At 47.0% G+C, this 461,373-nt stretch carries 420 protein-coding genes, 1 tRNA gene, 4 pseudogenes, 4 riboswitches and 1 other annotated feature (1 of these 430 cut by a window edge); of the genes and pseudogenes, 313 read left to right on the top strand and 112 right to left on the bottom strand.

Going from position 1 to position 461,373, the window contains the following annotated elements; translation table 11 throughout:
- Positions 1 to 81: 81 nt before the first annotated feature.
- Positions 82 to 1,032, bottom strand: a complete 951-nt coding sequence (locus MJB10_RS21400; protein WP_314798181.1) for a phosphate/phosphite/phosphonate ABC transporter substrate-binding protein — start codon at positions 1,030 to 1,032, stop codon at positions 82 to 84.
- 139 nt (positions 1,033 to 1,171) lie between these two features.
- Here MJB10_RS21400 and MJB10_RS21395 point away from each other — a divergent pair, with 139 nt between their 5' ends.
- Positions 1,172 to 2,764 carry a bifunctional metallophosphatase/5'-nucleotidase gene (locus tag MJB10_RS21395; protein ID WP_314798179.1) on the top strand — a complete coding sequence of 531 codons (1,593 nt, stop codon included), beginning with the start codon at positions 1,172 to 1,174 and terminating at the stop codon, positions 2,762 to 2,764.
- 76 nt (positions 2,765 to 2,840) lie between these two features.
- Here MJB10_RS21395 and MJB10_RS21390 read toward each other — a convergent pair whose 3' ends face one another.
- Together MJB10_RS21390 and MJB10_RS21385 are read right to left on the bottom strand one after the other, a co-directional pair.
- A complete protein-coding gene (locus MJB10_RS21390; protein ID WP_314798176.1) occupies positions 2,841 to 3,083 on the bottom strand; it encodes an HD family phosphohydrolase in 243 nt (80 codons plus the stop codon).
- Positions 3,080 to 3,400 carry a YbjQ family protein gene (locus MJB10_RS21385; RefSeq protein ID WP_314798174.1) on the bottom strand — a complete coding sequence of 107 codons (321 nt, stop codon included), beginning with the start codon at positions 3,398 to 3,400 and terminating at the stop codon, positions 3,080 to 3,082. Before MJB10_RS21385 ends, MJB10_RS21390 begins: the two co-directional genes overlap by 4 nt.
- Positions 3,401 to 3,502: 102 nt before the next feature.
- Here MJB10_RS21385 and MJB10_RS21380 point away from each other — a divergent pair, with 102 nt between their 5' ends.
- From MJB10_RS21380 to MJB10_RS21325, 12 genes are all read left to right on the top strand, one after another.
- Positions 3,503 to 4,306: an alpha/beta hydrolase gene (locus MJB10_RS21380; RefSeq protein WP_314798172.1), complete on the top strand. Its 804-nt coding sequence runs from the start codon at positions 3,503 to 3,505 to the stop codon at positions 4,304 to 4,306.
- The gene (pxpB, locus tag MJB10_RS21375; protein WP_314798168.1) at positions 4,303 to 5,085 is read left to right on the top strand and encodes a 5-oxoprolinase subunit PxpB; all 783 of its coding nucleotides are present in this window, start codon (positions 4,303 to 4,305) and stop codon (positions 5,083 to 5,085) included. Before MJB10_RS21380 ends, pxpB begins: the two co-directional genes overlap by 4 nt.
- Positions 5,082 to 6,101 carry a 5-oxoprolinase subunit C family protein gene (locus tag MJB10_RS21370; protein WP_314798165.1) on the top strand — a complete coding sequence of 340 codons (1,020 nt, stop codon included), beginning with the start codon at positions 5,082 to 5,084 and terminating at the stop codon, positions 6,099 to 6,101. Before pxpB ends, MJB10_RS21370 begins: the two co-directional genes overlap by 4 nt.
- 103 nt (positions 6,102 to 6,204) lie before the next feature.
- Entirely contained in the window at positions 6,205 to 6,972 is a 768-nt protein-coding gene (locus MJB10_RS21365) for a LamB/YcsF family protein (RefSeq protein ID WP_314798162.1), read from the top strand.
- Positions 6,973 to 7,956: 984 nt separating this feature from the next.
- The gene (locus MJB10_RS21360) at positions 7,957 to 8,244 is read left to right on the top strand and encodes a CD3324 family protein (RefSeq protein WP_314798159.1); all 288 of its coding nucleotides are present in this window, start codon (positions 7,957 to 7,959) and stop codon (positions 8,242 to 8,244) included.
- A gap of 17 nt (positions 8,245 to 8,261) precedes the next feature.
- Positions 8,262 to 8,738 carry a gamma-glutamylcyclotransferase family protein gene (locus MJB10_RS21355; RefSeq protein WP_397386550.1) on the top strand — a complete coding sequence of 159 codons (477 nt, stop codon included), beginning with the start codon at positions 8,262 to 8,264 and terminating at the stop codon, positions 8,736 to 8,738.
- A gap of 89 nt (positions 8,739 to 8,827) precedes the next feature.
- Positions 8,828 to 9,202, top strand: coding sequence for a response regulator (locus MJB10_RS21350; RefSeq protein ID WP_314798156.1), 375 nt, complete (start codon positions 8,828 to 8,830; stop codon positions 9,200 to 9,202).
- A 60-nt stretch (positions 9,203 to 9,262) separates the two neighbouring features.
- Positions 9,263 to 11,023 (top strand): response regulator, encoded by a 1,761-nt coding sequence (locus MJB10_RS21345; RefSeq protein WP_314798154.1) that lies wholly within the window; start codon positions 9,263 to 9,265, stop codon positions 11,021 to 11,023.
- 120 nt (positions 11,024 to 11,143) lie between these two features.
- Complete coding sequence (gene nikR / locus MJB10_RS21340) at positions 11,144 to 11,617, top strand: nickel-responsive transcriptional regulator NikR (RefSeq protein WP_314798152.1); 474 nt, start codon at positions 11,144 to 11,146, stop codon at positions 11,615 to 11,617.
- Between the two features lie 51 nt (positions 11,618 to 11,668).
- On the top strand, positions 11,669 to 12,073 hold the full coding sequence (locus MJB10_RS21335; protein WP_314798150.1) for a DUF2203 domain-containing protein: 405 nt from the start codon (positions 11,669 to 11,671) through the stop codon (positions 12,071 to 12,073).
- Positions 12,074 to 12,083: 10 nt separating this feature from the next.
- Positions 12,084 to 13,739 (top strand): copper resistance CopC/CopD family protein, encoded by a 1,656-nt coding sequence (locus tag MJB10_RS21330; protein WP_314798147.1) that lies wholly within the window; start codon positions 12,084 to 12,086, stop codon positions 13,737 to 13,739.
- Positions 13,740 to 13,779: 40 nt separating this feature from the next.
- Positions 13,780 to 13,965, top strand: coding sequence for a hypothetical protein (locus MJB10_RS21325; RefSeq protein ID WP_314798145.1), 186 nt, complete (start codon positions 13,780 to 13,782; stop codon positions 13,963 to 13,965).
- A gap of 67 nt (positions 13,966 to 14,032) precedes the next feature.
- Here MJB10_RS21325 and glsA read toward each other — a convergent pair whose 3' ends face one another.
- Entirely contained in the window at positions 14,033 to 14,986 is a 954-nt protein-coding gene (glsA, locus tag MJB10_RS21320; RefSeq protein WP_314798143.1) for a glutaminase A, read from the bottom strand.
- A 24-nt stretch (positions 14,987 to 15,010) separates the two neighbouring features.
- Entirely contained in the window at positions 15,011 to 15,931 is a 921-nt protein-coding gene (locus MJB10_RS21315) for an aldo/keto reductase (RefSeq protein WP_314798140.1), read from the bottom strand.
- A gap of 134 nt (positions 15,932 to 16,065) precedes the next feature.
- Between MJB10_RS21315 and lepB the strand changes: the two genes are divergently transcribed.
- Entirely contained in the window at positions 16,066 to 16,596 is a 531-nt protein-coding gene (gene lepB, locus MJB10_RS21310) for a signal peptidase I (RefSeq protein ID WP_314798139.1), read from the top strand.
- Between the two features lie 75 nt (positions 16,597 to 16,671).
- Here the strand turns inward: lepB and MJB10_RS21305 are convergent, their stop codons facing one another.
- Together MJB10_RS21305 and MJB10_RS21300 are read right to left on the bottom strand one after the other, a co-directional pair.
- Positions 16,672 to 18,330, bottom strand: a complete 1,659-nt coding sequence (locus MJB10_RS21305; protein WP_314798137.1) for an MDR family MFS transporter — start codon at positions 18,328 to 18,330, stop codon at positions 16,672 to 16,674.
- A 28-nt stretch (positions 18,331 to 18,358) separates the two neighbouring features.
- Positions 18,359 to 18,787, bottom strand: a complete 429-nt coding sequence (locus MJB10_RS21300) for a MarR family transcriptional regulator (protein WP_314798136.1) — start codon at positions 18,785 to 18,787, stop codon at positions 18,359 to 18,361.
- A 527-nt stretch (positions 18,788 to 19,314) separates the two neighbouring features.
- Here MJB10_RS21300 and pheS point away from each other — a divergent pair.
- The 4 genes from pheS (at position 19,315) to MJB10_RS21280 (ending at position 25,385) form a co-directional block, all read left to right on the top strand.
- On the top strand, positions 19,315 to 20,349 hold the full coding sequence (gene pheS / locus MJB10_RS21295; protein ID WP_314798134.1) for a phenylalanine--tRNA ligase subunit alpha: 1,035 nt from the start codon (positions 19,315 to 19,317) through the stop codon (positions 20,347 to 20,349).
- 27 nt (positions 20,350 to 20,376) lie between these two features.
- Positions 20,377 to 22,866 carry a phenylalanine--tRNA ligase subunit beta gene (gene pheT, locus MJB10_RS21290; protein ID WP_314798132.1) on the top strand — a complete coding sequence of 830 codons (2,490 nt, stop codon included), beginning with the start codon at positions 20,377 to 20,379 and terminating at the stop codon, positions 22,864 to 22,866.
- Between the two features lie 94 nt (positions 22,867 to 22,960).
- Positions 22,961 to 24,826: a cell division protein ZapA gene (zapA, locus tag MJB10_RS21285; RefSeq protein ID WP_314798129.1), complete on the top strand. Its 1,866-nt coding sequence runs from the start codon at positions 22,961 to 22,963 to the stop codon at positions 24,824 to 24,826.
- 4 nt (positions 24,827 to 24,830) lie between these two features.
- A complete protein-coding gene (locus MJB10_RS21280; RefSeq protein WP_314798126.1) occupies positions 24,831 to 25,385 on the top strand; it encodes a CvpA family protein in 555 nt (184 codons plus the stop codon).
- 346 nt (positions 25,386 to 25,731) lie between these two features.
- Here the strand turns inward: MJB10_RS21280 and MJB10_RS21275 are convergent, their stop codons facing one another.
- A complete protein-coding gene (locus MJB10_RS21275; protein WP_314798124.1) occupies positions 25,732 to 25,950 on the bottom strand; it encodes a hypothetical protein in 219 nt (72 codons plus the stop codon).
- A gap of 287 nt (positions 25,951 to 26,237) precedes the next feature.
- Here MJB10_RS21275 and MJB10_RS21270 point away from each other — a divergent pair, with 287 nt between their 5' ends.
- Complete coding sequence (locus MJB10_RS21270; protein WP_314798121.1) at positions 26,238 to 26,858, top strand: IS1595 family transposase; 621 nt, start codon at positions 26,238 to 26,240, stop codon at positions 26,856 to 26,858.
- Between the two features lie 49 nt (positions 26,859 to 26,907).
- Here MJB10_RS21270 and MJB10_RS21265 read toward each other — a convergent pair whose 3' ends face one another.
- Both MJB10_RS21265 and MJB10_RS21260 read right to left on the bottom strand, forming a co-directional pair.
- A complete protein-coding gene (locus MJB10_RS21265) occupies positions 26,908 to 27,357 on the bottom strand; it encodes a cupredoxin domain-containing protein (RefSeq protein WP_314798118.1) in 450 nt (149 codons plus the stop codon).
- A 171-nt stretch (positions 27,358 to 27,528) separates the two neighbouring features.
- On the bottom strand, positions 27,529 to 27,897 hold the full coding sequence (locus MJB10_RS21260) for a phage holin family protein (RefSeq protein ID WP_314798115.1): 369 nt from the start codon (positions 27,895 to 27,897) through the stop codon (positions 27,529 to 27,531).
- A gap of 231 nt (positions 27,898 to 28,128) precedes the next feature.
- On the opposite strand from MJB10_RS21260, the gene MJB10_RS21255 reads away from it, so the two are divergent.
- The 27 genes from MJB10_RS21255 to MJB10_RS21125 all read left to right on the top strand — a co-directional run bounded on the left by MJB10_RS21255 (position 28,129) and on the right by MJB10_RS21125 (position 54,654).
- Positions 28,129 to 30,489 (top strand): endonuclease MutS2, encoded by a 2,361-nt coding sequence (locus MJB10_RS21255; RefSeq protein ID WP_314798113.1) that lies wholly within the window; start codon positions 28,129 to 28,131, stop codon positions 30,487 to 30,489.
- Between the two features lie 93 nt (positions 30,490 to 30,582).
- Positions 30,583 to 31,263 carry a PspA/IM30 family protein gene (locus MJB10_RS21250; protein ID WP_314798110.1) on the top strand — a complete coding sequence of 227 codons (681 nt, stop codon included), beginning with the start codon at positions 30,583 to 30,585 and terminating at the stop codon, positions 31,261 to 31,263.
- A gap of 75 nt (positions 31,264 to 31,338) precedes the next feature.
- A complete protein-coding gene (locus MJB10_RS21245; RefSeq protein WP_314798108.1) occupies positions 31,339 to 31,758 on the top strand; it encodes a DUF350 domain-containing protein in 420 nt (139 codons plus the stop codon).
- Positions 31,759 to 31,905: 147 nt separating this feature from the next.
- A complete protein-coding gene (locus tag MJB10_RS21240) occupies positions 31,906 to 32,406 on the top strand; it encodes a hypothetical protein (protein WP_314798105.1) in 501 nt (166 codons plus the stop codon).
- Positions 32,407 to 32,540: 134 nt separating this feature from the next.
- On the top strand, positions 32,541 to 33,749 hold the full coding sequence (locus MJB10_RS21235; RefSeq protein WP_314798102.1) for an MFS transporter: 1,209 nt from the start codon (positions 32,541 to 32,543) through the stop codon (positions 33,747 to 33,749).
- Between the two features lie 65 nt (positions 33,750 to 33,814).
- Positions 33,815 to 34,738 carry a cysteine synthase A gene (gene cysK, locus MJB10_RS21230; RefSeq protein ID WP_314798099.1) on the top strand — a complete coding sequence of 308 codons (924 nt, stop codon included), beginning with the start codon at positions 33,815 to 33,817 and terminating at the stop codon, positions 34,736 to 34,738.
- A 186-nt stretch (positions 34,739 to 34,924) separates the two neighbouring features.
- Entirely contained in the window at positions 34,925 to 35,416 is a 492-nt protein-coding gene (locus MJB10_RS21225; protein ID WP_314798096.1) for an Lrp/AsnC family transcriptional regulator, read from the top strand.
- A 15-nt stretch (positions 35,417 to 35,431) separates the two neighbouring features.
- The gene (locus tag MJB10_RS21220; protein WP_314798094.1) at positions 35,432 to 36,634 is read left to right on the top strand and encodes an aminotransferase class I/II-fold pyridoxal phosphate-dependent enzyme; all 1,203 of its coding nucleotides are present in this window, start codon (positions 35,432 to 35,434) and stop codon (positions 36,632 to 36,634) included.
- Positions 36,635 to 36,704: 70 nt separating this feature from the next.
- Complete coding sequence (locus MJB10_RS21215; protein ID WP_314798092.1) at positions 36,705 to 36,971, top strand: aspartyl-phosphate phosphatase Spo0E family protein; 267 nt, start codon at positions 36,705 to 36,707, stop codon at positions 36,969 to 36,971.
- Positions 36,968 to 37,558, top strand: a complete 591-nt coding sequence (locus MJB10_RS21210) for a hypothetical protein (RefSeq protein WP_314798090.1) — start codon at positions 36,968 to 36,970, stop codon at positions 37,556 to 37,558. The genes MJB10_RS21215 and MJB10_RS21210 overlap by 4 nt, the downstream gene beginning before the upstream one ends.
- A gap of 32 nt (positions 37,559 to 37,590) precedes the next feature.
- A riboswitch (cobalamin riboswitch) is annotated at positions 37,591 to 37,743 on the top strand.
- Positions 37,744 to 37,900: 157 nt separating this feature from the next.
- Complete coding sequence (locus MJB10_RS21205; RefSeq protein ID WP_314798088.1) at positions 37,901 to 38,917, top strand: ABC transporter substrate-binding protein; 1,017 nt, start codon at positions 37,901 to 37,903, stop codon at positions 38,915 to 38,917.
- Complete coding sequence (locus MJB10_RS21200) at positions 38,917 to 39,954, top strand: FecCD family ABC transporter permease (protein WP_314798085.1); 1,038 nt, start codon at positions 38,917 to 38,919, stop codon at positions 39,952 to 39,954. The genes MJB10_RS21205 and MJB10_RS21200 overlap by 1 nt, the downstream gene beginning before the upstream one ends.
- Positions 39,955 to 39,959: 5 nt before the next feature.
- Positions 39,960 to 40,736, top strand: coding sequence for a heme ABC transporter ATP-binding protein (locus tag MJB10_RS21195; protein WP_314798083.1), 777 nt, complete (start codon positions 39,960 to 39,962; stop codon positions 40,734 to 40,736).
- A gap of 204 nt (positions 40,737 to 40,940) precedes the next feature.
- Positions 40,941 to 42,011 carry a nicotinate-nucleotide--dimethylbenzimidazole phosphoribosyltransferase gene (gene cobT / locus MJB10_RS21190; protein WP_314798080.1) on the top strand — a complete coding sequence of 357 codons (1,071 nt, stop codon included), beginning with the start codon at positions 40,941 to 40,943 and terminating at the stop codon, positions 42,009 to 42,011.
- A 132-nt stretch (positions 42,012 to 42,143) separates the two neighbouring features.
- A complete protein-coding gene (gene cobU / locus MJB10_RS21185) occupies positions 42,144 to 42,707 on the top strand; it encodes a bifunctional adenosylcobinamide kinase/adenosylcobinamide-phosphate guanylyltransferase (RefSeq protein ID WP_314798078.1) in 564 nt (187 codons plus the stop codon).
- A gap of 51 nt (positions 42,708 to 42,758) precedes the next feature.
- Complete coding sequence (gene cbiB / locus MJB10_RS21180; protein WP_314798075.1) at positions 42,759 to 43,757, top strand: adenosylcobinamide-phosphate synthase CbiB; 999 nt, start codon at positions 42,759 to 42,761, stop codon at positions 43,755 to 43,757.
- Positions 43,733 to 44,545, top strand: a complete 813-nt coding sequence (cobS, locus tag MJB10_RS21175; protein WP_314798072.1) for an adenosylcobinamide-GDP ribazoletransferase — start codon at positions 43,733 to 43,735, stop codon at positions 44,543 to 44,545. Before cbiB ends, cobS begins: the two co-directional genes overlap by 25 nt.
- Positions 44,546 to 44,580: 35 nt before the next feature.
- Complete coding sequence (gene cobD, locus MJB10_RS21170; RefSeq protein WP_314798070.1) at positions 44,581 to 45,687, top strand: threonine-phosphate decarboxylase CobD; 1,107 nt, start codon at positions 44,581 to 44,583, stop codon at positions 45,685 to 45,687.
- Positions 45,680 to 47,272, top strand: a complete 1,593-nt coding sequence (locus MJB10_RS21165; protein ID WP_314798068.1) for a cobyric acid synthase — start codon at positions 45,680 to 45,682, stop codon at positions 47,270 to 47,272. Before cobD ends, MJB10_RS21165 begins: the two co-directional genes overlap by 8 nt.
- Positions 47,269 to 47,838: a cob(I)yrinic acid a,c-diamide adenosyltransferase gene (locus tag MJB10_RS21160; protein WP_314798065.1), complete on the top strand. Its 570-nt coding sequence runs from the start codon at positions 47,269 to 47,271 to the stop codon at positions 47,836 to 47,838. Before MJB10_RS21165 ends, MJB10_RS21160 begins: the two co-directional genes overlap by 4 nt.
- Positions 47,835 to 48,776 (top strand): RluA family pseudouridine synthase, encoded by a 942-nt coding sequence (locus tag MJB10_RS21155; RefSeq protein WP_314798062.1) that lies wholly within the window; start codon positions 47,835 to 47,837, stop codon positions 48,774 to 48,776. Before MJB10_RS21160 ends, MJB10_RS21155 begins: the two co-directional genes overlap by 4 nt.
- A gap of 126 nt (positions 48,777 to 48,902) precedes the next feature.
- On the top strand, positions 48,903 to 49,268 hold the full coding sequence (locus tag MJB10_RS21150; RefSeq protein ID WP_314798060.1) for an arsenate reductase family protein: 366 nt from the start codon (positions 48,903 to 48,905) through the stop codon (positions 49,266 to 49,268).
- A 6-nt stretch (positions 49,269 to 49,274) separates the two neighbouring features.
- On the top strand, positions 49,275 to 50,375 hold the full coding sequence (locus tag MJB10_RS21145) for a site-2 protease family protein (protein ID WP_314798058.1): 1,101 nt from the start codon (positions 49,275 to 49,277) through the stop codon (positions 50,373 to 50,375).
- 25 nt (positions 50,376 to 50,400) lie between these two features.
- Entirely contained in the window at positions 50,401 to 51,576 is a 1,176-nt protein-coding gene (locus tag MJB10_RS21140; RefSeq protein WP_314798056.1) for an aminotransferase class I/II-fold pyridoxal phosphate-dependent enzyme, read from the top strand.
- Positions 51,577 to 51,665: 89 nt separating this feature from the next.
- Positions 51,666 to 52,832: a DNA sulfur modification protein DndB gene (locus MJB10_RS21135; RefSeq protein WP_314798054.1), complete on the top strand. Its 1,167-nt coding sequence runs from the start codon at positions 51,666 to 51,668 to the stop codon at positions 52,830 to 52,832.
- On the top strand, positions 52,832 to 54,007 hold the full coding sequence (locus MJB10_RS21130; RefSeq protein WP_314798051.1) for a DNA sulfur modification protein DndB: 1,176 nt from the start codon (positions 52,832 to 52,834) through the stop codon (positions 54,005 to 54,007). Before MJB10_RS21135 ends, MJB10_RS21130 begins: the two co-directional genes overlap by 1 nt.
- Before the next feature lie 455 nt (positions 54,008 to 54,462).
- Complete coding sequence (locus MJB10_RS21125) at positions 54,463 to 54,654, top strand: hypothetical protein (RefSeq protein ID WP_314798049.1); 192 nt, start codon at positions 54,463 to 54,465, stop codon at positions 54,652 to 54,654.
- Between the two features lie 89 nt (positions 54,655 to 54,743).
- On the opposite strand, the gene MJB10_RS21120 is transcribed toward MJB10_RS21125, so the two are convergent.
- A complete protein-coding gene (locus MJB10_RS21120; protein ID WP_314798045.1) occupies positions 54,744 to 55,769 on the bottom strand; it encodes a LacI family DNA-binding transcriptional regulator in 1,026 nt (341 codons plus the stop codon).
- A gap of 518 nt (positions 55,770 to 56,287) precedes the next feature.
- Between MJB10_RS21120 and MJB10_RS21115 the strand changes: the two genes are divergently transcribed.
- The 4 genes from MJB10_RS21115 to MJB10_RS21100 all read left to right on the top strand — a co-directional run bounded on the left by MJB10_RS21115 (position 56,288) and on the right by MJB10_RS21100 (position 61,431).
- Positions 56,288 to 57,607 (top strand): sugar ABC transporter substrate-binding protein, encoded by a 1,320-nt coding sequence (locus MJB10_RS21115; RefSeq protein WP_314798041.1) that lies wholly within the window; start codon positions 56,288 to 56,290, stop codon positions 57,605 to 57,607.
- A gap of 94 nt (positions 57,608 to 57,701) precedes the next feature.
- Entirely contained in the window at positions 57,702 to 59,015 is a 1,314-nt protein-coding gene (locus MJB10_RS21110; protein ID WP_314798039.1) for a carbohydrate ABC transporter permease, read from the top strand.
- A complete protein-coding gene (locus tag MJB10_RS21105) occupies positions 59,012 to 59,863 on the top strand; it encodes a sugar ABC transporter permease (RefSeq protein ID WP_314798036.1) in 852 nt (283 codons plus the stop codon). The genes MJB10_RS21110 and MJB10_RS21105 overlap by 4 nt, the downstream gene beginning before the upstream one ends.
- On the top strand, positions 59,860 to 61,431 hold the full coding sequence (locus MJB10_RS21100; protein WP_314798033.1) for an alpha-amylase family glycosyl hydrolase: 1,572 nt from the start codon (positions 59,860 to 59,862) through the stop codon (positions 61,429 to 61,431). Before MJB10_RS21105 ends, MJB10_RS21100 begins: the two co-directional genes overlap by 4 nt.
- Before the next feature lie 664 nt (positions 61,432 to 62,095).
- On the opposite strand, the gene MJB10_RS21095 is transcribed toward MJB10_RS21100, so the two are convergent.
- Complete coding sequence (locus tag MJB10_RS21095) at positions 62,096 to 63,847, bottom strand: alpha-glycosidase (RefSeq protein ID WP_314805803.1); 1,752 nt, start codon at positions 63,845 to 63,847, stop codon at positions 62,096 to 62,098.
- Positions 63,848 to 64,097: 250 nt separating this feature from the next.
- Between MJB10_RS21095 and MJB10_RS21090 the strand changes: the two genes are divergently transcribed.
- From MJB10_RS21090 to MJB10_RS21070, 5 genes are all read left to right on the top strand, one after another.
- The gene (locus MJB10_RS21090) at positions 64,098 to 64,325 is read left to right on the top strand and encodes a DUF7667 family protein (RefSeq protein ID WP_314798030.1); all 228 of its coding nucleotides are present in this window, start codon (positions 64,098 to 64,100) and stop codon (positions 64,323 to 64,325) included.
- Between the two features lie 83 nt (positions 64,326 to 64,408).
- Entirely contained in the window at positions 64,409 to 67,609 is a 3,201-nt protein-coding gene (locus MJB10_RS21085; protein WP_314798027.1) for a glycosyltransferase family 39 protein, read from the top strand.
- A gap of 170 nt (positions 67,610 to 67,779) precedes the next feature.
- Positions 67,780 to 68,322 carry an NADPH-dependent FMN reductase gene (ssuE, locus tag MJB10_RS21080; RefSeq protein WP_314798025.1) on the top strand — a complete coding sequence of 181 codons (543 nt, stop codon included), beginning with the start codon at positions 67,780 to 67,782 and terminating at the stop codon, positions 68,320 to 68,322.
- A gap of 132 nt (positions 68,323 to 68,454) precedes the next feature.
- On the top strand, positions 68,455 to 69,330 hold the full coding sequence (locus MJB10_RS21075; protein WP_314798022.1) for a 5'-3' exonuclease: 876 nt from the start codon (positions 68,455 to 68,457) through the stop codon (positions 69,328 to 69,330).
- Between the two features lie 34 nt (positions 69,331 to 69,364).
- On the top strand, positions 69,365 to 69,562 hold the full coding sequence (locus tag MJB10_RS21070) for a hypothetical protein (RefSeq protein ID WP_314798021.1): 198 nt from the start codon (positions 69,365 to 69,367) through the stop codon (positions 69,560 to 69,562).
- A gap of 108 nt (positions 69,563 to 69,670) precedes the next feature.
- Here MJB10_RS21070 and MJB10_RS21065 read toward each other — a convergent pair whose 3' ends face one another.
- Positions 69,671 to 70,516 (bottom strand): AraC family transcriptional regulator, encoded by an 846-nt coding sequence (locus MJB10_RS21065; protein WP_314798018.1) that lies wholly within the window; start codon positions 70,514 to 70,516, stop codon positions 69,671 to 69,673.
- Positions 70,517 to 70,690: 174 nt separating this feature from the next.
- Here MJB10_RS21065 and MJB10_RS21060 point away from each other — a divergent pair, with 174 nt between their 5' ends.
- Positions 70,691 to 72,175 (top strand): tagaturonate epimerase family protein, encoded by a 1,485-nt coding sequence (locus tag MJB10_RS21060; protein ID WP_314798015.1) that lies wholly within the window; start codon positions 70,691 to 70,693, stop codon positions 72,173 to 72,175.
- An 85-nt stretch (positions 72,176 to 72,260) separates the two neighbouring features.
- On the opposite strand, the gene MJB10_RS21055 is transcribed toward MJB10_RS21060, so the two are convergent.
- Together MJB10_RS21055 and MJB10_RS21050 are read right to left on the bottom strand one after the other, a co-directional pair.
- A complete protein-coding gene (locus MJB10_RS21055; protein ID WP_397386549.1) occupies positions 72,261 to 72,575 on the bottom strand; it encodes a hypothetical protein in 315 nt (104 codons plus the stop codon).
- Between the two features lie 52 nt (positions 72,576 to 72,627).
- Positions 72,628 to 72,921 carry a DUF3055 domain-containing protein gene (locus tag MJB10_RS21050; protein ID WP_314798012.1) on the bottom strand — a complete coding sequence of 98 codons (294 nt, stop codon included), beginning with the start codon at positions 72,919 to 72,921 and terminating at the stop codon, positions 72,628 to 72,630.
- Between the two features lie 201 nt (positions 72,922 to 73,122).
- On the opposite strand from MJB10_RS21050, the gene MJB10_RS21045 reads away from it, so the two are divergent.
- Both MJB10_RS21045 and tyrS read left to right on the top strand, forming a co-directional pair.
- Complete coding sequence (locus MJB10_RS21045) at positions 73,123 to 74,139, top strand: HRDC domain-containing protein (RefSeq protein ID WP_314798010.1); 1,017 nt, start codon at positions 73,123 to 73,125, stop codon at positions 74,137 to 74,139.
- Between the two features lie 66 nt (positions 74,140 to 74,205).
- Positions 74,206 to 74,464 (top strand) — a binding site (T-box leader).
- A gap of 55 nt (positions 74,465 to 74,519) precedes the next feature.
- A complete protein-coding gene (tyrS, locus tag MJB10_RS21040; protein ID WP_314798008.1) occupies positions 74,520 to 75,779 on the top strand; it encodes a tyrosine--tRNA ligase in 1,260 nt (419 codons plus the stop codon).
- 110 nt (positions 75,780 to 75,889) lie between these two features.
- On the opposite strand, the gene corA is transcribed toward tyrS, so the two are convergent.
- Positions 75,890 to 76,825 carry a magnesium/cobalt transporter CorA gene (corA, locus tag MJB10_RS21035; protein ID WP_314798006.1) on the bottom strand — a complete coding sequence of 312 codons (936 nt, stop codon included), beginning with the start codon at positions 76,823 to 76,825 and terminating at the stop codon, positions 75,890 to 75,892.
- Positions 76,826 to 77,201: 376 nt separating this feature from the next.
- A riboswitch (SAM riboswitch) is annotated at positions 77,202 to 77,330 on the top strand.
- Positions 77,331 to 77,423: 93 nt separating this feature from the next.
- On the opposite strand from corA, the gene metA reads away from it, so the two are divergent.
- The 9 genes from metA to MJB10_RS20990 all read left to right on the top strand — a co-directional run bounded on the left by metA (position 77,424) and on the right by MJB10_RS20990 (position 88,740).
- Entirely contained in the window at positions 77,424 to 78,368 is a 945-nt protein-coding gene (gene metA / locus MJB10_RS21030) for a homoserine O-acetyltransferase MetA (protein ID WP_314798004.1), read from the top strand.
- A gap of 37 nt (positions 78,369 to 78,405) precedes the next feature.
- Positions 78,406 to 79,575 (top strand): aminotransferase class I/II-fold pyridoxal phosphate-dependent enzyme, encoded by a 1,170-nt coding sequence (locus MJB10_RS21025; RefSeq protein WP_314805798.1) that lies wholly within the window; start codon positions 78,406 to 78,408, stop codon positions 79,573 to 79,575.
- Positions 79,572 to 80,738 (top strand): aminotransferase class V-fold PLP-dependent enzyme, encoded by a 1,167-nt coding sequence (locus MJB10_RS21020; protein WP_314798002.1) that lies wholly within the window; start codon positions 79,572 to 79,574, stop codon positions 80,736 to 80,738. The genes MJB10_RS21025 and MJB10_RS21020 overlap by 4 nt, the downstream gene beginning before the upstream one ends.
- 134 nt (positions 80,739 to 80,872) lie before the next feature.
- Positions 80,873 to 82,009: a cyclic dehypoxanthinyl futalosine synthase gene (gene mqnC, locus MJB10_RS21015; RefSeq protein WP_314798000.1), complete on the top strand. Its 1,137-nt coding sequence runs from the start codon at positions 80,873 to 80,875 to the stop codon at positions 82,007 to 82,009.
- Positions 82,010 to 82,401: 392 nt separating this feature from the next.
- Positions 82,402 to 83,349, top strand: a complete 948-nt coding sequence (gene ytxC, locus MJB10_RS21010) for a putative sporulation protein YtxC (RefSeq protein WP_314797997.1) — start codon at positions 82,402 to 82,404, stop codon at positions 83,347 to 83,349.
- Between the two features lie 330 nt (positions 83,350 to 83,679).
- Positions 83,680 to 85,614 carry a threonine--tRNA ligase gene (gene thrS, locus MJB10_RS21005; protein WP_314797994.1) on the top strand — a complete coding sequence of 645 codons (1,935 nt, stop codon included), beginning with the start codon at positions 83,680 to 83,682 and terminating at the stop codon, positions 85,612 to 85,614.
- Between the two features lie 167 nt (positions 85,615 to 85,781).
- Positions 85,782 to 86,435 carry a 3D domain-containing protein gene (locus tag MJB10_RS21000; RefSeq protein ID WP_314797992.1) on the top strand — a complete coding sequence of 218 codons (654 nt, stop codon included), beginning with the start codon at positions 85,782 to 85,784 and terminating at the stop codon, positions 86,433 to 86,435.
- A 324-nt stretch (positions 86,436 to 86,759) separates the two neighbouring features.
- Positions 86,760 to 88,283, top strand: a complete 1,524-nt coding sequence (locus MJB10_RS20995; RefSeq protein ID WP_314805796.1) for a methyl-accepting chemotaxis protein — start codon at positions 86,760 to 86,762, stop codon at positions 88,281 to 88,283.
- Positions 88,284 to 88,362: 79 nt separating this feature from the next.
- Entirely contained in the window at positions 88,363 to 88,740 is a 378-nt protein-coding gene (locus MJB10_RS20990) for a hypothetical protein (RefSeq protein WP_314797990.1), read from the top strand.
- A gap of 107 nt (positions 88,741 to 88,847) precedes the next feature.
- Here MJB10_RS20990 and MJB10_RS20985 read toward each other — a convergent pair whose 3' ends face one another.
- On the bottom strand, positions 88,848 to 90,137 hold the full coding sequence (locus tag MJB10_RS20985) for an ammonium transporter (protein ID WP_314797987.1): 1,290 nt from the start codon (positions 90,135 to 90,137) through the stop codon (positions 88,848 to 88,850).
- A 272-nt stretch (positions 90,138 to 90,409) separates the two neighbouring features.
- Between MJB10_RS20985 and liaF the strand changes: the two genes are divergently transcribed.
- The 23 genes and pseudogenes from liaF (at position 90,410) to MJB10_RS20870 (ending at position 115,145) form a co-directional block, all read left to right on the top strand.
- On the top strand, positions 90,410 to 91,498 hold the full coding sequence (gene liaF, locus MJB10_RS20980; protein WP_314797984.1) for a cell wall-active antibiotics response protein LiaF: 1,089 nt from the start codon (positions 90,410 to 90,412) through the stop codon (positions 91,496 to 91,498).
- A gap of 8 nt (positions 91,499 to 91,506) precedes the next feature.
- Positions 91,507 to 92,541 carry a HAMP domain-containing sensor histidine kinase gene (locus MJB10_RS20975; protein WP_314797981.1) on the top strand — a complete coding sequence of 345 codons (1,035 nt, stop codon included), beginning with the start codon at positions 91,507 to 91,509 and terminating at the stop codon, positions 92,539 to 92,541.
- Complete coding sequence (locus tag MJB10_RS20970; RefSeq protein WP_314797979.1) at positions 92,538 to 93,188, top strand: response regulator transcription factor; 651 nt, start codon at positions 92,538 to 92,540, stop codon at positions 93,186 to 93,188. The genes MJB10_RS20975 and MJB10_RS20970 overlap by 4 nt, the downstream gene beginning before the upstream one ends.
- Positions 93,189 to 93,289: 101 nt before the next feature.
- On the top strand, positions 93,290 to 93,703 hold the full coding sequence (locus tag MJB10_RS20965) for a YugN family protein (protein WP_314797976.1): 414 nt from the start codon (positions 93,290 to 93,292) through the stop codon (positions 93,701 to 93,703).
- 137 nt (positions 93,704 to 93,840) lie between these two features.
- Positions 93,841 to 95,427 (top strand): S1C family serine protease, encoded by a 1,587-nt coding sequence (locus MJB10_RS20960; RefSeq protein WP_314797973.1) that lies wholly within the window; start codon positions 93,841 to 93,843, stop codon positions 95,425 to 95,427.
- A 114-nt stretch (positions 95,428 to 95,541) separates the two neighbouring features.
- Positions 95,542 to 96,231 (top strand): response regulator transcription factor, encoded by a 690-nt coding sequence (locus MJB10_RS20955; protein WP_314797971.1) that lies wholly within the window; start codon positions 95,542 to 95,544, stop codon positions 96,229 to 96,231.
- Positions 96,232 to 96,233: 2 nt separating this feature from the next.
- The gene (locus MJB10_RS20950; protein WP_314797969.1) at positions 96,234 to 97,709 is read left to right on the top strand and encodes a sensor histidine kinase; all 1,476 of its coding nucleotides are present in this window, start codon (positions 96,234 to 96,236) and stop codon (positions 97,707 to 97,709) included.
- A gap of 46 nt (positions 97,710 to 97,755) precedes the next feature.
- Complete coding sequence (locus MJB10_RS20945) at positions 97,756 to 98,712, top strand: 4-hydroxy-3-methylbut-2-enyl diphosphate reductase (protein WP_314797967.1); 957 nt, start codon at positions 97,756 to 97,758, stop codon at positions 98,710 to 98,712.
- A gap of 35 nt (positions 98,713 to 98,747) precedes the next feature.
- Complete coding sequence (locus MJB10_RS20940; protein WP_314797965.1) at positions 98,748 to 99,287, top strand: DUF2062 domain-containing protein; 540 nt, start codon at positions 98,748 to 98,750, stop codon at positions 99,285 to 99,287.
- A gap of 156 nt (positions 99,288 to 99,443) precedes the next feature.
- Positions 99,444 to 100,487: a 3-deoxy-7-phosphoheptulonate synthase gene (gene aroF / locus MJB10_RS20935; protein WP_314797963.1), complete on the top strand. Its 1,044-nt coding sequence runs from the start codon at positions 99,444 to 99,446 to the stop codon at positions 100,485 to 100,487.
- A 239-nt stretch (positions 100,488 to 100,726) separates the two neighbouring features.
- Positions 100,727 to 102,151, top strand: coding sequence for a type I glutamate--ammonia ligase (gene glnA, locus MJB10_RS20930; protein ID WP_314797961.1), 1,425 nt, complete (start codon positions 100,727 to 100,729; stop codon positions 102,149 to 102,151).
- A 177-nt stretch (positions 102,152 to 102,328) separates the two neighbouring features.
- A complete protein-coding gene (locus tag MJB10_RS20925; protein WP_314797959.1) occupies positions 102,329 to 102,874 on the top strand; it encodes an NADPH-dependent FMN reductase in 546 nt (181 codons plus the stop codon).
- Between the two features lie 106 nt (positions 102,875 to 102,980).
- Positions 102,981 to 104,309 (top strand): DUF1800 domain-containing protein, encoded by a 1,329-nt coding sequence (locus tag MJB10_RS20920; protein ID WP_314797956.1) that lies wholly within the window; start codon positions 102,981 to 102,983, stop codon positions 104,307 to 104,309.
- Between the two features lie 12 nt (positions 104,310 to 104,321).
- A complete protein-coding gene (locus MJB10_RS20915) occupies positions 104,322 to 105,578 on the top strand; it encodes a DUF1501 domain-containing protein (RefSeq protein WP_314797953.1) in 1,257 nt (418 codons plus the stop codon).
- Positions 105,572 to 106,078 carry a mismatch-specific DNA-glycosylase gene (locus MJB10_RS20910; protein ID WP_314797949.1) on the top strand — a complete coding sequence of 169 codons (507 nt, stop codon included), beginning with the start codon at positions 105,572 to 105,574 and terminating at the stop codon, positions 106,076 to 106,078. Before MJB10_RS20915 ends, MJB10_RS20910 begins: the two co-directional genes overlap by 7 nt.
- A 79-nt stretch (positions 106,079 to 106,157) precedes the next feature.
- Positions 106,158 to 107,246, top strand: a complete 1,089-nt coding sequence (gene serC, locus MJB10_RS20905) for a 3-phosphoserine/phosphohydroxythreonine transaminase (protein WP_314797946.1) — start codon at positions 106,158 to 106,160, stop codon at positions 107,244 to 107,246.
- A gap of 595 nt (positions 107,247 to 107,841) precedes the next feature.
- Positions 107,842 to 108,200, top strand: a pseudogene (gene nrdI / locus MJB10_RS20900) (class Ib ribonucleoside-diphosphate reductase assembly flavoprotein NrdI).
- The gene (gene nrdE / locus MJB10_RS20895) at positions 108,187 to 110,271 is read left to right on the top strand and encodes a class 1b ribonucleoside-diphosphate reductase subunit alpha (protein WP_314797944.1); all 2,085 of its coding nucleotides are present in this window, start codon (positions 108,187 to 108,189) and stop codon (positions 110,269 to 110,271) included. The pseudogene nrdI and the gene nrdE overlap by 14 nt, the downstream one beginning before the upstream one ends.
- Before the next feature lie 21 nt (positions 110,272 to 110,292).
- On the top strand, positions 110,293 to 111,288 hold the full coding sequence (nrdF, locus tag MJB10_RS20890; RefSeq protein ID WP_314797942.1) for a class 1b ribonucleoside-diphosphate reductase subunit beta: 996 nt from the start codon (positions 110,293 to 110,295) through the stop codon (positions 111,286 to 111,288).
- 205 nt (positions 111,289 to 111,493) lie between these two features.
- Complete coding sequence (locus tag MJB10_RS20885) at positions 111,494 to 112,123, top strand: YhbD family protein (RefSeq protein WP_314797939.1); 630 nt, start codon at positions 111,494 to 111,496, stop codon at positions 112,121 to 112,123.
- Between the two features lie 13 nt (positions 112,124 to 112,136).
- Positions 112,137 to 112,814 (top strand): polymer-forming cytoskeletal protein, encoded by a 678-nt coding sequence (locus MJB10_RS20880; RefSeq protein ID WP_314797937.1) that lies wholly within the window; start codon positions 112,137 to 112,139, stop codon positions 112,812 to 112,814.
- Between the two features lie 24 nt (positions 112,815 to 112,838).
- Entirely contained in the window at positions 112,839 to 113,579 is a 741-nt protein-coding gene (locus tag MJB10_RS20875) for a hypothetical protein (RefSeq protein ID WP_314797935.1), read from the top strand.
- A 30-nt stretch (positions 113,580 to 113,609) separates the two neighbouring features.
- Positions 113,610 to 115,145 (top strand): MDR family MFS transporter, encoded by a 1,536-nt coding sequence (locus MJB10_RS20870; RefSeq protein WP_314797934.1) that lies wholly within the window; start codon positions 113,610 to 113,612, stop codon positions 115,143 to 115,145.
- An 88-nt stretch (positions 115,146 to 115,233) separates the two neighbouring features.
- On the opposite strand, the gene MJB10_RS20865 is transcribed toward MJB10_RS20870, so the two are convergent.
- On the bottom strand, positions 115,234 to 115,947 hold the full coding sequence (locus MJB10_RS20865) for a response regulator transcription factor (RefSeq protein WP_314797931.1): 714 nt from the start codon (positions 115,945 to 115,947) through the stop codon (positions 115,234 to 115,236).
- A gap of 142 nt (positions 115,948 to 116,089) precedes the next feature.
- Between MJB10_RS20865 and trmL the strand changes: the two genes are divergently transcribed.
- A complete protein-coding gene (trmL, locus tag MJB10_RS20860; RefSeq protein ID WP_314797928.1) occupies positions 116,090 to 116,554 on the top strand; it encodes a tRNA (uridine(34)/cytosine(34)/5-carboxymethylaminomethyluridine(34)-2'-O)-methyltransferase TrmL in 465 nt (154 codons plus the stop codon).
- A 193-nt stretch (positions 116,555 to 116,747) separates the two neighbouring features.
- Positions 116,748 to 117,002 (top strand): AbrB/MazE/SpoVT family DNA-binding domain-containing protein, encoded by a 255-nt coding sequence (locus tag MJB10_RS20855; protein ID WP_314805793.1) that lies wholly within the window; start codon positions 116,748 to 116,750, stop codon positions 117,000 to 117,002.
- A gap of 291 nt (positions 117,003 to 117,293) precedes the next feature.
- Here the strand turns inward: MJB10_RS20855 and MJB10_RS20850 are convergent, their stop codons facing one another.
- The 4 genes from MJB10_RS20850 to MJB10_RS20835 are packed head-to-tail and all read right to left on the bottom strand — an operon-like array spanning position 117,294 to position 122,307.
- Positions 117,294 to 118,367: a phosphodiester glycosidase family protein gene (locus tag MJB10_RS20850; protein WP_314797925.1), complete on the bottom strand. Its 1,074-nt coding sequence runs from the start codon at positions 118,365 to 118,367 to the stop codon at positions 117,294 to 117,296.
- Complete coding sequence (locus MJB10_RS20845) at positions 118,367 to 118,798, bottom strand: hypothetical protein (protein ID WP_314797922.1); 432 nt, start codon at positions 118,796 to 118,798, stop codon at positions 118,367 to 118,369. Before MJB10_RS20845 ends, MJB10_RS20850 begins: the two co-directional genes overlap by 1 nt.
- Positions 118,799 to 118,850: 52 nt before the next feature.
- Positions 118,851 to 120,479, bottom strand: coding sequence for a response regulator (locus tag MJB10_RS20840; protein WP_314797919.1), 1,629 nt, complete (start codon positions 120,477 to 120,479; stop codon positions 118,851 to 118,853).
- 1 nt (position 120,480) lies between these two features.
- On the bottom strand, positions 120,481 to 122,307 hold the full coding sequence (locus MJB10_RS20835; RefSeq protein WP_314797916.1) for a cache domain-containing sensor histidine kinase: 1,827 nt from the start codon (positions 122,305 to 122,307) through the stop codon (positions 120,481 to 120,483).
- A gap of 196 nt (positions 122,308 to 122,503) precedes the next feature.
- On the opposite strand from MJB10_RS20835, the gene MJB10_RS20830 reads away from it, so the two are divergent.
- The 5 genes from MJB10_RS20830 to MJB10_RS20810 all read left to right on the top strand — a co-directional run bounded on the left by MJB10_RS20830 (position 122,504) and on the right by MJB10_RS20810 (position 128,040).
- Positions 122,504 to 123,373 carry a carbohydrate ABC transporter permease gene (locus MJB10_RS20830; protein ID WP_314805791.1) on the top strand — a complete coding sequence of 290 codons (870 nt, stop codon included), beginning with the start codon at positions 122,504 to 122,506 and terminating at the stop codon, positions 123,371 to 123,373.
- Entirely contained in the window at positions 123,373 to 124,209 is an 837-nt protein-coding gene (locus MJB10_RS20825; RefSeq protein ID WP_314797913.1) for a carbohydrate ABC transporter permease, read from the top strand. Before MJB10_RS20830 ends, MJB10_RS20825 begins: the two co-directional genes overlap by 1 nt.
- 148 nt (positions 124,210 to 124,357) lie before the next feature.
- Positions 124,358 to 125,677, top strand: a complete 1,320-nt coding sequence (locus MJB10_RS20820; protein WP_314797910.1) for an ABC transporter substrate-binding protein — start codon at positions 124,358 to 124,360, stop codon at positions 125,675 to 125,677.
- Positions 125,678 to 125,781: 104 nt separating this feature from the next.
- Positions 125,782 to 127,011 (top strand): MFS transporter, encoded by a 1,230-nt coding sequence (locus MJB10_RS20815; RefSeq protein WP_314797907.1) that lies wholly within the window; start codon positions 125,782 to 125,784, stop codon positions 127,009 to 127,011.
- 78 nt (positions 127,012 to 127,089) lie between these two features.
- On the top strand, positions 127,090 to 128,040 hold the full coding sequence (locus tag MJB10_RS20810) for an NAD(P)/FAD-dependent oxidoreductase (RefSeq protein ID WP_314797903.1): 951 nt from the start codon (positions 127,090 to 127,092) through the stop codon (positions 128,038 to 128,040).
- Here MJB10_RS20810 and MJB10_RS20805 read toward each other — a convergent pair.
- On the bottom strand, positions 128,027 to 128,749 hold the full coding sequence (locus MJB10_RS20805; RefSeq protein ID WP_314797900.1) for a DUF2161 domain-containing phosphodiesterase: 723 nt from the start codon (positions 128,747 to 128,749) through the stop codon (positions 128,027 to 128,029). The genes MJB10_RS20810 and MJB10_RS20805 overlap by 14 nt on opposite strands.
- A gap of 209 nt (positions 128,750 to 128,958) precedes the next feature.
- Here MJB10_RS20805 and MJB10_RS20800 point away from each other — a divergent pair, with 209 nt between their 5' ends.
- From MJB10_RS20800 to MJB10_RS20645, 32 genes are all read left to right on the top strand, one after another.
- Positions 128,959 to 130,854, top strand: a complete 1,896-nt coding sequence (locus MJB10_RS20800) for a PrkA family serine protein kinase (RefSeq protein ID WP_314797898.1) — start codon at positions 128,959 to 128,961, stop codon at positions 130,852 to 130,854.
- A gap of 147 nt (positions 130,855 to 131,001) precedes the next feature.
- Entirely contained in the window at positions 131,002 to 131,223 is a 222-nt protein-coding gene (locus tag MJB10_RS20795) for a hypothetical protein (RefSeq protein WP_314797895.1), read from the top strand.
- Positions 131,195 to 131,518, top strand: coding sequence for a hypothetical protein (locus tag MJB10_RS20790; RefSeq protein WP_314797892.1), 324 nt, complete (start codon positions 131,195 to 131,197; stop codon positions 131,516 to 131,518). Before MJB10_RS20795 ends, MJB10_RS20790 begins: the two co-directional genes overlap by 29 nt.
- A 460-nt stretch (positions 131,519 to 131,978) precedes the next feature.
- A complete protein-coding gene (locus MJB10_RS20785; RefSeq protein ID WP_314797890.1) occupies positions 131,979 to 132,749 on the top strand; it encodes a tyrosine-protein phosphatase in 771 nt (256 codons plus the stop codon).
- A gap of 45 nt (positions 132,750 to 132,794) precedes the next feature.
- Positions 132,795 to 135,206 carry an S-layer homology domain-containing protein gene (locus tag MJB10_RS20780; protein WP_314797887.1) on the top strand — a complete coding sequence of 804 codons (2,412 nt, stop codon included), beginning with the start codon at positions 132,795 to 132,797 and terminating at the stop codon, positions 135,204 to 135,206.
- Positions 135,207 to 135,335: 129 nt separating this feature from the next.
- On the top strand, positions 135,336 to 136,094 hold the full coding sequence (locus tag MJB10_RS20775; RefSeq protein ID WP_314797885.1) for a YveK family protein: 759 nt from the start codon (positions 135,336 to 135,338) through the stop codon (positions 136,092 to 136,094).
- Positions 136,075 to 136,761, top strand: coding sequence for a CpsD/CapB family tyrosine-protein kinase (locus tag MJB10_RS20770; protein WP_314797882.1), 687 nt, complete (start codon positions 136,075 to 136,077; stop codon positions 136,759 to 136,761). The genes MJB10_RS20775 and MJB10_RS20770 overlap by 20 nt, the downstream gene beginning before the upstream one ends.
- A 282-nt stretch (positions 136,762 to 137,043) precedes the next feature.
- Positions 137,044 to 137,940, top strand: a complete 897-nt coding sequence (galU, locus tag MJB10_RS20765; RefSeq protein WP_314797881.1) for a UTP--glucose-1-phosphate uridylyltransferase GalU — start codon at positions 137,044 to 137,046, stop codon at positions 137,938 to 137,940.
- Positions 137,941 to 137,951: 11 nt separating this feature from the next.
- Entirely contained in the window at positions 137,952 to 138,644 is a 693-nt protein-coding gene (locus MJB10_RS20760) for a sugar transferase (protein ID WP_397386548.1), read from the top strand.
- Positions 138,645 to 138,669: 25 nt separating this feature from the next.
- Positions 138,670 to 139,611: a GDP-L-fucose synthase gene (fcl, locus tag MJB10_RS20755; RefSeq protein WP_314797879.1), complete on the top strand. Its 942-nt coding sequence runs from the start codon at positions 138,670 to 138,672 to the stop codon at positions 139,609 to 139,611.
- Between the two features lie 27 nt (positions 139,612 to 139,638).
- On the top strand, positions 139,639 to 140,718 hold the full coding sequence (gene gmd / locus MJB10_RS20750; RefSeq protein WP_314797876.1) for a GDP-mannose 4,6-dehydratase: 1,080 nt from the start codon (positions 139,639 to 139,641) through the stop codon (positions 140,716 to 140,718).
- Positions 140,719 to 140,868: 150 nt separating this feature from the next.
- Entirely contained in the window at positions 140,869 to 141,999 is a 1,131-nt protein-coding gene (locus MJB10_RS20745; protein WP_314797873.1) for a glycosyltransferase family 4 protein, read from the top strand.
- Between the two features lie 12 nt (positions 142,000 to 142,011).
- Positions 142,012 to 142,812, top strand: coding sequence for a glycosyltransferase (locus MJB10_RS20740; RefSeq protein WP_314797870.1), 801 nt, complete (start codon positions 142,012 to 142,014; stop codon positions 142,810 to 142,812).
- Positions 142,813 to 142,838: 26 nt separating this feature from the next.
- The gene (locus MJB10_RS20735; RefSeq protein ID WP_314797867.1) at positions 142,839 to 144,005 is read left to right on the top strand and encodes a glycosyltransferase family 4 protein; all 1,167 of its coding nucleotides are present in this window, start codon (positions 142,839 to 142,841) and stop codon (positions 144,003 to 144,005) included.
- Positions 144,006 to 144,159: 154 nt separating this feature from the next.
- Positions 144,160 to 145,599 (top strand): hypothetical protein, encoded by a 1,440-nt coding sequence (locus MJB10_RS20730; RefSeq protein ID WP_314797864.1) that lies wholly within the window; start codon positions 144,160 to 144,162, stop codon positions 145,597 to 145,599.
- 112 nt (positions 145,600 to 145,711) lie between these two features.
- On the top strand, positions 145,712 to 146,593 hold the full coding sequence (locus tag MJB10_RS20725; RefSeq protein WP_314797862.1) for an alpha-1,2-fucosyltransferase: 882 nt from the start codon (positions 145,712 to 145,714) through the stop codon (positions 146,591 to 146,593).
- A 169-nt stretch (positions 146,594 to 146,762) separates the two neighbouring features.
- Positions 146,763 to 148,220, top strand: coding sequence for a lipopolysaccharide biosynthesis protein (locus tag MJB10_RS20720; protein ID WP_314797860.1), 1,458 nt, complete (start codon positions 146,763 to 146,765; stop codon positions 148,218 to 148,220).
- 397 nt (positions 148,221 to 148,617) lie between these two features.
- Positions 148,618 to 149,712: an acyltransferase family protein gene (locus MJB10_RS20715; protein ID WP_314797858.1), complete on the top strand. Its 1,095-nt coding sequence runs from the start codon at positions 148,618 to 148,620 to the stop codon at positions 149,710 to 149,712.
- 267 nt (positions 149,713 to 149,979) lie between these two features.
- Positions 149,980 to 151,092 (top strand): polysaccharide pyruvyl transferase family protein, encoded by a 1,113-nt coding sequence (locus MJB10_RS20710; RefSeq protein WP_314797855.1) that lies wholly within the window; start codon positions 149,980 to 149,982, stop codon positions 151,090 to 151,092.
- 130 nt (positions 151,093 to 151,222) lie between these two features.
- The gene (locus MJB10_RS20705) at positions 151,223 to 152,587 is read left to right on the top strand and encodes a sugar phosphate nucleotidyltransferase (protein ID WP_314797853.1); all 1,365 of its coding nucleotides are present in this window, start codon (positions 151,223 to 151,225) and stop codon (positions 152,585 to 152,587) included.
- Between the two features lie 85 nt (positions 152,588 to 152,672).
- Positions 152,673 to 153,674, top strand: coding sequence for a hypothetical protein (locus MJB10_RS20700; RefSeq protein WP_314797851.1), 1,002 nt, complete (start codon positions 152,673 to 152,675; stop codon positions 153,672 to 153,674).
- Between the two features lie 130 nt (positions 153,675 to 153,804).
- Positions 153,805 to 153,893: riboswitch (cyclic di-GMP riboswitch) on the top strand.
- 293 nt (positions 153,894 to 154,186) lie between these two features.
- Positions 154,187 to 155,152, top strand: coding sequence for a phosphotransferase (locus MJB10_RS20695; protein ID WP_314805786.1), 966 nt, complete (start codon positions 154,187 to 154,189; stop codon positions 155,150 to 155,152).
- Between the two features lie 454 nt (positions 155,153 to 155,606).
- Positions 155,607 to 156,593: a copper amine oxidase N-terminal domain-containing protein gene (locus tag MJB10_RS20690; protein WP_314797848.1), complete on the top strand. Its 987-nt coding sequence runs from the start codon at positions 155,607 to 155,609 to the stop codon at positions 156,591 to 156,593.
- Between the two features lie 96 nt (positions 156,594 to 156,689).
- Complete coding sequence (locus tag MJB10_RS20685) at positions 156,690 to 157,010, top strand: hypothetical protein (RefSeq protein WP_314797844.1); 321 nt, start codon at positions 156,690 to 156,692, stop codon at positions 157,008 to 157,010.
- Positions 157,011 to 157,425: 415 nt separating this feature from the next.
- Complete coding sequence (locus MJB10_RS20680; RefSeq protein WP_314797841.1) at positions 157,426 to 157,749, top strand: hypothetical protein; 324 nt, start codon at positions 157,426 to 157,428, stop codon at positions 157,747 to 157,749.
- 399 nt (positions 157,750 to 158,148) lie between these two features.
- On the top strand, positions 158,149 to 158,910 hold the full coding sequence (locus tag MJB10_RS20675; protein WP_314797838.1) for an IclR family transcriptional regulator: 762 nt from the start codon (positions 158,149 to 158,151) through the stop codon (positions 158,908 to 158,910).
- 390 nt (positions 158,911 to 159,300) lie between these two features.
- Positions 159,301 to 159,705, top strand: coding sequence for an extracellular solute-binding protein (locus tag MJB10_RS20670; protein WP_314797835.1), 405 nt, complete (start codon positions 159,301 to 159,303; stop codon positions 159,703 to 159,705).
- A 211-nt stretch (positions 159,706 to 159,916) separates the two neighbouring features.
- Positions 159,917 to 161,188, top strand: coding sequence for an FAD-dependent oxidoreductase (locus MJB10_RS20665; protein ID WP_314797833.1), 1,272 nt, complete (start codon positions 159,917 to 159,919; stop codon positions 161,186 to 161,188).
- Between the two features lie 32 nt (positions 161,189 to 161,220).
- Entirely contained in the window at positions 161,221 to 161,445 is a 225-nt protein-coding gene (locus tag MJB10_RS20660) for a hypothetical protein (RefSeq protein WP_314797830.1), read from the top strand.
- Positions 161,445 to 162,509: an enolase C-terminal domain-like protein gene (locus tag MJB10_RS20655; RefSeq protein ID WP_314797829.1), complete on the top strand. Its 1,065-nt coding sequence runs from the start codon at positions 161,445 to 161,447 to the stop codon at positions 162,507 to 162,509. Before MJB10_RS20660 ends, MJB10_RS20655 begins: the two co-directional genes overlap by 1 nt.
- A gap of 112 nt (positions 162,510 to 162,621) precedes the next feature.
- Complete coding sequence (locus MJB10_RS20650; RefSeq protein ID WP_314797827.1) at positions 162,622 to 162,948, top strand: hypothetical protein; 327 nt, start codon at positions 162,622 to 162,624, stop codon at positions 162,946 to 162,948.
- Between the two features lie 76 nt (positions 162,949 to 163,024).
- A complete protein-coding gene (locus MJB10_RS20645) occupies positions 163,025 to 163,306 on the top strand; it encodes a hypothetical protein (protein WP_314797824.1) in 282 nt (93 codons plus the stop codon).
- A gap of 44 nt (positions 163,307 to 163,350) precedes the next feature.
- On the opposite strand, the gene MJB10_RS20640 is transcribed toward MJB10_RS20645, so the two are convergent.
- Complete coding sequence (locus tag MJB10_RS20640; RefSeq protein WP_314797822.1) at positions 163,351 to 164,646, bottom strand: alpha-L-fucosidase; 1,296 nt, start codon at positions 164,644 to 164,646, stop codon at positions 163,351 to 163,353.
- Between the two features lie 218 nt (positions 164,647 to 164,864).
- Here MJB10_RS20640 and MJB10_RS20635 point away from each other — a divergent pair, with 218 nt between their 5' ends.
- The 17 genes from MJB10_RS20635 to MJB10_RS20555 all read left to right on the top strand — a co-directional run bounded on the left by MJB10_RS20635 (position 164,865) and on the right by MJB10_RS20555 (position 191,893).
- Positions 164,865 to 170,888 carry a sugar-binding protein gene (locus MJB10_RS20635; protein ID WP_314797820.1) on the top strand — a complete coding sequence of 2,008 codons (6,024 nt, stop codon included), beginning with the start codon at positions 164,865 to 164,867 and terminating at the stop codon, positions 170,886 to 170,888.
- 75 nt (positions 170,889 to 170,963) lie between these two features.
- Positions 170,964 to 172,793, top strand: a complete 1,830-nt coding sequence (locus MJB10_RS20630) for an S-layer homology domain-containing protein (protein WP_314797818.1) — start codon at positions 170,964 to 170,966, stop codon at positions 172,791 to 172,793.
- A 108-nt stretch (positions 172,794 to 172,901) separates the two neighbouring features.
- Positions 172,902 to 175,013 carry a carbohydrate-binding protein gene (locus MJB10_RS20625; RefSeq protein ID WP_314797815.1) on the top strand — a complete coding sequence of 704 codons (2,112 nt, stop codon included), beginning with the start codon at positions 172,902 to 172,904 and terminating at the stop codon, positions 175,011 to 175,013.
- Positions 175,014 to 175,185: 172 nt separating this feature from the next.
- Positions 175,186 to 178,503, top strand: coding sequence for a right-handed parallel beta-helix repeat-containing protein (locus MJB10_RS26805; RefSeq protein WP_314797811.1), 3,318 nt, complete (start codon positions 175,186 to 175,188; stop codon positions 178,501 to 178,503).
- 19 nt (positions 178,504 to 178,522) lie between these two features.
- The gene (locus tag MJB10_RS20615) at positions 178,523 to 179,428 is read left to right on the top strand and encodes a phytanoyl-CoA dioxygenase family protein (protein WP_314797809.1); all 906 of its coding nucleotides are present in this window, start codon (positions 178,523 to 178,525) and stop codon (positions 179,426 to 179,428) included.
- 22 nt (positions 179,429 to 179,450) lie between these two features.
- Complete coding sequence (locus tag MJB10_RS20610; protein ID WP_314797806.1) at positions 179,451 to 179,774, top strand: hypothetical protein; 324 nt, start codon at positions 179,451 to 179,453, stop codon at positions 179,772 to 179,774.
- The gene (locus tag MJB10_RS20605; protein ID WP_314797803.1) at positions 179,719 to 180,087 is read left to right on the top strand and encodes a hypothetical protein; all 369 of its coding nucleotides are present in this window, start codon (positions 179,719 to 179,721) and stop codon (positions 180,085 to 180,087) included. The genes MJB10_RS20610 and MJB10_RS20605 overlap by 56 nt, the downstream gene beginning before the upstream one ends.
- A gap of 57 nt (positions 180,088 to 180,144) precedes the next feature.
- On the top strand, positions 180,145 to 180,957 hold the full coding sequence (locus tag MJB10_RS20600; RefSeq protein WP_314797800.1) for a DUF3604 domain-containing protein: 813 nt from the start codon (positions 180,145 to 180,147) through the stop codon (positions 180,955 to 180,957).
- A 198-nt stretch (positions 180,958 to 181,155) separates the two neighbouring features.
- Positions 181,156 to 182,037, top strand: a complete 882-nt coding sequence (locus tag MJB10_RS20595) for a sugar phosphate isomerase/epimerase family protein (protein WP_314797798.1) — start codon at positions 181,156 to 181,158, stop codon at positions 182,035 to 182,037.
- 3 nt (positions 182,038 to 182,040) lie between these two features.
- Complete coding sequence (locus MJB10_RS20590) at positions 182,041 to 183,207, top strand: Gfo/Idh/MocA family protein (protein ID WP_314797795.1); 1,167 nt, start codon at positions 182,041 to 182,043, stop codon at positions 183,205 to 183,207.
- Positions 183,208 to 183,239: 32 nt separating this feature from the next.
- Complete coding sequence (locus MJB10_RS20585; protein WP_314797793.1) at positions 183,240 to 184,727, top strand: hypothetical protein; 1,488 nt, start codon at positions 183,240 to 183,242, stop codon at positions 184,725 to 184,727.
- 63 nt (positions 184,728 to 184,790) lie between these two features.
- Positions 184,791 to 185,828 (top strand): Gfo/Idh/MocA family protein, encoded by a 1,038-nt coding sequence (locus MJB10_RS20580; RefSeq protein WP_314797791.1) that lies wholly within the window; start codon positions 184,791 to 184,793, stop codon positions 185,826 to 185,828.
- A 4-nt stretch (positions 185,829 to 185,832) separates the two neighbouring features.
- On the top strand, positions 185,833 to 186,879 hold the full coding sequence (locus MJB10_RS20575) for a Gfo/Idh/MocA family protein (protein WP_314797789.1): 1,047 nt from the start codon (positions 185,833 to 185,835) through the stop codon (positions 186,877 to 186,879).
- 336 nt (positions 186,880 to 187,215) lie between these two features.
- Positions 187,216 to 188,961, top strand: coding sequence for a sensor histidine kinase (locus MJB10_RS20570; RefSeq protein WP_314797787.1), 1,746 nt, complete (start codon positions 187,216 to 187,218; stop codon positions 188,959 to 188,961).
- Complete coding sequence (locus MJB10_RS20565) at positions 188,948 to 189,721, top strand: response regulator transcription factor (RefSeq protein ID WP_314797784.1); 774 nt, start codon at positions 188,948 to 188,950, stop codon at positions 189,719 to 189,721. The genes MJB10_RS20570 and MJB10_RS20565 overlap by 14 nt, the downstream gene beginning before the upstream one ends.
- A gap of 269 nt (positions 189,722 to 189,990) precedes the next feature.
- Positions 189,991 to 190,953, top strand: a complete 963-nt coding sequence (locus MJB10_RS20560; protein WP_314797781.1) for an ABC transporter permease — start codon at positions 189,991 to 189,993, stop codon at positions 190,951 to 190,953.
- A gap of 16 nt (positions 190,954 to 190,969) precedes the next feature.
- The gene (locus tag MJB10_RS20555) at positions 190,970 to 191,893 is read left to right on the top strand and encodes a carbohydrate ABC transporter permease (protein ID WP_314797780.1); all 924 of its coding nucleotides are present in this window, start codon (positions 190,970 to 190,972) and stop codon (positions 191,891 to 191,893) included.
- 220 nt (positions 191,894 to 192,113) lie between these two features.
- Here the strand turns inward: MJB10_RS20555 and MJB10_RS20550 are convergent, their stop codons facing one another.
- The 3 genes from MJB10_RS20550 to MJB10_RS20540 all read right to left on the bottom strand — a co-directional run bounded on the left by MJB10_RS20550 (position 192,114) and on the right by MJB10_RS20540 (position 194,809).
- Positions 192,114 to 192,932, bottom strand: a complete 819-nt coding sequence (locus MJB10_RS20550) for an AraC family transcriptional regulator (RefSeq protein ID WP_314797777.1) — start codon at positions 192,930 to 192,932, stop codon at positions 192,114 to 192,116.
- A 68-nt stretch (positions 192,933 to 193,000) separates the two neighbouring features.
- Positions 193,001 to 194,047 (bottom strand): Gfo/Idh/MocA family protein, encoded by a 1,047-nt coding sequence (locus MJB10_RS20545; protein WP_314797774.1) that lies wholly within the window; start codon positions 194,045 to 194,047, stop codon positions 193,001 to 193,003.
- Between the two features lie 27 nt (positions 194,048 to 194,074).
- The gene (locus MJB10_RS20540; RefSeq protein ID WP_314797771.1) at positions 194,075 to 194,809 is read right to left on the bottom strand and encodes a ThuA domain-containing protein; all 735 of its coding nucleotides are present in this window, start codon (positions 194,807 to 194,809) and stop codon (positions 194,075 to 194,077) included.
- Positions 194,810 to 195,019: 210 nt separating this feature from the next.
- Between MJB10_RS20540 and MJB10_RS20535 the strand changes: the two are divergent.
- The 7 genes and pseudogenes from MJB10_RS20535 to MJB10_RS20505 form a co-directional block, all read left to right on the top strand.
- A pseudogene (locus MJB10_RS20535) lies at positions 195,020 to 195,860 on the top strand (Gfo/Idh/MocA family protein); the annotation flags it as partial.
- A gap of 143 nt (positions 195,861 to 196,003) precedes the next feature.
- Entirely contained in the window at positions 196,004 to 197,692 is a 1,689-nt protein-coding gene (locus MJB10_RS20530) for a type 2 periplasmic-binding domain-containing protein (protein ID WP_314797769.1), read from the top strand.
- A gap of 294 nt (positions 197,693 to 197,986) precedes the next feature.
- Positions 197,987 to 198,973: an ROK family protein gene (locus MJB10_RS20525; RefSeq protein WP_314797766.1), complete on the top strand. Its 987-nt coding sequence runs from the start codon at positions 197,987 to 197,989 to the stop codon at positions 198,971 to 198,973.
- Between the two features lie 52 nt (positions 198,974 to 199,025).
- Positions 199,026 to 199,679: a D-sedoheptulose-7-phosphate isomerase gene (locus MJB10_RS20520; RefSeq protein ID WP_314797763.1), complete on the top strand. Its 654-nt coding sequence runs from the start codon at positions 199,026 to 199,028 to the stop codon at positions 199,677 to 199,679.
- Positions 199,680 to 199,771: 92 nt separating this feature from the next.
- Positions 199,772 to 200,803 (top strand): GntR family transcriptional regulator, encoded by a 1,032-nt coding sequence (locus MJB10_RS20515; protein ID WP_314797755.1) that lies wholly within the window; start codon positions 199,772 to 199,774, stop codon positions 200,801 to 200,803.
- A gap of 213 nt (positions 200,804 to 201,016) precedes the next feature.
- Positions 201,017 to 201,928, top strand: a complete 912-nt coding sequence (locus MJB10_RS20510; RefSeq protein WP_314797750.1) for an aldo/keto reductase — start codon at positions 201,017 to 201,019, stop codon at positions 201,926 to 201,928.
- A 271-nt stretch (positions 201,929 to 202,199) separates the two neighbouring features.
- Entirely contained in the window at positions 202,200 to 202,451 is a 252-nt protein-coding gene (locus MJB10_RS20505) for an alpha-L-fucosidase (protein ID WP_314805783.1), read from the top strand.
- Between the two features lie 93 nt (positions 202,452 to 202,544).
- Here MJB10_RS20505 and MJB10_RS20500 read toward each other — a convergent pair whose 3' ends face one another.
- Both MJB10_RS20500 and MJB10_RS20495 read right to left on the bottom strand, forming a co-directional pair.
- Positions 202,545 to 203,402, bottom strand: a complete 858-nt coding sequence (locus MJB10_RS20500; RefSeq protein ID WP_314797747.1) for an AraC family transcriptional regulator — start codon at positions 203,400 to 203,402, stop codon at positions 202,545 to 202,547.
- A gap of 13 nt (positions 203,403 to 203,415) precedes the next feature.
- Positions 203,416 to 204,261: an AraC family transcriptional regulator gene (locus MJB10_RS20495; protein ID WP_314797744.1), complete on the bottom strand. Its 846-nt coding sequence runs from the start codon at positions 204,259 to 204,261 to the stop codon at positions 203,416 to 203,418.
- A gap of 153 nt (positions 204,262 to 204,414) precedes the next feature.
- Here MJB10_RS20495 and MJB10_RS20490 point away from each other — a divergent pair, with 153 nt between their 5' ends.
- From MJB10_RS20490 to MJB10_RS20460, 7 genes are all read left to right on the top strand, one after another.
- Positions 204,415 to 206,343: a hypothetical protein gene (locus tag MJB10_RS20490; RefSeq protein ID WP_314797741.1), complete on the top strand. Its 1,929-nt coding sequence runs from the start codon at positions 204,415 to 204,417 to the stop codon at positions 206,341 to 206,343.
- 15 nt (positions 206,344 to 206,358) lie between these two features.
- Positions 206,359 to 207,168: an amidohydrolase family protein gene (locus MJB10_RS20485; RefSeq protein WP_314797738.1), complete on the top strand. Its 810-nt coding sequence runs from the start codon at positions 206,359 to 206,361 to the stop codon at positions 207,166 to 207,168.
- A gap of 15 nt (positions 207,169 to 207,183) precedes the next feature.
- Complete coding sequence (locus MJB10_RS20480; RefSeq protein ID WP_314797736.1) at positions 207,184 to 207,828, top strand: hypothetical protein; 645 nt, start codon at positions 207,184 to 207,186, stop codon at positions 207,826 to 207,828.
- A gap of 96 nt (positions 207,829 to 207,924) precedes the next feature.
- Positions 207,925 to 208,803: a creatininase family protein gene (locus MJB10_RS20475; protein ID WP_314797734.1), complete on the top strand. Its 879-nt coding sequence runs from the start codon at positions 207,925 to 207,927 to the stop codon at positions 208,801 to 208,803.
- Between the two features lie 39 nt (positions 208,804 to 208,842).
- Positions 208,843 to 210,447, top strand: coding sequence for a family 43 glycosylhydrolase (locus tag MJB10_RS20470; RefSeq protein WP_314797731.1), 1,605 nt, complete (start codon positions 208,843 to 208,845; stop codon positions 210,445 to 210,447).
- Between the two features lie 227 nt (positions 210,448 to 210,674).
- Positions 210,675 to 211,511 (top strand): phytanoyl-CoA dioxygenase family protein, encoded by an 837-nt coding sequence (locus MJB10_RS20465; RefSeq protein ID WP_314797729.1) that lies wholly within the window; start codon positions 210,675 to 210,677, stop codon positions 211,509 to 211,511.
- Complete coding sequence (locus MJB10_RS20460) at positions 211,498 to 212,478, top strand: aldo/keto reductase (RefSeq protein ID WP_314797728.1); 981 nt, start codon at positions 211,498 to 211,500, stop codon at positions 212,476 to 212,478. The genes MJB10_RS20465 and MJB10_RS20460 overlap by 14 nt, the downstream gene beginning before the upstream one ends.
- Positions 212,479 to 213,850: 1,372 nt before the next feature.
- Here the strand turns inward: MJB10_RS20460 and MJB10_RS20455 are convergent.
- A pseudogene (locus MJB10_RS20455) lies at positions 213,851 to 213,991 on the bottom strand (bifunctional 2-keto-4-hydroxyglutarate aldolase/2-keto-3-deoxy-6-phosphogluconate aldolase); the annotation flags it as partial.
- A gap of 361 nt (positions 213,992 to 214,352) precedes the next feature.
- Between MJB10_RS20455 and MJB10_RS20450 the strand changes: the two are divergent.
- The 11 genes from MJB10_RS20450 to MJB10_RS20400 all read left to right on the top strand — a co-directional run bounded on the left by MJB10_RS20450 (position 214,353) and on the right by MJB10_RS20400 (position 227,746).
- Positions 214,353 to 216,626, top strand: a complete 2,274-nt coding sequence (locus MJB10_RS20450) for a helix-turn-helix domain-containing protein (protein ID WP_314797727.1) — start codon at positions 214,353 to 214,355, stop codon at positions 216,624 to 216,626.
- 351 nt (positions 216,627 to 216,977) lie between these two features.
- Positions 216,978 to 217,937 (top strand): ABC transporter permease, encoded by a 960-nt coding sequence (locus tag MJB10_RS20445; RefSeq protein WP_314797725.1) that lies wholly within the window; start codon positions 216,978 to 216,980, stop codon positions 217,935 to 217,937.
- 2 nt (positions 217,938 to 217,939) lie between these two features.
- A complete protein-coding gene (locus MJB10_RS20440; RefSeq protein WP_314797723.1) occupies positions 217,940 to 218,809 on the top strand; it encodes a carbohydrate ABC transporter permease in 870 nt (289 codons plus the stop codon).
- A gap of 31 nt (positions 218,810 to 218,840) precedes the next feature.
- Positions 218,841 to 220,379, top strand: a complete 1,539-nt coding sequence (locus MJB10_RS20435) for an extracellular solute-binding protein (protein ID WP_314797721.1) — start codon at positions 218,841 to 218,843, stop codon at positions 220,377 to 220,379.
- An 11-nt stretch (positions 220,380 to 220,390) separates the two neighbouring features.
- The gene (locus MJB10_RS20430) at positions 220,391 to 221,503 is read left to right on the top strand and encodes a hypothetical protein (protein WP_314797719.1); all 1,113 of its coding nucleotides are present in this window, start codon (positions 220,391 to 220,393) and stop codon (positions 221,501 to 221,503) included.
- 16 nt (positions 221,504 to 221,519) lie between these two features.
- A complete protein-coding gene (locus MJB10_RS20425) occupies positions 221,520 to 222,845 on the top strand; it encodes an FAD-dependent oxidoreductase (protein WP_314797717.1) in 1,326 nt (441 codons plus the stop codon).
- A 108-nt stretch (positions 222,846 to 222,953) separates the two neighbouring features.
- Positions 222,954 to 224,876: a DUF4978 domain-containing protein gene (locus MJB10_RS20420; protein ID WP_314797715.1), complete on the top strand. Its 1,923-nt coding sequence runs from the start codon at positions 222,954 to 222,956 to the stop codon at positions 224,874 to 224,876.
- Between the two features lie 733 nt (positions 224,877 to 225,609).
- Positions 225,610 to 226,533 (top strand): NAD(P)/FAD-dependent oxidoreductase, encoded by a 924-nt coding sequence (locus MJB10_RS20415; protein ID WP_314797714.1) that lies wholly within the window; start codon positions 225,610 to 225,612, stop codon positions 226,531 to 226,533.
- Positions 226,534 to 226,554: 21 nt separating this feature from the next.
- Complete coding sequence (locus MJB10_RS20410) at positions 226,555 to 226,794, top strand: glutaredoxin family protein (protein WP_314797712.1); 240 nt, start codon at positions 226,555 to 226,557, stop codon at positions 226,792 to 226,794.
- A gap of 23 nt (positions 226,795 to 226,817) precedes the next feature.
- Positions 226,818 to 227,381 (top strand): peroxiredoxin, encoded by a 564-nt coding sequence (locus tag MJB10_RS20405; protein ID WP_314797710.1) that lies wholly within the window; start codon positions 226,818 to 226,820, stop codon positions 227,379 to 227,381.
- Between the two features lie 62 nt (positions 227,382 to 227,443).
- Positions 227,444 to 227,746 (top strand): hypothetical protein, encoded by a 303-nt coding sequence (locus MJB10_RS20400; protein ID WP_314797709.1) that lies wholly within the window; start codon positions 227,444 to 227,446, stop codon positions 227,744 to 227,746.
- Positions 227,747 to 227,806: 60 nt separating this feature from the next.
- Here the strand turns inward: MJB10_RS20400 and MJB10_RS20395 are convergent, their stop codons facing one another.
- The 4 genes from MJB10_RS20395 to MJB10_RS20380 all read right to left on the bottom strand — a co-directional run bounded on the left by MJB10_RS20395 (position 227,807) and on the right by MJB10_RS20380 (position 231,547).
- Positions 227,807 to 228,043, bottom strand: a complete 237-nt coding sequence (locus MJB10_RS20395; protein WP_314797707.1) for an AbrB/MazE/SpoVT family DNA-binding domain-containing protein — start codon at positions 228,041 to 228,043, stop codon at positions 227,807 to 227,809.
- A 195-nt stretch (positions 228,044 to 228,238) separates the two neighbouring features.
- Positions 228,239 to 229,102 carry a transglutaminase family protein gene (locus tag MJB10_RS20390; RefSeq protein WP_314797705.1) on the bottom strand — a complete coding sequence of 288 codons (864 nt, stop codon included), beginning with the start codon at positions 229,100 to 229,102 and terminating at the stop codon, positions 228,239 to 228,241.
- Positions 229,099 to 230,058: an alpha-E domain-containing protein gene (locus MJB10_RS20385; protein WP_314797702.1), complete on the bottom strand. Its 960-nt coding sequence runs from the start codon at positions 230,056 to 230,058 to the stop codon at positions 229,099 to 229,101. Before MJB10_RS20385 ends, MJB10_RS20390 begins: the two co-directional genes overlap by 4 nt.
- Before the next feature lie 34 nt (positions 230,059 to 230,092).
- Positions 230,093 to 231,547 (bottom strand): circularly permuted type 2 ATP-grasp protein, encoded by a 1,455-nt coding sequence (locus MJB10_RS20380; protein ID WP_314797700.1) that lies wholly within the window; start codon positions 231,545 to 231,547, stop codon positions 230,093 to 230,095.
- 348 nt (positions 231,548 to 231,895) lie between these two features.
- Between MJB10_RS20380 and MJB10_RS20375 the strand changes: the two genes are divergently transcribed.
- From MJB10_RS20375 to MJB10_RS20365, 3 genes are all read left to right on the top strand, one after another.
- On the top strand, positions 231,896 to 234,103 hold the full coding sequence (locus MJB10_RS20375) for a methyl-accepting chemotaxis protein (protein WP_314797698.1): 2,208 nt from the start codon (positions 231,896 to 231,898) through the stop codon (positions 234,101 to 234,103).
- A 123-nt stretch (positions 234,104 to 234,226) separates the two neighbouring features.
- Positions 234,227 to 234,757, top strand: a complete 531-nt coding sequence (locus tag MJB10_RS20370) for a hemerythrin domain-containing protein (protein ID WP_314797696.1) — start codon at positions 234,227 to 234,229, stop codon at positions 234,755 to 234,757.
- Positions 234,754 to 234,882, top strand: a complete 129-nt coding sequence (locus tag MJB10_RS20365; protein ID WP_314797694.1) for a hypothetical protein — start codon at positions 234,754 to 234,756, stop codon at positions 234,880 to 234,882. Before MJB10_RS20370 ends, MJB10_RS20365 begins: the two co-directional genes overlap by 4 nt.
- A gap of 323 nt (positions 234,883 to 235,205) precedes the next feature.
- Here the strand turns inward: MJB10_RS20365 and trhO are convergent, their stop codons facing one another.
- The gene (gene trhO / locus MJB10_RS20360; RefSeq protein WP_314797692.1) at positions 235,206 to 236,111 is read right to left on the bottom strand and encodes an oxygen-dependent tRNA uridine(34) hydroxylase TrhO; all 906 of its coding nucleotides are present in this window, start codon (positions 236,109 to 236,111) and stop codon (positions 235,206 to 235,208) included.
- A 92-nt stretch (positions 236,112 to 236,203) separates the two neighbouring features.
- Positions 236,204 to 240,010 carry a response regulator gene (locus MJB10_RS20355; RefSeq protein WP_314797690.1) on the bottom strand — a complete coding sequence of 1,269 codons (3,807 nt, stop codon included), beginning with the start codon at positions 240,008 to 240,010 and terminating at the stop codon, positions 236,204 to 236,206.
- Between the two features lie 161 nt (positions 240,011 to 240,171).
- On the opposite strand from MJB10_RS20355, the gene MJB10_RS20350 reads away from it, so the two are divergent.
- The 5 genes from MJB10_RS20350 (at position 240,172) to MJB10_RS20330 (ending at position 245,917) form a co-directional block, all read left to right on the top strand.
- On the top strand, positions 240,172 to 241,878 hold the full coding sequence (locus MJB10_RS20350; protein ID WP_314797688.1) for a methyl-accepting chemotaxis protein: 1,707 nt from the start codon (positions 240,172 to 240,174) through the stop codon (positions 241,876 to 241,878).
- A 124-nt stretch (positions 241,879 to 242,002) separates the two neighbouring features.
- The gene (locus tag MJB10_RS20345; protein WP_314797686.1) at positions 242,003 to 243,121 is read left to right on the top strand and encodes a stalk domain-containing protein; all 1,119 of its coding nucleotides are present in this window, start codon (positions 242,003 to 242,005) and stop codon (positions 243,119 to 243,121) included.
- Between the two features lie 264 nt (positions 243,122 to 243,385).
- Positions 243,386 to 243,706: an SPW repeat domain-containing protein gene (locus MJB10_RS20340; protein WP_314797685.1), complete on the top strand. Its 321-nt coding sequence runs from the start codon at positions 243,386 to 243,388 to the stop codon at positions 243,704 to 243,706.
- Positions 243,707 to 243,870: 164 nt separating this feature from the next.
- Positions 243,871 to 244,419 (top strand): cysteine hydrolase family protein, encoded by a 549-nt coding sequence (locus MJB10_RS20335; protein ID WP_314797683.1) that lies wholly within the window; start codon positions 243,871 to 243,873, stop codon positions 244,417 to 244,419.
- 46 nt (positions 244,420 to 244,465) lie between these two features.
- Positions 244,466 to 245,917, top strand: a complete 1,452-nt coding sequence (locus MJB10_RS20330; RefSeq protein WP_314797681.1) for a nicotinate phosphoribosyltransferase — start codon at positions 244,466 to 244,468, stop codon at positions 245,915 to 245,917.
- A gap of 56 nt (positions 245,918 to 245,973) precedes the next feature.
- Here MJB10_RS20330 and MJB10_RS20325 read toward each other — a convergent pair whose 3' ends face one another.
- Complete coding sequence (locus MJB10_RS20325; protein WP_314797679.1) at positions 245,974 to 246,771, bottom strand: hypothetical protein; 798 nt, start codon at positions 246,769 to 246,771, stop codon at positions 245,974 to 245,976.
- 153 nt (positions 246,772 to 246,924) lie between these two features.
- Complete coding sequence (locus MJB10_RS20320; RefSeq protein WP_314797677.1) at positions 246,925 to 247,137, bottom strand: hypothetical protein; 213 nt, start codon at positions 247,135 to 247,137, stop codon at positions 246,925 to 246,927.
- 219 nt (positions 247,138 to 247,356) lie between these two features.
- Here MJB10_RS20320 and MJB10_RS20315 point away from each other — a divergent pair, with 219 nt between their 5' ends.
- Both MJB10_RS20315 and MJB10_RS20310 read left to right on the top strand, forming a co-directional pair.
- Entirely contained in the window at positions 247,357 to 248,304 is a 948-nt protein-coding gene (locus tag MJB10_RS20315) for an ABC transporter ATP-binding protein (RefSeq protein ID WP_314797675.1), read from the top strand.
- Positions 248,301 to 249,404 (top strand): ABC transporter permease, encoded by a 1,104-nt coding sequence (locus MJB10_RS20310; RefSeq protein WP_314797673.1) that lies wholly within the window; start codon positions 248,301 to 248,303, stop codon positions 249,402 to 249,404. Before MJB10_RS20315 ends, MJB10_RS20310 begins: the two co-directional genes overlap by 4 nt.
- A 71-nt stretch (positions 249,405 to 249,475) precedes the next feature.
- Here the strand turns inward: MJB10_RS20310 and MJB10_RS20305 are convergent, their stop codons facing one another.
- The gene (locus tag MJB10_RS20305; RefSeq protein WP_314797671.1) at positions 249,476 to 250,198 is read right to left on the bottom strand and encodes a glycosyltransferase family 2 protein; all 723 of its coding nucleotides are present in this window, start codon (positions 250,196 to 250,198) and stop codon (positions 249,476 to 249,478) included.
- A gap of 170 nt (positions 250,199 to 250,368) precedes the next feature.
- Here MJB10_RS20305 and MJB10_RS20300 point away from each other — a divergent pair, with 170 nt between their 5' ends.
- The gene (locus MJB10_RS20300) at positions 250,369 to 251,055 is read left to right on the top strand and encodes a GT-D fold domain-containing glycosyltransferase (RefSeq protein ID WP_314797669.1); all 687 of its coding nucleotides are present in this window, start codon (positions 250,369 to 250,371) and stop codon (positions 251,053 to 251,055) included.
- Between the two features lie 24 nt (positions 251,056 to 251,079).
- On the opposite strand, the gene MJB10_RS20295 is transcribed toward MJB10_RS20300, so the two are convergent.
- The 3 genes from MJB10_RS20295 to yhbH form a co-directional block, all read right to left on the bottom strand.
- Entirely contained in the window at positions 251,080 to 252,402 is a 1,323-nt protein-coding gene (locus tag MJB10_RS20295; protein ID WP_314797666.1) for a nucleotide sugar dehydrogenase, read from the bottom strand.
- A 161-nt stretch (positions 252,403 to 252,563) separates the two neighbouring features.
- Entirely contained in the window at positions 252,564 to 253,997 is a 1,434-nt protein-coding gene (locus tag MJB10_RS20290) for a SpoVR family protein (RefSeq protein WP_314797664.1), read from the bottom strand.
- Positions 253,994 to 255,151 carry a sporulation protein YhbH gene (gene yhbH / locus MJB10_RS20285; RefSeq protein WP_314797663.1) on the bottom strand — a complete coding sequence of 386 codons (1,158 nt, stop codon included), beginning with the start codon at positions 255,149 to 255,151 and terminating at the stop codon, positions 253,994 to 253,996. The genes MJB10_RS20290 and yhbH overlap by 4 nt, the downstream gene beginning before the upstream one ends.
- Positions 255,152 to 255,493: 342 nt before the next feature.
- On the opposite strand from yhbH, the gene MJB10_RS20280 reads away from it, so the two are divergent.
- The 4 genes from MJB10_RS20280 to MJB10_RS20265 all read left to right on the top strand — a co-directional run bounded on the left by MJB10_RS20280 (position 255,494) and on the right by MJB10_RS20265 (position 261,129).
- Positions 255,494 to 257,359: an FAD-dependent oxidoreductase gene (locus tag MJB10_RS20280; RefSeq protein WP_314797661.1), complete on the top strand. Its 1,866-nt coding sequence runs from the start codon at positions 255,494 to 255,496 to the stop codon at positions 257,357 to 257,359.
- Between the two features lie 73 nt (positions 257,360 to 257,432).
- The gene (locus tag MJB10_RS20275; protein ID WP_314797659.1) at positions 257,433 to 257,993 is read left to right on the top strand and encodes a hypothetical protein; all 561 of its coding nucleotides are present in this window, start codon (positions 257,433 to 257,435) and stop codon (positions 257,991 to 257,993) included.
- Between the two features lie 115 nt (positions 257,994 to 258,108).
- Positions 258,109 to 259,065, top strand: coding sequence for a 3'-5' exoribonuclease YhaM family protein (locus MJB10_RS20270; RefSeq protein ID WP_314797657.1), 957 nt, complete (start codon positions 258,109 to 258,111; stop codon positions 259,063 to 259,065).
- A 156-nt stretch (positions 259,066 to 259,221) separates the two neighbouring features.
- Complete coding sequence (locus MJB10_RS20265; RefSeq protein WP_314797655.1) at positions 259,222 to 261,129, top strand: HAMP domain-containing sensor histidine kinase; 1,908 nt, start codon at positions 259,222 to 259,224, stop codon at positions 261,127 to 261,129.
- A gap of 48 nt (positions 261,130 to 261,177) precedes the next feature.
- On the opposite strand, the gene MJB10_RS20260 is transcribed toward MJB10_RS20265, so the two are convergent.
- The 4 genes from MJB10_RS20260 to MJB10_RS20245 form a co-directional block, all read right to left on the bottom strand.
- Positions 261,178 to 261,417 carry an NHLP leader peptide family RiPP precursor gene (locus MJB10_RS20260; RefSeq protein ID WP_314797653.1) on the bottom strand — a complete coding sequence of 80 codons (240 nt, stop codon included), beginning with the start codon at positions 261,415 to 261,417 and terminating at the stop codon, positions 261,178 to 261,180.
- Positions 261,418 to 261,490: 73 nt separating this feature from the next.
- Positions 261,491 to 262,429 carry a hypothetical protein gene (locus tag MJB10_RS20255; protein WP_314797651.1) on the bottom strand — a complete coding sequence of 313 codons (939 nt, stop codon included), beginning with the start codon at positions 262,427 to 262,429 and terminating at the stop codon, positions 261,491 to 261,493.
- Positions 262,430 to 262,468: 39 nt separating this feature from the next.
- Positions 262,469 to 262,885, bottom strand: coding sequence for a helix-turn-helix transcriptional regulator (locus tag MJB10_RS20250; protein ID WP_314797649.1), 417 nt, complete (start codon positions 262,883 to 262,885; stop codon positions 262,469 to 262,471).
- Positions 262,886 to 263,017: 132 nt separating this feature from the next.
- On the bottom strand, positions 263,018 to 263,509 hold the full coding sequence (locus tag MJB10_RS20245) for a hypothetical protein (protein ID WP_314797647.1): 492 nt from the start codon (positions 263,507 to 263,509) through the stop codon (positions 263,018 to 263,020).
- Between the two features lie 123 nt (positions 263,510 to 263,632).
- On the opposite strand from MJB10_RS20245, the gene MJB10_RS20240 reads away from it, so the two are divergent.
- The 6 genes from MJB10_RS20240 to MJB10_RS20215 all read left to right on the top strand — a co-directional run bounded on the left by MJB10_RS20240 (position 263,633) and on the right by MJB10_RS20215 (position 268,402).
- Positions 263,633 to 264,097, top strand: coding sequence for a hypothetical protein (locus tag MJB10_RS20240; protein ID WP_314797645.1), 465 nt, complete (start codon positions 263,633 to 263,635; stop codon positions 264,095 to 264,097).
- 88 nt (positions 264,098 to 264,185) lie between these two features.
- The gene (locus MJB10_RS20235) at positions 264,186 to 264,626 is read left to right on the top strand and encodes a MarR family winged helix-turn-helix transcriptional regulator (protein ID WP_314805780.1); all 441 of its coding nucleotides are present in this window, start codon (positions 264,186 to 264,188) and stop codon (positions 264,624 to 264,626) included.
- Positions 264,627 to 264,672: 46 nt separating this feature from the next.
- Entirely contained in the window at positions 264,673 to 265,593 is a 921-nt protein-coding gene (locus MJB10_RS20230; protein WP_314797643.1) for an AEC family transporter, read from the top strand.
- Between the two features lie 99 nt (positions 265,594 to 265,692).
- The gene (locus MJB10_RS20225; protein ID WP_314797641.1) at positions 265,693 to 265,995 is read left to right on the top strand and encodes a hypothetical protein; all 303 of its coding nucleotides are present in this window, start codon (positions 265,693 to 265,695) and stop codon (positions 265,993 to 265,995) included.
- A gap of 36 nt (positions 265,996 to 266,031) precedes the next feature.
- The gene (locus MJB10_RS20220) at positions 266,032 to 266,394 is read left to right on the top strand and encodes a DUF423 domain-containing protein (protein ID WP_314805778.1); all 363 of its coding nucleotides are present in this window, start codon (positions 266,032 to 266,034) and stop codon (positions 266,392 to 266,394) included.
- Between the two features lie 142 nt (positions 266,395 to 266,536).
- Positions 266,537 to 268,402, top strand: coding sequence for a putative bifunctional diguanylate cyclase/phosphodiesterase (locus MJB10_RS20215; protein ID WP_314797639.1), 1,866 nt, complete (start codon positions 266,537 to 266,539; stop codon positions 268,400 to 268,402).
- Positions 268,403 to 268,440: 38 nt separating this feature from the next.
- Here the strand turns inward: MJB10_RS20215 and MJB10_RS20210 are convergent, their stop codons facing one another.
- Positions 268,441 to 268,968 carry a hypothetical protein gene (locus MJB10_RS20210; RefSeq protein WP_314797638.1) on the bottom strand — a complete coding sequence of 176 codons (528 nt, stop codon included), beginning with the start codon at positions 268,966 to 268,968 and terminating at the stop codon, positions 268,441 to 268,443.
- Positions 268,969 to 269,149: 181 nt separating this feature from the next.
- On the opposite strand from MJB10_RS20210, the gene MJB10_RS20205 reads away from it, so the two are divergent.
- From MJB10_RS20205 to MJB10_RS20180, 6 genes are all read left to right on the top strand, one after another.
- Positions 269,150 to 269,452: a YunC family protein gene (locus tag MJB10_RS20205; RefSeq protein ID WP_314797636.1), complete on the top strand. Its 303-nt coding sequence runs from the start codon at positions 269,150 to 269,152 to the stop codon at positions 269,450 to 269,452.
- A gap of 217 nt (positions 269,453 to 269,669) precedes the next feature.
- Positions 269,670 to 270,458, top strand: coding sequence for a basic amino acid ABC transporter substrate-binding protein (locus MJB10_RS20200; protein ID WP_397386547.1), 789 nt, complete (start codon positions 269,670 to 269,672; stop codon positions 270,456 to 270,458).
- A gap of 83 nt (positions 270,459 to 270,541) precedes the next feature.
- The gene (locus tag MJB10_RS20195; protein WP_314797634.1) at positions 270,542 to 271,189 is read left to right on the top strand and encodes an amino acid ABC transporter permease; all 648 of its coding nucleotides are present in this window, start codon (positions 270,542 to 270,544) and stop codon (positions 271,187 to 271,189) included.
- 11 nt (positions 271,190 to 271,200) lie between these two features.
- The gene (locus tag MJB10_RS20190; protein WP_314805772.1) at positions 271,201 to 271,923 is read left to right on the top strand and encodes an amino acid ABC transporter ATP-binding protein; all 723 of its coding nucleotides are present in this window, start codon (positions 271,201 to 271,203) and stop codon (positions 271,921 to 271,923) included.
- A 161-nt stretch (positions 271,924 to 272,084) separates the two neighbouring features.
- On the top strand, positions 272,085 to 273,380 hold the full coding sequence (locus MJB10_RS20185; RefSeq protein WP_314797632.1) for a homocysteine synthase: 1,296 nt from the start codon (positions 272,085 to 272,087) through the stop codon (positions 273,378 to 273,380).
- A gap of 162 nt (positions 273,381 to 273,542) precedes the next feature.
- Positions 273,543 to 274,409 (top strand): M15 family metallopeptidase, encoded by an 867-nt coding sequence (locus tag MJB10_RS20180; protein ID WP_314797630.1) that lies wholly within the window; start codon positions 273,543 to 273,545, stop codon positions 274,407 to 274,409.
- A gap of 55 nt (positions 274,410 to 274,464) precedes the next feature.
- Here the strand turns inward: MJB10_RS20180 and namA are convergent, their stop codons facing one another.
- Positions 274,465 to 275,469: an NADPH dehydrogenase NamA gene (gene namA / locus MJB10_RS20175; protein ID WP_314797628.1), complete on the bottom strand. Its 1,005-nt coding sequence runs from the start codon at positions 275,467 to 275,469 to the stop codon at positions 274,465 to 274,467.
- 256 nt (positions 275,470 to 275,725) lie between these two features.
- Here namA and MJB10_RS20170 point away from each other — a divergent pair, with 256 nt between their 5' ends.
- Together MJB10_RS20170 and MJB10_RS20165 are read left to right on the top strand one after the other, a co-directional pair.
- On the top strand, positions 275,726 to 276,742 hold the full coding sequence (locus tag MJB10_RS20170; protein ID WP_314797626.1) for a Gfo/Idh/MocA family protein: 1,017 nt from the start codon (positions 275,726 to 275,728) through the stop codon (positions 276,740 to 276,742).
- 35 nt (positions 276,743 to 276,777) lie between these two features.
- Complete coding sequence (locus tag MJB10_RS20165) at positions 276,778 to 277,728, top strand: helix-turn-helix domain-containing protein (protein WP_314797623.1); 951 nt, start codon at positions 276,778 to 276,780, stop codon at positions 277,726 to 277,728.
- A gap of 253 nt (positions 277,729 to 277,981) precedes the next feature.
- On the opposite strand, the gene mtnA is transcribed toward MJB10_RS20165, so the two are convergent.
- A complete protein-coding gene (gene mtnA / locus MJB10_RS20160) occupies positions 277,982 to 279,055 on the bottom strand; it encodes an S-methyl-5-thioribose-1-phosphate isomerase (protein ID WP_314797621.1) in 1,074 nt (357 codons plus the stop codon).
- Positions 279,052 to 280,272, bottom strand: a complete 1,221-nt coding sequence (mtnK, locus tag MJB10_RS20155) for an S-methyl-5-thioribose kinase (RefSeq protein WP_314797619.1) — start codon at positions 280,270 to 280,272, stop codon at positions 279,052 to 279,054. Before mtnK ends, mtnA begins: the two co-directional genes overlap by 4 nt.
- Before the next feature lie 246 nt (positions 280,273 to 280,518).
- Between mtnK and MJB10_RS20150 the strand changes: the two genes are divergently transcribed.
- The 7 genes from MJB10_RS20150 (at position 280,519) to sufB (ending at position 286,879) form a co-directional block, all read left to right on the top strand.
- Complete coding sequence (locus MJB10_RS20150) at positions 280,519 to 280,677, top strand: hypothetical protein (protein WP_314797618.1); 159 nt, start codon at positions 280,519 to 280,521, stop codon at positions 280,675 to 280,677.
- A 110-nt stretch (positions 280,678 to 280,787) separates the two neighbouring features.
- Positions 280,788 to 281,357 carry a DUF1802 family protein gene (locus MJB10_RS20145; RefSeq protein WP_314797616.1) on the top strand — a complete coding sequence of 190 codons (570 nt, stop codon included), beginning with the start codon at positions 280,788 to 280,790 and terminating at the stop codon, positions 281,355 to 281,357.
- 238 nt (positions 281,358 to 281,595) lie between these two features.
- Complete coding sequence (sufC, locus tag MJB10_RS20140; protein ID WP_314797614.1) at positions 281,596 to 282,426, top strand: Fe-S cluster assembly ATPase SufC; 831 nt, start codon at positions 281,596 to 281,598, stop codon at positions 282,424 to 282,426.
- Positions 282,427 to 282,478: 52 nt separating this feature from the next.
- Positions 282,479 to 283,774, top strand: a complete 1,296-nt coding sequence (gene sufD, locus MJB10_RS20135) for a Fe-S cluster assembly protein SufD (protein WP_314797612.1) — start codon at positions 282,479 to 282,481, stop codon at positions 283,772 to 283,774.
- The gene (locus tag MJB10_RS20130; protein ID WP_314797610.1) at positions 283,771 to 284,997 is read left to right on the top strand and encodes a cysteine desulfurase; all 1,227 of its coding nucleotides are present in this window, start codon (positions 283,771 to 283,773) and stop codon (positions 284,995 to 284,997) included. The genes sufD and MJB10_RS20130 overlap by 4 nt, the downstream gene beginning before the upstream one ends.
- A complete protein-coding gene (sufU, locus tag MJB10_RS20125; protein WP_314797609.1) occupies positions 284,984 to 285,418 on the top strand; it encodes a Fe-S cluster assembly sulfur transfer protein SufU in 435 nt (144 codons plus the stop codon). Before MJB10_RS20130 ends, sufU begins: the two co-directional genes overlap by 14 nt.
- A 63-nt stretch (positions 285,419 to 285,481) precedes the next feature.
- Positions 285,482 to 286,879, top strand: a complete 1,398-nt coding sequence (sufB, locus tag MJB10_RS20120; protein ID WP_314797607.1) for a Fe-S cluster assembly protein SufB — start codon at positions 285,482 to 285,484, stop codon at positions 286,877 to 286,879.
- 45 nt (positions 286,880 to 286,924) lie between these two features.
- Here sufB and MJB10_RS20115 read toward each other — a convergent pair whose 3' ends face one another.
- Positions 286,925 to 287,359: a PH domain-containing protein gene (locus tag MJB10_RS20115; RefSeq protein ID WP_314805769.1), complete on the bottom strand. Its 435-nt coding sequence runs from the start codon at positions 287,357 to 287,359 to the stop codon at positions 286,925 to 286,927.
- 192 nt (positions 287,360 to 287,551) lie between these two features.
- Between MJB10_RS20115 and MJB10_RS20110 the strand changes: the two genes are divergently transcribed.
- From MJB10_RS20110 to MJB10_RS20085, 6 genes are all read left to right on the top strand, one after another.
- Positions 287,552 to 288,670 (top strand): C40 family peptidase, encoded by a 1,119-nt coding sequence (locus MJB10_RS20110; RefSeq protein ID WP_314797605.1) that lies wholly within the window; start codon positions 287,552 to 287,554, stop codon positions 288,668 to 288,670.
- Positions 288,671 to 288,782: 112 nt separating this feature from the next.
- Entirely contained in the window at positions 288,783 to 289,004 is a 222-nt protein-coding gene (locus tag MJB10_RS20105) for a hypothetical protein (protein WP_314797603.1), read from the top strand.
- Positions 289,001 to 289,684 (top strand): hypothetical protein, encoded by a 684-nt coding sequence (locus tag MJB10_RS20100; protein WP_314797601.1) that lies wholly within the window; start codon positions 289,001 to 289,003, stop codon positions 289,682 to 289,684. Before MJB10_RS20105 ends, MJB10_RS20100 begins: the two co-directional genes overlap by 4 nt.
- Before the next feature lie 3 nt (positions 289,685 to 289,687).
- On the top strand, positions 289,688 to 290,884 hold the full coding sequence (locus tag MJB10_RS20095; RefSeq protein WP_314797599.1) for a glutathionylspermidine synthase family protein: 1,197 nt from the start codon (positions 289,688 to 289,690) through the stop codon (positions 290,882 to 290,884).
- Positions 290,881 to 291,543, top strand: coding sequence for a signal peptide protein (locus MJB10_RS20090; protein ID WP_314797598.1), 663 nt, complete (start codon positions 290,881 to 290,883; stop codon positions 291,541 to 291,543). Before MJB10_RS20095 ends, MJB10_RS20090 begins: the two co-directional genes overlap by 4 nt.
- Positions 291,540 to 291,929: a DUF350 domain-containing protein gene (locus tag MJB10_RS20085; RefSeq protein ID WP_314797597.1), complete on the top strand. Its 390-nt coding sequence runs from the start codon at positions 291,540 to 291,542 to the stop codon at positions 291,927 to 291,929. The genes MJB10_RS20090 and MJB10_RS20085 overlap by 4 nt, the downstream gene beginning before the upstream one ends.
- A gap of 5 nt (positions 291,930 to 291,934) precedes the next feature.
- Here MJB10_RS20085 and MJB10_RS20080 read toward each other — a convergent pair whose 3' ends face one another.
- The 3 genes from MJB10_RS20080 to MJB10_RS20070 are packed head-to-tail and all read right to left on the bottom strand — an operon-like array spanning position 291,935 to position 294,820.
- On the bottom strand, positions 291,935 to 292,984 hold the full coding sequence (locus tag MJB10_RS20080; RefSeq protein WP_314797596.1) for an HD-GYP domain-containing protein: 1,050 nt from the start codon (positions 292,982 to 292,984) through the stop codon (positions 291,935 to 291,937).
- A gap of 46 nt (positions 292,985 to 293,030) precedes the next feature.
- Positions 293,031 to 294,059 carry a ThiF family adenylyltransferase gene (locus MJB10_RS20075; RefSeq protein WP_314805765.1) on the bottom strand — a complete coding sequence of 343 codons (1,029 nt, stop codon included), beginning with the start codon at positions 294,057 to 294,059 and terminating at the stop codon, positions 293,031 to 293,033.
- Positions 294,060 to 294,115: 56 nt separating this feature from the next.
- Complete coding sequence (locus tag MJB10_RS20070; RefSeq protein ID WP_314797594.1) at positions 294,116 to 294,820, bottom strand: molybdenum cofactor biosynthesis protein; 705 nt, start codon at positions 294,818 to 294,820, stop codon at positions 294,116 to 294,118.
- A gap of 124 nt (positions 294,821 to 294,944) precedes the next feature.
- On the opposite strand from MJB10_RS20070, the gene MJB10_RS20065 reads away from it, so the two are divergent.
- The 12 genes from MJB10_RS20065 to MJB10_RS20010 all read left to right on the top strand — a co-directional run bounded on the left by MJB10_RS20065 (position 294,945) and on the right by MJB10_RS20010 (position 306,353).
- Entirely contained in the window at positions 294,945 to 295,415 is a 471-nt protein-coding gene (locus tag MJB10_RS20065) for a molybdopterin-dependent oxidoreductase (RefSeq protein ID WP_314797592.1), read from the top strand.
- A gap of 67 nt (positions 295,416 to 295,482) precedes the next feature.
- Positions 295,483 to 296,937, top strand: a complete 1,455-nt coding sequence (locus MJB10_RS20060) for a bifunctional metallophosphatase/5'-nucleotidase (protein ID WP_314797590.1) — start codon at positions 295,483 to 295,485, stop codon at positions 296,935 to 296,937.
- A gap of 61 nt (positions 296,938 to 296,998) precedes the next feature.
- Entirely contained in the window at positions 296,999 to 297,811 is an 813-nt protein-coding gene (locus MJB10_RS20055; protein WP_314797589.1) for an undecaprenyl-diphosphate phosphatase, read from the top strand.
- Between the two features lie 117 nt (positions 297,812 to 297,928).
- On the top strand, positions 297,929 to 299,062 hold the full coding sequence (locus MJB10_RS20050; RefSeq protein ID WP_314797587.1) for an HD-GYP domain-containing protein: 1,134 nt from the start codon (positions 297,929 to 297,931) through the stop codon (positions 299,060 to 299,062).
- Positions 299,063 to 299,162: 100 nt separating this feature from the next.
- A complete protein-coding gene (locus tag MJB10_RS20045) occupies positions 299,163 to 299,420 on the top strand; it encodes a hypothetical protein (RefSeq protein WP_314797585.1) in 258 nt (85 codons plus the stop codon).
- 32 nt (positions 299,421 to 299,452) lie between these two features.
- Positions 299,453 to 301,411: an MMPL family transporter gene (locus MJB10_RS20040; RefSeq protein ID WP_314797584.1), complete on the top strand. Its 1,959-nt coding sequence runs from the start codon at positions 299,453 to 299,455 to the stop codon at positions 301,409 to 301,411.
- Positions 301,412 to 301,538: 127 nt separating this feature from the next.
- Positions 301,539 to 302,666, top strand: a complete 1,128-nt coding sequence (gene yfkAB, locus MJB10_RS20035; protein WP_314797583.1) for a radical SAM/CxCxxxxC motif protein YfkAB — start codon at positions 301,539 to 301,541, stop codon at positions 302,664 to 302,666.
- Positions 302,667 to 302,689: 23 nt separating this feature from the next.
- Positions 302,690 to 304,027 (top strand): hemolysin family protein, encoded by a 1,338-nt coding sequence (locus MJB10_RS20030; protein WP_314805762.1) that lies wholly within the window; start codon positions 302,690 to 302,692, stop codon positions 304,025 to 304,027.
- Between the two features lie 14 nt (positions 304,028 to 304,041).
- Positions 304,042 to 305,091, top strand: coding sequence for a sporulation integral membrane protein YtvI (gene ytvI, locus MJB10_RS20025; RefSeq protein ID WP_314797581.1), 1,050 nt, complete (start codon positions 304,042 to 304,044; stop codon positions 305,089 to 305,091).
- A 168-nt stretch (positions 305,092 to 305,259) separates the two neighbouring features.
- Positions 305,260 to 305,505 carry a spore coat associated protein CotJA gene (locus MJB10_RS20020; protein WP_314797579.1) on the top strand — a complete coding sequence of 82 codons (246 nt, stop codon included), beginning with the start codon at positions 305,260 to 305,262 and terminating at the stop codon, positions 305,503 to 305,505.
- On the top strand, positions 305,502 to 305,768 hold the full coding sequence (locus MJB10_RS20015; protein WP_314797577.1) for a spore coat protein CotJB: 267 nt from the start codon (positions 305,502 to 305,504) through the stop codon (positions 305,766 to 305,768). Before MJB10_RS20020 ends, MJB10_RS20015 begins: the two co-directional genes overlap by 4 nt.
- 15 nt (positions 305,769 to 305,783) lie before the next feature.
- Positions 305,784 to 306,353 carry a manganese catalase family protein gene (locus tag MJB10_RS20010; protein ID WP_314797575.1) on the top strand — a complete coding sequence of 190 codons (570 nt, stop codon included), beginning with the start codon at positions 305,784 to 305,786 and terminating at the stop codon, positions 306,351 to 306,353.
- A gap of 114 nt (positions 306,354 to 306,467) precedes the next feature.
- Here MJB10_RS20010 and nagA read toward each other — a convergent pair whose 3' ends face one another.
- Both nagA and nagB read right to left on the bottom strand, forming a co-directional pair.
- Entirely contained in the window at positions 306,468 to 307,643 is a 1,176-nt protein-coding gene (gene nagA / locus MJB10_RS20005; RefSeq protein ID WP_314797573.1) for an N-acetylglucosamine-6-phosphate deacetylase, read from the bottom strand.
- Entirely contained in the window at positions 307,640 to 308,368 is a 729-nt protein-coding gene (nagB, locus tag MJB10_RS20000; protein ID WP_314797572.1) for a glucosamine-6-phosphate deaminase, read from the bottom strand. The genes nagA and nagB overlap by 4 nt, the downstream gene beginning before the upstream one ends.
- Positions 308,369 to 308,624: 256 nt before the next feature.
- On the opposite strand from nagB, the gene MJB10_RS19995 reads away from it, so the two are divergent.
- The 4 genes from MJB10_RS19995 to MJB10_RS19980 all read left to right on the top strand — a co-directional run bounded on the left by MJB10_RS19995 (position 308,625) and on the right by MJB10_RS19980 (position 311,238).
- Positions 308,625 to 309,296 (top strand): HAD family hydrolase, encoded by a 672-nt coding sequence (locus tag MJB10_RS19995; protein WP_314797570.1) that lies wholly within the window; start codon positions 308,625 to 308,627, stop codon positions 309,294 to 309,296.
- Between the two features lie 76 nt (positions 309,297 to 309,372).
- Positions 309,373 to 309,597 (top strand): spore germination protein, encoded by a 225-nt coding sequence (locus MJB10_RS19990; RefSeq protein WP_314797569.1) that lies wholly within the window; start codon positions 309,373 to 309,375, stop codon positions 309,595 to 309,597.
- A gap of 169 nt (positions 309,598 to 309,766) precedes the next feature.
- A complete protein-coding gene (locus tag MJB10_RS19985; RefSeq protein WP_314797567.1) occupies positions 309,767 to 310,816 on the top strand; it encodes a cation diffusion facilitator family transporter in 1,050 nt (349 codons plus the stop codon).
- A 26-nt stretch (positions 310,817 to 310,842) separates the two neighbouring features.
- On the top strand, positions 310,843 to 311,238 hold the full coding sequence (locus MJB10_RS19980) for an ArsR/SmtB family transcription factor (RefSeq protein ID WP_314797565.1): 396 nt from the start codon (positions 310,843 to 310,845) through the stop codon (positions 311,236 to 311,238).
- 56 nt (positions 311,239 to 311,294) lie between these two features.
- Here MJB10_RS19980 and MJB10_RS19975 read toward each other — a convergent pair whose 3' ends face one another.
- From MJB10_RS19975 to MJB10_RS19955, 5 genes are all read right to left on the bottom strand, one after another.
- Entirely contained in the window at positions 311,295 to 312,419 is a 1,125-nt protein-coding gene (locus MJB10_RS19975) for a YheC/YheD family endospore coat-associated protein (protein WP_314797564.1), read from the bottom strand.
- 6 nt (positions 312,420 to 312,425) lie between these two features.
- A complete protein-coding gene (locus MJB10_RS19970) occupies positions 312,426 to 313,556 on the bottom strand; it encodes a YheC/YheD family endospore coat-associated protein (protein WP_314797562.1) in 1,131 nt (376 codons plus the stop codon).
- Complete coding sequence (locus MJB10_RS19965; RefSeq protein WP_314797561.1) at positions 313,556 to 314,920, bottom strand: YheC/YheD family endospore coat-associated protein; 1,365 nt, start codon at positions 314,918 to 314,920, stop codon at positions 313,556 to 313,558. The genes MJB10_RS19970 and MJB10_RS19965 overlap by 1 nt, the downstream gene beginning before the upstream one ends.
- A gap of 80 nt (positions 314,921 to 315,000) precedes the next feature.
- Entirely contained in the window at positions 315,001 to 316,134 is a 1,134-nt protein-coding gene (locus tag MJB10_RS19960) for a YheC/YheD family endospore coat-associated protein (protein WP_314797560.1), read from the bottom strand.
- Between the two features lie 8 nt (positions 316,135 to 316,142).
- Positions 316,143 to 317,519, bottom strand: coding sequence for a YheC/YheD family endospore coat-associated protein (locus MJB10_RS19955; RefSeq protein WP_314797559.1), 1,377 nt, complete (start codon positions 317,517 to 317,519; stop codon positions 316,143 to 316,145).
- A gap of 235 nt (positions 317,520 to 317,754) precedes the next feature.
- Between MJB10_RS19955 and MJB10_RS19950 the strand changes: the two genes are divergently transcribed.
- The 8 genes from MJB10_RS19950 to MJB10_RS19915 all read left to right on the top strand — a co-directional run bounded on the left by MJB10_RS19950 (position 317,755) and on the right by MJB10_RS19915 (position 325,484).
- The gene (locus MJB10_RS19950; RefSeq protein WP_314797558.1) at positions 317,755 to 318,060 is read left to right on the top strand and encodes a hypothetical protein; all 306 of its coding nucleotides are present in this window, start codon (positions 317,755 to 317,757) and stop codon (positions 318,058 to 318,060) included.
- 30 nt (positions 318,061 to 318,090) lie between these two features.
- Positions 318,091 to 319,086 carry an FAD:protein FMN transferase gene (locus MJB10_RS19945; RefSeq protein WP_314797556.1) on the top strand — a complete coding sequence of 332 codons (996 nt, stop codon included), beginning with the start codon at positions 318,091 to 318,093 and terminating at the stop codon, positions 319,084 to 319,086.
- Positions 319,083 to 319,658, top strand: a complete 576-nt coding sequence (locus MJB10_RS19940; protein WP_314797555.1) for a ferric reductase-like transmembrane domain-containing protein — start codon at positions 319,083 to 319,085, stop codon at positions 319,656 to 319,658. Before MJB10_RS19945 ends, MJB10_RS19940 begins: the two co-directional genes overlap by 4 nt.
- A gap of 119 nt (positions 319,659 to 319,777) precedes the next feature.
- Positions 319,778 to 320,833, top strand: a complete 1,056-nt coding sequence (locus MJB10_RS19935; RefSeq protein WP_314797553.1) for an acyltransferase — start codon at positions 319,778 to 319,780, stop codon at positions 320,831 to 320,833.
- A 99-nt stretch (positions 320,834 to 320,932) separates the two neighbouring features.
- A complete protein-coding gene (locus MJB10_RS19930; protein WP_314797551.1) occupies positions 320,933 to 322,750 on the top strand; it encodes an eCIS core domain-containing protein in 1,818 nt (605 codons plus the stop codon).
- 138 nt (positions 322,751 to 322,888) lie between these two features.
- Complete coding sequence (gene nfsA / locus MJB10_RS19925) at positions 322,889 to 323,617, top strand: oxygen-insensitive NADPH nitroreductase (RefSeq protein ID WP_314797549.1); 729 nt, start codon at positions 322,889 to 322,891, stop codon at positions 323,615 to 323,617.
- 98 nt (positions 323,618 to 323,715) lie between these two features.
- The gene (locus MJB10_RS19920; RefSeq protein WP_314797547.1) at positions 323,716 to 323,994 is read left to right on the top strand and encodes a hypothetical protein; all 279 of its coding nucleotides are present in this window, start codon (positions 323,716 to 323,718) and stop codon (positions 323,992 to 323,994) included.
- Between the two features lie 161 nt (positions 323,995 to 324,155).
- On the top strand, positions 324,156 to 325,484 hold the full coding sequence (locus tag MJB10_RS19915) for a DRTGG domain-containing protein (protein WP_314797545.1): 1,329 nt from the start codon (positions 324,156 to 324,158) through the stop codon (positions 325,482 to 325,484).
- Here the strand turns inward: MJB10_RS19915 and MJB10_RS19910 are convergent.
- Genes MJB10_RS19910 through MJB10_RS19900 form a run of 3 tightly spaced genes read right to left on the bottom strand, consistent with a single transcriptional unit; the run spans position 325,481 to position 326,680 of the window.
- On the bottom strand, positions 325,481 to 325,840 hold the full coding sequence (locus tag MJB10_RS19910) for a YtpI family protein (RefSeq protein ID WP_314797543.1): 360 nt from the start codon (positions 325,838 to 325,840) through the stop codon (positions 325,481 to 325,483). The genes MJB10_RS19915 and MJB10_RS19910 overlap by 4 nt on opposite strands.
- A 19-nt stretch (positions 325,841 to 325,859) precedes the next feature.
- Positions 325,860 to 326,351, bottom strand: a complete 492-nt coding sequence (locus tag MJB10_RS19905) for a hypothetical protein (RefSeq protein WP_314797541.1) — start codon at positions 326,349 to 326,351, stop codon at positions 325,860 to 325,862.
- Positions 326,348 to 326,680, bottom strand: coding sequence for a YtrH family sporulation protein (locus MJB10_RS19900; RefSeq protein WP_314797539.1), 333 nt, complete (start codon positions 326,678 to 326,680; stop codon positions 326,348 to 326,350). The genes MJB10_RS19905 and MJB10_RS19900 overlap by 4 nt, the downstream gene beginning before the upstream one ends.
- Positions 326,681 to 326,814: 134 nt before the next feature.
- On the opposite strand from MJB10_RS19900, the gene MJB10_RS19895 reads away from it, so the two are divergent.
- The 8 genes from MJB10_RS19895 to MJB10_RS19860 all read left to right on the top strand — a co-directional run bounded on the left by MJB10_RS19895 (position 326,815) and on the right by MJB10_RS19860 (position 335,928).
- Positions 326,815 to 330,405 (top strand): DNA polymerase III subunit alpha, encoded by a 3,591-nt coding sequence (locus tag MJB10_RS19895; RefSeq protein WP_314797537.1) that lies wholly within the window; start codon positions 326,815 to 326,817, stop codon positions 330,403 to 330,405.
- Positions 330,406 to 330,495: 90 nt separating this feature from the next.
- Complete coding sequence (locus MJB10_RS19890; protein ID WP_314797535.1) at positions 330,496 to 330,996, top strand: phosphatidylglycerophosphatase A family protein; 501 nt, start codon at positions 330,496 to 330,498, stop codon at positions 330,994 to 330,996.
- A 170-nt stretch (positions 330,997 to 331,166) separates the two neighbouring features.
- The gene (locus MJB10_RS19885) at positions 331,167 to 331,355 is read left to right on the top strand and encodes a glutamate decarboxylase (RefSeq protein WP_314797533.1); all 189 of its coding nucleotides are present in this window, start codon (positions 331,167 to 331,169) and stop codon (positions 331,353 to 331,355) included.
- A gap of 70 nt (positions 331,356 to 331,425) precedes the next feature.
- Complete coding sequence (accD, locus tag MJB10_RS19880) at positions 331,426 to 332,292, top strand: acetyl-CoA carboxylase, carboxyltransferase subunit beta (protein WP_314805759.1); 867 nt, start codon at positions 331,426 to 331,428, stop codon at positions 332,290 to 332,292.
- Positions 332,282 to 333,262: an acetyl-CoA carboxylase carboxyltransferase subunit alpha gene (locus MJB10_RS19875; protein WP_314797532.1), complete on the top strand. Its 981-nt coding sequence runs from the start codon at positions 332,282 to 332,284 to the stop codon at positions 333,260 to 333,262. The genes accD and MJB10_RS19875 overlap by 11 nt, the downstream gene beginning before the upstream one ends.
- On the top strand, positions 333,255 to 335,009 hold the full coding sequence (gene pyk / locus MJB10_RS19870; protein WP_314797530.1) for a pyruvate kinase: 1,755 nt from the start codon (positions 333,255 to 333,257) through the stop codon (positions 335,007 to 335,009). The genes MJB10_RS19875 and pyk overlap by 8 nt, the downstream gene beginning before the upstream one ends.
- Before the next feature lie 76 nt (positions 335,010 to 335,085).
- Complete coding sequence (locus MJB10_RS19865; RefSeq protein ID WP_314797529.1) at positions 335,086 to 335,529, top strand: acyl-CoA thioesterase; 444 nt, start codon at positions 335,086 to 335,088, stop codon at positions 335,527 to 335,529.
- 3 nt (positions 335,530 to 335,532) lie between these two features.
- The gene (locus MJB10_RS19860; RefSeq protein ID WP_314797527.1) at positions 335,533 to 335,928 is read left to right on the top strand and encodes an FxsA family protein; all 396 of its coding nucleotides are present in this window, start codon (positions 335,533 to 335,535) and stop codon (positions 335,926 to 335,928) included.
- A 19-nt stretch (positions 335,929 to 335,947) separates the two neighbouring features.
- Here MJB10_RS19860 and ytvI (MJB10_RS19855) read toward each other — a convergent pair whose 3' ends face one another.
- The gene (gene ytvI, locus MJB10_RS19855; RefSeq protein ID WP_314797525.1) at positions 335,948 to 337,084 is read right to left on the bottom strand and encodes a sporulation integral membrane protein YtvI; all 1,137 of its coding nucleotides are present in this window, start codon (positions 337,082 to 337,084) and stop codon (positions 335,948 to 335,950) included.
- 186 nt (positions 337,085 to 337,270) lie between these two features.
- Between ytvI (MJB10_RS19855) and MJB10_RS19850 the strand changes: the two genes are divergently transcribed.
- Positions 337,271 to 339,391 (top strand): RNA degradosome polyphosphate kinase, encoded by a 2,121-nt coding sequence (locus tag MJB10_RS19850; protein ID WP_314797523.1) that lies wholly within the window; start codon positions 337,271 to 337,273, stop codon positions 339,389 to 339,391.
- Here the strand turns inward: MJB10_RS19850 and MJB10_RS19845 are convergent.
- Positions 339,360 to 340,898, bottom strand: a complete 1,539-nt coding sequence (locus MJB10_RS19845) for a Ppx/GppA family phosphatase (protein WP_314797522.1) — start codon at positions 340,896 to 340,898, stop codon at positions 339,360 to 339,362. The two genes, MJB10_RS19850 and MJB10_RS19845, sit on opposite strands and share 32 nt — an antisense overlap.
- A 312-nt stretch (positions 340,899 to 341,210) precedes the next feature.
- Between MJB10_RS19845 and citZ the strand changes: the two genes are divergently transcribed.
- The 11 genes and pseudogenes from citZ to MJB10_RS19790 all read left to right on the top strand — a co-directional run bounded on the left by citZ (position 341,211) and on the right by MJB10_RS19790 (position 349,850).
- Complete coding sequence (gene citZ / locus MJB10_RS19840) at positions 341,211 to 342,323, top strand: citrate synthase (RefSeq protein WP_314797520.1); 1,113 nt, start codon at positions 341,211 to 341,213, stop codon at positions 342,321 to 342,323.
- Between the two features lie 144 nt (positions 342,324 to 342,467).
- Entirely contained in the window at positions 342,468 to 343,766 is a 1,299-nt protein-coding gene (icd, locus tag MJB10_RS19835; RefSeq protein WP_314797519.1) for an NADP-dependent isocitrate dehydrogenase, read from the top strand.
- Between the two features lie 55 nt (positions 343,767 to 343,821).
- On the top strand, positions 343,822 to 344,763 hold the full coding sequence (mdh, locus tag MJB10_RS19830; RefSeq protein WP_314797517.1) for a malate dehydrogenase: 942 nt from the start codon (positions 343,822 to 343,824) through the stop codon (positions 344,761 to 344,763).
- 248 nt (positions 344,764 to 345,011) lie between these two features.
- Positions 345,012 to 345,776 (top strand): SDR family NAD(P)-dependent oxidoreductase, encoded by a 765-nt coding sequence (locus MJB10_RS19825; RefSeq protein WP_314797516.1) that lies wholly within the window; start codon positions 345,012 to 345,014, stop codon positions 345,774 to 345,776.
- Positions 345,777 to 345,799: 23 nt separating this feature from the next.
- The gene (locus MJB10_RS19820; RefSeq protein WP_314797515.1) at positions 345,800 to 346,102 is read left to right on the top strand and encodes an ArsR/SmtB family transcription factor; all 303 of its coding nucleotides are present in this window, start codon (positions 345,800 to 345,802) and stop codon (positions 346,100 to 346,102) included.
- Positions 346,103 to 346,319: 217 nt separating this feature from the next.
- Positions 346,320 to 346,913 (top strand): DedA family protein, encoded by a 594-nt coding sequence (locus MJB10_RS19815; protein WP_314797514.1) that lies wholly within the window; start codon positions 346,320 to 346,322, stop codon positions 346,911 to 346,913.
- A 12-nt stretch (positions 346,914 to 346,925) separates the two neighbouring features.
- Positions 346,926 to 347,501: a class I SAM-dependent methyltransferase gene (locus MJB10_RS19810; protein WP_314797513.1), complete on the top strand. Its 576-nt coding sequence runs from the start codon at positions 346,926 to 346,928 to the stop codon at positions 347,499 to 347,501.
- Between the two features lie 14 nt (positions 347,502 to 347,515).
- Positions 347,516 to 348,202 (top strand): annotated as a pseudogene (locus MJB10_RS19805) (winged helix-turn-helix domain-containing protein).
- A complete protein-coding gene (locus tag MJB10_RS19800; RefSeq protein ID WP_314797511.1) occupies positions 348,192 to 348,764 on the top strand; it encodes a HAMP domain-containing protein in 573 nt (190 codons plus the stop codon). The pseudogene MJB10_RS19805 and the gene MJB10_RS19800 overlap by 11 nt, the downstream one beginning before the upstream one ends.
- Positions 348,703 to 349,278: a sensor histidine kinase gene (locus MJB10_RS19795; protein WP_314797509.1), complete on the top strand. Its 576-nt coding sequence runs from the start codon at positions 348,703 to 348,705 to the stop codon at positions 349,276 to 349,278. Before MJB10_RS19800 ends, MJB10_RS19795 begins: the two co-directional genes overlap by 62 nt.
- Positions 349,279 to 349,415: 137 nt before the next feature.
- Positions 349,416 to 349,850 (top strand): hypothetical protein, encoded by a 435-nt coding sequence (locus MJB10_RS19790; protein ID WP_314797507.1) that lies wholly within the window; start codon positions 349,416 to 349,418, stop codon positions 349,848 to 349,850.
- Between the two features lie 78 nt (positions 349,851 to 349,928).
- Here MJB10_RS19790 and yfbR read toward each other — a convergent pair whose 3' ends face one another.
- Complete coding sequence (yfbR, locus tag MJB10_RS19785; protein WP_314797506.1) at positions 349,929 to 350,525, bottom strand: 5'-deoxynucleotidase; 597 nt, start codon at positions 350,523 to 350,525, stop codon at positions 349,929 to 349,931.
- Between the two features lie 50 nt (positions 350,526 to 350,575).
- Positions 350,576 to 351,715 (bottom strand): polysaccharide deacetylase family protein, encoded by a 1,140-nt coding sequence (locus tag MJB10_RS19780; protein WP_314797505.1) that lies wholly within the window; start codon positions 351,713 to 351,715, stop codon positions 350,576 to 350,578.
- 119 nt (positions 351,716 to 351,834) lie between these two features.
- Here MJB10_RS19780 and MJB10_RS19775 point away from each other — a divergent pair, with 119 nt between their 5' ends.
- The 4 genes from MJB10_RS19775 (at position 351,835) to MJB10_RS19760 (ending at position 357,408) form a co-directional block, all read left to right on the top strand.
- Positions 351,835 to 353,385, top strand: a complete 1,551-nt coding sequence (locus MJB10_RS19775) for a fumarate hydratase (RefSeq protein ID WP_314797503.1) — start codon at positions 351,835 to 351,837, stop codon at positions 353,383 to 353,385.
- Between the two features lie 134 nt (positions 353,386 to 353,519).
- The gene (gene pnpS / locus MJB10_RS19770; RefSeq protein WP_314797501.1) at positions 353,520 to 355,316 is read left to right on the top strand and encodes a two-component system histidine kinase PnpS; all 1,797 of its coding nucleotides are present in this window, start codon (positions 353,520 to 353,522) and stop codon (positions 355,314 to 355,316) included.
- A gap of 117 nt (positions 355,317 to 355,433) precedes the next feature.
- The gene (locus MJB10_RS19765; protein ID WP_314797500.1) at positions 355,434 to 356,150 is read left to right on the top strand and encodes a response regulator transcription factor; all 717 of its coding nucleotides are present in this window, start codon (positions 355,434 to 355,436) and stop codon (positions 356,148 to 356,150) included.
- A 175-nt stretch (positions 356,151 to 356,325) separates the two neighbouring features.
- Positions 356,326 to 357,408, top strand: coding sequence for a Gfo/Idh/MocA family protein (locus MJB10_RS19760; RefSeq protein WP_314797498.1), 1,083 nt, complete (start codon positions 356,326 to 356,328; stop codon positions 357,406 to 357,408).
- A 59-nt stretch (positions 357,409 to 357,467) separates the two neighbouring features.
- Here the strand turns inward: MJB10_RS19760 and MJB10_RS19755 are convergent, their stop codons facing one another.
- Entirely contained in the window at positions 357,468 to 358,346 is an 879-nt protein-coding gene (locus MJB10_RS19755; RefSeq protein WP_314797497.1) for an AraC family transcriptional regulator, read from the bottom strand.
- A 194-nt stretch (positions 358,347 to 358,540) separates the two neighbouring features.
- Here MJB10_RS19755 and MJB10_RS19750 point away from each other — a divergent pair, with 194 nt between their 5' ends.
- From MJB10_RS19750 to MJB10_RS19720, 7 genes are all read left to right on the top strand, one after another.
- Positions 358,541 to 359,401 (top strand): phytanoyl-CoA dioxygenase family protein, encoded by an 861-nt coding sequence (locus MJB10_RS19750; RefSeq protein ID WP_314797496.1) that lies wholly within the window; start codon positions 358,541 to 358,543, stop codon positions 359,399 to 359,401.
- A 397-nt stretch (positions 359,402 to 359,798) separates the two neighbouring features.
- Positions 359,799 to 360,818, top strand: coding sequence for a hypothetical protein (locus MJB10_RS19745; RefSeq protein ID WP_314797494.1), 1,020 nt, complete (start codon positions 359,799 to 359,801; stop codon positions 360,816 to 360,818).
- Between the two features lie 65 nt (positions 360,819 to 360,883).
- Positions 360,884 to 361,654, top strand: coding sequence for a hypothetical protein (locus tag MJB10_RS19740; protein ID WP_314797492.1), 771 nt, complete (start codon positions 360,884 to 360,886; stop codon positions 361,652 to 361,654).
- Positions 361,655 to 361,700: 46 nt separating this feature from the next.
- The gene (locus MJB10_RS19735; RefSeq protein ID WP_314797490.1) at positions 361,701 to 361,979 is read left to right on the top strand and encodes a hypothetical protein; all 279 of its coding nucleotides are present in this window, start codon (positions 361,701 to 361,703) and stop codon (positions 361,977 to 361,979) included.
- Between the two features lie 247 nt (positions 361,980 to 362,226).
- Positions 362,227 to 363,990 (top strand): glycoside hydrolase family 2 protein, encoded by a 1,764-nt coding sequence (locus MJB10_RS19730; RefSeq protein ID WP_314797488.1) that lies wholly within the window; start codon positions 362,227 to 362,229, stop codon positions 363,988 to 363,990.
- A 138-nt stretch (positions 363,991 to 364,128) separates the two neighbouring features.
- Entirely contained in the window at positions 364,129 to 364,479 is a 351-nt protein-coding gene (locus tag MJB10_RS19725; RefSeq protein ID WP_314797486.1) for a VOC family protein, read from the top strand.
- Positions 364,480 to 364,527: 48 nt separating this feature from the next.
- Positions 364,528 to 365,076 carry an NUDIX hydrolase gene (locus MJB10_RS19720; RefSeq protein WP_314797485.1) on the top strand — a complete coding sequence of 183 codons (549 nt, stop codon included), beginning with the start codon at positions 364,528 to 364,530 and terminating at the stop codon, positions 365,074 to 365,076.
- A gap of 91 nt (positions 365,077 to 365,167) precedes the next feature.
- On the opposite strand, the gene MJB10_RS19715 is transcribed toward MJB10_RS19720, so the two are convergent.
- The 8 genes from MJB10_RS19715 to MJB10_RS19680 form a co-directional block, all read right to left on the bottom strand.
- Positions 365,168 to 366,853: a DUF11 domain-containing protein gene (locus MJB10_RS19715; protein ID WP_314797483.1), complete on the bottom strand. Its 1,686-nt coding sequence runs from the start codon at positions 366,851 to 366,853 to the stop codon at positions 365,168 to 365,170.
- Positions 366,850 to 373,572 (bottom strand): DUF7507 domain-containing protein, encoded by a 6,723-nt coding sequence (locus MJB10_RS19710; protein ID WP_314797481.1) that lies wholly within the window; start codon positions 373,570 to 373,572, stop codon positions 366,850 to 366,852. Before MJB10_RS19710 ends, MJB10_RS19715 begins: the two co-directional genes overlap by 4 nt.
- A gap of 125 nt (positions 373,573 to 373,697) precedes the next feature.
- The gene (locus tag MJB10_RS19705; RefSeq protein ID WP_314797480.1) at positions 373,698 to 374,468 is read right to left on the bottom strand and encodes a class I SAM-dependent methyltransferase; all 771 of its coding nucleotides are present in this window, start codon (positions 374,466 to 374,468) and stop codon (positions 373,698 to 373,700) included.
- 140 nt (positions 374,469 to 374,608) lie between these two features.
- Positions 374,609 to 375,484 carry a carbohydrate ABC transporter permease gene (locus MJB10_RS19700; RefSeq protein WP_314797478.1) on the bottom strand — a complete coding sequence of 292 codons (876 nt, stop codon included), beginning with the start codon at positions 375,482 to 375,484 and terminating at the stop codon, positions 374,609 to 374,611.
- A 15-nt stretch (positions 375,485 to 375,499) separates the two neighbouring features.
- Entirely contained in the window at positions 375,500 to 376,429 is a 930-nt protein-coding gene (locus MJB10_RS19695; RefSeq protein WP_314797476.1) for an ABC transporter permease, read from the bottom strand.
- A 75-nt stretch (positions 376,430 to 376,504) separates the two neighbouring features.
- The gene (locus MJB10_RS19690) at positions 376,505 to 378,163 is read right to left on the bottom strand and encodes a type 2 periplasmic-binding domain-containing protein (RefSeq protein WP_314797474.1); all 1,659 of its coding nucleotides are present in this window, start codon (positions 378,161 to 378,163) and stop codon (positions 376,505 to 376,507) included.
- Between the two features lie 275 nt (positions 378,164 to 378,438).
- Positions 378,439 to 380,811 carry a helix-turn-helix domain-containing protein gene (locus MJB10_RS19685; RefSeq protein WP_314797472.1) on the bottom strand — a complete coding sequence of 791 codons (2,373 nt, stop codon included), beginning with the start codon at positions 380,809 to 380,811 and terminating at the stop codon, positions 378,439 to 378,441.
- A 127-nt stretch (positions 380,812 to 380,938) separates the two neighbouring features.
- Positions 380,939 to 382,201, bottom strand: a complete 1,263-nt coding sequence (locus tag MJB10_RS19680) for an MFS transporter (RefSeq protein WP_314797470.1) — start codon at positions 382,199 to 382,201, stop codon at positions 380,939 to 380,941.
- A gap of 157 nt (positions 382,202 to 382,358) precedes the next feature.
- Here MJB10_RS19680 and MJB10_RS19675 point away from each other — a divergent pair, with 157 nt between their 5' ends.
- Both MJB10_RS19675 and MJB10_RS19670 read left to right on the top strand, forming a co-directional pair.
- Entirely contained in the window at positions 382,359 to 382,592 is a 234-nt protein-coding gene (locus MJB10_RS19675) for a cold-inducible protein YdjO-related protein (protein ID WP_314797468.1), read from the top strand.
- A 119-nt stretch (positions 382,593 to 382,711) separates the two neighbouring features.
- Complete coding sequence (locus MJB10_RS19670) at positions 382,712 to 383,155, top strand: DUF2663 family protein (RefSeq protein ID WP_314797467.1); 444 nt, start codon at positions 382,712 to 382,714, stop codon at positions 383,153 to 383,155.
- Between the two features lie 209 nt (positions 383,156 to 383,364).
- Here the strand turns inward: MJB10_RS19670 and MJB10_RS19665 are convergent, their stop codons facing one another.
- A complete protein-coding gene (locus tag MJB10_RS19665) occupies positions 383,365 to 384,564 on the bottom strand; it encodes an ornithine--oxo-acid transaminase (RefSeq protein ID WP_314797465.1) in 1,200 nt (399 codons plus the stop codon).
- 360 nt (positions 384,565 to 384,924) lie between these two features.
- Here MJB10_RS19665 and MJB10_RS19660 point away from each other — a divergent pair, with 360 nt between their 5' ends.
- On the top strand, positions 384,925 to 386,355 hold the full coding sequence (locus MJB10_RS19660) for an aspartate ammonia-lyase (protein WP_314797463.1): 1,431 nt from the start codon (positions 384,925 to 384,927) through the stop codon (positions 386,353 to 386,355).
- A 160-nt stretch (positions 386,356 to 386,515) separates the two neighbouring features.
- On the opposite strand, the gene MJB10_RS19655 is transcribed toward MJB10_RS19660, so the two are convergent.
- From MJB10_RS19655 to rocF, 3 genes are all read right to left on the bottom strand, one after another.
- Positions 386,516 to 386,923, bottom strand: coding sequence for a hypothetical protein (locus MJB10_RS19655; RefSeq protein WP_314797461.1), 408 nt, complete (start codon positions 386,921 to 386,923; stop codon positions 386,516 to 386,518).
- Positions 386,913 to 387,626 carry a DUF559 domain-containing protein gene (locus MJB10_RS19650; protein WP_314797460.1) on the bottom strand — a complete coding sequence of 238 codons (714 nt, stop codon included), beginning with the start codon at positions 387,624 to 387,626 and terminating at the stop codon, positions 386,913 to 386,915. Before MJB10_RS19650 ends, MJB10_RS19655 begins: the two co-directional genes overlap by 11 nt.
- Positions 387,627 to 387,779: 153 nt before the next feature.
- Positions 387,780 to 388,697: an arginase gene (gene rocF / locus MJB10_RS19645; RefSeq protein ID WP_314797458.1), complete on the bottom strand. Its 918-nt coding sequence runs from the start codon at positions 388,695 to 388,697 to the stop codon at positions 387,780 to 387,782.
- Between the two features lie 144 nt (positions 388,698 to 388,841).
- On the opposite strand from rocF, the gene MJB10_RS19640 reads away from it, so the two are divergent.
- The gene (locus MJB10_RS19640) at positions 388,842 to 390,272 is read left to right on the top strand and encodes an MATE family efflux transporter (RefSeq protein WP_314797456.1); all 1,431 of its coding nucleotides are present in this window, start codon (positions 388,842 to 388,844) and stop codon (positions 390,270 to 390,272) included.
- Positions 390,273 to 390,323: 51 nt separating this feature from the next.
- Here MJB10_RS19640 and MJB10_RS19635 read toward each other — a convergent pair whose 3' ends face one another.
- A complete protein-coding gene (locus MJB10_RS19635; protein WP_314797454.1) occupies positions 390,324 to 391,556 on the bottom strand; it encodes an aminopeptidase in 1,233 nt (410 codons plus the stop codon).
- A gap of 68 nt (positions 391,557 to 391,624) precedes the next feature.
- Positions 391,625 to 392,398 carry a helix-turn-helix domain-containing protein gene (locus MJB10_RS19630; RefSeq protein ID WP_314797453.1) on the bottom strand — a complete coding sequence of 258 codons (774 nt, stop codon included), beginning with the start codon at positions 392,396 to 392,398 and terminating at the stop codon, positions 391,625 to 391,627.
- Positions 392,399 to 392,564: 166 nt separating this feature from the next.
- Between MJB10_RS19630 and MJB10_RS19625 the strand changes: the two genes are divergently transcribed.
- From MJB10_RS19625 to uxaC, 3 genes are all read left to right on the top strand, one after another.
- The gene (locus tag MJB10_RS19625; protein WP_314797451.1) at positions 392,565 to 393,377 is read left to right on the top strand and encodes a phytanoyl-CoA dioxygenase family protein; all 813 of its coding nucleotides are present in this window, start codon (positions 392,565 to 392,567) and stop codon (positions 393,375 to 393,377) included.
- A gap of 55 nt (positions 393,378 to 393,432) precedes the next feature.
- On the top strand, positions 393,433 to 394,383 hold the full coding sequence (locus tag MJB10_RS19620; protein WP_314797449.1) for a VanW family protein: 951 nt from the start codon (positions 393,433 to 393,435) through the stop codon (positions 394,381 to 394,383).
- Positions 394,384 to 394,499: 116 nt separating this feature from the next.
- Positions 394,500 to 395,900, top strand: a complete 1,401-nt coding sequence (gene uxaC / locus MJB10_RS19615) for a glucuronate isomerase (protein WP_314797447.1) — start codon at positions 394,500 to 394,502, stop codon at positions 395,898 to 395,900.
- A 357-nt stretch (positions 395,901 to 396,257) separates the two neighbouring features.
- Here the strand turns inward: uxaC and MJB10_RS19610 are convergent, their stop codons facing one another.
- Positions 396,258 to 397,103: an AraC family transcriptional regulator gene (locus MJB10_RS19610; RefSeq protein WP_314797446.1), complete on the bottom strand. Its 846-nt coding sequence runs from the start codon at positions 397,101 to 397,103 to the stop codon at positions 396,258 to 396,260.
- Between the two features lie 159 nt (positions 397,104 to 397,262).
- Between MJB10_RS19610 and MJB10_RS19605 the strand changes: the two genes are divergently transcribed.
- The 7 genes from MJB10_RS19605 (at position 397,263) to MJB10_RS19575 (ending at position 406,238) form a co-directional block, all read left to right on the top strand.
- Positions 397,263 to 398,552: a Gfo/Idh/MocA family oxidoreductase gene (locus MJB10_RS19605; RefSeq protein ID WP_314797444.1), complete on the top strand. Its 1,290-nt coding sequence runs from the start codon at positions 397,263 to 397,265 to the stop codon at positions 398,550 to 398,552.
- A gap of 19 nt (positions 398,553 to 398,571) precedes the next feature.
- Entirely contained in the window at positions 398,572 to 399,603 is a 1,032-nt protein-coding gene (locus MJB10_RS19600) for a dienelactone hydrolase family protein (RefSeq protein ID WP_314797442.1), read from the top strand.
- Between the two features lie 218 nt (positions 399,604 to 399,821).
- Positions 399,822 to 400,448: a DUF1273 domain-containing protein gene (locus MJB10_RS19595; RefSeq protein WP_314797441.1), complete on the top strand. Its 627-nt coding sequence runs from the start codon at positions 399,822 to 399,824 to the stop codon at positions 400,446 to 400,448.
- A 207-nt stretch (positions 400,449 to 400,655) separates the two neighbouring features.
- Positions 400,656 to 402,725: a bifunctional aldolase/short-chain dehydrogenase gene (locus MJB10_RS19590; protein WP_314797439.1), complete on the top strand. Its 2,070-nt coding sequence runs from the start codon at positions 400,656 to 400,658 to the stop codon at positions 402,723 to 402,725.
- A 25-nt stretch (positions 402,726 to 402,750) separates the two neighbouring features.
- On the top strand, positions 402,751 to 403,971 hold the full coding sequence (gene rhaI / locus MJB10_RS19585) for an L-rhamnose isomerase (protein ID WP_314797438.1): 1,221 nt from the start codon (positions 402,751 to 402,753) through the stop codon (positions 403,969 to 403,971).
- Positions 403,965 to 405,455, top strand: coding sequence for a rhamnulokinase (rhaB, locus tag MJB10_RS19580; RefSeq protein ID WP_314805755.1), 1,491 nt, complete (start codon positions 403,965 to 403,967; stop codon positions 405,453 to 405,455). The genes rhaI and rhaB overlap by 7 nt, the downstream gene beginning before the upstream one ends.
- A gap of 21 nt (positions 405,456 to 405,476) precedes the next feature.
- Positions 405,477 to 406,238, top strand: a complete 762-nt coding sequence (locus MJB10_RS19575; RefSeq protein WP_314797436.1) for a DeoR/GlpR family DNA-binding transcription regulator — start codon at positions 405,477 to 405,479, stop codon at positions 406,236 to 406,238.
- A gap of 43 nt (positions 406,239 to 406,281) precedes the next feature.
- Here MJB10_RS19575 and MJB10_RS19570 read toward each other — a convergent pair whose 3' ends face one another.
- Complete coding sequence (locus MJB10_RS19570) at positions 406,282 to 407,145, bottom strand: aldo/keto reductase (RefSeq protein ID WP_314797435.1); 864 nt, start codon at positions 407,143 to 407,145, stop codon at positions 406,282 to 406,284.
- Positions 407,146 to 407,497: 352 nt separating this feature from the next.
- Between MJB10_RS19570 and motA the strand changes: the two genes are divergently transcribed.
- Both motA and motB read left to right on the top strand, forming a co-directional pair.
- Positions 407,498 to 408,295, top strand: coding sequence for a flagellar motor stator protein MotA (gene motA / locus MJB10_RS19565; protein WP_314797433.1), 798 nt, complete (start codon positions 407,498 to 407,500; stop codon positions 408,293 to 408,295).
- Entirely contained in the window at positions 408,288 to 409,094 is an 807-nt protein-coding gene (gene motB, locus MJB10_RS19560) for a flagellar motor protein MotB (protein ID WP_314797432.1), read from the top strand. The genes motA and motB overlap by 8 nt, the downstream gene beginning before the upstream one ends.
- A 165-nt stretch (positions 409,095 to 409,259) precedes the next feature.
- Here the strand turns inward: motB and MJB10_RS19555 are convergent, their stop codons facing one another.
- Positions 409,260 to 411,002 carry a methyl-accepting chemotaxis protein gene (locus MJB10_RS19555; protein WP_314797431.1) on the bottom strand — a complete coding sequence of 581 codons (1,743 nt, stop codon included), beginning with the start codon at positions 411,000 to 411,002 and terminating at the stop codon, positions 409,260 to 409,262.
- A gap of 261 nt (positions 411,003 to 411,263) precedes the next feature.
- Here MJB10_RS19555 and MJB10_RS19550 point away from each other — a divergent pair, with 261 nt between their 5' ends.
- From MJB10_RS19550 to phoU, 5 genes are all read left to right on the top strand, one after another.
- On the top strand, positions 411,264 to 412,172 hold the full coding sequence (locus MJB10_RS19550) for a phosphate ABC transporter substrate-binding protein (protein ID WP_314797429.1): 909 nt from the start codon (positions 411,264 to 411,266) through the stop codon (positions 412,170 to 412,172).
- A 167-nt stretch (positions 412,173 to 412,339) separates the two neighbouring features.
- Positions 412,340 to 413,275 (top strand): phosphate ABC transporter permease subunit PstC, encoded by a 936-nt coding sequence (gene pstC / locus MJB10_RS19545; protein WP_314797427.1) that lies wholly within the window; start codon positions 412,340 to 412,342, stop codon positions 413,273 to 413,275.
- Entirely contained in the window at positions 413,272 to 414,129 is an 858-nt protein-coding gene (pstA, locus tag MJB10_RS19540; RefSeq protein ID WP_314797425.1) for a phosphate ABC transporter permease PstA, read from the top strand. Before pstC ends, pstA begins: the two co-directional genes overlap by 4 nt.
- Positions 414,130 to 414,132: 3 nt before the next feature.
- Entirely contained in the window at positions 414,133 to 414,900 is a 768-nt protein-coding gene (gene pstB, locus MJB10_RS19535) for a phosphate ABC transporter ATP-binding protein PstB (protein WP_314797423.1), read from the top strand.
- Positions 414,901 to 414,923: 23 nt separating this feature from the next.
- Positions 414,924 to 415,583, top strand: a complete 660-nt coding sequence (gene phoU, locus MJB10_RS19530) for a phosphate signaling complex protein PhoU (protein ID WP_314797422.1) — start codon at positions 414,924 to 414,926, stop codon at positions 415,581 to 415,583.
- 76 nt (positions 415,584 to 415,659) lie between these two features.
- Here the strand turns inward: phoU and MJB10_RS19525 are convergent, their stop codons facing one another.
- Positions 415,660 to 417,225, bottom strand: a complete 1,566-nt coding sequence (locus tag MJB10_RS19525; RefSeq protein ID WP_314797420.1) for an ATP-binding response regulator — start codon at positions 417,223 to 417,225, stop codon at positions 415,660 to 415,662.
- Positions 417,226 to 417,414: 189 nt separating this feature from the next.
- Here MJB10_RS19525 and MJB10_RS19520 point away from each other — a divergent pair, with 189 nt between their 5' ends.
- Complete coding sequence (locus MJB10_RS19520) at positions 417,415 to 419,199, top strand: GGDEF domain-containing protein (protein ID WP_314797417.1); 1,785 nt, start codon at positions 417,415 to 417,417, stop codon at positions 419,197 to 419,199.
- Here MJB10_RS19520 and MJB10_RS19515 read toward each other — a convergent pair.
- On the bottom strand, positions 419,182 to 419,931 hold the full coding sequence (locus tag MJB10_RS19515) for an HAD family hydrolase (protein WP_314797415.1): 750 nt from the start codon (positions 419,929 to 419,931) through the stop codon (positions 419,182 to 419,184). The genes MJB10_RS19520 and MJB10_RS19515 overlap by 18 nt on opposite strands.
- 131 nt (positions 419,932 to 420,062) lie before the next feature.
- Here MJB10_RS19515 and polA point away from each other — a divergent pair, with 131 nt between their 5' ends.
- The 5 genes from polA to MJB10_RS19490 all read left to right on the top strand — a co-directional run bounded on the left by polA (position 420,063) and on the right by MJB10_RS19490 (position 425,769).
- Positions 420,063 to 422,729, top strand: coding sequence for a DNA polymerase I (polA, locus tag MJB10_RS19510; protein ID WP_314797414.1), 2,667 nt, complete (start codon positions 420,063 to 420,065; stop codon positions 422,727 to 422,729).
- Positions 422,730 to 422,807: 78 nt separating this feature from the next.
- Complete coding sequence (mutM, locus tag MJB10_RS19505) at positions 422,808 to 423,668, top strand: DNA-formamidopyrimidine glycosylase (protein ID WP_314797412.1); 861 nt, start codon at positions 422,808 to 422,810, stop codon at positions 423,666 to 423,668.
- A 98-nt stretch (positions 423,669 to 423,766) separates the two neighbouring features.
- A complete protein-coding gene (locus tag MJB10_RS19500) occupies positions 423,767 to 424,510 on the top strand; it encodes an MntP/YtaF family protein (RefSeq protein ID WP_314797410.1) in 744 nt (247 codons plus the stop codon).
- 69 nt (positions 424,511 to 424,579) lie between these two features.
- Positions 424,580 to 425,176 (top strand): dephospho-CoA kinase, encoded by a 597-nt coding sequence (gene coaE, locus MJB10_RS19495; protein ID WP_314797409.1) that lies wholly within the window; start codon positions 424,580 to 424,582, stop codon positions 425,174 to 425,176.
- Entirely contained in the window at positions 425,173 to 425,769 is a 597-nt protein-coding gene (locus MJB10_RS19490) for a lytic transglycosylase domain-containing protein (RefSeq protein ID WP_314797408.1), read from the top strand. Before coaE ends, MJB10_RS19490 begins: the two co-directional genes overlap by 4 nt.
- Before the next feature lie 65 nt (positions 425,770 to 425,834).
- Here MJB10_RS19490 and MJB10_RS19485 read toward each other — a convergent pair whose 3' ends face one another.
- Positions 425,835 to 426,050: an alpha/beta-type small acid-soluble spore protein gene (locus tag MJB10_RS19485; protein WP_314797406.1), complete on the bottom strand. Its 216-nt coding sequence runs from the start codon at positions 426,048 to 426,050 to the stop codon at positions 425,835 to 425,837.
- Between the two features lie 111 nt (positions 426,051 to 426,161).
- Here MJB10_RS19485 and nrdR point away from each other — a divergent pair, with 111 nt between their 5' ends.
- Positions 426,162 to 426,641 carry a transcriptional regulator NrdR gene (gene nrdR, locus MJB10_RS19480; protein WP_028557296.1) on the top strand — a complete coding sequence of 160 codons (480 nt, stop codon included), beginning with the start codon at positions 426,162 to 426,164 and terminating at the stop codon, positions 426,639 to 426,641.
- Positions 426,642 to 426,937: 296 nt separating this feature from the next.
- Here nrdR and MJB10_RS19475 read toward each other — a convergent pair whose 3' ends face one another.
- Positions 426,938 to 427,126: a hypothetical protein gene (locus tag MJB10_RS19475; RefSeq protein WP_314797403.1), complete on the bottom strand. Its 189-nt coding sequence runs from the start codon at positions 427,124 to 427,126 to the stop codon at positions 426,938 to 426,940.
- A gap of 45 nt (positions 427,127 to 427,171) precedes the next feature.
- A riboswitch (cyclic di-GMP riboswitch) is annotated at positions 427,172 to 427,294 on the bottom strand.
- An 86-nt stretch (positions 427,295 to 427,380) separates the two neighbouring features.
- On the opposite strand from MJB10_RS19475, the gene MJB10_RS19470 reads away from it, so the two are divergent.
- On the top strand, positions 427,381 to 427,554 hold the full coding sequence (locus MJB10_RS19470; protein WP_314797402.1) for a hypothetical protein: 174 nt from the start codon (positions 427,381 to 427,383) through the stop codon (positions 427,552 to 427,554).
- Between the two features lie 76 nt (positions 427,555 to 427,630).
- Here the strand turns inward: MJB10_RS19470 and htpG are convergent, their stop codons facing one another.
- From htpG to MJB10_RS19450, 4 genes are all read right to left on the bottom strand, one after another.
- Positions 427,631 to 429,511, bottom strand: a complete 1,881-nt coding sequence (gene htpG / locus MJB10_RS19465; protein ID WP_314797400.1) for a molecular chaperone HtpG — start codon at positions 429,509 to 429,511, stop codon at positions 427,631 to 427,633.
- A 393-nt stretch (positions 429,512 to 429,904) separates the two neighbouring features.
- Positions 429,905 to 430,573: an NAD-dependent epimerase/dehydratase family protein gene (locus MJB10_RS19460; RefSeq protein WP_314797399.1), complete on the bottom strand. Its 669-nt coding sequence runs from the start codon at positions 430,571 to 430,573 to the stop codon at positions 429,905 to 429,907.
- Between the two features lie 142 nt (positions 430,574 to 430,715).
- Positions 430,716 to 431,528 (bottom strand): ABC transporter permease subunit, encoded by an 813-nt coding sequence (locus MJB10_RS19455; RefSeq protein WP_314797397.1) that lies wholly within the window; start codon positions 431,526 to 431,528, stop codon positions 430,716 to 430,718.
- Complete coding sequence (locus MJB10_RS19450; RefSeq protein WP_314797396.1) at positions 431,525 to 432,415, bottom strand: ABC transporter ATP-binding protein; 891 nt, start codon at positions 432,413 to 432,415, stop codon at positions 431,525 to 431,527. Before MJB10_RS19450 ends, MJB10_RS19455 begins: the two co-directional genes overlap by 4 nt.
- Before the next feature lie 206 nt (positions 432,416 to 432,621).
- Here MJB10_RS19450 and MJB10_RS19445 point away from each other — a divergent pair, with 206 nt between their 5' ends.
- The gene (locus MJB10_RS19445; protein WP_314797394.1) at positions 432,622 to 433,173 is read left to right on the top strand and encodes a TetR/AcrR family transcriptional regulator; all 552 of its coding nucleotides are present in this window, start codon (positions 432,622 to 432,624) and stop codon (positions 433,171 to 433,173) included.
- Here MJB10_RS19445 and MJB10_RS19440 read toward each other — a convergent pair.
- A complete protein-coding gene (locus MJB10_RS19440) occupies positions 433,168 to 434,001 on the bottom strand; it encodes an AraC family transcriptional regulator (RefSeq protein WP_314797392.1) in 834 nt (277 codons plus the stop codon). The genes MJB10_RS19445 and MJB10_RS19440 overlap by 6 nt on opposite strands.
- Positions 434,002 to 434,188: 187 nt before the next feature.
- On the opposite strand from MJB10_RS19440, the gene MJB10_RS19435 reads away from it, so the two are divergent.
- A complete protein-coding gene (locus MJB10_RS19435; RefSeq protein ID WP_314797389.1) occupies positions 434,189 to 436,441 on the top strand; it encodes an FAD-dependent oxidoreductase in 2,253 nt (750 codons plus the stop codon).
- Positions 436,442 to 436,576: 135 nt separating this feature from the next.
- Entirely contained in the window at positions 436,577 to 437,740 is a 1,164-nt protein-coding gene (locus MJB10_RS19430; protein WP_314797387.1) for a DUF4317 domain-containing protein, read from the top strand.
- A 68-nt stretch (positions 437,741 to 437,808) separates the two neighbouring features.
- Here MJB10_RS19430 and MJB10_RS19425 read toward each other — a convergent pair whose 3' ends face one another.
- The 9 genes from MJB10_RS19425 to MJB10_RS19385 all read right to left on the bottom strand — a co-directional run bounded on the left by MJB10_RS19425 (position 437,809) and on the right by MJB10_RS19385 (position 447,441).
- The gene (locus tag MJB10_RS19425) at positions 437,809 to 438,690 is read right to left on the bottom strand and encodes a carbohydrate ABC transporter permease (RefSeq protein ID WP_314797385.1); all 882 of its coding nucleotides are present in this window, start codon (positions 438,688 to 438,690) and stop codon (positions 437,809 to 437,811) included.
- A 21-nt stretch (positions 438,691 to 438,711) separates the two neighbouring features.
- The gene (locus MJB10_RS19420; RefSeq protein WP_314797383.1) at positions 438,712 to 439,614 is read right to left on the bottom strand and encodes a carbohydrate ABC transporter permease; all 903 of its coding nucleotides are present in this window, start codon (positions 439,612 to 439,614) and stop codon (positions 438,712 to 438,714) included.
- A gap of 155 nt (positions 439,615 to 439,769) precedes the next feature.
- Positions 439,770 to 441,137: an ABC transporter substrate-binding protein gene (locus MJB10_RS19415; RefSeq protein WP_314797381.1), complete on the bottom strand. Its 1,368-nt coding sequence runs from the start codon at positions 441,135 to 441,137 to the stop codon at positions 439,770 to 439,772.
- Between the two features lie 89 nt (positions 441,138 to 441,226).
- Entirely contained in the window at positions 441,227 to 442,825 is a 1,599-nt protein-coding gene (locus MJB10_RS19410) for a response regulator (RefSeq protein WP_314797380.1), read from the bottom strand.
- Positions 442,803 to 444,596, bottom strand: coding sequence for a sensor histidine kinase (locus MJB10_RS19405; protein WP_314797378.1), 1,794 nt, complete (start codon positions 444,594 to 444,596; stop codon positions 442,803 to 442,805). Before MJB10_RS19405 ends, MJB10_RS19410 begins: the two co-directional genes overlap by 23 nt.
- Positions 444,597 to 444,878: 282 nt before the next feature.
- A complete protein-coding gene (locus MJB10_RS19400; protein WP_314797376.1) occupies positions 444,879 to 445,331 on the bottom strand; it encodes a VOC family protein in 453 nt (150 codons plus the stop codon).
- 95 nt (positions 445,332 to 445,426) lie between these two features.
- Positions 445,427 to 445,585: an asparagine synthase gene (locus MJB10_RS19395; RefSeq protein ID WP_314797375.1), complete on the bottom strand. Its 159-nt coding sequence runs from the start codon at positions 445,583 to 445,585 to the stop codon at positions 445,427 to 445,429.
- A 180-nt stretch (positions 445,586 to 445,765) separates the two neighbouring features.
- On the bottom strand, positions 445,766 to 446,545 hold the full coding sequence (locus MJB10_RS19390) for an SDR family oxidoreductase (RefSeq protein WP_314797374.1): 780 nt from the start codon (positions 446,543 to 446,545) through the stop codon (positions 445,766 to 445,768).
- Between the two features lie 86 nt (positions 446,546 to 446,631).
- Positions 446,632 to 447,441, bottom strand: coding sequence for a glycoside hydrolase family 16 protein (locus MJB10_RS19385; RefSeq protein WP_314797372.1), 810 nt, complete (start codon positions 447,439 to 447,441; stop codon positions 446,632 to 446,634).
- 60 nt (positions 447,442 to 447,501) lie between these two features.
- On the opposite strand from MJB10_RS19385, the gene MJB10_RS19380 reads away from it, so the two are divergent.
- The gene (locus MJB10_RS19380; RefSeq protein WP_314797370.1) at positions 447,502 to 447,672 is read left to right on the top strand and encodes a VOC family protein; all 171 of its coding nucleotides are present in this window, start codon (positions 447,502 to 447,504) and stop codon (positions 447,670 to 447,672) included.
- A 100-nt stretch (positions 447,673 to 447,772) separates the two neighbouring features.
- Here MJB10_RS19380 and MJB10_RS19375 read toward each other — a convergent pair.
- Positions 447,773 to 447,845: transfer RNA gene (locus MJB10_RS19375), tRNA-Ala, on the bottom strand.
- Positions 447,846 to 448,054: 209 nt separating this feature from the next.
- On the opposite strand from MJB10_RS19375, the gene MJB10_RS19370 reads away from it, so the two are divergent.
- The gene (locus tag MJB10_RS19370; protein WP_314797369.1) at positions 448,055 to 448,342 is read left to right on the top strand and encodes a hypothetical protein; all 288 of its coding nucleotides are present in this window, start codon (positions 448,055 to 448,057) and stop codon (positions 448,340 to 448,342) included.
- A gap of 14 nt (positions 448,343 to 448,356) precedes the next feature.
- Entirely contained in the window at positions 448,357 to 448,875 is a 519-nt protein-coding gene (locus tag MJB10_RS19365; protein ID WP_314797367.1) for a VanZ family protein, read from the top strand.
- Here MJB10_RS19365 and MJB10_RS19360 read toward each other — a convergent pair.
- Positions 448,853 to 449,002: a hypothetical protein gene (locus MJB10_RS19360; RefSeq protein WP_314797365.1), complete on the bottom strand. Its 150-nt coding sequence runs from the start codon at positions 449,000 to 449,002 to the stop codon at positions 448,853 to 448,855. The genes MJB10_RS19365 and MJB10_RS19360 overlap by 23 nt on opposite strands.
- 114 nt (positions 449,003 to 449,116) lie before the next feature.
- Here MJB10_RS19360 and MJB10_RS19355 point away from each other — a divergent pair, with 114 nt between their 5' ends.
- Positions 449,117 to 450,934 carry an SgrR family transcriptional regulator gene (locus MJB10_RS19355; RefSeq protein WP_314797363.1) on the top strand — a complete coding sequence of 606 codons (1,818 nt, stop codon included), beginning with the start codon at positions 449,117 to 449,119 and terminating at the stop codon, positions 450,932 to 450,934.
- A 15-nt stretch (positions 450,935 to 450,949) separates the two neighbouring features.
- Here MJB10_RS19355 and MJB10_RS19350 read toward each other — a convergent pair whose 3' ends face one another.
- Positions 450,950 to 451,213 (bottom strand): hypothetical protein, encoded by a 264-nt coding sequence (locus MJB10_RS19350; RefSeq protein ID WP_314797361.1) that lies wholly within the window; start codon positions 451,211 to 451,213, stop codon positions 450,950 to 450,952.
- Positions 451,214 to 451,334: 121 nt separating this feature from the next.
- Here MJB10_RS19350 and MJB10_RS19345 point away from each other — a divergent pair, with 121 nt between their 5' ends.
- Positions 451,335 to 452,000 carry a tetratricopeptide repeat protein gene (locus MJB10_RS19345; protein WP_314797359.1) on the top strand — a complete coding sequence of 222 codons (666 nt, stop codon included), beginning with the start codon at positions 451,335 to 451,337 and terminating at the stop codon, positions 451,998 to 452,000.
- Between the two features lie 14 nt (positions 452,001 to 452,014).
- On the opposite strand, the gene MJB10_RS19340 is transcribed toward MJB10_RS19345, so the two are convergent.
- Entirely contained in the window at positions 452,015 to 453,112 is a 1,098-nt protein-coding gene (locus MJB10_RS19340; RefSeq protein WP_314797358.1) for an acyltransferase, read from the bottom strand.
- A 268-nt stretch (positions 453,113 to 453,380) separates the two neighbouring features.
- Between MJB10_RS19340 and MJB10_RS19335 the strand changes: the two genes are divergently transcribed.
- Entirely contained in the window at positions 453,381 to 453,812 is a 432-nt protein-coding gene (locus tag MJB10_RS19335; RefSeq protein WP_314797357.1) for a DUF86 domain-containing protein, read from the top strand.
- 82 nt (positions 453,813 to 453,894) lie between these two features.
- Positions 453,895 to 454,524, top strand: coding sequence for a helix-turn-helix transcriptional regulator (locus MJB10_RS19330; RefSeq protein ID WP_314797355.1), 630 nt, complete (start codon positions 453,895 to 453,897; stop codon positions 454,522 to 454,524).
- A gap of 67 nt (positions 454,525 to 454,591) precedes the next feature.
- Here MJB10_RS19330 and MJB10_RS19325 read toward each other — a convergent pair whose 3' ends face one another.
- Positions 454,592 to 455,227: a bifunctional 4-hydroxy-2-oxoglutarate aldolase/2-dehydro-3-deoxy-phosphogluconate aldolase gene (locus MJB10_RS19325; RefSeq protein ID WP_314797353.1), complete on the bottom strand. Its 636-nt coding sequence runs from the start codon at positions 455,225 to 455,227 to the stop codon at positions 454,592 to 454,594.
- 363 nt (positions 455,228 to 455,590) lie between these two features.
- Between MJB10_RS19325 and MJB10_RS19320 the strand changes: the two genes are divergently transcribed.
- Positions 455,591 to 456,037 carry a DUF948 domain-containing protein gene (locus tag MJB10_RS19320; RefSeq protein ID WP_314797351.1) on the top strand — a complete coding sequence of 149 codons (447 nt, stop codon included), beginning with the start codon at positions 455,591 to 455,593 and terminating at the stop codon, positions 456,035 to 456,037.
- A gap of 14 nt (positions 456,038 to 456,051) precedes the next feature.
- The gene (locus MJB10_RS19315) at positions 456,052 to 456,435 is read left to right on the top strand and encodes a YtxH domain-containing protein (RefSeq protein ID WP_314797349.1); all 384 of its coding nucleotides are present in this window, start codon (positions 456,052 to 456,054) and stop codon (positions 456,433 to 456,435) included.
- A 73-nt stretch (positions 456,436 to 456,508) separates the two neighbouring features.
- Here the strand turns inward: MJB10_RS19315 and MJB10_RS19310 are convergent, their stop codons facing one another.
- The 3 genes from MJB10_RS19310 to MJB10_RS19300 all read right to left on the bottom strand — a co-directional run bounded on the left by MJB10_RS19310 (position 456,509) and on the right by MJB10_RS19300 (position 458,411).
- Positions 456,509 to 457,624 carry a phosphodiester glycosidase family protein gene (locus MJB10_RS19310; RefSeq protein WP_314797348.1) on the bottom strand — a complete coding sequence of 372 codons (1,116 nt, stop codon included), beginning with the start codon at positions 457,622 to 457,624 and terminating at the stop codon, positions 456,509 to 456,511.
- A 128-nt stretch (positions 457,625 to 457,752) separates the two neighbouring features.
- A complete protein-coding gene (locus MJB10_RS19305; protein ID WP_314797346.1) occupies positions 457,753 to 457,908 on the bottom strand; it encodes a hypothetical protein in 156 nt (51 codons plus the stop codon).
- Positions 457,905 to 458,411: a helix-turn-helix domain-containing protein gene (locus tag MJB10_RS19300; protein WP_314797344.1), complete on the bottom strand. Its 507-nt coding sequence runs from the start codon at positions 458,409 to 458,411 to the stop codon at positions 457,905 to 457,907. Before MJB10_RS19300 ends, MJB10_RS19305 begins: the two co-directional genes overlap by 4 nt.
- A 208-nt stretch (positions 458,412 to 458,619) precedes the next feature.
- Here MJB10_RS19300 and MJB10_RS19295 point away from each other — a divergent pair, with 208 nt between their 5' ends.
- The 4 genes from MJB10_RS19295 to MJB10_RS19280 all read left to right on the top strand — a co-directional run.
- On the top strand, positions 458,620 to 459,039 hold the full coding sequence (locus MJB10_RS19295; RefSeq protein WP_314797343.1) for a disulfide oxidoreductase: 420 nt from the start codon (positions 458,620 to 458,622) through the stop codon (positions 459,037 to 459,039).
- A gap of 89 nt (positions 459,040 to 459,128) precedes the next feature.
- The gene (locus MJB10_RS19290; protein ID WP_314797341.1) at positions 459,129 to 460,121 is read left to right on the top strand and encodes a polysaccharide deacetylase family protein; all 993 of its coding nucleotides are present in this window, start codon (positions 459,129 to 459,131) and stop codon (positions 460,119 to 460,121) included.
- Between the two features lie 121 nt (positions 460,122 to 460,242).
- Positions 460,243 to 461,052 (top strand): glutamate racemase, encoded by an 810-nt coding sequence (gene racE, locus MJB10_RS19285; RefSeq protein ID WP_314797339.1) that lies wholly within the window; start codon positions 460,243 to 460,245, stop codon positions 461,050 to 461,052.
- 105 nt (positions 461,053 to 461,157) lie between these two features.
- A protein-coding gene (locus tag MJB10_RS19280; RefSeq protein ID WP_314797337.1) for a M14 family metallopeptidase crosses the window boundary here: on the top strand, positions 461,158 to 461,373 show its start. It continues 669 nt past the right edge of the window; only the first 216 of its 885 coding nucleotides appear in the window; its start codon is at positions 461,158 to 461,160; its stop codon lies beyond the right edge, outside the window.

Raw genomic sequence — 461,373 nt, 5'->3', positions numbered from 1 at the left:
AGAATGTCAAAGGAGAGGGAAAAAACCACATCTTCATGTTCTGTGAGGTTCATGATGACGTGGTTTAGTTTGTGTTAACGATTATTTCAAGCCCATTGCTTTGTTAGCTTCACGAACGATATCGAATTTCTTATCGTCAGTAGCTACATAACCTTGGTGTGTGTAAACATCGATAATAACTTTTTTGCCTTCTGGATCGTTGCCAATCGCGATGAAAGCATCTTGAATTTTTTTCTTCCAAGCTGCATCCATATCGGAACGAACAGCGATTGTATCATTTGGAATTTTATCGGAGTAGGATAGAACTTTCGTTTGTTTGAAGATATCTGGGTAGTCTTTCAACATGTTCGTACGGATATCTTGGAACACCCCTACAGCGTCAACTTGACCGTTAAGAAGCGCGATTACAGCTTTATCATGCCCTTGGAATTGAACGCCTGTTACATCTTTCACAGGGTCTACGCCTGCATTTTTCAATACAAGACCTGGGTACACATAACCAGCAGCGGAAGTAACACCTTGCCAGCCCATTTTCTTGCCTTTCAAATCAGCAATGGATTTGATTGGGGAATCTGCTTTAACAAGAATTTCGGATTTGTAGAAGTCAACAAGCTCCGTTGTTGGTTTACCTGTTGCATCGTCAACGCCAAAACGTTGTGCTTGTACAAGTAGATCAGCTGCTTTACGTGTATCATGAGCAACCACATAGTTACTCGGAGGCAAGAAACCAACGTCAACTTGTTTGGATGACATCGCTTCGATAACAACGTTGTAATCCGTGGAAACGGAAACTTTTACTGGAATGCCTAATTTGTCGCCAAGCAGTTTCTCAAGCGGTTTCGCTTTTGCTTCAAGCGTTTCAGCATTTTGGGATGGAACGAATTGAACGCGAAGTTCTTTTGGCACGAATCCTGCAGCTGCTGCTGTTGCCGCTGCTGAAGCGGAAGGCTTTGTTTCTTCTTTTTTCGCGCAGCCTGCAAGAGCACCTGCAGCTACAACCATGGATAAGCTGAGTAGAGTTAATTTTTTCATCTTTTTGACCTCCGTTTAATTTTTATCTATGATGTACTATAACACTATCACAAGCAAGATGGAAGATAGTGTGAAGTATTTGTTAATATGACAAAGTAACATGTAAAATATGACAAACATATAGAATGGAGTGAAACGAGTGACCTCCTTACGTCAGCAAACGGCTCATATTATCCTCTTGGAAACGAGCGATCTCCATGGGAATATGCTTCCCATTCATTACGCAAATAATAAGCCGAATGAGGTTGGACTGACAAAAATCGCGTCACTTATCGCACAAGAACGGGCCAAAGGCGATCATGTGATTGTCATCGATAATGGTGATCTCATACAAGGGACACCGCTCGCTTATCACCATGCCCGACTCGATAATGAACCGATAAATCCCATGGTTATGGGGCTAAATTACTTGAACTATGATGCAGCAGTTCTTGGTAATCATGAATTTAATTATGGACTGGCTGTCTTGCAGAAAGCGATTCGTGAATCCAATTTTCCATGGTTGAGTGCCAATATCGTGAATCAGGAGACAGGAGCTCCGTTCTTCGGACCGCCGTATGTAATTAAGGAGTCGCCAGAAGGAGTTCGCGTGGGCATTCTTGGTTTGACGACGCCTTACATCCCGAATTGGGAGGATCCGAAACATATTGCAGGCATTCGTTTTGAAGATCCGATCTCGACAGCTCGTACTTGGATTCAGCACATGAAAAGCGTAGAAGGTGCAGACGTCATCGTCGTCTCCTATCATGGCGGATTCGAACGAGATATCGAAACAGGCGAACCCTCGGAGCCGCTGACGGGCGAGAATCAAGGCTACCAGCTGTGTATGGAAGTGGATGGTATCGACGTTCTGCTTACAGGTCATCAGCATAGAAGCATTGCAGGAGCTCAAATTAATGGTGTTACCATTGTGCAGCCAAGTACTGCTGGTGTCTCGCTCGGAAAAGTGCAGCTTGAACTCGAGAAGGTGGAGGGAAAGTGGCAAATTCGCTCCAAACAATCGATGCTGCTCTCTGTTGCGAATGTGGAAGCGGATAGCGACTTGATTGGGAAGAACGAATCGTATGAGGCTAAGACACAAGTGTGGCTGGATCAACCGATCGGCCATTTAACAGGCGATATGCTGGTGCAAGATCCGATGAAAATTCGTCTGGCGGACAATGCGCTTATTGAATTTATTAATCATGTTCAGATGGAGCTGTCGGGTGCCCCTATCTCGAATACCGCATTGTTCGATAACGTGTCTCCAGGATTTCCGAGACGCATCACGATGCGGGATATCGTCTCGAACTATATTTATCCCAATACCTTGAAGGTGATCCGCATTTCTGGACAGGACATTAAGGATGCCTTGGAGCAATCCGCGGAATACTTTGAGCTGACTGATGAAGGCGAAGTTCGTGTAAGCAAATCGTTTATGGAACCGAAGCCAGCGCACTATAACTATGACATGTGGGAAGGTATTACCTATACATTGAATATTTCCCGCCCTATCGGGAGCCGCGTTGTCCAGCTTGATTTTGAAGGTAAGCCGATGGATCTCGGTCGTTCCTTTGATGTGGTGATGAACAATTATCGCGCGGCTGGCGGCGGCAATTATGCAATGTTCCAGGATAAGCCTGTGATCAAGGATATTCCGACGGACGTTGCGGAGCTGCTGGCAGGCTATATCATGGAGCGGGGGACCATTGAAGCAACTGTGAATGGGAACTGGAAAGTAATTTGGGAGTAGGATGTTGGTTGTGAAAAAAAGCCTTACAAGAGCTAGAGATCACCGTGATCTCAACTCTTGATAAGGCTTTTTTCGGTTATTCGCGAATATAGGCGCGGTCTCCCGTGCGGGGATTGTAATAGACACGGTAGGTGAGGCCGTCCTTGGGATCTATAAATACCTCAGGCGTGGATAAATAACCGTTCGGCGGTGTGGTGGGAGTTGCTGCTCCGTTGCTTTTGTAACGTTTGTCATACACGAGATAGCCAAGTAGTAAAACAATAATTAGTCCAATGGCCCATAAGCCGTATACGATTAAAATGGGGTAGACTCCGTTCATCGCTTGTGCGTTCGAACGGCGGTGCCGTAAGCGACGATTTCGGTCATATTTTGACCGATATCTCCACTATCAAAGCGCATCATGACGATCGCATCCGCGCCCATAGCAGCTGCATTTTTCACTAATCGATCCATCGCTTGTCTCCGTCCATCCTCGACCATTTGCGTATATTGCGTAACCTCGCCGCCGATTAACCCCTTCAGTGAAGCCATAATATCACCGCCGATCCCTCTTGCACGCACCACAACGCCAAACGTACTGCCTAAAACTTCGGTCACTTCATAACCTGGGATGTTTTCTGTTGTCACGACGATCATGTCGTATCACTCCTTATGTTGAGTAAATTCCATACTTTTCTATGGGCTAAGTATTGGCTATTATTAAACTTAGTACGTTTATTATCGGAGGGGGTTTCAAGATTGGAAGCAGGGACAACGATTGAATTATGGCCAGACGCATCAAAAAATAGTCAAGGTGAAAATAACCAAGGCTGTCCAAGTTTAACCTTATATCCAGCTGTTGGAGATGGCTTGCGCGCAGCCGTTATTATATGCCCAGGCGGTGGGTACTGGGGTCGTGCTCCGCACGAAGGGGAACCGATTGCCAAATGGTTGAATGGGCTTGGCATTTCAGCCTATGTATTGAATTATCGGGTGGCGCCTTATAAACATCCTATCCCGTTGCAGGACGCGCAGCGGGCTATTCGGACGGTCAGATTCCATGCTGAAGCATGGGGGATTGATGCGAATCGGATCGGGATTCTTGGTTTCTCGGCGGGCGGACACTTGGCAGCGACAGCGGGGACTCACTATGATGCTGGTGATGCAAATGCCCAAGATTTGATTGATCAAATGAGTTCTAGACCAAATCTAATGGTGCTGTGCTATCCTGTTATTTCGTTCGGAATCTATACCCATCAAGGCTCACGAATCAATCTGATCGGTGAAACGCCGGATGACGATTTGGTTCAACATCTGAGCAATGAGCTTCATGTTACTGGGGATACGCCGCCAACCTTTCTATGGCATACAGCTGATGATGAGGCGGTTGTGGTGGAGAATAGTCTGCTGTTTGCCAGTGCGCTTAGCCGTCATAAAGTACCATTTGACCTGCATGTTTTTGAATCTGGTGTTCACGGAATCGGCATCGCGGATGATCATGCGGAAGCTTACTTATGGCCTGAGGCTTGCGCGAATTGGTTGAAAAAGCAGCGTTTTGCATGACATGTCTCCCGTATGAATGCTACCCGCTCGGTGATGCTGCAATCGTCATCAAAATCGGGTCCAGTATAGGCTTGGATACGCTTCATCGCATACGACAAGTGGCGAACCATATAGAAAGTCATTGGCAAGACGGGTTCATTGAACTTGTTCCTGCCTATACAACGATCACCTTGTATTATGATCCGTTTCGGATCTTTGCTCTGAGTCGTCTACAGGGCTCGGAGCGAGTAGGATTGGCGCTGGGGGATTCATCGGAGGATTCGCTGCCTTACACATACGTGATGCGCTGTATCGAGCAGCTATTGGACAGATTTGAAGTGGACGAGCATGTGCAGGGGGAATTAGGAGCTATCGTTGAGATCCCTGTTTGTTATGAGGGGGATTATGGGTGGGATCTTGCCGAAGTAGCTGCGTACCATGGCGTGAGTCAAGCGCAAATTGTGAGCTGGCATACCTCACGTGTGTATCCTGTCTACATGATTGGTTTTGCGCCAGGCTTCCCTTATTTGGGCGGGATGGATGACAGACTTGCCACACCAAGACGGGCGGTGCCGCGCTCGCAAATTCCTGCTGGCTCAGTCGCGATTGGCGGCGCGCAAACGGGCATTTATCCTTTTGAAACACCAGGTGGATGGCACCTTATTGGACGCACGCCGCTGGACTTGTTTCGGCCAGAATCGAATCCTCCTTCTTTGCTTAGCGTAGGGGATCAGGTACAATTCGTGCCTATCTCCTCGGAGCAATTCATGGCCTACAAGGAAGGGGAGGGAGTAAAATGAGTTTTGAAGTTATCAAGCCTGGCATTCTCTCGACCCTGCAAGATAGAGGCAGATACGGTCATCGCAAACATGGCGTCATTGTCTCTGGTCCAGTGGACAGTTGGGCGCACAGGGCGGCGAATGTGTTGGTTGGGAATGGTCGAGACGCTGCGACCTTAGAAATGACGCTGCAAGGCCCGCACTTAGTTGCACAACGCGATATGCAAATTGCGATCTGCGGCGCTGATATGGATGTGCAAATGGACGGTACACCAGTGCCGCTATGGCGTCCCGTCTTCATCCCATGCGGCAGCCAGCTTCGCTTTCATTACGCGCGCGAGGGCTGCAGAGCCTATCTAGCGGTCCGCGGCGGATTCCAAGGAGAGGCCGTGCTTGGCAGCCAAAGCACCTACTTGCGCGCAGGCATCGGAGGCTTGGCAGGACGCGCGTTGCGTGCGGGGGATTGGTTGGGTGTGAAGGAGGGATACGCTCCATTTCCCCCCGCTAACTTTCCACTCACACGACGCGAGGAGCGATTCCTATATGGCAGAGTACTTCCTCCCCTAGTAAGTACGATCATTCGTCCCGGCTATCGCGCTAATCCTGTGATACGGATGATTCGCGGCAGAGAAGCAAGCTTATTTTCGACTAAAAGTTGGTCACATGTCTTATCGCAGCCGTATCACGTTTCCACGCAATCCGATCGAATGGGCTATCGTTTGTTAGGCGAGCAACCGCTTGAGCTAGGTGACGGTGCCAGTTATGAAATGATCTCCGAAGCTGTGACAGCAGGAACGTTGCAGGTTCCGTCAAGCGGACAGCCGATTTTGTTGCTTGCTGATTGCCAAACGACAGGCGGTTACCCGCGAATAGGCCATGTCATTGCCACCGATCTCCCGCTAGTCGCACAAGTGAAGCCTGGGGGCACTCTGTATTTCCAAGAAGTTACACACAAGGAAGCGCAGGAGCAGCTGTTGCTGCAAGAGATGGATCTTGCGGTATTAGAGGCGGGTTTGAGATGTTGGATGCGGGGATAACAGTAAGTCTTGAGGGAAGCTAGATTGCGGGGATAAGGGATAAACGAGAATTCTAAGGCTATGTTACATGACACGAATATGAGCGGATGAGGTGGCAAAGGACATGCTGCGTATTGATTTGAATTGTGATATGGGCGAGGGCTTTGGCGCTTATCAACTAGGGCGCGACGCAGAGCTGCTGGACTACGTCAGCTCCGCGAACATCGCCTGCGGGTTCCATGCAGGCGACCCCGCGACCATGCGCAGCACGGTGAAACTGTGCCAGCGCAAAGGCGTTGCGATCGGGGCCCATCCGGGCCTGCCCGATCTGCAGGGATTTGGCCGGCGCGAGATCGCGATCACGCCGGCGGAGGCTTACGAGCTGACGTTGTATCAGCTCGGGGCGCTGCAGGCGTTCGTCCACGCCGAAGGCGGACGCCTGCAGCACGTCAAGCCGCATGGCGCGCTCTACCACATGGCTGCGAAGCGCCATGAGCTAGCCGCCGCGATTGCGGCTGCGACGGCCAGCGTCAGCGCGGAGCTGACGCTGTTCGGCCCGCCCGGCAGCGAGCTGCTGCGGGCGGGGGCCGCCGCGGGGCTGCGAACCGCGAGCGAAGCTTTCGCGGACCGCAGCTACCAGCGGGACGGCAGCTTGACGCCCCGCGGCCAGGCGGGGGCGTTGCTTGAGAGCGCCGCCGAAGCTGCGGCGCAGGTGGAGCGGCTCGTCCGCGAAGGCAAGGTCCTCTCCCTCACGGGAGAGGACCTGAGCATGCGCGCGGACACGATCTGTATCCACGGCGACGGGACGCACGCCGTGGAATTCGCGCGCGACATCCGCGCGCTGCTGGAGCAAGGCGGCATCGCTGTGATGCCGCTGGGGGGAATTATCTAACACGATAAGTAGCTAAGCAGATTTAGGAGCGGTTAACCGCCTCTAAATCAAGAATTTAGCTGCTTTCGAGTAAGATAAGAGCGGTCAACCGCTCTTATCCAAGCAGTCTGGCTGCCATATGGGGTGTGTAAGCAGATTTAGGAGCGGTTAACCGCCTTTAAATCAATAATTTAGCTACTTTCGAGTAAGATAAGAGCCGTCAACCGCTCTTATCCAAGCAGTCTGGCTGCCATATGGGGTGTGTAAGCAGATTTAGGAGCGGTTAACCGCCTCTAAATCAAGAATTTAGCTACTTTCGAGTAAGATAAGAGCGGTCAACCGCTCTTATCCAAGCAGTCTGGCTGCCTGCCATTGTCCCACCTTTTCAACTCCGCACCAAGGAAAGAATTCTTATACCCATTCTTTCTCTTGAGGCACGGCTGCAAATATGAGTAAATGAGGTTGTAGCCGGCCGGCTAATTCCTACGGAAAGGAGTGATCAAGGTGATTACAACACAAACAGAGGTGGTCTCTGCGTAAGCAGAGATCACTGTTCCAACCGAGGGCCGCATAGGCCCTCGCATATCTTTGACATACGAGTAGACAGCGAGATGCTTTTTACATATAATGAGAATTGTGAACACGAAGTGAACACATAACAACAAGGAGAGATTTTGCTCTCCGACCAAAAATCCCAAACAAGGAGAGATTTTGCTCTCCGACCAAAATCCCTATATTAGGTGAAAGGAGTGTTATCAATGAACACAATGACAGTAGCGATGATTGTTGCGGCCGCCGCAGAGGTACACGTCTCCTAACTGAATATCATTCGTGGAATAACCGTTCACCTGAATTGTATAATTGCATATACAACCGACAGGCACGATTATGTTCGTGTTTTTTTTATTCCATTTTTGAGAATGGTAGGAGGTTAGTGGGCGATGAAGATACTCTCTGCAAATCCGTCAAAGTTCAGCTTTGCACAATTTGAGGAGGTTTTCATCCATGAGTTACAAGAACGGGAAAGATGTTCTTCCCCCTAACCTATTAAAACAATTACAAGAATATATCCAAGGCGAAATCGTGTATATCCCTAAGAAAGAGCAAAAACGCGCTGGCTGGGGAGAAAATAACGGTACTCGCATTATTATTGAGCGGAGAAATCGTGAGATTTTTCGGTTGTATCAAACGGGATCATCCGTCATGGAGCTGATTAAGGTGTTCCATTTATCCGAAGACAGCATACGGAAGATCATCGTCAAAACACGTGAATTAACAGCCAATCAGGCATAGCAGCAGCATCCTTCGTGATGCTGCTTTTTTTTCGTCCATCCTGGCAGGTAGGAATTGCCCAGCGACATGACGAACTCTTCTCCAATAGCAAATCGGATAGGCGGGATGGAATGATCAGTGTTTTTGTATATGGAACCTTGTTGGTCGGAGAAAGCAATCATGGGGTGGTTTCCCCTTTTATGAAGCATGCTGAACCTGGCGTTATTCACGGTCGCTTATACGATGTGGGGCCTTATCCTGCGCTCGTTCGCACAGAGGATAATCACCAGGTGGTTGGTGAATGGCTCGATGTAACAGAGGAAGGACTCATCGCCATGGATGAGCTCGAAATGTATTACGGTCCAGGTCATCCCAATAATGAATATGAGCGGGTATGGGTCAAAGACGTTCACAACCAGCGAGAAGGCTGGGTGTATTGTTGGAGGAGTCCGCGTGGACTTCCGGAAATTCAAGGCTCATCGTGGAAAGCTCACAGACAAAGTAATGGCTTATGATTTCTTTCGAGTAATTCCGACATTTTCCTGTTTCCCCGACAGGGATGATGGTATAATTAGTGACATAACGAATCTCGAGGAGAGAACCTATGTCCGTTTACAAAATTTTGCTCGCCGATGACGAAGCAGCCCTTCGCTTTCTTTTGACAGAAACGTTGTCTGATGAAGGATATGACATTTCAGAAGTTGACGATGGTCAGCAGGCTATCGATCAGCTTAACAAGGAAGCATTTGATTTAATCATATTAGATTACATGATGCCGGAGCGAACGGGCGTTGAGGTTTGTGAATGGTTGAGACACAGCGACAATGTGAATCGTGATTTGCCTGTTATTCTTTTGACTGCGAAAGCTCTAGAGAAAGATAAAGAGAAGGCGAGAGCAGCGGGCGTAACGACGTATATTGTAAAACCATTTAGTCCACTGCAATTATTGGATACTATCGAGCAGTTGTTACAGGGCTAGAACGAGTAAGCAGGTAAGCGAACAGTTCGATTATGTTAAATAAAAAGGGTGATGTCTGTAATGAGCCATCAAAACATAGAGAGATCGAGAAATTCAGTCTCAGAGTCTGAGCGGGATGCAAAGATACTTAAACAAGGCAGGAAGCTTTTCATACGTGAGTTTGATAAGCAACTTGAACAGTTGCAATCGCTGATTGGGGTTATTCAACCTGAGCCTGACTTAAGTGATCTGAAGAAGCTCTACCGGATTGCCCACACCCTGAAGGGGAGCGCGCCTGTATTCGGATATACGAGAATCGGCAAGCTGTCTGAGGATCTGGTTCGTATTTGGGAGTGGACACAGTCAATGGAGTGCCTAAATGAGCCGTTCATCGCGACATCCCCAATTCAGGAGAGTGTTGAACGAACGACTTGCTTGCTTCATGAGCTGCGGATGGAGCTAGAGATCAGCTTAACGGAAATCCAGATGGATGAGCTCCAGCACCAATCTGCGATTTCTATGCTGCGCACGTTGAAAAGCCGAATCCTGCTTGTCGATGATGACGATGCGCTGCGCTCTTATTTGACCAAGCGTTTGCAGCTGGATGAATGTGTAGTGGATGAAGCCTCTAATGTGGATACAGCCAAGAAGCTGCTTCGTGAACATACGTATGATCTCGTTACCCTTGATTTGATGATGCACCCGCAATCCGGCTATGAGCTGTTCGAGTATTTGAAGGAAGACCCTACACTCAAATGGCTGCCGCTTATTGTACTATCCGGTCGTGATGATGTCAGTGATAAAGTCCGCTGCTTCCATTTGGGAGCGGATGACTACGTAACGAAGCCGTTTCAATACGAGGAGCTGGCTGCGCGCATCTATGGCCTTCTCAAGCGGACGCGTAACTTCGAACAGTTAGCTTTCCGTGATCCGCTGACAGGTGTGTTTAACCGACGCTATTTCGATCTGCAAATTGGTTTAGAGCTGCAACGCATTGAGCGCTATCCTGCGCCGATTTCCCTTGTCTTTATTGATATTGATAGTTTCAAAAGCGTAAACGATACATATGGACATCATGTTGGGGATTTAGTCCTTCAAGGTTTGGCTCACCGCTTACAGGTCAACCTGCGTTCGACCGATTTATTAGCCCGATTCGGCGGGGAAGAATTCGTTATCGCCTTACCGAATACGACAGTGGATCAGGGAATGGCCATCATGCAGGATATTTTGGATAAAGTTCGCTCCCATCCAGTGGCGCAATACGAGGGTCGGACATTTGCAATTACGTTCTCTGCTGGCGTTGCCGAGTGGCAGGTCGGGATGACCATTCCCGAGTGGGTGGATAAGGCTGACGATGCGATGTACCAAGCGAAGCAGCAAGGGAAGAATCGGGTGCTGCGTGCAGATCTTGAGGATGAGGGCGCACAATTCACGAAGCTGGTTGCACATGCCAACGCACAGCTGCAGAAGAGGAAGCTCCTTATTGTGGATGATGATCCGATTTTGCGGGCGATACTCATTTCACAACTGGAGCATTTGCCAATTACGATTACGCAGGCTTCCGATGGGGAAGTAGCATGGGATTTATTAACAACGCATGCGTTCGATGCCTGTATTCTAGACGGGGTACTGCCACGAATTGACGGATTCACACTACTGGAGAAGATGAAGGCAGATCAGGATTCTCACCTGAAGGATATGAAAGTGCTGATGCTCTCAGGGAAGAAGAAAGAAGATGATGTGGCGAAAGGTCTTCAAATGGGGGCTGACGATTACATGACGAAACCGTTCTCTCTCGTTGAGCTTGAAACCCGTGTCAAACGATTGATGAATCTCGCATAGCATTAGACAGGGAGGGGCTTCTGGCCTCTCCTTTTCACTGTCCGGATTTGTGCATTTGCGAGAGCGCCGCTTTCTGCTACAGTAAGAATATAAACTGGTATTCCAGAAGGAGTAAGTCGTATGTCAGAAAAAGAAAACCTGGTCCGCTTCGGCATCTCCATGCCGCAATCGCTCATCGAGCAATTTGATCGACTCATCACGATGCAAGGGTATGATAATCGTTCGGAAGCGATTCGCGATCTGGCACGCAAAGCGCTGCTTACTTCGAGCAGCATGCAGCCGAATGAGATCGTCGCAGGTACGATTGTGATGGTCTATGATCACGAGATCAGAGACTTGCCCATAACATTAATGGAGCTTCAACATGACTATCATCATGCGATTATTTCGACGATGCATATTCATTTGAATCATCAGCAGTGCTTGGAAATTCTTGTCGTCCGAGGGGAAGTACAGAAGCTGCGCGAATTGCAACAGCGTATTCAAGTGTTGAAAGGCGTGGGATATGCTGAATTGTCCGTTACCCATGTGGACGAGCATGGCAGCGGGCATAGTCACGATCATGGTCACAGTCACAGTCATCCTCACAGCTAAAATTCGTAGTTCTCCTTATAATTTGATAAACTAAGGTTATGGAGGTGCGCTATGTCGGATAACAAATGGTTTTCGCTCGAAGAGGCGAATGGTTTATTGCCTTTTGTCGATCAAGAACTGAGGAAAATGCAAGATTTGAAGCGTGAATTCGAAGAGAAATATATGGAACTGCGCCATTTGAAAAATGAACATGCAGAGAAGCCTGGAACAGAGAAGGATCCTTTCTTCGTCATGGAAGCTGCGCTTGAATTTCTCCAAATTGAAGCCCGCGGACTCATTCAGAACTTTCAAAAGACAGGCATTGAGCTGAAAGATATCGATACAGGACTTGTCGATTTTCCTGCGCTGATAGATGGACAAGAAGTGCTTCTTTGTTGGAAGCAAGGAGAGGATCAGATTCGTTACTATCACGGCAAACACGATGGGTTTGCAGGCCGTAGACCGTTAACGGATTAGAGGGCTGACGATGCAATTACATAGAGGACATCGAAACTTCAAATGGCTGCGTGGCGCGCCGATGCTCATCCTAGCTATGATCGCGTTCCTATTAGTGAGCACCGTCGCTGCGCCGCAATCGGCTTCTGCGCATGCCTCCTTAGTGGAAGCGATCCCTGAATCGGGTGCGCAATTGGAAAGCTCGCCTGCACAAGTCAAGGTCACGTTCAATGAGCCATTGGACAGCGGACTCTTTTATATCAAAGTGTACGATCATAGCGGTGCTGAAGTCACGAGAAGTAAGGCACAGATGAATAAGGAGCAAACAGGTCTTGAGCTGAGCTTGCCGAAATTGGCAGAAGGCGTGTACTTGATCAGCTACCATGTCATCTCCGCAGATGGGCATCCGGTTGGCGGCAGCTATCCGATTACGGTAGGGAACCCGCCGCAGGAGGACTTGCTCGATGTGCCATCCGCACATACGGGGCATAATCATAACGCAGGACCATTGACGACGAAGGGGCTGTTGCAATATGCCTCGCGGGGATTATGGTTCCTTATGCTGCTGTCGTTAACAGGCTGGGTCGCTTGGCTGCGACTCGTGAAAGTACGGGATGATCAGGAGCACAAAGCGATGGCTGCTTGGTCGCTCAATTTGCAGCGTGCCCACATTGTTGCGCTGTTGCTGCTCATTTTTACCCATATCGAAGATCTCTTGGGCGGCGGCGGTGTGAATGAGGTATGGCAGCTGCTCAGTTCAACGAATATCGGGATTTCTTGGGCGCTTCTGCTCCTGCTCTCGTTCTTTGGATTTGTACTGGTTGGCCGATTCTTGTGGCTGGATGTGCTCTGGGCGTTTGTACTTTTGGCAGTCAAAAGCTTTAGCGGACACGCCGCCTCGTTCTCCCCTTTGTGGGCGACGATCAGTTTGGATTTTATTCACTTAGTCGCGGCAGCTTGCTGGGTAGGCGGATTGGTCCTGCTGTATGCGAAGTGGCGGATTAATAAGACGGGCATCGGCATGTATATGAAGACATTTTCCCGATTCGCGTTAATCTCGATACTCATTTTGACCGTGTCAGGGACGTTATCTGTCCTGTTGTTTTTACCGAATTTGTCCTACTTGGGTTATACCTCATGGGGTAAGCTCTTATTAGTTAAAGTAGGGGCAGTAGTCATCGTAGCCCTAGTTGGCTTCGTCATTCGACTCTTTTTACGGAAAAAGAAAGTCAATCAATCGATCGCTTGGGTGAAGCTGGATCTTACGCTAATGGTGATCATCCTTGGGCTTGTCGGATTGATCACCTACATGGCCCCAATCCCTGCGAACGGGCCGCTGCAGTGGCATCAAATGGGGGAGAGGGTTCATGTCTCCGTGGATATTGCGCCCAAAGTGCCAGGGAACAACACATTCGTTGCCAAGGTGTGGCTGCCTGAGAAATCAGGAAAGCCGAAGCAAGTTCTGCTTATTCTGCACAATAAGGACGATCAAGATATTTCTCCGATATCAGTTCCACTCACACTGTATACAGATAATAAGGAAGAGGAGTCCTACGGCTTCGCCAAGTTCAGCTACAAAGCCGAAGGCGCATATCTTCCTTTTAGAGGCAAATGGGAACTGGAAATGCGCGTCATGGACGCTGAGGATAACGAGACGGTGTACACCAAGGAATTCATTGTCTATTAAGTTGAATTGTGTGAAAAACAAGGTGATGGAGGGATGACGATTGGCTTGGGTGCATTTTTTGAATAAGGATCAGTTATCGGTTAAATGGGATGATAAGGATGATGCCGCATTGATCGAAATTAATGATGGCGGCATCTCGCCGAACTATGTGACGATTCGCTTGAATGAGCATGAAATTGACGAGTTGATTGACGCCCTCCAACGAGTGAAGCAATCGATCGTCTAACCGTTGCACAGAAAAAACCTTTCCGCCAGACCATTTTTTGGTCGCTGTTGGAAAGGTTTTTGTTTTACTAGAACAGACTCCAATCAAACTCCTGCGAGAGGATGCCCAGCAGGTGAACACCCGCAGTACTATTGCCCTTGCGATTTAATGCGGGCCCTACTAACCCGATGCCATATTGGCCTGGCACCATGGTCAGGATCGAGCCAGACACGCCGCTCTTGGCGGGCAAACCGACGTTCATGGCAAATTCACCAGAGGCATTGTACATTCCGCAGGTAAACATGAAGGTCTTGGCGATCTGCACGAAGCGCCGCGGAATCAGACGCCGCTTGCGAATGGGATCGACCCCGTTATGTGCGAGTACGAGAGCCATTCTGGCGAGGTCTGTACAGGTCACTTCAACGGAGCAGTGACTGAAGTAGACCCGAAGAACATCGTCCACCTCGCCATCCAGGACGCCATTATCCTTGAGGAAGTACGCCAACGAGCGATTGCGGTGCGCTGTGTCAGACTCGGATCGGAACACATGCTGATTAATAGACAAGCTAGGATTATCCGCAATATGTTGGAAGAAATGCAGGATGCGATCTATTTGTTCATCCGTGGTATTTCCCTTAATTAGCGAGGAGATGGCGATAGCGCCTGCATTAATCAAAGGATTGAACGGGATGCCAGGCTCGACGAGCTCAAGCTTGAGCATCGAGTTGAAGTCGTCGCCAGTCGGCTCCATGCCCACTTTCGAGAATACGATCTCTTCGCCATTATCCATCAGCGCCAGAATCAGTGTGAACACTTTTGAGATGCTTTGCAGTGTGAAGGGAAAGTCAGAGTCTCCGGAAACCTTTGTATTTCCCTCACTATCCATGATACAAATTCCGAGAATGTCGGGAGAGGCGTTCGCTAATTCAGGAATATAGGAAGCCACATGGCCTTCTGAGGTATGGGCTTTGCTCAAGTTAACCCATTCATCAAGGTGATCTTGAAGCAGCCTCCAGGTGTTGTCGTGCTGTTGGTGACTCATGGCGAAGTCATTCCTTCCTTTTCTCTAGCCTTTCCAAGCTTGTGGGTGATTGTCGCTAATCAGTTCAGTCGCAGCTGCGTTCGCGATGACTTGCTCTGGGTTTTTGCAGCCAGGAATGACGGATGTCACGGCGTCGTGCTTCAAGCACCAAGCCAGCGCCCATTTGGCCATGTCCATGCCCTCAGGCACTTCATTTTGCTGGATGCGCTGCACGTCTTCAAGCTTCTGACGGACAGCTTCCGCATCGTGACGATGGCGCACATCGGTGTTGCTGAATACAGCGCCAGGCTTATACTTCCCGCTCAAATAACCACTCGCCAGCGGTACACGAGCCAGTACACCAAGATCCTGCTCCACACAGGAAGGGAAAACGATTTCTTCTGGCGCGCGATCAAGACGATTATAAACGACCTGAATCGCTTTCGCATTCACTTTGGTCGAAGCGGCTGTCTGATGAATGTTGGCGTTGCTGCCAATGGACGTGCCGAGGTGACGGATTTTGCCGGCCTGCACTTGTTTATCCAGCGTCGTCCAGAGTTCATCGTTATCGAATACGCTATCGGGACCTGAATGGAATTGGTATAAGTCAATGTAGTCCGTATGTAAAGCTTTCAAAGATGCATCTAATTGCTTAATCACAGCGTCTGCACTAAATTCATCGGTCCGTGTAAATAAATCGTGGAAATGATGCCCGAATTTTGTGGCAACTACCCATTTGTCGCGGTCGCGGCGGGATAAATAATTGCCAATGAGCGATTCGGATAAATGATCGCCATAGCATTCTGCGGTATCGATGAGGTTAATTCCGAGGTCTGCGGCTTGATCCAGAATCGCGTCAGCTTCCTCTTGTGTATACGTGAGTCCCCATTCGCCGCCGAATTGCCATGTGCCAACGCCAACGATGGAAACTTTCAGATCGGTCTTACCAAGTCTACGATATTTCATGTCATGTACACTCCTTCTTAAGGTATCCAACTTCATTATACACCAACATTTTTATTTTAACTTAATGCAAGAGGAGAATAAATCGGTTACGGTTAACAAGGATGAGGTCGGATAACGAAAGGACGTTGGTTTCATTGATTAAAAAGGTTGGAGTAGCGCTCCTGAAAGAATGGGTGCCCACGATCGGATTCGCTCTGATTATCGCGATTGTGATTAATACCTATGTGGCGCAAGCGATGACGGTTCCTACGGGATCTATGCTGCCCACCATTCAATTGAAGGACGAGTTGATTGTGGAGAAAATGAAGCCGTTCACCGACTATGAATTTGGCGATATCGTTGTTTTCTGGCCACCGATTGACGGTAACGAGGATCGCTATGTGAAACGCCTCATTGGTCTTCCTGGGGATACCATTGAAATTAGGAACGGTGCCCTTTATCGGAATGGTGCCAAAGTGGATGAGCCTTATATCCAAGCTCCAATGACATATACGTTTCATCAGGTGACAGTACCAGAAGGGAACTACTTCTTCCTTGGAGACAACCGCAATGACAGCTATGATTCTCATTTGTGGCCGAAGACCCCATTTGTCGCGGAAAAAGATATTATCGGCAAAGCCGTGTTTCGAATCTTACCATTAAGTGCGATTGGAACGATTGACTAAGAAAGCACTGAATAACAAAGCCCAAATATGAAAAGCTCCCAAACTTTTGTCTCAAAGGTTGGGAGCTTTATTTATTTACACAAGATGAGCTGGAGCTTGGTTGTCATCTGCCGCGTCATCCCCGGACTTCTTCGATTTCCGATCGGTCAGCTTGATGTTGCCCACGAAGAGCGTAAGAATCGCGCCTAAGATTACGAAAATTAAGCCATAAAGGAACACTTGATGAAGGGAAGTCACGAGCGCATCCTTCAAGACAGGAACCATATGCTCTACAAACTCTTTTGGCATCTTAGCTAGTGATTCTGGGACTAACAGAGACGAGTACAGAGCTTGCGGATTCGTATGAATCATGCCTGTCATTTGCGCAGCGAGCTCGCCTGCTTCCGCGGGAAGCTGCTTCACAACGGGTTCCAGATTTTGTTCAAGCAGAACTGTTGATTTGTGGTTCATGATCGCACCAAGAATCGTCATTCCGAACGTACCCCCGATTTGACGGAAGAATTGGCTGGACGATGTAACGACGCCAAGCTCGGATTTCGGGAAGCTTTCTTGCAGTGCCAGTGTGAGGATCGGCATGACAAGTCCCATACCTAAACCGAGAAGAACCATGTAGCTTGAAGCGACAAGCTTCGTCGTTGAAATGTCCATCGTGCTTAGCATGATGAAGCCGACTGCCATCACAAGCATGCCGATAAACATTTGGCGGCGAACACCGATCTTCTGAATGAGCTGACCCGAAACTACACTGGCAGCAATCATCGTAATCATAAGCGGTGTCATAACCGTACCAGAGGCAGATGCACTGATGCCCACGATACCTTGCATGAAGAGAGGCACGAACATGATCGCACCGAACATCCCGACGGCCATCAAGAAACCAACACCGTTAATGGTGGAGAAGGTTCTATTTTTAAATAATCGAACGGGAAGAATTGGCTCATCTGCCTTACTTTCAATCCGTACGAAAGCGACTAAAGAAATCACCGCAAGGACGAAGAGACTGATAATTTGCCAAGAGCCCCAAGGATAATCTTTACCGCCAAACGTAAGAGCAAGAAGCAAGCTCACTACCCCGACGATCATTGTCACGATACCTGGAATATCAAACTTAACTTTACCAGCTGCAACATGCTTAGGAAGGGCGATAGCGATTAGAATAACCGCTAGAACACCCACTGGAAGGTTAATGTAGAACACCCAACGCCAGTTCCAAGCATCAACGATCCAACCGCCGACTTGCGGTCCGATTACAGAGGAAAGACCGAAGATCGCGCCGAAAACCCCTTGCCACTTCGCACGTTGTTTACCTGTGAATAAATCCCCGATAATGATCATTGCCATCGGCATCATAATACCGCCGCCAAGACCTTGTAAGCCGCGGAACAAAATGAGTTCCGTCATATTCTGAGACATCCCGCAAAGTGCGGAAGCAACGATAAAGATAATAAGTCCAGTTACATAAATGACGCGGCGGCCAATTAAATCCGCCAACTTACCAGCAATTGGCACGACGACTGTTGAAGTCAGCATGTATGCTGTCGTCAACCAAGTCATTAAGCCGAGTCCGCCAAATTCACCGACAATGCGCGGCATTGCTGTTCCGACGATCGTTCCGTCTAATGCACCGAACAGCATGGCGATAATGAGGCCAGTGAGCAGCAGCCCGCGATTTTTGAGCTCGGGTGCAGCTGCTTTGGAGAGATCGTTGGGTGCTGCTTTTTGTAAAGATTCCATCTGTTAACACTCCTTTGATGTCATTTCCTTAGTAGGGAGAAATAAATTTTTCAAATGCACTGACGAATACCGGCAGTTCATCGGGAGAAAGCTGGGAGAGACCTCTAGCTATGACTTTTTTTTGGACTTCAGTAGCTTGTTTAATGACAGCAGCTCCTGCTTCGGTATTCTCCACTAAAACAATCCGTCGATCCTTCTCGTGATGTTTGCGTATGACATGCCCGCTCTGGACAAGTCGATCGATCATGACCGTTATCGCGCTCGGTTTAACACCCATCCGATCAGCAAGCTGCGATTGCTTCGGTGAATTTTCCTTTGAAATCATAGCCAACATGAACAATTGCGGTGCAGTTAGCTCAGAATCTATCTCGGAGAGCACAGCTTGCACGATTTTACGATGCGACAATTCAAAAGCTGCTCGGAAGCGATCTGTATAAGCGAGCAATTCATCTTCCATATACGTACCCTCCTTGCCTACGAAAATTATTAGAGGAGTCTAATAATTAAATCATGTAATAATTAAATCAAGCAATAGTTAAACTATTTAAGTAAAATATAAACCCATCCATGGTATGAAGTCAATGGTTATTTTCAGAAAGGAAGGCTCGGTGTACTTGCATATCCTTTGTATCTTGCATATAATAACTCATACATATACGTGGAAATGCTTTGACGGAGAAGAGTACGCAGTGCCTCTTGACAGGGAGGGTAAGCCGATGATTGAGAGCTGGCCCCGAGAATCAGGCTGTGGAAGTTCGCTCCCGAGCAGTCCTTTGAACAGAAGTTGAAGAAGCTTCTCATTAGAGGGAACCGGACACATCGTCCGTTATCTGGAATGAAGTGAGACTCGTTTATTTGACGTTGGTTGATAGACGAATCTAATTAGGGTGGTACCACGGCTTTTCGTCCCTTGTGAGGGAGCGGGAAGTCTTTTTTGTGTTTTCAGAAAGGCGTAGAAGGCGCCTAAATCAGGGAGGGAATTCAATGAAAGAGCGGTTAGAAGCTTTGAAGCAGGAAGCGCTGCAAGAGCTTAGCGGGGTTGGTAGTCAGCAAGAGCTGAACGATCTGCGAGTGAAATATTTAGGTAAAAAAGGACCATTAACCGAGGTTCTTCGCGGAATGGGCGCTTTGAGCGCGGAAGAAAGACCGATCATCGGTCAAGTTGCGAATGATGTTCGCGCGGCGATTGAAGCTGTGATTGAAGAGAAGCAAGCTGCTTATACCAAGCAAGAAACAGAGAACAGACTGCGCGCCGAAATGATCGACGTTACGTTGCCTGGTCGTCCGTCCCAGCAAGGTGCGGTGCATCCTTTGAGCAAAGTCATTCAAGAAATTGAAGACATTTTCATCGGGATGGGCTATACCGTTGCGGAAGGGCCGGAAGTCGAGCAGGATTACTATAATTTCGAAGCATTGAACTTGCCGAAGGATCACCCTGCACGCGACATGCAAGATTCTTTCTATATCACGGAAGAAATTCTTATGCGTACACAGACTTCACCTGTTCAAGTAAGAACGATGGAGAAGCGTAAAGGGGAAGTTCCGATCAAAATCATTTGCCCAGGTAAAGTGTACCGCCGCGATGATGACGATGCTACGCATTCTCACATGTTCACTCAAATTGAAGGTTTGGTTATTGACCGCAATGTGCGCATGAGCGACCTCAAAGGCACCTTGCTTCAATTCGTACAAGAAATGTACGGCCCGAAGACGAAAATCCGTCTGCGTCCTAGCTTCTTCCCATTCACTGAGCCGAGCGTTGAGGTTGACGTCAGCTGTGCGATGTGCGGCGGCGATGGCTGCCGTACGTGTAAGCAAACAGGCTGGTTGGAAATTCTAGGAGCAGGCATGGTACATCCGCGCGTTCTTGAGATGGGTGGCTACGATCCGAAAGAATACACAGGCTTCGCATTCGGGATGGGCGTTGAGCGTATCGCGATGTTGAAATACGGGATTGAAGACATTCGTCATTTCTATACCAATGATTTGCGATTCTTAAAGCAATTTTTACATGTGTAAAGCTACTAGGAAAAGGAGGGTAAAAGCATGAACGTTTCATATCAATGGTTATCTGAATATGTGGATGTAACAGGCTTCACAGCCGAGGAATTAGCTGAAAAATTAACCCGAAGCGGTATCGAAGTGGATATCGTCGAGGACCGTAATAAAGGTGTATCCAACGTTGTTGTAGGTTTCGTTAAATCCCGCGAGAAGCACCCGGACGCTGACAAACTAAGCGTATGTGTGATCGATGCCGGACAAGGCGAAGACTTGCAAATCGTATGTGGTGCCAAAAATATTGACGCTGGCCAAAAGGTGCCCGTCGCGATGATCGGCGCAGTACTGCCTGGCGGTCTTGAAATCAAGCGCGCCAAGCTGCGCGGCGTAGAATCGCAAGGGATGATTTGCTCCGCGAAAGAACTCGGACTGAACGATAAATTACTGCCGAAAGAAATCCAAGAAGGCATTTTGGTATTGCCGGAAGATACGCAAGTCGGCAGCTCCATTCTTAATGTATTGGCAATCAGCGATAAAGTGATGGAGCTTGATCTGACACCGAACCGCTCCGATTGCTTGAGCATGCTAGGCGCAGCCTACGAGATCGGGGCGATCCTTGGCCGCGAAGTGAAGCTGCCTGATGCGGAAGCAGCGCTAAAAGCGGCAGGTACTGCCGCTGTTAAGGCTGCGGACCGCATCAGCGTGAAAATCACAGCGACCGAGCAGTGCACGCACTACGCGGCCCGCCTGATCGAGGGCGTGCGCGTGGGCACTTCGCCGCTGTGGATCCAGAACCGCTTGATGGCTGCGGGCATCCGCCCCATCAACAACATCGTGGACATCACGAATTTCGTGATGTTGGAATACGGCCAACCGCTTCACGCGTTCGACGCGGAGCAGCTGAATAACGGACACATCGACGTACGCCTCGCCGAAGCTGGCGAGAAAATCGTCACACTCGACGATGTGGAACGTACGTTAGAGCCGCACATGCTGCTCGTGACGGACGGCACCAAGCCTGTTGCGATCGCTGGTGTGATGGGCGGCGCCAACTCCGAAGTGACCGAAGGCACGACGCGGATTCTGCTCGAATCCGCGAAGTTCGCTGGCAGCTCTGTGCGCCGCACATCGCGCCAGTTAGGTCTTCGCTCGGAAGCGAGCCTTCGCTTCGAGAAAGAAGTGAATCCGGAGGCGGTGCTTCCGGCTCTGAACCGTGCTGCTGCGCTGATTGCGCAATACGCAAGCGGCGTTGTAGCAGACGGCATCGTGGAAGCCGTCTGCGGCACACACAAGCCAGTCAGCATCGAGCTGGCAGCTGACCGTGTGAACAACTATCTCGGCACATCCCTTTCGTTGGCCGAGATGGGTCAAATCCTGCAGCGCCTGCACTTCACATATGAGCAGGCGGGCGAAGGCAAGCTGCTCGTGCATGTGCCGAGCCGCCGCGGAGACATCACGCGGGATGTTGATTTGATCGAAGAAGTAGCGCGTCTGTTCGGCTACGATAACATCCCGACAACCTTGATGACCGGTGTTACGACGCCTGGGTCTCTGTCCAAAGAGCAATCCGTCCGCAGGATTACACGAAACCTGCTGACGCAAAGCGGACTGCATGAAGTCATCACGTATGCCTTCACGAACCCGCGTTCCAATGGCGTGGCTAGTGATGCAGCTGATCTTCAAGCTGCCGCCGCCATTCCTGGTTTATATCCAACAGCGAAGCCGATTTCACTCGCGATGCCTATGAGCGAGGATCGCAGCCAACTGCGTACAAGTCTATTGCCGCATCTATTAGAGGTTGTCAGCTACAACCGTAATCGTACAATGGATGATGTCGCCATTTTCGAGATGGGTAAAGCATTTATAACAGAGGAAGCATCTCTTTCTTCTCTGCCGCAGGAAAAGCTTCTGCTTTCCATGGTGCTGACAGGCAAACGCCGCCAAGCACATTGGGCTCAGAAGTCAGAGTCTGTTGATTTCTATGACATCAAGGGTGTTTTCGATCGTCTTGTGAAATACCTCGGGATTAAAGGAATTACGTATACATCTGCCGCGCTAGAGGGCTTCCACCCTGGACGGACAGCGGAAATTCGCCTTGCAACAGCGCAAGGTGAGCAAGTCATTGGCCGCATTGGACAATTGCATCCAACGGTTCAACAAACGCGTGATTTGGATGATACGTATGTGCTTGAAGTGGAACTTTCACCAATCCTTGAAGTTGCTGGAGATGCGATCGTGTATAAATTGCTGCCGCGATATCCGTCTATCGGACGTGATATTGCTGTCGTCGTAAATGCCAGCGTTCCAGTTGGACTTATGGAGCAAGCGATTTCCGAGGTTGCAGGCGAGTTGCTGGAGTCCATTCAAGTGTTCGATATCTACACGGGTGAACGTCTTGGAGCGAATCGCAAAAGCGTTGCGATTGCCCTCGTTTACCGTCATGCAGAGCGAACTCTTCTGGATGAAGAGGTCACTGAACTTCATGCCAAAGTTGTGGCAGCCCTTGAACAAAAATTTGAGGCAGAGTTAAGAAAATAGTGTAACTTTCCTTATAGGTTGCAGGAATACAGGCTGGTCTTATCGAAATTATGTTCGATAAGGCCAGCCTTTCATCTTAAGGGAGGATTCAATCGTGACTACGGAAGATAAAACAAGAATTACTGTTGATATATATGGACACCAATATAAGCTAAAAGCAGATACAAGCACCAATCATATGAAACGCGTAGCGGAATTAGTCAATGATCAAATGTTCCGAATTGCAAAAGGTTACCCTCGTCTTGACTCACAACGGATCGCAGTACTAGCCGCGGTGAATATGGCGGATGAGTGCTTCCGAATGAACGAAATTTTGGAAGAATTAAGCAACGTACAGAAAGAGCAAGAAGCCATCAAAACCGCCTACGACAAGCTTACAACCCGTTATCAAGAGCTAAAGCAAGAAGATGAAAAGAATCAAACCCTCCTTGCTGAACAAAACGGGAAGCTGCAGCAAATCATCGAGCAAGAAAAGCAGTACAAACAAGAAAATCAAAAAGTAAAACAAGAGCAAGAACAAGCCGTTCATCAAATGCTGCAAGTGAAACAACAGTTCGAGCTATGCAAGCAGCAATTGGAGCAAACGAAACAGCAGTTAGACCAAACCAAGCATCAATTAGAGCAAGCCAAACAGCAATTAGACCAATCCAAACAGCAATCGACACAACTCAATCAGCAGTTAGAACAAGCCAAACAACAACAAAATCAATCGAAACAGCACATAGAACATGCCAAGCAGCAATTGGAGCAAACCAAGCAACAATTAGACCAATCCAGACAGCAACTAGATCAAGAAAAGCGTCAACACTTGGAACTTAAGCAGAAGCATGAACAAGACCAACAACAATCTAACTGGCTTAAAGAACACGGGGATCAACTCCAAGAAGAGAATGCCCAGCTCAAACTTCAGTTAGAACAAGTCATGCAACAGCTTGTCCAAGAAAAACAAGCTCACCATCAAACATCCCAACAACTACAAGCAGAGAAGGAATTGCTAACTCAGCAGCATCAAGAAGCATTATCGGAGCTTTCATCACAAATCGATGCAGATATTCAAGTCATACATCAACAACAGCAAATACAATTAGAGTTGTTATCTGCGCAGCACAAAGATGAACTTACAAGTATTAAACGTGAGCTTCAAGATCAGCTCGTTTCGTTAAAACAAAAACATCAAGATGAATTAGAATTCACCAAATTGGAGCATGAATCTGCAGTAGAAATCCTAACGCAAGAGCATCAAGATGCGATTGCAGAATTGAAAGCAATTTCTGATAAACTCAAGAATGAGCTAGAAACATCCAATCATGAACATCAGTTCGAGCTAGCTACTCTCTCGGAGGATTACGCCAATGAACTGGCTGTGATCAAGGCAAAGTATCAGAGCGAACTAGCGCTCATGAAGCAAGAACATCAAGGGGAACTTCTATTGGTGAAGCAACAACACCGAACGGAACTAGAAGTGGCAGCAACAACCCATCAGGAAGACATTGACTCTCTGGTACTGATGTATCAAGAAGAGGAAGAAGCCAAGTTAAGACGATTAGAAGAGGAAAAAGAAAACCTACAAGGTCAATATCAAGAACAGCAAATGTCCTTGAAGGAGCAATTAGAAGAACAACAACAAGCATTTAGAGAACAACTTCAGGAACAACTAGATGAACAGAAAGCATCCATCGTTCAACATTATCAAGGACAAATAGAGGATCTGCTTGCGCAAATGCAAACAGAACGAAACACTCGGACTCAGCAATTTGAGGAAGAAAAAGAACGTATTTTGTCGCAGGCTCGACTCGAAAAAGAAGAGCTGCTGCAAATGAGTATGAATGATGAAGCGCAACAGGATGAGTTGCAGGCTGTCAAAGAAGAATACAGAAAATTACGCGAAGAATATGCCAAACTGCAAGTCGAATACAATGAATGGATCGAACTTGTAGAAGCAGATAGCCCAAGCAGGTAACCTAGTGACATTGCACACATTAGATTACGTGTTGATGTCCATTATCGTTTTAGGACTGCTCATTGGGTACTTTCGAGGTTTCATCGCTCAAATCGTCTCGATTTCGGGCATGATTCTCGCTTATCTGGTTGCTTTTTATTTCTACAAAGATGTAGCGCCGATATTTAAAAACGCCTTCTCCTTGCCAACCTATCAAAACTACCATAAATACGAATTCATCGTAAAAGGACTCAATCTAGATACGTATATTCTAAATGCGATCTCCTTTGCACTTCTGTTCTTTGGTGTTAAATTAGCTTTATTGATCATCGGCCGAGCATTGAACCTCCTTGCCAAAACGCCCGGACTCAATGCCATCAACCGCTGGAGCGGTGCATTTTTGGGCTTAATTGAGGCTTTGCTTATTATTATCATCGCAGTCAATGTCATGACCATCATTCCCTCAGATGGCACCCAAAAGCTTCTATCAAGCTCCTACATCGCGCCCTACTTAATCAACGAGCTGCCGCAAGTAGCAGGTAAACTCCATGATTTATGGAAACAAGGGAATTCAATTTAGCAGAAATTGCCCTCTTCTCAATCGAAGAGGGCTGTTTCTTTTTATGGATTCTATAGACCTCATACCTATACCCACAAAAAACCATACACCGTCACACCGTCACACCGCCACACCGCCACACCGCCACACCGCCACACCGCCACACCGCCACATGCCACACCGCCACATCGCCACACCGCCACACCGCCACACCTCCGGACCTATGCACCACACTGTTCTCAGCCCTCCAGTCCCCACGGACCGGTTTCATGTGAATGTAAGTAGGGGAGGCGAATACATCCCGAAAACCATTTTCCTGAAGTATCTACAAAAGGCATCCAGAGGTTATCATTCGAATCAATCCAAATTAAACAATACGTGTACTAGCTGATCCACTAACCGACCAACCATCCGATAATTGACCAACCACAATCACAATCACAACCACAACCACAACCACAACCACAATCACAACCACAACCACAACCACAACCACAACCACAACCACAACCACAACCAACCCAACCCAACAAACCGAACCCAACAAACCGAACCAACTGAACCATCGACCCGTCCCACCAACCACAATCTACCGACCCCAAGCCACAAACCCACGACCCCACGACCCACCGAACCCACCAACCATAACCTACCCCCCCATGACCAACCGGCGTAATAGCTCCCCCTATCAACACAAGCACTAGCTGCTAATAAAGTCACTCAATTCAAAAATTGTAGATACCTCAGAAAAACGAAAATAAAGATTAGCCCGCCAACGCTCCAACACAACAAAATTTTCTTTACATGGAAACAAATGTTCGATATAATAAACTTATGGGATCAAACGTTCGTTTTTATGTGGAGGCGTATGAAGTGGACTTGTTGATATTTGATGTTGTAGAGGCGGATTTTCAAACCGAGGAAGATTGCGAGAGGTTTTTAGTGAGCAGACGTTGGACTAAGGGGTTCTTTTGCCCAGGCTGTGATCATGATTCCTTTTATGAAATAAAGACCCGGAATTTACTTGAGTGTAAGGAATGCCGTGCACAAACCTCAATTACAGCTGGGACGATCATGCATAAATCCAAGCTACCTCTATTAATTTGGTTCAAAGCGATACGGGCATTAATTCAAGATGAGATTACATATACAATCACTTCTTTTGCAGACTTACTTGGTGTAAATTACCGAACAGGTAAACTTCTTCTTGAAAAATTACAATTAGCTTTGCAGAAGCAATATGGTCGAAAAGGTTTTGAATTGGGTAAAGAATCGATTGATGAGAGCGTGCATAGTGATTCTCAACCTAGTCGTAACCCTGTATTGTCAAAATTCCGACAAGTATCACGAACAAGATTGCGTATTTTTGAGCAGTTTCTTTTTAAATCGTCAAAAAATGTGAAGTACCACGAATCGACAATATTTAGAAAATGGATGGATGCTTTCTTGTCTGTGTGGTTGTATCCGCACTTTTTAAAAAGGTTTCAAATATAAAAAGCCTTGCCACATAGAAGTGTAACAAGGCTTCTTCGATTTCATTTAATTATTCAACGATTAGTGTAGTTTTCATATTCGCATGGCCACTTCCGCACATAACGGAACAGTTGATAGGGAATGAACCCGCTTTATCTGGTGTAAAGGTAACAGTTTTGTTTTCGTTGTTCAAATTGATGCCGAACTCTTTGATTGCTGCACCGTGAATTCCTTGGGAGTTGTCGAGCGTTATTGTAACAGGCTCCCCTTTTTTTACACGGTATTCTGTTTTATCAAAGCTGAAATTTGTTGTTTTTAACGTAACTTGCTGGCCACCGGCGGCTGCTTGTTTGGTTGCAGCTGGTGTCGTTGTAGCGGCTGTTGATGCTGCAGGAGTTGCTGTTGTTACTGCTGCTGTAGGTGTAGTCGTTGTTGTAGTGGATGTGTTTTCTTTGTTACCGCACGCCGCGATTGCGAACACGACAGCTAGTCCCATTAGAAGAATGAGTGCTTTTTTCATGGTATACCCCTCCGTATACATAATGTTTTCCTCATTATTGTACACGACCTATTTCCAAATTACAGTGACAAACTGGTGAATATAGATAAAAGATCGGCCCGGCGAGTAGAAACGCGGCAGACCGATCTTTTTTGGCGTTGCGTTGAAGATGAGTAAATTGAACAGATTGACTTACCTGCGGTCTTCTCTACCTGTCAGCCCTTGCTCAAAGGGCGTTTTCACGGGGATGAACAAATCAATAATCCCAATGACTAAAGCAGCTAAGATGGCACCAATCATGCTCGTAGAGACATTGGTCACGATAAATTGAGCCGCCCAGATGACTAGGGCGCTCACTAGAAACCCTACGATTCCTCTGCCAAATGGAGTGATTTGTTTGCCGAAGATTCCTTCAATAATCCAAGCTGCGATGGCGATGACCAGAGCTAGGAAAAAAGCACTCCAGAATCCTCCGACACTAAATCCTGGAACTAACCAGCTCACAAACATTAAAACCAAAGCTGAAACAATAAACCTGACGAGATGTCCAAGAAGATGCATGTCGTGAACCTCCTTCTTTCTGTCATGAATTTGACTGCAATGGTAAAAACAAATTGTAGACACCTGTTCGTACAGTGCAATACCCTTTGGCAGAGGATTAGATGCACAACATAGTGTATCCAAGTTTGAGATATTTATGGTGGGAAGTATCTTCCATATAATCATTGTCTCCGTAGCTAATCCCATTCCATTTGGTTTATAATATAGGGTAGAGAAAAGAGGTTGGAAACGTTGAATCCTAAAATTATAAAAACTTTAGAATACGAGAAAATTTTACATAAGGTTGCTCATCATGCCTCAACTTCGTTGGGGAAGGATGCCGCGGAGAAGCTTGAACCCAAAGGTGATTTCGAGCTTGTTAAGCTGCGTTTACAAGCGACCGATGAAGCTGTTAACGTTGAAAGGCTGAAGGGGAATGCTCCTTTCGGTGGAATTCGCGATATCCGTGCCTCCCTGCATCGCGCTCGAATTGGCGGGATGTTGAATCCTACGGAACTACTCGATATTTCAACGACGATGTTTGGAACGCGTAGATTGAAGCGATTTGTACTTGCTGTTCACGATGAATATGCCATCCCGATGCTGAAATCACAAGTTGAATTATTGACTGAAAACAAACAATTAGAAGATAAGATCAACAGTTGCATTGATGAAAATGCCGTCGTTGTGGACGGAGCAAGTCCTGAACTGGGGCGAGTTCGCAGTGAGCTTCGCTCAGGCGAAAGCAGAGTTCGCGAACGACTAGAACAAATGATTCGTAATTCCTCTGTGCAAAAAATGCTGCAGGATGTTTTGATTACGATTCGAAATGACCGTTTTGTTATTCCAGTGAAGTCGGAATATCGTTCAAGTTTTGGCGGAATGATTCACGATCAATCTGCTTCAGGTGCAACGCTATATATCGAGCCAGATGCCATCGTACAATTAAACAATAAGATTCGTGAGCTTAAGTTCAAGGAAGAAGCTGAGATTGAGAAGATCCTGCAGGCATTAACTGCTCTGGTAGCAGAGCAGGTGGAACTGCTAGTTGAGGATGTTAATCTGCTAGCGGAACTTGATTTCACGTTTGCCAAAGCAGGTTTGGCTAGGGAATTAAAAGCGACGATGCCTCGACTTAATGATCGTGGTTTCATCAAAATAAAACGAGGCAGACACCCGCTCATCGCAGCTGATTCTGTTGTGCCGTTAGATTTGGAGCTGGGGAATGATTATTCCCAGATAATTGTGACAGGCCCAAACACAGGAGGAAAGACCGTTTCGCTTAAAACGGTGGGACTTCTGAGTTTGATGGCAATGTCTGGATTGTTCGTCCCAGCGGAAGAAGGCACGCAGCTTTGTGTGTTTGATGCCATCTTTGCAGATATTGGCGACGAACAAAGCATTGAGCAAAATTTAAGTACATTCTCTAGTCATATGACGAATATTATAAGTATTTTACGTGACATGACCCCGAAGAGCTTAGTGCTGCTAGATGAACTTGGAGCAGGAACCGATCCAGCGGAAGGTTCGGCTTTAGCGATCTCCATTTTGGACTATATCCATCAAATAGGTTGTCGAATTATTGCAACTACGCACTATTCTGAGCTGAAAGCCTATGCTTACCAGAAGCAGGGGACGATTAATGCGAGTATGGAATTTGACATTCAAACGCTTAGTCCCACGTATCGCTTGTTGGTTGGGGTGCCTGGTCGCAGTAACGCTTTTGCAATTGCTGAGCGTCTGGGACTGTCGCGGCGCATCATTGAGCACGCCCGTGCGCAGGTTGGTGAGGAAGATCAACGCGTTGAGTCGATGATTGCTTCACTGGAAGAAAACCGACTCATTGCAGAGTCGGAGCGACTTGCTGCTGAGCAATTGCGCAAAGAGGCAGAAGCCGTGCGGAAGTCGTTGGAAGCGCAGCAGCAGAAGTTCGACGAGCAGCGCGACAAGCTGCTGGAGAAGGCAGAGCGTGATGCACGCGAAGCGGTTCTTAAAGCGCGACGCGAAGCAGACGAAGTCATAGCCGAGCTGCGCCGTATGGCGTTGGAAGAAGCTGGCGGCGTCAAGGACCACCGCTTAGTCGAAGCAAAACGCCGATTGGATCAGGCGACACCTGAGCTGCGCAGTAAGCAAGTGCGCGCTTTGAAGAAGCGGCCAGAGCAGATTGAAGCCGGTGATGAGGTACGGGTCATTTCGCTCGGTCAGAAGGGGCATGTTGTTGAGCTTGTGGGAACAACGGAAGCCAATGTCCAATTAGGCATTATGAAGATGAAGGTGGCTCTTTCCAATTTAGAGAAGACAGGCAATGCACCACAAGCGAAACAACCTCAGAAAACAGCGACAACCGTAAAACGAACCCGTGATGATAATGTCAAAATGGAGTTAGATATGCGTGGTATGAATATGGAAGAAGCCATGATTGAGGCAGATCGATTCCTGGACGAATCGTTCTTAAGTAATTTTGGGCAAGTCTACCTTATTCATGGCAAAGGTACAGGTGTGCTGCGTACGGGGATGCAAGATTATCTTCGTCGCCATAAGCACGTGAAAAGCTACCGTATGGGCAATTACAATGAAGGTGGAGCTGGGGTTACGGTCGTTGAATTGAAATAGCATATAAAATTTTCAAGCTTTTTGAAACTCATTCTTTGGTGCTGCGTATGAAATAGATATAAAAGAGTATTAAACCTTAGGAGGAATTTTAGAATGGGAATTTTCAAAAGACTTCGGGATATGACTATGGCTTCAATTAATGATTTGCTGGATAAAGCAGAAGATCCAGTTAAAATGCTGAATCAATTTTTACGTGATATGGAAGAAGATATTTTGGAAGCTGAATCTGCAGTAGCGAAGCAAATCGCGATTGAGAAGAAATTCAAGCTGCAAGTTGAAGAATCAGAAGAAATGGTTACAAAGCGTACAGAGCAGGCGATGAAAGCTCTTGAAGCTGGTAATGAAGATTTGGCTCGCCGCGCGCTGGAAGATAAGAAAGAACACCAAACTCGTTATGATGAATTGAAACGTCAGTACGATATGGCTAAAACGAACGCGGATCAACTTCGCGCTCAATTGACGGAGATGAAAGATGAATTCTCCAAAATGAAAAACAAAAAAGATTTATTGGTTGCGCGTGCTGAAACAGCGAAGGCACAGAAACAAATCAACCAAGCGATGTCCGGCTTTGGTACGGATAACGCGGCTAAAGGTTTTGACCGTATGAGTGAAAAAGTTCTTCAAATGGAGGCGGAAGCTCAAGCGAGCGGAGAAATCCGCGCCAAAAACCGCAGCTTGGATGATGAGCTGGACAGCTTAGGGGCAAGCAGCAGCGGGATCGATGATGAGTTGGCCGCTATGCGTGCGAAGCTTGCTGAAAAAAAACAATCCTAATGATATACTAGTTGTACCTGCGAGAGACTGAGTCCTACTCAGTCTCTACTTGTGTAAAGGAAGGCAGGAGACGATATGAACGAAGAGGTGGATGTTTTGTTAGGTAACCCGTATTTATCAACGCTCGCATTTTTTGCCGTTGCTTTAGTCGCGCTAGTCGTCTTTCTAACGATCTTCGAGCTGGTTACGAAATATGATGATTGGGCCGAAATCAAAAAAGGTAATTTGTCGGTTGCTATGGCCACGGGCGGTAAAATTTTTGGGATTTGCAACTTGTTCCGATTTGCCATTCTAAACAACGACACGATGATTCACTCTCTCATTTGGGCAGGCTATGGCTTCCTGTTGCTATTAGTTGCTTATTTTATTTTTGAATTCCTTACACCTTATTTCAAAATTGATGAAGAAATTAAGAAGGATAATCGTGCCGTTGGCTTCTTGTCTTTAACGTTATCGGTCTCCTTATCCTATGTGGTTGGAGCATGTGTAACCTAGGTGTAGTCGTATTTTACATAATGTTGGAGGCTTAAACGATGAAGTACCTGTGGGGAACCTTGTTTGCGATTGCACTTGTGTTTGTCGCGGCGGGGGTTTATTATGTATGGAAATATGCATAATTGCAAGTAGGTGGGGGTTTACGCAATGAGTGGCAATGAAGAAGTCGTATGTCCATGGTGCCAAACGGAGATCGTTTGGGATCCCGAGATTGGACCTGAGGACGAATGTCCACATTGTTTTAATGAATTAATCGATTATCGGAGCATCGATTTGAAAGTGAAACAAACGGGGCAAAAGCTGCGCTTTAATGAGCAGGAATATGCGGAATCCGATGAGGATTTAGCATCCGCTTGGGATGATTCCGATGAGCCGCTTGATAAATATGGCGAGAAGGTTCAGCAGTTGACGGACGAACAGGAAGAAGCGCCGGAATGCTCGAGCTGTCATGAATTTATGTTGCATGCTGGAATGGAAGTAACAAGTGAAGCTTCGTTCACACCAATCATTCCTAAGAACTTAGGAAATGCGTTCTTAACGGGCCCTTTTACATCGGATGTCTATATTTGTCCATCCTGTTTCCGAGTAGAAAAAGTGCTTTCTGATACGGATCGTTTGTTGATGGTCGAGCGTATTAAATCCGAATAAATATGTTGATGAGAGAACCGAGTCCAAGGGATTCGGTTTTTTTTTTTGCGTACGAGGCCCTCATATTTTCACTGGAATGGGGAAGCTTAACAAAAGCCAAAATCCATTGAAACAGGAGGAGGAATATGCAGGAAATGACGAAAAGCAAGGGAAAGCTGGATGCCCAAGCGATTCTTTTGCTTATTGTTCATGCGCTTTTCGGCGGTGCGAATGCACTGTCAGGCACGTTCGTTGGTGTGTACTTATGGAAGGCGAAGAACGATTTCACATTGATTGGTTGGTTTACGTTGACCACTCATTTGACGATGGCCATTACGTTTTGGTTGGCAGGAAAATGGGTGAAAGAACACAATAAAATGAATTGCCTCCGCATTGGCGTTTCCGTTTCGGCTTGCTTCTATATGTTGGTTCTATGGATGGGCACCAGCAGTGTCCATTATTTTGTATGGCTTGGACTCGTTCAAGGCATCTCGGTGGGCTTTTTCTGGCTTGCATTTAACGTGGTATACTTCGAAGTCACGGATCCTGATAATCGGGATCGATTCAACGGATGGGTTGGCCTACTAGGCGCGGGAGCTGGCATTATTGCCCCTTGGATCTCTGGTATGCTCATTGTAAGCTTAGGGGATCGAGCGGGTTATCGGCTGATTTTTTCCATCTCATTAGGGATTTTTGTATTAGGTGTTGTGATCAGTTTTTTTCTGAAAAAACGAAAAGTAAGCGGAAACTATGCCTGGCTGCTTCCCCTCCGTGTTCTAAGGCAACCGCATACGCCGTGGAAAGCTGTAAGCTTGGCACTTGCTTTTCAAGGGATTCGTGAAGGTGTGTTTGGCTTCATGATTGGATTGCTCGTGTATATCTCGACATCAAGTGAAGCGAGCTTAGGCAACTTTGCATTAATAACATCTTCGGTGGCGTTAGTTTCGTTCTGGGCAGCAGGTCGGTTCATTCGGCCAGCTTTTCGGAGAAGAAGCATGCTCATCGGTTCGGTCATGGTTGTGCTGGTGATTTTACCTTTTTTCTGGAAAATGTCATATATGACGTTGTTAATATTCGGTCTTGGATCCGCGCTCTTCTTCCCGATGTATTCCATCCCGATGATTTCCGTTGTGTTCGATCTCATTGGCTCTGATGAGGAGAGTGCAAAGCAGCGAGAGGAATTTATTGTGCTCCGTGAGTTATCCTTGAATCTAGGACGAGTCTGCGGCGTGCTGCTATTCATTTGTGTGATTTCTTGGAGTAAGGAACCGCTTGTCATCAATGTGCTGTTGTTGGTGATCGGAAGCTCGACCTTCTTCTCCTGGTGCTTTATCAGAAATCAGCTGCCTGCATCCCAATCTTGACAGATATGGAGCATCCCGATAACAATGTAGTTAGCAGCAATGGCAGGAAGAGGAGGGGGAACCCCATGTCGAAAAAAATGGTGAACAGCATCACCGAACTTATCGGGGATACGCCTGTTGTAAGAATAAATCGCTTATTGGATGAAAATGCGGCGGAATTATATGTGAAATTGGAGTACTTCAATCCGAGCGGAAGCGTAAAGGACAGGGCTGCGTTCAATCTCATTCAGGAAGCCGAAAAAGCAGGCCATCTTCAGCCCGGGGCGACTATCATAGAGCCGACTAGCGGAAATACTGGGATTGGGCTGGCCATGAATGCAGCTGCCAAAGGGTATAAAGCGATTCTCATTATGCCGGACAATATGAGCAAAGAGCGCATTAATATACTCAAAGCTTACGGAGCCGAAGTAGTGCTAACGCCAGCAGCACAGCGGATGCCTGGAGCGATTGCGAAGGCGATCGAGTTGCGTGACCGTATCCCAGGCAGCTTCATCCCACAGCAATTCGAAAACCCAGCAAATCCGAACATCCACAGAGTCACGACAGCGATTGAAATCCTTGAACAAATGGAAGGGCGGTTAGATGCCTTCGTTGCAACGTCAGGCACAGGCGGGACCATTACGGGGACGGGCGAAGTACTCAGAGAGCATTTGTCTGATATTCAAATCTATGTTGTAGAACCGAAGGGCTCGCCTGTCTTATCAGGGGGAAGCCCAGGACCGCATAAGCTGGTAGGGACAAGCCCAGGTTTTGTTCCGGCTATTTTAAATACAGGCATCTACGATGAAATTGTACAGGTGTCCGATGAGGATGCGATTGGGACGATGCGGGATTTGGCAAGTCGAGAAGGTATCCTTGTAGGCCCGTCCGCAGGTGCTTCCGTTTGGACTGGCATGCAAGTGGCAAGGAAGCTTGGCGCGGGAAAACGCGTACTCTGCATAGCGCCAGATACAGGTGAGCGGTATCTCAGCATGAATCTTTTTGATTGAGACAGCTGGAAAGTCACAGGAGATGTTCTTACATCTCTTGTGGCTTTTTTCAATGGCAGGGGCGGAATTTTCGCCTATAGCCAAATATTCTGCTGGAACTTCCGCACGCAGTAATTGAATTGGGACATGGATTCATTGTAAGATGGAAGGATGAACGAAACATATTTCAGAAAGGTAGGTTTAACCATGGATACTTTGAAGCTTAAAATTCTCGATTTACTAAAGGAAGACGCCCGCAGGAGCGCGAGTCTGATCGCCACCATGTTAGGAACGGCGGAGGACGAAGTGGCGCGAGCGATCAGCGAGATGGAAGCGGATAAGGTCATCGTCAAATACGCGACAGTCGTGAACTGGAGTAAAGTGGATGACGAGAAGGTTACCGCCCTAATTGAAGTGCAAATTACGCCGGAACGCGGACGCGGATTTGATGCGATTGCGGAACGGATCTATTTATATCCAGAAGTGAAATCGGTTTATCTCATGTCAGGCGCTTACGATTTGCTTGTTGAGATTGAAGGCAGCTCATTAAAGCAGGTCGCTTCATTTGTTTCGAATAAGCTTTCGCCGATCGATCGCGTGCTTTCTACGAAAACGAACTTCATTTTGAAAAAATACAAACAAGACGGCATTATTTTCGAGGATCAGGAAGACGATCACCGGATGCTTGTTTCGCCGTAAGGGAGAGGGAACATCATGATCAAGGACGAAACTACGATTCAACCGAGCAACAAATCTATGCAAAATTACCTCGCTCCTGCCGTGCGCGAAATGAAGCCTTCGGGTATTCGGAAGTTTTTCGATCTGGTTAACAACAGCAAGGATGATATTATTTCGCTTGGTGTAGGCGAGCCTGATTTCTCTACCCCGTGGCATGTGCGTGAAGCTGCTGTGCATTCCTTGGAGCGCGGAAGAACCAAATATACACCGAACTCTGGTATTCCAGAACTTCGCGAAGCGATCGCGAATTATTTATATACGTCTTTCAAAGTGAAATATGAACCATCGAATGAAGTGCTAGTCACCGTTGGCGGCAGCGAGGCGATCGATTTAGCGCTGCGTTCCTTGATTACACCGGGGGATGAAATTTTGATCCCTGAGCCGTGCTACATTTCGTACTCACCGATCACAAGTCTCAGCGGCGGCGTGCCTGTGGGCATCGAAACGTTCGCAAAAGATCAGTTCAAGCTCACCGAGAAAGCGCTTCGCGATGCAATCACACCGCGCTCTAAAGTGCTCATTCTTTGCTATCCGAGCAATCCGACTGGCGGAACTATGAGCTATGAAGATTGGTTGCCGATTGCTAAAGTCGTCGAAGAGAAGGACTTGATCGTCATCTCTGATGAAATCTATGCAGAGCTGACCTACGGTCAGAAGCATGTGAGCTTCGCGGCTATTCCTGGCATGAAGGATCGGACCATTCTCGTGAGCGGCTTCTCCAAAGCTTTTGCCATGACGGGCTGGAGAATGGGATACGCATGTGGGCATCAGGAGCTGATCTCGGCGATGACCAAAATTCACCAATACACGGTCATGTGTGCACCTGTTATGGGGCAAGTGGCCGCTCATGAAGCATTGACGAATGGGCTGGAAGAGAAGGATCGCATGATCGAATCCTACAATCAACGGCGCCGTCTTGTCGTCAAAGGATTTCGCGAGATCGGGCTCCAATGCCATGAACCGCAAGGCGCTTTCTACGCATTTCCAAGCATTGTGGCAACGGGGTTAACTTCGGAAGAATTCGCTCAGCGGTTGCTGTTTGAAGCCAAGGTCGCTGCTGTGCCTGGTGATGTGTTCGGATTAGGTGGAGAGGGCTTCCTGCGTTGCTCTTACGCCTATAGTGTTTCACAGTTGAGCGAAGCCTTAGAAAGAATTGGAAAATTTTTAAGGAAATTATAAGATTCGTTCTAAAATGATATGTTCATAGAACACAAAAACTGGTATTCTTAGAGTAAGGAGGGATGAGCCCATGGCTTTTATGGAATATCAGCTAACTAGCTTTCAAAAGCAGTTTCAGATTCGCGAGCAAGATTTCGGCAAACGTTGGTTATCCAAAAATGCCAAGAAGCCCAATACCCTGTCGATTCTCGAGGAAGAGATTCATACGTTAAGACGCAAAATGGAACAGATGGTCATGGAAGGTCGAGAAATGACATCCGATGCAGTCGTTGAATTAAGTACAATGCTGGATCAGAAAATAAATGAATATATGACGTCAGGAAAGAAAAGTCGGTGAAAACCGGCTTTTCTGGCGACTATCGGGTCGTGAGCGTACAACGGAGGGAATTACTGTATATGAAGGCGAAATGGTTATTGGTTGTGATGCTCGGCATGATGCTGACGCTGACAGCTTGCGGTGGTCCTAAAGCAGATGTTTCCGTATTTATGATGGGGCCGAATGGTTTCCCAAGTGATGCGGCACAGAAGCTGGAGGTTTCTCTTAAATCAAAGGTTGGCGAAATTCCTACTGTAAAGCTGAATACATCACCTATTTTTTCACTAGAGAAAATGATTGTGGAGCTTGCTGCTGGCGGGAATGGCATTTTCATCCTTGGCGAAGAGCAGTTCAAGGGATTGAGTAACCAAGCGGGGTTCGTATCTCTTGATGATGTGATAAATCCAGCAGATTATCCAGACGGTGTCATCGAAATCAAAGAAGAGGGCAAGGCAGCTCAGAAGCATTTGTACGGCATTCCGCTTGCAGGGAACAAATGGATGAAGGAGCAAGGTTTTGAGGGCAAAGGTCTCTACGCTTTCATTCCGCAGAATGCTCCCAAAATGGACGAGGCTAAGCAAGTGTTGAAAATCATTGCACAAAAGTAAGAGAACGTCTATAATCGACAATTAGATTGATAGTATAATTTGCAGCCGTAGGTGCTGATAGATTTCAGTATGGAGTCTATTAGTTAAAAGGGAAGCTGGTTAGAGTCCAGCACGGTCCCGCCACTGTAATTCAGCCAAGCGCTTGGCTGGAGAGTCAGGATACCTGCCTATGGTGCCGTTTACGACATCCTTCGAGGAAAGGGTCGCGTTAAATCAGGAAGCAACTCATGTTCATTTGTTGCCCAATACCGCGATTTATCGTCCCTCTCGTTCCTTGTGAACAGGGGGGCTTTTTTGTTGGAATCAATCTACATCAAAAAGAGCGGAAAGAAGGGTTCCATCATGAAACAAAAGTGGGTCACCAAAGGATTAGTAGCAACACTAGCGCTTGCAACAGCAGTTTCGTTGTCCGCATGCGCCAAGAAAGAAGCAGAAATCTCAGATCCATCAAAGCTTGGCGGAGGATCGACCAAAGCGCCAGTATCGACGGCATCGGCAACACCAGTCGCAGTGAAGAAAACAACGTATCCTTTGAAAGTGAAGGATGCAACGGGGAAAGAATTTACATTTGACAAAGCGCCTGAGAAGATCGCATCCGTATCGCCGGCGGAGACAGAAGCGCTATTCGCGATCGGTTTAGAGTCCAACATCGTGGGTGTTTCGGATTATGATGACTACCCAGAAGCGGCTAAATCGAAACCGAAGCTGGGCAGCATTGTGAAACCGAATGTAGAGGCTGTCATTGCGTCCAATGCAAATCTAGTCATTACGGGCGTTTCGATGAATGCGGAATCGGTTGAGAAGCTTCGCGCGCTGAACATTAATGTGTTCAAAGTAGATCCGAAAACGTTAGATGATGCCATCACCAATATTCAAACGTTCGGTCAAATTACCGATCATCAGGAGCAAGCGGACAAGGTCGTTAGCAAAATGAAAGCGGACCGTCAAAAGGTTGTTGATGCTGTGAAAGACGTGAAGCAAGAGAATAAGAAAAAAGTGTACATCGAATTTGCCCCAGGTTGGACAGTTGGAAGCGGCGTGTTCATGGATGAGCTGATCAAGCTTTCCGGCGGCGTGAATGTGGCTGCGGATAAAGAAGGCTGGTACGAAATCAGTGAAGAGAAGATTATTCAACAAAATCCAAGTGTGATCTTGTTTGGGAACGGAATTATTGATTCAAAAACGAAGAAACCGCTAGAAGACATCATTCGTACGCGCGGCGGTTGGGATGCAATCGACGCTGTGAAAAATAAACGTGTAATTGGGTTAGATCAGAACCTGCTCAGCCGTCCAGGGCCAAGATTAACAGACGGATTGGTGGAAATGGCGAAAGGAATCTATCCTGAATTGGTGAAATAATGAAAAGAAAACTAATCGTTGGGGGAGGAGTAGGAGTCATACTCCTTCTTCTTTCTATTGTGGTGAGTTTATCGATAGGAACAGCAAATCTGCCGATCGCCGACATTGTGGGCATTCTGGGGAAACATATTCCAGGTGTAAGCAGTCATATCGAGATGAGCTGGCCGCAATCATCAGAGCAAATTTTGAATAAAGTGCGTATTCCGCGCGTACTGCTAGGAATTCTTGTCGGCGCTTCGCTTTCAATTGCAGGGGCAGCCTTCCAAGGCGTGCTTCGCAATCCGCTCGCTGATCCTTATTCCTTAGGGGTTTCCTCGGGGGCATCGGTGGGGGCGGCCATCCTCATCTATTTCGGACTCCAATTCGCTTGGTTCGGCCAGTGGTCCATTCCTATTGTGGCCTTCGCGACAGGAGCTATTTCTTTATTTTTAGTATTAAAATTGGCACTCATTGATGGAAAGCTCAAAATGGAAACGTTGATCTTATCTGGAGTCGTCATGCAGGCTTTTCTAGGAGCGTTCGTTTCGTTCCTCGTATCGATTTCCAACCAAGTGATTAATGAGATTATTTTCTGGTTGATGGGCAGCCTTGCACTGCGAGGATGGTCGTATGTGTACATGATTATGCCTTATCTTGCCGTCGGGATGATCATTTTAATGGGCTATGCGAGGTCGTTAAATTTGTTAGCGCTCGGGGAGCGTCAAGCCGCACATCTAGGCGTGCATGTAGAACGCACGAAACTGATCGTTCTCACTACGGCGACGTTGATAACAGCTTCAGCTGTATCGGTGGCTGGCGTTATTGGCTTCGTAGGATTAATCGTTCCCCATTTGATACGACTGATCGTGGGGCCCGACTATCGCTTGATCATTCCGCTTTCCGCCATTGGCGGGGGAATTTATGTCTTATGGGCGGATACGATCGCCCGAACGTTACTCAGTCCGACGGAAATTCCACTGGGTGTCATCACGGCTTTCCTGGGTGCCCCGTTTTTCGCCTATCTGCTTCACAAGGATAAGAAAACGTTAAGAGGTTGATGTCGATGATACAAGTAGAGGGGCTCTCCCGCCGTTTTCACGATCAGAGTGTGTTAGACCAGATTAGTTTTGAGGTGGCGCATGGGGAGTTTTTTGGCATTATTGGTCCGAATGGCAGCGGCAAGTCTACCCTGCTTCGCTTGCTTTCCGGCATGGATCCTGTGAACGATGGCCGTGTGCTTTTGAAAGGGAAAAAAGTGGGCTCTTACTCTCGCAAAGAGCTGGCCAAATGGCTCGCCGTTCTTCAACAAGACGCTCTTCCGCCTGTCGGGTTCACGGTTCGCGAAGTGATCGAGATGGGGCGGTTCCCTTTTCAAAGCTGGCTAGGCGGAGATCTGGAAAATGCAGAGAGACTTATTGAGGCAATTGTGGCAAAATTAGAACTGGAAGCGCTCGTCCATCGAACGATTGAGCGGTTGAGCGGTGGCGAACGGCAGCGCGTTGCACTAGCTAAAGTGATGGCCCAGCAGCCGAGTTTGCTCATGCTGGATGAGCCGACGACCTTCCTCGATATCGGCTATCAAGTCCAAATGATGGACTATATCCGAAGCTGGCAGCAGGAAGCGGAGCTGACGGTAGTGGCTGTCCTGCATGATCTGAATTTGGCGGCGCAGTATTGCACGCGTTTGATGATCATCCATGAGGGGCGTGTTGCCGCTATTGGCACACCTGAGGAGATCATGAAGAGTGACCTGATTGCTCATGTGTACGGGACAGAACCGATTGTGTTGAAACATCCTGTTACAGATGTACCGCAGATATTATTACAACCTGGAAAATAACACATAATGTGCGTGTTCAAAAAGTCGGGTTTTCAGCACCGAGAAGGTTGCGAGAATGGGACGAAGAGGAACGGAGTGTAGGCAAACCTACATGAGTACCGGACTTCCAAGGTGAACGCAAGATTCGATGTCGAATTGAATTCTTGGATTGCTTCGTGGTCAAATACGACTTTTTGAGCTACCTCATAAACGGAGGCATGAAAAATGAATAGATTAGAAGCTTTGCTTCAAGCGATTGAACCGCTCCATGCGGAGATCGTAGGACAAGCAAATGATCATTTAAACCAATTGACGAAGCCGCAGGGAAGTTTAGGCAAGTTAGAGGATATTGCACGACAAGTCGCGGGTATTACGGGTGAAGTGATGCCGGACTTATCGAAAAAAGCCGTGATTGTTATGGCAGGCGACCATGGTGTGTGTGAAGAAGGCATTTCTGCCTTCCCAGCGGAAGTAACGCCTCAGATGGTGCTTAACTTCTTATCTGGCGGCGCTGCTGTCAATGTACTTGCCCGACATGCGGGAGCGGATGTCGTGTGTGTGGATATCGGCGTGAATGCGGATTTGGAGCATCCGAATCTGGTCTCATGCAAAGTTCGCAAGGGCACGCGCAATATGGCACGAGAGGCTGCGCTATCTCTGGATGAGACGGTGGATGCAATTCTAGCAGGTGTGCGGATCGTGGATGATTTGGTTGAAAAAGGCTATCGACTTTTCGCCACAGGCGAAATGGGGATCGGCAATACAACAGCAAGCGCTGCGATCCTATGCGCGTTGACGGGCTTGGAAGCTGGCCAGGCCGTGGGCCGTGGCACAGGGATAGACGATGCGACATGGCTGCATAAGCAATCGGTCGTTACGAAGGCGCTGAACGTGAACGGTCTGCGCGCCGAGGGTGGAGAGACAAGCGCTGCGTATGGGCTTGAAGTGTTGAGTAAAGTCGGCGGATTGGAGATCGCCGGACTGGTTGGGGTGATTCTTGGCGCGGCGAAGCACCGCTGCCCGGTTGTCGTCGACGGCTTCATCTCGTCGACAGCAGCGCTCGTGGCGAGCCGATTAGCTCCGCTAAGCGCGTCCTACATGCTCGCCTCGCACTTGTCGCAGGAGCAAGGGCATGCGAAGCTCCTGGAGTCGCTTGGCCTCAAAGCGATGCTGCAGATGGATATGCGGTTGGGCGAAGGCACGGGCGCAGTGCTTGTGTTTAACTTGATCGATGCTGCAGGCAAGATCATGAGAGAGATGGCGACATTCGACAGTGCCGGCGTGTCGCGCGGGTAAGATGAAGAGCGTAAGAGGGGATTAGCTCCCGCATGGCGATAGAAGCGCTCGAGTTAGTCGAATTTATCGACTAACAGCGACTGCACGGCGATAGAAGCGCTCGAGTTAGTAGAAGAGAAGGTGGCGGATGTCATGGCGGTATTGGTTACAGGCGGCGCGCGCAGCGGAAAGAGCTCTTTCGCTGAGAAGCTGGCGATGCATCGCAATCAGCGCGGAATTTACATCGCGACCTGTCTTGCCGAAGATGAGGAAATGAAGGAGCGGGTGGGACTGCACCAGCAGATGAGGCTGCAGGCGGGTTTCCCTTGGGAAACGCGGGAGGAGCCGTATGCGCTGGTGGATGAGCTTAACAAGCTACAGGAGAGCGGTGAAGGGGCTGTTGTGTTGGTGGACTGCCTAACACTATGGCTTACGAATTGGCTATTGTACTACGAAGCTTCCAGCTATGCGGCTGAGCATGTCGGCAAGCGCATTGATGAGCTTGTGCAAGCGGTAGCTTCCCACCCTGGACAAGTCATCTTGGTGACGAACGAAGTGGGCGACGGCATTGTGCCGGAATATCCGCTTGGTCGACAGTTCCGAGATTTGGCGGGTCGTATGAATCAACGGCTCGCTGCGGTTTGTGAGGAGGTTTTCCTCGTGACCGTGGGGATTCCAGTTGAATTAAAAAGCAGAGCTTACGTATTTGAGACATAGATAGGTTGGGCGAAGAGATGGGCTTATGTAAAAATAGTTGGGTGAACGCCGATGTGGCTGTATAGCCCGCTGGAAATAGTAAGTATGACGGCTGCAGCCATTATGTTGGACTGGCTGATTGGCGATCCGAAATGGCCAACTCATCCCGTGATTTGGATCGGTCGTTGGATTCGTTGGATGGAACATAAGCTGCATCCGGGAAAAAACGGCGACGTCACTAGCGTGGCTGCGAACCCGAGGTGGGTGAAGTGGAAGGGAGTCGTGCTGACGATATCTACCGTTGCGCTCAGTTTCGGCATCGTCCTCTTGTTTGTGTCGACTGCACACCGCATTCACCCCTGGTTGGGGTATGCGGTATCCACCTGGCTGATCGCCACCACGGTGGCGATCAAGGGCTTGAAAGACGCCGCGTACCTCGTCTACCGTCCGCTGCGCACAGGCAACCTCGCAGATGCTCGCAAGTACACCGGCTACATCGTAGGCCGGGATACCGCGCATCTGCCCGAGGCAGAGCTGACGCGAGCCGTCGTGGAGACGGTCGCGGAGAACATCGTGGACGCGGTCGTCGCGCCCTTGATCTACGCGCTGCTCGGCGGTTCGCCGCTCGCGATGTTGTACCGCGCATCGAATACGCTGGATTCGATGGTCGGTTACCGAAATGACAGATACCGTCATTTCGGCTGGGCGTCGGCCCGCTGGGACGACGTCATGAACTGGCTGCCGGCGCGCCTGACCGGCGCCCTGCTCGTCCTGACAGCCCTGCTCACGCCGGGCTGCTCAGCTGGGCGCGCTGCGGCAGCGATACGCCGCTTCGCGCATCTACACCCCAGCCCGAACAGCGGGATACCCGAGTCGGCGGTTGCCGGGGCACTCGGGATCGAGCTTGGCGGGCTGAACAGCTACGGAGGCGCTGCGAGTGAGCGCGCCCGCTTGGGCTGGCCGCTGCGTCCGCGAACGCAGCAGGACATTGTCTACGCCGTGAGAATGCTCTACGGCGTCAGTTTCATCATGATGGGAGGACTCCTGTGCGTCATCTTCGTATTGGGCTAGACTGGCTGCGTGCCGGCCTGGCCGCTTTTCAATTTTTGACCCGTTTACCGCTGCCGTTCCAGATTGACTATACGGAGCGGGTATTCCAGCGAAGCACGGTGTGGTACCCGCTGGTCGGTTTCGTGATCGGTGTGCTTCTACAGTTGGCGGGAGTCGGAGTGGCTTATGCGGTTCCTGCCATGCCAGGCGCAGTCCTGCTGCTCGGCTTGTGGGTCGTGCTCACGGGGGGGCTTCACTTGGATGGTCTCATGGATACGGCGGATGGGATTCTGAGTCATCGGCCTCGCGAGCAAATGCTTGAAATCATGAAAGACAGTCGCGTGGGCGCGATGGGTGTGATCGTTTGCGTGTTGCAGCTCATGTTGAAATGCTCTCTCTTATATACGATGCTTGATACGGCCAAATCAGGGCAGCACAGTCAACTGCTGCTGGTAGCCATCGTACCGATATGGAGCCGTTGGTTCATGGTAGCTGCTATTCGTCATTGGCCATATGCCAGACCGAGTTCTGGATTGGGGAGTTTGTTCCGTGGGGTAACGGGAGGCTATGTCGTTACTTCTCTATTATTAGCTCTAATTGCAACTATGCTTTATATGCTTGCATTGGGCTCGGATAACGCTGCACTCTGGAGCACAGTCCTTGGCTTCTTAGCAGTGACTTTACTCTGTGGAATTGGCCTAGCTGCTTATATTAGCAGTAAATTAGGCGGGCTTACAGGCGATACCTATGGCGCTCTGAATGAACTCATAGAGACAGCGCTGTTGTTCACGCTGATTCATTTCTTGTAACCGTCCTAACTCCATTAAGAAAGGAGGAGACCCTGATGTTAGAACGATACGGCCATGGCGGGGACTTGTGGACCGCTGAGGAGGCCTTTGGGCGGCCGAAGGAGCAATTTCTCGATTATAGCTCCAACATGAATCCGCTGGGCCCGCCAGAGGTAGTGAAGCAGATTCTGCAAGAGAGTTGGCGTGACATCGTCAAATATCCAGACCCTGTTGTACGTGAATTGACGCAGAAGCTGGCGGCCAAGTATGACATTGATCCAGCGAGTATTCTCGTTGGTAATGGGGCGGCGGAGCTGATTGATCTCATCGTGCGTGTGCTGCAGCCTGCAACTACAGGACTAGCTAGACCGTCATTTAGCGAGTATGAGGAAGCCGTACATAAATCAGGCGGTGGGATCGTTAATATCCCGTTATTTGCGCAACATCAGTTTGAATTACAGTGGTCTGACGTCGAAGCGAGGTTAGCGGATGTAGATTTGTTTTTCCTCGGTCATCCGAATAATCCGACAGGCAAATTGCTTCCTTCCCAGGTCATTCAGGGCCTACTGCAGAGCAATAGACACCTTGTGCTGGATGAAGCGTTTATGGATTTTGTCCCCAAAGAGCGCGAGCATTCCATGTTGCAGCTTGCTTCGAGGACACCTAAATTGACGGTGATTCGCTCGATGACGAAGTTTTATTCCATTCCAGGTATTCGACTAGGGTTTATCGTGGCTCATCCCGACTTAATTGCACGGATGTGTCAGCTGCAAGTGCAGTGGAGTGTCAATTACCTCGCGCAGCGAATGGGTTCAGCAGTTGTAGAGGAGGAAGTATTCGAGCAATCCACGAAAGCTTGGCTGCGCGTGGAGAAGCCTTGGCTGATCGAGCAGCTGCGACAACTGGGTTTGGAAGTCGTGCCTAGCGAAGTGAACTTTCTGCTTTTCTCGTTCCCAGAAGCGTTCCAGATAACAGTGAAAGATGCTCAGCGCTATATGGGGCACCAAGGCATCTTAATTCGGGATGCTTCACTTTTTGAAGGATTAGATGATCGCTATTGTCGTATCGCGATTCGCTTAAGAGCAGATAACGAGCGGTTGCTTCTTGTCTTGCGTCAGTTCATCGAGCAATTCACAAAGAACGGAGGTGTGACCCGTGCATAATACTGCTTCGAAATCGTCCGTCCTCATGATACAAGGAACAGCTTCGGATGTAGGCAAAAGTATTCTTACGGCAGCGCTCTGCCGTATTTTTGTGGAGGATGGGTGGCGGACGGCACCTTTTAAATCGCAAAATATGTCTCTCAATTCGTATATCACTTGGGATGGCAAAGAGATTGGCAGAGCGCAAGGTGTACAAGCTGATGCTTGCCGTATTATCGCCACGACGGATATGAACCCGATCCTCTTGAAGCCCAAGCAGGACATGGTGGCGCAAGTGGTTGTGCATGGCAAGCCTTATGCTGATTTGGATGCCAGAACATATCGCGAATCGTATTTATCACAAGCGGAAGGCATTGTGAAAGAGGCTTTGGAACGCTTGCGCAACGAACATGAAATTGTTGTTCTAGAAGGTGCTGGGAGCCCAGCGGAAGTCAATCTCAAGGATCGCGACATCGTCAATATGCGGCTTGCGGGCTGGGCCGATGCGCCTGTCCTTCTTGTGGCGGATATTGATCGTGGCGGTGTGTTCGCATCCATTGTGGGCACACTAGAAATCCTGACGCAGGAAGAACGAGATCGTGTGCAGGGCTTTATTATTAATAAATTTCGCGGAGATGTTAGCTTGCTGAAGCCCGGCCTTGATTGGCTCGAGGAGCGGACGGGGAAGCCTGTGCTTGGGGTTATTCCGTATTTGCCGCAATTGGGTATTGAGGATGAAGATTCGGCTTCACTGGATAGTAAGCGTGCACAGAACCAAAAGTTTTCATCCCCCAATGGCAAGCATCCCGATCAATTGGATATTGCTGTCCTGCGATTGCCTCGATTATCGAATTTCACCGATTTCGATCCACTGCAGGAGGAGCCCGATGTTCATTTCCGTTATATCGAGCACCTTGCCGAATGGGGTGAGCCTGATGTGGTGTTGCTGCCAGGCAGTAAGAATACGATGGCGGATTTACTTTATTTACGCGAGTCCGGCTTAGCGGAACGCATTCATTCTTTTGCCCGAACGGAGAAGGGCTTCGTCATAGGGATTTGTGCGGGGTATCAAATGCTTGGTGAAACCTTATCCGACCCTGGTAGATACGAATCGGATTATGAGGAGCTTCAAGGCTTGGGGCTGCTTCCGACGGCTACCGTTTTTACAGCGGATAAACGAACCGTGCGCGTGCACGGGTTTAGTACGCTTTTTGCCGACGCTGGAGAAGCGCTTCCGATTAAGGGATACGAAATCCACATGGGGCGTACACATGTAAGAGAGGAAAGTGGCGCACCTTTTCAAATCACAGAAGTGGCAAATGGACTCCCTCATCACGCGGATGGGGCGGCGTCTGAGGACGGGCGTGTGTGGGGCACTTACATTCACGGGATTCTGCATAATGATGATTTTCGCAGAGCTTGGTTGAATGACATCCGCATGCACAGAGGGTTATTACCGATTTCGCAGGGACTTCGATTCCTGGAACGCCGTGAGGCCGCATTTGATCGTTTGGCAGCGCATGTACGAGCAAACCTGGATATGCAGCGAATCTATGAGATGATGCGAATTGAGATGCGTACGAAAAAAGGAGGGAAATTCCAATGAAAATCTATACGCGAACTGGCGATCAGGGTCAAACGGGTGTCATTGGAGGTCGTGTTGACAAAGACGACGACCGTGTTGAAGCTTACGGTACGACGGATGAGCTGAATTGTTTCGTAGGTCAAGCGATAAGCTTCATGGATCCGCAGAAATACCCTGATCTACTGCCAGACCTACTGCAAGTGCAGCATGAATTGTTCGATTGCGGAGCCGATCTGGCGCTTCTCAAGCCGGAGCTTCGTCCTTACAAGGTAACCGCGGACATGGTCGATGCCTTGGAGGCGTGGATCGATAAATATGATGCGGAGACGCCGGATATTACGCGTTTTATTTTGCCTGGAGGAGGGACGGTTTCATCCACATTGCACGTCTGTCGAACCGTCTGCCGAAGAGCTGAACGTCTAGTCGTCACGCTGGCTCGCACGCAGGAGATTAATCCAGAGGTTCGTCGTTATCTCAATCGATTGTCGGATTTCTTCTTTACGATTGCCCGCACAGCGAATTTCCGTGAAGGAATTGCCGATGTGGAGTATGTACGCAGCGCCGAGGTGTTTAAACGCAAATCATGAGCTATTATGAACCTTTAGTATATGTAGTGCCGCCAGAGGAAGAGGGCTTTATTCTGAAAACGGTGCTGCAAAAAAGATTGATGGTTTCCCGCAAACTGTTATCCCGTATCAAATTGACCGAACGAGGGATTACGGTAAACGGGGAGAGGCAGTACATTAATATCAAAGTCAAGGCTGGCGACCGTGTCGAAATTCGCATGGAGGAGGAGCAGTCTGAGGACATTTTGCCTCAGGATCTCCCTCTTCATATTCTGCACGAGGACGAGCATCTGCTGATTCTCGCTAAGGATGCGGGGATCATCGTTCATCCGACACACGGCCATTATACGAATACGATTGCGAATGGCGTTGTGTATCATTGGCAGCAAGCGGGCATTACGTGCCGTTTCCGGCCTGTGCATCGCCTCGATCAGGAAACTTCAGGTGTCCTGGCGATCGCGAAGACGCCTTATGTTCACCAGCAAATTTCGGAACAGATGATCGAGCATCTTGTGAAAAAAGTGTACCTAGCCTTCGTGTGGGGAACGGTAGCAGCGCCAAGGGGAACAATCAATGAGCCCATTGACCGTGATCCCGATCAACCGCATGTGCGTATCGTTCGTCCAGATGGGTATTCGGCGGTTACGCATTATGAGGTCGCTCAGCAATTCTCGCAGGCGGCGCTCGTTCGCATCTGGCTGGAAACGGGACGCACGCACCAGATACGTGTGCACATGCGTCATTTAGGTCATCCGTTGCTTGGAGATAAAATGTATAAGCTGGACCAATACGATGAACTCGCAGCTGAACTTGAGGCCAGTGGTTGTTTGCAACGGCAGGCGCTGCATGCTTATCAACTGGGCTTTGTGCATCCAGGAACGCGGGAATGGACGGAGTATCGTGCCCCTTTGCCTGAAGATTTGACTCGACTTGAGGAGTGGCTAATGAATAGAGGGTGAAAAAATAAAAACCATGCCATTTTGGATGGTTTTTATTTACATTTGCTTGACTTTCCTTGTTAATTAGCCCAAAATTTTAAGTAGTTCTATTACCTTCATCATAACGCATAAAGGAGTTACGGCAACATGGGTGTGAAAGTGTATGGTTATGATAAATGCGGGACATGTCGCAGCACAGTAAAGTGGCTCAAAGCTCATAATATAGACATCACGGATCAAGTCCCTTTATTTGAAACACCGCCTTCATCTGCGGAACTAGCGGAGTTGCTGACATTGAGCGGTGTTGGCATTAAGAAGTTTTTTAATACATCTGGCGAAGTGTACAAAGAGATGAATTTGAAAGACAAGCTGCCGTCGATGACGCAAGAGGAGATGCTGACCTTGCTAGCCTCTAACGGAAGGTTAATTAAGCGTCCCATTGTAACAGATGGACATAAAGTAACCCTCGGCTTCAAGGAAGATGTATTTGAGGACGTTTGGGCGAAAGGGTGAGGAAAGATGGATGACAAGCAGAAGCCTGCACGTAAAAAGTCACCATTAGCCATTGGCGGCTTCCTTGCCGTCCTCCTCTCACAAGGCAAGCTGCTTGTGGCTGCTTTGAAATTTGGCAAAGTAGGCGGCGCCGTGATCTCTATGTTCATTACGATCTGGGCTTATGCGTACTTGGCTCCCCTGCCATTTGCAATTGGCATCGTGGTGATGATTCTCATTCATGAACTGGGTCACGTGCTTGCAGCCAAAATGAAAGGGCTTCCCGTTTCGGCTCCTGTATTTATACCCTTTCTGGGTGCCCTGATTACAATGAAAAAGAATCCGACGGATGCTGTCACAGAAGCTTTTATTGGCATTGGAGGGCCGATTTTGGGAACCGTAGGCGGCGTTGCGGCCTTCGGTCTCGGTGTATATTTGGATTCGGGCGTGATCGTATCAGTTGCGTATGCTGCATTTTATCTAAATCTATTTAATTTACTGCCAATTCATCCCTTGGATGGGGGGAGAATTTCGACGGCGGTAACACGTTGGTTATGGTTGCTTGGTTTGATTGGCGGGCTCATCGTCATTGTGTACATCGATAGTTATTTTTCGAGTAAGGTTATTTTCTTCATCATCTGGGCGATGTTTGCCTGGGATTTGTACAAGAAATATGTGAGATATCGTCACAAGGAAGAACGCGTTACAGTAGCAACACGATTTGAGTTCCCAGCCAATCATTTGTTGCAGCAAAGCTACATGATCCCTGGAGAGAACCACACGCGAGATTTGGACTATAGGACGTATTCGGAGCTGCAAGGTACAGGGGCAGGCCGCCAAACATTAGTCATGGAATGGCAAGGGATTGGATTTGAGGGACAAGCTTATCTGCCTGTGCAGGCGCTCGTTAGGAAAGTTCAATTAGTGAAAGTCGATCGATTGGAAAAAGAGGATGGATTTTATTTGGGACTGCATGTCCAAGTGGAATATACGCCCCTAGGCATCCAAGAACACTATTATGACGTTCCTGCGAGAACAAGATGGAAATTCGGTGCTGCGTATGTAGCCCTAATTTTGTTCTTACTTTATATGATCAGACTTGTGCATGGAGTCGGGATCCTATCTTAACTATCACAGAATGAGGAAGCAATCTATGACATTTACAGGATCAAGGCGGCTGCAGCAGCTAGGCTCAGCCATATTTTCCGAAGTAGCAGAATGGAAGCGCGAGGTTATGAACCAAGGGGTGGACGTCATAGATTTAGGTATAGGAAGTCCTGATCTTCCTCCTTCATCTCGCATTTTAGCTGCAATCACGGAAGCTGTACAGAACCCAGCCAATTATGGTTACCCGACATCCGAGGGAAGCTTAGCCTTCCGTGAAGCTGTTGCCAAATGGTATCAGTATCGATTCGGTGTTGAACTAAACCCAGAAACCGAAATTTTAACGTTAATGGGTTCTCAAGATGGTCTTGCTCACTTAGCGCTTTCCCTTTGTGATCCTGGGGATGTTGCCATTGTCCCTGATCCAGGTTACCCTATATATTCGGCAAGTCTCGTGCTTGCTGGCGTTGAACCGTATCTGCTGCCATTGCGAGCAGAGAATCAATTTCTACCCCGCTTACAGGACATCCCAGATGATGTGGCTGCGAAGGCAAAATTCATCCTGCTAAACTATCCAAGCAATCCGCTGTCTGCTGTTGCAGATCGTGCTTTCTTCGAGCATTTGATCGCTTATGCCAAGAAACACGAGTTGCTTATCGTACACGATCTTGCCTATTCCGAAATGGCTTTTGACGGATATAAGCCGATGAGCATTTTGGAAATTGAAGGCGCTAAGGAGGTTGCCGTTGAATTCCATTCCCTATCCAAAAGCTTCAATATGGCAGGCTGTCGCATCGCTTTCCTCACGGGGCATGCTGATGCGGTTAAAGCACTCAAAACATTGAAATCGAACATTGATTACGGCGTTTTTGGTGCTGTTCAGGCGGCTGGTATTGCAGCTTTAGAGGAGGATATGGAGAACGATCATTCTGTCTCAGGTATCTATGAGGAAAGGCGAAATGCTTTTATTTCGGCCTTGCACGAAGCAGGCTGGGTCATTACGCCGCCGAAAGCAACGATGTTTATTTGGGCTCCCATACCAGCAGGTTGGACGTCTCGACAAATTTCCCGGGAAATGCTTTTTCAGACAGGTGTCGTAGTCATTCCTGGTGACGCGTTTGGCGCAGAAGGGGAAGGCTTCGTCCGTATTGCGCTTGTGCAAGAGAAGGCTCGTTTAGTGGAGGCAGCAAGGCGCATCGGAGAATGGTTGCATTCCCTAGAATGAAAATGAGTTTTGTTGGTAAAAATAGGAGAATAAGAGACATGCGTCTGCGTATGTAATTTAGAAATTTTATAGTTGAAAGGGGTAAACATATGGATGCCATTTCTTCGTTATCAGAACTGTTAGCTGATCAGAAGCCTTCCTCATTCGTTGAGATTCCAGGGGTTCTAGGACAGACGTTTGGGCAAGCAACAATCGCGGCTACCTTACCAATTAGCAAACTATTTTCTATCTTTGAGGTAGATTTAGAAGTACAACGTGCGATTATTCCGCGTAATCTATCCAAGCTTATTGATTATGTAAATTTATATTTAGAGGATCGTCAGCCGATCTATTTCCCAGGTATTATTTTCTCAGCGAGAGGCGCTGGGTACTATGATGACGAGCATCAAGCCCTTCGTCTTCAACCGATTGAGAAACTTTACGTTGTCGACGGTCAGCATCGTTTGGCTGCTTTCCAACGTATTATGGAAACGTTACAGAGCCAAATGGCACGTGCGAAGGATCGCCGCGAATATGACAAAATGGAAGAGATTACAGAGAAGCTTCGCCGTTTGTATGCGTTCCCGATTTCAACAATGACGTATCTGGACATTAATGCGCGCCAGGAACGCCAATTGTTCTCCGACATCAATAAGCTTCCACGGAAACTTGGCGGCAACCTTGCTGTGCTTCGGGATCAACGCCGTTTCTATCACGTAGCTGCAACAGAGCTCGCTGCCAAAGCGCCTGCAATGCAGAAGCTAACTGTCGATATGTTCTCCGAGCGCGGGAAATCGCCTGAATACTTGTTCTCCTATCACCTGTTGATTGAGATTCTTGTTGGCTTGTTTGAAGGCCGAATGAAATCAGCAGCTCGTAATAACGGCTACCAATATGCCGACAAAGATTTACAAGAGCTCATTGGTTTGGCTGGCGCCTATTTCAATGGATTGCTGACACATTTGCCTCCGCCTGCGAAAGGTGAAATCGTATGGTCAGAGAACATTCAGATTGCATTGGCCTTGTTCATGCATGAAGAAGCGACCAAAACGGGCAGCTTTAACCGCTATGCCCTCGAGCATGCGCTGCGGATTTTACCGCATATTGATTGGAACGGCATTTATGCTGGCGAAGAGAAAGATCGCTTGCCTAGACGGACGCGGATCATGAAGGCCTACAACTTTATTAAGAGCTTCTATCAAGATCAGAATGCCTTCCTTATCAGTGATGCCGAGGCTTATAAAGCAAGTTTTGCGAATAAGGAGGATGTGAGCTAATGGAAGGATTACGCCTAAAAATGACCATTCATCCTTTCTGCGAGAAGTTCGGTCTCGCGACCGTCGCTTTGCGCGTTCAGGATCTTCTTAACTATACGATGATTGATCCGATGGTCCAGCGGAAGTTGAGTAACATGCAGCGCCGGAAGATTTCGACTTATTTGCAGGAGCGTGAACTGGATCATGTCTTCTTCGGTCCTGTTACCCTATCGCTGCGTGAAGTGAACCAGCTGTCCAAAGGTGCCAAAGAGTTCGTTCTGCGGCACGGCTCGAAGCTTTCCATTCTTGATGGACAGCATCGTATTCTTGCCCTAGGCTATGTGAATGATCAGATGCAGAAAGAAGTTCGCCGTTTCGAGAAAAAGCTGGCAATTCTCAAAATCAAGCAGCGGAAGTTTGCCGATGACGCCGATATTAAGCAAGAGGTAGAAGATACCGAGGGCACGATTAATCAGCTGGAAGGTAGACGTCTTGATTTGATGGAAACGCAGCTGGCGGTGCAAATCTATATCGGCCTTACCGAAGAAGAAGAGCAGCAGCTGTTCGGTGACATTAACTCGAAGGTTCAGCTGGTGAGCAAAGAACTTGGTCACTCTTTCGACTCAATCGATCCGCTTAACCTTGTTATTCAGCAGGTCGTTGATCACAATGTGTATCTGAAAGCGGCTGGTGTGGAGCAAAGAAGTAATTTGACCTCCTTTAACCGCAACTTTACATGTTTCAGCTGGTTGTATGCAACTGCGACAATGCTGTTCTCTGGCAGAATGCAGCCTTCGTATGAGCTGCAGCGCAAAATTCGTCATGACCCTTCGACCTATGTAGAAATTTTGCACCAGTTCTTTAACACGCTGCTTCCGATGATGCCGGAGCAACCAGGGCTCGCACAGTATACCTCCGCGAATCGTGTGATTCAAGAGAGTATCGCCTTGTATGCGAACCGCTTCTTGTTCCCGAATGGGGAATACAACGAGGAGTGGACGCAATGCTTGCAGTTGTTGGAAGGCTTCGATTGGTCCCATGATAACGAAGAACTGATTTATGTATTCGGTTCTTTGGATAATGGCAAGATCAATCTGATTCATGAAAAATCACTGAAAAAGCACGTGAAGCTCGTCCAATTCTTCCTCGAAGGCACGGATTCCGCTGCTAATTCAGAAGAAGAATCTACTGCTTAAAATCATAGAGAGTCCCTCTAACTCAAAGTTCTATGGAGATAGAGGGGCTTTTTTGCGTTGCAGGCTGAGCCTCCCGAAATGGGAGGCTCGGAAGAGAATAACTTGTAAAGTGGCTGCGAGCCTCCCAAAGTGGCACTCTCAACGCGACAGTTGTGCGAATGTAGCTTGTTTGCGACCTACCAACGCAGTCCCCAAGCCCCCGTCCCCCACAGATGCCTCCCCTACAGCTATAGTGTTGAAAAACATCACTACAGCACTCCAAGCCCACTTTGAAGTCTCTGAAGTGATGAAAAATCACCTTTCAGCAGGTGATGTTCGCCCTGAGCCCACCCACGCAATCTCTCGAATTCCGACCTGGGTTCTTAAAATATTCGCAGCGTATTCTTCATTCGTCTATACCAATCATCGCAAACTAGCATACGATATCGTATAAAGATTGAAGGGAGGAAAACACAATGAGTTGCTCTGTATTTGCTACATTGGCTCGCATCAGCCTTGGTACTGTTATTACAATTCATGCAGGTACTACACCAAATCATACAGGAAGATTTCTTGGTATTGAAAATGGAAATGCTGTTCTAGCAGCTAATAACGGTACTATCTTCTTTTTCCCAATTGATAAAATCGCAGTTGTTCATATTCCTTAATATTGGTTCACAATCGCATATAAGTAGAGAGCAAGAGAGGACGAGCTCTCTTGCTTTTTTTGCCCATTTACATGGTTAACATAGTTGGATTAAGGATGAATGGTATGTAGAGAGGATTCTCTCGTCATTAATCGATGAGGAATGATGATGTGATTGTGGTGGATCGGCTCGCCCTTGACCGCTTTAATCAAGGTTTGTGAGGCCGTGTAACCCAATTGATAGATGCCGATATCGATGGAGCTGATTGGTGGTGAGGATAGCTCAGACATCGGAATATTGTTGAATCCGACCAGGCTAAGGTCTGACGGTACTTTATAGCCAAGCTCTGTCACCCCGCGAAGGACGCCGAAAGCGACGATGTCATCAATGACGACAAGGGCAGTTGGGCGATGGGGCAAATTCATAAAGAAGGACATCGCCCTATACCCGCTCTCCTGCAGGAATTCACCCTCTACGATCCATTCGGTTTGGATCTCGAGCTTAGCCTCTCGCATGGCTTGTACATACCCATCCATACGATCGCGTGAAACAATCAAATTAGGTGGTCCGCTGACAAAACCAATGCGCTTATGACCTTGAGCAATGAGGTGCCGGGTCGCGTCGTAGGCGGCGAGAACATTATTATTATCGATCGAAAGAACGTGAGGGAAATCTTCACTGCGCCCCACTAAAACGAATGGGAATTTCATCTCTTGCAAGAACGAAATAACCGGGTCTGATTTACGAGAGTATAAAAGGATAATGCCATCTACCCTGCGTCCTTTAACGAGTCTAGTAATGGCTTCGACTTCTTCTCGCTCCGAAGTGCCTGTGGTCATCATCAAATCATAGCCGCTGCGTGTCGATTGGGTAACAACCCCGCGAATGATTTCGGAGAAAAATAAGTTTAGGAAGAGTTCTTCAGCCGATCGCGGCAGGAGAATTCCGATGGTTTGTGTTGTTTTGGATACGAGGCTCTTCGCCATCACATTCGGATGGTAGCCGAGTTCGTCCATAATCTCTTTCACTTTACGGATCGTCGCGGGACTAATGCGCGAATGTCCGGATATAACACGGGAAACTGTAGAAGGGGAAACCCCTGCTTTTTTGGCTACGTCGATTATCGTTACGGACATGGTCCGAACCTCCAGTGCAAACGATTGTGCTGGATGCATTTAGATGCATTTGACTCTATGTTAGCCATTATTTACGGAAATGTAAATCATCAAGCTAAGAAAATTCAAGAAATTTCTACGAGTTTCGCAAGAAATACAGGCAGAATGCGGTGTCGCTTATTTTGTGCAAATGACGAAAATTGACCAATGTATAAAATTTTTAAATACTTTGAAAAACAGAGTAAATGAAAGATATCGAAGGGTTTGTCCATGAAAATGACGGAATATAATCTGTGCAAACGTTTTTACAAATGATCATCTCTGTTGTATGATTACTCATGAATAAAGCGCTTGCAAGAAGGATAAATCCACAAACAAGCCGCTTTTTCACAGGAAAAAGCTAGTTTCCACCGTTTATCATTTGAATTGAGCAAACGTTTGCGCAATGGAATGAATTCGTTTTCACCTAACGACTCATTCTACTGCAAATGAAGGTTCGCAATTCACTAAGTACACAATACGAGAGGGGTTTTACCACAATGAAAAAGTCTTTATCCATGCTTGCTGCTGTGTCCGCTGTTGCACTAACTGTAACTGCATGTTCATCTACTCCAGAAGAAACAGCAAAACCATCTGCAGCTGCAGCAACAGAAGCACCTAAAGCGACTGCAGCAGCAACAGCGGCTGCAACAACTGATACGGACATGGGTCTTAAGCCAGAAGCTGGCGCGAAATTAGTTGTATGGGATGCACCAGACCAAAAAGCATTCATCGAGTCCATGGCAAAGCAATTTGAAGCTAAATATAAAGTACCTGTTAAATTTGAAGAAGTTAACCCACCAGATCAACCAGCTAAATTAACAGCAGACGGCCCAGCAGGCGTAGCGGCTGACGTAACAGTAATTCCACACGATAACTTAGGTAAAATGGTATCTGCAAACTTGTATCTGCCGAATGATGTATTCGCGGATCAAACGAAAAAAGAAAACGCGGAAGCAGCCGTACAAGGCGCAACCTTCAATAATACGCTATTCGGTTATCCGAAATCCGTAGAAACGTATGCCTTGATCTACAACAAAGATTTGGTGAAAACAGCTCCTAAATCCTTCGATGATGTTGTAGCTTTTGCAAAAACATACAATGATCCAGGCAAAAACAAATTCGCATTCATGTTCGATATTGGGAACTTCTATTTTGACTATGCGTTCCTAGCGGGTCCTGGCGGTTACGTATTTGGTAAAAACGGTACTGATAAAACGGATATCGGACTTAACAACGACGGTGCGGTTGCTGGAGCGAAGTTCTTTGCTTCCTTGAAGAAAGATGTGCTTCCAGTGAAATCCGGCGATGTGACATATGACATCAAAAAAGGTCTATTCACAAGCGGTAAGCTTGCTATGGATCTAAACGGACCTTGGACCATTCTTGATTACAAAAATGCAAAAATCAACATTGGCGTAGCACCAATTCCTACAATCAACGGTAAACCAGCTGTATCTTTTGCAGGTATCAAAATTCTAGGTGTTAACGCTTATACGAAATACCCGAATGCAGCGAAATTGTTCGCACACTTTGCAACTTCCCAAGCAGCACAATTGGAAAACTTCAAAATTTCCGGTCAGCTTCCTTCCAATAAAGCAGCAGCTGAAGATGCAACTGTGAAAAACGATGAGCTTGCAACTGGCTTCCTACAACAGTTGAAAACATCCCAAGCTATGCCGTCCATCCCTGAAATGGGCAACATCTGGACACCAATGGGCGCAGCACTAGGCGACATCTGGAACGATGGTAAAGATCCTAAAGCGACGCTTGATAACGCAGTGAAACAAATCAAGGATACGAACGCAGCAACGAAATAATGTGCCTGCGAGGACACTTGGATAGGTAAGAGGACACCCGTCGAGGAATCGGCGGGTGATTCCATTCATAGATAGGGAAGGAGCTGGGGGAGAAATGAATGCTCACCGCCAGGTTGCCGCGGTATTGTCTGTACTTAGTTTCGGCCTTGGACAACTGTACAATCGCCAGTATATGAAAGGCTTGATCTTGCTGCTTGTTGAAGTAGTGGGACTGTCCTATTTTATTAATAACCTGAGTCATGCGATTTGGGGGCTTGTCACGCTAGGCAAAACACCAACGCATTTTGAAACGATCAACGGTGTTGCCACAACAGTGAAAGGGGATCATTCCATCTTCCTGATGTTAGGCGGATTGATTACGCTGCTGCTGTTATTTTTATTTGTGGCTGCTTATGTAATGAACATTAAGGACGCTTACCGTACAGGCAAGAAACGGGAGGAAGGGCACAAGCCTGCAAACATTGTAGAATCCGTCCGTTATGTCATGGATAAGCGTTTTCCTGAGATTTTTCTTTCCATCCCGATTCTAGGTGTATTGTTCGTGACCATTCTTCCAATTATTTTCACTATGTTGATTGCGTTCACGAATTATTCAGGTCCTGATAATCTGCCTCCGGCAAAAGTGTTGAAATGGGTTGGCTTCCGTACGTTTCATGACTTGATCATGTTCAAAACATGGAGCTATACGTTTTTCCACATTTTGGGATGGACGATCGTCTGGGCGGTTGTTGCAACGTTCACGACGTATATGGGCGGCGTCTTAGTAGCTTTACTCGTGAATCAAAAAGGCATTCGCCTTAAAGGCATGTGGAGAACGATTTTCATCATTCCGTATGCGATTCCACAGTTAGTTTCCCTGCTCGTTATGAAAAATATGTTTAATGGTCAATTCGGACCAATTAATCAGTACTTAGGCTATTTCGGTTTAGGCAAGCTGCCTTGGCTGACAGATCCAACGATGGCGAAGATTACCGTTATTATTGTCAACATGTGGGTCGGTATTCCTGTCTCCATGATTCTCATCATGGGTGTTTTAACGGCGATTCCTAAGGATCTGTATGAAGCGGCAGAAGTGGACGGAGCCTCCGCCTTTATGAAATTCAGACTAATCACGATGCCGTTCATTCTATTCACGACAGCGCCATTACTCATCATTCAGTTTGCAGGTAACATCAACAACTTTAACGTTATTTTCTTATTGACCAAAGGTGATCCGGTAAACGGTAAATTCCAATACGGCGGCAGCACAGATTTGCTAGTAACATGGCTGTATAAGCTGACTTTAGATCAACAGAAGTACAACATCGCAGCAGCCGTTGGGATTATTATCTTCATTATGATTGCTTCGCTATCCATCTGGAGCTATCGTAAGACGCGCTCATTCAAAGAGGAGGATATGATCCAATGAGTACAACATCACGCAAAAAATCTAAACTCACATTGGGGCTGTTTCTCAGCTATGTGCTCCTTGTTATTATTGCCATTTGCTGCATCTATCCAGCTCTGTGGGTCGTTCTTGCGTCCTTCCGTCCAGGTGCTGCACTATATAGTCCGACTTTAATTCCGAAAAGTTTAACTCTCGATCACTATCATGAGCTCCTAACGTCTACGCGTTTTAAATTTACAACCTGGTACTGGAATACGCTGAAAATCGCAACCTTAACGATGGTATTCTCCACCATCCTAACGACACTAAGCGGATATTCCTTATCGAGATTCCGTTTCAGAAGCAGAAAAACGATCATGACCGGCGTGCTCATCCTGAGTATGTTCCCGACGTTTATGAGCTTAACGGCTTTCTATGTCTTATTGCTCCAGCTTAAATTATTCGATAACATTTATGCGCTTGTCGCGATTTATTCAGCAGCCGGTTTGCTGCAAGCTTTCGTGGTGAAAGGTTTCTTCGACACAATCCCGCGGAGCTTAGAAGAATCGGCACGCATAGATGGTGCATCGAACCTGCAAATTTTCGCCAGAATCATGCTGCCGCTTTCCAAACCGATGCTGACGTATGTCGCTTTAATGTCGTTTACGGGCGCATGGGTCGATTTCATTTTAGCCAAAGTCGTGCTGCGTTCCAAAGATCATTGGTCGGTTGCAGTCGGATTGTTCGACTTAGTCGATAAGGAGCAGAACAGTAACTTTGCCCTTTTCGCCACAGGGTCCGTCTTAATCGCCTTGCCGATTACGATTTTATTCGTCTTCTTGCAACGCTTCCTTGTAGATGGATTGACGGCTGGGGCGTCCAAAGGATGAGAGGGATCGCAAAGAGAAGTCGTATTGGGCTGTTAACGCTTGCCTGTGTGATGCTGATCGTGGGATGCTCCAAGGACATGACGAAAGAACCTTCGAACGGTAATCACGGGGTCTTTTATGAGATTTTTGTTCGTTCGTTTCAAGATTCGAATGGGGATGGCATCGGTGACCTGAATGGGGTAACGGCGAAGCTCGATTATCTCAAGGATCTAGGGATCAAAGGTATTTGGCTGACGCCGATTATGACTTCTCCTAGCTATCATGGTTATGATGTCTCGAATTATTATGAGATTAATCCACAGTTTGGTACGATAGCTGATTTTCAAGCCTTGACGCAAGAGGCGCATAAGCGCGGGATCGAGGTTATTATGGACTTGGTCGTGAATCACTCGAGCTCAGAGAATCCTTGGTTTGTTGAGTCGTCCAAAGATAAAAACAGTCCTTATCGCAATTGGTATACGTGGGCTGAGGATCAAGGCCGTCCTGCAACAGGTCAAAGCGCCGCTGGCGACAAGGCATGGCATATGAAGAATGGCAATCATTATCTCGGTATTTTCTCGGAAAGCATGCCGGATTTGAACTTCGACAATCCTGACGTACGGAAGGAAATCATTAAGGTCGGTCAATTCTGGCTGCAAAAGGGAGCGGATGGCTTCCGATTGGATGCGGCCAAGCATGTCTATGAAGATTTCACGGACTCCAAGAAAGATCCTAAAACCTCACAGAAAAACGTTGCCTGGTGGAAAGAATTCCGCGCAGGGCTGCAAGAAGTGAACAAGGATGCCTATCTGGTCGGTGAAATTTGGGATAGTATTGCCGTTATCGCGCCGTATTTGGACCATGCGCTGAATTCAGGGTTTAACTTCGATCTTGCGAAAACCTTGATTAGTTCCGCGAACACGGAAACAGCAGGCAACATCGCATTTACGCTGGAACGCACCTACGGCTTGTATGAGAAAAGCTCTGGCGGGAATTTCATCGATGCACCGTTCCTGTCTAATCATGATCAGACACGAGTGATGAGTGCGCTTCAAGGTAATGTGGATCATGCGAAAATGGCGGCAGCCCTGCTGCTCACCATGCCAGGTAACCCGTTCCTCTATTATGGCGAGGAAATCGGCATGCTCGGCATGAAGCCAGACGAGTACCTGCGTGAGCCGATGGTTTGGAAGGCTGCTGGCGGTGCGGGTCAAACGACCTGGGAAGCGCCGCGCTACAACAAAGAAGGTGCGCCGAATGTAGAGGCGCAGCTCAAGGATGCGAATTCGCTGCTGAACCACTACAAGAAGCTCATTCAATGGCGCAACGAAGAACCTGCTCTGCAGGGTGGCAAGATTAGTGAATATAAGACGAGCAACACGCACATCGCGGCATATGTCCGAGGCGAAGGCAAAGATAGCTTGCTCGTTGTTCATAATCTTTCGGGACAGGAGCAAGTGCTGGATCTGAGCGAGGATAACGTGAATACAGGGTACACAAAAGTGAAACTGTCTACGAGTAAAGGAAACAAGCTGGATGGCGGTAAGCTCGTGGTTCCTGCTTATTCGAGCTTGATAGTGAAGAAGTGAATAATGAAGCGACAATGAGTGGACATTGATGAGATACCCCCTTTGTCGCGTCTGATACGCGATGGAGGGGGAGGGATAGACGGTTTTTCCGTCTATCTTCACACGAATGGCCGGCAATTTGCATGGGATAGACGGTTTTTTCGTCTATCTCACACGAATGGCCGGCAATTTGCATGGGATAGACGGTTTTTCCGTCTATCTTCACACGAATGGCCGGCATTTTGCATGAGATAGACGGTTTTTCCGTCTATCTTCACACGAATGGCCGGCAATTTGCATGGGATAGACGGTTTTTCCGTCTATCTCACACGAATGGCCGGCATTTTGCATGGGATAGACGGTTTTTCCGTCTATCTCACACGAATGGCCGGCATTTTGCATGGGATAGACGGTTTTTCCGTCTATCTTCACACGAATGGCCGGCAATTTGCATGGGATAGACGGTTTTTTCGTCTATCTTCACACGAATGGCCGGCAATTTGCATGGGATAGACGGTTTTTCCGTCTATCTTCACACGAATGGCCGGCAATTTGCATGAGATAGACGGTTTTTCCGTCTATCTTCACACGAATGACCGGCGATTTGTACGAGATAGACGGTTTTTCCGTCTATCTCGACCCAAATGGCTTAAATGTCCCGGCGCAATACTTGCAACAGTTGCCGCTACTCCGCGCGCAGCACCGCGTAGCCGTACGCGGGCAGCCGCAGCCGCAGGTGCCCGCCGCTCGCCTCCGGCGCGGCGTCGCCCCCGAGCGCGTCGCGCCAGCGGCGCTCGCCCAAGCCCTTGACGCTCAGCTGCGCCGAGCGTCGGCTGGCGTTCACGAAGATGAGCAGATGCTCACCATCTTCGTGAACGCGCTCCAGCACAAGCCGCGCATCGCCCGGCTTGGCGTGCAAGAAGCGCAGCGCGCCTGTGCGCAGCGCCTTACTGCCCTGCCGCAGGGCAATGAGCCCGCGGTAAAACGCAAACAGGTCGCGGTCCTGCAAGGACGCGTCCCACTCCATACAGCGGCGGCAATCGGGATCCCCGCCGCCGCTCAGACCGATCTCGTCGCCGTAGTATATACACGGCGTCCCTGGGAACGTGAACTGAAGCAGCGTGGCCAGCTTCATGCGACGCTTATCCTCGCCGCACTGCGTCAGCAGGCGAGGCGTGTCATGGCTGCCTAACAAGTTGAAGGCAGCCTCATTCGCTTGCTGCGGATAGCTGGCAAGCTGCGAACCGACGGCATTCGCGAAGCCGTAGCCGTCCAGCTTCCCGTTAGCGGCGAAGTCGAGCACAGCGGTCGTGAACGGATAGTTCATCACGGCGTCGAACTGGTCGCCTTGCAGCCACATCATCGAATCGTGCCAAATTTCGCCCAGAATATAAGCATCTGGATTAATGCCCTTCACCTTATCGTGGAACAGGCGCCAGAAGCGATGGTCAACCTCGTTCGCCACATCGAGGCGCCAGCCGTCGATGCCAATCTCTTTGACCCAGAATTCAGCGACATCGAGCAGATATGCTTTCACGTCTTCATTCTCGGTATTCAGCTTTGGCATGATCGGCTCGAAGGCGAACGTCTCATACGTGGGGATGCCGTCTTCAATGCGGAGCGGCCATTCCTTCACATGGAACCAATCGGCATACGGGGAGTCGGCACCTTTTTCCATAACATCAACAAAAGGAGCGAAGCTGTGCCCGCAATGGTTGAAGACGGCATCAAGCACAACACGAATACCGCGGGCATGGCAGGCATCAACGAGCTCTTTCAACGTCTCATTCGTGCCGAATTGGGGATCGACAAGCTTATAATCCCGCGTGTCATACTTATGATTCGTCGTTGCCGCGAACACAGGTGTGAAATAGATCGCCGTAATGCCGAGCTCCGATAAATGATCGAGGTGCTGCATGACACCAGGCAAATCCCCGCCAAAAAAGTTCGTCGGCGTAGGCTTACCGCCCCAAGCTTCGACCTCCGCGGGATCCAGGCTAGGATCGCCATTCGCAAAGCGCTCAGGGAATATTTGATAAAACACAGCATCCTTCACCCAAGATGGCGGTTTGAGAATATCCGCAGGATTGAGGAAGGGATACTCGAACATGCCGTCAGAAGTTTTCGGCTCTTGCGGATGGAAGCCTTGCTCTGTCAGCCAGAGCGTTTCCTTGCCGGATTGCAGCTTGAAGCCATATCGCAAGCGGCGATAGGGCGGTTGAATGGCCGCCTCCCAATAATCAAATAAGGCATCGCTTGTAAGAATCCGCATCTCGATATACGATGAGGTCCGCTCCCAAGCATATTTATCCCCTGCGTAGACAAACATCTTGCTAACATTATTCCGCTTGGTGCGGATGCGGACATGGACTGTTTTGTCATCGTAGGCGTAAGACCAATTCAATTTGGGCCGGTGGTAGACTGCTTCAATAACCATTGACATGAGAATGACCTCTCTCTTTGTAGGTGTTGACAACGCAAAAAACAGGTACTTACCTCCATTCGAAAATTCGAATCCGAGGTTGTACCTGTTAGGTAGCATTGCCTTTAATTTAGTTTAATTATAGGTGTATTCCAAAATAATTTCAATGTTTCCCATCATAAGCTGCCTCATCTAGTTTTGAGTGCAATTACATTGTCCATACTAGGAATGGAAGCGACTTCACCGAGCAGGAGGCAGACGAACCATGTTAGCCGTTCATCAACGTATGGCGGAGTTATGGACAATACGCAGAGCCCGCGAGCTGACACAAGTTGAGCAAGATGAGTTAATGCTTTGCATGGAAGCTAACGCGACCTATGTGTGGAATCGGTTAAAGCTTGAAAATTTATCTCTCTGCGCCTCCCTGACAGGGGATTACGACTGGTTGCATGACATTTGCGAGCGTATCGAAAAGCTTGAGCCCAAGCACTGACCTAAGCGTCGGTGCTTTTTTCCTTTTCTGGACGGGTGTGGACAGGTATAATAAGGAATAGTTCATAGCTAAGGAGATGTCGCATGGCAAGCTGGTTCAAGCAGAGGGGCATAGCTCCACCTACATGGTTACTACTCGGTTTCATGTTGCTGATCGCCTTCATACTTCGACTTTTTTTGGCCCCGATGTGGGTGGGGTACGATACGGACGTACGAACGTTCATGGCTTGGTCGGATCGTGCCTATACGGTAGGATTAAGTGACCTTTATACGAATGCGAAAGACTATTTCCTAGATTATCCGCCCGGTTATATGTATGTCTTATACATCGTGGGCTTCCTGCACCATAAGCTGTCGATTCCTTGGGAGAGCGGGGCTTCGCTCCTGATTCTGAAGCTGCCAGCCATTCTGGCGGACCTAGTAACGTCTTATCTGGTATTCCGAATTGCGAACCATCGACAGGAAGGCGGCCGTTCGTGGAAGGTCGCGCTTATTTTGGCTGCGCTGTTCGCTTTTAACCCTGCGATTTGGTTGAATTCCGCGGTTTGGGGTCAGGTGGATTCATTCTTCATGCTTTTCATTGTGGCAACCCTGCTGATGCAGATGAAGGGAAAGCTGCCGCAAGCGGCGTTTTTCATCGCGCTAGCCTTACTGTTGAAGCCGCAGGCGTTGTTGTTTGGCATTTTCCTATTAATCGATGTCATCCGTAGACGAGATCTCATGGTCTGGTTGTTAAGCGTATTGACGGGGATCGCGACGATGCTAGTGTTAGCTCTTCCTTTTGCCATAAACAGGGGCTATCAGTGGTTGATTGAGCTCTATGGAGGAACGCTAGCCTCCTATCCGTACGGTTCATTGAATGCGTTTAATGGGATCGCTTTACTGGGCGGCAATTTCATAGATATACATAACACGGTACTGCATATTTCTTACCAAACAATCGGATATATAGGAATGGGGCTTGCCATCTTCTACACTTGCTTTCTTTATACGGTGGGGAAAGAACGGCGCGGAGTGGTTCTGTACATCTCATTCTTATTTATTACGGCCGTCTTTATGTGTATGACCAAAATGCACGAGCGTTACTTGCACTACGGCCTGTTACTTGCCTTAGTTAGCTTTATTTATATCAAGGATCGGCGGATTCTGTGGCTGTTTATCGGCTTCAGTATCACCCATGCGATTAATATTGCAGATGTGCTGAAACGCAGTTTTCATCAGGACTATCACATTCCCCGTTATGATCCGCTCATGCTGACGGTTTCGGCCATCAATGTTATGATGTTTATCTATGCTTGTATATTGGGATGGAGGCTTTTTGTGAAATGGGATCAAGAAGGGGCCCTGGAGGAAGCGGTATCCTCTGTTGCAGCTACGACAGAGACGGTAACCAAATCACCAGCGGATGAACCCGAAACAACAAGAAATGTGAGGGAAACCTCGCAATGGAAAGCGATTTTTAATGGGAAAGAAGACGCGATCGAACAAAGCCGAAGAGGCCGTTTCTTTTCGAAAAAAGATATGATTTACTTAGGCGCACTTATGCTTGTTTATACGATAATCGCCTTATTCCACCTTGGTGGTCACAAGGCGCCGACGACTTTTTGGAAGCCGACGAATGCAGGAGAGGCGGTCATTGCTGATCTTGGAGCAACACATCAAATCACACGTATTAATAGTTTCGCAGGTGTCGGGGAAGGCGCATATTCCTACTGGTTCTCGCAGGATGGCGAGCAGTGGCAGGATGCGACAGGTGTGAAATCGGACCATACGAAAGTATTTACGTGGCATACTGTTGAGGCCAATAAATCAGCGCGATATGTGAAAATTGTCATCGATACGCAAGAAAATGCGGCCTTGCATCTGCATGAAATCGGTATTTTCGGTGATGGCGGTACGGCGCCTCTGCCTATCGCAAGTGTCAAGGAACAAGAGATCAATGCCTCGGATGAGGGGACAACGTCCCATTTATTCGACGAACCTGAGGTTGTTCCATATACGCCAACATATATGAATGGTACCTATTTCGATGAAATTTATCATGCAAGAACAGCTTATGAGCATCTGCATCAGATCGAGCCTTATGAGAGCACGCATCCGCCGCTTGGTAAAATCTTGATTTCCCTCGGAATTTACGTGTTCGGTTTGAACCCGTTTGGCTGGCGGATTGTGGGCACGCTATTCGGTGTTGGCATGATCCCGATCATGTATGTATTCGCGAAGCGGATGTTTGGCCGTTCCGAATATGCCTTCATCGCAGCGTTCTTATTCACCTTTGATTTTATGCATTTTGCCCAGACGCGAATTTCTACGATTGATGTGTATGGTGTGTTTTTCATCATGCTGATGTTCTATTTCATGTATCGCTATACGACCTTGAGCTTCTTCCGAGAGAAGCTTTGGACGACCCTGATTCCCTTGGGGCTCTCGGGTTTGTTCTTCGGGATCGGTGCCGCTTCCAAATGGATCGTCATTTATGGCGGCGCAGGGCTGGCGGTGCTCCTGTTTATCACCTTGTGGGAGCGATATCGCGAGTATGATTTTGCCAAGAAATGGCTCAGGGAAAGCGAACGACTAACCGAGGCGGAAACGTCGAAGCTGCAGCTAGTTCGCAAACGATTCCTGCCAAGCACGCTGCTCACCTTGCTCTGGTGCATCTTGATGTTCGTCATCATCCCTTTAGGTGTTTACACGCTATCCTATATCCCATTCATGATGGTGCCAGGTCCAGGCCACGGATTGAAGGATGTCGTCACTTACCAGGTTCACATGTATAAATATCACAAAGATTTAGTTGCAACGCATCCGTTCTCTTCACCTTGGTGGGAATGGCCGATGATGCTGCGCCCGATCTGGTACTACCAAGCGAAGCTAATGCCGGCAGGCATGCTGTCGAGCATCGTGTCCTTCGGCAATCCGCTCGTGTGGTGGCCGGGCTTCATCGCGGTGTTGATGTCCTTCTACATTGCGGTTAAACGCAAGAACAAAGTGTTGCGGATGCTATTAATCGCATACTGTTCGCAATACTTACCGTGGATTCTCGTACCGAGATTGACGTTCATTTATCACTATTTTGCCATGGTACCCTTCTTAGTCCTGATCTTGACCTACTACATCAAAGACTACTTAGAGCAAGGTCCGCTGCACAAAAGAAGATGGGTTTTCGGCTACTTGATCGCCGTTGTCGTGCTATTTGCCCTCTTCTATCCGATCCTTTCGGGCATGATCATTCCCTCTCGCTATTCCTTCTTTCTGAGATGGCTGCCGGGTTGGAACTTCTTTTAGGCTAGACGATTGACGATCATCCAAGACCATGGTAAGATAATTCCAAGTTAAATACTATGAATTAAAATTTACGTCGACCGAACAGCAGGAGACTCCCACTTTGTATCGAACCAAGGTGTGGAGTTTTTTTTTCTGACTATCGGATACTATCAATTGGAGAGTGAATTGTCATGGCCAAAGTTGTCATCATTTCAGGAAGTCCAACCCCTACCTCCCGTATACATGGCGTCATCGACATTGCCAAGGACCAGCTGCAGCAAGCAGGCTTAGAGGTCGAGTGGATTAAAGTGCGCGATATTCCCGCGGAGGACTTACTCTATGCGAAATTCGATAGCGAAGCGATTGTCAAAGCGAATCAGCAAGTGGCTGCGGCAGATGCAGTATTCGTTGCAACACCTGTCTACAAAGCTTCCTATACTGGCGTATTGAAAGCTTTCTTGGACTTGCTTCCGCAAAAAGGCTTGCAGCGCAAAATCGTACTTCCCCTCGCTGTAGGCGGAACGCTCTCCCATTTGCTCGCGATTGACTATGCACTCAAGCCCGTACTGTCTGCACTTGGTGCGCAGAACATTCTGCAAGGCGTTTATGTGCTAGATAAACAAGTGACATGGGGAGATCAAGGACAAGCGATATTGGATGATGAAATCTCCGCGCGCTTGGAGGAATCCGTCTCCGAATTCATACAGGAAATTAACTGGCATACTAGCCGCTAATAGGATGAAAGAGCCCGTCATTGGTAACTTTTACTGATGGCGGGTTTTTGCGTGTCTGGAGGATAGCTCCCGTGCTATACTACTACTATTGGTTTTACTATTCATAGACTGATCGTAATGGGAGAGATTAATATGTCACAACATTCATCTGAATCTGTGCTGCTTGTCGACGGCATGGCTTTATTATTTCGCGGTTATTATGCAACTTCATCCAGCGGCTATATTATTCGAAGTGAAAAAGGGGTGCCAGTAAACGGCGTATACGGTTTCCTCAAATATTTACTCGATGCGATTGCGACCTTCAAGCCGACTCACGTGGTGTGTTGTTGGGATATGGGCAGCAAGACGTTCCGAACCGAGAAATTCGAAGCGTACAAAGCGAATCGCGGACCAGCACCAGAGGAATTAATCCCACAATTTGACCTGGTCAAAGAAGTGACAGCTAGCTTCAACATTCCCAATGTCGGTGTAGTTGGCTATGAAGCAGATGATTGCATCGGGACATTGGCTCGTACATACAGCCCAGCAACCAAAGTGCAGATTCTGACTGGGGATCATGATATGCTCCAGCTTGTTAATGAGAACACGGAAGTCATTATTATGAAAAAAGGGCAATCCAACTACATGGTGTATACGCTCGAAACACTAATGGAGGAGAAAAGCTTGACCCCTTCTCAGATCATTGATCTGAAGGGATTAACGGGGGATACGGCAGATAACTACCCAGGTGTCAAAGGCATAGGCGAGAAAACGGCCGTGAAACTGTTGAATGAGTACCAGAACATTGCGGGCATCCTTGAGAACTTAGCAGCGCTTCCCAAAGGAGTGAGAGCCAAGATCGAGGCGGAGCTGGAGATGCTGCATTTATCACTTGATCTAGCGACGATTCGCTTGGATGCGCCAGTGGCGTGTGCGTTGGAAGAAAGCGAATGGGCGATGGATCGGGAGAAAGTGTTGAATAAATTCGAGGAAATTGCTTATAAAGGATTTATCAAATTGATCAGTTAACACAAATGAGAAGGACGTTGCCCGGTTGCGGGCGATGTCCTTTTTAGAGAAAACGTGGACATGGAATGACATGGATGCATTGGCAACCAAAGCGAAGGCTGCTGGTAAAATGATTGGCGGGTTCCGAGATGATGTGTTCTCCCCTTACTACTTGCGTACAGTTGCTCAGAAAATGTATAACGCTGAAGGGACAGCGCTAGGGTACACCGACGATAAGCTGTTTGTTCAATGATATTGAAGCAAACAAAATCATTAAAGGCGAGCGCGGCGGCGAATGCGATTTTGGCGAAAAATAGTAAGTAATGCGAAGAGGGGACCAAACATCGGTCCTCTTTTTTGGTTATGTGGCTCTCGACTGGCGGTATCGAAGCGGCGTCACCTTCGCCATTTGACGGAACACGCGCCCGAACTGCACGAGTGAGCCGAACCCAACTTGCTCTGCGATCACGATCACTTTCAGCCTCGTCGTTGCCAGCAACCGCTGAGCTTCTTGAACACGAACGAGATTCACATACTCCACCAGCGAGAAGCCAGTAATCTCCTTAAACATCCGGCTCAAATAAGCTGGACTGATTTCGAATTGCTCAGCTAGCTCTTCCAAGCGAACTGTTTCCGCAAAATGCGCATTAATATGGCGAACGATCGTAGAAATTTTGCGATGCAGCGGAGAGACGTGGTCGGGCGATGTGACAGGGTGCATCCGAACGAAGCGGGCGGTAAAGAGCAGTAGCTCGATCAAATAGTGGCGCATGGCGAAGTTTTGACCGAGTAAGGAATCGCTGGCCTCCTGCGTCATTTTACCCAGTATATCTTCGACAATTCGCCTAGTCGGCAAGTCGAGTCGAAGCACAGGTGAGCCATGCTGGAACGCATTCAGTAGGAAAGGCGCTTCAACAAGCGCAGCTTCAACGAAGCTGTCTGCGAAATTCATAACCACACGCGCGTGACCGAGCTTGTCCGAATCCGAAGTGGCATGAAGCTCACGCCGATTGATAAGCACCAAGTCACCAGGAAGGATGAGATACGAACGATCGCGGATGAAATACATCCGTTCTCCTTCGTACAAATAATAGAGCTCATACATCTCATGCATATGCTGTGTTCGCTCGAACGAGCCAGAACGATGAATATGCTGGATGTAAAAGGGCCCTTCATCCTCATCGCCGAAGGTAACGGTGCGTGACATGTCATCATCTCCTTTTCTGAAAAGTAGGTAATTGCAGTATAACATGATTTTAGTGAAAAATATGAATAGTTTTAAAGGAAAATAAGAATAGATGATGAGAAAATTCTCTTTACTTGCGATAAAATGTAGCTATGGAAAGATAGCAAACGCTTGCAAAAATAGGAGGAAATCGACATGATCGAATTAATAGAAGCTGTACGTACGGGGAACATTCGTGAGCTCAATTCAAATGTGGTGAAAGTGTACGAGACATCGCTTACACAAGTGGGAGACACAACGCTTCTAATGGTCCGTACGACCGAAGGTAAACGTCTACTCGTATCGGGAACTGGCGAGCTGTTTGATCAATTACAAGGCGAGATCGTGGCAGGGGTTAAAATAGCACGGCTTTCGCACGCGAATCGTCTCGTCATTAATCATTTCTTGCCGTATACAGCCCCGCAAGCCTTTGGTACACAAGTGGCAACAATGGGCTTAGGGGATCGCCTTGGCATTGCCAGCCCAGGTCATATCCAAACGCTTCGCGGTAAAGATATTCGCCCGGTGCTTGCACAGCAAAGTATCCGTGAGCTTGCCTTGACTGGCCGCACATATGAGGATGTGCTGGATGCCGCAGCCTATGCGGTTCTGCAAGAAGGCTACAAGGATGGCTATGGCGCTGACGGCGACCATTTGAAGAAAGAAGCTGACATTGAGTATGCACTCCGTCTAGGCTTCACGATGTTGACATTGGATTGCTCAGAGAATATCGACAACACGATTGAATCTTTGTCCACGGCAGAAATTGCTGCGAAATATGCGGAATTGCCAGCTAGCCTGCGCAGTTATTATGAGGAGCGCTATCTGCAAACAGCGCCCAATGTACCAGGAGCTACGCTTGCCTATACGGCAGAAGCGCTGCAGAAAGATGTCTTGATTTATGATGCGGCGATTAATTTCATGGAAGCGATCTTCCGCCGCTATATCGCGACGCTTGATCGTGCGGTTGATTTTGAAATTTCGATTGATGAAACAGCGACGCCTACGTCGCCAGAAGCTCACTATTTGGTAGCAAATGAGCTTCGTGAACGTGGTGTTACGATTTTCAGCATGGCGCCGCGATTCTGCGGTGAGTTCCAAAAAGGGATCGATTATATCGGCGACATCGCCCAATTTGAGCGTGAATTAGCGAGCCATGCGGCGATTGCGGTACATTTTGAATATAAGCTAAGCATTCACTCCGGCAGTGATAAATTCAGCGTGTTCCCGTTAATCGGGCAATATACGAATGGCCTCTTCCATATCAAAACAGCAGGAACGAACTGGCTTGAAGCGGTGCGTGTAATTGCAAAGGTAAACCCATCGCTCTACCGTCGTATGCACCAATTTGCACTGGATCATTTCGTCGAAGCTACGGCGTATTACCACGTCACAACCGACATCAACGCGATCGTGCCGCTTGCTGAAGTGACAGATTCACAACTGCCTGACTACATGGAAGAAAACAATGCCCGTCAACTGCTGCACATTACGTACGGCTTGCTTCTCCAAGCGAAAAATGCCGACGGCAGCGCCATGTTTGCAGATGATTTCTTCCAAACGATGGCTGATCAAGAGGATGCGTTTGCAGAAGGACTTCGTCATCATATTGGCAGACACTTAACATTGCTTGGCAAGTAATTGAACGCGCAGCACCTTGCGCCACGACTAATAAAAAACGACCCAGACGCCAGCTTCACTGGTGTTTGGGTCATTTTCTTTTGAATCAAGACAAATCTTCGTGAGTCTCTTGCTGTGCATCATCGGCACCTGGATAGTCCCGTGTAATGCCCGCATGCAGTTCGCGGTTTTCGTAGGAAAAGCGATTGGGCGAGCGCTGATCTTCTCTCCAAGGTGTGCTTTTGCCAAGTGATTCTGTCAACATACTCGTGCCATAGGGACCTTCGGGAAATTCTTCAGGAATCAGGTCATTCCGCTGAGATTCCACCGTTTTCAGGTCTGCGTAGGCAGCACGGCGATCTTCTGAGAGGAAGCCTAATCCCTCTACATAGTCATTCATGACTGACTTCTTCTGACGCATGGATAAGCCTCCTTTACAGGTGATGCTTTTTCCAGTGTCCCCCGCGGTCTGCTTAAATATCCGTGAAATGGATAGATCCGATAATTTGTGATAAGAACTCATTCAGCTCTTGGGCTTGTTCCTCATCCAGTTTAAACACGTACTCCAAATAGCCTTCTTCCGCCAAATCGTCTGGTCCAATAACAGCGCTGCGGCCCGATTGCAATTCTATAACCAGTTTCTTGCCGTAATACCGGGTAGTAGTCATAATCGCAAGGTCAAAACGATGCAAAGCTTTCCCAACGAAACAGACAAATCGTGTTGTGGTTTCTTCTTGATGGTCATATAAAAAGTCAAAATCAGACATAAGGGCCCTCCATCCTCTTTCTCGTATGACAACATTATAACCGATAAAGGTCCGTGGGCAAAACGGTATTGCGCCTATCTGACAAACATGGTATGATTTGGATATTAGAAAAAGGAAGCACCTTTTCTGTCCAAGTGGCAGAAGGGGTGCTTTTTCGTTTTTCTGAAACTAATTTCGATAATCGTCTGGAGGAATGAAAAGATGAACATTGTATTTCTGAACACGTTAGAGAGACATGTAGGGGATCGGGGGACTTCTCAGTCTGCGCAAGTTTCCATTGCTGAAGAGCAGGGAATTTGGAGCGTACATTGGGCCGCGCCTGATGAGCAGGGCCAGCAACAGCAAGATATTTGGTACCAAGGGATCTCCTGGGACGAGATGCTGTATGCGTTCCGTCTTGGCTTGCGGGAGAAGGTTCGCAGCGGCTTCAGCCCCTTAGTCCATACGGATTTGGAACCTGCTCATGGTCTTACAGGCAAAGCCAAAATGACACAAATGCTGACGTATTACTGCGAAGAAAATCCGAACGAAGAGATGTACGAATCCCTTCGCACATGGCGCCGCGAGCAAGCGGTCCGTGAGAAGAAGGCGCCTTACATCCTCGCGACGAACCGCGTGCTGCGCATGATCTCCGTTTTTCTCCCGCAAAGTAAGGAAGAATTGCTGCAAATCCCTGGCTTTGGCGAGCAGAAAACCGCGCTCTATGCGGACGATATTCTCAAGTTGATCGGTGAGTGCATACGAACGAACGGGTTTCCATTGGATTGGGTGGCAAGCTATGTCGATCCAATGAAATTCGATGGCTGGCTGCTTGCCCAGAAGGAGCAAAAGCTGCGCATGGAGCTTGACCGTGAGGTCAGCAAGCGAAAGCTGCTTGAAATCGTTGCTGGCGGCGGCAGCTTGGCGGATCTTCAAGCCCAGCTCACGATGCCGCGCAGAGAGTTGCTCCTGTGGGTCGAGGAGCTGGATCGCGAAGGATATGACATGGATCCGCTTGTGGAAGCGGAGCTTACTGCAATCCCAGAGGAAGAGCAGATCAAAGCATGGAACTCCTATGAATCGGAAGGAGATCGTTACTTGAAGCCTGTTCTCAAAAGCCTAACGGGAACCGAAGAGCTGAAAGGCAAGGAGCTGGATCGCGCGTATGAATGGCTTCGCCTGCTTCGCCTTCGCTTCCGTAGAGAGAAGGAAAAGTTTACGTCGCAAGCAGCGAGCTAAATGCATTGACAAAGCTCCTAAGATTATGTTTAAATATTCAAAATAATCAAATATTTAAACGCGATGACGAACACGGGCGATAGCCCAAAGTAGGAAAGTAGCCGCTGCAACAGAGAGTCGGTGGACGGTGCAAACCGATGCATGCTTCATTTCCGAATTACAGTTCTGAGTTGGTGAGGGGAACGTGCTTCTTGAAGCATCAGTAGTCTACACCCGGCAATGATTTGCCGTTAAATTTCTAAGTGAAAGAGCAGCTGCCTGCCTATGGCGTGCAAGCGACTCTTTAATTAGGGTGGTACCGCGAGACAACCTTCTCGTCCCTTTGTGGACGTGGAGGTTGTCTTTTTTGTTTTCTACTAAGAATCGAGCGGAGGGATCATATGAGTTCATGGGAGAAGTTAACCGAAGAGCAGCAACACCAAGTGGAGCATCAGCTCCAAATTCTCAAACGAGGCGCAGCAGACATTGTACCAGAAGAAGCGCTCAAGTTGAAAATTATCAAGTCTGTTGTGACGGGGAAGCCGTTAAAAGTCAAATTAGGCTTGGATCCATCAGCGCCTGACATCCACATCGGGCATACCGTCGTCCTGCAAAAGCTCCGCCAGTTCCAAGATCTGGGCCACGAGGTCCAGTTGATCATCGGTGATTTCACAGGCCGGATCGGCGACCCGACGGGGAAATCCGAGACGCGCAAGCAGCTTTCAGAGGAGGATGTGAAGCGCAACGCACAAACCTACCAAACCCAATTGTCCAAAGTTCTGGACATTACGAAGACAACTTTTTACTACAATTCATCCTGGCTCGGGGAGCTAAAGTTTGATGACGTCCTACGTCTGGCTGGCAAGATGACCGTAGCGCGAATGCTGGAACGGGATGATTTTGCGAAGCGCTATGCGGCGAATCAGGCCATTCATGTGCACGAGTTTTTCTACCCGCTGATGCAGGGCTATGACTCGGTTTCGTTAGAGAGCGATATCGAATTAGGCGGAACCGATCAGACGTTTAACATTTTGATGGGGCGCACGCTCCAAGGCGCTTATGAGATAAAAGAGGGACAAGTTGCGATCTTGATGCCGCTTCTTGAGGGGCTGGACGGCGCTCAGAAAATGAGCAAAAGCCTGCGCAATTACATCGGTATCAATGAGTCCCCAAATGAGATGTTTGGCAAAACCATGTCCATTCCAGACACGCTCACCCTCAAATATTTTGAATTGACGACTGTGCTGTCATTTGAACAAATCGAGGAGATGCGCCAAGGCTTGGCAGCGTGTACGATTCATCCCCGAGATGCGAAGCTGAACCTGGCCAAAACGTATGTAGCCATGTACCATGGCGAGCAAGTGGCCGAGGAAGCTGTGCAGCATTTCCTTACGGTTTTCCAAAAGGGCGCGCTGCCAGAAGAAATTGAAGAAGTAAGCCTGAGCCGCAACGACTTGGATGCGGAGCGCATTGGGCTTATTAAGCTGCTCGTTCAGCTAGGACTTCAGGCCTCGAACGGTGAAGCAAGACGGAGTATAGAGCAAGGTGCCGTAAGATTCAATGAAGTGAAAATCACGGATATTACTGTGCAAATCACACCGCAGGATGGAGACATCCTTCAAGTCGGCAAGCGTAAATTTGTCAAAATTAAGCTCACGTAATGTAAAAGCGCCCATGAGCGTCCCATTTCGGGAATCTCAGAAGCTCAAACACAAAAAAAGGGTGACTTCCTGCTCAGTCTCCTGCGCAGAAAAATCACCCATCGAAAGGCTCACAACCATTCTTTCTTGCGGAAAAGCACATACATGGCAATACCGAGCACACCCATGAAGGCCAGCACAATTTCGTCGCCATGCGCTACATGCAGGCCGAGAATGTTATCGAAATTCATCCCGAATACCCCCGTGATGAAGGTCAGCGGCATGAAGATCGTCGTCAATGCCGTAAACACACGCATGATATCATTCGCGCGGTTCGCTAGGCTCGACTGATAAGCCTCTCGTAAGTTCCCCATGAGATCGCGGAGCGTATCAAATGTATCTACGATTTTGACGGCATTCTCATAAATGTCGCCGAAATATTTCTGAAGCTGATGATCAATCAGCCGCAGTTCTTTTTTGCCGAGCGTGCCGATCACATCGCGTTGCGGAACGAGCACTTTTTTCAACCATAAGATCTCTGAACGAAGTCCAATAATCTCATTCAAATGTGTCTTTTTCGTCGCCATCAGAATATCTTCTTCCAGCTTCTCGATCTTGGCTTCAATTCGGTCACCGACAGCCACATAGTTATCGACAACAAGATCGACCAAATGATAAAGGAAACGGTCGGCGCTATTGACTTCTTCCTCCCAAAGGAAGGGCTTGAGCGCACGAAGCTCGTTGATTTTCTGGCGAGTAACAGTAATTATGACATGTTTACTTAGGAATAAATTAAGTGCGCGTAAGAAAATTTCTTCATCATCGAATCGAATGCTATTAATAACGATAAAATAATGCGAGTCATAAAATTCAATCTTAGGACGCTGTTCTTCCTCACTTAGACAGTCTTCAACAGCCAAATCATGCAAATGGAAGAGAGGTTGAAGTAATTCCAAATCCTCGATTCCCGCATCAATCCAGTAGAAGCCTTGGCTAGGCGGTGTAAGCGCAGCGGTCACATCGTCAACTAGCGTGAAAATACCATTTTGAACCAACCGTGTTTTCATCTGCCCACCCCTTAGAATGGAATCAGCCGGTTGGTCATCTAGAAGAGCAAAGCTCAGGATGAGGGAATAACCGACTGCATTCCTACAGTTTGAAATTGTTTGTTTAATTTGCAGGTGCTACTCCTCGGTTCTCCGTCCAAGCGTATGCCCTCCTTTTCCGTCCGTGTCGAATACTTGTCTAGTATACCCGTTCATAACCTAATGTTTCAAGCCAAAAAGTTTGGTGAAACAAGGGGAATTCTAGTCTAAATAACATATGGGATTGAAGCTAGGTCGGTGATTAAAAATTTATGGCATAGGTGACAACGGTTTCTACATGGGATATTGACTTTGGTCAAAATTATAGTATGATAGTGCTAATCACATACGTTACATTTTCTTATCAAGAGTAGGTGGAGGGACTAGCCCTATGACACCCGGCAACCGACAAGCCTTTGGAAACAAAGGGGAGCACGGTGCTAATTCTTGCGGAAACGCTGCGAACAGCGAATCTGGGAGATAAGAGAAGGACATTGACTTTGATTTTCCATGGCCTTTCTCTGATTCCAGAGTGAGGTCATTTTTGCATTTATAAAACTACAGAAGAGGAGTGAACAGGATGCCAATCAAGATTCCTGACAACCTGCCTGCCAAAGAAATTTTAAACCAAGAGAACATTTTCACCATGGATGAGTCTGTCGCGTATCATCAAGACATTCGTCCACTTCGCATAGCTTTGCTGAATCTAATGCCTACGAAAGAAACGACAGAAACCCAGCTGCTGCGCTTAATTGGGAACACGCCGCTGCAAGTGGAATTCGTGCTGCTTCATCCTAAGACGCATACCTCCAAGAATACATCGCTCGAGCATTTGGATATGTTCTACAAAACATTTGATGATATCAAAGATGAAAAGCTCGATGGTATGATCATTACGGGTGCTCCTGTGGAACAAATGGAATTCGAGGATGTGAATTACTGGGAGGAGCTGACGCAAATCCTGGAGTGGAGCAAGCAAAACGTAACCTCAACCCTGCACATTTGCTGGGCTGCGCAAGCGGGCTTGTACCATCACTTTGGCGTACGGAAATATGGCTTGGACAAAAAGATGTTCGGCGTATTCCCGCACACCGTCACGGTTCCGAACACGAAGCTGCTGCGCGGTTTCGATGAGGTGTTTAATGTGCCGCAGTCACGTCATACCGACATCACCCGTGCCGATATTGAGCGATGTCCAGAGTTAGAGATTCTCTCCGAGTCTGAAGATTCTGGTGTGTATATCGTGGCGACAAAAGATGGCAAGCATATTTTCGTAACGGGTCATTCTGAATATGACGCCTGTTCGTTGAAATGGGAGTATGACCGCGATGTAGCCAAAGGCTTGCCAATTGACATCCCGAACAATTATTATCCAAATAATGATCCAAGCAGACAGCCTTACAATACATGGAGAGCGCATGCGAATTTGCTGTTCTCAAACTGGTTGAACTACTATGTATATCAAGAAACGCCATTTGAGTTGACCACTCATATTAATGAAAGTTTTGCCAGCTCACAATTGTAAAAATCGAACCCAACCACCTGAGGAGGAATTTCCCTTGTTGAAAATCGAAAGTCGTCTCGCTCAAATTGGCTCTATCGAAGAACCTGTAACTGGTGCTGTTAGCTTTCCTGTTTATCAATCAACTGCGTTTCGTCATCCTAAGCTCGGACAAAGCACGGGTTTCGATTATGCCCGCACGAAGAGTCCTACCCGCAAAGTACTTGAAGATGCCATTGCGCAGCTTGAGTCTGGCGATGCCGGCTTTGCTTGCTCCTCAGGTATGGCGGCTTTGCAAACGATTTTCGCTTATTTCTCCCAAGGCGATCACTTGATTGTTTCCTTGGATTTGTATGGCGGTACGTACCGTCTATTAGAAAGAATTATGGCCCGTTTTGGCGTTACCGCGACATATGTCGATACGAATGATCTAGATGCACTGGAAGGCGCTTACCAAAACAATACCAAAGGTCTTGTTATCGAAACGCCGACGAATCCGTTGATGATGATTACGGATCTCGAGCTTGTGTGTACGTGGGCCCGTAAGAAGGGCATCGTTTCCATTGTAGATAACACGTTGTTGACTCCGTACTTGCAACGTCCGATCGAGCTAGGCGCGGATATCGTCATTCATAGCGCTACGAAGTATTTGGGCGGACACAACGATGTGCTTGCAGGGTTGATCGTAACGAAAGGCAAAGAATTATCCGAGCAAATGGCGATTCTTCACAATTCCATCGGTGCTGTTCTTGGGCCGCAAGACAGCTGGCTGCTCATGAGAGGGATGAAAACTCTCGCTCTGCGCATGGAGCGCCATGAGCATAATGCAACGGCGATTGCGAACTTCTTGCTGGCACATCCGCTCATTTCGGACGTCTATTACCCAGCGCTTCCTTCACATCCTGGCCATGAAGTTCAAAATAAACAATCCAGCGGGAATACAGGGATTTTCTCGTTTAAAGTAACGGACGCAAGACTGGTTGAGCCGATTCTTCGCCATATCAAGCTGATCGCTTTTGCTGAAAGCTTAGGCGGGGTTGAATCCTTGATGACCTATCCAGCGGTTCAGACGCATGCGGACATTCCGCTTGAAATTAGACAGAAAGTAGGCGTTGATGATCGTCTGCTGCGCTTCTCCGTCGGGATCGAGCATGTCGATGATTTGATTGCGGATTTGGCGAATGCGCTCTCAGCTTCGCAAGCTGAGTTGGAAGGAGCTTCACAAGCATGAGCCACTCTTCCGATAACAAATCGCATGGCAAATTTGCTACCAAATTAATTCATTTTGGCGCAGAAATCGACCGCGCAACAGGGGCATCGAGTGTACCCCTATATCAAGCTTCGACCTTTCATCAAGCTGATGTGGAAGCCGGTCAAGAATATGATTACACTCGCTCGGGCAACCCAACCCGTCAGGCGTTAGAGGATTATATCGCTTTACTCGAAGGCGGTACACGCGGCTTTGCGTTCGCCTCGGGGATGGCGGCGATCTCCTCAGCGTTGATGCTGCTCTCGCAGGGCGATCACGTGATTTGCACCGAGGATGTGTACGGTGGCACATATCGTTTGCTCACGACCATCATGAATCGGATGGGCGTGGAATCGACCTTTGTCGATATGACCGATATCGCACAAGTGCGGAATGCGCTGCGTTCCAATACGCGAGCAGTCTTCATCGAGACGCCATCCAATCCGACACTTCGGATTACGGACATCGGGGCGATCGCTGCCTTTGCCAAAGAGCATGACCTGCTCACAATGCTGGACAACACGTTCATGACGCCGTATCATCAGCGTCCGATTGAGCTCGGTATTGATATCGTGCTGCACAGTGCGACGAAATTCTTAGGCGGTCATAGCGACGTGTTGGCTGGACTAGCTGTCGTAGCGAACGATAACTTGGGACGTCGTATGAAGCAAATTCAGAACGGCATGGGCAATGTGCTCGGCATTCAAGATTCATGGCTGCTCATTCGCGGCATGAAGACGCTGCAAGCACGGATGGAAGCGTCAGAGAAGAGCGCGCGCCGCTTAGCTCAGTGGCTGTCTGAACAGCCAGACATTGATGTGGTGTACTATCCAGGACTGCCGAACCACCCAGGCAGAGAAATTCACGAGAAGCAATCCGCTGGCTATGGCGCAGTCGTCTCATTTGACGTTGGCTCTGGCGAGAAAGCGAAGCAATTGATGAGCAAAGTGAAGATTCCGCTCGTTGCGGTGAGCTTAGGGGCCGTGGAAAGTATTTTATCCTACCCAGCGAAGATGTCTCATGCGGCCATGCCAAGGGAAGTTCGCTTGCAACGCGGCATTACAGACGGGCTTGTCCGATATTCGGTAGGGCTGGAAGATATCGAGGATATTATTGAAGATTTGGAACAAGCGTTACGCGGATAGCCATCATGTTGTCAGAAATTATTCATTTTTAAAAGGGAATAACCGTTGAAAAAAGCAGCCCTGTGCTGCTTTTTTGGCATGAGTATGGTACGATTAATGGATACGAGCCTTACAAAGTAAAGGAGTGACATGCTGTGAAACCGATCGATCGCATTTTAAATAAAGCACAAGCAGGCGGACGAATTGATGTTGAGGAATGTATCACATTATTTGAATCCGATCAGATAGAGAAAATTGGCAATACCGCTAATCACATTATGAAAAAGTGGCACCCAGACCCGATTACAACGTTCGTCATTGGACGGAATATTAACTATACGAATATTTGTGACGTATACTGCCGCTTCTGCGCTTTCTACAGAGCGCCAGGATCGGAAGAAGGGTATGTCCTGCCGGATGAGACGATCTTCCAGAAGATTCAAGAGACGCTGGATGTGAACGGTACAGAGATTCTAATGCAAGGCGGAACGAATCCGAATCTGCCTTTCAGCTATTATACGAATATTTTGCGCGAGATTAAGAAACGCTTTGATATTACGATGCACTCCTTCTCTCCAGCTGAAATTATGAAAATGAAGGAGGTCTCCGGCGGCTTGTCGCTGGAAGAAGTCGTTCGCCAATTGCACGAAGCAGGCTTGGATTCCTTGCCTGGCGGCGGCGCAGAAATTCTTGACGACCGCACACGACGCAAGATCTCTAGGCTGAAGGGTTCCTGGCGCGATTGGATGGACGTTATGCAGACGGCTCATCGCATCGGCATGCATACAACGGGCACCATGGTGATCGGCTTTGGCGAATCCATGGAAGAGCGCGCGCTGCATATGCTGCGCATCCGTGACGCACAGGACGATGTGCTGCTGCAAAAGCTGAACACACCTGGCTTCCTGGCATTTATCCCGTGGACGTTCCAACCGGACAATACGAATATGAAAGCGGAGAAAGTGACACCTGAGGAGTACCTCAAGACGCTTGCGATCTCACGTATCATGCTAGATAACGTGCCGAACTTCCAATCCTCATGGGTCACCATGGGACCAGAGGTTGGTAAGCAGACGCTGAGCTACGGATGTAACGATTTTGGCAGTACGATGATCGAGGAGAACGTGGTTTCCGCGGCGGGCACGACCCACAAGGTCAATGTTAGCTCGACGCTGGACATCATTCGTCAAGCGGGCAAAATCCCAGCACAGCGGAACACGAAATATCAGATCTTGCGTGTATTTGACGACGAGAGCGTGAAAGTCGATAAAGATTTCGTGATGCAGAACTAAATAATGATGTGAAGGAGTAGCGGCTGCTGCTTCTTTTTTTATTGGAATAACAATAAAAATTAATCTAATTTTCAGGTAACCAATGGTTAATAAGCATAGAATAAAGGAACACCACAAATTTGAGATTAAAGATCGGAGTGATTGACGTGAAACTTTGGAAAAGTTTTTTTCAAGGATTCCTGTATGCTTTTGTCTCTATCGGTGCTCTTCCTTTCTTACTTGTGAAATCTCTGTTGGAGCTGTAGTATCTAATACTTTACTGAGGAGCGGCCCTGTGCTGCTCCTTTTTTGCGCGCATCGTTACCTGAAATGGCAAATTGTTCGTTGTATATCTCTCTCCTATCGACCATATACTCTTACAAGGAGGATGCATAGATGGAAGGAGTGAGCATATGGAACTGTTTACAATTGCCCTAATCAATGTCGAAGAATCCTATGTACGTTCGCTGAGCGCGCAAATCCATCAGGCGTTACAGCATTTACATATCGTTCAAAATGGTTTTAAGGCTACCTTCACGTGGAATGACAAACGTTCCTTTATTTATGTGGAAGCGGAAGCGGGAAGTGTCAACAATGACCCTCATACTCATGAGGATAGGGTGAGGGCTTGTTTGGCTGACGTGTTAGCGACCCATATCGTAGCGGACAAGGAATCAGGCATTTTGCGTATGCTGATTGAGAAGGTTTTTAAATATGAGAAGACGGCAGATATTGACGCCATTGAAGGCTATTGCAAGCAATCGTTAATTCAAGAAAGCCAATTGGATGGCTCACCGTTAATGACCAGCAGCCCTAGCCGACAACGTCGTATACAGATGCTGAAGGATCAGCTCATCACCTTGCTGGAAGAGAAACATCAGCTCAGTTTAAACGGCTTTCTGAAGTTCCGCCTTCAAGAATACAAGGAAGAACTGCGCGAAATCGCCGAGTATGCCATTGATGAATTCATCATGGATCGTCAGTACCAGGAATTCATCTCGCTCTTGCAATATTTCGTTTACATTCAAGAAGCGAAGATTCCTGTAGCCCATCTCATCCATAAGGGTGGTCATGAGTTCATTATTTTGAATGATAAAATGGAGCTCATTGACGCCAATGAATTTGATGCCAGCTTTCGGATGGAGATGCTAGAGAAGGATATCAACTTGGAGGATATGATTGTAAGTACGCTTATAACGGTCTCTCCTGCGAATATATATATTCATACACGCGATCCAGAGCTTACGATTATCAAGACCATTCGTCAGATCTTCGAGGACCGTACGACGGTATGCAGTTATTGCCGAACCTGTGACTTATATCTAGGTGATGCGAAAAAGCAGGATCAACTATCCCCTTGACCTTGCCCCGCAAGCCCTTTATAATAGGGTTCGAAGGCGTTAGTATCAAAGACAAGAACTTTCTGTATGAACTGCTCAGAGAGAGGAGACCAGGCTGCAATCTCCTTCAGCGAATCGGATTGTTTACCCCTTTGTAGCCGTATTGTGGAACTCGGCCTGATTGGCAGGTGCGATACTATACAGTACCGACTCATTCCCGTTAACGAATGCTGATGAGGATTCGCATGTGCGAATCGAACTAGGGTGGAACCACGAGCTGAGCGCACTCGTCCCTTATGGGATGCAGTGTGCTTTTTTGCGTTCAATTTAACTTATTAGGAGGCTTGGCAAATGGTTGTACAGGTGAAATTACCAGATGGCGCAGTAAGAGAGTACGCAGTAGGGACGACCATTGAGCAAGTGGCGGAGTCCATTTCAACTGGTTTGAAAAAAAATGCGATCGGCGGCAAAGTAAACGGGAAATCCGTTGATCTTTCCTTTGCATTGGATCACGATGCAGATCTTGAAATTTTGACGCTGGATAGTGAAGCAGGCTTAGAAATGTACCGTCATAGCACAGCGCATTTGATGGCACAAGCGATCAAGCGTATTTACGGCAACAAGGCGGTTAAGCTTGGAATCGGTCCCGTTATTGAAGATGGCTTCTACTATGATATCGATTTGGAAACACCTTTAAATCCCGAGGATTTGGTGAAAATCGAGAAGGAAATGGAACGAATTACGAACGAAAACCTGGCGATTACTCGCCGCGTGGTTTCTCGTGAAGAAGCGATTCGCATTTTCACAGAGCTGGAGGATCCGTTCAAATTGGAATTGATTCGCGATCTGCCAGAGGATTCGGTGTTAACGATTTATGATCAAGGCGAGTTTTTCGACCTCTGCCGCGGACCGCATTTGCCGTCCACTGGACGCATCAAAGCGTTCAAGCTGTTGAGTGTGGCGGGAGCTTACTGGCGCGGTGATGCGAAAAACAAAATGCTGCAACGCATTTATGGAACAGCGTTCCCTAAGAAAGCGCAGCTGGATGAGCATTTGCATTTGCTCGAAGAAGCGAAGAAGCGTGACCACCGTAAACTAGGCCGTGAGCTGAAAATGTTCGGTTTCTCCCGTGAGGTTGGTCAAGGATTGCCGCTATGGCTGCCGAATGGCGCGAAGCTCAGACGTACAATGGAACGTTACATCGTGGATTTGGAAGAGCGTCTTGGCTACCAACACGTGTATACACCAGTTCTTGCGAATGTTGAGTTGTACAAAACGTCTGGTCACTGGGAGCACTATCAAGAAGATATGTTCCCGAAAATGATCATGGACAATGAAGAATTGGTTCTACGTCCGATGAACTGTCCTCACCACATGATGGTGTATAAGAGTGATATGCGCAGCTATCGTGACCTGCCGGTTCGTATTGCTGAGCTAGGCACGATGCACCGCTATGAAATGTCAGGCGCTTTGACTGGTTTGCACCGCGTGCGCGCTATGACATTGAATGACGCTCACATCTTCTGTCGTTTGGATCAAATCAAAGAAGAATTCTCCCGTGTTGTGAACTTGATTCGTCAAGTGTATGCTGACTTCGGTATCACGGATTACCGTTTCCGTCTTTCTTATAGGGACCCTAACGATAAAGAGAAATACTTCCAAGACGATCAAATGTGGGAAACTGCACAGCGCATGCTGCGTGAGGTTGTTGAAGAGTTAGGTTTACCGTTCTATGAAGCGGAAGGTGAAGCCGCGTTCTACGGTCCGAAGCTGGACGTGCAAATCAAGACTGCATTGAAGAAAGAAGAGACGCTTTCCACAGCGCAAATTGATTTCTTGCTGCCAGAGCGTTTCCAATTGGAGTATACAGGCGAAGACGGCCAGAAACATCGTCCAGTCGTTATTCACCGCGGTATTATCTCCACTATGGAGCGTATGACTGCGTTCCTGTTGGAGAATTTCGCGGGAGCACTGCCAACTTGGTTGATGCCGACGCAAGCGAAGGTAATCCCAGTATCTCCTGCCTTCGAGGAATACTCCAATCAAGTTACTGAGAAGCTGAGAGAAGCGGGGATTCGCGTTGAAGCGGATAATCGCAATGAGAAGCTAGGTTACAAAATCCGCGAAGCGCAGCTTGAAAAAATTCCTTTCATGCTCGTTGTCGGCGAAAACGAAGTGACCAACGAGAGCTTGTCGATTCGCAAACGCGGTCAAGGTGATCTTGGTACGCAGCCTGTTGGGCAAGTTATCCAATTAATTCTTGATGAGATTAACCAAAAACTATAAATGTGACATAAAGCAGAGAAGTGGATAGCCACTTCTCTGCTTTTTTGCGTTTAGGCTGTATGCATAATCGTGCGACAAGAGGGTACCTTATACAGTAAGTCTGTTAGTGGAGGTTTGTAAATGCAAGGAAATGGACAACCTGCTTTAGTAGGGGGAGGCTTATTGAAATGAAACTTACCGATACGTCCATGCAATCGAAATGGATGTTTGCTTGGCTGATCGTCACCATGATGGTCGTTCTATTCGGGGAAAAGGCCAGCGATGAGAGTAGCAGTCGGGCGGCGAAGGCCGATACCCATATACGAGATCAACAGCAAGGCAATAAGACAGGCGTTTCTCTTCCAGTGGCCATGCCTGTTTCACAGGAGAGACGCCAGCAAACGAGTCATCGCTTCATACCGAAGCTTGATTCGGAATTGTCGAAGTACACCGTTGTCGAGGTAACAGCAACAGGGTATTCTGCTGGGAAAGAATCGACAGGCAAGAACCCGGATCATCCGAGCTATGGCATTACGTACTCAGGCATCAAAGTGAAACGCGACGATAAGGCGCTGTCCACGATTGCCGCGGATACGAAGATATTTCCGTTGGGTACCGTTTTGTTCATTCCTGGTTATGGTTACGGGGTTGTTGCAGACACGGGAAGTGCCATTAAAGGGAAGAAAATTGATTTGTATTTTAATACGAAGGATCAGGTTTATAAAGAATGGGGTAAGAAAACGGTCAAGGTGTTTGTTGTAAAAAGGGGAAATGGCAAGGTTACTGAAGTCATCTGGAATCAGTTGAGGGATGAAATTCTGACACCTGCCAAATCTTTGTAATGCGATGAAATGCCAAAAAACATTCATAAAAAATCCTGTTTGGGAAAACATAAGCATACAGGAGGTGATTGAATCATGGCAAAGAACAAGAACAACAAGAAAGCAGCGCAAGACGCGGAATTTGCTACAGAAGTAGCGGTACCTAGTAAACAGCAGCAAAACAACACACAAAACCAAAATAAATAACAAATAAGAAATAAGAAACAAAGCAGACGGAGATCCTCGTGGGTCTCCGTTTTTATTTTCTTTTCATCCCTTACGAAATTCGATATAATGTAACAAAAACTAACATTTGGTTCTTTTTGGGAGGCGTTCCGATTGGGCATGTGGCAGGAATCGAAATGGAAGATAGGGTTATACGCTTTTGTGTTGATTGGTATAGGTCTTAATAGTTTCGCTTTATGGGCTGCAAAACCGTGGATAACGAGTGCAAGCATCGCAATTTTCCTGCTTATTGGTGTCACTGCTTGGTTTTCCACCTACTTGACTGCAAGGTCAGTGCAAGCGAGAGACATTGACCAAGAAGACCAATTTCTTACTTTTATTCAAGAATCTCAGGTCGTCGCAGACCGCTTAGCCGCAGCAGTGGAAGAAGTGAATCGTTCCATCGGACAGTTGTTACACATTGCTGATGCCTCCATTCAAGGCGAGGAAGAGTTGAAAGGGCGCAGCCAGCATGCGGTTGGACAATTGCAGGAGGCATTTGCGGCCATTCAACAAGTTGCTGCTGCAGCTGATCACATCCTGGACTCATCGCTTCATATGCATCGGGAGAGTGAACAAACGAAGGACACGGTCGTGGATGTATGCCGATCGTTGAACGCGACGGATGAAGTAATGAATGATTTGCATGTCAACAATGACACGATGCAGAAGAAGATTCAGGATTTGACTGAGCATACGTCCAAAATTGAAGAAATCAATACGTTTATCACCGAGGTCGTGAATCAAACGTCATTACTTGCCTTGAACGCATCGATTGAAGCTGCACGTGCCGGTGAGCATGGCAGAGGCTTCTCTGTTGTTGCGCAGGAAATTAAGAAGCTGGCTTCGCAAAGTCATGAGGCTGTTCAGAAATCGTCCGAGCTCTTAGCGGATATCGAGAGCGGTGTGTCCCAAGTTGTTGCTGCTGTTGCGGAGGAGAAAGCTTCCGTCATTCATGGAATTGATGAAATGAGAATCATGAAGGGGAAAATCGATACGATTTTCTCGCTGATCCTGCACGTGAACAGTCTGGTTGCGAGTACAACATCATCTACGAAACATCAATCTACACTTGTGACGGGAACGCGTTCTGCCCTTGGTGAGGTCGTAGATCTCATGAATGAAACGATGTCCAGCGTCGAGCATACCTTGGATCAAATGAAAAAGCAGCGGACAGAAGTTTCACGCTTGCAGCATATTAATCAAAATTTAGACCGCTCATCTTCAGAACTTATTGATGCGATTCAAGCGGTTGGTCTGAAGAGTAAGCAAGGCAGCATTGGTGTTAATTTGGATGAAATGAAATCGTTGCTGAATGGCCTTGTCCGAGTTCCTGACATCAAGTCGCTGGTTGAAGACAAACATGCGGCTCAATTACATAGTGTCTTGAACAAAACGAAGGGCATAGAAGCGATTTGGTCGAATCGTGGCGACGGGACATTTATCTATTCAGAGCCTGCGGCTGGCTTAGTGAATGCCAAAGGTCGCGAGTGGTGGAAGCGAGCGATGGGTGGTGAACTGTTCATTTCGCAGGAGTACGTGTCAGCTATTACGAAAAAACCATGTATTACGCTCTCCAAAGCGGTAATAGATGACATGGGAAACCCAATTGGGGTTGTTGGGATCGATTTAGTGTTAAATTAGGTGTTCTCAAACCGAACTTTTTAGTGTAAAATAAGATTACTGTTATAAATCTTGACACGGGAAGATAGGTGGTTAGACGATGCTAAGCGCATTACGAGCGGATGGTAAGCCGTTGAGGTCGCCTCGACAAGCGGCGGAGGTGTTTCCTTTCTTAGAATCTTACATTGCCCGCAAGGAACAACAAGTTCGTGAGATCGAACAGGTTGTTGAGCGATACGAGATGAAGAGAATGAAGGAAGAACGTGCCTATCAATCGATGTCATCGTTACGCCGCATGTTCTCGGGCAAAAAGCCTGACCATCATCTTGCGGTTGAATATATTCACTATGTGAAGAAGCCGATGGAGCAGGTTAGGAAGCTTCGTGGTGAGATTGAGCGGGCAAGACAAATTATGAATGATTCCAAACCTGGTGATGAGATCACCGTTCCAGATGAATTAGATGAGATCTTCTCCTAAATGACGTGAGGACCCTGCTCGGTGTGAGCGGGGTCCTCTTTTTGATGCTTAATGGCTGGAACACAACAACGCGCCCGTTCATTGAAGAACGAGCGCGTTGCTTTATGCTAGGAGTTGTTCTTTAGCTGCTGAAGGTCCAAGAAACCTTCCTCCTGGCTGTAGGCTGGCATGCCATGTGAACCTACATCTAATCCGACCAATTCTTCGTCGCGGCTTACGCGAAGAGGTACCATCTTTTTAATGAGTTTTAGACAAACCCATGTGAGGGCGAAGCCCCAAATACAAACAGTGACCAAGCCAAGCGCTTGAACCCCGAAGAGATGAAAGCCGCCACCGTAGAACAACCCTGCTGTACCTTCGTGAATGGCATCTGGCTTCGCGCATAATCCAACAGCCAAGGTGCCAATGCTTCCGCTTAGACCGTGAACAGGAAAGGCGCCTACGGGGTCGTCGATCTGTCTGGCTTCCAGCATCTCTGTGGCATAGACCATGGCAATGCCGCAGATCGCGCCAATGCAGATTGCTGCCACATCACTCACGAAGGCGCAGCCTGCTGTAATGCCGACGAGCCCTGCAAGTGCGCCGTTGATGACCATAGGCGGATCGGCTTTGCGGTAGCGCATCATTGTGAAGAGGATACATGCGGCACAGCCTGCCGCGGCGGAAAGCATTGTTGTTACTGCGATATGTCCGATCGAAGAGTTCGTCGCGCTGAGTGTACTGCCTGAATTGAAGCCGAACCAACCGAACCAGAGGATGAAAGCGCCGACGGACGCGAGCGGCAAGTTGGACGGCGGAACGATATTCGCAGTCCCGTCTGGCGAGAACTTGCCGATACGAGGTCCGATAATGATAGCAGCAGCTAAGGCTGAGAATCCGCCTAAACCGTGGATGACGGCCGAACCAGCGAAATCGACCATGCCGAGTTTGCCGAGCCAGCCATTAACTCCCCAGACCCAGTGGCCTGCAATGGGATAAATTAATCCTGTCATGGCGATTGTATATAAAATATAAGCACGGAAATTAATGCGTTCAGCAACAGCACCAGATACAATGGAAATAACGGCGATGACGAATGCGCATTGGAACAACCAGTATGTCTCATGTGAGATTGTCAAGGCGATATGAGAGAGGTCGCCACCCATAAAGAAGCCCGTTGTACCAATGATGCCCCCTGCATCCTTGCCATACATCAGTGCAAACCCGAAGAAGTAAAAGATTAGTGCGCCGAAAGAAATATCTACGAATACTTTCATGATAATGCTTACTGCATTTTTCTGTCTGACGAACCCTGCTTCTAGCAAGGCGAAGCCGCCTTCCATGAGTAAAATCATAGCCGCCGTCAGTACGACCCATATCGTATCCAGGCCGGAAATAATCTGCCCAATTTGATCCATAATCGTAATCTCCCCTTATGATACTTGCTTTCTCAGCACCAATTATACGGTTCTGATGATAACGATGTCAACGAAATACGTAAGATTACATAACACGGAATGGCGAATGTTCGTTTTATTCGACAATCATGTCAGGTTTGGTAAAAGCGGCTGAATTGGAATCGGTCTCAAGACCGAGGACGCCTTCAATCTAACGTCTCTTTTCAATCCTAGTCCTATCTTATAAACTAGAGTTATCTTAACAACGCTTTACACAAATGGAGGAAGAACGTATGAATCCGCATATGTTTCAAAGAATGATCTGGGGACTAGTACTCGTATCCGCAGGTACGCTCTTTTTATTAAATCAATTAGGGGTCATCCATGTGGATGTGGCCTATATGTTTTCAACGTATTGGCCAGTCATTTTAATTTTTTACGGTGTCGTCGGATTTCTATCACAACGAAGGCATCATTGGGGCGGATCGATCTGGAGCTTAATCTTATGCGGCGTTGGAACGATTTTTTTATTGAAAAATTTAAGCGTTACGGATCTTTCAATTGGTGAAATGTTCAAATTTCTCGTGCCAGTCACATTAATTTTATTGGGATTGAATGTTATTTTCAGGCCGAGCAAGAAAGAGTCTCCAGAATGGTCTAACTTGCAGAAAGCTAGACACGAAATGCGGATGGCAAGACGGGAAGAACGACGTGAGATGCATCGCATGCGTCATGAAAACCATAAGAGACATTGGGAATCAGGTGCTTGGCAAACTTCGAAACCTAGTTCGAATCCTGTAAACAACGATGACCCATCATCACAAGCGACGAAAGTGAACTATGGACTTACCGATGAGGAAAAGGAAGTTTTAAAGGATATTCACGGGAAATATCCTGAAGATCATGAGCTTCATTGGAAGAAAGAAGAGCAAGCGAACGACAAATGCGATGATTCGCACAAGCATAAGTATGATGGCTTTGTTCATAATTACAATCCTGGCGATGTACTTCACCGCCACGGTTTTATCGGGGATGTTCATCTGGGGCAGGAAGCTTGGGAGCTTAAGCCGATTCAGATTTCACATTTTATAGGCGACTCTGTCATTGATTTAACACGTGCGGCCATTCCGCGAGGCGAGACGTCCATTCATGTAACTGCCTTTATTGGCGATGTGAAAATCTTCATTCCGAATGATATGGATGTGGAAGTTCGGGTTATGGCTAGCTCTTTCATTGGTGATATGAAGGTGCTAGATCGTAGAGAAAGCGGATTTCTCCGAAGTGTAAGAACGCAAACCTCACATTACGAGGAAGCCGAGCACAAAATCGTCGTCACAACCAGCATGTTTATCGGAGACATTACCATTAAAAAGATAGGTTAGGATGGAGCATGTACAAATTGCGAATGTTCAATATGAAGTGGCAGCTGCTGAATTACTTTCTGATCTCAAGTGTACTGACGGTTTCAGGTATTTATATCGTACTGGAGTACTATGAGAATGCGCTGAGTTCTTGGGAGTTTCGCATCTGGTTCGTACTTGCGATCCTAATCGTCTGCTTGACTGTCGGCTATATCGCTACAAGAAGATGGCAGCGGAAAGTGGATGAGCTGCACGTGGCGATGTTGGAATTATCGAAAGGCAATTTCTCAGTGCGTATTGAAATGGAGCCCGTAGAGCCGTTCCTTTATTTGTACGATGCTTTCAATAGTATGGCTTCCGCAGTCGAAGAACGTGTGCAGCTGATGCAGAAGCTTGGTGAAGCCGAAGCGCTTCGCGATCAAGAGTTGACGGAGAATGCCGTCATGGAAGAACGACGTAGACTCGCGCGTGATCTGCACGATACAGTGAGTCAGGAACTTTTCGCGATGCATATGTCAGCTTCCTCCCTTCCCAAAATTTTGGAGAGAAATCCAGCCGCCGCACCAACCGTCATGAACCAGCTGATCGAGATGTCGCATCATGCTCAGAAGCAGATGAGAGGGCTCATTTCACAACTTAGACCGATCGAATTGAAAGATATGAGCCTACAAGAAGCCCTGGAGAAATGGTTTCCGGAATGGTGCCGGACCCATGAACTTCAGGGTCAACTTGATGTTTCGCTGCCCGAGTCCATTTCGGAGGCGATTGAGCATCAATTTTTTCTCATTATTCAAGAGGGACTTGCAAATGTCATTAAGCATGCATCGGCCAGTCAGGTGCGGTTGGCGATCTACGAAAGAGAGCACCAATATGTGCTGCAGTTGCAGGATAATGGGCAAGGCTTTGAACGACGAGATATTCCTTCTGCTTCACACGGCTTATCTACGATGAGAGAACGGGCACAGAAGCTGGGCGGCGAGGTTGATATTGATAGCAAGTTAGGTTCAGGTACACGTGTACGTGTACGTATTCCGCGTTTTACAGGAGGGGGAAAACAAGAATGAGTACGAGCATTAACGTCATGATTGTCGATGATCACGATATGGTCCGTGTAGGGCTAAGAACGTATATTTCACTGGAGCCAGATTTGGAGGTTGTAGGTGAGGCATCCAATGGGAGAGATGCGTTCGATCAATTGCAAAGCGGGCGCATGGGCATGCTTCCTGATGTCATTCTTATGGATCTCACGATGCCAGTACTGGATGGAATCGGTGCGACCAAGCTGATCAGCGAGAAGTTTCCACAAATCAAAGTTATCATGCTGACCTCATTTCTAGAAGAAGCGAAAGTGCTCGAAGCTGTTGAATCAGGGGCAATCAGCTATATGCTCAAAACAGTTTCATCGGATCAACTGATCCATGCGATTCAGAGCGCTTACCGCGGCATGCCTGTCATGAATGCGGAGGTTTCACAAGCCCTAACTAGAGGAATTAGACAGCGGAGCGAAATGCCAGAGGAAGAAGGCTTGACGGCGCGCGAACGAGAAGTCTTGCTATTGATCGCCGAAGGAAAGAGTAATAAAGATATTTCGGAAGAGCTTTTTATTAGTATTAAAACAGTCAAAACACATGTCTCCAATTTACTGATGAAATGTGAGTTGGAGGATCGGACCCAGCTAGCTATTTTTGCCCACCGCAAAGGATGGGTTTAACAGATTGAACAAATAGCGGTACATTCACACATAAAACCTTGGATTTGGCACATTCTATGCGTAAGTACAATAATATGAGCGCTTAAGGAGTGTCTGCCCGCATGAAACCATTATCATCATCACTAGAGCAGGTTCAAGAATCTTTTGACAAAGTGCGTGCCCAACTGGAAAAGTTTGATTTTACTTTGGGCGGAGGCTGGGAGTATGATCATGGCTACTTTGATCGCTACTTGGATGAAGCGCATAAAGTTTGGCTGCGGATTCCTGTTCAAGTCATCACGGGCCGGATTGAAGGAGATACGGAAGCGACGGATGCTGTTGTCGAAGTTGGACAACCCTTTGTGCTGAAGCATGTCTATAATGAAGGACTTGATGAAGAAGCCGAAGCCGAAACGTATGGCGCACTCATTGATCAGTTTCAAGCTCCTTTGGATGCCGATGCTTCCATTGAGGAGAAATGGGTAAAAGAAGCAGCAAATGTGCTAAATTCCGTCGAAAAAGCTTGGATTCATTAAGAACTGACCTATTTTTACCTCCATTTTATTGTTTTTTAATATTCGTTTAAGGTTGTGGGTGCATGATAGACACATAGAGAACGACATCATAGATCAAGCGAGCATGCACTTATACCAATCTAATGGAGGTAAGACCTATGGACGACAACAAAAAAGACTATAGCGACTTTTTCAAGCCGCAGAATAATGATAAGCACGAGGAGCAGGCACAACCGAATGAAGGGCATGAGTCGAACAAAGAAAGACCTTCTTACTACTACTCTTATGGTCCTTACAAATCTGCTTTTAATGAAGAAAATGAAGGGCAGCAATCGCTGACGACATCTTCGTCCGATTCCGAAGGCACTTCGAATGTCGAAGTGACACCGCCTAAGACGTTGCGTCCATTCAGCTTCGGACATGATCAAGGGCAACAAGGGTCTGGTCCTTGGGATGCACATTCACATGCGAAGAAACGTTCTTCGGTCAAAAGCATCTTCGCTGCTTTCATGGCAGGGGCGCTCGTTGTTAGCGCATTGATGTTCACAGCGGACAAAATTAATCTATTTACGGGCAAGCAGCCCCTAGCTTCTGGTTCAAACTCAGCTGCTACAGTAGCTAGCGGCTCCAACGGAAACGGTGAAGTGAAGAATGCATCACTTGACGTCGTTCGTCCTGGTAATATTGCAGCGATTGCACAAAATGCAGGTCCAGCCATTGTCAAAGTTGAATCGCTCGTGAAACCGAAAGCGCGCAGTAACGGTGGCAATTCGCTATTCGATGACCCGTTCTTCCGCCAGTTCTTTGGCAATAATGGTGGCGGTGGCGGCCAAACGCCGAAGAGCAATCAAAACAATTCAGGCAGCACAGAGTTGCAGCCAGCGGGTATGGGAACAGGTTTCATTTTCGAGAAAACTGGCTACATTTTAACCAATGAACACGTTGTTGATGGCGCGGATGAAATTCATGTCACGGTTGAAGGTTACGACAAGCCGTTTACGGCGAAATTGTTAGGCAATAGCTATGATTTAGACTTAGCTGTTTTAAAAATTGAGGGGACCAAAGATTTCCCGATCCTCCCTCTTGGCAAAGCCGATGATGTGAATGTTGGTGACTGGGTCGTAGCGATCGGTAACCCGTACGGATTCGACCACACGGTAACCGTTGGTGTGCTTAGTGCGAAAGAGCGTCCCATCTCCATTCCAGATGAGAAAGGTACGCGTGAATACAAACACTTATTGCAAACGGATGCTTCCATTAACCCTGGTAACTCAGGCGGTCCGTTGCTCAACTTGAACGGTGAGGTAATCGGTATTAATACGGCTGTAAGTTCCCAAGCGCAAGGTATTGGCTTTGCAATTCCAACAAGCACGATCTCTTCCGTTCTTGAGAATTTGAAAAACAATGTGAAAATCCCTAAAGAACCTGTTCCATTCCTTGGTGTAGGTTTACAAGATATCGGTCAAGACTGGGTCAGCGAATTGAAACTGTCGAATACGGATGGCGCACTTGTGGGCAGCGTGACACGGAAAAGCCCAGCTTTCCAAGCAGGCGTACGCCAGTACGATGTGATCGTTGATTTGAATGGCACGAAGATTAAGAACTCCCAAGAGCTGATAACAAAAGTGCAAGCAACGAAGGTTGGCGACAAGGTAACACTTGGCCTCATCCGTGATGGCAAACGTATCGAAGTTCCAGTCGTCGTTGGAGATAAGAATACATTAGCTGAAACGCCAGCTGAGTAAGCAAGATGGAATTAAAGAAGAAGTGGAGTCCGCGGCCGCAAGCTTGCTGGCTCTGCTTCTTTTTGCTAGGGTGGAAATTTGCTACAATAAGGGAAAAAGAGGGGGGACGAGCCAATGAGAGAAACAATAATGGTCATTGATGATGATGAGAAAATTACGTCCATGCTAAGGCGTGGACTTGCTTTTGAAGGATATTCGGTCGTCACTGCAACGAATGGACTTGAAGGATTGAAACAAATGTTAGTTACGGAGCCGCAGCTAGTCATTTTAGACGTGATGATGCCTCAAATCGATGGCTGGGAAGTGGTGCGCCGCGTTCGTGAGAGCGGAAGTGAAGTTCCGATTCTCATGCTGACAGCCAAAGATGATATTAGCGACCGCGTCAAAGGGTTGGATTTAGGCGCTGACGATTATTTGGTCAAGCCCTTCGCACTCGAAGAGCTTTTAGCGAGAGTACGCGTGCTGCTTCGGCGACGTGCAGAGCGACCGGAACAGACGACCAATCGATTAAGCTTTGATGATGCGATTTTGGATTTGGATACGCGGGAAGTATTCCGCGGCGAGAAGCTTATTGAACTCACAACCAAAGAGTTTGATTTGTTGCATCTATTTATGCAGAACCCAAAGCGCGTGTTGTCCAGGGATATTATTATGGAAAAAATTTGGGGCTATGACTACAGCGGAGAGTCCAATGTCCTTGAGGTTTACATAGCGCTATTGCGCCAGAAAACAGAAGAGTATGGCCATAAGCGTATTATTCAAACGGTGCGAGGAGCAGGTTACGTATTGAGAGGGGAAAATTAACAATGTCTCTTCGCCTGCGGCTCACATTATGGTATTCAGGCATCTTGGCGGTCACGATGTTGCTCTTCGGTATTGTTCTTTATTTCTTCTTGAACTATTTCCTTTATGATCAAATTCGTCAAGATGTCAAGGGAGAGGCGCTTAGCAGCTCAACACGGCTTCAAAAGAGTCTCGCCCTTTCACAGAAAGGGCTGGTTGTCGATCTCGAGTTGGAGAGTCGAGACTTCTATTCAACCAATACATTTTTACAATTATATAATATTGCACTGAAAAGCTTTAACCGATCAGCCAATCTGCAATACTATAAAGATGTAGCGCTGCCAATTACGCAAACAACGTTGGATAAGCTGCAACAACAAGACGGGTATTTTGAGAAGACGAAAATCCTTGGGCAGGATTTCCTCATCTATAACCTAGCGATTAAGTCAGATGACCAATCACGGCTCATTGGCGTGCTGCAATCGGCCGTACCGATTGGCAGCTACGAGAAAACCGCTGTTTCGCTGCGATACACGCTCATTATTTGGGCCATACTTACGATTATCGTTGCTGCTTCTTTAGGGTGGTTCCTCGCCCGTAAAGCGTTAAAGCCAATTGAACGCGTCATTGAAGCTGCGAATCAAATTGAGAGCGGCGATGATCTGGAGAAGCGCATTTACTATGATGGTCCACAGGATGAAATCGGTCGTTTAACGAATACCATTAACGGTATGCTGTCACGGATTCAAATTACGTATGATGAATTAGATGAAGCGTACCGGGCGCAGCGGCGATTCGTATCGGATGCTTCGCATGAGCTAAGGACGCCGCTTACGACCATTCGAGGCAATGTGGATCTACTCGAGAAGATGTGGAAGCAAACGTCCGGTACCCAAGCATTGGCAACACCAGATCAAGTGCAGATGTCTCTAGAGGCGATGCATGATATTGCTGGTGAGGCGCAGCGGATGAGCAGGTTGGTGAATGATTTACTGGCGCTAGCTAGGGCAGATGCTGGCGTCATGATGGAGAAGAAGCCCGTCGAAATTATGCCACTCGTACAGGAAGTCGTGAGGAGAGCTCAGCTGCTTGAGCATACAGCGGAGTGGCGGGTTGGCGATCTCGAGGCGTTGGATGGCGCTTACGTTCATGGGAATCGCGATTACTTGCAGCAGCTCCTGTTTATTTTTATCGAGAATGCGTTCAAGTACACCTTGACTGGCACCGTAACGATTGAAGCGACCCGTAGAGACAGCTTTGTTGGCATTCGCATCTCAGACACAGGCATCGGTATGGATAAAGAGGATATTCCGCGGATCTTCGACCGCTTTTATCGTGCAGACTTATCTCGCGGGGTTACGACGGGGACGGGGCTAGGTTTGTCCATCGCCAAATGGATCATTGATGAGCATGATGGCTCTGTTGAAGTAACAACTCGCAAGGATGCGGGGAGCACCTTTTTGGTATGGCTTCCAGCTAACTTCCCTCATGTCGTATAATCAGATATAATATGAAGAAATACATTGTCTTAGGCAGGTGGAAGTCATGGAAGTTGTTCGAATTTCTCCAAGAGGTTATTGTTACGGTGTAGTTGATGCGATGGCGCTAGCTATGCAAACGGCTAAAAATTTGAATCTACCCCGTCCTATATATATTCTCGGCATGATCGTTCATAACGCGCATGTTACGGATTTCTTTAAGGAAGAAGGCGTGATTACGCTGGATGGCGAGAATCGTCTTGATATTTTGTCCCAAGTCGAAACAGGTACAGTTATTTTTACTGCGCATGGGGTCTCCCCAGAAGTACGCCGATTGGCTAGAGATAAAGGCTTAACGGTTGTGGATGCAACTTGCCCGGATGTGACTAAGACGCATGATTTGATTCGTGAGAAAGTAGCGGATGGTTACGAGATTATTTATATTGGCAAAAAGGGACACCCAGAGCCGGAAGGCGCGATCGGTGTTGCTCCCGATCATGTCCATCTCATTGAGAAATTGGAAGAGGCGGAGCATCTTCAATTGAATTCGAAACGAATCATCATCACGAATCAAACGACGATGAGTCAATGGGATATTAAGCACATTATGAATCGGTTGCTGGACCTGTTCCCACATGCTGAAATTCATAATGAAATTTGCTTAGCGACCCAAGTTCGTCAAGAAGCTGTCGCGGAGCAAGCGAAGGAAGTCGATCTAGTTATCGTCGTCGGAGATCCGAAAAGCAACAACTCCAATCGACTAGCTCAAGTATCCGAGGATATTGCTGGGGTCAAAGCGTACCGCATTTCGGATCTGTCTGAATTGGACCGTGACTGGCTGGCGCATGTGCGCAAAGTAGGTGTTACGTCAGGTGCCTCCACACCAACACCGATTACCAAAGAGGTCATTTCCTATTTAGAAAACTATGATGCGAAAGATGAAACCACATGGGAATTGGTACGTACTATTAATATGAAGAAACTAATTCCCTCAGTTAAATCTAAAGCAGCATCACAAGCGTAATTCCTGCTTATTCCACTCGACGGGATTGAACCAGCATGCAAAGTATCCAGAAGGTGAAAATGATGAAAGCTCGCTACGATTGGAAAAGTATTAAACGTTGGTTTAAGTACAAATATATTCTTCTTTTACGTGCCAAGGGTGGTCCATCCATGGTAGCGCGTGGCTTTTCAATCGGTTTATTCGTTGAAATGTTTACCCTGCCAACCGCAGGGTTCGCTTTCGCTCTCATTTTTCCGTTGGTGTATCTGTTGAGAGCTAACTTGCCTGCCGCATTAATCGGTTTTGTTTTCGGTAAAGTCATCTACATCCCGTTCTCCATTCTTAATAAGCAGGTCGGAGAAGCCTTAGTTCCAAAGCACTTTAAGTTCTATCTCATTCATCATTTGCCGCATATGCTGTCTAATATTATTAGAAGCGGGTTGGATTTGATTATCGGTGGGATGGTTGTTGGACTATTCCTTGGCATTATCGCTTACTTCCCAGTTGTTCTATTGCTCAAGTACCAAGCGAATCGTCGGAAAGAGAAGCGAAGACTTCGCAAAGATCAGTTGGCGACTACGCAAACAAAAGAATAAAGTGAATAAATTAGCGCTTGACGAATTCTCGTCAAGCGTTGTATATTTACTTTAGCGGTTAAAAGCATAAAAGCGTAGAAGCGAACAAGCGTTGAAGCGTGCAAGTAAACTTATTATGATATATACGATTATAAATGAAAGAGGAGAGTGGATCACATGATCGCAATTACATCGAACAAAACATCGGATGAGCGCATTCAGGAGATTGTACAATGGATCGAGAAACAAGGGGTTCAAGCGCATGTCTCCAAAGGCGTTGACCGTACGGTCATCGGAATCATCGGTAAGGCGGATCCGAAATTGGCAGAACAGCTGCGTCAAATGTCGGGTGTTGAGCAAGTTGTGAAGATTTCTAAGTCATACAAATTGGCTAGCCGCGATTTCCATCCAGCAGACACGGTGATTAACATTAAAGGTGTTGAAATCGGTGGGGAGCAGCTCGTCGTCATGGGTGGTCCTTGTGCAGTTGAAACGCCTGAGCAAATCGATGAAATTGCTCGTTTGGTCAAAGCAGCTGGCGGTCAAGTGCTGCGCGGCGGAGCTTTCAAACCGAGAACAGGTCCATACAGCTTCCAAGGTGTTGGGGTTGAAGGTCTTATTATGATGGCGGAAGCGGGGAAGAAACACGGACTTCTTACGATTACGGAAGTTATGACACCTGAATACGTAGATGTGTGTGCAGAGTACGCTGACATTCTTCAAGTAGGTACACGCAACATGCAAAACTTCGATTTGCTGCGTAAGCTGGGAACGATCCAAACGCCGGTATTACTCAAACGCGGATTTAGCTCCACGTACGATGAATTCTTGAATGCGGCTGAATACATTCTTGCTGGCGGCAATCCGAACGTTATGCTTTGTGAGCGCGGAATCCGTACATTCGAGACGTACACACGCAATACGTTAGATTTATCTGCAATTCCTGTGTTGAAAGGGCTGAGCCACTTGCCAGTGATCTCAGATCCAAGTCATGGAACAGGCCGCAGAGAGCTTGTCGTGCCAATGACCAAAGCATCCGTTGCGGCAGGAGCGGACGGATTGATCATCGAAATGCACACAGATCCAGATAACTCCATGACAGGTGATGGCGTACAGTCCTTATTCCCAGATCAATTCGCACATCTATTGGCTGATCTTGAGAAACTAGCACCGTTGCTAGGTAAGAAGTTTGATACGCAAAAAGAAGCCATTCTGGCTTAATAGAGGGCTTTGCAAGGGAGCGAGTATCTTCGGCAACGGAGTAACTCGCTCCCTGTTTTTGGATATTCAGGAAAGAAGTGAAATTGTGTAAGAATAGCTTACACTTCAATAAAAAATACCTGACATAAGTATTGACTGTGTAAGCAATGTCGCTATATAATATGTGAAAGAAAACAAGCAAAAGTTGAACATTAATCATGCAAAGTACGTTGAATGTACGGAAATGGGAGGGTTTTTAAATGTCAGTTCAAAACGTGTTGAACCTAATTAAGGAAAAAAATATTGAGTGGGTAGATTTTCGTTTCGTAGGTCTCTCCGGTAAAGCGCAACATATTTCTTTGCCTGCTACAGAAGTAGATGAAGAAACATTCGTGAATGGCGTAGCTTTTGACGGTTCATCGATCCCTGGATTCCGTGGTATTGAACAATCTGACATGGTAATGATGCCAGATACGGAAACAGCTTATGTTGATCCTTTCACAGCACACCCAACTTTGGTAATTATGAGCAATATCCATACACCTGATGGCGATCGTTATGACCGTGATCCACGCAGCATCGCTCAAAAGGCTGAAGAATATTTGCAAACAACTGGTGTGGGTACAACAGCATTCTTCGCACCTGAATCCGAATTCTTCATCTTTGATGATGTTCGTTTCGAAAACGGCATGAACAAATCCTACTTCGAAGTTGATTCCGAAGAAGCAGGTTGGAACACTGGCCGTAAAGAAGAAGGCGGTAACCTTGGTTATAAAGTTCCAGTTAAAGGTGGTTACGTTCCAGTAGCACCTATGGATTCCCAACAAGATATCCGTTCCGAAATGTGTAATAAACTTGCTGATGCAGGTCTTCGCATTGAGCGTCATCACCACGAAGTAGCGACAGCTGGTCAAGCTGAAATCAACTTCCGTTTTGACACTTTGACAAAAACAGCAGATAACCTTCTTAAATACAAATATATCGTTGCTAACACTGCAAGAGAATATGGTAAAGTAGCTACATTCATGCCGAAACCACTATTTGGTGATAACGGTAGCGGAATGCACGTTCATATGTCCATTTTCAACGAAGGCAACCCTTTGTTCTACGAAAAAGGCGCATACGCGAACCTAAGCGAACTTGCTATTAACTATATCGGTGGTATCCTGTATCACGCTCCAGCGTTGATCGCGATCACGAACCCAAGTACAAACTCCTTCAAACGTCTAGTTCCTGGTTACGAAGCTCCGGTAAACCTTGTATTCTCCAAAGGTAACCGTTCCGCAGCAGTTCGTATTCCAATCGCAGCTGTGACACCTAAAGGTTGTCGTATTGAGTTCCGTACACCTGACAGCACAGCTAACCCATACCTTGCTTTCGCGGCAATGTTGATGGCTGGTCTTGACGGTATCAAGAAGAAAATCGATCCACGTGCTCTTGGATACGGTCCTTTCGATACAAACATCTATGAAATGTCTGATGCTGAGAAAGCTGAAATCCGCAGCGTTCCTGGTACATTGGATGAGGCTTTAGATGCACTTGCAGCTGATTCCGACTTCTTGACTGAGGGCGGCGTATTCACACAAGACTTCATCGATAACTACATCGAGTTGAAACGTGGCGAAGCGAAACAAGTTGCGATCCGTATTCACCCACACGAGTACAACCTTTACTTCGATTGCTAATTCTTTAGCACTTATACGATTTCTATATAAGAATCCTCGTATCCTAGCTAGTCTAGGGTATGAGGATTCTTTTCTTTGTAATAAATATCTTTTTATAATAATTCTAAATAATGGTGCATAATCAGAAAATGTCGGGTATAATGAAAAAAGATAAGCCATAAGGAAGGATGACTCACTATGAAGATCACGATTATTGCTGGAAGCAACCACGGAGCAGCCACAAGCACACGGCTATCACAATATATCGGGCACCTAGCTTCTTTAGAGGGACACGAAGTAACCCTGATTGATCTCTATCGGTCACCGCTTCCGTTTTACACACCAGAGGATCGCGACAATGGGCATGAAGGACTTGTATCATTTAAACAAGCGATGCTGGCCGCCGATGGCATTGTGCTTGCGACTCCTGAATATCACAGCGGCATTTCGGGTGTTCTGAAGAATGCGCTGGATCATGTCGGGCAGGATCATTTTAAACATAAAGCGGTGCTGTCCGTTAGCTCATCCGGTGGTGCGGTTGCCGTCAGCTCGTTGACACAGCTGCAGACGATCGTTCGTAATCTGCACGGCATCAACTGCCCAGAGTGGATTTCCATTGGCGGCGATCAGCGGAAGAGCTTCCAAGGCGATTCAACCTTTGAACATATTCAGCCTGATGTGGATACACGTGTACGCCGTGCTGTTCGTACTTTCCTTACGTTAGCTGCGCAAGTGAGAACATAAAATTACGCGAAGAAACCAGGTCATTCGACTTGGTTTCTTCGCGTTTCTACACACTTTTGACATACTTGTGTGCTACAGTAAAAAGAAAACGATCGGTGGGGAAGTCATGGGAGTCCAATGGACGAATAAAGAAGTTGTTCATCTATTGCTTCGAGCTGGGTTTGGTGCGACCCAGGAGGAAATTGCGGTTTGCACGGCACTGGGACGAGTGGAAACGGTGAGGCGACTTGTCGCGGGCGAGAGCTTACTTGCAAAAGCACCTGATCTGTTGCCCTTCGATCAATTCCAAGCGGATGGCAAGAAAGCGATGGACCCTGAACAGATCGTCGACCAGCAGACGTATTGGTTGTACCGTATGGTTCATTCGCCAACTCCGCTGATCGAGAAGATGACGTTGTTTTGGCATGGACATTTCGCAACGGCGAACTACAAAGTGAAGGACACCGCGCTCATGGTCGCACAGAATGATCTTCTTCGCAAATTTGCGCTAGGTAGCTTTAAGCAGCTTCTTATCGAAATCGGGAAAGATCCAGCCATGATGATTTGGCTCGATGTTAATCAGAATAAGAAGGGGAAGCCGAACGAGAATTATGCGCGCGAAGTAATGGAGCTCTTCACGCTAGGGATTGGACATTATACGGAAACCGATGTGAAGGAGTCGGCGAGAGCTTTCACAGGCTGGACTTACAATAAGAATGAAGGCAAAGTCGCTTATAATGCCAAGCAGCATGACAATGACCAGAAGACGGTGTTGGGAGAAAGCGGGAAGCTGGATTCGGACGATGTCATCGACATCTTGTTTCATCAGAAAGCATTGCCGATCTTTTTGGCAGAGAAGCTATTGCAGTTTTTTGTGACGGATACCCCGTCCCAAAGTTGGATCGGAACGATCGCTGACCTCATCGTGCAGAAGCAAACGATAGGCGAAGTTCTCAAGGAGCTTTTCCTGTCGGATGAGTTCTATGCAGAGACCTATCGGATGGCACTGATTAAAACGCCTGCAGAATATGTTGCAGGTATTCTTAAGTGCTGCGGCGTCTCGGTCGCGAGAGGGCATGCACAGGCCATGCGGAAGATGGGGCAGGAGTTATTCAACCCGCCTGACGTAGCTGGCTGGAGAGGCGGCTCCGCTTGGCTGACATCGAACTGCTTGCTCGCTCGTTATCAATTCGCCGAAGGGGTCGCGAAGCAAATGAATGCGCAGACGTTGGCTTCGGCTGCTTACACGCCCGAGGCCAAGGACGCGGCAGCGGATTGGCCAAAGCTTTGGGCTGACCGAATGGGTGTCTCAACGCTATCGGCGCAAACGTTACATAGTCTAAGTGCCTATGCGGACGACACGATTGTCCATCAGGGGCAAGCGAAGCAGCGTAATGCGGGCTTGCGCGGTCTACTGCAGCTTGTGCTGATAAGTCCTGAATCACAAATGAAATAGGGAGGTGAGTTCGTGAAGCTGACGAGAAGAGATTTTCTAATCAAAGGGACGACATTGTTCGCGACCTTGGGATTGGGCGGAGCCCTTTTTACAGAAACGGGTAAAAAATTATTCCATGTAAGCTCGTCATCGGAGTTTGATGAACCTGTGTTGGTCGTCGTGCAATTAAATGGCGGCAATGACGGCATCAACACACTGATCCCCTATGGGCAAGGCATCTACTACGATTCGCGGCCAACACTTGCCTACCAGCAGAAAGATGTTCACGCCATTAACAACGAAGTTGGCTTGCATCCTCGTCTTGCGGGCTTGGCAGCCTTATATAAATTAGGTAAAATGGCGATCATCCAAGGCGTCGGCTATCCAGAGCCGAATCATTCTCATTTCCGATCCATGGAAATTTGGCAAACGGCGGAGCCGGCGAAACTAAGCCGAAGCGGGTGGCTGGCGCGATATGTCCAATCTTCCCTTAAAGGCAACACCAATCCGTTAAAAGCCATTCAAATCGGCAGCGCGGGAAGTAAAGCTTTTGCCTCGGATACGTTGAGTTTTCCCGTGATTCAATCCCTCGACACTTATCATGTCTTTGATCCCCAAACAGCTGCGCTAGACAAAAATAGAATCTCCAAAGCCTTCCTAGATATGTACGGCGCCAATTCAATGGATCAACTTCGGGTCGTAGCTGCGCGCGGGACCGATGCTTACAAGAGTGTTGAAGCGATCCAAGCGTTAACAACAGCATATACGAATAAGGTTACGTATCCGAACACGAACTTTGCGAAAGACTTGCAAGTCATTCCGAAACTGCTCGCAGGGAAATCAGGTACGCGATTGTTCCAGGTACAAGCAGGCGGATTTGATGACCATGCCGATGAGAAGTTGCAGCACGAGCGCACGCTGACACAAGTGGATGAAGGCTTGACAGCTTTCTACAATGATTTGGAAGTCCAAGGCTTGCAAGACCGCGTTGTTGTCATGGTGTTCTCGGAGTTCGGACGACGTGTCAAAGAGAACGGCAATGGGGGAACGGACCACGGTACGGCTGCCCCGATGTTTGTACTTGGCGGAAAAGTGAAAGGCGGCCTGTATGGCGCTTATCCGAGTCTGAGCAACTTGAATAATGGGGACCTCAAGTATGAAGTTGATTTTCGATCCGTATATAGTACGATTGTGGAATCCTGGCTGCATGGGGACGTGTCGGCCGTGTTAGGCAAATCTTATGAGAATTTGAAATTTATAAAAGGAAAGCGGTGTAGTATGTCATGTTAGCGGCGATCTCGGATCATGTGCGTAAAAATTTGCAAATCCTCTTCGTTGGGTATAATCCCAGTATCCGATCTGGTGAAACAGGCCATCATTACGCGAATCCTAACAATCGCTTCTATCGGATTCTTTATCAAGCTGGTATTACACCGCGCCTATACAAGCCTCAAGAAGATGGCGATATGCTGGATATCGGCTATGGGTTTACGAATATCGTGGCGCGCCCCTCGCTCACAGCAGCAGAAATTACGGCAGAGGAATATCGCGAAGGTCGAATTCTGTTGAAACAGAAGATCGAATACTATCGCCCCAAGCTTGTATGTTTCGTAGGAAAGGGCGTCTACGAGCAATATAGCGGCCGAAGAGGTATGGCTTGGGGAGTTCAACCCCATCCGATGGTACAAGGTGTCGTGGATTATGTGTGTCCATCTTCCAGTGGACTGGTTCGGATGAAGCTGGAGGACATGGTTGCAATTTACAGAGGGATTCTACCTAGTCTCGTATAATGACTGGCAGTTTTTACTTGATGCTTGACCAGAATATTGCTATCATAGCCATAATACAAAAGCAAAGGTGTGGTCACTCATGGGAAACAGGGCCTATAACTTTAACGCAGGGCCTGCGGCTTTACCTCTCGAAGTCCTTCAGAGAGCGCAAGAGGAGTTTGTTGATTTCAAAGGTATCGGCATGTCCATCATGGAAATTTCTCACCGCAGCGCGGAATATGAGCAAGTCCATAATGAAACGCAAGCGCTATTGAAGCGGATTTTTGGGATTCCAGATGGCTACCAAATTCTGTTCTTAACAGGCGGAGCAAGCTCTCAGTTTGCTATGATTCCTATGAATTTCTTGAAGCCAGGCAAAGTGGGCAGCTATGTGCTGACAGGCGCATGGGCAGAGAAAGCAGTACAAGAGGCAGCGTTGTTCGGTGAAGTGTCGCTCGCGGCAAGCTCGAAAGAACAGAAGTTTATGAAGATCCCTGCTCTCAGCGAAATCAATGTGGATCCGAATTCAGCTTACCTGCATGTGACTTCCAATGAAACGATCGAAGGCGCACAGTTCCAAAGCTTCCCTGAGACAGGCAATATCCCGTTGATCGCGGATATGTCGAGTGATATTCTTAGCCGTCCGATCGATGTGTCGAAATTCAGCATGATCTATGCGGGCGCTCAGAAGAACCTTGGACCATCCGGTGTGACCGTTGCGATTATCAAAGACGACATGCTCGTGGATTTGCCAAAAAAGATCCCAACTATGCTGCAATATGGCACACACAGCAAAAACAATTCCTTATATAACACGCCGCCTGCGTATTCGATCTATATGGTGAATCTTGTTCTGAAATGGATTGAGGAGCAAGGCGGATTAACGGTGATTGAGAAAAATAATGTAGAAAAATCAGGACTTATTTATTCAGCAATCGATGGAAGCAATGGTTTCTACCGTGGCCCTGTGGATGCGGCAAGCCGTTCCATGATGAATATCACATTCCGTCTGCAAGATGAAGAGTTGGAGAAGAAATTCATCAAAGAAACGGAACAGAACGGATTCGTTGGGCTGAAAGGTCACCGCAGCGTAGGCGGTCTTCGTGCATCTACGTACAATGCAGTACCTTACGCATCATGTAAAGCACTTGCTGATTTCATGAAGGATTTCCAACAACGCAACAGTTAAGGAAAACAATGGAGCTACTCCTGCCACCTCGTGTGCGCGTGAGTAGCTTTTTTTTCGTTGGAAGGATGAATGTTCGCTCCATACGCTAAGAGGCGCTCAAAGGGTCGCTGAGAGGGTTTAAAAACGATGCCGGGAACGGTCATCGGAAACTAGATCTAGTAGGTGATAATGGTCCTAGCTGTTTCGACAATTTCGAAAAAAATCAAGTGATTTTCAAAAAAAATATTTTGAAACCTATCGAGCCACGCCCTGTCTAGGATTAGGTGTTTTGGCGTTGTAAATAGGTCATTATGCTCGTTGACAAACACAATATATTGATATAAATTTGAATCTATCAACTAGATGTCGTGATGAAAAGCGCATTGCGAGATTGCTAATTTCAGGCTCGAAAAGAGCTGAAAATGAAGGTGCAGCGCAGGTTTTCAGCTTTTTGGATCGATTACGGAGTCTTTGGATAAGTGCAAAATCTGTCGATTGATGGGTGGTTCTGCACACCATTGACAGACACTAGATTTGGATTGATTACTACATATAGGTTAGCCTGCTCGTGACGGATCAAGTTAGAGAGAATTGAAAAAGATAGGAGACGGAAGCTATGTTGATTGCTTACGATTCGAAAACTGGAAATGTTCGACGATTTATTGCGAAGCTCCAAATGCCCGCAGTTCAAATCGAGGATGCGATGACAATGGACGAGCCTTTTGTGCTCGTGACGTATACAACCGGTTTTGGTCAAGTTCCCCCAAGGTAGCTTCATTCCTGGAAAGCAATTCCTCTCGACTTCAAGGCGTCGCAGCAAGCGGCAACCGCAATTGGGGAGACGGCTTCGCCAAAAGCGCAGATACAATCTCAGCACTCTATGATGTTCCTGTTTTAACGAAATTTGAATTATCAGGCACCAAGAAAGATGTAGAAAGATTCGTTCAGGGGGTACAGGCAATTGCGGCACATTGAGCTTAATAATGAATTAATGCAGCGCGGTACGGATGGTTTTTTTCAATTAGAGAAGGATAAAGAAGCTGTTGAAGTCTTCATGAAGGAAGTCCACAGTAAGAGCCTCACTTTCCCCGATACCTCTTCGAAGGTTCGCTATATGATCGAGAATAACTTCTACGAGAACGTGTATGAGAAATACACAGAAGATGAAGTTAACAGTGTGTACCAAGTGGCCCACGACAATCAATTCGAATTCGCATCCTATATGGCAGCATCGAAATTTTATACAGATTACGCTTTGCGCAGTGATGATAAGACGTTATACCTCGAGCATTTCCCAGATCGCGTGGCGATCGTTGCATTATATCTAGGACGCGGCAACGCGGAAACAGCGCGTACGTTAGCTCTCTCCATGATGGAGCAGCGTTTGCAGCCAGCGACACCGACCTTCCTTAATGCAGGCAAAAGCCGACGCGGTGAGATGGTCTCCTGCTTCTTGCTGGAGATGGACGACTCGTTGAATTCCATCAACTATGTCTTGGCGACGTGCATGCAGCTTTCCAAAATTGGCGGCGGCGTAGCCGTGAACTTATCCAAGCTTCGCGGACGCGGGGAATCGATCAAAGGCGTGGAGCGCGCAGCGAAAGGCATTATGCCTGTTCTGAAGCTGATGGAGGATGCGTTCTCCTATGCGGATCAAATGGGTCAACGCAAAGGCTCAGGCGCGGCGTATTACAACATTTTCGGCTGGGACGTTATGGAGTTCCTAGACAGCAAAAAAATCAACGCGGATGAGAAATCCCGTTTGAAAACTCTTTCCATCGGGCTGATTGTTCCGAATAAGTTTTATAAGTTAGCAGAGGAGAACAAGCCTCTACATATTTTTGCGCCATATACGGTGCTTCAAGCTTACGGCAAGCATATGGATGATATGGATCTGGATGAGATGTATGATGAGCTTCTTGCGAATCCTAAAGTGAGAAAGAAAGTCGTCATGAGCGCACGCGACATGCTTACCAAAATTGCGACAACACAGCTGGAATCTGGCTACCCATATATGATGAACCGCACGAATGCGAATAAGGATCATGCCCTGAAAGGGATTGGCACCATTAAGATGTCCAACCTCTGTACGGAAATTTTCCAATTACAGGAAACTTCAGTAATTACGGATTACGGCCAAGAAGATACGATTTTGCGCGATATTAGCTGTAACCTGGCTTCGATGAACATTGCGAATGTGATGGATCGTAAAAAGCTGCGCGAAACCGTGCACGAGGGCATGATTGCCTTAACGTCTGTAAGCGATATGACGACGGTTTCCAATGCGCCTGGTGTGGCGAAAGCGAACCGTGAGCTGCACTCCGTTGGTCTTGGGGTGATGAACTTGCATGGCTACCTGTCCAAGAACAAAATCGCTTATGAAAGCCCAGAAGCGAAAGATTTCGTTCGCACTTTCTTTGCGGCAATGAACTTCTATTCGATTGAAAAAAGTATGGAGATTGCCAAGGAATCCCATCAAACGTTCGAGGGCTTCGAGCAATCGGAGTACGCGAATGGCAACTTCTTTAACCGCTATATCGAAACGGATTACCGTCCGTTGACCGATAAGGTCAAAGCGTTATTCGAAGGTATGTCGATTCCGACGCCAAGCGACTGGAAAGCGTTGCAAGCTGACGTGCAGAAGCACGGTCTATACCATGCGTACCGTTTGGCCGTAGCCCCAACACAGAGCATTTCGTATATTCAAAATGCGACGTCCAGCGTGATGCCGATCGTAGAACCGATCGAGACTCGCACGTATGCGAACTCGACGACGTACTATCCGATGCCGTTCATGGCGCGCGATAATTTCTTCTACTACAAATCCGCGTACCAGATGGATCAGTTCAAGATTCTAGACCTGATTGCGGAGATTCAGACGCACGTGGATCAAGGGATTTCGACCATTTTGCACGTGAATAGTGATGTTTCAACGAGACAACTTGCTAGATTATACCTCTATGCAGCACACAAAGGACTTAAATCGCTCTACTACACACGCACCAATCAGCTATCCGTTGAGGAATGTGTAAGCTGCTCGGTATAATTGGGAAGGGGACTACCATTCATGACAAGTGCAACGGCACCAACCATCAATAAACCGATCGTTCGCAAAGCGGTGAACTGGAACCGGCCGGATGACGATTTTACGATAACGTTCTGGAATCAAAATATTATGCAATTCTGGACGGATGAAGAGATTCCGCTGTCCGATGATAAAATGTCCTGGATTACATTAAGCCCGCAAGAGCGCGAACTATATATGAAGGTGCTTGGCGGTTTGACGCTGCTGGATACGATGCAAGGCGGCGTTGGCATGCCGAAAATTTTGGAGCATGTGGACGGACTGCAGCGCAAAGCTGTGCTCAGCTTCATGGGGATGATGGAACAGATTCACGCCAAATCCTACAGCTCAATCTTCACGACGTTGTCAACAACGGAAGAGATTAACCAGTTGTTTCAATGGGTAGAGAAGAACCCGCATCTGCAATTTAAAGCGACGAAAATTTCGCATTACTATGAAAATATTAATACGACCAAAGATCTGTATCTGGCGATGGCCGCTTCGGTATTGCTAGAAAGCTATCTGTTCTATAGCGGTTTTTATTATCCGTTGTATCTTGCTGGGCAAGGTAAAATGACGAGCAGCGGCGAAATCATCGACTTGATTCTGCGCGACGAGAGCATTCACGGTTTGTACATCGGTGTGTTAGCCCAAGAAGTCTACGCGGAGCTTCATCCGACGGAGCAAGACGAAGCGTATGAGACGCTGTGTGCGTTGCTGAAGGAGCTTCATGCGAACGAGGAAGGCTACACAGACAGCCTGTACGGACCGATTGGACTCGCAGACGACGTCAAAGCTTTCTTGCGTTACAACGCGAATAAAGCGTTTATGAATTTAGGCGTTGAGCCGATGTTCCCAGAAGAGGAAATCAACCCGATCGTGTTGAACGGGCTCAGCACGAAGACGAAGCAGCATGACTTTTTCTCCAAAAAAGGAAACGGTTATGTGCGAACGATTCACGTTGAAGCGTTATCGGATGATGATTTTAAGTTTGAATAGGTTTTTTACATCGTTAAACCACTCAGATTGCTGAGTGGTTTTTTTATGTGGAAAAAGGAGCTCGGGGTGCGAAAAATACGACTGAGGGATGAGGTTTTCGGTGAAGGCGTCCTTTACAATTTGGGAGGAGGCAGGTTCATCGCGTATCCACCTTTTCAACGTAACAATGTTATGTTACACTGTTAGGGTGAAGGAGGGATGTTTGGTGGAAGAAGATTTGATTTCCAAGAAAGAGTTACTTGAATTAACGGGTATATCTTATGGTCAATTATATCGCTGGAAGCGTAAAAACTTAGTCCCCGAGGAATGGTTCATCCGTAAGTCGGCTTTTACAGGGCAGGAAACGTTCTTTCCGAAGGCCTCCATGTTAGCGCGCATTGATCGCATAAAGAATATGAAAGATGATTTGTCGTTGGATGAATTAGCGGATGTTTTTTCGATCATTCCGAGCGACCTCAAAATGGATAGTACTGAACTAGTGAAACGAAACATTGTTTCCTTGCAAACAATTGAATATGCGTCTCCAACTTTTGGACTCGCAACGGTATTTAACTTCGAACAAACCTTGTTTCTGTACCTGTTGGAGGATTGCTTGCAGTCCGGGGAGATGAGCATAGACGAAGGGAAGAAGCTGATTCAGACGTTGGTAGAGCAATATGCCAAGTTCGAGGGTAAGCCGTGTGATTTGATTTTTATCCGTAAAATGGGCGTGACCTTGTTCCTCTTACTAACATCGGGAGCTGAATTTTTCGTCGAGCCAGGTGTGAAGGTTGTGCTGAACATCCCAATTGCTAAGAAAATAGAAGAATTGAAGTTGATACTGACATCGAGTTAAGGAGGTGGTTCAGGTGAACACAGACATCAAGCGCACGTTGATGATTTCAGGGATGGGCTCCACACATGGCGGGAATTTTCATGCTGTCAAATTGGAGGGGCTCGGTCGCATTGAGAGCGACATTACATGTACGTATTTCATCGTCAATGGCAGGGCTGAAGTGAATGGCAATGTAACCGCGGCGAGTGCGGATATCAAGGGAACAGCTACGATTCAAGGACAAATGAAAGCGAGACGGGCTCAGATTCATGGACGGGTCAAAATAGAGGGAAGTTATTCAGGTGAACAGCTTGAAATAAACGGTGCTATCACAATCACGGGGGCTTGTGAAGTGGAGAAATTGAATGCCAATGGCAGGCTTCATATCGGAACCTTGAATGCAGACGCTGTCATCATTACGCTGCATGGACATTGCGAGATTGGGGAAATTGGTGGAGAACGGATCCAAATCCGCAGGCAACCTGGCCTTAATCTCTCGCGTTGGTTGAAGATCCTTCCCGTGGCGATAGGCAATTATTTAAACGCTCATACGATTGAAGGCGACCATATTTATCTAGAGTATACAACTGCGGATATCGTAAGGGGTGCGGATGTGACGATCGGGCCTGGATGTGAAATCGGGTTAATTGAGTATACAGGCAAGCTTCAACAAGATAAGGGTTCAAAAATTAAGCACAGTGAAAAATTGTAGCCTAGAAGGGAGGAATCATGTACAATGGGAACATATGCGAACAAACGATCCCTAAATCCGAATTTGACTATTACTGGCAGCTCAACGGTGGCGGGCGGTAAGTATCGACGTGTAAAAATTGTCGGTGAAGCGACCATTGAAGGCGATGTACAGTGTCAGGATCTCAAATGTATGGGTACGCTAGATATGGAAGGCGATCTCCTGTCGGAGCATATTGGCGTTGTAGGCACATTTGCGTTGACGGGCAAGACGCGAACCGCTACAATGAAAAATTCGGGTACCGTCAGTATTAGTGAAGATGCGGATATTGGTGTACTTAGCGGTTCTGGGACGGTGGAAGTGAGAGGCCGCCTCCAAGGTCACCGAATGAGTTTAAAGGGCCAAATCACGGCAGGTGGCGATTGTGAAGTTGATGTCTTTAACCTCAAGGGGATGTTCACTGTTGGGGGATTGCTGAACGCGGGGGATATTGACATCCGATTGTTCCAAGACTCTACGGCGAGGGAAATTGGCGGAGAGAAAATACGAATTCGTAAAGCGAGCTTGCTCCATCCCTTGAGCCTCTTCTTCCGACCGTCACCCCATGCCGCAGTTACGGCAACCGTCATTGAGGGTGATGATATTTACTTGGAGTACACGAGGGCAAAGGTTGTTCGCGGCAACCAAGTCGTCATCGGACCTGGCTGCGAAATTGATTTGGTGGAGTATAAGGTGCTTCTGGAGAAGAAGAAAAATGCGGTTGTTAGGGAATCACGAAAATTGTAAAAGAAAATGAATGTAAAGGAATGTGTAACAATGGCGAAAAATCAGAATCGAGTTGGCTTTGTTCTAGCGGGTCTCCTCCTTGCGATGCTTATGGCTTCGATGGATAACACGATCGTTGCAACAGCGATGGGAACAATCGTCGGAGATCTTGGAGGACTTGATAAGTTTGTATGGGTCACTTCGGCCTACATGGTTGCCGAGATGGCAGGCATGCCGATTTTCGGTAAATTGTCCGATATGTTTGGACGGAAGCGATTTTTTATCTTCGGTTTAATTGTCTTTCTACTGGCGTCGATGCTGTGCGGGACAGCACAAAGCATCGTTCAACTGAGTATTTACCGCGCGATTCAAGGGATTGGCGGCGGGGCTTTGATACCGATCGCGTTTACGATCATGTTTGATACGGTTCCAGTAGAGCAACGTGGTAAACTAGGCGGTATGTTCGGTGCGGTATTCGGTTTATCGAGTATCTTTGGGCCCTTATTAGGCGCGTATATTACCGATTATATTAGCTGGCACTGGGTGTTCTATGTCAATATCCCGCTAGGGATTGTAGCACTTATCTTCATTGCAATGTTCTACAAAGAATCACCGATTCATACGAAACAGAAGATTGACTGGTGGGGTGCGTTAACGCTGGTTGGCGCCGTTGTCAGCATCATGTTTGCGTTAGAGCTTGGCGGAAATAAATATGCTTGGGACTCTACGTTGATTGTTAGCCTTTTGGCTGCATTCGCGGTCCTCGCGATTGCTTTTGTGTTCATTGAAAGAAAGGTTGTCGAACCGATCATTTCGTTCCCGATGTTTAAAGTTCGCTTATTTTCAACGAGTAACGCGCTTGGTTTATTAAGCGGGATGGGCTTTATTACGGCCTCGGTGTACATTCCTATTTATATTCAAGGCGTGCTAGGCGGTACGGCTACGAATTCAGGCCTTGTTCTGCTGCCCATGATGGTAGGGTCCGTGTTCTCCGCGGTAGGCGGCGGAATCCTGATGAATAAGATGAAATATCGCAACATTATGATCATCTTTGTGTTAATTCTTGCTGCAGGGATGTACATGTTGACGAAATTAGCGCCAGATACAGAGCGTTGGTACGTGACGCTATGCATGATCGTTGTGGGTGTGGGAATTGGTGCAAGCTTCTCTGTTCTGAGCAACTCTGCCATTCATCACTTTGAACCTGCACAGCGCGGATCTGTGAATGCAACGGTGTCCTTCGTTCGTTCCCTTGGGATGACATTAGGGATTACGCTCTTCGGAATTATTCAGCGTAATGATTTCACCGCGAAGCTGAAGGATATTTTCGCGGGCAGCGGCCAAGGTGCGATGACGGATAATCCAGCTCTCAACGATCCGCGCGTCCTTCTTGCCCCGGATATGCGTGCGCAAATTCCAACGCCAGTGTTGGATAAGATTACAGCAGCGCTTTCCAATTCAATTTCGTATACGTTCTTGTGGGCGCTGATTCCGACAGCTTTAGCTGTTGTTGCAGCATTCCTCATGAGCAAAGAACGCTTAAGTGAATCGGTCGAGCATCAAATGGCGGCAGAAGCGAAAGCTTAGATGAAAGCTTAAATGAAGAAGAGCCTAAAACATGGGTTGCATGTTTTAGGCTTTTTTTTTGCGTAGAATCGGCACGAATCTCTGTAATTTATGCGTAAGACTCCTTAACCGCAGGCTCGGTTAATTTGTACCCGACGTTACGGATCGTCATAATATACTCGGGATGTCGAGCGTTTTGCTCGATCTTATCGCGAAGATGCGAGATGTGGACGTCCACGATGCGAGTATCGCCGAGGAAATGGTAGTCCCACACGCCATGAAGCAGCTGCTGACGGCTGAGCACTTTGCCGCGGTGCTTACAAAGGAACAGCAGGAGCTCGAATTCCTTCGGTGTCAGCTCGATCGGATTGCCGTTCAGTGTGACTTCGCGCTGCTCAGCGCGGACGGAAATTTGCCCGATGGCAATGGGCGCTTCTTCGGTCGTGGAAGGAAGAATCTGGATACGGCGGTGAATCGCTTGAATTCGAGAGACAAGCTCCTGCGGCGAGAACGGTTTGGTCATATAATCGTCTGCACCGTTATCGAGGCCAGCGATTTTATCCGTGAGATCTTGCATGGCTGTCAGCATGATGATTGGCACGAGGTTATTTTGGGCTCTAAGCTTGCGGCATACTTGTAAGCCATCCATTTTAGGCAGCATTAAATCGAGCACGATCAGATCGGGACGGAAGGTTTGAATGGCGCCAAAGACGGCTTCACCGTCGAAGACGCAGTGTACCTCAAAGCCAGCAAGCTTGAGGTTAAATTCGATAAGCATCGAGATAGAAGGCTCGTCGTCAACAATTAGAATTTTCTTTTTCATAGGGCAGAGGACTCCTTTAATGAAGGATACCTCTAGTATGCAGGAGCTCTATCATCGCGATATTAAGATAAAGTTAACCCTGTGTTAAATTGCAATCCATGCCAGGTTGTAATAGGATAGATAATGAGGTGAATCAACAGAGATGGCTTTCCATATTGTATTAGTAGAACCCGAAATTCCTGCGAACACAGGTAATATTTCACGTACATGTGCGGCAACAGGCGCACATCTTCATCTTGTTCGTCCATTAGGATTCGATACAGATGATAAAACATTGAAACGCGCAGGCCTAGACTATTGGCACTCCGTTAAAATTGATTACCACGACTCCTTCGATGAGGTGTTGACGGCCTACCAAGGCCACCGCTTCTTCTTTGCGACAACGAAAGGGAGCAAGCACTATACGGACTTTACCTTCCAGGATGGTGATTTCTTCGTATTCGGCAAAGAGACCAAGGGTCTTCCTGAGGAACTCCTGCGCCAGCACCCAGACACGCTCATACGCTTGCCGATGTCCGGGGCTGTTCGATCGCTAAATTTATCCAATTCGGCAGCCATTATTTTATATGAAGGATTGCGTCAAACGGGGTTCGTAGGTCTAGATTAGGCCTTCAGCCCTATTATTTTTAGGGGTGACCCGACATTTTTGACAAGAAAAGAAAGTTTTCCTAGGCATGGTAGGAGGATTTTCACAAATGACGGCGAATAGTAATTTCTAAGCTCGATCTAGTGATGTTAGTCGATCTGAATTAGCGGGAAGCGTTGAAAACGTATAGGGAAAAGAGAGGTGAAGTCCTATGATGAAGCCAGCTGGAGTCGTACGTAAAGTCGATCAATTGGGACGAATCGTACTACCTAAATCGTTACGAAAGCGATACCAAATGAATGAGGGCGATCCTGTAGAAATTTTGGTACAGGGAGACCATATCATTCTTGAGAGATATCGTCCGAAATGCGTATTTTGCGGCAGCATGGAAAGTGTCAGTGAATTCAAAGAACGTTACATTTGCGGCGTATGTATAACTGAAATGAACGTGCTCAAAGCCAGAGCCTAAGTTTAACAAAGAAAAAGCATCGCTTTCTCCAAGGGGGAGAGGCGATGCTTTTTGGTGTTTCTCACAGACCTTTTGTTTTGTCCTCGTTATAGGAAGCCGTGAACATCGCGACTAGGAACAATAGAAATACAGAGTTAACGAGCCAAAATGTAGTGGATAAACCGAACATTGCTGCACCTCCTAAAAGTTTTCGATAGACATAGTTAAGGCTTATTATACCCAACGATCTCCAAAAAAGAAACAAACATTGTGTGAATAATTTGAGGCTGGGTGCGACAAGAGCCGACGCAATTATTTGAAAAATAAGAAGTTCGTAGCGAGCGGTCGCAATTTCCCGTCCGAAGGGCGATTAATGACGCTGCCGCCCCAAACCAGCGTGGTAGAGCCGCCGCCGTCTAAGTTGTACGCATCGACGACGCCAAGCTGCTGCATTTTATCCTGCAGCTCGGCGAGTGTAGCGCCCGAATTGCCGCTCTCATCGTAGCCGTCTGTCACGAGGAACAGCAGCTGGTCATTCTTGTAATTGGCCATGACCGTTCGCGCAGCTCGCGCAGGAGAGCTTTGCCATTGATACGGAATGGGCAATTTGCTGCCATTTTTCAATAACACAGGCACAAAGGTCGATCCCATCAACGGGTTCAGCTTGTCCAGCTCAGATTGGGAGCTGAACTTGCCACCGATCAACTGGCGATCTTTGTTCAAGCCGATGAAGGCCGTATCGTTGTTCGTTGGGAAGAAACCATTCACGTACTTGCCATTCATGACAGTAGTGTCCAACGGAAAGCGTCTTCCGCGACTGTCATCCGCGAAGCCTCCTGCATTCACACCGACAACGGCGCCGTAACGGTTAGCTGCGGAAAGAGTCGTTTCGCTGGAGCCCAGCTTATCGTTCCCAAGGACGAGCTTAACGGCCTTATCGGTTTTGAGGTTCACTTTAAGAGCATAACCTGTGTAGTTTTTTTCATTCAGGGCAAATAGACGAATATCAATATTCCCTGAGGAGGCTTGGCGCAGCGGACTGCCAAGCTTGGCTGTAATGCGGGTATCGTAGATAAGTCCTGGTTTAACCGCTTGTGCGGCTGCAACTTGAAGCATGGCCGTTACTTCGGCTGTGCTTTTCTCATAAAGCTGGAAATATTGCTGAATAATACTTTTGGTCTGAATGGCATCCTGATTCGCTTGGGTCAGCATGGTGTCCATGGTGAGCGTTTCGGCATGAATGCTGATCGGTTCAGCTGCGGCAGGCGACCAGGAAGGAATAGTAATGTCCATGGTGGCGAAAAGCAGCCAAATCAACATGCCCAAGAAGGGGGCACAGGCCAATAGGAGTACACGGTTAATCTGTTGAATCGGATTCGCTGTCATTATTTCAACACATCCAGATTCTTCTGCAGCTCATCAAGCTTCTTCTTCACGTCCGTCAGCTGCGTATAAAGTTGATTGCTATTATCTGTCTTGCTGTTCGCGCTATCTTTGGTGAAAGCCAATAATTCATTCAATGAATCCACCTTGGCTTGCAAAGTCTTCATATCGGAAGTTACACTATCCTTCAATTGAGAGACTTGCTTCTGATAATCTTGTTGAATGACTTGTAATTGCTGCTGGGTTTGCTGTGCGATATCGGTCGAGATTTGTTGCCTCAGATGTTTCGTGTACATCATCGTTGCTGCTACTCCGATTGCGATCAGCATGACCCAACCCATGAATAAGATGACGTACGTTTTCTTCTTTACCCGGGTTGCTTTTGACGTGCGGGGAAAAGAATTCACCGTTGCACTTTCAATGGGCATACTCATGAAAATCACCTCTTGCTACTAGTATACCATATTCCCATATTTTCTCGGAACTTTAGATAGAATTCGCTGTTTTTCGATATTCATTGGGGGTCATACCCGACATTTTTTTGAAAACTTTGGAGAAATACTTCTCATCCTGATAGCCGACCATCTCCGCAACCTGTGAAATACGAAGATTTGGGTTGCACAGCAGCACTTTAGCCTTGCTCAACCGAATTTGACCTAAATAATCGGAGAGATTGACTTCAAATTCTTGTTTAAATTTACGAGAGATATATTCCCGGCTGAGATAGAAACGACTTGCAATATCAGCAAGCGAAATATCTTCGTGGTAATGCTTTTCGATATATTTCGCGATTTCGAAGATGACATTGTTGTCTTGGTGCTGACTCGCTAGATGAAGTTTAGACACTTGAATGAGACTGCGTGTAAGCTCCTGCTGCCAGAGAGAGAAGGAAAGCGACCCTTTCTCGTCAAGTCCGATCAGCGAGGAAGTTCGATCTTCAAGAAGCAAGGCGTTCACTTCATCCTCGCCGCTGTTCGGAATGAATTGCTGCACCCAGCGGCGCATCATGACACGGTATTCCCCCCACCAGAGCTCGAATTGTTCCGGCGTCAGGACCTCACAACTCTTCACAGCGTCGATCCATTGCCCAACAATGTCCTCAATCTGCTCCACATTCCCGCTGCGAATGGCTAAATGGATGCTTTCCTCATATTGATGAAAGGTTAACGTGACTTGCGCCGATTTCACTGGCTGCCAAGACGTGTGTATCCATGTGTCCTTCGCTTTCAGATTGCGATGACGCAGTGCATCGCGCGCCTCCTGATAGGACAGCTTCAGCTGCGCAGGGAAGGCGTGCGCACTACCGATTCCGATGTCGACCCGCGTATGCAGCGCTGTGCGAATGCCATCATTGATCGCTTCGATCAGCTCTTCGGCTTGATTAGGTGCCGACCAGATGAGTATGACGATTTCATTAGGATTAGGCAGATGTCTAAAGGCGTAGCCGCGCTTATGCATCATGAGAAATTCATTACATATGTTAATCAAAGAAAAAAGCAAGAGATCGAGATTGGAATTGAATTTGCTTTTAATAGCAGCATCGATGGTATCGAGATCCAGAATGGCTACGCGACAGCTTGCCACGTGCTTAGGCACGTGCAGTTCCCGTTCGAGCTGTTCAGCAACAGGTTCATAGGTGCTGGGTTCAGAAATGAGCGAAGTCAGCAACTTGTCCCAGTAAATCGGTTTGAATTGATTGACCTCGATATGCAGTTCACGGTTCGTGTTGCGAACCTCTTCTTCCTTGAGCCAAGCCCCAATCGCTTTATCCAACGCTTCATTCAACTGGTCGGGATCAATCGGCTTCAAAATATAATCCGTACCGCCATATTTGACGGTGTGCCGCAGCAAAGAGAAGTCATCATGCCCGCTGATCACAATTGTTTTGGAATCTGGGGCATGGAGGTGAAGCCATTCAAGCAGCTTAACACCGTTCATCACGGGCATCATCATGTCCGTCATAATGATTTCAGGGTGCTCCTCTTGAACGATGGCTAAAGCTGCTTCGCCATCTTGCGCTTCCAATATCGTATCGATCCCGAATTGCTTCCAATTCACAAGCAACCGAATTGCATCGCGGACATGCTTCTCATCATCGACAAGCAAGACTTTCATGTCAATTAACTCCCTTTTTCATCGGAATCCGAATAATGACCCGCAAACCTTGCGGTTGTACATGTTCAATATCGAGTGTTGCATCGTCTTGGAAGTAGAGTTGCAGACGCGTGAGTACATTGTGAAGACCAATGTTAGCATCATCAGCAGCAGAAGGTGTCCGCAGTCGAGCACGCACTTCCACGAGACGTTGGTCGGTCATGCCGACTCCATTGTCCTCGACGATCAGTTGTAAGTATTCCCCTTGGGGTCTTACGACGTTAGATGAGGCTATGCGCAGTAAGCCAGGCGCTTGAGACTGGCTCGGTTTAAAGCCATGCTTGAAATAGTTTTCAACAAGCGGTTGCAGGCTCATTTTAGGCATCATAATGGTTGGCGTACCTTCTTCAATGTCATAGACGATTTCAAATTGGTGCTCGAAACGCTGCTTCTGCAGCTCGAGATACGCTTTAATATGCTCTAATTCCTTACGCAGGGGAACGACCGATTCATTCGTGTTCATGCTGTAATGCATCATTTTAGCTAAGGAATTGATAAGTCCATAAATCTTTGGAGCCTCGTGCTGCAAGGCCAAAGTGCCGATCGATTGCAGGGCATTATTAAGGAAATGGGGGTTAATTTGCGCCTGCAGCGCCATTAATTGGTTGGACTTGTTCGCCAGCTCTAGGCGGTACTCCCGCATCACCATATTATCCAGATCCTGCATGAGACCATGGAAACGATTCGCCAGAATACCCATTTCGTCGGTTCGAGATAACTGAATATCGGATTGTACATCCCCGAGCCCCGATTGGCCGGTTTGAATGCGCGTAATGTACCGAATCAATTGCTTAATCGGCGCAGTGAAACGGATGGAAATAAACACCGTGCCCCCCATCACAATGAGCATGAAGAAGGTCAGGATCAGTGCATTAATCTTCGTTAATTGACGTGCATTTCGTGTAAGTTGTTCATAGGGAAGACGTTTCACCAGCGTCCAACTGACGTAGTTCGTCTGCATTTTTTCAAACATGGTAATGCCGGCAAACGAACCTTTATTCCACTCATAGCTCCCCTTATCGAGCTCGCTGTGAATCGCTTCATTCCCCCATTGATCGTCTAGGAACTGCCCCCATTTGGCTGGGTTAGGTCCATATACAATATGTCCTGTTTCATCTAAAATGTAGAGCTCTTCCTGATCATGCGTAAATAAACGCTGCGAGATCTGGGAAACAAGATCTAAGCTGACATCAATGACCAGCTCGCCGATGGACGTATTGTTGGGTGAGTACATAATATTACGGTGCATAGAGAGAACAGGAGTTGGAGCAGAATACACATTAAGCGCGCTATGGTAATTGTGGCTAGCATGTGTGGTTTCGAAATAAACAAGCTGGTTCGCAGGGAATGGCAGAATGCCTGGATATTTCCCGCTGTTTCCTGCAACAAGATCATTGTTGACGAAATAAGAGCGGTCACTGACAGAAGCATATAAGTAGATCTGCTTGATTTCTTTGACAGAATGAGACATGACTTGCAGACCGCTTTTGATCACTTTATCACTCATATAGTCGATTTCATGCTGCCGTTGAATAATTTCATAAAACTGGCCCAGTTCGGAGAGCTGTGCGCCTGTATAGATGGTAGAGGAGGCTTGGACAATACTGTCGAGGTAATTCAGAAGATTCGTTTTACCTTGTGACAGCAGGGCGGAATTGTTCGTAAGCGTGTCTTCTGTAACCTTCTGTTTGGTGAAGTAATAGGAAACGACTAAGGACGTAACGAAAGGGACGAGAGTCGCAATCAGCAGGAAAATGATGAGTTTATTACGAATGCTGTGTCGAATCACAAGGGATCAGCTCGTTTTCTATTAGAGGTTTTGAACGCGCGCACTATAATGGGATTTTCCCCTACATTGTAGCAGGAGAGGTCAACAAATTCCACCTATTGCATCACGATTGTCAGTGTTAGGGGGAGCTGCACGGTTTTATACTAAATGTACAGTAGCAGAGGGTAAGGGGGATTTCCCAGTGAAAACAAAAAAAATGCTGTCCGGATGGTTACAGCAGTGGGTATTTATTGGGCCAGCACTTTTATTTTTTAGTGTCGTGGTCTTCATTCCATTTATGATGAGCATTTATTATTCCTTCACGGAGTGGAATGGTGTAACAACCAAAGTCGTATTCAATGGTTTGGACAATTTCAAACAGATTTTGTTCCACGATAAGGATTATCGCAATGCGTTTAGCTTTACATCACGTTTGACCGTTACGAATGTTATTCTGACGAATCTGGTTGGCTTCCTGCTCGCTTTATTGCTGACACAAGCACTGAAGACGAGAAATGTCCTTCGGACCATCTTTTTCATGCCTAACGTCATCGGTGGTTTATTGCTTGGTTTTATTTGGCAGTTTATTTTCGTGAAAGGTTTCTCAACACTTGGGAATCTTACTCATATCGGATTCTTCGAGCTGCCTTGGCTAGGCGATGCGCCTACCGCTTTCTGGGCGATTGTCATCGTAAGCATTTGGCAGGGTGCCGGGTACCTAATGATTATTTATATCGCAGCGTTATCCAATGTGCCCAAAGATATGTTGGAGGCCGCCTACATAGATGGCGCTTCAAGAATGCAAGTGCTGCGCAACATCATTGTTCCGCTGATCATGCCAGCCGTGACGGTATGCTTGTTCTTAACGATTTCCTGGTCTTTCAAAATCTTCGACCTGAACTTCTCCCTAACCAAAGGCGGACCGTTCAATTCGACAGAATCCGTTTCGATCAACATTTATCAAGAAGCATTCCGTAATAACCGTTATGGGTTAGGTACGGCGAAGGCCCTAGTATTCTTCATCGTCGTTGCGATCATTTCAACTGTCCAAGTGATGTACACCAAGCGTAAGGAGGTCGAGGTCTAATGGCTTCCATCAAAAAGTATACAGGGCGTTTATTTGGTCTAGAGGTATTGGGTATTCTCCTTGCCTTACTATTCTTAGTTCCGTTTTACTTCGTCATCGCGAACTCGCTGAAGACCTTCCCAGAGCTGGCGGCGAACACAGCGAAATTGCCAAGCTCACTCTATTTGGATAACTACACCAAAGTATGGAGCATCATGAAGTTTCCGCAGGCGTTCTTCAACTCACTGTTCATTACCGTGTTGAGTAACGCGGGTCTCGTCATCATTTCTTCGATGGCTGCTTATCGGATGGTGAGAAGGTCCACCAAATTCAATAATCTTGTTTTTCTTGCATTCGTTGCAGCGATGGTGATTCCGTTCCAATCGATCATGATTCCTCTTGTGCGTGTCGCAAGTCAAGTTGGATTCATGGATAGTAAGCTTGGATTAATCGCATGCTATTATGGATTTGGTGTTTCACTCAATGTGTTTCTCTACCATGGCTTTATTAAGTCCATTCCACTTGAAATTGAAGAATCAGCGAAAGTGGATGGCAGTTCGGCCTATGGCGTGTTTTGGAAAATCGTATTCCCATTGCTGAAGCCAATGTCGATTACGATTATTATCCTGAACAGCTTATGGATTTGGAACGACTATTTGCTTCCTTCCCTTGTCTTGGGCAATCCTGAGCTGCGGACGATTCCGCTCGCAACATTCTCGTTCTTTGGACAATATACGAAGCAATGGGATTTGGCTCTAGCTGGATTAACCCTGAGTGTATTACCGATCGTAATTTTCTTCTTGTTCTTGCAAAAACACATCGTCGAAGGGATTACCGCCGGATCAGTAAAAGGGTGACATAATTTCAAATATGTTCAAAATATTCCACCTTTATGTTCAATATACTCGGTGTCCATAGACGATGTAAGTGTTTACAATAGGTATTGTAAGAGGTTAAAGAGAACACAATAAACAAAGCATGCTAATAAAGGGAGGCACTATTCCAATGAAAAAACTAACGATGATCAGCGTAGCAGCGGTACTATCCTTATCCGTACTAGCAACGGGTTGCGGTAAGAAAGATAACACAGCTAGCCCAGCACCTACAACTGGCGCAACAGCAACAACGACACCTGCTGCAGCCGGCAAGCCAGTAACAGTGAAGATTTTCCAATTTAAAGTAGAAATTGCCGATCAGCTTGGTAAATTGGTGAAAGAATATGAGAAGCTGAATCCTAACGTTAAAATTCAAGTCGACACGGTTGGTGGTGGCGCGGATTATGGCGCAGCGTTGCTTGCGAAATTCAATGCTGGCGACAAACCAGATATTTTCAACAACGGCGGATTCACTGACCTTGATAAATGGATCGACAACCTCGAAGACCTTTCCGACCAACCTTGGGTGAAAGACCTTGTAGATGTAGCGAAAGAGCCAATGACAAAGAACGGTAAACTGTATGGTCAACCTTTGAATCTTGAAGGGTACGGCTTCCAGTACAACAAAGATCTATTTGCTAAGGCGGGTATCACTGAGCTTCCAAAAACGTTCTCGCAATTAGAAGCAGCAGCTAAAAAGCTGAAAGATGCAGGCATCACGCCTTTTGAGAATGGCTATGCCGAGTGGTGGGTATTGGGTAACCACTTCGTGAACCTTCCATTTGCGTATCAAAAAGATCCAAATGCTTTCATCGAAGGCTTGAACAAAGGTACTGCGAAAATTACAGGCAACGAAGTGTTCAACAACTGGACTAAATTGTTTGACCTGACGCTGCAATATGGTAATAAAAATCCGCTGCAAACGGACTACAACACACAAGTTACGGATTTCGCAACAGGTAAAGCAGCAATGACGCAACAAGGTAACTGGACGCAAGTTCAAATTACCAAAACAAACCCAGACATTAAAATTGGCTTCTTGCCAATGCCGATTTCCGATGATGCTACAGCGAACGATAAATTATTCGTAGGCGTTCCTAACAACTGGGTTATTAACAAAAATTCGGCTGCAAAAGACGAAGCTAAGAAATTCTTGAATTGGATGGTTAGCTCCGACATCGGTAAGAAATATATCACAGAAGAGTTCAAGTTTATCCCAGCGTTCAAAACAATTCCTGCTGACGAAAAAGTACTTGGTCCATTAGCAGCAGATATTATCTCCTACAGTAAAGCTGGTAAAACACTGAGCTGGAACTGGTTCAAATTCCCTGGCGGCGAAGCGTCCAGCAAAAAATTCGGCGATATCATGCAAGGTTACGTAGCGAAGAAGTACACGAAAGATCAAATGTTGGAAGAATTCCAGAAAACATGGGATAGCCTTAAGAAGTAAGACGAATATCGACATTATGAAAGCCTCAGCGCTCCTGCTGGGGCTTTTTGCTCTTTAACAGAACGGAGAAGGGCTGTTACAATGGGGATAACGGGAGGTCACACATGTATATGAAAATCAAGTCTTGGCTGCAGAGCAGAGTGAATACGCTTCCTGCGGAGAAAAAGCTAAGTAATGAAGCCGTTATCTCATTAGTCATTCATTCCATTTTCCAATTCGGCGCATCGATGTCAGGTGTGTTCCTCAATCTGTACTTATGGCGGCTCACACATAGTGTCGTTATCAACGGGACGTACAGCATGATCGTGTACATATTAACTCCCATTGGATTCTCCATAGGCGGCTATCTGATTAAGAAAAAGGATCGGATGGTATCCTACCGCTTGGGGATTGTACTGATCGGAATCTTCTATTTAAGCGTGTGTATTGCCGGGGAGCGGCTTGTGGATTACTATGTGTTGTTCGCGATCTTCAATGGAATTGCCGGAGCGTTCTATTGGGTGGGTTATTTGACCCTGATGTATGATGTGTCCACGGAGAGGAATCGGATTCGCTACCTCGCTTTTAATATGATGTTTTTCACCGCGGCAACGTTGGCGGGTCCTGCTCTGGCAGGATACATAATTCGGCTAAAAGAGGGCCTTAGCGGCTATACGATCGTCTTCGCCATCGCTTTCTTCATGTTCGTTCTGGCGGCGATTATTTCCTTGAAAATTAAGGCCTCTGGGGGCCATCATCGCGTGTATTATTTGAAATACACAGGTCTTATCATGAAGAAGAAACAGGATTGGATGAAGGCGCTTCTAGGCTTCTTCGGTATGGGACTGCTGCAGGGGACGATGTTATTTTTGCCTAATATTTTGTTGTTTAAGGTATTGCCGCGTGAGGATCTTGTTGGGTATCTTGGCGTTTTGTATTCGAGCTTGAGCATCGTGATGGGCGTCTTTATTTCCAAATACGCGAATGCGAGCAAATCTCGGCTCTATTTGTTGGTCTCGACGATTGGTTATCTTGTCGGAATTTCCTTCATTATAGGAAGCCTAACGATTTGGTCAGTCGTGGGCTTTATGATCCTGTATTCCATCTTCGCGCCGCTGCAAGGGAACACGATGACGGGCTATTACTACAGCCTAATCGCCAAACTTCCGCTCAAAGGAGAGTTGAAGGTGGAAAGTGTTGTCGTGCGAGAATTTTTCCTAAATGTGGGGCGTGTCATCTCGATTATTGTGCTCATCTTGTTCGGTAGCGATTTGGATGGCGGTCTTATTCCGTGGATCTTAATGCTGGCCTCGCTTACTCAGTTTGGCATCGTGTGGACGGTAAAAAATCGATAGGTTAGATGCTTGGATGTAAGTGCTCCTTTTAGGATATCCTAAAAGATACAGAAATGGAGAAGAGGAGCATGGGAACCGATGAATCAGGCGGATAGCATTATTGTTGGCGGAGGCATTGCAGGCTTACAGGCTGCCATTCAATTAGGAAGGTACGAACACCGTGTGCTCGTCATTGACGCAGGAAATGGCCGATCTTCCTTGTGCAGGAGCTATCGGAACCTGTTGGGCTGGCCTGATGGTGTCTCTGGTGAACATTTGCGCCAAGTTGGAAGAGGACAAGCGGAGAAGCTTGGTGTTACGTTTATCGAAGATGAAGTGGTACAAGCTGTGGCCAAAGGGAAAATTGGCGACGGCTTTGAGTTGTGGGGCAAGAGCGGCCGCGGCTATGAAGGTCGGACACTGCTGCTCGCGACAGGGTTACTGGACCGAATGCCTGAACTGCCAGGACTGAAGGAATGCTTAGGGTTAACGGTCTATGTCTGCCCCGATTGCGACGGCTATGAAGTCATGGATAAACATACGATTGTCATGGGCTCTGGAGATGCGGGAGCTGCGATGGCGATCAAGCTTCGCTGGCGAACGGATCGCGTTACCTATGTGAATCATAAGCAGCGGGCTGTGAGCTCTAAGATGGCAGATGAGATGCGGGAGAAAGGAATCACTTATGTCGCGGAAGATCTCGCTGAGGTTAAGGTGAAGGTGCCAGGGCGGTTCAGTGGAGTTAAGCTCGCGAGCGGAGTGATGATAGAGGCAGAGCGTGCATTCATCGCGTTCGGCGGCAATGAAGTGAAGTCGGACCTGGCGCGTCAGCTCGGCGCGGAACGGATGGAGAATCGACATATTATGACCGATCCCCGCAGCAAAATGACCAGCGTCCCCTTCGTCTGGGCCGCTGGTGATGTAGGTGTTCATGCGGAGCAAGTGTCCATCGCGATGGGGGAAGGCGCCCAAGCCGCGATCTGGATGAACAAAGCGCTGCTGCGCATGAATGAAGAAGCGAATGTCCATCGGGTTGTCATTCGCTCTTAAATTGGCTAGATGGCGGGAAGCTGGCCGCTACGTGCGCGTAGTCGACTAAAGCTTTCTCGCCAGAAGGCGTGAGATGGTAAATGCCGCGGCTCTGACGGATGAACCAGCCGTAATAATTTTGCTGGAGCAGCGAGGGGACGGCTTTGTTGTTCGTGAATTCGCGCAGCTGGCGAGGGCTTAGCGGTCCATGGAGCTTCAGCAGATGCACACAATGCAGCGATTTCTCACGGTAGGCGGTCATGAGCTTCATTTTGTTGCTGCCGCCCACATTATAGTCGCCGCTGCGTTCATGGAATTCGGTAACCAGCTTTAAGGACGCTCGTTTGTTCGATCGCAGCATATAGGGAGTAGGCTCACAGACGAGGTCGACTGTGGGCTGTTTGCGTTTGTAGAATTGTACGGTCAATACACCTAGTCCCAGCATACGACAAAGACGGCGAATGTCCTCCCATTGCAAGCGATGGGGGGCTTTTCCTTTGTTCGGCAGCTCGAAAGCGACGTACACGTCTTGGGTCAGCTTCAGCCGATCGATGGCTTGCACGAGGAGCGGGATGTTAAAGCTCTTTTTTAACTCGACAATGACAGGTGGCTCGTCGCCTCGTATAGCGACTAAATCACAGTGCTTAACTTCGCCGCGCACCGTGTAGCCACGCTGTTCGAAATAGTGTTTGACCGGGGCATAGAGCTCGGTTTCGTTTTGGATCGGCATGAGGTGATGTTCTCCTCTTCATACATGAAGTGCGACAGAATGGCTTTCATTATAGCATAGCACGTCATCCGAAATCGTAAAGTGAGAAATACATGACACTTTTAAAATTTCGGGCAAGTTATCCTTCATGGGTGCATAGGATTGTAGTACACAATTCACCATCACGAGCTGACCTATAACCAAAAAGGCAGCAGTGAAAGGAGGTACCCATGGACATATTCAAAAGAATTTCAGAGCATCGTACGGAGAAGGATTCATTGAGCTGGACCGGTACGTTCGCGGAGTACATAGAATTGCTTCGCAGTAATCCTGGACTCGCGAGAACAGCACATTCGAGGGTCTATGATATGATTGCGTCCCAGGGCATCAATGACCAGAGCGGCACCAAATCCTACAAATTTTTCAACTCAGAGATTTTCGGACTGGATCGTGCCATTGAGAAGCTGGTGGAAGAATATTTCCATTCCGCTGCCCGTCGTTTGGATGTTCGCAAACGGATTTTGTTGCTAATGGGTCCTGTAAGCGGTGGGAAATCCACAATTGTGACCATGTTGAAGCGAGGATTAGAACAATTCTCCAAAACAAATTTAGGTGCTGTCTACGCCATCAAAGGGTGTCCTATGCATGAAGAGCCGCTGCATCTCATTCCTCAGGAGCTGCGATTAGAGATCGAGCGAGAGCTTGGCGTGAAAATCGAGGGAAGCCTATGTCCGTCCTGCCAGATGCGTCTGAAAACGGAATACAACGGCTGCATCGAGGATGTACATATTGAGCGTGTTTTTGTATCGGAAGAAGGTCGTGTCGGTATTGGTACGTTTAGTCCGTCGGATCCAAAGTCCCAGGATATCGCCGACTTGACAGGCAGCATCGACTTCTCCACAATCACAGAGTTCGGCTCCGAGTCTGATCCGCGTGCCTATCGATTTGACGGCGAGCTGAATAAGGCGAACAGGGGAATCATGGAGTTCCAGGAGATGCTGAAGTGCGATGAGAAGTTCCTCTGGAATTTGCTCTCCCTCACGCAAGAGGGGAATTTCAAAGCGGGTCGCTTCGCGCTGATCAGTGCGGATGAGTTGATCATCGCGCATACCAATGAAACTGAGTATAAATCTTTTATCGCGAATAAGAAAAATGAAGCCCTGCAGTCTCGGATGATCGTCATGCCGATTCCTTACAATTTGCGAGTCTCCGACGAAGAAAAAATTTACTACAAACTCATCGGGCAAAGCGATATGTCCCATATCCATATTGCACCTCATGCGTTGCGTGTGGCCGCTATCTTCTCGATTCTGACACGTTTGAAGGAAACGAAGAAGCAAGGCATGGATCTCATCAAAAAAATGCGCATGTACGACGGCGAAGTCGTCGAAGGCTACAAAGAAGCCGATCTGAAGGAAATGCAGAATGAGTACCAAGAAGAGGGCATGAGCGGTATTGACCCGCGGTATGTCATCAACCGAATTTCCAGTGCCTTGATCCGCCAGGATCTTCAATGTATTAACGCGTTAGATGTGCTGCGCGCCTTGAAGGACGGCCTGGATCAGCATCCATCGATCACCAAAGATGAGCGCGAGCGTTTCCTCAATTTCATCTCGGTGGCCCGTAAGGAATATGACGATATTGCCAAGAAAGAAGTGCAGAAAGCGTTCGTGTACTCCTTCGAGGAGTCGGCTAGAACGATTTTCGACAACTACTTGGATAATATTGAGGCCTACTGCAATTGGGGGAAAATCAAGGATCCGTTAACTGGCGAGGAAATGGACCCAGATGAGCGCCTCATGCGTTCAATCGAGGAACAGATTGGTATTTCTGAAAATGCGAAAAAAGCATTCCGCGAAGAAATTCTGATCCGCATCTCTTCCTACTCACGCAAAGGCAGAAGGTTTGACTACAGCAGCCACGAGCGCTTACGTGAAGCGATTGAGAAAAAGCTTTTCGCTGATCTGAAGGATATCGTGAAAATTACGACATCCACCAAAACACCGGATGAGAAGCAACTGAAGAAAATAAACGATGTGACCAAACAGCTGATCGATGAGCATGGGTACTGCCCAGTCTGCGCCAATGAGTTGTTAAGATACGTGGGCAGTTTGCTGAACAGATAGAACCAGTTAGATAGAGCGAAAGGCCTGAAAGGGTGACGACCTTTTTGGGTCTTTTTGCCGTGTGCTACGCGTTTGGTGCCTATCACCTCATCTATGAATCTCTCATATACTACTTTAGCTTCATAAATAGGGAGGTGTTGATAGATCATGGCAAGAAACGCAATGAAAATGACCGGGGCTTATCTATTACTGTTCATAAGTTTTCTGACTATTATCTTGACATGGGAAGTGCAGCTGCTCTCACCTTTGGGGGGGATTTTCATTGTGGGCGTCAGTTGTATCGGGGCTATACTCATGTGGAGGGATACGACCGATTCATCATTAGAAGTTGGCGAGAAAATTGTCAAACGAGCAAAAACCGATCGTTGACCGTAAAGCGGACAAGGATCATCCCCCCCAGCAGACGAAGTCTGAGTCCAGCAAATGGAGTGATTTATTTGGGATTGGCAAAATGATGGATAAACTGCCGCTTTATAAATTATCAGCTCGTATGGCTTATTGCATGTTTTTCGATCTCGTTTTACTGTTCTTTGTTCTGTTTCTGCGGGCCATGGGTATGAGAGTGAATGATTTTCCGAATGCCTGGGACGTTCGAGTAATTGTGTTCGTGACGATCGTCGTATTTTTTGTAGGGATCAGTGATGTGATGGCGAAAAAAAAGTAGACATGTGACAGGATTGCAAGGTAAAGTCCCTTGATATTTGGGGCTCTATCTTCTTTTTTTTGAATTTTCTATGAACCGGATGTTTGTTGTTTGGATGCATTGTAAGTTTTAGTTTACAGAAAATTCATGCATATCGTTTTGTGAACTTTTTGTCGAAAGTGTAGGTGATAATGTAGATTTTTGTCGAATTATAAGATAAAATGTTTAATTTTTATGAAATACTAATTGTTTGTTAATCGTTTACTAGATTTCGCGAAAAATTCGGACATATTACAAATATTTAAATCTGATAAAAATTACATAAAAAACAGCTTGATAATAGGAACTAAGGGCTATTTCGGGTAGGCAAGCGTAGGTATATATGCTACACTTTCATAAAGAACGTCATGGTGAAAAGTGTGAATTTCTGATATTTTTTGTCGTAAAACTACGAATATAGTCCTAGAGGTTGGGGATTTCAATGATTGATATACATAGTCATATACTACCAGATCTCGACGATGGGGCCACTGATTTGGACCATGCGATTCAGATGGCTAGACAAGCGGCCCAGCAGGGGATCACGGCTGTCATTGCAACCCCGCATCATCGCAATGGTAGATATATGAATGAAGCTAGTTTCGTCAGCGAACAGGTACAACGATTTCAAGAGGAGCTCATTGAGCGCCAAATTCCGCTTCGTGTGCATGCGGGCCAAGAAGTTCGGGTGTACCGTGAGCTGATTGAAGATATAGAAATGAAGCGGACCAGCACATTAAATGGTTCACGCTACTTGCTGCTCGAGTTTCCATCTGATCGAATCTCCGCTGGCATCGAAGAGTTGCTGCATGAACTCCTGCTCATGGATATCGTACCGATTATTACGCATCCCGAGCGCAATCGAGAAATCGTGGAGAACCCGAAGAAATTGCTGGAGTTGGTCCAACTCGGAGCTTTGACACAAGTGACAGCCCATGCCTTACTGGGGGATTTCGGTCGATCCATCCAGTCTTTTTCCTTGGAGTTATGCCGGAATCATTTGACTCATTTCATTGCGTCGGATGCCCACAACACTGCCAAGCGTGGGTTCGCTCTTGCACAAGCGTATGAAGTTGTGCGAAAGGAACTAGGCCCCGATTATGTGAGCACGTTCCAAAACAATGCCAACAGGATCATACATAATTTATCTATTGAAACACTTCCTCCTGTTTGGCCGAAATCAAAATGGTTTCAGTTTTGGAAATCCAAATAAAGCAACAACAAGAAAGACCACTAATCTAATGAGGTGAATTTTAGCATGACGATGAAAAAGAAATTAGCCGTAACGACACTATCAGCAAGCATCTTGCTTGCATCCCTTGCTGGACTTCCATTAAGCGAGAAAGGGTTTGCCGATAAGTTGGGGATTTCTGTTGGGGTGGCTTCGGCTGATACAGTAGCAACTACTACTGCTGTTACTCCACTAGGTATGTTGAATGGCCTGCACGGTGAACTTGTTAAAGATGTACAAGGGTTATCTGATGTGAAAGCGACAAGAGATTATGTGGCTGCTCATAACTTTACTGATTCAGAAATGCAAACCATTCTCGGGCCTGTTTGGACGAAATTAGCTCCTGCTGGCGTAAATGTTACTCCAGTGTTTGCACTTTTTAATAGCTTGGATTTATTCTATGACGAGTCTGGAAATAACATTGATGCTTTAGTTCAAAATACAAATATTCGTGCTGCAATCAATACGCTGTTCACTTATAAATCACTTCCTGGCATTAATGATCAGTATGGACTAAGCAAACAAAGCGTAATTGATTTTCAAGAAGCAGCAATCGCAGCATTGAAATCTAAAAAAAATGACTTATTGGCAAGTGTTCTCGTAGCGTTATCTAACAGCGGCAGTACACAAGATATATTAAATACCGTAAATTCAATTGTTAAAGCTGAACTATCCGATGATAATCTACTTATTTATAACTTCCTAAAGGCTTATCATATTACCCTGGATGATCTCAATGTAGTTCAAGATAACATTGCTAATGCTGTAGGAGCCAAAGCTTTATCGGCAAGGGCAGCGCTCGTTTCGGCTGGAGTAAGATACGTACTTGCTGGAGATATCGCATACGTTCCTACTACAGTAACTACGAACTCTGTTAAACCTGGGTTGACCGTGTTTGGTTCAAATTTAATTAACAACTATTTGACTTGGAGCCTTCAAACAGGAACAGTTGACCATGTGAAATTCACAAATGATGGTACTCTTGTACTGGACGGAGCAAACGCTGGCAGCGGCAAGATTCAAGCACGTGATTCCAAATTTGGGCTTCTCTTGTATATCTCGGCCACGATATCCTTAAATAATTCATCCAGCACTGATCCTGGCACTGGAACTTCACCAGCAGATACTAAAAAGGATCCAGCAGAGCAAGGTAAAGCTGATTTAGATAAGTTGATCAAGGATCTTGTTGGTGCAACCGATGAGAAAAAATCCGAAATCTTCAAAAAAGCACAAGATGCTATTAAAAATGCCATCGCACAACTAGCCACACTTGACCTGAAATCATCGATTAAAGTAGAAGGTAATGTAGCGAAACCGACGCTGAATAACGCTGATCTTACAAAGAAAATGAAAGAAGTTGCCGATAAAGCCAAGGCACTGAATGATCAATTGCAGAAGTTGAACCCACAAGCGAAACCAGAGAAAGTCGAGCTGAAATTGGATTTTGGTACAACCACTGCCAAAACGACTGAAATTCCGTTCGCTAAAGAATTGCTTGATTCTGCGAAAGAGAATGGTATTGATACCGTATCCGTCTCCATGAATGGTCTTACATTAGGTGTTAGTCCTACAGAGTTTAGTAAAGATACGACGCTAAAGGTGTCTAAACAAGATAAGACTGAAGCAACGGACGTAACAAAACTAAATGTTGTATCTGATGTATTTAATTTTGAATTTACATCTGGCGGAAATGAAATTCACACATTCAATAAGCCTGTTACTCTACAACTTCCAATTGAGAATACATCCAATGTAGATACAGATTTGCTGACCCTTGCGAAAATTATCAATGGCAAATTAGAGTACTACGGCGGTAGCTATCAAAACGGCACTTTTAGCGCCAAACGTAACGGCTTCTCCACGTATACCGTTGTTGAGAATAAAGTATCTTTCGGCGATACAACATCCGTTAAGGCATGGGCTGGTCGACAAATTCAAGTAGCTGCGGCAAAAGGCATTCTTGAAGGTCGTGCGGAGCAAACCTTCGATCCGAATGGATTTGTTACACGTGCTGAATTTGCGAAAATGATCGTCAAAACATTCTCCTTGCAAGATGATCAAGCAACTGAAAACTTCGCTGATGTGAGCGATTCCGACTGGTACAAAGTCTACGTTGCATCTGCAGTTAAAAACGGCATCGTGAACGGCAAAGAAGCGGGTAAATTTGACCCTAACGGTAAAATTACGCGTGCCGAAATGGCTGTTATGTCCTCCAGAGCGCTTGCGCTTAAAGGCGTAACGCTAAATCCAGCTAAAGTGGATGAAGTTCTTAAAGGTTTCACGGATGCAACAGCGATTAACACGTCTTTGAAAGATGGCGTTGCTCTGGCAGCAAATGAAGGCATCATTATCGGTGAAGAAGGCAACGCATTTAATCCAAATGCTAACTCCACTCGTGCACAAGCCGCTGTTGTTATCTATCGTTTGCTGAATAAATAAGCAACTGTATATTTCAGGAGGAATCCTCATCTCTACCAGATAGAGGGGGATTCCTTATCTTTTCTAATAAAAATAATGAAGACCAGCGACCAAGATGAGACATGACATCATGTAGACGGAGGGAATGGCATGGAACTGGATTTAAAGGATTACTTGAAAATTATAAGGAAAAGGGTGTGGATGATTGTCGCAATTGTTGTTGTAGCAACAGTATCAACGGGGATTATCAGCTTTTTGTTTATGGAACCGATCTACCAAGCTTCGACCAAACTAATTGTCAATAAATCCAATGATCAAGTAGGCGTCTCCCAAGTTGACCTGAATACAGTCAATTTGAACATTAGACTCATTGATACATACAAAGAAATCATTCGTACACCGCGAATTATGGACAAAGTCGTATCCGAATACCCACATTTGAATATAACAGCCGAGCAGCTTGTAGAGAAAGTGAAAGTGAGCTCAGTTAACAATACACAAGTTATGACTCTCATTGTTCAAGATCCTTCGTATACACGGGCAGCGAGCATTGCAAATGCCGTGTCCATCGTATTCCAAGACGAGATTCCGAAGATTATGAAAGTCGATAATATTTCTTTGCTGAATGAAGCCAAAGATATGGAAGGGCCCATTCCAGTTAAGCCGAATAAAAAGTTAAATGTCGCGATCTCCTTTGTCGTTTCGCTGATGATTGCGTTAGGTGTTGCCTTCTTGTTGGAGTATTTGAACGATCAACTGACAACAGAGGAAGAAGTAGAGCAGTACTTAGGACTACCTACCTTAGCCATGATCACCAAGATGAAGCCAGAAGACTTCCAGAACCATCACAGCAAGCAGACCAATGAACAAAGAGTGGGAGGGCGTTCCGATGTCAAACTCAACCAGTAAAAGACCGATCATCACACATCAGAATCCCAAATCTCCCATTTCGGAAGCGTATCGCGCACTAAGAACCAATATTCAATTCTCATCGATCGATGAGGAATTAAGAGTGATTATGGTGACCTCCGCAGGTCCTGGAGAAGGGAAGTCCACCACACTCGTCAACCTAGCCGTAGCTTACGCGCAATCAGATAAGAAAGTACTCATCATCGACGGTGATCTTCGTAAACCAACCATGCATCACACCCTGCGGGTATCGAATCGTTGGGGGCTTACCAATCTGCTTACGAATCAACTGACCGTTCGTGAAGTATTGCAAGACACGTTCATTCCTAATTTGCAAATTATTACATCAGGCCCTATCCCGCCGAATCCTTCAGAGATTCTGGCTTCCAAGAAGATGCTAAGTGCCATCGAAGAGCTGAAACAGCAGTTCGATATTATCCTAATCGACGCTCCACCTGCTATCGCCGTGACGGATTCGCAGATCATTTCTACGCGTGCCGATGGGGTTATCCTTGTCGTCAACTCGGACAAAACGAAGCGTGATGCTGTAATGAAAGCGAAGCAAAACCTTGATAACGTTCGAGCTAGAATACTCGGCGTCGTTCTGAACAATGTGGATCGTAAGAACAAAGATGCATATTACTATTATTACGGTGAAAGTCAATAAGAGCTAACGCAGACCATTCCATTGAATGACACATCTTTTTACTAACTAGGTAATGTCTACTATACCTCTATCATTGTAGATACTCGATCATGCTGTGGGCGGCTTGCCGCCTTAGATGTATATCATCGGTGGTGTGATGTGAGGTGGGGTTAAATGCCCTATGTTTTTCATTAAAAATCCGAGGCATATTTTCTTGGAAAAGAAGATATGCCTGGTTTTTTTAAAGGAAAACTTTAAAAAAATAAAGGATTGTAGTATATAGCATACGAAGGAGGAGCTACTATGGAAAAGAGAATTAGAAAAGCGATTATCCCAGCTGCTGGCTTAGGAACTAGATTTCTGCCTGCAACCAAAGCGATGCCGAAAGAAATGCTTCCGATCGTAGATAAACCAACCATTCAATACATCGTTGAAGAAGCCATTGAATCTGGTATTGAAGACATTATTATCGTAACAGGTAAAGGGAAAAGAGCGATTGAGGATCATTTCGATAGTGCTTTTGAGTTAGAGTACAATTTGCTGGAAAAAGGAAAACACGATCTTCTTGAAGAGGTTCTTAAGCCAGGTAAAGTTGAAATTCATTTCATTAGGCAAAAAGAAGCCAAAGGCCTGGGTCACGCAGTATGGTGTGCTAGACGTTTTATTGGTAATGAACCATTCGCTGTTCTACTAGGAGATGACATTGTAAGCGCTGAAACACCGTGCCTAAAGCAATTAATGGATCAATTTGAATTATCTCAATCCTCGGTAATTGGTGTTCAACCCGTTAGCGATCAAGAGACCAAACGGTATGGTATTGTTGACCCCATTAGCAAAAATGGTGACTTGTACAAGGTTCGACGCTTTGTAGAAAAGCCTGCCCCTGGCACGGCGCCTTCAAATTTGGCGATAATGGGACGCTATATTTTAACTCCAGAAATATTTGATTTTCTCGAACTTCAGGAAACAGGTGCAGGCGGGGAAATCCAATTAACAGATGCAATCTCCCGACTGAACGAGATACAGGATGTATTCGCCTTCCAATTTGAAGGACAAAGGTATGATGTGGGAGAGAAGCTTGGTTTTATTCTCACTTCGGTCGATTTCGCTTTGAAAAATGATGAACTTAAGGCTCCGCTTTTACGAGCCTTAGAAGATGTTCTTCATAGAGAAAAGCAGTTACAACTTACACATGGCTAGGAGGCAATCAGATGCCGAATATCTCCAGAGATACGCTGATGGTGGAGAAAGATACATACTATCCTATCAATATATTAAGGACCGTACATCAACAAAAAACTTCTTATTTATTTATTAAAAGGATATTGGATGTCCTTGGAGCACTAGTTGGGATTATACTCATCTTGCCTGTGTTTCTGATTTTGGCGGTTATGATCAAGCTTGAAGATCCTAGTGGCTCCGTATTTTTTTATCAGATGCGCGTAGGCAAGGATGAGAAGCAATTCAAGATGTATAAATTCAGATCGATGGTTTCCAATGCGGAAGAATTGTTAGAGGGCTTGTTGGATAAGAACGAGATCGAAGGTCACATGTTTAAAATGAAAGAAGATCCTCGGATAACAAGAGTGGGAAAATTTATTCGCAAAACAAGCATGGACGAGCTTCCACAGCTATGGAACGTGCTGATCGGCGATATGAGTCTAGTTGGCCCACGTCCACCATTAGTGAGAGAAGTAGAACAATATAGTGACTATCATAAACAACGTTTGCTTGTAACGCCGGGGTGTACGGGGCTATGGCAAGTAAGCGGGAGAAATGATGTTAGCTTCAAGAAGATGGTAGAGCTTGATTTGAAGTACATAAAAAATAGAAGTATTTTATTGGATGTTAAAATTATTTTGAAAACGTGTAAGGTGCTTTTAGGATCAAAAGACGCCTATTAAAAAAAGATAACATTTGAGGTGTTCCATGGATTTAGGAGCTAAAATATACATCGCTGGACATAGAGGATTAGTTGGATCTGCTATTTTAAGAGAGTTACAAGCGAAAGGCTATACCAATTTGGTCTATCGAACGAGTGCTGAATTGGACTTAAGGAAATTTGATGATGTTGTAAAATTCTTTACTGCAGAAAAGATTGACTACGTCTTCATGGCTGCTGCCAAAGTTGGCGGCATTGTCGCTAATAATGAGTATCCAGCTGATTTCATCCGAGACAATTTGCTAATTCAGACCAACGTTATTGATGCAGCCTATAAGTCGGGCGTTACGAAGTTATTGTTCCTCGGATCAACTTGTATTTACCCGAAGCTTGCCCCACAACCGCTAAAAGAAGAATATCTGTTAACGGGTGAGCTTGAGGCTACGAATGAACCCTATGCGATTGCCAAAATCGCTGGTATTAAAATGTGTCAATCCTATAATCGACAATACGGTACAAGGTATATTTCTGTTATGCCGACCAATCTATATGGACCTAATGATAACTTCGATTTGGAGTCATCTCACGTCATGCCTGCGTTGATGCGGAAAATTTATGAAGCCAAAGTGAATCAGTCACCACAAGTTGAAATCTGGGGCACAGGTACACCAAAGCGGGAGTTTCTTCATGCGGATGATTTAGCTAAAGCATGTTTATTCCTCATGAATAACTATGAGAGTAATGACATTATTAATGTTGGTGTTGGTGAAGACATTTCCATTAAAGAGCTGGCCGAAACCATTCAGAGAGTGGTTGGTTACGACGGGGAATTATTATTTAATACAACCAAACCTGATGGTACACCTAGAAAGCTTGTTGATGTAACTAAGATTTCAAACCTAGGCTGGAAAGCGGAGATCGAGCTCGAAGCAGGAATCCGTTCAGCTTATCAATGGTTTATTGAACATCATGTCGCAGTTGCGAAATAGAAGAATCACCACGTGGAGGATATGACAATGAAAACAGCATTAATTACAGGCGTTACTGGGCAGGATGGTTCCTATCTAGCAGAGTTTCTATTGGAAAAAGGATACCAAGTGCATGGTGTTATTCGTCGTAGTTCTTCCTATAATCAAGAGCGTTTAGAAGATATTCTTGATGAGGAAGCAGCGAATGCATTGTTAAACAATGGGGATTTCCATCTGCATTATGGTGACGTAACTGATACTTCTAACGTGATTCGTTTAATTAGTGAAGTTCAACCAGATGAAATCTATAATCTAGCAGCACAATCCCATGTCAGAGTTTCCTTTGATATGCCAGGATACACATTGGATGTAGATGGCAAAGGAACACTTAACATATTGGAAGCAGTTCGAATTTTGGGATTAACTGAAAAAACGAAAGTTTATCAGGCTTCCACATCTGAACTATATGGAAAAGTTCAAGAAGTACCGCAAAAAGAAACTACTCCTTTCTATCCGCGTTCTCCATATGGTGTCGCTAAGATATATGGGTTTTGGATTACAAAGAACTATCGCGAGTCATACAATATGTTTGCTGTAAATGGTATTTTATTTAATCATGAGTCAGAGCGCCGCGGCGAAACATTTGTCACTCGTAAGATATCACTCGCAGCTGCAAGAATTGCGCAAGGCAAACAAAAGAAAGTATCTTTAGGCAACCTGGATTCTTTGCGTGATTGGGGCTATGCCAAAGACTATGTGGAATGTATGTGGCTAATTCTCCAACACGATCAACCAGAGGACTTCGTCATTGCAACTGGTGAAATGCATACGGTACGTGAATTTGTTGAATTAGCTTTTAACCATGTTGGTATAGAAATAGAGTGGACAGGACAGGGTGTTGAAGAAAAAGGTACTAACAAGGCCACAGGTGAGGTTATTGTGGATGTTGATCCTAAATTTTTCAGACCTACTGAAGTAGATCAGTTGTTAGGAGATCCTACGAAGGCAAGAACATTGTTAGGTTGGAATCCAACAAAAACTTCTTTTGAAGAATTAGTACGAATTATGGTTATAGCAGATATGAAGAAGGTTGAGAAGGAAGATAGAGTTAAGAAGATGTTTGATTAGAGAAAAGGCATTTTTAAGAATTTTGGTAAGGTTAACGAACTTTTATTGTCCTATTATAATATTCCATCTCAGGGCAAATTTAAATTTTAAAATGGATTTAATGAATCTAATTAATTGATTAACTTGCTGCTTGTAGAGAAGGGGAAATTTATGAAAACAAAATTAATGATTGTTGTTCAGTCTCCTGGTGGAGTAGAGAGATATATACAAATGCTCTTAAAATACTTAAATAGGGCAAAATACGAAATTATTTTGGTTTGTTCTTTCGACTTTAAGGAGAAAAATTATATAAATCTCGTTGACACATTTGTAAATATAAATATGTGTCGTGAATTGAATTTGAAAATTGATGCAAAAGGCGTATTGGTACTTAGAAAGATTATTAAGGAGTATCAGCCGGACATTTTATATTTACAGAGCAGCAAAGCTGGGGCACTAGCAAGAATATCAGCTTTGGGTATAGAGACTAAAGTTGTATATAACCCTCATGGTTGGGCATTTTGTATGGATACTAGCAATAAGAAAAAAATATTTTATCGTATAATAGAGAAGTTCCTTGCATTTTTGAAAACAGATTCAATTGTAGCAATTTCAGAATGTGAAAAGAAAAGAGCAATTCTAAATATGATTTGTAAACCGCAAAAAATAGAGAAAATTCTAAATGGAATTGATATAGAACAATTAGATTCTGAGTTAGTTGATAAGAGAACTGCTAGAAAGAAAGTGGGAATACCCGAAAACTCATATGTAATCGGTTTGGTTGGTAGAATTTGTTACAACAAAGCTCCGGAAATTTTCCTTGAGGCAGCATCCAAAATTAAACTGAAAATACCCAATGCTTTTTTTGTATTAGTAGGTGACGGACCAGACCGAAGCAGAGTGGAAGAATTAATAAAAGAGCATAAGTTAGAAGGTTGTACAATGATAACTGGCTGGACAGATGCACCATTTTTATATCAATGCTGCTTTGATCAAGGGATGCTGCTAACAAGATGGGAAGGCTTTGGATTGGTTTTAGCGGAATATATGTTAGCTAATGTTCCTATAATTGCAACCAACGTTGATTCAATACCAGAACTAATTACAGATGGAGAAACAGGTTTGTTAGTTAAAGTAAATGATGCTGATAGTACAGCGGCTGCGAGTATTAGAATATTTAAAGATAAAGAATTAAAAGAAAAATTAATAAAGAGTGGAAACCAAAGAGTAAGAAAAAAATTTAATGTGAAACGTGTGGCAGAAGAACATGAAAAGTTGTTCAACTCTTTGGGTGCTTCATAGAGGAGTTTATGTATGCCGAAGATTTCAGTAATAATGGGTGTTTATAATTGCAAAAGTTTTGATGCATTAGAAGCTAGTGTTACCTCGATTATAAATCAAACATTTAATGATTGGGAATTTATCATTTGCAACGATGGTTCAACCAATGAAACATTGGAAGTTTTAAAAAATATCGAAGAAAAAGATGGTAGAATTAAAGTTATAACTTATAAAAAAAATCAAGGGTTAGCATATGCATTAAATGAGTGTATTAAAGTTTCGGCAGGAGACTTTATAGCACGTCAAGATGATGATGATGTATCAGATATTCATAGATTTGAGAAGGAAATGAAATATTTTGAGAGTCATCCTGATATTTCAATTGTTGGATGCACGGCCTCTGTATTTGATACCAATGGTACATGGGGGAAATTTAGCGTTCCAGCCAATCCTAAACCAAAAGATTTCTTTTGGAATAGTCCATTTATCCACCCTTCAGTCATTATTAAAAAGGCAGATTTGCAGAAAGCCGGATGTTACAGGATTTCAAAAGAAACTAGACGATGCGAAGATTATGATTTGTTTATGACAATGTACTCGTTAGGAATGCGGGGACATAACATTCAAGAAGAATTATATCGATATTGTATTATTAATGGGAATAACAAGCATAGACCAATGAAATATCGAATTGATGAGGCTAAGGTTAGATATATCGGATATAAAAAAATGGGTCTCCTGTTTTATGGATTACCATATATTGCAAAGCCTATTATTATTGGCTTAATGCCACAGAAGTTTTTTAAAAAAGTTACTAAGAAACAATATGCATAAATTTTTTGAATGTGTGGAGATCGTAAATGAAGATTCTGTTTACTGTTGAAAATTACTACCCCAAAATGAGTGGGGTTCCAGTAGTTGTAAAGTATTTAGCAGAAGGTATGGCAACCTTAGGGCATAACGTTACAATAGTTACAAAGGAGGTAGATGGGACTCCAAAACGGGAGGAAATTGGAGGAGTACAGATTGTTAGAATGAATATTTACTACGATGGCTTGAAACGATTTCGCGGAGAAACAAAAGAGTATATTGATTATGTTAAAAATTTTGATTGTGATGCAATCATTTTTCAATGTAGTCAATGTATTACAACGGATCTTCTACTTAAAGAGTTACATCAAATTAAAGCTAAGACTATCTTGCACTCTCATGGATTTTCTGGATTGACATTACAGCCTTTTAGAAGAATGTCGACTCTCAAAAATACAATTGGAAATACATTTAATTGGATAAGATGGAATGTTTACTATGCTACAACTTTCAAAAAGTTTGTTAAAGAGTTTGATGAGACTGTTTGCTTGTCTGAGGTGGATAGTAGTAAATCTTACTTGGATAAATATTCAAAAAATCAAGTTCGTATCCTTTCAAATGCATCAGAAGATATTTTTTTTCAGTTAGATAGTTTTAATAATCCAATTTCAAAGTATACCCAATTGATAAATGAAAACTACTTTATTAGCGTAGCAAATTATTCTGGATATAAAAATCAGAAGGGGATCTTAGAACAGTTTTACAAAGCAAAGGTGAATAATTATGATATGGTGTTTATTGGAGGATCAGAAAACTATTATTATAAGTCATTGTTACATTTTAATCATAAATTATCGCTACAACATGGAAAGCGAAACGTACACTTTTTGACAGGGGTGCAGAGAGAACACATCCCCAGCATAATGAAAAATGCTACTTTCTATCTGGTAGGAAGTACCTTTGAAGAATTTTCAATATCACTGATCGAATCAATGGCACTGGGTGTTCCATTTATCAGTACAAATGTAGGAAATGCCCGAGTGTTACCCGGTGGAATTACAATAAGCGACTTAAGAGAAATGCACAAAATAATTAATAGTCTGCTGAGTAATTTTAATAAGAGATCTGACCTAAGCTACAAGGGAAGAGAATATGCTCTAAAATCCTGCAGAATAAACGAAGCAGTAAAATGTCTACTAAATATTATTGCAATGTAATAAATCCAAGGAAAATGCTTGAAAATTGATTTATTATAATAGTATATTGGATTAGTTTGTTAAAAATTAAATCATGCTATATGCTGAAATATGCAATATATTTGATGGATATATTAGTGAATGGAATTAGAAAGTTATTGAAAGGATTTATTTTATGCATAAATTAAGTCAGAGGACAATAGTAAAAAGAATTCCGAATTTTATTATAGCTTTTATTTCTTTTGCTATTAGTATTTATGTGTTGAATAATTCGGAGTTTTTTCCAGGTTATTCGGTGTATTTCATAGTACCATTTGGGTTTTCAATATTAATGATTCTATGCACAAATATTGATTTTACAAATTTCAAAATGATTGGTCCTTTTATTTTTAATATGTCTATGGTTATTAAATACTCCTTACTTCCGCTTATTGCTTGTATTAGCCAATACTATTCTCGTTTTGGGGTAACCCCCTCAGCTGATAATATTAGAAGTGCGATTTTCCTTACATTCTATGAAATGATAGTTTTATGCATTTTTGGAAATTATTTATCAAAGACATATAAAAGAAAGTCAAATAAAGTTGACCAAAATAATAAACCATTAAGAAGTTATTTTATATTCAATATAGTTATTTTGTTAGGAATTCTTGTCGCAGTATTTATACCTGAAGCAATAGCTGATTATAGATTCCTTTTTAATCAAGATGATTTGGCAACAAATATTAAAGTAAACTTCCCGTTATCGGGGCTTTTTTCTACTGTTGTAATTTTTGCTAGATATTGCTTGGTGTTAATTGTGATTAATTCATGTTTTAAAAGAAATCGAAAGCAATTCAGTTACATGAATATAGTTATATCAATTATAGCTGTTAGTGTAAATGCTCTCATCGTTTCAAATCTTAGTCGTGTTGGACTTATATGCCCATTTATAACTTTTATGGTGTTATTGTTGTTCTTATATCCTGGAAAAAGAGAACGCAAAGCAATTTTGTTTGTTATGAGTGGAATTATTACTATAGGCCTAATATACCTTACAGGAGTAAAATTCTTTGGTGAAGGGCGTGGTGAGGTTAGTGATAGCACAAATATCCTTTTTTGGGGCGATACAATTAATATGTATTTTATGGGTGTAAAAGAAACTGCAATTGGAATAATGGCAGTTGATACCATAGATGTTACTTATGGATTTTTTAGAATTTTTCTATTACTGAACGATGTCTTTTCTAATGTTGGTGGAATAAGTAATTTTACTGTTTCAAGCATTAATTCAACAACTCTTTATAATTTGGTATATTTTGGTAGCAATATTTCAGTAAGTCAGATTGTGCCTAATATATGTGAAGGCACTTATTATTTTGGTGGATTATTTGCTCCAATTTGGCCATGTATTTTTTTATATTTGGCATATAAATTTAGTTATAAAATATATGAGCAAATTTACATTGATAAACGATTTGTATATATTTTTGCTAGTGTGTATTGCGGTATGCTACTTATGTTGAATACGAGTATGATAATTTATGCAATTGTAAATGTAAGTTTCCTTTTTGCTGTTGTTTCCAAGATAAATAGAATTATTTTATTTAAAAAGCATAAATCTTCTATTATTTAGTATACATCTAGAATATACAAAATAGGGTTTATCCAACAACTTTTACAAGAGTCAAGGAGTTATAAAATTATGTCTTAGGTGTTATTTTATTAAAAATTAAGGAGTACTATATATGATTGTTATTAAGTTACAGGGTGGTCTGGGAAATCAAATGTTTCAATATGCTTTCGGAAGAGCTATCCAAAATAAGTTAGGTGGAGAACTAATTTTGGATACGTCCGATTACAAATTTGATAAGTTGAGGAAACTTTCTTTGGACAACTTTGTACTTAACGAGGAGCTTAAGTATAACAATCGTGGATCTTTTAATATATTGTACGATCAAAGAACAAATTATCTCATAAAAATATTTGTCAAGTTTGCTCCCAATATTCTGTTTTCGGTACTGTCAACTTTCGGTATTTATATTTGGGATGATGCGGTGTTTAAGGATTTTACTGTTTCTTCTAGTAATAAAAATATTTATTTACATGGTTACTGGCAGAGCGAGCGATATTTTAAAGAGATATCGAGCATGATTTTAAAAGAACTTCAGGTAAAAACATCTGTTAAGGTAGACAACTTGGATATATATAACTTGATTGCAAGTACAGAATCTGTTTGTGTTCATATTCGCAGAGGTGATTTCCTTTCAAACTCTAATAGTTTGAAAGTTTGTGAGCAAGAGTATTTTTTAAAAGGTATGGATTTGATTGCTTCAAGAGTTGAAAATCCGGTGTTTATAATTTTTTCGGATGATATTAGTGATGTAAAACGGAATTTTGACTTTAAAGGGTATAATATAAATTTTGTTGAAAAGAATAATCAAGATTATGAAGAATTACAACTTATGTATAGTTGTAAACATTTCATAATATCAAATAGTACATTTAGTTGGTGGGCACAGTATTTGTCACAAAATAGAAATAAAATTGTGATTGCACCTAAAGTATGGTATACAGATGGTAAAAATAGCGATGGATTAATGATGGATAAATGGATAGTCATTTCATAAACACCTATCGATGTGACATGGTGGGTATAGATACAACTACCATTACCTCTTAAAAACACAGCACTTTATAAAAAAATTCGCATGAAAAATAACTCTAGTAGACAACAGTACAACTATTAGTAAAATATTTGTGCTGCAAGTGCATCGGTGCAGAATGGAGAAAGTTTTTGTGGAAAATATCAATATTATGGTGAAAAATGCCGCTAAATGGTCGGTACTTACAGAAATAGTTGTTAAAATTATTTCACCAATTAGTAATATGATTTTGGCCAGGATGCTAAGCCCAGAAGTATTTGGTGTTGTTGCAACTGTAATTATGATCACTTCATTTACTGATCTGTTTACGGATGCTGGATTTCAAAAATACATTATACAACGTAAATTTAAGAATGATAGTGAAGAAGATCTTTGTATAAATGTGGCCTTTTGGACTAACTTAATAATTTCGGTACTTCTCTGGTTTAGTATACTAATATTCTCTGATCAAATTGCATTTATTGTTGGTAACAATGGTTTAGGTAATGTTATTAGTTTGTATAGCAGTGTATTAATTCTAACATCATTCTCAAGTATACAGATGGCAATATATCGTAAAACATTAAATTTTAGAGTATTGTCTCTAATAAAAATAACTGCAAAATTAATACCATTTTTTGTTACCATCCCATTAGTTCTCATGGGATTTTCTTTTTGGGCACTTATTATTGGGGATATAGTAGGAGAGTTATTAAATGTAATATTATTAACAGCTTTATCTAAATGGAAACCCAAGTTTAAGTACAGTTTTCAAAAACTTTTTGAAATGTTTTCTTTTTGTGGTTGGACACTTATGGAAGCAGTTTCGGGATGGCTTGTAACTAATATCGGAATTTTCATTATTGGACTGTTTTTCAACAATTACTACCTTGGAATATACAAAGCATCTACCACAACTGTAATCCAGATAGTTTCGATTTTGACTGCATCAACTACATATGTATTATTTTCATCTTTAGCTGCTTTACAGAATGATCCTAATGCATTCAATAAGATGTTTTTGAATTTTCAAAAATATGTTGGTTTACTTTCAATACCTTTAGGAGTGGGTATTTTTGTGTTCAGAGATACTGTTACTTATATACTCCTTGGAAGTAATTGGGGCGAAGCAACATTATTGATAGGTCTCTGGGGGTTAATATTCTCTGAAAGTGTTATTTTTGCTGACTTCGGCGCGATGATTCTTTTGGCAAAAGGGAAACCACGTTATATATTTGTTTCAAATCTGATCCAAATATTATTAGTAGTACTATGCTTATTGTGGAGCAGTCGCCATGGGTTTACACCTTTGGTTTATATAACATGTTTAGTACGGCTACAGCTCCCAATTATGCAGATGTTTTGGGCTACCCGGATTACTAGAATTAATGGTAAAACAATCATAAGGAATATAGCTCCTTATATTTTTGCGTCTTTAATTATGGGGGCTACTGGATTGTTATTAATTTATTTTAAAACGAATTTTATTTTAAATCTATTTTATATTGTGATTTGCATTACCATTTATTTTAGTATTTTATTTCTTATACCATCAACAAGAAAAGTGATTTATATGTTTGTTAATAAATTCAAGGATAGTTTAATTTTATAGTAAACTCCCCTCGTCTCAATTGTCTCTACATTTTATGAATTAGGGTATCGGACGCGGTTTGCTTTTAGAAACCGAGAGGAAACTATTGATCTATTGGTTCCTTCCTTAAACTTTACATGGTAGGTGCGAAGCTTACATCAAAACCAATCATCATTGTGATCGAGAATCTAAAAGTAGACCTCAGACCCCCAATTCCCGTGAAGGCTGCTGATTGTCATATTATAAGCACTCATAGATTATATTGGGACGCAACCGGTGATTAGAACATGAGTGATGGATCAGGGTACAGGTTTATGATCTGGAAGGAGGAAAAGAAGTTTCATTAGAAAAGCTTGTTTAGCTCATAATTTCAAGTCAGGTTCAAGTTAAATGAACGAATATAAGAGAGGTTTATATTATGGGATTAACAAAGAAAAAGAGAAATTTAGAACTTGATGCATTAAAAGGTTTAGCAATTTTGTTAGTTATAATAGGACACGCAATTCAGTATAACATTAGTGATTTTAAGACGAATCCTTTCTTTAATTTCATTTATTCCTTCCATATGCCTTTATTTATTTTTATTAGTGGGATCATTTCATATTTTACGGTTAGTATTGAGTCAATTGGTGATTCTTTAAATGTCCTTGCTAAAAAGTTTAAAACTTTAGTAATACCATTTTTATCATGGTACTTTATTGTTAACTTCTTGCTTAGAGAAGATTTTTTAAAAGAGTCATTCAGTGAGTATTCTTTGAAAATCATTAAGTTTCCTGATTTTGGATTGTGGTTCTTTTGGGTACTCTTTTTGTGCTTTCTTGTTCTAGTTTTAATAAAAACTATCCAAATATTTGTCTCAAAGATCAAAAAAGGTTTGTTAGAAGTATTCTTCTATTATTTCGTCACAGTGATTATTATGTTTTTACCTATTGGGACGCTAGGATTAAATCTCTTGAAATGGTATTTTCCTTTTTTTATTTCAGGGTTTCTATTATCAAAGTACAAAGGTTCCCTATCAAGATTCTCTGAGAAAGCGGCGCAAATATCATTAGTATTGTTCCCAATCTTATTGACTCAATATAAACGTCTTTTAGATCTTGATTTTATCCACTATCTACACGGATTGAATGGCCACATCATCATTGCAATTAATCTATCCTACCGATATTTAATAGGTTTTGTAGGAATTATGGTAATGTTTATTATTATTAAAGAAATTAAAAGGTTTAAGATCTTTGAAAAACTTGTATGGTTAGGTAATAGGACAATGGAAATATATCCATTGCAATTTTATTTTGTTAATATTGTTGGTACGAATTATGTATTAAGAAATTTAGGGGTTAGTGTGCTGACTGTTAGTGCGGCCACAATAATCAGTTTGAGTGCCTCATTGATGATTTCCTGTTTACTCATTAGGAAAAGTCAACTCTTATGTTTCTTGCTTTTAGGAATTTCAGGCAATGCTGAAACAAAAATATTTCAATCAACAATAGAATCTAGTAATACTAGGTAAATACAGCCACTTCTATTAACTAAAACGGATAAAGCAATATTTTTGTGATCGGATTATCTTATTTCTTGATCAAGTTGGATAATTTAAAATATTGTTTTATGTAAATTCGGAAACTGATTTACTAAGGTGCTCTAGTTTTTGAAAGTATATTAGTACTCATTTATATAGCTGTGCTGTGTTATTTTTTGGATTAATGTAACACCGCGTTTGGTAATTTATCTTTAGTAATAAATAGAAGCATCATTTTGTTAATACTTGAGGTGTAATATGAAAGTCGATCTAATAACACTACATGCAGTGAAAAATTATGGTTCAGTTTTACAGGCATTTGCAACTCAGGAGAAATTTAAAGAGTATGGTTGTGATGTTCGTATACTAAATTACATAAGACCGGATGTAACTGATGAAAATCTGATGACAACATGGTGTGGAAATAACTTATTAAAAAAGATTGTCTTGCTTCCTTCTTTTTATAGATGGAAAAAAATATTTGGAGGTTTTATTAGAGATTATTTGAATTTGAGCGATAAGGTTTTTTCAAATGAGGATGATTTCATCGACTTTCAAAGTGATGCTGATATTTATTGTACAGGCAGTGATCAAGTTTGGAATTCAGGTTGGAATAATGGAGTAATTAAACCTTTATATCTAAATTTTGCCCCAGAGAATTCAAGAAAATTTGCTTATGCTGCTAGTTTTGGTAATTCTGTATTGAGTGAGAACGAAGTAGCACAAACTAAAGAATTAATTGAAAAATATGATTATATATCCGTGCGAGAGGAATCAGGACTTGGCATCTTGGAAGAACAGTATATGTTTAAAAAAAGCTGTCAAATCATTGATCCTACATTAGTAATGCCTGCTTCATTTTGGAGGAAGTATACAAAAAAACCTAAAATTGATGGAGATTACGTTCTGGTATATCAGTTAAATAATAATAAGCTTTTCGATAAATTCGCAGCGGAATTTGCGAAGAAAAACAAATTGAAATTAATTAGATTTTGCACAAGATATGATCAGATAATAAAAAACGGGAAAAGTATCCTTATACCGGAAATGTTTGATTTCGTTTCATTAATCGACAATGCTAGATACGTTATTACAGATTCTCTCCATGCGACTGCCTTCTCTATTAATCTCAATACTGAACCAGTGTGTATATATCCTCAAAATTATGGGAGTCGTATAGAAAGTTTACTGAACTTGTTTGAAATTGGCAGTAGACATTTAAAGGATTATAATGATTTTGATATAGTAAATAGGCAAATAGACTTTTCTAAAGTAAATCAGATTCTTGATAGAGAGCGAATTAAGGTTGATGCTTTCTTGAAAATGGTTTTGCTTGAACCTAAGAAATCTATTGAAAAATGGATAAAATAGTACGATTTTTAGTTTGGAATAGTTTTTTGACTACTCCTGATTTAACTTTTCTCTAAATGGAATGTAAGTAGTAAATATTTAAATATTAATTTAAAGTCCGAGATGAACATTTTTTTGGAGGAGATTATCATTGAAATTAGTACTACTATCAGGCGGCTCTGGCAAACGCCTTTGGCCTCTATCCAACGACTCACGCTCTAAGCAATTCCTGAAAGTGCTAGAGAATGAGGATGGCGAGATGGAATCGATGGTCCAGCGTGTATGGCGGCAGATAAGGAATGTCGAATTATCCGACTCCACCTATGTGGCTACAGGCAAAGCGCAGTTGGATATGATCTACAGTCAACTTGGAACGGATGCCCCAATTATTGTGGAGCCTGAGCGTAGAGATACGTTCCCAGCGATTGCGTTAGCCGCGACGTATTTATACTCGATTGTTGGCGTTAGTCTTCATGAGGTCGTAACGGTACTACCCGTCGATCCTTATGTGGAGAATCGCTTTTTTAACAAGGTCAAAGAGTTAGAGCACATCGTTGTATCGTCTGGTGCTGATATCGGATTGATTGGTGTAAAGCCAACGTATCCTTCTGCAAAATATGGTTATATCGTTCCCGAACAAGAAACAAACAGTGATTCTTATAGAAAAGTCAGTCATTTTACTGAGAAACCCCATGAAGACCAAGCGAGGCTCTTGATTGAGCGAGATGCGCTTTGGAATTGTGGGGTTTTTGCTTTTAAACTGGATTACCTGATTAATCTGCTGATTGAGAAAGGCATTCCGATTCAATATGAAGAACTCGTGAAACAGTATGAGAGTTTAGTGAAAATTAGTTTCGATTATGAGGTCGTTGAAAAAGCCAATCATGTTGTGGTGGCCCCTTATGATGGATACTGGAAGGATCTTGGTACTTGGAATACGCTAACCGAAGAAGTGAGTTCCCACATTATGGGCAATGGCATGATTTGTGCTGATTCTAGGAATACGCATATCGTAAATGAGTTGGACTTGCCCGTCACGGTAATTGGTCTTTCTAATATCGTTGTTGCCACAAGTCCAGACGGTATTCTGGTTGCTGATAAAGCATCGAGTCCAAGAATTAAGGATATGATGCGCGATGTTGACACGAGGCCCATGTATGAGGAAAGACGCTGGGGTTGGTATAAAGTTCTTGATTACAGTAAGCTTGGTGAAAATCAACATGTGCTGACGAAACGGATTTGTATTGGTGCAGGCAAAAATTCAAGTTATCAATTGCACCATAAGCGCAGTGAGACATGGACTTTTATTGCTGGTGAGGGTGAGTTAGTACTGAATGAGAAGCTCATTCCTGTTAAGGCTGGGGATGTGATCCAGATCCCAATGCGTTCCAGGCATGCCATTAGAGGTATTACGGATTTAGAGTTTATTGAAGTGCAAACGGGCAGTGAATTGATTGAAGAAGATATTATCCGGCTCTACATGAGTTGGGAAGAGATTTTGGCGTTTTCCAGTTGAGTATTTTGTCCCCCTGAAGGTTGTCGTAATGGCGGCCTCTAGGGGGTTGTTTTGGATACTATCACAAATCGGTGGTGATCAATCAATGAGAAGTAGGAAGCCCAAGAAATCATGGAAGAAATGGCTGCTAGGTAGTCTAAGTGTCCTTGTTTTTATCGTGCTAGTTAGCTCTGGCGTGATTTATTATAAGATTCGTGCCATCGACGTCGAGGACATTGTAGAGAGGCATCAGCTGCCTGTAAAAGGAATTTCAGGAGCAGAATCTGCGACTGCAGTAGCCGCGGCAGAATCGAATCAAACCAAACTTCCAAGCATTCTAAGCTCGACGGTAGATAAGGCAGAGGAGTTTGCAAGCAAGCCGATTAAAACGCAGGATGCGCTAGATGTAGCAGCAATATTATTAAAGTCCGGTTTAAGCTTGAAAGAGGTCTATTACCTTACGGGGGAGGCCAAAAGCGATCTCGCAACTGAGGAAAAGCAGAAAATTCGTGATCTTTTGTTATCCAAATTATCAGATAGTGAAATTACTGCTTTGCGCCTCATAACGAAACAGTATGGTAAAGGGCTGCTAATCCTTGATCCGAATTATCCGATCGAGCTAATCGGTATCGATGATCCGGTGGAACGGAGTCGTGTTGAACAGGAATTGAAGGCCAAAAAACAGGTTCAATCAGATATCAAGCAACCGGAACCAACTCCTAGCCCGCAAGTGAAAGAGGAGCAACCTCCTAAGGAGAAGCCACAAATTGCTCAAACAGATCCTGCTGTTGTTTCGAGCTATCGATCTAAATTGGACTCTTTAAAGACAAGCTGTCAGGGAGATATTAATACTCTCATAGGAAGCGTAATTAATGCCAAGAAAGCGAATCCTGCTTTAGGGATAAAGGAGTTACAAAGTATGTTTATGGGCAAATTTACAAGTGCTGAATCGCAGTGTGATGCAGGTTTCAATGCTACGATTGCTGAAGCAGAGCGGGCTGGCGTTAGTAATAGCGATATTCAGGGCTGGAAGCAAGAATACAGTGCAATGAAGCAAACAGCACAGACCAGTGCCATTAATCAGTTAGCTCAAGCTTTTAAAAAATAATAGGGAGGGAATTCATAGAATTAAAATCGGTGCTTATGGCCTAATGAATGGCTGCAACAATGATTCCCAAGCATGATGCAAGTTTCAACCAATTTGCTAGAATAGACCTATAAAGTGAATCGCATTATTCGTAGGACAAAGGCAAAACTGATGAAAATCAGTGACGCAAAGCTAGAGGGACTAAGTTAGCGATGTCTAATAAGTTAGCCAGCCGCCGCACACGGGCCTCCGAGAGATTTACGTGGACATTCAATAGGAGGTAGATGTATTCAAATGTGGTTGATTACGATTGGGATCATTTGGCTAATCGGTTGTTTATTTTATTTAAGCGTGTTCGCGGCCGCCAAGAGAGCGGATGAGAGGCTCGCACCTGATGAGTTGTATACATAGCATGAAACGAAGAGCGCCTCAGTGAGGTGCTTTTTTTCATTTGAATAAAGGTAAGCAATCAAGCATATCGAATACATGGGAAGAAAGATAGCTTGGTTACGGGGAGCTGGTACACATTGCGTATGGAATTAGAACAGGTGCTATCTCAGGTTGTCACTCCTAGCGGTGAATTAGATGCTGCAAGGGTTTTGGGGCGTCAGGCCTTGTATACAGGCAGGAATGGCAGGGTTATAGAGCGATTTTGGATAGAGGTCGATGGTCGTAGGGAATCTTTTATTTTTAAACCTCTAACGAATGAGACGACTTGTGGACGTGAACGTTGGCTCTATGACCATGTATTAGTCTCTGTGGCTGTACGTTTTCCAAAATTGTACGCCGCGGCAGACCATCATGAACCATTACGTTATTGGGCGATTTATGAGGATATGGGTGAAATGATACATCAATTGAAGGAAGGGGATTACCTTCAGGCGGCTGCAAGTATTCCGCTGTGGCATAAGCTTCCACTGGATACAATTCCTCCAGACTTCAATGGGGATAAACCTCATCTGAAATCGCTAATTCAAGAGGTTAGGAACGGATTGAACGAGAGCCAGCGTTTGCAGGCGTTAGGGGTAGATGAACGAAAGCAAGAGACCATTGGTCATTTGTTGACTTGGATGAAGGATAGTTTTGAAACGGAGATGGTGATTTCCCACGGGGACTATCATCAAGGCAATGTTGCTCGGCGTGGAGATGAGTTCATCGTGCTGGATTGGGAGTTTATGCATGAGAATGCGGTGTTTTGGGATTTATATGGGTTGCTAGATATGAGTCATCCTGACTTTCCGAAAAAGGTTAGTTCCGCCACTCGCCTTGCTGCTTTGCAGGCTTATGTGAATCAGCGGATGTCGCTTAATTGGGAGGCGGATACGCAAACGTTTATGTTGGACTATCATCGTTATGCGTTGGTTCACTCGTTATGGATGCTGACTTTGATCGAGAAAGATCTACATAGTGGGCAATGGGATACAAGCAAGCTGCTACGCGCCCAGCAGGAGACTTTACATACAATCGAGGATTGTTTGCGTTATTGTGCGGTTGTATAAAATTAAAATGGGACTATAGACCCTGTCTTTAGTCCCTCTATATGAGTAACATGCAATTTTAAGTGAAGGTAATTTTTCTTCGTTTGAAGCCCCAACATTTAATCCATATGTTCCCCTCATCGTCTCTAAATAGCTTAATTCCAATTAATTGCAAAGGTGTCCAAATATCAGTGAAATAGTAACTAGGCATCTAACAGGCCCCCTAAGTAATATACAACTTACACAACTATACCTTATTTAGGGTTGATAGTTTGTCGAACTTTGTCGGTTTTATATTACAAAAACATTAATTTTTGCTAAATTATCCGTCCAAATGAGGTGTTTTTACGTTATTTCCCCTATACTATGTGACTTATGGACTAGAAGGGATTATAATTGGTTGTATCCAATGTGTGACTGGAGGCATGTAGTTTCGCGGCTTCCTATTAAAATAAATAGAAGAGGTGTTTGGTAAGTGAAGGTTAGTGATGGATTGAAAGCAATAGCTGGTTTATCTTTAGCATTTTTATTGGGACTCAGTGCTCAAGCATCTGCAGCGCAGGCGCCAATACCGATGGATGTTTATCAGATTCCGATGCATTTCACGTTTGATGGCAAGGAATATGCACCGCCGGAGGGGCAGCAGGGGTTTATTTATGAAGGGACGACGTATGTGCCGATTCGTTTCATCTCGTACTCGCTGGATAAGTCGGTGAGCTGGGATTCCGCGACGTATACGGTGTCCATTGGGAAACCGAACGCGTCAGATACGATTAATATCAATGAATACAAGATGAACACGCAGGTTCATGATAAAAGCGACAAGCCTTTCGACAAATCGAAGTTAACGCCGAGCCACTTGCATGTGTATAAAGAGAAGGTATCCTATGTTTTTGATGGTGTGAGCAAAAGTCCTTCGGACGATCTGCCCGGCTACATTGTAGATGGCAGTCTGTATGTGCCGATCCGTTTCTTCTCGGAGTCGGTTGGCAAAACGATTGAATGGAATCCTGAGACGTACACGGTCTCTGCGAATACGTTAGATGAGAAGAAAGAGACGGACAAGAAGCCGTCGGAAACAACGAAACCTGGCACGACAGCGCCTGTCACGGGCGGTGGCATTGTCGGAGGAGGCGGTGGCGGACCAAGCGGAGGTGCTGTGGTGAAACCTTCGTATGAGTCCATAACGGCAGAAGCTGAAGCAAAGCTCTCGAGTCTTCAAGCGGATGCTACTAGCTCACTGAGTGCGCTATATAATGAATATAAAGCTACGCATAATACGAGTTTAATTACGCAGGGGTTAGCCAAAGTTGCACAAATAGACAGCCAATTTGCTCAAATCATGAGCGAAACCCGTACGAAGCTTACCGCAAACGGGTATGACACTTCGATTATTGCAACGTATACAGCTCAATATAATCAAATGAAGGCGGACGCTCAGAGTGCGTTGCTAGGCCATTAATCCGCCCATTTTTTGGGCGTTCATTCACCGACTAGGCACCAGCACACATAATGTATAGAAGATAATTCAACTATACAAGAATGTGAGTGATTGCGTATGCCGAAGCAAGATGATCTCGAATTGCGTCCGCCAGTGGGCGGGCATATGGGAGGGATAGGGCATGGTCATGGTGGAATCGGCCATGGCCCAGGAGGAATTGGCCACGGACACGGCGGCCCAGGGCACTTCCCTGGTGGCATTGGCCATGGTCCAGGTTTCTTTCCTCACCATGGTCATGGTGGATTCAACAATTTGCTGCCATGGGTGGTAGCGCCTTTACTTTATAGCGCGGCACAACAGCCAGTCTATTACCCGTATCCGTATCCATATCCGTACCCTTATCCGTACTATCCATACCCGCCTTACCCAGTAATATAGCTTTTTCTCCAATCAAACTGTCTTCGTATAGCAGATCGCTATATGTAAGTCAGTTTTTTCTTATTTAGTACGACGACAGAATAATCCCGCTTTATAGCAAACGTAATTAAAAGTAAGGATGTAATTGATTTTTTTGGAACTAGTTTTGTAAAAAACCACAAATCAGTTATGCGGTCATTAAAACTAAGAAATTTATATACTATGGCTGGTTTTGATTTTAATCTATTTATGGAGTATACCGATATTGATTTGAATATCTATCTATAAAACACTTGTAAGGGAAATTTGTAATCTATTTTCTGGAGGAAATTTATACATCTATAAACATTATTTATCGTATTGTGCTGATTGTTTATAAATGCACTATCATAGCATTTTGCGTCAACTTGAATTTGCAGAGGTATGTCCTTTTCATTTGAAAAAATTAATTAACAGATGTCCTTCGTGTAATAATGTTATTTTATATATTTTTAGCTATAAAAGTCAGTTTCAATGTGAAAGACTTGAAAAATGTGCATCAACTTTATACGAAGCATTTGCTACGGTTAGGCAAGAAAATGGTTTAGGTGGAAAAATGGAGATAGGGATGCAAGACCTTACGAATACGATAAAGCATGCACTAGTAAAATATGGAGCAGAGTCGAAAGAGAAAAAATATTGGATTGATCTTGATACCTGGATTGGATGTGTTAAGAGATCCGGCTACATAGATTCAGAAGTTTCTTTTCAAAAAAGCTGATAGCAATCGAAATCAAAAGGCAACCGATCCCAAATGATTGGTTGTCTTACTTTGTTATTGGAGTATTTCAAAAGAGCAGCGATCCAGATTTGTTAGCATTAGCAGTTAGGCGTTACGCTTCAAGCAGCCTCGCTCTTTCTTCAATGTAGTTTTTTCTTTACGAACAATCTTAGAAGCTACATCACTATCTTAACTAAAAACTAATTTATGTAACTGGGCTCCGAAAAGACATCAAGCCAGTACGAGGAGACGGCGAAACACAATGTCGAGCGAAGTGGCGTCGCTTTGGCTAAGCGCATAGCGCATGAGTCTATTCCCATAATGATGAAATAGCATTGTGATTTTCCGCGAAATAGTTTATGATGGTGATATTCAATTCTTATAAAGGTGGAATTCGCGATGTCCATACAATCCCTTGATCGGGCTTTTGATATTCTTGAGTTGATAGCCAATCAGAGTTCACCTGTTCCTTTAAAGAATATTGCTGAAGAGATGGGACTGTCTGTCAGTACGGTGCATAACTTGGTTCGAACGATGGTAAATCGCGGATATGTCGAACATGTAAGCGCCAGGGGCGGCTTTACGTTAGGAAATCAACTTGTGGAGCTGGCGGCTAATGTCCCTTCTCATCTTCAAATTACCGAGCTCGTACGCCCTTTCGTTCTGCAGCTCTATAATCAGTCTGAGAAAGAATCAACTTATTTTAGTACGTTTAGAAAAGATGTGATTTCCCCAGAGATTTATATACCGAGCTCTTATGCACTTAGCGTAACATTGGGAGCCGATACGCTCGATAAGTTGCACACCTCGTCGCAAGGGAAAGTATTTCTTGCCTATATGACAGAAAGCCGCAGAGAGAAGTACATTAGAACGCATTCGCTAGACCGGTTGGGGCCGAATACCATAGTTGACCCTGAGAGTCTCCGTCACGAGATTGTACGAGTGAAGGAATTAGGCTATGCACTAAATGAGGATGAAACGGAGCTCGGAGCAAGTGGAATTGCCGCACCTTTGTTGCAAGAAGACGGTAGACTACTAGGAGTATTCGCCATCGGCTTGCCCTCCGTGCGAATGACAGAAAAAAAGCAGCGACTCATTTCATTGATAAAGGGAATCGCTGAGGATTCAAGGCGGCATTTGATGATGAATAGACCAGTATAAAAAGAAGAGGGACTTCCTATTGGAGAGTCCCTTTTCTTCGCTAAGGGGGCGTTAAACATGCTATGTGCTCTAGATGAAGATAGATCTAGTTAGTTGTGTGTAAGAAAACGTCGTATTTATTCCTTTCGATATGAAGTCCACATTCTTACTCTCACGATGACCGATACTTCAGGAGGCTGTTTCAAAAGCCTTGCGACGCACAGTTTGCATAACTATCGGCGATATTAATTATGGGGTCAAAGCGACTTAAAATAAATGCGTTTACTACCACATTAGGGTAATTTATTTACATTAATATAAAAATAAATATAGAATAAAGTCGTATAGTATGGTAATATAAGTTCATCATCAAAGAAAAAAAGGTGGTTGCTGTGAGCAAATCACTAAAACATGCAATCAAAGGCTAAGTATGGATTCGGGCAGTTCATTATTAACCAAATGAAGACGCTTGCTCCGAATATCGATTATACGATTGCGAACTACCCTGTCGGTCCAAGCGGTTCTAAGCCAGTGAATATCGTTCGGGGCTGCTGGCTGAATGTGATTCCTAAGTCGACCAAGCATCAGGAGGCGGCTTTCAAGCTGATGCAATACTTAACGTATGGCGACGGCATGAAGCAGTTCATAGCGGCTCAAACCAGACTGTCCACAGTGAAAAAGTACAACCAAGGTGCAGAGCTGGAGAAAAATCGTCAAGGCAATAAGTATGTCGATCAGATTCTCGAATTCATGGCATCCGGAGTCGCTCTTCCGCCTGCTGCTTCCGCCTGCTGCTTCCGCAGCGGAATTCGCTAATATTATTAAGGACATGGTCGATAAAGCGGCGTATAAGAAGCAGACGCCTGAAGAAGCATTGAAGGAAGCCGAAGCCAAAACGAACGAGGTCATTAAAAAATTTAACGCAGCAGCAACCAAGTAACAGGCGGAGGCTTGGAACGGGAGCCGGTAGTTTATCGCTGCCGGCTCTCTTTTCATATATAGTTATTAAAGGATAGGAGAGAGAGGCATGATTACTTACCACAAGCAGGTGTCTACGATTGAGGTGGATGTGCTCGTCTGCGGCAGCGGTAGCGCAGGTGTAGGGGCTGCGATAGCAGCGGCGAAGAACGGTGCCAGCACGTTGGTGCTTGAGAAGAACGGCTATTCCGGAGGGATTATTACCGCTGTGCATAACCCGTTCTTCGACGGACTGGTCGACCTGAGGACGAAGGAGGTTATCTGCAAGGGGATTGCCTTTGACCTGTACACTCGCATGGGATATGCGCGACTAACAGATACCCATATGCCGGATATTCACCAGACGGTAGACCCTGAGCTGTTCAAGCTGACCGTGGATCGCATGTACAAGCAGTATGGTGTCAAGGTGTGGTACCACAGTCCGGTGATTGATGTCGTGACAGAGGGCTCCCGAATCAAGGCGGTGCTGACGGCGAACAAGGGCGGTGTCTATGCCATTGTACCGAAGGTCGTCATTGATACGACGGGGGATGCAGACGTTGCGGCTTGGGGGGGAGCTCCATTCGAGATCAGCAGTACTCCACAGCCGATGACTCTTCACTTCCGCATAGGGAATGTGCAGGTTACGGAGGATCTGGATGAGAAGTGCGGTGAAGTGCTGAAGCGTCACCTGACAGGCGATGCACTGCGCACCTATGGCGGTCCGTGGTTTTTCTCCTTGGCGCCGGACGAGATAACGATTAATGCGACCCGCATTATCCGGCCTGCCCTGGATCCGGAGCAGAAGTCGATGGGTGAGACCGAAGGGCGGGAGGATGCGTGGCGGATGTTCGAGCTGTGGAAGCAAGAGCTGCCGGAATTTAAGAACGCCTACTTCATCTCCAGCGGTCCGGAGATCGGCGTACGGGAAACCAGACGTATCGTAGGGGACTATACCATTACGCTTGACGATATTATTAAATGCCACACCTTTGACGATGCGATTGTGAAGGGCTCCTGGTTCGTAGACATTCATCCATCTGATGGAAGTGTCGGTGTCCATCCGCATCGCAACTTCGTTCCGGTTCCTTATGATATTCCGTATCGCACTATGATTCCGCAGAAGCTGGAAAATGTACTGGTTGCGGGGCGATGCCACTCCGCTACACGGGAAGCGCTTGGCTCGACCCGTGTGACGATCACAGCTATGGGAATGGGCGAAGCGGCCGGTATCGCTGCGCGGATGGCCATTCAGTCAGGCAAGCCGATGCAGCAGATCGATGTTGCCAAATTACAGGGCATATTGGCCATCCAAGAGGTACAACAAAAACAGGCGATTTAGGAGGGTGCAGCTCGTGTCTTTGTCCGCCCATATTGAAGCGTTCGGCCCCCCCCTTGAATATCATGGTGATTGCAGTGAAACGAGCCTTCGACTTTGCGATGAATCAGCAGTTTCATCACCGCCTGACCGAGGCAGGATATGAGCATACCTACATTGAAAACGATGGTGGTCATGAATGGGGAACCGTGGAGAGGGCAATTCCTCAGGCAGTAGCTTTTGTTTGGAAGAACATATCAAAGGAGGGGTCAGTTAACTGATGAAAATAACAGACGTACAAGGGTTTACTGTGGAGCTTCCAGCGTACCAGTTCTACAGCTCCGATCAGAAGCAATCGTTCAGGGAATGGACCCTGGTGAAGGTTAGTACAGACGCTGACATTTATGGCTATGCGATGTGCCCGCGAGGCGCGATTGCCCGAGATGTGGTGCATCGGATTATCAAGCCTCTTGCTGTTGGAGAGAATGCGCTGCTGAAGGAGAAGCTGTGGCAGAAGATGTGGCATGTCGACCGGTCGGAGCAAATCCCTAACTATACCTTCAGCATGCTGGACATCTGTCTGTGGGACATTACGGCGAAGGCGGCCGGAATGCCGTTGTACCAGCTTCTGGGGGGAACGAGAGACAAGATTCCTGCCTATGCCAGCACGGTATGTTACCGGGATATTGCCGAATTCCTGGATGTGGCGGACCAGAGCAAGGCAAGGGGCTTTCATGGTTTGAAGCTGCATGCGTTCCAGGATGCAAGGAAGGATGCCAAGCTGGCGCTGGCCTTGCGGGCGCATGTGGGTGACGACTATCCGCTCATGTATGACGCGTCAGGTATATATAGCTACGCGGATGCGGTATATCTCGGGCGTGCGCTTGAGGAGGCTGGCTTCGCATGGTTTGAGGAGCCGATGAACGAGAACAGCATCAGCTCGTACAAGCGCTTATGCGACGAGCTGACGATTCCGATTCTGGCGGGTGAGATGTCGCAGGGCAAGCATTATAATGCGGCTGACTTCATCGTCTCCGGTGCGGCGGACATCATTCGTGTGAATGTTCGCAATAAGGGCGGGTTCACCGGAGCGCTGCGCATCGCTCACTTCGCCGACTCGCTGCGCATGAATGCGGAGGTGCATGGGGGAGAGCTGATCCAGCTGCAGCTGGCGCTGGCTATTCCGAATACTTCAATGCTGGAATCGATTATCTACAGCAATCCGATCGTGAACGATGAGCCGATTGACGCGGAAGGGTATGCGCATGCTCCAGAGCATCTAGGCATCGGGTATGACCCGGAGTGGCTGAAGCATCTGGAGGCAACATCCATAGCCTGGGTATAATGTAACGATATGAGTCGTCGGACTTGATCCGGCGGCTCTATTTGTATGATTGACGAATGAGTCACACAAAGTCAGGGCAGTGGAGTAAATCATACAATAAAGTCAGTAAACGATGATCACGACAATACAGGGGAATCCGACGGAAGTAACTGCAGGCTTGAAAGCGATATTGATCGAGTTATCCAAGCTGGATAGCTATGTCGACAGTAAATATTATAGGTCATTGCTGGAGCGTGTCCCCGACTACAAGCTTGAGATTCAAGAGGGAGCGGAATGCATCGCCCCCGCCTATTCCTGGACGGAAGTCATTAACGTTGAACTCCCACAGCTTCACCTTGTTTTTCCTTATGAGCTGGAGGGCAGGGGAAGAGGTAAGCTAGATGTAGCCATTCACACATGGCGTACAGCTCCAGAGAAGCAGAAAGATTATATTAGCTGACATCAGGATGGGATCTTTACCGCAAGATTAGGGCTGGTGGAGGAAGCTGCTGAGCTGAATACGAAGAAGCTGCAGAATGGCGGAAGAAGATTCCCTGTCTTCTGGGGACCCGGACACGATTGGGTTCCCGACCATAACTGGGGGGGGGAGCGGCATGATCGGGCTACAGGATATGCTGCTTCAGCAGCGAGATCATGTCGTTTATATATTCCCGACTTGGCCCAAAGAATGGGATGTTTCGTTTAAGCTTAACTTAGCCGGCCAAACGATTGTCGAGGCAGTGCTTGTTGACGGTAAAGCCAGTTGGACCATTCATTCGAAGGAATATGAATCTCTCGAAGTTGTGTGTAGTTTGTAAGAAGAATATGCGAGGCTCCTGAAATAAACCAGGGCCTCGCAGTTTTACCACTCTATAACAACCACTGGCGTTAAGTTATGCTTAATAGGTTTTGGCAGCTCGATTCGAATACGATTGCCTTCAGAGGTGAATATAATTTCTTGTCCACCATCCAACATATAAACCTTTTTCGGTAAACGCTCCTGCTCAATCTGAACGCTCTGTTCGCCGTCTATGAAGAAGACATACCACTTATTGTTGCTAACCGTTACCGGTAAGGAACACTGCTCTGGCCATGGTCCGCCCTTGGTTTGGTAGATGGCTTCGCCATTCACCTTCATCCAGCCTTCAAGCTCTCGCATTCGTTCGTAGTAGCTATCCGGCAATTGGCCATCAGGTCTTGGCGCACAGTTCAATACGGGGATTCCTCCCCATGCTCTTGTTTTGGAGACCCATGACAACGCCCAGGACGTTGGTTTGTAGCCCTCTGGTTTCTGATAGCCCCAGCTATTGTTGTTCCAGATTTGCAAGCATTCCCACCAATCGAGGAACCTTCGATCAGGGAAATTACATTCGCAAGTGTCGAAATCTCCGTCGCGATGGGCTCTGTTGTTCACCAGAATCCCAGGTTGAAGTTTGCGCAATTCCTCCATGCTAAGGAATTCCTTCTCATAACTCCCATCGAACCAAATCATATCAATCTTCCCGTATTGGGTAAGAAGTTCAAGGGTTTGATTCTTGCATGCGTAATAATAATAGTGCTTGTGGTCCTCAGACTTAACCCTGTTGGATGGAGACTTCGCATCGAAGCTCATATAGTCCCGATCAATGTGCCAGTCGGGCACAGAAAAATATAAACCGACCTTCAGGCCTACCGTGCGGCATGCTTCCACATACTCCTTCACGAAATCTCTGGATTTCATATGAGTATGCGTCCCTAACGTGCTGTATTTGCTTGGCCACATCGTGTAGCCATCATGATGTTTGGTCGTGAAGATTGCGTACGTAAATCCGGCTTTCTTGGCAGCACTTAACCACTTCACCATATCGGTTTCTTGAGGATTAAATGAATCGGCAAGTCCCCAGTATTCAGTGGGGCTCACTTTGTTTCTACCCTCATACTCCTGATCCCAGGAGGTGTTGACAATCATTGACCATGAGATATCGATTCCCCCATGAACGCTGGACATGTTCCAATGGATGAACAATCCCAAACCAGCTGTTTCAAACCATTGTGCGTCAGGGTGAGTAGAGTGCTGATGGACTTCGCCCTTATCGCTGATCCCTATTAATCCATGCTGTTGCTGTGCAGCTTCTTCATGTTCTCGCTCCTGTGCAGGAAGGTTAACCTGATCGCTCATACATTCATCTCCGCTTGTTTGGCTTTGGTTAAATCTTTTTACTTTATAGCATGACCTTGCATGAATTTCTATACGCTTCATCCAACCTCTATAATTCCCCCCGGTTTCTCCTTTAGCTTGTCGTGTTGTTTCCCAATGCTAATCCAATACAATTACATATAGACAGGTCGTTATACCTAATTGGGAGAACGACTGCGATCATGAATTGGAGGGATTTTATGAAAAGAAAACGATCATCCATGTGGAACAGGATGACGTCGGTATGTACGGCGGCAGCAGTATTGGTCATGAGCGCAGGCTCGCTGCTGATCCCGCAGAACACGGCGTACGCAGCACTTACTCCTACTGAAGAAGCACAAATGCAAACGCTTTTATCGCTAACGTTCGACAACAGCTACACCGTGAATAACACCGTCGATATCAAGAATGCACAGAATGAAACGATTGCCCAGCTAAGCCTGATCAATCAGTCTGCCAATCAATCGGCCAATTCCATCTCAGTAGAGAACGGGAAGTTAAAGATTGTAAGGGACAATCAGCTGTCCTCCTATCCGACCGTCCAGTTCAGGATCAGCAATATCGTCATGCCGGATAATACGAAGGCAATATTGGAATACAAAATGAAAACCGACAGCTGGAATACAATCGGAACCAACACCAATCGCGGTTTTCCTTCTGTAACCGTTACCAATCCGGCAAGTCTGAATTATCCAACCGCTTATGCGTTTACTGCCAATCAGACCGCAAATAACTTGACTTACAATTACGCCAATACATCGAGTGGTGGAATATCGTTCCCTACCGTTCCAACAACAAATCTGGTGGGCCAAGAAGTAACATTCAAGAATGTGCTTGACTTTGTGAACGACAGAGTTGACGCCTACTATGGACCGACGCAAATCATAAACAATGGCTATTTTTTTACAAAAACGCCTGCGGCATCGATCAACGCGGGAAGAATTCACGAAATCATCTTTGATGCTGGCTCGGTTTCTAATGGGGCAACGAACTCATCCAGTACGATCTGGCTCGATGATATTACGATTAAATATTTGCCGAAGGCTGATAATAAGTCGGACTTGCAAACGCTTTACAATGCCAACAGCAGCAAGACACTTGCCGATTGCGGTGGGCTACAGCAGGTATATTCCGACTTGACCACGGCATTGACCTACGCCAACACGGTACTGTCCAACAGTTCGGCATCGCAGTATGAGATTGATACGGCAACAAATAAATTAAAGGTTGCAGCGTTAACCGCATCCACAGCCAAGACGGATACGGATGCGGGGATGATCACTTCTTTCAATATGTCGTTCGACACGGCGATGCTTGCCGGTAAAACAACCGATTTCTTTGACAGCGACGGGAATAAGGTTGTTAGTGCTACTTTGACAAACACCACCAGTCCGACCACGAACTATGTCGGCATTGATAATGGCAGACTGAAACTGGTGAAAACAGCCAAGGATACGACGGGCGTATCGTTATCACTAAGCAACTTGAGAATGTCCCCCGAAACGAAGGCAGTCTTCGAATATACACTGTTTGCGGATAATTGGCATCTCTCCGGGACGTCAACCAACAAGAGGCTTCCGCAAGTAACTGCACTATCGGAGGAAGGCGGCACGGCGAATGCTCCTGAATTCCTTCAAAACAATTTAGGCTATAACCTAAAGACAAGCAACGCACTTGGAACTTCAGCAGCCAAATTCACATCCATGTCCTATGGGGTTATGAATGGTTCGAAGAACACGGGGATTCGTTACCGTTATGAGATGGACTTCGTAACGAACAAAGTGGATGTATACCAGAACGGAGTTCTGATCTCTGGAGCTGCAGGTACAAGTAATTTCTATAGCGCCACCGGTAACAACGTCATCTCCAAAGCCGCTACAAAGCTTGATCAGATTGTTTTCGATGTCGGCGGAGGTAATGATACGACTTCTACGGAGGTTATGACGGTATGGCTGGATAATTTGACATTGAGATATGTTCCCAAAGTCGATAAAACCTTGCTGCAGAACACCTATAACCAGTACAAAGATATAACTGGCCCGAACGAATATGTTACGCCGATGGTATGGGCCTTGCTGTCACCTGCGCTCGTCAAGGCCAATACAGCACTCAATAATGCGAATCTTAAACAAGAAGAGCTCGACTCGGTACTTATGGATTTGAAGACCGCTGCTTTTGGAATTACGGGTCCACGACCTACCGGCTACACGGCTGTTTCGGAGACGACCACCAATACGGTCTATTTATCTCCGAATGGAACCGGGAACGGATCGTCCGAAAGCACGCCAGCCCAAGGGATTCAGAACGCAATCAATACAGCCATTACGAATAGAGCGGCGGGACAAAGTACCCGAATTGTCTTGCTGGATGGCACGTATACGGAGCGTGTCAGCGTCGCAGCGACTTCTACCGGGGCCCCGCCGATTATTCTTGAAGCGAAAAACCCAGGAATGGTGAAACTTACGGGTGCCAAGCCGGTTTCAGGATTTAGCAAAATTTCTGCAAGCATCTTTAGTGCCGATTTACCAGCTGATGTGAAAGCGGGCTTGACGGTGGACGGAACGAATACGGCTCCCAACGGTCTATCTGCCAATCCGTTCGGTACAGCGGTTAAGGATAATGGACAATTCCAGAATGGCTTGATGAGATCCGGGAATTCATATTATTTCCCTGTAGATACGTTCTCCAAGATGGTTCCTGGTTCTTTCTATATCGATTATGCCGCAAACAAAATTTACGCTAAGGTACCTTCAGGAGATCCTATGTCGAATGTATCGGTTGCGGTAAGTAAAAACCTCTTCTCCATAAACGGTGTTAATAATTTCGTTTTGAGAGGCATTCGTTTTGAAGATGCAGGTTGGGCTAGCGGTGATGCAGTAACCATCTCGAATTTGGATAACGTCCTGATTGAGAAGACTACGTTCAATCATAACCGTTTCAACGGTCTGGGGATCGCCAAGCTGAAGAATGCGACTTTCCGTGAAGTCGAGATTTCCTATAACGGAAATAAGGGGGGATCGGGCTCTTGGGCTGGCTATCTACGCAATATCGTATTCGACAATGTCAAGTTCAATTATAACAACTGGGTAGGCTACCAGTTCGGCTTCACAGGTTGGGATCCAAGCGCATTTAAATTCTCCAGCGTACGGGATGGCTTGATCACTAATTCCCAATTTATCGGAAACTATGCCCACGGGGCTTGGCTTGATACCGATAACAGTCGATTAACGATCGAGAATTCGACGTTCGCTTATAACTTCAACTCCGGTATTGATTCCGAAGCCAATGAGGGCCCGATTATCATTAAGAATAATGACATCTATGAAAATACCAAGGGACTATATTTGCCGGCGTCCATGTTTACAACGGTTGATCATAACAACTTCTATGATAACGGTGAGAATATTTCTATATTCGATCACGGCGGTGTCGGAAGAGGTCCGGGAACACCAGGTCAATATGACTATCCGAGCAGCGATGACGGGTTTATGTGGAAGTCCCACACGACTTACAATACCTTCACGAACAATGTATTCCAGAATCGCGCAGACACGACGATTAGACCGCTGTCCAAAAATTTCTTCTATACCGGACAATCGAAAGATGCCGTTGGTTATACGAACTTTGTAAACACATTGAACTCTAACAACAATGTATTCTTTATGGAAGGACTTGCCGAAGCTTTCAACACCAGTTCGGGAGCGAAGGTTGACTTGAGCGGCTGGCAAGCGGCGACCGGACAGGATGCAGGTTCCAGAATCGAGAAGGTGGCAACACCCATTACCAAGCTTCAGAGGGAGCCACTCATATCCAATTTGTACAGATCGAATGTTTCCTACAAAACCAGTGAAGTCATCGATGTAGACGGCTATGTCGATGAGATCTGGAATTATACGCCAGAGATGCTGCTGAATAATCACTTGAATGGCGACACCACTCAGGCAGCGGTAACGGTTCAGACCTTGTACGATACCGGATATGTTTACGCTCTGGCAAAGCTTCCCGGCAGCTTTACCACCAATGACAGCGTCACGTTCTTCTTCGATCAGAACTATAACCGAAGCATTGACATTCAAAGTGATGACATTGCTTATACCGTAAAGCTGGATGGGACATATTCCGGACCTAACGGATTGTCGGCGAAGGTGAGAAAGGTGGACGGCCAGTACATTCTCGAAGCAGCAATGCCTGTACTGAATGATAAACTGACGGATGCTAACAAAATCGGGTTTGACGTTTACGTTAACAAAAATGGAGTCGATATTCTCTCCTGGAATGATATCGTTGGTGCAAATCGAACAGAAACGACGGAATACGGGTCCTTGTACCTTGTTTCTAGAGTGAATGAGTATGCGAAGATTTACAAAGGCACACCTACGCTTGATGCTCAGTATGACAGCATCTGGGATACTACTGAGACGCTCAAGCTTAGCCGTGTCGATGTAGTGAAGAGCACGCCTAGGGCTGACGGCGACATCAAATTCCTGTGGGATGAAGATCGCTTGTATTTCTACGCTGATATTAAAGACAGTACGATTAGCTATTCCAATGTAAACCTGTATAACCGTGACCATCTTGAAATCTTCCTCGATGTCAATAATGGCAAGACAGCGAAATACGAGGGCGATGACGGTCAGTACATGGTAGATGTTAACAATAATCAGGGCGGTAATTTGAAGGGCGAATTTAAGACGTTCACCCGATTAACAAATTCCGGATACGTCATTGAGGGCTCCATTGCCCTGAACAATGAATCTCCCTTCGATGCCAATACAGCAACGACTTCAATTGAGGCGGGACATCTGATTGGTCTTGATGTACAGCTTGGCGACGACCCGGGAACGGGCACCAGAGATTTCAATCGATTCTGGAACTATGTCGATTCGAACAAATGGCAGAACACGAACACTTGGGGTGTTGGGTTGCTTGTCGATAGTACGGATAATCCTACGAAGGCTGTGGAGAGCATCGAACCTGTACAGGCAAGTACGTTTGCAGGAGTAGCACCTGTTCTGCCGAGCGTCGTAAACGCTGTATACAACACGGGCGAGGCGAAGCAACTTAGCGTGGTTTGGAATCCGATCTCACCGGCAAGCTATGCGGGTGCGGGCACCTTTACCGTGAACGGAATGGTAGCGGGTACGACGATCCCGGCCGTAGCGACTGTGACTGTCATTCCGGTTCAGGCTGTCAGCTTGAATCCCGTACAAGTTGTTACGTTAGCCGGTTGGGCTCCGGAATTACCTGCAACCGTCACTGCGGTGTACAATAACGGCACTACTGCCGCAGTTCCGGTAAGCTGGGCAGCGATCAATCCTTACAGCTATGCGAAGGAAGGAAATTTCACAGTAACAGGTACCGTATACAGCACCTCCATTTCTGCGGTGGCGAATGTTGTTGTCACAAATACCTCAACCGCTACCCTATCGGGATCTGACCGTCTAGAAGTAGGAACAAGTCTCGTTCTGAGTTACAATCTTGCAGGGGTAACGGATGTTTCGGCACAAGACATTACACTCTCGTACGACAGCTCGAGGTTTGATTTGGTCAGCGCGACAGCGGTTCCTGCTTCAACGGTAGTACAATCGGTTTACAACAGACCGGATGCAGGAACGGTGCGCTTGATTGTAACGAACGCCGGTTCCAATAATGCCATTACGGGAAATGCGTCAAACCTGTTGAACATTACCTTTATGCCGAAGCAGGCAGGTACCTGGAACATCGGACTTCAGGAAGTCATCTTGTCCAATACGGTAGGGACGGTTGTTTATGCAGCTACGACAGGGAAAACGGTCTTGATCATCGATACATCGGGTCTGAGTGCGGCATTGGCATCTGCACAAGCTATTCTGAGCTCAGCTGTGGAAGGAGTGGAGATTGGCCAATATCCTGCAGGTACGAAAGCTTACTTGAACGCGGCAATCGGAGCGACTCAAGGTGTACGGAACAGCTCAACGGCAACCAATGATCAAATTATTCAAGCGACTGCTGATCTGAACGCAGCGATTGCCATTTTCCAAATACTGGTCATCACAGCGAAAACCGGTGATTTCAACATCATTACGGGTTATGACATTGGCGATCTTGGTCTGGTTGTACCTTACTACAAAAAGCATGTAGGGGATGCAGGATGGTCTAACGTCAAGAAGTACGATATTAACGGAGACGGTGAAATCGGCTTGTATGAGATCGCCTTCATCACTAAGAAAATTTTGCGCAACTAAAATTTATTAACAAAATACGAAGAAAGAAGGCAGTTTCAAACTGCCTTTCTTTTTCCTAATGAGGGGGGTACTTCGATGAATAATAGGAAGCTGGTCTCTCTATTGCTTTTCGCTATGCTGTTTAACCTGCTTGCTGTAACGATCTATGCTGATTCCTCGCCTTCGTTCGTGATCGTCTCGGATCAGAGCATCGTGGAAGCAGGACAGGAAGTCAAGGTTACGCTGACAGGAAGCAATATTACGGGCTTATATGCCTTTGAATCATACGTGACCTTTGATTCCACCAAGTTGGAATTTGTTCGAGCCGAGGCTAACACCACCACCTTTAGCATGAGTGCGCAAACCAACGAGAACAACACACTGTGGGTCAGCTTGGTGAAGTCCTCCTATGGTGCGATCCCTGGTGGGAATGTAATGATGGTTAAACTGGTATTTAGAGGGAAGACGGTGAATTCCGGAACGGATGTCACTCTAAACTCCATGCAAGCTCTATCGGCAAATACGTTAGCCTCTACCAATTATGTAGTCAATCAGAAAGCGACGATAACAGTCATAGCGTCTACATCGACTTCGACACCAACTCCATCACCATCAGCGTCACCATCACCATCGCCATCGCCATCGCCGTCACCATCGACAACCATACCATCATTTCCGGCGGCTATGATAACTCCTGCTCCTTCAACAACAATTACCCCTAAGCCTACACCAACTCCAACGGCTAGTGTAGGAACAAACGCTGGACTCATTGAGATCACGCCTATAAAGTCAGGTAGCACGGCTAAGTCAGTTGTGGATGCGAAGTCCTTGAACCTGGCCTTAAAGCAAACTGACAGTGGGATGAATGTTGTTGTAGACGTAAAGCCGTTGGTCGGAGTAAAGGAATATCAGCAAATCTTGCCTAAAGAAATGGTGACTGCCGATACAGCTACTCAGAATGAATCGAATCGGAAGATTGAATTTGGCACCCCGATCGGTCGAGTCATCATACCTGACAATATGTTCAGAATTCAGGAAGTAGAGCGTGCAGCCCAAGTGGCCATTACGATCGGGATAGCTGATTCAAATAAGTTGAGTGGAGAAACAAAGGGGAAGCTTGCCAATAAACCGATTATTGAACTGAATGCATCACTTGATGGAAACGTGATTTCATGGAGCAATAGTGATGCACCGGTAACGGTAATCGTCCCTTATTCTCCGACAGTTGAAGAATTGCTGGATCCCGAGCACATCGTCGTCTGGTATATTGACGGGCAGGGGAACGTGAACCGGGTGCCATCCGGAAAATATAATTTGGCCACTAAGACCGTAACCTTCACCACTTCACATTTCAGTACCTATGCGGTAGCCTACGACGTGAAATCATTCTCTGATGTTCATGATGCTCCGTGGGCCCAGAAGGAAATAAGCGTCTTGGCATCTCGTGGAGTAATAAATGGGACCTCAGATACCACCTTCGCACCCCATGACAAAATAAAACGAGCCGATTTCATCAAGTTGTTGGTGGGGGCACTTGGCTTCAGCGCAGAATTCCAAACCAATTTCGATGACGTTTCGCCGCAGGATTACTACTATGAAGCGCTCGGAACCGCCAAAGCGATCGGACTAAGCGAAGGTGTTGGAAGTAATCGGATCAATCCAAAGGACTATATCACGCGACAGGACATGATGGTTCTTGTTTCAAGGGCGATTAAGCTCGCCAAGAAGGGGAGCCTGGAAGAAGATCAGGAAATCTTGAAACCATTCAAGGACGCAGCTTCGATTTCGGACTATGCGATTGGAAGTGTAGGAGCTCTGGTTAACGCGGGTATTGTACAAGGGGATGGGGGAAGCATCCGGCCGATGGACAACACGTCAAGAGCAGAGTCTGCAGTACTGCTATATCGAATTACGAATAGACCGTAGAGGTAAGAGAATAAGCGGGTGGCCCTTGGCTACTCGCTCCTCATACTCGAGGAAAGGAGGAGCAAGGTTTAACGCATACAACCATCTAATAGAGGGAGTGAATTGTAAATGAACATTTTTCAAAAAAAGCTGTCGATTGCGTTTTGGACTTTATTTTTAGTAAGCGTTTTCACTGTCAGCGCATCTGCAGCAGGAAATACGTACTATGTCAGCTTATCCGGCGACGATACCAACTATAACGGACTATCCGTAAGTGCCGCTTTTGCGACGATCAAGCATGCCGCGGCAGTTGCTGGACCAGGTGATACCATTATCGTTCAGGACGGTACCTATTACGAGGACGAGATCAGCATTAGCGGCAAAGCCGGGTCAAACACCAACCGATTCGTACTCAAGGCTGCTAACCCGCGCGGTGTAAAAATCATAAGCCTCAACGATTTCAATGCCATCAACATCATAAACTCCATTGGTGTGACAATTGAGGGCTTGGACGTCACGTTCTCGGATACGGTAGCTTATCCTTACTTCGGAATATATGCGGGCAACAGCAGTCGGGTAACGATCAAGAATAATGCGGTTTACAATGCAGGCAGCTCGGGGATTCAACTGAACACGTCCGACAACCTTCTGGTTGAAGGGAATGTCGTTCGGGACAATGCGAGAACCGGTCCGAAGAACGGCAGCGGTATCTCCATCTTTCATCCCGTTCATTTCGAGACCTATACGGATGATTATCATATCATTATTAGAAACAATATCTCTTATAACAACGCGACTGAGAACGATGCGGCTTCCCCCACTGATGGAAATGGAATTATTATGGATGATTTCCAGAATGGGCAGGGAGGGGGAGAAGCAGGCGGTTATTCATATCAATCCTTGGTTGAGAATAACCTCTCGTTTCATAACGGAGGAAGAGGGGTTCATGTTTATTATTCGAACAATGTCACCGTAAGAAACAATACGTTGTGGAAAAACAATTTCGTTCTCCACAAATATTATTCCTACTTAGGAGACATGAGCGTCGAGCATGGCTCTGGGAATACGATAGAGGGCAACTTCATCTTCGAGCGACCCGAGAATACGCAAGGACATGCGCTCTGGGATAAAGATACGGGGGTAAATACGTACCTTAACAATCGGATTGTTGGCGATCCTGCCTTTCTGAATACAACCAATTCCCTTACGACCAACGGCTCAACCGGCAATACGACGGTATCGAGTATGACCGCTTCGGCGCAAACGAGCGGCGCCTCCTCTCTCACGCTTGCCGACGATTTATCGGTCCGCGGCAACCCGGGATATGCAGCTTCTACTGTTGTGAACTTTACGTTCCAAGCAGGATCGGATACGCATACGCATTCGACGCTGTTCGGCCTTCTGCCCCAATCGAAGGATGCATATACGAATATGTCCGCCTCCAAGGCGAATTTCTGGGGAGGAGGAATTACCTGGAATTCTTATGGCTTGACGAACACGAAGCAAGATAGCTGGGCTGCTCTGTACAGCGTGGACTTCGGAGATAGCTCTTCACAGGGATTACGTTGGAAAGCCAATCTAGGAGTAACCGACACGTATGCAGGAGGTACGATTGAGGTGCGTAAGGATAATAAAGCGGGCCCGTTGCTGGGCGTGCTCAACATCGGGTCGACGGGGGCGTTCGGTACGGCACAGGACCAATTCGCGATACTGGATCCGATAACAGGTGTTCATGATATTTACTTGATTTTTAAGGGCAGTACGATTACTACGTGTAATCTTTACAACATGCAGTTCAATCGATCGTTAGTAACGAATGGCTCCTTCGCGAGCGGTGTGACCAGTTGGAACAAAGCAGCCTCGACGTATACAATTGCTCAGGAGACTAGCGTTACCCGCAGCGGCGGTAAATCGGCCAAGGTTTCAGGCCGAACGGCATATTGGCATCGAATACAGCAGCAAGTGCCAATGGTTGCAGGTAAGACCTACCAGATCAAAGCTTGGGTGAAGACTGATATCCTGACGGGCGGTAATGACCAATTCTACATCCAAGGCATCTTTACGCCGAGCGGGCAGCCCAGTCAATACGTCAATATGGTGGTACAGAACGTGACGACGACGGGCTGGATCCAACTAACGGGCACCTATTCGGTTACGGAATCCGGTACCGCAATGATTGCCATCTATAATAGCGGAACAGCCGATTTTTATGTAGATGATGTTTCGGTCGTGGAGCAATAGAATACAACGTGTTATGTCCCTCGTGTTCGCTAACAAAGCAAACGCGGGGGCTTTTTCATAATTGGCATCCTCTTTACTTTCACAGGGTAAGTAGCGAAATGTGTCAGGTTGTTGCAGGAGGGAATGGGGGGTATGATGGTTCAAAAGTCAAAAGTAGATAGGAGACCTTTCCATGCATACGAATATCGATTCAGAGGCGAAAATTACAATTTTCGTTGAGGAAGTATCGGATAATTCCTTGATTGAAGCAATTGAAAGCGCACCCAATGGGAGCGAAATCATTCTTCCCGGTGGCACCTACTATTTAACAAAGCCTGTTGCCATTCATGGAAAGAAAAACCTCAAGCTCCGTTCGCGGGAAGGCGAGCGAGCATCCCTTGTTGGAGGAGTTCCCTTAAAGGGATGGACTCCTTACAAGGAAGGCATTTACAAGATAACCGTTCCACATACGTTTAACGAACTCTACGAGAACGGCAAACGAAGCACCTGTGCGAGATGGCCGAAGACCGGTTACTTGAGATCCAAGGGGAATGTCCCGGACAACTTCAAGGCCAGCTTCCTCTACGATCGTGAAGATATTCCTCCGCTATCTAGCGTTCAGTCTCTTAAGACGCATCTATGGCCTTCTGGTCCGATGGGTGAATTTAATTGGCACAGTGTCGATATGCCGATACGAATTGATCAGGAAGAGCGTCGTGTTACCTTGTCCCAAGACACTTGGTACGCGCTCGGTGTGGGCACGCGCTATTATATCTATAACAGTCTGGAGTTATTGACGGAGCCGGGTGAATTCTTCTTGGATCGGGAGCGTATGGAGCTCTACTACAAGCCATATGTCCTGCCGATTGAGGAACAGATGATCATCATGCCTACGGTTCGCGATATTTTCCATGTACAGGATAGTGAGAGCATTACAATAGAAGAAATGGATTTGTCGTGCACCGATATGCTTGACTTGATCTATGAAGAACGAGAGGATCAGGATCACGCTGCTGTATTCATTCAACGTTCCCGTAATATCATGATTTCAAATATGCGCATCTATAATACCGGCCTCAATGGCGTGACGATGTATCACCATACCGAGAATGTAACCGTACAGGGCTGCCATATTCATCACATCGGACATACAGGCGTTCGGGGAATGGGCAAGAAGCACTCCCGTCACACAATTAATAAAGGGCACACCGTAGTAAATAATCATATTCATGATCTGGGCATTCGAGTCGGGCAATGTGCGGGAGTGCAGCTCATGTATGCGGGCGAAAGCGTCATCATGCACAATCGGATTCACGATTCGGTAAGGTATGCGATTAGCTTGTTAGGCACCGCACGGCACATTGATCAGACCGACCCCTACTTTGGCGGCAAAAAGGTTCAGCAGCACCTGCTATATGAGTTTAATCATACCCGAGACAACTATGTTGCCTTCAATGAAACGTTCCGGTGCTGCACGGACTCACAGGATACTGGCGCGATCCAGGCCTTTTGTTCAGGGCCAAATGACGTTTTCTATAATAATATGGTACATGATCAAGATGTTCCGTTCTCCTTCGCAAACGGGATTTACCTAGATGACAATTGCCATAAATATCGCGTCGAGAAAAATTTGGTGTACAGGCTGAACCATAATGGGGAAGGTAAGTTATCCTGTGCGATTGTAGCGAAGGGAACCGAGAATGTCATTCGAAATAACCGAGTGGTCGATTGTCATATCGTAGAAGATGGTGGAGTCATTTCTACCTTCTCTATGGGGCCTAAGGAAAACTTTGACATTACGATCGAGGAGAATGTATTTGCGAACAACACAGGCGGTATCCTTACGTCGGCGGACTGGCAATACAATCGACTGGAGAGATGTGACAACAATTTGTATTTTAACGCAACTGGTGAAGGATACCATGTGATCGGTTATGAGGGCAAGAAGGGGGAACTTTCACTCGAAAAGTGGAAGCGGGCAGGATATGATTGGAAATCCCGGATCGCGGACCCGCGATTCATCGATGCGACGAACGACGACTACCGGCTGCGCTATGATTCCGATGCGTTCCTCTTAGGTCAAGATGAAATTAACATGAAGGACATTGGTGTGATGGAATCTTACCGGATGGAAGAGCCGGGTAGGGTGGTCGCTCTATTTCCTTGGTCCGGGAATGAGAGATCCTATCTGAACTTGAAATCAGGTGAACAAGGTAAGCTGGTCTGCTTTGGCAGAACCGACAATGGGATGTTAATAGAATTGACCGAAGCGAAATTGTTGGCAGAGGGTCCAGAAGTTCTTGTGAACCAGTCCGGACTTGTGACTGGAGTACGCACAGGAGCGTGCCGTATCCGAATTACCTATGAAGGACTTACCACATATCATGATGTCTTGGTGGATGATAGGCTCAAGGAGGTGTGCATGATAAATCTCCCTGCCACAATGGCTGTCGGCGAGAGTCTACAACTGAATGTAATTGGCCGGACTCACTTGGGTCAATCCATCAAGCCGCTTCACGTATCGTTCCGAAGCAAGCATAATCTAGTATCCGAGAATATGTACAAAGTCATTCGTCAGGGGGAGGATATCGTTAGCGCTATCGCCGTCTTTGAGGACCAGACCCTCGTGCAGGAATTTACGGTTCTTATCGAAAGTGATGTTCTGAAGGGCGTGGAGCTCAAGTTGCCGAAGCTGGCCTCGATTGGAGAAGTCGTTCCGGTGAAGGCCGAAGGCGTCATGTACAGCGGCAGCCATCTTCACCTGAGTGAGTTCCAGGTAAAGGTTGAGGACGCCCTGGTAGATGGACAATCCATCACATTCAGGTCCCCTTCGGAGCAGAAAATCACGGTGATTGCGGATGGATTTACCGACAGCTCTGTAATTCGGGCTGTTCCGCAGACGAATTTGCCTGAAGGATGGATGTTATCGAACTATGGGGATGCTCAAGGGGCCATCCACTTTGCCGATGGGCAGTGGACCCTGTATTCGAACGGGTGCAACATCTGGTTTGATAAGGACGACTTTACCTTCCTTCATAAGGAAATCGCTGATTCAGCAGACGTTGAGGTCAGTATGAAGATCCAACATATAGAAGAAATTCATTCCGATAGTCAGTGTGGTATTTTGCTGCGAGCCCATCATGGAGTGGACAGCCGATGCGTCAATCTCAGGGTTACCCCGGAAGGGAGAATCATGCTTGCTGCTCGACTGGAAGATGGCGCCGCTGTAAGGCCGATTGCCGGTGCGCTGTCCGAATGGAAGCAGGGAGGCAGTCAGAACGGTTCGGTTATTAGTGAAGTTACGGAGCAGTTGAAGGCGTTCCCCGTATACCTCGTGCTAACTTATCGAAACGGTACGGCGACAGCCTACCTGGAGGATGAGCGGGGAAGTCAGAAGATCGGCGCTGTGGAGATTGAACTACCGCCAACAATACTGGTCGGAGCGGCGTTATTCTCTATCGATCCGAATCGATGTACTTCAAGCAGTTTTACCTTTGAAGTGAAGAGATGAACTTAGGAGGCGATGGAGCATGATGTCGAAGGTCTTAAGCTCAAGTCAAATCGAGCAATTCATTGAAATGGGTTATGTGAAGGTGGAGGAAGCTTACCCAAGAAAGTTCGCTCTAACTGCGCAAGATCGACTATGGGAAAGACTGGAGCGGGAAGGTATTGATCGTCAGGATCGCTCTACATGGACGGAACCGCTTATCAGCATTCAGGAGCATTATAGTTCCGAAGAGTTCCATCGATGCAGCACGCGTCGGTTGGCGGATGCTGTTAAAGATTTGATTGGAGTGGGTCGACTGAAGGACTGGCAGGTATATGGAGACGATGGCTCCTCTACGAAGTGGGGCTGGTGGCCGGTCAATTTCTCGCTTGGCGCTGATCAGCCTTGGACCGTGCCTCATGAAGGTTGGCATTGGGATGGCCAGAATTTCCGCCACTATGTGGACGCTCCGAATCAAGGCTTGCTGTGCCTGTGCTTATTCTCGGATATCGGTCCTCGGGGTGGAGGAACGTTGGTTGTGGAGGGCTCTCACAAGCCGGTAGCTAGTTACTTGCAGCAATATCCTGAGGGGATTGAGTTAGGGCCTGCTATTCGTGAATTTCGCGGCAAACACAAGTATTGGGTCGAGCTGTGCAGGCCCTTCGAAGCAACGGAAAAAGTTGCACTGGAGCGAGTGGAGAGGTTCATGAATACCTCCTATATCGATGAGAACGGTTTTCATTTGAAGGTTGTTGAAACAACAGGTCAAGCTGGCGATGTGTTTCTGTGTCATCCATTCCTGTTCCATGCTCCTTCACAAAATCATTCAGGTGTCCCGCGATTCATGTGCAATCGGGTATCGCCGCTTGAGGAGCGTATGAGGCTTCAACGGAAGAACAAGGCAGACTATTCCCCGCTGGAGCTTAGTATTAGAAATTCTATTTTTTAGAAGCGAGGTGAGGAGAGCCACGATGACACAGAACATTCGATTCGGTGAAGGCATTCGGGTCCTCCATGAAGGACCTGCGGTACAGTCCGTAGAGGACAGAGCAGACTATGCACACCGTATCACGCTGGAATGCTCCAAAGGGCTTCCGGCTGCGACACGTATCCGGCTTGTCATGGGGGACTTCCGTCTGCTTTTGAAAAAAATGGATCATTGGTGCATGAATTTACAGCAAATGGAGCTTGATGGAGAAGGTGAGGTCGTCGTTAATCGTACGTTCCAACCCGGATTCTATGCAGGTACAAGGCAGACCGGTGCAGGTAGAAATTCGTACGAAGCCGATGCCTGATCAGCATGGAAGGCTGTCCGTGAGCATCTTCATGAAGGATCAATACGATAACCCCGTGCCGATGGAAGCGGGAAGCGTTCGGATCGAGACGATGGGGGACTTCGACAATCTTCAGGAACGACTGGAATGGACCCTGTCACGGAAGGGGCTCCTCCTGCTGCACGGTGTATGTTACAAGGGCAAGCAGTCAGGCAGAATCAAGGTCATCGATGAGGTGACAGGTTCGGAGATGGTTTCCCACGCGATCTTGCCAGGTCCGATTAACGGCATGCGTCATTCCTTCGGCGAAATTCACTTTCATACAGGGATTTAGTTTGACGGAGACAGGCCGCTCTATGAGGCTTATACGAATGCTCGAGATTATTTACAGTTGGATGTCATTACGGCAACCGAGCACGTCCATCCGCTGCACCAGTCTTGGGCCCACATGCTGCAAGCCGGGGAGTTTTTCCACGAGCCTGGCAAGTTTATCCCGTTGACCTCTTGGGAGGTAAACCTGCCGGATGGTCACATCAACGTATATGCCAAAAGTACGGAGACAGAGATTGCCTGGTCCGACATCAGCCGCGATTGGGATCACGTCGCGGAATTCGACGATCCTGAGGACATCATTACAGCTGTGCACGTGACTATGTCTCCGAAACATCCATCCTTTGACTGGAATCGGGCAGGGAAACGGCTGCGTCTGGTTGAGATGCTGCAGGAGAGAGGGTGCAGCGAGAGTAACGAGCCAGATGCTTTATGGGACATTAATCCCGACCCCAACAAGCTTGACGGTTCCGTTCGTACGGCGCTTGCCATGGGGCATCGTGTTGGTTTCGTCGGTGGCACAGACAACCACCTGGGCTTTCCAACCCGCAGTAACACAGTGGCCGGGTATGTCGGTATGACCGGCTTCATAAGCCCCGAGCTGACTCGGGCGAGCATATGGGATGCGATGAATAATCGCCATACGTATGCCACATCGGGTGTGCCGATCTTGTGTCATTTTACAATCAATGGGTCCTTGATGGGCAGTGAGTTGAAGCTGGCTCCTGGAGAAAGGGCGTTAGCTAAGCTTCAGTTGTATGGAACGGCTCCCATTGACAGAGTGGAGCTCATTTCGAACGGTAAGACAGTCTTTACATGGGAACCTCATGCTTGGGAGGTCGACCAAGAGGTTGAACTGGAGTTGCCTTCGTAAGGAAGCGTTTATTATTACGTTAGACTGCATCAGGTAGACGGACATCGTGCCTGGTCCAGCCCCATTTGGATAGATCTATAAAATAAGAAATCAACAGGGATATGTATAGATTTGTTCTTTATATTGTCTGGTTGCCCGTACCATCACATTGGAGAATAATAAAAGAAGACTGAGAATAGATAGAGGAGGATTTGTCACATGGGACAGTTTCAATTAAGCGCTTTCTCCGATGAAATCGGTGGAGACCTGGAGTTCCAGATGGACGTTCTGGAGCAGTATGGAATTAAACATATCGAGATGAGAGGGGTCAATGGGAAGGGCCTCGTTCAGAATACAAGGGAAGAAGTTCTGGGTATCAAGCGACAACTTGCAGACCGAGGCTTCAAGCTATCCTCAGTCGGATCCCCCATCGGCAAAATCAAAATAACGGATGACTTCGAGCCCCATCTGGAATTATTCCGTTATACGCTCGAGATCGCCGAAATCCTGGAGGCGCCTTATATCCGCTTGTTTAGCTTCTTCATTCCGGAAGGAGAGAATCCTGCCATCTATCGGGACGAGGTGCTGCGGCGAATGAGTACACTCGTCAAGGAGGCGGAAGGAACCGGGGTTACACTCTTGCATGAGAATGAAGCGAAAATTTACGGAGATACGCCTGAGCGCTGTCTGGATCTGCTAGACTCCATCAACAGCCCGCATTTTAAAGCGATCTTCGATCCCGCTAACTATATCCATTGCGGGGTAAATTGTTACCCTGACGCCTTCTACCAAATCAAGAAGCATCTTGCCTACATGCATATCAAGGATGCTACGCTAGAGCCGCGCATCACGGTTCCGGCCGGTTATGGTATTGGGCACCTGTATGAAATCTTGAATGAGATCCATTCGGAAGGCAAGCCGATGTTCTTGTCCCTGGAGCCCCATCTATCCAAGTTCACGATCGAACAATTTGCGAAGCTCGAACCGAATTCTCCGATTATTCACATGCCGGAGGGCGGAGCACGTACGTTCGCGATGGCGGCTACATCGCTTATCAAACTCATTCGACGCATCGAAGAAGAGGCGAAACAGGAGGTATAGACCATGGAGAAGGTACGCATTGGAGTAATTGGGCTTGGTATGGGAGCTATGCATGCCAAATATATCGCAGACGGTGAGATTCCCGGGGCCGAGCTGACGGCGATTTGCGACCTTGATGAATCACGTATTGCCTACTGGCGCGATCAATGGCAGGACAAGGTCGCCTATTTCACCGATGCTGAAGCCATGATGGATTCCGGTAAGGTGGACGCGGTTATTGTGGCCACGCATCATTATCTGCACCCCGTGCTGGGGAAGACAGTGCTTGAGAAGGGCCTGCACCTTATGGTCGAGAAACCGGCAGGGGTCTTCACCAAGAATGTGAGAGAGCTAAACGAGTTGGCGGAGCAATGCGGAAAGGTGTACGGAATCATGTACAACCAACGTGCGCTTCCCCTGTATCAAAAGCTGAAGGACTTGATCGATTCCGGAGAGCTCGGCGAACTGAAGCGCACGAATTGGATCATTACCAACTGGTATCGTTCCCAGTCGTACTACGATTCCGGCGGTTGGAGGGCAACCTGGGCCGGGGAAGGCGGGGGAGTGCTGATTAATCAGGATCCCCATCAACTTGATCTGTGGCAATGGATCTGCGGCATGCCCAAACGCGTTCGTGGCTTCTGCTACTACGGTAAATTTCACGATATCGAAGTGGAAGACGATGTAACGGCATTCGTGGAGTACGAGAACGGGGCGACGGGAACATTCATTACATCTACCGGAGAGACACCGGGAACGAATCGCTTCGAGATTTCCGGAGATCGCGGCAAAATCGTCATTGAGGATAACAAATTAACATTCTGGCGAACTCGAGTCTCGGAGAGGGAATTTAATGCAACGTTCAAGGGGGGCTTCGGCCAACCGGAGAGCTGGAAGTGTGAAGTTCCCATTCCGGAAGGGGATAAGAGCAAAATCGCTCATCGGGGCATTACCGCCAACTGGGTGGAAGCGATTCTGAAGGGGACGCCGCTAATCGCCCCAGGTGTGGAAGGGATTAGGGGGCTGTCGATCTCCAACGCCATTCATCTCTCCTCCTGGACGAATGATTGGGTCGAGCTGCCTCTGGATGAAGATTTGTACTATGAGAAGCTGCAAGAGAAAATTGAACAGTCTACTTTCCGCAAAAAGGTAAAAGAAGTAGTATCGTCTGACTTGCAGAATTCATTTTAAACGATTGACTGTGGGATTGGAGAGGATATGGGATGATATACCATGTATCTCCGTTAGGAGATGATCTACAGGGCAACGGTACAGCGGTCAAGCCTTGGAACTCGGTGGCTTATGCCGCGACACAAGTGGCGGCTGGCCATACGATCCGCATAGAGGAAGGCGTATATCGGGAGTTCATGTCGATCAATCTGGGAGTAGGCGTGAATCTGGTAGGGGCAGGACCTGACAAGACGGTGCTCCAGGCGGACTTTCCTCACGCCTTCCTGATCCGGTTAATTTCGTCCTCTAATGAAGACGGTAACCAGAGAATAAGCGGATTCACGATCGACGGGATGAACAAGCAGCTTCAGGGTGGCATCATCGTTTCCGGAGTCAACCATGTGACGCTTCATGACGTCGATTTTGTCCGCTGTCGGATGACCGGTTCCTTGTTCACAGACAATTACAGGCGGCTGCAGAAAAGAGGCGGCGAGCCCAAGCGATATATTACTGGCTCGAACATTCATAACTGCCGCTATATCAATTCTTCCGGCATTGGGGATCGATATGTGGACGGGACCAAGTGCGGACTAGCCGGCAATTTGATGATTGCCGGTCTGGACGGAGCAGACATTCATCACATCACCATTGAGGATTTGGGAAGTCCAGAAGATGAGAACGGGTATGGGATCAAATTCTGGCAGGACGGTTATCTCAAGAATGTAAAGATTCACGACAGTTTCATCCGAGTGAAGGAATATGAAGATTATTGGGGCGCCAATTTCTCGGTGGAACTATGGAACATCGGCCCCGGCTGCGAGATCTATAATATCGACTGCAACACAACCTTGTCCCTCGGTACATTGGAAGATGCTTTCCAGGCGAAGCACACGCACGATTGCAACCTGAAGGTCCACGATTGCCGAGTCGTAAGTGAGCGGTTGGGGGGCATCCCGCAGACTGCTGTCGAAACTGGAGCGTCAGGCACGGAAGTGTACAACTGCTACTTCGAGAACTTCTGCGGCGGTGTAGGCTTCTGGCATTCGCACCAGGAAGTGTGCCGGAATTTCTACATTCATGATAACGTCTTCGTCATTCCAGAAAGTATTCATGGGGTTCGGAATGAGAGGGTACAAGGACTTCACGCCCCATGGGGGATGTTCTTCATGTTGGTCGGGAATTATGAGCATGTTAGGGTCACCAATAATATTTTCAAAGGGTACGGGATGGGAATTCGGATCGGGAATGTAGGAGAGAGAACGGTCGACGGATTCAAGCATCGGGATGTTGTGATATCGGGGAATCGGTTTATCGATACGCAAGAGTACCTCCTCAGAATCGATTCCAATGATAATGATTTGATCAGTACGGACTGGTACAAAAAGTGTCTGGAGCAATTCGTTGTGGAAGACAATGTAAGCAACCGAGATGTCCCATGGACCTATTCGAGTATGCCGGAGATTCAAGCCCGCTTTGACCAATTGATCATGTTCAAAAACAATACGATACAGCATGATCTATTGGCCTCTAAATTGCCTTAATATTGTCTCTTCACTGCAGAGTCTTGAGCATATATTTTTATTGATGGGAAAGGATGAACAACATTGGCCAGTATTACCTTTGCCGCAGTTGGATTGAAGCACAGCCATGTGGGGAGCATGATGCGAAACCTCATCGAAGCGGGTGCTTCATTGAAATGGATTTATGATGATGACCCAACCACACTAGCATTCTACGCAGCTCAATTCCCCCAAGCTCGGGTCGCGCGTGAGGAATCGGAGGTATTGGAGGACCAAGAGATTAAGCTCGTTGCCAGTGCAGATATGCCGTCCAGACGATTTGCGCTTGGTAAGAGGGTTATTCAAGCTGGTAAGGATTATTTCGTAGATAAAGCCCCTTTCTCTACATTAGGGGAGCTGGAGCAGGCAAGGAGTTTAACGGCGCAAACAGGAATGAAATACGCTGTGTTTTATAATGAGCGTATTATTTCCAAAGCGGTTGCCCATGCCAAGCGGCTTATCGAAGCAGGAGAAATCGGTAGAGTTATACACATGACTGGTTTCGGACCGCACGCGATGGGAAACGATAGACCAGATTGGTACCATCGCAAGGTGAATAACGGTGCCATTCATATCGATATCGGCTGTCATCAGATTGATCAGTTCTTATACCTTAGCGGAAGTCAAGATGCTAGACTGCTGGAGAGCAAGGTGGTCAATTTTAATCATCCTCAATACCCGGAATTGGACGATTATGGTGATGCATCCTTCGTAGGGGATAACGGGGCCTTGCTATACTATCGTGTAGATTGGTTCACTCCCCGTGCGCTAGGGACTTTTGGTGACGGTCGTATTTTTATTCTGGGAACGGAAGGATATATAGAACTGCGTAAATATATTGATGTGGCACGAGGCAAAGCAGGCAACCAGCTGTATCTTGTGAATCAGACCGAACAGCGGCATTTTGACCTTAATGATCAGCCGGGTACCTCATTCTTTCGAGATCTGATTCAAGATTGCCTGAACAGGACGGAAACGGCGAGCGTCCAGAAGCACGACTTCAGGGTAGCGGAGCTGAGTATGCTGGCACAAAGAGATGCTAAGGTCATGACTAATCATACATATGCGGAAAAAGGAGTATAGGATGATGCGTAGTGTTGGGTATGGAATAGTAGGACTGGGCGTGGGAACCGCTCATGTGAAGGCGGCTCTGAAGGCTGAGGGATGCCATGCGGTGGTTATTTGTGACAAGGATGAAAAGCGCTTGCACGATGTCGGAGACACCTATGGAATACCGAGGGAGCTTCGATTCGCTTCCCTAGAGGAAATGCTTGAGAAAGCGCCCATCGATATCGTCAGTGTTTGTACGCCAAGCGGCTTACACCTGGAGGTGGCCGAAGCTTGTATGAAAGCGGGCAAGCATATTCTGGTCGAGAAGCCGGTTGAGATCACGCTTGATAAAATTGATGCCATGATTGATTCAGCCAAAGCATATGGGGTTAAAGCAGGATGTATATTCCAAACTCGCTTTCGTGAAGGAAATCAACGGATCAAGAATCTTCTTATGGAGGAACGGCTCGGTAAGCTAGTAACAGCGAATTTTCATGTGAAGTGGTATCGGACGCAGGAGTACTATGGGTGGAATGGAGGTTGGAGAGGGACCTGGGCTTTGGACGGAGGGGGCGCTTTAATGAACCAATCGATCCATACCGTCGACCTCATGCGATGGCTGCTAGGTCCGATCAAAAGTGTCTTCGCCAAGGCAGGCACCTACGGACATGTGATAGAAACGGAGGACACCGCCGTTGCTGTTGTAACTTTCGAGAACGGAGCTATCGCAACCCTAATCGGAACGACATGTGCATACCCAGGGCTGGAGGTTTCGGCACAGATCCATGGCTTGAAGGGCAGCTATTACGCGAAAGATGGGGTGATAGAGCTACTGAAGCTGGAGGGAGAACCTGAAGTGGAGCTGAAACAAGCCGAAGGAGCTTCCGATGTAGGTGGTGGCAGTTCGAATCCAATGTCGATCTCCCTAGAGGGTCATGCCGCACAAGTTCAGGACATGATTACAGCTGTGTTGACGAATAGGTCCCCGATCATAGGCATTGAGGAGGGCCGCGAAGCTGTTCGTATTATTCTGGCTATCTATGAATCAGCAAGAACGGGTAAGGAAGTTTTTTTGAAAAGATAATAAAGTATAAGTTTCACTTTATACAATTGCTTATCTTTCTCCATAAACGCTACCGTCCAAGAAGGACGGCGCAGCCGTTTATTTTGGTTAATAAAGTGACTTTTACAGGACCTAGCCTAATTGTCGGCTAGGTCCTACATAGATTGTAAACACGAAAATTTGTAAGCGAACACACCTCTTTACTTTATCATGCCACTCTACGAAATCTATCGGGTTGTTTCTAAGATTCTACTCATGTAAACTATAGCAGTAGGTAGTGAACGGAGTTCAGTTAATGTGTTTTCGGAATGACTCAAATGTAAACGCTATCAAATTGTTTCGACAGTGGGTGATCGCATGAAAAGAGCTTTTTTATGGTTGGACAACATATCTCTGAACAAGAAGCTGTTCATGATCTACGTCCTCTGCATATTTGTACCCATCATTACTTTCGTAAGTCTTTTTTACAGCTCAATGAATAGGGAGCTGAAGCAGAAGCGGGTCTCTGAGCTTAATGAATCCTTGCTTCGAATCAAGTACGGGATCAGCAAAGAGATCGAGATCGCCAAGTCGTTATCGGATCGACTCCTTCTGAATGAGTCTTATTACACATTATTTGAAAACACGGAGGAATCGGTGGCTAGTCGATATGAGTACCGTAGGAAATGGGATCAGGCCATCCAGCAGCATCTCGTTTCAAACCCAAAAGTGGACAACATCACCCTCTATACAACCAACCATTTACTGTTCTTCGGCGGCTCCATACAACCCTTGACCGAAGCGAATAAGAATGAGAGTTGGTATAAGGAACTCGTTGCCAGCGGCAAGAACATGATTGTTACTACCATTCCCGAAACGGGTAGAGACAAGGTGAGTATCGTACGTTATATGAATTATGCTTTATTGAATAATATTGATGTGTTGAGAATCAGCCTGGATGAGAATGTGTTTGCACAATTGGCATTGGAAGAAGCTCAGAATGCAGGGATTCTTCAAGCGGAGCTCTATGACCAGCACGGCAAACCCATTTTTACCATAAACAAGGGCATTCAGGAGCAAGAGGGAATTTCCTTGAAGGACAGCTTTGCACAATCGGGACTGCTGGGAGGCTGGTCGATTATGATACGTGGCTCTAGCTCCCTCCTGACACCCGAGCTTCAGCACTTGAAAACTCGTTTTATTTTTCTGATGATGGGCAGCCTTATGGTTACTTCGTTTATCATTTATTTGATTACCCGTTCCATGATTTATCGAATGCGTATCTTAAGTCAGCAGATGCGCAATATTAAGATGAATCGATTTGATGTAATATCTCATTCCCCTGGCAATGATGAGATCGGCATGGTTATTATCCAATTTAATATGATGGTTGCGCGTATGGAGAATCTGATTTCAGAGGTATATGAAGCAGAACTGCAGAAGAATCGGTTTCTTGTGGAGAAGCTGAATGCGGAGCGAAACGCTCTATACTCGCAGATTAACCCCCACTTCTTATACAATACATTGAATGTTATGATGGCAAAAAGCATGCTGAAGCAGGAATATGAGACTGTAAGCATTATTCGCAGCCTGTCGAAGCTGTTCAGAAGATTGACCGTGTGGGGCTCCGATCTCATCCCGTTAGGGGAAGAATTGGAGTTCATTAGGGAGTATCTGAATATTCAGAAGTATCGATTCGAGGACAAGCTGCAGTACGAGATTGAAATGGAACATGGGGTAGGCTTGTTGCTTATTCCGAAGATGTGCCTACAGCCTTTAATTGAGAATGCTTGTGTTCACGGTATTGAGAAGAAACGGACAATGGGAACGATCAAACTTCAGATATTAGACATAGAGGATACTCTATCCATTGAGATTTCTGATGATGGACCAGGAATGTCAAATGAGAAACTAGATGAATTAAAGAAGCGACTTGAAGGAAATTACGAGAACCATAAGAGTGTAGGGCTGCACAATGTATATAAAAGGCTTGGTATGTACTATGGTGATGACCTAGACTTTCGGGTGATTAGCCAACTAGGTCATGGAACCTCAATCTTCATTCGGATACCGTTACTATCAATCAGGCAGCAAGGGGATAAATATGACAATGAAACAACATAAAGTATTGCTGGTAGATGACGAGCCTTCTATTCTTCGATGGATGAGACAGGCTATTGAATGGGAGAAATATGGCTTTAAGATATGCGGGGAATGCAGCGACGGACAGGCTGCGTTGGAGAAGCTAGAGCATGAATCTATTGATCTGGTCATATCGGACATCCGGATGCCTGAGCTCGACGGGATCGAGATGATTAGGGGATATATGGGCCGACCGCAACCCAGCGCTAGGTTTATTATTGTAAGCGGATACGATGATTTCACGTATGTCAAGCAAGCATTCAAGCTGGGTGTCAGGGATTATCTTCTCAAGCCGATCGACCTTGATGAGCTATTAGAGGTGTTGGTCAAGTTGAAGACGGAATTATCTGAGGTGACAGACGAAGGCGAAGCGCTTGATAAATCGGTGCTCTCTATGAATGAGAAAGATAGTTTGTTTAAGATAAAGTGCTATATTGACCAGAACTACAAAAAACCTATTACGTTAAAAAGTCTTGCTGATCTTTTTTTTGTCAATCACGTATATCTCGGTCAACAGCTTAAGAAGTATCTGGGCACCTATTTTACAGATTATTTGCTAAAGCTTAGGATTGATGAGGCAAAGCGGCTGCTGCGCACTACGAATATGAAGATCTATGCGATCGCAATGGATGTTGGGTATAAGGACAAGGATTACTTCGCCATCAAATTTGAAGAGCAGGAGCAGATGAAGCCATCGGACTACCGAAAATTGTTTTTAAAGGACGAATCTAGTTTGCACTAAGTCCTTTAATTTAACAGGGTAAGATCTGAATTGTAACGGGTTGTTCGTAAATTTATAAAGCAGGCTCGCCACGGGATAGTAGAATCTTAGTGGTCGAGCCTTTTTGCGGTTTTGATGTACAGAAAACGGTACCAAACTCTTTTGTTTATCGGGTAAGCTCATTAATCTTCACTGGTAGGACGGGTGAATTCCATCGGCTATAATAATACTAATAAAGAAAGCGATTACTTGTTGACAAGTGCGCAATTTACCTGAAAGGGGATTTTACAATGGAACAAGCAACAGTGTTGGGAACACATGTTGTGAAAACGAATTCAAAGTGGAAGATCTTTATGAAGAAAATAAGGCAGCAGCGAGCGCTGATCCTGATCGCAATTCCTATTATTCTCTATGAATTATTGTTTCGATATTTTCCTTTGTGGGGATGGATCATGGCCTTCCAGGACTACTCTCCTGGTGATGAGCTTATGAAGAGCGAGTGGATAGGCTTCTCCAACTTCAGAGAGTTGTTCTCGAATGAGGATTTCCTGCGGGTAATCCGCAATACGCTTGCCATGAGTCTGCTGAATCTGGCAGCCGGAACGATGTCGGCAATCATGCTGGCCGTCATTATTAATGAAACGAGGAATGTCGTATTTAAGAAGCTGGTGCAGACCATCTCCTATCTGCCCCACTTCGTTTCGTGGGTTGTAGCAGCCAACATTGTCATCACGTTGCTCTCAATTGACAACGGCGTCTTTAATACAATTTTGATGAAACTTCACCTTATAGACAAGCCAATTCTGTGGCTGGCCCATGAACAATACTTCTGGGGAATTATCGCTGCAAGTGATGTGTGGAAAAATGTGGGTTTTGGTGCCATTATCTATCTGGCTACGATGAGTGCAATTGACCCTAGCTTATATGAAGCCGCCAGTATTGATGGTGGGGGACGGATTGCCAAGATCCGTTATATTACCATACCGGGAATTATGCCGACCATTGTCATACTGCTGATTATGCATATCGGGGGACTATTGAATACGGGTTTCGAGCAGCAGCTGCTCTTGGGTAACGCCTTGGTCAGGAATGTGTCGGAAGTGCTGGACTTGTATGTGCTTAAATACGGTATTAGCATGGGCCGCTACTCCTATTCTATTGCTGCTGGTATGTTCAAGAGTGTTGTCAGCATCGTATTGATTTTGATTGCGAACAGGATTGCCAAGCGGCTCGGCCAGAGTCGACTATTCTAATGAGAGGATAATCAATATGAAACATCATGCAATAATTCGAACAAAAGAGGACTGGGTTGTAGATACGATTATCTATTTTATTCTAAGCCTTGTATTGGTCACAACACTCTATCCCTTTTTGAATGTATTGGCTTTATCCTTGAACGATGGTTTGGACAGTATGCGCGGTGGCATAACCATCTGGCCGAGGGAATTCACAACCCACTCTTATAAAATGATTCTATCTGATACTACTATTTATTCTGCAACGTTAGTATCTGTCAAGCGAACTTTATTGTCGACGACTTTAAATGTAATTGTAACGGTTATTACAGGGTATTTGCTCAGCCGTAAGGAGTTCGTACTTCGAAGATTCATGAACCTGCTACTAGTCTTCACGATGTATATTAGCGCGGGTCTTGTGCCATCCTACTTGCTAATCAAGGAATTGCATTTGATCGGCAGTTTCTGGGTGTATGTGGTGCCTTCACTAGTGTCGGTGTTTAATATCATGATCGTTCGAACTTATATTGAAGGACTACCTGAGAGCTTTGTTGAATCCGCTCGTATCGACGGCGCTAGTGAATTCAAAATAATTTTCCGAATTATTGTACCGCTGATCGTTCCGGTTATTGCGGTAATCGTTCTGTTCGTTGTTATTCAGAATTGGAATTCATGGTTCGATACGTTTATTTATGGCAATGGCAAGAAGAGCATGATGACCTTGCAATACAAATTAATGGAAATCTTGGCGTCAACAAATATCGAAGTGAGTTCCAATAATGCTGCAGCCGCTGCAGCAGATGCAGCCGCTGCTGCTGCTCAGCATGGTGAATCCATCACGCCGGAATCGGTCCGAACTGCGATGACGATCATTGTTGCGCTACCTGTCATCATTCTTTACCCATTCTTACAGCGCTATTTTGTATCAGGTATGACCTTGGGCGGTGTAAAAGAATAAGATGAGATGAGGGCAGAAACCCCTGCCCCATACAATTGTAATATGCCAATCTGCATCCATCATGGAAGCGGATTGGCTATTCCTTGTACGCCCGTCATCATTGTACGAATATTCCGGCGCAGAACATAAAGAAGATCGCCCTAGACCTGGCCAAGAAGGCTGGTTTAGGGCGATTATTGTTTTTCAAGAGAAAGAATGGGGGCTTTATTCACTGGCATGTTTATTCCTGCTTGAAATAGGTGTTGATGGGATGCTGCCTTCTCCAGATTGACTCCTGTTCCTGTTCGCTGCTATCGATATATTTACCGGAGCGCTTGCGGTAATCGGACGGTGTTACGCTCTTAAATTGTCGGAAGACCCGGGAGAAATAGTATTCGCTCTTAAAGCCTGAGTGTTCTGCAATTTGACGAATGCTGTCCTTGGTATGTGTTAAACTTCGGCATGCAAGTTCAACTCGGAGCCGCATAAGATATGTAATTGGACTGCTTCCGACATAGGAACGGAATACCCGCGAGAAATGCTCTTGGGACCATCCGGTGCTTTCGGCAATCTGTTTCATGTTGATATCCTGGGCTGCACAGCGGTGCATATATTGAACTGCTTGCATAATATTCGTCGGCAGCTTAGCCGTTTCAGACTCCGCTTCACCTGAGAGCAGATGGGTGATCATGGAGAAGAGCAGAGCGCTGAAACGTTCCTGCCATTGGAAGGGCTTTGCTGCACAGATGTTCAGCAGCTCGGAATACATGTCTACGAAGAGTTTGCTGTGCTCCAAGGTAAATAGCCGCTTGTCCGGATATCGATTCAAGAATTCCTCAAGAATCGGCCCTGGCATGAAGTGGACAAACTGATGGCGGACAGGACTGCCACCATCAATGGAATAGCCTTGAGTTACTCCAGGGGGATGAATCGCCACAAATGGCACTTGCATCGTCCAGGTTTTGTCTCCCATAAGATAGGTCGTACGTTCAGGATTCATGAAATAAATAAGCTCGTAATCCTTGAGAATACGGGGACCGTGTACTTCTTGGGCGTTCATGAAGAAGTCTCCGCCAAATCGAAAAGTTGAAAGCTGCTGCATCCCCATACTTCACCTCCCACCAAGTATTATAAGAGGATTTCCCGGCCAACCTGTGCAGATTTATAGACCGCTTCCAGGATCTGAATCATGTGCAAGCCTTGGGTTGGTGTAAAGTCTGGCTCTGTGCCTCGGAGCACTACATCAACGAAGTGCTTCAGGTTTGCTTCGTGGCCATAACCAGGCTTGCCGGCTGGAAATTGAGGCTGAACATTACACAGTGCACCATATTGCTGATTGAAGACATTCAGCTCGCGGTCCAATGTAAAGCCTGCCTTCGTGCCGCGTAGCTCCACGAAATTGCGTTCCTGCTCGATATTAGAGGCCCAGCTGAACTCGATCTGCAGAGTAGCACCATTATCAAAACGAATATAGCCGCTGGCCAGGTCCTCTACATCGAAGATCCCATCCTTTTGCATCTCGCCGAATAGGTTGCAAGAAAGGTCAGAAGCAAATTTACAATAGGTTGCGCCGCTTACCGCGACCGGTTTCGGATTGCCCATGATCCATATAGCCAAATCAATCATATGCACACCCAAGTCGATCAGAGGGCCGCCACCGGATAGCTCCTTTGTAGTATACCAACCGCCTGCCCCGGGAATGCCTCTGCGGCGAATCCAACCGCAACGGCCTGTATAGAGTTCTCCGAAATACCCATCCTTCGCCGCCTCTTTCAACCACTGAGCCTGATAGCGGTAACGGTTGTTTCGAATGACCATCAGGGTTAAACCGTTGCGTTCCGCTGCTGCTCTCATCTTCTCGGCTTCCACCGAGCTGACCGCATCCGGTTTCTCACAAATAACATGCTTGCCGGCTTCAAGTGCTGCAATCGCATACTTTGAATGGAAAACATTCGATGTACAGATCGATACTGCGTCCATGTCTGCTTGCTCCAGCATGGCTTCGAAATTATCGTAGCAAGTTGCTCCCACCTGATCTGCAAAAAAACGAGCTTTCTCAACTACAATATCACAGAAAGCAACCATTTCAACATCATTCATTTGCTTAAGCGCAGGCCAATGTGCTCCTCCGAACATTCCACTTGTACCTACAACCCCTAAACGAAGCTTTTTCATATTCCACGTTATCTCCTTAGATTAAAGTTAGTTGTTTCTTCCTGGAACCGGTTCTTGGGCCGGAAACGGCGGACGAATAGTTTCAAGCGGCACAAGACCTGGCTCGGGAGCAACCCATCGCACTGCATTAGCAATCACTCTACGTACGTACGAGTTGTAATAGGTAGGAAACGTTTCGTGCCCTGGGCGGAAGTAGAAGATCTTGCCATGTCCACGCCGAAAGGTACAGCCGCTGCGGAATACCTCGCCGCCTTGGAACCAGCTGAGGAAGACTAATTCATCCGGCTCGGGGATATCGAAGAATTCACCGTACATCTCCTCTTTCTCCAATTCGAAATAACGCGGAAGTCCTTGTGCGATAGGGTGGCCCGGATTCACAACCCATACCCGTTCCTTCTCGTTTGCAACTCGCCATAGTAGACTACAGGAGGTGCCCATAAGCTTCGTGAATATCCTGGAGTAGTGAGCGGAATGCAAGGCAATGAGCCCCATCCCTTGCAGAACACGTTGATATACTCTCTCCAATATCTCATCCTGGACCAGACCATGGCCTGTGTGGCCCCACCATAGCAATACGTCAGTGTTGTCGAGTACCTCCTGTGTCAAGCCATGCTCCGGCTCGTCCAGCGTGGCGGTATTGGCTTCGATACCGTACTCTAACAATCCTTCCTTTATGGCATTGTGAATTCCATGCGGATACACTTCTGCGACCGTCGGATTGGATTTTTCATGCATATACTCGTTCCAGATTGTTACTTTCATTAGGATACCTCTTTTCTTATTTTTAAAAGTGGTTTGACAGATTCAGTATCAGGGAATTCCGTGATATCGACAATGCATGGATATGACAGAAATTTGCACTATTTTGATAAATCTAATTCATGCAATAACTTATATCGAAAGATTCAACATGGCTATATACAGGGATTATTCTTCTACTGGCGCGGGCAATGGCAAGATAAGGCTGCTTATTTTTTGGACGCTGAAGCGACGATGGACTCTGGTAAAGTTGATGCGATTATTGTGGCTACCCCTCATTATCTTCACCCTGTACAGGTAAGTATGGCTCTGGAGAAAGGCTTGAAAGTATTGGTAGAGAAACCGGGGGGCGGCTATACTAAGGACGTTCGGGAGCTAAATGAAATTGCTGCAGAAAGCGGCAAGGTGTTTGGAATTATGTACTACCAGTGCACGAGTCCTCTGTATCGGAAGCTAAAGGATATGATTGAATCGGGAGAATTGTGAGAGCTGAAGCGCATGAACTGGATCATTACCAACTGGTCGTTCACAGTCCTATTATAATTCGGGCGGCTGGAGGGCAACTTGGGCCAGTGAAGGCGGTGGTGTTTCTATTGAACCAGGATCCTCCTCAGCTAGATATCTGGCAGTGGACTTGTGGAATGCCAAGCGTGTATTGGGTTTTTGCTATTACGGGAAGTTCCATAATATCGAGGTGGGGGACGATGTGACCGTGATTGTGGAATACGAAGTCTGGGCAACGGGAACGTTCATTACATCGACTGGAGACTCCCGGGAACAAACTGGTGTGAGATTACCGGAGACCGAGGCAAGATCGTTATTGAAGACGAGAAGCTGACCTTCTGGAGAAACCGTGTATCCGAGCGTGAATTTAACGCAACCCATAAGAGTGGTATGCGATGCGAAATTGAATGGCACTCCATTGATAGTGCCGGGTGTGGAAGGGATTAATGGACTTTTGATCTCTAACGCCATTCACCTCTCTTCATGGACGTATGACTGGGTTAAACTTCTTCTGGATGGAGATTTTTTAATAAGAATATTTGGGGGATAAGCTCTTTAATAACCTCACTATCCCATCTTTATTTTGTAGTATATCTAACTATATCTTGTCTGGTTGAATGAAAAGTGTGAAAACGATACTATGGATTCAAAGCGAAGTAATCGCTTACAATGAATAGAAGAAGGGGATGTACAATGAGCAAAAAAAAGGCGATTGGAATTGGTTTATTAGCAGTAATAACTACTCTTTCTCTCGTAGCATGCGGTAAAGAGCCCACTAGCAATCCGAGCAGTAGTTCGTCTCCTGCTGCCAAGGAATTAGAGCCCGCCACGATTTCATTGTTTTACAGTTCAGCGCCACCAAAAGTCAAGTTAGAAGAATCGGAATACGGCAAACAGATTTTGTCCAAGTTAAAGGTTACGCTCAATACAGAGTATGTGAGCAAGGATGCTTCAACTCGTGAAGGTGTTTTGGTCTCATCCAATGATTATCCGGATCTGATTATTCCCCAAAGCAACAGTCAAGAAAATTCAGGTCTTGGTTTGTTCTTGAAAGCAAAAGCTCTAATTCCGTTAGACGATCTGATTGAGAAGTATGGCAAGAACATCAAGAAATGGTATCCCGGAAACGAACTCGATAAGTATAAAAAGGATGGCAAATTGTATACGTTACCACTTCAGCCTGGTTATGAGAATCCTTCTACTGTAGGAAGCGGCTATTGGATTCAGGAGGCTGTATTGAAAGATGCAGGCTGGCCGAAGATCAAGACCTTTGATGAATATTTCGCATTGCTCGAGAAATATAGAGCAAAGTATCCGCAAATAGGAGGAAAGGATACGATTGGTTATTCCTTCCAGAGCGAGGGTTATAAGTTTGATTGGTTGACCAATCAAGGTGCTTATCTGAGCGGATATAGGGACGACGGCGGCTTCATGATAGACGTAAACGGTAAAAAGGCAACCGCAAAGCAAGTGGCTGGCTCGGATGTCCAAAAGCAGCATATGCAAAAAATGAACGAATATTTCAGCAAAGGATTGGTTGATCAAGAGGGCTTCGTCGATAAGATCGATCAATGGAAAGCCAAGATGTCTTCAGGTCGGGTGCTAGGTTATTATGGCGGAACCACTGAAATGGGTTCAATTAATGATGCTCTAACCAAGCAGGGGTTGGATGATCGCAGATTCGTCTACATCCCGCTGGTGTTTAAAGATGGAATTCAAGAGAAGTATTGGGGTTCCGTCGTTCCGAATGTGAATGCAGGAATCGGAATTTCCAAATCAGCTAAGAATCCGGAACGAATTATGCAATTCCTAGATGGGTTGATGTCTGAGGAAATCATGACTCTTCGCCAATGGGGAGTTAAAGATGTAGATTACACAATTGGCAGCGATGGTAAAAATACTGTGACTCCGGAACAAATTGAACTTTACAGGGATGCTGACAAGAGAAATGCAAAAGGCTTTCCTTCCTATAATCTGTTCCCACAGATTCCAAGCAGTAAAACTTTTTCTAATGGTTCTGTATATTCCATTAGTTTAACAAAAGAATATATATCAACCAACTTTACAAATAGTGACAAGGAATACTTGAAGGCTTATGGTTATACGTATTTCTCTGATGCATTTAAAAAACAAGATTCGCCTTATGGCGCTGCCTATACTGTAAACATTACTGGTGATTCCGATGCAGGCAAAGCGAATACGAAACGTAATGATATTGTAAGGACCTATATCCCTAAGATGCTCTTGGCCAAGCCAGCAGACTTTAACAAGATATGGGATGAGTATGTAGCCAAACTGAAGGATGCGAACATGAAGCCTCTCGAAGACTATATTAGCAATGCAATCACGAAACGATTAGAAGAAGGCAGACAAACGGACTAACCACATAACTGAATATGTAATTCAATAGTAAGGGCCCCCATTCATTGCCTTTAGACAATGGGGGCTCATTTCTATTGGTACATAACTCGACGGACATGGCGATCGGCTGCAGCAGGCTGGCTGGGTGACGGAGAAGAACCTCATCTATTGCATGCTTATTAGCGGATTGCCATTGTCCAAGGAGAGAGTACGCAAGGAGCTGCAACCGCAAGATTGAGCACGAAATGTAAGAAACCTCGTTGACAAAATGGCTGAATTATAATTATATTTGTATTATTAAATAATACAAATTGCATGGAGGTGGCCGTCATACTTCTTGCCGGTATTGATATAGGTGGCACCAAGTGTTCCGTCAGTATAGGGCGCAGTTGCGGAGATGGTGTGGAGCTGCTGGTGAAGAAGGCGATTCCGACACCGCAGGAACCCCATTCAGCCATCGAAGCCATACTGAAGATTCTGCAGGAATTATTAGAAGCACATCAAGACTCCGAACCGTTAGCGTCGATTGGCATAAGCTGTGGGGGGCCGCTGAATAGCCGCTCCGGCCGCATTCTCTCCCCGCCGAATCTGCCGGGGTGGGATGACATCGATATTGTGAGCCCCTTCCGGGATACGTTCGGCGTCCCCGTCGCCGTCCAGAATGATGCGAATGCCTGCGCACTGGCGGAATGGACCTGGGGAGCGGGGAAGGGCAGCAGCAACATGGTGTTCCTTACCTTCGGTACAGGTATGGGAGCGGGCTTGATCCTGGACGGCAAGCTGTATTCGGGTACGAACGACATGGCGGGCGAGGTCGGACACATCCGCCTGGAGCATGACGGGCCTAAGGGGTACGGTAAGCTTGGCTCGTTCGAGGGCTTTTGCAGCGGTGGTGGTATTGCTCATCTGGCGACACAGGTAGCCCGGCGCCGGTTATCCGAAGGAATACCTCCATCCTTCTGTCCCTCGCCAGAAGCGATAGGGGAGATTACGGCGAAGAAGGTGTTCGAGTATGCCCATACAGGCGACCCGGGGGCACTGGAAGTGGTGGATATGGTAGCCTATCAGCTCGGAAGAGGGCTTTCGATGCTGATCGATCTGCTCAATCCGGAGCGCATTGTGATCGGTAGTATTTATACGCGGCAGCAATCCTTGCTGGAGAGCAAGGTACACCAAGTGCTGTTGGAAGAGTGCCTGTCGATATCCCGCCAGGTATGCACCATCTTAACTGCCGGCCTGGGGGAAGAGATTGGCGACTATGCCGCCTTGTCCGTAGCTCAATATGCTTTAAGAACTAGCTAAGTGTGCCGAGAATATTACAATTAAGTAACCGATTCAACAGGGGGGAAGCTTCATGCTGCAGGATTCTATGATCGAACGTTGGATGTCTGGATTAATCTCCAAGTACCCAGACTTATCTTCGTGTAAAAAAGATATTGAGGCGGCATATCGAGAGCTGTCATCGTCCTTTCACAGCGGCGGCAAGCTGATGGTTTGCGGAAACGGGGGGAGCGCGGCCGATAGTGAGCATATCGTGGGCGAGCTGATGAAGGGCTTCATGTCCAAGCGGCCGTTAGGCGCTAAGCAGCGCAGTCTGCTGGAAGGTGCGAATCCAACGGATGGAGCCTATCTGGCGGATCGTCTTCAAGGAGCGCTGCCTGCCATTTCCCTAGTCAGCCATTCCGCTCTGATAACTGCTTACGCCAATGACGTCGCTCCCGACATGATCTTCGGCCAACAGGTCTATGGACTAGGACGGGAGGGGGATGTGCTGCTCGCACTGAGTACATCAGGCAACTCAGCCAATGTGGTCCGTGCTGTTCAGGTGGCGAACGCCATAGGGGTGCGAACAATCGGACTGACAGGCAAGGGCGGCGGTAAGCTTGGGGAGCTGTGCACCGTAACGATTCGAGTGCCGTACAATTTGACCCCGGACATTCAGGAGAGGCATCTTCCTATCTATCATACGCTCTGTATGATGGTTGAGCAGGAGTTCTTCGAAGCTTAGTCTTTCTTGACATTTCCAGCAAATCATGTTGTATTTAATGAAAATACAACATGCCAGCTTGTAAAGGCTGCTTGTAAGAAAGGCCGGTTCGCATGTCGCTTTTTCTGCAACTGAAGGATCAAATGATCAAACACATCCTGGACGGCACCTATTCGGGTGGGGAGCCGATTCCTACGGAGCAGGAGCTGTGTGACAAGTACCAGATTAGCCGGGTGACGGTGAGGAAGGCGTTAACCGAGCTGAAGCAGGAAGGACTTATCGTCAGTGTGCAAGGGCAAGGGACCATGGTATCCAAGCGGCGGGGGAGCCATAAGGGCTCGCTCGATATGATTGCTCTGGTGGCGGCGGTACATAACCCATTCTTCGCCGCTTACATGGAGCATTTCGAGCGTGTCGCCGAGGAATCGGGGTCACTGGTTTTGTTCAAACAGGATTACGAGGGCAACGCGCTGGAGTCCAGTGATCTGTTCTATCGTTTGTTCAAACGAAACATTCGTAATATTGTGTACTGGGCACAATCGGAGAAGCTTAATCTCGAGCTTTTACACCGGATACGGACCATTGGCATGAATCTGGTCATTTTCGATCAGAGCTTCAAGAATGAAGTCGCCGATACGGTATGGTTGGATAACCGTGACGCGGTCGTGACGTTATATTCCGCTCTGCAAACCCGAAGTAATGCGAACATTCACTTGATCGGGTTTGACGGTCCTTATGTTCCAAGTGAGGCACGCAGGCAACAGGCTTACTTGGAATCCAGCAGTGGCACAGGCTTCATTCATACCATACCCCGCAGCCCGCATGTACATTCTGAGGTTCGCGAGCTCCTGACGCACTTGCACCAGCAGGACTTGCTGCCGGGAGGGTTGATTTGCTCTAATGGGCAGCTTGGACTTGCCGCTGCTGCATACCTGCAAGAGCAGGGACTTTCTGACCGGGTCGTACTGGGGGCCATCGATTACTACCCTGAGATGGCAGCCTATCGGATGCTGGCTTATCGGCAGCCGATGAAGGAGCTCGCAGCCAAGTCTTACCAGCGACTCATGGTTCAGAACAACCAAGGTGAGCTCTGGCGACCCGAGCACTTCGAACTACAGGGAGAGCTGATCGTATGCGGCGAGTAGACTCGGACTCCATAACATGAACAGGAAGCCCCACATCCATGTGATGTGAGGGCTTTTCGATGTTCTGCTCGGACAAGGCAATATTGTGATATAAATGACAAAATCAAGGTATATATGTAGAGGTATAATGTGACTTATAATTATATTGTTAGATAAATTAAATCAAAATTGTGGTATTTCTAATTCAGAATGTAGAGAAATGGGTGAACGAATATGGAGTATAACATTCTAGGAAAAACAGGCTTTCGCGTATCTCAATTGGGACTCGGCGGAGCACCACTCGGCGGAGACTTCGCAGATGGAGTGACCGATAAACAGGTCACCGAGGTGGTGCATCGCTCGCTGGACCTCGGTATCAACTTCATCGACACGGCCCCGCTCTATGGCAGAGGCGAGAGTGAGAGGCGGATCGGCGAGGCGTTGAAGGGGCGCAAGCGCGATTCCGTTATTCTAGCATCGAAGGCCGTAATGCGCGGAGAAGCGTACAACTATGAGAATACGATTCGCTCGGTGGAGAACAGCCTGAAGCGGCTGCAGACGGACGTCATCGATCTGTTGCAAATTCATGAGCCTGACTCGTGGAACTTCGATGAGGTCATGAACGGCTGTTACCTCGCACTTGTGAAGCTGAAGGAGCAGGGCAAAATTCGTGCCATTGGAGTTAACGGAAGAGACTTTGATGTCCTGCTGCCCTATCTGGAGACACGGGTGTTCGATACGACCCAAGTGTTCAGCAGGTACATGCTGATAGACCATTCGGCAAAGGATGAAGTGTTCCCGCTAACGCGTGAGCTCAATATGGGCGTGATCAACGGAAGCGTGTTGGGCATGGGATTGCTGGCGGATGCACCGGCGAAGTTTATTAAACAGCCGATGATCGACCTAGCGGAAGAGCGGAAGGCGAAGCTTGCATTCCTTCGGAAGACCGATCCGAAGGGTTTGATCGAACCGGCGATGCGCTTCAGCTACTCCTGCCCGGACATTCATGTCACGCTAACCGGAACGACCTCGATTCGTTCCTTGGAGCTCAATGCTGCGTATTGTGATGGCAAGGGCTTGCCGCAGGAGGATCTGGACCGCATATTCGCCGCATTCCCTAGTGATCCGATTGAATATCGAAATTAAATTTCCAGAACAACGGGGTAGTTCTCACAATCAGTGACGTATGTCATGCTTGTGAAAGCTACCCCGTATTTTTGTCATGAATTGTCATCTACCATCAGGCCTTGTCCATCAGGTTAAGATAGTTTACATTCACGTTAAGAAAACGTACGTATGCACTTAATAATTCAGGTATTCTCTAGTTGAGACAATTTACACAATCACAGGAGGAGAGCACGAGATGAGATCTAGATTTCACGATGCAAGCGATCGGTTCTGTGACTAGGGGTTTGGCATATTCGTTCATTGGGGTCTCTATAAAATTCCTGCATGGCATGAGCAAATTCTGTGGAGAGGGGACATGACGCGCTCCTCCTATGAGAAACTCATTCACGAGTTCAATCCGGTGAAGTTCGATCCGGAAGCTTGGCTGGATGTGGCGGAGGAAGCAGGCATACAGTATCTCTGCTTTACCACGAGGCATCATGACGGCTTCTACATGTGGGATGCGGCGCTTTCGGAATATAAGATTACGAACACGCCTTAAGGTCAGGATGTGCTGGCTATGCTGGGGGAGGCTTGTTACCACCGAGGAGGCTGCTCAGGGAATCCTTATGATCCGTATCGGCTGACATTCAACTCACCTCTCCTCAGGGCCGTACCATCTCATCAGCTTCTGCATACGTGAACGATAGTGGCCTGGCGTTTCATTCATCTGATTCTTGAAGGCTCGGGTAAAATAAGCTGCATCGCCCAGACCGCACTCATAGGCGATGGACTCGAGGGAAGCCTGGGTCGTCTCGAGCAGTGACTTCGCCTTGCGAATGCGCAGTGAACGAAGCATATGCATCGGCGTCTGTTGAAAGTGCTTGTAGAACAGCTTGTCGAAATAATTTGGATGTAGGTGCAGCAGGGAAGCGAGGTCTTCTCTCGTCACCTTGTGCTTTATCTGCTGCTCCATATACCTGATTACCTCCATAAAGCGATCCTCCTTGGAGTTCAATGCCTCCGGGCGGGGTTGCCTTCCCTCCGCTTCCCAGCCCAGGATCAGCTGCTTCACCAGCTCGAGAATGCCGGTGAATAAGTGAAGGGTTCTCAGCGGTGTGTCAGGGTCGTTCCAGTGCGCCAAAAGCTGTCCGAACAATGCCCGGTAGGACTCCGGCTGAGAAAGTGTCACCACGGGAGCCACAGGCAGTATGCGGAACAAATCGAGATGCTGCGATAAGGTGATGTCGAGGAACAGCACCTGATGTAGCCCTTCCCCCGCATTCTCTTCGTCAAAGGGGATGTGAGGTGGATGAACCATGACCTGTCCGGGAGCAGCTGTGTACCTATTCCCTCCCGTGCTCATAGTCACCGATCCGCTCACAACGTGGCTGAGCACCCAATGGCTCTTGGTCATATCCCGAATCCGCAGTCGGGAGTAAGGAGCCTGTTGAACGAGAAGGAGGGATAGACCGAGCTGCTCGTCCATACTCGCATTGCTGTGTATTATCATCTATACATCTCCATTATACTGGTGGATTCAGACTCGCCTCACGGTAGATAGCAGGTGTCATACCTACGATTCCGCGGAAGCGTTCAATGAAGTAGCTGGGGTTGCCATAGCCAACCTCGAAGGCGATTTGTTTAATCGTCTTGTGAGTGACGATCAGCATCTGCTTCGCCAGCTCGATGCGCATCTGGGCCAAATAATCCAATGGCGGCATTCCGAAATGCGCATGGAAGGTGCGGCTGAAATATGCGCTGCTGACGCCGCTATGTGCTGCCAGCTGCTCCAGTGTCAGCGGCTGACTGCAATGCGAGCGCATATATTCGGCGGTGAACTGCAGCCGGTGCTCCAGCCTGGCAGAGCCAGAGGAGGGAGGAGCGGCCGAATGTGTCAGCAGCTCCAGCAGAATTCGGTACAGCGTCGAGCTCACGACCGGGAGGTTGGCTGCATCATTTTGTCCAGCAAGCTCCCACAGCGCCTCGATCAATGGAAGAATTCGCCTGCCGCTGTCCACGGGAATTCTCCAGGGCTCTTCTCCCAGGATTTGCTTGTGAAGCAATGCGCGAATCCCCTCTCCCTTGAAATAAATCCACCATACCTCCCACGGCTCCGCAGCGTCTGCTTCGTATCGCTGAATTTGATGTTCCGAGTACACGAAGCCTTCCATAGCCCCGATCGGTATCTTATTGGTTGCTGTATGTACCCAGCCGCGGCCGCGAACAGCTAGATGTAGATTGTAAATATGCTCAGCGTACCTGTTTCCGGTAACACGATGCTTAGGATCATCCTTCACCTGTCCTACAGCGATGATGCCATAGGGGAGGCTGTCCATGGCAGGTAAATGAAAAAAACGGCTCGTATGCATAGGTTGGCCTCCTATCGCAAAATCACGATATGCTTCGCAAAATCGATGTATCTCCATTGTTCTTTTTCTATTATATAATAAAGCTGTCAAAAAGAAATGCGCAAAATTGACATATGATTATGGGCAATGGATCGCAGAGGAGGACGTAAGCAAATGACGCAGCAAAGTAACCGCATTCCTTCCGTTGAAGCATCGGCAAGAGTTGCACCTCCCGGGTGGGCACTGCAGCAGCAGTGGATGTTCGATGCGCTGAACAAGGCGGCTAAGGAGTTTATTTCAAGATATACACATCCCGACGGGACACTGATTTGGCGCAAGGACTGGCCAGGTATGGATGGCTCGGACGACCCGTATGAGGCGTTCATGAACCTAGCGCTGCTGTACGCCCTGGGTGGAAGCAGCGAGCTGCACGACATCTCCCGCAAAATTTGGGAGGCTATCACTTGGCAGTGGACCGAGTATGGGCAAATTCACCGGGAATTTGACGCCTATTACGATTGGATGCATCATGGCGAAGGCTATCTGTATCTCTACTTCCTGGGGCTGGCCGGACCAGCGACAATGAAAGACCGCCAGCGTGCGGTTCGATTCGCTAAGATGTATACCGGGGAGGATCCTGAAGCGCCAAACTACGATCCGGAGAAGAAGCTGATCCGTTCCCCGTTGACCGGCAGCAAGGGCCCGCGCTTCGTGGTGAATGAGGAGGATTGGAGCACGCATCGCGGCATTCTCGACAATTATTTGGCTCCTTATGAGGACATTCCGGGAGTCGACTTTGCCAGCGGCAAATGTCCATGGTCGAACGATCAGGTATACCGACACATTCTGAACTATATGAACCAGAGAATGAACCGTGGAGATATACCGCTCAATCTGAATGCAACCGGTCTGGTGACGCATGCTTATCTCCACACAGGAGACGAGGCGTATGTTAGCTGGGTGTCGGATTACCTGGAGGCTTGGCAGGAGCGCACCAAGCGCAATGGTGGAGTGATCCCGGATAACGTGGGGCTGAACGGTGAGATCGGCGAGTACAACGATGGCAAGTGGTGGGGAGGCTACTATGGCTGGAGATGGCCGCATGGCTTCAAGACGATTATCGAGGCCGTCACGAATGCCGGAATGAATGCTGCGCTCTTAACAGGCGACCTATCGAGGTTGGACCTTGCCCGCTCTCAGCTGGATGCCCAGTGGCAGCTGCGCAGGGAAGAGAATGGTGTCTGGGTCGTGCCGTATAAGCGGTTTGATAACGGCTGGAATGACTGGAAGCCGGCCTCTCCCAAGTTTCCGGTCTATCTCTGGGTCATGTCCATGGAGGAACAGGATTTGGAGCGGGTCGAGCGCATTCCGAAGGATCACGACTGGAATGAGATTGTCATACCAGTGGTATCCGGCAAGGACCATGCTACTGGACGGGAAACGAAGCATTATATCGGCAATACGCAGCCATGGTTCCAGTACATTCGCGGCTTGAACCCAGGCTATCCGGAAGCGATTCTGACCGCAAACATGAAGCTGCTTGGTCAGCAGCTGGACAAGATGCGCTCTTCGGAGGGAGACCCATATGAGTGGAGCAATCTCTATAGTGAAGGCAATTTCTCCAGCATTCATGCCTGGCAGGAGTTCTGCCCGATCTACTTCGAAGGGTTGGTGCAGTTGACGCTTGGGGGTCCGATGCATATTAGCCATGGAGGGCTTCAGCATGCACGCGTGAGGTATTTCGACGCCTTAGCGAAGCGTCCCGGGTTGCCTGCAGGGGTGTCGGCACTCGTAGAGGGCTTGACGGCGGACAGCGTGACGCTGCAGCTCGTGAATACGAGCTTCTTCGAGGATAAGGAGACGATCGTGCAGGCAGGAACCTTCGGAGAGCATCGCTTCCTGCACGCGGTATCGATTGGCGAGGACGGTGCAGAGGGCACTCCTGATGAGATTAACGGTCGATGGCTGCAAGTGAAGCTCCCTGCCGGCAAGGGAATTAAGCTACGGATCGCCATGGAGAGGTATGTAAACAAACCCAGCTATGAGATGCCATGGTCGGACCTGGAACCACGAGACAGTCTTCTATACGGAAGAAGTTTGTAAAGGAGGAGCCGAAGCATGTATTTGGATAGTCACGTTCACTTCTGGCAGCCCTCCCGAGGCGATTATGGCTGGTTAAAACCTGAGAATACCCTGCTTTACCGCGATTACTTGCCGACGCAACTGCTGCAGGAGCTGGAGGGACTTGGCGTGCAGGGCGTCATCGCCGTACAGGCGGCCCCAACAGCAGAGGAAGCGGAGTACTTGCTGCAGCTGTCGGACCGCCATCCCTTGATTACAGGGGTCGTCGGTGGGCTAGATCCCTTGGCAGTCGACTTCGCCTCTCAATTGAACCGCCTGGCTCAGCATCCGCGGTTCCTAGGAATTCGAGTCAATGGAGACCGGTTCGAGCAACCTGCTTTGGTTGAACACTTGAGAATACTACAGCAATTGGGGTTGACGTTGGATGTGCTGGCGGGACCAGGTCATCTGACGTCTGTGTATGAATGTGCACGGCAGCTGACCGGGCTGCGCATCGTAGTGAATCATCTGGGCCATCCAAATACGGCGACTTTGGAGTTGTGGACTGCAGGCATGAAGCAACTCGCCGGGCTTCCGGACGTGTCGGTGAAGCTGTCCGGTATGGTGACTCAAGTCAGGGAAGAACGAGTGGAACGGCTGACGCCGGTCATTCGCATTCTGCTTAAAGAGTTCGGTCCATCCCGCTTGATGTTCGGGAGCGATTGGCCGGTTGCCCTGCAGGCCGGAGGATATGAAGAAGTAGTGAAGCTGTTTGAAGCTGTCCTTCATGGCAATGGACTGTCTCCGAGCGAGCTGGACATGATCCGCTCCCGTACGGCACAGCGAGCGTATGGTTTGTCGCAGTAGGAAGGAGACCGTAGGATGAAACGATTTATGTATTTGTCGATGCTAATCCCAAGCTTCACGGAAGCATCGATCGCAGGCATGATGCAGCGGCTGGAGGATCGCGGACAGCAGATGAAGGAACAGGGGCTGGTCACTTGCTCGCTCTTTCAGCTCGATCAGTGGATATGCACGTATCTGGAATCGGAGGATGGCTCGCAGCAGCTGCCTTGGGAGGAAATTGCGGAGGGATGGCTGGAGCGTTGGCCTTCGCCGGCGGGTCCATGTCTGGCTGTGCGCATGCCGGATATTTATCATGATGGTGTACCGATGGATCGTCAGTCCTGGAGAGACGGCAGAACGATTGAGCGAAGAGTCGGGTCGCTGGCCCGCTTGAAGTCCGAGTATGTGTCGAGCTATGTGTTCTATCATTATCAGGTGCAGGAGGAGAAGCCGGAGCACTTTAACAAAACCTATACGATCGGATTGTACGATGGCCTGATCTTCTCTTACGCGGAGCACCCGTCCGTCGTTAGTAGGGTCAAGCCGCAGGGCAAGCTGTCGACGAGCAATACACCGGCGAATTGGCACGAGGTGATGGAGCCGCATTTTGACCATTGGACGGATGCATCCGGCGAACGGACCCCATGGCGTCCGATGCGGCACCTGATTACGATTGAATAATATGATGCTTGCTGCCCTGGGCTCCCGCCGTCCTGCATCAGGCGCCGTGGGCTGCCTGTGTGGCAGCTTCGTTATTTCAGTAGGAGGGATAAGAGGATGAGGTCAACCAAGACCAACTGGCTGGATATGTTTCCTTATGAATTTCAGGAGAAGCAGAAGGAGCTGCCCATAGTTTACCAGCCTCTTGGTATATGTGAGCCCCACGGTCAGGTTGCTGCCCTGGGTCTGGATACCTTCAAGGCTGAGCACTTATGCCGCACAGCCGCTTTGGAGGTTGGGGGTATTGTCGCACCCACTCAGGGATTTCACGCTCATGAAGCCGGCGCCTCCGCCAGGTGGCTGTATGAGAATGTAGGCGAAACCGACCCATTGATGACTTCGTTACCGCCGGAGCTCATGTACAAGACGTTTTTATATCAGCTGCGTGCCTTCTACAATACCGGCTTTCGTGGCATCATTGCCTTATCGGGACATGGCGGGGCACATACGCAGGATTTCAAGCGAATAGCCGGACATTTTGCAGAAGCAACCGGATGCCGGGTTTGGTACGGTACGGATTTTGAGCTTGCAGGTCCTGCATTCCCAGCTGATCACGCAGGAAAATATGAATTATCCACGCTTATGCATCTGCGTCCGGAGCTAGTGGATCTGCAGCTTCAGTCTCTGGAGCAGCAGCCCGCTTCCGGTGGCAGGCTTGCTATTCATTCTTCAGCCCATGAGGCCACCGCGTCTTATGGACGAGCTATTGTTGAATCGTGCGAGGCTGCGATTGTGAAGCTGGTGCGTGAAATGGAACAAGAACTTCAGAGTGGTCATGCTGAAGAATGTCCACGACTAGATTATCAAGCAATTGAAGCGATGTGGACCCAGCTGCTTCAGCAGCCATGGGTAGGCTGTAGTCCCCGAGTGGGGCAAGTGGAGGTTCCGTCACACTCACGCTGGAAGCCATATGAGAGGGCAATTCATTCGCTGTAATAGCTGTAATATTTTCATAATGATGCAGGAGGTATCTTCATGGATAAAATGGTATTCACCAACCCCGTTCTACCGGGTGATTACCCGGACCCATCGGTGGTACGGGTGGGTGAGGACTACTACATGGTATGCTCTACGTTCCAGTATTTCCCTGCAGTCAATGTGCTGCATTCACGCGACTTGGTTCATTGGAAGACGATTGGCCATGTCATTGAGCGCCAGGAACAGCTTGACCTGACGGATATGCCCGACTCGTTCGGCGTGTATGCTCCAGATATTTCTTATTATGAAGGCAAGTTCTGGGTTGTGGTTCCGTATTATCACGGACAACCACGCTGTACGAATATCGTCTACTGGTCGGAGCGTCCGGAGGGACCCTACAGTGATGGTGTAGCACTCAATCACCATTTCATCGATCCGTCCATCTTCAATGATGATGACGGCAAGCGCTACTTGGCCTGCGGAGGCGGCTGGGTGCAGGAGTTAGCCGCTGACGGGACGCATTTGCTTGGCGAAGCGAAGCAGGTGTGGCCGGGTACGGGCGGTGCCGCACCGGAGGCTCCTCATCTGCTCAAGAAGGATGGCTGGTACTACCTGATCCTGGCAGAAGGGGGGACCTTTTTCGACCATATGGTGACTGTTGCTCGCAGCCGCTCGGTGTGGGGACCCTACGAGGAATGCCCTTACAATCCGATCTTGAAGCAGCAAGATCCGGAGAAGCGCATTCAGAAGACAGGTCACGGCAAGCTGATCCAGGATCCTCAGGGACGCTGGTGGTTCCCGCACTTGGGCGGCCGGCCGCTCAAGCCGAACGGCTCGACACCACTCGGTAGGGAGACGTTCCTGCAGCCCGTAGAATGGACCGAAGATGGGTGGCCAATCATAGGCGATCATGGAACCCCAGTTGAGATTATCCATCTGCACCCAGAGGAAGTCTCCGCCGTCGCAGACGATATCCATTCATTTGTCGATAGGTTAGATAGGAATAAGCTGAACCCTACCTGGGAGTGGGTACGACTCCCCGTCTCCGATGGGTATCAGCTCGGTATTGACGGCTTGGTGCTGCAATGCAAGCCCTACCTGCTAAATACCCCTCAGCCTACTTTGATGTTGACACGCCGTTGGCAGCATGAGGCTTTCCAGGCGGAGACGGAGCTACGCTTCTTCACGCGGAGCCGGGGGGAGGAAGCAGGCATCCTGCTGTACAGAGACACTGATGCCATCCTGATTCTTTCGGTGCGCAATGGATTAGGGCAGACAACAGGCTTGCCCTTCGATGTGAAGAGGCTGCATGAGAATCAGGAGCTGGAAGGGCTCTATCTTCAGGTTGACCGTTATGAGCACGGCAAGCGTAGGATGCTGCTGCAGCAGAAGCTGCCTATAGGAGAAGGGGACAGTGTCAGGCTGCGATTGAGCGTAGATGTACGAGCCGATGTCTGTACATTTGCCTATGCAGCGGGGGCAGTGTCCAGTGATTACACCCCGCTTGACTTGACTGTAGAGGCATCTTATCTGTTTCCGGAGAAGGCCCATAGATTCCTGTGCTTCACCGCTCCTAGGGTAGGCATCTACGCCCGTGGAGTACTCGGTCTCGAACAAGGGTATGCAGCCTTCCGAGAGTTCGTATATACGAAGGCAGACTAAGCGGACCGAGTAAGGTTTTATAATGAACAAACCCATTATCTGGCGTTAGCCAAGGTAGTGGGTTTTTGTTTATCTGTGCATTTACTATTACTGCAGAGTTACTTATTTTAAATCGGGATGAATGTAAAAACAGTTTGTGATTTGTTATGTTTTTTGAATTATGTGGCGTTCGCTCCGGAGTATACAAGCTTAGGCGTAAATAGTACAAAAACAGCTTACGCCCGTTCATGGTTTTTGTTGTAGCTGCTTACTATAATGAAGTCGAGCATGAGAGAAAATTCATTGCAAAGGGGCAAGCGGCCATGAACGAGAAGCAATTAAAGCAATTTAATGAGGAAGGGTATTTCATCATAGAGAATCTGTTCTCGGCACAGGAAATGGATGAGTTGACAGCACAGATCGACCATTATGTTGATGAGCACAATGAGAAATTGAAGTCGGCAGGGCAGACCAAGGATGGAGTCAGCCGGGCCAACGAGATTATGTTCACTCCTCATCTGGTGAAAAAGAATGCGCTTTTCCAACAATTCTGCGCCCATCCTAATTTCGTTGATCTGACCACTCCTATCCTGGGAGGCAATGTGTCGCTGTTCTGGGATCAGGCTGTATATAAGCATCCGGAGACAGCCAAGGACTTCCCGTGGCATCAGGACAACGGCTATGGACTCGTATTGTCCGAGGAGTATGTGACCTGCTGGCTCGCTCTGGAGGATGCAACCATAGAGAACGGCTGTATCTGGGTGATGCCACGGACGCATAAGGACGGTATAGTCGAGCATCAGAAAACTCCGATCGGCTGGCAGTGCTATTTCGGAGATGACCCAGGCATTCCTGTGGAGCTGAAAAAGGGCAGCATGGTTGTATTCTCGTCACTGCTGTTCCATCGAAGCGGCCCGAATGTGAGCAATTCCGTTCGCAAAGGATATATTCTTCAGTACATTCCTTCCGGAGTGAAAAATATCAAGACCGGCGCAACCTTTAAGAAGATGATCATTGCCAAGAACGGTGAGGCTGCATTGGATACGTCGATGCTGGAGGGACAGGACCACAATGCTGCCGTCTAACGCATTCGCCAATTCAGGCGTTCAGGTGTCCCGCATCGGTTTCGGGGCGATGGGATTGAATGGCTCCTTCGGTGCTCTAGAGGAGAAGGAGTATATCGAAGCCTTGCTGCGCTCGTTCGAACTAGGAGTCACGTTCGTTGATACCGCGAGAGCCTACGGCACTTCTGAGGAAACGATCGGAAAGGCCCTTAAGGAGTGGAACGGCCCACGGCCCTTCATTGCCACCAAGGTAAAGCCCTGGGGCAAAGGCGGTTGGGGCAGTCCGATCCCGGTGACGGAAGCGTTCCCCCCAGGCTCAATTAGGCAAAGTGTGGAGGCATCACTACAGGCACTGCAGGTCGAAGCGTTGGATCTGATCCAAATGCACCAATACTGGGGAATCTGGGACGATGAGCCATACTGGCTGGAAGAACTCATTCGGTTGAAGGAAGAGGGGATGGTTCGTCACATCGGCGTATCCATTCCTGACCACCGCCACGATATGGCGATAAGCTTGGTTCGATCAGGGCATATACAGTCAGTACAGACCATTCTTAACATATTCGACCCGCTTGCGCTGGATAATCTCGCGCCTCTCTGTGAGAAGCACGGGGTCGCGCTAATTGCTCGCTGCGTTCTGGATGAAGGCGGGTTAACGGGATTGCTGAGAGAAAACACCATTTTCGGTGATCGTGATTTCCGGAATGGGTATTTTGATGCCGGGCCCAGGACCGAGTATTTGGCCAGGGTGGAGAAGCTGAAGGAGTTTGTACCAGCCTATGCCAATTCGTTGACGGCGCTTGCGATTAAGTATGCACTGCATTATCCGGCCGTCACGACGGCGATTATCTCAATGCAGGTCAAGTCCTACGCAGAGGAGAACATCGCTGCTCTTCTGGAGGAGCCACTGCCTGAAGAAGTGTTCGATCAGCTTTTCAAGCAACATCGATGGATTCGTAATTTCTATCAGAAAAAGTATTGGAGATAATAACGAGCTTTGATGAAGAGACCCATGCTTGTGCTTGGGTCTCCTTCGTATTCTAGGATTTATTCCTTCGATTTATTTGGTGGGGTTACAGAGTGCAGGTCTTTTAAGTAATAACTATACTCACAACCAGTACCAGATTTCTTATGACCATGCTGAGCCCGTTTGAAACCATAATAATTTAATATGAGTTTCATTGCTCCAGCTTCCTTTATTAGATGTGGAAAATTTAATATTCATATCATTAATGAATTCAGAACAATTACACCTAAAACCTTTGAGAATTTTATAATTAACATAATTAAAGGTAATTTGCTGGCCACACTTGCTACAATTGTTCCTTAAATCACATAAATGGAATGGGCATCGATGCAATAGACTGAATTGGTGAAAAAGGCTGTGGTGTCCCATACACAAACATTTCTCGCAATATGTAAGGTCGGACCTTATTAGATAGTGATTGTAATCAGTATTTGAAAACATTCCAGTTAGTCTAGTCAAGTTTTGTTTAGATTGCTCCAAGATTTCATATTCAATTACAGAAACGAGATTTTTGAGATCAAACTCACGATGCAAATCTCGGGAACTAATAAGGTTCGAATATTATCAAAGACACTAAATGGAGATTCATAAATAGATAGCCAATCTTTTCTCCAAGTAATTCTTTCCTGCATAATATCATCCCCAATTTATACGAATACAACGATAACAAGTAGAGAAAGGTCTCAGGCCTTTCTTTTTTTATTAATAACATTCCTGTAACTTTTCAGAAAGATTGTAATTATCATGTTTGATTGTTAGGTTAAGTTTTGGTAGAAACGTGAGCTTATTTACGTTTCTTAAACTGCGGCTTTTACCAGTTGTATTTCCATTTATGTATTGTGACAGTTCACTACGATTAATTAAATTGGAAATCTTTATGTTCTCTATAATCGACCAAATTGATTCGTAGGGTCTTTTCCATTCCTTGGGCCAGATTATGTTAGTGCCCATGCCCATATTAATATCCCCCAAAATGAGATTCTGGATATAGATATTTCCAGCATATAGCAATAGTTATACATGAATTTCCTCTATTAATGTGATATTTACGTCGTAGATATCCCTTTCCCCTGAATAGTGGGATTTTCTTGTCGCTAATGAGGGTATTTTCTTGTCGTTAGTACAACGACATGAAGGTACCTACAATGAAACCTTGTTAAATCAAGTTTTTTTGTGTTTGTAGGGATTTTCTTGTCGTTTTTTTTGCGACAAGAAAATCCCTATAAAGTGTGCATTATGACTCATTCGTGACTATATTGAACCTCAGATGAGGGATTTTGTCATACTGCTCGAATCCATTAAGAATTTTAGGAAATATATTCCTACATGCATTCTATGTGGCCTCGATATATTGGGCAGCCTTCTTGGCAACAAGGCTGTAGTTGCCTGTTTTGACTGCTTCGCTTGTCAAATCGGAGCCGATGCCGACGGCTACTGCGCCAGCCTGGATCCACTCGCCGAGGTTGCTCAGCGAGCTCAGCCAGCGGCAGGCACATACCAAGGTCACGGCCGAAACGGTATCGAGCGGTCAAGCTTTTTAATTGATAAGAATGGAGTGTTAGTTAAGGAGTGACGTAAAGTGAAGGTAGCGAAACACGTCGCTGATGTTTTGAAATTTATTCGACAGTGGCCAAACGATCATTAATCACTACTCCATCACAATTATCTTTCTGTTTCAACAGTGTGTTCATGTAAATTAGCTGGCTTTCACCATCGGAGTCCAGTGACAAGCCCCGCTTTCCTCCCATCTTACCAAATGATTATGCTTGATTATAGACGACCTCTGCCAGTACTCTTTATAATTGGAGAACACCTACAAAATTCGGGAGGACGTTATGAAGAAACAGAGTAGTCCTTATTTTATCCGTTTGTTTATTTTCAGTCTCTTGCTCGGCTCATTACCTGTAATGGTGGTGAGCCTGTTCTCTTATGTACAAGGATCGGCGACACTGCAAAGTAAAGTGAACGAAGCGAACATGCAGACCCTTCAGCAGACTCAGCTGAGAGTGGAACAAATGTTAAAGACTTTGGATCATTCCGTTACACAGTTAATTAGTTCGCCTTTGGTTGTCAACGCAATGAGCTTACCTTATCGCAGGGAAGATTATCCTCTCTATAACGAAATGTATCAAGCTATGGTTCGAAGTCAGATTTTTGAGCTGTCGATACGTAATATGACAGTGCTTAATTTAAAAGGCGAATGGGGTATCGATAACACTAATATTTTCACTTTTGACGAAAATCGAGGAATGGACCGTCTGCTTGGTTATACTTCATTGCCGCTATCTTCTACGTGGGTGACTGAAGTAGGAACGTCCCTGGAATCATCCAATCTCCATCTTATCAAGAAGATACCTCTTAACTCACTTCAAGCAAATGGCATGGCGGTTGTAACGGTTTCATTTGAGGATCTGTCAAAACTCCTCCTTACTAAACAAGGGGCGGGCCGCATTGGTGTTCTTGACACTGAGAACAGGCTTATCTCGAATGATACTAGCCCGAATTCGCTTCTTTCACTGCTGCTTCCACAGATGAACTTCCAAAGAGGGGAAGAAGGGCAATTCAACCTTAAGGCAAGTGGGGAGGAGATAAGTATTATTTATAAAAAGTCGGCCTACAACGGTTGGACTTACGTTTCCGCATCATCTGTTTCGGATTTAACATCAGAATCTCGAGCCATGGGATTAATTACGGTTGCTACATGCCTTTTATTACTGCTAGTGACTGGAGGACTGGCCTTACTAGGTTCTCGTCAATTCTATCGTCCTCTTCAGCAGCTTGTGGCAAACTTTATGAGCACAGCGGAGCCGAATGCCCCTTCTGAAAAATATATGGATGAGTTCGTATTTATCGGTAACCGCTATCAAGTCATGTCGCAGAAGCAGTTCCAGTTAGCTGAGCAAGTAAAAGGACAAGTCAGGGAATTAAAGCAATTTTTTGTTCTAAAGCTTTTACAAGGAGGAGAGAAAGATTCAGAGGTTGCAGCTAAGTTGCAAGAATACGGATACCCAACGGATTGGAGCTCTCATACTGTCCTCGCTATTCAAATTGATACTTTAGAAGGAACCCGCTATGAGGAAAAGGATAGAGATTTACTTCTTTTTGCCCTTCAAAATATTGTAGGTGAGCTGATTCCACGACAAGAACGGCTAGAACCGGTGTTATCAGAGCATTCACAGGTAACAATTGTTAAAGGTATGGGGATTTCGGAGGGCCAAGACACTGAATGGAGACAAAGATTCCTTCGATTGACAGAACAGATTCAAGTTGCAGCAAAAGAATATTTAGGGCTGCCTGTTAGCATTGGAGTTAGTAAGCCTCGTAGAAGGCTGCAGGATGCAAACTTTTCCGTTAATGAAGCGTTGGAAGCTCTACGGTACAGAATTCGGACTGGAATTCAATCTATCTTGTTTTTTGAAGATGTAAATCCTGGTGGGGCTGTGGCAGGTATATATCCTGAACGAGCAGCCAAGGAGCTATATGACGCGGTAAAAGTTGCCGACTTGACTAAAGCAGTGGAGGAACTGGAAAGGTGCATAACTTTTATATTTGAACGAAAAGCAGACTGGCGTCAATATCACCTCTCTCTAGTAAGGCTCTATTCTACTTTAATGGAGTTGGTCCCTGAGGATGGTCAAGCGGAGTCTGAGACTGCTCATGAGAGGGAGAAGGGATTGTTAGATAAGGTCCTTGAGCTGAACTCACAGGAAGAAGTGAAGAGCTGGTTTCTGGAAACGGTTATTGCACCCATTGTAAGCAAGCTGGAGGATCAGCGCAGGTCGCATGCGAAACAAATCTCTGATCAAGTTGTGGAGATGATTCACAATGGCTACGACACAGAAATTACTTTGGAGGGTTGCGCTGCGCTGCTTCATTATCACCCAAATCACCTGGGTCCGCTCTTCAGCAAGGAGAAGGGAATCAGTTTCAGTGAATACTTACAGAGCTACAGATTGACCAAAGCCAAAGAGTGGCTTGTAGAGACAGACATGAAGATTATACAGATTGCCGAACGATTAACGTATACCAATCCTCAGAACTTCATTCGTTTTTTTCGCAAAATGGAGGGGATGACCCCGGGACAATACCGTGATCGATTTACTAAATGAACAGAGAGGAGGCTGCCCCGGTGGGCAGCCTCTTGCATTAGCTGTCGTAAACACGCCGATCATGATCATGGTATGGATACCTGAGGTCTTAACGGGCGTATTATGTGCTTAGCATAGTTCTCTATGATCCAATAAATCCAAATCCAATATTAGTAGACAGGATGCCAGTCCGAAATTTGCGCCTTACTGCTCATTTCTAAAGATTATTGAGGCACGATAATAAGATTATAAAGCCTTAATCGAGGATCCAAGTGCTAAAGATTATCCTCGGATTATAGACTTGCAGCTCCGTCTGACTTATCGTGAAGACAACCAAGTAAGGCAATCATGATAACGAGGTGGAGTGGATATATGCATTTTGTGGAAGATAAGCTTTCTGTGTCCCGAGCGGAACTTGTATCAGGAAGAACACGAATACGCTTGCGTATTTATAAGGATCGATGGTTGTACTTGATGTTACTCCCGGGGTTATTGTACTTTCTGATTTTCAAATATGTCCCAATGTGGGGGCTGCTGTTAGCTTTTAAGGACTACCAGCCGTTTCTGGGTTTTTTTGGAAGTAAGTGGGTGGGGCTGAAGCATTTCCAAAGGTTGTTTCATGATCCCGTGTTTTGGATGCTGCTCAAGAACACATTGATTCTGGCGGGATATAACATTCTATTCTTTTTTCCGGCGCCGATTGCTTTGGCTTTGTTGCTTAACGAAGCGAGAAATGAGAAGTTCAAGCGATTTGTGCAGACGGTCATTTACGTTCCCCACTTTGTATCCTGGGTTGTTGTTGTCGGAATTGCATATACATTCTTTACGGTGGATGGAGGACTGGTTAACGAAGCCATCGCTGCTTTTGGCGGACAGAAAATAAATTTTCTAGTTAGCGCTGATTGGTTCCGTACGATGATTACCTCGGAAGTCATCTGGAAAGAGACAGGCTGGGGCACCATTATTTTTCTTGCGGCTTTGGCGGGAGTTGACCCCCAGTTGTATGAAGCTGCCCGAATGGATGGAGCTGGAAGGCTTCGGCAGCTGTGGCATGTAACATTGCCTGCCATTCGCTCAACGATCGTTATTCTGTTTATCTTACGTTTAGGCACGTTTCTGGATACGGGATTTGAGCAAATTTTCTTAATGCTGAATGCCATGAACCGCGAGGTTGGAGAAGTGTTTGATACGTATGTTTACACAGCGGGCATCACACAAGGACAGTTCAGTTTCAGCACAACCGTAGGCTTATTCAAGTCGCTTGTTGGATTTCTATTAATTATAGGGTCCAATCGGCTGGCCAAAAAATTTGGAGAGGAAGGAGTATATTGACCATGAAAATGGAACAAAGCTGGAAAGATCAATTGTTTGAAGCGATCAATTATACGGGATTGAGCCTGGTGGCCGCTGTCATGTTCCTTCCCTTTATTTACATTGTGTTAATTTCCTTCGCTACGGAGCAGGAAGTCTTGGCAAAGAGCTTTATGCTGGTCCCCACAGCGTTTTCTTTAACTGGGTACAAGTATATTTTTTCCACGCCAGTTCTGCTTCATAGTCTAGGAGTTACAATAGGAATTACGGTAATTGGAACGCTGGTCAATCTACTGCTCACTGTGTTGATGGCGTACCCGTTAGCACGCAAGGACCTTTACGGTCACCGTATTGTTATGCTATTGATCGTCTTTACGATGGTGTTTAATGCGGGGATTGTCCCTACCTTTCTTATTGTAAAAGGGTTGCACCTTACGAATAGTTACTGGTCGCTCATTCTGCCGACTGCTATTAGCGCATTCAATCTCATTATCATACGCAATTTCTTCATGAGCCTCCCGGACGGTCTGGAGGAATCGGCCAAAATGGATGGTTGCAATGATGTAGGTGTACTCTTCCGAATCGTCCTTCCTCTTTCCATGCCGGCAATAGCAACATTCGGTTTGTTTTACGCGGTAGGACATTGGAACACATTTCTTAGCGCTATTCTCTACATGAACGATTCGTCAAAATGGCCTATCCAGGTGCTGTTGCGCCAGATTGTCATTCTTTCGGAGAAAGGCTTGGCCGACATGAGCGAAGCACCGCCTCCGCCGTCTAAAATTATCAATATGGCGGTTATCGTCGTTTCAACACTGCCAATCTTATCGGTGTATCCTTTCCTGCAAAAGCATTTTGCCAAAGGGGTTTTAGTGGGCTCTGTGAAGGGCTAATTCATATAACAATCGAGGAGGATTTTAAAAAATGAAACGTATATCCCAAAAACTTCTGTTATCAACAACATCCATGATCTTGTTGACTTCTGTTCTTGCTGCCTGTGGCAGTCAAGGGGAAAAACCAGCTAAATCTCAGGAGACACCCAAAGGGCCGCTGACCGTGAGCATGATGAACTGGTACAATACACCCGAGCCACCCAAAACGGACAATCCTATTGTTAGGAAAATTGAAGAGTTGACTAACACCAAGCTCAATATAACCTGGATTCCGGCCTCCGCATACAATGACAAAATTAATGTCTCCATTGCCTCCAATGATTTGCCAAAGGTACTGATGGTGCTTGACAGTAAATCTTCCTCGATTATTAATGCGGAGCGATCGGGTATGTTTTGGGAAATCGGACCCTTGCTTAAGTCCTACCCTAACCTGGCCAAATACAATGCCAATGAAGCAGTTCTGAACAATGTGTCGGTAGATGGAAAAGTATATGGATTGTACAGAGCGCGTGCACTGGCTCGTCAAGGGGTTTCCTTCCGTCAGGATTGGTTAGAAAATTTGGGACTTGCACAACCAAAGACGATAGACGAGCTCTACAACGTAATTAAATCGTTTACTCTAAACGATCCCGACAAGAACGGAAAAAACGATACCATCGGTCTAGTTGAGGCAGAGGATTCTGCATCAGGTGCTGCCGCAACGGGCTTGTCCGGATTCCCGACGATTGCTTCCTTCTTTGGTGCCGCAAACCAGTGGGAGTTTCAAAACGGTAAAGCTGTGCCGATGTGGACGACCAAGGAAAACATGGATGCCATGAAGTTTTACAAGAAGCTCTACGATGAGAAGTTAATTAATCTTGATTTTGCAGCTACTAAGACCAGCAAGCAGAATGAGCAGTTTTACCAAGGCAAGGCTGGAATGGTGTTTAATACGTTAGATTTCATTATTACCGGGGGGAATGAACTGAAAAAAGTCAATCCCAATGCCAAATTAGATATTCTGTCCAAGATTCAGGGGCCAAAGGGAGAACGTGTCTTTGCTACATCGGGTTACAACGGAATGTTCCTGTTTCCGAAATCTACAGTAAAGAGCGAAGCCGAGCTGAAGCAAGTACTCGAATTTTTCGATAAGCTAGTGAGCGATGAGATGTTGTCGACCTGGACATGGGGAATAGAAAATATGCACTTTAAAAAGGATGCTAACGGAGAGCCTGCTATTTCCGATCAAACTGCTTATACGAACGATGTTTCTCCAATAAAGCAGCTTCCTTCATATGATGGTTCCCTAATGATCTGGAAAGGAAAGGGAGCCGCGGATAACAAGTTCCGTACGATGATGAAGGATAATCAAGCGATTGCTGTATCTAATCCTGTAGAGCCATTAATCTCGCAGACCGCTGTTGAGAAGGGTACGGAGCTGAATAAAATCATCTCTGATGCTCGAGTGAAATTCATTCTGGGCAACCTCGATGAGGTCGGCTTCAACAAAGAAGTAGAGAAGTGGCGTGCGCAGGGCGGAGACAAAATGATTGCGGAATATAGCGAGCAGTACGCCAAGCTGAAGAAATAGAGGTGGAGTTGGTGATTGACACAATTTGTAACTCAGGTCTTTTTACTTCCTGGACAGACCCAGTGTCTGGTATTCAAAGTTGGGTGCTGACTAAACAAATCGCTCCCTTGCAATCCTCGTTCTATTTTACAAACCGAAGCTGGACGGAGGATGGACGTTTCCTATGGCTCTATGTCGCCTACCCTCCTTCAGGGTCGGCGAATTACGGAAGAATGCTTGCGGTTATTGACTTTGTGGAAGGAACGTTTCAGGTGTATCCGGAAACAAATTTTCTTGACGCATCACCAATGATAGACCTCCATACGGGCGAAGCCTACTGGATTTCCGGGCTTGACTTTTGGAAAAGGGGCCCTAGACCCTCTGACGGGGTCATCAAGGTTAATTCGTTTCCCTCCGAATGGAGCAACTTTCGTCAACCTTACCGAATATCTACGCATCTGACGTTATCAGCGGATGGAAAATGGCTGGGAGTTGATGCTCAAATTGGACATGACTGGTACTTGGGTGCGGCGGCTGTAGACGGCAGCACTGTAGAGATATGGCAGCAATTCGATCGCTGCTATAACCACGCACAATTTTCACCTACAGATTGCGAGCTTCAATTAATTGCTCAAGATTGGTGGTTTGACGCTTCGACAGGCAGCAAGGGAAGTGCAGACAACCGCATGTGGTTGCTCCGTCGTGGTGAGAAGGCATTCCCTTTGCGTGAGGACGGCTCTGCGCAGCAAACGCATGAATGGTGGAGCGCGAACGGAGAGTATGTCTGGTATGTGGATTACGAAAAAGGCACGGAGCGAATTCATATTGCTTCGGGTAAAGTAGAAAATATTTGGCCAAATGGGACCTGTCATTCTCATGCAGATACAACACAATTTTATGTTGTCGGGGATATAGGGACGTATGATTGGAAGAATGGCTGCCGTGTAGCCTTCTATAATCGAAAAACGAACAGAGAAATTAATTTGGTTTCGGATTTGCCATATACGGAACGTACACGCTACCATACGGACCCACATCCACAATTTTGCCTAGGGGATCGCTGGATTTGCTCTACGACCACGGTGCTTGGTTCAGTTACCCTAGCGTTAACAGATGTCAATCAGCTCATTGCTGCTACGTCTTAAGGCGGAGGTTATTTAGATGAATGTAAATGAAAACGAACAGTATGACATTGTGATCGTAGGTGCTGGAGTCGGAGGGATTTGTGCTGCATTGGCCGCAGGAAGGTTGTTTCAGAGAGTCTTGCTCGTGGAGCAGAATGAAGGTGTTGGAGGCACAGGAGTTTACTCTAGCGTCTCCTTGGTTTGTCGATTCCGAGCGCTCGACGGAAGGCCCATTAATAATGGCATTCATCGTGAACTGTTTCCCGAAGCTTACTCTCACTTTAGTGAGGAACGAGTTCCCACGTATGACGAATTCGAATTAAAATCCACGTATGAGCGGTTATTGGCTAAAGAATCATATATCACAGTCTGGACCTCTTCCTGCTTGCTCAAGGTTGACGTGAAAGAAGGGGCTGTCCGGTCAGTCGAGATTGCAAGAGATGGAAATCCTGTCTTGGTTAGCGCTGCCGTCTTTCTTGATGCTACGGCAGATGGAAATTTATCGGCTTTGGCAGGAGCGGAATATCAAAAGGGACGTCGTGAAGACGGCAGGATGCAGTCCGCGACAGCAACTTTTCGAGTAAGTGGTTTTCATTCGGAACTGCTCAAGGATCCGAATATTCATACGTGGAACGGGATTCGTTCTCTTCGGATGGAGTTGCTTCCGTACTACCAAAAGATGAAGGAAGAAGGGCGGACCCAGAATCCCAGACCTGCTATAACATGCTTTCCATATCCAGATGGAAACTCCATATTGTTTAATTCCACGGCTGTGGTGGGTGTCGATCCTACCGATCCGGAGACGGTGGCACATGGGATGGAAGAGGGGACGAGGCAAGCTCGTGAACTCTTTGAAGCTATAAGTCAACATCCTGCATTTGCTGCCGCCAAACTGGATTACGTAGCACCCAAGCTTGGGGTTCGTGAAGGCAGGCGTATCATCGGGGAGTATGAAATTAGTGCAGAAGATTGCCTTAACGCTCAAAAATTCGATGATATGGTCGCAGCATGTGCTTACGAAATCGATTTGCACAACCCGCTCGGCGGTGCGGCAAGTTTGGTTCGTATTCCAGATCCAGGCTACTATCACATCCCGTATCGCAGCCTTATCCCTATAGGGATTTGCAATTTGCTGCTAAGCTCACGCTGCATTAGCGGCTCCTATGAAGCGCACGGTTCCTATCGAGTCATGTCAGGTGTTAGCGCTATTGGGGAAGCAGCGGGTATAGCCGCGGCCCTCTATTGCTTTCAAGGCAAGGAGGATGTAAGAGAAGTCAAAGCCTCCCACATTCGGTATGTGCAGCAGTTACGAGGGCAATTTGTTGAAGGAGAAGTGGAGCCATTCCCACTACCATTGAAGTAAAATGAGTTTGATTAGTTCCTGGTTGAAACAGATAGAATTGGGTTTCAACCAGGAATATTACTAACTAATTTGAAAACGGTTACCATAATGAGGGAGGATAAATTTATAATGAGAAGATGCAAACGTGTACTTGGTGTGGTGGCACTAGCAGCAGGACTTAGCCTAGGGGGGTGGTTCCCAAATCATGCAGAAGCAGCTCCATATACAGCTTCCAAGTTAGTAACAAATGGGGATGGAAAGACTTACATGGAGGTGAACGGAAACCCATTTTTGTATTTAGGTATTCAAAACTTGGGACGCATCCAGACAATTGGAAATACAAGTCTTTTTGCTACACCGATGCCGGAAAGTTGGTTGGAAAACGTATTTGAAAAAACGCAAGCTGCAGGGTACAAAACCATACAGATTGTGGTGAGATGGAGCGAAGTTGAACCTTCGCAACAAGGGACGTACGATTTTCATTTAATAGATAAGTACATAGACTGGGCTAATGCATATGGATTATATCTGGATATAGTATGGATGGGATCAAACTCTGTAGGAGGTACCAAGCTTCCTGGCTACGGCACAAGTGGCTGGAGGTATGTGGCACCTGTATGGACCCATGACAAGAACAAGTACTGGGGAGCCGGAACAGCCAAGTTCAGTAGTGAAGTGTTCAGTCCATGGCTAACTGGTACGGATGCGGAAAACCTGCATAATTGGGAAAAATCAGCTGTTCGGAACCTCTTTAATCACATCGCTTCCTATGATACCAATCACAGAACCATTGTATTTCAAGTCAATAATGAACCAGACCAGCATGCAAATTGGACTACAAATAAAGCTGGCGTAATAGGGCGTTTGGATGATTTGGCGGCCGAGGTAAAAAACTCTAATTATGTCGTAGCAACTCGTGTTAATCTCACAGGTAAGGAGTTGGATGGTGATTTAAACACGTCACATATTGATTTTAATGGAGCAGATCCCTATACAACATCTGTCAATGAAATTGCTAATCTGGTACTGGATACGGCGAATAGTCGAATGCCATACGTCGCGGAAAACAATGGCAAGTTTGGCAATGTCACTTCGCTAATGTTAACAGCATTAGTCAATGGTGGATTTTATGATACGTTTCAGTTGGATGATCACTTTACTGACAAAGGTCTCTATGATCCGTCTGTTTCCTATGTCAATTGGACCCTTGGCAACATTCCAGCTCTTAGACCTGGTGGGGAGAAGGTGAAACGTCTAAACAACGCAATGCTGCAGTTTAACCGAATTATTGCGGCAGCAAGCAAATCCAACATGGCAGGCTTTAATATTGAGACTGACAACCCGGTAAGTAGTTACGATGCTATGAAAATAGCTGGAGGTTACACGATAGGATTTAGTGCAAATGACTCCTCCGTTGCGCTAGCTGTGAATAAAGGTAATGACTTGTTTGTGGCATCCGATACGGCAGGAACTACCACGTTCAAGACCGAGATGCAGCCCGTATCCGTTCAGAAAGGATACATGAGCGGAAGCACGAACCAGTGGGTGTCTACCGGAAATAGAGGTTATACGACTAACAGCGACGGCACCTATAGTATTACCTACAATGCCGGCGAGGCTCTACGAATCACAATGCCATCGGTATTCTTATACGAAGCTGAAGGGTTAAATACATTAGTCTCTTCCGGAGATAGCCATGCTTCATTCGCAGATGGAAGTCTAAGTGGGGGAATGGGAGATAAGTTTACTGGAGATGGCATTGGAGATTATATTCAATACACTATAAATGTTCCCTCACCGGGTACTTATGAAGTCAGGGTCCGCAGCAAAAACCAAGTATCCCGCGGCAAGTTTCAATTGGCTATAAATGGTTCCAATCAAGGCAATGTTATTGATACGTACTCAGCAGCTAACAGCTATGTTGAGTATAGTCTGGGAACGTATAATTTCACTCTCGGAGGTAGTCACACTTTTAAATTCTTAATAACCGGCAAAAATGTAAGTAGTACAGGTTACACGCTAGGTTTAGATTATATAAAGCTGGTTAACTAGACTTAAAGAGAGGGTATTGTTTTGACGAATATATAACTTTGGAAGATGCTGAGCCAGGTGTTCGCAGAATGCAATTTATACGTTTCGTACTTTAAATCCATGGTATCAAAGCCGCAGAACTCGGAGAACTTGTTTAGCACACCGACAATCTGCCCTTGTATAGCTATTTTTTCCAAATGCATTAGTTTTGCAGTATCGGCCACGGCACAGTCGCCATCAGCTCTCGGGCTTTGGCGGCTGTTTTTGTTAAATGGAGCTGAATCAAAGTATGGAATATCTTTTACAATGTTAGCTTATTGGAGTGTTTGCCAAGATGCTACAATCGCGTATTCGCGGCTCTTTCATTTTCATTTGATTTAAGACTGATGTACATAGAAAAATAGAATCTTTACTTTTCACATTTGGGGGACTTTCATGTCGCATTGTTCGTATTTGGGTGATATTCTTGTCGTGAAATTCTTTCGTTTTTATGATTTGGGGATATTCTTGTCGCTAATGGGTATAGATTCTTGTCGTTAGACTCCAGACACTTTACTCCGTCTTTCCAGACACTTTACTCCGTATTACCGGCACTTTACTCCGTCTTTCCAGACACTGATCGCTATATGTAAGGCAGTCGTTGTAAGGCAGTTTTTCTTATTTAGAATTATTATAAAAAAGGTTGACTTGTCACGTTTATTATTTATAATAATTATTATCTAATATAAATTATCAAAAAAAGGAGGCAACAACGATGTATGACGTCATTATTATTGGAGCTGGACCCGCAGGAGCCTCTGCTGCGATCTACACAGCTCGAGGAAACCTGAGAACGCTGGTGATCGATAAAGCGCCGAATACGGGAGCGCTAGCCATTACGCACAAAATCGCCAACTACCCTGGGGTAACAGGCGAAATGACAGGGCGGCAGCTGCTCGATACGATGCGTGAGCAAGCGACAGGCTTCGGGGCTGAGTTCATTCAAACCACGATTACCGCGATGGATGTAGAGGGAGAAACGAAATTTGTCTTCACGGCGGACGGGATGTTTGAGGCGAAGTCGATTGTGATTGCAACGGGTTCGAAAGGTCGTAACCGCATGCTGCCAGGCGAAGAGAACTTGCTAGGGCGCGGTGTTAGCACATGTGCCACATGTGATGGTGCCTTTTTCGAGGGGAAGACCGTGGCTGTCATCGGGGATTCCGAGGAGGCGCTGGAGGAAGCGCAAGCGTTAAGCAAATTTGCTCAGAAAATATATTTCGTCGTGTCGCGGCCTGAGCTGCAAGGCGTTCACCATATGCCGGAGCTTGTGAATACCGAGATGTTCTACAAGGCGAAACCGCTTGAGGTGTTGGGGGAAAGCCAAGTCGATGGTTTGCGCATTCGGAAGAGCAGTGGCAGCGAGGAAGTGCTGCATGTGGATGGCGTGTTCGTTTTCCTATCTGGCAGCAAGCCAGGGACCGATTTCTTGGAAGGACAAGTCCCTCTGGATGCCGAGGGGTTCATGATCTTGGACAGCTCGATGCAATCGTCGGTTGCGGGGGTTTTTGGAGCGGGTGAAGTTCGACGCACACCTGTGAAGCAAGCTGTTGTAGCCGCAGCGGATGGAGCGATTGCCGCGATGGCGGTCGATAAATTTATTAATAAGCGGGCCCAATTGATTCCGCAATACAAATAATATTTTAGGAGATGAAGAACGATGTCTAACGTAATCGTATATTCGAGCACGAACTGCCCTTATTGCCAACAATTGAAGAAGTATCTAACCGATCAGCAAGTTGCCTATGAAGAAAGAAACATTGATCTGAACGATCAATATGGTCAAGAATTGCACGATATGGGCTTAATGTCGTTGCCTGTTACGGTGATCGGTGAGCACAAAATCCTTGGGCTCAATGTCACAAAACTCAAAAAAGCGTTGGCCGAAATCGCCAGCTAATTCAACTTAAAGGAGAGAACATCATGACACAATTAACTGTACAAGCCCCTGCTTTTGCTAAAATAGGACTGCCAGCGCCGAGCTTCTCATTGCTTTCGACGAAAAATATGGACACACTCGAGGAGAAAATCTCACTCGAAGACTACCGTGGGAAATGGCTTGTGTTCTTCTTCTGGCCATTCGATTTCACCTTCGTATGCCCGACGGAAATCACGGCTTTCAGCGATCATTATGAGCAGTTCCTTGATCTCGACTGTGAGATCGTCGGTGCATCGGTAGACAGCGTCTACACGCACCGTGCGTGGACGCAAACACCGCGCGATCAAAGCGGTATCGGCCCTGTGAAGTTTCCGCTGGTCAGTGATTTCTCCAAGGAAACGGCGCGCGCCTACGGCGTGCTAGACGATGAAACAGGTGCTGCGCACCGCGGCTTGTTCATTATTGATCCAGATGGCGTGCTGCGTTACCAAGTGGTCACGGACATGAATGTCGGCCGTTCGGTTGACGAGACGCTTCGCGTTCTGCAAGCCCTTCAGGCTGGCGGATTGTGCCCAGCGAACTGGAAGCCAGGCGATCGCACGTTGTAAGTTAATCAAGCCTCAACCTCTTGGGTTGGGGCTTCTTCTTTTGCAGCTAGAAATCAAGTATAATGGAGCGACTACAGGATGATAGCGAGGTTCGATGCAGCATGGCGTCCATAGCGGACAAGTTGTTTATGGGTTCTTTAATATTAATGATGATAGCTGTCGTCGTGAGCGGCGTTGGTTTTCAATTCGTAAATTGGAAATCACAAGTGACAGATGAGTTGGAGGAAGAGACGAAGACGAGTAGCGGACGGAAAAAAGCGGTCATGGACCGCCAAGATCGAAGCCTGAAACGGATTGGCCGTTCTTATTTGTTCTGGATTGCCCTAGCTGGCATGCTCATCTCCATTGTGCTCAGTTATTTGTGAAAAAAAGCGTAGAGTCCCGCATGTCGCGATGGGGATCTACGCTTTTTCTTATCATCAAATCTAACCAATTTCGTCCATGCATTGGCTGCAAACTAGCTTGCCTTTGAAGTAGCTCATATTCTCGAAGTTCCCACAGAACACACAGGCCGGCATGTACTTCTTCAAGGTAATTCGCTCTGGATCCACGTAGACTTCAATGGCATCCCCGATCTCAATGTGGAGCGTCCGTCGAAGCTCAACGGGGAGGACAATTCTTCCTAGCTCGTCCACTTTTCTTACGATTCCTGTCGATTTCACGTATGTAGCCTCCTTAATGGGATAAATAAGCAAATCCGTGTTGGTTAATCAATCTATTCCACATTTGTACTCAAATACCTTTTTTTAACTCTGCGAAAATTATAAAACCAAAGAAGACCGTCCAACAAGCAGCAGTGACTACTTGTTGGACGGTCTTCATTTATATGCTTCAGAACACGAGCAAGCTTGTCCCCGTTATTCCACGAGTTTTACATCTACAATAACTTCCAAGTCCTGTGTCCCCGAGCCGCGATAGACGCCTTTGACCGGCACGATGTCATTATAATCGCGCCCGTGCCCTAGCTTAATATAGCGCCAATTGACTTCGCAATTGTTCGTAGGATCATAGCCGAACCAGCCTGCGCCTGGGATGAGGCACTCCACCCAAGCATGGGAGGCTTGGGTGAAATCGGCATTGCCTCCGCTAAGGTCGCCGACAAAGTGATACCCGCTCACATACCTGGTGGGTATGCCTTTATCACGACAGATCGCAATCATGATGTGCGAGTAGTCCTGACAGACGCCACGCCGCAGCTTCAACATTTCTCCGACTGTCGTTTGCACAGAAGTAGCCGAAGGATCGTAGGTGAAGTCGCGATGAATCGTCGAATAGATCGTTGTGAGCAAGTCGTGCAGACGGACACCATCGTCCTGAATGCTGTCAGAATAAGCCTTTAATTCAGGCGTTAAACTTGTATAGCTGGTGCATAGCAGGTATTCCGCGTACTCATTTTGGAACGTGTCACTGAAGCGCTGATCTTTCTCTTCATAGGGAGAAGAAGGCGAAGCTTCCCAAGGATCGCTCTCGTGGGTCACGACGGTGGATACCATTTTGATCGTGAGCTCGCGATGTATTTTATTTACCGTAAATGCATGTACGCGATTGTTGAAATAATCCGAATAACTGAAGAACGCAGAAACAGGATCTGTCGTTATCGCATGGTGGTAGCAGGATTGTCGATGATCGGTTAGCGGCGTGAGGCGGATTTCATTGACACTGTCCTGCGCGGATTCGGTGTAAGAATAGCGGGTAATATGTGTGATTTCCAGCTTCTTCATGCGATAACCTCCTCTCGTGAGGGGAAAAAGACTTTGGACATTCGCGCGCCCATGAGGTTGCACGAATCCCGAAGTGATTGTAAGGTGGCTTCTAATTTGCCAGATTGCATGTCATCTTCATCCATGCAGGCGAGATTGGCTTTCACTTTGCCTGCCAGCTTCTCAAGCTTGTGGACGGCGTTGTTTAGCTCAGGATCGTCCAACTGGATACCTTTGAAGGATCGCTCCAGTGATTGAATAGCAAAGCTGACCGACCGCGGAAAGGTTTCATTAAGCATCAGAAATTTGATGATCGTGTTTAAATTGACCGTATCCGCGTACTCTTTCCGGTACGATTCGTAGCCGCTGACCGATTTCAGAACGGCGAGCATGAGCGGATACGAGTTGAAGTCTTCACGCGCATACTCAGCACAAAGGGATTGTAGTAAGCGCAGCAGGTTCTCTGCGCGCTCTAAGTAGCGTCCAGCTTCGACGAAGTGCCATTCATTCTGACGCGGCATGACGGAGGTCGCGGCCCCTTGAAACATCGAGAGCGTATCTCGAATGAAACGATAGAACAGATGCGGAGAATCGTTCGTAATATCCCGCACTTCTTTCTCTTTCAGCCATAAATAGAGGCCATTCAGAATGTCCCATAGTTCAGAGGGCATTTTCTCCCGAATATTACGTAGATTGGCGCGTGCATGATTGGTGCAGGCAAGCAGTGAGTTCGCATTATTTTTATCTAATGTAATGTATTGAAGGACGTTCTGCTCGGTGAAGTTTCCAAATTGCTCCGTGAATGCGGTGCGATCTCCGATGGTGTCGATTAAACGGCTCCACGCTTGACTGCTGCTGCCTTCCCTGTCTTCCCGGATATGATAGTACACGTCGATCAGTCTCGCGTGATTTTCGGTTCTCTCGGAATAACGACCGATCCAGAATAATGCTTCCGCGGTACGTCCCATCATCACCATAGCCAACCGCCTCCATTCAATTAGTTGATCACAATTAACGAATGACCCACGTATCTTTACAGCCCCCGCCTTGGGAGGAATTCACGACAAGAGACCCTTCCTTCAACGCCACACGTGTAAGTCCGCCAGGAATCACTTGAATGTCCTCGCCCGCGATGACAAAAGCGCGCAGATCAATATGCCTTGCCGCCATCTGACCATCCAGCATCACAGGTGCTCTTGATAATTGAATGGTAGGCTGCGCGATGTAGCGGTCCGGGTTTGCCAATATTTTAAGACGAAAATCAGCCAGTTCACTGTCAGAGGCCGAAGGCCCAATCAGCATGCCGTAGCCACCAGAGAGCGACGTTTCTTTCACAACCATTTCGTTCAAATGCTGCAGGACATGATCCCGTTCATCGGGTCTCGAGAGAATGTAGGTAGGCACGTTATTCAGAATCGGTTCCTCATTCAAATAGTAACGAATCATGTCGGGCACATACGCGTAAATCGCTTTGTCATCGGCAACACCCGTGCCAGGCGCATTCACGATGTTGATGTTGCCTGCCCGATAGGCATTCATGATGCCAGCGACACCTAGCATGGAGTTAGGATCGAAGGCGAGAGGATCTAAGAAGTCGTCGTCAATGCGTCTGTAGAGCACGTCGATTTGTCGTAAACCTTTGATGCCGCGAATGTAGACTTTGTGATCGATGACGACGAGGTCGTGGCCCTCGACAAGCTCTAAGCCCATTTGCTGCGCGAGGAAGGTGTGCTCGAAATAAGCGGAATTATAGCAGCCTGGAGTTAAAAGTCCGATGACAGGATGTGATTTGCCTGAGGGACTTAGTTTGCGAAGAGCAGATAGAAATACATTTAAACTATGTTCAATATCTTGAATAGCATGACTGAATACGAGTTCTGGGAATAAATGTGTCATGATCGATCTGCTTTTATATAAATAGGAGAAGCCTGAAGGTGAGCGCAGATTGTCTTCGAGTACGAAGTACTCGCCATGCTCATCTCGAATCAAATCGATGCCAGAAGCAGTTACATACACATCGTTCGGGATGGATAGGCGCATCATTTCAGGGCGGAAATAACAGTTGGAAAGCACCATTTTTCGCGGGATAATGCCTTCTTTCAGTATAGCCTGCTCGTGATAAATGTCCTTCAGAAACAGATTGAGCGCCTTCACGCGCTGTTTCAAGCCACGCTCTAATTTGAGCCATTCGTCCTGCGGAATGATTCTTGGGATAGGGTCGAAAGGGAGCGTACGCTCTAGCGCTTCACTCTGATCGGGCGTATAAAGGGTAAAGGTGATCCCTTCTTCCATCATTCTTTTCAAAGTTGCAGATTGCCGTTTGTTCAGACTCCCTGCTTTCATGGACATGAACTGCCGGAATACACTTTGATAATGAGGACGAACCGAGTAGGCATTCATAAACATTTCATCAAAAAAAGGACGAGGATCGTAAGGGGTTGTGACCAGATTCTCAGGTTTGGACATGGCAGCTCCCTGGTTTCATTCCAAATGCTATCGGCGGCTGCGTAATGCGAGTGTCCGAAGCAGAAACCAGGCCTCCTTTCTGATCATAGTTCTTCTTTTGTCAGGTAATATAACGTTTATCGATGAAAACGAGTGGATTTCTCTATATTTTAAATTTTTCAGAAAATTATGTCAACATGCATGACATGTAAAAATACTTACATTTCTCGTGTTTATTTTGTAAATGTTCGGATTATTCATGAAAAATTCAGTTGTACAGCTTGATTAATGGAAAATAAAGCTATAAAATGTCGAATAAGATGAATGTTAAATAAAGTCACACGAGATGTGGCGCGAGGGGGATGCTGGATGTTTGACTGGCTTGGATTTAAGAAGGGTTTGCCATTATGGTGGTCGTACCGCTTGAATCGTCATATGAAAGAGGACGTCGAGCATATTTTTGAAGGGATTGCCCATACGCGAACGGAGATTCTAGTCAACTGGGCTCATGCGTATTGGTCCCATCTGGACCGCTTACTGGATCAATTAGCGATGAGTGAGCCCGCTGCAGAGCCGTTGCCGAAGGATCCTGCTGTAACTGCCAAATTGTTGACGGCTGCGCTCAAGAGCGGCTCCGATTTTTCTGAGGTTTTTATCATGGATGAAAAGGCGACTGTCGTTTATTCCACCTATCAACCTCATGTAGGCAGATCGTATGCGTCTGGCGGTGTATTGGGGAAAGGGCTGGACGCATCCAGAAAAGGGGAGAAATGCTTATTCGGTCCGTTCTCCGATCCGCTGACGCTCGAGATTGGTCCAAGCACTTCGCCCTTTCACGATGCGATGACGATGGCTTTCATCTCACCGCTTATGGTTGGTGGACAATGGAAAGGCGCGATCTGTGGCCGCGTTCCGAACGATGTGCTGGGGGATTTGATTCAACGTGAATCGGGCCATGTCTATCCAGACTCTGGTGATAACTACGTATTCATGGCGAAGCCGAAGTTAAATACACAGATTGTTCCTGGAACTGCGCTGTCTCGCAGTCGATTTGAGGATTTGACGTTCACGCATGGCGATAATTTGAAAGACGGCGTTCGTACGGATTACGGTATTGTAGGTGTCAAAGCGCATACGGAGCTGGAGCTTGTGTTCACGGATCCTGCAACGGGACAGCTCCATCCCGGAGTTGCAGGAACAATTGCTAAAGGAAATAATCTATTCGTCGAATTCCCAGGATATTCGGATTATCGGCATATTTCTGTCATCGGAAAAGGTGTAACGTTTCAACTGCCGCATTGCTCGGATGTTTGGGGGATGATGTGTGAGGGAGATCTGGAAGAGGTCTACCGGATTCGCTCACTTGATTGGAAAATGTTTAGCTTGCAGCTCGGCTTCCTCGCAATGTTCATGCTGCTTAGCGCAGGCGGCTTCTGGCTGCTGAATGGCCATGTGTCCAACCTCGTTGGTGCCTCGATCATGGCGGGGGCCAGCGTACTCTTTGGCGGGATCGGCGCTAGCGTAATCCGGCGCAAGGGCAGTAAACCGATCGCGAGGCAGCTTGCGCAAATTAATAAGTTCATCCGCATCAACGCAGAGGGAAAAGGCGATCTCACTCAGCGTCTCAACGTCGGTGATTTTGCAGGTGATGAGACCCGAGAGCTGGCGAAATGGATCAACAATATGATTGATTCCTTGGAAGGCATTATGCTGCAAGTGAAGCAGGCAGCTGCGGAGGTGCAGGTCAGTCAAGAACGGCTTAACGATTCGACGGGTTCGACAGAGCACTCCACAGGTCGGATGAGTACGAAAATCCATGATATGATTCGCTCCCTGCGCGGTCAGCTCAAAGATATCGATGTCGCGAAGGATGTTACGCAACATATGAGCGGAACGTTGCGTGAGCTGGAGCAGAAGGCGTCCGATCAAATTGCGGTAGCGCAGGATGAAGTGGAACGCATCGGGCAGAAAATGACGGATATTTCGGCGAAGGTTGCCGAAACGAATACGACGATTCAAACGTTCTTGCAGACGACGCAAGAAATTCCGAAGCTGCTCAAAGTCATTGAAGAAATTTCGGCGCAAACGAATTTGCTGTCGTTGAACGCATCCATTGAAGCCGCGCGCGTCGGCGAACACGGCAAAGGGTTCGCCGTCGTTGCTGGCGAGATCAGGAAGCTCGCTGACTTGACCAAGAAGTCAACGGCAGAGATTAATGAGACGATCGAGCATATCGAGCGTCATGCGCATGAGGCCTTCATCTCCATGGAGGAAGGCACGAAGGTTGTGCAAGAGGGGACGCAGATCGTGGCTGCGGCCTCCGAAATTCTGAGCAGCGCGAACGCTCACGACACGATGAAGACCCAGGTCGTGGAGGAGGTCGTCGGGCTGATGGAGAAGATCGCGGCGGTGAGCAAGGAAAACCGCCAAATCTCTGCACAGGTGGAACATACGGTGCAGGATTTGCTGCAAGATATGCATCATGTACGCCAAACGACAGGCGATGTGGGCGCGATTACGCAGTCTATGCTGCTGCTGGTGAATCAGTTCCATCTGACCGAGAGTCGTGTTCGATAAGGAGATCATCCTGACATTCTTTCGCATGATAACAGCCCCACCCCGCATACAATGATAATGCGGTATGGGGCTGTTTGATGCATACGTAGAGAGTTTCCAAAGAAACTTTAAGGAGGATGTCGAATGAGTGACCGTTTGAGCATTCAAACGAATCGGGCGGGAAATATGAATCCTAGTGAATTTATAAAGCTGGCCCAGCGTTTGAAGGAGGAGCATGTGCAAATGCGTGAGCAGCTCTCCGAGATTCGAACGATGGCTGCGGCTTTGTACGTCCTTGACGATTGCTCAATAGGCATGTGTCGGTTGATTGATCTTCAAGATCGCATCCTCTCGCTTGTTGAGGAGTTGGAACAGCATTCGGAGTGGGAAGAGCAAGAGCTATTCCCGAATTTGCAGTCGTATTTGCATCCGACGATGGCGATTTCTGTCTCGAGGTCGGTACATGTGTTGGAGCAGGATCACGATCTGGCGAAGAAAGTCGTACAGTCGTATGTGAACGGTGTCAATGCGATGAGTGTCCCGATTGACATGGACTTCGTTCATGTGATGGCGTCAGAGTTGTTGACCGCTTGTCTCATTCTGCTGAAACATTTTACACTCGAAGAGGAGCTTGTGTACCCCCTAATGGATCGCATCGTGGAGCAGATCTCGTGAAGGTGTTGAAGCACCAACAAACACAGGAGAATTGGACGATTTCCTCGTTAAAAGATGAGTTCCTGCCATTAATTGCAGGAACTTTTCTCGTGATAGAGGTCAAAATCACCGATGGAAAAGGATGATCCCAATTCGATTACATACCTTCCCAGCGGGTTAATGCAAAAATGCATCTTTTTTTACTTCTAACCATCCATTCTGGTGAATTGATGCAAAGATACATCATATTCCTGCAGTTTGTACTGAAATGGCCGAAATCGCCACTAAATGCTGCACTTTTGCATCAATATCCGCCAAAACACCTAACCACAACAATAATCCTGCACATTTGCATCAATCTCTTAACAAGCGGGGGCAGAGGGTAAAAGGTAATAGAAAAACTCCAGCTCATCTCCACCTTGCCCGAATGATTGGGAGAGGGTGAGAGGGCTGGAGTTTTTCGTTAAAATTAAGCTTCCAACGTAGCTAACGTTTTCTCTTCGCACTCCTTGGAACAGAAGCTGTCATGCTCCTCTTCACAAGCTTCACAGCAAATATGCTTCAAGTGGCAGAGATCGTTGGCGCAGTTAATATAGCGATCTTCGGCGGTTCCGCAGTGGTAGCATTTCCCGACGATGATATCTTCTTCCGTCCTGTTAATGGGTACCGAGATCCGCTCGTCGAACACGTAGCATTTGCCATCAAACAGACGACCCTTCACGTCCTCATCTTTACCGTACGTAACGATTCCGCCGTCTAGTTGATACACCTCTTTGAACCCCTCATTAATGAGGAAGCCAGAAAGCTTCTCACAACGAATGCCGCCTGTACAGTAAGTCAGAATCGGTCTGTCCTTAAAGTCTTGAAGATTGTTGCGAATCCACTCAGGGAATTCTTTCGTAGTCTCTACTTCTGGACGAATCGCGCCGCGGAAATGACCGATATCATACTCATAATGGTTGCGACCATCGAGTACGATCACATCTTCCTGTTGAAGCTTCTCGTACCATTCTTTCGGTTTCAAATGCGTGCCAGTCAACTCGTTCGGGTTCACATCTTCTTCCAATCGGAACGTAACAAGCTCTTTCTTAGGGCGAACAAACAGTTTCTTGAAAGCATGTCCTTCGCTCTCGTCAATTTTATACACGGTATCTTTAAACAATGGCATGAGGTTCATCATCGCCATGTAAGCGTTCGTTTGCTCCACAGTTCCAGAGAGTGTGCCGTTAATGCCTTCAGGTGCGATGAGAATACGCCCTTTAACGCCTAGCTTTTTACAATATGCTAAATGTTCCCTCGCCAACGCTTCGTGATCGTGAACGGCGACGAATTTATAATACAACAAGATGCGGTATGGAGCGCCATGTTCTGACATAATGAGTAACCACCTATACGAATAAAATGACATGCTCGTTATGCCCTATGGGATAGGGCATACGCATATAGTGACATAAAATCACGTATTTTTCAATCAACCAGCAATTTTTGGATGGTTTGCTGCGCGGCGGATAGTTCAAGTGACAGTTTGTCCAGTTCTTTCCTCTCCAAGGGGTCCCATGCTGCCGCGCCAGATGCGTGCAAGAGGCCCACTTGGTGTTCGAGTAAGCTTGCCGCGGCGAATACGCGATTAGCGGACAAGCTGCTTGCGGAACCCCGTAAGCTGTGCAGCAGTCGCAGCGCTTCTTCACGATTTCCTTCCTGCAGGGCAGTCGTCAGCCCCGCGAGTTGCGGTGGGACTAGCGTAAGAAATTTCCGAAGCATGTCGCGGTAGATGTCTATTTTGCCGCCGATGCGTTTCAGAGCTTGCCCAACATCGAGATCCCGCTCTGCACGCTCTTCCTCCGTGGCTCGCGGGATGACCTCTAAGATAACGGTTAGTAGGCGTTCTGGAATGATGGGTTTTGATATCATCTCTGTCATGCCAGCCTCCATACAGGCGATGCGATTATCCGAGGTTGAATCTGCCGTGATCGCAATGATGGGGATATGTCGCCATAACGGTTCTTGACGTATGCGTTTCGTTGTTTCGATTCCATCAAGTCCAGGCAAATGAATGTCCATGAGGATGACGTCGTAGGCATGGAGCGCCAAATCATGCAGTGCATCAAAGCCGCTGCCAGCGATTTGAATGCGGCAGTCAAACATGCTCTCCAGCAGGGAGCGGGCCACGGTCTGATTGATTTCATTGTCCTCCACGAGCAGGATTTGCAGGGGAACTCCGTTGTTGAATACGGGAGGTACGTCCAAATCAGGACGAGAAGCTTGATATAGAGGCACGGCCTCTTGTGCTGCATGCTCAATCATAGCACCCATCTCATTTGGCGCCAGGAACGACGCCAAGGTGCGATAAATCAAATTGCGATAGAGCGGCTTTACCAAGATGGTGTCAGGCGCAGCGGCGGCAGGAAGTTTCTCTAGCGCATCCCTGCCAGCTAACGACGTATAGATGATTGTCCGCGTTCCCGCGCGTTTGCACGTATCGAGCATGGAGAGCCATACGTCTTCGCCATACATGTCATCGGCTTCCATATCGAGCAGAACCACGTCTACGGGAGCTTCCTTCAATTGCAGATGAGCTTCCTTCCATGAATGAACGCCATTCGCGTCCGCACATCTAGCTTGTAAGCACTGGACCATCATCCGATTCAGTATGGGATGATCTTCAACAATCAGGACGCGAAAGGGCAGAAGCGTCTGTGTTTCTGGCAACGGAGGCTGCAGGCCAAAGTTGAGCGTGACGACAAACTGGCTGCCCTCACCCTGCTTACTCGTAACTGCGATGGAACCGCCCATGTTCTCGATGATATTTTTGGAAATCACAAGTCCGAGTCCTGTTCCGCCATATTTGCGGCTAGTTACTTCATCCCCCTGTACGAAGGGTTCGAATAAGTTGGCCAGCTGGGCCTCATTCATGCCGATTCCCGTATCGGTAATCAGGAAGATCAGTGTCACGTTCTCTTCGGAGAGCCAGTCGACTTGCACACGTAACGTTACACTGCCTTGCTCCGTGAATTTAATGGCATTGCTGGTGAGATTAAGGAGCACCTGATAGAGGCGCAGCGCATCTCCGATCAGTCCTTGGGGGATCTCAGCCGAAATATCGCAAATGAAATCAACGGGCTTATATCCAAGTAAAACACTGAGCGTTTCACACACACGATCCGTGGTCTCGTCGAGTTGGAACGGTGCATGCTCTATGATGAGCTTATCTACTTCGAGCTTCGAGAAATCCAAAATGTCGTTGATGATATGCGACAAGGCGAGCGAAGAACGTGAGATTTTGCGGATATAGTCGGATTGCAATTCCGTCATGGCTGTTTTCTCTAAGAGATGCGACAAACCGACGATCCCGTTAAGCGGTGTTCTGATCTCATGGCTCATTCGCGCTAGGAATACGCCTTTGGCCAGATTAGCTTCTTCGGCTTCTTGCTTCGCGAGGATCAACTCCTCTTTGGCACGTATGAGATCGGTAATATTTCGTGTAATAGCTGAGAAATACACGTCTCCATTTTCCATTGGAAAGTGAGGGACGAGGATCAGTGAGAGGATGAGGCGCTGTTTCCGCTTGGTCATAATCTCCGCCTCGAATTCCCAGAAGCCACACGCCAACGCGATATTCAGGCCATCCTCCAAATGAATCTCGCTCATAATATCGACCAATTCACTAAAATGCTTGCGCTCGTAAGACTCTCCTTCAAGCCCAATCGTTTGCATACAAAACGGATTCATATAGAAAATGTACCCCTCACGGTCAAAGGTGAGAATCGCGTCTCTCGCACTTTCTACGATGGTCAACAGTCGCGCTTTCATCTCGTTGCTTTCTTTAATATCGCTGATATCTCGTGCGATGAGTACGTAACCTTTCAGTTTACCATCAGGATGGGTAATACAGCTCACACTAGCTTGAACATAGAGCCGTGTACCGTCTTTGTGATACCACGTCCATTCCGGGTCTTCTTTTAAATGACGCAGGGAGCGAATAACGAGTGCAGTACAATCCGCAGGTACGTGTTCTCCTAGCTCTGAGGAGTACTGCGCAGCGCGTTCCGTTACTTGCTTTTGATCCAGCCAAAGGAGCGGAGTAGCTGTTTTGTGGACCTCGGCAAGTGGATAGCCCAGCATTTCTATGGCTCTCCCATTGAGGTGGTTGATCAGAAAATTTGGATCCATCACGATCATGGCGTATTGATTGTGCCGAATGAAAGCATCGAAGGGGTCGAAGAGCTCCCGCATGTTTTCCATCATTCCGTTGACGGAAGCGGCAAGTGCTCCAAGTTCATCTTTGCTTTTGAACACGATGGGCTTCGTATGGAAGTTTCCCGCAGCAACCGCCTCCGTCACGTGCAGGATTTGCTTAATTCGCTTGAGGATCAACGTATTCATCGTGAGATAGATAAGACAGAAGATAATGAGGATGGTCATCACGATTAAGCCAATGGTCCACCAAAGTAACGGACTGGTTGGCGCTTCAATATACGTAATAGGCATCGAGTATACGAGGAACCAATTCAGGCTAGGCACGCGAGAATAAAACCACCTCGTCCGTTGCCCGCTGATGAACGATTCATCGATATATCCCGTTCCCTGTTGAACTGCTTTCTTAAAATGGGGAGCTAAATTCGGAAAATCTTCGAAAATATTCCTCGTAAGTATAGTTTCAGGATCATTGTCGTACAGGATTAACCCTTCTTGGTTAACGACGAGAATTTCTCCGCTTTGGAGCGGAGCGATCAGATGGTTTTGAAAGGTCGGCGCAGCGTCCAGTGAAACATCAATGACACTCGTCACTTCATGTCGAGGATTGAAAATAGGCGCAGTGATGGAGATCAAATAGCTGTTTTTCATTTTGAATAAATGAGGGTCAGCAATGACGGTTTTCCCTTGAAGTGCTTGTTGGAATCGGTCTTCCTCAGCGATAGATACCGTTTTACCTGATGGAAATCGCAGTGTGCCATCCAAATCAGCAACAGCCATCGTATGGTAGAGATTCTCGTTGGTTCGCAGCTCTTGGGCTAGAAAGCTTAATCGTTCCGCGAGTGTCCCAGTGGTCATGATATTGACACGGCTAATGAGCTCGACTTCGGCCACCCGTATCGACAGGAAATCATATAAATTTTGAGCAGAGTTCGATACGGACGTTAGGTATTGATCATTCATTTGGCGGAGGAGCTTCGAACGGGACAGTTGGTAATTCGTTACACCTATAAGGGTAAGGGAGATAGAGGTAATAAGTACTAGCGAGGAGACGACTTTGAAACGCAAGGATGATCGCATGAACGGCCTCCGGACACAGGTAATTGTTAGGAAATTTCATAGTTTTATAATGCGCGTAACCGAACAAATTTAATGAATTTAAATTAAGATTTACCCATTGGACCTCATGTGTATACACCAAACTTGATAACCATAAATGGAACTCTAGGGGGAATTCAGGAATGCAGCTTTCAGTTCGAACGAAATTAGTCACAGTTTTTGCAATCATTTTGTTGTTAGTTGGGGGAATAAGCTGGACGGATCTAAGCCGTATGGGTGCTTTGAAACAGACGAACGTGCAACTTGCCGGGAATTGGATGAACGGCATTCAAACGATCGAGGACATTCACTATAATTCGGAGCATATGCTGGCTTTGTACTTTCAGAAAAAATTAGAGCCAGATGTGAAGAAGCATGAGCCCTTCGACACAGGTTTGACTGCGAGCATTACACAAATTGACAATTTGTTAGCAAAGTATAAGGATACTGTAGCTAATGACGAAGATGAATTGAAATTACAGGAACTAAATAAGAATTGGGACGCTTTTAAAGCGGCATTTCTGACCAATAAACAGTTGACTAGTGACCCGAGTAAAGCGAAGGAAGCAATCGAGAGTACCCAGATCATGACAGACGCGTTTAAGAAAATGCAGCCGTCGATAGCCGAACTGGTGGCTTTTAATCAGAAGGGCGGCCTGTTAGCAGTAGAAGATAGTGAACAAGTGTATCAAACTTCGATTCGAACATCGGTTATGGTCTTGTCGGTGTTGATCCTATTCATGCTGGCGACCTGTTACTTTCTAGTGATGAATATATCAGTGCCTGTGCGCAAAGCTTCACAAGCGATGAATCGGATTGCGAATGGTGATCTGACGGTTGAGCGGATTGTGGTTAAAAATAAAGATGAAATCGGCCGCATGATTGGGGCTGTGAATCAAATGGTGAACCACTTGCGTGACTCTGTGGAACAAATGCAGATCGCATCGACGAGTGTGGCGGCTTCTTCGCAGCAGCTCTTTTCCAGTTCGGAACAAAATACGTCGGCCTCCCAGCATGTTGCTGTGTCGGTACAGGATTTCGCTAGCGGAGCTGATACGCAAGCTCAAAGCTCTGTGGAGTGTGGACGAGCGATGGAAGAAATGGCAGCAGGGATTTCACGGATTGCTGAAACAACAGCGGATGTCTCGGAGTTGTCGATGACGGCTACGCAATTAGCCGAGCACGGTACGCAAGCCATGGGACGTGTTGTTCATAAAATGCAACAGGTCAGCACTTCTGTGGATGAAGCTAATGAAGTTATTCATGAGCTGGAGCATCACTCCCAGAACATTGGACAAATCACAACGCTCATTGGTCATATTGCGTCCCAAACGAATTTACTGGCATTGAATGCAGCCATTGAGGCTGCGCGTGCTGGCGAGAGCGGCAGAGGCTTCGCGGTGGTTGCGGGCGAAGTTCGGAAGCTGGCTTCGCAAACGGATGATTCCGTACGTGAGATTTCCGATCTAATCGCGAATATGCAGCGTGATTCAGCTCGTGCCGTTGACGTAATGAACGCAGGGCGCAAGCAGGTGCAAGAGGGTATGAATGAAGTTGGCGTGGCTGAGCAGGCATTCGGGCAAATCGTACAAGCCTCGCAAGAAGTCGCGAGCAAAATTCAAGAGACAGCGGCGGCTGCTGAACAAATGGCAGCAAGCTCGGAAGAAGTTGCAGCCACTGTGGCGCAAGTGGGCTTCGTTGCACAGCAAACATCGGGTACTGTGCAGTCTGTTGCAGCAGTGACAGAAGAGCAGCTAGCTTCCGCCGAGGAGATCACAGCTTCTGCCAAGAATCTAGCCGTGATTGCCACGGACTTAAACCAAGTCGTGAATTCGTTCCGTCTTAACTAATTTCACTGAAATTGTGAAAAAATTGTGACACCCAGACTTTTTCCCCAGCTCATTCGTTTCGATAGTGTAAAGGTTAGAAAAAGAAGAGATAACATGACGATTACAATGAAGGAGTGACGGGGAAATGAGAAAAAGTCCGTGGAACATGTTGAAAATGGGTGTTGTCAGCTGTGCGCTGATCGTAGGTGTGAGTGCTGCGGTGATACCAGTGGCGGGCATTGCTTCGGCAGAATCGGCTTCATCGCAAGAAGAAACGGCTCAGCAAGTGAATTCGCCAGTTCTTGCGGCACCAGTCGGTGTCAAGGATGTCGTGCTCACTTCAACAAGCGCAGATGTGACAACGAACATCAAAGTGCCTCAGTTAACGGGGATGCTCGATGTGCAATATCAAGGTGAGTTGAACGATATCATTCTCTCCCATGCGAACAAGGATTTGGCGGCCTTGGAGAAAGCAGCTGGGGAGGATTCGGCTAAAGCGAAGGAAGCCGGTTTTACATTCCGTCCTTACGGACTTACGATTACGTATGCGTTAAAATCGGACGGCACAGGCAATCCAGCAGGTGTGATTTCCCTTGAAATTACTACCTACGCAGCAACAGGCGGGACGGGGATGCCTAGGCTGGACACCTACAACGTGCTCAATGCTGAGCATGCGCAGCGTGTGACGCTGCAAGATTTGTTGGGCGCGAATTACAAAGAAACCGTAGATGCAGGTGTCGTTGCCAAAATCGCGGAAAAACCGCAAAATTACTTCAAAGATCAATTCAAAGGGATTAGCTCCGAGCAAGGGTTTTATGTGGAAAAAGGAGATGTGGTCGTTGTCTTCCCGAAATATGCGATCGCGCCAGGATCATCTGGAAGCCCAGAGTTCCGTTTCACCTTGGCTGACAATTTGACCATTACCCCGACTGAGCAGCGGGCTAAAGTCGAATTGGCGACGAACGAAGTGGTCGTTAATGCGGACGGTGTTTCCCTGGTTCCATACCGAAAAGTTGCCGAGGGGTTAGGTTATACCGTGACATGGAACCCAGACACTTATTCAGCTGAACTGACAAAAGGTGCGCAATGGACGAGTGTTACGGTTGGCAAGGACAGCTATTTCTTCGCGAAAATGGCCCCTAAATCCCTCGGCGCTGCACCCGTGATCATCAATGAATCCCTGTATGTGCCCATTGCCTTTGTGACGAACATCTTGCATGCCTCCGCTACGACAGATTCGGCTGGTCTGCACATCGTGGAATAAAGCTGAAGCCTCTACTTGCCTATTGGAATAGGCGGGTGGGGGTTTTTGTTTGTGGTGGGGGGCGGAAGCGGCGGCAACCGCGAGAACGCGCGCTGAGCTGGCCGAAATCGCCATCTCAGCGGCTCCTACGCCGAAGATCGCCCGGAGCCTCCCAAAATGGGAGGTTCAGCACCCAAACTCGCCCCGGCCCCCACTTTTTCCGCACACACATTTGTAAGCGTTTGCATATACTAGAACATCATGAATAAAGAGGAGTGTTCGCTTATGTATTTGAGAAATTGTCTGTCGGCGATCATGGGAATCTGGGTTCTTCTTAATCCATGGGTGTTTGGTTTCGGGGATGTGACGAATGCGCTGTTCGGATGTGCGATAATCGGGAGTCTGCAGTTTGTATGTTCGATGTTAGTATTGGGCAAAACTGGGGATCATATGTGGCAGAACTGGGCCTGCGTGGTCACAGGTGCATTAAGCATCGTTCTTCCGAATGTGTTTCAGCTGGGGATGCTGGCTTTCCTTTCCTTCATCTTCTTCGGATTCATGACCATTCTGGTGAACTATGCCAATATATACCCAGATTCACAATGATTGAAATTCGCCTATTGCATCATGAAATTAATTATGTCATAATGACAATATAAAAATAAACAAAAGAGCTCTAATTAAACTGCTGAACTGTACACTTACAGGTAGGCTATTCTTTTTAACATTTGATAATGTCATTTTGAAAATATAAAAATGAGGCGATGACCATGAAAGCATTAATTGTTATCGATTATACCGTTGATTTCGTCGTTGGAAAGCTGCCATGCGGGGAGCCAGCCATCGCCATTGAGCAGCGCGTATGCGAGTTGACGGAGCAATTTGTAAACCAACAAGATTACGTTGTTATGGCAGTTGATTTGCATGAAGCGGAAGATCCTTTTCATCCTGAGTCGAAGTTGTTCCCTCCGCACAATATTCGAGATACTGAAGGGCGAGCACTCTATGGAGAATTGAAAAGTGTGTACAATCATCGCCACAATCACATGGATTGGTTGGACAAAACAAGATACAGCGCCTTCTGCGGGACGGATCTTGAACTGAAATTGAGAGCGCGCGGGGTGCATGAGCTGCATTTGGCGGGGGTGTGCACGGACATTTGCGTCTTACATACCGCGGTTGACGCGTATAATAAGGGCTTTGCGCTTACCATTCATGCGGATGCTGTTGCCAGCTTTGATCACGAGGGTCATGCTTGGGCTTTGAGGCATTATGAGCAGACGCTAGGGGCTAAGGTTGTTCGGGATTGGTCAAATTAAAATGAACGAATACGGGAAATGTTCTTAGGAGAGGTGGCGTTTTAACATGGAGAAGGCTAGGAATGAATTGACCCTGCATACGGATAAATATCAAATCAACATGATGTACGCGCACTGGATGCATGGGACCCATACGAACAGAGCAGTGTTCGAGATGTATTTCCGGAAGCTGCCTTTTCACGGTGGATACGCCGTATTTGCAGGCTTGGAGCGCGTGATTGATTATTTGCAAAACTTGCGTTTTGGCGATGAGGAAATCGCGTATTTGCGGGAGCAGGAGGAAAATTACCAAGAGACGTTTCTCGAAGCGCTGCGCGGGTTCTCATTTACAGGGGATGTGCACGCGGTTCGCGAAGGCACCCTCGTATTTCCAAACATGCCGCTCGTGCGTGTGGTTGCTCCGATGTGGGAAGCCCAGTTGATCGAGACGGCGATACTCAAGTTCGTGAACTTCCAAACGCTCATCGCGACGAAAGCTTCGCGTATCAAAAGCGTCGCCCAGCACGACGTGCTGCTGGAGTTCGGCACGCGCCGCGCCCAGGAAGCGGATGCCGCGATCTGGGGCGCCAGAGCCGCCTATATCGCGGGCTTCCACGCGACATCGAACCTACGCGCCGGGATGCTGTTCGGCATCCCGACCAAGGGCACCCACGCGCACGCGTGGGTGCAGGCGCACGACACGGAAGAGGAAGCCTTCCGTGCGTACGCCGAAGCCCTGCCCGAGCAGGTGACCCTGCTCGTGGACACCTACGACACGCTGCGCAGCGGCGTGCCGAATGCGATCAAGACCGCGCGCCTGCTCGCCAGCCGCGGCAAGCAACTGAACGCCATTCGCCTCGACAGCGGCGATTTGGCGTACTTGTCCCAGCAGGCGCGGCGCCTGCTGGATGAGGCGGGCTTTCCTGCGGTGAAGATTGTGGCATCCAATGACTTGGATGAACACATCATCGCAGGGCTGAAAGCCCAAGGGGCCCGGATCGACAGCTGGGGCGTCGGCACCCAGCTGATCACCGCCGCCGACCAGCCTGCGCTCGGCGGGGTGTATAAGCTCGTTGCCCGCGAGATCGACGGCGAATTCGTGCCGGTGATTAAGATTTCGGGCAACCCCGAGAAAGTGACCAATCCGGGCTTCAAGGAAGCCTATCGGATTGTTAACCGCGCAACGGGTAAAGCGGAAGCGGATTACTTGGCTTTGCAGGACGAAAATGGCATTCGACAAGGGGCGCGAATTAAGCTGTTCGACCCCCTCCACCCTTACATCTTCAAATATGTAGAGGGATACGAAGCGATTCCGCTGCTTCAACCAATTTTCATAGATGGCAAGCTCATTTACGAGCTTCCTAGCCTGAATGAGATTCGTGATTATCATGCGAAGCAAATGCAGACCTTGTGGCCCGAGCATGTGCGGCTGCTCAATCCCGAAGTGTATCGCGTGAATTTGAGCGAAGCCTTGTGGCAAAAGAAAATGGATTTAATACATGCTCACGCCAATCCATGACGTCCCTCTTATTCGATTTTGATTTCCCATGTTTTTATCATGACGTCCCTCTTCTTTTATCGCAACAAAGAAATCATTTGATACACCTCGCGGTGGTCGCCTGGCAGCAAGAAATTCGCCACTTTGAGTTGGGAGGAACCATCTCCGTCAAGGAATAGCCCATCCACGAGCCCATTGTCCCCTACTTGCTCTTGCACAGCTGTGCGGAATTCCTCCCCTGTGCAAGGGGTTGGCGCCACAACGAGATACACGTTGTTCAATCGATCATACACAATGCCGGAGCGCATGCGCTTCTCGGTAATGACGGGCATTTCCTCCGAAATGGCTTGATCGGCCCATCCGTATGGATTCGTAAGCCCCATGGAGACGCCGCCTTGCGCCCAATAATGGCTGCGATCCATGACTTTGAGTTCACTGGCATTTTCAACGACTTGGATGGTAAACGTTTGTGCTTTCTCATCCCACACGAGCGTTCCGCGCTTCCGATCCGTATTGTACCAGCCCGATCCATAGTCGCCAGGTTGTCCTTTGACAGGGTGATCGTTCATGACGGCGATGCTCAGCAAGTACCCTTGCCAGAAGAAACCGCCATTAATCCCATTATCGGGGCGTTCCGTTACATTCGCCGTAATCGCTTTAAGTCCGATATTCGTTGGCAGTGTCTCGATGATATGCAGCAGGACGCCATTACTGGCGGGCTTGATACTATAAGAGGTTGCCGTTCGCAAAGGGCTATGTGGCAGTGGCCGATCATGAAGTCCCCATATTAAGGTGCCTAGGAAACTGAGCGTAGTGATGAGGAAGTAGAGTAGTAGGAGGACAGTATGTTTTCGTAGAAAGCGGATAACGTACATAGCATCGACTCCATCCTCGTAGTAATGATCTTCTTTCTATCAGTCTATGAAAAAGGGAAGGGAATTATGCTTGTAATCGCACAAAATACCCCTGAGAAGGATAGAAACTCTCTATCATTCTCAGGGGTATTTTCTTCTATGTACGCAAGCGATTTAAAAAATCGGAATACGCGCTTTATTTCCATCTGTCGCATAAAGGATTGCTTCTGAGCTAAACAAATCTACACGTTCTATGGAATTAACTAAATTCATGGTTGTGAATTTGTTATAACGAAGAGCGTTGATCAAAGAGGGAATTAGCTTGTGGTCTGTGCCTACAAAATTGACTGAAATCGGTTTCTTGTTCCATAAAATATTCATTCTCACTTCAACACATCTCCTTCGAATAGAATTATTAAGTGATATTAAGATTATCATAACTTTCTCAATAAGTTCGTCGATTGCTGATGTCGGATTTCCACTAGTTCTGTCAACTGTAACAGACTGTTTTCCACACTTTGAGTAAAAGTGTAATCGCCTTGCATTTTGTTATATGATAAGAGAAGTTACGTTAAAATTTGGAAGCGGAGGAGTTGGATCGTGGTTATGGAGTCGTCACCTATTGTGATTGAAGCGGATGAGCTGGTTAAAAATTATGGCTCGTTTCAAGCCGTGCGATGCGTTAACTTTCAGGTCTACCAAGGCGAAGTCTTCGGGCTTCTTGGTCCTAATGGCGCAGGCAAAACAACGACGATGGAGATGATTGAGGGACTGCGCAAACCGGATGGCGGCCGTGCCATCGTTGCTGGGTACGATACGCAGAAAGACCTAGCAAAGGTCAAAGAAGTGATCGGCGTTCAGTTGCAATCGACATCGCTTTTTGAGCTGCTGACGGTTGAGGAAATTATGAGAATGTACGCCAGCTTTTATCCCAACTCAGTTCCGATTCAGCCGTTATTAGCGGATATGACATTAACTGACAAAAGAAAGGGCAGAGTCAAGCATTTATCCGGCGGGCAAAAGCAGCGATTGGCGATCGGACTGGCGCTTTTGAATGATCCTAAAGTTATTTTCTTGGATGAACCAACGACAGGATTAGATCCCACGGCGCGGCGGACGCTTTGGGACATTATTTTGAAGTTGAAGGAACGTGGTAAGACGATTGTCCTCTCCACCCACTATATGGAAGAAGCACATGTGCTTTGTGACCGCATTTGTTTGATGGATCAGGGGAAAGTGGTCGCACTCGACACACCGCGGAATCTCGTGCGAAGCTTGCAATCGGATAGCGCGATTGAGTTCCGACTGCCTGAACTCGATGAAGTGAAGAAGGAGAGTGTGCTGGCGGAGCTTCACGAAGTTCGTGAGGTGAAAGGGATTGATGTGCGCAAGGACGTATTCGTGCTGTACACGGATAAGCTGCAGGACTCCTTAATCGATCTGATTGAGAAAAGCGCAGGCGGCAAACTCGAATTCACCGATCTGCAGACACGGACAGCTACGCTGGAAGATGTGTTCATTTCCATGACGGGAAGGAGCTTGAACGAAGAATGAATGCCTATATTCAGTTGACGCTCAGTCAGCTTCGTTTTTTTGTAAGAAATCGTCAGGTACTTATATTCACGCTGTTTATGCCGTTATTTTTCATGATTATGTTGGGCTCATTTCTTGGAAAAGGCAATGACATTACCTTGGATGGCGTCGTGATCGACCAGGATCAAAGTGCGGCATCGCGAGTGATGGTGGAGGCGCTGCAATCGAATGCCATTTTGAAGCTGAAGCCTTCGGAAGATGTGGATAAATCGCTGGAGCAATTGAAGCACGGCGATCAGAAACTTGTTATTATTGTGCCAAAAAATTACGGTGAAGCCGTTGGCGCGAAGGGGGCAGACAGCACGAAGGCTAGCTTCCTGCAAGTGTATTATGACCAGACGAACCAGCAAAGCGCTCAAATCGGCTTGCAAACGGTGAATCAGGTAGCGGATGGCGTATCCAAACTATTATCGAATTATATGCCGATTGTTCGAGTTGAACCCATTGGCGTGCAAGCCTTGCAGCTGCGGTATATTGATTTCTTAGTGCCAGGTATCTTGGCCATGATGATCATGTCGAACAATTTGAACGGCGTTTCTGGTCAAATTGCTTCCTGGCGAGAGCGCAGTGTCCTGCGTCGGATGCAGAGCACGCCGCTGAAAGCGTCGACCTTCATTGCCGCGCAGATTACCGCTCGCCTCGTCATGAACACCGCGCAGGCGTTGATCGTTCTGCTTGTCGGCTCGTTAATATTCGGCACGCAAGTGAACGGCTCTTGGGCCCTTCTATTGCTTTTTATCGTGGTGGGGACGCTCACCTTCATGTCCATCGGCTTCATTATCGCGGGTGTGGCGAAGACGCCAGAAAGCGCTGGGCCGATTGCAGGCTTGATTTCGTTTCCGCTTATGTTCTTGGGCGGGGTGTTCTTCCCTGTGTCCAGCATGCCGGCCTTCCTGCAGCCCATCGTGAAATCCATTCCGATCACTCAACTCAGCACCGCCATCCGGCAGGTTATGAACGTGGGGGCGGGCTTTGGCGAGCTCTGGCAAGAAGGGCTAATGCTGGCGATCTGGTTGGTGGTGTCCTTCATCGTTGCTACGTTCACGTTTAAGTGGGAGTAAGAGATAGTCTAATCAAACAAATGAAGGGCATGAGCTCGGTACAATACCGGTCTTATGCCCTTCAAACATTCTCATCTACGCTTGAGTCCTCGCACGATACCCTCGTACTTTCCTGTCCGCGCAATGACGGTCGCCCGCATATTCCGCATCGTCGTTTGATTGATTTTCCAGGTGTGCCTAGATTGATTCGCTCTGCGGATAGCGGCGAAGTGAAGCTTACCTACGGTGCGCGTCTTACCGCCACGCTTCCACACATCCTGAAGAAACATCATGTCCGATCCGGCGCGTATTCGTTTAAATTTAACGCGGGGGAAGAGACTTCTCCGGAATACTAACGTCGCCCCAGCTACAGAATTCTTCTTTCCTTTTTTCACAAGTAAAAGCTGTTTCGTATGGACCATGTACATATAAAATTGATTTTTTCCAACGAGGTCTGCCTTCGTGCTCTCTGCCTTGTGGACCGCTTCCCCTAAGTAAGCAGGTCCATAGTAATCATCATCATCAAATTTGGCAATGTACTTAAAGCGGGCTCTACGAATGCCATAATTCAGACATTCTCCCAAATAAGCTTTCTCTGGCAGCTTAAAAACAGAAGCCTGTACGCCCTTTCGTTTCGCATAGGCTCTGTAAGCGGAGGGTTTCATCCTGTGGTGATTCAAGACGATAATTAATTCCCGGCGGGACCATGTCTGATGTCGATAATTGCGAATGATATTTTTCATAAAGTCGGGCTTATTCGTTACCGTAATTACCGAAACACCTGCGTGGCGACGGAGTTGCTTCTTCGTTTTCACTACCCAGCCCCCTTTTCCTCAGCGATATCTGAGATATAGTGTATTCTTCCTCTCTATAAATGTTCAATGATAGGGATACTTGCGGATTTCTGATATGCAAACAGATGAACCCAAACCCTCTACAGGAAGAGTCATATGATAAAGGGATTACAGGAAAGTGAGGCGATTATGTGGGGGAATTTTTGACGAGGAGACAAACATACACAAGAATTCGATACGCTTTGAATCATAAAAAACCGTTATCGCTAGTCCGAATTGGTGATGGTGAGAATATTTGCCTATCTCAGAAATCGCTGTGGTCCATCAAACGTGTGATGAAGGAGCCTTGGGTTAAGAGGAAGGATAAGGGGGTAACCTTGCCTAATCTTCGACTACGCAATCAGATGGTAAGCGAAATTCGAAGAGCTTCCATAGTTGGCTTATTGTCGCCAAACGATACATTGATTCGGGCGCCGAGGTATCAGAAGCGTCCACTAACTAATAAGGTGTTCGCCTACTTCCGTATATCCCCTCGTTTGACTTGCAATGCTTGCATCAATCGGTATGCCACTGGAGACAAAGACTTCTGGAAACTGTTGAGGGGCAGAAGGATCTTCATCATCAGCAAGCACGCCAAAAGCATGAAGAAAAAATTGCGGAAAAGAGGGTTAAACGTAGTCGGAACCCTTTCCTTCACCCATTATAAACAAATCAGCCATACCGTCGATAAAGTCGGAGCCAAACGGCACACCTTCGACTTGGTTCTCATCTCGACTGGTGTAAATGCGGTCATTCTCGCTCCTAGAATCGCGAGGAGAACACGGAAAGTTGCCCTCGATTTCGGCCAATGGCATAAAAAGCATAAAGGACCGGCTTAAAGATCAGCCGGCCCTTTTTTTGCCTTAATGGCCACCGCCGCCTAAGCGGACAACCTTGGCCATTCCTACCCCTTCATAGCCATGTGTTGCATTTCTCGTGTCATAGACAAGCTTCGCTTGCGCAAGAATGAGGGAAAGTGGCATCGAAGAGTGGTCCGTAGCTAGTATCACAGCATCCATTTCTGCCAAAAGCTCAGGTCTTAGCTCCACACTGTCCCATAACTCGCCACCCACTTTTACGTGTGGGATATAAGGATCGTGGTAGACGACATGAGCTCCCAAATTTTGCAGGACTTGCATCAATTCAAGGGCCGAAGACTCACGTGAGTCGGCGATGTCCTTCTTATAGGCTGCCCCGTAAACTAACATCCGGGTATGTTGTAATGTCCTCGTATTTAAGAGCTTCTGAATCTGACCTGCAATATATTGGGGCATACGGTGGTTGACAGATTGCGAGAGTTGAATGAATTCAGACCCTAGCCCATACTGCCCAATCTTCCATTCCAAATAAATAGGATCAACTGGAATGCAGTGTCCTCCAATCCCTGGTCCTGGATAAAAGCCAGTGAACCCAAAAGGCTTCGTTTTCGCCGCTTCAATCACTTCCCAAATATCCAGATTCAGCTCATCGCAGATGATGGCCAGTTCATTGACGAAGGAAATGTTGACCAATCGATAAGCGTTCTCCATGATCTTGGCCATCTCGGCCGTTTCCACGGTGGAGACCGAATGAATAAGGGGAAATACACCTCTGTATAGTTCTTCGACTCGCTCCAGACAGGCTGGTGTCATCCCGCCAACAACCTTCGGGATTTTGTGACATGGAAAATCCTTGTTACCAGGATCAATTCTCTCAGGCGAGTAAGCCAAATAAACGTCCTGCCCAATCGTCAGTCCGATTCGCTCCAAAATCGGGGCAACAACCTCCCTGGTCGTACCTGGATATGTTGAGCTCTCTAGGACGATCAGCTTTCCTTTGGGAACAAGCAAGGAGATCTCGGAAACAGCTTGCGTTAAATAACTTAATTCTGGCGTCCCCCGCTCACTAAGCGGGGTGGGGACACATACGATGAAAGCATCCGCTTCACCCATTTCTTGATACCGATCCGTCACTGCCAACCGCCCAGTCGAAAGGGCTTCCACAATTTCAAAATCCCCAATTTCTGTAATATAACTCGTTCCTGCCCTTAATGCTGAGATCTTCTGAGCATCTACATCAAAGCCCACGACACTGTACTCATTTTTTAACATATGCAAAACCAGCGGAAGTCCAACATACCCTAGCCCGATTATGGCTATGGTTCGCATCCGAGGACCGGTTTCACCCACATCCCGCTTGATCGTCACGCCCCATCCATCCTTTCAAACTATTCTTTCAGACTAGTATATGAAAGAACCTTTGATCGGCTTGGACATTGTCCTATTGATTGAAATTGTATTTATGGTGGTGGTGCAATGCAATTTAACACCAAAAAACCGCCAGGATCTCCTGACGGTTATACATCCCCTTACAAAAATCTTCGATGATGCTTCTTCCCATCAAAACTAAACAGCACCGGCTTATCTTCCACCATCGTATGCATATGGATCGATTTGCCCCACAGCTTGTAGATGTAGGGGAGCGTGCGCTCCACATATTTCAAATCCAGCTCCACACCTTCGTACATGTGCTTCAAGTACAATTCCCCGTTCCGCTGGTAGTCACCATCCTCGATCACGATATAAGGGAATCCACCGTTAACACGGGAGTAAATGAGCTGATCCCGCGTGTTCTCCCACGTTTTATCCGTAATTTTCCACTCTGGACCTTTCTTCTCAAATACGTACAGGTCCAATTCCTCAACCAACGGTTTGTTCAAATAGTTGCGGATAAAGGACGTGTCGGATTCGTACTCGCGGACCTCGAATATTTTCTTCCTGCCTTGCCCAGGCGTGCGGCCGTGTCGGCGAATTTCCTCTTCCGTCGGGGAATCCCACCGCTTTTCGATGTCTTCGAATATTTTGACTCCGAGATAGTAGGGATTCAAGGAATGCCGCGACGGCACGACGACGGAGGAGTTCAGCTTAGAGTACTCAATCGTCTCTTCCTCGGTCAAATCCATTTCCCGCAGAATATGTTGATGCCAGTATGAAGCCCAGCCTTCGTTCATGATTTTCGTTTCCATTTGCGGCCAGAAATAAAGCATCTCATCCCGCAGCATGGTCAAAATATCCCGTTGCCAGTTCTCCAAGTAAGGAGCATGCTCTTCGATAAAAAGGAGAATGTCCTTCTCCGGCTTCGGCGGGAATCGCTTCGCTTCTTCTTTTTCCTGTGCGGTGGCAGGTTTGTTTCTACTGTCTAGGTCCCATAAATCCTCGTAGCCATACGTTGCTCCCGTCGGAGACGAAGGCGAAGATGCCCTGTTCATTTCTTGACGTTTACGGGTTTGGCGGTATGACAAGGTCAAGACAGGGTCAATATGCTCTTGAATCGCCAGCACTGCATCAATGAATTGCTCCACCTCGTCGATGCCATGTTCGATTTCGTATTGGCGAATGCGCTCAGCGGTGGCTGACATGCTCTCGACCATGTTGCGGTTCGTTTTGGCGAAACGCGCGTTGTTCTTGAAGAAGTCGCAATGCGCCAGCACGTGCGCCACAATCAGTTTATTTTGAATGAGTGAATTGCCGTCGAGAAGAAACGCGTAGCAGGGGTCCGAATTGATGACCAGCTCATAAATTTTGCTCAATCCGAAGTCGTACTGTGTTTTCATACGATGAAAATTCTTACCGAAACTCCAGTGACTGTAGCGCGTTGGCATCCCATAGGCACCGAACGTGTAGATGATTTCTGCTGGACAGATTTCATATCGCATCGGATAAAAGTCGAGCCCAAAGCCCTTCGCTATCTCCGTAATTTCATCGATCGCATACTCCAGCTGCTGGATGTAGGATTTGCTCACTGTGCAGGCACTCCTTCCTTTTTGGTAAAAAAGGTTTTCAAAGCTTTATACACTTCACCTTTTTCACGGATGACATAGTGTAGAAATTTGGGGTTATTAATATGTCGGAAGGCTGACATCAAGGTTGAGCTGCGATTGTATTGATTGACTTCACCGTATCCAAACATGTTTGAACGCTCCATCAACTGCGTAATCAGCTTCACACAGCGTTCGTTATCAGAGGTTAAATTATCGCCATCGGAGAAATGGAACGGATAAATATTGAATTGCGACGGCGGGTAGCGCTTATCGATAATGTCTATGGCGGTTTGGTAAGCGGACGAGCAGATCGTTCCACCGCTTTCACCTTTCGTGAAGAACTCTTCCTCGGTAACCTCCTTGGCCTCTGTATGATGGGCGATGAACACAATTTCCACATTCTCATATTTCGTGCGCAGGAAGCGGGTCATCCAGAAGAAGAAGGAGCGGGCTATGTACTTCTCAAAGGAGCCCATGGACCCCGAGGTATCCATCATGGCGATAATCAGCGCATTGGAATGCGGCTTCTCGACTTCTTCCCACGTCTTAAAACGAAGATCATCGGGTGAAATGTGATGGATGCCAGGCGAGCTGGAGCGTGAGTTGCGCCGCATATTTTCAAGAATCGTCCGCTTCTTGTCAATGTTGGACATGATCCCCTTTTTACGAATATCGTTGAAGATGACTTCCGTTGTCGTCATATTTTTCTTTTCTTTTTGAAGCAAATTCGGCAGTTCCAGCTCTGAAAATAACATCGCCTGCAGCTCTTCCATGCTCACTTCCGCTTCGTAATAGTCCTCGCCGGCTTGATCGCCTGCGCCTTCACCCTTTCCTGGCCCTTGCGCGGGCTGCGGATCCGTCCCTAAGACATCGCCAACTTGCGAGTCACCGTCTCCTTGACCCACATGCTTGCCTTTGTTGAAGTTGTAGCGGAAGCGGTATTCATCGAGGCTTTTTATCGGCACCTTGACGACTTGTTTTCCATTTGACATGACAATGCTTTCGTCCGTAACGAGATCGGGGAGGTTCTGCTTGATGGCCTCTTTGACCTTTTCTTGATGCCTGTTTTGATCTTGGTATCCTTTGCGATGCAGCGACCAATCCTCTTTGGAAACGATAAATAACGGCTCTGTCATGGGGACACCTCCTTGGCGTTTATGGTAAGCGGGACGCGATTCAGACATAAGGAAATAAGGCTTGTTACTAAATATATTCAGGAGGCGGGTGGATATGAAGTTGGCGGCCCAATTTTTATCATCCCAAAAAATCACAACCGGCCTTTCCAGTATTTCTATGACTGCCTGATTTCCCGCGATTGTATAGGGAACTGGGGCAGTTTTTTTATTACAGATCAGGCTTGGCAATACTAGGAAGGATGTATACAATAGAACAGAAGCGGCCAACTGGATAGAACAGAACAACTGCTTTTTGTACATAGTTCCTGGGTAGCAATTAATCTGATGTGATATAGGTGACACATGTGGAATTTTAGAGTAGCCAGTCGTACGAAATGGACAGCGCTTGCAAGCCTATTGATACTCATTTCCGCAGCAGGCGGCGTTTTAGCGTACTTTGGTCTGTACCGAGACAGTGATGGCGGATTCACCCTGCACACGCGATCGATGTATCAGCCGGATGTCGTTGTCATAGGTACAGAGCTCGAAGGCATGTATTTGGCGCAAAAGGCGAAAAAGGAAGGACTCGACGTTCTGATTCTCGAGACGAAGGGGAAGCTGGGCGGGCAGCTGATTCAAGGTGAAATGCTTTATCTCGACGGCACATATGATGATGAAGGAAAACCGCTCATGCAAGGCGGCATGAAGGAGCTGTTCGACCAATATACGAAAGGTTCCATTCGCAAAAAGGCGCAGTTCGCTCATTATTTCCACGGACTTATTGAAGGCATACCGATAGAGAAAAATGTGATCCTTAGCGATGTGCAAGTGTCGGATGGCAAGGTTGTTTCTTTTACTTATGCCAATGAGAGCGGCGAGAAGCGGAAGGTGGAGCCTTCCTATGTCGTCGATAATTCCGAAGACGCAGCGCTCATCCGCCAATTAGGTGTACAGCCGCTTCCTGGCTTGGAATCGCTCTATGGGGGCAAGGATCGGGAATATATGAGCGGCACCTACATGATGAAACTCAAAGGTATCGATTGGGATACATTTTCTAAGCATTTCTGGTCTTTGGATCTAAATGAACGGGCACATCTCTACGGTCCTGAGAGCTATATGGATGCCCATATTGCCTATGGATTTCCGCCGATCGTCGCTGCCTATTCATTGCATAACAAGTCTGAACTTAATTTGCGCGGATTGAACATTCTAAATCAAGGCGATGGGGAAATCATTATTAATGCCCTGCAGGTGTACGGCATCGATCCGAGTCGTCAGGAGACCATTACGAAGGGGCTGCAAGAGGCCAAGGAGGAAATGCCTTACATTCTTGAACATCTCCGCCAGAATCTGAAAGGCTTCGAACATGCGGAATTAAATGGCGAGCCTAACGATTTATATGTACGTGAATACAACCACTATCCGACGGACTACGTCCTGCAAGTATCCGATTTAATGAGCGGTCGGATGTTCTGGGATAACGTTTCCATCGGCGGTTATTTTCTTGATATTCAAGGCTCTCGTTCCAATCGAGAGGGGCTGGCTATCGGACGCCCGGATAAGTACGGAATTCCACTACGCAGTTACTTGCTGAAGGATTATGAGAACGTCGTCACCACAGGAAAATTGGTTGGAGCGACCGCCATTGCCTATGGCAGCGCGAGAATTCAACCGAATGGGGCCATGGCTGGGGAGTCGATTGGTGTCTTGATGGGTGAGCTGCGAGGCCGAAGTCTGAAATCGACAACAGCCGAGGAGATGGCGAAGCTTCATCATCGGATGGAAGTTAAATATCACATTAAGCTGTCTAACCAAACTGCGAACAATAAGATCGAACACCTTTCGGAGGCAGAGAAGTCAGAGCTTGATCGTGGAATTATTACGTTATTAAAAGGAAATACGGTTGCACATCATCTGCCGTTCATACATATCAATGTCGAAGGTCGTGCCCTTGCGTTTAAGGGGATTAAGCCCATTGCCATAGGGGGCATTCCGTGGGTGCCGATTCGTCAAACGTTCGAATTGCTCGGTTATGAAGATGCCCAGTACGATGAGGTGAATAAGCTCATTCAGTATTCCGCACAAGGGAAAAAAGGGAACATACCGACGTCCAATGTCAAGGTGTTGAACAATTTTGAGCTGGTAAGCCTGGAGGAGCTTGGACATGCTTTAGGCTTCCGCTGGGCGTGGAATGATGCGCGAGATGAAGTAAGCATCACACGCCTGTAAGAACCTGCCCACACCATATCAGCCTGCATGCAATAGTCTAAGTCTATATGACTTAGAGGAGGTGCATGTCATCATGGTGAAACCGATTAAGCAACGTGTATTTGCCATTCGCAAGGTGGCGAAAGTGATGCTGCCGTTTTATCGGAAAATAGCAAGCAATCGTTCCTTCTCGCTACAGTGGGCCAAAGCGGTTCGAGAAGCGGACGTTGCGCAGATGAATCAATTACTCCGCTCTGCTATCGGCGCTGAGCCGATCTCTTCACTTGCATCAAACGGTGTGGGGTGGTTTGTTGATTTTCCGCTGCCGAAACCGCTGTTAGTCATTACGAACGGGACGACGATTCGTCCTGGGCAAGTTCAATTTACGTTCAGCGCGGTGATCAATCGAGCTATCTCACAGGCTGTCATCCCATTTTATCGGGAAATCCAATGTAACCCAAGGTACGCCGCGCTAATCGTAAAGGCAATTAATACGAAGAATGAGGCATTGTTGAATCATTTGGTGCGAAGCACGATTACGAGTCGTCGTTTAGTTTCCGTTCATATCGATTTCTCGGGTGTGTTCCTTGGATTTAAATATCCGTGGAGTAAGTTCGTGTATTTGAACGAAATTTTCCGCGAACTGGTGATGTAGGGGCATTGTCTAACCCGCGTACATGGTGGCGTTGCCATAAATTTCTTCCTTCGCCTCTAATCAACAGGATGCATTTCGTAGTATAATGTTCCTATTGATCAATGGAGGCACATATATGACATTAATTAAATCTTTACAAGCACCCGATGAATTTACGGGGTTTTACCTCATTAAAGAATTGGAAGTTAAACAGACGAACACAACGCCTGCAAAGGATTTCATGGATATCGTACTCTGCGATGCTAGCGGTCAAGTATCCGCGAAAATGTGGGATGTGAGCACCGCGGATAAGGAAACCTTTTTCCCAATGACCTTGGTCAAGGTCCAGGGACTTGTCCAGATGTATCGGGAACGCTTGCAAGTGAAGATCGGCAAGATCCGCAAAGCCAAGCCAGAGGATGGCGTTCAAATGACGGATTTTATCCGTTCTGCTCCAATTAGTCCTGCTGATCTAATTCATACCATTCAGAACGTCCTGGCTAGTATTACGAATGCCGATATTCGCTCGATCGTTTCCTTCTGTGTTGCCAAAGTCGGGGATAAACTGGATCACTATCCAGCGGCCAAGACGCATCACCACGCGTATTTCGCAGGGCTTGCCTATCATATCGTGCGCATGTTGGAGATTGGCGAATTTATCTGCAAGCAGCGTCCTTTCCTGAATGCGGACCTGATTAAAGCTGGCATTATTTTGCATGATATTGCCAAGCCAGAGGAAATGATTGCGCAGCTCGGCATTGTTTCTGACTATAGCGTGCAAGGGAAGCTGCTGGGTCACATCTCCATGGCTTCGAATTGGATTACAGAAGCCGCCATCCATCTCGGATTGGATCTTCAATCCGATCTCGTTCTTGGCTTGCAGCATATTGTGCTCTCACACCACAACTTGCCAGAGTGGGGAAGCCCTGTGCTGCCGCAACTGCCTGAAGCCGTAGCACTGCATTACATCGACTCGATGGATGCCAAGCTGCAAATGGTCGAGGATACCTTGCTGATCACACCAGAATCCGAGCCATGGACACCGATGATCCGCGGGTTGGAAAATAAAGCGATGTACCGCCTGAATATATAAGCCTGTAAAACGCCTGCTGACATCATCAGCCAGGCGTTTATTTTCATTTACATATTGTTTACCTTACAAAGCAGGAAAGCTTTGCAACCTTGTCGAATTATAAAAAAAATATTAAAAATGTAAAGGATTCACTCGCAACTAGGGGAAGGTGAATGCATGCAACTTATGCAACTTATCTATCAATTTCGCTGGAAAATATGGCTAATTGCCATTTTCAGTTTTTTAATAATGGACAATCATGCATTCGCGCAGCAGTCTGAAGAAATGAAAGCGATTCCAAGTTGGGATATGATGTGGGGCCAGCCTGGGGATCGCATTGAAGATTTAATCTTTTCCCCTGCCAGTGGTAAATGGATGACTTTCACAAGCAACGATGAGATGCTGGATAAACCGGCCGATATCACGACGGCATGGATTCGTATAAAACTACCAATGCAAATTCCGAAAGATTCGGGGCTGTATATCGATGATATGTACACGCAGCAGGCATCGATTTATATCGGTGATCGACTCGTAAGGAATGTCAAATTTGATTTCCCTTACGATGAGCAAAGAACTCTGCTCCCATTAAGTACCGAAGATGCAGGGAATTTCGTTTATCTTAAACTCCAAACCTCGATGGAGAGACTGGGGATTCATTCCGAGATACGCTTAGATCACTATGCCGAACTTACACGTGCTTTCATCTTCCGAGATTTACAGAATATTATTCTTGGGTGCGCGTTTCTGTTCATTTCTGTCATTATGCTCATTTGTTCTTTCTTTCTTAAACAAGTGCAGCGTTCTACATGGATTTCCCTGTGCTTGATTATCTTAACGCTAGGTATGATTTTCCTCACCTATTCACCGTTTTTATACGCGAATTTCACTCAATTTGGGAGCATTTTCGTTGATCTATTCGATGTATCATTAGCTGTTTTTTTACCATCACTCACGTACTTTTATGAGAAAGTATTCGATAATGGCCATTTCAAATGGATACGAAATTTCCGTAAATTTCAGATGGTATACTCGTCGATCTCTATTATTTTTATGTTGTTTAATCAATTGAATCATTACCGGTTTGTTCAACCCTATTTGTTCTTTACGGTTACCATCCTAGGAATCATTATGATTTTCCAATTTATCGTGATCATAGTATTATCGATTCTTTTCGTTATTCGTGGTAATAAGGAAGCTGTTATTTTCTCCTATGGATTCGGAAGTTTTGCTTTGATGGGGGTGTTCGACCTCATTCTATATTTCGCGAACAATCAAAAGTATCAGTTTTTCTTATGGAAAATTGGCGTTGTTGGCTTCATCATTGCGCTTATCGTGATTCTGGGCCGACGTTTTGCGATTAATCAAGAGCAAATGTCGAATTATTCGAAGGAGCTTGAATTCTACAACCATCAGCTTCAGCTAAGCGAGAAAATGGAAATGATCAGCTCCTTGGCGGCTTCGGTTGCGCATGAAGTAAGAAATCCTTTGCAAGTTACACGCGGGTTTCTGCAGTTAGTTGCGGCAAGAACGGACGACAAAAATAAAGAGTACATGGGCATTGCCATCGAAGAGCTGGATCGGGCATCGGTGATTATCACAGATTTCTTGACGTTTGCGAAGCCCCAGCTTGATGAGCTTGTCTCCTTGAATGTCAGTAAGGAAATCAGTCAAATCGAAGGCATTATTATGCCGCTGGCTACGCTGAATGGCGGTCATATCTATGTCAGCATTCCAACGGATTTGCATATCCTTGGCAATTCGTCCAAGCTCAAGCAAGTCCTGATTAACATTATTAAAAATAGCATCGAAGCGTTCCAGGTCGATGGTCAAATTCATATCTGGGCCTATGAGAAGAATGAGGAAGTGTTCATCCATATTAAGGATAATGGCGAAGGTATCGAGCCGTTGCAGTTAGCGAGATTGGGTGAGCCTTACTATTCGACGAAAACAAAGGGGACGGGCCTAGGACTTATGGTTACCTTCCGATTAGTGGAAATTATGAAGGGGCAAATCGAGTTTAAGAGCCAGAAGTTCGTAGGGACAGAGGTTATTATGAAGTTTCCATTGTTTACCGAAAAATGAGTTAAAAAAGGGTGCTCTGCTGAATCAGCAGAACACCTTTTTTTTATACTACCAAACGCATTCGACCCCGTCTGAAGCTACTAATACTTTGGCAGGATTTGTAGGAATAACAAGCACGAATTCCGTTGATGTTTCTTCAACCGCTTTTACCTTAATGTCATCAGGAAGTGTAATGTTAAATGCTTGTTTGAGCGCTGCTTTAGGATTTGCTAGAAGCTGGTTCTTGAAGGCTTCGTCTTCCCAAGCTTTTTGAATAATTTGTGCTTTTACGCTTTCATTTGTTGACATTAGAATCACTCCTGATCAATTGGGTATTTTTTCCTACATTTCAAAGTATATCATATTAAATTGTACTAATCTATCACTTTTTCTCAGAATTAGACAAAAAGTAATAGAACCCGCCAAAAACAAGTGTCGATCTTTTCCCTTTTATTTCCTGAGCAACACGATGAATGTTTTGTACCAGGGAATCATGGAAAGCTTCTAGCTGATGCATCGGGATCGGCAGCCTTTGTAAGCGATCATGGTGGCTGTTGCCAATCTCGCCATAGACCGCAAGAAAGTCACACACATATAACTGTTGATTTACGATATCAGGCGTTAGTTCGCTAATGGAAGCCAATTGCAGATGCTTTCGCATGGAAGCTAGCAAGCAATTATAGGATCCTTCTGCGATATCCTCTTCCCAATCCGCCCAATCGTCGAGCATTTGCAGGGTCACCAGTGACTGTTCAACAGCTTCGGTGACGACTGGTATAAGATGCGCTTGATTCGTAAGAAGCAGCGCGCCTGTGCTGGCATTTTTGACTGGACTCGCTTTCCGAGCAATTTGCAGACGATCTTCGTGGAAGTAATCAGATTGCTGTTCATTCGTGACGCTTCGGGACCATTCTGTGACATAAGTCTCATAGTAGTCCCAGAAAGACGAATCCGCAGGGAATAACTCGCGGTAAATAGCCAGGAAGCGCATATGAAATAAATTGGCTAGCGGCAGCTTGCTCGTGTGTTCACCTTTGGACGAGTCCATAATGTCATCTTGAATAAAATAATAGAGCATGACAAATACATTTGCTAGTGACAGCTTATTGAATGTTGCTGGGGGGAGCTCGCAAATATCTTCCATCCAATAGGGAAGGAGATAGCAGATATAGTTTTTGGAGCTGCTTTCATCATTCGCATCGAACTTGGCCAAGTAGGCGAGGCCAAGTTGATTCATGGGAGATGGGAACTGGCGAATCAGTTCTTTGGCTTCATCAAAAATGAGGTGTAACTTGGGTTCATGTGCTTGTAACCAGTTCAACGTTCTTCAATCCCTCTCTGTAGGAAGTTGCTTTCATATTTAAGCTGTTTGCGGGAAATCATTGGGTGTAATTCCATTATACTTCTTAAACAACCTATAGAAATAGGAATCGTTGGTAAATCCTGTTTTTTCTGCAATTTCTGCAACGGAAAGAGACGTGCTCAGAAGCAAAGATTTGGATTTTCTCATCCGAACATCTTGGATAACATCGGTTATGGCCACCATCGTGTGCTGTTTATACAATCGACTGATATAAATGGAGGACATGGCGAGCTCATCGGCAATGGAATTGAGCGATAGATTTTGATTCGCATAATCCCGATCAATAATATCATTCATCTTTTTAATGAGATCTACATGCTTCGAGCTTCGCTTCTCATCCAGCTTTTTCTGGAGCTTTTGGAACACGTCGATGAATTGCGCGTTGATCTCATCCATCGTTTCGACATGCGTCAAGGAAGCTACTGCAGCATCCAAGTAGAGCGGGAACGCCAAAGCGTTGTTTTTACCACAATAGAAAGTATAAGTTTTCGCTTATCGAAAACGTCTTGCTATTTGGCGATAAAACCCACCTCTAAACGCGGTCGCTCATCCTTGAATGGCCTCGATAGAGGTTTTCTCATTAATCGTCGTCAGCACATTATTGACCGTAAGCGTCAAGTGAGAGATGGCTAAATGGACGACGGTATAGGGATAGAGAGCGGTTTCACGGACGATATCTAAATAGATGCTTTCAGCTTCCTCGGAGTCGCCAGTCATTAGGCAATCTACCAGCTGTTTCTCTTTTTGCGATGGAAATTTATATTCTTTCGTGCGGTATGCGATGATCTCCTCCGACCAAATGATACAGCCATGGCCGCGACACAATCGATGATAGGATGCTTCCAGCAGCTGTTGGTAAAGCTGGCTGCATTGTGTGGACTCCTCTTGAAACGGGCTAATCGTCATAGAGACGGACAGCTTAATGAATGATCTAATTGAAGCTTGCATGGTGTTCAGCAGCTCAATGAAAGCAGGTTGATCCCAGGTGTAATCCTTGTCTTTCGCGGAAAGCAGCAAAATAATATGATCGTCACCCATATCAATTGCTTATGCGTGGAAGGAGGCATTGCTAATCTCCGTGCAAATATTCATAATCGCATAGCGTAATAAGGTAAGCTGGTCCTTGTAGATGCGAAGACTTTCTTCGTAAATAAGCTGGCTTTGAAAGATTTGAATGCAACCGTCAAATTCAATTTTACAACATGGACAGATTGGGATCAAAAATATAAAATCGATGGCAAAATATACACAGTCCCAGCCACGTACAAAGAGTATGTAACGACTGGCTTCATCTCGCGGGAAGATCTCAGAGAGAAGTACAATTTGCCCAAACCGGATTCACTTGCGAATTTTGAAGCGTACCTCGCAGGTATTAAGAAAAATGTTCCAGACATGGTGCCGTTAGCGGCAAACAGTGACGTGAAAGGCAGCCTCTCGGATCAATACAAAAACTTGACGATCCATCCAGCAGGCGCACTACCTTACGGCATTCAAATTCCGTATAAAAATCCGACCGAAGTGACGTCATACTGGGGCTCTCCAGAACACCTGAATGAGCTGAAAACAATGAAAAAGTGGCAGGATGAGGGCGCCCCCTTGGTGTGGCGCTCTTTCGCATCTCAATAAGGTTCTCTCATTGACATCAACCCGATTCCTTGGTTAAATTGGAAGCAAATCGATTGTTCACAATATGACGAATGGAAAGGAAACGGCCATGAGTAGTAACGAATTTTTGAAACTGGAGAATCAGTTGTGCTTCAGCTTATATGCGAGCTCACGTGCAATTACGCGTATGTATCGTCCTTTTCTGGAGGAGCTAGGCCTCACCTACCCGCAATATCTCGTGCTGCTTGTTCTCTGGGATCAAAAGGAAAGCACGGTGAAGGAGCTCAGTGAGAAGCTCGATCTGGACTCGGGTACATTGACGCCTATGCTTAAACGCATGGAAACGCAGCAGTTGCTCGTGCGGAAACGTTCGCTGGAGGATGAGCGCGTAGTGTTAATTCATATTACGGAGATGGGGCTCGCCCTTTATGAGAAGGCGCTCTGTATCCCGCAGACGTTATTCGCGTCCAGTGGTTTATCTCCCGAAGAAATCGCGAATTTCAATGCGCAATTGAAGCGTATCATTTCAAGCGTGAATGCCTTTACATAAGCCCAAATAAAGGAATTCACCTACGAATACGAATCGAGGCTTTCCAATGAATTATTTTGTATTTATTCTCGTTAACAACATCGTTCCGATCAGTATTATGATCGCCATTGGCGTGGCGATGTACCGCGCCTTTCGTATCGATATTCGTACATTGTCGAAGCTGAATTTCTACGTATTTTCGCCCGCTTTAGTGTTCGTGAAGCTCTATGAATCGGAAATGAGCCTTTCCGTTCTGATGCAGGTCTTACTCTTTTTTGTTATTTTCTTTAGCTTGCTGTTCGCCATGATCGAAGTCATCATTCGCATTCAGAAGCTGAAGCGCGGGATGCGTATCGCTATGCGCAATAGCGTCATCTTTTATAATAGCGCGAATTATGCGCTGCCGTTGAATCAAACCGTGTTTGGTGGCAATGCGTATACGTTATCCATTCAAATCGTGATCATGATTATGCAAACGCTCATTCCGAATACGTACGGCATTTATACCCTGAATGCCCACAAGGCTTCCTGGAAAGCTACGCTGAAAACGATTCTTTCACTTCCCGTCATTTATGTAATTCCAATAGCCTTATTGATGCGTTATTGGAATTTGCCGATTCCAACGTCGATTCATTTGCCGTTAACGTATATCTCCAACGCTTTCATGGCGACGGCTTTGCTCACGTTGGGTGTGCAGCTTGGCGCGATGAAATGGGAGTTTCACTTCTCCAATGTGCTCTTATCGAATTTGCTTCGATTAGCCATCGGACCGTTGCTCGGATTCTTCGTCGTGTGGCTGCTAGGCATTGAAGGATTAACCGCGCAAGCTTTGGTTCTTTCTTGTGCGGTTCCGACCTCGCTAAGCAGCGTACTTCTGGCAATCGAATATGAAAATGAGGCGGAATTCTCCTCACAAGCGGTATTTGCTTCGACATTATTCAGCTTATTTACGATACCGATTGTCATCTATCTGTTGGATTTTATTTGAAGATTTGTGGGAATGAATATCATTAGCAGGATTCTCGACAATTTTCGGCGAATGGGTACGTATACCTAAACTTATCCAATTCAAGGGGGATTTTGAACGATGCGTTATCAATTTTGCCAGTACGTCACGATCGTGGATATGAATGATGAAATCTTATCTGAAGTGTTGTTCGAGCATGGGGAATATGAGGCCAATGCTGTGAATATCGGTTCATCCGTTGTGATTCATCAGCTAGGTTTGCGTCAATTCGATGTTGTGTATGATAAGCGTGAAGGCAAAACAATCCGCTATAAAGTGATGGATATTGAAGTGAATTTAATTGAGCAACCGACCGTTACTCGCGTGTTCTTGGAGCCTGTTCGTTTAATTGTGGGGCAACATGATATTGGTGAAGTTGAGTAAATGTCAGTCGGTCTTTGAAAGGAATTACGCAGAATGATGAAATTATTTGTGTTACTCGGAAGTTTAAATGCGTTTCTATCCGTTGCGCTGGGCGCATTCGGAGCTCACTACTTGAAGACGAGAATTCCGGATAAAATCGACGTTTTCCAAACAGGTGTTCATTATCACATGATTCACGCTGTGGCCTTGCTTGCGATCGCGTTGCTTTCGGACAAGCTGGGCAATACGTCCATGGTCAACGCGTCAGGATGGGCGATTTTCATTGGTATTATTTTGTTCTCAGGCAGCCTATATGCGCTAAGTTTAACAGGAATCAAGGTCTTTGGACCTATCACACCGCTGGGTGGATTGAGCTTTCTAGTCGGTTGGGTCCTGCTTGCGATTGCTGCGCTCAAATAATAATCCCGAAAAGAGACAGAGAAATCTGGCTCTTTTTTCTATTTTGTGGCGTCTTAGCAGGAAATGGCGCATAGTTTGTAGAAGTTAGTCAATGATTGGTAACTTAAGTTGAGCGGGATGGACTAGGCAAGGAGGCCACAGAGTGAGAAATAGGCTCTATATAGGTGTGTATGTGGTAGTAGCCATATTCGTCATTCTTTTCATAAAATCATATGCGGCGTGGATTTGCTTAGTAGGGGGCCTCTTTCTTCTCTATTTTCTGCGTGGAAGAAAAGCGCCGCCTTTACAGGGGAGTTCAAGGGAATTACCCCGCGATCACGCCTATCTAAGTGTGCTGGATTCGTTGTTTGAGCACAATCCGAATGCGATTGGCATCTGTGACGATGCAGGCAATTTCATTCGAATGAATCAAATGGCGGAGTTCATGTTGGGTTATGCCGTCTCAGAGCTGATGCATCGCTCCTTCCTGAGCATCGTGATCGAGGAGCAGCTGGAACGTACGCAGAGTCAATTGATGGAGAGCAGCCAGGGCATGCCCTTCACGTTCGAAACGTCGGTTTATCATCAGCGCGGCTATCGTGTCGATTTGCATGTGACAGCAGTGCCTGTTGAAATTCATCGGAGTGCAAAGGGGCATATTCTGATCTGTCAGGATATCACAGAACGCAAACGCGGCGACGAGCAAGTCCGCTATATGGCGTATTACGATGATATGACGGGCTTGCCGAACCGACGGTTGTTCAAAGACAACTTGAACGAGCGTCTGCGTCAGTTGAAGTCGGATGGCAATAAAATCGCCGTATTCTACTTGGATATTGACCGCTTCAAGCTGGTGAACGATAGTTTCGGCCACGACTATGGCAATATGCTGCTCTTACAACTAGCGGAGCGTTTCACGCGATGCCTGACCAAAGAGGACTTCTTAGCCCGGACAGAAGGCGATGAATTTGCATTTTTCTACTCCAATGTGGAGGATGCTAACGATGTGATGACCGTGATCGCGGAAATTAATCGCGTGCTGGAAAAGCCGTTCCTGCTTGAGCAATATGAGCTGCATGTCACCGCAAGCATTGGGGTTGCGATCTCATCCGAAGATTCGGACGATGCGGATGCACTCATGAAATATGCGGACATTGCGCTGGCAAAAGCCAAAGAAAAAGGAAGAAACGACTTCCAAATGTTCAATGCCGACATGAAGTCCACATCGATTAACAGGCTGAAGCTGGAGAACGAGTTGCGCCGCGCGCTAGCGAATGAAGAGTTCGTGCTCTATTATCAGCCTCAAGTTGAGATTGAGTCAGGACGTATTGTCGGCGTGGAAGCATTAATTCGTTGGATTCACCCAGAGAGAGGGCTAGTTTCGCCGAATCATTTCATTCCGTTTGCGGAAGAGAGCGGCCTCATCGTCCCGATTGGCGAATGGGTGCTGCGTTCAGCCTGCAAGCAGAATAAAGCTTGGCAAAACCAAGGATATGAGCCGATTCCAATCTCGGTCAACTTATCGATGCGTCAGTTTTTCCAACACAATTTGAAGGGGAAAATCAGTCATGTGCTAGAGCAGACAGGGCTGGAACCGCAGTATCTAGAGCTGGAAATTACGGAAAGCATGACGATGGATGTCGACCATGCGATTCAATCTTTGCTCGAACTCAAAGAGCTTGGCGTGAACGTCAGCATTGATGATTTCGGGACAGGCTACAGCTCGCTCTATTACTTAAAAAAATTCCCGATTGATAAATTGAAAATTGATCGTTCCTTTGTACGAGATATTATGGTGGATCCGAATGATGCCGCGATTGTTGCGACAATTATCGCGATGACACACCATTTGAACTTGAAAGTCATAGCGGAAGGTGTAGAGAACGAAGATCAATTGAACTTCCTCTATCAGAATCGCTGCAATGAGGTTCAGGGTTACTGGTATAGTCCTCCTGTGGATGGCAACGAATTGGAGTACATGCTTAATCATGGGATTCCTGTCGCGTCCATTGCAGCTGCAGGTGAATAGAAGAAGGTACCTTTGCGATTAGGCAAAGGTACCTTTTTTCAATCCGTAGCAACGAAATCCTCGATCTCGTTTAGTTTAAATAAATACACTTTCTTCTCGTCTACATGGTAGACGGTGACATTTTGAGAACTCGTATCGAAATTCAAGATGCGGCAAGGCAGGCTTAATTTGATGCCTTGTGCTTTGATCACCGTCAGCCGAATCAAGGTGTTATTGCTCTTGAAGCTTTCTAGCTGCTCCACAATCTTATTGTTGGTTTCCGTCACGCTCGATTTTTTGGCACTTGCGTTGGAGGCTGCAGGTTTGCTCGGTGCAGGACTTGCTTCAGCCGCCTTAGTGCCAGATTTATCTGTATGTATGGAAGTTGGGCGCTCAGGTTGCTTGTTCAGCTCAATAAGCTGTCCAAGCCCCATGCCTTTAAGAATTTGATAATCTCTTACGGTATCTACGTTCAGGAGATGGAGGAGCTTCTCCATAGCAAGGCCATTGGTTGCCTCTTCAATTAAGATCTCTACGGTGAATAAATGTCCATTCTTAGGACTCTGATTTGAATTCCGCTGACTCATATGGCCTCCTTACAGCACAAAAATTGCTCATAACTTAAATATATCACGATATCATAACCAAAAGTAGCGTCCTTTTCACAACAAACTGGAAAATTACACAGAAACTTTACAACGTTTTCACACCGTACTAGCCGCGGGCGCATATACTACCGTAAGACTGCGAAGAGGAGCTGTGCAGAGCATGATGCGCGTAGAACCCATTCTTCTTGAAGGACATACAGCAATCGCGATAGAGGTCAAATTGCCGAAAACGACCTTGCTTGTGGTGACGACGGATAAAGGCTATATTATGTGCGGTGCCCTCGATGTGGCGCTGCTCAATGAACGTTTAAGCGACCGGAATATCGTGGCGGCGCGAGCGACAGGAGTTCGTACGATTGAAGAACTGCTGGAAGCACCGCTTGAATCAGTTACGTATACAGCGGAAGATCTCGGTATTGTGGCTGGCATGACAGGCCGCGACGCGATATTGAAGATGATGTGACAAAGCATACAGCATAAGCTTAAAACGCTTGGGTCTCAAGGACCTGAGCGTTTTTTCGTTGTCTTTAGGAACAAGTTGCGCTAACAATGTTGTGCATATAAATAAAAAATACACATTTCCTCCAATTTCCTAGGATAATTATGAAAGTGACGGTTGTCATTTTATTGACCAAGTGTTAATATATGAGTCGTCCATTACATAGAACGGGGGAAATGAAATGAAAAAATTAATGATTTCTGTTGTAGCAGCAGCTTTAGTTTTTACAATGGCAGGTTGTGGTTCCAAAGACAGCGGTGGTTCCAAAGTTAAATTTGCAACAGATGCAGCTTATGCACCGATGGAATATATGGATAAAGACAAGGTGACAGGTTTTGATATCGACTTCCTTGCAGAAGTAATGAAAGAAGCGGGTCTTTCTTACAATGTAACAAACACAGGCTGGGATACGATGCTGACAAGTGTTCAACAAGGGAAAGAATATCAAGCGGGCATTTCCAGTGTTTCCATTACTGATGAGCGTAAACAAACATATGACTATTCTTCCCCATATTTTGAATCCACGAACATGATTCTTGTTAAAGAAGGCAGCCCGATCAAAAATGCAATGGATTTGAAAACGAAGAAAGTTGCCGTTCAAATATCAACAACAGCAGACACGTTGATGACGAAAATTATGGGCGCTGACAACAAATCGTTGAAACGTATGGATAACAACACACTAGCACTTTTAGAACTTGAGAACAACGGCGTTGACGCGGTAGTCGCTGATATTGCTATCGTTCGCGAATACGTTAAAAATAATCCAAACAAAAAATTCGTTTCGATCGCTGACCCAACGAATTTTGAGTCAGAGTACTACGGTATCCTGCTTCCTAAAGGCAGTGACCTTAAAGCGAAGCTTGATCCTGCAATCAAAAAAGTGATTGAAAACGGCGCCTACGCGAAAGTATACAAAAAATGGTTCGGTCAAGAACCTGATACGAAAAAATTGCTCGAACAAAAATAAACGTTCAAAAGCATGCGTGATTTACCCCTGCGCATGCTTTTGTTCTGTGAGCAACACAATAGAAAGAAGAAAGGACGTGCGGAATGGATTTTCGCTGGGATATTATATTTGATTATTTGCCTTTACTGATGAAGGGAACGGCTTGGACGATCGGCATCTCGATTCTATCGATTTGTTTCGGTTCTGTTCTGGGTCTTGCCGTTGGTTTAGGCAAGATGTCGCACCGCGGCTACTTAAGATGGCCCACGAGTATGTACGTTAACTTTTTCCGCGGCACACCGTTGCTCGTTCAAATATTGCTCGTTCACTTCGGTGTCGTGCCCTTATTCTTAGGTTCAACAAACGCAATTGTAGCGTCAATTGTAGCTCTATCCTTAAATTCGGCAGGTTATATGGCCGAGATTTTCCGTGCCGGTATTCAGTCCATTGATAAAGGTCAAACCGAAGCCGCGCACTCCTTAGGCATGACGCATTTCCAAACGATGAAATCCGTTATTTTGCCGCAAGCGATTAAACGCATGATTCCGCCATTCGGCAACGAATTCATTGTACTTATCAAGGATTCTTCGCTATTCGCCATCATTGCCGCTCCAGAATTGATGTATTGGTCCAATGCGATGCGCAGCCAATATTTTAAAGTGTGGGAGCCGTATTTGACAGCTGCCTTCATCTATTTCATTCTTACCTACTCTCTTAGCAAGCTGCTTGGCTATATCGAAAGGAGAGTATAACGATGACGGCTATGATTGAAGTTAGAAATTTGAAAAAAGCCTTTGGTGATAACGTCGTTCTTCGTGACATAAGCACGGATATTCAGCATCAAGAAGTGCTAGTTGTGATTGGGCCATCCGGCTCAGGGAAATCTACATTTCTTCGTTGTTTGAACCTGTTAGAGGAGCCTAATGGCGGTTCGATTAAGATTGAAGGTCGCAACCTCATGGATCCGACGAACAAAATTAATGAGATTCGCATGGATTTGGGTATGGTGTTCCAGCGGTTTCACTTATTTCCGCATATGAAAGTCATCGATAATATTATGCTGGCTCCGATGCAAGTACGGAAATGGCCTGAAGAGAAGGCGCGAAAGAAAGCGCTGGAGCTTCTTGCCAAAGTAGGCCTTGCGGATAAAGCCAATGCGCTGCCAGACTCCTTATCTGGCGGTCAGGCGCAGCGTGTTGCGATTGCTCGCGCTTTAGCCATGGAGCCGAAGATTATGCTGTTCGACGAGCCGACGTCTGCGCTTGACCCTGAAATGGTCGGTGAGGTACTTGCGGTTATGAAGCAATTGGCCAAAGAGGGCATGACGATGGTCGTGGTGACGCATGAGATGGGCTTTGCTCGTGAAGTCGGCGATCGCGTCATGTTCATGGAGCAGGGTGTCATTGTGGAAGAGGGTACGCCTGGGCAGATTTTTGAGCATCCAACCCAGGAACGCACGAAGTCGTTCTTGTCAAAGGTATTATAAGGAATACAAGAAGAGAGTCGCTTGATGCGGCTCTCTTTTCTTTTTTCTATGAATAATTCGTCCTGGAAAAAAATCAGGTATTGACTTCATACATAATTTACCATTAAACTTATATCATACTATTCCAATTGGAATTATAAAATATCCTAGGAGGCAGGCTCATGTCCGATTTTAAACGCAAGCACTTACCGGAAACATTAGCGATTCATGCAGGTCAACAGGTTGATCCTACGACCAAATCGCGGGCAGTCCCTATTTACCAAACAACGTCTTACGTGTTTAACGATACTGATCATGCGGCTAACTTATTTGCACTCAAGGAATTTGGCAACATTTATACCCGGATTATGAACCCGACGACAGATGTCTTCGAGCAGCGCATTGCAGCATTGGAAGGAGCGCCAGCTGCACTAGCCGTAGCATCGGGGCAAGCCGCGATTACTTTCTCTATTTTGAACATTGCCGAGGTTGGTGACGAGATCGTTTCCGCATCCGCCTTGTACGGTGGAACTTATAACTTATTTGCGAATACATTGCCCAAGCTGGGGATCTCCGTGAAATTCGTTGATGCGAGCAACCCTGACAACTTCCGTGGTGCGATTACGGAGAAAACGAAAGCGATCTATGCCGAATCCATCGGAAATCCTAAAGGCGATGTCCTGGACATCGAGGCTGTCGCGGCGATTGCTCATGAGCATGGCATTCCGCTAATTGTTGATAATACGTTCCCGAGTCCTTATTTGCTGAGACCGATTGAGCATGGGGCTGATATTGTTGTTCACTCGGCAACCAAGTTTATCGGCGGACATGGTACGACGATTGGCGGTGTCATCGTAGATGGCGGGAAGTTCGACTGGGCAGCAAGCGGCAAGTTTCCTGGTTTGACAGAGCCAGACCCGAGCTATAACGGATTTAAATACACGCAAGCCGTTGGTCCTATTGCTTATATTATTAAAGCACGTGTGCAATTATTGCGAGATTTGGGGGCATCTCTATCCCCGAACAGCTCTTTCCTTTTACTACAAGGGTTAGAAACACTGCACCTGCGTCTGGAGCGTCATAGCTCAAACGCCTTACAGGTGGCCAAATATCTCGAATCTCACCCGTCCGTAGAATGGGTTAGCTATGCGGGTCTAGAAAGTCACCCTTCCTATGCACTAGCTCAGAAATACTTGCCAAAAGGTCAAGGCGCGATTTTGAGCTTCGGCATTAAAGGCGGCGTAGATGCTGGTAAGAAACTGATTCATGCCGTCGAGCTCTTCTCCCATTTGGCGAATGTGGGCGATTCCAAATCGTTAATTATTCATCCTGCAAGTACGACACATTCGCAATTGAATGAAGCAGAGCAAGCTTCAGCGGGTGTGACTCCTGGTCTTATTCGATTATCGGTTGGAACTGAAGCGATTGAAGATATTATTTATGATTTGGAGCAAGCGATTGCGGCGAGTCAGAAGTAAACGAAACTTGAAAGCATGACGTGTACCGAATAAAATATGAGAAGGCTGCGATTTAGGAGCTCAACCTAATGCAGCCTTTTTTGGTTGAAACTTTTTCATGGAGATCACAGTCTATAGTATTGTTAAACGCTTTTACACATCAAGGAGGCATGACGACTAGAAATGAAAGTCCAAATGAAAGCCAAATCGTACGTATCCATCGCCATCCTCATGGCGTTATTCCTTGTGGCTGGTTGCGGAAATAAGAGTGAAGTGACGCCTAGCAACTCACCTTCACCAACCGCGACGGTTACTGCATCACCCTCACCGATTGTAAACGGAGGCATTACGCCAGAGGCAACGCCAACGACTCCAGCTGCGGTGACATCGAAGCCTTCAGCTAGCCCATCAGCTTCTCCTGCGGCAAGCACGACGCCAGCTAAAAATGGCGCCATTCAGGTGGTTGCCAAGCCGGAAAGTATTACCGTGCTTGTGAATAAGATGAACTCATTGCCATCGAGCTATGAGCCGACGGATCTTGTCTATCCCAATATTGCCTTCACCTTTACAGAAAAAATTGAAAAGCGTAAAATGCGCCAAGTCGCGGCCACCGCGATTGAAAAGCTTTTCGCTGGTGCATCGAAAGATGGCATTCAATTAGCAGGAGTTTCAGCTTATCGTTCGTATGCTACACAGAAAGCTGTCTTCCAAAGCTATGTGAAGAAGGACGGCGAAGAGAAAGCCAAAACGTACAGCGCAGTTCCAGGAACCAGCGAACATGAAACAGGTCTTGCGATCGACGTAACAGGAAGTAACGGCAAGTGTGCGGCAGAGGATTGCTTCGGAGGAACGAAGGAAGCCTTATGGTTAGAGAAACACGCGGCAGAGTACGGTTTTATTGTTCGCTACCCACAAGGGAAAGCAGCGATTACAGGCTATCAATATGAGCCGTGGCATTTGCGATATGTAGGCCTCGATGTGGCGAAAGAAATCCAATCGAAGAACTTAACGCTGGAAGAGTATTACCAGACGGTTCCAGTCGCGAAGTAATGCAAATACCCCCACAAGGACTACACACGATGTAGCCTTTGTGCGGGTATTTCGTTCACCAGCCTCGTTGATAAGGCTGGGGTGGCGCAAGCTCAACACGTAAGTCGCGAGCGGCTGTTCTAGCCCAATAGGGGTCCCGCAGCAGGACCCTGCCCAAGAAAATGAGATCCGCACGGTCGCTCTGAAGGATCTCTTCGGCTTGCTGCGGTTCTGTGATGAGTCCAACCGCCCCGACGGGAATATGCGCTTTCGTGCGAATTTCTTCAGCGAACGGCACCTGATAGCCTGGGAACGTAGTGGGCACAATCGGCGCATTGCCGCCAGAGCTGACGTCTATTAGATGAACACCGAGTTCCTTCAGTTTCGTGGCGATGTAGACATGATCCTCGGGTGTAAGACCACCTTCCGCATACTCATGGGCCGAAATACGAACAAACAATGGACCCTGCCACCTTGTTTGAATCGCTTCAACCGTTTCTCGCAAGAAACGGAAACGTCCCTCTTGGTCACCGCCGTACGCATCTTGGCGATGATTGGAGAGTGGCGATAGGAACTCATTAATGAGGTAGCCGTGCGCCGCATGAATTTCAATGACATCGAATCCGGCTCTCTTTGCGCGCTCCGTTGCATCGGCGAAGGCCTGAATCGTGTCTTGTATATCCGTAAGCGTAGCTTCCTCTGGCGTTTTGAACGAATCAGAGAAGGGGATAGGGGATGGTGCGATGCTCGGTGTGTCGAGCACAGATTTTCTGCCTGCATGGGCCAACTGAATGCCCGCATGTGCACCGTGACCATGAAGAGAGTCCACAACACGTTTCAAACCTTCGATATGTGTATCGTCCCAGATGCCAAGATCGCGTGCAGAGATACGTCCTCGCGCCGTGACTGCTGTTGCTTCTAGTATAATTAGCCCTACTTGGCCAACAGCCCGGGTCGCGTAGTGAACGTGATGCCAGTCTTTGATTTCACCTGAATCGTCAGAAGCATACATGCACATGGGCGACATGACGATGCGATTTTTGAGGGTTAGGCCAGCTAGCGTGTAGGGTGTAAATAACATCAGAGATCAGCTCCTTACGCGGAAAAATTAATAATAATTATTCAATTGTATACTATTCGTATTGGAATTAACAACTTTAGATGCGTACTCGTTGAAAATACTTGACGAACCCGTCTATCCATCTTAATGTTTGAATAGGAGAATCTATTCGTTGATGTCGTAATTTTGCACCTCCATGTGTCGCTAATTCGAAATTTAATAGCCTCCAATGCCATGTTACAATGAAGCCAAGTCACTTATTTGGAGGTCATTTACGATGAAAGTAGCTATGCTAAGTTTTTGGCACGTACATGCAAAGGATTATGCGAAAGAGGTAAACGAGCATCCAGATACGGAGATTGTTGCGATCTGGGACGAGATTGCTGAACGAGGGCAGGAAGAAGCCGAGAAACGCGGCGTAACGTTCTACTCCAGCTTAGATGAGCTTTTGGCAAATCCAGACATTGAAGCGGTTGTCGTTGATACACCGACTAATATGCATCGAGATGTAATGGTCGCTGCTGCGCAAGCAGGTAAACATATTTTTACAGAGAAAGTCATTGCGCCTACACTTCGTGAAGTGAACGAGATCCTGGCTGCCGTCGAGGAAGCTGGCGTCACGTTGACGGTTTCTTTACCTAGATTAAACTCCCCATCTACACTAGCGATTCAAGAAATTGTTGAGAAAGAGCTGTTAGGGCAAGTTACCCTTGTACGTACGCGGCTTTCCCATAATGGCGGTATCTCTACGACAGCGAATCCGAATGGATGGTTGCCGCAGCATTTCTACAATGCAGAACAATGCGGCGGCGGTGCGCTGATTGACCTGGGTTGTCACCCGATGTATCTGAATCGTCTACTGCTTGGTTTACCAGTTGCTGTAAGCGCTTCGTACGGGTATGTAACGGGCAGAGAAGTCGAAGATAATGCTGTTTCCTTGCTTCAATATGAGAACGGAGCGCTTGGCATTGTAGAAGCGGGCTTCGTGAATGCATTCTCGCCTTTCGTGATTGAAGTTCATGGCACTGCAGGGAGTGTCCTATTCTCCGATCATGATGGCCGCGTTTTGTTTAGAACGAATAAAGAGGAAGGGGCCTCAGGCCAATGGATCCCTTACGCATCCCTGCCTGAGGCAAGGCCGACAGCCTTCCAACAATGGGTATCCCACATTCAGAATGGAACGAAAGCGACTGAAAATATTCAACTAGCAGTAGACTTAACGAAGTTAATGGAAGCATCGAATCGATCGGTTGCCAGCAAAGCTCAAGTTCGATTGGATTCCTTAGCCAACTAAGTCATCTTGCTGGAAAGGAAGCGGTGTTCAGCCCTATGAGTCAACCCTTTTACTTCGAACCGATGCTGGAAAATCCGATGGCCTTAGATCGCCTAGATATAAGCTTTCGTTGGGGGGCATATGGACTTCGAGTATTGCGCTGTCACCTGACTTCCTTTCCCGCAGGAGCTGTCATTGATTATCATCAGCATTCCGAGTATGAAATACATTATATCCCTTATGGCAAAGGGAGAGTCATTCTGGACGGGATCACACATCCGCTGCATGAAGGGCTGCTTTATGTCACCGCGCCAGGTGTGATTCATCGCCAAGAAGCCGACGAGCAGGAAGCGATGGGCGAGCTTTGTTTACATGTCGATATCGTGAAACTAGCCCAAGAGTCGTCAACTACCCCTATGACCTGTAGTTGGGGGGAGCAAGCGGAAATCGCAGAGGCCGAAGCGTGCCTCGGACAATTGGACGGTTTGCCGCATATTCCAGCGGTAGATCGGCATGACGCGATGAAATGTTTTCTGGTCGCTTATGAAGCGTGGCGGAACAATCAACTGGGTCAATACACAACGATCAAACAATCCATCGTCCAAATGCTGCTGCGCACAGTGAGCGCGTATCGCCCTGATCAGCAGGGAGTCCATTTGCCCGCGCGTGATATGAAAAGCTATCGCTATCAGCTGGCGATTCAATTCATCGCGGATAATTTCCGCCGTCCCCTCACGCTAGAGGGCGTCGCGGAGCGTATCCAGATTAGCTCGAGGCAGCTGCAGCGCATATTCAAAGAGCAGGCCAACGTCTCGTTCAGCGACTACCTGGAACAAGTTCGTCTCAAGTTTGTATGCAGCGAGCTAAAACAGACGACGCTCACCTTGGAGAAAATCGCCGAACGAAGCGGGTTTACGTCCAGCAATTATTTGCACTATGTATTCAAAAAAGCACACGGCACAACCCCTAACGCTTACCGCGAGGGCAGGGTGCTCCAGCACCAATAAACAAAGAGCTGTTCGGAAGTAGAATTTCTACTTTCGGACAGCTCTTTTTAACTTTCCCCAACCGAGCCCCCGCCGGTCCGTTCAGCAAGCTAACTGGATAAATCCAGTTATTACGAGGGTTATTCTCCATACAAAGCGATCTAAGTGGAAAACTACAGTTATTTCTGGTCTAAAATAAAAAAATCAATCAGATCACGGAGATTAACTGTACATTTCCATTTAAAAAAGGGGATCCTAGGATCCCCTAACCCATTTATTCAAAAAGCTTACGTAAATTCTCGGTATAAGGCGCCTGCACAATCCCTTTTTCCGTAATAATCGCGGTGACATACTCGTTCGGCGTCACATCGAACGCTGGATTGAACACCTTCACGCCTGCTGGCGCTGTGCGCTTGCCGAAGCCTTGCGTGATCTCGTCCTCGTGGCGCTCCTCGATCGGAATATCGCCGCCTGTCGGCGTATTCAAATCAATCGTGGACATCGGACTCGCCACGTAGAACGGAATACCGTGCGCCTTAGCTAGTACAGCTACACTGTATGTGCCGATTTTGTTCGCCACATCGCCGTTCGCCGCAACGCGGTCCGTTCCGACGATGACCGCTTGGATCCAACCCTTCGCCATGACCGCGCCGGCCATGTTGTCACAGATCAGCGTGACGTCCACGCCAGCCTGCTGCAGTTCAAAAGCAGTTAGTCGCGCGCCTTGCAGCACGGGTCTCGTTTCATCGGCGAACACTTTGATGTTCAGCCCTTGCTCCTTCGCCAAGTAGAACGGCGCTAACGCCGTGCCGTACTTGGCGGTTGCCAAACCGCCGGCGTTGCAGTGGGTCAGCACGCCGAACCCATCCTCGAACAGCGTGAGCGCATGTTCGCCAATACGGCGGTTGGTGTCTTCGTCCTCCGCCTGAATCCCTTGCGCTTCCTGCAGAAGCGCAGCCTTGAACGCAGCTGGGCTCACGCCCTCGGCTGCCAAGGCCTCGGCTCTCGCGCGCATGCGATCGAGCGCCCAGAACAAATTCACCGCCGTCGGACGCGACGTCGCCAGATAATCCGCCTGCTTCTGGACTTCCGCCAGAAGCTCCTCAACTGTAGCATCCACGCCGCGGATGCCCAGGTAAACCCCATACGCAGCGGCGATCCCGATCGCAGGTGCGCCGCGAACTTTCAAGTGCCGAATCGCTTCCCACACCTCAACGGGTGTCTCCAGCGGTAAATATACGATCTCCTCTGGCAGCAATCGTTGATCAAGCAGATCAAGCTCCTGCCCATTCCAGCGCAAGGATTGCAAAGCGCTTTGCATGTCTACGTTGTTTGTCGTTGTTGTCATAGTACAAAACCTCTTTCTGTTGCTCGTGTTGCGATGTGAATAAGTTCATCAATCGACGTTACTTGACGATTGGCACGAATTGCAGCGGTACCGATCGTTAGCGCCAGACGCTGTGCGCGCTCTCTAGCGGCAGCATCCCCGATTTTATCGATATCTGCGACATGGGCAAGACCGACAACGCGGCGAACCATTTTGGCGCCAGCGAAGCCGACGGTGTCACGCAGCAAGCTTGCTACGAAGTAGTCTTGGTAGCCTGGCGTCGCGAATACGCGGTCAACCCCGTGTTCTTTCCATAACGCGCGGAAGTTTTGTTCGAAATGCGTCCATACATCCTTCACGGTTTGAGTCAAATAAGCGCGATAAGCTGCACGGCTTGCCTCGTCTTTGCTCCATCCTTCTTGTGCAGCGAAGTTAAGCAGCAGATTCGCCAAAACGGCGCCGATATCAAAGCCCATAGGCCCATAAAATGCAAACTCGGGATCAATCACTTTCGTGGAATCTGGCTTAATAAAAATACTGCCAGTATGCAAATCCCCGTGCAGCAAAGCTTGCGCCCCAGTCAGGAATTTGTTGCGGAGAATAGCGACTTCCAAGTGAAGTTCTTCATCTGCCCAAAGCCCCTCGACAGCATCACGAATGGCAGCTTCGAAATTGTTCGTTTCCGCATCACGATAAGGATCATCGAAGATCAGATCTTCGGTAATTTTGCACAGCTCTGGATTAATGAAACGTCCAAGCTGGAGCTTCTTTTCTTGTTGATTTTTGCCTAGATCCGAAGTGAAAAAGAGTGTATGAGCTAAGAAACGCCCAATATGCTCAGCAAAAAGCGGGTACTGATTGCCCTCGATCAACCCTCTGCGCATGATGACATGATCGCTGAGATCTTCCATCACCGTAAGCGCCAGTTCAGCATCATAAGCATATACATGCGGAACTAGGTCAGGAACGAGCCCTTCTTCAATGATCAAAGCTTCGCTCTCAATACGAGCGCGGTCCAGCGTAAGCGGCCAGGACTCTCCAACAACTTTGGCATAAGGTAATGCCTGTTTTAAAATAATACTTTTTCCAGTAGCCGCTTCCGTTATACGAAATACAAGGTTTAAATTGCCATCGCCAATTTCCTGGCTAGCCAGCTCTGCACCTGGTTGAAATAATTGCGGGATACGGCGTGCGTATTCGATCGCCTGCGCTTCCGATAAAGGATGATACGTTGACATGGTTAAACCTCCTATGGATGATTGGAATTAATTCCAACTAATTTACTGAGTATTAATAGTCTTTCCCTAGTATAAGGCAAATTGATGGCGCATGAAATACACTTTTTAGAAATGTCGTATATTTTCCATAAAATCAGCGGAATATTGGGCTAAATCGAAATTTACACAATCTTTATTTTGGTAAAATACGGCGAAAATGATCCGCAGTTATCCTAGAAACAAAATGGTTTCCGAGGATGGTGTCGAATGAGACTGAGGGATCTGATCGTTGCAATAGCCGTATGTTTCGCTTTCTTATGCCTAGCCTATCAAGCAGAAACGCCTCATCCAGTCACAGATCCGAATCCAATGAAACAGAATCAGGAACAGTTTGCCCGCATGCAGGAAGGAATGGCCTTGAAATAAAGGCTGTTCTTTTTTTATTTTTGGCCTAATAAATCCATATTGTATTTGTTTTGGCAGGAAAGTTTATTTATAATAGATGGATTAATGAGGAGAACGAGGAGCTGTATGCTATGGGGAATGCAAAGGCTTTGAAAGAATGGGCGTCGGCTGTTAAAGCACTGGAAGCGGGCTCGCAAATTTTTATTATGCGCAAGGGAGGCATTATTGAAGAAACAAGGGATTTTCAAGTCGTTTCGGACGATTTTTTTCTCTATCCCACCTATGAACACCAGAGAAAAGCGTTGTTAAAGGAGCCGTTCAGCGGACTGATTGATGAAACGTTAGAAGGTTGGAGCGCTGAGGATACGCACGTGACAATCCGTTCCTTCGCTAGAGTCGTGGAGGATATTGAAGTAAGCGACCAGGAACAACTCAATCACTTATTTCCATTTCATATATGGACGGAAAATTTCACAGAAGAACGTTTGAAGTGGAAACGTAAAAACCCGCTGCATATTATGATTCTAAGGGTGTACACGCTGCACGAACCCATTCAAATTCCGATCGAACAGGCCTATATTGGCTGCAAATCATGGATTGAGCTCGGAATTCCTGTCCCTGAAGAGTCCGCTATGGCAGCAGTGTTGAATGAGGACGAATTCACTGAGCGAATTGCTGAAATTAAACGTACTTTGGCATAAAAAATACGTAGCAATTCACAAAACAGTCTCCTTTTTCATCCGATTGCCCTTTCTTGATTTGTTTCAGTAAGTTATAATAGAATTATTCTAATGAGAATCAATGATAATCAATTAAAAAAGGAGAGACTTTGACTCCGTCAAAGATCCCTAATAAGGTGAGACTTTGACTCCGTCAAAGATCCCTATAAAGGGTTATCATTTATCTAGTACATTCAAACATTATGGAGGCTTAAAGAAAATGGCAAATTCATCAACATTTACAATAGACGGTCTAAGAGCGAACGTCGAAGGAAAGGAAATTTTGAAAGGTCTTAGCCTTGAAATCAAAGGCGGCGAAATTCACGCGATCATGGGGCCGAACGGTACGGGGAAAAGTACGTTGGCGTCCGCGTTGATGGGCCACCCGAAATATGAAGTTACCGAGGGTTCCGTTACTTTAGACGGTGAAGACGTTCTTGAGATGGCAGTTGACGAGAGAGCACGCGCTGGTCTGTTCTTGGCTATGCAATACCCAAGCGAAATCACGGGCGTAACGAATGCTGATTTCTTGCGCAGTGCGATGAACGTTCGCCGCGGCGAAGGTAATGAGATCTCCTTGATCAAGTTCATCCGTCAAATGGAAGCGAAAATGAAGCAGCTTGAAATGAACCCTGAGTTCATGCACCGTTATTTGAACGAAGGCTTCTCCGGCGGAGAGAAGAAACGTAATGAAATACTTCAAATGCTTTTGCTAGAGCCTAAATTCGTTATTCTTGATGAAATTGACTCCGGTTTGGATATCGATGCTTTACGTATCGTTGCAGAAGGTGTAAACGCAATGCGCAGCGAAGAGCGCGGATTCTTGATCATTACGCATTACCAACGTTTGCTTAACTACGTTAAACCAGATTTTGTACATGTTATGATGCAAGGCCGTATCGTGAAATCAGGCGGTCCTGAACTTGCTGAGCGTCTGGAAGCGGAAGGCTATGACTGGATCAAAGAAGAACTCGGCATCGTGGATGAAACTGTTGGTCAAGATACGGAAGAATTCAAAATTCCAATGAACACGACTGCGCCGAAGTACTAGAGCGGAGAGACTTTGATCTTCGGGTCAAAGATACTTATAAATGGAGGAAATCATGAGCACTAAAACAACACTTTCCATCGATTCTAATGCTGTTACTGAGCTCTCCCGCAGCAAGCAAGAGCCAGAGTGGATGACAGCCCTTCGTGCAGAAGGGGCAGCATTAGCCCATTCGTTGGAATTACCTATACTAGAAAAAACAAGAATCGACCGTTGGAGCGTTTCCTCCTACGGTTCCCATAAAGAACAAGCAGCGTTGAGTTCCTTAGACGCATTACCTTCCGTAACGCAAGGATTAACGAGCTCTGATAACTTGATCGTGCAACGCAACTCGGGCATCGTATTTAGCCAAGTTTCCGAAGAATTGAAAGCGCAAGGCGTTATTTTCACTGACCTCGAAACAGCGGTTCGTGAGCATGGTGATCTTGTGAAGCCTTACTTCATGCAGGCTGTTAAAGCGGATGAGAATCAGCTGACAGCGGTGCATGCGGCATTGTGGAACGGCGGTATCTTCCTTTACGTTCCGAAGAATGTCGTTGTGAGCACGCCGCTTCAGGCTTTGTTCGTTGCGGATGATGCTGAAGCGACTTTCGCACCGCACGTCTTGATTGTTGCTGAGCAGTTCAGCTCCGTCACTTACGTTGACAACTTCGTCTCCGCGGTTAACGGCGCAGCGCTTGTACAGAACGGAATCGTGGAAGTATTCGCGAAGCCTGGTTCACGCGTGAACTATTCATCCATTCACAGTTTGGAAGAATCCGTGACGGATTTGACTTATCGCCGTGCGATTCTGGAAGACGATTCCCGAATTGGCTGGGTTGTCGGTGAGTTGAACTACGGAAACTCCATGTCCGATACAACATCTATTCTAAAAGGAAAAGGCTCTGATTCCGATGCGAAAGTCATTTGTGTCGGTACGCAAGAGCAGAAGCTGAACTTGACGACGCGTGCCGTTCATTGGGGCAAAGCTTCGACGAGTGATATGATTACTCGTGCGGTTATGCGTGATGGCGCGACAGCGATCATTAACGGGATCACGAAGATTGAAAAGGGTGCACAGGGCTGTAATGGTCAACAAACCGAGAAAGTCTTGATGCTTAGCCCGAAAGCGCGCGGCGACGCGAATCCGATTCTTCTCATCGATGAAGATGACGTTAAAGCGGGCCATGCAGCGAGCGTTGGTCAGGTGAATGCAGAGCAAGTTCACTACTTGATGTCTCGCGGAATTACGAAGGAAGAAGCTCAACGCTTAATTATTTACGGATTCTTGGCGCCAGTCGTTTCCGAAATTCCAGTGAAAAGCGTTGAAGAACAGCTGCAAAGCTTAGTGGAGAGGAAGCTAGGACAATGATAACTGCCGAGATACGTGAACTTTTTCCCATTCTGAAGCAAGACGTGAACGGTCATCCACTGGTTTACTTGGATAGTGCTGCTACTTCCCAGAAGCCTATTCAGGTGATCGAGGCACTGAAGCATTACTATGAGTGGGATAATGCGAACGTTCATCGCGGGGTTCATACCCTAGGTTCCCGAGCAACAGATGCGTACGAAGGAGCAAGAGCCAAGGTGGCGAAGTTCATCAACGCAGCGAGCGAGCAGGAGATTATTTTTACAAGAGGCACGACTACTGCAATCAATATTGTGGCGGCGAGCTATGCACAATCGGTACTTCAGGAGGGCGATGAAATCGTCCTTACCCCGATGGAGCATCACAGTAACCTGATCCCTTGGCAGCAAGCTGCCAAGAAAACAGGCGCCATTTTGAAATATATCCCGTTGCAGCCGGATGGATCTATCACGATTGAGGATGCTGAGAAAACGATCACGGATCGTACGAAGATCGTCTCCATCGTCTATGTATCTAATGTGCTCGGTGTCATTAATCCAATCAAAGAGATTGGACAGATCGCCCATAAACATGGTGCGAAAATCATGGTCGACGGTGCCCAAAGCACGCCGCACATGCCAGTGGATGTTCAAGATTTGGATTGTGATTTCTATGCGCTGTCTGGACATAAAATGTGTGGACCAACTGGAATTGGGGCATTGTATGGGAAGAAAGCTTTGCTTAATAACATGGAGCCTGTCGAGTTTGGCGGCGAGATGATCGACCATGTCGATCTCTACGAGTCAACTTGGAAGGAGCTGCCATGGAAGTTTGAAGGCGGTACGCCGATGATCGCTGGTGCTGTTGGTTTAGGTGCTGCCATCGACTTCTTGCAGGAAGTTGGCATGGATGCGATTTTCAAACATGATTTGGAACTAACGAATTATGCTTTGGAACGTATGAAGGGTATTGAAGATTTGACGGTCTACGGACCGCTGACGAATCGTGCAGGATTGATTACGTTTAATCTTGGCGACGTACACCCGCATGATGTTGCCACCGTTCTAGATGCAGAAGGTGTTGCGATCCGTGCAGGGCACCACTGTACACAGCCGCTCATGAGATGGCTAGAAGTAAGCAGCACAGCTCGTGCAAGCTTTTATTTATACAATACAGAGGCAGATGTAGACCGTCTTGTGATGGCCTTACAGAAAACAAAGGAGTACTTCGGCCATGCAATTGGATGATTTATACCGTAGAGTAATTATGGATCACTATAAAACACCGCGCAACCGTGGGAAATTTGAGTCAGGCGAGGCCGTAACCGTTGATCTGAACAACCCGACCTGTGGGGATAAAATTTCACTGCAAATGCAAGTGGAAGAGGGTATCGTGAAGAACGCGAAATTCACAGGCGAAGGCTGCTCGATCTCTCTATCCTCTGCTTCCATGATGACGGATGCGGTCAAAGGGAAGACGATCGAGGAAGCGCTGAAGATGGCCGACGATTTCTCTGGCTTGATGAAAGGCGACCCTGTCGAATTCGAATATGAAGACATTGAAGCTTTGTCTGGCGTGAACAAGTTTCCCGCTAGAATCAAGTGTGCGACCCTAGCGTGGAACGCTCTTCGCAAAGGGATCGAGCACACGCATAAGACCGATAACTAACGCATTCGCGATGGAATAGGTAATCGAAACGCAAGTAAACATCATATTAAGGAGGAATCAACCATGGCAAAACAAATGCCAGATCTCGAGGATTATAAATATGGTTTTAGAGATGAGCACAAGGCCATTTTCCAATCAGGTAAAGGCTTAACTCGTGAAATCGTTGAAGAAATCTCAAGAATTAAAGGCGAGCCAGAATGGATGCTGGAATTCCGTTTGAAATCTCTTGAGCAATTCTTCAAAATGCCAATGCCGCGCTGGGGCGGGAACATGGATGACTTGGATTTCGATGATATCCAATACTATGTGCGTCCATCCGAGAAGCAAGGTAAAACGTGGGAAGAAGTTCCTACAGAAATCAAAGAAACGTTCGACAAACTGGGTATCCCAGAAGCAGAGCAAAAGTTCCTAGCAGGTGTATCTGCTCAGTATGAATCTGAGGTTGTTTACCACAGCATGCAGAAAGAGCTTGAAGATCAAGGTGTTATCTTCACTGACACAGATACAGCTCTTCGTGAGTATCCAGAATTATTCAAACAATATTTCGGAACGATTATTCCTCCTTCCGATAACAAGTTCGCTGCATTGAACAGCGCAGTTTGGTCAGGTGGATCTTTCATCTACGTACCAAAAGGCGTGAAATGTGAAATTCCGTTGCAAGCTTACTTCCGTATTAACTCCGAAAACATGGGTCAATTCGAGCGTACATTGATCATCACCGACGAAGATAGCTTTGTGCACTACGTAGAGGGCTGTACAGCTCCGATCTACAGCACGAACTCCCTGCACAGTGCGGTTGTTGAGATCGTATGTCTGAAGAACTCCCGTGCTCGTTACACAACGATCCAGAACTGGGCGCCTAACATCTACAACCTCGTTACAAAACGTGCGGTTGCAGAAGAAGGAGCTACGATGGAGTGGGTTGACGGTAACATCGGCTCCAAATTGACGATGAAGTACCCAGCGGTTGTGTTGAAAGGCCGCGGCGCTAAAGGGATGGTACTTTCCATCGCTGTAGCGGGTAAAGGTCAGCACCAAGATGCTGGTGCGAAAATGACGCACTTGGCGCCTGATACAACGTCAACAATTGTGTCTAAATCGATTTCCAAGCATGGTGGTAAAGTAACATATCGTGGTTTGGCTTCCTTCGGGCGTAACTCCCAAGGCTCTAAAGCGAATATCAAATGCGATACGCTAATTTTGGATAACGAGTCCACATCCGATACAATTCCTTACAATGAAATCATGAACGACAACATTACGCTTGAGCATGAAGCGACAGTTTCCAAGGTTTCTGAGGATCAATTGTTCTACCTCATGAGCCGTGGTCTAACAGAAGCAGAAGCGACGCAAATGATCGTTATGGGCTTCATTGAACCATTCACCAAGGAACTTCCAATGGAATATGCCGTGGAAATGAACCGTCTCATCAAGTTCGAGATGGAAGGGTCCATCGGTTAATAAATAGCAAAGCGTGCCCGAGATGATCTCTCAGGCACGCTTTTTTTAACCGTTAATTCGTTTGCGATTCTGCGTAGCGGCTGTTTGCAAGGCTACATAGAACGATTGGATATTAAATTTCTTCTTAAACTCAAACCGATACGTCGCGGTTGAAATAGTATTGGCTCTGTAATAGGGCGATGTGATGTAATGAATGGTTAGTTCGCTGTCGTCAAATCCTGTACCGCCTGTTTCCATGGACACTTCATAAATAGAATCGAGGTCAATAGTGGAAACCTTTGTTTTTTTGCCAGTTACACCTTGATGGTCAATGATAATGATGCGTTCATCTGTGACGACGAAAGTGTCCCTTACGAGCTTAAAGCCTGTTGTGATCGTTTCATTCGACATCAGATAAGAACCGTATTGAGCACTAAGCTCCTCCACGGAAACTTCCGATAAATTGCCTAGTAATCCACTAAAAATACCCAAGCTTATCACTCCTCCCAAACCAATATATATATGTGGTAATTCCACATTTAGACTGTGAATCCTGCTAGTTGACTCAGTCTTCAGACTGATTATCAAAGGGCTTTTCGGTAAAAATTCGTAATGGCTCTGCATGCATATTTGACTTGGAGTTGTCTCACCCTATAAAGGATTCTAATGCGTTCCTGAAGGAGAGAGAAACTCATGTGGAGTAAGTTAAAAGCACCTGCAATAGGAAGTATGGTCGTCATGATGGCGATTACGACGGCTTGCGGGAAGGATAATACGGGCACACGCGTTGTACCTTCAGCGAGTCCGACCAATGTTACTTCTGGGGTAACAGGTTCGAGTAATTCCACTGCCAAAAGTTTGTCACAGGCTGGGAAAGAGATCGTTGCCCTTGGCACGAATGATGTTACGCTGCCCATGAAAACGTTTGGCAGTGTGAAGTATGTTTCTGCTCAGGATTTGATCAAGACATTGAAATATCAATCCGAATGGGAAGATTCGGGACGTAAGCTTATACTTGGAGAAAATGACGCGAATTTTGAGTTAATCATAAACTCCACTAAAGCTGTTAAAGATGGAACAGACATCACTCTGAGTCAGCCCATTGTGAAAGAGGGGGCTATTGCGTATTTGCCGGTTACTGACCTAGCTGATTTATTCCAAGATGATATGTCTTTTGAAGTGCGTTCTAAAGATGTACTCATTCATAGCACGCCGATGGAATTGATCGAGAATGAGGACGATACAAGTCCAAGCGGAAATGCTCCAGAACTAGATTTCGCTGAAGACCCAACGGATCCATTCAGAGGAGAGGACACGTCGGCCAACCCAGCCATGATGTCAGATCAGACGTTGACGGATAGGCCGGTGTGGTCTCAATTCGATCAAGAGGATGCCGTCCCTGTTCTAAAAAACATTGATGTTAACGCGATGATTCGGAAAGGTAAGCAATATTTAGGTGTAAAATATTTATTTGGAGCAAAGCCATATCCACAGACGGGACGTTTCGATTGCGCTTCTTTCACGCAATATATTTTCGGGAAATACGGAGTCAAATTGCCGAGAATCTCTCGTCAGCAAGCGGCATTAGGTACGTTTGTTTCTCGGAAATCGTTACGTAAAGGCGATCTGATGTTTTTCTATGTCCCAGGACGCTTCAAAACGAATAAAACCGTAGGTCATGTCGGTATTTATATCGGCAACATGCAAATGCTTCATTCGTCTCCAAAGCCTAAAAACGGCGTTCAAATTACGAACATCAACAAGCCTTACTGGAAGAAAACGTATATTAAAGCAAAGCGATTTGTCTATTAATAAATGAGAGCCTATCCTCTGGATAGGTTTTTATTTTTTAGTAATTTGAAACAAATACATAGTTGGTGCGTTTTACATAGTAGTATGTTTTTTGTAAAGGAGGCAAGGAAAGATGACAATTGTACTTTATGAGAAATTAGTTAGCGGGCAGTTGGTCAAAATTGGCGAACGGCCATGGGATGATGGGCTGATCCAAGCTCTGAATGTAGCTAATTTTATTCTGGTCGCAGGCAAGGAATATGAGATGATCGAGGGCCGACTGAACTTGGATCTCGATGTATTTGAATTGCTGCTTGTTGCTGTAAGTACGGAAGGAGGAGGGAGCAAACAGTGAAACGACCGCTTAAAGTTCTGTCAGCTTCACTGAGCTTCATTCTCATGAGTCAACTGCTGCTCCTCTCCGCAAGCGCCGCAGAATCGCCTAATCCCAATGCGGGATCCGCGAAATTGGTGGAGTGGTCCAGCGAAGAAGTGAAAGCGTACTTCGATCCACAGGTGGATTGGAATTTGCCCATACCCTCAGATAAGGGTGCAACGCCTTCACCTACGCCAATACCATCAGGAACAACCTCAGGAGGATCGGGAAGCAGTACAACGCCGATTATTGTGAACAATGTTTCAGGCGGCGGCTTTGGATGGGATGACTTGCTGCTGTATCATCTCATTTTCAATACGGTAAGTCCTTATTCCTCAAGCAGTTGGGGAAATAATCATCGTTCTTATTACTATCGTTCTAATACGCCATACGTGAATAAATCGTATCAACCAAGCTCATTCACGAATCGTTCCACAACGAAGACACCAACGACGTCCAGCGGCAGTGGAACATTTACATCGAATAAATCCACCACGAGTTCGAAATCAGGAACGACAGGATCCGTAAGCAGTTATTCGGGTTCAAGTGGAAGTTCAACTTCATCGAGCTCCTCGAAGTCGACATCAACGGGCACAGGAAGTATTGGCGGCAAATCAAGCGGTTTCAGCTCATCATCCAGCTCAAGCTCTGGGGGTTAAGGCATGATCTTTGAAGTGATAGGTCAGCCAGCTTCTGATCGTGATGCAAGAGTTCAGCAACTAGCTGAACTTGGGTTCAGGTGGGCTAATTTGGAAGAGGAAGCCTACTGGATTGATCAACTTATCGTTATGGAACATGCAGTCTATGAGGAACTTATTGCTGCTGCAAAGAAGCTGTGGCTCGTGTTCGATAAAGCGGCCCGTAGCCTAATAGGTTATAGAGAATGCTACGCCAATCTCTCGATTCCCGAGGTGCTCTGGGATGGATTGGATCGACTTGAGCCTGGAGAAGAAGGCGTTATCAGTCGTTATGCCAGATTTGATTTTAGTATTAATATTGAAGGTAAGATCAAGCTGCTGGAGCTGAATGCGGATACCCCCACAGGCTATGTGGAGGCGGCAATTGCAACCCCATGGCTATGTGATCAATACGGTCTAGTCTCGCCGAATGTAGAGATGAAAGAGCTTGTACGTCAAGCATGGGCGATTGAGGCCCCAACGTATGCAGCCTGTGTAGGCTATGGACAACATATTGAAGATACAGGGACGATCGATGCCCTTGTCGCGCACAGTCAAAGAGAGATGACCTGCGTAAATTGCTTGGATGTATGGATTGATGATGGGATCGTCAAGGTAGGAAAGGATCAAACAATTCAGCGTATGTTCGCCTTATATCCGAAGGAGTGGATGGGTGTTGACGACGGCGGAGAGGCACTATCCTATGCCATTGAAGAGCAACTGGTTCAGTTGTTCAATCCGCTGCATGCTGTTATTTTGCAATCCAAAGGCTTACAGGCCTTGATCTGGCAGTTGCATCTGGAGCGCTCTGAGCTGTTTACGGAAGAAGAGCATGATGCGATTGCGGCATATATGCTGCCAACGTTCACAGAGCCTCATCTGGAAGGGAATTATGTATCCAAGTCGATGTTCGGCCGCGAAGGCGGATCCGTGGAAATCTATGATGAACATGGCGAGCTGGCACATAAGGATGAGGCAGGCTTTGATACGAGCGTATTTTTCAAACGTGTCTATCAAGGGCGGGCTGATTTGCCTGAGCTTTCTTTTGCTCATGGTCAGGGACATCTATTAACAGGGTTATTCGTCCTTAACGGTACGCCGTGCGGTCTACTCGGCAGAGCTGGCGGTTTGATTACAGGAAATGCAAGTCAATTTGTGGCGATTGGAGTGAAAACGCCTTGAAACAAGCACGATTTATGCTTTTTGCAATAGGAATCATCGGTGTGATCGTCATTATTTGGATGATCAGCTTGGCATTCGATAAGAAGCCTTCGGTTCTAAGTAAATCAGTGACTACGGTCGCCTCAGGTAACGCAGCTACGATAACTAACTCTTCCAACGGTGAGGTACCGTGGGATTATCAGGTTCAGCAAGTGAAGGTCGGCGATTTGATCGACGGGGACATGGTGCTATTGCCGAATAATGAACGAATCTCCAATGATCAGAATTTTGCGACGGGGGACAGCATCTATGTGCTAAACTATATGTTCGCAACGATGAAAATAGATAGTCAAGGGAAGAACGATGTGACACTTTCGCAATGGAAACCGATCAAGACGTTTAAAACCAAAGAAGAAGCGGATAAGGATATTTCGGAATTGAAAGTTGAAATTAAGACGGATGTTAAGCTAATTGGTGTGTATAAAACCGAACTGGAAGGCAAATCACGCTTCTTCGCTGTCGCGGAACTGCCAACTGGACAGAAGGTGAAGCAACCGATTCCCGAAGAGCGCTATAAGTCTTTTAAGGATAAAAAGGAAGTTAGTGTTGTGCTGGAAGAAGTGCATGATTATACGAATTATGATCAATCGATGGCTAAATTTCGGGGGTGGGCGGAGTGATCGTGTTGGATTTGCTAATCAGTCTTTGCGTTATTGTCCTGCTGCAGTTTGCAGGAATGTATATCTTTAGTTTGATGACGCCATACCGCGATATGGAAGAAATCAATAATGGCAATGTGGCCGTAGGCATTACGATGGGCGGTAAATTCGTTTCCACAGCTATCATTCTAGGTATTGCCGCTTATACGAATGCCTCCATCTGGCATATGGGCCTATGGTTTGCAGTCGGTTACTCATGTTTAATAGCCTCATACTGGGTGTTTGATTGGTTAACACCTGGCATAAAGCTATCCCATCAGTTGAAGCAAGGCAATATCGCGGTAGGTACCTTGCTTGCAGCTGTATACATTGGCATCGCCATATCTGTCTCCTCACTCATTATTTAAGAGAGCTAGATCGCGATCGTCGTAATTTCGACATTTGCTAATTGAGACATATCAAGGAATTGGCCATTGATGTTAATGAGCGGTCGGAAGAAGTCTGTCGGGTTGGTCATAATGATCGTGCCCTCGCGTCCATCGCTCAGAAACACTTTTTTACCGATAAAATTCGGAATCATGTTTCGGATAAACACTTGAGTGATTTTCGGATCAAGCTGGCCAAAGCTCATGCGATGAAGTTCCTTCAGTACATAAAGGAGATCCCGTCGTTGCTGATAAACACGGCTGGAGATCATGGCGCTGTAAATGTCCGCAACTGCGATAATCCGTGAGTACGAATGAATGTCGTTACCGAATTTGCGAAGCGGGTAACCTGTCCCATCCATCCGTTCATGATGCTGCAAGGCCACAAGAGCCAACGTATCATCCTTCAGTTGTTTCTTGATCATGTCATATCCGTAAATGGTATGCTTCTGAACTTCTTCGAATTCATCCCTCGTTAGCTTCCCAGGTTTATTCAAAATATCTAATGAAATCTTGCACTTCCCTATATCGTGCAAATAACCTGCTTTGCCAATGATTAAAGCTTCTTTCTCGCTTTTGTTCATCCATTTGGCAATGTAATACGATAACATACCTACTTGAACGCTGTGTTGAAGCGTGTAATCATCATCGCTGTTTAGGGAAAGGAGCAAGGAAACGACGTCATTTTCTTCTTTGATGCTTCCAATTAATGGATTGAAAGCGGATTCCACATTTTCGTTTTGAAGAACGCCGCCTTTTTGAACCGTATCGAAAAGTTCTTTGATGCCATCAACCGCGCTGTTGAATAAGTCGATCTGCAACATATTGGCTTGACGAACAGGCGCTTCTTCAACGACTTTCTCAATTTCACTGACTCTTGGGGCTATATCAACGTAATCCACGCTATGGCGATTAAGCATTGTAATGTCCCCTGCATCGAGCACTGTGCCTGATGAGAGGAGATGCAGACCTACGGAATTGTAGGAATCGGAAATCAATTTGTCGCCAACGATAAGTTGAAGCACATGTACTCGCATAGAAGCTCCCTTCCAAGTCCTGTAATCATGTAGGTATATTGTAATACTACATCCCAATATAACGGCTGTAAAGACTTTTAGCCTGAATTAGGTCTTCAGTCCCTTGTATGAGAACGCGGCCGCCCGGGAATAAAATGATTTGAATATCGGAGGATGGATGGAATTTCAAAAGAAACTTATTTTTCTCGACGATTCCAAGCGGCGTGAGCCGTTCTTCCCAGTATTCCAGGGGATGTGTGCTGGGCCTCACGGGATGGATCTGTACCGAATTACGGCCGCAGAGAGATTGAATGGTGTCGCTCTCCAAGTGTGCATCTAAATAATCAAATTGGTGATGGGCACAAGCTGGACAATCTGATTTCTTAGCCCCTGAGACCCTGATGGCAGAGTTCTGATTGAACCATAAGTCCCATTGCTGCATGCTAAGATTGAGCTGCTCTTTGGCGCCTACGAGCAGTTTGAGTGCTTCTGTCGCCTGAAAGGATGCCACAACATGGATAATGCCGCTAATGACGCCAGCGGTATCACAGGTGTCTGTCGTTCCAGCAGCAGGAGCTTGCGTGAATAAACAGCGCAAACAAGGTGTTTCACCAGGGAGAATGGTTAAGGAAACCCCTCGAGAAGCGACTGCGCCTCCATAAATCCAAGGGATGCCTAATTTGTTGCTGACATCATTCAGCAGGAAACGGACGGCAAAGTTATCGGTGCCATCTAAAATAAGGTCCACATCATGCAGCAATTGCTCAGCATTCGTGGCATTCAGATCAGTTACATGGGGATCGATGACGATGGAAGAATTGACGAGACGCAGCCGATTAGCGGCTGCAATCGCTTTGGGCAACGTAGCTGCAGCGTCTTCTTCGTCATACAGCATCTGACGTTGCAGATTCGTTCTATCGACAAAATCACGATCGATGATACGAACATAACCTACACCGGCACGCACCATATGATTGGCAAGTACGGTGCCTAAGGCACCCATGCCAACAATCGCGACTCGACCGTCGCCAAGCTTTCGCTGCCCTTCGATGCCTATAGGAGCAAAGAGTAGCTGTCTCGAGTAGCGCGTATCGATATCTGGTGCAGAAATGTCATGTAGATTTGTGTTCAAGCGGAATCATCTCCGATCAATTAATATTCTGTAAGGGGCGTTTCGAGCGGATTCCATGGTCCCGTTTGACTGCCTTTCCATTCGGAGCCGTCTTCCCAAATTTCTTTCTTCCAAATGGGGACAATTTGTTTCAATCGCTCAATCGCATAGCGGCTCGCGTCATAGCAAGCGGCCCGATGAGGGGACGAGACTGCAATAACAACACTGGCTTCGGCAATGTCCACACGACCGAGTCGATGTGTAATCGCACATAAGGTGCCAGGCCATTTTGAGGCAATTTCCTCACCGATGGTGGCCATCATTTTCAGAGCCATAGGTCGATATGCTTCATATTCTAACAGCACTGTTCGCTGTCCAAAGGTCATTTCTCGTGTAGTACCAATAAAAGCCAGGGAGGCCCCGTGGTTGGGGTGGTTCACTTTAGATGTAACGGCTGTGATGTCGATCTCCGTGTCGGTAATCTCGTATAGTGAAGGCTGTCCGCCAGAAACAGGTGGAATCAAAGCGATTTCGTCAGAAGCCGAAAGGGTATCTTGATCACCGGCATACGCTTGATTTTTAGCGAAAAAACAAGTCGCTACGAGCGAGGAAGCAGTGGGATAATCCTGCGTAAGCTTCAGCTTCAATTCAGCAACCGTGATGGATTCTTGATCCAAGGACACGACGAGTTTCGTAGTTCCGAACAGATCAACGAGACCAGCAAAAAGTTGGATGTGTAGGTTCAATTTTGTTCTCCTAAGGATAGATGATAGAATCCCTTACAGCATATCATATTTTGCCTGAAAAATGGTATAATGGGTAGTGACTTTTGGCTGAATCAGCCAGCGGAGCGGGAGGAGAAGATACAGCATGCATGCACCAATAAGCATTCAAGTAACGGAATTACATATCGAGAATGAAACCTACACGGTTGAACAAATGGTGGAGGCGGCCAAACAGCAGTTTCGAGTGGAAGATCGTGTGCCTTCGGTCCAGGGAGATGCTTTTGATCTGAAAGATTGGCATCGAAATTGGAGAATCTCACATTCCATGGAAGGTATCGCGGAGCCAACGCATGTGCAAGTAGAAGCGATCGATGAATTTCAAGCACGGATGCCGTGGTCGCAAGTAGATCAAGCACTGTTTCTATATGCACAGGAGGGGCAGCCGCTCAAGAAGGGCTATCCAATACGGCTTTATGTTCCCGATGGCAGCAGTGAATGCCTGAACGTCAAAAGTATTGTGAAAATTTGGTTCCTGCACGATGCCAGCTTAGGGGAAGAAGCGACATATGGCTTTAAAAATAAAGTAACCCTGGATGAGATGAAATTGAAGAAATGACTGGGGAGTTTCCTGCATAACATAGAGACATGCTAGGATCTGGTTATTACGAAACGAGGTGAGCGGAATGTCTGACCCCTTGCAGCGGCTAGTCATTTTACATACGAACGATATCCATAGCCATTTTGAACAAATGCCGAAAATTAGCGCTTATTTTGACCGTGTACGCCGTCATTGGCAGCCGCATCAAGTGTTGACACTCGATATTGGCGATCATATGGATCGCATGTTTCCGGAGACGGAAGGGACGAATGCCATCGCGAATTTGGAAATTATGAATGCGACAGGCTATGATGCCATGGTGTTAGGCAATAATGAAGGCTTGACCTTTACGCCAGATTGGCTCAGATCTGTTGTGCTTGAACATGCGAAATTTCCGATCATCGGCAGCAATATTACCGACATGAAGACGAATGAGACACCCGATTGGATGCTGCCTTCGCTCATCTTAAAGAAGTCAGGTTTTCGAATCGGTCTTATTGGCGTGACCGCAGCTTATCAGGATTATTATCAGCTTCTGGGCTGGTATGTAACCGATCCCATGAAGGCTGTCAGCGCGCATGTCCGTCAGTTGAGGCCTCACGTAGATATCGTGATCGTGATGTCGCATTTGGGCTTGCGGACGGATCAACGTATGGCTGAGGAACTTGAAGGCATTGATCTGATTCTGGGCGGTCACACCCATCATCTGCTGGAAGAGCCGCTTTTGCTCAGCGGCACCTATATTTGTGCGGCCGGCAAGTTCGGTCAGTACGCCGGCCACATCGAACTTGCCTACGATCCGGCGCAGCGCCGGATCGCCGAGCTGAACGGCCGCGTCGTTCCGATGACGGCCGAAAGCGAAGAAGACAGCAGCGTCACGACGCTGCTGGAGCACTACCGCATCGCCAGCACAGCGGCGCTGGCGGCGGAGGTCGCGCAGCTGCGGCAGCCGCTGCGCCTGGATTGGTACGGCGAATCCCCGCTCGGCAACTTGCTTGCCGCGGGCATTCGCCGCTGGACCAGCGCCGAGATCGGGCTGGTCAATAGCGGGCAGCTCCTTCAGGGACTGAAGGAGGGGGGGCTGACCCGGGGCCGGCTGCTGGAAATCTGCCCAGGCCCGATCAATCCGTGCCGCATGGAGCTCAGCGGCGCGGACATCCGTCAAGCGCTCGAAGAGTCGCTGCTTGACGAGTTCATGGAGAAGCCGATTCGAGGCTTCGGCTTCCGCGGGGAGGTGCTCGGCGTGCTCTGTGTGGACGGGATGACCGTCCACGTTGACGCTACGCGCCCTCCGTATGAGCGTATCCTCGCCGTGCACGTTGGCGAGGAGCCGCTGGAATCGGAACGATCGTACATCGTGGGCACGATCGATATGTTTACGTTTGGCTCTGGCTATTTATCCTTGAGCCGCGGCAAGCAAATTGTTTATATGCTGCCAGAATTCATACGCGATGTATTGGCCGATCAATTACAGGATGAGGCGGCGATCGTGAGCGCTCATAACAGTAGATTCACAGGAGTTGTCAGACCCCTCATGTAGGGGTTAGAATAGATTGTTGGAATGAAGAGAAAAATGCAAAACCACAGAGCAGGGGGCTATTATGCATACAATTTTTGAGGCGATCATTATTGGGATCGTTGAAGGGTTAACCGAATTTTTGCCCGTGTCCTCGACAGGACATATGATTTTGACGCAAAGCTTGCTAAACACACAAAATGATGAAGTCATGAAAACCTTTGATTTCGTTATCCAGCTTGGTGCGATCATGGCGGTCGTCATTATTTATTGGAAGCGAATCCTCTCGCTGTTCGGTCTTGTGAAGCGCAAAAGCGAAAGCCGTACAGGAAGAAAACTGAATTTGCTGCACATCCTGATCGGGATCGTGCCAGCAGGTGTGATCGGCGTCTTATTTAATGATGTTGTGGATGAAAAATTGTTTAACACAACGACCGTATTAATCGGACTCGTCCTCGGGGGCATTCTGCTGATTATCGCAGAGCAGCGCAAGGAACAACCGAAGACGATGGTGCTGGATGATCTGACTTATCGTCAGGCTTTTGCCATCGGCTTATGGCAGCTCGTGTCCATTTGGCCAGGATTCTCGCGTTCAGGCTCAACGATTGCCGGGGGGATGCTGTCTGGTGTAAGTCGCGCAGCTTCAGCGGATTTCACATTCATTATGGCGATCCCGATCATGTTCGGCGCTTCGGGTGTGTACTTCCTAAAGAATTATGATGCGATTTCTTCGAATGATTTGCCCTTCTTTATCGTCGGTTTTCTTGTAGCCTTCGTCGTTGCTCTCTTGGCGGTTGTTTCTTTCATTAAGTTCGTACAGAACATGAAATTAACATACTTTGCCTATTATCGATTCGTTGTAGCGGCTGTTTTTGCACTCTACATGTTTCTGAAGTAGAAATTACTGTAAAACTAGCGAACCGCGTCGAATGACGCGGTTTTTTGTATTGAACTTTTCTGTGAAATCTATTACATTTAAATAGAATGTAATGTGTACCTATGCGGGGGTCCTGAAATGCTGTTAATGCCGATCAACATGTGTCACCCTGGAATGAGGCTGGCAAAGAATATATACAACGACGATGGCATGGTGCTTCTGGCCGTTAATGTAGAGCTGACACAAAGACTCATTGATCGGTTATTTAGTTACGGCATCGACTATATATATATTGAAGATGCTAGAACGAACGATATTATTCAAGAAGATGTCATTCAAGATGAAACAAGAACACGAGCCGTGTCTGAGATTCGCAATACCTTCAAGAAGGTCATGGAGGATTCGAATAAGCGGGGCGCTGTGAACTATTACGATATCGGTCGGAATTTCCGTGATGTCATGAAAATGATAATTGATGATCTAAGCGCCCATGAGGGTGCGATGGTCATGCTGAATAATATGAATGTGAAGGATAATTATCTCTTTCAGCATTCCGTCAACGTAAGTATTTATGCCATTATGCTAGGGATTAGCTACGGGTATAGCCGAGAAAAACTCGAAGCATTGGGTCTAGGCGCTTTACTGCATGACATCGGTAAAACGAAGGTGCCGCTCGGCATCCTGAGAAAACCGTCACAGTTAACGCTAGAAGAATTTGCTGAAATGAAAAATCATACGATCTATGGTTTTAACCTTTTAAAAGATGAACCGAATATTCCGCTCTTGTCCGCGCATTGTGCTTATCAGCATCATGAACGAATTAATGGCAGTGGATATCCGCGAGGTATTAAAGGGAATGAAATTAATGAGTTCGCCCGTTGGATTGGTCTTGTTGATTCGTATGATGCCATGACCACGACCCGCGTATATCGCAGACCATTGCTGCCGCATGAAGCGATGGAGCAGTTGTTCGCAGGCTCAGGGACGATGTATGATCAAAGTCAAATCGCCTTGTTCCGAGATAAAATCGCCATTTACCCATTAGGTATTACAGTACGGTTGAATACGGGTGAATACGGCATCGTTTCGAAGTTGAATATGGCCGTTCCCCATAGACCTACAGTTCGTGTCTTGCAAAACGAAGGCGGAACGGTATTGAAGGAGCCTTATGAAATTGACCTCTCTTTGAGATTATCAATATTAATCTCAGAAATTGGAGAAATTAAAGTAAGTGAATCCGAGCTTCATGAAGATATACCAACAATCTTTTAAACATATAAATAACACACAGCATGAAGAACCTGGGAAACCAGGTTCTTTTTGCAAATTTAGGCAGGTAGAGGTGCCACTTACGACTCAAGGAGGAAATACGATGCGGGAATCAACGACGAAGGGCTTATTTTGGAAATGGGGAATGGCGATGTATCGGTTTCGCTGGATTGTGCTTGTCGTGGGCATCCTCCTCATGCTCAGCTTTGCTGTATTTGCTCAGAAGACACCTGGCATGCTCAAAGATAATGGGTTTACCCCCAAAGGAAGTGAATCCGACACAGGGTTGATTCAGATGCATGACGAGCTTGGTGTGAGTCGCACGCAATTGAACCTCGTTTATAGGGGAAAGACGGTCTGAACCTGACCGATGAGGCTGGGCAAAAAGCCATTATGGATTCCCTGACCGATTTGAAACAGGTCCCCTATGTTGACAATGTGTCCTTCGTTGCCGCGCCTCGTACGGAGGGTCATCAGGATGTCCAAGCGGTAGTCGTGTCCTTACAGGTAGAAACGGATGATGCGCTGGAGAAATTTCCAGAGTTGAAAAAGCTTGTCCATGCCCCAACGGGGATGGAGGTGTTCGTCACGGGAGGGCCCGCCATTCTCTATGACATGCAGCAGGCGAGCAAGCACGATATTGCCAAATCGGAAGCCATCGGATTGCCGATCGCACTGCTTGTGTTATTGGTTGTTTTCGGCACGTTTGTCGGGGCGATGCTGCCGATGATTGTAGGGTTGATGAGTGTCACATTGACACTCGGGGTCACTTATTTTATAGCACAGCATCAGTCGCTCTCGAACTTCCTGCCCAATATGGTCACGATGCTTGGCTTAGCGGTGGGCATTGATTATGCGTTATTCTTGGTGAGCCGGTTTCGTGAGGAGCTCAAAACGGGGGTCAGTGTAGGCGAAGCTGTTGCGATGACCAGTCAAACTGCGGGTAAATCCATCTTTTTCTCAGGGATTGCGGTTCTTATTGGTTTATTAGGCATGTTGTTTGTGGATTTAACGTTTTTCCGTTCCCTCTGCATTGGCGGCGTCATTGTCGTCTCGATTTCCGTGATTGTCGCCAATACGGTTCTACTGGCACTGCTTGGGATGATCGGTCACCGCATTAATTCATGGCAGGTTATACCAAAACGTTTTCAGAAGAAAAAGACGTCTCTTTTCTGGGAAGGGATCGCGTATAGCGTGATGAAACGCCCCGTATTCTTGGTAATTATCGTGGGGGGTGCTTTAATCTACAGCATGCTGCCCATTGGCCATATGAAATTAAGTGTTCCGAATGCGGAAGTTCTTCCGCCAAGTTATGAATCCCGTTATGGGGCGGAGTTGATGAAAAGTACCTATGATTCGCGTTATATGGGGCCTTTACAAATTGTTCTTCATACGGAAGAAGCGATTTGGAGCCAAGGCGCGATAAAACAAATGAAGACGTACAGCGATCGTGTAAAAGAGATCAATGGTGTTAAAGAAATACAAAGTTATTTGAGTGTCCTTGAACAGAAAAAAGTGAATGCTGCAGGAGCGCTTCGGGAGGAAGAGCTTGCGAATATGCTGCAAAGCCCCGATGTGAGGGAGCAGCTGCAGGATACACAATTAGCGAAGGGGCACACCGCCCTGCTTGTTGTGATTCCTTCCTTGGATCCCGATGATACGGCAACGGATGATCTTGTCAGAGACCTGAGAAAGCTCGAAGTAGCGGGTCTCAAGGCGAATGTGACAGGCGGTTCTGCTTACCGGTTAGATATTATTGATCGGATTCAGAAAGAGATTCCGGAAGTGCTTATTTTCGTCATGGGCATTACCTATATCGTCCTGCTCTTCGCATTCCGCTCGGTCTTGCTGCCCCTTAAAGCGGTGCTTATGAATATGCTCAGTCTTGGGGCGAGTCTTGGGGTCGTTGTTTTGGTTTTCCAACATGGTGTGATGGCTGATATGCTGCATATCACTTCGATCGGGTATGTAAGTGCAACGCTGCCTGTTATTATTTTCTGCGTCGTATTCGGGATCTCGATGGATTATGAGGTATTTCTCATTTCACGCATCATGGAAGAATATGAAGTGAGCGGTGACAATGAGAAGAGCACGGCGGAAGGCTTGAAGAAGACGGGAAGTTTAATTACGAGCGCAGCATTTATCCTTGTCGTCGTGGTGGGATCATTTATTTTTACGGATATTGAAATTATGAAGGCGTTGGGTTTAGGGCTTGGCCTGGCCGTCCTGATTGACGCCACCATCGTGCGGGTTATGCTCGTTCCTGCGTTGATGAAGCTGCTAGGTGAAGCGAACTGGTGGGCGCCAAGATGGCTCCGCCTCAAGACACCGTCGAAATTGGAAAAGCTTTGAAAAGGAGCGGCAATTCCTGTGGCCGTTTCCTTTTTTGTGAATCATAAGTTACAATAAAGGGCATAGGTATAGGCATAATAGGTAGTAAATGCAGTTGAATAGGAAATGATAGGTCAGGTGTAACAGCATGAATACGAACGTAACACACTCCATTTTACCGGAGATAACCCCCGCTTATGACCCTTGGGATCCCATTCGGTCGTTTCGGAAATATGGGAAACATGTATTAACCAGTGTTGAGCTTACGATTACCAATCTGTGTAACATGCGATGCGAGCATTGTGCGGTAGGGGATTCCCTGACGATGACAGAGGGAGAGCGCATTCCGCTTCCTGTTATTTTGAAAAGGCTGGATGAGATTGAGCATCTAGAAACGATCAGCTTGACGGGAGGGGAACCTTCCTACCATATCAAAATCGTAAAAGATTACATGCTGCCCATTCTCAAATACGCTAGAGATCGAGGCATTCGTACACAAATCAACTCCAATCTAACGCTGGATTTGGAGCGCTATGAACTGCTGGCTCCTTATCTAGATGTGATGCACATATCATTCAATTATTTGAATGCGAATGATTTCCATCAAGTTGGCTTCGTGAACTCGGCGCGTCCTGTCGGTCAAGCAACCGCGGCTGGTATGTATGAGCGCATGGTGAACAATACGATCGCCTTAAGTAAAGGCGGGTTGTATGTATCAGCTGAATCAATGATTAACACGCGCACCCACAAGAAATTGCCGGAAATCCATCAACTGATTCATGAGATGGGCTGTAAGCGTCATGAGGTGCATCCGATGTATGCGAGCTCTTTCGCCTCTCATCTGCCGATGGTTACCTTGGATGAGTTGCGTACAAGTATCCACCGCTTGCTGGATGCGAGAAATCCTGAGATGTGGATGCTGTTCGGCACATTGCCTTTCTTTGCTTGTAATGAGCTAGAAGCGGATCGGGCATTGGTCAAAAGGCTTCGCGAAGAGCCAAATGTTACGGTGCGTAACGATCCGGATGGACGTAATCGTCTGAACGTCAGCACCTTTACGGGGGAAGTATTCGTCACCGATTTTGCCAATGAACCGCCGTTAGGAAATTTGCATGAGGATGAGCTGGATACCATCTTTGCTCGTTGGGAGAATAACCCGCTGAATCAACGCGTGAATTGCTTCTGTAGTGCCGCAGCCTGTTGCGGGCCGAACTTATTAGTAGCGGATTCGTATTATCGAGCCGTGGATTTTAAGAGCCGTAAAGCCATTATCTAAACTTCTTTCTGAAGGAGATACATATCTTGCATACGTCATTTGACATCGGTTCCATTGCATTCAATTTAGTGATCGTGGTCTTGCTTGTTCTGCTCAATGGATTCTTCGTTGCTGCAGAGTTCGCCCTTGTAAAGGTTCGGCATTCGAGAATTCAACAATTGGTGAACGAAGGCAGCGGCAAAGCCAAATACGCAAGTATAGTGACTGCCCAGTTGGATACGTATTTATCTGCGACACAGCTCGGGATTACTCTTGCTTCACTGGGGCTTGGTTGGGTCGGTGAGCCGGCAATTAATGAATTAATTATGGAGCCTTTCTTTCATAAAATTGGTGTAGAAACATCGGTGTATACGACGACGCTATCGTTCGTGATCTCCTTCGGATTCATTACGTTTATGCATATTGTACTAGGCGAGCTTGCGCCGAAGTCGTTTGCCATTCAAAAAGCAGAGCTAACTTCCTTGTGGCTGTCAGCCCCATTACTGTATTTTTACAAGCTATTCAGACCGATTATTTGGGTTCTCAACGGTGCGGCGAATCGCTTCCTTGCGATGATCGGCGTTGAACCAGCGGGTGAGCATGAAGCGGCTCATACTGAGGAAGAAATTCGAATCCTCATGGATGAGAGTGTCAAAAGCGGCCACATCAATGAAGATGAGATGACGCTTTTCGATAATATTTTCGAATTTTCCGATCTAATCGCCCGCGAAGTCATGCTGCCTAGAACCGATATGGATTGTTTATATGTGGAAACGAGTTTTATCGATAATTTACGCATGGTGCATGAAACGAAACATACGCGATATCCCGTAGCTAGTCAGGATAAGGATCACATTGTTGGTTTTGTACATATTGCTGATCTGCTTACTGCGGACCCTGATGTTGAGCAGGAAATCAAGACGTTCATTCGTCCGATCCTGAATGTGCCTGAATCCATGGAAGTTAGCCGTATCTTGAAGCTTATGCAGAAGAAGCATTCCCAGGTCGCCATTGTCGTAGACGAATACGGTGGAACAGCAGGGTTTCTGACGTTGGAAGATATTATGGAAGAAATCGTTGGCGAGCTGCACGACGAGTTTGATATCAATGAACGTCCTGGTGTGGAAGTCAAAGATAAATACACATCTGTTGATGGCCGCGTTCTTCTCGAAGATTTGAATGACATGCTGGATCTTCAAATTGAAGATGAGGATGTTGATTCTATCGGCGGCTGGTTGTTTAAGAAGGTGGAAGGCGCGCCAGTGAAGGGCAAAAAGATCGTATACGGCAACCACATGTTTGAGGTGACCGAAGTCGATCGCTTGCGCATTGTTCGCATACATATTACGAATTGTGAACCATTAAAACAAGGAAATGATTAATCGGAGGAGTTCCTATGTCGGCTAAGACCGCCATACTTATGGCGATTGGACTAGTGCTGTTGTACATATCGTTCACCATAGGACTGCCGTTTCTGCTTGCCTTGGTTACAGCCATTTTTCTAGATCCATTGGCAGTACTTTTCATGCGCGTCGCGAGAATGAGCCGATTTGTATCGGTAACCATTGTAAGTACATTGTTTACGCTGCTGATGCTGGCGCTTATTTATTTTATTGGGATGAACGTGGTCACAGAGCTGATTGATCTAGGCCGCAAGGCACCTAATTATATGGATGAAGTCAATAAGTATGTGGATCAAGCTGTCGTACGTACGCAGGTGTTCTACGATTCCTTGTCACCAGAGATGGCTGCCCAAGTACAAACCTGGGTGGAACGCAGCACCGAAACGTTAACGGGCGCACTGACGAGTGCGTTGAGCGGGATCTCTAGTTTTTTCCTGAATATGGCGGGGAAAATTCCTAATCTCTTCATGCTGCTCATCGTCTATGTGATCGCCTTGTACCTCTGTATGTACAGTTTGCCGAATATGAAAATCGCCTTCCTCTCCATATTTGAGCCGAGATCTAGTGAGAAAATGGGAAATGTGCTGACATATTTACGTGAAGCGATTTTTGGCTTCATTCGAGCCCAGCTCATCATGGCGATCTTCACCTATTTGGTCACCTTCATCGGATTGCTCGTTCTGAGAGCGGAGTATCCGCTGGCGATTTCACTGCTCGTCATGGTGATGGAGTTCGTACCGGTTATAGGAACAGGGCTCATTTTCATCCCGTGGATCATTTATCAGCTCATCATTGGACATACGGGAATGGGCATCGGTTTGTTGGTCCTATTCTTAGTTCTCGTCATCTTCCGTCGCATCATCGAGCCTAAAGTGCTTAGCGATGCCGTTGGCATCAATTCGTTAGCTGCACTTATCTCGTTGTATGTCGGCTTCGAATGGCTGGGCTTTGCAGGGTTATTCCTAGGACCGCTAGTCGTAATCATCTATCAGTCCCTGCGGAAAGCAGGCATTCTAAACTTCAATATCAAGTTGGAATCATAACAAGAAATCATCTCTTTTTGAACGGCTGACAGCCATCGGAAAGAGATTTTTTTGTTTTTTGGGACAACAAGTGCTGCATGTCTCCTTGGAAAAAATAAAAAAATGGTGCTTTTGGTCAAGTTGGGCCGCATATAACGTGTGATATAGGCTCTATGAAGGAGGAGACGTATGTTTACACAATTTAAGCCGTATTACCCTTACATCGGCCCATGCGACCCCTGTCCGCCCATTCGGGTGAAATGGTACAATACGCCGCCGCAGTTATATATCCACTTCCAGCCACCAGGATTACCCCAATTCAGCCCGTACGATGCGTTGCAAATAGGGACACTCTGGCCGGCGTTATATGGACCTTATCCGATGCCGATGCAGGTGCAGGAGCCTAGAGCGGCAGAAGGAGGCGAGTCGTCATGAGCGAACACGTATTTCCCGACTCGTATTATAAGCAGCTTCGTGATTTGCAAGCGGTAGATTTCGTCTTAGTGGAATTGACCTTGTACTTGGATACGCATCCGGACGATTTAGCCGCAATCCAACAATACAATCAATTTGCTCAAAAGCGCATACCGATGGTACAGCAGTTCGAGTTGGAGTTCGGCCCATTGATGTCATACGGTCACAGCTTTACGAGGCAGCCTTGGCAGTGGGGGAATACCCCGTGGCCTTGGCAAGTTTGAGGAGGGGGTCAGCCGATGTGGATTTATGAGAAAAAGTTGCAATATCCAGTGAAGGTGAATAAATGTGATCCCCGCATGGCCAAACTGCTCCTCGAGCAGTATGGAGGAGCCGATGGCGAACTGGCCGCGGCGCTTCGTTATTTGAATCAGCGGTATTCGATTCCAGATAAAGTGGTTGGATTACTGACAGATATCGGGACAGAGGAATTTGCCCATCTCGAGATGATTGCGACCATGGTGTATAAACTGACAAAAGATGCGACGATGGAGCAATTAAAAGCTGCGGGACTTGATGATCACTATGCTGCTCATGATCGCGGACTCTTCTATCAAAACGCAGGCGGTGTGCCGTGGTCGGCTACGTATATTCAAGCCAAAGGCGATCCGATCGCGGATCTCTATGAGGATATTGCCGCGGAGGAGAAGGCGAGAGCGACGTACCAGTGGTTAATTGACTTGACGGATGATGTGGATTTACAGGATAGCTTGAAATTCCTTCGGGAGCGGGAGGTTGTGCATTCGCTGCGCTTCCGAGAAGCCGTGGAGATTCTGAAGGAGGATCGCGTGCAGAAGAAGGTATACTAGGTAGCGGGCGGGCTGCCAGAGCCGGTTGGGAATGGGAAGTGGATGTGCTACATAGCACTCTTTGATGTGGTATAAAACGAGCTTCCTGCACATGCGCAGGAAGCTCGTTTGTTTCTAAGCATCTTTTACGTTCGTGCCGCGCACCCAAACCTGCTCCAGCTCCAGCTCTTGGCTGACGAGGAGCAGATCTGCTTGCTTGCCGGCTGCCAGCGAGCCGTGCGTTGCCTCGAGGCCTAGCAGCCGCGCAGGATTGCCGCTGGCATAGCGGCTTGCGTCTGCAACGCTGACGCCAACCTCGCGCACCATAAACCGGAGCGCCTCGATCATCGTCAGCGTGCTGCCGGCGAGCGCGCCGCCTTCCGTCAGTCGGGCCACGCCCGACTGCACGGTGACGGCCTGGCCGCCCAGCTCGTACTGCCCGTCGCCGAGCCCGGCGGCGGACATGGCGTCCGTGATCAGCAGCAAGCCATGCGGCTGCTTCACCATCGTCAGCAGCTTAATCGCTGCTGGGTGCACGTGAATACCATCGGCGATAATCTCGCCGCTGATGCGGGCGTCGGTGAGCACCGCACCGACGGTACCAGGCTCGCGATGATGCAGCGGCTTCATCGCGTTGTAGGTGTGCACCGCATGCGAGAGCCCAGCAATCACCGCCGACTGAATGTCGGCGTAGGTGGCGTCCGTGTGGCCGCATGCGGCAACGATGCCATGATCGCGCAGCCACGCGATCATCTCAAGGCCCCCTTCGCGTTCGGGGGCCAAGGTCAATTGCTTCATGAGCTGCGGGAAGCGCTCATGCCAGTCTTGCAGCCAATCCAGCTGAGGGGTGACCATCAGCTTCGGATCTTGGGCGCCAGCCCATTTTGGCGAAATGAAAGGGCCTTCTAGATGAACACCTAAGAGCTGTGCATAAGGCATGGGGCGCTCCATATAGCTTTGAACTTCACCTAGCACTCGGTCAATCGCTTCGCGCGTTGCAGTCATGGTCGTTGCCAGCATGGATGTCGTTCCATGGGACGCATGGAAGCGGGTAATAGTATCCAGCGTTTTCGAATTTGAATCCATGAAGTCAGCGCCATTGCCGCCATGCACATGAACATCGATGAATCCTGGCAGCAGCCATTTGCCATCCGCATGAATGTGAGCAGCTTGAGGACCAACGCTGTCTGCCTGCCAACCCGAGGCTTCTCCGACATACGTCAGTATGCCATCCAAAGCATGAACTACACCGTTCTCAATGACCCCTTGTTCCGTTACGATTTTAGCGCCTGTGATGAGTAGCTCGCTCATTCAAAAAGCCTCCCTGCTTCAGCATCAAGCAACACAACCAAATGTGGATGAGTTTGAAGCAGTGTAGCAGGCACCTCCGTTGTAATCGGACCTGTAAGGGCACGATGAACGATCTCGGCTTTATCCGCGCCGCGAACGATTAGGAGAATGGTTTTGGCCTTCAGGATTGTACCAACACCCATCGTTAAGGCGTGAGTAGGCACTTCATTAATGGAGTCAAAGTAACGGGCATTCGCTTCGCGCGTCTCATCTTTCAGTTCAACGCGGTGCGTACCGCTGATCAAGGAGTCGTCGGGTTCATTAAATCCGATATGGCCATTATGTCCAAGCCCTAGGATTTGCAGATCGATTTGCTTCGCATCGTCTAGAAGTCGATTGAATCGCTCACATTCCTCATCTAAATCAGGGGCGTTGCCGTTGGGAATATGGGCAGATCCAGCAGGAAGATCGATATGGGAAAATAAGTGCTTTTGCATATAAGCGTGGTAGCTCTCCGGATGATCGGCAGGAATGCCTACATACTCATCGAGGTTAAAGGTTGTGACGGTTTTAAAGCTGACACGGCCCTTCTCATAAGCCTTTACCAATTCTTCGTAAATACCGACGGGTGTACCGCCTGTAGCTAAGCCAAGAACGGCTTTGGGCTGCATTTGGACCAAAGAGGTAATAATACCAGCTCCAGCCTCATTCAGTTCTTGTTGATTTTCAAAAATGTGCAAATTCATTTATAGTTCCTCACTTTCATACGCGTAGTCTTTGTAAGCTTTCGCCCATTCAATATGCCAATATTTAGATAAGTTTCAATTCATTTTGCATAAAAAATTCATTTTTTGATCAAATAATTCTCATTTCAATCATAACTGAAACTTGAAAGATGAGCAATATGCATTTTCCAGTTCGGATGATTGACTTACTTGGGGATGTTTGCCATCCTTAACGTAGACTAGGATAACGAATCTATACCCTTTAAGGAGCTTGAAGATGAATACACAGAAACTATGGCCAGAAGCGATGCTTTTCGATCTGGATGGCACGTTATTTCAAACAGAGACCTTGCTGTTACCGGCTTACCATGCAACTTTTGATGAATTAAGAGCTAGAGGCTTCTATGAAGGTGAAACGCCGCCAGAAGAAAGGATTCTAGGAGCGCTAGGCATGCTGCTTGAGCATATCTGGATGCGGGTGATGCCAGAGGCTCCTCTTGCTACGCATCAGGAAGCAGACCGCTTACTGATTAAATATCAGGTGCAAGGATTAAAAGAGGGCCGCGGCGTGTTATATGAAGGCGTTGCTGACACCTTACAAAAGTTGCATGACAACGGCGTTCGTTTATTCGTAGCCAGTAACGGCTTAGAGACGTACGTGAGAGAAGTGATCGCAGCCAAAGGGCTGGGGCATCTGTTCGAAGGCTTGTACAGCGCAGGTGAGTATTTGACACGTTCCAAGGTTGATTTGGTTCGTATTGCACTCGAAAAGCACGGCATCCAATCGGCCTGGATGGTGGGGGATCGCTCCTCCGATGTGGAAGCAGGACTTCGCAATCAACTCACGGTTGTTGCCTGTGATTATGCCGGCTTCCGGGAAGCAGGCGAATTGGATGGCGCACATATACGAATTCGCCATTTTGCAGATATTTTAACCCATTTAACGTAATCCTCTATCGTCTGTCGCAAATGGGTAAGGGTGGGCATACACTGTAGCACATTGAGATAAAGGTGCTGATCCGAGAATGCCTTCTTTTGTAGGGATATTTAATATCATAAGGAATGAAGGAAACCTGATAAACGGGGATACGTGTGTGATTGCACCAACTAGTGCGTCGAAAACCTATACAGGTGCAGGCGGAGGCATTACAGGGGATTTTTCGATCTCGACAACCTTGTTCAGCGCTACCGTCACACTCGACCCCGATGTCATTGAAGCGGGAGCGAATAAGACAGCGACGGGTACGTAAGCGATTCTTTAGTTGTGAATGCTAGGTAGGGTGAGTCCGCTCGCCCTCTTCGTGTTTAGTAGCTTGAGTTGAGATGGAGACTATTGACACGGGATATACGGGATCATTATTATTAACATATGAATAACTGCTCATATATTATGAATTTCTAAGCCAGGGAGGTTAGGCCATGCATCAGCACGATTCGGGAAAACCACACGCCTGCGAACATGAGCATGGGGACGCGAACCACGATCACGCCGGACATCAGCACCATCATCCCACACATGCGCACAGTCACGCACATGCGCACTCCCACGATCATCACGGACATGGCCATGGACATCATGGACACCATCATCATCATGGGTCTGCAGGGAATAAACAAGGTCTTTGGATTGCACTAGGGATTACCGCGGGCATCATGCTGTTGGAGTTTGCGGGAGGCTTATGGACGTCCAGCTTAGCGCTGCTGTCGGATTCGGGCCATATGCTAAGCGATGCTGGCTCTCTCGCTCTCAGTCTCTTGGCAATCTGGTTTGCAGCGAAGCCGACATCTTCTTCATTATCTTTTGGATTTCATCGTGTAGAAATACTTGCCGCGCTGTTTAATGCGCTAACACTATTTCTCATCGCAGGATTGATCATTTGGGAAGCGATTGCGCGATTCATGCATCCAACGACCGTCGCAAGCGGCTCTATGATGGTCATTGCCAGCGTTGGACTCCTCGCGAATTTAATAAGTGCATGGTCGCTGATGCGCAAAGGGGATGTGCATGGCAACTTGAATTTGCGCAGCGCTTATTTGCATATCCTTGGTGATGCACTAGGCTCGGTAGGCGCCATCATCGCGGGAGCTGTCATGCTTATTTTCGGCTGGTATATCGCGGATCCGATCATCAGTATTGTTGTGTCGCTGCTTATTTTGAAAGGCGCATGGAGTGTGTTGAAATCGACGCTGCACATCTTGATGGAAGGTGCGCCAGGTTCAGTCTCCATGGGCAACGTTAAGCAAGCGTTGGAAGATATTGCAGGCGTTGTAAATGTACATGATTTGCACGTATGGACGATCACGTCGGGCATGATCTCCCTTAGTTGTCATTTGCTAATTGAAGATGAGGGCGACAGCCAGGGTATTCTGCAGCAAGCGATCACACTCATTGAGAAACAATTTGGCATCGCGCATGCCACGGTTCAGATCGAGAAGTCCATGAATAAACACGGTGAACTTCTCGTTTAATCGTGTGAGAGGCGAGGAGGTTTACGATGGATAAGGGATTGGTAGAGATACGGTCAGAGGCGAGATTAGGCGTTGCGGACTGTGCGTGCGAAGGGGTCGATGGTCCTGGACAGGAGTCGATCAGCCAATTGAGCGATGCACAAGCGAGTGGGCTGGCCGACATTTTCAAAGCTTTAGGTGATCCTACCCGTGTGAAAATCATTCATTACTTGCTGCCGAAGGAGCGCTGTGTGCATGAAATTTCATCCCATATCGGGATGGAGCAATCCGCGGTATCACATCAGCTGCGATATCTAAGGAATGTGCATATCGTGAAAAGACGCAAAGAAGGCAAAACGGTGTTCTACGCCTTGGATGATGAGCACATTGAACAAATTTTCGTACAGACGATGGGGCATTTAGGTCATCGTACACCCTTATAGCATAAAAAACCTGAGCAACAGAGGTGGTTCAACCCACTTCGATTGCTCAGGTTTTTTTAATTGTGTTCTATGCTAGGCGTCAAGTCTTCCGAGATTGTACCGCGTTGCTTTAGCATCCATAGGGCATATTCGACAGGTCTGGAAACGGCTTTCTGGTAAACCGCATGTTGGCCGATTCGGCGAAACACTTCACGTGAAGGCTTCGGGTTGACTTCCAGCAGCCAAACACTGCCTTTCGGATCAACGGCGATATCCATACCCAATTCACACAGTTTGCCGAATTTCAGTTCTAAATAGTCTGCAAGCTTATAGGCGAAGTCGCTCATCTCTGCCTTGATGGCGTTGATCTTCTCTTGGGAAGTGAAGCGGTAGCCGAGTAATCGATCTTGCGTTACAGCAGTTCCGCCCCCATGCAGATTGGAGGTGATGCTGCGATGCGGTCCTATTCGGCCTGCGCAGCCTGTGACCTCCCATTCGCCTTGCCCGTTCTTCTGAATGAGTAAGCGATAGTCATGGACGCGTCCATCGTTAAGCGTGAGGTGAATGCCTTGCTGCACAACATAATCGGGACTTAAGCCGAGCGAATGCAGCTTAATTGCTAATTGCCGTTCATTGGCTTTGTACGGTGCGATGATGGAGCGGTGCTGATTACGACCTTGCAATAAATAGAGGTCAGGGCCTATTTGCTCAATGCGCAAGATCCCTCTTCCCCCAGTTCCATTCTTCGGTTTGACATAAATCAATTTATATTTCTTCAAGAACCGCATGAGTTCTTGGATTGTGCTGAATCGGACCGTTGCAGGTAAATAAGGGCGAATGGATGAGCTTTTTGAAAGCGTTTGGTGCATGTTCCACTTATTCGCCAAAGGTTTGCTCAAATAAATGAGATTATCATGTCGAGATCGGAAAGCTTGAAGCATACGATAATTCGCGGCAGCTTTATAGCGGCAGCGGTCATAAATGATGGGCGGTAGTGTTCCTTTTTTGCGCACCCATCTTCCTCTTGTCGCATCAAAGGAGATCGTCCGAACCGTGTTCCCCTGTACATCCGAAGGAGTAAACACTTCCACTTGAATGCCTATTTTCTGGCCTTCTTTACTTAATGTTTTGAAATACGCAAGTTCTTCCAGTCGAGAATTGTTTAAATAAATAGCGAGTACGCCTAGTCGTTCGTGAGCCAAGCATAATCACCTTCTTCTCCGATTATTAATCAAATGCAGGCTGTATTGGATAATGCGATCAAGCGATTTTCGGCGAATTTTGGGTTCGTCGAATTTCATGGGCTTCGAATTTGCTTCAAAAAACCAGATATGACCTGACGTGTCCACACCGATATCCATCGACATTTCGCCGAGTGTGGCGCCCGCTGATTTCTCAATTTGGGTTGCGATCGTGATCACGGCAGCCCCTACGCGCTTTAGAATGGCATTCGCTTCCCTTAATCCAAAAGCATGCGTTAACAGCTTGCGAGGATCATCAATGGAGCCGCCGCGCGGCACATGCGTAGTTATGCTAGCTTTTCCCGCGACACGTGCGCCGATCCCTGATACGCTCCAAAGGCCCTTGCCCGTCTTCTGCACCAATGCACGAAGATCATAGGCTCGTTCATTGTATCTTGCAAGCGCAATACCTTGCTGCACGATGTATTCTTGATCAATGCGATGCCGATTCCATTCATCCCAGACCTCATTCGGCGAGTCATGGTAGGTGTGCACCATTTTTTTATCCTGCAGATAGCTGAGGCAGTAGGATAACTGATTGCTGTTTTTGGCTGTAATGCGTTCCACACGCATGATGCCCTTGCCCGCCTTGCCTCTCTCTGGCTTCAAGTAGAGAACCGCGTGTTTTTCCAGTGAATTGGAAAGGACGGATGCGTCGCTCAGTTGCTTCGTATCTGGAATAAAGGATTTACTTTCTTTGGCATTGTTTAACCAGCTGTAGAGCGTCCATTTATTGAAAAAGGAAGGGTTGAAGAAATGAATACTTGTGCTGCGTCTACAGGCCTGTATGGTTTGCTGAACCTCGGGTCTCATCTCCATTTTTCGATACGGAATACGGTTATACACGACTTGAGGAGCGGGAACAAGTTCCCTGCTCCATTGTTTGGTTCCCTCGTGAAAGCGATAGCCATACATTTCGGTACTCGAGATTTGAAAATCTTTGGCTGTTACCACATAAACGTCAAGCCCGTATCGTTCACCCGTTCTGATCAAATCTAGAAAGTTGTTTAAGTTGCCGCGAAAAACGCGAGAACTGTCTTTTACGGTAAGAATGGCTAATGTGGGGCGATGTTTGGTCGTGTGAAGGGTAAAACTCATTAGTTCTCCCTCCTTGTGCGGAAGCGGGCTAAATAGAGACAATGCTCATAGACGTTTTGGATGGTCGCAGCATCCCCGTCTTTGAGGGACGGGTGTTTGAAAATGGATCGTCCTGGCTTGGCATTCGCCTCGAACATCCATACGTTTTCATTCTGGTCAATACCGATATCGAAGCCGAGCTCGCCGAGTAAATGATCGTAATTTTTCTCAATGCCTTCGGCCAGCTTAATCGCCGTTTCTTTGGCGTTTTCGAGTATTTCTTCTGCACGGCCCCCATACACAAGCCGGAGAACCTGCTCCGGTGTCATCAACTGTCCGCCATTGCGAATATGCGTAGTGACGCTGCCTTTACCTGATTTCTTGGCGCCAATTGCCCCGACAACCCATTGGTTGTTCCCGTTTTTCGTCAGGTGGAAGCGGAAATCAATCGGACAATTGTCAATCTCAATGAGCCTGATGCCTTGCTGTGCAACATACCTGGCGAGACGCCCTCGCCCAGTTCCTAGCATTTGCATTAGCCCTTCGAATTTTGAATACCGAATCAGGACATTACGGTTTCCCTTCCGAAAACGCACGAAATAACCTCGTTTTGGATTGTACGTGACACGATAAATACCAATTCCCAGGCTGCCCGCCGTTGGTTTCAAATAAATAAACTTATGTTTATCCAGCATTTCCTTAATGTTTTCTGGCGTAGGATCGATCCGAGATTCGGGAACAAATTTAAAAGCCTCATCACCGTCTAACATTTTATAAACGTCCCATTTGTCAAAGAAACTCCAGTTAAAAAGAGGGACGCCTCGACGGACGAAACGACTTTTGAAGCTCTCCATGCTCGCAGATTTGTCCGCAGCCCGGCTTGAGAGGCGATTGTAGATGACGTCTGGCAGAGGAAACGTTTTGCGCATCCAACCTCCACCTTCTTTGGGGATGAGTCCTGTTACGGTTTCATCGACCCAGTTCACGCTTCTTGGTGAGAAAGCGAAGCTGAAGGAGCGATTGGAGGATGCGTTGATCACTTGTCGGATGAAGCCAGTCTTACTGCCGAAAGGCGATGTACTTCCTTCTACATTGGTCAAAATACCGATGACGGGACCGATGCGAAGCTCTTTATTTGCCGTTGCAGCAACTAACACATTCCCTGTTCGCGGGATGCGTAGAGAAGCCATTAGCGTAAGCGGGATGTACATATGCTGACCACTTTTTTTGATCAGACGGAGCGGCAACGTTGTGCTTTTACTGCCAACCTTTACAGCTATTGTTTTGTTCCCGGTTAACCGTAAAGCTTTGGCAAGATCACTCGTTAAGTACACCGATCTATCTGTTCGCTGCACGGCGTGGAGCATACACGATGTCAAACTCATTAGGTTACCCTCCTAAACTTGTTACCCTAGGGGCTGCCCTTATCGAGACAGGCAGAGATGTGCTGCCCCCTAGTGCATATTCAAACAGGGCTAAGCCTGCTAACGCTCAGCTGTTTGTTTAGCAAAAAACCAGCATATTGTATTGGATTCGCAATGGATTTGATTCGTGCGCGTTCGTTACCTAAACGGGCAAAAATAGTTCTGCCTGGTTTCGAGTTGACCTCCAGAATCCAGATGCGACCGCTGGTATCGATACCGAAATCAATCCCCAGCTCGACAAGCCGACCGTGGTACGCTTCGAGATGCGAAGGCATGGAACGGGATATTCTCGTCATGGTTTCCATCAACTCGTTCGTTCGCTCTGCACCGAATTGACTGGTGAGAAACGTCGTCGCCTCCTCTGTGGAGCCGCCGCCATGCAGGTTGGAGGTAATGCTTCCGCGTTTGCCCATCCGAACGGCCATACCGGTAATCTCCCAAGTGCCTTTACCGTTTTTCTGCACGAGAGATCTCACATCATAGGCCATGCCATCCATGGTTTGAAGAGTCAGATATTGTTGCAGCAAGTAGGGACGTGATCCAATTTGTTTCTTCAGCCAAGCCCAACAGGAATCCTCATCTATGCAATCATGTTCAAAGGGCTGATTGCGCCCATCTCGTCCTTGGATATGAAAGGTGTTGCCGTGTTTGCGAAGATGCATTGCACCTATGCCTTGACTGCCGCCTTGCGGCTTCAAGAAAGCATCGGTATGCTGCCCAAACCAATGATCAAGAAGTTGCCGATCCTTTAGCTGGTAAGTTTTGGGGAGGAACTTCTGCAAGGCAGGGTCTTTTTGCAAAATCTGACCGACTTCCCATTTGCCGCTTAATCCATAGCCAAGGAACCGAACGGAAGGGTGATCTCGCAGCTTGCGGACATGGTGTTGATAGTGAAGATAGCTTTGTTTCGTAGCGAAGAAGCAGCGATCATAGACCAACGTAGGAAGCGGAAGCATTTTCGCGGTCCATGCCTGAGTTGCGGGTTCATAGCAATAACCTCGAACCATGCCTAGCCCCCAGTTAATGCGATTCGGTGAGAAAACAAACACATCAATCCCTTGTTTCCTGCCGCAAATGGTTAAGTTCTGATAGAAGCTCGAACTAGCAAAGGGCAGTTCTCTTTGTAATTCGGTCACCATAATCCCCAACAAGGGGCGATGTGTTTGTAGAAACATTAGTCACCTCAGAACTTCGCTAAATAACGAGCGTATTTCACTAATTGCCGGACAGACGGCCTTATTTTGTTATCATTATTGAGGGCTGTATTATCATCCTTAGACGGTTTGGAATTGACTTCCAACAGCCATACACGACCGGATCGGTCAACAGCAAGATCAATCCCGAGCTCTCCAAAATGGAAAGGGATTTGCGTTTCAATGCCTTTGGCGATATCCAAAGAGGCTTTGCGCAGCCGTTGGATAATCACTTTACGCGTCGGCAGGGAGAAGGAAGCTTTGGCTAGAGCTTCAGGAACGGTTGAGAGGCTGCCGCCGCGGGCGAGGTTAGAGACAAAATGCTGCGAACCTGCGATGCGGCCGACGATCGACGTAATCTCCCATTGTCCCGTCTCGCCTCGTTGAACGAGCGCACGGAAATCAATGGGGTTTCCTTCTGTTGTGATCAGATCAAGGCCTTGCTGGAGCTGAAAACGCTGTGTTTTGAGCTTTCCTGCGATGGACTGAAACGCCGATAAGAGAGACGGGTACGTTTGTCTGCGAACACCAGCAAGACTCGTGACGTGCGTAGAGTACGTTTCTTCACCTTCTCTTCGAATCCGAATGATGCCATTGCCGAGGCTGCCTGTTATCGGTTTAAGAAATAAAACGGGATGGCGCGCAGCCATTGTTTTTAACATTTGGAAATTTTTGAACAGATGCGATTCGGGCAAGTAGGTATGCAAAGAGCTGTCTTTGCGCAACGCATCAAACACTTCCGTCTTGTTTAAATATTTCTCATTGAAAATGACCGTCCCATAGCGAGATTTCACATCTTTCATAAATTGCTGAACATTGGGCATGTTCTCGTACTTACGTGAAGTAAGACGGTTGTAGATCACATTGGGTATCGGGAACGTTCTCTTACTCCATGAACCATCGACATACGAATAGGCGTCAATTGTTTGTGCATTGGGATGCATTTCTTTTGGCGGGAAAAAGCAGACAAGAGCCCCAAATCGCTCACTAGCCGTCGTCAACTCTTTGCAAAAAGTCGTCATCGCCCCAAATGGCTTGCTAGGGGAACTCGTGTTTACGCGACTAATCATGACGCCTATTAGCGGTCCAATCGAGAGCGTATTCACTTGCGGTTTGTAGTGGAGATTAAGCCGAGCCCCTTGGTGCAGCCCTATTCTGGAAGCAAAGTCAGGATCTATACGAAGACTGCCAGGCACTGCAGCGACAATCACTTTGCCTTCCTGCTGCGATGAGCCAAATCGCATCGTGATCGTTTGATGGGACGGAACTTTCAATTTCTTTGCAATGGCTTCACTTAGCACAACGGTCCGATCATCCAAATAGATGCTGGTGCTTTGAATGGATACGCCAACTTTCGTCCTGATCAATCGTGAACACTCCTTCCAGCATCTGAAATGGCATTGCTGCTTAAGCAAAGTAAACTACTCCATCATATGAGGACATATTTCCCTTGGTTCCTAGGCATATGGCCGATTGCGCCCAATCTTCAGACCTAACTTCAGGAAATATTCAGCTATCATTTAGATGTTTCTCAGGCTTTTAGGCTTATTCGCACGTATAATGAACATAGATTCAGATTGATAGAGATGGGGTGAAGCCGCGATGAAAGTAATTTCCAAATGGACGAAATGGCAGATTGGATTCGTCATCTTACTTGTGGTGGTGTATTTATTTCAGGAAGTGAAGGACAGTCCCCAATTCTTGAAAGCTGTTCGTGAGGCTGCAGCCTCCAAGTTGACGAATACACCGAAAGTTGCATCCGCTATGACCGAAAGTGTGCCACGGGTTCGTCCTATGACTAACGGCTCCGAAAAAATTGAGCGTAGAGGAAGCAGTCGAGACTCATTGAACTCGTCTAGCGGAACGGTCTCGCCTACGCAGTCTCATACCAGAAGTCATGCATCTTAACCGGAGAAGCGGATAGGAAGGAGGTGCCCCATGTTCCATGAGCTCACTTTTCGAGCGATGAATTCAGATATTCAGGTGCTCTTAGAATCGCCAGCATCAATAGCCACGCTGGAAACACCAATTTTAGAAGCATTTTGGGGCGCAGAGCAGCGTTTTAGCCGGTTTCTACCGACGAGCGAGTGCTCATATCTCAATACACATAGCGGTCAGCTTTGTATTGTTTCCAGCGAAATGCTGGAAGTTTTAGAGGCTGCGCAACATTATCAAGCGCTGACAAACGGAGCATTTAACATCAGCGTTGGACATGCGTTGCAACGAGCGGGATATACGCAGTCATTCGAGACGTTGATGGCTAGGGGATCGCAATTCGATTCTCATGAGCTTGATCTGAGGGCTGGAGCCCTTGATCAACTTATGCCCGTGTTAAACATCGATGCTAAAATGAAATCTTTCCGCATGCCAGATCACCATCAGCTTGATTTCGGAGGCATCGTAAAGAGCTGGACGGCGCAGCAAGCGGCTGCTAATCTGCGTCACACCGAGCAAGTACCCAGAGGCTTGATTCATGCAGGCGGCGATGTCGAGGTGTGGGGCGGTTCCTCCGAGCGAGAGCCTTGGATCGTCGGCATCGACAGTCCCGATAACCATCCAGATATAAAGAAATCCGCTCAAGAGGTGTGTGTTCATCTACGTGCCGGCGGTGTTGCCACATCGAGCACACGACGCAGGCGCTGGGTTACGCGTGAGGGGGAGATGCATCATTTGATCGATACGCGATCAATGCGCCCCAGTCAATCGGATGTGGTACAAACCACGGTCGTTGGTCCCGATCTCGTCGCCTGTGAAGTGTGGGCCAAAGTACTCTGTATGCTTGGGACAGATGAAGGCGTGCCGCTGTTTCGGCAGCGGGCACAAGGGATGGAAGCACTGCTTTATCAAGCGAGTGGAGAAATATGTGTAGTGAAAGGGCAGAGAACGACGAATGCGATGCATTGGTCGGGTTTGGAAGGAGTGAAAGAGCTATGATTGATTTCTTCGTGTCATTGCCGACATGGATGTTGATACGCGTCTTTGGAATGTCGGCCTATATCGTGTTGTTCTTGGGTATGGCACTCGGTATACTTTACAGTTATCCGCAGTGGAAAGGGGCCAGGAAAGCACAAATGCTTCGCTGGCACAAGTTCGCGAATATAACGGGAACGGGCTTGGCGCTGCTTCACACGGTTCTGCTTATTATAGATACGTTTATGCCCTTCGATTGGGCAGAGTTAGTCCTCCCATTTTCGGCCAAACATAACCCGATTCTCAATGGGATTGGCACACTAGCCCTCTACGGCTTGCTGTTGGTGTTATTTACCACAGACATTCGAAATATGCTGAAACGTAAAGTGTGGTTAGCCTTCCATTTTTTATCGTATCCCATTTATATCTTGTGTGTTTGTCACGGTTTTCTGCTCGGTTCGGATAGTAAGCTTGGCTGGGTTTCTTTTATGTATGGGGCTACGGTTCTCATCTTGATCGTGTTAACCGCGGCGAGGTTTCTCATGGTTCCTCGCAAACGGCAACTGAAGTCTGTACATGTATCGAAGCAGCTTTAAGGAAGAGTCCTTGATCTCAGGTAGATCGGGGCTCTTTTTCGTTCATGCTTATTGCGAAACATGTCGAAAATGACTATAGTAGAAAGGTATTTATTAAGAAAAGAGGATTGGGATTCCCCATGGCAAAAGCAAAAATTACGGAACTCGATATTGTCAGAGCGATCTCTATCCTTGCGGTTGTTTTAATCCATGTGACAGCCGATTGGACGGTAGATCCAGCTTTGAAAGGCAGCAGCACCCAGTTATTCATTTTATTTCTGAACAAAATAAGTTATTTCGCTGTGCCCGTATTTATTTTTCTAAGTGGCATCGTGCTCTTCTATATTTATGAGGATAAATGGAGTGCGAAGCAGGCGGGCATATTCTATTGGAAGCGTGTTCGACAAGTGCTTGTTCCTTATATTATCTGGTCGTTTTTCTACTATATATATAATCCATGGCTATGGACGCCGGAGCATCCCTTGAAAGTAGAGCTGGACGTATTCCTGGAGCAGTTAAAATGGGCGGATTCCGGCTATCACTTGTACTTTATGATTATCATTGTACAGTTCTACCTCTTGTTCCCACTCCTGATGTGGGCGGTGAAAAGCGCCGATTGGTTCCGTAAAACGCTCGCTCTCTGGGGGTTGGCCGTCCAAGCAGGCGTTTACTGCTACAGTCATTGGATTGGGCCTATCGATCATAAGCCAGAGCTTTGTATCACGTATTTCGGCTTCTTCCTCATTGGCGGAGCCATTGGTTTGAATTATACGAACTTCCGAGCGTGGCTGGAGCGTCACAAAGGTTGGATCATTCCTGCCTCGATACTATGTGGAATTCTTTACGCGGGACTCTACATTGCGGCCTCGAAGGGGCACAGCATCGAGAACACGTGGTTTGAGATTGCTTGGGTGCTGTATAGTGTTGGCATCGGTGTGAGCCTGATTTGGATGGCCAAAGAGGTATTATTAAAATGGAAGCGGGTGGGCCGTTTCTTCGTGTCGCTCGGCTCGGTTTCCTTTGGCGTTTACCTCATGCATCCAGCCTTGCTTTCCTACTGGAAATACAAGGTTCATATGCCTGGATCGATCTTGATGTTTAATGTGTATAATGGCATCGTGTTTGTACTGATTGTGGCGATTCCTTGGATACTGACCTTGTTGTATCGTAAGGGAAGAAAGCTATTGTTGAAATAAGACAGATGACCTGGCCGAGGGTGGCTGGGTCTTTTTTGTTTTTACTCTGTCGAATGAGAGAAGGTTTTTTCCAGGTTATGTCGAAAAATAATGAATATAATGGAAAAACGCTCACTGAAAGGTCGTGATACCTTGTCCGTATTGCATTCGAATTCATCACATAAAAGCAAGGAGAAGAATAATCAGAACTCACAACCGAAGGAAAGCTCATCCCTTCAACATAATGGCACAGCACCATTGCAGATGGTGCTAAGTCAACCTTCTTCACCCGTCATGCCCTCGAACATTATGCAGCTCCAGCAAATGTACGGAAATCGGGCGACAGAGCAATGGGTAAAATCTCGTTCCCAATCTGACCAGCCGATTCAACGCGTACAGAATAAGACGGGATTGCCCGACCAGCTAAAGAGTGGTGTCGAAAGTCTCTCTGGCTATTCATTGGATGATGTGAAGGTACATTACAATTCGTCGAGACCCGCAGAACTGCAAGCTCTTGCTTATGCGCAAGGCACGGATATTCACGTTGGCCCTGGTCAAGAGCAGCATTTGCCGCATGAGGCTTGGCATGTTGCGCAGCAGAAGCAAGGTCGGGTCAAACCGACCCTTCAAATGAACAAGGATGTACATATTAATGATGATGCAGGGCTAGAACATGAAGCCGATCAAATGGGTGCGAAAGCGATGCAGCTCAAGTCTGCGGATACCGCTATGGCTAGTGCCAGTGGGCATGGGGGAGCGAGTGTCGTTCAGCTGCGCGGAGAGAATCCTTATGCCCAGGGAGGAACACACGGAGGGTGGGATTTGACCGCCCATCACATTGTGGCTCACTCCAAATTGGAAGGCGCCTTAGAAAGATTGAAAGAAGAAGAAAAAGAAGGAAGGGGTACCCCCTATACGGATGTCTTAGTCCATGCAGTCCCGGCTAAGCTTACGAAAGGCATGTTAGATAATTTGAAAGTTAATGTGGCAGATTCCGATGAGAAAAGGGAAGAGTACAGACAGATCTTATTGGATAAAAGCAGACCGAACGACGAAGAAGTTCATAGTATCAGACTTGGGGATGTGCGCAAATCATTCGTCGAATGGCAGGGCGGCAATCAATTTATGGGACCGAATACGTCCATTCGCGCAGAACCTTCCAAGAAAAAAGACGGCACCGATTTCGATGGCAAATATTTTGGCAATTTGTCCACGGAGAACTTTAATAAATTGACAACATTGGGCGATAAATTGGGTTCATCGGTTGGCATAGACGAGCTTCAGAGAAATATGAAAGCGATCCTGGATATTACTAAAAACGAAGTGCCGAATGTTTTCGACGCCAGCAAATGGACAGAAGTAGGTTCCCTTGCTACGCTAGTTGAGCTTTCCAAGGACACGGATCTGAATCGCGACCATATTCTGGGGTATTCCTTCTTTAAATTGGGCTTGGATGAACTAGGTTCAGGCAAAAAGTATGATCAGATCACCAATTCTTCCGATGGATATAAATTCAATGGCGAGTCTATGGAGCTGCAAACGAAAAGTACGACGGGTTATATCCCGATCGAAAAATCGCAATCCGTTATCCCAAAAGCAAGCACCAAGGCTCTTGTTACTGCGCTTAGCGAATTGAGCGTTACCGTGACAGCCAAAGGAGATAAAGAAAGTGAAATCCCGATTGATAATGACCTCATTACCAAAGTAGAGGGTAAGAAGCCAATGTTTAAAGTCAAAGGTTATGAGGACAGTATCCCATGTGTGAAAATAGAAGGCACGAAACTAACCATTGCAAATGGCTTAATGGGCAGTAAAAAACTGAAACCGGACGCCAAATTGGACTCCTTGTACCAGTATCTCGAGAAAGCTGGAACGGCGACATCCAGTTACTTGCCTAAGGAGCTTTATGATGCGTTGATGGCTAAAACAGTGTCATGAATGAAGAAGATCGCCAGACTTGCCTGTTGAGCAGGTGGTTGGCGATTTTTTTGGATTATTTATAAAAAAGTGACGAGAATGGACGAAAGGGTTATTATTTTTTTCATACTGATAAAAAATGAAGGACGTGGTCTGTCTATGAATGATGTCATCAACCTCCTGCTTCAACATCGCTCCATCCGTAAATTCAAGGATGTGCCTTTCAGCCGTGAACAGCGCGAGGCCATACTGAGTGCCGCGCAGGCGGCCTCCACATCGAGCAATATGCAGGCTTACAGTGTGATTCACATCACCGACGCTGCATTGAAAAGCCAGCTAGCCGAGCTAGCCGGCCAGCAAGCTTACGTCAGCGAGTGTCCGCTGTTCCTCGTCTGGTGCGCAGACCTGCACCGTTACGCGGAAGCGGCTCACCGCCACGGTGACACACCCATCACAGGCAATGCGGAGAATCTCATCATTGCCACGGTCGAAGCTGCATTAGCTGCGCAAAATGCAGCGATCGCCGCCGAGTCGTTCGGCCTCGGCGTCTGCTACATTGGCGGGCTGCGCAACAAGCCCGCCGATGTCTCCGAGCTGCTGGGTCTCCCCCAGCTCGTGTACCCGGTCTTCGGCATGTGCATCGGCATGCCGGACCAAGAGCCGCTGCATCGCCCGCGGCTCCCGCAAGAAGCCGTATACCACGAGAATCGGTATACGGCCAACCCAAGCGCCGTCTCGGCGTACGACGAGACGATCCGCGCTTACATGCACCGGCGGACCAATGGCAAGGTCGACACGACCTGGTCCAAAGAAATGGCCGCGAAAGCGTTGCGCCCTAGGAAGCATATGAAAGCCTTTCTAAGCAGTCAAGGCTTTGACATGGAATAACACAGTCCTAACGTTCATATTCCCATAACTTGTCTCATACACTGGTAGTACGTAGTGAGCGAGTTTTGGTCATTTTAAATGAAAGGCGTGTGGATGAAGTGAAAGGTTTCAAAAATGTGTTGTACATGGGCGTGGCCGTAGGCATGCTATTTTACTCGATTCCAAAGCTGCAGTTCCGTGATGTCGGTTCCCTCCCGATGGTGTTCAGCGTCATTTGGCTCGTGATGGCGTTGCTCATCATCGCTGCTCATTTGCATCAAATCCTTGGCGTAGATGAAGAAAAACGCAAACAACAGCTCCGCATCAACCGCATGAAGAAATGGCAAATGGAGCAGCTCGTTCAAGGCAGAAGAAAGCTGCTGCAATTTCGCAAGTAAGTCGTTTTGACATCGAACACATGTTTGGTATAATGAAAGCATGCAACCAACTAGGGTTGTATGCTTTTCTTTTTTGCGGAAGCCCTCATTGTTCTTAAGTCTGGGAGCGCGTATACTAGTAGTACAGAGTAATACAGGATCTCAGGGGTGAGGTGTAACAGTTGGACACACAGTCAGTCGATCATTTAACGAAACATGAACAGATTTTGCGGCATATCGAGGATCTGAAGCTAGGAAGTCGGATTTCGGTGCGTAAAATCGCCAAAAATATGGAAGTTAGCGAAGGCACCGCCTATCGTGCCATTAAGGAAGCGGAAAATCAGGGATTAGTCTCAACGAAAGAGCGGATTGGAACCGTTCGTGTAGAGAAGAAGCTCCGCCAGAACATTGATAAGCTTACGTTTGCCGAAGTCGTGAATATGGTTGACGGACAGGTGCTTGGCGGTGCCAAAGGGCTCCACAAAACTTTGCACAAGTTCGTCATTGGCGCCATGGAGCAAGATGCGATGATGCGCTACATTGAAGCGGGCAGCTTGCTCATCGTAGGTAACCGAAATCGAGCTCATATTTGCGCATTGGAGCAAGGAGCGGGCGTTCTCATTACGGGTGGTTTCAACACGAGCACGGAAGTGAAGGTGTTGGCGGACGAGTTAGAGCTGCCGATTATATCCAGCAGTTATGATACATTTACCGTCGCATCCATGATTAATAGAGCCATCTACGATCGTTTGATTAAAAAGAAAATCATGCTGGTGGAGGATATTCTCACCACAGGTGCCGCCCTTTTCGCGCTGAAAGCGAACAGTACCTTGAAGGATTGGCAGCGCATGTCAGAGGATACGGGCTACAGCCGGTTTCCAGTCGTCGATGAGTGGAATCGCATTATCGGTGTCGTCACCTCGAAAGATATGGTTGGCGCGAGCTTGCAGCAAACGGTGGAGAAATTAATGACGCGCAACCCCCTAACCGTTTCCCCGCAAACCTCGGTCGCATCTGCTGCTCATATGATGGTGTGGGAAGGGATTGAACTGCTGCCTGTCGTGGACACGAATCGCAAAATTGTCGGCGTCCTCAACCGCAGTGATATCCTGAAGGCGATGCAGTCGATCCAGAAGCAGCCGCAGAACGGAGAGACTTTTGAGGATTTGATCTGGTCGGGGATGGAAGAAGTGCGCGATGAGCGAGGTAAATTGCAGTTCCACGGTATGATTACACCGCAGATGACCAATCATTTAGGAACCGTTTCAGAAGGCGTGTTAACCACGCTTATGACACAAGCCGCCTATCGCATCGTGCAGGAGCATAAGAAGGGCGATCTCGTCATGGATAACATGTCGACCTACTTCCTCAAGCCGCTTCAAATTGATTCCAAAATAGAAATACGACCCACCATCATTGAGGTGAGCCGTAAATTTGGCAAGATCGATGTAGAAATTTATCATGCGGGAACATTGGTTTCCAAAGCGATGCTGACCGCACAAGTGATCTAGCGAAGCTGGCGATCCCAATGCCCGTGGTTGCGAATGCCAACGAACACATTAAAGACGCCGATCAGCACGAGAACGGTTCCGAAGATCCGGCGGAAGCTGGATTCGCTGAAGAAGAAGATTTGCGTAATCGCAATCATCACGAGCATGAAGCCCATGCATATGTTCATACGAGCGGTATATAAGCCGCGCTTGGCAGGATCACTTTCTCTTCTCGAACGAACGCTGTAATAAAGCGTGAAGCCGAGCAGTAAGCAAATAAGAATAAAAAGAATCGATTGAATGGCGAACATAGCGATATTCCGTCCCTTATCGTTGATTTTAAAGTTAACTTTAGCGATTTTGACGGGAGATTGCAAGATTCGCCATCGAGGAATCCTATGTTTTTTTCTCCTGAGCTGTAATCCAAATTGTTAATTCAGTCTGAATCAGGACAATGGATTTGACCTCGACGATATATTTTTTATCATGCAGAAAATACGTGCGCTGCGTGATTATCCGTTCATAAAGCGGCTGCGAATCCCGCACGAAGGTTGCTTTTTGGCCGATGACAAGTTTTAACTCGCTTTTGACATCGCCTTCGATTTCCTTCTGAATGTCCTCGCTGATGAGTTCGGCTTCCGATTTTGGCACGAGATGGACATTCACCACACTGACTAGTGTTTGTTTATTTTTTGTCTTGTTTAAGCTATCGATATCAGCTCGCAGATCAGCATTTTCTTCAATATATTTGTGCAATTGAATGTATAGCTCATTATACGTGTGCTGATGAATGCTCATATAGACGGCGCTCCCTACGATCGCTCCCGATAAGAAGATGCCGAAGCTCGCAAGCAGTCGCTGATATCGGGCAAAAGGAGGGACTCTCAAGGCTGATGGCCTCCCTTGCAGATCATTTGTATCAACGCAGTCCCGAATTGAGCTCCTGTGAAAGCAACGACAATATACACAATTTGCTTAATGGCTGGATTCAAATGACCAATGGCCACATGGCTTTCAATATAGCGGATAGGATCAATCGTGCCGCCGACGGCAGCGACCATGGCCCAAATCTTAATACTTTCCGAAATGTGCAGCATTTTCTCCGTGGGAGACTGCAACGTCAGCACGGCGGCGATCCCGCTCAACATACTGCCTCCAAATACAACACCAAATGCAATGCAGAAATACATGATGATACTTGCCCAGAAGCCAGCCATGGCCCGATCGCTTCCTTTCAACGTGAGGTAAGAGGAGTTCCAAGGACAAACTCTCTTACTACTCTATGGGACTGCCTGGCCTCAATATGATAAAATAGAAGGAATATTTCACTCGAGAAAGGGGGAACCCGCGGATGAGTTCGTTTGTCCATCTGCATGTGCATAGTGAATACAGCTTATTAGACGGTGCGGCACGGATGGAGGAGCTTGTGTCACAAGCGGCTCAGCTCGGCATGACCTCTTTGGCTTTGACCGATCATGGCGTTATGTATGGCGCAATCGCTTTCTACAAAGCTTGCAAACAACGTGGCATCAAGCCGATTATCGGCTGTGAGGTCTATTTCACCGCAGGTTCGATTCGGGAAAAAGGAACACGGCAAGAGCAGCCGATTTATCATCTAATTTTGCTGGCTAAGAATGAACAAGGCTATCAGAATCTCATGAAGCTCACATCTATCGCCCATTTGGAGGGCTTTCACTATAAACCGCGTATCGACCTTGAACATTTGGCGAAGTATGCCGAAGGACTCATTTGCTTGAGTTCTTGTTTGGGCAGCGAAGTGTCACAGCATTTGCTTCATAATCGGTACGATGAGGCCCGCCAAGCAGCGGAGCGGTATCACGCTATTTTCGGAGACGATTATTTCCTGGAAATTCAAGATCATGGCATGATCGAACAGAAGAAAGTTATGGCATCCATGATCGAGCTCAGTAAGGAAACGGGCATCCCGTTGATAGCGACGAACGATGTTCACTATGTAACGGAACCTGACCATGTCATGCAAGATATCCTGATTTGTATTGGCACAGGCAAAACCGTCGAAGATACGGATCGACTCAAAATGGGCACAAGTCAGATGTATTTGAAAAGCGAGGAGGAGATGAGACGATTATTTGTCCATGTTCCTGAGGCGCTTACGAACACAGCTGTGGTTGCTTCTCGGTGCAATCTCGAACTGACGTTCGGGAAGTCAATTTTGCCAAGCTTCCGTCCTATCCCTGAGGGGATGACGGCGGGTGACTATTTGCAGGAGCTTTGTCGGCAAGGCCTTGAACAGCGTTACAGCTCCAAGCCGGAATGGAGCGAACCAGGGAGCAGTTCTCTGAAACAACAAGCGGAAGAGCGACTTGCTTATGAGCTTGGTGTGATCGCGAAAATGGGCTTCTCTGATTACTTTCTCATTGTGTGGGATTTCATCCGATTCGCTCATGAAAAAGGAATCATGACGGGCCCTGGACGGGGCTCATCGGCAGGAAGCTTAGTCGCATATGTACTTCGTATTACGAACGTAGATCCGTTGCAATATAAGCTGCTGTTTGAACGGTTTTTGAACCCAGAACGGATCACGATGCCCGATATCGATATCGATTTCAGCGATGAACGCCGGGATGAAGTCATTGACTATGTCGTGGCCAAATACGGTCATGAGCATGTCGCGCAAATTATTACTTTCGGTACGATGGCGGCGAAAGCCGCTGTACGCGATGTCGGGCGCGTGCTGAATGTTCCGTATGGCGACGTTGATCGAGCAGCGAAGGCAATTCCGAATCAACTTGGCATGACACTGAAGGAAGCGCTGGAAGTAAGCGCCGATTTGAAAGGCATGGTAGCCAGACAACCTAAAACCGCAGAACTATTAGATATGGCGATGCGCGTTGAAGGCATGCCGCGCCATGCGTCCACGCATGCTGCAGGTGTCGTCATTTCACGTGAACCATTGACCCAATATGTGCCGCTTCAAGAAGGCACAACGCAGACCGCGCTCACACAGTATACAATGGAGCATCTGGAGGCGATCGGTCTTCTTAAAATGGACTTCCTCGGCTTGCGGACGCTTTCGATTATTGAACGTACCGTGGACTGGCTGGAGCAAATGGAAGGCGTGCACATTGTCTTCGACGAGCTTGAAATGGACACGGACCCTTTGACCTACGAGATGCTCAGCCGAGGTGAAACAACGGGTGTTTTTCAGTTGGAGTCAACAGGCGTTCGTAAAGTGCTGAAGGAGCTGAAACCCTCCGAATTCGAGGATATTATCTCGGTCCTTGCTTTGTACCGTCCAGGTCCGATGGAGTTTATTCCCAAGTACATTGCAGGCAAGCATGGGCTTGTGGAGGTTGCTTATCCGCATGCGACTTTAGAACCGATTCTTCGGGATACGTATGGGATTATCGTGTATCAGGAGCAAATTATGCAAATTGCTTCCTCCATGGCGGGATTTTCACTAGGAGAAGCGGATTTATTGCGTAGAGCCGTATCAAAGAAGAAGCGGGAAGTACTGGATGAGGAACGAACTCACTTCGTCTCAGGCAGCTTGCGCCAAGGCTTCACGGCGCAGGAAGCGAACCTGGTTTATGATATGATTGTCCGCTTTGCGGACTATGGTTTCCCGCGTGCGCACGCAACGGCCTACGGGGTGCTTGCGTTCCAAACTGCTTATCTCAAAGCTCATTATCCGATTTATTTTATGGCTTCAATGTTAACGGCGGTGATGGGCAACCACCGTAAGGTAGCCGAGTATGTCGACGAATGCCGACGCGTGAAGCTCGCGGTTTTACCGCCAGATGTGAACGGAAGCAGAACCGTGTTTACACCTGATCCTAGCGCGGGAGCGATTCGTTTCGGACTTGCTGCGATTAAGAATGTGGGAACGCAAGCGATTGATGCTATTTTGAGCGAGAGAAAGAAAGGACCTTTCGAAAGCCTGCTGGATTTCTGTCGCCGTGTTGATCTGCGTGTGTGTAATAAAAGAGTCGTAGAATCCCTGATTCAAGGAGGGGCTTTCGATTCGCTTGGCGGCCACCGGGCTCAGCTTCTAGCCATTCTGGATGAAACGATTGCGTCTGCGACGAAATGGCGCAAAGAACGGGACGATTTACAGCTTCATCTCTTCGGGTTTGTCGAGGAACCGAACTGGGAAGTTGAAGTGCCGAATATCCCGCCTATGCCGCAAAGCAAGCAGCTTGAGCTTGAGAAGGAACTGCTCGGGATGTATATCTCAGGTCATCCACTCGACACCTATGTCGAAGCATTAGCTGAGATCGATGCCGTGCAGATCCATCAATTAACCGAGCTGCCGGATCACAGCGATGTTCTGGTTGCGGGCATGATCCTCTCGAATAAGACGATCGTGACCAAAAAAGGCGACCCCATGGCCTTCATGGAGCTGGAGGATCGCATTGACAAAGTCGAGGTGGTCTTGTTCCCCGAGACCTGGAAGAAGTCGGCTCCGCTTGTGGGGAAGGGCAGGCTCGTTCTCGTCCGCGGGAAGCTGCAGCTTCAGGACGAGGACCCGCCCAAGCTGCTCGCGGAGCAGCTTGCCGCGCTGGACGACCCAGAGGCCGTCCAGCGGCTTCGCCGGCAGCCTGCGGCTAGACGATCCCCTGACGAGGTCAGGGGTCGTCCGCAGCGCCAGGCTGCCCCAGCGAGCGGCGCGCGCAGCGCCGCTCCAACGCAGGCGGCCCCTGCGGGTGGCCGCCCTGACACAACGGCGAAGCCGCAGCGCGTCTTCGTCAAGATCACGGCTGACTGCGAGCAGCCGGATAAGCTCTTGCAGCTGAAGGCGCTGCTGAAGCTGCATAAGGGACAACTTGCCGTTGCACTTTTCTATGAAAGAGGCAACAAGCTGTTAGCACTGAGCGACCAGTACCGCGTCGATCCGAATAAAGACCTCATCCGCATGATTGAAACGATCATGGGCAAAGATTCGGTCCGGGTGAAGTGACAAAATTGTGGTAAATCTATCTTTCTCCGCATATGAATAGGAACCCGGCTTTTCATGTGCACATCCCATTCTTGGATAGGAGGAAGAGGTATGACGGAACAACATATGATTCAACTTCTCCAGAAGCGCGGCGTGTCTGTTGATCAAGTATCAGCAATTGTTTACAAACTGCAGAAGCCGTATAATGATCAGCTTACGATAGAGGAATGTGCGGACAGTGTCATGGCTGTGCTAGCCAAGCGGGAAGTGCAATTTACCTTGTACACCGGCATTGCGCTGGATGAATTAGCAGAGAAGAAGCTGCTGCCAGAGCCTTTGCAATCGATCCTTGAAGTGGATGAACCGCTATACGGCGTAGACGAGACGCTGGCGTTGGGGATTGTTCACGTCTACGGGATGATTGGATTAACAAGTTTTGGATATTTGGATAAAGAAAAAATTGGCATTATTCGTGCTCTGAACGATGATCGAAATTCGGTTCATGTCTTTCTAGATGATTTGGTCTGCGGTTTAGCCGCCGCGGCTTCAGCTAGAATCGCTCATCAGAACGAGCGTGCGCCTGATTATAGCTCTAAACAACGTCTGGACTAAGCGATTTAGTTCAGGCTTTACTTTGTTTCCTCGATGTGCGCTGTTGCGGGCAAAAGTGGAATTATGCTATCATTATTGCATTGTGTGTACCTATGCGTATAAAGGATGTCATGATCGTCTTTACTTCATTGCCCTATTGGTTGTAGTTGCACGTCATAGGAGGTTTATTCATGTGGACGGTGATCTATATTGCTCCTACTGCGAAAATTGCAGAGCGGATTAAACAAAGACTCACAGAAGAAGGATTTCTAGTCCAAGTCAGGAGCATCTCCTTATCCAAGAATCAATTTGAAATTGTCGTTCCCGAAGGCGAAGTCGAAGAAGTACAAGAAGTGCTCAATTCTATTTTACATAGATAGTGGAAGTAGAACTAAACCGTGGCTTGTCGTGGAAGTTAGATCATAGCCAATTAGGGGTGGAAATGTGTCAGTGTTAAAGGAGTTATTTCAAAAGCGAAAATATGCAACGATTCCTTCCGAGAGAACGAAACGGGAAATACCTGAGGGTTTAATGAATAAATGCCCCAAGTGCGGCACGATTCAGACAAGCAAAGAGCTTGAGAAGAATCTGAAAGTGTGTACGGCTTGCGGGTATCATTATCGATTAAGCGCATCGGAGCGAATCCAACTGACGGTGGATGAAGGTCAATTCGTTGAATTTGATGCCGATATGATTTCTGAGGATCCTTTGCAGTTTCCTGATTATATCCAGAAATTGGACAAAGCCAAATCGTCAACCAATCTGCAAGATGCCATTCTTACAGGTCAAGGAACCATTGGCGGATTTCCGGTTATTATTGCTGCGATGAGTTTTGATTTCATGGGAGGCTCACTAGGCTCCGTTGTCGGCGAGCGTATTACGCGAGCTGTTGAAGTTGCGATTGAGAAGAAGCTTCCTGTTCTCATTTACTCCACGTCTGGTGGAGCGCGTATGCAAGAGAGTATTCTTAGTCTCATGCAAATGGCCAAAACAAGTGCTGCATTATCCAAGCATAGCGAGGAAGGCGGCTTATTCATTTCGATTATTACGGATCCGACTTTTGGCGGTGTTTCAGCAAGCTTCGCGATGCTCGGCGATATTATCATCGCAGAACCGTCCGCTTCATTCGGTTTCACAGGGCGCCGTGTTATCGAACAAACGATTAAACAGAAGCTTCCTGATAATTTTCAAACCTCAGAATTCAATCTCGAGCATGGTCAGCTCGACAAAGTCGTCAATCGTAAAGATATGAGACCGACGTTAATTAAGCTGCTCGACATGCATGGAACGAAGGGGGACGCAGTTAATGGCGGGTGAAATGCCGTTTGAACAACCGCTAGCGGAGTTGAAGAGTAAGATTGCGGAGCTGCGCAAATTTGGGGCAGAGAAGCAGATCGATTTTTCAGAAGAAATTCGTCGTTTGGAAGAAAGATATGTGCAGTTGGAAGACGAGCTCTATGCGGGTATGACTTCCGCAGAGAAAATGCAGCTTGCACGTCATCCGCAACGACCAACGACGATCGATTATATTAGTTCGATTTTCACAGATTTCATTGAGTTTCATGGGGACCGCCTATATGGCGATGACCTTGCTATTGTCGGAGGAGTCGCCAAGCTTAACGGTGTTCCTGTGACTGTAGTCGGTCATCAAAAAGGGAAAGATACGAAGGACAACATCGCCCGCAACTTCGGATGTCCGCATCCGGAAGGGTTTCGCAAGGCTTTGCGTTTAATGCGTCAAGCGAACAAGTTCAAGCGTCCTATCGTCACATTCATTGATACGAAGGGAGCATTCCCTGGGAATGCTGCTGAAGAGCGCGGTCAAGGAGAAGCGATTGCCAGAAACTTGCTGGAAATGGCCTCTTTTCGTGTGCCGATCATCTGTATTGTCATTGGTGAAGGCGGAAGCGGCGGTGCGTTGGCACTTGGTTTAGGAAATAAGGTCTTAATGTTGGAGAACGCGATTTACTCAGTTATTAGTCCTGAAGGCGCGGCTTCGATTCTATATAAAGATGCTTCTAAAGCTTTGCACGCCGCAGAAGCGATGAAAATCACGGCGGATCACATTCTAGATCTGGGCGTTATCGATGGAATAATTCCAGAGCCGAAAGGCGGCGCGCATCGTGATGTGGCGACACAAGCCGAACACATTAAAACAGCGATCTGGGAACAGCTTCAGCATTTGCTTACGTTGAACGAACAAGAGCTGCTCGAGGACCGTTACCGTAAATTTAGAGAGATCGGTCGTTTCTCATTCATTCAGGAGGGTATTCCAAGCCATGCGTAAAACGAAAATTGTCTGTACGATTGGACCAGCAAGTGAATCACAAGAAAATCTTAAGAAGCTATTATTAGCGGGCATGAACGTTGCCAGACTGAACTTCTCCCATGGTGATTTTGAGGAGCATGGCGCACGTATTCGTAATCTTCGTGCGGCATCGGCGGAAACGGGTAAAGTAGCCGCTATTTTGCTGGATACCAAAGGTCCTGAAATTCGTACAGGTAAGCTGAAAGAAGAGCCGATTGAGCTTCTTCAGGACAAGCATATTATTTTGACTACGGAAGAAATTCTCGGGGATGCAGAGCGTATCTCGGTAACGTATTCGAACTTGCCGCGTGACGTTGAAGTAGGATCCACGATTTTGATCGATGACGGTTTGATCGGTCTTACCGTTGTTGATATTCGCGGAACGGAAATCGAGTGCCGTATCGTCAATGGCGGAACGATTAAAAGCAAAAAAGGCGTTAACGTACCAGGCGTGAAAATCAGCCTTCCAGGTATTACTGAAAAAGATGCGAATGATATCGTGTTCGGTATTGAACAAGGTGTAGACTTCATCGCAGCTTCTTTCGTGCGTAAAGCAAGTGATGTCATGGAGATTCGTGAGTTGCTGGAGCGCCACAATGCGACGCATATCCAAATCATTTCTAAAATTGAAAACCAAGAAGGCGTAGATAACCTAGATGAAATTCTAGAAGTATCTGATGGTTTAATGGTTGCTCGTGGAGATCTTGGTGTTGAGATTCCGGCTGAAGATGTGCCAGTTGTACAAAAACAAATGATTAAGAAATGTAACATCGTAGGTAAACCGGTAATCACGGCTACGATGATGCTGGATTCCATGCAACGCAACCCGCGCCCTACACGTGCGGAAGCAAGTGACGTAGCGAATGCGGTATTCGACGGAACGGATGCTGTTATGTTGTCTGGTGAAACAGCAGCAGGGAAATACCCGGTTGAATCCGTTGAGACGATGGCTCGTATTGCTGAGCGTGCAGAAGCTGCTTTGGAATATAAAGAAATTTTCCTTCGTCAAGCGCAAGCACAGCAAGTGACTGTCACAGAAGCGATTTCGCAAGCTGTTGCCAACTCCGCATTGGAATTGGGTGCGAAAGCAATCCTGACGGCTACAGAAAGTGGATACACTGCGCGTATGGTATCCAAATACCGTCCGAAGTCCCCGATCATTGCTGTTACGCCAAGTGAGCAAGTGATTCGCCGTTTATCCCTCGTTTGGGGTGTTATTCCGGTTTTGGGAACACAAGCGAAAACAACAGATGAGCTATTCAACCTAGCGGTAGACAGCTCCATCAAAACAGGCATCGTTTCCCTGGGAGATATCGTTGTTATCACAGCAGGCGTGCCAGTTGGCCGCTCTGGAACAACGAACCTGATCAAGGTTCATCACGTTGGTGAAATGATTGCCAAAGGAACAGGGATCGGGATGCAGACAGCAACTGGAACAGTAGTAACGGCTCGTACACCAGAAGAAGCGAATGCGAAAATGGTAGACGGTGCTGTACTAGTAACGATATCGACGGATCGAGAGTACATGCCGGCTATTCAAAGAGCATCTGCCTTGATTACCGAAGTTGGCGGTATTACGTCACACGCGGCTGTCGTTGCACTTAGCCTTGGTATTCCAGTTATTGTAGGTGTTGAGAACGCTGTTGAGTTAATCAAAGACGGTACAGAAGTTTCGATCTACCCAGAGGTAGGCGTAATCTACTCGGGTCAAGCGAGCGTACTGTAAGTCATAGGAAAGAGTGAAGCGAGGGGAATCTTGCTTCACTCTTTTTTGCAACGATCAAGGAGGGGGAACCAGGAGCATGAGTCAGGAACGTTGGCACCAATCACAATTGCGCGTTCGTTATGAGGAAACGGATCAAATGGGCGTTGTGTATCACGCTAATTATTTAACGTGGTTTGAAATTGGACGTACCGAGTTGATTCGCGATTTGGGCTATCCGTATCGTAAAATTGAGGAGAAAGGACTCCTGCTTCCCGTAACTGAAGCGGAGCTCAAGTTCAAGAGGCCAGCGCGTTACGATGATCTCATCGGGATTTATACGCGCGTATCGCAAACGGGTTCAGTTCGACTGCAATTTTCCTATGAAATCCGGAGAATCCTTGAGGGGGAACCTGAGGAATTACTTGTGACAGGCACATCCCATCATGTTTGGGTGAATCCTTCTTGGAAGCCTGTACGTATAGAAAAGGAAGCGCCTGATTTATGGCAGGTGATTACGAACTATACGGATGAAGGAGGCTAAGTGATGTTTCGATGGATGCTAGCTATTTTTATTCTCGTTCCCGCGATTGAAATTACGGTGTTAATCATGTTGGGGCATTTGGTCGGAGGCTGGTTGACCTTCTTGTTCATCATCGCAAGCGGTGTGCTTGGTGCGTATTTTGCCAAGCGTGAAGGCCAGAAGGTGCTGGCTTATGCGAAATTCGAGTTGTCACAAGGTCAACTGCCTGCGGGGCAGCTTCTGGATGGTATCTGTATTTTCCTAGGCGGGCTATTGCTCATCACACCAGGATTTGTCACAGATATTTTCGGATTCATGCTCGTCTTTCCATATACGCGGCCGATATTTAAAATGCTGCTGCTCGCCCTGATCCGTAAGCAAATCGGCAAAGGCAATATGCATATCATTCACCGTCGATGAAATAAGGCTCGGTTTTCACCTATTTAGGTGAAGCCGAGCCTTTTTGTATGTATGCCGCGATATCATGGAATAATCGGGCTCGATAGAAAGCGGAGAGCAAGATAAGCGACACAGGGCCGATGATGAGCCCGAGCAGTCCAAACAATTTGAGCCCAACGAACATGGCAACAAGTGTGGCGAGCGGATCCAAGCCAACGGATGAGGCGAGCACTTTAGGCTCCATTATTTGACGTGCAATGACAATGACCCCATACAATACACTAAGACCGATGCCAAGCACGATATTGCCTTGCGCGAAGAACACGTAGAGAATCCATGGAACCATAACGGCACCCGTGCCTAGATATGGCATTAAATCAGCTAATCCAGTTAACAATCCAATCGTGATGGCGTAATCCACGCGAAGGACGAGAAGTCCGATGATGACAACCAAGGCAGTCAATGAAACGAGGATCAATTGAGCTCGGATGTAACCGAATAAGGCTTTCTGCAAGTCCGTTCGAATCAGCTTCGTCGTTTTGACAATAACGTCGGAGAAGATGATTTTATAGCGCTTATTGAGCCCATACCAATCCTTGCTGATGAAGAAGGTGGCTAGCATTACGATGATTGTGATCGTAGCTATTTTCGGCAGCGATGTTAGAAAGGCTTTAAGCGCCGAGAACACATAGGTAATTACTAGCTTTGAGATGTCGGCAATCGAGCCAGCGGAAGAGGACAGATTCGTGTTGACCGTTTCTTGGTATTTGGGATTATTTTCGAAAAATTCATTGACCCGCTCTATCCACTGTTGGAATGTAATCGAGTTTATGAAAACATTAAATTGCTCCAGCCAGCGATTAATTTGAGCTTGAATATTGTCTGCCAGTGAACCTAACTCAACGACGATATTCGCAACCAATAGAGTAATGGCGGTCGCCATCGCGCCTAGGAATAGGAACATGGATATGGTTACGGAGAGCCATCGCGGCAGTTTTAATTTGAATTGAAAGAAATTAACGATTGGATTCATCATAAGAGCAAGGATCCAGCCGAAAATAAAAGGGTAAATGAGTGGGATGATATAGAAGAAGGCCAGAGACAGTAAACCGACAATGATAGCCACCCATATGCCTCTAAAAATTTGGTGAACGAGTCTCGGGTTCAGGATACCCATCGCAGCAATCACTCCTTGTATCAAGTCCTTTTCATTGTAGCATGAACATGGATAAATACGGAAATAACATGAGATTTACAAAATCTTAATATAATGAATTACGTGGATGTGGATTGTCGCTCTATGTTACGCATAGTACAATGAAGATAAGATGATGACTAAAAATGGAAAAGTAATGGAGGCTTTATGAGTATTGCGCGCGAACCAGAGCTGAAGGATCTGAAAGAACTCAAGGAAATTAAAGAAATTTCAACCAAGTACATTAACCGTGATTTGAGCTGGATCGAGTTCAATTGGCGTGTGCTTGAGGAAGCGCAGGATGCGAGTACACCGCTGCTGGAGCGTGTGAAGTTTCTGTCTATCGTATCGAGTAACCTCGATGAATTCATGAGTGTTCGTGTCGCAGGTCTCAAGGATCAGATTAAAGCGGGTTATACGAAAAAAGATTTCACGGGCTATACGCCGGCAGGTCTTATTAAACGGATTATGAAGCGTACCGCGAAAATGGTAACTGAACAGTACAAATCGTATCGCGAAGTGACGCGGCTCCTGATGAAGGAAGGCATCGTTTTCACCGAATACGAAGATTTAAATACGTCCCAGAAGAAAGCCATGGACGCTTATTACCATGATATTGTTTTTCCCGTTCTGACCCCCATGGCGGTGGATCAGAGCCGTCCGTTTCCGCTTGTACATAATCAGTCGTTATATTTGGCTGTGTTGCTAGTGCGTGAAGGTGAAGATCTGGATGAAGAGCCGTATTTCGCAATTGTCCAAATTCCGAGTAACTTGTCGCGTTGCATTCATGTGCCAACCAGATCGAACAGCAAGAAAACGGAGTTCATTCTGCTGGAGGAATTAATTGAGCACCACATTCAATCGTTGTTCAGCGGGTATATTCCGATTTCTGTACATGGTTTCCGAGTAACCCGTAATGCGGATCTTACGCTCAACGAAGAGGGCGCAGAAGATCTCTTGGAAGAGATCGAGAAAGAGCTTCGCCGCAGACGCTGGGGCGCCCCTGTTCGTCTAGAGGTGCAAGAAGGGATTCATCCGTATGCACTTGCTCAGTTACAGGATGAGTTTGAGATTGAGGATCAAATTTTTGAAATTGACGGTCCACTCGACATTACTTATTTCATGAAGTTGGCCAATTCGTTGAACGGCTTTGATAATTTACGCTATCCGCGCGTTGAGCCCAAATATCCAATTGAATTCGAGGATACTACTGACTTCTTCAGCATTCTCAAGTCGAGAGATGTGTTAGTTCATCATCCTTATGAAAAGTTTGATGCGGTAACGGATTTCATCGTTCACGCGGCCTATGATCCGCATGTGTTAGCGATCAAGATGACACTGTATCGTGCCAGCGGCCAGTCGCCAATCATCCAAGCGTTGGCAAGAGCAGCGGAGTCAGGTAAGCAGGTCACGGTGGTCGTTGAGCTGAAAGCTCGATTTGATGAGGAACGGAATATCGCTTGGGCGAGAATGCTGGAGAAATCGGGCTGTCACGTCGTGTACGGTCTTGTTGGACTCAAAACACATGCGAAAATTACCCTCGTGGTCCGCCAAGAGGAGAATACGCTCCGACGCTATGTCCATGTAGGCACAGGAAATTACAATGACAGCACAGCACGACTGTATACGGATGTCGGTTTGTTTACGAGCAATAGTGTCATCGGTGAGGATGCTTCCGCGCTATTCAACGAAATCACGGGCTATTCCGCACCGCATGACTGGCAGTCGTTTGCCGTGGCACCGACCGATTTGAAAGATAAGCTGTTTGAGCTGATCGCTCGTGAATCCAAGCATGCGAGGGCTGGTCGTCCCGCTCGAATTATCGCGAAAATGAACTCGATCTCGAATCAGGAAATGGTGGATGCGCTATACGCAGCATCTCAAGCAGGTGTGAAAATTGAGTTGATCATTCGGGGTGTCTGCTGCCTGCGCCCAGGCGTGCCAGGTCTCAGTGAAAATATTACCGTACGAAGCATTGTAGACCGCTTTCTGGAGCATTCACGCATTTATTATTTTGAAAATGGCGGTCATGTCGATGTCTACTTGTCTTCGGCTGACTGGATGACACGTAACTTGACGCGTCGGATCGAGCTGATGTGCCCCGTACTGGATCATGAAATGAAGAAAATGATGATTCAAATTCTGAATGTTTCCCTTCATGATAATGTAAAAGCAAGGGAGCTCATGTCCAATGGCATGTATACGCGCATAAAAAATGAACTGACCCCGTATCGGAGCCAGTTCGAAGCAATGCGAATTACATCATGGAAAAAACGTTGGATGGAGTAGTCAGTTTCAAATCCCACGTTTTCTCGAAATCTTTGGTTACCGTAGAAAGCTCTCTCAGCTCTAGCTGCGGGTCATACTCACAAATCATGTGCAGCATCAATGTGGATTCCTTGAAATGAAGTCGAATCTCCTTCACAGGCTGCGTTTCGCTAATGTCTAGGGCGCGCGCGACGCTAAGGAGAGTCCCTAATTTTACGATTAAAGCCGTGTCGGATTCGAGTAACAGGTCCTTGTAAGGGATAACCTGCTGCGCGGTCCGGCTTTTTGTTTTGTACGTAGCAATGAGGGATGCAATGACGATTTCACGGTGACTAAGGCCGTCTATATGCGTTTCTTGCATCATATACTGCGTATGTTTAAGGTATTGGTAGTAATGCACACTAACGCCAATACGGTGCAGGAGGGCCGCTGTGTGCAAATAGGTTCGGCAGCGTGTATCAAGCTCCTTCGAAACGGCAATGGTGTCAAATAGCTGCAAAGCAAATGCATCGACATGCTGAACGTGCATGCGCGCAGCATTCGGATGGAGAGCTAATATATTCTGTAGGCTGGCCTCCAGCACATCTGACTTAATGGGTTGCTTTGGGTTGATCGTTTCGAAGAAGAGGCCATCACGTAAACCTGACCCGCTAATGATACAGGAAGAAGCTTTCGCAGCGGTAAAGATCGTCTCCAAAATAAGCAAGCCAGGGACGATAATGTCCGCGCGCTCCTTGGCGAGCCCATCGATTTTCTTGCGTTTTTCTAAAGGCATGCTAGATAAAAGAGTAAGGAAATGGCGAAGCTCACTGGGCTTCATCACATAATTATGAGCAAGCTGGATCGGATATTTATTGCCCTTACGGCTCATTTTGCCAAGAGTCCGAATGGTGCCTCCGAGCCCAATCATGGGAAGACCTGACGAGTCCGCGATCCACGGATGAGCGGATAGGGCATCTTGTACCATTGCTCGAATGGTGGACATTTGCTGATCTGTTAAATTCGCACCTTGCATGTACTGGCGAGTGGTATTGACGGCTCCAAACGGGAACGAGTGGCTGTGGAGCAATTGCCGATCTTTCACCAACGAGACCTCGGTGCTGCCGCCGCCAATATCGATAATCATCGCGTCCTGTATATCGATGGCGTTCATAACGCCGAGATACCCGTATCGCGCTTCCTCATAACCGCTTAGTACTTCAATGCGAAGCCCGGTTTGCTCTTCAAGAACACGGACGATGTCCGCTGTATTGGCGGCATTGCGAACTGCAGCAGTCGCAACCGTTCGAATCGTTGTAACCTCATGTACTTTGCACAGCCTTGTATAGTGGTTCAGGATCGGGAGGATGGAAAGAATGTCTTTGCTATGTAAAATGAGATCGGGACCCATACGCTCGCTAAGCCGCGCTGAATCTTTGTGCTCGCACACGACACGATAGGCTCCTTGAGAATTGGTTTCATAAATAACCAGTCGGATGGAGTTGGATCCGATATCTATGATGCCGAGCTTTGTTGTCAGAGGACTCATCTAAATTCTCCTTTCCAGCCAAGTACAGGAATTCATTGGTTCCATTGTATCAATCTCGATGGAGGTCTACAAATTTTTCCTCAGCTTCTGCATAATTCGGTGGATTTAACAAAAACTTGTATCGTGTGTTGGGATGACTGCAATCGGTGACGACCAGTACCCATGGTGCGAAAATTCCGCCAAAAAGAAAAGTTATGGTAGTGAAAATAAAGTTCTATGACCTCATTTATTCACTTACCAAGTAAAATACTTTATTATTAAAAGAAGAAAAACAGAAATAATTGCTAATAGAGTAGCTAAGGAGAGATTCCCATGTCTGCAACCAAAGGTTTAGAAGGAATTGTAGCCACAACCTCGTCGATCAGCTCCATTGTAGATGGTGTGCTTACGTATCGCGGGATTGATATTGATGACCTCGCTGAAAATGCGACATTTGAAGAAGTTATTTATTTGCTTTGGTTCGGGAAATTGCCTACACAAGCTGAGCTTGAGAAATTGCAAAGCGACCTAAACACATTCAGTAAAGTACCTGATGCGGTTATCGACCTTATTCGTACATTCCCGAAAGATGTTAATTCCATGGCAGCGCTTCGTACAGCTGTTTCTGCCCTTGCGCTTTATGATGAAGAAGCGAACGATGCAAGCATGGAATCCAATGTGCGTAAAGCGATTAAGCTGCAAGCACAAATCCCTGGCATTATCGCAGCATTCGCCCGTATTCGTGAAGGGAAAGAGCCAGTTGCTTCCCCAGGATATTCGTCCGTAGCTGCTAACTTCTTGTTCCAACTTACTGGCGCAGAGCCAGATAAAGTTGCTATCGAAGCATTAGACAAAGCGCTTGTTCTGCATGCTGACCACGAGTTGAATGCTTCTACATTCGCAGCCCGTGTTACTGTTGCAACGCTTACAGATATTTATTCGGGTATCACTTCCGCAATCGGCACGCTTAAAGGACCTCTTCACGGTGGTGCGAACGAAGCGGTTATGGTTATGTTGGAAGAAATCGGAACTGTTGAGAACGTTGTTCCTTACATCAACGGCAAGCTAGAGCGCAAAGACAAAATCATGGGCTTCGGACACCGCGTATACAAAAACGGCGATCCACGTGCGAAGCACTTGCAAAAAATGTCTTATGAGCTTGGTAAATTGACAGGCAATTTGAAATGGTACGAAATGTCCATTAAAGCTGACGAGTTGGTAACAGGTCTTAAAGGTTTGAAACCAAACGTTGACTTCTACTCGGCATCCGTATACACTACGTTGGAAATCCCACGCGACTTGTTCACGCCGATTTTTGCGATCAGCCGTACCTCTGGTTGGGCTGCTCACATCTTGGAGCAGTACGAGAACAACCGCTTGATCCGTCCGCGCGCTGAGTACACAGGTCCTGTTAACCAAAAATATATTCCAATTAGCCAGCGCTAATTGCTAATGTTTCAAACTCAAGGTGCGGGCAGTTCGGTACCCAGCCCCAGATTCTCTGGGGGAGTACTGAACTCCCGTCGCTTTTTGTGTGCCTATTACATAGGAAAATAGATCAGTTTTAACACATTAGAGGAGGAACTAATCATGCCACAATTCGAAACTTACGAACTTCCAACAGAAGGTCAAAAAATCACGATCGAGAACGGTGTACTTCAAGTACCTAACAACCCGATCATCCCTTACATCGAAGGAGACGGTACAGGTCCTGACATCTGGGCTGCTTCCGTACGCGTATTGGATGCGGCTGTTGAGAAAGCATACAAAGGCGAGAAAAAAATCGCTTGGTACGAAGTATTTGCTGGTGAGAAAGCATTCAACAAATTCAACAACTGGCTGCCAAACGATACACTAACGGCAATGCGCGAATACATCGTGTCCATCAAAGGACCTCTTACAACGCCAATCGGCGGTGGTATTCGTTCCCTGAACGTTGCGCTTCGTCAAGAGCTTGATCTGTATGTATGTTCCCGTCCAGTTCGTTACTTCAACGGTGTTCCATCCCCAGTTAAACGTCCTGAGCTAGTTGACATGGTTATTTTCCGTGAAAACACAGAGGACATCTACGCTGGTATCGAGTGGGAAGCTGGTTCTGATGCAGTTAAGAAAGTTCTTTCCTTCTTGCAAAATGAAATGGGCGTTAAGAAAATTCGTTTCCCTGAAACTTCAGGTATCGGTGTTAAACCAGTATCTTCCGAGGGTACTGAGCGTTTGGTTCGCGCGGCAATCGAGTACGCGATCAAACATGGCCGTAAAACAGTTACATTGGTACACAAAGGTAACATCATGAAGTTCACAGAAGGCGCGTTCAAAAACTGGGGTTATGCGCTTGCTGAAGCTGAGTTCGGCGACAAAACATTCACATGGGCACAATACGACCGCATCAAAGAAGAGCAAGGCGCTGAAGCAGCAAACAAAGCTCAAAAAGATGCTGAAGCTGCTGGCAAAATCATCGTAAAAGATGCGATTGCTGACATCGCGCTTCAACAAGTATTGACGCGTCCTACTGATTTCGACGTTATCGCAACCTTGAACCTGAACGGTGACTACCTGTCTGATGCACTAGCAGCACAAGTTGGCGGAATTGGTATCGCACCAGGAGCGAACATCAACTACGTGACTGGTCACGCAATCTTCGAAGCAACACACGGTACAGCTCCTAAATATGCTGGTCTTGACGTTGTAAACCCAGGTTCCGTTATCCTTTCCGGCGTTATGTTGCTTGAGCACCTTGGCTGGTTGGAAGCGGCTGAGCTGATCTACAAAGGCTTGGAAACATCCATCAACAACAAAACAGTAACGTATGACTTCGCTCGTCTAATGGAAGGCGCTAAAGAAATCAAGTGCTCCGAGTTTGCGAATGAAATCATCAAAAACATGGCATAATTTGACGTAAGTGTTTGTAAGAAAAGACTATAACTCGTATAGGAGGTCTTTCTTAATGGCTATTCGTCGAAATAAAATTACGGTTGTTGGTGCTGGGTTTACTGGCGCAACAACAGCGCTAATGCTAGCACAAAAAGAACTTGGTGACATTGTTCTGCTCGACATCCCACAATTGGAGAACCCTACGAAAGGGAAAGCGCTCGATATGCTAGAAGCCGGTCCGGTCCAAGGCTACGACGCTCAGATCACGGGGACATCCAATTATGCGGATGCGGTAGGGTCCGACATCGTGATAATCACAGCAGGTATCGCTCGTAAGCCTGGGATGAGCCGCGATGACTTAGTGAATACGAATGCGGGGATCGTGAAGTCCGTATGTGAGAACGTCAAGGAAGTTGCTCCAGATGCCATCGTGATCATCTTGAGTAATCCTGTTGACGCCATGACGTACGTCGCGTATCAAGCGCTTGGTTTCCCTAAGCATCGTGTAATTGGTCAATCTGGCGTTCTAGATACAGCTCGTTACTTAACGTTCATCTCGCAAGAATTGAACGTGTCTGTTGAAGATGTCAAAGGTGTCGTGATCGGCGGTCACGGCGATGACATGGTTCCACTCGTACGCTACACGTATGCGGGCGGCGTTCCAATCGAGAAGCTGATCCCAGCAGATCGGATTGAAGCGATTGTCCAACGCACACGCACAGGCGGCGGTGAAATCGTGAACTTGCTCGGCAATGGCAGTGCCTATTATGCTCCAGCAGCGTCACTGGTTCAAATGACGGAAGCAATTTTGAAAGACAAAAAACGTATTATCCCAACGATAGCGCTGCTTGAAGGCGAGTACGGTTATGACAATCTGTTCATGGGTGTTCTGACGATTCTAGGTGCGAACGGCATCGAGAAAATTATGGACATCGAACTGACGGACACGGAGAAAGCTGCTTTGGATAAAACGGCGGAATCCGTACGTAACGTCATCAAAGTGGTAACGGGGTAAACGATATACGAGGAAAGGCCAACCTTCTGGAAATTCGGAGGGTTGGCTTTTTTTTGTATCGATAAACAAGAAGATGTTTGACCATTCGCTATTCGTTGAGCATGAAGCCTTTGAAAATTAATCCCATGCATAGTTGTTTGTCTTGACATTCATAATATAATGGGGTATGTTTTATATGTTCAAATGTTTAAGTATTTAAACTAATAAACATATACTTGAAGATCATATATAAACTGGAGGCGTTACAAATGACAAAAACAGTGTTAATCACAGGAGCTACGAGTGGACTAGGGAGTGAATTCGTACAATTATTTGCAAAAGATGGATATGATCTTGTACTTGTGGCGAGAAATGAAAAGAACCTTGAGGAAATCAAGCAAACTTGGAAGGATGTTAATGTTACTATCCTGCCTAAAGATTTGAGTGAGCCAGGAGCCGCTAAAGAAGTATTTGAATTTGTCCAACAAAGAAATATTACAGTGGATGTACTTGTTAATAATGCTGGTTTCGGTTTAATGGGGAAATTTGACGAATTGGATATTCAAAAACAAGTAAATATGATTCAATTAAACGTAACCGCTCTTACAGAGCTTACCTACTACTTTCTGAAGGGCATGAAACATAGAAACCATGGTAAAATTATGAATGTTGCCAGTACAGCGGCATTCCAACCCGGTCCTCTCATGGCCATTTATTATGCAACCAAAGCTTTTGTCTTGTCATTCTCAGAAGCTCTTGTTGAAGAATTAGCCCATACAAATATTACTGTGACAACGTTGTGTCCTGGAGCAACTAAAACCAATTTTGGTGCTGTAGCCAGTGTTGAAAGCACGAAAATGTTCAGCAATGCCATGGCTTCCGATGTAGTCGCTAAGGAAGGGTACGAGGCGATGTTGAAAGGAAAACGAGTGGTTATTACGGGTGCTCTAAACAAGGCAGGAGCGCTTGGTTCAAAGTTCCTCCCTAGAAGTGTAGCCGCGAAAATTGCAAAATATGTGGCAGGAGAGAAATAATTATAGGAAGTAGGAAGTGACCTATGACCCAGACAGCAATCGATGTATTCAGATCATGTATCCCTCTTTTCCAGGCGCTCAGTGATCCTGCCAGACAAGATATCATTATGCAATTAGCAGCAAATGAATCCTTAAGTGTCAATGATATTGCGGAGCAATCACGACTTTCTAGGCCAGCTATTTCCCACCATCTTAAAATACTGCGTGATAACAAGCTAGTACTCATAGAGCAGAAAGGTACGCAGCGCTACTATTCTCTGTCCTTGGAGCAAAGTGTTGAACAATTAAAAGAACTTATTGGGATTGTCGAGAATGAATGTCTATAATTTAACTGAAAGCATGGAGAAACCTACGAGTATGCGTAGGTTTTTTTTCATTTTATACCCCAGGCTGAGTCATCAATTTTCTCGTTCAGGTGATAACTATGCATCTTCAGATATTCTTTAGATTTATCCACCTATATTCCTCAGAAACTTTGTTTATGATTATTTCATCAACGAATGGGAGGTTAAATCATGAACGAAACAATCCTACAACTTGTCCATGATTATGGGTATATATTTTTTCTGCGCATTCTGTTTTGGGCCATTCGGGTTTCCAATTCCGAATGAAGTCACCATTCTAGCAGGGGCAATCCTGATTGCGAATACCGATTTAAATCCGTGGTTGGTCTACTTGTTTTTACTGTGTGGATTATTATGTGCGGTTACTATGGGCTATATCCTGGGGAGTCTATTCGGGAAGAGATTCACTTCCAGGTTTCGAAAGAACCGTTATTTGAGCAAAGCGGAAGAGCTGTTTCACAAATACGGATCAATAGCGATTTGCTTAGCTTATCTTTTGCCTGTAGTTCGTTACTTCATTCCTGTCTTGTCAGGAATCAATCGTGTATCCTACCGTAAATTCGCCTTGCTTTCGTATACTAGCGCATTTGTGTGGACATCGGTTTATTTTACCGTTGGTTTATTACTTGGCAATCATTGGTTGCATGTTCCCTCTTTTGTTGATGTGGAGTCGATGATGATTGGACTCTTCACTACTTATTTCTTCTTCTGCTTGGTCAAAAATCTTGTAGCAATCTATGGGAATGGACAGTCAAGTATGAGTCATTCAAGAATTGAAAAAAATAACGGTTAAGGGGGAATTATGATGACACAAGCTAATTTCATGCTTTTTTTAAAGAAATTTATGAACAATCCCAAACAAGTTGGCAGCATTTCGCCGAGTTCACGTTTCTTGGCTAGAAAGATGGTACAGTCTGTTCCCTGGCATCAGGTAAGAAATGTGGCAGAGCTTGGTTCGGGCACAGGCGCAATTACTTCGTGGATTTCATCTTATGTATATCCAGAGACCAATGTATTCCTGTTTGAAAAAGAAGGACAAATGCGAAGTCAGCTACAGCGGAAGTACGCTGGGTTTGCGTGTCACTCGGATGCGTGCCAGTTAACTACTACGATTAGCCGCTATGCCATTGACCAGTTGGATTGTATAATTAGCGGATTGCCTTTTTTTAACTTTGAAAGGAATTTGCGCGAGACTTTAATGAAGCAAATTAAGCAGGCGCTGAAGCCTGATGGTCATTTTGTAGCTTTTCAATATTCATTGCAAATGAAAACTCATTTTATGAAATATTTTGACATCGAAAAAATATCGTTTGTTCCTTTCAATGTCCCGCCAGCATTTGTGTATGTTTGCAGGAAGAGAGCAAAGGATGGCGAGTTGTAGAGGGGGAGTACGAAATAACTACAATATTAGTGGTGGATGATGACGCCGAAATTAGAGATGTAATTCATATTTATATGAGAAATGAAGGATACAAGGTCATAGAGGCTGAGAACGGACACAAGGCGGTAGAAGCAATGAAGGTTCATCCTGATATTTCACTCGTTATTTTGGATGTGATGATGCCCGTCATGAATGGCATTCAATCGTGCATGCGAATTCGGGAAACCTCAACCGTTCCTATCATTATGCTCTCTGCCAAAGATGATGACTTGGATAAGATTACAGGCATTTCAATCGGAGGGGATGATTACGTCACGAAGCCATTTAATCCACTGGAATTACTTGCGAGAGTAAAGGCGCAGCTTCGAAGGCAGTCGTACTCCTCACCAGAGAGGGATGTGTAAACGATTGCTATACAGGAACTACTCATCGATAAGACCAAACACTTCGTTTCAGTGAGAGGAAAGCAGGTAACACTGACTCCGCTTGAATTTGCTATTCTTGAATTGCTGGCAAGCTATCCAGGACAAGTGTTCAGTGCAGAAAAAATTTACGAATCCGTGTGGAAAGAATCATCTGCCTATACCGATAATACCGTCATGGTGCACATTCGAAATTTACGGGAGAAGATAGAGGAGACGCCGAGAGAACCTCGCTATATCAAGACCGTTTGGGGAGTGGGGTATAAAATTGAAAGATAAGTTGCCCATACTTTTTAAACGGAAGAACAGCATTCAGGTGGATATGATCTGGACCTTTGTGATAAGCATGTTCATTGCTTTAATCATTATCGCAATAATGGCGAACCTCTTTAATCGTTATAGCGGATATCGCTATATTGTATATCTTCCTTATTTCAATGTAGCGGCGTACATTCTTGCATTTATTGTTTCTTTTTTTATTTTAACACGACGTGTGGTAACGTATTTACGAACCTTAGAAGAGGGGCTCTCCATCATCGCGGAAGGAAATTTAAGCTGTAGAGTACCTATTCTTCGAAAGGACGAGATTGGAAGAGTGGCCTCTAGTATTAATCTAATGACGGAAAAATTAGAGAAACAGATTCAGAAAGAGCGCGACATCGAGAAATCCAAGCTTGATCTGATCACTGGTGTGTCGCATGACTTGCGAACGCCATTAACAAGCATTATTGGCTATTTGGATTTACTGAGAACAGGATCCTATCAAAATAAAGATGAATATGACAGATTCGTTAAGAACACGTATAGCAAAGCCATCCATTTTAAAAAAATTATTAGATGATTTGTTTGCCTATACAAGGTTAACCTCCACCAATATGAAGCTAGATCTTAAACCTGTTGATATTCATGACCTGATTCATCAATTACTCTTTGAATTTGAGCCCATTGCTATGGAGCATGGTGTATCGATCGTTCGAGATTGCTCACGTATGCATGCTGTTGTGATGATAGATAGTGATAAATTTGTGAGAGCCCTCGATAATTTACTGATGAATGCTCTTAAATACACCATAAAACCAGGTTCAATACGTGTTTATACACAACTGGATGAAACCAATTTCTATGTTACTGTTGAAAATAATGCAGAGCCGATAACAAAGGAGCAGGAAGTGAAGCTTTTTGACAGTTTTTATGAAGTGGATGACTCCAGGCAGAGCGAACAGATCCAGACAGGTTCAGGATTAGGTCTTTCCATTGCCAAGAATATTACGGAGTTGCATGGAGGAACCCTTGGACTCACACATCAAGATGGTGTCTATCAGTTCACAGTTAGGATGCCGCGGGGCTCCGAATAAGGGGATAAATTAGACACATTTTTATGGACAAATCGTGAAATGGCCAGAATGTTGATATCGCTTTCTTGTTACACCTGAACCTATTCTGTATACTACAAGAGAATGATTTTTATTTAAAAATGGCGGAGGTTGATTCGATGTATCATGTTTTGATTTTTTTACATGTGATTAGCGCTTTGTTGCTTGGTTCTTATGTTGTGTTCCCTTTCCTTGTGGGACGAGCAGGAAGTTTGTCTGGGGCAGCGCAAGAAAGTTTCGCGGGATTGCTTGCGTCGTTGAACCGCGTTGGCCAATTTTCCTTGATTGTGACTTTCCTCTCAGGAGGAGCGATGATTAGTCAACTAGATCCAAAGCCTTCTGCCCTGTGGATGGCTCTGGCAACGATTCTGCTTGTAATCGTGGGTGCGGCTACAGGCATGATCGGCGGTCGTATCAAAAAACTGAAAGCGAGCAGCGCAGCAGGAAAAAGCACAGCTGCGGATGCTTCGAAAATTAAAGCGTTTAGCTGGATTGCTGCTATTGCAGTTATCCTTGCTATTTTGATTATGACAAATCCTCAAATCTTGTCGTAAGCGAAACAAAGGATACAAAAAGAACCTCTTATTTCGCATAGCTCATGCGGGATAAGGGGTTCTTTCTTTGTGATACACCTAACTGGGATCTGCAATATCTAACGTGATTTCATCCAGTGTTTTCTCGAAGGACGCGCTCATATTCTCGAGGAAATAATCGACTTCCGGCATGTTCATTTTCTGCAAGCTTTCCAGCACCTGCTGCTTAGCTACGATAAATTCACGGTTGCCCGTGGAGAGCTCGGTCAAGCACTTGATGTAGGCTTCGAGCAGATCGGCAGCTTTTACCCAACGATAGAGCTCAGGATCTGGATCCTGAATGAGACCGCGGTAGATGCCGCTAAGCGCCGGCGGAATTGTGCTGATCAAGCGCTCAACAGCGACTTCTTCAATTTGCCGAAAATTACGTAGGATTCGCTCATTGTTGTGCTTCACAGGCTGAGGAATATCGCCAGTCAGTACTTCGGACGCATCGTGGAATAGCGCAATGGAAACGACGCGATCCGTGGGCACGCTGCCCCCGAACACTTCATTGGAAATCGTGCAAAGCATGTGAGCAATGGAAGCCACGTAGAAGGAGTGCTCGGCGACATTCTCGCGGCGCATGTTCCACATGAGGCTCCAGCGATCAATATATTTGAGACGATATAAGTAAGCGAAAAAGTGATGATGCATGGGGCTGAGCTCCTTCATGTTTGAGTTGAGGGGCCGAGTAACACGGCCCATTATTTGACGCTCGGCGCCACCCGCGCCGCCACCTTCCCGGTGGCGGGGGTGTAGACGAGCGGCTGCCCGATCAGCGCTTGCAGATCGTCAAGCGCGATCGTGACCTGCCCGTGCTCGCGCAGCACGGGCTGCCGCAGCCGGACGCGCGCGCCGTCCTCGCGCGTCGCGGTCTTCGCATTCACCCGCAGGGTGAATGCTTGTTGCCCCAGGCGGAGGCGCAGCTCTCCGCCTTCCGCACTTGCGCTGCCGCCGAGCTGCGCTGCGGCAGCGGCCGCGTCCACGCGCAGCGGCGCGCTGCCCGGCTGCGCCGTAACCCGGCGCTGGATCGAGCGCTGCAGCCCCTCCGGCGTGATGCCGGGGCTGCCCGCGTTGATCCGCGGGATGAGCAAGTGATCGGCGCTGCGCGTCGCCATCTCGGGCGAGATCGTGAAGGCGTAGCGGATGCCCGCCTTCGCCACTTGCTCCGTCGCCGCTGGCGACGTGATGCCGTACGGGTACGCCATCGCGTCGAGCGGCGCATCCGTCAACCCCGCAAGCTTGCTGACGCAGGCTTGCGCATCCGTGAACACACGCTGCTGATAAGCAGCAGCGTCCTCGCCATCAAGCCTTCCAACAAGCGCGGCTTCCCCATTGGGCAGCTTATGGTGAAGGTTGTCCGTGTGGCAGCCGATATCGATGAAATTGGTCGCATGCGTCATTTCACTGATCTGCTCCTTTGACATCGAAGGGATGTAGGAGGCCAGAGGATTAGCAAGATCGGTCGTGATGACGAAGTTCACAGCGGGTATGCGTAAGCTTTTCAGAATCGGATAAGCCCCTGTATAAAAGCTCTGGTACCCGTCATCGAAGGTGACGAGCACGGCATTTGGCGGCACGGTGGCCCCAGCCATATAGGCTTTGAACTCGTTTAAAGTGATAAAATGATAGCCATTGCTGAGCAGCGTTTCTAATTGATTTTGAAAAAGGACCGAAGTGATCGTGCTTGAACTCGTATCCGTATCATGAATGTGATGATACATCAGGACTGCCACTTGATCTTGATAGTAAACCGTGTCGGAACGCTTCGCTTGAAGCGGTGTCAGCAGAAGTGTGAGCCCAATCAGACTGATAAGGGCCGTGAGCGCAAATCTTTTGTACATGTCAGCGAATCTCCTTGTTTTCCTCTTAAGTACCATCGAACTGTGCCTAAAAGGTATGGTATAATAAGTAGTAATGTTCATGATTATGTGTGTAAGTGAGAGAGGAGCTAGACAGCGTTATGCAGCATTTTTATCAAAGTGTTTATGATCTGATTGTCGAAACATCCACAAATCTTCCAGGCGATGTGCGTCGTGCGGTTCAAGCCGCGCAGGAAAGAGAGGATAAAGGAACGCGTTCAGCGTTATCCCTATCTCGAATTGCGGATAACATTCACATGGCGGAGTGCAATGTATCCCCAATTTGTCAGGATACAGGAATGCCAACGTTTATTATACACTGTCCAGTTGGGGCAAACCAAATCGTAATGAAGAAGCATATCCTAGACGCGGTTGCGAATGCAACGAAAGCAAGCAAGCTTCGCACGAACTCCGTTGATTCTTTGACGGGGGCGAACAGCGGGGACAATCTTGGACCTGGTACGCCTGTCATTCATTTTGAGCAGTGGGAACGCGATGAAGTTGAAGTGAAGCTCATTCTCAAAGGCGGCGGCTGCGAGAACAAGAACATCCAATACAGCTTGCCAGCTGATCTTGAGGGCGTGGGCAAAGCGGGCCGCGACTTGGACGGTATTCGCAAATGTATTATGCACGCGGTTTATCAAGCACAAGGCCAAGGCTGCAGCGCGGGCTTCATCGGTGTTGGGATCGGCGGCGATCGTACAAGCGGGTACGAGTTGGCGAAGCATCAATTGTTCCGTCAAGTTGATGATGTGAATGAGCACCCTGATCTTCGCAAAGTGGAAGAATATGTGATGGAGCACGCAAACACGCTCGGTATTGGTACGATGGGCTTTGGCGGTCAAGTGACGTTGCTTGGTTGTAAAGTTGGCGTGATGAACCGTTTGCCTGCGAGTTTCTTCGTTTCTGTTGCCTATAACTGTTGGGCGTTCCGCCGTCAAGGCGTGCTGTTGAATCCAGAAACAGGCGAAATTAACGGCTGGTCCTACCCGAGAGGAACGGAAGTTTCGTTCCAAGAAGCTTTCGAAGCAAGTGCGGAAGAAGCTAGAAATACGCCGCAAGAGGAGCGTAAAGAGATCGTCTTGACGACGCCGATTTCGGAAGAGCAGATCCGCAGCCTGAAAGTAGGCGATGTGGTTGTGATTAACGGAACGATGCACACGGGTCGTGATGCGCTTCACAAACATTTGATGGATCATGATGCCCCAATTGATTTGAACGGAGCGGCTATTTACCACTGTGGTCCTGTTATGAGCAAGGATGAGTCGGGAGAATGGCACGTGAAAGCGGCAGGACCGACGACGAGTATCCGTGAGGAGCCTTACCAAGGCGAGATTATTAAGAAATTCGGTATTCGCGCTGTCATTGGTAAAGGCGGCATGGGTCCGAAAACGTTGGCTGCCCTGAAAGAGCATGGCGGTGTGTATTTGAATGCCATTGGCGGCGCCGCACAGTACTATGCTCAATGCTTCAAGAAGGTAGAAGGCGTAGACTTCATGGAATTCGGTATTCCAGAAGCGATGTGGCACTTGGAGACAGAAGGCTTCGCAGCGATTGTGACGATGGATTCCCATGGCAACAGTCTGCATGCGGATGTTGAAAAGAACGCCTTTGAGAAATTGGCTGCGCTGAAAGAGCCAGTTTTTAAATAATGGACGATTTTCACATTTACAAAAAAATAACTGGATTGTTCCTGGAAGAAAGGGTTACTATTTAGAGTAGCCCTTTTTTCTTATTTTACTGAAAAAGGTACTGACTTATCACCTTTCTGGAGGTTAACGCATCCATGACGAAGTTTCGCGCCAAGCTGACGTTTATTCTAATTGTATTAATTGGAAGCTCGATGTTAATCGCAGGTATTTTTATGGCGAAGGTGCTCGAGAACTCTCACGTGAAATCGCTACAAGAGAACATGGAGCGAGAGCTTAAAGTGATTGCATCCAGCGGAGTCTGGGATTATCAAGGGACCGAGAGTGAGCTGTTTCAATTCTACACGGCACAGGCGCATCGTTTGAAAGAAGCGACCAATGAACGCATGACCTACGTACGAGCCGATGGGAAAGTACTGGGTGATTCTGACCAGCTTCCTGAGCAAATGGACAATCATTTGAATCGTCCTGAAATTGCAGCTGCCATCGCAGGTGGAATTGGTTACACAACGCGCTACTCCGACACGTTAAAAGAGAAGATGTTGTATGCGGCTATGCCCGTGAAAAATCCAGCCAAGGTAACCATTGGCTACATACGTATATCCATGAGCTTGGAACAAGTGGATCAATCGATTCGAAGCTTGTGGTATTTCCTCATTTCGGGATTGCTCCTTCTGTTCCTAGTTGCAGGCGTTGTGAGTTATCGAATCGCGAAGAGCATCACGCATCCGATCGAGAAAATGACGAAGGTTGCCCAGCAAATTACGAATATGAACTATGAATCACGCGTTCCGACCTACCAGGATGATGAAATTGGACAATTAGGCGTTGCTATTAATCGCATGTCCGAAAGCTTGCAAGGGCAAATGGCCCGTATTCAAGAGAATGAGCGCAGGCTGCAAGGCGTGATGGAAAATATGATGAGTGGTGTCATGATGATCGATCGTGACGAGCGCATTATGCTGCTCAATCCTTCTGCAGAAACGATTCTCGGCTTCTCTTCGCAGGAGCTGTTAGGGAAGAAATATAATGAAGCGAAGCAGCAATTTGAATTTACGAAGCTGATTCAAGAATGTATCGAGCTGCAGGAACCGATTTCCGATGAGATGATGTTCTATTATCCATCTGAGCGTATTCTTGACATTCATTTGAGTCCGATCGCGCACGAGGATGAGGAATGGTCGGGCGTATTAATCGTGCTGCATGATATTACAGCGGTGCGTCGATTGGAACGGATGCGCAGCGAGTTCGTGGCTAACGTGTCGCATGAGCTGAAGACGCCGATTGCGGCTGTCAAAGGGTTCGCCGAAACGCTGCTGGCGGGGGCGCTGAATGATAAGGAAACGGCCGTGTCGTTTCTGCAAATTATTTTTGATGAGAGTGAGCGGTTGAACCGGTTGATCGGGGACATTCTTGAGCTATCGAAGATCGAGTCCAAGCGCATTCCGATGCATTTCTCGCCGGTATATTTACCAGAATTTCTGGAGAGATCCTTGAGTGTTCTGCGCAAAGAGGCGGAGAAGAAGCATATTGAGCTCACTATGCAAGTGGAAGAAGATATGTATATCGAAGCCGATGAAGACCGTTTACGGCAAATTATTATCAACTTGTTGTCCAATGGGATTGCTTATACGCAAGAAGGCGGGAAGGTCAAGCTGCGCGTTGAGCCGCTGGATATGAATGCAGATGGGGATTACGAGCGTCTTCGGTTAATCGTGACGGATACGGGGATGGGGATTCCGAAGAAGGATTTGCCGCGCATCTTTGAGCGTTTCTACCGTGTCGATAAAGCCCGTTCTCGCAGTTCAGGCGGTACAGGCCTCGGCTTGTCGATTGTGAAGCATCTCGTAGAAATGCATAAGGGGACGATTCGCGTTGAGAGCGAAGTCGGAATCGGGACCAAATTCACAATTGAACTGCCCGTTATTCATTAATTAGCCTGGAATTGCCGCTTATTTACACCACGATGATGATTCGTTTACAATGCCTTTACAAACGTATGTTACACTTGGCTTGTGCAATGTTAAAAAACTGTAAATACGGGGGATCCCATGGCGCAGAAAATACTTGTCATTGAAGATGAGCCGACCCTGGCTCGATTATTATCGTATAATCTTTCTCAGGAAGCTTATGATACCAAGGTGATTGACCATGGTGGAGACGGCCTGCAAGAAGCCCTTCAACAGTCCTACGATTTAATCATTTTAGATATCATGCTCCCGGGTCTTAATGGATTTGAAGTGCTCGCTAAGCTGCGGCAAAAGGGGAACCGCACCCCGGTCATCATTCTGACCGCACGTAACGCCGAAGACGAAGTCGTGCAAGGCTTGAAGCACGGGGCTGATGATTATATAACAAAACCATTCGGTGTAGCTGAGCTTCTTGCCCGCGTTGCGGCAGTCTTGCGTCGAACACAATCCGATGAAGTGGCTGGTGATGTGTCCAAATCGAATGAGAAAGTGATTCAAGCCGGCGAGCTGCGGATTTATCCTGAGAAGTATGAAGTGATGCTTGGTGGGGAATCGATTCCGTTACGCCCGAAGGAGTTTGAAGTGCTGCTCTATCTCGTGCAGCGTCCAGGTGTCGTCGTCACGCGCGATGATCTCATGAACATCGTCTGGGGCTTCGATTATATTGGCGGACAACGTACGGTGGATGTCCATGTGAGTTCCTTACGCAAGAAGTTGGAAATGAACCAACAATCAGTACAAATTGATTCCATTCGCGGCGTTGGGTACAAGCTGGTCGCGACAATGATTAAGAAATAAGAAGCATGGGAGCTGGTCAGCCAGCGTCCATGCTTTTTTCGTTAGAACACAATTGCATACAATCACCGCATAATCGGGAATTTTATTGGAAGCGGCCTCTTGGTTATAATTAGGCAATAGGAACTGGTGGCCACAACCATCGGAATGAGCTGGTAAAAGTTGAAGGAGGAACATCATGTCTACTAAGTATCGTATCGCAATTATTGGGTGTGGAGGTATTGCCAACGGCAAGCACATGCCAAGCCTTAGCAAGTTAGACAATGTGGAAATGGTTGCCTTCTGTGATATCGTCTCCGAACGTGCACAAGAAGCAGCGGCGAAGTTCGGGAAAGAAGATGCGCGCGTGTACGAAGATTATCGTGAGGTGCTGGAAGACCGCTCCATTGACATTGTTCATGTCTGCACGCCAAATGATTCCCACGCGGAAATTACGATTGCTGCATTAGAAGCGGGCAAGCACGTTATGTCTGAGAAGCCAATGGCGAAAACGGCAGCAGATGCAAGACGTATGGTTGAAGCTGCGAAACGCACTGGCAAAAAGCTGACAGTCGGCTACAACAATCGCTTCCGCGGCGATAGCCAACATTTACATAAGCTTTGCTCTGAGGGTGAGCTTGGTGAGATTTACTTCGCGAAAGCACATGCGATTCGTCGCCGCGCAGTCCCAACATGGGGTGTGTTCCTTGATGAAGAGAAGCAAGGCGGAGGCCCGTTAATCGACATCGGTACGCATGCGCTCGATTTGACGATGTGGATGATGAACAACTACGAGCCTGCTGTTGTCTTGGGGACTTCGTACCACAAGCTGTCTCAGCGTGAAAATGCCGCGAATGCATGGGGACCATGGGATCCAGCGAAGTTTACGGTAGAAGATTCCGCTTTCGGTATGATCACCATGAAAAATGGCGCAACGATCATTCTAGAGTCAAGCTGGGCGTTGAACACACTTGAAGTAGATGAAGCGAAATGTACCCTTTCGGGTACAGAAGGCGGCGCAGATATGAAAGGCGGACTTCGCATTAATGGCGAGAAACACAGCCGTTTGTTCACGACCGAAGTGGAGCTGAATGCCGGCGGCGTTGCTTTCTATGATGGTAAAGCAGAAGTCGCATCGGATCTGGAGATGAAGCTATGGATTCAAGCGATCGAGAATGACACAGATCCAGTTGTTACACCAGAACAAGCGTGTGTGGTATCTGAGATTCTTGAAGCGATCTATGAGTCAGCGCGCACAGGTAAAGCTGTTTATTTCGACTAAATCAGACCTATTTCCTGGGAAATATTTCTTGCATGAAAAATCCCTTCTTCCGATTTACGTTATCGGTTGAAGGGGTTTTTCGTTGTTTTACGATGCTCGCCTGGCGTTGTGCCTGTGCGTTGTTTAAATATTTTGGAGAAATGATGTAAATCCGCAAACCCACAATAGTCTGAAATGGATTCATGGCTGAGTTCTGTATTCGAAAGTAATTCCTTCGCATGATGGATGCGCATTTGTAATAAATACTGATGCGGTGAAGTCCCGTATCTTTGCTTGAAGAGGAAACTGAACCTAGAAACGGATAGATTCGCTCGCTCCGCCATGTCTTCTACTGAAATAGGATCACTTAAATGACTGGAGAAGTAGGAGGTGATCCAATTTAAGGTTGGAGTCGGTGAAGGGACATCGCGCTGATAGGCTTCCAAAATAGAAATGATAATCTCTAGCATAGCGTGCTGAGCCTTGAGATGAGAAATGGGATTATCCACCTTGACAAGTTCAATGGTTTGCAACAGCTTTTCTTTAATAATAGAAGGGTTCTGCGGCTGAACGTTTACAGGTACACGAATGCCAAACAAGTCATAGATCGTGGGTTGCATTAGATGCGTGTAGGCAGAGAGGTCGATTTGGCCTGGCCGCGTAGGGAAGCTGTCTTCCCGATTCACATTATAGGCGATATCAAAATGTAAATAAGGGGTAACGGTGCGAGTCAGTCCCTCTAAAACGAGCAGGCTGCCTGGCTGAACGAGGCAGAATTGACCAGGATAGAACATTAACTTCTGATGATCGACCCAGAAACAGCAGGTCCCCTCTTGAATGTACACAAGCAAATAATCGAGAAGTCTACGCTCGGGATAGCTCCAGGGCTTGCGAACCGCATAGTCACATTCCCTGATAAAAGGAACGATTGATGGAGCATGTAATCTGTTTAACAGCATGCTAGATCCCCGCTTTCTGTAATTGGAACGGTAATAATTGCTCTACTCGCATGATGCGCCTGTTCTTATTGTAGCCTAGGGATTTTTAGGATTCCAGTTGTTTTTGACAAAACTATGATCTGGTTTGACAAAGAATCATCGCAAATTGGACCTTATAATAAAGCTATAAATAGACAAGTTGAGGTGCATAGCGAATGAGTAACCTAGAAATTAACCAACTGAATGAACTACCTTTAATTGAGGACAGTTATGAGTTATCACAGGAACAAAAAGCGAGCTATCAACGAGACGGCCATATCGTTCTTCGCGGGGTTGCGAGCGAAGCTGAGATTCAAGTTTATGAGCCTATCATTTCAAACTTGGTGAGGACCTTGAATAACCAAGATAAACCGCTTGAACAGCGTGATACGTATGGGAAGGCGTTTATTCAGATTTCGAATTTGTGGGAACAAAGTGAAGAGGTTCGCCGTTTCGTATTTGCAAAGCGTTTTGCCAAAATTGCTGCGGATTTAATGGGTGTTGATGGCGTGCGTATGTATCATGATCAAGCCCTATATAAAGAGCCGCATGGCGGACATACTCCATGGCACCAAGATCAAATTTATTGGCCGTTGGATACAGATAAAACGATCACCATGTGGATGCCTCTCGTTCCGATTTCAGAAGAAGTAGGGTCGATGACTTTTGCATCACAATCGCATCACATGGGTTACATCAATAAAATGGTTATTTCTGATGAATCTCATCGCACTCTTGCGGGATATATCGAAGCCAAAGGCTTTGAGACCAAGTCGCATGGCGCTATGAAAGCTGGGGATGCCACGTTCCACGCTGGTTGGACGCTGCACAGCGCGCCTGGCAATCCAACCGACACCATGCGCAAAGTCATGACAGTCATTTATTATGCGGATGGCTTGCAGATTGCTGAACCAGATAGCAAAGCACGTGAGAGTGACTTGAAACGGTGGTTTCCTGGCCAACAGCCAGGGGAACTAGCTGCTTCAGATTTGAATCCGTTATTGTATAGCCGTAGTTGGAATCAAAAGAATATCTAAATACCTCGTCTTAAAATAAGAGCCTGGCCTACCATTTTTTTGTGGCAGCCAGGTTTTTTGTTTATGAAAATTTAACTTCAAAAATTGGTAAAAAAAGAGGTGGGGTTCTAGCGAAATCTAAGATAAAATAAGATGGTATATAGCATTTTTAAGAGGAGGGATTTCGTGACGTGGACACGTAGGGAATTGAAAGAAAGAGAGAAACAGGTATTACGACTTCATACTGGCGAGCATTTCTCGTTAGCTTGTTATTAGCTATTGTCAGATATTTCCTTATTATCATACGACCAAAGCTCAGCTTTACCTGGCCCTGCGTCAGCGTGCTTTGAAAGAAGGCATATGCATCGCAGAAGAACTTTAACTTACGTTAATCTAGTTATTAGAGGAGTTGATTATTGTGCCCACACCAGTTACTGTTCCCACGTCTCCAGTTACGATTGGCACTTCGAAGCATGCGATTACGATGGTGATGGGCATGTGGCTCATTATCGGACTGTTCATCGATGGGTTCGCGCATAACCATGGGGCCGTGGAAACCTTTTTCACGCCATGGCATGGCATTCTCTATTCCGGGTATTTGGCATGTGCGATATGGATTTTCCATATGATTCGCAGCAATAAAATCAACACGATGTCTGCGTCATGGATTGAAGCGATTCCAGCTGGATATAAGCTGGGCGCATTCGGTGTAATTCTTTTCTTTTTCGGCGGACTTGGGGATATGTATTGGCATACGGTATTCGGCATTGAGAAAAATATCGAGGCGCTTCTAAGTCCAACGCATCTGTTGTTGTTCTCGGGCGGATTGTTGATCATTACAAGTCCTTATCGGGCTTTAAGTCACGGAGAGAAGCGTGCAGCGCCGACATTCCGCCAGCTGTTGCCTGCACTAACTTCAATTGCACTCACGTTTACCGTGATGGCGTTCTTCCTGATGTATGCCTGGTCGTTCCGGCAGAACTTATGGATGGCGCGTGAGGAGGACGCAATTGCGAGGGCAGTCGTTGATTTCCTCATCACGACGATGCTGCTCGTCGTTCCGTTGATGGTCGTACTGCGGAGATGGAAGCTGCCCTTCGGAACCGTGACGTTCTTCTTTCTATTCGAGTCGTTCTTCCTCGCGGTTCTGGACGGATTCGAGCAATATGGATCCATCATTATACTTCTCATTAGCGGCATCATTGGCGATGTGATGTTCCGTGCTATCAAGGATAGAGAGACTACGGATTGGAGATACAAAGCGGTGTTCTTTGTGCTTCCTGTTCTTGTCTGGAGCTTGTATTTTGCAGGGTTGAAGCTATTCGATACGCTGGATTGGGCGCCTGAGCTATGGGGCGGCAGCATCTTCCTTAGTGCCCTCTGTTGCATGGGCCTCAGTATTCTGGCTGCCCCAGTCGAATCCCGCTCACGCAAATGAAAATCAAGCTATTCCTTCTAATCTCACTAACGGTTACGCTCACTGGATGTGGGAAATCTGCTTCCATGACCATCGATATGTCGGATAACTCGGGTATGTCGGGGATGGTCATGCCATCGCCATCGTCCCATCAACATGCCAGCGAGGCGATCGCTCATTTCTCCGTAGATTCGCCGAATTATTTGCCGAAGGAGAAAGCGAACATTGTTATTCTGATTCAGAATAAATTCAAGCGGCCTATCGAGCGGTATGAGGAGATGCACGAGAAACGGATGCACCTTTTTGTGGTCAGTCAGGATTTGTCGTACTTTGAACATCTACATCCGAGCTACGCGGGCGGCGGCAGGTTCGATGTTCAAACTTCGTTTCCGGCAGGTGGACACTATCAGCTTATCGCTGATTTTATGCCAACGGACTTTGGTGAAACCGTGCAATCGCATTGGGTGACGATTAACGGCAAAGCCCCGAAGCCGATCAAGCTTCATCCAGACAACAGCCTAACCAAAGTTGTCGGAGACAAGGAAGTGACACTCGCTTTCGACCATCTGATGGCAGGTATGCCACTGGATATGGTGTTTACGTTTAAGCAAGCAGGGACGAGAGCGCCCGTGACGGACCTTCAGCCTTATTTAGGCGCTGCAGGTCATGTGGTGGCCATCAGTGAGGACGGGAAGGAGTTCGTGCATGTGCATCCCTCGAATTCGGAGCCAACCGCAGGTCCCACCGCGGCGTTCAAGATTCAATTCCCGAAGCAAGGGATCTATAAAATTTGGGGACAATTTCAGCAAAATAACGAAGTATTCATCGTGCCTTATGTCATTCAAGTGAAGATGTAAGTCTGCTGTGGTACAATAACCCTATTACCCAATAGGAGTGTGTGGAATGACAGCTTCACTGAATGAGAAAGAACTTGTCCAATTCATCATTGGCAAGACGAAAGCAGATCCCAAACAAATTGAGCTGGTGCTGAAGCACGAGAAGGCTTATATCGCCAAAATCGAGCAAAGCTCGAAGGGCGAAGTGGATATCGACATCGATGACGTCATCGATCATATATTGAGCCGACCGGATGTGAAGCTAAGCGAGCTTGCGGTAGATACGATTTTGGAAGCGGAAATGGAATACATGATGAAGAACGGATTTGCAGGTTATATGGACTAAATTAACGAGGCCAAGCAAGTTAAATAAGGGATAAGGGGTAGCCGAGAGGTTACCTTTTTTTTGTCTTATATGCGTTTGAAAACGCTGACAGCTGCGAGATAGTCACTTAAGCAATAGAGAAACATTTTATTGACTTAAAAGTTAATTGGTTAATCAGTATTGACAGATAGGGGGGCGGATTGCATAATGAAAATAGAATTATTTAGTTATTTAATTAACTTTTAAATTAATTGGAGGTTACTTACCGATGACGAACCAACCGAGAGCTGAATATCCTAGACCGCAATTCATGCGCGATAGCTGGGTGAATTTAAATGGGGAATGGGAATTTGAATTCGACGATGCGTCTATAGGGTCAAAGCAGAAATGGCATGCGGGCGATCGCGCTTTTTCTAAGCGCATTCAAGTACCGTTTGCCTTTCAAAGTAAATTAAGCGGCATCGGCACGAATGATTTTCACGATACGGTATGGTATCGCCGCGAGCTAGTGCTTCCGCCAACTTTTTCTAATAAGCGTATACTGCTGCATTTTGGCGCGGTGGACTATGAAGCATCTGTGTGGGTAAATGGTGTTCTTGTCGCGACCCATGAAGGCGGACATACGCCATTCCATGCGGATATTACGGATGCTTTGCAAGAGGGTACGAACATCCTTGTGGTGAAGGCTGTTGACTTTGGCAAAGACGTTACCTTGCCGAGGGGTAAGCAGTACTGGAAGACGGATTCTGCAAGCATTTTCTATACGAGAACAACAGGTATTTGGCAGACGGTATGGATGGAGGCTGTTTCTGCAGACGCTTACTTGAGCAAGGTTAAAATGACTCCTGATATCGATGCCAAGCAGGTCGAGATCAGCTATGTACTTGGCGGTTTGGAAGCTCAAACTTCCGTGGCTTATCAGCTAAAAGTATCGATTTCCTTTAAGGGTGAGTTCGTTTCGGAGGATACGTATAGTGTTCGGGGCGGTTCCGGCACTCGTAAAATACGGATTGACGATTTCAATGATCATGGGCTCGGTGGTTGGTGGTCGCCGGAGAAGCCTAATCTCTACGATGTTACGTTTACGTTACTTGCCGATCAGCAGGCTTTAGATGTAGTTAGCAGCTACTTCGGCATGCGCAAAGTGTCGATTGAGGATGGCAAATTGTGCTTGAACAACCGTCCTTATTTCTTGAAAATGGTGCTGGACCAAGGCTATTTCCCAGATGGCAATTTAACGCCGCCGAGCGACGAGGCGATCAAGCAGGACATTGAGCTTACGAAAGCCATGGGCTTTAATGGTGCGCGTAAGCATCAGAAGCTCGAAGATCCAAGATACTTGTACTGGTGCGATGTTTTGGGCCTTGTCGTGTGGAGTGAAGCCGCGAATGCCTACGAGTTCTCGGATACGTACGTGGGACGATTCACGAAGGAATGGATTGCCTCGATGGAACGGGATTATAATCATCCGTCCATTATTGCATGGGTTCCTCTGAATGAGAGCTGGGGCGTGCCGAACATCCAGATTGACCGCAAGCAGCAGCAGCATGCGTTGACGATGTATCATTTGACCAAATCGCTCGATGCGATGCGTCCTGTTATTTCAAACGATGGCTGGGAGCTCGTGAAGACGGACCTGTTCGCCATTCATGATTATGAGTGGAGAGAAGAAGTGCTGAGCGAGCGATACAGCTCGAAAGAGAAAGCGGTCCATGCGATGCCAGCCAACCGCCGTCTATTCGTGGAAGGCTTCCCGTATGAGAATCAACCGATTCTAGTGACCGAATTCGGAGGCATTGCCTACAAGAAGAGTGAATGGGAAGGCTGGGGATATTCCGGGGCCGACAGTGATGAGGATTATGAGCAAAAGCTGCGCGCCGTCATCCGCCCTCTCCTGAACTCAGGTGTCGTTCAAGGGTATTGCTATACGCAATTAACGGATGTTGAACAAGAGATTAATGGACTTCTAACGTACGATCGTAAGCCGAAAATTGCATTGGAATTGATCAAGGCGATTAATGATCGCCAATAATAGGAAGGCCGAGGCGTAGTTGCCTCGGTTTTTTGCGTGGAGATTTCAGGGGAATTATGGTATTAATGGAGTAGGAAGAGGAGCGATTTGCCCCTTGTTTTGTCAGATGTGTTATATTTCACACCGGAGGTAACCAAAATGAATCCTATTTTAAATCAAATCGGAACTGTATTCATCCCCGTAAGCAACATTGAGAAAGCACGTGATTGGTATTGTGATATTTTGGGGTTACCTGTCGATGGAGAGATATTATTTGGACATTTGTATGTCGTACCTATGAATGGAACCAGTATTGTTTTGGACAGTAAGATTTATTCAGAGGAGAATGTATTTAGAGCACCGGCCTTTCATTTCAATACAAACAATATAGAAGAAGCTTATGCGTTTATGAAGTCAAAGAATGTAGATATAACTACACAAATTGAACATAATCATTGGTTTAATTTTAAAGACCCTGATGGAAATCTATTAATGATCTGCAAATGCTGATGAATGAAATAAGTAGGAATAAAATCTAAAAATGGGGATTTGAACTAAGTGATTTCATATAACATTTGTTTCATTAAACGTAACAATGAAATATTATTACTAAATCGTAATTTTAAGCCTTGGATGGGTTGCTGGAATGGCGTAGGGGGAAAGATTGAATCGGATGAATCACCAAGAGATTCAATGATTCGTGAAATTTACGAAGAAACAAACATGAAAGAATATGATCTACAATTTAAAGGACTGATTACTTGGAAGGTAGATGAATCAGATCTCGGTGGGATGTATCTTTATGTTGCGGAAGTACATGATCAATTTATATATGAAACACCTATAAAAACAGATGAAGGTTTACTAGATTGGAAACCAATAAGCTGGATTATAGATCCTAACAATATTGGTATCGCGGCTAATATCCCTATAACCATCGAGATGATTTTGAATGATTCTAGCAGTTATGATCATCACTGTATTTATGCTAAGGGGAAACTTATTGAACTTATTTCTAACAAGATTGATTCCAATTTTGAAACTAATCAAGAACGAACAGAAGAGTATCTTGGGAAGTATGTAAAAGAAGACAGCGGCATTCGATAACACCTCATCGTCGTATCGGTCGCTACAAATAGGTTTTACAAAACAAAGAACCCAATATTTCCACATTGGGTTCTTTATGCTTCATTAACGACTACTCATCGGGATGCTCAATCCGAATAACAATAACATTCGAAAGTACGGTTCCTGAATGAACAGGCTCATTGACGTGGAAGTCATATTTCGCTGCAACACGAAGCGTAAGGCGTCTGGCATTCTGATGATGTCGGATGATAGCTTGATACACGATGATAACGGTAGCGCCAGGGGCTACACGGCCAATCGGCAAAGGCTGATTCACATCGACATACTGGACCTGAACGCCGCCTACGAACAATGTGCCTGGCTGTAAAACATTCAGAGGGGAAATCCAGTCGAGCAGTGATACATGGTCTGCCGCAAGATTTCCAGTATTGGTTACTTGCATGTGGTAATGAATGACCGTGCCAGGATCGGCGTGAGTAGATGCTGCCGACAACTGGATGTCCATGATCGGTCGTAAGAGCTCGACATGTACAGTATTGGACAGGATGCGATTCGAAACGATGCGATCATCTGACAGACGGAACGTAAACTGGATAGTAGATTGGCTAGTAAGCCCTTTCTGATCAGGTGAGATGGCGAACGAGTTGACGGTGACCTGAAAGGTAACATGCCATGTCTGATGAGACTGCAAGTTGCCCAGCGGCACACTTGGCGGAAGAATGGGCTGGCCGAAGGGAACGCCATTGATGACAAGCGAGTTGACGACATAGGAGGTGCCTTCGGGAATGAAATGGGATAGCCAAACATCTGTGGCTATATTGCCATGATTAGTGATTTGGATCAGATACGTTAACGTGTCACCCAGTGTAGCGCGATGTTGCAGGACCGATTCAACTACGGTCAAGCAAGGATCGAAGACGTCTAGCGAGACGGCGTTCGATACGATTTTTCCTTTATGATCACCCTTTACATAAGTAAGATGGGAGCGATTAACGATGCACCCCTCAGGAGGAACAGCGGTGATGAAGGCTTGAAACTGAATACAAATGTCCGAATGAGCAGGAAGGTTTCCTAGATGGATGCCATCTACTGGATTCGCATAGGGATGGCTGATTTGATCGATTTTCACACTACCCGCGACAAATGCAGTTCCTTCAGGCATCACATCCGTGAAGATGGCATGATGGATCGCATACCCTTCTTTATTTTTAATAGTGGAAATGAAGGTGATCGTATCGCCAACATATGTTGCTGTTGTGTTGGCTTGTTTGACTAAATAAACCTTGGTTTCTTTAAAAGGTATAATAACCGTATTCGATTTCGAGCTGCCTGTTACTTCTCTACCGCTTGGCGTGTGGAAGTAATAGGCAGCGGTTGCCTGATTTTTGAGCTGCTGGCAAGCGGGTTCTTCCACAACGATGACTTGAAAGGTTACATCAAGAGATTGACAGACTTTGAGTAATCCAAGTGGAATCCCTTTTTCTGGGGATGCCATCGGCAGAGGGATACTATCAACGATTACGCTGTTCGGAATAAACGATGTGCCTTCCGGCATGGTGTCATAGAGGGTAACTTGAGCATCCAAGTTACCCTTATTGGCGACTAGCACCGTATACGTGATGACCTGGCCGATCTCGGCCTGTAAGGCATTTACTGTTTTCAGAATGGTAATAATGGGGCCAACCAATGGCGTATCGACGATGTTGGAGAACGAGTGGCTGGTACTGCTGCCTGAGCTAAATCTGACGATAGATTGATTAATCAGGTGTTTCGTAGAATGGGATTCGTCCGTCATACGACGGTCACCTCGAACTTCACTTCAACGGAGCCGCCAGCTGGAATTGAATTAAGCGGGATGCCTGTGCTCGGATTTAGAGTTGGTTTCGAAACGCCATCCACTTTCACACTGCCTGTAATAAATGCAGTTCCCGTTGGAATCGGATCTGTCAGCACGACATTGTTGACGGCTTCTATGCCAGAATTCGTGACAACGACTTTGTACAAAATGGTATCGCCTACAATGGCATCGACGGCGTCGGTACTTTTCACAACGGTTACGTTCGGAGCCGATACGGGAATGATCAACACGTTGGAAAGAGCGGTGCCATTTAAAATACGGCCATCTGGCGGTGAGTACGTGTAGTTGGTCGTCGCTTGGTTGGACAGTAGCTGAGGTGATGGCAGTGCATCAACGGTGACTTCCAATGTAATTTTCACATCAACGGAGGCACCTGGCGCAATAGTACCTGCGTCTATACCTGACGATGGATCCACACCTGGCTGCGAAACCCCATTAATTAGTACACTGTTCGGAATGAAGTTTGTGCCTGTCGGAATCGTATCGAACACAGTAGCTTCTGCAGGCAGATTCCCTGAATTATGAAGCGTGATGGAGTAAATGATCGTGTCGCCAACCGTCGCATTCGTTGTGTTCGCGCCTTTGAGCACAGAGAGAATAGGCTGATATACAGGAATAATGACGTTATTCGAGAAAGCAGTCGCCGCGAAAGCGCCCGATGTAAAGTTGACGGAGGATTGATTGGTTAGCTGCTGTGTTGGCGGCAAGGCGTTTACGGTCACATCAAACTTGACGGACACGAAGTTGTTCGGCAGAATCGAGCCGAGAGAAATGCCATTAGTTGGATTGGCAGTTGGTGCCAATACGTTATTGATATACACGGTGCCGCTGACGAAGCTAGTGAAGGCAGGAAGCGGGTCAAAGAATTGCACATTGTTGATAGTTGCAATACCTGAATTGGTGACAACGGCCTCGTACGTAATGACATCGCCTACAACCGCATCTGTGGCCATGGAAGATTTGTCGACGGTCACGTTTGGCGCAGAGACAGGAATTGTCACGATATTGGAAGACGTGGAGCCTGGAATGACACGACCGTCTGGAGGCGTAAAAGTAAAGTTGGCTGTCGCTTGGTTCGTTAACACCTGTGGTGTTGGCAAGGAGACGATGAGTACACCGAAGGTGATCATGTCGGTAGCACCTGGCTGCGAAGTGAACGGAATGCCGACAGAAGGATCTGCGCCAGGTTGCGTAACACCGTTAATCACGACACTGTTCGGTTGAAACATGGTGCCGTTAGGAACCGTGTCTAGCAGTGTGACAGAAGCAGCGATATTGCCGGAATTTGTTACATTGATTTTGTAAATAATCAAATCACCAATGGTTGCATTGGTTGAGCTTGAGCTTTTCACCGCCGCAAGAATCGGCTGGTAGACAGGCGTCGTAATTGTATTCGAGAAAGTAACAGCAGAGAAAGCGCCAGACGTAAAGCTGACCGATCCGTAATTGTTCAATTGAGCCGGATCTGGCAAAGCGATGACTCTCACATTAAAGGTGATCGTTACGATTGCACCCGCAGCAAGCGTACCTAGCGAGATGCCTGCTACCGGGTTCGGCGGTACAGGCGGCGTTGGTGCTCCAGTAATCACGACACTGCCAGGGATGAAGGCTTCTCCAGATGGCAGAGGATCGGAGAAGACGACATTATTGATTGGAGCAATGCCGTTATTGGTAATAACGAATTTGTAAGGCAGGATATCGTTAACGACAGCATCAGTTGCGGTGGTGCTTTTGACAATGCTGACATCAGGTGAAGATACGGGAATCGTGACGGTATTGGAATGCACGCTGCGGTTGAAAGAACGTGAATCCGGCAGTGTAAATGAATAATCGGCCGTTGCTACGTTGGTTAACACTTGTGGATTTGGCAGAGAATCAATGATGACCGAGAAAGTGATTTGAAGCGGTAGAGGGCTTGGATCCACCGTTCCAATGGAGAATCCCGCCGCTGGGTCTGCCCCTGGCATAGGCATGCTGCCAACGAATACGCTGTTCGTTACGAATGTCGTATTGGCAGGAATCGTATCTGAGATCGTAACCGCCGTTGGGTAATTCCCCGTATTAAAGACATTTAAGGAGTATACGATCGTGTCGCCGACAGTGGCATTGATACTGTTTGCGCCTTTTTGGATAGAGATGATTGGTTGATAAACTGGTGTTGTGATCGTGTTCGAATTCGTTGTAGCTGAGAAAGCACCTGACGTAAAGCTGACGGATGCAAAGTTGCTTAGCTGAGCTGGGCTTGGCAATGCAGTGATAAGTACGTTGAATAAAACTGTAACCGATGCGCCGACACCAATCGTACCGAGGGTAACACCTGTCGCAGGATTGGGAGGAACAACGGGGGTAGGTGCTCCAATAATTACAACGCTGCCTGGCACGAAGGTGCCGCCACTTGGAATCTGATCAGAGAACGATACGTTGTTAATGGCTGCAATACCGTTATTCGTAATGGTTGTGCTATACGTAATCGTATCCCCAAGGGTTAGGGCGGTTGACGTTGTGCTTTTGACGACAGCTACATTAGGTGCTGAGACTGGGAACGTTACCGTATTAGAAGTCGCACTTCGTGTGATGGTCCTGCCGTCAGGCGGCATGAAGGTGTACGCAGCGGATGCTGTATTGCTAAGAACTTGCGGGCTTGGTAAGGTATCGATCAAGACGGAAAATGTAACGGTTTTGAAACTGCCTGCGTCAATGGTGCCAGCATGAATACCTGTAATCGGATCCGCGCCGGGTTGCTGTGAACCGTTCACTTGCGCACTATTCTGAACGAAAGAGGTCCCATTCGGAATCGTGTCCGTCACGATCACATCGGCTTGCAAATTCCCAGAATTCGTGACGACGATTGTATACACAACGGTATCGCCGACGGTGGCATTGGATGTGTTCGCTGATTTCAGCATGGAGATATTCGGTTGAATGACAGGTGTGACAACATTGTTGGAGGAAGAGGAACCAGAGAACGTTCCGGATGTGAAACTGACACTCGATTGGTTAATGATTTGTGATGTTGGCATTGTGATGATCACCTCAAATGTCACGGTCACTGGCACATTCGGAGCCAGCGTACCGATTGGAATACCGGTGGACGGATTCGTGTTCGGCGATGTGACGCCGTTCACTTTCACGCTTCCGGGTATAAAAGAAGTGCTGGGATCGGCAATGCTGGTCAAAATGACATTGTTGACGCTGGCGACGCCTTGGTTGGTCACAACAATGGAATAAGTGACCGTATCCCCCTGAACGGCAGTACTGACATTGCTGGTCGTCATGACGGTCACGTTAGGAGCGGACACGGGAATAATGACCGTGTTGGAGCTTCCTGAACCTGAGAGCGTGCGGCCATCGGTGAGTGTAAAGGAGTAACTTGTCGTCGCTTGATCCACAAGCTGCTGCGGGTTCGGTAACGAATCGATCTCCGCTTCGAAGGTCACGATCTTAGCGCTGTTCACAGCAATCGTCCCGATCGGAATGCCGCTAACGGGGTTTACGCCTGGCAGCGGGACGTTATCGACGATACAGCTATTGACAATGAAGGTGCATCCGTCTGGAATATTGTCAAACAAGGTGACGTTGCCTGCGATACTTCCCGTATTGCGTACCTCGATGGAGTAGATGACAATATCGCCAAGAACGGCTAGCGACAGGTTGGCGCTTTTGAGCAAGGATAGAATGGGTTGTTGGATGTTGGTGATGATAGAATTAGAGAAGGTAGCCCCATGGAATGCGCCGGAAGTAAAGCTGATGCTGGCAGTGTTCTGAGCTTGTGGAGGACTGGGAACAGAGGTGACGGTTGCCCGAAACACGACAAAGGTGGTTACGCCAGGATTAATGGAGCCAAGCGTGAATCCAGCAGTCGGATCGGCGTTCGTTCTCGGTATGCCATCAACCCTTACACTGCCCGCTTGGAACGTAACTCCGCTAGGAAGAGGATCATTCACAACGACGTTATTCACCATGACAACACTATTATTAAGGATCTCTAGCGTATAAATCAGTGTCTCTCCAACAGCTGCATACGTCAGATTGACGGACTTGCTGACGGCCACATTGGGAGCAGATGCTTGAATATCAGTCGTGTTGGAAACGGAGCTTCCTGATAGGGTGCGTCCATCTGGCGGCTGATACGTGTAGTTGACGGTAGCGATGTTCGTTAGTCTAGGAGGAGAAGGCAAGGTCTGCAAAATAACTTGAAACGTAATAGTCGTTGAGCCGGCTGGCGCAATCGAGCCAATGTTAATGCCTGACGCAGGATCGGCGCTTGGGCTAGAAATCCCATTGATCATCACGCTGCCTGCTACAAACGAGGTGGATGGCGAGATGACATCGAAAACGGTAGGTTGCACAGTGATGTTGCCTTGGTTATTGACCGTAAGTGAATAGGTTAGCGTATCTCCTACTGTTGCGTTCGTGCTATTGACACTCTTTCCTATCGAAACAACGGCTTGATAAACAGGTGTCGACGTTGTATTGGATATGGACGTACCAGTGAATGTGCCCGAGCTGTAGGAAATACTTGCCTGATTGAGCAATTGTGCTGGATTTGGCAACGCGACCACCGTTTCCTGAAAGGTGACGGTTACGGAACTGCCAACTGGAATGGTACCCACGGCAATACCGCCGTCTGGGGTTGACGTCGGCTTTGAAATACCGCCAACGAAGACACTTCCAGCAACGAATACAGCTCCAGCAGGAACGGCATCCGTCATAATGACATTCGTGACACTTTCAACACCTGAATTCGTGATGACTGTACGGTATGTAAACGTATCGCCAACAACAGCATCCGTGACAACCGTGCTTTTGACGGCTCCGACGCTGGGCAATCGGACAGGTAGGGTGACCGTATTGGACTCCGCAGTCCCGTTAATCGTCCGTCCATCGGGTGGTTGAAACGTGTATGTACTATTCGCTTTATTTACAAGCTGGGGCGGTGAAGGCAGCGAGTTCACTACAACGCTGAACGTGACCGTTGAAGAGCCGTTTGCTGCAACAGTCCCGATATTGACGCCGCTGACAGGATTGGCACCTGGAACTGTGACACCGCCCACTTTAAAGCTGTTCACCACGAAAGTGGTACCCGTGGGAATGTTATCGGTGATGGTCATATTGGCGCCAATATTGCCTGTATTGGTGACTTGCAACGTATACGTGACCGTGCTTCCGACGGAACCGTTCGCAGTGTTGGCTGACTTCGTAATCGCGATTTTGGGCGCATAAATGGGCGTTGTTACGGTGTTTGACGGAATGACGCCTGAAATGACATCTCCGCCAGCAACGCTCTGGAACGTAAAAGCGGCTTTCGCAATATTCGCGATCTGCGAAGGTGTGGGTACACTGGTGACCGTCGCTTTGTAGGTGACGGTGATCGAGGAGCCGAACGCCAAAGAACCAAGCGGAGCACCGGCCGTAATGTCGTAGGTCGGTTTAGACACACCAGCCACAGTGACGCTACCGGCAACGAACGCGGATCCTGTTGGCAGCGCATCGGACAAGACGATACTAGCTGCACTGGCGGTGCCCGTGTTGCTGACTGTAACGGTATAGATGACGGTATCACCTACGACGGTTCCAGCGAAATTGGCGCTTTTGGTTACATTAATTTTGGGTGCATTAATATCGACTTGGATCGCATTGGCGTTAAGCACATATGCATCGCCCGAAGTGGTCAATTGCAAGATGGCGGAGGATTGATTGTTAATGAGCCGGGCAGAGACATCGACGTTCGTGATATCCCAACCTTGCCTGCCGCCGCTAATATTGGTGCCTGGCGTCCCGTTGATTTGATTCGAGGAACCAAACGTACCTGTCGTATTGAGATTCCCAGCATCATTATTGATTTGGGACGCGAAGAAATTGGTGGAGAAATTGTTCGGTCCTGATAACGCCACTAATGTGCCTGAGGTGGGACCGAATAACGCTTGGTCGCCGGTTCTGTTCGCATCTCCTTCCTGTGCGCTGAATAAAGCTCTGCCGCCTAGAGCGCCTGTTACGGGTGTTGCGAATCCTGTGATCGTGGTATTCACGGGAGGAGACGTCGATTGAACGAGCACGGCGCCAGCACGCAGTGACATATTGCGAAACGGCAAACTGGTATTCTGATAAATGACGCCAAGTGTCCAACCAGCATGGTTCGCGGTAGGATCACCAGAAATGACGATGGTGCCAACCACATTGCCAACCGTGTACGTGCCTGCCATGCCTTGCTGAATCAGGGATGTGACATTCGCGGTTCGGACATAGCCGAAGGCGCCGCTGCCCAGGTCAAATTCGTTTTTCGTCGCGTTGTCTGGGGTAACCGTTGTCGTTCCTGTAGGCGTAGTGAAGGAAACGGCATTATTAATAAAAGCACTCAAATTCACAGTGCCATTTATATAAGAGCCGCCCCAGATCAATTCTGCATACAAGATGGTACTTCCAGCAGGAAGAGTCAATATGGCCGAAGAGCTGTTTAAGGTATAATTATTGGTTGTTCCTGATGGGTAGGTTCCAAATTTGAGCGCGTTGTTGATCGTAGTAAAAGCACCAATGCTGTCTTGCGTTCCCGGTTGACCTTCCGTGTTGGAGCGGCTTAGGCCAAGGGTATTTCCGGTGAACGTTATCGCGCCAGTCGCATTGAGTGTGGCCCTGACGACGAGAGCTATGGTCGTCACCCCCTAGATTTCGTAGCGTTCTTTCAACAGTAGGCGAGTAAACGGTTTGATAGTGGAAAGTAAAATAGGCCGATGGTTTTAAGATATGATGGAGTTGCGAAAACATGATTTTGGGATAGGCAAAATCATGACTTCTTTGCGCGCGATTTTTTTTTAGCTTGGCTAGGTGCTTTTTTTGCGGGTTTGCTTGGCTCTTTCGGAGGGAGAGGCGCAGGAAGGGGGGCTGGCAACGGGGAGTCAACAATCTCACTAGCCTCAACAATCTCGACAGGCTCGAGTTGACGTCGAAGCGCAGGTGCCCATATAGGTTCCATATAAGTTTGCTTGCACAGCTGCTGCCATTCATCGGGAGGAAGTTCTTTTTTCACCACAACAAAATGATACATAATTTCACTCACCAGATTCGGCTGTACGTACTGTAACATGTCCAATTCATCTTGTTCATACAACGAAGTGGAATAGGGCGGTTCATAGAATAGCTCCATGCGTACGAGGCGAAAGTCGAAGGGAACGTCGTTCACGAGATAGTCGGGTACGGGCGGGCAGAACGTGCACCCCGATGGCTGAGCGAACGATTTGGTGAAATAGCGAGGCGTGTATTCATCGAACTTATGCTTCAAGTTCGGATTGGACATGTGGCGGAAATGATGAGCGTAAGGGGCGAGTATGCACACGATGGCCTTGTGATAACAGATCCGATACACGTCAGCCATGACAGCGAATAAATCCGTCACATAGGGCAGGCTGCGGCTAATCATGACGAATTCAACCGTGTTATCGGGCAGTGGAATACCATCATTGATATCGCAGACGCAATCAACACCAGGTGCATCGATACGATCAATGCCCCAGAAATGGTCATGCTTATGAAGCCCGCACCCTAGATCCACATGCATACGCGTTTCCTCCTTCTGCGATGAAAAACTAACTGTTGTATAATGTATGGCAACCGTTTCCTGCAGTCTCTGCTTGTGCCTACGCGCACAAAATAATAAAACGCCGTCCCTCCGACGAAGGAGTGGACGACGTTGATGTGCTACCCTTTGACAGCGCCAATCATGACGCCTTTTACGAAATATTTCTGTACGAATGGATACAGGACCAGAATGGGGACAGAAGCAACCATGATCGTGGCATACTTAATGGTTTCGCCGATCTGGAATTGGTCAGCAGCGTTGGCGCCAGTGGACATCATGTCAGTGTTATTCGCGATCAAGATTTCCCGAAGAGTAAGCTGAAGCGGGTAGAGATCGCGATCCTTCAAGAAAATCGAGGCCCAGAACCAGCCATTCCATTTCTCAACCGCATAATACAAGATCATGACCGCGATAACCGGCATGGACAGCGGGATAATGATGCGAAACAGAATGACGAAATGGTTCGCGCCGTCCATTTTGGCCGATTCCTCGAGGCTTTCGGGGACAGCCATAAAGGCTGTGCGCATGATAATTAAGTTAAACGTATTGACGGCGAATGGCAAAATCGTGGCCCATAAGGAGTCGATCAGGCCGACACCTTTCACAATCAAGTACAGCGGTACTAGACCGCCGCTGAAGAACATGGTCAGAATGACGATGAAGATGAAGACACGGTTCCACATGACATTTTTACGGGAGAGCACGTAGGCGCCTAAGGCGGTCACAATCAAGTTCGTCGTGACACCGAAAACAAGGATGAATAAGGTGTTGCGGTACCCTTTTAGAATAGAAGGATTGTGAAATACGTTCTTGTAAGCTTCGATACTGAAGCCGAGAGGGCGGTAGAGAAAGCCTTTGTGCGTAATCAGTTGTGCGCCATCACTGATCGAAGCGAACGCCACATAGACTAGCGGATAAAGGGTGACAACCACGAGCAACAGCAGCAGAACATGGTTGACGGCGATGAATACGCGATCTGAATAGCTGATTTTCATGTGAAGCCCTCCTTCTTACCATAGACTATTTTCGCTGATCCGTTTGCTGATTTTGTTGGCTGTGATGAGCAAAGCGAGATTGATCACGGAATTGAAGAGCCCGACCGCTGCACTATAACTCCAACCAAATTCGAGCAAACCTTTCCGGTACACGAAGGACGAAATGACATCAGCCGTATCGTACGTGCTTGGATTGTAGAGCAGAATAATTTTCTCAAAGCCTACGTTGAGCAAATTCCCCATACGCAGAATGAACATAATGGAAATCGTCGGCAGAATCCCTGGGATCGTAATATGCCAGATGGACTTCAGTCGGGTTGCCCCGTCCATTCTTGCTGCTTCATACTGCTCCTGATCGATGCTCATGAGCGCAGCTAAATATATAATCGATTCCCAGCCGATTTTTTGCCAAATTTCCGATAACACATATATGGTTCGAAACAGCTCTGGCTTCTGCAGCATCGCTGTATCATTCGCGCCAAAATAAGTTAGTAACGTGTTCACTAAGCCGCCGTTATTCGTGAAGTCTTTAATCATCCCAGCGATGACGACGAGGGAAATGAAGTACGGCATGTAAGTAACCGTTTGCACAAAGCGTTGAAACTTCTTGTTCGCGAGCTCATTAATCAGAATCGCCAAAATGATGGGGGCTGGAAATTCAAAGCAAAGTGTGTAAAGGGAAATGACAACGGTGTTCTTGAGAATTCGCCAGAAATAGTAGCTGCCGAAGAAATCATGAAAGTTCTGGAATCCAATCCAAGGACTATGGACGATCCCCTTCATCGGTGTGTATTCTTTGAAAGCAATCAAAGCTCCATACATCGGCGCATAGTGGAAGATAACGTAGTAAGCCAGAACGGGAATCATCATCAGGTATAAGTATTTGTTTAGCAGAAAATCGCGTTTGAAGCGTACTGGAAAGCTAGCCGTCGCTGTTTTACGCATCATATCTCTCCTTTCGCCGTGAAAATGGAATGGATGAGGGGAGGAGCTGTTGCTCCTCCGCCCTGTGGTTAGTAATTAGCGCTTGTTGAAACGATCTAAGGAAGCTTTCTTGATTTCGATCGCACGGCTTAATTTGACGGAATTGAATTTCTCTACATATTTGTCAAAACTGTCGACTGGTTCTGTACCTAAGATGATTTTCAGCGTCATTTCATCAACCAATGTGTTTAGATCTGTCATGATTTTAGCCAATTCAGTACTTTCTTCAGGTGTTGCAGTAATTGGCGGCAATTTGTGTTTATCTACATCCGTTTTGGCCCAAGTAGAAACAGCGTCACGTTGGGTTTGCAGCGCTAGATACTGCTCGATGTAGCGTTTATCTTGCACGAACGGTCCGTTGTAGTTACCGCGAATATAGAGAGAAAGGGCCTGTGCTGGCGCTAACTTATCTGGATTTTTCATGAGCAAATCCGTGTACTTCGGATAGTTGTTTTCCATGTTGTAGGAAACGCCTTCAGTTCCGAAGTTGAAGAACATGTGACCTGCATCGGAATAGCCGTAGTCAAGAAGCTTAGCGGCAATCTCGATGTTTTTGGAGTTGGCTGTAATGGCGACAGAGCCACCTGGCGCGTTGGCAGGGTCCTTTTGACCATACATCGCGATATCCCCTTTTTTCAGGACAGGGTACGGAGCACCAATGAGAACACCTTTTGGATCTTTCGCTGTAATCAGCGGTTGGAATTTACCGATACCGCCGCCTGCGTTACCTACGGTAACACCTGTTGCGCCGGAAGCCATGTTCGCATCCATCGCTTTGCTGTCGGCCGTTGCGAAGTTTTTATCAATCAAGCCTTCCGAGTACCATTTGGCAAAGGTAGCGAGGAAATCTTTGTAGCCTTTCTCCGCAGGTCCGAACTTGATCGCACCTTTATCGTCGATGAAGAAATCACGTGTCACCCCGAAGGCACTGGCAAATGCCCCGTTGCCTAATTCGTTGAACGGTCTAGGCACACTTACGACAGAGAATGCGGCAGTGGCGCCTTTCTTCTCCTTAAACGCTTTAAGTGTTGTATACCACTCGTCGATCGTTTGCGGAACAGGCAAGCCGAGGTCATCCAGCCAGTCTTTCCGAACAATCGGTCCTTGGAAGACACGTAAATAATCGTCCCCGCGGATGAAAGGAAATACATAGTAGCTTCCGTTATCGGTTTTTACTTGTTTATCAACATCAGGGTGCTCCTTGAGGTATTTCTTCAAATTCGGCGCGTATTTATCGATGGTATCATTCAATTTCAAAATGTAGCCGTCTTTAATCGCTTTCTCAGGTCCGCCAGGGAAGTCACCCTGCCAGTTATATTCAATCATGTCGGGCAGATCGCCAGTCGCAAGCAGGACGTTAAGCGCTTGTGTCGTTTGGTTCGTAGGCGGTGCTGTGAACTTGATATTGACACCGCTGACTTTTTGCCAGTTTTGGAAGAAAGGTGTATCCGCGTGAGTAGCTTTCACACCAGTTAAGTTACCAGGCAGCTCACCCCAGTAGGTTAAGGTTTTATCGGTCTTGAGCGGGTAAGTAACTGCAGCCCCAGCAGGTGCTGTTGTCGACGTTGAACCCGACGAAGCAGCGGGACTTGCCGTATTGCTAGTTGAAGAATTGGAAGAGCAGGCAACAACGACGGTTCCCATTAAGGAAGTAGCCACAAGCATCGTAACCATTTTTTTTCTGTTTGTTTTCATAAAAGACCTCCTACAAAGTTTGTCCAGCATGCTGGATTAGAATGGGTACTCGGTTTCGAAGGTTGTGTGTAGGGTTCCTTGTGTTCTGCCTTAACTATATGACTGCGCTTTCATTTTGGGTATCTTCAAAATCTCCAAACGCATCGTGATATTCACAATCCTGCTCTACAAAATATCCAATCGCTTCTTCAAAAAAGCCAATTTCGACTCGGAAAGCCCATAACTACGAGGTTTAAACGTAAAGGGGCAGCCCTTGAGCCACCCCTGATTTACGTTTACTTGTCGAGTAATTCTTTATATTTGCCAGGCGTAATGCCTTCCACTTTCTTAAAAACACGGATGTAGGCATTAATATCATTAAAGCCGACACCATATGCGGCATCTCCAACTGTCTGTTCTTTGGCCGAAAGCAACAGCTTGGACTTCTCAATGCGTACCTTATTGATCCGATCGAGCAAACCTTCCCCAACATAATCTTTGAAAAGTTTAGATAAATACGTTGCCTTTCGGTCGAAATGCGAGCCGATCATCGAGACGTTCAGGTTCACATCCGTGTAATTTTGCTCGATATACGTATTTACTTGCTCGACGAGCTGCTGCAACGCTTTCTGCTTCGTTAACGAGTTCGTATGTTGGCGCTTGGCCCCTGTATACGCGCATATCTGCGCGATCATTTCGCCTAGCTGTCCCTCCATTTCAGGCATTGTTTTACTATTCAAGAGGCGGTCCAGCTGTTTCGGGTTGCGAATGAAGAAGCTTTCCTGCATGCCGCCAGTATCGTTCAGACTTTTCATAATCGTGGCAACCAAAGCGAGCAGCAAACATTTGGTTAACGAGATTGAGATGCGAGACTCTTCAAAATTTCTCTGAATAATCGAGTGGAGCAGATGCTGAGCTTCTGTAAGCTCGCCAAATTTCAAAGCATTCAGAAATTGCTGTTCAATGGCCATCGGATAATAATACCCTGTCGGGTTATCACAGGATCGATTCGCATCAAGATCGGTATAGGCCAATATTTCGCGTCCGCCCATGACCAGCTTATATGTCATCGCATCCAGCGCTTCAAGGAAAGCCTGTGGCACGAACGTAATCTGCTCGTACACATTACTTATCGCAATGGTGAGATGGAGATCATACGTAGTCGCCAGGAAAGCTTGTGCTTCATCGGCGATACGTCGCAGCTCTTCGGTCGAGCTTGGACCGTCTTCAACAGTTAGATTGACTAGACAGGCTAGTGTATCGTCGATTTCGGCCACATAGCCGCGGTGTCGCTGGGACACAAGTTCTTCGACGACATTACTTACGATAAATTGCAGCAGCTTCCACTTCTCTTCATCAGAAGAATAGTTGATACGTTCGAAAAACGTTTCGCTTTTATCAATAATAAGCAGCATGACAGCATAGGCATTCCGATCAAACTTCATATCGAAGGTGGTTAAGGCCTCGGCGATCGGGATCGTACCGTCCAACTTGCCTTTCAGCAGCTTCTCGACGAAATGAGATCGCACGATATGGCGATGCTGTTCCACTTTGCTTTTAAAATCAGCCATTTCAATTAACGTACTATCGACAGCCTCTTGGATAAAATGAAACTCGTTATAGCGTTTGCGTGAAAGCAGCATATGCTTCTTGGAAAAGGCATGGACCAACTGCCGAACGGGATTGTAATTTCGTCTCAGGAACACATAGGTGAGGATACTGCCGCCTAACAGACTGATAAGCATACTCAGGTAAGTTAGGTTGCGGATGTGGGAGGCTTTCTGCCAATACACTTGACTCGACATGATCGAGACGTATTTCAATTTGGAACGCGGCGATTGAATGTTGAATACTTCGTACTTCTCGCCATCTGAGCTTTTGAAGTAAAAGTTCGTGTCGGTATTGATCAATTTCGCAAATGGGAAGTCAGCAGGCATTGTGGTTGATGAATTCGAAGCAAGCACCTCATTCTGTTCATTCAGGATGACGACATGGCCTTTATTGAATATTTCCATATTCTGAATCGCACCGAGAATGCGAGACTGGTCGATCATGATGACGTTCGTCGCAAGAGGTTGATCATGTTCGATGGGATACGTGCTGATATAAGCAACCGTCTTCCGCAGACTATTATCGTCGCCAATGCGGTCCATCGGAATGAAGCCTTTGAAATTGCTGCGAGTCATGATGGACTCCCAAGAAGATTTCGAAAATTGTGCGCTCTTATGTAACGTTTCATAAGCAAAATCGCTCGAACGAACGGTTTGCGGAAGAATGACAGACTGGTTTTTGTTCAGATAGATGTAGAAGGAGTCGATGAGAGGATAGGAGTTTTTGTACAGGGATAAGCTTCGTGCAATTTGATAAGCATCATAGGGGTAATCTTTGGGATGGGTTTCATATTTATTGGAGTAGAGCAGCTCTTGAATGTTGACGTTCCACATGATTTCGAAGTTCAGCTGCTCCATCGCTTTGAACTGATTGTCCATGACTTCACGCACTTGTTTCAATAAAGAGTCGTTTGCTTGTTGAATTTCGTCCTTTAGCGTCCGACTGGATTCAACATAAAGGAGCAGACCAATCGCTACAGGGAGTAACAGAACGACGAAATATGAAATCATCCAAGTAAGCACAACACTCTGTCTATTGAAAATATGTTTGAATGGCATAGGCGGTTACCTCCCGTATCAAATATCGATGGAGCAGCGAGAAGTTAGCGTGAATGCGCTCTCAATTCTATTGTATTTCTTTTCCATCGCCTGCGTCAACGAGGGAAAAGAAGTCTATCATGTGGGATTATTCAAGAGTTTTGAACCGCTGTTTACCGAAAAAGAAATAGAATAGGAACGAAATCACCGAATAGACAACAGCCGTGATGCAGAAAGCGTACGCGTAGCCGAAATAACTCCCGTATCGGAAAACAAGGCCTGTACTGACAGGTGCCGCGAGAAACCAGCCTAGGTTGAACACGGCTTCTCCCGAGCTAGAAGCAAGTCCGCGCAGCGACCGATGCACATAACTCATTTTGATCGAATTATAGAAGGGATTTGCTGCGTTCATGAGCGCCTGTCGGAATAAATATCCCCCTGAAGATAGATAGAAATTCGCCGATAATGCCGTAATGAGCAGAAATGGGATCGAGCTTAACTGCAAATAGACAACAGATTTCACTTCGCCAAAACGCTTGGCTATCATAGGGCCGATTAAGAAGGCCACACCCGTGGCAGCTTGTCCCAAAGCGACGACGATGCCAATCGCAGATTTGGAAGCTTCAAAGCGATCTTCGAAGTAGACATTTAAATAAGGAACAATCATACCCCCGCCTAGAGACGAAAGCAAGCCGAGCAAGCAGAAGATGGCGATGACCTGAATGGACGTTCGATTTTCTCGCCACGTTACCTTCCAATTCACGGATTCCCTGCGGTTTGTAGGTGCGGCCTCTTGCTCGCTTTTTTCGAATAAGGACATCGGAATAACACCAAGTGCTGCAATCGCTATGCCGAGTAAAAGGGTATATCGCAAGCTGTGAATTTCACCAAACCCGATCACATATTGAAAGAAGTCGCATAACACGCCGCCAAGCGCTATACCGATCACATTCGCAAGCATAACAAGCGCCATATTGAGGCTGAAAAGATGAACGCGCTGCTGCGGCGAAGAGTTATTCGCCATGAATGGCAGGATCGTGGCCGAAACAACAGCGAGTGCCATTCCGCCAAGAAATGCGGCAATGAGCATGCCATGTTCGACTTCAATCAAGGAACGCGCGATTAAAGCCGCAATCGTAAATATTAATCCGAAGGAAATGACACGCTTAGGTCCGAAACGATCGTTCATTATTCCTGCCGGAATCAGAATGATGGCCGCGGCTAGCGATGTCATGCCAACCATGTGGCCTACTGTCGTTTGTTCATACCCTAAACTTCGCACGTATAAGTTGTATACGAGTCCGAACATACTAATGCCCATGTTCCAAACGAAATTGAACCAGAAGAAAAGCTTAATATTGCGGCTGTAGCCTTGGAGTTGCAGCTTCCATTCACGTAGTAAATTCGTCATGCGATATTCCTGCCTTTGTATTTTGTGTCTAAATTGCAATCGCTTTGTCTATTCTACCATTGGTAAATACTTTTGAACACGGGAAAGACTTGATATTCGATCCGATCTGTATAATAATAAGTAGTCTAATCTACGAAGCAGGGAGCACTGAATTAAAATGTCTACAACAACGAGTATTGTAACGGAAGAACAAAAACCGGAAGTTGAACAGATCGAGATTTGGAAATGTAAAGGAACAGAGTGTAAAGCATGGGTTCGCAAGGAATTTGTGACGGAAGCTGTACCCACATGCCCCCTTTGCAAAAATGCGATGGTACGCAGCTATAAGCATGTCCCTGTAACGGCGAAAAAAGGGAATAAGAAATTCCTAGTTGGGAAAAAAAGATTCTAATTTACAAATAAGATAGATCAAGAGCATCTTCGGCATGGCGTGAAGAGTGATGCTCTTGATCTTTTTTTTGGCAAGTTACGGACGAGCCCAGCATAGCATGTTGGTAAGGGGGAGATGCTGTGTTTGTGCCGATCAATGAGCTGAGTGAAGATTCACAAGTGATGCTGAAAGAATTAAGCGAGCGCAAAGAAAAATTGGACAGGCTTAAACGGCTTCAGCCTTTACTCTCCATACTGGCAGGCGGAACGTTGCTCGGTGTGATCTACCTCTTTCATCGCCTAGTTATTATGAAAGCGGGCGGGAATGCGATGGTCATCTTAGATATGTTAATTTCAAATCGTTGGCTGTGCGCTCTTATGCTGGTCTGCTTGAGTCTCTTTCTCTATGCTTCTTCCAGGTCCAAAGAAACGGATAAAGCGAAGTCAAAGTATGAGGATCTGCGGACCGAGGTTATTGAACGCTTCGATGCATCTTGGTTGCGAGATCTGAAGTCCGAAGTTCGCGATCACGTTTCCCGCTATCTTTCTTCGGAGTTTGATATTAATATCAGATATAAGAGTTGATTGTGCAGGATGCAGGGGATTGAAATCGAATGAAGTACGAATGTCGGTATATCGAAGATTTGAGTGACAGATGATTCTCTTTATAATGAAGATGTGGTGGAAGTATTCATCGGGAAGGTTAACTTCCACATTCCGCAGGTGTTTGGCGAGTTAGTTTTTGTGAAATAGATATCCCCACTCGGGTTTAGTCCGAGTGGGGATGTCTTTGTTTAGTGCTGGTTCAGCACATCATGAATGTGCTGCCAAGCCCAATCCAGCTCTTCCTTTGTGATGACGAGCGGTGGGGCCAAGCGAATGATATGAGCATGGGTCTCCTTGCAGAGTAGACCTCGGTCTTTCAATGCCTCACAGTAAGGGCGCGCGTCGACAGTTAAATCAATACCTATGAATAAGCCGCGGCCGCGAATGTCCTGGATCAGCGGCGATTTGATTTCCTGAAGCCGCTTCAGGAAATAAGCCCCCAGCTCATCCGAACGCGCAGCGAGCTGTTCGGCCTCGAGCACTTCAAGTGCGGCGACCCCGACGGCGCAGCCGAGCGGGTTTCCGCCGAACGTCGAGCCGTGAGAACCTGGCTCGAACAGTTCAAGCACTTCGCGATCTCCGGCCACTGCCGAGATCGGGAACACACCGCCGCCAAGGGCTTTGCCCAGCACGTACAGGTTCGGCGTGACGCCTTCCCAGTCGCAGGCAAAGCGGCGGCCTGTGCGGCCGAATCCCGTTTGGATTTCGTCCGCGACGAACAGCACCTGATTCGCTTGGCATAGCTCATAGCATTCCTGCAGATAGCCGTCCTGCGGGATCACAATGCCAGCTTCGCCCTGAATCGGCTCCACGAGGAAGCCCGCCGTGTTCGGGCCAATAGCCTCGCGGAGGGCTTTCGCATCCCCATAAGGGATGATGCGAAAGCCAGGTGTGAAAGGCCCGAAGCCGCGTGTATATTCAGGTGAGGAGGAGAACGATATAATGGTCACAGTACGACCATGGAAGTTGCCTTCACATACGATGATTTCGGCTTGATTAGCTGGAATCCCCTTGACTTCGTAGCCCCAAAGGCGTACAGCCTTGATGGCAGTTTCGACGGCTTCAGCCCCTGTATTCATTGGCAGAATCATTGTTTTTCCCGTGTAAGCGGCCAGTCTTTCATAAAATAAACCCAGTGTTTCACTATGAAAAGCTCGCGACGTTAGCGTGACCTTCGCTGCTTGATCGAGTAAAGCTTGAATAATATGCGGATGCCGGTGACCTTGATTGAGCGCGGAGTACGCACTCAGCATATCCATATATCGCATTCCTTCGGGATCTTCCACCCAAACGCCTTCTGCTTGAGAAATGACAATTGGCAGGGGATGATAATTGTGTGCGCCAAACTTCTCCGTTTGTGCAATAATGCGGCTGCTCTTGGTCTCCATACGTGTTCCTCCTTGAGTGGGGCAGGTTAGATTCCATAGAAGTGACCTTATCCATACTGCAATTGTCTACATATAATTCATTATATTCTGAAAACTTGGTTGTTGTCATGCGATGAGGATTGCCAAGTTTTCACTTCATTTTGAAGGATGACGCATATCGCCGCCAATTCCGTTCAAAATAAGGATGTTCATTTCATTGGAAGCCGTTACCTTGGTGAAAGACGATCAAGCGCATTTTGTGCAGGAATCCTTCGAGCCTTCTCGAATTTGTCAATTGAGCCCGAATAATTAACCATATGTTAATTACCGACTTCAGAACACCGATTACGCAACATCGAGCGCTAACATGATAGTAAAGGAATGGTGTGTACGATGAACTATCGCATTGAGAAAGATTTTATTGGAGAAAAGCAAGTTCCTGCTGACGCTTATTACGGGATTCAAACAATGCGCGCGGTAGAAAACTTTCCGATCACCGGCGTGAAAATCCACGCTGAGCTGATCACCGCACTGGCAGAAGTGAAGCAAGCGGCGGCGCAAGCGAATATGGAAACCCATATGCTGCCAAAGAAAATTGGCGAAGTGCTGGTCCAAGCTGCGGAAGAAGTACGGAATGGGAACCTCCTCGAGCAGTTTATTGTCGATTCCATACAAGGCGGGGCTGGCACGTCGATTAACATGAATATGAACGAAGTTCTCGCGAATCGAACGTTGGAGCTGATGAATCAGGAGAAGGGCAGTTACTTCCACTGCAATCCGAATAATCACGTTAACATGTCTCAATCCACCAATGATGTCATTCCTACTGCGATTAAAATCGCTGCCTATCGGCTATCTGAACAGCTGCTGGTCGCGTTAACGTCGCTTCAGGCGGCTTTTGCCAAGAAAGAGAAGGAGCTTGACGATGTGATCAAAATGGGACGGACCCATCTTCAGGATGCCGTTCCGATTCGCATGGGGCAAGAGTTCGGGGCTTATGCACGCGTTTTGCTGCGTGATATCAATCGCATTAAACAAGCCTCGAAAGGGCTTTTAACGGTAAATATGGGGGCAACCGCTGTCGGAACTGGTCTGAATGCAAAGCCCGAATATGTGGAACGGGTGATGTTCCATCTGCGTGATCAGGTGGGCATTCCGATCGAAAATTCAGAGCATCTGGTCGATGGCACGCAGAACATGGATGCCTATACGGAATTGTCAGCTTCGCTGAAGGTATGTGCGGTGAACTTGTCCAAAATTTGCAATGACATTCGACTCATGGCTTCAGGACCGCGCGTAGGCTTAGGTGAAATCAAGCTGCCGCCTAGACAGCCAGGGTCTTCCATTATGCCAGGCAAAGTGAACCCCGTCATGCCTGAGGTTGTAAATCAGGTTGCGTTCCAGGTCATCGGGAACGATCATACGATTTGTTTGGCTTGTGAAGCGGGACAATTCGAACTGAATGTCATGGGCCCTGTACTTGCCTTCAACCTGCTGCAATCGCTCAAAATCTTGCGCAACGCGGCCGATGTCTTCGAGCGTTTCGCGATCGAAGGACTGGAAGCGGATCGCGAGCGCTGCAAGACGTACGTCGAGCAAAGCTTCGGCATCGTCACCGCCTTAAACCCGCACCTCGGCTACGAAGTTGCCGCGCAGTTGGTGAAAGAGGCGGTGCGGACGGGTCTGACACTCAAGGAGCTAATCCTTGAGAAAGGTTTGCTCACCTCAGAGGAGATCGAAGAGATCCTCAACCCGATTCAGATGACGACGCCGGGCATCGCCGGCGAGCGTTTGCTGCGCCACACGGAGTAGGCTGGTATCGTTGAACACCCCCACTTGAGATGGAATCAAGTGGGGGTGTTTGCGTTGCGGCGGGGCGGTTTGCGTCAGGGGCTCCGCTGAGCCGCCCAAAATGGGAGCCTCAACCCCCGCCGCTCCACCGCGCTCCGCTGAACCGCGGAAACCGGTCGTCTCAGCTCCCGACTCCAGCGGAAAGCGGCATCCCGCCCGTTGAGCCGCCCAAAATGGGAGCCACAGCCCCCACCGCGCCGCCGCGGTCCGCTGAGCCGCCCAAATCAAGCGTCTCAGCTCCCAACTCCTGCGGAAAGCGGCATCTCGCCCTCCGAGCCGCCCGAATTGGGCGTCTCAGAATCGAAATCGTCATTGCCCATGCTGAGCCGCCAAAACTGGGCGTCTCAGAATCCCAATCGCCACCTCGCCCTGCTGACCTGCCCAAAATGGGCGTCTCAGCTCCCAGTATCTCGGAATAGTAGCTAATTTCATGCTGAGCCGCCCGAAATGGGCGTCTCAGAATCCCAAACGCCGCCGCGCTCCGCTGAGCCGCCCAAATCGGGCGTCTCAGCCCGTCCCTATATGACATGGTTATTTCTTTCCCACCATGTCAACCAAAGCTCGTGCAGCTTATATCCACGGATGCTCTGTGTCCCATTGCCAGCAGGTTGGAGAATTGACTTGCTGGCCATATGTTTAAGCACTTGATAAGCCTTCTTGCGGCTGATCCCATGTTGTTCACTGACGTCCGCAGGCTTGATGGCAGAAGTTTGGTTTAGTGCATAGCGTACGATCTCTTTCTCCAGTGCGCTCATGTTCAGTTGCCTTTCAGCCGACGTTGATGCACCAAGAAATCGGCCCATAAATTGTTGCAGGAGTTGGATACACATACGTGGGCGATCTTTGACATCATCGTAGGTGAAACGCAATATTTTCCAGCCATCCAGAATTAAATGGTTCTGCCGACTCAGCTGGTCGGAGAATTGAGTTCGACTTATTTGGCTAGCGTGGGACGTGTATCCATCGATTTCAATGGCGAGTTTCAGCGAGAAGCGAAGGAAGGCGAAATCGATGAATCGGCTGCCATCGCGAAAATCTTTGATTTCATACTCGGGATGCAAATCGTCAAATTGGCCAAATGCGGGCAGCCACACGTGCTGAAGAAACAGCCGCTCTGCATGTCCATGCCCTTCCTGCAGCCGACGAAGTCGCTCACCCTTTCTCTTAGCAAGATGCAGGTTCACAAAGTGCTCTGGCGATCGAGTAGCATTTGCATTTTCAGTAGAGTTCATTTAAATAAGCCTCCTTGGCATAAATAAAGCCGCCTCTCCCGTCAGCGAATGCTGAACAGGGAAAGGCGGCGTGTGCTTCACAACCATATTTTTCTATTTTATCATAATTGAGGTACTAACAACACCGACAATATGCAAGCCCTTTCCGTCCATCTACAAAATCTGCTCCCCCAACAAAGAACTAATTAAGCTAACAGCCAACTGCGAAGTCTTATTCTCCTCATCGAGCAAGGGGTTCACTTCGACGAATTCAGCGGATGTCACCAGGCCGGATTCGTGGAGCATCTCAACGGCAAGGTGAGCTTCGCGAAACTGTAGGCCGCCTCTGACGGTTGTACCCGTTCCAGGAGCTTCAATCGGATCTAACGAGTCGACATCGTAGCTCACATGAACCCCGTCCGTACGATCTTTCAAATAGTCGATGGCCTCTTGCATGACATTTGCCATGCCTTTTCGATCGATGTCGTACATGGTGTAGCATTTAATGCCGAGTGAGCGGATCAGCTTCTTCTCGCCTTCATCTAAGGAGCGAGCGCCGATGAGCACGATGTTCTCGGGCTTTACTTTAGGCTTGACGCCGTTAATTTCGGTTAGGGAGGGATGCCCAATGCCGAGACTGACCGCAAGGGACATGCCGTGTATATTGCCGGAAGGACTCGTAGCAGCTGTATTTAAATCCGAATGCGCATCAATCCAGATGACGCCTAAATTGCGATAATGGGCAGCTAGCCCAGCCAGCGTCCCGATCGCGATACTATGGTCACCGCCAAGGATGAGCGGAAAACTCCCCTTTTTCACCGCAAGATCAACTACTTCTGCAAGTCGCGTATTAATCTCAAGTACCTCTGCCAAATAGTTTAGATTTTCTGCCTCAATCTGCTGATCAAGCGGTGCTAAAGCCACCCCGCCAAACCCAACTTCTGTAAGCGATTCGATCGTTAACCCCATATCTTCTAAATGATGCTGTAAACCCGCCTGCAGGATGGAAGCGGGCCCTTGGCTTGCGCCACGGCGAGCAGCTCCAAGATCGAATGGAACATGAATGGTCGCAATCGTTGGTTGAATGCTCATCAGATCAGCTCCTAAAGGTAGAGTTAGCAAGTCCTTATCATGAACCTGTGTATCTAGCGTATCATATTCGAGCTCAGATGAGGATAGCTGTTACATCTAATATATGATGTTACTTTTTGGGTGACACTATTTTTCTGTGATATAATGACAACAAAAAGAGTTGAGACCGTGAAACCGAATTTCAGCATGAGAAGCCAAGCCTTTTTGAACAAACATTTCTCGGGAGAGGTCATTGATTATCGGCAAATTATTGCCTTGTACGTACCGATTCTCATTGATCAAGCCTTTCTCGTTAGCCTTAATTTATTGAATACCGCCATGATTTCCTCATCGGGTGTTGCAGCGGTAAGTGCCGTGAGTATGATTGATTCGCTGAATATTTTTCTAATCAGTGTATTTATCGCAGTTTCGACGGGAGGAACCGTCGTTGTCGCCCAGTATAAAGGCAGCGGCAATGCGCGCATGTTCGCGAAAGCTGCGGCCAGCTCCGTTTCCACTGTCTCCTTGATAGCGCTTGGTTTGAGCCTTACGATTCTAGTGTTTCATCATTCAGCCCTATCGCTCTTGTTCGGAAATGCAGAACAAGATGTATTTGCGAATGCCAAAACGTACCTGATTGGAAGCTGCTTGTCTTACGTAGGAATTGCCATTGTGGAGGCTGTTTGCGGTGCATTACGAGGAATAGGAAAATCCCGAGCGTCATTAAAGCTTTCTTTGATTATGAACTTATCCTACGTCGTATTGAATGTTATTTGTGTTAACTTTTTGCATATGGGCGTACATGGTTTAACGATTGCCATGAATATTTCGAGATATGGGGCAGCTGTCATTGCACTTCTATACCTGTTGAAATGGGATACGAATTTCCAATTACGACTGAGAGATATGCTGCACATGAATATAGCCATGATTCGAAAAATAAGTTTTATTGGGCTGCCGTTTGCTGCAGAACAGCTATTCTTCAATGGCGGAAAGCTGCTCACTCAAGTATTTATCGTTAGTCTAGGGACGCACGCTTTGGCAACGAATGCGATTGGCGGCTCGTTGGCAAGCGTCTTTCAGATTCCGTCTGCTGCGCTGTCTCTGACAATGGTCACAGTAATCGGCCAGTGTATTGGCGGCAGGAACATTCAAGATGCCCGGAAATTCGCGAAGTCGTTTCTCGCGCTTTCCTCGTTTACTTTTGTACTCATGGCGCTCATCTTATTGCCTTTATTTCATCCGATTGTCAGCTTATTTCATCCCCCAGCGGATATTTTGCACGATCTGTTCATCGTCACCCTCATCAACGCCATTGCTCAAATTCCATTGTGGCCATTCAGCTTTCTTTTGCCAGCAGCGCTAAGAGCCGCAGGAGATTCCAAATTCACGTCCATGACGTCCATGCTTTCGATGTGGTTGTTTCGTGTAGTGCTTGGTTATGTGCTAGGTATTGTGTTCGGTTTCGGCATTATTGGCGTGTGGTTAGCGATGAACATTGAATGGGGCGTAAGAGGATTGGTCTTCCTGCTGAGGTTCCGCGGGGACAAGTGGTATCAGCATCGTTTAATTGAAACAGACACGGATAAAAAATAAATCAAAGGCTCGGAAGGCAGTTAACCAACTGTCCTCCGAGCCTTTATGTTTCTAAAACGCCCAGCTTCCCTTACGGAAGATCGGTTCGATTGTGCCATCAGCGTGTTCCCCGTCAATATCCATCTCGGCGGAGCCGATCATGAAATCGACGTGAATGAGACTGTCATTCAGACCAGCTTGCAGCTGCTCTTCTTTGGACATCTTCGTCCCATCCTCGATACAAGTCGGGAAAGCTCGGCCGAGTGCCAGATGGTTGGATGCATTTTCATCATAAAGCGTGTTGAAAAAGATCAAATTCGTGTTCGAAATCGGAGATACATGCGGCACCAACGCGATTTCGCCAAGGAAATGTGCGCCTTCATCCATTTCGATCATCGCTTGCAGGGATTCAAAGCCTTGCTCTGCTGTATAGTGCGTCACGCGACCTTGCTCAAATGTAAGGGAGAAGTTGTTGATGAGATTGCCCTGATAGCTCAGTGGCTTCGTGCTGCAAACCGTGCCGTTCGTCCCAAGACGAAGCGGCGAGATGAACACTTCTTCCGTCGGAATGTTCGGGTTGAAATCGAATCCGCCTGTTTCGTTCGTAGCAGAACCTCCGCGCCAGATATGATTCGGCGGCAGTTCGACGGTAAGTGCGGTGCCTGGCGCGCGGTAATGAATTTTATGAAATTGCTTGTCATTTAATTGCTCGCGCTTACTCCGAAGGGTGGCATTGTGCCCCTGCCAGGTTTGGACAGGATCCTCTTGATCGACGCGAGTCGCTTCGAAGATGGCATCCCATAGGGCAAGAACGGCGGCTCTGTCTTCCAGATCAGGAAACACTTTCTGAGCCCATGCGAGCGAAGGTGCGGCGATGATCGACCAGGTCATTTTGTAGGAGGACATATATTCGCGCCATTTCACGAGCTTAGGCCCTGCCGCTTTGCCATTATTAGCAATTCGAGTGGGATCTACGTCCTTCAACAGCTCTGGGTTATCTGCGTCGATCCATAGGTATGCGCCGTTGTTCTCAGCTAATTCGGTTAAAGCCTGTGCACGCCAAGTCGGATACTCATGAAATGCCTCATCAGGCGCGTGTGTATAGCGAATTTGTGTGCAAATTTCATCCTGCCATTCAATATGTACATGTTTGGCGCCAGCTTCATAAGCTTTGCGCGTAATGAGACGCACGAATTCAGGGTGATGAATCGGTGCGTTAATCCAGACGGTTTGTCCTGTTTGGACGTTTAAAGCTACACGTACCGTTAACTCTGCGTATTTCTCGAGATTGCTTTCGAAACCCATCTTACCATGCCTCCTATACTCATCTTGCTTGCAGTTTATCCTGCCGTCAGCCGACTGTCAAATAAATTTTACCGTCGCGTTTTTTTGAATGTACTTGGGGATTCTCCGTACCATTTCCGGAACTGATTGGAGAAATGATTATAGTTCTGAAAGCCGACATCATAGCACACTTCAGAGGCGCTGCGCACCGAATCCTGAAGCAGAAGAACAGCTTGCTGGATGCGCATGCGATTCAACGAGTCAATAATGGATAGTCCTGTACTTTCCTTAAAAAGATGGGATAACCGCGAGGGGGAAAGCCCAACCGCTTTGGCCAATTCATCGATCCGTATCGGCTGCCGCATCATCTTGGATAGCAAGTACTGAACCTCTTCAATACGCGCATCGATCTTACGTGCGGATTTCTGTGCAAGGAGCAGAAGCAGCTCTCGCACTGAAGCGATGCATAGCTCCATCCAGTAATCGCTGCGCTCCCGAGAATCGGCCAATATACGCATGAACGCATGATGAACACGCTCGCGCAGGGAGTCATTTTCGATCGACATATGCAGAACAGGTTGGTCGGGAAGCAGACTCGTTTCCGTCAAACTGTCAGGGAAGTGGATCCAGACGAATTGCCAAATCGCTCCAGGTGCGGTTCCATAGTGCTGCTGAGCGTGAGGACGAACCAAAGCGAAATCGCCTTCTCGGCAGTTGTGTGTTTGGTCTAAAGAGCGAAAGAAGCCTTCCCCTCCTAGTGTGTAGGTGAGCAGCCAATCCTCACGGCCTTGCGGGCGTTTCGTCACATAGGTATCGGTTTCTGTAAAATGCCCTGCCAATAAGTGAAATTCATCGAATTGCAAGAAGTCTTCGCCTTCTTTCCTAAGAGCAGTTATTCTGACAATTATACCAGAATGATAGCAGGATTGTAGGAGTCATTAGCACGATGCTTACTTCTTTGGTAAGGCTGAATTCCGTATGCTAAAGCTAAGATCGTTGTGAAAGCCAATATCGAAAGGAATGAATACTATGACAGAATCGAATCGTCAATTCTTATCGGAAGAGCAGAAGAAATTTTTTGCAAGGGAAGGGTATCTTGTGGTGAAAGGATTGTTTAGTGAAGAGGATCTTGCCACCTTGGATGAAACGTTCGAAGCGATTAGTCAGCAACAGATTCCTGGTTATTTCGAGCCTGATCTTCACGCAGGTGAAGAGGACCCGCTAAAGCGCTATCCGCGTGTCATGCATCCGCATCGTTTCAATGAGACAGCGAAATCGTACATGCTGCATGCGCCTGTCCTTGACGTTTTAGCAGATTTGTATGAGGAAGAGCCGATTGCTGCGCAAAGCATGTTTTACTTTAAACCGCCAGGCTCGCGTGGGCAAGCGCTGCATCAAGATAATTTCTACTTGCAGGTAGAGCCAGGCAATTGTATTGCGGCGTGGACGGCTATCGATGCGGCCGATGAGGAGAATGGCGGTTTGCTCGTCGTCCCGAAAACGAATGATTATGCGCTCGTGTGCCCTGAAATGGCAGATGCGAAGGAATCGTTCACGACGCATTATGTGAAGCCGCCGAAGGAGGAAGGCGTGCTGCCGATCCGCATGGATCGGGGCGATGTGCTCTTTTTTAACGGCAATCTCATTCATGGATCGTACCGAAATAAAACGAGGGATCGCTTCCGCCGCGCATTCATCTGTCATTATGCGAATGCTTCAGCCACGCAAATTAACCAATACTACCGCCCCTTATTTAGGCGTAATGGCGAGCCTGTAGATCTAGCCATCAATCCAGATGGCGGTCCTTGCGGCACGGAATTTCAACCGGTATATCCACACTAACACTGAATGGAAATTTGACAATTGTTTACACTAGGGGAGGAGGTGAATTGCGTTTATGCGCTATGAATGGTTGTTGGGTTTACTCTTGCTAGCCCAGCCGAAGGGGGTGCCCTTCGTACTAACAGATGATTCGAACGGGGGGCGAGTGGCCGAGATTCAGCGGGAGCCGTACGCGATCCCACTGCTGGATGTGCCCTTAGTCGATGATCAGAAACTAACTCGCTTAACGGAGCAGATGGAGAAAGCGATCTATCGAAAACCGGTTAACGCGACGATTAATGACAGCGGTGGCATCGTGAAGGAAATGTCGGGAATTCGCCTCAATCGGCGAGCATTTCGAGAACAGTTTTATAGCCGCTTTTATGATGAGGGACCGTTGAAGATGGAGCTGCCCGTGCAATTCATCTATCCCAAGGTAGACAGTGAACTTCTTGCCAGTATTCGTGTACGTCCTATCGGCTATTATGTGACCTATTTCAATTCTCGCAATCATCACCGCTTCACAAATCTCAAGTTAGCTTCTCAAGCGATCAACAATTATGTCGTACAGCCGAATGAAACGTTCTCGTTCAATCGTGTAGTCGGTGTTCGTACACCAAGTCGAGGCTATTTGCCAGCCAAAATCATTGTCAGGGGAGAGTTCTCCGAGGGAATTGGCGGCGGGATATGCCAAATATCCTCGACGTTATTCAACGCAGTGGATCGTGCGGGATTAACGATCATCGAACGTTATTCGCACAGCCGATCTGTGCCATATGTTCCACATGGAAGGGATGCCACAGTCAATTGGGGCGGACCTGATTTCAGTTTTCGCAACGATTATAACCAGCCCATCTTAATCCGGGCACGGGCCTTAGATGGGCGTGTGTATGTGAGCATCTCGTCCTCCGATGTCATTAACTATAAGCCGCGGCATGTGCAAGGCGTTACAGAAACGATTCCTGAAGAAATTGAGACACATATCGATGTGGGAGATCACAAGGACCGGGCGATGCCTTCGGAGTAGAAGGTCAAGATATGCATATTTCAAGAAATAAAAGCACGAAATCGCAAGATTCCATCCCTTTCTTTTGCTAAAATATAGGGCAGATCATTCAGCTTGAGAAGGGTGGAAATCGAATCATGAAACCGTTTTTAGATGAGAATTTCTTATTAACGAATGAAACTGCTGTTCATTTATTTCATGAATATGCGAAAGAATTGCCGATTATTGACTATCACTGCCATCTAAGTCCGAAGGAAATCTATGAGAATAAGCAGTTCGCCAACATTACAGAAGCTTGGTTGTACGGGGACCACTACAAATGGCGGATGATGCGTGCGAATGGTGTTGACGAATCCAAAGTTACGGGCGGAGCAAGCGACTATGACCGCTTTGTAGCTTGGGCTTCAACACTTCCAATGGCGATCGGCAATCCGCTCTACCATTGGTCACATATGGAGTTGCAAACGTATTTTGGCGTTCACGACATCATCAATGAACAGAATGCGCCTGCGATTTGGGAAAAAGTAAATGCGAAGCTGGCGGAAGGGAATTCGCGTGCCAGAGACCTGATTACGAATTCGAAGGTTACCGTGATCTGTACAACGGATGATCCTGTGGATTCCTTGGAATACCACATCAAGATCAAAGAGATTGCTGATTTCACGACGCAAGTGTTGCCTTCTTACCGCCCAGATAAGGCGTTAGAAATCAATCGCGCGACGTTCCTGCCGTGGATTGCTGCATTAGAAAAAGCAGTAGGTACACCGATCCGCACCTATGATGACTTGCTAGCAGGACTCGAGAGCCGCGCGGTGTTCTTCGATTCCGTTGGCTGTAAAGTGTCTGACCACGCATTGGACTACGTGCCATATGCAGTAGCGACCAAAGAGGAAGTTGACGCGATTTTCGCGGCTGGACTTGCTGGTCAGCCTGTTAGCCTGGAAGACGAGAAGAAGTACAAAGCGTACACGCTGCTCTTCCTTGGCGGCATTTATAAGAAGCTGGATTGGGCAATGCAGTACCATATCAATGCGTCCCGGAACAACAATGGACAAGCGTTCGCGAAGCTCGGCCCTGATACAGGTTTTGACTCCATCGGAGACAGCCCTGTTGCCGCTGCTTTGACAGGTTTATTGTCGTCATTAGCTGTGGCGGATTCGCTGCCTAGAACGATTCTGTATTCCTTGAATGCGCGCGACAATGAAATCCTTGCATCCTTGATGGGCAGCTTCCAAGGCGACGGCATTCCAGGCAAAATCCAGTTGGGCGCAGCATGGTGGTTCAACGATACGCGCGACGGCATGGTTTCCCAAATGAAGTCATTGGGTAACTTTGGTTTGCTAGGTCGTTTCGTTGGCATGCTGACGGATTCCCGCAGCTTCTTGTCCTACACGCGTCACGACTACTTCCGCCGCATTCTGTGTAACTTGATCGGCGAATGGGTTGAAGCGGGCGAGTTCCCGAACGACGAGCAGCTGCTCAAGCAGCTGGTTCAATGCATTTCCTATAACAATGCGAAGCAATACTTCGGTTTTTAATCACGTAAGCATAAAAAGTCTGTCTTCACCGAGATCTCTCGGGAGGACAGACTTTTTTGCAATATTTACGGTTCCCTCATTCCCAACCCCGGACCCCGTGTTTCCAATACAATATAGTGATGAAAATCATCACTTCGGATGACATTTCCGGCTAGGAACTCTCTAAAATGATGAAAAATCACCTTTCAGCAGGTGCAAGCCGCGCGGATCATCCTTTACAAGGTGAAGCGAGCTTATAGTAATTATGCATTTTAAGCGGATCAAACCTGTCGTAGTAGACAACATCGGCGAACAAGGTCGGATTTGAAAGTCCGAGTTATTTCATCAAAACGTTCAAAGCGCTTAAGAGCCTGACACCTACGGAGTATCGGAAAATGATGACAAGCCCAGATGCGTCAGCTTCCGGCATTCCAGCGGAGTTTGCGACGTAACTTGTTTGAATACGCGGCCGAAATGAGCAACGCTATCGAAGCCCGCTTGCTCAGCAATATGAATGACCTTCAGCTTCGTTTCCCGAAGCAGCCGCTGCGCTTCACGGATTCGAATATTGTTCAAGTATTCAACAAAGGAGAAGCCAGTTGTTTCCTTGAAAGAGCGGCAGAAGTAACTAGGACTTATATGAAATTTGTCTGAGATGGACGCTAAATTCAGACGCTCATGGAAATGCTCGTTGATGTAGGACGCGATTTCGAAAATTTTGGGATTATGCGCCTGCGGATGCTCATGCTCGTCCACGGGATTCATCTGCTCCATCAGCCGTGTGCAGGCAACGAGCAATTGTGTGAGCAGCGCTTTGCTGTTGAGCTCCCACCCAGGCAGTGCCTGCGACTGCTCGCGCAGCATGCTGAAGAGCAAGTTCTCGATGAGTGTCCGATTCGCACCCAACAATGTGAAAATATGCTGCTTCTGTCTGAATGGAGCGAGTGCAATCTCATGGGTATCTTTACCCATTGTGTGGACCCAGCTGTCGTCGAAACTAACGAGAATTCGTTCATGCGGCAGCGCGTTCGCGTCCAGCGTTTTGTGCAGTTTATTTTTATCAATAAAAACGAGATCGCCTTCTTGCATGAAATAGGAACGATCCTGGATGAAATAGTAACGTTTTCCATTAAGTAAATAGTAAATTTCATACGTGTCATGAAAATGGTTGACTGGCATGGAGAATTTATACTCCCTGCGAATCCGTTCAATTTGGTAAAACATGGCAGGCACCTCATCTGTTGGTATGCTCCTTTCATTTTACAGCAAGATATGCAAGGAAATAAAGGTATTAAGTAATATTTGATTAGAAACACAACAAATATTGTATTAATCTTGCAGTAAGCGTTAAGGAGCATGCCATTACGAAAGGGGATTCATTCAATGAAAGCCAAAACACGTTATGCACTTGTAGGAACCGGGGGACGGGCTGAATTTTTCTACGGCGCCATGGTCAAAGATTTTCAAGAGACGTCAGAGCTTGTGGCGATTTGCGATAGTAATCAAACACGGATGAACTTTACGAATAACTTGCTTGCTGGAAAATATGAATATCATGCTGTTCCAACCTATAAAGCGGACCAATTCGAGGAAATGATTCGTGTGGAGAAGCCGGATTATGTCATCGTGACAACGGTCGACCGCACGCATCATACGTACATTATTAAGGCGATGGAGCTAGGTTGTGACGTTATTTCCGAGAAGCCGATGACGGTGGATGAGGAGAAATGCCAGGAAATTCTCGATGCGATCAAACGGACAGGGCGCCAGCTGCGTGTGACGTTTAACTATCGGTATGCCCCGCATAACACCAAAGTGCGCGAGCTCATTATGGATGGTACGATCGGCGATGTGCATTCCGTTCATTTTGAATGGCTGCTGAATACGGAGCACGGTGCGGATTATTTCCGCAGATGGCACCGTGATAAGCGCAATGGCGGCGGTTTGCTCGTTCACAAGTCGACTCACCATTTCGATCTTGTCAATTTCTGGTTAGGGACGCAGCCTGATACGGTTTTTGCCATGGGAGACCTAATGTTCTACGGGAAAGCGAACGCGGAGAAGCGCGGTGAAACGAAGTTTTACCAACGGGCAACAGGCAATGCCTATGCGAAGGAAGATCCGTTCGCGTTGCATTTGGATACGAATGAGCATCTCAAAGGTCTTTACTTGGATGCGGAGCATGAAGATGGGTATCAGCGCGATCAGAGCGTATTTGGTGATGGAATTAGTATCGAGGATACAATGGGCGTGATGGTCCGTTATAAAAATAAAGCGATTATGACCTACTCGTTGAACGCATATTTGCCTTGGGAAGGCTTCAACGTGCATATCAATGGCTCTAAAGGCCGCATCGAAATGCGTGTTGTTGAGAAATCCTATGTGAACTCAGGCGGAGATAAGGCGGATGAGGGTGCGTTGAAGCATAAATCGATCAAAGTTTTCCCGATGTTCGCAGCGCCGTATGAGGTAGAAATTGAAGAAGGCGTTGGCGGTCACGGAGGCGGAGATCCTGTGTTGTTGAAAGATATTTTCGATAAACCGTCGGATGATCGTTTCAATCGCGCAGCTTCGCATGTCGATGGCGCTATGTCTATTCTGACGGGCATTGCGGGCAATATCTCGCTTCGTACAGGCCAGCCTGTTGCGGTGGATAAACTAGTGAAGTTCTAAGGTGAAACGAGGGAACGCGATGTGGCATCCAGATGCTAGTATGGAGGCGCTCTATCAGTTGTATGAAGAGAAACGGGCGCGACAGCGTAAGGATTGGGCAGAACTGACCCAGGAGCAGATGAGGATGGAGCTTGCCCGGTCGTTAGAGGTTCCGCTGACGGGTGACGAATTGCGCCCCGTCCTTCTGGAACGGGTGGAGCTCGAAGACCACGTTCGCGAACGCATTGAATTCGGTACGCTGATGGGGATGCGCGTTCCCGCCTATGTCCTTCTGCCGAAGGGAAAGGCAGGGAAGTCTGCTGCTGTACTAGCTCTGCATGGGCATGGCTATGGCAGCAGACAGATTGTCGGTTTGAACGCAGACGGTACAGAGCATGTGAGGCCGTATGATCTCCATGGGAACTATGCACTGGAGCTGGTGCGACAAGGATTTGTTGTTATGGTGCCTGAAGTTCTGGGCTTCGGTGATCGAAGATTGGAAGCGGATCGGCAAAATGGTCAGGTTGGAAACAACTCTTGCCAGACCCTGGCATCCCATTTCATGCTGTATGGTATTTCCTTGGCAGGTGTTCGAGTCCAAGAAGCTCGACTTGCGTTGGATTATCTAGCGGGTCGTGAAGATGTAGATGCAAGCCGTATCGGCTGCTTCGGCTTTTCGGGAGGCGGACTGCTTGCGACATACTCGTCGGCACTTGACGCGCGGATAAAGGCGACGGTCTTGTGCGCTTTTGCCAATACGTTCAAAGGCAGCATTATGGCGGTTCGTCATTGCATCGATAATTATGTACCAGGTGTGCTCGGCTTTGCAGAGCTGCCTGACTTGATCGGATTGCTGGCTCCTCGTCCTCTGTTTATCGCATCGGGCAAACAAGATCCGATCTTCCCGATCGCAACGGCAGAGGAAGCTGTTTCGCAGGTGCGGCGCATCTATGAGGAGGCAGGCGAAGGGGACCAAGTGGGCGTTCATCTCTATGATGGCGTACATGAGGTGAATGGGAGTCAGGCGTATCCGTGGCTGGTTGAGGTATTGAGAAATAAGAAAGACGACTGAACGCGTTCAGTCGTCTTTTTACCCATTATTTCACGCGTTCACGTTTAATGCTTTCAATTATGTCCATCCGCTGTAGTCGTAATGCCTCGGAACGTATGGCGATGTCTGCCATCCTCACGAATGACGAGATCCGTCAAGTTCCAACGCCTCTTCTTTCTTAATCCTTCTAACTATGCTAACCTGATAGGATGGATTACTGGCATAGGAGGTGAGTGTGGTTGAAGCGCATATTAATAACAGGCTATAAGGCTTCGGAGTTGGGCATTTTTTCGATGAAGCATCCAGGTATTGCGATTATCAAAAAAGCGATTCAAAAGCGGCTCACGCCTTTGCTGGAAGAGGGTCTCGAATGGGTAGTTGTCAGCGGGCAATGGGGTGTGGAGCTATGGGCGGCAGAAGCTGTTCTGGAGCTGAGAGAAAAGTTATATCCTGATCTGAAGCTTGCGGTCATAACGCCTTTCCTCGAACAGGAAGAGAAATGGAGCGACGATAAAAAGAGCAGCTATGCCAGTGTCATACAGCGTGCGAACTATGTGAACAGTGTGACGAAGACGAAATATGAGGGCCCATGGCAATTTAAAGAACGCGATAAATTTGTGCTGCGGAACTCGGATGGCATCTTGCTTGTCTATGATGAAGAGACGGAAGGTTCTCCGAAATTCATGAAACTGCAAGCTGATCAGTTAGTGGCCCGGCATGCATATACTGTGATCACGATTAACGCGTTGGACCTGCAGAATGTCTCAGAGGACGAGCATGGCGACTACGCGGGAGAGCTAAACGAAGATAAATACGAAGATTCGGGCATACATACAGATAAATGGCATTTTGATGATGATATATAAAAAGGACGCTTCACAGGTCGATGGACCGCGGTGGCGTCCTTTTTCGTTCAGAATTCAGTATAATCGCCCAATAAAACAAACATAAAAATAATTATTCAAAAATAAACAAAGACATGATATGATGAAACCATCAAAAACAAACATAGGGAGTAAAGCGGTGAGACTTTGATCTTCGCTCAAAGATCCCTATATTAGGAGGGCTACAAAATGGTTGCGAATTTATGGGAAGCGTCAAAAGCGAATGCACTATCAAAAGGTGTAGAAGAAATTGTGTATCGTTCTAACTTGCTCGGAACGGATCGCGCTGTTTGTAACTGGGGCGGCGGCAACACGTCTTACAAAACGATCGAGAAAGATTTCCGCGGTCGCGATGTGGAAGTGATGTGGGTGAAAGGCAGCGGATCTGACCTTGGCACAATGAAAGCAAAGAATTTCACAGGCCTGCGCATGGAAGATATTCGTCCATTGATCGAGCGTGACGAAATGTCTGACGAAGAAATGGTTGCTTATCTGGCGAATTGCATGATCGACAGCAAACATCCGCGTGCTTCCATTGAGACACTTTTACATGCCTTTTTACCTTTCAAAAATGTGGATCACACGCATCCTGATGCAATTATTTCCCTCTGCTGCGCACACAACGGACGTGAGCTGGCGAAAGAAATTTATGGCGACCGTTTCGTATGGGTACCTTATGTGCGTCCTGGCTTTACACTTTCCAAAATGATTGCAGATGGCGTTCGTAACAATCCGAAGGCCGAGCTTGTTCTTATGGAGAAACACGGTCTTGTTACATGGGGCGAAACGTCCGAAGAGAGCTATCTCAAAACCATTGCTATCATTAATGAAGCAGCAAGCTTCATCGAGGCTCGCGTGAACGAATCGAACTTGTATGGCGGTTCCAAATATGAAACACTTAGCGTGGAAGCACGCAACGAGCTTCTAGCTCAAGTTTTGCCAATCGTACGCGGTGCGGTAAGCAACGAGAAGAAAATGATTTTGACAACAGATAGCGCGGATGATGTGCTTCAATTCGTGAACAGCCGTGATGCAGCAACGCTTTCCCAAGTTGGAGCAGCTTGCCCAGATCACCTTGTTCATACGAAAATGAAGCCTCTATATATCGACTGGAATCCGAACAATGGTGACGCAGCTTCCTTAACAGCAGCATTAGTTGCTGGCATCGAAGCGTATAAAGAAGAGTACAGGGCCTATTTTGACCGTAACAAAAATGAAGGCGACGTGATCAATGAAGCAGCTCCGCGTGTTATTCTGATTCCTGGTATCGGGATGATCAACACAGGCAAAAGCTGGGCCATGGCGCAAGTAAGCGGAGCGCTCTACCATCGTGCGATTTCCGTTATGAGAGGCGCTACAGCGCTCGGCACGTTCGTATCCCTTAGCGAAAATGAATCTTTTAATGTTGAGTACTGGCCTCTTGAACTTTATAAATTAACACTTGCTCCTGCAGAAGCTGAATTCTCCCGTCAAATTGCATTCATTACTGGCGGTGCTGGCGGAATCGGAAGCGTAACAGCTCGCCAATTCCTCAAAGACGGCGCGCACGTTGTGCTGGCTGACTTGAATTTGGAAGGCGCACAGAAGCTTGCAACTGAACTGAATGAGCAATATGGCGAAAACAGAGCAATTGCAGTTCGCATGGACGTAACAAAGGAAGAAGAAGTAGACGCAGCGTTCCGGGAGTCCATTCTTGGCTACGGCGGTATCGACATCATCGTGAATAACGCGGGTCTTGCGACGTCGAGTCCTTTCGATGAGACATCCTTGAAAGAATGGAACCTTAACATGAACGTGCTTAGCACGGGGTACTTCCTTGTTGCAAGAGAAGCGTTTAAAATTATGAAAAAGCAAAGCATTGGCGGCAGCATGGTATTCGTAGGCTCCAAGAACTCCGTGTTCGCAGGTAAAAATGCGTCTGCTTACTCCACAGCTAAAGCGGCTGAGATTCACTTGGCACGTTGTATTGCTGCAGAAGGCGGCGAGTATGGCATTCGCGTGAACTCCGTATTGCCAGATGCGATTCTGCAAGGTTCCGCGATTTGGAACTCCAACTGGCGCAATGAGCGCGCAGCTGCTTACGGCATTGAACCGGACCAATTGGAAGAGCACTATCGTAAGAGAACAACGTTGCTCGTGAACATTTTCCCGAAAGACGTTGCAGAAGCAATTGTATACTTCTCATCATCCAAAGCAGCCAAAACGACTGGCTGTATGTTAACTGTTGATGGCGGCGTACCTGCTGCTTTCACACGCTAATTCACCCTTAGGAGGCAACCAAACAATGAGCGATAAAGCCTACGCATTATTTGAAGAACAGCAAGCCCTGAGAGGGATCGATCTATCAGCTGTTAAAGCGAAATTAAAAGCTCTTAGAGTTGAGACGCCTTCATGGGGATACGGAGACTCAGGAACACGCTTCAAAGTGTACAAACAAACAGGCGTCCCGCGTAATCCTTTTGAGAAATTCGAAGATGCGGCGCAAGTTCATAAGCTGACGGGTGTATGCCCGTCGGTTGCGGTCCACATTCCATGGGACAAAGTCGATGACTATGCGAAGCTGAAGCAGCATGCGACTGACTTGGGCGTTTCTATTGGTGCGGTGAACCCGAACCTGTTCCAAGAGGATGATTACATTTTCGGAAGTGTAACGAACTCCAATGCGGCCATTCGTCGTAAAGCGACGGATCACTTGCTGGAGTGTGTGGACATCGCCAAAACAGTTGGCTCGGATGTATTGAGCCTGTGGTTCGCAGACGGTTCCAACTATCCAGGTCAAGTCGATATCCGAGCGCGTAAAGCGTGGATGTACGAGGCGCTCAAAGAAATGTATAACGCAATGACGCCAAATATGCGCATGCTCATCGAGTATAAGTTCTATGAGCCAGCGTTCTATCACACGGATTTAGCTGACTGGGGCATGGCGTTCAATTTGGCCAACAAATTGGGCCCGCAAGCTGAAGTGCTTGTAGACACAGGTCATCACCCGCAAGGAACGAACATCGAGCACATCGTAACGTATTTGTTGGATGAGAATAAACTAGGCGGCTTCCATTTCAACTCCCGTAAATATGGGGATGATGATTTGATCGTTGGATCTGTGAATCCTTATGAATTGTTCCTGATTTTCTATCAAATCATTGATGCAGCGAATGATAAGAATTCATTGATTCGTAAAGCAGCTGACAATATTGCTTATATGATTGACCAAAGTCATAACATCGAGCGTAAAATTCCAGCGATGCTGCGTTCCGTTCTTAACGTTCAAACACAATACGCGAAAGCACTGCTAATCAACCTGGAAGAAGTGAAAGCTGCGCAAGAGAATCAAGATGTGCTTGGCGCTGAAGATGCTGTACGCTCAGCATTTGAGTTTGATGTAACGCCGCTTCTTCAAGCCGTTCGTGAAGAAATGGGCGTGCCGGTTGATCCGATGAAAGCGTACTTGGCTAGCGGCTATGACGAGAAAATCAATGCGCGCGGCAAGGGCGGTGCGAGCTGGTGAGTTCATCATCGACCGTTCTGGCATTTGATTTGGGGGCAAGCAGCGGCAGAGCGATCGTCGGACGACTTGATTCCGAAGCGGGCCGTATCACGATCGAGGAAATTCACCGCTTTTCGAATGATCCAGTGCGGGTGGGCAACCACCTTCATTGGGACATTTTGCGGTTGCTTCATGAGCTGAAGCAAGGCATTTTACAAACGAAACATCGGGGCTACACAGCAATTGAGAGCTTGGCCATTGATTCATGGGCAGTCGACTTCGGATTACTGGCTGCCAATGGCGAGCTGTTGGGGAACCCATATCATTATCGGGATCATCATACGGATGGCGTCATGGCTAAAGTGATCAGCGAAGTAGGTCGTGAAAAGCTGTATGCCGCAACAGGGCTGCAGTTTTTGCAATTCAATTCAATTTTTCAGTTGTATGCGTTAAAAGACAACAATCCCGAGCTGCTTGATCGCGCCGCAACATTTCTTATGATTCCAGATTTACTGCGCTATTTCTTAACGGGAGAGAAGCACAGTGAGTATACCAATGCGACAACGACACAGTTGTACAATGCAACCAGCTTAACGTGGGATACACAGTTGATCGAGCAGCTGGGCCTCCCAGCTTCGATCTTCCTGCCGCCCGTTGCATCAGGGTCGCGTGTGGGTGCACTGAGTCCATCTGTTTGCGAGGAATTGGATGTCCCATCCATTCCAGTCATCGCCGTTGGCGAGCACGATACAGCGTCAGCTGTCGTTGCGGTTCCTGCATTGGACGATGATTTTGCCTTCCTGAGCTGTGGTACATGGTCATTGCTTGGTTCCGAAACCGATAATCCTGTTCTCACCGAGCAAGCGTTAGACTGGAATTTCACGAATGAAGGCGGCGTTTACGGCACCAACCGCTTATTGAAGAACATTATGGGCTTATGGCTCATTCAAGAATGCAAGCGCACATGGGAAAAAGAAGGGAAAACGGCCAGCTTCGCAGAGCTTGCGAAGCAAGCGGAATCTGTGAAACCGTTCCAATTCTTCATCGATCCGGATGATGATATGTTCTTGAATCCAGCGCATATGCCGAAGCAGATTCAGCACTATTGCCGTGTCACAGGTCAGGTTGTTCCTGAAACGGACGGAGAAATTGTACGTTGTATCCTAGAGAGTTTAGCGATGAAATATCGCTTTATTCTGGAGCGAACGGAGCAGCTTACGGGCAAGTCGTACCGCGGCCTGCACATCGTCGGAGGCGGCATCCAGAACGAGCTCCTGTGTCAATTCACTTCCAATGCTACAGGACGTGAGGTATGGGCAGGTCCTGTTGAGGGTAGTGCGCTAGGAAACCTTGTAGTACAATGGATAGCACTAGGGTATATCGCGAATTTGCGCGAAGCCAGGAAGCTGATTCGGAATTCGTTCCCAGTCAAGACGTATCATCCAACGGGTGGCGCGGGCTGGCAGGCGGCGTATGACAGGTTCTGCACAGCGGCCTCCCTATAGACGGTGAAATGAGGGGTAACGATGCTTGTAGCGGAGAGATGGCAGAGAATCGTTCAATTAGTAAATGAAAAAGGAAGCATGCGCGTCACTGAGCTAAGCGAGCTGTGCCAAGTGACCGAAGAAACGATTCGTCGTGACTTGGATCGGTTGGAAAGTGAAGGCAAGCTAATGCGCAGTCATGGCGGCGCTGTCAGTGTGAAGGAAGCGCAGACGGAAGTGCCCTTCCTGGAGCGGGAAACAGCGCATGCAGATTTTAAGAACAGCATTGCGAAGCAAGCTGTTTCACATATTGGGGAAGGGGATCGCATCATTCTTGACGCGAGCACCACGGCTTGGTATATGGCGAAAATGATTCCCGATATGGCCATTACCATTATCACGAATTCGATGAAGGTTGCCTTGGAGGTAAGTGCCAAGGAGAAGATACAGGTCATCTCGACAGGCGGTTTGCTTTCGCCGAAGTCACTATCCTATGTAGGACCTTTATCCGAGCGATCGCTCGATATGTATCACGCGCATAAGCTGTTCCTTTCTTGCAAAGGGGTCCATGTCCAGCGAGGCATTAGTGAATCGAATGAGCTGCAAGCGCTCATTAAGCGCAAAATGATCTCCATCGCAGACGAAACCTATCTGCTTGCCGATCATAGCAAATTCGGTACGCAAGCGTTGACGCAAGTAGCTGGGTGGTCAGACATTCAGTATGTCATCACGGATCGCCTGACGAGCAAAGAGGCGCTTAATCGGATCAGTGATAAGGGCGTACAAGTACGCCAACTAGAATAACAATGCAAACAGCCGCCCCACGTGGTGTGGGCGGCTGTTTGTGCTATCTCACATACCACTCGCCAGACACCCAGTCCGTGGATTTCCAACGAAGAACATCTGGATTCGCCAGATGCATAATTTCCTTGAGGAAATCGAGCTGCTCCAAGTCGGTCATCGGCATAAAGTTTTTGGCGATCGCCAAATTTTGCTCCAATTGCGCCATCGACTCCATACCAACTATGGCCGTTGAGATCGGCAGTGACAGTGTGTATCTCAACGCCTTCTCGTACCAAGGCGCTAATTTACCGAGTGCCATGACTTTCATGCCAATGATGGCAATGCCTTTCTCATTCGCTTTCGGCAGAAATTCATGGGCAAAGCTGTATACCAAATGATCAGCCGCCGATAGAGCGACAAGCGCGCTGTCAAATGGATAGCGATCAATCGCTTCCAGCTGCACTTTAGGATTCGTATGACCGCTGATCGAAATATGCTTGATCATGCCTTGGTTTTTCGCCTCAATTAATGCCTCGAGAGCGCCCCCTTTGGCGAAACACTGATCGAGCTCTTCCATTTTCATAACGTTATGCAAGCGCCATTCCTCAACATGATCCGTCCCCAAACGCTGAAGACTCGCTTCGAGCAGCCGCATAGAACCATCACGTGTGCGATCATGCGTCTTCGTGGCAATCCACACCTCGTTTCTGCGGTTATGCAGGGCCAAGGCTTTGCCTAAGCGCTCTTCGGATTGCCCAGCAGAGTAGCTCGGCGCCGTATCAAAATAGGTGATTCCTTCATCAATGGCACGATTTACAATCTGAATGGCTTCCTCTTCGGAGCAGTTATGCTCATCGACGATCCGCTGCGCACCAAAGCTTAATATCGAAAACTGCTGCCCTGTAGAGCCAAAAGGCCGTTTTTCCACTGCCATCATTCCTCCTCATCAACAAACGTTGGTCATTCTGTACTATCGTTCCCCTAATATCTACCAAGACATACCAATTTTACTACGTCTCCCCTATATGTTCTACAAGATCGTATCAAGCAGGAATTTACGCCTATTTGGTGTAATTTTAAACGAACAACGATATACCAATTTTCGTCATAATTTGAACACTTTTTACATGATATACGTGACTTTAGTCCTACTTTTTTTCGGAAAGGGATTGTAGTTATGCTCATTTCAACTTATGATGGATAGTAGAATATTCGATGGCAGGTAATGATGTTGTTTACATAAAGATTGGAAAAATAGAGAGCATACGGGGTGCTTATACATGGAAAAATCAACGATCATTGGAGTCGTTTTGGCCGGTGTATCCATTGGATTCGGGATGGTATTAAAAGGAGCTAGTTTAGGGGCTTTGCTGAACCCAGCGGCTGCTTTAATTATTTTTGGTGGAACGGCTGCAGCGTTGTTCAATGCGTTTTCACTGGAGGAGATCAAGAAAATTCCAGGGCTGCTCAAAATCATTTTTACCGAGCAAGCGCTCATGCCCAAGAGAGAATTGATCGAAAAGTTCGTTGACTGGGTTTCTATTACAAGACGTGAAGGGCTGTTATCCTTGGAGAAGCAAGCGGAAGAGCTTTCGGATCCTTTTATGAAAAGCGGCATGCGTCTCATTATTGATGGGAATGATCCTGATTTCGTACGCGACGTTCTGTTGGAAGACATTGCAGAGATGGAAACGAGACATAAGAAATATGCCAGTATTTTCACACAAGCTGGAACATATGCCCCGACGTTGGGGGTTCTCGGTGCCGTTGTAGGTCTTATTGCAGCGCTTGGGAATTTGAGCGAAGTTGAGAAGTTAGGACATTTGATTTCCGCAGCTTTCGTTGCAACAATGTTCGGAATTTTCTTGGGGTATGTGGTATTTCACCCTTTTGCCAATAAGCTCAAGACGAAGTCCAAAAAAGAAGTGGAAATTAAGCTGATGATTGTGGAAGGCCTCCTCTCCATTCAATCTGGGGTATCGGCCAATTCCGTGAAGCAAAAAATGATGATCTTCGTTGCGAATAAAGATCGTGAGAAATTTGAAGAAGGTGAGAAGGAGGGAGGCGCACGTGAGTAAAAAGAAGAAGCATGAGGAACATGAGGAACACATGGATGAAACCTGGCTTATTCCTTATGCGGATCTCCTAACACTGCTTCTTGCCTTGTTTATCATTTTGTTCGCGTCGAGTCAGGTGGATTCCAAGAAATATGATAAAATCATGCGTTCTTTAAATAGCGCGTTTAGCGGGGGCGAAGCGCCCTTCGCCATGTCAAACTTAATTCCGATTGAGGATGCAGCGAATTCAACGAAAAACAACCAGAAGAACCAGAATCCTCCTACCAAAGAAGAGGGCAAGGTAGAGAGCCAATTAGCTGCGAAGCTCGAGAAGGAAGAGAAGGATCTAAATGAATTGAAGAAGAGCATGGATGCCTTCATCAAAGAAAACAATATGAGTGAGCAGCTGACGACGAAGCTGGATAACGAGAAGCTCACCATCACGATTAGTGATCGCGCATTGTTCGATTCGGGTTCAGCAACGATCAAGCCGGAGTCGCAGAACCTGGCCATTTCGATGTCCACGTTGCTCGGCAAGTATCCTGGCTACCAGGTGGAAGTGGCTGGACATACGGATAATATTCCGATCCATCGCGCTGATTTCGAGACGAACTGGGATTTAAGTGCGAAGCGTGCCGTCAATTTCATGAAAATATTGCTAAACAACGTGAACATTCATCCTGCTTCCTTCTCGTCGGTCGGATATGGCGAGTACCGTCCAGTTGCCGACAATGCGACGCCAGATGGCAGAGCGAAGAACCGTCGGGTAGAAGTGAGCGTCCTCCGTAACATTAAGGCAACCGATCAAATTGCCAAATAAACTTCAAATAAGAAGAGCCGAAATCCTATAAGGGACTTCGGCTCTTTTTGACCACAATAGAAAGTATAAGTTTTCGCTTATCGAAAACGTCTTTCTATTTGGCGATAAAACCCACCTCTAAACGCGGTCGCTCATCCTTGAATGGCCTCGATAGAGGTTTTCTCATTATCCAATCTCAATCCAAGATTCCGCGATTTGAAATTTACTTATCTCCTTAAAAAGCTGCTGCGCTAGCTCCAGAATATCGTCCGATTCTTCGGCGATACGGTGGATGGAAGCATCCTGCTGGATGCTCGTGGAGTTCACTTCTTCAACCCCCGCAGCGGTTTCTTGGGCGATGGCGGCTACGAACTGGACAGAGTCCACCAGGCGATCGTTCTTGGATTGGGCTTGCCCAATCTTCTGATGAATCTGCTCAATCTGTTCACGGATGCCCAACGTGGATTGCTCAATGCGATAGAAGGAACCGAACGTTTCCTCCACGTGACTTGTTTGCGTTTGCGCTGATTCGCGCGCGTCTACCAGGGAGTGCTGAAGCTCAGCGATCTGACCTTGCAAATTTCCGATAATCGCGCTGATTGTTCTCGAAGAGCTATTCGTTTGCAGGGATAGTTCTCTAACTTCATCGGCAATGACAGAGAACCCGCGTCCATGAACGCCCGCTCTTGCGGCTTCAATGGCTGCATTTAAGGCCAGCACGTTCGTTTGCGTGGAAATGTCCGTAATCGAACGAACGATGGAACCGATCTGATTGGAGCTTGCGTTCAGCGTTTGCATAGCGGTGTCGACCTTTTGCAGTAGAAGCTGCGACTGCGCAGACGAGGCTTTGAGTGCCTGGACGGAAGCAGTTCCTTGCTGCACACCGACGGCCGCTTCATCGCTGCTTCGTTTCATATCGTTCGTGTAGGCACGGATACCACGGATTTCCGCTTCCAATTCCGCAATTAACACGGAGCTGATCTCTGTTTTCATTGCTTGCTCGTCTGCGCCCGTTGAAATTTCATGGATCGCTTTCAGAATATCCGTATTTGCCGAAGCCGTTAATTGGGAGAAGCGATGGAATTCATGGGAGTGATCCGACAACGAGGATGCGATCACTTTGGTAGCGCCAAGCATATGGCTGACTTGCCTAATCATGACGTCAAAGCTATTGCTTAACTGACCTAGCTCGTCTTTGGCTGTCGAGTTAATCGTCTGTGTCAGATCACCAGCGGCGATGCGCGATACAGCTTTTTGCAGGATGGAAATCGGACGTGTGAAGGATGTAATAATGAGAAAGGCAATGATCATGGTAAGGAAAAAGACGACAGCAGAAGCGATGAGCATGATGGAGCGGCTATCATCTAAAGCTTTGGTGGACGAGGCAATGGCTGAAGCGGCCCCATCTGCATATGTAAGGTAAAACTTATCAACTAAACCGAAGATACGATCTTTCAGCTCTTGGGATTCGCTATATAAGTACAACAGATTGATCTGCAAATCGGCAGGCTTCATAGCCGTATCCTGAACCATTTTCGCAGCGGTATCGAAATTGTTAATGTAATCAACGGAAGCTTGAATCAACTGGCTGCGCCATTTCTGCTGATCCGTGGTACTGGCCGTATTCCCAATCCGCGTAATCATCTCATTATAAGGTGTACGTTTACTATTGTACTTATCGATAAATTCTGGCTTTTTGGAAATCTCGAGCCCCGATGCGATGATGTTCATCTCTTGAACCATGTTTTTAAGCTCAAGCGCCATTACTTTCAAATCTACTTTATCGTTCTGATCGGTCATATGCTGTTTGATTTGTGTCACCTGGTACAGATTGAACAAGGCGACTGCTAAGAAAATAAGCAGAACCCCGCTGAAGCTGACGACTAGCTTCGTACGCATTGTTAAGTTCGACAATTTGAGTTTATTCATATGAATCCCTCCTATGTATAGACAAGCTTAGACATTTTTCTATCTAATTACTTATTAATATAGGGGGCTTCTATTAACTAAAGCGTCGAACTGTGTTAACGATTTGTAAATTAAAAGTTTTACATTACGTTAACGTTTCGCGGGTTTGGATTTTACATTCGGTTGGTACGATGTAGAAGTAAGGTCGTTCGACACACGCATGAGATGGGGATCGAACTTAACCAAAGTATAATCATAAATTCAAAGGAGGACATGCTAACTATGTTTAAGTTCATGTCGAGAAAAGGGATTACAGTAACACTTACAGCGGTTTTGATGATGGGGTCTTTGGTAGCTTGCGGTACGAAAACAGAAACGAAAGATGCAGCAGCAACAGCGGCGGCAACAGCGAAAGCAAGTGAAGCTCCTAAGAAAGAAATAAGTGGAACGGTTACTGCTTCTGGATCAAGCGCACTTCTTCCTTTGGTTAAACAAGCAGCAACTGAGTTTATGGAAAAGAACCCGAAAGTTACGATTAACGTAACAGCAGGCGGTTCAGGAACAGGAATCAAGAACGTAGCAGACGGTACATCCGATATCGGAAACTCCGACATTGAGCCAGGGGCTGAGTATAAAGATAAAGGTCTTGTTGACCACCAAGTCGCGATCGCGCCTTTCGCGCTTATCGTAAATAAAGATGTAAAAGTAGACAACTTAACGAAACAACAAGCAACAGATATTTTCACTGGTAAAATTACAAACTGGAAAGAAGTCGGCGGAAATGACGCCAAAATCGTGCTTGTTCACCGTCCAGAAAGCTCAGGATCCCGTGCACTTGTGAAACAAATCATTTTGGATGGCAAAGAGTTCTCCAAAGACGGTATCACGCAAGAAAACAGCGGTGCTGTGAAAACAGCGGTTGCTGGTCCATCAGGTTCAGGTTCTATTGGTTATGTAGATACACCATACATCGATGACACTTTAAAAGCTCTGAAAATTGATGGCGTAGCATACTCCGAAGAAAACATCAAAAACGGCACATACAAATTGTTCGGTGTTGAGCATATGTACACCAAAGGTGAAGCGAAAGATGCAACGAAGGCATTCATTGACTACATCACGACCAAAGAATTCCAGGGCAAACAAGTTCGTGATTTGAAGTTCTTACCAGCTGACTTGTTGAAAAAATAAGATCAACCTCATCAAGAGTGTTTGCATCCCTATGCAGACACTCTTTTTCGCATTTACAAAATCAAAACTTTTACATTCCCTTAACATTTCATTTACGATCCAATGACATTCGTATTCTATGATAGTAGTAAGTTCTTGTGTACCAGCAGAGAAGGGGGAATCACGCAGTGAATTCCATGATAGATCAACTAGCCAGTGTCAAATCAGATGAAGGTCGCCCTGTCATCTCCAAATGGACTCAAAATCAGCATCGACAAGATCGTCTCATGAGATGGATTTTCGTCGGCAGTGCTGCCCTTGTATCAGCCATTATTTTTTCAATTATTGCTTTCGTCGGTATGCAAGGCATTAAGACGTTTCAGGACGTGAGTCCATGGGAGTTTTTCTTCTCGACGGACTGGACGCCTGGTCAAAATAAATTCGGAGCTTTTCCGTTTCTGTACAGTACGCTGCTCATGACACTTGTGGCTGTCGTGATCTCCGTGCCATTAGCTTTGTCCGGCGCTTTATTTATGGCGAAAATCGCGCCGAAATGGATGCGTGAAATCATGCGTCCCGCGACTGATTTATTCGTGGGCATTCCATCCGTCGTTTACGGTCTGATCGGGATGACGGTGATTGTTCCCGCGCTCGGCAAGTTGACAGGCGGGATCGGCTATGGGATTTTGCCAGCGGCGATAATCTTGGCCATTATGATCCTGCCTACGATTCTTTCAATCTCGGAGGATGCCATTCGTTCGCTGCCCGGAAGATTGGAAGAAGCGTCGCTAGCATTGGGGGCAACACGGTGGCAAACGATGTGGCGCGTGCTGCTGCCAGCGGCTAGACCTGGGATTCTGACTGGGATCATTCTCGGCATGGGCCGCGCCATTGGGGAAACGATGGCGGTATTCATGGTCATCGGGAATTCACCGCAAATGCCGAAATCACTGTTAGATTCAACAACCGTCCTAACAACGGCAATCGTTAAAGATATGGGAAATACCAACTACGGATCGGCGTGGAACAATGCGTTATACATGATGGCTTTGCTGTTGCTCGTCATCTCGTTATCGCTCATTCTCATCATTCGGATCGTGGCTAAGAGGAGTGAACTGAAATGACAAGTAAAACAACAGACCGCATTGCAACCATCTACTTCTGGACATCAGGTATTGTCATTATTGGCATTCTCGCTTGGTTTCTCATCCGGATTCTAGGGGATGGGATCCCCCATCTGTCCTGGCATTTCATCTTCGGCAAGCCGGAAGAGATCAAAGCGGGCGGCGGCGTAGGACCGCAGTTATTTAACTCCTTCTATGTCCTTTTATTATCTCTTGTGATTTCGATTCCAATCGGTTTATTTTCTGGTATTTACTTGGCGATTTATGCGCAAAAAAATGGGTTTACCGACCTCGTCAGAATCTCGGTCGAGGCGTTATCTTCGGTACCGTCCATCGTCTTCGGACTTTTCGGATTTCTCTTATTCGCCAATTTGCTTGGGCTTAAATTTTCGATTCTTGGCGGCGCGGCGACGGTTGCGCTCCTGAATTTACCCGTCATGGTCCGGGTAACGGAGGAAGCGATTCGTACCGTACCTGACTCCTACTGGGAAGCAAGCTTGGCGCTCGGCTCTACGAAATGGCAAGCGATTCGCAAGGTACTGATTCCGGCTGCTTTACCGAGCCTCATTACAGGCATTACGCTAATTGCCGGCCGTGCGTTAGGCGAATCCGCGATTTTGATTTACACGGCGGGACTTTCCGTTTCACGCTTTTTCCCAGACTTCAATCCGCTTCGCATGGGTGAAACGTTATCCGTTCATCTGTGGTACGTGGGCGCTGAATCCTTAGTGCCAGATGCCAAGGGCATTGCCCAAGGAAGCGCAGCGCTGCTCCTGATTGTCGTACTGCTCTTTAATCTGCTCGTTTCGATACCAAGTCGAATCTTACAAAAAAGACTTTCCGGGGGGAAATAACACATGGCTATTGCGACGAAGTATAAAATCAAAGCAGACAAACTCAATTTGTACTATGGGGAAAACCACGCCCTTCACGATATTGATTTAAACATTGAAACAGGCTCGATTGCTGCGTTGATTGGCCCTTCAGGCTGCGGGAAATCAACGTTTCTTCGCACGCTGAATCGGATGAATGATCTCATTGATTCCGTGCGAATCACAGGCAATGTTGCTGTTGATGGTCACAACATTTATGGGACAGAGTCTGATGTCGTTTCCTTGCGCAAACGCGTCGGTATGGTGTTCCAACGCCCGAATCCGTTCCCGATGAGCATCTACGATAATATCGCCTACGGACCGCGGATTCATGGCACGAAGAAAAAAGCTGTGCTTGATGAAATTGTAGAGCGCAGTTTGAAGCAAGCAGCATTGTGGGATGAAGTTAAAGATCGCCTCCACAAGTCAGCCATGGGGCTGTCAGGCGGGCAGCAACAGCGTTTATGTATCGCTAGATTGTTGGCTGTTGAGCCAGATGTTCTGCTTATGGACGAACCGACCTCTGCCCTTGATCCGATCTCAACGCTGAAAGTGGAAGAATTGACTCAAACGTTGAAAGAGAAGTATACGATCATCATCGTGACACATAACATGCAGCAGGCAGCGAGAATCTCGGATATGACCTCCTTCTTTCTTAACGGCTATTTGGTAGAAACAGATAAGACCGATAAGATCTTCACGAACCCGAACGATCAACGCACGGAAGACTACATTACGGGTCGTTTCGGCTAACAACAATAGAAGGAGAGATACGCATGGACGCCAGACCAGGATTTCATCAATCATTGGCCTTACTACAGCAAGAGCTGCGCAATATGGGAGAGAGCGTAGAGGAATTAATTTATAAATCAGTGGAATCATTGGCGAAGCTGGATGAAAACACGGCCCAGCAAGTCATCCTTAAGGATGATCAGATTGATGATTATTTAACGACAATCGATGAGTTGTGCTTACGACTCATTGCCTTACAGCAGCCGATGGCGAGCGATCTTCGGATTATCGGAACAGCGCTGAAAATCGCAACGGATTTGGAACGAATCGCGGATCACGCAGTGGATATCGCGAAGATTACGATTCGTTTCTCTGGCGAGGAACTCGTCAAACCACTGGAAATCATTCCTCAAATGGCGGAAATCGCCATTGAAATGCTGCATGAGAGCCTTCTATCGTATACAGAGAGGGATGTACATAGAGCGGCATCTCTCGCTGAGAAAGATGATAGGGTTGATAAACTGTACAGCACGATTATGCAAGAAATCATGGGGATGATGGGAACGGATTACAACCGTAATCGTCAACTGACTCATTTGCTGTTCGTTGCGCACTTCTTAGAGCGCGTAGCGGATCATACGACGAATATTGGCGAAGGCGTGATCTATATGGTCACAGGCAAACGTAAAGACTTGAATGTGTAAGTAAAAAGGCAGTTCCTCCTTGTAGGTTCATCTACATGGTGGAGCTGCCTTTTTGGTTCATCTGCAACTGCACGTGCTACCGAATCGGGAAACGAATCACGAACGTAGTGCCGTTCGGACTAGAGTGTACTTCGATCGTAGCTTGGTGTCTTGCCGCAATACTATAACAAATGGCTAAGCCGAGACCTGTCCCTTCGTCTTTCGTCGTGAAGAAGGGCCGCCCTAATTTCTCCAAGTGTTCGGCCTTAATGCCCGTACCTTGATCAGCAATGAGGAGAACAACATGTTCGGCTTCTTGATAGGTATTGATCGTCAATGTGCCGCCAGCTTGCATCGCTTCAAGCCCATTCATACACATATTCAGGATGAGTTGGCGCATTTCCTTATCGTCTAGCTGAATCAACGGGCAAGGACCGAATTGCGGATTCACGTGCTTGCCGGACATGACAGCCTCGGCCTGAATTAACGGCATGAGACTTTCAATAATCCGATTCAAGCTCTCAGGACGCTGATAGGACTGTTTGTTCTTAGCAAGCGAGAGATATTCGGTAATAATCTCGTTGGCTCTATCCAATTCCTCCAGCATGATAGGGATGTATTCTTTTTGCATATGACGGTCATTTTCCCGAAAAAGCTGCAGGAAACCGCGAATTGTCGTCATAGGATTACGTATCTCATGGGCAATCCCTGCGGCCATTTCTCCGACCAGATTCAATTGCGCTAAGCGCGCCATTTCCGTTTCGAATCGCAGACTCTCCGTTATATCCACAGCTACTTGGAGCAAACAGCTTTCATCTTCGATATCAATAATTTCCGTGGAGAGAAGGGCGGTTCGAATCTCACCGCTTTTCGTTTCGTATCGCACTTTCTCATTGCGCACAATATCCCCTGTTTGGGTTCCATTATTCAAATCTACACGCAAAAGATCCAGGGTTGTTCCGATAACTTCGTCACCATAACCCGTATGCTGTTTCCAACTTTCATTCACATCGATATACGTGAGATCAGGAAGACGACGAATGGCCATTAAGGAGGGGGAGAGGATAAACATTTTCTTGAAATGTTCCTGGGAGTTCATTAACTTCTCATGGGCGTCCACCAACTCGGAAGTTCGTTCTTCCACCCAATTTTCTAACAACACATTTTGTTGAATTAACTTCTCCTCAGCTTCAGCTAGTTTCCGATTTGTTTCTTCAAGATCCAATGTTCGTTTATGTAAAAGCTCGCTTTGATATTTAAGTTTCTGATGGTTCAAATGCATATTAACGAAGCCATCGACCTTCATGCGAAGCATTTTGGGATGGACAGGCTTAAATAGATAGTCGATGGAACCTACGTGGTAGCCGCGCAGCACATGCTCGATGGAAGTGCTCAGGGCAGTTAAGAAAATGATCGGGATATCCTGACAAGCTTTGCGTTGCTTGATCAACTCGACCGTTTCGAATCCGCTTAGACCAGGCATTTGTACATCCATCAGAATGACAGCGATATGGTCGGCAGGCTCTTTTAATAAATAGCGCAATGCTTCCTCCCCCGATTGCAGCGAGATCACATCATAGGAAGAAGAGGCTAAAATACTATTAAGTGCCAGCAAGTTTTCATAGCGGTCATCTACCGCCAAGATTTTTACTTGATGTTCCATCGGATGTCCTTTCTGTGCTTGTACAGCCTGTACGCACCTTACTTTCCTCTCTTTATTTTTTCGAGCAAAAAGTGCAATTCCCTCTTTTTTCGTCAAACTCTTTACATACATTTTACATATGGATAATAAAGCCGCTCATTTGATCTGATAGACTGAGAGTAGAGGCATATTAAACTAAGGGATGATGACATGGGCACACAGTCAGACGTATTCGAACAGTTCCAAACCATATTACGAGAACAACGTATCCATGCTGTTTACCAACCGATTATCTCCCTTCACGACGGTGGCGTGATGGGCTATGAGGCGTTGAGTCGCGGACCAGAACATAGTCCCTTTCACTCACCGCTAGAGATGTTTCAATTCGCGGAGCAGCAGGGGGAACTCTACAAACTTGAGCAGCTAGCGCGAGAGAAAGCGATACAAGGATCGATTCTCGAGCATGAGCAGCAATTATTGTTTATTAATATTTCATCGCATGTGTTGGAAGACCCCGGATTTGTCCCAGGCAAAACGTTGGAGATTTTGCAGAAGTTTGGACTGCGCCCAAACAACGTCGTCTTCGAAATTACAGAACGAAGTTCCATCGAGGATTTCACCTTGGCCAAGAAAATATTGGCCCATTACCGCATGCAGGGATATCGCATTGCGATTGATGACGCTGGAGCGGGTTATTCGTCCTTGCAAGCCATTGCCGAGCTGCAGCCTGATTTTATCAAAATTGATCGCTCCCTCATCGAGAACATTCACCGTAATAAGGTAAAAGCCTACATACTCGAAACGTTCGTGACGTTTGCGCAGAAAATGAATATTTCATTGATCGCCGAAGGCATTGAACAGGTTGAAGAGCTGGCCAAATTAACGCAGATGGGGGTTCATTATGCACAAGGGTATTTGCTGGGCAAGCCTGCCTTAACAGCAGCCAAAGTGCAGGATACGCTTAGAACGATTATTTGGCAGCATCGCAACGTACAAGGAGGCAATATGACTTGGCATATCGGTGGCTTGAAAACACCTGTGGGCATTTTTCATACGAAAGTATTGATCTCCGAAGTTGCCGATTATTTTAAAAGAAATCAAGAAGCCGTTGGCGTCGTTATTGTGCAGGACGATTGCCCGAAGGGGCTTGTCATGCGTGATCGGCTGTTTCAGCATTTGGCGGGGCAATATGCCTATTCGCTGTACTGGAACCGGACCATTGACAGTGTTATGGATGCTTCGCCTTTGATCGTGGATGAGCAGGTGGCCGTTGAACAAGTATCCCTCTTGGCGACTTCACGCGCGATCAACCAGCTGTATGATTTGGTCATTATAACGAGCGATGGCAAAATGGCAGGAACGGCTTCGATTCGAACCATTTTGGAGAGCATCACGAATGTGCGCATGGAGTCTGCGCGCGTGGCGAATCCACTGACTGGACTGCCTGGTAATTTGCAAATAAATCGGGAATTGAACAAGCGGATCAAGGAAAATGAAACGTTCCATGTGATTTACGCGGATCTGGATTACTTCAAGTGGTTTAATGATCGATTTGGATTTCAAAAAGGGGATCAGCTCATTCAGTACACCGCGGATGTGATGCAGCAGGCGATTGCCTTTTATGGCACGCCGAACGATTTTGTGGGGCATGTGGGAGGCGACGATTTCATCGCCATTTCGACGACGTTGGCGCCAAAGCTGTTATGTCAGGAGATGATTAATCGCTTTGAGTCGGGGGTGCGCATGTTCTATGAAGATGTGGAATGGGAGTATGTCTTCGATCGCAGCGGTAACCAAGTGAGAAGCGAGGGGGTCACGCTTTCATTATCACTTGTGATATGCAGTTGTGAAACCCCCATTTCCCTCGAACACATTTCACAAACAGCAGCGCAATTGAAGAAGCAGGCCAAGGCGCATAAGGGCAGCATTTACTGTTTCCAGGCTCTCGGCAGCCAGAGTCCGATCGGGATCTCTTCATCAGAACGTATAGATTAGCTGTTTAAAAGAACGTACGATAATGACCTTCTGTTTGCCGATGCGCCTCTCCGAAATTTTTTTGATATTCCCCGGATGTATCCACACGGCGTCCATTCCCGTTGATGCGGCGCCCACCACATCATTTCGCCATGAATTTCCGACCATTACACTTTGGCTGGGAACGGTGCTCATCGCTTTAATAGCTCCCTCAAAGATAGCGGGATGCGGCTTACGCGGACCGTCATTCTCCGATGTGAATAACCGTTCCTGATCAAACCATGGCGATAACTTCATTTTCTCCAAATTGCGTTGCAGACGCTTCCGATTCCCATTCGAAATAATCGCTAGTTTGTACTGCCGAGACAGCGCTTCTAACGTATCCTCCACCCCAGGGAATAAGGCGACAAAGTGATCCTCCCGTTCCTCAACTTGATTGAAGAAAGCTCTTGTGAATGCAGTATTGACACTAATAGGATAAGGCTGCAGCGCCCGAACTAAACAAATATGGCGTAATTCATCAGGGGAGATGGGACTTCGAATGGGGGTTTTGCGATGGCGGCTCCATTCCGACTTATAGCTGAGCAAGGATTCTTGTGCACTCATTTTGATGTCGTCAGCGTCCCAGCGAGCCGTGAAATCTTGCATCACCTCCTGAAAAGCGGAATCAAAGCATTGCCTGCGGTCGAGGATGGTATTGTTCATATCGAAAAAAATGACCTTTTTACGCGCAGGTGAGAAAAAAGGGCTCATACGGAGATCCTCCTTTTGAAGACCGGGCCATCCTAACGTGCTTCCTTACATGTTTATGTAGGGAACCGTTTTTTTATTTTAATTTCGTATGCTATGATGAAGGAAGTATGTCTAAAATTGGGGTGGAACTTATGGATAAGCTTATTATTATTGATGGGAACTCAATTGCGTTTCGTGCGTTCTATGCGTTGCCGCTGCTCAGCAATTCTAGCGGATTACATACCAATGCGGTCTATGGTTTTACAACCATGCTGCTCAAGTTAATTGAAGAAGAAAAGCCAACCCATTTCCTCGTTGCATTTGATGCGGGGAAAATCACGTTTCGACATAAAGAATATACCGAATACAAAGGCGGCCGCGAGAAAACGCCATCGGAGCTTTCCGAGCAATTTCCTTTGATCAAGGAACTGCTGAAAGCTTTCAAAATCCCGCAATTCGAGCTGTCTGGCTATGAAGCGGACGATATCATCGGCACACTGACGAAAGCGGCGGATGAGAAGGGTGAGAAGGTCCTGCTCGTTTCAGGAGATAAGGATATGCTGCAGCTTGCGTCTGATCACGTTACAGTAGCGATTACCCGCAAGGGAATCAGCGAGATGGACCGATTTGATCCAGAAGCGATTAAAGAGAAATACGGCCTCACCCCGAATCAAATTATTGATTTGAAGGGTCTCATGGGCGATACGTCCGATAATATTCCAGGTATCCCTGGTGTAGGTGAGAAGACCGCACTTAAAATGCTGCATGACTTTGGCACTGTCGAAGAGGTGTTAGCGAACACAGCAAGTCTGAAGGGCAAAATGAAAGAGAAAGTAGAAGAGCATGCTCAGAGTGCGATCATGAGCAAGGAATTGGCGACCATCTACCGTGAAGTACCGATGGAAACCGCTTGGGAGACATTCCGATACGATGGATTCGATGGACAAGCATTGTCCAGTATGTTCCGTAAATTGGAGTTCAAATCGCTGCTAGAGAAGCTGGATTTCGGTGCTGGCAGCGCGGAGCCTGAAGTAGAGCTGGTTGTGGAGAGTCTGGAAGCTGTTGCAGTGACAGAAGATAACATTACTGCGTTGATTTCCAAATTGGATGATCATGCGGCAATCCATGTCGAGGCCGTTGGTGAGAATCCGCACCAAGCTGTCATGGTCGGAATTGTGTGGTTCATCGACGATGGTGTTGGGAATAGATCCTACTTTGTGCCGTTCGCTTTGTTGCAAAGTGAGGCAGGGCGACCGCTGCGCGATTGGCTTGGCGATGCGTCCAAGAAGAAGCAGCTCTTCGACCTGCACCGCGCGCAGCTGGCGCTGGCTTGGCAAGGTATCCACCTCGCGGGGGTGGATTTCGATGTGCTGCTGGCCGCGTATCTCCTCGATCCGACAGAGTCGAATCTCACGCTGAGCGGCCTGTCTGTGAAGTACGGTCTGCCGTCCGTGAAGGCAGACGAGGATGTGTTCGGCAAGGGCGCGAAATTCCGCCTGCCGGAACTGGCTGCGCTTAGCGACCACTTGGGTCGCAAAGCGATGGCGATGGCGCGCATGGTGCCCGTGCTGCGCGATGAATTGGAGAAGGGCGAGATGCATCGCCTCTTCTACGAGCTTGAACTGCCCCTCTCCGGCGTGCTCGCGGAGATGGAGATGCGCGGCATCGCCGTGGATGCCGAAGGGCTTAAAGCGCTCGGCGTGGAGCTTGGTAAACAGCTGGACACGATCATGTCCAGCATTTACAAGCTCGCCGGCGTCGAGTTCAACATCAACTCGCCGAAGCAGCTCGGCGAGATTCTGTTCGAGAAGCTGGGACTGCCAGCTTCGAAGAAGACCAAGACCGGCTACTCGACAGATGCCGAGGTGCTTGAGCGTCTGGCCCCATACAACGAAGTTGTGGGGCAGATCCTGCATTACCGCCAGTTAGCGAAGCTGCAGTCGACGTACGTCGAGGGGCTGCTTAAAGAGGTGCGGCCGGAGACAGGTAAGGTGCATACCTATTACCGACAGACGATCGCCGCTACGGGTCGTCTCAGCTCCCAGTTCCCGAACCTCCAGAACATCCCGATTCGTCTGGAGGAAGGGCGCAAGATCCGCAAAGTATTCGTCCCATCCGAGCCTGGATGGTACATGCTTGCTGCGGATTACTCCCAGATCGAGCTGCGCGTGCTAGCGCACATCTCGCAGGATGAGAAGCTGAAGGAGGCTTTCCTTCAGAATATGGACATTCATACGAAGACGGCGATGGACGTCTTCGGCGTAGAAGAAAGCGCTGTTGACTCCAATATGCGTCGTCAAGCAAAGGCCGTTAACTTCGGTATCGTTTACGGGATCAGCGATTATGGTTTGTCTCAGAACTTGGACATTACCCGTAGGGAAGCCGCTCAGTTCATTGAACAGTATTTTGCGGTATTCCAAGGGGTTCGCAAATATATGGATGACATTGTGAAAGATGCACGCGCCGACGGCTATGTAACGACCTTGCTGCAGCGTCGACGTATGCTTCCTGAAATTACGCATTCGAACTTCAATATCCGTTCCTTCGCGGAACGTACCGCGATGAACACGCCGATTCAAGGAACGGCTGCGGATATCATCAAGCTGGCGATGGTGCAAATGGCGGATCGATTGGCCAAAGAAGGGCTGAAAAGCCGCATGCTGCTTCAAGTACACGATGAGCTCGTGTTCGAAGTCCCAGCAGATGAGCTGGAGACGATGAAGCTGCTCGTGCCTGAAGTGATGGCAGCAGCGCTGAAGCTGGATGTACCGCTGCGTGCGGACGTTGACTTCGGACTCACGTGGTATGACGCGAAATAATCGTATGGATTGTTTTAAACTTTAATGCGAATGCTTACGAAGCCAGTTTTCTTCGAAAACTTTTAGGAGGTGGACACCTTGCCTGAATTACCAGAGGTCGAAACCGTCAAGCGCACGTTAAATGAATTAATTCGTGGGAAAACGATCGCCCACGTGACCGTCAGGCTGCCTCGAATCATTCAGAAGCCTGATGATATACAACAATTTGAGACTTTCTTACAGGGCCAAACGATAGAAAGCATCGAACGCAGAGGCAAGTTTCTTCGTTTTGTGCTGACCGATTATGTGATGGTGTCTCATCTACGCATGGAGGGCCGTTACGGCCTCTATGACGGCGATGACGAGTTGGAGCCACACACTCACGTCCTATTCCGTTTCACAGATGGAAGTGAATTGCGGTACAAGGATGTCCGTCAATTCGGTACGATGCACCTCTTCCCGAAAGGGGAAGAACTGACATCGCCGCCACTAGTTAAGCTCGGAATTGAGCCTTTGGATGAAGCGTTCACCTTCAAAGCGTTCAAAGCCCAGATTGCTCATCGCGCCACGAAGATCAAGCCGCTGCTGCTGAACCAAGCATATATTGTGGGCATTGGGAATATTTATGTAGACGAGTCCCTCTTCTTGGCAGGCATTCACCCCGAGCGGGAAGCGAAATCGCTGAGCAAGAAAGAGTTGATGGGGCTGCATGAGGCGATCGTTCGTACATTACAGGAATCTGTTGATGTTGGCGGTTCTTCGATTAAATCGTATGTGAATGGACAAGGCGAAATCGGCCTTTTCCAACATCAATTGAACATTTACGGTAGAGGGGCGCAGCCTTGCAAAACGTGCGGCACTGAAATCGTCAAAACTGTTGTCGGCGGCAGAGGGACACATATTTGTCTGAAGTGCCAGCCAATCAAGCAGGGCAATTCCCGAAAGAAGTCTGAGAAATAGGCACATGAAGCGTATCCTCCCCATATGATATGGAGTACTTAGCCTAGATGAACAGCTCGCTGAGCTTGTGTTTAGGTATAACGCTTAGGAGGGTTCGTATGCTCCCTGTCATTTCTCTGCTTATTTTGGCCTTTGCGGTCTCACTAGACGGGTTCGGTGTTGGCGTGATGTATGGGCTACGTAAGATCCGCATACCTCTGATTTCAATTGCGATTATTTCGCTCTGGTCTGGCATTATTGTCTTCAGTTCGATGCAGATCGGCGTTCTTATGTCTTCGTTCATGTCTCCTTCCATTGCGCGGCGAATCGGCGCAGTCATTCTGATTGGTATCGGAATCTGGGCACTGATCCAAACCAAGCAAGATCAGAAAGCGCAATTGAGTTCCGAGTCGGGCGTGCTTTCACGAGAAGAAGCCGCAGTTAGCAGCATGTCGTATCCTAATTCGCATAACCATGCGGGTGTGGCGGAGCCGATTACGTTTGACACGCTGCAACGAACGAAAGAAATTGTGAATATTGAATTGAAACGATTCGGTCTTGTGATTCAAATCCTGCGTACACCTTCCATTGCGGATGTTGATAAATCAGGTAATATCTCAGCTTCCGAGGCCACATTACTCGGTTTAGCGCTGTCTCTGGATGCGTTTGGCGCGGGGATCGGCGCAGCGCTTATCGGTTTTGTTCCTCTTTTAACAGCATCGGTCATCTCGCTTTCCAGTGGTTCTTTGCTTGCGATTGGTTTGCGAATCGGATTTCGTTACGCGGAAATGAGCTGGATGAAGAAGCTGTCAATTTTTCCAGGAATCGTCCTTATTGTGATGGGGCTTATGAAAATGATATGAAAACCCGACTTTATGAACACGCACTATAATCGATCTTCATGTTTAAATACGTTTAGGAGAGGTCGCCTTATGAATATCGGTCTAACAGGTGGCATTGCCTGTGGAAAAAGCACGGTTAGCCGCATGCTCGTTAGCCGCGGTGCTCTATTAGTAGATGCGGACCAGATCGCTCGAGACGTTGTAGAACCTGGCAGTCCTGTTCTCGAACAGGTTGCCTCTCACTTTGGACAAGTTGTGATAGGCTCAGATGGGTCTTTACAACGCAAGAAACTAGGCGAAATTATCTTCGGTTCCCCAGAAGCGCGCAAGCAGCTGGAGGCGATTCTACATCCTCCGATCCGCGCCCGCATGCGTGAACAAATGACGTCGTATGAACTGGAGTACCCCACAAAGCTCGTCGTGGTGGATGTTCCTTTACTTATAGAATCTAATTTAGTGTCGATGTTTCAAGAAATTATGGTTGTCTACGTACCTCGTCCTGTGCAATTGGAACGGTTGATGGCGCGCGACGGCTTATCCTTAGAGACGGCTCAGCTTCGACTGGATGCGCAGATGTCCATTGAAGAGAAACGTAAAATGGCGGATGTGGTCATTGATAATAGCGGCACTTTGGAAGAAACCAACAAGAGGGTTGAGCTGTTTTGGGCAGGGAAGGGATTAGCATGACGTTTTTTCGGAAAAAGCGAATGTTTGCACTTCTGCTAATCGCTTTTGTCATGATTCTCTTCATGAATAGCGCGATTATCGGCAGAAAGCTATACCCAATCTATTTTCAGCAGGAAATCAGGCAGAGCGCGGCGAAACACAATATAGACCCGTTTCTGATTGCAGCTATCATCCGTGTAGAAACGAATTATAAATATCATTTGGAATCAAGCAAAGGTGCTTTAGGGCTTATGCAGCTCATGCCAGAAACGGCGGAGTGGATTGTGGAGTCTTCGGATTTGGGGCCTCTTACCCAAGATGATTTGCTTCGTGCTGACATTAACATCTTATTGGGATCGTGGTATGTGAATTGGTTGATCAAGCATTATAATGGCAATGTCGTGTACGCGATCGCGGCGTATAACGCTGGTCAAGGCAATGTGAATAAATGGAAAAATAATGGTGTGTGGGACGGGACGAATACCAATATTAGTGATATCCCGTTTGGGGAAACGAGGCATTATGTACAGCGTGTACTGTACTACTATGAGAAATATACGATGTTGTACCGGGAACAATGGGGGGGAGAAACAAACAAAGAAGCATTGGACTAGCTCCGAATGGAGCGAAGAGTCCAATACTTCCCATTGTGCAGAATCTATAACTGGTTAGTCCAAGATTACTTGAATTGACCTGCTAGAGATTGTTCTGCAATTTGTACCAGGCGACGAGTAATGCTACCACCAATAGAACCAGTGTCACGAGAAGTCATGTTGCCATAGTAGCCATCTTGTGGGATAGCGATACCTAGCTCCTGAGCTACTTCGTATTTCAACTGATCCAAGGCTGCATTTGCTTGTGGAACGATCAGAGTATTGCTGCTGCGTGAGCTCATGTCTGTTCACCTCCTTGTCGGTTGGTAAATCTATTGTGTGCAGTACGCTGAGTTTCAAGACATGTAACATCTGGTAAAGAAATGTCCATGAGAGAAAGGAGTGGAAAGCGAATGAAATGCCCATTCTGTGACCATTCTGGTACGAAAGTGCTTGACTCCAGGTCCGCCAATGAGAATAAATCCATTCGTCGCCGTCGTGAATGCGAGAAATGTGCAAGAAGATTCACAACCTTCGAAATGGTAGAAGAAACGCCTTTAATTGTGATTAAAAAAGATGGAAGTCGGGAAGAATTTAGTCGTGAGAAAATTTTACGGGGCTTAATACGAGCATGTGAAAAGAGGCCCGTTTCGATGGAGCGCTTAGAAATGCTGGTCTCAGAGGTTGAAATGCAGCTTCGCACGACAGCTCATGCTGAGGTTGATAGCCTTGGCATTGGTGAAATTGTGATGGAACAATTGTACCCTGTCGATGAAGTGGCCTACATTCGCTTCGCCTCTGTATATCGGCAATTCAAAGACATCAATATGTTTCTGAAAGAGTTGACACAAATTTTGGGAAAGCATGATACCGGGCTGCTTCGCGATAAATAGAAGTGTCTGGACAGAATTGAAAAAGCCGCTCGGCTTCGTGGCAAGATCACGAAGCTGGAGCGGCTTTTTGACAATTGTATAGATGCCTCCTCATGAGGGCTATGCAACGACAGAATAGGCATTGTTTTTTTTCGAAATGTGACAAAAAAATAAAAAAAGACTGCGGTTATCCCGCTGTCTTTCTCTAAATGATCCCGCATAACCCAATAAAAACGCGACAAATCGGAAATTTGAAAAAAAATTTATCTATAGACATCAACCGACTGTATTTTTGAATGGGATAAGGCATAATTCGGTTATTGAGTACGTTTGTCCAATTCACTGCGCAGAAAATGAATAAATCGAATCGCTTCCTCAGGTGTCAGAACGATGTTATCAAACGAAAAGGAGAACATGTCCAATAACTCACTCTCTGGAAGATGCAGATGATCGATCAACTGTTTCACGTCTTGACTCATGTGACCATCGATGACTACTTTATCCATGATGCAGATTTTCCTCCTTTGTCGTTCTGTCAATATCGGACGGAGGGCGGTAGCTGGCAAACATATTGAACACCTTGAGATGGGCTTCTGTCATACCTAGGTGTAGGTGCCAAATTAGTCCCTGTAGCTTTGCGTCACCATTTTTCAATGGTTTTGCCTTTATCGTACCGATATACGCGTATATCCAAACTATATCATAGGTTATAGTGTTTGACATGCCCCTATTATATGAATTCGAAGGATGGTTGAGACATATGTCCGTCATGAACCCTATTTCTGGTCAAATCTCGAAGGAATTGGATATTGTTAAAGTTGCGAATGAGCTTGGGATCGATCATGAACGATTGTTGGCCTATGTGTACCAGCGATATGAAGCGGTGAAACCATCGGACGAGTCGGAAAGCGCAAGTGTAGTTGATTCGAATTAACACATAGATGCATGGAAATTATAGAAGCAAAGAAGCACCACAACGTGTGCGTTGCAGTGCTCCTACTAAACATGGATTATACCATGATTTTGCAAATGTCATTCGTGAATTCTACTGGATCTTGCAGCGGCAGGCCTTCGATCAAGAGTGCTTGATTGTACAACAGTGCTGTGTACAGGTTCAACTTCTCTTTATCTTTCTCAAACGCATCTTTCAAGGAAGCAAATACGTCGTGGTTGACGTTGATTTCAAGCACTTTCTCTGCTTTAACGTTCGGATTGTTCGGCATCGCGTTTAGGATTTTCTCCATCTCGATAGTGACATCACCCTCAGTGGATAGGCAAACTGGATGCTTCTTCAGGCGTTTCGACGCTTTGACGCTAGAAACCTTGCCTGCAAGCAAACCGTTCATGTATTCGAACAAGTCCTGATTTTCCTTTTTATCAGACTCAGATTCCGTTTGGTTGTCTTCAACATCAATACCCAAATCCCCGCTTGAAACGGAACGGAACTCTTTCTCCTTGTAAGTCATGATCATTTTGATTGCAAACTCATCAATATCATCCGTGAAATACAGAATCTCGTATCCTTTATCTGTCACAAGCTCCGTTTGTGGAAGTTTATCAATGCGTTCCATGGACTCACCAGAAGCGTAGTAGATATACTTCTGATCCTCTGGCATTCTTGATACATACTCATCCAACGTTACAAGCTTTTTCTCTTTTGTTGAAGAGAACATGAGAAGATCCTGCAAAAGCTCTTTATGCGTACCATAATCGCTGTATACGCCGAATTTAAGCTGTCTGCCGAAGGACTTGTAGAACTGCTCGTATTTCTCTCTCTCGTCCTTCAGGAGACTTTGCAACTGGCTTTTAATTTTGCTGGAAATGTTCTTGGCGATCAGCTTCAATTGGCGGTCATGCTGCAGCATTTCTCTGGAGATGTTCAGAGACAAGCTTTCGGAATCGACCATCCCTTTGACGAAGCTGAAATAGTCAGGCAGCAAATCTGCGCATTTGTTCATAATGAGAACGCCGTTCGCGTAGAGCTCCAAGCCTTTTTCGTACTCTTTGGAGTAGTAGTCGTAAGGCATGTTCTCAGGGATGAAGAGGATCGCTTGATACACCACCGCGCCATCAGCACTAACGTGAATATGCTTCAGCGGCTTATCGAAGCCGTAGTGCTTCTCGTGGTAGAACTTCTCATAATCCTCAGGTGTCAGCTCGCTCTTGTTCTTTCTCCAGATCGGCACCATGCTGTTCACGTGCTGCTCTTCTTGGTAGTCCTCGAACTCGCTTTCGCTGCCTTCTTTGAGACGTTTGCCCGTAATATCCATTTTGATTGGATAGCGGATGAAGTCGGAATATTTCTTGATAATCGCTTTGAGGCGGTATTGATCTAAATATTCATCATAGTTGTCATCTTCCGTGTTCGGCTTGATGGAAAGGACGATTTCCGTACCAACTGTGTCCTTGGATGCCGTATCGATCGTGTATCCGTCTGCGCCGTCGGACTCCCATTTGTAAGCAACATCGCTGCCAAGCGCTTTACTTGTCACTGTGATGTGATCAGCTACCATGAACGCAGAGTAGAAGCCTACACCGAACTGACCGATGATGTTGTGACCGTCTTTGCTTTCATTTTCTTTCTTAAAAGCAAGGGAGCCGCTCTTCGCGATAATCCCGAGATTATTTTCAAGCTCTTCCTTTGTCATCCCGATACCTGTATCGAGGATCGTCAGAGTGCGCTTTTCTTTGTCAGCTGTAATCTTAATGAAGTAGCTATCTTTGTCAAAAACGTGCGAGTCGTCAGTAAGCGCCTTGTAGTAAATTTTGTCAATGGCATCGCTAGAATTGGAGATAAGTTCTCTTAGAAAGATTTCACGCTGCGTGTAAATCGAGTTAATCATCATCTCCAAAAGACGCTTGGATTCGGCTTGAAACTGTTTCTTTTCCACGGATAAATCTCCTTTCGATATGTAAAAGAGTAGGCGTCTGCGCGCCGTTAGCACTCGCACCCTGTGAGTGCTATACACTAATTTTATATCATCCCTGAAAATTAAAGTCAATTGGTGGTTGTGGGGATTATACAGTAAATGATGATAGCTCCCTGACTGCAGTTATCATCTCTTGCGCACAATTTACAGTAAAGCGGAACATCACGACGCTATTTGACTCAAGTGCAGCGATTTCCCGCCGGCACGGAACGTAGTTCCGCTAATTAGATCAATATGACAAGAAAACCTCTAAAATCATGCGTTTAACGCACTCACGTTCCGCCTGCCTGCCAAAACCATCAAAATTCACAAAATAACGTACTCACGTTCCGTCAACGTGCTCATTTCCCAATTTTACTTCTCCGAAGCTTCGCGAATATCGCGCACCTCAAGAATCGGCTTCGCGAAGCCATGCTGCGCGACGTTGATCATCGCTCGTCCGACTTGCACAGAGTCGGTAATTGAGTTAGGGAACCATTTTTCCAGCAACGGATAAAGGGGTCTCATCAGCACATAGATGGCTTGGTACACCTTGGTCTTGGACTTGACGCCATTCTTTGGGATTATCCCGCCAGGGCGGAACATGTAGGCCGCTTTGAACGGCAGCTTGAGCAGGTCATTTTCGGTTTTCCCCTTCACTCTTGCCCACATGCTGCTGCCCTGCTCTGTGCTATCGGTGCTAGCCCCTGTAACGTAGATGAAGGTCATTCCTGGCTGAATATCAGCTAACGTTCTGGCGATGTTCATCGTGAGGTCGTATGTAATCGCCCGATATTCATCCTCACTCATGCCCACCGAGGACACGCCGAGACAGAAGAAGCAGGCATCCACGTTTACCAGTTCATTTTTCAACTCATGCAGCTTGGTGATATCCGCTAGGACATGTTCGCGCAGCTTCGCATGTGTTTGGTGGGAGGCGCTCCGAGCAATGGAAATAACTTGCTGGACTTGAGGGTCTAGTAAGCATTCCCGCAACACGCTTTGACCAACCATGCCCGTCGTTCCGAATAGTAATACGTTCATCCTATTCACTTCTTTCCTATGAACTAGTTGTGATGCAAGTATCATACTAAGTTTTGATGTATTCGTATAGTTTGGCGCAGCAAAAAGCCGTACCACCACCGACCTTTCGGTCCAGCGTAGAACGGCTCCACGCCTCTTCGTCTTACAGAGGCAAATCCCGCTTGCGGAAAAGCACAATCGCGGCTGCATAGGTCACGATGCCAATTGCGGCTAACATTAACCACGGGAAGCTTAAGCTGGCCTTTCCTTCAATGACACCGCTAGGATCATAGAGCGAGAAGTAACTCAGGTTACGCAGCCAATGGATGGAATCGCTGAGTTTTCCAAGGAAATCCAAGCTGAAAAATCCGAAGGTCAACACGGCTGAGATGCCTAAAGCTCGTTTCTCGTCGTTCGCCAGTGAGGAGACGAGGAAGGCGATGCCGCCGACGGCAAAGAACAGTAGGAACGCGGCGATGTTCATCTCCAAGTAAGCACCGCCATGAAAATCGCTCAAATCCCCGATAAACAGGGCATAACCCGCAAATCCACACAGAGTCGTCACGGTCATGATAAGCAATAAGCCCGTAACAAACACCGCTGCCTGTGTCAGCGCAACAGCGCCGCGTGTGGTCGGTACCGATAGTAAGTATGCCATCGCACCTTGATCGACAAGCTTGGCCATAAGCTGCGTTGTGAAGAGGATGCAGAAAATCGCGACGATCACGACAAGCAGCAGCCCATAAAACTCTCCAGAAATGAAAGCCTCCACCGTACCAAAGCCGCTGCCTAAGTTGAAGGCGCTTGTCAATCCTTCAGGTAACGACTTAATCATCTCATCAAGAGCGGCATTATTGCTCGCGAAGCTCGGAAATAACCAGAACATTAACAGGATATAGAAAGCTGATCCGAACGCATAGTTCATCATGACTTTGCTATGAATGCTCATCATATGCTTGTAGAGTGCGGTATTCATGCGATCGTCCCCTTCCGGTCATAGTAGTTCATGAAGATATCTTCCAGACTTTGGGTGAACACATCGAGATTACGGATTCCATATGGAGTGATAGCAGCTAAAAACTGCGCATACTCGCCCTGCACGGCAACACGCACGCGAAGACCTTCACGGGATTCAATGTGTATGCCAGACGAAGCCGCGAAGGCATCCGCATCCACCATACGTTCAAAAGTAACTTCGAACAGCTTGCGCTGCATGGACTGCAGCTCATGTATATCCTTCACGGTGATGATTCGACCGTCTTTAATGATGGCAGCTCGATCGCAAGTGCGCTCGATCTCTTGGAAGCTGTGAGAGGACATCAGGAACGTTGTGCCCCGCGCTTTCTCCTCCAGCACCAAGTTGATGAACACCTTCTGCATGAGCGGATCTAGTCCTGAAGTCGGTTCATCCAGAATGATGACTTCAGGTTGATGCATGAAGGCGGCGACGATGCCGACTTTTTGTTTCATGCCTTTGGACATTTTGCGAATGGGTGTCTTCACATCGAATTGAAAGCGGTCGATCAGCTCATCGCGCCGTTCGTTCCCCTTCATCCCTTGCAATTCCCCCATGAACGTGAGAAATGAAAGGCCTGTCATGCCTTCAATAAACGCGATTTCTCCAGGCAAATAGCCCAGATAACGCTGCACCGTGCCTTGTGCGCTCCAGGTGTCGAGTCCACCGACGTGGACAATCCCTTGGTCTGGTTTCATGAAGCCCATGATATGCCGAATCGTCGTGGATTTGCCAGCGCCGTTCGGTCCGAGAAATCCGAATACTTCGCCCTTTTGCACGGAGAATGAGACGTCGAAAATGCCTTTCCCGTTTGGAAAGGTTTTGGTTAACTGATGAACCGTTAACATGAACAGCCACCTCCATGGATGGAAAATCTGAGTGCGAAGTTATGAAATAATATTTATTATATATTTCAAAACTAATCTTACTCCTGCCCCGCGCATGCCGTCAATACTTATGAAATATATTTATGTTATAATTTCATTATTCCATGAATCAGGTGATAATAATGAACGGTTACGAGAAGCGAGCCCAGGAAAAAAAAGATAAAATCATGGCAGCAACGTTAGATTTCTTGACCACATCAGGCTCAGCATCGATGCGAATTGCCGATATTGCCAGCGCGGCAGGCGTGTCACAGGTGACGATCTATAATTATTTTGGCAGCAAGGAAACATTGGTGAGAGAAGTCTTCATCGCTTATGTGCGAAAGACGATTGATGAGTTTGCGGAATTTCTTCAGGGTGAGCATACGCTCAAGGAGAAAATTGAATATATTATTTTTCAGAAAAAGAAATCATCCCGCACATTCGGCCTTCAGGTGATTAAGAAAATGTGGCAGGAACAGGAGCAAGATGTGGAGCTAGCTGCTTTCATGAAGGATGAGTACATGACTAAAGGCATGCCGCTCGTGGTAAAGCTGATCGAAGATGGGAAGAAGTCTGGCGAGATTTCGGAAAAGCTGTCTACCTCCACGATCATGATGCATATGCAGATGTTGACGAATCAAACGGATATGATTTTTGCATACGCCGAGCAGCATGGGAATGTCGATAGCTTGATTGAGGAAATGGTGCATTTATTTTTCTATGGCATTAGCTCATAGGCGATGCAGCTTGCGATAAGAAGAGGGCGTCATTCTCATTCGTTTGGTGAAGACGCGGCTCAAATAGAACTCGTTCTCATAGCCGCAATGGCCAGCAATTTGTTGAAGCGTCCAGTCGCTGTCCAGCAGAAGATGCTGCACCTTTTGCAGGCGCAGCGCAGTTAAGTAATCGATCGGCAGCATGCCGGTCGATTTTTTAAATCTGCGAGTGAATTGCACCTGCGTTAGCCCTAAGGTTTGGGCAATTTCTTTCATGCTGCATGCGAGAGCTGCTTGTTCATGAATGATCGCCGTTGCTTGTTGAATCAGAGGATCTTTATGTGTGCCCGGTTGAGGTGTCCAAGGTGAGGCAGCATCTGGGCTTGCCGAATAGGCTTCGTCAATGACAGTCATCCACAGATCCGTCAACACATGTTGACGCAGAGAAGCCGCTAATGTGATATCATGCATGTACCATTTTTTCAAATGCGCGTAGTTGGAGGATAAACGGTTAAAATCAGATAGGGTTATTTTGCCTGAGAGATGGGTTTTATCTACTTGGATCGGTTGGTTCGTTTCATCTTCCCACTGCAGCAGAATGACATGAAAAGTGAGGGGGTGAATGACTTCTCTCTTGAAGTTCACGTGGGGTGGACACAGCACCATATCTCCGAAAGTCGCGCTTCCGATCTCCTCTTGAATCTCGTAGGTGAAGCTGCCATTTTCCACGGCAAACAGCACCCAGTAATCATTCGTATCTTCTGGCAGCTGAAAGGCGGCTTTCTCCTTCCAGTACATATGCGTAAGCAATTTTGGGCGTTGGGTGATCATGTCTTGAACTCGCATCATGCGCATAATCCTCTCTTTTCCTCTGCATGTACTTCAAATTCAGATACTTCTATTTTAAATCATAGGTGGGCAAGAATGTAGTGGCGAATTGAAATTTTGTATAAGAAGTTGTTAAAAGGGTGCATGGATGAAAGGGCTGTGCTTCTAATAAAATGAAGATAATCTTAGCTTCACTGGAGGTTATCTGATGAAAGCAGAATTAGTAAAAAAGGATATGACGATCGTCGGTGGCGGTCTTTCTGGGGTCTGTGCAGCAATTGCTGCGGCTAGACTGGGCCAGACCGTTGCACTTATTCAGAATCGACCTGTACTGGGCGGAAATTCCTCCAGTGAAGTTCGCGTGTGGGTATGCGGAGCAACGGCACATGGCATTAATCGTTTTGCACGAGAAACGGGAATTATGGGCGAGCTGTTTGTGGAGAATCAGTTTCAGAATCCAGACGGAAATCCGTATATGTGGGATCTCGTCGTCTTGGAAGCGGTTCGTGCCGAGCGCAATATTGCGTTGTATTTGAATACTGATGTGCATGAAGTCGAGGCTGATGGGGATGAAAATACGCGAGTGATCCGTTCTGTAACGGGCTGGATGATGGGCTCGGAGCGGCGAATTCGCTTTGAGAGTGAAGTTTTCTTGGATTGCACGGGAGATGGGCTGATCGGTTTTTTGGCTGGGGCCAAATACCGAATTGGACGTGAAGCAAAGTCGGAGTTCGGGGAGGACTGGGCGCCAGACGTTGCGGATGGCATTACGCTTGGGAGCACGATTTTATTTTATACAAAGGACGCGGGGCGTCCTGTGAACTATCATCCGCCGAGTTTCGCCAAGGACATTACGAAGACCTCGATTCCGATTAAGCGTGTGATCCGAAGCGGGGATTCGGGCTGTCATTATTGGTGGATTGAGTGGGGCGGCGAGTTGGACACGGTGCACGAGAACGAGCGAATCCGTGATGAGCTCTGGTCGGTGATTTATGGCATTTGGGATTATATCAAAAATTCCGGTCAATTCGAAGCGGAAACGATGACGCTGGAATGGGTTGGGGCTCTGCCTGGCAAGCGGGAGTATCGCCGTTTCGAGGGTGATTACATGCTGAATCAGAATGATGTGATGGCGCAGGAGCCGTTCGAGGACCGCGTCGCTTTCGGCGGCTGGTCGATAGATTTGCACCCGCCGCAGGGGATGTACGCGAGAGAGAGCGGGTCGAAGCATTTGCATGCGGACGGTATTTACCATATCCCATTCCGTTCGCTTTACTCCGTGAACGTTGCCAACTTGCTGATGGCAGGGCGCAATATTAGCGCCACACATGTCGCCTTCGGGACGACGAGGGTGATGGCGACTTGTGCTGTCATAGGGGAAGCAGCGGGAACGGGGGCTGCACTCTGTGTTCAGAAAGGAATCTCGCCGCGCGAGTTGGCTCAGAAGCACGGGAAGGAACTGCAGCAAGTACTGTTGCGTCAAGATGCTTCCTTGATTGGGGTACGCAACGAGGATGAGCAGGATCTCGCGAGAAGCGCTCAAGTGAGTGCGTCATCCACGTTACGGCAGCTTGCCGTTGAAGGTGCGGTGGAGTCGCGAAAGCTTGAGACGGACGTGGCTGTTTTGTTTCCTGTCGACCTGTGTGTGAACGGGTTCGAGTTGCTTGTGGATGTAAGGAAGTCGACCATCCTGCAGGTTGAGCTGTGGGAAACGGGCAGGGCCGAGAACTATGTGCCGAAGCAGTTGGTTTGTAGGGAAGCTGTTCAAGTAGATGCGGGTGAACGGCAATGGGTGCATGTTCCGCTCAGCTGGCGGCCAGACGTTGCGCAGAATGCGTTCGTGATTGTCAAAGCGAATGAACACGCGGTGGTGTATCATTCGGATCGGCAGCATACGGGGGCGATTGCTTTTGTGCGAGGCGAGAAGCCAGTCGTCGATCCGAAGCTGGAGAACCATCAGCCGGACCAGCCTGTGGTGCAGTGGAGCATGAAGAACGGCGTGGATCGCAAGCCGATCTGCTTCCGGCTGTCATCGGAGACGGAGGCTTATGCGGCTGCTAAGGTGACAGACGGATACCTGCGCCCCTACGGCGGTCCGCACCAATGGATGTCGGAGCCGATGATCGCGGGACGTGAAGAGTGGGTCGAGCTTCGCTGGCAGGAGGCGCAGCAGCTGCGGCAGATACAAGTCACATTCAATGATAATGTGCACGAGGATTTAATCAATTTGCACGCATTTCGATCGAGCGACGAAGTAAGGCCAGAGTTGGTCAAAGAATATCGGTTGGAAGCTTGGATCGAGGGAGCGTGGCAGGTGTTGCGGCGGGAAACGAACAATCGTCGACGCACGAGAAGGTTGGAGCTGGAGGAGGCGGTTACCACCGATCGTTTACGGATCGTGGTGGAAGCGACGAACGGGAGCGCTTGTGCGGAGGTGGTGGAGGTGCGTGCGTACGGTTAAGGGAGTGAATACCCCCCAAAGGGACGTTATTGCACCCAAATCCGTTAAATTGTTGAGAAATCTACAATTATGAATTAACATACAGGATGTAGTTCATCCAAGTGATAGGAAATCTTAGGAGTTGACTGTTGCATCATGATCAAGAAAGAAATCGCGCATATACGCAAGCAATTTAAAATGGATACCGAAATGCTTCATATTTTTGATATTTTCAATGTGTATATCATGAAAGAAAACAACGAGATCTACCATTACGAGCGCCACCCGTTCGCCCTATTGGACAGGGAGAAGCAGGAGCTCTATATGGCCAATTTCAAAAAACTGCTGACCGGCGAATTGGATCAGAAAATGTTCGAGTTAAAGTTTCAAGAGGAAGCGGAGCAGCCAACGCAGGTGCTTCTCCATCAAGGTTTGGTGACCGGTAATGCAGAAGAATGGCAAGATCTGATGCTCCTGTTGGTGGAGAAAATGTTGGTGGATACGAAATACGAACAGGATATGGTGGTCACTTTTGTCCGCGGACAATATTCGAAGCCGACCAAGAGCAGGAACGAAGATGCCATGGAGAGCGAAAAGAATGAGATGTTCGCGAATCTATTCATTTTGTGCAGCATAAATTCCACGGAAAAACAGCGAAAAACGCTCATGTTTGATTATGTCGAGAGGGAATATAAATATAATTTCATCGCAGATCCGATCGTCAAATTGAACACGCCAGAGCAAGGTTTCTTTTACCCTAGCGTGACGGACAACTATTCCGATATGAATCGCATTCTGTATTGCGCGGGGAAAGCGCACGAACCGAATCCGCATTTCATTGATAAAGTCTTAAATGCCGAGCAGACCGTGACCGCGTTAGAAGAGAGAGCTATGTTCGAGGACATCGTGAAGGAAGTTGCTGGCGAACATCTCGATGCCGCTACGATCGCTCAAGTGTACGAGGAAATTCATCGGGTCATCGAGTCCAACGAGGAGGAAGAGCCTCCAAAGCTGGATTATAGAGATGTAGAACGTATGCTATCGGTAAGTGGCGTGGAGGACGTGACGCTGGAAAAGGTGGAACGCGCGTTCCAAAATGTTGTCGACGACAAAAATTATGAACTCAAAGCGAGCAGCGTCATTCCGAAGTTTACATCAAAATCGATTAAGATTGATACGAAGGTAGCCACGATTACGGTCAGTCCGCAAGATTTAAAATATGTGAGACAGGTAAATTATCAAGGAAAACGCTGTATCATGATCGAGGTCGACGAAGACGTCGTGATCGAAGGCTTTACGCTCAATACGGAAACGTTGTAGAATCAAATTTAAAACGGAAACAACAAACGGAGCGCAGCTAGTTTGCTGACTCCGTTTTCTCTTTCAGACTACCCCTTCAACCCCGAACTCGCAATCCCTTCAACAAACCATTTCTGACAGACGATCACAACGATTAGCAGCGGAACTAGCGCTGAAACGGAGGCGGCCATCGTCAGCACGTAGTTCGTTCCGAACTCCTCCACATAGCTGGTTAATCCCAGCGGAATGGTGTACAAGGCTTTCTCGCGCAGCATGATCAGCGGATTCTCGTAATCGTTCCAATGCCAAGTGAAGGACAGAATGAGCAGAGTCACCAACGCTGGCTTCGTCAGCGGCAAACAGATTTGCCAGAAAGTCCGCCAGTACCCAGCGCCATCAACACGCCCTGCTTCCAGCAATTCATTCGGTAAGGAGATGAAAAACTGCCGCATCAGGAACGTCCCGAAAACCGTGAACAAACCTGGCAAAATAAGCGATGCATGCGTATTAATCAGCTGCAGCTGATCGAACAGAATGAAACGTGGGACAAGCAGCACCTGCCCTGGAATCATCATCGTAGACAAATAGAGCAGGAAGAGGAAGTTACGGCCTTTGAAGCGTATTTTGGCAAAAGCGAAGCCAGCCATGGCACTTGTGAAAAGGTTGCCGACAACCGTAATCACGGTGATTTTGACCGAGTTCCAATAAAATAAATAGAATGGGTCCGTACCTGACCAGACTTTCTTATAGTTCTCAAAATGCCATGTCGACGGGATCCACTCGATTGGATATTTGAACACCTCGCCGTTGATTTTGAAGGAGGTGGAAATCATCCAGATGAAAGGCAAAATCATAAGGACAGAAATGCCAGCCAAAAGAATCGTAAGGATGAGTTTGAACCACAGCCGTGTTCTTTCTTTTCGAATGAGAGAAGTTTTACTAGCAGATTGCACGGGTACGCTTGTTTCCATGGGGGAGTCGCTCCTTTACGATTAGAAGTGTTGCTGCCAACGTTTCTGGCTTTGCCATTGAATGATCGTGACCACGAAAATAATCGCGAATAGCACCCAAGACACGGTAGCGGCATAGCCCATTTTGTAGAAACGGAAAGCAAGCAGATAGATGTGGTAGGAGAGAACCATCGTGGAATCCACAGGTCCGCCTTGCGTCATAATATTGACAGGTCCGAACACTTGGAAGGAACCGATAATGAGCGTAATGGCAACGAGAAACGTCGTTGGTGTGAGCATGGGTACTGTAATTTGAAAAAACTGACGTAAAGTCGAAGCCCCGTCGATATCCGAAGCCTCGTATAAATCTTTGGAAATGCCTTGCAAGCCTGCTAAGTAAATGACCATCGAGTAGCCGATCGTTACCCATACTTGCATGATGATGATCGCGAAGAGGGCAGAATCTGGACTGGATAGCCAACCAGGCGGATGGGCGATGCCAACTGATTTTAGAAAATGATTAATCGGTCCGTCGGAAGCTCGGTACATAATGCTCCAGATCACCGAAACGGCAACCAAGGAAGAGACATAAGGGAGAAAAATGAGCGTACGCAGCGTCTGCTTAAAAAACACATATTTGTTGAGAATGACGGCAAATAGCAAGCCGATGACGATGGAAGCGGGAACGCTGACGAGGGTGAACAACAAATTGTTTTGCAGCGCTTTAACGAATTTGGGGTCGCTGCCTAAGGCTTTGAAATTATCGAGCCCGACCCATGTTATGCCTGCAAACCCTTTCAAATACTCCCAATCGACGAATACGAGATAGAGGCTAAATAAGATGGGCAGCAAGATGAAGATGAGATACCCAGAGAAGTTAGGCAAAATGAATAGGTAACCTGCAAGGTTTTCCCTGAATTTCGCTGGACGCCAGAATGGCTTCATGTGGTAAGCACCCTTTCACAGTCATGTGTTGATCTAACTTTACCAACATCCGAACCGCAGTAACATAGCGTGAACGTGATTCTTTCTGGCGTTTGATTGAAAAAACCTCCAGCCTTGAGTGGCTAGAGGTCTTCATGGACAGAAAGGGAAATGCCTTACTTTTTAGCGCCTTTGATCGAAGCGTCAGCGCGTGTTTTCATCGTTTCCAGCGCCTTATCGATCGGTTGAACACCTAGGAGATATTTTTCCATCTCATCTTTGAAAATAGCTTTCAACTCCGTTGGAACTGGCACATTGTAGGATGTTGGGAACGTGTAGCTGCCAGCGAGCAGCGCCTTCAAGGAATCTTCGTCGATCAAATCTTTGGCATCGCCGATCAGGATGGAAGCAATTTTGGAGGCGTCGGCTTTTTTATTCGTCGGAATCCGTCCGCCAGGCACCATGGACATATTGCCTTCTTGCAAATACCAAGACATGAATTTCATAGCTGCTTCTTTGTTCTTGCTGTTTTTGTTAATCGACATGTAGTCGCCCATACCGCCGCCAGGGTTGACGTTGCCGCCAGCCGTGAATTGCGGATACGGCGCGAAGGATACTTTGAAATCATGCGGGAAGCTCTTCGTATCTTTGATGTAACGAATAATATAAATTTGGGAGGCGGCCATCGCAGCTTTGCCTGTCAGCAGTTCATTTTGTACCGTAATTTTACCTGCAACGGCTTCCGAATATTTCATCATCACGCCTTTGCTCTCCAAGCTTTGCTGAAGCTCCAAGCCTTTCTTCGCTGCTGGGCTGTTGAAATTGGACGTGCCGTCAGCGGTAATAAACCAGTCTTGCGGCTTCGACGTTTGCAGCACCAAATCACCGAACCAAGCAAGCGCAGGATCTAACATCGTGCCTTTGCGATCGCCTTTGTTCAATTTCGTCGCCATCGCGCTGAAGTCATCCCACGTCCAAGCGGTTGGCAGCTTCTCGCCAGCTTCGTCTAATGCTTTTTTGTTGAAAAGAACAGCACCTAAATTCTTGTTGGCAGGCAAATAATAATATTTGCCGTCTGCGAATTTCTTAATGTTGGAGGCGCCGATGATGCCTTCGACATCAAAGCCGACTTTGGCGATCAAATCGTCCAGTGGCTCCGCCATGCCTGCGGCTTGTCGTTTGGTAATTTTATCATCACCATAGTTCATAAAGATATCAGGCGCATCTGTATTCGAGAGCAAAGCTGTTTCCAGCTTCAAGTTGCCTGGATCGTCGTTTACATAGCGCGTATATTCGACTTTGATGTTCGGATTCGCTTTATTCCAATTATCGACGGCTTCTTGCGGACCGCTTTCTGGCGGTACCCCGCCCCAAAATTTAAGTGTAACTGGTTTCTGTGCTTCAGGTGTTGGTGTAGCGGCTGCTGCGGTTGCAGCAGGAGCGATCGATGCAGAAGGTGTAACTTCAGCTGTCTTGGAACATCCAGTTACGAATACGCTTACAGCCAATGCGAGCGATGCGCTCATTCCTAATACTTTCTTCATGTGTTCATCCCCTTTTCTTTTGGTAGCTAAATCGTAATGCAAATGTTCCCAAAAAGACACGGAGTATTCTTTACGAAGTAAGCATTATTCTATGATGTTCGCTGACCGAAGATTAGCTTGCGGAACTCGGTAGGATACATGCCCTCCATTTGCTTGAAAATGCGGCTGAAATGGTTCGGATCGGCATACCCGATGAGCTCGGAGATTTCGAATATTTTATAATCGGGATTTTTGAGCAGCTCCCGCGCATTTTTCATCCGAACATTCGTCATATAATCGGTGATCGTTTTGCCTGTTTCTTTTTTGAAAAGAATGCTTAAATAATTCTCGGTATAGCCAACCGTACTCGCCAAGTCAGCCACTTTCAGAGGTAAATTGTATTCGGCCATAATTTGACGGATCACCGCTTGAATTTCGGGGCGAAGTTTCTCTTTGCCATGCTGGCGCTTGTAAGCGAAATAGACGGGTAGCCAACCACGAAACCATTGCGAGATATCTTGCAAAGTTTCGGCGTTTCGAATGACATGGTACGGATACTGCTGTTCATGCAGCGTGACCGAGTAGATGTCTCCGCCATCCGCTTTCAAGCAGCGGGCGAACATGTGCAGGAGACTCAACCATTGTTCACGCAGCATGGCCGGAGGAATCGTTTTCTGTGCACTATGCGCATCCGCCCAAGCGAGTACACGCTCTAGTAAGCCCGTTTCATTGCCTTCTTCGATGTACTTGCTCCATTCCTCTTCCTCCCAAGGTTCGGACAAGGTAGGCGGGGTGAGGCTGAGCTGCTCGTAATGGATGATGCATCCGCCGCCGTAGTAGAAGCGATAGCTTAGCGCATGATCGGCCTTCTCAAAGGCAGGATGCAAGGACAGGGGATCCTCCCAGGGCGGGGAGACGCCGATGGCGAGTGATATTTTTAGAAAAGCTTGAGCCGCATTCTGCATTTCCTGCAACATATTCACGTTTAGCTGACCCGTAAGCACGCAAAACTTCCCCGCTGCCACCTCAATAAGCTCGCCATTCCCGTATTTCTTGAGAATTTCATTCAGAACATTTTGCACGGTGTAGGTCAGAAGTCGATCGCTTTGAAAGCGGTTATGCTGCATTAGGGCTTCATAATCTTCGATTTGGATAACGGCTGCTGATAGCGGTGGGAGAAATGGCTCCAGCTGAAATTCCCGCCATACTTGCTCGATTTCTCCTCGGGAAACGTGACCTAGGAGCATCTCGCGAAGCCGTTTTTCCTTCACTTCCTTGCTGTATTGATTCACTTTCTGTTCCAGCTGCGTGCGCGCGTTCTGCCCTTGCTTTTCAATGTCTAGCTGCTCTTGAATGGCTTCCAGCTTCTCTTTGAGCTCAGACGGATTAATCTCCAGCTTCGTTACATATTCGATAGCCCCTAGGCGAAGCGCTTGCTGAACATAATTGAAGTCGTGATGGTTGGATAAAATGAGACATTTGATCGCAGGCCACCGTTCACGGATTTGCTTCAACAATTCTAGCCCGTCCATCTCGGGCATCCGAATATCGGTCAGAACGACATCGCACGCTTGATTCTCTAATATGTGCAAAGCTTCCACGCCATTCGCGGCTTCGCCGATTACTTGGAAAGCTTCATTGCCTCTTGGGATGATTGTCTTCAAGCCAATACGCACTAGAATTTCATCATCCACGATCAGAATTCTCATTGTCGGTTGGCCTCCTTTTCAAGGGCAGGATGAGTTGTAAATGAACGCCTTCCCCTTGTATGCTCGAAATTTGCATGCCATATTGCATGCCGTAATGCAGCTTAATACGTTCATTCACATTGCGAATGCCGATGCCGCTGAATTTGGCGTGGGGTTGATTCAGCGACGCTTCGACCTTTTGGATCATGTCGGGGCTCATCCCGACGCCATTATCTTTCATACTAATATGGAGCTGCCCGTTCACTTCTTCCGCTTGAATATCGATTAGAAGCGGGAATCTATTGCCATGAATGATGCTGTTCTCGACAGCCGGCTGCAGCGTGAATTTCAAAATTTCACAGTCGAGCAGCTCGGCAGGAATTTGGGAAGTGAACGTAATTTGATCATGATAACGAATCTCCTGAAGGGACAGGTACACTTGCAAATAGTCCAGCTCTTCCTGCAACGTGACGAATTCCTGTTCATTTCGCATCGTGAAATTGAGTAGTTTCCCTAATTTCGTAATCATTTCGCTAATGTGTTCAGCCCCCGAAAGCAGAGCCATCCATTTAATCGAGTTCAAGGTATTGAGCAGAAAATGCGGATTAATTTGCGCTTGCAGTGCTTGGAACTGAGCTTTCTGTTTCCGGCGCTGTTCATCGTAGAGATCAGAGATGAGATCTTGAAGATGAAGCACCATCTTGTTGAAGTAGCTGCCTAACATGGCGATTTCGTCTTCGCCTTTGATTTTGACCAAGGTATTAAACTCACCTTTCCCGACCTTCGTCATGGACTTGGCGAGTTGTTTGAAAGGACTTGTCACGCGCAGCATCAGCAAGATGAAAGCTACGGTGAAAAGTAAGAACCAGGCGATGACCCAAGAAATGGATTTATCTTTCTCGCGGCTTAGCTGTGTGGCAAAGTTTTTTTGATTCATGAATTGTACGAGCTTCCAGCCCAACTGGGGCACATTCGCATCGTTTACGAGGTAGACATGGTCATTGATTTTAACCTCTTTGATGCCATTGCTGTTGGTTCGAATTTGCTGTAGAGCATGGCTGGTCAATAGTTGGACGGCGGAGTCATCGCCAATGAGTAACTGCTCGTTCTGATCGATGAGAAAGGAAATAATGCCGGATTCCTGCTGCTTGCGCAGCTCATTGTTTGGATAGAAGAAGACAGGCGTCGGCACACCAATAAGAAAAACGCCATAATTACTCGTATAGTCACCGTTAATTTGCCGTGTCATGACGATGAGATCTTGCTGGCTGTTCTGCATGCGTAGCGTGTAAGGCACCGTCCAGTACGGTGAACCGTTCCGCTCAATGGTCCGTGTGTACCAGCTCTCTTGCTGGAAAGCTTGCACCTTCGTCGGTGTAACAGCAGACCAGGTCGTATGCGTAAAGCCGCGATTATCATATAAGCCGAGTTGTGTCGTATTGTCGAGGAGAAGATCCTTGACGTTGGACAGTTTCTTCTGTAAGGAAGTGAGTTTAATAAAGGAGCTATAATTAGTGGACCAGTCCGCAGGCTCTTTCAAAAATTTCTCGGTCTCTGGATCATTAATAATGAGACTCGAAGCCGTAATCATGCGAACCGCCATGTCATTCATGGCATTGGCTTTCTGGGTAACCGCCGTTTGATTGGATTGATTGAGCTGCATTTGCACGATATTTTCAGAAGATTTATAGAACCGATAAAGGATGATCACGACGGGGAGAATGATCAGCAGAAATAACGAAATTAATATTTTCCCGCGTAGTGTCTTAATAGGGCTGCGAAGTTTCTTCATCTAGGTCACCATTACCTATGTTTTCGGATGCGTTCACTTCTATCATACAACGGGGATAAGTATCGTGCTAGAGAGATCGAGGCGAGACGTGGGATTGTCAAGAATATGCCGAATAAAACAAAGAATTTGCATGGTGGAGGGGAGGTGTGCATGAGGATGCCGAATTTGGTTGTTGTCGGAGGTGGAGAAGGAACGTGGATGCGATATTTGAGGTCAAATGATCGTATGCCCCTCCTCATATCAAAGGGGCTGCCCTTTTCGGACAACCCCTCTTTGTCGCATCTAGCCTTCGTATGCTCGCTTAAGCCCAGCGATATCAATCTTCTGCATGCCTAGCATGGCATTCATGACACGCGCTGCTTTGGCGGGATCTTGATCTCCAAGCAGCTGACCAAGTGCTGTCGGGATAATTTGCCACGATAGGCCGAATTTATCCTGCACCCAACCGCAGCGCTGCGGTTCGCCACCCTCACACAACTTCGCCCACAGTGTATCGACTTCTTCCTGTGTTTCACAATTGACGAACAAGGAAATGGCAGGGGTAAATTTGAATTGCGGTCCCCCATTCAGAACCATGAATCGTTGATCGCCTACAAGAAAGGTGCCCGAGATTAATTGTCCTGTGCGAGAGCGGTTTTGGCTTTCGATTCTCGCATCGGCAAAAACGGTGATATAGAAGTTCATGGCCTCTTCGGCGTTGCCGTCGAACCACAGGAATGGACTGATTTTTTGCATGAGCGGAGCCTCTTTTCTAAGAATTGGACATGATCGGAGTAATTGAGGTAGAGGGATAAGGAGGTGTTAGCCACCTCCTCAACCATCCTGCCAACTTATCTATGCTCGACTAAATCAATCGCACCTAGCACGACATGAGCGAGACCGAAGCCAAGCACACCAACACCAAGAAGCTTATACTTACTTTTCAGCATGGTAGCTCCAGAAGCAGATACGACAGTTCCAAGAACGGCAGGAATTAGACCTTCGCGCATGAATCATCTCTCCTCTTATGGTTTTGTTTGGCAAGACAGTTTAGTTTGGATTTGAATCCCGTAACCTATACCATTCGCGTTGCTATTTTGTTGATTGAAAAAGCTTAAATCCTCGAAGCCGACCTGCTCCGCAATGGTTAAGTTTTTAACGTGCCCGCGACTTACACCAACAGAGACGGATCACTTCGTCTGCTTCAACATGCTATCAACCGGTTTACTCAGCAAATTAAAAATAAACTGAGGCGCGACGCGACTCATGAGTTTCAAAAAATTGCTTTGACCAGGACGAATTTCGAATCGATCCTGCTGCATACCCTTGATGGCCTGCCCGACCAAGTCGGCGACCTTCATGGCCGCAACACCTTTCATATCGTCTGGATCGAACGAATCGACCAAGGAAGTTGCTGTTAGTGGAGGCGCTAGCTCGAACACTTTGATATTCGTCTGTTTGAGTTGAACACGCAGCGATTGTGTAAAAGAATGGAGCCCCGCTTTTGTCGCGCAATACACTGGAGTAATCGGCAATGGAACAAACGCAAGACCAGAAGAGACGTTCATAATCGCGGCAGCGGGCTGTTTCTTTAAATGCGGCAGAAATTGTTTGACCATGCGGATCGGTCCATTGAAATTAGTTTGTACTTCGCGCGTGATATCCTCGAGATCGGTCTCGCTGTCATGGATATTGATTTTCCGCATAATGCCAGCATTATTGATGAGCACATTCAACTGCGGGAATTGCTTGACTACAGTATCGAAAAGGGTAGAAATAGCCTGAGGGTCACTGGCGTCGCTCTGGAAGGTATGAAGCGCTGGAAGCTTTTGCTTCGCTTGATCCAATCTAGCTTGATCTCTCCCCGTAATAATGACTTGGTTCCCAAGCGCAAGCAACTGCTTAGCAAGCTCGAAACCGATGCCAGACGTTCCGCCTGTAATCAATACTGTATTTGAATCCAATTTCATAGTGTGATTCCTCTCCCTTTTCGCATATACAACTAGCTTATCGTTCGCATGGACATGCGTCAATCCATCTACAAACAAGAAGTATGTCACATTTTTTTATAACAACGAATATAATCAATCGCAAACTCAGTAGGATATACAGGCGCAGTTCTCGAACCGCTCTCTGATGATGGGATTTCATAGATGTTCAGCATCAATTGCATCGGATATTTCGGTGATTGCTTGGATCTATGAATGAGTTTGTTATCGATATAAAAATCAACGCCTTGATCCGTCCAATCGACAGCATACACATGATAATTCGTCGGATCGATATCAAATGGTTGCTCGAAAAACTCTTCTTCCAGCAGCGGATCGCCGAATGCATGGATGCCAAATCCTAACGTACACGTGCCATTTTCAACGTTCCAACCTTTTAATTCAAATGGACAGATTTCCCCTGATCGATTCGGAAGATCCTCGAAACCAATCATCCAAAACGCGCAAACATTATTGGGATTGCCGACTCCTTTTGCCCGTAATTCAAAATACCCATATTGCGGAGTAAACAACTGTTCAACCGGTTGTTCTTCTCGAACGAGACAGTCACTTGAGAATTTGTGTTGACCATGCGCACTACCTAATGGCCCAGAAAAAACACCTGTTTGGAGGTTGCTTACCTTCACGTCTCCATTCCATTCAAGACACCATGGTAATTGGTCTTCTGTGATTTGAAGAATTAGTTGGCTATCTGCTATTGTGTAGTTGGCTTCTGAGCGCTTTCGATTGCTCCATTGAGGCAAATAGTAAGGCAGCCACTTCGCTCGGTCGAGCTTGTCTGTCTCGAAATCATCATGAAATATTAAGGTATATCCCTCTTTTTCTAGATCGTTTCTTGGAAAATCATAATTGCTCATCGATCATGCCTCCAACCCATCCATTTTTTATAAAATAGTATATCATTTTTATTGCACGAAATGGAACAAATGTTCTATGATATTCAAGTATACGCCTTATACGATGAGTTCGTTTCGAAGGGAGCCATTGACGTCATAGCGCCGCAAATCAAGCATTGGGGCCATACGGCTGGTTACTTTGGCGATCCTGAAGGAAATGTTCATTCTATTTTCGCGGTGAATCCTACGTAATTCCGTTCGCGCAGGCGAACCCGTCGGGGTTCTCTCCCTAAGGCTCCTAGAACGAAAAAAAGAACATGCCCAAAGGACATGTTCTTTTTATACGTTCTAATGGAGCCTAGGGGGATCGAACCCCTGACCTCATCGCTGCCAGCGATGCGCTCTCCCAGCTGAGCTAAGGCCCCGTGATAACGCTTTAATGGCGTCGACTTTTTGTATTATACAGGAATTCACGATGACAGGCAAGACCTGCGATTTGTTATTTTTCATGCATGTTCCTATCTTGCCAGCTGTTTGTCATTTCTGTTGCAAAGGTCGTGAAACGTTGTTTCAAGCGCAGGTTCATGCTAACCTAGTAGCATAAACTAGTTGATCGTTTGGGAGTGGAGATGTCGTGTCGAACGCAGTGTTGTATTGGCTTTTCTTGGGTATTACTTTCGCGGTTCCATTTGTAATTGGTGTAGTGATGATGCGCATGACGAATCGTTTGGGGTTCTCCTTCTTACTATCAACGGCGCTGAATATCGCAATGACAGTAGCAGCAGTATATTGGTGGAAGTCGGTGACGACGGACAAGTTCCAGATGATGTTTGGGATGGCGTTTTACGGGGTATCCGCGGTGAATGTGATGGTTCTTGAATTTTTCGCTTTATTTAGTATTCGGAAGAAATTGAATCCATAAGAGAGGGGAGCGGAATGCCGAAGTTAACCCGTTCGATGATGGTATTCTACGTATTCCTAGTCGCAGCCGTCCTCTGGATGGCGTTTATTTATATGAAGTCGGCGGAGACGTATCAGCAACAGAGTTTGAAGCCTTATTTGGAATCGAAATTTTCTAGCGCAAAGCTGAAAGAGCATTTCCCTCATATCGAGTTCACATACGACCGTCAGGTCATTTCGTGGCGAGATCCGATAAATTTCATCGAATTCATCATAAGAAAAGCAGGACACGTCAGCGAATATGCTGTACTTGCCCTGCTGTGGTCGATCGCTTTGCTTGCGAAGCCAGTGAGATTGTACATAGCGTTGTTCAGCTCCTTCCTCATCTCGATCGTATATGCGATGTCGGATGAATGGCATCAATCGTTCGTGAAAGATCGAACCGGACACGGCATCGATGTGTGTGTTGACGGAATCGGTATTCTGGGTGCGCTCCTAGTAGTGTGGTTGGTTCTCGTCATCCGTGAACGAATTAGAGCCAGAAGAACAAGCTAGTCAGCAGAACGGACACTTTCCTTTTCTTAACAGCTTTCCATTTCCAATGTTCGCGAGCTTCGCTTTCAAGCTCATGCAGCTGCCATTCCATAAGCTTCTCTGAAACGTAGAGATCTGTAGGTTGCATCGTGGTCACTTTCCTTTCTTTTTGGGATACCCTTAGTTTACGCTGGAATAAGGGGAACAAAAAGAGTATAATTGGGTTCAACGATTTCCCCTTTTATGGAAAGGACGTTGGACGATGCAGATATTGTCTCACTTTTTGGAATTGCGAGCTGGCTTTGAGCATGGGATTGAGCATCAACCGCAGCCCATTACATTGGAAGAAATCGCGGACAGATTGTATTGCTCCACAAGGAATGCGAAGATTTTATTGAAAAAAATGAGTGAACAGAACTGGCTTTCTTGGGAACCAGGCAGGGGAAGAGGCAATATTTCCAAGCTGACTTTCTTGGTGTCCTCGGAGGATATGATTTCGAAGCAAGCGATGTCGCTGGCAAGTCGCGGTGACTATTTAGGTACGATTGAGCTGATTCATCAACTCGGTAAAGGGGAAGCGCTGCAGGATTCCTTTATCGAGTGGTTGTTCAGCTTTTTTGGTTACCGTGCGTTAGAGCACGAGGAGCGCTTTAAGGATGCCCTGCGTTTTCCAGTGTATAAATGGTTGGTCACGCTTGACCCTGCTCATACGTTTTATGCGTTTGATTTTCATCTGATTGGTCATATCTTTGATACGCTAATTCGCTATAACCCGCGAACGAAAGTGATAGAGCCTCATTTAGCCCACTACTGGGAAGTCAGTCAAGATGGCTTGCATTACACATTCTATCTGCGCAAAGGGGTGCTGTTCCATCATGGTCGCGAGATGACAGCAAATGATGTGAAGTACTCGTTCATGCGATTAAAGCAGCTAGGGTCGAACGCCACCCAAGGCTGGATGGCCGAAAGCATCGAGTCGATCACTGTGCTGAATCGAAGCAGCATCAATATTGAATTGACACATCCGAACGTGCTGTTCTTAGAGCAATTGGCTCATATGTCTATGGCGATCGTACCAGAGGAAATTTGCCGTGATAATGAGGCCATTTTCGGAAGGATGCCGATTGGAACGGGGCCTTTCAGGTTGGAGCGCAATGACGATTTTATTTGCAAATTGCGAGCGTTTGATAATTATTTCGGTGTCAGGCCGCATCTGGATCAGATCGAAATCTGGCTGTTGCCATCTGACTTATCCGAGTCGCTTCCGAGTTGGGATAAGGTGCAGGTGTTTAGCCGACACTCCAATTCTCAGAAACCAGTAGGCGCGATTGATAAAGATTCGGAGTGGCACCAGATCGAGCAGTCTATCATGGGCTGCAGTTTACTTACGTTCAATCGGAATAAAAGAGGGCCTCAGCAGCATACGAATTTTCGTAAAGCAGTCGATCTCGTGCTAGATCGTGAGCGCATGATCGAAGAGCTTGGGGGCTTCCGGGAAGCCCCTGCCAGAAGCTTTCTTCCAATGCTAGAGTCGCAATCGAAGTCCCTGACCGATCAAGAGGAGGCGAAGCGCCTTCTGGAAGAAATGGGCTACCAAGGCGACAAGCTCCGCATGTACGTCTACAGCAACAATAACGAGGATGCCAGATGGATTTGTCGGCAATGCGAAGCGATCGGGATTCCCATTGAGATTACGATACGAAGCGAAGCGGATATGATGCAGCTGAGTACGATCGAGGAAGCGGATCTTATTTTCTACCACATTTGCATGGAAAGTCATTATGATCTTCATATTATTCAGACGTTGAAGCAGAGCAACAGCTATGTTAGGGCGCATATGAATAGAGAACGAGCTGAGTGGGTGGATGCGAAAATAGAGGGAATTCTGAGCAATCCAGATGTGGATGCGCGCATAGCGGGCTTACATGACATCGTGGATGAGCTGCAAGCGGAGAAATCGTTCCTGTTTGTGCTGCATCGATCTCAACAAACCACGTATCACGACTCGATTAAGGGTGTCACAATCAATGATCTAGGCTGGGTGGACTTCAGGGAAATCTGGTTCGCACCTAGCATTTAAAATGAAAAAACGACCTTACGGTCGTCTTGGGGCTGGCGGTTCAAAGCGCCGTTCCATCGCATTCCAACGGGCATTAGCCACGAAAAATCCGATGAACATGAAAATGATGAATCGAATGGAAACCCACGTGGATTCAATGGATCCGTAGCTTAGAAATTCCAGAAAGCTCGTAAGGATCGTCAGCGCAAGCCCCCATGGAAGCAGGCCGAAGTACATTAAATATTTGGAACGTCCTAATTTCTTACGTTTAAGCCATGTTGCTTTGTGCGAATCTTTCATATGGAAACTCCCTTTTTCTTTCTAGTATAGCACTGCTGCGTCTAAATTTCGAATGATAGAAGGGGATGACCAGACATCCCATAATATGGTAGTATAAGGAAGTTGAAAGGGGATATGGACTTTGCTTGGGAAACTATTTATTTTTGCACTACTCTGGCGACTTGTCGGCAATCCGTTTCTGGCTTTATTGATTTTACTCGTCATTTTCTACTTGTTGGATCGCAGATATGTCGGCATCCTGCCGAATATATGGAGGCCATTTCAATTAAAACGAAAGGCGACGAGGCTCCGTGTAGATTTACACGCCAATCCGCATAACACATCGGCAAAGCTGGATTTAGCGCGCATTCTAATTGAACGCAAAAAATATCAAGAAGCACTGCCTTACTTGGAGCAATCGCTGCCGATCATAGCGGACTCCGCTGATGTGCATTATGAGATTGGACTTTGCTTGCTGAAGCTAGGACGCATTGCGGAAGGCGAGAGGTATATGCTCCAAGCGATCGAGCTGAATCCGCGGGTCAAATATGGCGAAGCCTTCCTCCGCCTTGGCGAGGCTCTAGCTCCTCATGCGCCTGAGCGAGCGGCGCAATTCATCGAACACTTCCGCGACCTGCACTCCTCGTCGGTCGAGGCGTACTACCGTCTAGGCCAGCTGTATCAGCAGCTCGGCCGTCAAGACGATGCCAAGCGCGCTTACCGCGAAGCGCTGGACATCTACCGCGGCTTGCCCCGCTACAGTCGCCGTCAACAACGGCGCTGGGCCTGGCTGGCGCGCCTGAAATAGCATGGTTCCGCTCCTTAGCGAGCGGAACCTTTTTGCATTAGGCTCGCGTATGCACGCGCGAGCCCCCACGCCCCTAGCAGCCCGATAAGGACGGCTGCTAGGGTGTGCACATCGTAGAGCCAGATGCGCCCAGGCGCTGGCTCTGGCTGCACGCGATCCCACAGCGTGAGGATCGCGGGGTGCGCGAGATAAATGCCGAATGAGGCTGCGCCTACGGCATTTAGGCTAGTGGCGAGGCGGCTCGCCTTCGCATTTTTCCTGCTCGTATTCGCATGATGGCGGCTCGCCCTCGCCACTTGGCTGCGCGCCCACAGCACGCAGGGCAGCGGGATCGCCAGGCAATAGACGAGCAGCGTCAGCTCGATCAACGTATTGTCAAACGAGGCGATTTCAAGCTGCAGGTAGAGCATGCCGACAAAAGCAGCGCCCGACAGGAGCGCAAGGGGGATCAGCCATCTTTTGAAACGAAGCGCCCATGCCAGCATTTGCTTATAATAGATGCCCATGTAGGCGCCGAAGCTGAACATGGCCGTGTAACTGAGACATAGACTGGCATACTCAGGCAGCGGTGCGACCCAATGATGGAAGGTGTACGAAGCAGCTTGAATGCCAATACCTAGAGGAATCAGCCATTTGCTCAGACGCTTGAACTTGGTGACAGCCGTCATCACGAGCGGGAATAGCACATAGAACTGAACAATAATGATCATATAGTAGAGATGATAGCTGGCATTTCCGGATAGGAGCAGTTTAAACAGATACCAAGCGTCCACATGCACAGTGCCATGAAACATCCACTGATTATACACATAGTAAAAGATGGACCATAACACATAGGGGATTACGATTTTTTGCAGTCTTTTTGCCCAAAATACCCTTGTCATACCTGGCTCCCATCGGTCGTAATACGAGTAAAACAATACGAGTCCGCTAATCCAGATGAAGAGGGGAACTGTAAATAAACTAGCTTTATTGAGGATGAAAAAGAGGGCCTGTGAGCCCGTTCCTACGGCTAGCAGGGTCGCGTCTGACGTGCCATGAATGAGCACAACAGCGATAATTGCGATCGCTCGCACGATGTCGATTTCTGTAAGTTTTGGTTTGGATGCCATGCTCGAACTCCTTTTATTCGCTACATTCACTTTACCATGATCGCTGCAGGTAGGACAATCAGGCAGATTAGGCTGCGACCGCGCTTGACGCTGTCATCTGCCCAAGCTAAACTGTTGATAGCATGTACATTGAGATGAATCAAGAGGGTGAATGATCGTGAGTTATGAATATGTAATGCAGGCGGTTTTGCTCATATTTTTGGTAATTATCACTTTTTTTGCTATGTTGGTATGGACGAAATGGCGAAAAAGAGGACGGAGATAGATTATGTATTTTATTAATCATGAACAAATTGATCAGCGTATTCAATTTCTATCCGTGTTGGCGGAGGCCAGCCAGCAGCTGGTGGCGCGGTGGGAGCAAGGATCAAGAGACCTGGTGTGGCAGCTAGCCCAGGAGCGCGTCCTGCATCTAGCGATTGAAACCGTTACAGACGTTGGCAGCTTGCTGATCGATGCTTTTATTCTGAGAGATGCCAGCAGCTATGAAGATATCTTGGAGATCGTTCATGGCGAAGGTGCATATTCAGAGCCTTTGAAAGCGACACTGCTGGAGTTGGTGAAGCTCAGAAAGCCGCTTGTACAAGATTATGCGGATTGGAATCGTGAGACGCTTCATCCGTTAATTGCGCAAATTCCAGCAGCTTTTGAAGAATTTGCGGCAAGCGTTCGCGCTTTTATCAAGAGTGAATTGGCGTAACCTGCATACGTGTTACTCAATTTACTTATTGCCTTTGTTGCTGTAAAATGAGACCTAAACAAGGTCTAAGGGTGGTGAGAGCGTGAATCAAACACTAGAAACGTCAACGCGAAAAGTGATTCTTTCCATGCTCAAAACGCAAGGACCGTTAAGCGTGCAGGATATCGCCAAGCAGCTTGGCATCACCGAAATGGCCGTTCGACGGCACATTCATTCGATGGAAAAAGATAATTTGCTCGAAGCCACATTGATGCGGCAAGCGATGGGACGACCAACAAGTGTCTATACACTTGCGCCACAGGCGGACGAATTATTTCCCAAGAAATACTTACAGCTGACGTTGGATTTATTAGATGAGCTTTTGGAAGACGAAGGTCAAACGAAAATTGAGCGTCTTTTTGAAGGCAGACAAGATAAATTGGAAGCTCGCTATCAGCCACGCATGCAAGCCAAGGATTTGGAAGCGCGTGTAGCTGAGCTGGCACAGATCCAGAATGAGAATGGTTACATGGTTGATTGGACGGACGAAGGCGATGACCGCTATGTGCTGAGCGAGCATAATTGCCCGATCGCCAAAGTAGCGAATACCTACCAACAAGCGTGCCAATGTGAGTTGAATTTGTTTCGCAACTTGCTGGATGCCAGTGTGGAGCGTACCGAGTGCCTGGCCAAGGGTGCGAGCAAATGCGTTTATATCATAAGTAAAAAATAAGGGTTAAGCGGCGAGTGGCTGCTTAACCCTTTTGTGTTGTTTTTGGCAACCGGCGTGAGTCTTGTCTTTACATATTTGCAGCGCTCAATAATCTAACAGCCTTCTCTGTAATCCAGCCGAAATTACCAGCTTCAATTTCTTTCACATTAATCAATGAACCGCCGATACCGAGCCCATAGCAGCCGATTTCGAGGAATTGTTTAATATTCGACTCGGTAACACCGCCGACCGCCATCATCGGGATCTTGTCCAATGGTCCCATCAGCTCTTTGATGAATGGCAACCCAAGGCTGGCGCTCGGGAATATTTTCACAGCGGTCGCTCCCGCTTTCCATGCTTTCACGACCTCAGTTGGCGTCATGGCGCCAGGGAAGATGGGGACACCTTGCTCGCTTGACCACCGAATAACCTCTTCATCCAAATTCGGTGTCACGAGGAAAGCCGCTCCTGCTTCAACCGCTTGTTTGGCATCTTCCAAGTCCAGCACGGTGCCAGCCCCGATAAACATCCGATCGCCCCATCGCGTCTGAAGGCTGTTAATCATGGATAGTGCTCCCGGTGTGTTCAGGGTTACTTCCATCACGGTCACGCCACCGTTATATAACGCTTCCGCTACGGATAGAATATGCCCTTCCTTCACACCGCGAACAATCGCGATAATCCGTGTACGTTCAATTTCTTGAATACCTTGTTCTCGTTCCATAGTATGAGTCCCCCACCTAATCTCCATGCATTCATTGATTTTTATTATGACAGGTTCCAGAAATTTTTCCAGTAGGTTTGTGTCAAGACAAGCCCGACTTACCTATACTGTAGTAATTCATAGGCATTCGTCTAGAAGCCTCATCATCGCTTACCGCTTATAGAGGTTGTTCAAAAAGTCGTCTTTGATCACGAAGCAAGCCAAGAAGAATTTTCGACATCGAATCTTGCGTTCACCTTCGAAGTCCGTTGCTCATGTAGGTTTGCCTACACTCCGCTACTCCTTCTTCCCATTCTCGCAACCTTCTCGGTGCTGAAAGCCGACTTTTTGAACTTGCACGTATTGCTCATCGGAGGTGCCCCCATGACGTGGATTGAGATTAGTATCGTTAGCTTGGCAGTTGCCAGTTTGGTGCTTATTTTGTTTATCATTCGTTTCCTCGTGACGGCGACGCGAACTGTTCGTGTGCTAGGAGACTCGGTTGTGGAAGTGAAGCAGGAAATTGTGCACACAACAGAGCATACGGAGAATCTTATGAAGCAAATTGGGCAGCTTACGGAGGAGGTCCATATGCAGCTCCATGCGTTAGAACCGAGTAGGCAATCCATAGAGAAGGCTGGCGCTGCTATTGGAGATGTGGCATCCACGCTGCGTAAAGCGTCACGTCTGATAAACGATTCGATGTTTGGTGCGGAAAAGGTTGTACATACGCACCAGAAGCGTATCCAAGACGCAATGGAATGGGCAACAACAGGGTGGGAGCTATGGCAGAGATGGCAGGCGCATCGGAATGCGAAATCAGAACTTTAAGGAGTGGATAGCATATGTCCAATGGTAAAAAGGGTAAGGATCTTCTCATCGGCGCTGTCGTCGGCGGTTTAGTTGGAGCAGCGGCTGCTCTGCTGTTTGCGCCTAAATCAGGTCGCGAGCTGCGCAGCGACATTGCACAAGGGGCAACGGCTGTCAGCGATAAAACCGTGCAAGTTGCTACTGCGGTGAGTCAAAAAACGCAAGCCGCGGCCAAAACCGTAAGTACAACTACGACAGATTTCGTTAGCAAAGCGAAAGACACCGCGGCAAGTGTTGTAGACACTGTCCGCTCGTGGAAGGAAGCACCTGTAAGTGAAGAACTGGTGGAAGATCTGGACCTCGAACTCGATATCGAAGCTTCCGAAGCTGCGGAAGATCTGGTCATTGTAGGCCGCTAAGCGCTAGGCGCACAAATGAAAAAAGCAGAGGGCTCCTTGGGAGGAGAACTCTGCTTTTTATCCATAAGATCTATTACCACTTCGACGGGTCGATTTTACTAATATCTAACCCTTCCCATACATTTTTAATAACGGCTGTTTCGGGATGTTCAAATACTAACCAAGCTGTAGGAAGATAACGCTCACCGTACTCGCTTGAAGGCTTATTGATAATCGCATTATTGTGGACAAGCACGGTAGAAGCGCCTCCGTCCAAATTAGCCGCGGTGATCGCGCCGTGGGCTAAGAAAATTTCCTGAATATCATACAGCGTTGCGCCAATACTGTGCGTCTGTCTGCCGTCAATAATCGCAAACAGGATGGAACCATCCTTCGTTTGGGCCATGCAAGTGCGCGGGGCAATACCCCAGCCGTCTGCTTGGCTTTTGACTTGGCCGACCCCATTGACAATGAAGCGCGGGCTGAACGACACTGCTTCTTGTACGCCCATTTCGAGCAGCTCAGAAACCTTGTATTTGCCAGCAATCATACGGCCCATCTTATCGATTCCGACAATTGAAACCGTACCATTCATACCCTTATCATTGTAAAAAATCTTACCGCCAGAGATAACAACGCCCTCAGGTTGAAAGCCATTGCCCTCCCAATTCGGGTCGACAAATCCGCCGCCATTCACGCCGAGCACCGCGCCAGTGCGTTTAACCATGGACGAAACCTTCTCACCTTTGCCTGCCTTCTCAGGGACAGCAATGCGAAGCTTCGTGGGATCGGAAATCGTGACGAGATGCCCTTTGAAATTCGTTCCGGAGATGGGCTCAATCGTCACCAAATCCTTCTTCACAACGGTGGGTGCTACCGAAGGCTGAGGTTCAATATGAACCAGGCCTAGATCTTTCTCAACACCCATTTCATCAAATTTCTTAGAATAAGCGTTGACTCGTTTCTGCAATTCCGATGAACCAATGACATATTTGGCCCAGTCTCGGTGCTGGGTTGTAATTAACGTGTCTGCCATCATATAACGCAGATCAGTTCCTGAGGCAGAAAGGAAAAGCCAACCAAGCGCTGCTAATGAAAGTATCGTAAAACTTAGGATCGCGTATAGCGTAAATCGTAAACCGACAGAACGTTTGCGCAGCTTTCTCGTTAGGTTCGCTTCCTGCCGGGACACTGTTTGTTGAACCGCCATCGTACAGCACGTTCCTCTCTTCCAAATTTCAATCGCCCATCATCTATAAGACGAAGGAAAAAGGGAAAAGTTTCAGAAAATTAGCTGATTTTGGTACCTGACATATGATTGAAGAGGCCCGCCTCTTACTACTTCCCATGAACAGCCACAAACCGCGGCTCTATCACACGATTCCTTTTATAAGGAATCTCCACTTCTTTGCCCGTATTCTGAGCGACTCGGCGCAGGAGAAGTTCATGATATTTCTTTTGGCGGAACGCCGCAATGGTAACGCTTGTACTCACACCGAGCGGGTCAAAAAGAGCTTGCCCTCTTTCGGTTGATAGCTCTTCACATGGGAGAGATTAACGAATACGTCCGCATCCATTTTCTTGAAATCATGCTCCTCCAACTGATCAAGGAAATGGCTAAAGTCCAACAAGGACAACATAGGCACTTTGCGGTTGCCAATCCTGGTGTGGTAGGTCAGCTCGGTAGAGCTGATCTCAATGTATAAAATGTCTTCCAACGGCAGTGAAAGCGGTGAACGGACACATTCAATGCTTTCCTTTTCCAGATAGCCAGCTTTCTCCATAAGTTCTGTATATGAATATTTATAAGCATCCGACAGCTTTTTTAGGGTGACTGGGGACGGTTTAATTTTTTCGTTCGTGGATCGATTGCGCTCTAGTTCTAAATCTCGGATATAAGCATGGGACAGCCCGCTTTTAGACGCTGCTTCGCGCAGTGACATCTTCCCTCGCAAACTCTCTAGAAACTTACCGAATCCTTCAAATTGCTTCATCATCGTTATCCCTCCATCTATTAATTTTAATTGAATTTGCATGAAATAGAAACGGCTAGAACTTGGTATGGTGTGAATTACCTGAGTTGGCAACGGTTTTCTAATAGGATTCGTAAGCCGTTTCTGATTTTAGTAGGTAGAGTTCAGCAATCCCGTGACTTCTGATCTTACTTTTTTTATAATAGGTATAGTTAGAGAGGGGTTGACTTAAATGTCAAAGAAATGGCTGCGTGACAACGGCATGCATGTATCCTGGTTGGTGGCCCTAGTTGCAACGTTAGGAAGTTTATATTTCTCGGAAATTATGCATTTAGCACCTTGCAAATTGTGCTGGTACCAACGCATCTTGATGTATCCGCTTGTCGTTATTCTAGGCATTGCTGCGGTAAAACGGGACTACAAACTAACGATTTATGTGCTGCCGTTAACGATTTGGGGCGCGTGCATCTCCTTGTATCATGTTCTACTTCAAATGGGAGTGTTCAAAGAAACGGGAACGGGTTGCGGCCCTATCGCTTGTGACACGGACTATTTGAACTGGCTTGGATTTATTACCATTCCCATGCTAGCTGGAACTGCTTTTATCCTTATTACAATCCTGCAATTCTTAACGTATCGCGCTACGAAATAACTCCGAATGATAGAGGTCCAAGGCAGGTAATTTGTCTATCACTGTCGAAAAAGAATGAGAACAATTTCATTCCTTAACGAGGTGTCGGTATGACAACATTTACCCATAAAGCTGCACTGCTAATCTTGCTGAGCATATCGCTGGTTGGCTGTGCAGACAAAAGCCTGTCAGCTCCTATTACGAACCATAACCCTGCGAAAGTTTCACCATTACCGACCGTGATCCCTTCTCAATCTTCAACGCCAATCCCGTCCCCTGCACCCAAGCCAACACCATCGCCTGTTCTGACGCCAGCGCCGAGTGCTGCAGCGAAGCTTGTGGAGTCGCCAGTGCCAAGCGCAGCGCCGCAATCGTCTGCCACGCCGAATACGGCCAAAGCCAAACCGCTGCCCGCCGACCGAACGCCTTATTCTTGGTACTATATGAAGAAGAAAACAGGGCAAGTGCCTGATTTTCCGAAGGAAACGAAGTCTTTTACACACGATCAGAAAGCGGTTTGGGTCGGCACAGGCAAGAAAGTGTATTTAACGATTGACGCAGGCGGTCCACTTATTGAGGTAGATCTCATGTTGAAGTCGTTGAAAGATAATGGCGTGAAAGCGAACTTCTTCATTACAGGAAACAATATTAAGAAGAATCCAGACTACTTAAAGCGGATCGTAGCGGACGGGCATTTTGTAGCCAACCATACGATGACACATACGGATTTTAACGACTTAACTGACGATCAAATTCGGAAAGAAGTGACCGATTTTGAGGTGCTGTATAAGCAAATTATTGGAAAAGACGTGGGCAAATATTTTCGTTTCCCATACGGGCACTATAATGCGCATAATCTAAGTCTCGTTTCGGGGATGGGGTATACCTCCGTGTTCTGGTCGACGGCGATGCGTGATTGGGAGCCTAGGGCGAATGGCGCGGATGATCCCTATAACGATATCATGAATAATCTGCATGAGGGCAATGTGATTCTGATGCATCAGGGTGCGGTTGAAAACATGCAAGCGCTTGATCGGATTTGTAAAGAAATCAAAAAGAGGGGCTTTGAATTCGGGCTTGTAACGGACCTTGAGCCTAAATAAATGAGAAATGCCAAGATTGGATTCAATCTGGTTAGGTACCACTGGTACCTTTGAGCTTGTCCGCACATATTCTAACCATGTGGTTGAATAATTCATTAACCGGCAAAGGAAGCGGATATGTGTGCAGCAAGCGATAGCCATACTGGACTCCGGAGTCGGAGGATTAACTGTAGTCAAAGAAGTAATGAGACAGCTGCCGCAAGAAAAAATCATATATTTTGGAGATACGGCCAGGAGTCCCTACGGTCCCCGCGCTGCAAGTGAAGTTCGTCTTTTTACACGTCAAATTGTAGATTACTTACTTCAGTTCAATCCCAAGATGATTGTCATTGCCTGCAATACGGCAACTGCTGTCGCTATAGAGGATATTCGAGCCCGCGTTTCGATCCCTGTTGTAGGTGTGATTACCCCTGGGGCAAGGGCTGCAATTAAAACGACGCGAAGCGGTATCATCGGTGTGATCGGGACGGATGGCACGATTCGAAGTCAAGCGTATGAGAACGCTCTTAAAATGATATCACCAGATATTCGTGTCTACAGTCAGGCGTGTCCGCTGTTAGCACCTTTTGTTGAGAGAGGGCTGTTCCATGTTGATAGTGCCTACCGTGTCGTGGAACAGTCTTTACAACCGTTGATCGGTAAGCCGATCGATTGTTTAATTTTGGGTTGTACGCATTATCCATTTCTTATGGAATCCATTTCCCAGGTGATGGGCCCCCAAGTAAACTTAATTTCTTCGGCAGAAGAGACGGCCAGAGATATTAGCACCATTTTATCTCAGCGAGCCTTATTAACACCTTCGAGTGAAGTGCCTATTCATCAATTTTTTTGCAGCGGTGCACCTGATATTTTCAAGCAGATTGCGCAGAGCTGGCTCAGAGAACATATCTCTTTCTTACCTGTTGTGTGGCAGGTTCCTCATTTTATTTGAACGATAACCATAGACCCTTAGGGGTCTATTTTTTGTGGGCTGTGTATCGCATGATTCCTTATACAGGGGCATAAGAATAGCCATACGAAAGAAGAGTGGGGAGAGGTGATCCTTGTGCTAGGTTACGGGTATGAGACGCTGGGTGAGGAGTTGAATCGTTTAGGCAAAATATATCCCTTCTTACACATCGCTTGTATCGGCGAAAGTGTCATGGGGAGAAATTTATATGCCCTCCGCATCGGCCAGGGTGCCCGAGAGATCCATTTCAATGCGGCGATGCATGCGAATGAATGGATTACAGCGCCGCTAGTGATGCAATTC

It is taken from the genome of Paenibacillus sp. MBLB1832 (assembly GCF_032271945.1).
Lineage (GTDB): Bacteria > Bacillota > Bacilli > Paenibacillales > NBRC-103111 > Paenibacillus_E > Paenibacillus_E roseopurpureus.
This window is presented reverse-complemented; position numbering and strand designations above follow the sequence as displayed.

Coding starts and splice junctions, on each gene's coding strand:
- MJB10_RS21400 (WP_314798181.1), bottom strand. CDS start 1,032: ATGAAAAAATTAACTCTACTCAGCTTATCCATGGTTGTAGCTGCAGGT.
- MJB10_RS21390 (WP_314798176.1), bottom strand. CDS start 3,083: ATGAACGGAGTCTACCCCATTTTAATCGTATACGGCTTATGGGCCATT.
- MJB10_RS21385 (WP_314798174.1), bottom strand. CDS start 3,400: ATGATCGTCGTGACAACAGAAAACATCCCAGGTTATGAAGTGACCGAA.
- pxpB (WP_314798168.1), top strand. CDS start 4,303: ATGACATGTCTCCCGTATGAATGCTACCCGCTCGGTGATGCTGCAATC.
- MJB10_RS21370 (WP_314798165.1), top strand. CDS start 5,082: ATGAGTTTTGAAGTTATCAAGCCTGGCATTCTCTCGACCCTGCAAGAT.
- MJB10_RS21365 (WP_314798162.1), top strand. CDS start 6,205: ATGCTGCGTATTGATTTGAATTGTGATATGGGCGAGGGCTTTGGCGCT.
- MJB10_RS21360 (WP_314798159.1), top strand. CDS start 7,957: ATGAGTTACAAGAACGGGAAAGATGTTCTTCCCCCTAACCTATTAAAA.
- MJB10_RS21355 (WP_397386550.1), top strand. CDS start 8,262: ATGCTGCTTTTTTTTCGTCCATCCTGGCAGGTAGGAATTGCCCAGCGA.
- MJB10_RS21350 (WP_314798156.1), top strand. CDS start 8,828: ATGTCCGTTTACAAAATTTTGCTCGCCGATGACGAAGCAGCCCTTCGC.
- MJB10_RS21345 (WP_314798154.1), top strand. CDS start 9,263: ATGAGCCATCAAAACATAGAGAGATCGAGAAATTCAGTCTCAGAGTCT.
- nikR (WP_314798152.1), top strand. CDS start 11,144: ATGTCAGAAAAAGAAAACCTGGTCCGCTTCGGCATCTCCATGCCGCAA.
- MJB10_RS21335 (WP_314798150.1), top strand. CDS start 11,669: ATGTCGGATAACAAATGGTTTTCGCTCGAAGAGGCGAATGGTTTATTG.
- MJB10_RS21330 (WP_314798147.1), top strand. CDS start 12,084: ATGCAATTACATAGAGGACATCGAAACTTCAAATGGCTGCGTGGCGCG.
- glsA (WP_314798143.1), bottom strand. CDS start 14,986: ATGAGTCACCAACAGCACGACAACACCTGGAGGCTGCTTCAAGATCAC.
- MJB10_RS21315 (WP_314798140.1), bottom strand. CDS start 15,931: ATGAAATATCGTAGACTTGGTAAGACCGATCTGAAAGTTTCCATCGTT.
- MJB10_RS21305 (WP_314798137.1), bottom strand. CDS start 18,330: ATGGAATCTTTACAAAAAGCAGCACCCAACGATCTCTCCAAAGCAGCT.
- MJB10_RS21300 (WP_314798136.1), bottom strand. CDS start 18,787: ATGGAAGATGAATTGCTCGCTTATACAGATCGCTTCCGAGCAGCTTTT.
- pheS (WP_314798134.1), top strand. CDS start 19,315: ATGAAAGAGCGGTTAGAAGCTTTGAAGCAGGAAGCGCTGCAAGAGCTT.
- pheT (WP_314798132.1), top strand. CDS start 20,377: ATGAACGTTTCATATCAATGGTTATCTGAATATGTGGATGTAACAGGC.
- MJB10_RS21265 (WP_314798118.1), bottom strand. CDS start 27,357: ATGAAAAAAGCACTCATTCTTCTAATGGGACTAGCTGTCGTGTTCGCA.
- MJB10_RS21260 (WP_314798115.1), bottom strand. CDS start 27,897: ATGCATCTTCTTGGACATCTCGTCAGGTTTATTGTTTCAGCTTTGGTT.
- MJB10_RS21250 (WP_314798110.1), top strand. CDS start 30,583: ATGGGAATTTTCAAAAGACTTCGGGATATGACTATGGCTTCAATTAAT.
- MJB10_RS21245 (WP_314798108.1), top strand. CDS start 31,339: ATGAACGAAGAGGTGGATGTTTTGTTAGGTAACCCGTATTTATCAACG.
- MJB10_RS21240 (WP_314798105.1), top strand. CDS start 31,906: ATGAGTGGCAATGAAGAAGTCGTATGTCCATGGTGCCAAACGGAGATC.
- MJB10_RS21235 (WP_314798102.1), top strand. CDS start 32,541: ATGACGAAAAGCAAGGGAAAGCTGGATGCCCAAGCGATTCTTTTGCTT.
- cysK (WP_314798099.1), top strand. CDS start 33,815: ATGTCGAAAAAAATGGTGAACAGCATCACCGAACTTATCGGGGATACG.
- MJB10_RS21225 (WP_314798096.1), top strand. CDS start 34,925: ATGGATACTTTGAAGCTTAAAATTCTCGATTTACTAAAGGAAGACGCC.
- MJB10_RS21220 (WP_314798094.1), top strand. CDS start 35,432: ATGATCAAGGACGAAACTACGATTCAACCGAGCAACAAATCTATGCAA.
- MJB10_RS21215 (WP_314798092.1), top strand. CDS start 36,705: ATGGCTTTTATGGAATATCAGCTAACTAGCTTTCAAAAGCAGTTTCAG.
- MJB10_RS21205 (WP_314798088.1), top strand. CDS start 37,901: ATGAAACAAAAGTGGGTCACCAAAGGATTAGTAGCAACACTAGCGCTT.
- MJB10_RS21200 (WP_314798085.1), top strand. CDS start 38,917: ATGAAAAGAAAACTAATCGTTGGGGGAGGAGTAGGAGTCATACTCCTT.
- MJB10_RS21195 (WP_314798083.1), top strand. CDS start 39,960: ATGATACAAGTAGAGGGGCTCTCCCGCCGTTTTCACGATCAGAGTGTG.
- cobT (WP_314798080.1), top strand. CDS start 40,941: ATGAATAGATTAGAAGCTTTGCTTCAAGCGATTGAACCGCTCCATGCG.
- cobU (WP_314798078.1), top strand. CDS start 42,144: ATGGCGGTATTGGTTACAGGCGGCGCGCGCAGCGGAAAGAGCTCTTTC.
- cbiB (WP_314798075.1), top strand. CDS start 42,759: ATGTGGCTGTATAGCCCGCTGGAAATAGTAAGTATGACGGCTGCAGCC.
- cobD (WP_314798070.1), top strand. CDS start 44,581: ATGTTAGAACGATACGGCCATGGCGGGGACTTGTGGACCGCTGAGGAG.
- MJB10_RS21160 (WP_314798065.1), top strand. CDS start 47,269: ATGAAAATCTATACGCGAACTGGCGATCAGGGTCAAACGGGTGTCATT.
- MJB10_RS21155 (WP_314798062.1), top strand. CDS start 47,835: ATGAGCTATTATGAACCTTTAGTATATGTAGTGCCGCCAGAGGAAGAG.
- MJB10_RS21150 (WP_314798060.1), top strand. CDS start 48,903: ATGGGTGTGAAAGTGTATGGTTATGATAAATGCGGGACATGTCGCAGC.
- MJB10_RS21145 (WP_314798058.1), top strand. CDS start 49,275: ATGGATGACAAGCAGAAGCCTGCACGTAAAAAGTCACCATTAGCCATT.
- MJB10_RS21140 (WP_314798056.1), top strand. CDS start 50,401: ATGACATTTACAGGATCAAGGCGGCTGCAGCAGCTAGGCTCAGCCATA.
- MJB10_RS21135 (WP_314798054.1), top strand. CDS start 51,666: ATGGATGCCATTTCTTCGTTATCAGAACTGTTAGCTGATCAGAAGCCT.
- MJB10_RS21130 (WP_314798051.1), top strand. CDS start 52,832: ATGGAAGGATTACGCCTAAAAATGACCATTCATCCTTTCTGCGAGAAG.
- MJB10_RS21125 (WP_314798049.1), top strand. CDS start 54,463: ATGAGTTGCTCTGTATTTGCTACATTGGCTCGCATCAGCCTTGGTACT.
- MJB10_RS21120 (WP_314798045.1), bottom strand. CDS start 55,769: ATGTCCGTAACGATAATCGACGTAGCCAAAAAAGCAGGGGTTTCCCCT.
- MJB10_RS21115 (WP_314798041.1), top strand. CDS start 56,288: ATGAAAAAGTCTTTATCCATGCTTGCTGCTGTGTCCGCTGTTGCACTA.
- MJB10_RS21110 (WP_314798039.1), top strand. CDS start 57,702: ATGAATGCTCACCGCCAGGTTGCCGCGGTATTGTCTGTACTTAGTTTC.
- MJB10_RS21105 (WP_314798036.1), top strand. CDS start 59,012: ATGAGTACAACATCACGCAAAAAATCTAAACTCACATTGGGGCTGTTT.
- MJB10_RS21100 (WP_314798033.1), top strand. CDS start 59,860: ATGAGAGGGATCGCAAAGAGAAGTCGTATTGGGCTGTTAACGCTTGCC.
- MJB10_RS21095 (WP_314805803.1), bottom strand. CDS start 63,847: ATGGTTATTGAAGCAGTCTACCACCGGCCCAAATTGAATTGGTCTTAC.
- MJB10_RS21090 (WP_314798030.1), top strand. CDS start 64,098: ATGTTAGCCGTTCATCAACGTATGGCGGAGTTATGGACAATACGCAGA.
- MJB10_RS21085 (WP_314798027.1), top strand. CDS start 64,409: ATGGCAAGCTGGTTCAAGCAGAGGGGCATAGCTCCACCTACATGGTTA.
- ssuE (WP_314798025.1), top strand. CDS start 67,780: ATGGCCAAAGTTGTCATCATTTCAGGAAGTCCAACCCCTACCTCCCGT.
- MJB10_RS21075 (WP_314798022.1), top strand. CDS start 68,455: ATGTCACAACATTCATCTGAATCTGTGCTGCTTGTCGACGGCATGGCT.
- MJB10_RS21070 (WP_314798021.1), top strand. CDS start 69,365: ATGTCCTTTTTAGAGAAAACGTGGACATGGAATGACATGGATGCATTG.
- MJB10_RS21065 (WP_314798018.1), bottom strand. CDS start 70,516: ATGTCACGCACCGTTACCTTCGGCGATGAGGATGAAGGGCCCTTTTAC.
- MJB10_RS21060 (WP_314798015.1), top strand. CDS start 70,691: ATGATCGAATTAATAGAAGCTGTACGTACGGGGAACATTCGTGAGCTC.
- MJB10_RS21055 (WP_397386549.1), bottom strand. CDS start 72,575: ATGCGTCAGAAGAAGTCAGTCATGAATGACTATGTAGAGGGATTAGGC.
- MJB10_RS21050 (WP_314798012.1), bottom strand. CDS start 72,921: ATGTCTGATTTTGACTTTTTATATGACCATCAAGAAGAAACCACAACA.
- MJB10_RS21045 (WP_314798010.1), top strand. CDS start 73,123: ATGAACATTGTATTTCTGAACACGTTAGAGAGACATGTAGGGGATCGG.
- tyrS (WP_314798008.1), top strand. CDS start 74,520: ATGAGTTCATGGGAGAAGTTAACCGAAGAGCAGCAACACCAAGTGGAG.
- corA (WP_314798006.1), bottom strand. CDS start 76,825: ATGAAAACACGGTTGGTTCAAAATGGTATTTTCACGCTAGTTGACGAT.
- metA (WP_314798004.1), top strand. CDS start 77,424: ATGCCAATCAAGATTCCTGACAACCTGCCTGCCAAAGAAATTTTAAAC.
- MJB10_RS21020 (WP_314798002.1), top strand. CDS start 79,572: ATGAGCCACTCTTCCGATAACAAATCGCATGGCAAATTTGCTACCAAA.
- ytxC (WP_314797997.1), top strand. CDS start 82,402: ATGGAACTGTTTACAATTGCCCTAATCAATGTCGAAGAATCCTATGTA.
- thrS (WP_314797994.1), top strand. CDS start 83,680: ATGGTTGTACAGGTGAAATTACCAGATGGCGCAGTAAGAGAGTACGCA.
- MJB10_RS21000 (WP_314797992.1), top strand. CDS start 85,782: ATGAAACTTACCGATACGTCCATGCAATCGAAATGGATGTTTGCTTGG.
- MJB10_RS20995 (WP_314805796.1), top strand. CDS start 86,760: ATGTGGCAGGAATCGAAATGGAAGATAGGGTTATACGCTTTTGTGTTG.
- MJB10_RS20990 (WP_314797990.1), top strand. CDS start 88,363: ATGCTAAGCGCATTACGAGCGGATGGTAAGCCGTTGAGGTCGCCTCGA.
- MJB10_RS20985 (WP_314797987.1), bottom strand. CDS start 90,137: ATGGATCAAATTGGGCAGATTATTTCCGGCCTGGATACGATATGGGTC.
- liaF (WP_314797984.1), top strand. CDS start 90,410: ATGAATCCGCATATGTTTCAAAGAATGATCTGGGGACTAGTACTCGTA.
- MJB10_RS20975 (WP_314797981.1), top strand. CDS start 91,507: ATGTACAAATTGCGAATGTTCAATATGAAGTGGCAGCTGCTGAATTAC.
- MJB10_RS20970 (WP_314797979.1), top strand. CDS start 92,538: ATGAGTACGAGCATTAACGTCATGATTGTCGATGATCACGATATGGTC.
- MJB10_RS20965 (WP_314797976.1), top strand. CDS start 93,290: ATGAAACCATTATCATCATCACTAGAGCAGGTTCAAGAATCTTTTGAC.
- MJB10_RS20960 (WP_314797973.1), top strand. CDS start 93,841: ATGGACGACAACAAAAAAGACTATAGCGACTTTTTCAAGCCGCAGAAT.
- MJB10_RS20955 (WP_314797971.1), top strand. CDS start 95,542: ATGAGAGAAACAATAATGGTCATTGATGATGATGAGAAAATTACGTCC.
- MJB10_RS20950 (WP_314797969.1), top strand. CDS start 96,234: ATGTCTCTTCGCCTGCGGCTCACATTATGGTATTCAGGCATCTTGGCG.
- MJB10_RS20945 (WP_314797967.1), top strand. CDS start 97,756: ATGGAAGTTGTTCGAATTTCTCCAAGAGGTTATTGTTACGGTGTAGTT.
- MJB10_RS20940 (WP_314797965.1), top strand. CDS start 98,748: ATGCAAAGTATCCAGAAGGTGAAAATGATGAAAGCTCGCTACGATTGG.
- aroF (WP_314797963.1), top strand. CDS start 99,444: ATGATCGCAATTACATCGAACAAAACATCGGATGAGCGCATTCAGGAG.
- glnA (WP_314797961.1), top strand. CDS start 100,727: ATGTCAGTTCAAAACGTGTTGAACCTAATTAAGGAAAAAAATATTGAG.
- MJB10_RS20925 (WP_314797959.1), top strand. CDS start 102,329: ATGAAGATCACGATTATTGCTGGAAGCAACCACGGAGCAGCCACAAGC.
- MJB10_RS20920 (WP_314797956.1), top strand. CDS start 102,981: ATGGGAGTCCAATGGACGAATAAAGAAGTTGTTCATCTATTGCTTCGA.
- MJB10_RS20910 (WP_314797949.1), top strand. CDS start 105,572: ATGTTAGCGGCGATCTCGGATCATGTGCGTAAAAATTTGCAAATCCTC.
- serC (WP_314797946.1), top strand. CDS start 106,158: ATGGGAAACAGGGCCTATAACTTTAACGCAGGGCCTGCGGCTTTACCT.
- nrdF (WP_314797942.1), top strand. CDS start 110,293: ATGACAAGTGCAACGGCACCAACCATCAATAAACCGATCGTTCGCAAA.
- MJB10_RS20875 (WP_314797935.1), top strand. CDS start 112,839: ATGGGAACATATGCGAACAAACGATCCCTAAATCCGAATTTGACTATT.
- MJB10_RS20870 (WP_314797934.1), top strand. CDS start 113,610: ATGGCGAAAAATCAGAATCGAGTTGGCTTTGTTCTAGCGGGTCTCCTC.
- MJB10_RS20865 (WP_314797931.1), bottom strand. CDS start 115,947: ATGAAAAAGAAAATTCTAATTGTTGACGACGAGCCTTCTATCTCGATG.
- trmL (WP_314797928.1), top strand. CDS start 116,090: ATGGCTTTCCATATTGTATTAGTAGAACCCGAAATTCCTGCGAACACA.
- MJB10_RS20855 (WP_314805793.1), top strand. CDS start 116,748: ATGAAGCCAGCTGGAGTCGTACGTAAAGTCGATCAATTGGGACGAATC.
- MJB10_RS20850 (WP_314797925.1), bottom strand. CDS start 118,367: ATGACAGCGAATCCGATTCAACAGATTAACCGTGTACTCCTATTGGCC.
- MJB10_RS20845 (WP_314797922.1), bottom strand. CDS start 118,798: ATGAGTATGCCCATTGAAAGTGCAACGGTGAATTCTTTTCCCCGCACG.
- MJB10_RS20840 (WP_314797919.1), bottom strand. CDS start 120,479: ATGAAAGTCTTGCTTGTCGATGATGAGAAGCATGTCCGCGATGCAATT.
- MJB10_RS20830 (WP_314805791.1), top strand. CDS start 122,504: ATGCTGTCCGGATGGTTACAGCAGTGGGTATTTATTGGGCCAGCACTT.
- MJB10_RS20825 (WP_314797913.1), top strand. CDS start 123,373: ATGGCTTCCATCAAAAAGTATACAGGGCGTTTATTTGGTCTAGAGGTA.
- MJB10_RS20820 (WP_314797910.1), top strand. CDS start 124,358: ATGAAAAAACTAACGATGATCAGCGTAGCAGCGGTACTATCCTTATCC.
- MJB10_RS20815 (WP_314797907.1), top strand. CDS start 125,782: ATGTATATGAAAATCAAGTCTTGGCTGCAGAGCAGAGTGAATACGCTT.
- MJB10_RS20810 (WP_314797903.1), top strand. CDS start 127,090: ATGAATCAGGCGGATAGCATTATTGTTGGCGGAGGCATTGCAGGCTTA.
- MJB10_RS20805 (WP_314797900.1), bottom strand. CDS start 128,749: ATGCCGATCCAAAACGAAACCGAGCTCTATGCCCCGGTCAAACACTAT.
- MJB10_RS20800 (WP_314797898.1), top strand. CDS start 128,959: ATGGACATATTCAAAAGAATTTCAGAGCATCGTACGGAGAAGGATTCA.
- MJB10_RS20795 (WP_314797895.1), top strand. CDS start 131,002: ATGGCAAGAAACGCAATGAAAATGACCGGGGCTTATCTATTACTGTTC.
- MJB10_RS20785 (WP_314797890.1), top strand. CDS start 131,979: ATGATTGATATACATAGTCATATACTACCAGATCTCGACGATGGGGCC.
- MJB10_RS20780 (WP_314797887.1), top strand. CDS start 132,795: ATGACGATGAAAAAGAAATTAGCCGTAACGACACTATCAGCAAGCATC.
- MJB10_RS20775 (WP_314797885.1), top strand. CDS start 135,336: ATGGAACTGGATTTAAAGGATTACTTGAAAATTATAAGGAAAAGGGTG.
- MJB10_RS20770 (WP_314797882.1), top strand. CDS start 136,075: ATGTCAAACTCAACCAGTAAAAGACCGATCATCACACATCAGAATCCC.
- galU (WP_314797881.1), top strand. CDS start 137,044: ATGGAAAAGAGAATTAGAAAAGCGATTATCCCAGCTGCTGGCTTAGGA.
- MJB10_RS20760 (WP_397386548.1), top strand. CDS start 137,952: ATGCCGAATATCTCCAGAGATACGCTGATGGTGGAGAAAGATACATAC.
- fcl (WP_314797879.1), top strand. CDS start 138,670: ATGGATTTAGGAGCTAAAATATACATCGCTGGACATAGAGGATTAGTT.
- gmd (WP_314797876.1), top strand. CDS start 139,639: ATGAAAACAGCATTAATTACAGGCGTTACTGGGCAGGATGGTTCCTAT.
- MJB10_RS20745 (WP_314797873.1), top strand. CDS start 140,869: ATGAAAACAAAATTAATGATTGTTGTTCAGTCTCCTGGTGGAGTAGAG.
- MJB10_RS20740 (WP_314797870.1), top strand. CDS start 142,012: ATGCCGAAGATTTCAGTAATAATGGGTGTTTATAATTGCAAAAGTTTT.
- MJB10_RS20735 (WP_314797867.1), top strand. CDS start 142,839: ATGAAGATTCTGTTTACTGTTGAAAATTACTACCCCAAAATGAGTGGG.
- MJB10_RS20730 (WP_314797864.1), top strand. CDS start 144,160: ATGCATAAATTAAGTCAGAGGACAATAGTAAAAAGAATTCCGAATTTT.
- MJB10_RS20725 (WP_314797862.1), top strand. CDS start 145,712: ATGATTGTTATTAAGTTACAGGGTGGTCTGGGAAATCAAATGTTTCAA.
- MJB10_RS20715 (WP_314797858.1), top strand. CDS start 148,618: ATGGGATTAACAAAGAAAAAGAGAAATTTAGAACTTGATGCATTAAAA.
- MJB10_RS20710 (WP_314797855.1), top strand. CDS start 149,980: ATGAAAGTCGATCTAATAACACTACATGCAGTGAAAAATTATGGTTCA.
- MJB10_RS20700 (WP_314797851.1), top strand. CDS start 152,673: ATGAGAAGTAGGAAGCCCAAGAAATCATGGAAGAAATGGCTGCTAGGT.
- MJB10_RS20695 (WP_314805786.1), top strand. CDS start 154,187: ATGGAATTAGAACAGGTGCTATCTCAGGTTGTCACTCCTAGCGGTGAA.
- MJB10_RS20685 (WP_314797844.1), top strand. CDS start 156,690: ATGCCGAAGCAAGATGATCTCGAATTGCGTCCGCCAGTGGGCGGGCAT.
- MJB10_RS20675 (WP_314797838.1), top strand. CDS start 158,149: ATGTCCATACAATCCCTTGATCGGGCTTTTGATATTCTTGAGTTGATA.
- MJB10_RS20670 (WP_314797835.1), top strand. CDS start 159,301: ATGCAATCAAAGGCTAAGTATGGATTCGGGCAGTTCATTATTAACCAA.
- MJB10_RS20665 (WP_314797833.1), top strand. CDS start 159,917: ATGATTACTTACCACAAGCAGGTGTCTACGATTGAGGTGGATGTGCTC.
- MJB10_RS20655 (WP_314797829.1), top strand. CDS start 161,445: ATGAAAATAACAGACGTACAAGGGTTTACTGTGGAGCTTCCAGCGTAC.
- MJB10_RS20650 (WP_314797827.1), top strand. CDS start 162,622: ATGATCACGACAATACAGGGGAATCCGACGGAAGTAACTGCAGGCTTG.
- MJB10_RS20645 (WP_314797824.1), top strand. CDS start 163,025: ATGGCGGAAGAAGATTCCCTGTCTTCTGGGGACCCGGACACGATTGGG.
- MJB10_RS20640 (WP_314797822.1), bottom strand. CDS start 164,646: ATGAGCGATCAGGTTAACCTTCCTGCACAGGAGCGAGAACATGAAGAA.
- MJB10_RS20635 (WP_314797820.1), top strand. CDS start 164,865: ATGAAAAGAAAACGATCATCCATGTGGAACAGGATGACGTCGGTATGT.
- MJB10_RS20630 (WP_314797818.1), top strand. CDS start 170,964: ATGAATAATAGGAAGCTGGTCTCTCTATTGCTTTTCGCTATGCTGTTT.
- MJB10_RS20625 (WP_314797815.1), top strand. CDS start 172,902: ATGAACATTTTTCAAAAAAAGCTGTCGATTGCGTTTTGGACTTTATTT.
- MJB10_RS26805 (WP_314797811.1), top strand. CDS start 175,186: ATGCATACGAATATCGATTCAGAGGCGAAAATTACAATTTTCGTTGAG.
- MJB10_RS20615 (WP_314797809.1), top strand. CDS start 178,523: ATGATGTCGAAGGTCTTAAGCTCAAGTCAAATCGAGCAATTCATTGAA.
- MJB10_RS20610 (WP_314797806.1), top strand. CDS start 179,451: ATGACACAGAACATTCGATTCGGTGAAGGCATTCGGGTCCTCCATGAA.
- MJB10_RS20605 (WP_314797803.1), top strand. CDS start 179,719: ATGCAGGTACAAGGCAGACCGGTGCAGGTAGAAATTCGTACGAAGCCG.
- MJB10_RS20595 (WP_314797798.1), top strand. CDS start 181,156: ATGGGACAGTTTCAATTAAGCGCTTTCTCCGATGAAATCGGTGGAGAC.
- MJB10_RS20590 (WP_314797795.1), top strand. CDS start 182,041: ATGGAGAAGGTACGCATTGGAGTAATTGGGCTTGGTATGGGAGCTATG.
- MJB10_RS20585 (WP_314797793.1), top strand. CDS start 183,240: ATGATATACCATGTATCTCCGTTAGGAGATGATCTACAGGGCAACGGT.
- MJB10_RS20575 (WP_314797789.1), top strand. CDS start 185,833: ATGCGTAGTGTTGGGTATGGAATAGTAGGACTGGGCGTGGGAACCGCT.
- MJB10_RS20570 (WP_314797787.1), top strand. CDS start 187,216: ATGAAAAGAGCTTTTTTATGGTTGGACAACATATCTCTGAACAAGAAG.
- MJB10_RS20565 (WP_314797784.1), top strand. CDS start 188,948: ATGAAACAACATAAAGTATTGCTGGTAGATGACGAGCCTTCTATTCTT.
- MJB10_RS20560 (WP_314797781.1), top strand. CDS start 189,991: ATGGAACAAGCAACAGTGTTGGGAACACATGTTGTGAAAACGAATTCA.
- MJB10_RS20555 (WP_314797780.1), top strand. CDS start 190,970: ATGAAACATCATGCAATAATTCGAACAAAAGAGGACTGGGTTGTAGAT.
- MJB10_RS20550 (WP_314797777.1), bottom strand. CDS start 192,932: ATGAACGCCCAAGAAGTACACGGTCCCCGTATTCTCAAGGATTACGAG.
- MJB10_RS20545 (WP_314797774.1), bottom strand. CDS start 194,047: ATGAAAAAGCTTCGTTTAGGGGTTGTAGGTACAAGTGGAATGTTCGGA.
- MJB10_RS20540 (WP_314797771.1), bottom strand. CDS start 194,809: ATGAAAGTAACAATCTGGAACGAGTATATGCATGAAAAATCCAATCCG.
- MJB10_RS20530 (WP_314797769.1), top strand. CDS start 196,004: ATGAGCAAAAAAAAGGCGATTGGAATTGGTTTATTAGCAGTAATAACT.
- MJB10_RS20525 (WP_314797766.1), top strand. CDS start 197,987: ATGGAGGTGGCCGTCATACTTCTTGCCGGTATTGATATAGGTGGCACC.
- MJB10_RS20520 (WP_314797763.1), top strand. CDS start 199,026: ATGCTGCAGGATTCTATGATCGAACGTTGGATGTCTGGATTAATCTCC.
- MJB10_RS20515 (WP_314797755.1), top strand. CDS start 199,772: ATGTCGCTTTTTCTGCAACTGAAGGATCAAATGATCAAACACATCCTG.
- MJB10_RS20510 (WP_314797750.1), top strand. CDS start 201,017: ATGGAGTATAACATTCTAGGAAAAACAGGCTTTCGCGTATCTCAATTG.
- MJB10_RS20500 (WP_314797747.1), bottom strand. CDS start 203,402: ATGATAATACACAGCAATGCGAGTATGGACGAGCAGCTCGGTCTATCC.
- MJB10_RS20495 (WP_314797744.1), bottom strand. CDS start 204,261: ATGCATACGAGCCGTTTTTTTCATTTACCTGCCATGGACAGCCTCCCC.
- MJB10_RS20490 (WP_314797741.1), top strand. CDS start 204,415: ATGACGCAGCAAAGTAACCGCATTCCTTCCGTTGAAGCATCGGCAAGA.
- MJB10_RS20485 (WP_314797738.1), top strand. CDS start 206,359: ATGTATTTGGATAGTCACGTTCACTTCTGGCAGCCCTCCCGAGGCGAT.
- MJB10_RS20480 (WP_314797736.1), top strand. CDS start 207,184: ATGAAACGATTTATGTATTTGTCGATGCTAATCCCAAGCTTCACGGAA.
- MJB10_RS20475 (WP_314797734.1), top strand. CDS start 207,925: ATGAGGTCAACCAAGACCAACTGGCTGGATATGTTTCCTTATGAATTT.
- MJB10_RS20470 (WP_314797731.1), top strand. CDS start 208,843: ATGGATAAAATGGTATTCACCAACCCCGTTCTACCGGGTGATTACCCG.
- MJB10_RS20465 (WP_314797729.1), top strand. CDS start 210,675: ATGGTTTTTGTTGTAGCTGCTTACTATAATGAAGTCGAGCATGAGAGA.
- MJB10_RS20460 (WP_314797728.1), top strand. CDS start 211,498: ATGCTGCCGTCTAACGCATTCGCCAATTCAGGCGTTCAGGTGTCCCGC.
- MJB10_RS20450 (WP_314797727.1), top strand. CDS start 214,353: ATGAAGAAACAGAGTAGTCCTTATTTTATCCGTTTGTTTATTTTCAGT.
- MJB10_RS20445 (WP_314797725.1), top strand. CDS start 216,978: ATGCATTTTGTGGAAGATAAGCTTTCTGTGTCCCGAGCGGAACTTGTA.
- MJB10_RS20440 (WP_314797723.1), top strand. CDS start 217,940: ATGAAAATGGAACAAAGCTGGAAAGATCAATTGTTTGAAGCGATCAAT.
- MJB10_RS20435 (WP_314797721.1), top strand. CDS start 218,841: ATGAAACGTATATCCCAAAAACTTCTGTTATCAACAACATCCATGATC.
- MJB10_RS20425 (WP_314797717.1), top strand. CDS start 221,520: ATGAATGTAAATGAAAACGAACAGTATGACATTGTGATCGTAGGTGCT.
- MJB10_RS20420 (WP_314797715.1), top strand. CDS start 222,954: ATGAGAAGATGCAAACGTGTACTTGGTGTGGTGGCACTAGCAGCAGGA.
- MJB10_RS20415 (WP_314797714.1), top strand. CDS start 225,610: ATGTATGACGTCATTATTATTGGAGCTGGACCCGCAGGAGCCTCTGCT.
- MJB10_RS20410 (WP_314797712.1), top strand. CDS start 226,555: ATGTCTAACGTAATCGTATATTCGAGCACGAACTGCCCTTATTGCCAA.
- MJB10_RS20405 (WP_314797710.1), top strand. CDS start 226,818: ATGACACAATTAACTGTACAAGCCCCTGCTTTTGCTAAAATAGGACTG.
- MJB10_RS20400 (WP_314797709.1), top strand. CDS start 227,444: ATGGAGCGACTACAGGATGATAGCGAGGTTCGATGCAGCATGGCGTCC.
- MJB10_RS20390 (WP_314797705.1), bottom strand. CDS start 229,102: ATGAAGAAGCTGGAAATCACACATATTACCCGCTATTCTTACACCGAA.
- MJB10_RS20385 (WP_314797702.1), bottom strand. CDS start 230,058: ATGGTGATGATGGGACGTACCGCGGAAGCATTATTCTGGATCGGTCGT.
- MJB10_RS20380 (WP_314797700.1), bottom strand. CDS start 231,547: ATGTCCAAACCTGAGAATCTGGTCACAACCCCTTACGATCCTCGTCCT.
- MJB10_RS20375 (WP_314797698.1), top strand. CDS start 231,896: ATGTTTGACTGGCTTGGATTTAAGAAGGGTTTGCCATTATGGTGGTCG.
- MJB10_RS20370 (WP_314797696.1), top strand. CDS start 234,227: ATGAGTGACCGTTTGAGCATTCAAACGAATCGGGCGGGAAATATGAAT.
- trhO (WP_314797692.1), bottom strand. CDS start 236,111: ATGTCAGAACATGGCGCTCCATACCGCATCTTGTTGTATTATAAATTC.
- MJB10_RS20355 (WP_314797690.1), bottom strand. CDS start 240,010: ATGCGATCATCCTTGCGTTTCAAAGTCGTCTCCTCGCTAGTACTTATT.
- MJB10_RS20350 (WP_314797688.1), top strand. CDS start 240,172: ATGCAGCTTTCAGTTCGAACGAAATTAGTCACAGTTTTTGCAATCATT.
- MJB10_RS20345 (WP_314797686.1), top strand. CDS start 242,003: ATGAGAAAAAGTCCGTGGAACATGTTGAAAATGGGTGTTGTCAGCTGT.
- MJB10_RS20340 (WP_314797685.1), top strand. CDS start 243,386: ATGTATTTGAGAAATTGTCTGTCGGCGATCATGGGAATCTGGGTTCTT.
- MJB10_RS20335 (WP_314797683.1), top strand. CDS start 243,871: ATGAAAGCATTAATTGTTATCGATTATACCGTTGATTTCGTCGTTGGA.
- MJB10_RS20330 (WP_314797681.1), top strand. CDS start 244,466: ATGGAGAAGGCTAGGAATGAATTGACCCTGCATACGGATAAATATCAA.
- MJB10_RS20325 (WP_314797679.1), bottom strand. CDS start 246,771: ATGTACGTTATCCGCTTTCTACGAAAACATACTGTCCTCCTACTACTC.
- MJB10_RS20315 (WP_314797675.1), top strand. CDS start 247,357: ATGGAGTCGTCACCTATTGTGATTGAAGCGGATGAGCTGGTTAAAAAT.
- MJB10_RS20310 (WP_314797673.1), top strand. CDS start 248,301: ATGAATGCCTATATTCAGTTGACGCTCAGTCAGCTTCGTTTTTTTGTA.
- yhbH (WP_314797663.1), bottom strand. CDS start 255,151: ATGACAGAGCCGTTATTTATCGTTTCCAAAGAGGATTGGTCGCTGCAT.
- MJB10_RS20280 (WP_314797661.1), top strand. CDS start 255,494: ATGTGGAATTTTAGAGTAGCCAGTCGTACGAAATGGACAGCGCTTGCA.
- MJB10_RS20275 (WP_314797659.1), top strand. CDS start 257,433: ATGGTGAAACCGATTAAGCAACGTGTATTTGCCATTCGCAAGGTGGCG.
- MJB10_RS20270 (WP_314797657.1), top strand. CDS start 258,109: ATGACATTAATTAAATCTTTACAAGCACCCGATGAATTTACGGGGTTT.
- MJB10_RS20265 (WP_314797655.1), top strand. CDS start 259,222: ATGCAACTTATGCAACTTATCTATCAATTTCGCTGGAAAATATGGCTA.
- MJB10_RS20260 (WP_314797653.1), bottom strand. CDS start 261,417: ATGTCAACAAATGAAAGCGTAAAAGCACAAATTATTCAAAAAGCTTGG.
- MJB10_RS20245 (WP_314797647.1), bottom strand. CDS start 263,509: ATGGGTGACGATCATATTATTTTGCTGCTTTCCGCGAAAGACAAGGAT.
- MJB10_RS20235 (WP_314805780.1), top strand. CDS start 264,186: ATGAGTAGTAACGAATTTTTGAAACTGGAGAATCAGTTGTGCTTCAGC.
- MJB10_RS20230 (WP_314797643.1), top strand. CDS start 264,673: ATGAATTATTTTGTATTTATTCTCGTTAACAACATCGTTCCGATCAGT.
- MJB10_RS20225 (WP_314797641.1), top strand. CDS start 265,693: ATGCGTTATCAATTTTGCCAGTACGTCACGATCGTGGATATGAATGAT.
- MJB10_RS20220 (WP_314805778.1), top strand. CDS start 266,032: ATGAAATTATTTGTGTTACTCGGAAGTTTAAATGCGTTTCTATCCGTT.
- MJB10_RS20210 (WP_314797638.1), bottom strand. CDS start 268,968: ATGAGTCAGCGGAATTCAAATCAGAGTCCTAAGAATGGACATTTATTC.
- MJB10_RS20205 (WP_314797636.1), top strand. CDS start 269,150: ATGATGCGCGTAGAACCCATTCTTCTTGAAGGACATACAGCAATCGCG.
- MJB10_RS20200 (WP_397386547.1), top strand. CDS start 269,670: ATGAAAAAATTAATGATTTCTGTTGTAGCAGCAGCTTTAGTTTTTACA.
- MJB10_RS20195 (WP_314797634.1), top strand. CDS start 270,542: ATGGATTTTCGCTGGGATATTATATTTGATTATTTGCCTTTACTGATG.
- MJB10_RS20190 (WP_314805772.1), top strand. CDS start 271,201: ATGATTGAAGTTAGAAATTTGAAAAAAGCCTTTGGTGATAACGTCGTT.
- MJB10_RS20185 (WP_314797632.1), top strand. CDS start 272,085: ATGTCCGATTTTAAACGCAAGCACTTACCGGAAACATTAGCGATTCAT.
- MJB10_RS20180 (WP_314797630.1), top strand. CDS start 273,543: ATGAAAGTCCAAATGAAAGCCAAATCGTACGTATCCATCGCCATCCTC.
- namA (WP_314797628.1), bottom strand. CDS start 275,469: ATGTTATTTACACCCTACACGCTAGCTGGCCTAACCCTCAAAAATCGC.
- MJB10_RS20170 (WP_314797626.1), top strand. CDS start 275,726: ATGAAAGTAGCTATGCTAAGTTTTTGGCACGTACATGCAAAGGATTAT.
- MJB10_RS20165 (WP_314797623.1), top strand. CDS start 276,778: ATGAGTCAACCCTTTTACTTCGAACCGATGCTGGAAAATCCGATGGCC.
- mtnA (WP_314797621.1), bottom strand. CDS start 279,055: ATGACAACAACGACAAACAACGTAGACATGCAAAGCGCTTTGCAATCC.
- mtnK (WP_314797619.1), bottom strand. CDS start 280,272: ATGTCAACGTATCATCCTTTATCGGAAGCGCAGGCGATCGAATACGCA.
- MJB10_RS20150 (WP_314797618.1), top strand. CDS start 280,519: ATGAGACTGAGGGATCTGATCGTTGCAATAGCCGTATGTTTCGCTTTC.
- MJB10_RS20145 (WP_314797616.1), top strand. CDS start 280,788: ATGGGGAATGCAAAGGCTTTGAAAGAATGGGCGTCGGCTGTTAAAGCA.
- sufC (WP_314797614.1), top strand. CDS start 281,596: ATGGCAAATTCATCAACATTTACAATAGACGGTCTAAGAGCGAACGTC.
- sufD (WP_314797612.1), top strand. CDS start 282,479: ATGAGCACTAAAACAACACTTTCCATCGATTCTAATGCTGTTACTGAG.
- MJB10_RS20130 (WP_314797610.1), top strand. CDS start 283,771: ATGATAACTGCCGAGATACGTGAACTTTTTCCCATTCTGAAGCAAGAC.
- sufU (WP_314797609.1), top strand. CDS start 284,984: ATGCAATTGGATGATTTATACCGTAGAGTAATTATGGATCACTATAAA.
- sufB (WP_314797607.1), top strand. CDS start 285,482: ATGGCAAAACAAATGCCAGATCTCGAGGATTATAAATATGGTTTTAGA.
- MJB10_RS20110 (WP_314797605.1), top strand. CDS start 287,552: ATGTGGAGTAAGTTAAAAGCACCTGCAATAGGAAGTATGGTCGTCATG.
- MJB10_RS20105 (WP_314797603.1), top strand. CDS start 288,783: ATGACAATTGTACTTTATGAGAAATTAGTTAGCGGGCAGTTGGTCAAA.
- MJB10_RS20095 (WP_314797599.1), top strand. CDS start 289,688: ATGATCTTTGAAGTGATAGGTCAGCCAGCTTCTGATCGTGATGCAAGA.
- MJB10_RS20080 (WP_314797596.1), bottom strand. CDS start 292,984: ATGCGAGTACATGTGCTTCAACTTATCGTTGGCGACAAATTGATTTCC.
- MJB10_RS20065 (WP_314797592.1), top strand. CDS start 294,945: ATGCATGCACCAATAAGCATTCAAGTAACGGAATTACATATCGAGAAT.
- MJB10_RS20060 (WP_314797590.1), top strand. CDS start 295,483: ATGTCTGACCCCTTGCAGCGGCTAGTCATTTTACATACGAACGATATC.
- MJB10_RS20055 (WP_314797589.1), top strand. CDS start 296,999: ATGCATACAATTTTTGAGGCGATCATTATTGGGATCGTTGAAGGGTTA.
- MJB10_RS20050 (WP_314797587.1), top strand. CDS start 297,929: ATGCTGTTAATGCCGATCAACATGTGTCACCCTGGAATGAGGCTGGCA.
- MJB10_RS20045 (WP_314797585.1), top strand. CDS start 299,163: ATGCGGGAATCAACGACGAAGGGCTTATTTTGGAAATGGGGAATGGCG.
- MJB10_RS20040 (WP_314797584.1), top strand. CDS start 299,453: ATGGATTCCCTGACCGATTTGAAACAGGTCCCCTATGTTGACAATGTG.
- yfkAB (WP_314797583.1), top strand. CDS start 301,539: ATGAATACGAACGTAACACACTCCATTTTACCGGAGATAACCCCCGCT.
- ytvI (WP_314797581.1), top strand. CDS start 304,042: ATGTCGGCTAAGACCGCCATACTTATGGCGATTGGACTAGTGCTGTTG.
- MJB10_RS20020 (WP_314797579.1), top strand. CDS start 305,260: ATGTTTACACAATTTAAGCCGTATTACCCTTACATCGGCCCATGCGAC.
- MJB10_RS20015 (WP_314797577.1), top strand. CDS start 305,502: ATGAGCGAACACGTATTTCCCGACTCGTATTATAAGCAGCTTCGTGAT.
- MJB10_RS20010 (WP_314797575.1), top strand. CDS start 305,784: ATGTGGATTTATGAGAAAAAGTTGCAATATCCAGTGAAGGTGAATAAA.
- nagA (WP_314797573.1), bottom strand. CDS start 307,643: ATGAGCGAGCTACTCATCACAGGCGCTAAAATCGTAACGGAACAAGGG.
- nagB (WP_314797572.1), bottom strand. CDS start 308,368: ATGAATTTGCACATTTTTGAAAATCAACAAGAACTGAATGAGGCTGGA.
- MJB10_RS19995 (WP_314797570.1), top strand. CDS start 308,625: ATGAATACACAGAAACTATGGCCAGAAGCGATGCTTTTCGATCTGGAT.
- MJB10_RS19990 (WP_314797569.1), top strand. CDS start 309,373: ATGCCTTCTTTTGTAGGGATATTTAATATCATAAGGAATGAAGGAAAC.
- MJB10_RS19985 (WP_314797567.1), top strand. CDS start 309,767: ATGCATCAGCACGATTCGGGAAAACCACACGCCTGCGAACATGAGCAT.
- MJB10_RS19980 (WP_314797565.1), top strand. CDS start 310,843: ATGGATAAGGGATTGGTAGAGATACGGTCAGAGGCGAGATTAGGCGTT.
- MJB10_RS19970 (WP_314797562.1), bottom strand. CDS start 313,556: ATGAGTTTTACCCTTCACACGACCAAACATCGCCCCACATTAGCCATT.
- MJB10_RS19965 (WP_314797561.1), bottom strand. CDS start 314,920: ATGAGTTTGACATCGTGTATGCTCCACGCCGTGCAGCGAACAGATAGA.
- MJB10_RS19960 (WP_314797560.1), bottom strand. CDS start 316,134: ATGTTTCTACAAACACATCGCCCCTTGTTGGGGATTATGGTGACCGAA.
- MJB10_RS19950 (WP_314797558.1), top strand. CDS start 317,755: ATGAAAGTAATTTCCAAATGGACGAAATGGCAGATTGGATTCGTCATC.
- MJB10_RS19945 (WP_314797556.1), top strand. CDS start 318,091: ATGTTCCATGAGCTCACTTTTCGAGCGATGAATTCAGATATTCAGGTG.
- MJB10_RS19940 (WP_314797555.1), top strand. CDS start 319,083: ATGATTGATTTCTTCGTGTCATTGCCGACATGGATGTTGATACGCGTC.
- MJB10_RS19935 (WP_314797553.1), top strand. CDS start 319,778: ATGGCAAAAGCAAAAATTACGGAACTCGATATTGTCAGAGCGATCTCT.
- MJB10_RS19930 (WP_314797551.1), top strand. CDS start 320,933: ATGGAAAAACGCTCACTGAAAGGTCGTGATACCTTGTCCGTATTGCAT.
- nfsA (WP_314797549.1), top strand. CDS start 322,889: ATGAATGATGTCATCAACCTCCTGCTTCAACATCGCTCCATCCGTAAA.
- MJB10_RS19900 (WP_314797539.1), bottom strand. CDS start 326,680: ATGGCTGGCTTCTGGGCAAGTATCATCATGTATTTCTGCATTGCATTT.
- MJB10_RS19895 (WP_314797537.1), top strand. CDS start 326,815: ATGAGTTCGTTTGTCCATCTGCATGTGCATAGTGAATACAGCTTATTA.
- MJB10_RS19890 (WP_314797535.1), top strand. CDS start 330,496: ATGACGGAACAACATATGATTCAACTTCTCCAGAAGCGCGGCGTGTCT.
- MJB10_RS19885 (WP_314797533.1), top strand. CDS start 331,167: ATGTGGACGGTGATCTATATTGCTCCTACTGCGAAAATTGCAGAGCGG.
- MJB10_RS19875 (WP_314797532.1), top strand. CDS start 332,282: ATGGCGGGTGAAATGCCGTTTGAACAACCGCTAGCGGAGTTGAAGAGT.
- pyk (WP_314797530.1), top strand. CDS start 333,255: ATGCGTAAAACGAAAATTGTCTGTACGATTGGACCAGCAAGTGAATCA.
- MJB10_RS19865 (WP_314797529.1), top strand. CDS start 335,086: ATGAGTCAGGAACGTTGGCACCAATCACAATTGCGCGTTCGTTATGAG.
- MJB10_RS19860 (WP_314797527.1), top strand. CDS start 335,533: ATGTTTCGATGGATGCTAGCTATTTTTATTCTCGTTCCCGCGATTGAA.
- ytvI (WP_314797525.1), bottom strand. CDS start 337,084: ATGGGTATCCTGAACCCGAGACTCGTTCACCAAATTTTTAGAGGCATA.
- MJB10_RS19850 (WP_314797523.1), top strand. CDS start 337,271: ATGAGTATTGCGCGCGAACCAGAGCTGAAGGATCTGAAAGAACTCAAG.
- MJB10_RS19845 (WP_314797522.1), bottom strand. CDS start 340,898: ATGAGTCCTCTGACAACAAAGCTCGGCATCATAGATATCGGATCCAAC.
- citZ (WP_314797520.1), top strand. CDS start 341,211: ATGTCTGCAACCAAAGGTTTAGAAGGAATTGTAGCCACAACCTCGTCG.
- icd (WP_314797519.1), top strand. CDS start 342,468: ATGCCACAATTCGAAACTTACGAACTTCCAACAGAAGGTCAAAAAATC.
- mdh (WP_314797517.1), top strand. CDS start 343,822: ATGGCTATTCGTCGAAATAAAATTACGGTTGTTGGTGCTGGGTTTACT.
- MJB10_RS19825 (WP_314797516.1), top strand. CDS start 345,012: ATGACAAAAACAGTGTTAATCACAGGAGCTACGAGTGGACTAGGGAGT.
- MJB10_RS19820 (WP_314797515.1), top strand. CDS start 345,800: ATGACCCAGACAGCAATCGATGTATTCAGATCATGTATCCCTCTTTTC.
- MJB10_RS19815 (WP_314797514.1), top strand. CDS start 346,320: ATGATTATGGGTATATATTTTTTCTGCGCATTCTGTTTTGGGCCATTC.
- MJB10_RS19810 (WP_314797513.1), top strand. CDS start 346,926: ATGACACAAGCTAATTTCATGCTTTTTTTAAAGAAATTTATGAACAAT.
- MJB10_RS19795 (WP_314797509.1), top strand. CDS start 348,703: ATGACAGATTCGTTAAGAACACGTATAGCAAAGCCATCCATTTTAAAA.
- MJB10_RS19790 (WP_314797507.1), top strand. CDS start 349,416: ATGTATCATGTTTTGATTTTTTTACATGTGATTAGCGCTTTGTTGCTT.
- yfbR (WP_314797506.1), bottom strand. CDS start 350,525: ATGCATCATCACTTTTTCGCTTACTTATATCGTCTCAAATATATTGAT.
- MJB10_RS19780 (WP_314797505.1), bottom strand. CDS start 351,715: ATGTACAAAAGATTTGCGCTCACGGCCCTTATCAGTCTGATTGGGCTC.
- MJB10_RS19775 (WP_314797503.1), top strand. CDS start 351,835: ATGCAGCATTTTTATCAAAGTGTTTATGATCTGATTGTCGAAACATCC.
- pnpS (WP_314797501.1), top strand. CDS start 353,520: ATGACGAAGTTTCGCGCCAAGCTGACGTTTATTCTAATTGTATTAATT.
- MJB10_RS19765 (WP_314797500.1), top strand. CDS start 355,434: ATGGCGCAGAAAATACTTGTCATTGAAGATGAGCCGACCCTGGCTCGA.
- MJB10_RS19760 (WP_314797498.1), top strand. CDS start 356,326: ATGTCTACTAAGTATCGTATCGCAATTATTGGGTGTGGAGGTATTGCC.
- MJB10_RS19755 (WP_314797497.1), bottom strand. CDS start 358,346: ATGCTGTTAAACAGATTACATGCTCCATCAATCGTTCCTTTTATCAGG.
- MJB10_RS19750 (WP_314797496.1), top strand. CDS start 358,541: ATGAGTAACCTAGAAATTAACCAACTGAATGAACTACCTTTAATTGAG.
- MJB10_RS19740 (WP_314797492.1), top strand. CDS start 360,884: ATGACCATCGATATGTCGGATAACTCGGGTATGTCGGGGATGGTCATG.
- MJB10_RS19735 (WP_314797490.1), top strand. CDS start 361,701: ATGACAGCTTCACTGAATGAGAAAGAACTTGTCCAATTCATCATTGGC.
- MJB10_RS19730 (WP_314797488.1), top strand. CDS start 362,227: ATGACGAACCAACCGAGAGCTGAATATCCTAGACCGCAATTCATGCGC.
- MJB10_RS19725 (WP_314797486.1), top strand. CDS start 364,129: ATGAATCCTATTTTAAATCAAATCGGAACTGTATTCATCCCCGTAAGC.
- MJB10_RS19715 (WP_314797483.1), bottom strand. CDS start 366,853: ATGACGGACGAATCCCATTCTACGAAACACCTGATTAATCAATCTATC.
- MJB10_RS19705 (WP_314797480.1), bottom strand. CDS start 374,468: ATGCATGTGGATCTAGGGTGCGGGCTTCATAAGCATGACCATTTCTGG.
- MJB10_RS19700 (WP_314797478.1), bottom strand. CDS start 375,484: ATGAAAATCAGCTATTCAGATCGCGTATTCATCGCCGTCAACCATGTT.
- MJB10_RS19695 (WP_314797476.1), bottom strand. CDS start 376,429: ATGCGTAAAACAGCGACGGCTAGCTTTCCAGTACGCTTCAAACGCGAT.
- MJB10_RS19690 (WP_314797474.1), bottom strand. CDS start 378,163: ATGAAAACAAACAGAAAAAAAATGGTTACGATGCTTGTGGCTACTTCC.
- MJB10_RS19685 (WP_314797472.1), bottom strand. CDS start 380,811: ATGCCATTCAAACATATTTTCAATAGACAGAGTGTTGTGCTTACTTGG.
- MJB10_RS19680 (WP_314797470.1), bottom strand. CDS start 382,201: ATGACGAATTTACTACGTGAATGGAAGCTGCAACTCCAAGGCTACAGC.
- MJB10_RS19675 (WP_314797468.1), top strand. CDS start 382,359: ATGTCTACAACAACGAGTATTGTAACGGAAGAACAAAAACCGGAAGTT.
- MJB10_RS19665 (WP_314797465.1), bottom strand. CDS start 384,564: ATGGAGACCAAGAGCAGCCGCATTATTGCACAAACGGAGAAGTTTGGC.
- MJB10_RS19660 (WP_314797463.1), top strand. CDS start 384,925: ATGGTGTGTACGATGAACTATCGCATTGAGAAAGATTTTATTGGAGAA.
- MJB10_RS19655 (WP_314797461.1), bottom strand. CDS start 386,923: ATGTCATATAGGGACGGGCTGAGACGCCCGATTTGGGCGGCTCAGCGG.
- MJB10_RS19650 (WP_314797460.1), bottom strand. CDS start 387,626: ATGAACTCTACTGAAAATGCAAATGCTACTCGATCGCCAGAGCACTTT.
- rocF (WP_314797458.1), bottom strand. CDS start 388,697: ATGAGCATTCAACCAACGATTGCGACCATTCATGTTCCATTCGATCTT.
- MJB10_RS19640 (WP_314797456.1), top strand. CDS start 388,842: ATGACAACAAAAAGAGTTGAGACCGTGAAACCGAATTTCAGCATGAGA.
- MJB10_RS19635 (WP_314797454.1), bottom strand. CDS start 391,556: ATGGGTTTCGAAAGCAATCTCGAGAAATACGCAGAGTTAACGGTACGT.
- MJB10_RS19625 (WP_314797451.1), top strand. CDS start 392,565: ATGACAGAATCGAATCGTCAATTCTTATCGGAAGAGCAGAAGAAATTT.
- MJB10_RS19620 (WP_314797449.1), top strand. CDS start 393,433: ATGCGCTATGAATGGTTGTTGGGTTTACTCTTGCTAGCCCAGCCGAAG.
- uxaC (WP_314797447.1), top strand. CDS start 394,500: ATGAAACCGTTTTTAGATGAGAATTTCTTATTAACGAATGAAACTGCT.
- MJB10_RS19610 (WP_314797446.1), bottom strand. CDS start 397,103: ATGTTTTACCAAATTGAACGGATTCGCAGGGAGTATAAATTCTCCATG.
- MJB10_RS19605 (WP_314797444.1), top strand. CDS start 397,263: ATGAAAGCCAAAACACGTTATGCACTTGTAGGAACCGGGGGACGGGCT.
- MJB10_RS19600 (WP_314797442.1), top strand. CDS start 398,572: ATGTGGCATCCAGATGCTAGTATGGAGGCGCTCTATCAGTTGTATGAA.
- MJB10_RS19590 (WP_314797439.1), top strand. CDS start 400,656: ATGGTTGCGAATTTATGGGAAGCGTCAAAAGCGAATGCACTATCAAAA.
- rhaI (WP_314797438.1), top strand. CDS start 402,751: ATGAGCGATAAAGCCTACGCATTATTTGAAGAACAGCAAGCCCTGAGA.
- MJB10_RS19575 (WP_314797436.1), top strand. CDS start 405,477: ATGCTTGTAGCGGAGAGATGGCAGAGAATCGTTCAATTAGTAAATGAA.
- motA (WP_314797433.1), top strand. CDS start 407,498: ATGGAAAAATCAACGATCATTGGAGTCGTTTTGGCCGGTGTATCCATT.
- MJB10_RS19555 (WP_314797431.1), bottom strand. CDS start 411,002: ATGAATAAACTCAAATTGTCGAACTTAACAATGCGTACGAAGCTAGTC.
- MJB10_RS19550 (WP_314797429.1), top strand. CDS start 411,264: ATGTTTAAGTTCATGTCGAGAAAAGGGATTACAGTAACACTTACAGCG.
- pstA (WP_314797425.1), top strand. CDS start 413,272: ATGACAAGTAAAACAACAGACCGCATTGCAACCATCTACTTCTGGACA.
- pstB (WP_314797423.1), top strand. CDS start 414,133: ATGGCTATTGCGACGAAGTATAAAATCAAAGCAGACAAACTCAATTTG.
- phoU (WP_314797422.1), top strand. CDS start 414,924: ATGGACGCCAGACCAGGATTTCATCAATCATTGGCCTTACTACAGCAA.
- MJB10_RS19525 (WP_314797420.1), bottom strand. CDS start 417,225: ATGGAACATCAAGTAAAAATCTTGGCGGTAGATGACCGCTATGAAAAC.
- MJB10_RS19520 (WP_314797417.1), top strand. CDS start 417,415: ATGGGCACACAGTCAGACGTATTCGAACAGTTCCAAACCATATTACGA.
- MJB10_RS19515 (WP_314797415.1), bottom strand. CDS start 419,931: ATGAGCCCTTTTTTCTCACCTGCGCGTAAAAAGGTCATTTTTTTCGAT.
- polA (WP_314797414.1), top strand. CDS start 420,063: ATGGATAAGCTTATTATTATTGATGGGAACTCAATTGCGTTTCGTGCG.
- MJB10_RS19500 (WP_314797410.1), top strand. CDS start 423,767: ATGCTCCCTGTCATTTCTCTGCTTATTTTGGCCTTTGCGGTCTCACTA.
- coaE (WP_314797409.1), top strand. CDS start 424,580: ATGAATATCGGTCTAACAGGTGGCATTGCCTGTGGAAAAAGCACGGTT.
- MJB10_RS19490 (WP_314797408.1), top strand. CDS start 425,173: ATGACGTTTTTTCGGAAAAAGCGAATGTTTGCACTTCTGCTAATCGCT.
- MJB10_RS19485 (WP_314797406.1), bottom strand. CDS start 426,050: ATGAGCTCACGCAGCAGCAATACTCTGATCGTTCCACAAGCAAATGCA.
- nrdR (WP_028557296.1), top strand. CDS start 426,162: ATGAAATGCCCATTCTGTGACCATTCTGGTACGAAAGTGCTTGACTCC.
- MJB10_RS19475 (WP_314797403.1), bottom strand. CDS start 427,126: ATGGATAAAGTAGTCATCGATGGTCACATGAGTCAAGACGTGAAACAG.
- MJB10_RS19470 (WP_314797402.1), top strand. CDS start 427,381: ATGTCCGTCATGAACCCTATTTCTGGTCAAATCTCGAAGGAATTGGAT.
- MJB10_RS19460 (WP_314797399.1), bottom strand. CDS start 430,573: ATGAACGTATTACTATTCGGAACGACGGGCATGGTTGGTCAAAGCGTG.
- MJB10_RS19455 (WP_314797397.1), bottom strand. CDS start 431,528: ATGAATACCGCACTCTACAAGCATATGATGAGCATTCATAGCAAAGTC.
- MJB10_RS19450 (WP_314797396.1), bottom strand. CDS start 432,415: ATGTTAACGGTTCATCAGTTAACCAAAACCTTTCCAAACGGGAAAGGC.
- MJB10_RS19445 (WP_314797394.1), top strand. CDS start 432,622: ATGGCAGCAACGTTAGATTTCTTGACCACATCAGGCTCAGCATCGATG.
- MJB10_RS19440 (WP_314797392.1), bottom strand. CDS start 434,001: ATGATGCGAGTTCAAGACATGATCACCCAACGCCCAAAATTGCTTACG.
- MJB10_RS19435 (WP_314797389.1), top strand. CDS start 434,189: ATGAAAGCAGAATTAGTAAAAAAGGATATGACGATCGTCGGTGGCGGT.
- MJB10_RS19430 (WP_314797387.1), top strand. CDS start 436,577: ATGATCAAGAAAGAAATCGCGCATATACGCAAGCAATTTAAAATGGAT.
- MJB10_RS19425 (WP_314797385.1), bottom strand. CDS start 438,690: ATGGAAACAAGCGTACCCGTGCAATCTGCTAGTAAAACTTCTCTCATT.
- MJB10_RS19420 (WP_314797383.1), bottom strand. CDS start 439,614: ATGAAGCCATTCTGGCGTCCAGCGAAATTCAGGGAAAACCTTGCAGGT.
- MJB10_RS19415 (WP_314797381.1), bottom strand. CDS start 441,137: ATGAAGAAAGTATTAGGAATGAGCGCATCGCTCGCATTGGCTGTAAGC.
- MJB10_RS19410 (WP_314797380.1), bottom strand. CDS start 442,825: ATGAGAATTCTGATCGTGGATGATGAAATTCTAGTGCGTATTGGCTTG.
- MJB10_RS19405 (WP_314797378.1), bottom strand. CDS start 444,596: ATGAAGAAACTTCGCAGCCCTATTAAGACACTACGCGGGAAAATATTA.
- MJB10_RS19400 (WP_314797376.1), bottom strand. CDS start 445,331: ATGCAAAAAATCAGTCCATTCCTGTGGTTCGACGGCAACGCCGAAGAG.
- MJB10_RS19395 (WP_314797375.1), bottom strand. CDS start 445,585: ATGCGCGAAGGTCTAATTCCTGCCGTTCTTGGAACTGTCGTATCTGCT.
- MJB10_RS19390 (WP_314797374.1), bottom strand. CDS start 446,545: ATGAAATTGGATTCAAATACAGTATTGATTACAGGCGGAACGTCTGGC.
- MJB10_RS19385 (WP_314797372.1), bottom strand. CDS start 447,441: ATGAGCAATTATGATTTTCCAAGAAACGATCTAGAAAAAGAGGGATAT.
- MJB10_RS19380 (WP_314797370.1), top strand. CDS start 447,502: ATGGAACAAATGTTCTATGATATTCAAGTATACGCCTTATACGATGAG.
- MJB10_RS19365 (WP_314797367.1), top strand. CDS start 448,357: ATGCCGAAGTTAACCCGTTCGATGATGGTATTCTACGTATTCCTAGTC.
- MJB10_RS19360 (WP_314797365.1), bottom strand. CDS start 449,002: ATGCAACCTACAGATCTCTACGTTTCAGAGAAGCTTATGGAATGGCAG.
- MJB10_RS19355 (WP_314797363.1), top strand. CDS start 449,117: ATGCAGATATTGTCTCACTTTTTGGAATTGCGAGCTGGCTTTGAGCAT.
- MJB10_RS19350 (WP_314797361.1), bottom strand. CDS start 451,213: ATGAAAGATTCGCACAAAGCAACATGGCTTAAACGTAAGAAATTAGGA.
- MJB10_RS19340 (WP_314797358.1), bottom strand. CDS start 453,112: ATGGCATCCAAACCAAAACTTACAGAAATCGACATCGTGCGAGCGATC.
- MJB10_RS19335 (WP_314797357.1), top strand. CDS start 453,381: ATGTATTTTATTAATCATGAACAAATTGATCAGCGTATTCAATTTCTA.
- MJB10_RS19325 (WP_314797353.1), bottom strand. CDS start 455,227: ATGGAACGAGAACAAGGTATTCAAGAAATTGAACGTACACGGATTATC.
- MJB10_RS19320 (WP_314797351.1), top strand. CDS start 455,591: ATGACGTGGATTGAGATTAGTATCGTTAGCTTGGCAGTTGCCAGTTTG.
- MJB10_RS19315 (WP_314797349.1), top strand. CDS start 456,052: ATGTCCAATGGTAAAAAGGGTAAGGATCTTCTCATCGGCGCTGTCGTC.
- MJB10_RS19310 (WP_314797348.1), bottom strand. CDS start 457,624: ATGGCGGTTCAACAAACAGTGTCCCGGCAGGAAGCGAACCTAACGAGA.
- MJB10_RS19300 (WP_314797344.1), bottom strand. CDS start 458,411: ATGATGAAGCAATTTGAAGGATTCGGTAAGTTTCTAGAGAGTTTGCGA.
- MJB10_RS19295 (WP_314797343.1), top strand. CDS start 458,620: ATGTCAAAGAAATGGCTGCGTGACAACGGCATGCATGTATCCTGGTTG.
- MJB10_RS19290 (WP_314797341.1), top strand. CDS start 459,129: ATGACAACATTTACCCATAAAGCTGCACTGCTAATCTTGCTGAGCATA.